Here is a 459,911-nt window from a genome sequence, read left to right on the forward strand (position 1 = left end):
TGGCGCGCCGGATCACCCGCATCGCCCGCTGGGTGAACTCGGCCAGCTCGACCGTCTCGGCCGCGTCCAGCTCGGTGTAGTCGGCGACGTGCCGGTACGGGCACACCATGAGGTGCCCCGGGTTGTACGGGTACAGGTTGAGCACCGCGTACACCCGCTCGCCCCGCGCCACCACCAGGCTGTCCGGCTCGGGGCGGCCGGGGGCGATGCAGAACGGGCAGCCCGACGGCTGCTCGTACCCGCCCTCCGGCCGGTCCTCCCCGGAGATGTACGTCATCCGGTGCGGCGTCCAGAGCCGCTCCAGCCCGTCGGGATCCTGCGCGCGCTGCTCGTCCACCACGCCCCCGATCCTAGGCGTAGTGGACGAGCGGGCGCGGGCCGCCTCAGGCCGCGGACGGCCCGGTGTTGACCCGGGAGCGCACCACCTCGGCGACGTGCGCGACCGCCTCGTCGATCGGCATGCCGTTGCGCTGCGAGCCGTCCCGGTACCGGAACGAGACCGTGCCGCCGCTGACGTCGTCGTCGCCCGCGATCGCCATGAACGGGATCTTCTGCTGCTGGGCGGTGCGGATCTTCTTCTGCATCCGGTCGGTGGAGTGGTCCACCTCGGCCCGGATGCCCTCGGCCCGCAGCCTGGCCACGAACTGCTCCAGGTAGTCCGCGTGGTCGTCGCGGATCGGGATGCCGACCACCTGCACCGGCGCCAGCCACGCCGGGAACGCCCCGGCGTAGTGCTCCACGAGGACGCCGATGAAGCGCTCGATCGACCCGAACTTGGCGCAGTGGATCATGACCGGCTGTTTCCGGGTGCCGTCCCCGGCCTGGTATTCCAGCTCGAAGCCGCGCGGCTGGTTGAAGTCGTACTGGATCGTCGACAGCTGCCAGGTCCGGCCGATCGCGTCCTTGGCCTGCACCGAGATCTTCGGGCCGTAGAACGCGGCGCCGCCCGGGTCGGCCACCAGGTCCAGGCCGGACTCCTTGGCGCACTGCTCCAGCACCGCGGTCGCCGACTCCCAGTCTTCATCCGAGCCGACGAACTTGTCCGGCTTGCTGTCGTCGCGGGTCGACAGCTCCAGGTAGAAGTCGCTGATCCCGAAGTCCTTCAGCAGGCCCAGCACGAAGTCGAGCAGGTGCTTGATCTCCCCGGGCGCCTGCTCCGGCGTGCAGTACGAGTGCGAGTCGTCCTGGGTCAGGCCGCGCACCCGGGTCAGGCCGTGCACCACCCCGGACTTCTCGTACCGGTACACCGACCCGAACTCGAACAGCCGCAGCGGCAGCTCCCGGTACGACCGCCCGCGCGAGCGGAAGATCAGGTTGTGCATGGGGCAGTTCATGGCCTTGAGGTAGTAGTCCGCGCCCTCGAACGGGATCGGCGGGAACATCGTGTCCGCGTAGTACGGCAGGTGCCCGGAGGTGTGGAACAGCCCCTCCTTGGTGATGTGCGGGGTGCCGACGTACTGGAAGCCCTCCTGGATGTGGCGGGCCCGGACGTAGTCCTCCATCTCCCGCTTGATCACCCCGCCCTTGGGGTGGAAGACCGCCAGGCCGGAGCCGATCTCGTCCGGGAACGAGAACAGGTCCAGCTCGGCGCCGAGGCGCCGGTGGTCGCGGCGCTCCGCCTCGGCCAGCCGGTTCAGGTACGCCTTCAGGTCGTCGCGGCTGGGCCACGCGGTGCCGTACACCCGCTGCAGCTGCGGGTTCTTCTCGCTGCCCCGCCAGTACGCGGCGGCCGACCGCATCAGCTTCAGCGCCGGGATCAGCCGGGTCGAGGGCAGGTGCGGGCCGCGGCACAGGTCGCCCCAGACCCGCTCGCCGGACTTCGGGTCGATGTTGTCGTAGACGGTGAGCTCGCCGCCGCCGACCTCCATCACCTCGTCGGAGTCGACGTCGCCTTTGATGTCGACCAGTTCCAGCTTGAAAGGCTCGTTCGCCAGTTCCGCCTTCGCCGCGTCCAGCGATTCGTAGCGGCGGCGCCGGAACAGCTGCCCGGCCTTGACGATCTCCAGCATCCGCTTCTCGAGCTTCGCCAGGTCGTCCGGATGGAACGGCTTGGCCACGTCGAAGTCGTAGTAGAAGCCGTCGTGGATGGGCGGGCCGATGCCGAGCTTGGCCTCCGGGAAGATGTCCTGCACCGCCTGGGCCAGCACGTGCGCGGCCGAGTGGCGCAGCACGTTCAGCCCGTCAGGGGAATCCATCGGGACCGGCTCCACCTGGGCGGGAGCGTCCGGGGCCCAGTCGAGGTCGCGCAGCCGGCCGTCGGCGTCGCGGACCACCACGATCGCCTTGGGCCCGGAGGTGGGCAGGCCCGCGGCCGCGACCGCGTCGCCCGCCGTCGTCCCGGCCGGGACGACGACGGGGTCGGCCACGGCATGGGTACGGGGTGCAGACACGGTCTTTCTCCTTTTCGCCGGTGGTGTACCGGCCCGCCGATTGCGGGCCGTTCCCGATGCTAGTGGTTCCATTTGCGCACCCCGGAACCGACGCGGCCACCGGTTTTCCGGGCCAGCCGGCCAATGCCGGAAAAGCGCGCCCGAGGGCCTCGGCGCCCCGTTCCCACCCCCGGTTTTCGTGACTCTGCGTCATCGTGATATTCCCCTGCATCACCATTTAGGAGTTACGTGCCGGTGGCAGTACGGTGCTCGGCATGGCCACGGTGTTGCTCGTCGAGGACGACCACGTCGTGCGCGGCGCGATGCTGCGGTCGCTGGCCGACCGGGGCCATGCCGTGCACGCCGTGGGCACGGCGCTGGACGCCCTGCGCCGCGTCGCCGCCGAAACACCCGACCTGGTCGTGCTCGACCTGGGATTACCGGACCTCGACGGCTCGGACGCGCTGCGCATGCTGCGCGGCATCACCGACGTACCCATCATCATCGCCACCGCCCGCGACGACGAGCAGACCGTGGTGCGGCTGCTGCGCGCCGGCGCGGACGACTACATGGTCAAGCCGTTCACCGGGGCCCACCTGGACGCGCGCATCACCACGGTGCTGCGCCGGGTGGGCCGCGCCAGCCGCACCGCACAGCCCGCCGTGCACGAGGTCGGCGAGCTGCGGGTCGACGTCGGTGAACGCAGCGCCACGCTCGGTGACACCCCACTGGCGCTGACCCGCAAGGAGTTCGACCTGCTGGCGTACCTCGCCGCCCGCCCGGGCCGGGTGGTCTCGCGTCGTGAGCTGTTGGAGGAGGTATGGCGACAGCCATCCGTGGGCGAGGACCAGACGATCGACGTGCATCTGTACTGGCTGCGCCGGAAGCTGGGCGAGTCCGCGGCGAAACCTCGCTACCTGCGCACCGTGCGGGGGGTCGGATTCCGGTTGGTGGCCCCGGACTGAGGGTCCGGCTGGCGTACGTCACCGCCGCCACCACCGCCGTCGCCGCACTCGCGTTCCTCGTCCCGCTCGGCTGGGAACTGCGCGACGACCACCGCGTCCAGGCCATGTCGGCGGCCGACCAGCGCAGCGCGACCGTGGCGGGTGCGCTGGTGGCCGGGGCCAGCCGCAAGGAGCTGCAGGCCGCGATCGACGCGGCGGGCGGCACCCCGGTCGTGCACGCGCCCGGCAACGTCACCGGCGGCCGTGCGGATTCCGACGACATCCGCACCGCCGCGACCGGTCGCCGCAGCCTGACCATGGACGTCGAGGGTGGCGTCGTCCGCCTCCAGCCGGTCACGGTCGGTGACAAGACTTCCGTGGTCGAGGTGTTCGTGCCGGACGCCGAGCTGGGCCAGAACACCGCGCGCGACTGGTGGATCCTGCTGGGCATCGCGCTGGGCCTGGTGCTCGGCTCGGTGATCGTGGTGGACCGGCTGGCCCGCGGCGCGGTCGCGTCCGTCCGCAACCTCGTCCAGGCCGCGATGGCGGTCGGCGGCGGTGACCTGGGCGTCCGGATCCAGCCCAGCGGGCCGCGCGAGCTGGCCGAGGCCGGGTACGCGTTCAACCGGATGGCGGACCGGTTGGTCACCTCCCGCACCATGGAGCGGGAGCTGGTGGCGGACCTGTCGCACCGGCTGCGCACCCCGCTGACCGTGCTGCGGCTCGACGCCGAGGCGCTCGACCCGGACGACACCCACATCGGCGAGTACTCCGCCGCCGAGCTGGACCGCCGCCGCGGCATCCGGCGCATCCGGCAGGCCATCGCCACCCTCGAGGGCGAGGTTGACCAGCTCATCAACACCACCCGCAAGGCGGTCGCCGCGCAGGTGCAGGCGCCCGAGGACGGCCTCTGCGACGCCAGCGAGGTGGTCCGGGACCGGATGGTGTTCTGGTCCGCGTTGGCCGGCGACCAGGACCGGCAGCACCGGGTGCTGGGCGCCAGCACCCGCATCCCGGTGCCGGTGGACCGCGCCGAGCTGGCCGCCGCGCTCGACGCCGTCCTCGGCAACGTGTTCCGGTACACCCCGCAGGGCACGGACTTCGAGGTCAGCATCTCGCGCCGGGACGGCTGGGTGGCGCTGCGGGTGGACGACGCCGGGCCGGGCATCGCCGACCCGGAGAAGGCGCTGCGCCGCGGGGAGAGCGAGCAGGGTTCCACCGGCCTCGGGCTGGACATCGCCCGGCGCGCGGCGACCGCGACCGGCGGGTCGGTGAGCATCGACCGGGCCGTACTGGGTGGCGCCAGCGTGGTGATGCTGCTGGCCGACGCGGAGGCCGCCCCGAAGCAGGCCAGCCGTTTCGGCCTGGTGGGGCGGCTGGCCAGGGAACGAGATCCGGTGCGGCGCAAATGGCCGCAGCAACGCACCGAGCAGACCTGAGGACCTGCCCCGATCCGCCCGCTCTGGGCGATTCACTCCGGACGGACCAACTCTTGCTTAGATCTCTATTAAGGGCGTTCCCCTGGCGCGGCAGGCCTGGCACGATCCCAACCGATCCCATCCGGCTTGCCGGTTCGAAGGACGCACGTCCGCGCAGCGCGGACCGGTCGAGCCCCCGCGCGGTGGGAGGTGGTCACCCCATAACCCCCTCCCACCGCGCTCCGGCTGCACGAGGAGGGTCTTTGTCCGCGCACCGACGGCCTGCGCTGCGCGAGGCGGCGCGACGCCGCCTGGCTGCGCTGCGCCCTCGCCGCCGCGCGGACTCCCGTTCGCACCGGTTACTGCCGGTCGCACTCTGCCTCGGCCTGCTGGGCATCGGGGCGGTGGCGGGACCCAGCGTGGTCGGCGGCGGCTGGACCGGCGGGGACGAGCAGAACCGGGAGCGGATCACGTTCGCCGCCGTGCCGGACGTGCCGGATCAGGGGCTCATCTACGACGGCCTCAAGCTCGCCTCGGCGGATTCGCTGTGCGCCGGGTCGTACCAGCTGGACGATCTGACCTGCACCCACGGGCCCGATCCGGCCCCGGCCGGGCTGCGGGTGCGCCGCACCGTGGCGCCGGTGACCGAGAAGTCGCCCGACCCGGGCGCCCCGCATCGCGAAGATGCCCAGGTGCCCGCCGACGGCGAGATCGTCCGCGACGAGGGCGGCAGCGCGCTCACCCCCAGCGCCCCCGCGCTGATCCCGGACGCGGCGCCGGGCGACGCCGACTTCGTCATGGGCAGTCACGACGTCGCCTGCGAGGGTGACGGCCGGACCGGCAAGCGGGTGCAGGTGCTCTACCTGCACGAGTTCGGCACGCCGAGCCGGTACACCGACTTCCTCGGCTCGATGCGGGTCTGGTCGGCCGGGGTGGACGCCATCTTCGACGCCAGCGCGGCGGAGACCGGCGGCTCGCGGCACGTGCGCTTCGTGACCACCCCGCAGTGCCGGGTGGACGTGACCGAGCTGCAGGTGCCCGAGGGCGCGCTCGCCTCGTTCACCGCGAACATCGACGCGCTGCAGACACTGGGCTACAACCGCACCGACCGCAAGTACCTGATCTTCGCGGACGCGAACGTGTACTGCGGTATCGGCACGTACATCGCGGACCGGCGCCCGGGCGTGGGCAACCGCAACAACGGCGGCCCCTCGTACGGCCGGGTGGACTCCGGCTGCTGGAGTTCCGCGATGGCGGCGCGGGAACTGACGTCCACGCTCGGCGCGGTGTTGCAGGACTCCCCCAACGCCAGCGGCGCGGGCGGCTGCACGGACGACTACGACCTGCTGTGCGGGCGGGACCGCTCGGACAAGCCGGTCCGTACGGTCTGCCCGAAGAAGCACGAGAACCGTCTCGACTGCGGCCACGACGACTACTTCAGCACCGACCCGAAGCCGGACAGCTACCTGGCCCGCAACTGGAACGTCGCGCAGAGCGAGTTCCTGCTGCGCACCGACGGCGGCGACGACCTGCCCGAAGGGGCGATCCCGGCGCAGCCCGCCGCGCCCGCCACCCCGGCGACCACCTCGCCGTCGGGTACGCCCACCCCCGCCGCGCCCACGACCGCGCCGCCCGCCGACCCGGAGTCCGGCGGTGCCGTGCCCACGCCGGGCTCCGCGGCGCCGAGCGCCCCCGCGACCACGCAGCCGGGCGCGGAGCCGACCGCCGAGGTCCCCGCGGAGGCGCCCACGACCGGGGCGTCCGGTAGCGCGCCGCCCGCCGACCCGGTGGCGCAACAGGTGCAGGCCGTGCTGGAGATCCGCGACCCGACCAGCACCGCGCTCCGGCTGACCTGGAGCGCCGCCGCCCCCGACGCCCGCTACGAGGTGGCCGTCGACGGGGTGCCGGTGGCCGCCACGGTGGCGACCCGGGCGCAGCTCATCGGGCTCAAGCCCGACACGTCGTACCAGGTGAGCGTGCGCAGCGCGCAGCACGGGTATCTGGCCCGGAGCACCGCGCGGACCGTCCCCGCGGCCCGGCCCGCGCAGAACACGTGGTTCGTGCTGACGAACTCGCTGACCGGCGGTGCCGCCGACCTGTACGGGGCCCGGACGGCCAGCAACACGCCGATCACGCTGGGCGGCACCGACGGCGACGCCCAGCAGCAGTGGAAGTTCGTCCCGGCTTCGGGTGGGACGTTCGCGTTGCAGTCGCGGGCCACGGGCAAGTGTGTGGTGCCGCTCGAGGACAACCCGGCGGCCGGTATGCCGCTGGTGCAGGGTGACTGCACCGCGGGCGCGGGGCGCTGGTCGCTGCAGGCGTCCGACTTCGGCTTCACGCTGCGCACGACCGTCGGAGACCTGGCGGTGGGTGTGGGATACCAGCATTTCGGGGCGCACCGGCTGCTGGTACTGCAGGAGGGCAACGGGTCCCGGCACCAGAGTTGGACGGCCGTGCCGGGCTGAGCAGGCGGACACAGAACCGACAGCGGGAGGGTGGTGCCGGACCCTCCGCCGAGGGAAGGGGAACGACCATGCTGGACACGGACGTGACCGTGGAGCCGGGGCTGGAGCCGGACGAGGGCCCGGCCCGCTTCAATCGCCGCCGCCTGGTGCGCTGGGTGGCGATTCTGACCATCGGCATCGTGGTGGTGCTGGCGATCTGGCAGGACCCGCTGTACGCGGGTCACTCCTGACAGGTCACCGGCTTGCGGCCAGGTACGCGTCGATCTCGGCGCGCAGCGCCGCCTTGCCCGCGGCGGGCAGGAACGACGCGTCGACCGCGGCGCGGGCCAGGTCAGCGACCCCGGCCTCGTCGAGGCCCAGCAGGCGGGCGGCGACCGCGTACTCCTGCTCCAGGGTGGTGCCGAACATCGGCGGGTCGTCGGAGTTGATCGTGACCGGCACCCCGGCCGCGACGAGGATCGGCAGCGGGTGGTCGTCGAGGTCGGCGACGGCCCGGGTGCGCACGTTCGAGGTGGGGCACACCTCCAGCGTGATCCCGTGCTCCGCGAGGTGGGCCATCAGCGCGGGGTCCTGGGCGCTGGCGATGCCGTGGCCGATGCGCTCGGCGCCGAGGTCGTGCAGCGCGTCCCAGACGGTCTGCGGGCCGGTGGTCTCGCCCGCGTGCGGGACGCTGTGCAGCCCGGCCGCCCGCGCCTTGTCGAAGTACGGCTTGAACTGCGGCCGGGGCACGCCGACCTCGGGTCCGCCGAGCCCGAAGCTGACCAGCCCGTCCGGGCGCTCCTCCAGCGCGATGCGCAGCGTCTCCTCCGCGGCGGCCAGCCCGGCCTCGCCCGGGATGTCGAAGCACCATTGCAGCTGCACCCCGAAGTCGGTGGCCGCGCTGCGGCGCGCGTCCTCGATGGCGCCGCAGAACTCGGCGGCGGGGATGCCGCGACTGGTGGACGAGTACGGCGTGACCGTCAGCTCGGCGTACCGGACCTGCTGGCGGCCCAGCTCGCGGGCCACCTCGTAGGTGAGGGTGCGGACGTCCTCGGCGTCGCGGATCAGGTCGACGACGCTGAGGTACACCTCGATGAAGTGGGCGAAGTCGCGGAACGCGAAGTAGTCCGCGAGCGCGGCGGGGTCGGCGGGCACGGGGGTGGCCCCCTCGTGCCGGGCGGCCAGCTCGGCCACGGCGCGCGGGGAGGCCGAGCCCACGTGGTGCACGTGCAGCTCGGCCTTGGGCAGGCCGGCGATGAATGAGGCCAGCTCGGTCACTGTGGACTCTCCTTGGGTGTGGTCGCCACGACGAAGATCCGGCGGAACGGGAAGGCCACGAGGCCGTTGCGGGCGGGGTACGCGGCGGCCAGCCGTTCACCGAGGGCCGCACCGAACTGCTGCCACGCCCCGTCGTCGAGGGCCGCCCGGACCGGCCGCAGGGCGGTGCCCTCCATCCAGCGCAGCACGGGGTGCGCCGTGGCGGGATCGGCGGGCAGCAGATGCACGTACGTAGTCTCCCAGGCGTCGACCGTGGCACCGGAGTCGGTCAGCACCTGCGCGTACCCGGGTGCGTCGTCGACGGGGGTCTCCCGGAGCAGGTCGCCGAGCTGGTCGGCCCACGGCGCGGCCCGGGCCACCTCGCGCAGCGCCCGGTGGGACGGGGCATCGAAGTTGCCGGGGACCTGCACCGCCAGCCAGGCCCCCGGGGGCAGCTGGCGGATCCACCGGCGCAGCAGGTCGTGGTGGCCGGGCACCCACTGCAGGACCGCGTTGCTGATCACGACGTCGTCGTCCGGGCCGGGCTGCCAGTCCCGGACGTCCACGACCCCGAAGTCGGCCCGGGCACCCAGCGCCACGGCCTTGGAGATCATCTCGGGTGAGGAGTCGAGTCCGGTGACCCGTGCGGTGGGCCAGCGCTGCGCCAGGGTGGCGGTCAGCTCCCCCGGGCCACAGCCGAGGTCGACGACCGCGCGCGGTTTCTCGGCGCCCACCCGGGCCAGCAGGTCGGCGAAGGGCCGGGAGCGTTCGGCGCCGAACCGGCGGTAGACGGTGGGATCCCACATGACGCGCCTCCAAACCAAACCGTACGTACGTTTTGTAAAAGGCTAGCACCCCGGGGGTTAGGCTCACCACGTGGAAACCCGGACCTTTGCCCGGATAGGGCGAGAAGTCGGCGTGGTCGGGCTGGGGGCATGGCAGCTCGGCGCCGACTGGGGCAGCGTGACCGAGCAGGACGCCCACGCCACCCTCCAGGCGGCCGCGGACGCGGGCGTGACCTTCTTCGACACCGCCGACGTGTACGGCGACGGCCGCAGCGAACAGATCATCGGCAGCTTCCTGGCGAGCCACCCCGGCATCACGGTCGCCACCAAGATGGGCCGCCGGGTGCCCCAGGAGCCCGCGGCGTACACCCTGGACAACTTCCGGGCGTGGACGGACCGCTCCCGCGCCAACCTCGGCGTGGACACGCTGGACCTCGTCCAGCTGCACTGCCCGCCCACCCCGGTCTTCGCCACGGACGCGGTCTTCGACGCGCTCGACACCCTGGTGCAGGAGAAGCGCATCGCGGCGTACGGGGTCAGCGTCGAGCGGGTCGACGAGGCCCTCACCGCGATCGCGCGGCCCGGCGTCGCCAGCGTCCAGATCATCCTCAACGCGCTCCGGCTCAAGCCGCTGGAACGGGTGCTGCCCGCCGCCGCGGCGGCCGGGATCGGCATCATCGCCCGGGTGCCGCTGGCCAGCGGGCTGCTCTCCGGCCGATACGACGAGCACACCACGTTCGCGCCGGACGATCACCGCAATTTCAACCGGCACGGCGAGGCGTTCGACGTCGGCGAGACATTCTCCGGAGTGGACTTCGCGACCGGACTCGAGGCCGTACGCCGGCTGCGCCCGCTGGTGCCGGCGGGGGCGACCATGGCGCAGTTCGCGCTGCGCTGGATCATCGACCAGCCCGCGGTGACGGTGGTCATCCCGGGGGCCCGCGATCCCGGGCAGGCGCGCGCCAACGCGGCCGCCGCCGGTCTGGCCCCGCTGCCCGCCCGGACCCACGACGCCGTACGGGCCGTCTACGACGAGCTGGTCCGCCCGCAGGTCCACGACAGGTGGTGAGTGACGTCATGCGCGGATGGCTGGCGATGAGCCTGGGACTGCTGGCGGTGGTGCTCGGTGCAGTGTGGACACTCCAGGGGCTGAACGTGCTCACCGACAGCGCGATGAGCGGGGTGACCGTGTGGGCGGTCATCGGCCCCGTCGTCGCGGCCGGCGGCCTGGCCCTCATCGTGATCGGACTCCGGCAACGCAGCAGCGGTCGGACCTGAGACCCACCGCGGACCGGACGGCCGAGTTCGCCGGATGCGACGCCGCCACGACCGGGCCCTGATACGGCTCAGCGAACGGGAAAGCCCCGCATCCCGGTGAGGATGCGGGGCCAACTCGGGCCGACCTCCGCCAGGTGGTCGGCAGCCGGTCACCACCGGCGGACTGGTCTCAGAGCGGGCGGACCTGCTCCGCCTGCGGGCCCTTCTGGCCCTGGGCGATCTCGAACTCCACTCGCTGGTTCTCTTCCAGAGTGCGGTAGCCGCTCATCTCGATGGCCGAGAAGTGGACGAACACGTCAGCGCCCCCGCCGTCGACGGTGATGAAGCCGAAGCCCTTGTCTGCGTTGAACCACTTCACGGTTCCCTGCGCCATGCTGAACTCTCCTTCTGACAATGCCGGCCCCCGTGATGCGGGGCCGATGGCCGTTTTCGAGCAGCGGCGCCTCAGGCGGCCCTGTGAAGGACAGTCCCACCCGCTCGCCACGCGACGCCCGGCGGCGAAGCGCGGCGCGCGGAAGCAGCAAACCACGTACACAAAAACTGGCCACACTGTACCGAAGAACCGACGCCAAAGCTGCCCCTCGTGAGGATCGAAAACCCTTGACTGGACACGGAAATGGGCCTTCACAACGCGTTTACGTGTGAAGGCCCTCGATCAGGGTCGATCAATGTCCGTACGGTCAGGCGGGCCAGTCTCCCGTGAGTTTGCGTACCCCGGTCGCGCCGCCGCGATCCACCAACGCCTTCACGATGGCGAAGACCGCACCCTGCAACGCGGCGGCGGCGATGATCTCGCCCCAGCCCCTGTCCTCATCGGTCGCGTCCGGAGTGTCGTCGTCGCCGGAGGCGAGCTGCCAGATCTTCTTGGTCACCACCCCCGCGACGGCACCCGCCACCACGCCGAGTAGCAGCCCGACCGGCTTGTACGCAATTTTCTGAACCCGGCCGCTCACCGGCGCCTCCGACGCATGACCAAAATGATCCCGGCCAGTACCGCCGCGCCGGCCAGCAGCGCGACGACCGGGACCGGATTGCGGCGCATCTGCTCGCCCGCGTCGGCGGCCCGGTCCAGCGCGCCGGACTCGCGGACCCGGTCCGTGGCCGACTGCGCCGCGTCCCGGACCGTGTCGGTGGCCGACTGCGCCGAGCCCAGCACCGCGTTCGTGGCGGACTGCGCCGTGTCGCGGACCTTGCCCGTGGCCTCGGCGGCCTGCGTCTTGACCCGCTGCTTGGTCTGCTCGACCTGATCCTTGGCGCGCGCCTTGACGTCCGTCTTGGCGGCCAGCGCCTGCACGGTCTCGCCAAGGTCGGCCCGCGTCTCCGCGATCTCCTCCCGCAGCGCGGTGACATCCGGCTTCGCCTGCGGGGTACCGTTTCTCTCACTCATGCCCGGCTGTGCTCCTTGATCGCGTGTTTGACCTCGTCGACGTCCGCCTTGGCGCTCTGGATGGCGGTCTCCGGTTCGAGTGGGGTGGCCCGGCGCAGTTGGTCCCTGCCGAGCAGCGCCATCACCCCGGCCGCGGCGAACAACACCACGGTCATGATCAACGCGGCCAGCCAGAGCGGGAGGAACAGGTCCAGCACCACGATGCAGGTGGTGATCAGTACGCCGAGGCCGTACATCGCCACCACACCTGCGCCGCCGAACAGGCCCGCACCGACACCGGCGCGCTTGCCCTTCTCTATCAGCTCCGCTTTCGCCAGCGCGATCTCGCTGCGCACCAGGGTGCTGAGCTGATCACTCGCACGCTGGATCAGCGCCGCGGTCGTCTGGTCGGTGGCCGGGGCGGCCGGCCCACCGCTCAGGACGTCAGCCATTGCGTCCTCCCTTCCTCTGTCAAGGCTTTATGCCCTGCCCGGTAGGGCGTCAATCCTGACCTGAGGGAAATCCCCCGCCTGGGGAACCGGCCGTACCCGCTCAGGTCACTGCTGCGCGTCCGGCCCCGGTGGCCCCACGAACGTCGCGCCGCGGCTCTCGCCGTCCGATCCCCCGCTGAAGACCCGCGCGTCGTCGCCGCGCTCACCCGCGAGCGCGGCACCGGGCGCCAGCGCGTCCGGGACCCTCGCGCGGTCGGGGGAAGGGGCCCTCGTCCCGGAGACGGGCGGAACCTTCACACCCGCGGCGGCGGGCGGGCCGGCGTCCGCGGCCGGCGGGGCGGTGTCGGCGGCGGGCGGGGCGGTGTCGGCGGCGGGCGGGGCGGTGTCGGCGGCGGGCGGGGACACCGGCCGTACCGGATCGGGGGTCGGGGTCAGGGTCTCGGCGCGGTACCGGGGCAGTGACTCGCGCTGGTGCTCCCAGACCCAGGCGACCAGCCGTTCCCGGACCAGGCAGCGCAGGTCCCACAGTGACGGCGCATCGTGGGCGCTCACCAGCGCCCGCAGGCGCACCATGCCGCGCACCGCGTCGGTCACCTGCAGCACGCACACCCGGCCGTCCCAGAGCTCGGTGCTCTCACACACCGCACGCAGCTCCGCGCGCAGCGGCTCGACCGCGGTGGCGAAGTCCACGTCGATCTCGGCGGTGCCCAGCACCGCGGACCCGGTGCGGGTCCAGTTCTGAAACGGCTTGGTGGTGAAGTACGACGTGGGCAGGATCAGCCGCCGGTCGTCCCAGACCTGCAGGGCCACGTACGTGAGGGTGATCTCCTCGATCCGGCCCCACTCCTGCTCGACCACCACCACGTCGTCGATGCGGATGGCGTCACTGAAGGCCAGCTGGATCCCGGCGAACACGTTGCCGAGGGTGCTCTGCGCGGCCACCGCCGCGACCACGCTGAAGATGCCCGCGGAGGCCAGCAGGCTGGCCCCCAGCGCCCGCACCGCGGGGAAGGTCATCAGCGCCACCCCGAACGCCACCACGACGATCCCGGCCACCGTGACCCGGCGCAGCATCACCACCTGGGTGCGGACCTTGCGGGCCTTCCGGTTGTCGGGCACGTCGGTGCGCCACCTCGACAGCGCCGCGTCCTCGAGCACCAGCAGCAGGGCGCCCACCAGCCAGGCCCCGGACATGATCACCAGGATGACCAGGATGTGCAGCACCTCGCGGCCTGCGGTGGGGCGCAGTGCCTGCTGCACCGCGAACAGGGTGACGGTGGTCAGGAACGGCTTGTGCGCGGTGCGCTCGAGCCTGCTCAGCAGCGCGGAGCGGCGCGCGTACCGGGTCAGCACCCAGTGCACGGCCTCGACGAACACGATGGCGGCGCCCGCCGCGAGCACCACGGCCAGCAAGGCGTTCAGGAAGTCGGACACGGTCTCTCCTCCGCGAGATCGCGGACGCCCGAAAATTCCGTTTTACACCGTACACGACCAGGCCCGGGGCGGGACCCACGACGACGGCGCCGAACGACCGGGCGCCTGGGCTCAGCGCGAGATCTGCACCCGTACGGCGTCCTGGGTGACGCCGTCCAGGCTCACCTGCAGGCCCGCCACGGAGACGGCGGGCTGGCCCGTGGTGAGCTGGATCTGCTCACCGGCCACCTCCAGCGTCACCGTCCCCCCATCGGCCCGGACGAAGCGCGCGTCCACCCCGAGGACGCTGGCGCTGGCCTCCGTGCTGCGCTCCAGGGTCACCGTGCAGGAGTTGACACCGCAGTCCACATTGTCGCCGCCGCACCCGGCCAGCAGGGCGACGGCGAGGGCGGCGCAGGTCAGCAGGGCGGCACCACGGCGCGCAGGACGATTCCACATCCCGACCAGGGTACGCGGGCCCCGCCAGCGCGCCACCGCCTCGCGGTCCCGGACCGGGCCGCCACCCCGTGCGGGGGGCGGATCAGGCTGCGACCGGCTCCGGCGCGGGCACGGTGGAACCGGCGATGACCTCGGCGGCGGCCAGCCCGCAGGCGCGGGTGGCGCCGTGCGTCGCGACATGTACCCCGCCGCTGACCGCGACCGGGACACCCATCTCCACGACGATTGCGTCCGGCCGGACGGCGAGCGTGTGCGCGAGCGCCTCGGCGACCCATGGGTGCCGGTGCGCGTCGCGGACCACGAGCACCAGCGGGCGTCCGGCCGCACCCGCCAGCACCGCGGCGGCGGGATCGGGCACCCCGGCGAGGTCCTCGACGTCGAGCCGGACCGCGGTCGTACCGGGCATCCGCTCGGCCAGCGGCCCGCCCACGCCCCACGGGGTCTCGGACCCGACCGCGATGTTGCGGGGCGGGGCGAACTCGACGACATGCGGCGCCACGGTCAGCGGCAGCGCGGGGGCCGCCGCCCCAACGGTGATCTTGACCGCGCGCCGGGCGGCAGCGATACCCACCGCAGATCCGGCCTGCGCGGCACCATTCGCGCCGATGACCGCCGCAGCGTCGGCGATCGCACGGGCGCCTGTGGCGATCTGGCTCACCTCGGTCCAGGCCGCGAGCCGGTGGACCCGCTCGGCGGCGTCCCGCAGTCGTTCCTCGCCGAGTTCGCCGGAGCGCACCGCCGCGACGATGGCGTCGCGCAGCAGCACCGCGGTCTGCTCGTCGGCGTGGTCGCCGCCCACACAGATGGCGTCGGCGCCCGCGGCCAGCGCCCGCACGGCGGCGCCCGCCAGCCCGTACCGGCGGCGGACGCCCTCCATCTCGATGCCGTCGGTGACGATCAGCCCGGTGAAGCCGAGTTCCTCGCGCAGCAGGCCGGTGAGGATGCGCCGGCTCAGTGTCGCGGGCAGCTCCGCGTCCCACGCGGGCACCAGCAGGTGCCCGGTCATCACGGCCTGCACCCCGGCGTGGATCGCGGCACGGAACGGCCGCAACTCACACACGTCCAGATCGGCCCGGCTGCGGTCGATCACGGGTACGGCGTGGTGGGAGTCCACACTGGTGTCACCGTGGCCGGGGAAGTGCTTGGCGCAGGCGGCCACTCCGGCGCGCTGCAGGCCCGTGATGAACGCGGCGCCGTGCCGGGCGACGAGCGGTGCGTCGGCACCGAAGGCGCGTACGCCGATGACCGGGTTGTCCGGGTTGGAGTTGACGTCGGTGTCCGGGGCGTAGTTCAGGGTGATGCCCGCGTGGGCCAGGTCGACACCCAGGTCGTGGGCGACCGCCTCGGTGACGGTGCCGTCGTCGATGGCACCGAGGCCGAGGTTGCCCGGGCGCGAGCTGCCATGGCGGGATTCGAACCGGGTGACGTCACCGGCCTCCTCGTCGATCGCCACGATGACGTCCGGCCGTTCCGCGCGCAGTTGCGCCGTGAGCGCGGCCACCTGGGCGGGGGACTCGACGTTGCGGGCGAACAGCGCGACCCCGCCGAGACCCTCGGCCAGGCGGCGGCGGACCCAGTCCGGCGCGGTGGTGCCCACGAAGCCCGGCTGCAGCACGGTGGCGGCGAGTTCCGGCAAGTCCCCTTGTCGCGGCATGAGCCCCGATCCTCCGGTGACGATCGACACGCGCCGGTCAGCGCGTCCCCCAACTGACAACCGACAACCGTCATGGGCGCGGCGGACGGACCAATGGTCACACCCGGCCCGCGTTCAGTCAACAAACCTTTCTATTAAGGGGGCCCGGGCACCCATTAGAGTTCTCGGCGTGCAGACCCCCCTTGCGGCGACGTCCGGCGTGGACTGGTCCGAGGTGCATGCCGTGCGGCTGCTCGGCGTCGCCCTCGCCGCGCTCATCCTCATCTGGGCGATCCGCCGCATGTTCGGCGGCAAACGCTGAGCCCGCGTCCGGGCGGCGCACACACGCCCCGGGCCAGCGCCCGCGCGGGCCGGGCAGGACATCGCTTCGGGCGAACGCTCCACCCCGCAACCCTGAGAACGCCTGAGGCCGCCCCGTACCCGGGGCGGCCTCACCGCGTCCGCCGCCGAGACGGCCGACATCCACTCAGCCGCTGGGCGGCCCTAACCTGGGTCAGGTGCCGAGACGGCCGTACTTGACCTGCCCGGCCGCGAAGATCGCCGCCAGCTTGACCCGGCTGCCGGGCTTCGGGGCGTGCCACACCTTGCCGTGACCGGCGTACACGGCCACGTGGTACGCGTGCCCGCCGCGGACCCAGAACACCAGGTCACCGGGGCGCCGCTGCGTCTTGGCGAGGCGGCGCACCTGATGGAACTGGGCGTTCGCGGTGCGGCCCAGCTTCAGTTTCGCCTTGCGGTAGGCGTAACCGGCCAGTCCGGAGCAGTCGAAGGCCTTCGGCCCGTGTGCGCCGTACCGGTAGGGCTTGCCCTTCTGTGCCCGGGCGAAGGCGACGATCCGCAGACCCCGGGTCTTGGCCGCCGCGACGGCGCGGGCCTTGGCCGCGCGGGCCTTCGCGCCGCGCTGCGCCGCGGTCATGCGCGCGCCGGACCCGGCGGCGGTCGCCGCGGAGTCCGCCGACGCCGGTGGCGGCGCCACGGCGCCCAGGTTGACGGTGGTTACCAGCACTGCGGCCATCCCGAACAGGGCGAGGCGGCGCAGAACCGGCTGGTGACGGTGAGACATTCAGGCATCCTGACCTTCAACCCGCGTGCGAGGTTAGCTGTCGGGTTAGGCCTTGAAGTGGCCCGCCACGCGCTGCGTGGCCGCACCCCCAGCCGGTGTCCGGCACCGGCACACTGGGTCCCCCGCTCCTGCCCATCGAAGTCACTGATAGGAGTCAGTCTTCGTTCGCACTCCCGGCGGGCAGGACTCCGCGGCCGGAAGCGGCGACCCCGGTCGGGGTGCGCCCTTACCGTCGGCACGGCGCCCGGCCCGCCCACCGCCACTGCGGTTTCATGCACCTCGCGAACCCCGAACCCGACGCGCGGTCCGGTACCCGGCGGGACATGGCCCGCCCAACGCCCCCGGAAGTGGACGACCCGGGCAGCGCTCTGTGGCTCAGGTCACAGTTCACCCCGCGGCCTCGCAGCGCCCGGAATCCGGACCCGAACGGCAGACGGTACGGGCGCGGCCGGTCGGCGACACCAGCCGCGGTACCGGATGAGGGTTCGGATCGGCACACCCCGGGTACGGATCCCGTCCGTTCCGGCAGGCGAGGAGAATGCACTCTCGGCCGCCGACAACCGTGGAAAGGACCCTCCGAGTGACGGACCAACCGACCTACGCCATCCTGGGCTACACCGACGCCGAATGGGGTCTGCTGACCGGCCTGCCACAGTCGGTGCTGACCGCCGCCAGCGCCGCCACCCCGGACGGGGCCCGCAAGACCCGGGCCGAGAACGCCGCCGGGCTCGACGAGATCGCGGAAGCCCGCACCAGCACCAGCCCGCTCGTCGCGGCGGTCGCCGCCGCCGTGGTGGACCGGGTCGGCGACCCGGAACTCGGAGAGGAGCTGCCGGTCCTCGCCCCGGCGGACCCCGCCGGATACGCCGGGGACGTGCTGGACCGGGTCGGGCAGGCGGTCACCCTGCTGGCCGCGAAGGCCTCCGCGGAGGACGCCCGGACGTACCGGCACTGGCTCGTGGAGATCGCGGACTCGGTGGTCGGCGCCGCCTCCACCGGCGGTGTGCTCGGCATCGGCGCCGAGACCGTGACCGAGAGCGAGCGCAGGTTCCGCGACGGGCTGTCCGCCGCATTGGCCGACTGACCGGCGTACGGGTCGCCTGGCCGCCGTGCCGGGCGCTAGGCGACCGCCTCGTCGTCGACGGGGACGCCCTCGGCCGTCGCCGCGTACACCGCCTCGACCTGGGCCGCCGCCCGCTGCCAGGAGTACGCCTGGCGGGCGCGGTCCACCGCGGCCGTCGAGTACGCGAACCGGCGCACCCGGTCGGAGATCAGCCGGCGCAGCGCACTCCCCAGCGCCCCCGGGTCGGCCGGTGGCACGAGGTCACCGGTGAGGCCGTCCACCACCGTCTCGGTGAGCGCGCCGGACGCCACCCCCACCACCGGCACGCCACACGCCATCGCCTCGAGCGGGGCCGTCTCGAACCGGTCCTGCCCGGGCGCGGCCACGAACACGTCCGCCGAGCGGTACCAGCCCGGCAGGTCCGCCGGGGTGACGGCACCGACCAGGCGGAGCCGGTCGGCCACCCGGCAGCTCAGCGCGAGCTGACGAAGCCGTCCGGCATACGGGTCGTCGGGCAGCCCGGCTGCGGGCGGGCCGCCGATCAGCAGGAACTCCGCCCCCGGCACGCTCCGCATGGCCCGGACGACGTCGCCGAGGCCGGTACCCCCGGCCAGCCGGCCGACGGCGAGGACGCGGGGGCGGTGCGGGTCCCGGTGCGCCACGGTGCCCTCCGGGGTGAACCGCCGGCTGTCCACACCGGCCGGGACGAAGGTCACCCGCGGGCGGGGCACGCCGCGGTCCACCAGCTCGCGTACCTCGTACTGGCTCCGGGCGACCACCCGGTCGACCGCCCGGCCCAGTGCCCGCTCGTAGCCGGCCCGCGACGGGCCGGCACCGCCCGGATCGGCGGCGTCCGGCCCGCGACCCGCGCCCAGTTCGTAGAACGACTGCACCACGGGTACGCCGATCCGGCGGGCCGCGGTCACCGCGGCGAGCCCGCTCGTCCAGAAGTGCGCGTGCACCACGGCCGGTGCCCAGTCCCCGTCCCGCCAGGACCCGCCGAGCCGCCGCGCGAACTCCCCCAGGTACGGCAGCCGCGCCTGCACGGGAACCGCCCGGGCCGGACCGGCCGGAACGCGCAGCACCGCGACGCCGCCGGGGGCGCGGCCCACGTCGGGCGGAGTGGGGTCGTCCCGTCGGGTGTAGACCCGCACGTCGTGCCCCAGTTCCGCGAGCGCCGCGGCCAGCTCGATGACATGCCGGCCGCCGGCGTCCAGGGATGCGGCCTGCTCCGAGATCATCGCGATGCGCATGGGTCCTCCTGCAGCAGAGCAGCCTCCGGGAGGACGGCCGAAGGGAGGGCGTGACACTCGGTGCGATGTGCCCCGGCCCGTACGGGACGAAACCCGGCCCGGCCGATCAGGACGTGACGAGCCTCAGGCTGGTCGTGGGTGCACGCAGCTCCAGGGCGTAGCGGTCGGGCACCGTCGACCAGACGGCCGGGGCCAGCACCGACCCGGCGGGCACGGCGCCCCGCGCGGCCCACGGTGCCGTGACCGACCCTGCGCCGCCGCGCAGCCGTACCCGGACCGGGCTGGGTGCCCGTACGGTGATCGTCGCGACGGGGCCGGTGACCGTGACCGGCACGACGCCGCGCGGCCGGGGCAGCCGCAGCTCGAGCAGACCCGAGGCGCCGACGTCCAGCCGCCGGATCCGCCCCCGGGACAGGTCGAGGTACTGCTCACCCGCTCCAGCGGGCAGCCGGAGGTCCCAGCTGACCGTACGGTTCAGCACGATCCGGACCGTGTCCGGGCCGTCGCCGCCGGTGGGCCGCAGGGCCAGGCGGACCCGGCCGTCCACGCCCGTGACCTGCGGGGCGAGGCCCGATCCGGCCGGGGTGCTGATCCGGTAGAGCAGCCCCGGCAGGTCCGCCACGCGCAGGTCGACCTGCGAGGCCGCGTCCCCGACGACGAGGGACGCCCCGGTCCGAGCGCCCAGCGGGGCGTCGAGGATGTGGGGGCCGGCGGGTGCGGAGACTTCCACGGGTGCGGCGGGGCCGGTGCACGCGGCCGCCGGCAGCACGGCCAGCAGGGCAGACAGCAGCGCGATCCGGCCTGCCGCGGGTGAGAGACGGCGGCGGCGGCGGCTCAGCACGCGGAACACGATCGGACAACGCGGAATCGGCCGAACGGGTGACGGCGATTCACCCGGTTCACGCCAGACTTGCCGGATGCAGTCCGCAGGGTTCCTGTCCGACCGTCAACGCCGGTTCGCGTGGCTCGGCTTTCTGGTGGCCGCGGTCCAGGCACCGCTGGCCGCGCGACTCACCGACGACGCGTCCTGGCTCTTCGCCCTGGTCGTCGCGCTCGTGGTGGCGACCGTGATCATCGCGGACGACGTGGAGCGGCGCCGACCGGAACCAGCCGAATAGCCATTGCGGTTCAACCGACCTGCACCAGTCGGGAGAACCATTGGCTACCCGTGCCTTCCTACCGTCTTTTCTCATGACTGGCCTGTTCGGCGGCGCTGCCGCCCGCGCTGCAATGCGCTCCGCCCATGCCTGCCTCGACGCCCTGGCCTCCACGGTCGGCGTCTCCGGTTTCGCCGCGGCCGCGGAATCCCCCGGCCTGCTGGCTGCCGTCGACCAGCACTCCGCCGGGATCCGGGAGAGCCTGTCCGCGGACACCCGCCCGTTGACGGCGGTGGTCCTCGCCGCGTATGCCGAGGGGGTCCGCGAGGCGGCGTACAAGCACGGCTGGGCTCCGCCGGCCGACGAGATCGACTGGGACGTCCAGGACTGGGTGCTGGTGCGCCTGCTGGCCGTGTGCACGCTCGCTCGAAGCCTGCCCGCCCGCCGCTGACCCGCGGGGCGGGAACACGGCTCAGACCGTACCGATCATGGGCCGGTGCCGGAGGTTGCGGCACCGGTCCTCGTCTGTCCGCCCCGCTCAGGTGTGCTTGCGGGGACGGTTGTGGCGGGTGGCGGCGGGCGGGCGCTCCGCCGCTGCCTTGGTCGCCTCGGCCTCTGGTCCGGCGGGCCGGATGATCTGGGTATCGGCCGCCGCACCGGAGTCGCCGAGCGGCATCGGCTGCGTCACGTCGGACGCCGACGGGGACTCGGGCGTGACGGGAATCGGCTGGGTGTCATCGGACACCGGGATCGGCTCGGTGTCACGCGACGATGGGCCGGCCCCGCCCGGCGGCGCGAGCCCACCCTGCCCGGCGGCGCGAACCGCGCTGATGTCGGTGGTCGGCTCGTCGTCGTCGCGGCCGAATCCGGGTACGAAGTCCGGCTGGTCGTCCTCGGCACCGGACCGGCGGCCCGCCCCGGTCCGGGTCTGCTCGGCCGCCGTCCGGAGTTCGCGCTGGCGCGCCGCCTCGGCCTCCGCCTGGACCGCAGCGGCCGCCGCCAGCCGTGCCTGCTCCGCCCGCCTGGCCTCGTCGGATGCGCGCTGCTGCGTCTCGCGGGCCTGCTCCGCTTTCCGGGCCTGCTCCGCTTTCCGGGCCTGCTCCGCCTTGCGGGCCTGCTCCGCCTTCCGGGCCTGCTCCGCCATGCGGGCCTCTTCGGCCTTCCGGGCCTCCTCTGCCTGGCGAGCCTCCTCCGCCTGACGGGCCTCTTCGGCCTTCCGGGCCCCCTCCGCGAGGCGCGCCTCCTCGGCTCGGCGGGCCTCCTCGGCCTTCCGGGCCTCCTCCGCGAGGCGCGCCTCCTCGGCAAGGCGGGCCTCCTGCGCAAGGCGGGCTTCCTCGGCCTGGCGGGCCTCCTCGGCGAGGCGGGCCTGCTCGGCAGCCTCGCGGGCACGTTCGTCGGCGTACGAGCGGGCGTGCTCCCGGATCGCGGCGGACTCCGCGCCTGCCAGTTCGAGCCACTCCTCCCAGCGCTTCTGCATCGGCCGTACCAGGCCACCGCCGACCCCGACGACGAGGATTCCCGCGACGGTGGCGAGAACCGCGATGAGCAGCGGCTGGGTCACCGACGTGGCGATATGGACCTGATCCAGGGCCGCGATGACGCCCAGCGTGATGATCAGGACGGAGGCGATCCGGGCCAGCAGCCGTCCGTAACTCAGTCCGCCGAGCGCGCTCACGATCAGGTCGTGCGCGGCCCCCGCGATCGCGGAGGCCACCACCACGATCACGATGGCCACGAACGCCCGGGGCAGCCAAGCGATCACTACATTGAGCAGCTCGCTGACCGGGTTCTGACCCCACAGCCCGAACGCGAGCTGCAGGGCGAACAGCAACACCGCATAGAAGGCGATCTTGGCGCAGAGGTCGCTCGCGTCGATGTTGCGCAGTGCCCTGCGCACCGCGCCGCGCTCCACGGCCCGGTCGAAGCCCATCCGATGCAGCGCCTTCGCCACGAGCGTGCGGGCCAGCCTGGCGACGACGTACCCGATGGCCAGGATCGCGATGAACGCCAGCGCCGTCGGCACGAACAACAGCACCGAGCGCCACATGTCGCTCAATCCCTGGCTCAGGTCGTCGCCATTCATCCGCGCCCCCTAGCTGCCGCAACCGGCCGGCGACCTGCCGGCCCACTGACGACATTAGGTCGGGCGCGCGGAGCCCGCCGAGCAGTGCGCAGTTTGTTCGCCCGTCCGGTCAGGCGCAGCCATCACCGTTGATTGCGCAGTTCAGGGGTTCGGCGGTGAGCACACCCCGCACCGTGAAGGTGAAGGTGACCGATCCACCCGCGGGGATGGTCGCCTCACCCGCGGGCGTGAAGGTGACTTTCTCACCGTCCTGGGTGACCGTGACGGCCGAATCGGCGTCGACCGCGTTGCCGCCGGGAACCTTCAGGGTGACCCGCCACCCACCGGCAGCGCGGTCGCGCGGGTTGGCGACCCGCACCGTGCCCACGTAGTCGGTGAGGCCGTCCGGGCCGGTGTCCGCGGTGTGGGAGAACGTCGCGGTCAGCGGTGCCAGCGAGGTCGGCGTGGGGCTGGCGGTGGCCGAGGACGAGGCGCTGGCGGTCGGCTTCGGGGTGGGGGTGCCGCTGCCCGGCGTGGCGGCGCCGGGCAGGGCCGTACCCGGTCCGACCGTGGTGGTGCCGGTGGGCGAACTGCCCCCGGCAGGCCCGGTGCGGCGGGACGCGGTCGGTGTGGCCCCGGTGGGGCTCGCGGTGGTGGGCTTCGGGGATGCGGTGGGCTGGGCCGGGACGGCGTCCAGGCCGGAGTCCGCCGGGTTCAGCAACGCGTCGTCCGAGGGCAGCGCGGAGGCGGTCGCGGCGGGGGCGGCCGCGCGCGGGCTGGCGGCGGGGCCACGCAGTGCCGCGTAACACATACCGGTGCCGAGCAGGACCGCGGTGGCGGCGGCACCGAGTACGAGGCGGCTTCGCCGATCGCGGTGTGGACCCTCCGCCTCGGACCGGCGGTGCCCGGCCGTTGCGCCCTGGCGATCGCGCGGCGGGCCGTCGAGTCGGCGGTCGGCGGTGACCGTGAGATCCCGGTCGTCAGCGTCCGGGGTTCCAGCTGGCGCGTCCCAGCCGTCCCCGGTGCCCGCGCCCCAGGCGGGAGCCGGCACCGCCGCGGCCGCCTGCCAGCGTTCCGCGGGGGCCCAGCCGGTCGCCTGGTCGTCCGCGTGCCAGCCGGCCTGGTCCTCCGCGTGCCAGCCGGGCTGGTCCTCCGCGTGCCAGCCGGCCTGGTCCTCCGCGTGCCAGCCGGGCTGGTCCTCCGCGTGCCAGCCGGGCTGGTCCTCCGCGTGCCAGCCGGCCGGTTGTTCCTGGCGCCAGTCACGCGACGGTTCCGGCTGGCGCCATTCCGTCGCCTGGTGCTCCGGGAACCAGTCGGGCGCGTCGTTCGCCGGCGCCCAACCGGTCTCGTACGTTCCCTCCGGGGCCGCGGCATGCGCTGCGGCCGCCGACGGCTGGCCGGGCCGCCAGGCGAACCCACCGGTGCCGCCGTTGAGCAGTGACCCCCCGGCCCGCCGGGTGCCGGCCGCATGCTGGGGCGGGGGCTCGGGGACCGCGAAGCGGCCGCGCGGGTGTTCCGGCTCCGCGCCCGGCTCGGGCAGTGCCCAGGCGTCCCGGAAGCGGGCCGCCTGGCCGGAAACCGGCCGCGCCGCCGCGTCCGGCGCGAAGTCCCCGCAGCGCTGGGCGGGCACATGCCCGGCCGACGACGCGCCGGCAGACCGGCCCGGCGGCTGCTCCTCGCGCGGGGCGAGGTCGGCGAGGGCCGCGTACGGGTCGGTCGGCTCGGGGTCGGGCTCGGCCGCGGGCTGAGTGTCGAACTGCTGCAGCTCGGCGACGTACCCCATCACACCGCGGCTCGGCCGGGGCTGCCTGGGAAAAGTCACGCCGGGACTATAGGACCTGTGAATTGGGGAACACCAAGGTCAATTGGGATACGAGGAGACTACCCAGCGTCAGGTCGCGGGCGATACCGTCACATGTGACGCAGGACACTTCAGGTGGCGCACGGAAGTTTCGGACGGTCGGATGGTGCCCACATCGTCCAAAAGGTTGAGTGGGGATAGGCTTTCTACATGACTGGCTCGGGAGGCGGGGACCCTTCCACGATCACCACGCTGCCGACCCAGGCAGGCGTGGCGGCGCAGGACGACCCGGACTGTGCCCGGCTGGTTCACGAGTTCCCGTGGGAGACGACCCCGCTGGGCCCGATGGCGCAGTGGGACCCCCAGGTCCGGGCGGCCGTCGAGGTGGTGCTCACCGCCACGGTGCCGATGGCGCTGACGCTCGGCGACGACTTCCGGCTGATCTACAACGACGCTCACGCGGGCGCGCTCGGCGACCGGCATCCCGGCGCGATCGGCCGTCCGGCCGCCGAGGTCTCCGCGGAGCCGTGGCAGGTGACCGCGGCCGAGACCACCCGGGTGACCCGCCGCCTGGAGAGCCTGAGCGAGCTGACGGCTCAGCTGGCCGGGGCCCTGACCCTCGACGAGGTGGCCCGGGTCGTGCTCGCGTTCGCGATGGCCTCGTTCGACGTGGATCACTGCGTGTTCGCGGTCGACGACGGTCTGGCCTGGCGGTCCGTGCGCCGCATCCGCGGGGAGATGGTCGACGAGGCCGACGAACGGCTGCCCCCGCTGTGGAAGCGGGTCTCCCCCGATTCCGGCTCCCCGCTGGTGGCGGCCGCGCAGAGCGGCCGGAGCGCATTCACCGCCGACGGCGCGCCGCTGCGGGAGGTCGCGGCGGACCGGCACGAGCAGCGCATCCGGTCGCTGGCCGTGCTGCCCTTGCGGACCCAGTTGGTACGCGGGGCCCTCTCGCTGGGCTATCGCAACGCGCACGCCTGGCCGCCCCAGGATCGGGCACTGCTCACGGCGGCGGCGGAGCTGGTCGCACAGGCCGCCGAGCGGGCCCGCCGGTTCGAGGCACAGCACGGCACGGCCCAGTTGCTGCAGCGCAGCATGCTCCCGGAGCACCTGCCCGAGCTCGACCGCTTCCGTATCGCCGCCCGCTACGACGTGGGGGTGGACGGCAACGCCGCGGGCGGCGACTTCTACGACGCGTTCGAGCTGGGCGGCGGGCGCCTGGCCATGGTGCTCGGTGACGTGGCCGGCCACGATGTGCGGGCGGCAGCGGTGATGGGCCAGGTCCGGGCCGCGCTGCGGGCGCTGGCGCTGACGGATCCGGCGCCGCAGACCGTGCTGGCGGGGCTGGACCGGCTGATCGGTTCGCTGGGCGCGGAGTCGCGCAACGAGGAGATCTTCGTGACCGTGGTCTACGGCGTCCTGGACCCGGTCGACGGCACGATCACGCTGGCCAGCGCGGGGCACCCGCCCCCGGTGCTGCGCCGGGCGGGCGCCGACGGCGGCCCGGCCACAGCCGAGCTGGTCGCGCTCCCGCCGGGTGCGCCCCTCGGTCTGGGCGGCCGGTGGAATGTCGGAAAAGTACGCCTGGAGCCCGGCGATACGATCCTGATGTTCAGCGACGGCGTGGTGGAGCGTCGCCATCAGTCCCTGGGCGTGGGCTTGGACGCCCTGGTCGACGTGGTGGCCACGGCACCCAGCGGCGATCCACGCAACCTGTGCGCGCTGGCCAACGCCGCGGTGCCCGGGATCACCGACGACGACGTGGCGGTGCTGGCGGTCGAGCACGCGGTCGCGTTGAGCCGCGCCGCCACCATGCAGGTGCCGGCGGAGCCGACCGGTCCGAGCCGGGTGCGGCACTGGATGACCAGCCGGCTACGCGAGTGGTCCGTGCCCGAACAGGTGATCGGCGCGGCGATCCTGTGCACCAGCGAGCTGACCACCAACGCCCTGCTGCATGCCGGGACCCCGGCCCAGGTGCACATCGACCTCAGCGCCGAACGGCTGCTCGTCTCGGTCGCGGACACGGGCACCCGTGGCAGCGTGGCCCGCGCGCAGACCGACACGATGAGCAGCCGCGGCCGCGGCCTGGGGCTCATCGAGGAGCTGAGCGACGCCTGGGGTACGGACCCGAGCGTGCGCGGCGCCACGGTCTGGTTCGAGATCCTCATCCCGCCCCGCTGAGTCCCCGGGCATGGTCCGAGGTGGACCGGCACCCCTGAGTGATCATCCCAGCGCAACGCGTCAACCATTCACGTTCCGTACTTGCAAGATGCGCAACGCTGAGTGATGAACGCACCGTGAAACGTAGTTCTTTCGGACATTGAACCTCCGTGTGATGGCAGAGCGTATTCATTGTCGTAAGGTGTTCGGCACCCCTCCCCCGTCAGTCGGGCATCCACGATGGAGCTATCCGGAGAGAAATGAGGTGCGGCCGATGCGCATTCGAGGCTTCGCGCCGGCGACCCCCTGCTGGGTCGAGCTGGCCAGTGCAGACCCGGCCCGGGCGGCGGATTTCTATGCGGCCCTGTTCGGCTGGGAGCCGGCCGGGCACCGCTTCCGGCTCGACGGGCGCGTCGTGGCCGGGCTGACGCAGGCCGGCGCGGACCGGCCGGCGGGCTGGCTGACCTACCTGCAGGAACCCGACCTGGATGCCGCGCTCGATCGGGTGCTGCGGGCGGGTGGCCATTGCGTGAGCGCACCCGCCGCCGCCCACGGGGGCTGGTCCACGATCGTCGCCGACGCGGAGGGGGCGACGCTGGGGCTCTGGCAGGCCGGTGACTTCGCGGGCATCGAGGTGGGTGGCGAGCCCGGCGCGATGACGTGGCCGGAGCTGCTGACGCACGACGCGCAGACCGCATTGGACTTCTACGGCCGGGCGTTCGGCTGGCTGTTGCGTGACGAACCGGGCAGTGCCCGGACCCGGGGCGAGTGGCTGACCCAGGGCCACGACGCGATCGCCGGGCTGGCCCCCGGCGACGGCTGGACCCGCTGGCGGACGGCCTTCCAGGTGGCCGACTGCGCGCGGGCCGTGGAGCGGTGCACGGCCCTGGGCGGGCAGCTGGTCGCCGGACCGGTGCAGATGGGCGTGGGCCGGTACGCCGAGCTGGTCGACCCGTGGGGCACCCGGTTCGCGGTCGCCGCCCCGGTGGGGCTGCCGGTGGAGCTGGGCGCTTCGTCCGGGACGCCGACCTGGGCAGAGTTGATCTTCCCGGCATAGGGGGCAAACGCCAGGCGGCGATGAACGCCGGACTGCGAAACAAACAGGGGGCCGGTTCCTGCGGGACCGGCCCCCGCCGTATGTCAACATTGGTTGACAGGACGGCCGTGTCAACGTACGTTGACAGCATGACCGAAGCAACCGACCTGGCCGCCGCCGCCGGCAGCGCCGACCCCCGGGTGGGTCTGCGGGCGGTCGTGGCACTGCGCCGCCTGCTCGAAGGGCTCGAGCACCTCCAGGTGGCCAACGCCCGCCACCAGGGCTGGTCCTGGCAGGAGATCGCCGATGCCCTCGAGGTGACCCGCCAAGGCGTACACAAGAAGCACGCGGCCCGCATGCCGATGCGCGACCCACGGGAGGACTGACCGATGTTCGAACGCTTCACGCGCTCCGCCCGGGAGGCGGTCGTCCGCGCCACCACCGAGGCGAAGGAGCTGCACCAGTCCCCCGTCGGCACGGAGCATCTCCTGCTCGCACTGCTGGCCGACCCCGACTGGGCACCGGCCGCGATGCTCACGGCGGACGGCGTCGACGCCGCGTACCTGCGGGCCGAGATCCTGCGCCGCGCCGGAGGCCGCACCGGGCCGGGCGCCGACCCGGCGACCGACTCCGAGGCCGAGGACGCCGCCGCGCTCAAGGCCATCGGCATCGACCTGGACGCCGTGCGCCGGACGATCGAGGAGACGTTCGGGCCGGGGGCCCTGCGCCTGCCGCGCGAGACCGAACCCAAGCGGCGCGGCTTCATGAGCCGCTTCTACAGCAGTGGGCACACCCCGTTCTCCGGCAGCGCCAAGAAGGTGCTGGAGCTGTCCCTGCGGGAGGCCCTGCGGCTCAAGCACAACTTCATCGCGCGCGAGCACATCATGCTCGGCCTGCTGCGCGAAAACCACGGACTGGCCGCGCGGATCCTCACCGACGCGCACGTCGACCTGGCCAGACTGCGTACGGGGCTGACCGAGTCGCTCAACCACCGGGCCGCGTGACACCTGTTGTTCAAAATTTGAGGAGTAGCGTGGTGCCGTGGCCGAACCGCTCTCCGACACCCAGCAGGCGTGCTGGCGCGCGTTCATCGAGAGCAGCTGGGCGCTGCACACCCGGCTCGAGGACGAGCTGCGTGCGGCCACCGGGCTGAGCATGGCCGACTACCACGTCATGGTCGCGCTGTCGGAGGCGCCGCAGCACCGGCTGCGCATGGGACAGCTGGCCGAGCGCCTGGTGTTCTCGCCGAGCCGGCTCACGTACCAGATCGCCTCGATGGCCCGGCGCGGGCTGGTCCGCAAGCAGAGCTGCCCGCAGGACGGCCGGGGCCAGGAGGCCGTGCTCACCGACGCGGGGCACGCGGCGCTGGTCGCCGCCGCGCCGCTGCACCTGGCCACGGTGCGCGAGACCTTCATCGACGACCTCGACGACGCCGAGATCGCCGTCCTCACCCGCGTCTTCGAACGCCTGGGACCGCGCCTGCGGGCCACCTCACCGCGTTCGTAGCGATCACCCGCGTCCGGTGTGGACGGTGGCCGCAAGGCCCCGCTCGGCATGACGCCGCGTGGGGCCTTGTTGCATCCCGCATCGAAGCCCGGGAACGCGGTCTCAGGGTCGCCGGCGCGGGAACAGAATCCTGGTACTTCAAGTTTGAAAGAAGTAGAATCAACCAACACGTCAGGAGGGTTTGAGATGCCTGCCATCACCGTCGACGACGTCCTGGTCCTGCCGCGCCTGCCTCACCTGGACACCGCCACCACGAGCTACCGGCCGGTCCACCGGCTCACCACGGCGCCCAGCGGCTTCGAGGGTGAGGGCTTCCCGGTGCGCCGCGCCTTCGCCGGGGTGCCACTGACAGACCTGGACCCGTTTGTGCACCTCGACCAGATGGGCGAGGTCGACTATGCCCCTGGCGAGCCCAAGGGCACCCCGTGGCACCCGCACCGGGGCTTCGAGACCGTCACGTACATGATCGACGGCACCATGGACCACCAGGACTCCAACGGCGGCGGCGGCACGATCACCAACGGCGACACCCAGTGGATGACCGCCGGCCAGGGGATCCTGCACATCGAGGCGCCACCGGAGCGGCTGGTCGCCAGCGGCGGCCTCTTCCACGGCCTGCAGCTGTGGGTCAACCTGCCCCGATCGGCCAAGATGATCCCGCCGCGGTACCAGGACATCCGAGGCCAGGCGACCGCTCTGCTCACCACGCCGGATGGCGGGGCCCTCATCCGGGTCATCGCGGGCGAGATCGCCGGGCACGCCGGTCCCGGCTCCACCCACACGCCGATCAACCTCGCGCACATCACCCTGCAGCCCGGCGCCCAGCTCGATCTGCCCTGGCAGCGGGAGTACAACGCACTCGTCTACGCCCTCGCCGGGCGCGGCACGATCGGCACCGACCGGCGGCCGCTCCAGCTCGGCCAGCTCGCGGTGCACGGGCCGGGCGACGCGATCCGGGTCACCGCCGACCCCGCGCCGGACGCCGGGGCCCTGGAACTGTTCGTCCTGGGCGGCCGTCCGATCCGCGAGCCGGTGGCGCACTACGGGCCGTTCGTCATGAACACCCGCGCCGAACTGATCCAGGCCTTTGAGGACTACCAGCAGGGCCGCCTCGGCGTCGTCCCGGCGGAACGGCTACCCCACACCGGTTGATTGTGGCCCCACCGCCCTGTCCCGCGCGGTCGGCTTCATCGACGCCCATGCCGACCTCGACATCAGCCTCATCGACATCGCCCGCGCCGCCCGCGTCACCGTCCGCGCCGTCCAGCGCGCGTTCCGCCGTCACCTGGACACAACCCCCACGGCCTACCTCCGCCGCGTCCGCCTCGACCGGGCCCACCAGCAGCTACGCGACGCCAGTCCCGGCGGCCCCCACACCGTCGGCGACGTCGCCCGCTGGGGCTACCTCGACCCCACCCGGTTCATGGCCGACTACCGCCGCACCTACCGGCAGCCACCACGCCGCACGATGGGTCGCTAGCGCCCCGAACACGTAGGAATGTCATTGACGGCCGCTGGGTGGGCGGGATATCGAGGACCATGGCACCCACAGCGGCGTACGACGAGATCGCGGACTGGTACGAGACCGAGTTCCTCCCCCGGCAGGCCGACACCGACCCGCTGGGCATCGGGCACGCGCTCACCACCCTGCTCGGCCCCGGCACCGGCGGCACCTGCCTGGAGGTCGGCTGCGGCACCGGCGTCCACGCCGCACAGGTACGCGCGCTCGGCTGGCGCCCCGTGGGCGTGGACCTCTCGGCGGGGATGCTGGGCCACGCCCGGGCCCGGCTGCCGGTGGCGCGCGCCGACGCGGCCCGGCTGCCCGTACGGGACGGATGCCTCGACGCCGTCATCGCGGTCATGGTGCACACGGACATGCCCGACTACCCCGCCGTGCTGCGCGAGGCGGTCCGGGTGCTGCGGCCGGGCGGCTCGTTCGTGCACGTCGGGGTGCACCCGGCGTTCTGCGGCGGCTTCGCCGATCGCACCGACCCGGCCGCGGTCGTGATCCGCCCCGGCTACCTCGACGGGCACTGGACCAAGCAGTCGTGGACCACCGACGGTGTACGGGACAAGGTGGGCGCCACCCACCTGTCGATCCCCGCCCTGCTGCACGCGTTCCTGGATGCGGGGCTGGAATTCACGCGGTTCGCGGAGGGCGGCGCACCGGTACCCATCGTGCTGGCCGCCCGCGCCGTCAAGCGGTCGAGCCCGTCCCACACGACCGCCTGAGCCCGGTGACCGCTCAACCCAGAGCCTGCGAATTCAAGGTCAGATCCACGTCCTGCGCCGGGCCCGAAGTCTTCTTCACGCACGCCTCGAACAGCAGGTTGCCGGACGGCGGAACGACGTGGCTGACCGAGCGTGCGGTGGTCTGGAACACGACCGTCGGTGCGCTCTGCGACGAGACCGTGAGCACCTGCCAGGTCAGGTTCGCTGAGGCGTTGGTGAACCCGAAGATCTGCACGCCGTTCGCGTCGGACGGCGAGAGCGGACCGACGCACACCGTGCTGCCGTTGGTGACCGTGCCGAAAGCGCGCTTCTGGTCGATCGTGGCGGCCTGAGTCGATGCGCCGGCCGTGCTCCCCGGAAGGACGAGGACACCGAGCGCGGAGACGGCGATCAGGGAAACTGCGACCAGTCGATTCATGATGGCCTCCTGCGACGTCGGGCGTTGCCGACGGCCGGGAGGTGACCGGGCTGGAACTCCGCCGACACCTCTCGCGCCGGCATCCGGAAAGCCTATCAGTCCACTGTGCTTGATCGGCAGGTGCTCAGCCCGCCGCCGCGGCCGCCGCGCTGAGCCGTTCGGGTACGTCCGCGGCATGGTACGGCCGTTCCGCGGGCTCGATGGCGGCGAGGAAATCCGCGTACACCTGGGCCGCGCGCAGCGCTGCGACCGGCCGCATCAGCTCGACCGCCCGCATCGGGTCGCTGCCGGGAGCGTCCCGCCGCCAGCGCAGCGCCCACGCCGCCACGAGCGCGTCGGCGTCACCCGCGGGCAGGCCGCCGGTGAGCCGCAGGATGTCGTACGCCGGGTGGCCGACGGTCGCGTCGCCCCAGTCCATGAGGACCGGCCGCCCGGCACCCACGCGGGCGTTGCCCGGGTGCAGGTCGCCGTGCACCAGCGTCGGCGGCAGCCCGCAGGCGGCCACCTCGTTCAGCCGCCGGGGCAGGCCGTCGATCAGCTCCCCCAGCCCCGCGATCTGATCCAGGTACGGCGCGGCGACGCGGGTGAACGGCTCGGCCGCCGGGCGCCGGTCGGGCAGCCCCGCGGCCAGCAGGTCGTCGACCCGTCCCGCGAAGTGCGCCTGCACCGGGTGGAACGCCCGCGCGATTTCGGCGCACACGTCGGCGCCCGCGCCGTACCCGTCCGTCCCGGGGACGTGTGCCAGCAGCATCCGGCCGTGCGCGCCGGTCGCCAGTAGCGGCGGCACCAGGCCCGGGGCGACGCTCCCGACCAGCCGCAGCGCGGCGGGCTCGTGCGCGAAGAACCCGGGCACCTGCTTGAGCCACGCCACCGGGACGCCACCGGCGTCCAGCCGCCAGATCGCGGACAGGTTCCAGGTGCGCTGCTGGTGGGCCACGGCTTCCCCGGTGCCGAGGGCGGCGAGGGCGGCCACCGCCCAGCGCACCGAGTCGGCGGGCCCGCCCGGCTGCGCGAACGGGGCGCGGTGCGGCTGGGGGGACAGATCCACCTCGGCGGGTTCCAGCGCGATCGGCGGGTTGCCGGTCAGCTGCGCCAGGTACCGCACCTCGCCGCCGACCGGGCCGTCGCCCGAGCCGTGCAACAGCCGCAGCACCTGCACCTCGACACCGTCGCGGGCCTGCACGGCCGCCACCACGTCCGAGACCTCCTGCCACCAGGGCAGCGGCACGGTGACGGGCGGCAGCGCCCCGAGGGGCTGCCCGGCGCGGTCGATCAGCACGAGGGTGACGCTGCGCCCCACGATCACATCCACGCCGAGACCGTAGCTCCCGCCCGCCATACCGGCGTACCGGTATCGGGCCCGACGACCGTTACTCGCGCGGTGGCAGGCGGGTCTCGTCGAAGCGGGCCTGCAGGGCGTCGGCACCGGCCGGGTCCGGGCGGCCGTACAGGCGCAGCCGGGCCATCCCGCCGTCGGGGTAGATGTCCAGGCGTACGTGGGTGGCCGCGGGCACCACCGTCACAGGGAACCGGTGCGGGGTGTCCGGCATCAGCCGGACGGCGGGTAGCAGCTCGAACCAGTCCGCCGCGTCATCGAGCGCACCGGTGCGGACGTCCACCGCGTGCAGGGCGGCCCGGCCGGGCGCGTTGCCCTTGAACCAGGTCGTGTCCAGCTCGGCCAGCTCGATCACGGCGGGCACGGCCAGCTCGACGAGCACCCAGTCGTTGCCGTCGTCGCGGCGGCGCGCGGTCTCCCAGCCGTCGCCCATGCTGGCGGCCAGCCCGGGCGCCAGCATGCTCTCCGGGTGGCCGAAGAACCGGTCGCTGCACCCGGCGATCCGCCCGCCGTGCAGGGCGGCGGCGACGTCGAACACACCCGGCAGCAGCCGCGGGTCCGGCACGACCTCGCCGTGCACCCGCAGCCGGGCCACCCCGCCGTCGGGGTGGATGGTCAGCCGCACATGGGTGAACCGGTACGGCGCGTCCACCGCGAACAGGTTGTGCCCGTCGCCCTTGACCGGCGACATCGGCACCAGCACCACCCAGTCGGCCGCCGCCAGTTCGTCGGCGTCCGGGTAGCCGTCCAGCGCGCACGCCTCGACGGAAGCGTGCGGCGGGTAGTTGCCGACGAAGAACGTGGTGTCGACGTCCACGCCGTACACCACGCCGGGGGCGCCCAGCCGGACGATGACGTGGTCGGTGCCGTCGACCCGGCGGCGGCGGGTCTCCCAGCCGTCGTACACCTGACCGCGCAGGTCGAAGGTGCGCGGTTCGAACACCGGCGGAGCGGGATCCAGCAGGTGGTCCGCGGCGGCGAAGAACTCGTCGTTCGCGTACACGATGCTCCCGCCCAGGGTGCGCGATGCGAGGTCGGGCAGCGCGGTGAAATCGTCGGTCACGGATCCTCCCTTTCCAGCAGGCGACCGTGGGGTTGGTCGCCGGTCACGCTGCGGCCGCGCAACCAGGTTGTGTGCACCACACCCGACAGGGTCCGGCCCGCGTACGGGGTAACCGGGTTGCGGTGGTGCAGCCGCGACGGGTCCACGGTGAACGTGGCGTCGGGGTCGAAGGCCACCAGGTCGGCGTCCGCGCCGACCGCGAGGCGCCCCTTGCGGGTGAGCCCGACCAGGTCGGCAGGGCGCCGCGCCATCCAGTCGACGACCTCGGCGAGACTGTGCCCCCGCGCGCGGGCGGCGGTCCACACCACCGGCAGACCCAGCTGGACGGAGGCGATGCCGCCCCACGCCGCGGCGAAGTCGCCCGAGTCGGCGTGCTTCAGCTCCGGGGTGCACGGCGAGTGGTCGCTGACCACGCAGGAGATGAGACCGTTCGCGAGCGCCGCCCACAGGCGGTCGGCGTTGGCCGCGTCCCGGATCGGCGGGCAGCACTTGAACTCGGTGGCACCGGCGGGAATCTCCGCCGCGTCCAGGGTCAGGTAGTGCGGGCAGGTCTCGGCGGTGACCCGGACCCCGTCGGCGCGGGCGGCCGCGATCAGCGGCAGCGCGTCCGCGGCCGACAGATGCAGGATGTGTACGCGGGCGCGGGCCGCGCGGGCGGCGGCGATCGCGGTGGCGACCGCGGCGTGCTCGGCGTCGGGCGGCCGGGAGGCGAGAAAGTCGGCGTACGCCGGGGAGGACGCGGCCGCATGCAGGTGGTGCGGGTCCTCGGCATGCAGCACGAACCGGGCGTCGACCCCGGCCAGCGCACCGGCCAGCCCGTCGGGGTCCAGCGGCGGGAACTCGGGCACCCCGGAGTCGGCGAGGAAGGCCTTGAAGCCGAACACCCCGGCGTCGTGCAGGGCGGGCAGGTCGTCGGTGTTGCCGGGCACGGCGCCGCCCCAGAAGCCGACGTCGACGTGGCACTGGCCGGCGGCGGCCGCGCGCTTGACCTCCAACGCGGCCACGGTCACCGTGGGCGGAATGCTGTTGAGGGGCATGTCGATGATGGCGGTGACCCCACCGGCCGCCGCGGCCCGGGTGGCGGTGGCGAAGCCCTCCCATTCGGTACGGCCGGGCTCGTTGACGTGCACGTGGGTGTCGACGAGGCCGGGCAGCAGGGCCAGCTCACCGAGGTCGATGTCGTGGTCGGCGTCGATGCGGGCGCCGTACTCGTGCACGGCCACGATGCGCCCGTCGGCGATCTCGACCGCGGCCGGTCGTTGCCCGGCGGGCGTCACCGCGCGCCGGGACCGGACGACGAGATCGGCCATGGGCTGAGCGTAGCGGCCCGGACGCGGCCCGTGGGTGGCGTTGCCCCGGCGAGCCCGGGTCGGCAGGCCAACCGCCGGGATCCCGGCGGCGCGGCCGCCGGCCATGGATCAGCCCGAGACGAGGGCGGTCAACTCGGTGCGGGGGAAACCGGTGTCGGCCAGAGCGCCGCAGTCGAGGCCGCGCAGCAGGTAGCCGGCCAGGGCCCGGGCGGTGGCGGGTTCGTCGAGGACACCGCTGTCCTGGCGGTCCAGATAGCGGCGCAGGCGCGTCACCGCGGCGTCGCGGCCGTCGGCGAAGAACGCGTACGTGGCCGCGAACCGGGTGGGCAGTTGGGCGGGGTGCAGGTCCCAGCCCTGGTAGAAGCCGCGCTCCAGGGAGCGGCGGACGAGCCGGTGGTGCAGTTCCCACGCGGCGTGCACCTGCGCCGGGGTGCCCACGGGCAGCACGTTGGTGGAGCCGTCGGACAGCCGTACCCCGGTCTGGGCGGCGGCGGCCTGCATCACCGCCTTGGCGTGGTCGGCGGCCGGGTGCTCCATCGACTGGTACGCCGCCGCCACTCCGGCCGCCGCGCTGTAGTCGTACGTGCCGTAGTGCAGGCCGGGGCAGCGCCCGGCCGCGGCCGTGATGAGCCGGGCGACCGTGGCCGTGCCGTCCGCGCCCAGCACGGCCGCGGGGAGCTCGATCTGGATCTCGAACCGCAGCGTCTGCGCGGCCAGCCCGTATGCCGCCTCCAGCCGCTCGCACAGCCAGACCATCGCGGTGACCTGGTCGGCGCCGCTGACCTTGGGCAGGGTGATGACGAACGGGTCCGGATAGGACTCCAGGAACAGTTCGAGGGTGCGCAGGGCCCGGTGCCGGGTGGCGGCCTCCAGCGACTTGATCCGGATGCCGACGAACGGCGGCACCGGGCCCGCGCGCAGCACGGACACGGCGGCGCGGACCGCCGCGTCCTCCTGCGCGTCGTCGCGGACGCCGTAGCCGTCCTCGAAGTCGACGCGCAGGTCCTCGATCGGTTCGGTGGCGAGCTTCGACCGCACCGCGTCGGCGCCCGGAAACGGGAACCCGTACCGGTCCATCGCCGCGACCGCCTGGGCGCCCCACTCGCGGAAGTCCGCGAGCCGGTCGGCGGGCACGTAGACGGTGTGCACCGGCTGGCGCCCGGCCCGCTCGCCCGGGTAGCGCTCCGTGAGGAACGCGTCGTGGGCGGCGAGCCGGGCATCCAGCGCGGCCCGGTCGGAGTCGTGCAGACGCATCAGTCGGTGGGCCGCATCAGTCGATGGCGTCGTACGCCACGGTCGTGAGGAAGTCCGCGAAGTCGTCCGCGAGCGCCACCCGCTCGAACAGCTTGCGGGCGTCGTCGAAGCGGCCGGCGGTCCACGCCTCGTCGCCGATGGCCTGACGGATCTTGACCAGTTCCTCGTCTTCGATGCGGCCCACGAGGTCGGCGGTGATCGGGGTGCCGTCCTCGAGGCGGACCCCGTTGTGGATCCACTGCCAGATCTGGGACCGGGAGATCTCGGCGGTGGCCGCGTCCTCCATCAGGTTGTGGATGGCGACCGCGCCGTTGCCGCGCAGCCACGCCTCCAGGTACTGCAGTGCCACGTCGACGTTGTTGCGCAGCCCGGCCTCGGTGACCGCGCCCGGGGTGGCGGAGACGTCGAGCAGCTGCTCGGCGGTGACCAGCACGTCGTCGCGACGCCGGTCGAGCTGGTTGGGCTTGTCGCCCAGCACCCGGTCGAACACCTCCTGGCAGACCGGCACCAGGTCGGGGTGCGCCACCCAGGAGCCGTCGAAGCCGTCCCCGGCCTCGCGCTCCTTGTCCTCGCGGACCTTGGCGAGGGCCACCTCGTTGACCGCGGGGTCGCGGCGGCTGGGGATGAACGCGGCCATGCCGCCCATCGCGAACGCGCCGCGCTTGTGGCACGTCGACACCAGCAGTTCCGTGTACGCCCGCATGAACGGCGCGGTCATCGTCACGGCGGCCCGGTCCGGCAGCACCATGTCCGGGTTGTCGCGGAAGTACTTGATGATGCTGAACAGGTAGTCCCACCGGCCCGCGTTGAGCCCGGCCAGGTGCGGGCGCAGCGCGTGGATGATCTCGTCCATCTCGAACGCGGCCGGGATCGTCTCGATGAGCACGGTGGCCCGGATCGTGCCGCGCGGGATGCCGAGCGTGTCCTGGGCGTGGTCGAAGACGTCGTTCCAGAGGGCCGCCTCGAGGTGCGACTCCATCTTCGGCAGGTAGAAGTACGGGCCGCTGCCCCGCTCCAGCAGCTCCTTGGCGTTGTGGAAGAAGTACAGGCCGAAGTCGACCAGCGCGCCGACCGCGGGCTCGCCGTCGACCAGCAGGTGCCGCTCGTCGAGGTGCCAGCCGCGCGGGCGCATGACGATCGTCGGGTACGGCCCGGCGCCCAGCTCGTACGTCTTGGCGGGGGTTTCCAGGCGGATGGTGCGCCGGATCGCGTCGTACAGGTTCTGCTGGCCGTCGACGACGTTGGCCCAGTGCGGGGTGTTGGCGTCCTCCAGGTCGGCCAGCCACACCTTGGCGCCCGAATTGAGCGCGTTGATGGTCATCTTCCGCTCGGTCGGGCCGGTGATCTCGACGCGGCGGTCGGTGAGGTCGGCCGGGGCGGGCGGCACGGTCCAGTCCCCGGCGCGGATGTCGGCGGTCTCGGGCAGGAAGCCCAGCGTGCCGCCCGCGGCGATCTCGGCACGGCGCTGCGCGCGCCGGGCCAGCAGTTCGTTGCGGCGCGGCCGGAACCGGCGGTTCAGGTCTTCGACGAACGCCACGGCCTCGGCGGAGAGGATCTCGGTCACGTGCGGGGCTCCCTTCGCAGCACTGCGGATGCCCGTAGGTTACTGGCCGGTAGGGTGAGCGGCACAGCGGGCGTCCCACTGGATGAAGATCACAGATACCAGCCGGTGGTGGCCGGGGGCGCGTCGTCGCGGGTCACCGTGCCCTCGATCAGCCCGTACGGGCGGTCGCCGGCCTGGAACACCTCCCCCGGGTTGTCCAGCCCGAACGGCGCCAGGTCGACCAGGTAGTGGTGCTTGTTCGGCAGCGCCAGCCGCACCTCGGCCACCTCCGGGCGCCGGCTCAGGACCACGGTGCCCATGGACAGCAGCGTCTGCTGCAGCGAGTGGCTGTACGTGTTGACGAATGCCGACACCAGCGCGTCACGCACGCCGTCGAACGAGCCCGCCCAGTCGGTGTCGTCGCCGAGGTGGCGCCAGCGCGCGTTCACGGCGGTGGCGAGGATCCGGTCCGAGGTCTCCGGCAGGGTGGTGTACCGGTCCTTGATGAAGCCGTGGAACTCCGAGGCGGTCGTGTTCAGCAGCACCAGGTCGGATATCCCGGACACCACCTGCACGCCCGCCGGGTGCACCGTCACCGTCGCCGTCCGGGTCAGGTCGCCGGTGCGCTGGAACGAGTGCGGGCCCAGCCGCCGCCACCCGTACGACTCGATCGTCACGGTCGCGGTGTCCACGTGCCCGAGCGTCTGCACGAAGTGCCGGGCCAGCCGCAGCCCGAACGCCTCCGGCTCGCCGAGCCCCTCGCGGGCGAACGCGTACACGGTGTTCTTCATCGTGTCGGTCGGCAGCACCGCGCTGTTGTCGCCGGTCAGGTGCGTGGCAGCCAGGTCACCGGCGAGGGAGACGCTGACGTTGAGGTCGGTCAGCGCGTGGGTGTCGCCGTCGCGGACCACGCGCACCAGGCGGGTCTCCGCCTTGCCGTACCGGTTGGGCCCGAGCACGATCGCCACGCGTCAGCTCCCTCGATAGGTGGTGTAGCCGTACCGGCTCAGCAGCAGCGGCACATGGTAGTGCCGGTCCGGGTCGTGCACGTGGAAGGCCACCGTGATCTCCGGGAAGAACGCCTTGCCACCCAGGTACGGCTCCACATAGAACAGCAGGCGGTACCCGCCCGCCTGCCACTCGTGCAGCCCCACCTGGTAGCGCAGGCGGCCGTCGTCGTCGGTGCGGCCCTCGGCGACCGTACGCCAGCCGTCGGTGTCGTGGCGTTCCAGCCGCACGTACACGTCGCGGGCGGGCTCACCCGCGACGGTGTCCAGGATGTGCGTGGAGATCCGGGCGTGCGACTCCGGTTCGGTGCCGTCAGCCGAGCTCATCGAGGAGCCTCCACAGCCGCGACTGGGCGATCTTGCGAAGCTCGTCCGCCACGATCGCGCGCTCGGTGGTCGGATCGTTGGCCAGCCGTTGCCGCGCGGCCGCGAGGATCTCCTCCGGCGATTTCCCGCTCGCGGAGATGAGGAACACGTGGCCGAACCGCTCCTCGTAGGCCCGGTTCGCCTCGACCAGCGCCGCACGGGTCGCCTCGTCCTCGGTCGCCGCCGCGGACTGCTCGCGCCGCGACCACTGGGCTTCGCGGGAGTCACCCACGGCACGCTCGCCGATCCGTGGATGCGCGGACAGGCCCTTGAGGACGTCATCCCAGGTCAGAGCGGCGGAGGCGGCGTCGGCTGCGGCCAACAACCGGATCCGGTCCGGGTACGGGCGGCCCGCCGCGAGCGCGACACCCCAGTCGGGAGCCGCGCAGCAGGCGGCCAACCGGGCCTCCAGATCCTGCGCGGGCAGGGAGTTGAACACCTCGATGCCGGCCACGCTCACCCCTTCGTGCGCTGACGGACAGTCAAGCAGGCCGCCACGCGTCGCGCACCGGTTTGCGGAGGAAATTACACCGGTCGATCACTACGGTCACACTCCCCGGGGACGCGGGCCGTCGAGATCCGGCCGACGGCGGCGGCGACGACGGGCCTGCGAGGATGGGCCGGTGCTGATCGCCGCCGAGGCCCTGCCGGACCTGCCCGTGCGGGCGGTCCTGCCGGAGCTGACCGGCGCGCTGCGGCAGGCCGGGGCGGCCGTGCTGGTGGCGCCGCCGGGCACCGGCAAAACCACCGTGGTCCCGCTCGCCCTGGCCGGTGCCGCCGGGGGCCGGGTGGTGGTGGCCGAACCGCGGCGGGTCGCGGCCCGCGCCGCCGCCCGGCGCATGGCCGCACTGCTCGGCGAGCAGGTCGGCGGCCGGGTCGGATACACCGTGCGCGGCGACCGGCGCGCCGGCCGGGACACGGTGGTCGAGGTGGTGACGACCGGCGTGCTGGTGCGCCGCCTGCAGCGCGACCCCGAGCTGCCCGGTACCGCGCTGGTCGTGCTCGACGAGTGCCACGAGCGGCAGCTGGACGCCGACCTCGCGCTGGCGTTCCTGGTGGAGGTGCGCGCCGCGCTGCGGCCCGACCTCGGGCTGCTGGCCACCTCGGCGACCGCCGAGTCGCACCGGCTGGCGCAGGTGCTCGGAGGCGCACCGGTGGTCACTGCGGCGGCCCGCCTGTTCCCGGTGGAGGTGCACTGGTGCCCGCCGCGGCAGCCGGTCGACGCCCCGCACGGGCTGCGCGTCGACCCGCGCCTGCTGGACCATGTCGCCGCGACCGTCCGGCGCGCGCTGGGCGACGGGCCCGGCGACGTGCTGGTGTTCCTGCCGGGCGCCCGCGAGATCGAGGCGGTGGCCGACCGGCTGCGCGGGGTGGACGCGCGGGTCCTGGCCCTGCACGGCCGCCTGCCCGCCGCCGCCCAGGACACTGTGCTGAGCCCGCCCACCGGCGACACCGCGAGCGCGGCAGGCCACGGACGGCGGGTGGTGCTGGCCACCGCGGTCGCGGAGAGCAGCCTGACCGTGCCCGGGGTCCGCGCGGTGGTCGACGCCGGGCTGAGCCGGGTGCCGCGGATGGATCACGCGCGCGGCCTCGGGGCGCTGGTGACGGTGCCGGTCTCCCGGGCGGCCGCCCAGCAGCGCGCGGGCCGCGCGGGCCGCGAGGCGCCCGGACGGGTCTACCGCTGCTGGTCCCCGGCGCAGCACGACCGGCTGCCCGCCCAGCCGGAGCCGGAGATCGCGGCCGCCGACCTGACCGGCTTCGCCCTGGACCTGGCGCTGTGGGGGCACCCGGACGGCACCGGCCTGAGCCTGCCCGACCCGCCTCCCCCGGGGGCGCTGCGGACCGCCGTGGGCACCTTGCGCGACCTCGGCGCGCTGGACGAGCAGGACCGGGTGACCCCGCGCGGCCGGGCCCTGGCCGGAGCGGGCCTGCATCCGCGCCTGGCCCGGGCGCTGCTGGACGGCGCGTCCGCGATCGGTGCCCGGCGGGCCGCCGAGGTGGTGGCGCTGCTCGACGAGGACCGCACGGACGGCGACGATCTCGCGGCCACGTGGCGCCGCGCCCGCCGCGACGGCGGCGCGACGTGGCGCGCGGAGGTCCGGCGGCTCACCGCGGTGCTGTCCCGGCACGGCACCGAACGCGCGGGCGACGGTGGACTGCCGGACGATCTGGCGGCCGGGCTGGTGGTCGCGCTGGCGTACCCGGAGCGGGTGGCGCAGGCGCGGGAGCCGGGCGGGCGCGCGTACCTGATGGCGGGCGGGACCGCCGCGGAGCTGGCGGCCGGCAGCGGCCTGACCGGGACGCCGTGGCTGGCCGTCGCGGACGCGGACCGGGCACCCGGCGCACGGACCGCGCGGATCCGCGCCGCCGCCCCGCTGGACGAGACCACCGCGCGGGAGGCCGCGGCGGCCCTGTGCAGCGAGGCGACCGAGATCGGCTGGGTGGACGGCGACGTGGTGGCCCGCGCCGTGCGCCGTCTCGGCGCGATCACCCTGGCCGAGCGGCGGCTGGATGCGCCCGACCCGCAACGGCTGCGCGCGGCGGTGCTGGACGGGCTGCGCCGCGAGGGGCTCGGACTGCTGGCGTGGACGGATGCGGCGACCCGGCTGCGGCAGCGGATGGCGTTCGCGCACGCCGCGCTCGGCGAGCAGTGGCCGCCGGTGGACGACGCGGCGCTGCTGGCCGCCGCCGACGACTGGCTGGACCTCGCCGGGGTGCGCCGCCGCGCGGACCTGGCCCGGATCGACGTGGCGAGCGCGCTGCGGCGGCTGCTGCCGTGGCCGGTCGCGGGCCGCCTGGACGACGTGGCGCCGGAGCGGCTGCCGGTGCCCAGCGGGTCACTGATCCGGGTCGACTACGCGGACCCGGCGGCGCCGGTGCTGGCGGTGAAGGTGCAGGAGACGTTCGGCTGGCGGGCGGCGCCGCGGCTGGCCGAGGGCCGGGTGGCGGTGCTGCTGCACCTGCTGTCGCCCGCGGGCCGCCCGGTCGCGGTGACCCGGGACCTGGCGTCGTTCTGGGTCACCGGGTACCCGCAGGTGCGCGCCGAGCTGCGCGGCCGCTACCCGCGGCACCCGTGGCCCGAGGACCCGACGAGCGCGGCACCGACCCGCCGCACCAACCGGCGCGGCTGAGGAGTCAGGGGGCGACGGTCAGGTCGGCGAGGATGACGGTGACGTTGTCGGGGCCGCCGCCGTCGAGGGCCAGCTGCACGAGGCGCTCGGCGCACTGCTGCGGGTCGGCGACCTGGAGCATCTCGGCCTCGATCTGCTCCGGCGCGACCACGCCGGTGAGCCCGTCGCTGCACAGCAGCCAGCGGTCACCGGAGACCGGCTCCACGATGACGTACGCGGGGCTGACCGGCTCACCCTGCAACGCCTGGGTGACCACCGCCCGGCGCGGGTGGCTGCCGGCCTCCTCGGGACGGATCAGCCCCTGGTCGACCAGCATCTGCACGTACGTGTCGTCCTTGGTGAGCTGGTTGAGCCGTCCGTCGCGCAGCAGGTAGGCACGGGAGTCGCCCACGTGGGCGAGCGCCGCCCGGTCGGCGGAGAAGATGACCGCCGTCAGCGTGGTGCCCATGCCGACCAGCGCGGCGTCGGCGGCGACCGTCTCCGCGATCTTCCCGTTGGCCACCTCCAGCGCCTTGTGCAGGGCGTCCATCTGCTGCTCGTTGTCGATCGGGACGTCGAGCGAGGTCATCGCATCGATGGCGATGCGGCTCGCCACGTCGCCCGCGGCCATGCCACCCATCCCGTCGGCGACGACCAGCAAACGGTCACCGGCGTAGAAACAGTCCTGGTTCGTGTTCCGAACTCGTCCTTGGTCGGTGACGGCGGCCCACCGAAGGTGCAAGGTCATGGCGTGCAGCCTGCCAGGTCGGGTCGAGCCTGTCTGCACGCGGTCACCGCTTTGGCCCACGAGGGTGGGTGGGCGGGCGGGTCGCCGCGCGCCCGCCCGCCCGGCAGTGCCGCTCACGCAGGGTCGAGAGGCCTGCCCAGGCACCTCGGGTCGAGGGAGGCGAGGCGCCGGGCGGGGGCCACCCATTCGAGTGCGGAGGCTTCGACGGGCCACCCCCGCACCTCCACGGCACTTGCGGGTACCTCCGCCGTTTCGGGGCAGATCGTCCGAGTACGCAGGTCCTCGTTGCGCACGAAGTGGACCAGTCCGTCCCGGTCCAGGATCGTGGTGGCCACGTCGTCGACCGTGATCACCTGCCCGCGCAGCACCTCGACGCCGTCGCCCGTCGCGACCTCGACCGCCGAGGTCGGCAGGATCGGCGCCCGCAGGAACACCACACCGACGACGAACGGGGCGATCAGCGCCGCCAGCACCGCCGGCCAGTGCGTGGCCAGCCGGGCGAACCGGACCGGCACCGGACCGGCCAGCATCGTGCCCAGCAGCGGCGGCGCCAGCAGCAGCACGGCCGTGGCCACCTCCCCGCGCCGGACCGCGTCCACGATGCCGGGCAGCACCCACACCAGCACCACCGCGGCCGCGGCGACCGGCACTCCGATCGAGACCACGCGCAGCACGAGCCGGTCGTCCGGGTGCCGCTGCCACGCGGTCAGGCCCATGATGACCACCAGCAGCATGACCAGGGCGGGCAGGAACCTCAGCTGCCAGGTGAACGCGGCCAGCAGGCCGGCGATGACCACCACCCAGTCGGGCATCCGCTGCGCGGTCACCGCCAGCAGCGACCGGGTGGCCCCGGTCTGGTCGCGCGCGCTGACCAGCAGCAGGCCGCCGAGCGCCCGCAACACGAGCACGACCGCGGGTACGGCCCACAGCAGCGTGATGAACAGGGCGCTGATCATGCCGAGCGGGTTGACGTACTGGACGAGCAGCAGCATGGTCGGCAGGTCCTGGCGGCTCAGGTACCACAACCGCAGGACGAGCAGCAGCAGGGGGAACGCGGGCAGGGCGGCCAGCAGCCAGTTCTGCTGCGAGCGCCGCGGCGGGGTCGGTACCGGCTCGGTCACCCGCTCAGACCCGTTCCCACGGCCACTGCCGGACGTTGGGCTCGTCGACGGCGGGCTGGGAATCCACCGCGATCGGGGCGGGCTCGTTGACCCCCTCCTCGACCCGGAAGTCGCGGTCGAAGGCCTCCTCCCACCGGTTGTCCTTGGGGTCGTTGCGGGACCGGTACAGCGCGAGGTTCACCAGATCGCGCAGGGCCGGGTTCTCGCCGACGTTCACGCCCCACGCCTCGGTGACATCGAGGCCGATATCCCAGTGGTCGTACTTCGCCGGGAATCTCCACCGGTACCCGGCCAGGATCGCCGCGTCCGTGGTGATCGCGTCGAAGTCGCCCCGGTCCAGGGCCTGGAAGCATTCGCTGATCTTCTTGCGGCTGCCCAGCAGCACGTCGGCCCGCGTCGCCGGGGATTCGCTCGTGGAGGCCGCCAGGCTGCACACCCGGCGGCCCTTCAGGTCCTCCAGCGAGGACACCGGCGCGTGGCCGTGCCGGGTCATCACGGCCTGCTCGGTGTAGAGGTACGGCGCGGAGAACGTCACCCCGGCCATCTGTTCGCGTGCCGGGGTGATGCTGTAGCTGGCGATGACCATGTCGACCCCGACCCGTTCGCCGTTGCGGTCCGTGGCCTGCATGCGGGCCCGGTCCTCGCTCTCGATCGACAGGAAACGGATCTCGCTGCGCCGAAAACCCAGATCCTCGGCGATCAGGTACGCGATGTCGATGTCGAAGCCGGTCCACCGCCCGTCCGCGAACTGGGCCACGCCGGGCTGGTCGTCCTTCACGCCGATGAGCAGTTCCCGCTTGCCGTCGAGCCCGGCCTGCACCCGCAGCTCGGCGACGGACGGCGGCCCGGTGAACACCACCACCACGAACGCCAGCACGATCGCCAGGACCAGCGCCACCGCCAGGGCGACCAGCCGCAGGGCCATGGCGTTGCGCCGGGGCAGGATCCGGTCGGCGGCGGGCTCCTCCGCGGCCGGATCACCCTGCGGCGGCAGCTCGCCGTGCGGGGGCGCGGGCTGCGCGCTGCGTGCATCCGCCATCGTCAAACACTCCACTCTCGAACCGGGCCGGACCCATGGTGTCGCCGCAAGGTCACGGAACGGGGTCGGGCGTCCCGTACCGCACACCGGGGCGGCAGCGGCGCACCCGGGCGGCGGCCAGCGCGGACCCGCGGCGCAGACCGTACCGGCTGATCGCCTCGTGGCCGTACGCGCTGCACGTCGGGGTGAACCGGCACCGGGTGGGCAGCCGTGGCGACACCTTCCGGTACGCCCGGATGGCGCTCAGCGCCGCCCGGTCCCGCAGTGGCGCACCGGCCCGGCCCGGCCGCCCGCCCAGCTTCCCCGCCGCCAGCAGCCCGAACGACACCAGGCTCAGGTCACAGAACGGCAGGTCGCAGAGGTCGCAGGCGCAGTCGCAGTTCTCCCACCACCGGTCCTTCTTCCTGTTCGCCCGGCTCCGGCTGTACCACTTGCTCCGATGTTTCACGGCGACCATGGTGACGTAGCGATGCGAGCACCCTGAGGCAGGGTGGGCGGCGGATCAGCGGTACTCGACCACCGCCGCCGACTCCGGTGGCAGCTCGACCGCGCTGTCGCGCGACACCACGCCCGGCTCGGTGGCCAGCAGCACCGCACCCGCGGGTCCCCGCAGGTCCACCGTCCGCGGCTGGGCGGACAGGTTGGCGGCGATCGCGCACCGTCCCCGCCGGAGCACCAGGACGTCCTCGCCGTGCCACAGCCGCACCCTGCTCAGGTCGGGGTCGGTCAACTCGGCGCGCTCGCGGCGCAGGGCGATCAGCCGCCGGTGCAGGTCCAGCAGCTCGGCATGGCCGGACTTGCCGGGCTCCGACCAGTCCAGGGTGGAACGGGCGAACGTGGCCGGGTCCTGCGGGTCCGGCACGTCGGCCTCGGCCCAGCCGTGCGCGGCGAACTCCCGGCGCCGCCCCCGCCGCACCGCCTCCGCCAGGTCGGGCTCCGGGTGGCCGGTGAAGAACTGCCACGGGGAACCGGCCCCCCACTCCTCGCCCATGAACAGCATCGGGGTGAACGGCCCGGTCAGCAGCAGCGTCGCGCCCACCTTGAGCAGCCCCGGCGACAGGATGGCGGACAGCCGGTCGCCGGTGGCCCGGTTGCCGATCTGGTCGTGGTTCTGCAGGTACGCGACGAACCGGTGCCCCGGCAACGTGCGCACCTCGACCGGGCGGCCGTGCCGGCGCCCCCGGAAGCTCGACCAGGTCCCGGCGTGGAAGAACGCCTGCTCGAACACGGTACGCAGGCACTCCAGCGACCCGAAATCGCCGTAGTAGCCCTGCCGCTCGCCGGTGAGCAGGGCGTGCAGCGCGTGGTGCACGTCGTCGTCCCACTGTGCCTGCAGGCCGTACCCGCCCGCCTCCCGGGCGGTGATCAGCCGTGGGTCGTTGAGATCCGACTCGGCGATCAGGGTCAGCGGGCGGCGCAGGTGCGCCGACAGCGCCGCCACCTCGACCGCCAGTTCCTCCAGCAGGTGGGTCGCGGTGTGGTCGACCAGGGCGTGCACCGCGTCGAGCCGCAGCCCGTCGACGTGGTAGTCGCGCAGCCACGCCAGGGCGCTGTCGATGACGTACCGGCGCACGCCGTCCGAGCGCGGCCCGTCCAGGTTCACCGCGGCACCCCACGGATTGCTGCCGGAAGCCGCGAGGTACGGCGCGAACGTCGGCGCGTACGCCCCGCTGGGACCGAAGTGGTTGTACACCACGTCCAGCACCACCCCGAGCCCGCGGGCGTGGCAGGCGTCGACGAAGCGTTTCAGCCCGTCGGGGCCGCCGTACCCCTCGTGGGGGGCGTACCAGCAGGCGCCGTCGTATCCCCAGTTGCGGTCGCCGTTGAACGCGTTGACCGGCAGCAGTTGCACCAGGTCGACGCCGAGGTCGACGAGGTGGTCCAGGCGTTCGACCGCGGCGTCGAACGTGCCCTGCGCGGTGAACGTGCCGACGTGCAGCTCGTACAGGACGCTGCCGGGCAACTGACGGCCGGTCCACCCGGCGTCCGTCCAGGCGAACGCGGCGTGGTCGTAGACCCGGCTGGGGCCGTGCACCCCGGCGGGCTGCCACCGCGACCGCGGGTCCGGCAGCGCGGCGTCGTGCCCGGCCAGCAGGTACGCGTAGTCCGTGCCCGGCCCGGCGTCGGCCACCTCCAGGCGCCACCAGCCGTCGTCGCCGCGGGCCATGTCCCGGTCCGTGCCGCCGACCCGCAGCCGCACGGTCTGCTCCGGCGCCCACACCTCGAACCGGGTCACTGCTTCACCAGCAGCGCGACGGGGTACGTGGCCAGCAGGTCGGTCAACGGGATGTGGCGGCCCGAGACGTCGGTGCCCGTGAGGAGGTCGGTGAAGCGGTTGCCGTCCAGGCTCAACGCGGTGTCGTGCCAGCCGCCGTGGCGGGCCAGCCCGACCGGCAGCCGGGTGGCGACCACGACGACCCCGCCGCGGTCGTACGCGAGCGCGTGCTCGCCGACCCGCCCCTGCGCGAAGACCGGCAGGTAGGTGCCGAACAGCTCGGGATGCCGGCGGCGCAGCCGCAACGCCCGGCTGGTGACCAGCAGCTTCGCGGCGCCGGTCGCGTCGACCGGCGGCTGCCAGCCCCCGTCGAGGCGGGCCAGCAGCGCGCGCCGGTCGCCGAAGTCGACCGGCCGCCGGTTGTCCGGGTCCACCAGGGAGTGGTCCCACAGCTCCGTGCCCTGGTAGGTGTCCGGCACCCCGGGCATGGTGAGCTGGACCAGCTTCTGGCCGAGCGAGTTGGACCAGCCGGGCGGGGTGATCGCGGCCGCGAAGTCCGACACCTCGCGGTGCAGCGCCGGGTCGTCGTAGACGGTGTCGACCATCGCGCGCAGGGCGGCCTCGAACCGCTCGTCGGGCCGCCGCCAGGAGGTCACGGTCCCGGCCTCCCGGGCGGCCTTGAGAGCGTACGCATGCAGGCGCTCCCGCCCGATCGGCCACGCACCGACCGCGGCCTGCCAGATCAGGTGGGCCAGCGACGGGTCGGGCAGCGGGGCGATCCGCACCCAGCGGCGGATCACCTCGGTCCAGTCGCCGGGCAGCTCGGCCAGCACGGCCAGCCGCGCCCGGACGTCCTCGCCGCGCTTGGTGTCGTGGGTGGACAGGGTCGTCATCCCGGTCGGCCAGGTCTGCTGGCGTTCCTGCGCGGCGTCGTGGAACTCGTCGACCGTGAGCCCGAACTTCGTCGGGTCGGTGCCGACCTCGTTGCGGGCGGTGAACCGGGTCCACCGGTAGAACGCGGTGTCCTCCACCCCCTTGGCGGTCACCGCGCCGGTGAACTGCTGGAACCGTTGCGCCAGCTCGTCGGTGGGGTTGCGCAGCCGGGTGGTGAGCTGGTCAAGGGTCGCGATGAGCTGGGGGCGGCGCCGCCCCGCCTCGGCGCGGGCGCGAGCCAGGTGCCGCGCACCGAACGGCAGATACGTCCGGTAGACCGGGAAGCACGCGGCCAGCTCGGCCAGGCCCGGCGCCGCGTCCAGCTCGGGAGCCAACCGGCTGAGCCGGGCCAGCTCGGCGGCCAGCAGCGTGGTGGCGACGTGGTACTTGGTGTCGTGCACCAGGTTGGGCCAGGAGGTCTCGCCGCCGGTGAGATAGTGGTCGAGGGTGTCGAAGAACGCCTCCGTGGTGGTGTCCACGAAGACGCCGCCGACCTCTGCGAGGGCGTCGTAGCCGGTGGTGCCCGCGATCGGCCACGGCGGCAGCTGCTCGCCCGGCGCGAGGATCTTCTCCACCACGAGCCACGCGTCCGGGGCGGCGTCGTGCAGCCGTTGCAGATATTCCCCCGGGTCGCGCAGGCCGTCCGGGTGGTCCACCCGGATGCCCTGCACCCCGCCCTCGGCGTACCAGCGCAGCAGCTCGGCGTGGGTGGCGGCGAAGACGTCCGGGTCCTCGACGCGCAGCCCGGCCAGCCCGGCGATCGCGAAGAACCGCCGGTAGTTCAGCTCCGCGTCGCCGCGCGTCCACGCCACCAGCTCGTAGTGCTGCCGGTCGTGGATCTCACGGGCGGAGCCGTCGCCGGTGCCGTCGGCGATCGGGAACCGGTGGTCGTAGTAGTGCAGTTCGTCGCCGGAGACGGTGAGCCGGTCCAGGGCGTCCGGCTCGTCGGCCAGCACGGGCAGCAGCAGCCGCCCCCGGGACCAGTCGATGTCGTACCAGTCGGCGTACCGCGAGCCCTGGCCGTGTTTCAGCACGTCCCACCAGGTCGGGTTGGCCGCGGCGACGGCGACCCCGGCGTGGTTGGGGACGATGTCGACGACCAGGCCCAGCCCGGCGGCGCGCAGCGCGGCGACCAGCCCGAGCCGGCCGTCCTCGCCACCGACCTGCGGGTTGACCCGGCCGTGGTCGACCGCGTCGTAGCCGTGCTCGGAGCCGGGGGCGGCGGTGAGCAGCGGCGCGGTGTAGAGGTGGCTGACGCCCAGCTCGGCGAGATAGTCGGCCAGTTCGGCGGTGGCCTTCAGGTCGAAGTCGGGCCGGACCTGGACCCGGTAGGTGCCGGTCGGCGGCATCTCAGACCGTCCGGTCCAGCACCATCAGGGACCGGTCCGGGACGAGGATCTTGGAGCCGGCCTCCACGATCGGGTGCCGGTGCGGGGACGGTGCGGCGGTGTCGATGACGACCTCCCACTTCTCGCCGTAGTCGATGGGCGGGGTGGAGAACTCGATCGGCGCGTCGTGGGCGTTGAAGAACAGCAGGAACGACGAGTCGACGTGGCGCTGGCCGTACTGGCCGCGTTCGCGGATGCCTTCGCCGTTGACGAACAGCGCCACGGCCCGGCCGAAGTCGTTGCCCCAGTCGTCGCCGGTCATCTCCCGGCCGTCCGGGGTGAACCAGGCGAGGTCCTGCAACGGGTCGCCCCCGCCGCGGGCGGTGACCGGCAGGCCGGTGAAGAACCGGCGGCGGCGGAACACCTGGTGCCGGTGGCGGAACGCGGTCAGCTTGCGGGTGAAGTCCAGCAGCTGCTCGTCGGCGTTGTCCCAGTCGACCCAGGCCAGCTCGTTGTCCTGGCAGTACGCGTTGTTGTTGCCCTGCTGGGTGCGGCCCATCTCGTCGCCGTGCGAGATCATCGGAACGCCCTGGCTGAGCATCAGGGTGGCCAGGAAGTTGCGTCGCTGCCGGGCCCGCAGCTCCAGCACGGCCCGGTCGTCGGTGGGGCCCTCCACCCCGCAGTTCCAGGACCGGTTGTGGCTCTCCCCGTCCCGGTTCTCCTCACCGTTGGCCTCGTTGTGCTTGTCGTTGTACGACACCAGGTCGGCGAGGGTGAAGCCGTCGTGCGCGGTGACGAAGTTGATCGAGTGGAAGGGTTTGCGCCCGTCGTCCTGGTACAGGTCGGCCGAGCCGGTGATCCGGCTGGCGAACTCCGCCAGGGTGGCCGGTTCGCCGCGCCAGAAGTCGCGCACGGTGTCGCGGTACTTGCCGTTCCACTCCGTCCAGTTCGGCGGGAAGTTGCCCACCTGGTAGCCGCCGGGGCCGACGTCCCACGGCTCGGCGATGAGCTTCACCTGCCCGACCACCGGGTCCTGCTGCACCACCTCGAAGAACGTGGACAGCCGGTCCACGTCGTAGAACTCGCGGGCCAGGGTGGAGGCGAGGTCGAAGCGGAAGCCGTCGACGTGCATCTCGGTCACCCAGTAGCGCAGCGAATCCATGATCAGCTGGAGGCTCTGCGGGCTGCGCACGTTAAGGCTGTTACCCGTACCGGTGTAGTCCATGTAAAAAACCGGCTGGTCGTCGACCAGCCGGTAGTAGGTGCGGTTGTCGATGCCCTTGAGGCTCATCGTCGGGCCCAGGTGATTGCCCTCGGCGGTGTGGTTGTACACGACGTCGAGGATCACCTCCATCCCCGCGGCGTGCAGGGCCTTCACCATGCCCCGGAACTCCTGGGTCTGCTGGCCCAGCGCCCCCATCGCCGAATACCCGTGATACGGCGCGAAGAACCCCAGGGTGTTGTACCCCCAGTAGTTGCGCAGTCCCAGGTCCACCAGCCGGTTGTCGTGCACGAACTGGTGCACCGGCATCAACTCCACCGCGGTGACCCCGAGGCCCTTGAGATGCTCGATGATCGCCGGGTGGCCCAGTGCGGCGTACGTGCCGCGCAGCTCCCGCGGCACCTCCGGATGCCGCTGGGTCAGCCCCTTCACATGCGTCTCGTAGATCACCGAGTGGTGGTACGGGATGCCCGGGCGCCGGTCGTTGCCCCAGTCGAAGTACGGGTTGACCACCACGCCCTTGGCCATGTGCGGGGCCGAGTCCAGATCCGACATCTGGTCCGGGCTGTCGAAGTCGTACGCGTACAGCGACGGATGCCAGTCGATGTCCGAGTCGATCGCCCGCGCGTACGGGTCCAGCAGCAGCTTGTGCGGATTGCATCGCAGCCCCCGCGCCGGGTCGTACGGGCCGTACACCCGGTAGCCGTAGCGCTGGCCCGGCTCGATGCCGGGCAGGTAGGCGTGCCAGACGAACGCGTCCTGCTCGTGCAACTGGACCTTGCGCTCGTTGCCGGACGGGTCGAACAGGCACAACTCGACGGCCTCGGCGACCTCGGAGAAGATCGCGAAATTCGTACCCGTCCCGTCGTACGTCGCGCCCAGCGGATACCGGTGACCCGGCCACACCTGCATGTCGTCTCCCACCCTCGACCGTCAGGCCCGCGGCCGCGTCTGCGGCCATTCTCACCGATTGGGCTGATAACGTCTGCGCGACTGCCCGGTTACCCGCAGATACCTCCTGCGGGATCCACATTCGAGCATAAGGGTGACCGTGCCGCTGACCGAGCCACCACCACCGCGTCCGCGCGGCGCCGGGCCCGCCCGGCGATGACCCGGCCCGTCCGCTTCGGACCCCAGGTGTGCGGCTCGCTGGCCGACACCGCGGGTGCGGGACGCGAATGGCTGGTGGCCGACGGGCTGGGCGGCTTCGCCGCGGGCACGGTCGCGGGGCTGCGGACCCGCCGGGAGCACGCCCTGCTGGTGGTCGCGGACCCGGCGACCGGGACGCGGCGGGCGGGGCTCGCGGCGCTGGATCTCACCGTCACCCTTCCCTCGGGTACGCCGGTGCCGCTGTTCACCCACGAGTGGGCCTCCGGCGCCGTCTCCCCCGCGGGGCACCGCCACCTGGAGACGTTCACGCTGGCCGACGGCCTGCCGCGGTGGCGGTGGCGGATCGGCGAGGTGGTCGTCGAACGCGAACTCGCGATGGCACACGGGCAGCCGGGCCTGGCGGTCGTGCACCGGGTGGTGGCCGCGCCGGAGCCGGTCAGCCTGGCGGTCGCCGTGATGTGCGCCACCCCCGGCACCCCCGGCATCGCGCAGGTGGCCGACGGGGTCGTGGTGGCGGACGCCTACCGGCTCGCCGGGCCCGGCTGGCAACCCGGCGGCACGTGGCATGTGGGGGCGCGCACCCGCGCCGACGACGCGGTCGAGGACCTGTGGTTCGCGGGGACCTTCCTCGAACGGGTGACCCCCGGCGGTGTCATGGAGATCTCCGCATGGGCGGGCGAGCTGACCCGGCCGCCGCCACCCGCCGCCACGGTCGTCGCCGCCGCCCACCGGCGGGCGCGGCGGCTGATCGCCGCAGCCGCCGACGGGTACGCGGGCGCACTGGCGCTGGCCGCCGACGCGTTCGTGATCCACCGGCCGGACGGCCCCGACGTGATCGCCGGATACCCGTGGGCCAGCAGCCACCTGGACGACACGATGACCGCGTACGAGGGCCTGTTCCTCGGCGGCGGCCGCGCCGACGAGGGCCGCGACCTGCTCACGGTACGCACCCGCGCCGCGGTACGGGCGGCCCGCAGCGCCCCGACGGCCGAGCTCCGGTCCTGCGGCGCCCCACGGTCCTCGCCACCGCCTGCGGGCGCTGACGCGCCACTGTGGCTGGTACACGCGGTCGACCGGCACGTCAGCCGGACCGGGGACACCGACCTCGCCGCGGAGCTGGCCACCGGGCTGGGCAGGTTGCTGCGCGCCCATCTCGACGGCCGCGGCCAGCTGCACGTCGACCCCGACGACCAGTTGGTGCGCGTCGGGGTCACCGCCGGGACCGCCGCCGACGGCCGCACCCCGGCGGCTGCGGCCAGCGTGGACTCCGCCGTACCGCGAACCGGCAAGACGGTCGAGGTCAACGCGCTGTGGGTCAACGCACTGGCCGCCCTCGCCGGCCTGTACGACCTGGCCGGGCGCGACACCACCGGGCTGCGCGCCCGGCACGCCCGCGCCCACGCGTCCTTCGCCGCCCGCTTCCCGGCCCCCGAAGGCTGGCTGTACGACGTGGTCGACGGCCCCGCCACCGCGTACCCGCTCGGTGGCGGGGCGCACCACGACGACCCGACGCTGCGCCCGCACCAGTTGCTGGCCTGGTCCCTGCCGTACGCCCCGCTGGCCCGGGCGGACGGCGCGGGCGCGGTGGCCGTCCGGGCGATCGGCGGCGCCCTGCTGACCCCGCTGGGTCTGCGCACCCTGGCCCCCACCGAGTACGGCTACCAGGGCACGGATCAGCACCACACCGCCGTCCACCAGGGCACCGTCCGGCCCTGGCTGATCGGCCCGTACGCGGACGCCTGCGCCGCGACCGGCCGCCCGACCGAGGGTCTGCTGAGTGGACTGGAGGCGCACATGCACGAGCACGGCATCGGTTCGGTGAGCGAGAGCGCCCACGGCGACGCGCCACACCGGGCCACCGGACGCCCGTTCTCCGCCCGCGCGGTGGCCGAGGCGCTGCGGGTGCGGGAGCACTGCCGGTGACCCGCGTCCTGATGCTCAGCTGGGAATACCCGCCGCTGCTCGTGGGCGGCCTCGGGCGGCACGTGCACGCCCTGGCCACCACACTGGCCGCCACCGGACACGAGGTCACGGTCGTCACCCGCCACACCCCGGGCGCGCTGCGCGAGGAGTACACCGAGGGGGTACGCGTCGTGCGGGCCCCCGAGGACGCGCCGCCGGTCGTGGCGGACTCCGGCGACCCGCTGGCCTGGGCGCTGGGGTTCGGTCACGCCCTGACCCGGGCCGCCCTGCGGGCCACCCGTACCGGCGGCTACGACGTGGTGCACGCCCACGACTGGCTGGCCGCGCACCCGGGGGTCACCCTGCGCGAGCACCTGGACGTGCCGCTGGTCGCCACGATCCACGCCACCGAATCGGGGCGGCACCAGGGGTGGCTGCCCGCCGCACACAACCGCACCATCGACGACCTCGAACGCTGGCTGGCCCACGAGGCGGTCCGGGTCGTCGTCTGCTCGGAGTACATGCGCCGGGAGGTGGGGCGGCTGTTCGCCATGCCGCCGGAACGCATCGAGGTGGTGCCCAACGGCGTCGACGCGCTGCGCTGGCATGCTCGGCCCCGGGCGGTGGCGGCGGCCCGGCGCCGGTACGCGGACGGCGACGCCGCCCTGGTCAGCTACGCGGGCCGGTTGGTCTACGAGAAGGGGGTGCAGTTCCTCCTGGCCGCGGTACCGCAGTTGCGGGAACGCCACCCCGGGCTGCGGGTGGTGGTCGCGGGCGAGGGTCCGTACTCCGACGAGCTGCGGGCGCAGGCGGCCGGGCAGCCGGGGGTGACCTTCACCGGGTTCCTCGGCGGGCACGAGCTGGCGGCGCTGATGGGCGCGTCCGACTGCTACGTGGTGCCCAGCCTGTACGAGCCGTTCGGGATGGTGGCGTTGGAGGCCGCCGCGGCGGGGACCCCGGTCGCGGTGGCCGACACGGGCGGTCTCGCCGAGATCGTCGAGCCGGGCGCCAGCGGGGTGGCGTTCCCGCCGGGCGACCCCGGGGCGCTGGCCGCGGCGGTCGGTGCGGTCCTGGCCGACCGCGAGTACGCGCGCTCGCTGGCCCGGCGGGCCCGGCGCCGGGCCCGCGAGGACTTCGCCTGGCCGCGGATCGCCGCCCGCACCGCCGAGGTGTACGAGGCGGCCCAGGATCACGACGCGCGGCGGGTCGCCCGGGAGGCCGAGAGCGTGCTGGCCGCGGGCGTCACCATCCCGCCCGCCCGGGAGGCCCGGTCTCCGCGGCCGACCGCGTAGCTCAGCCGAGCAGTTCGTCCTCGAAGCACCACCGCCACGTCTCCCCCGGCTCGTACGAGCGCATCACCGGGTGACCGGTCTCGTCGTGGTGCGCGGACATGTGCCGCCGCGGCGACGAATCGCAGCAGGCCACCGCACCGCAGCTCAGGCACTCCCGCAGGTGCACCCAGTCGGTGAAGCCGCCCGCGACGCACGCCGGGCAGCCGTCCTCGTACGCCGTCCGGGGGGCGGGCTCCCCGGCCTCCTTCAGATGCTGGCAGGTCACTCGTCGTCACTCCGGGTCAAGTAGGACTCCTCCAGGTCGAGCTCGCGTTGGGCGCGGGTCAGCACCTCCTCGGGGATGCGGCCCTCGTTGCGGGCCACCTTGAAGACGTGCCGCTCCGCCGCGATCATCTTGCGCCGCAACCGACCGTACGCTGCCGAGGGTGTCTCCTGTGCCTGGTTGCCGAGCCGCTCCCAGGCCACGTTGGCCCGGCTGTCGGTGAGCGCCCGCAACCGTTCCACCACCGCGGGCGGGGCACCGTCCGCGTTCTGCTCCAGCGCGGCCAGCGCCGCCCGGCTGGCCGCGTGCTGCACCCCGGCCTCGGCCAGGGCGTCCTGCACGCTGGTGTCCTCCACCACCCCGAGGCGCCGCGACAGCCACGGCAGGGTGGTCCCGTGCACCAGCAGGGTCAACACGATGACCGCGAACGCCACGAACACGAACAGCTCGCCCGGCAGGCTCGGATATCCGGTCAGCGTCAGCGCCGCGGCCAGCGTGACCACGCCGCGCATCCCGGCCCACGCCACCACCGCGGGCACCGCGGGGGCGGGCCGCTGTTCCCGGGCGCGTACCCGCGGCACCAGCCGCGCCAGATACGTCGCCGGGTACATCCAGGCGAAGCGGACCACCACGACCGTGGCGAACACGGCGCCGGTGACCGCGGCCGTGGTGGCGGGGGAGGTCTCCAGTCCCGCGACCAGCTCCCGCAGCTGCAGACCCACCAGCAGGAACACGACCCCTTCGAGCAGGAACGTCAGCAGCCGCCACACCGCCTCCATCTGCAGCCGGGACGTGGCCGACAGCAGGTACGGGATCCGGTGGCCCAGGTACAGCCCCGCCACCACGACCGCGACCACGCTGGAGGTGTGCAGCCACTCGGCCACGATCACCACCACGAACGGGGTCAGCACCGACAGCGCGTCGTCGAGCAGCGGGTCCTCGATGCGGCGGTGCAGCCACGCCGCCCAGATCGCCGCCAGCAGGCCGATCAGCAGCCCGCCGCCGCCCTTCAGCACGACCTGCCCGGCGATCTCCCAGAAGCCGGCCGCCGTACCGAGCAGCGCGCCCACCGAGATCCGCAGCAGCACCAGGGCGCTGGCGTCGTTGAGCAGGCTCTCGCCGTCCAGGATGGTGACCACCCGCCGGGGCAACCCGACCCGGCGGGCGACCGCGGTCGCCGACACCGCGTCCGGCGGGGCGACCACCGCGCCCAGCGCCAGGCACGCCGCGAACGGCACCTCGGGCAGCAGCAGGTGCACCACGGCGCCGACCGCGAACGCGCTCACCACCACGAGACCCACGGCCAGCAGCAGGATCGGGCGCAGCGCGTCGGTGAACGCGGGAACCGAGGTGCGCAGCGCCGCCACGTACAGCAGCGGCGGGAGGATGCCGAGCAGCACCAGCTCCGGCTCCAGGTGCACCGTCGGAACACCGGGCACGAACGACAGGGCCAGCCCCGCCACCAGCAGCACCAGCGGCGCGATCAGCCCGAACCGCCGGGCCAGCGCCGCGCCGAGCACGCTGATCGTCACGAGCACGACCGTGTCGACGATGGCCTCCATGCCGGGAAGCTTAGAGACGCGCGCCGCCGGTGCGACCGCGGCCCGCGCCCACCTGCCGGGCTGGCGCAGCCTGATGCTGCGACGCGCCCGGGGAGGTCGTGCCCTACTTGGTCCGGATGACGTGTGAGCGGTAGACGGTGGCCTCGTGGTTGCCGTCGCCGCTGCGCCGCTGGACGACGGCGTCGACGGAGAACACGTACCCGGTCTTGGGTTTGAGGCCGGTGATGCGTCCGCTCATCCGGCCGCACGGCGCGGCGGGCTGGACCCAGACGATGCCGTAGTCGTGCTGATGGCCGACCACGAGGTCATGACTGATCGCGGTGAGCCGGAACCCGACCAGGTTGTATCCGCCGATGTTGTACCAGGTGGCCACGGCGTCGGTGGTCCCGGTCGTGACCTCGAGGGCGTCGATGCGGGAGAAGTTGTAGGTCTTCGCCTCGCAGCTCGGGCCGTTGGTGGGCACCGGGGTCGTCGCGGACGGCAACGGGAGGAAGCCGGTCGGTGCGGGGCTGGGCGTCGGGGCGGTGTAGCTCGGTCCCGGCGCCGGCGTGGGACGGCCCTGGGCCACCCTGATCCAGGGCGGACCGCCGGACGGCGGGGTCGTGGAGGGCACGCCCGCGGTCGGCGTCAGCAGGCTTGACGCACTGCCGCAGCCGGCCAGCAGGGCGAGCGCCAAGGGCAGCACCGCCCAGTTCCTGGGTCGCACGGCGCCTCCCGCCGATCGGAGTGTTACCCGGTTCAGATCGGACGCCGCACCGGCCCACTTTAGTGACCTTGGGAATAATGCTCGCGGGCCCGCCGCGCGAGCCGGGTGGTGGCCGTCGAGTTCGCCCAGGTACCCAGGATCACGCCGGCCCCGGGGATGATCTTCACGAACATCCGCTTGGTCGCCTTGACGCCCGCCATCTGGGCCAGTTTCGCCCCCAGCCGCAGGATGGCGCCGGTCAGCGGCCGGTCGGTCACGCCCTCGAAGATCCGGCTGGCCCGTTCCCGCCCGGCGGCCACCCCGAGGGCCAGCCGGGCCGACTCGGCGATCCGGTGCACCCGCTGCAGCAGCAACAGGTCGGTGGCCCGGGCCGGATGGGTCGGATCGAGGCCGTGGGCCGCGGCGACATGCAGCACCATGCGGGCCTGCGTCCAGGCGAGCAGGCCCACGTCGACGACCGCGCCGGGCAGCCCGACGGCGCCGGAGATCGCGCCGGAGAGCCGGGCCTGGTGCGTGAAGCGGCGGATGGCGAGCTGGGCCATGGCGTCCGGGCCGAGATCCGGCCGTTCGGACCGGAGACGCGCGGCCCAGGAGCGGGCCTGCGGCCCCAGGCGGCGCACCGCCTCCAGCGCGAGGTGCTCCGGGGCGTACTCGGGGTCGGCCTTCATCCGCGCCCACAGCGTGCCGGGTGGCCCGGCGGTCTCGGGCTGCCGGCCAGGCGGGTCGTCGGCGGGCGGGGCGGTCGTCTCGGGCGGGGACTGCGTGCGGTCACTCACCAGATCGCTCCGGAGGGAAGGAGGAAGGGATCTGCGCTTCATTGTGCCGTGCAGATGCACGTGCACGAACACCGGATCCGATCATTGCGCTGACCAGCACCGACGGCGCTACCCCGGGTTCTGCTCAGACCATTGGACCGGCGACCGATAAGCCAGGCCGACGGGCACGACGGTGCCGTGGCGTACACCCGGAGGGCGACAGGGCATGACGGTCGAAGGACGGCAGGTGGAGCGGCTGCGGCCGACTCCCGCGCTGGTCATGGCCGGCGCCGTGGTCCTCGCCGCGATCGCGCTGTTCCTGGTCAACCTCGCCGAGCCGTGGACGCCCCTGTTCTGGAACTGGGTACCGTCCGTGGCCGCCGCGGCGGCCGCCGCCGTGGTCTGCTGGCGTACCGCCACCGGTCCCGAGCTGGGCGCCGTCGCCCGCCGCTTCTGGCGCCTGCAGATTCTGGCGGCCGTGCTGATCGGCCTCGGCGCCGCGGGCGACGTGCGGCATGCCGCGGTGCACCCGGCCGGCTCCGGCGCGCAGCACGACCTGCCCACCGCGATCCTGTACTGCCTGTCGATGGCCGTTCTGCTGTGGGCGATGCTGCAGTTGCCGGTGATCCGGCACGAGCGCAAAGAGCGGCTGCTGCGGTACTCGCTCGACGCCCTGACGGTCACGGTCACGGTCGGCCTGTTCACCTGGTACCTCACCCGCCACGCGGTCAGCGCCTCGCTGGCCGGAAGCGACGCCCTGCCGGTCGTCGTGCTGGCCACGCTCGGCCTCGTCGGCGTGGCCGCGGTCGGCAAGCTGGCCATGAGCGACCTGGGCGGCCTGGACCGGGTCACGGTCCGCCTGCTGGCCACCGCGACCGCGGTGGGTGCGTTCGGTGCGGGACTGTTCCCCCTCTTCGTCGACCTGCCGCCGGGCCTGCGCGGCTCGCAGATGTTCACGCCCGCCACGCTGCTGTTCATGGCGTTCGCCGCCGACCGGCAGCGGCGTGCCGCGGGGATGCCGCCGGTCGCGCGGCCCCGGCGCCGGTTCGGCGTGCTGCCGTACCTGGCGGTCGCGGCGACCGACGGCCTGCTGCTGGTGATCAGCAACGCGGCCGGGGACGGTGCGCTGATGGTCGCGCTGGCCGCGGTCTGTCTCACCGCCCTGGTCGTGTTCCGCCAGGTCAATGCGCTGCGGGAGAACGGCCGCCTGCTGCGCCGGCTCGACACCAACCTGGAACAGCTCAACCAGTACCAGCAGCAGCTGACCCACCGGGCCACCCACGACGGCCTCACCGACCTGGCCAACCGGGCGCTGTTCGAGCAGCACACCCGGGACGCGCTGGCCACGGTGGCCACCACGGGCGGCGAGGACTCCACGCTCAGCCTGGCGCTCATCGACCTGGACGACTTCAAGGCGATCAACGACCGGCTCGGCCATGCGGTCGGCGACGCCATGCTCGTCGTGGTGGCCCAGCGGCTGCGCGAATGCGTACGGGTGGACGACGTGGTCGCCCGCCTCGGCGGCGACGAATTCGGCCTGCTCCTGCACGGGCTGCGCGGCGACGAGGCGACCGAGGTGCTGGCCCGCATCACCGAGGCGCTGAACCGTCCCGTGCACGCGCTCGGCTACGACCTGCTGGTACGCGCCAGCGTCGGCCTGGCCGAGGCGTGGCCCGACGCCAGCCCGCAGGAACTGCTGCGCCGCGCCGACCTCGCCATGTACGCGGCCAAGGAACGCGGCAAGGGCCGCCACGCCGTGTACGACGCCGAGCTGGAGCAGCACCAGGCCGCCGACGCGCAGCTGGGTGCCGAGCTGCGCCAGGCCCTGGACCGTGGCGAGTTCTCCCTGGTCTACCAGCCCATCGTGCGGCTGCCCGACGGCAAGTGGACCGGGGTGGAGACCCTGGTGCGCTGGACCAGCCCGGTGCGCGGTTTCGTCGGGCCGGACAAGTTCATCCCGATCGCCGAACGCACCGGACTGATCGTGCCGCTGGGCGACTGGATTCTGCGTACCGCGCTGCGCCAGGCGATGGCCTGGATCGAGCAGTTCGGCGACGACGCGCCGCACGAGATCGGCGTGAACGTCTCCGCGCGTCAGCTGCGCGAGCCGGGCTACGCCGAGACGGTGCGCGACGCGCTGGCCGAGACCGGCTTCGATCCGGAGCGGCTGGTCGTCGAGGTCACCGAGACCGCGGTCTTCGACGGCGGCGTGGCGCTCGACGCCCTGCAGATGCTGGTGACGCTCGGCGTGAAGGTGGCGCTCGACGACTTCGGCACGGGCCACTCCTCGCTCGGTCTGCTGCGTACCTGCCCAGCGGACACCCTCAAGGTGGACAAGTCGTTCGTGGACGGCATCGGCGGGCGTTCGGAGGAGGCGGTCATCGCCACCGCGATGATCCAGATCACCAACGGCCTGCACCTGCAGGCGATCGCCGAGGGTGTGGAGACCGCCGAGCAGGCGGACACGCTGCACCGGCTGGGGTACCGCTTCGCCCAGGGCTACCACTTCTCCCGGCCGCTGTCGGCCGAGCAGCTCGGCGAGCGGCTGACGGAGAGCCGGTTGGCACAGGCGACGCTGACCACTCGCTGACGCCGCATGACGCAGGCCACGCTCGGGTGCGCCTCAGTCTGACGTTTCCGCCGCCGATGGTGACTCGACAACCATTCGCAGCCGATCGCGAGGTCACCACTTGATTCCCCCACGCTTGAAGGCCGTCGACGTGCACGGCGGGGCGGCCCGGTGGATCCGCAACCTGCCCATGTACACCAAGATCCTGTTGATCGTCACGGTGCTGTCGCTCGTCGGGGCAGGCGTCGGCACCTTCGCCATCCTGCAGATGGCGGGCCTGAGCCGGACCGCCGACGGGCTCTACACCGGCAGCGTCGTGCCCACCCAGCAGCTCGAGCAGATCGCGGTGGACATCAGCGCCACCCGTACCGCGGTGTTCAACCACGGACTCACCTCCTCGCCCTCGGCCAAGACCCGGTACGAGCAGGAGACCAAGAAGCTCGACGCGTCGTTCGACCGGGACGTGGCCGCGTACCGCAAGGTCACGGTGAATCCCCGTCATCTGGACCGGCTGGTGACCGCCTGGCAGGAGTACCGCACCGTACGGGACAAGCAGTTCGTCCCCGCCAGTCGGCGCCTCGCCGCCCCCGACGTGGAGCAGATCGGCGACAACATCCTCGCCCCGGCCGCGGCCACGGCGAGCGCCTACCTGACCGACCTCATCGCCGGGGAGAGCGAGCAGGCCAGCGCGGACGCCGCGGCCGCGCGCTCGCGGTACGCCACCGCACGCACGGTGACGATCTCGGTGCTGGTGGTCGGGCTGACCATGGCGGCGATCTTCGGCGTGCTCGTGGCGCGTGGCCTCGCCGCCCGGGTCCGCCGGCTGTCGCAGGTGATCCGGGCCGTCGCGGACGGCGACCTGACCAGGACCGCCGATGTGGACAGCCGCGACGAGGTGGGCCTCATGGGCGCCGAGCTGGACCGTGCCACCCAGACGCTGCGCGCGACGATCGCCCAGATCGGCGGCAGCAGTCAGAGCCTGGCCGGTACGGCCCAGCAGATGGCCACGGTCAGCGCGCAGATGGCGGCCAACGCGGGGCAGACCAGTTCCCGTGCCGAGCAGGTGTCGGCCGCGGCCGTCGAGGTGTCGACCAACGTGGACACGGTCGCCGTGGCCGCGGAGGAGATGACCGCGTCGATCCGCGAGATCGCGGGCAGCGCCACCGATGCGGCCGGGATCGCCCGGGACGCGGTGCAGGTGGCGAAGGCCGCGAACACCACGATGGCCAAGCTGGGCGTGTCCTCCGCCGAGGTGGGCGACATCGTCAAGGTGATCACCTCGATCGCGGAACAGACGAACCTGCTGGCGCTGAACGCGACGATCGAGGCGGCCCGGGCCGGTGAGATGGGCAAGGGCTTCGCCGTGGTGGCCTCCGAGGTCAAGGACCTGGCGCAGGAGACCGCGAAGGCCACGGAGGAGATCTCCAGCCGGATCCAGGCAATCCAGACCGACACCGGTGCCGCGGTCAGCGCGATCGGGGAGATCGCGGACGTGATCGAGCGGATCAACATGTACTCGGACACGATCGCGTCCGCGGTGGAGGAGCAGACCGCCACCACGAGCGAGATCGGGCGCAACGTGGCGGGTGCGGCGGCCGGGGCCGCGGCCATCACCGAGACGATGACCGGGGTGGCCGGCGACGCCCAGAGCACCACGGACGGGGCGGGCGAGGCCAACCGTACGGCCGAGGAGCTGTCCCGCCTCGCCGGTGACCTGCACCGCCTGGTGGAACAGTTCCGGGTGTGACCGACGCCGCGGGCGCCCGCCCACCCGGGGCGGGCGCCCGTGCGGCAGGATCGGCACGCGAGCTGCCGCGACCGGCGGCAGGAATGAACGCGCGGGCGACGGTGTTGCTGCCCAATATCCGTCACGGCGCGTCATGAGGAGGTCAGCAGCGTGCTCGACCCACAGGGTCTCTACGAGTTGGCAGACGACCTGCCCGGCCTGGACGGTCCGGTGCTGGTCCAGGCGCTCACCGGGTTCGTCGATGCCGGCAGCGCGATCCAGCTGACCCGCGAACACCTGCTGGAGCACCTCGACGGCCAGGTGGTCGCCACCTTCGACCTGGATCAGCTGCTCGACTACCGTTCGCGACGCCCCACGATGGTCTTCGTCGAGGACCACTGGGAGAGCTACGAGCAGCCCAGCCTGGCCCTGCACCTGCTCCACGACCGGCTCGGCACCCCGTTCCTGCTGCTGGCCGGCCCGGAGCCGGACCTGCAATGGGAACGTTTCATCACCGCCGTGACCGAGCTCGTGGAACGCCTCGGGGTCCGGGTCACGGTCGGTCTCAACGCGATCCCGATGGCCGTGCCGCACACCCGGCCGGTCGGGGTGACCGCGCATGCCACGGATCAGCGCCTGATCGGCGACCACGAGTCGTGGCTGCAACGGGTGCAGGTGCCGGCCAGCGTCGGCAACCTGCTGGAGTTCCGCCTCGGCGAATCCGGGCACGATGCCATGGGCTACGCCGCGCACGTCCCGCACTACCTCGCGCAGACCAGCTATCCCGCGGCGGCGGAGCTGCTGCTGGACTCGGTGTCGGCCAGCACGGGGCTGGCGCTGCCGACCGGGCAGCTGCGCGAGGCGGCCGCGCTGGTCCGCGAGGAGATCGACAAGCAGGTCGGCGAGGACGAGCAGGCCAGCCGCCTGGTCGCCGCGTTGGAACAGCAGTACGACGCGTTCGTGCGGGGCCGCTCCGGCAACCTGCTGGCCGGCTCGGGCGAGCCGCTGCCGACCGCGGAGGAGCTGGGCGCGGAACTGGAACGGTTCCTCGCCGAACAGTCCCGCGACGGCGAATAGCATCGAACTGGACCAAAGCCGCACCAACGGGGCGGGTGCTGCCGGATGATGGGGATCATCGCCGGACACCCACCCACAGGAGCGGCCGTGAGCGTCTTTCGGTCCGCAATGGCCGCGCCGGGCCAGCCCATGCGCATCCCCCGCGACGTCGAAAACCTCGAAAAGCTCATCCTCGATCTCGACCAGGCGACCGACGAGGCGTCGACCTGGCGGATCACGGTCGACAGCACGGTCGAGGCCCAGGACTTCGGGTACGGCGCCGTCTGGCTCTCCGACGGCCGCGGCACGGTCACCCTGGAGTACGAGCAGGGCGCCATCGCGGCCGACCTGCAGGCCGCGGTCGCCGCCCACGCCATGCCGGCGGATGCCGGACTGGTCGGGCGGGCGTACCGGACGCGGCAGCCGCACTACGTCGACAACCTCGAGGGGTACGTCGACTGCCTGCGCTGCCAGGCCGCCGCCCGGGTCGGCATGCGGTCCGCGGTGGTCACCCCGGTGCTGCGCAACAACGAGGTCGTCGCGGTGTTCGAGTACTACTCCCCCGAACTGCTCAACGTCGACGCCGCCCGCACGGACAAGTGGTCCGCCATCGCCCGCATCGCCGAGCAGGCCCGCCAGTCCGCGCTGGCCAACGCCGAGCTGCGTCAGGCCGCCAGCGACCGGTACGCGGTGACCAACGTGGTCAGCGCGCTCGGCGACGTCCACGACTCGGCCACGGCGCTGCGCACCGCGCTCGACAGCGTGCGTTCCGCCTTCGGCTGGGCGTACGGCTCGTACTGGGAGATCGACGACGACGACGCGGTGCTGCGGTTCCGGTTCGAGTCCGGCTCGGCCGGGGAGGAGTTCCGCAAGGTCACCCTCGCCGCCACGTTCGCCGAGGGGGTCGGCCTGTCCGGGCGGGCCTGGCGTACCGATGACCTGGTGTTCGTCCGCGACCTGGCCGACCTGACGGACTGTGTGCGGGCGCCCGCGGCGCAGCGCGCCGGGGTCCGTTCCGGGGTCTGCCTGCCGATCCACCGGCACGGCCGGATCATCGGCACGATGGACTTCTTCACCACCGAGCTGATCGACCTCACGGAGTCCCGGGCGTCCGCCCTGCGCAACGTGGAACAGCTGGTCTCCCAGCGGCTGGACATCGTCCGCGGCACCGAGCAGGCCACCGACAACGCCGGCGCGCTGCTCGACACGGTGTCCCGGCTGCGCGCCGCCAGCGACGACGCCACCCGGGTGGCGGAGGAGGCCGTGGGCCGCGCGTCCGCGATGACCCAGGAGGTCGAGGCGCTGGGCCGGGCGTCCGCGGCGATCGGCGACGTCATCAAGATCATTTCATCGATCGCGGACCAGACGAACCTGCTGGCCCTCAACGCCACCATCGAGGCGGCCCGGGCCGGCGAGGTGGGTCGTGGCTTCGCGGTGGTCGCGGGCGAGGTCAAGGACCTCGCCCGGGAGACCGCGGAGGCCACCCAGCGGGTCGCCGAACAGGTCACCGGCATCCAGCAGAGCGCCAAGACCGTCTCCGCGGGCATCCTGACCACGAGCGAGACGATCGGTCAGATGGACGCCGTCCAGGCCCGGATCAACGAGGTGCTGGAAGAACAGGCCCTGATGGCGAGCCGGTTGCAGTAGCGGGGCTCAGACCCCGACCGGCAGCCAGTCCAGCACGGCCTGAATCTGCGCATCCCAGTACGACCACTCGTGCGCGCCCGGCCCGAACTCCACCTCCAGCGGCACGCCGCGCTCACCGCAGGCGGCCACGAACCGGTGGTTCTGCTCCACCAGGTGGTCCTCGGTGCCGCAGCGCACCATCAACCGGGGCACGCGGGCCGGGTCCACAGTGGTGAGCACGTGCAGGAGGTCGTCGTCCGTGCCGGCGACCGGGCGGTCACCGAAGACCCGGGCCGCCACCTCGTTCGTGTACGGCTGCCGGTAGATGGACGCGACGTCGAGCGCGCCGGAGAGACTGGCCGCCGCGGCGAACCGGTCCGGCTGGCGCAACGCCCACTTGAACGCCCCGTACCCGCCCATCGACAGACCGGCGACGAACGTGTCCGCACGCTGGGTGGAGACCCGGAAGAACCCCGACACCACGGCGGGCAGTTCCTGCGACAGGAACGTCCAGAACCGGCCGCCGTGCGCCTCGTCGGTGTAGAAGCTGCGGTGCACCTGCGGCATGACGACCGCGAGACCGCGGGCCGCCGCGTACCGCTCGATCGAGGTGTACCGGGTCCAGGCGGTGTCGTCGTCGCTGAGACCGTGCAGCAGATACAGCACGGGCGGCGGCGCGTCGCCGCCGTGGCCCGCGAGGCCGATCTGCGCGCTCGGGGACTGCGGCAACAGGACGGTCATCGAGGTGCCGAGCTCCAGCACGTCGGAGAAGAAGTCACAACGGATCACGGCCATCGTGCCAGTCTGTGCCATGTCCGGGTGCCCGCGCGGGCGGGGGTCGGTTCTTCGTCACGCCGGCCGGTCGGGGTACGCGGCGGGCAGGCGCAGCGCCGTCCAGGCCGGGTCCGGGCGGAAACCGGTGTGGGTGCCGTCGAACGGGAAGTCGCCCGCCTCGATCAGCTTGACGACCCGCTCACCCTCGGCACGGATGGCCTCGGCCTGGTCGGCGTCGAAGTACAGCGGGTTCCCGGTCCGCTGGCCGAACTCCTCGACGTCCTTCCATTCCCACCGTCGCTGCGGGTCCACGACGATGTCGAGGACGAGGTCGGTGGTGTCCACCCCGTCGGGCAGCCGGACGTACGGGTCCTCCAGGTTGACGTACCAGGAGTCGAACTCGCCGTCGGAGAAGAACCACCAGACCGAGTGGGACGCCCCCGGCGGCATCAGCACCAGGATGTCGTAGTCCTGCCACGTGCCGAGGACGAGCTTCGGATTGCGCATCCGGTCGACCGGAAGCTCGTGCTGGGTGTTGCCGTCCGCGTCCTTCAGCCGGGCGAAGTCACTGCCGGCGGGGTGCCAGAGCAGCAGGCCGGCCTCGTCGTCGCTGATCACCCGCATCGGCTGGGCCCACGTGTACCGCCCGGCGCGCCGGTATCGGCGAACGATGACGTCTCCGGGCTCGAAAGGCATCGGCGCAGCGTAGCCGATCTTGACAAGCACCGTCAGTTGCCGATCGGTTGCTTCAGCGCCCCGGATCCGGTGCTGGCGCCACCGCGCCGCGCCAGGCGTCGGCCACGGCGCGGCGCAGCTGTTCCTCCGCGCCTTCCTGCACCCGGGCCATCGACCACCGCAGCAGGGGCCCGGCCATCACGGAGGTGACGAGCGCGACCAGGATCACGACGGTGTAGCCGGCGGTGTCGAGCACGCCGAGTCGCAGGCCGGTCATGGCCACGACCACCTCGACCGCCCCACGGGAGTTCATCGCCGCCCCGAGCGCGATCCCCTCCCAGTGCGCCAGCCGGCTCAGCCGCGCACCCAGGTAGGCGCCGACGAACTTGCCGACGATCGCCACCGCGATGACCGCGACGGCCAGCACCGTCACCTCGGGCCGGGCCAACGCGGTCAGGTCCATCCGAAATCCGGCCATGACCAGGAACAACGGTGCCAGGACCGCGTGCACGACCACCCGCAGCGGGGCCAGGCGTTGCGGATCCGCGGTGCCGGAGCGCATCACGAGCAGCCCGGCCACGAAGGCACCCAGGACCGGCTCCAGGCCCAGCACGTGCGATGCGGCCCCGGCCAGCAACACGATCACCACGGCGGTCGCCACGGACGGACCCGGCCCCGGCGACCGGGCCGCCAACCCCATGAGGAACCGTACGGTCGGCGTGCCCGCCACCGCCGCGACGGCGACGAATCCTGCGACGTACAACAGGGACAGGCCGACCAGGCCAGGGCTGACGCCGATGGTGGCCATGGCCGCGACCACCGAGAGCAGGAACCAGCCGACGGTGTCGTCCACCGCCGCGGCGATCAGCGCGAGCTGCCCGACGTCGCGGTGCTGCAGGTCCAGGTCGGTCAGTGTCTTGGCGATGACGGGGATCGCGCTGACGCACATGGCCACGCCGAGGAACAGCGCGAACACGGTCCGGTCCGTGCCACCGAGGTACGCGGCCGGCAGCAGATAGCCGGTGCCCACACCCAACGCGAGCGGGATCAGCAGCCCGGCCGCGCTCACCCGCGCGGCGGTGGCGCCGCGCCGCCGGATCAGCTGCCGGTCCAGTTCCATACCGGTCAGCCCGACGAGCAGCAACACGCCCAGCTGCGCCACGGCGTCGAGCAGGTGCACCTGCTCCGGCTGTCGCGGCAGCAGCCAGCCGGAGACCGCGGGAGCCAGGTGACCGAGCACCGACGGTCCGATGAGGACGCCGGCCAGCAGTTCGCCGACCACCCGGGGCAGGCGGAGCCGGACCGCGGTCGCGCCGAGCAGCAGCGCCAGCGCCAGCATCAGCGAGACCTGCAACAGGAACAGCAGCAGCTCGCCGGAGGGCATCGGCGGCACCGGGCCGGTCTGCGAAATCACCACGGCGGCACCCCGCTCCGGCGGTTGGGAATGTCGTACCCGTCGATTAGAATGTATGTACTAAAACAGCTCCTGACCTGCGGGGAGATCACGTGACAACGCCCGTTGTGCCGCCATCCGCGGCGTCCCGTCCGCACCCGTCCGCCCTCACCCTTCCGCCCTACACGACCATGCTCGGCTTCACCCGCTACGTGGCGCGGATCGGCCCCGCCAAGGCCCAGTTCGTCGGCGGTCTGCGCCGCCAGCGCGAACGCCGGTCGGGATTCAACCCCCACGGCCAGCTGGTCAAGGCACTCAAGGCCGATGTCGCGTTCCGCACCGGAGGCAGCCACCTGGCCGGGGTGACCGACCTGGTCAAACCGCGCTGGCGCCCGCTCTACGAGGCGGTCAGCGCGGGTGCCGCGACGTACCTGCAGTCGCTCGGCGACCCCGACGACGTCAGCCTGGCTCAGACCCGCGACGCCCTCGCCTCGGTCGGCCCGCTCGCCGTCAAGATCAATCCACATTTCGGTCTGCGGTTCGCCGACGGCCGCCGCGAGGCGGTGCGCCTGCACTTCGACGAGGACCCACCCTCCGCCGAGGCGGTCACGGCGACGCTGCACCTGATGGCGCGGCACATGGACCAGATCCTGCCGGAGGCCGAACCGGTGCTGGTGGACCTGCGTCGCGGCGCCGTCCACCGCATCGATGCGGCGGCCCGCACCGCCGACGTCGAGCGCTGGCTCGCCGGGGAGGCCGCCGCGTTCTCCGCCATGTGGACGGCCGTCGCGGCCTGACCCCCGCCGGGACACCGGATTCCGCGGCGCCTGCCCGTTGCCCGGCGAGGGGCAACGGGCAGGCAGCCCGCAGGCGTGGCTCGGCACCGGCCGGGGCACGACCGGTCAGGCCAGCACGGGGTAGTCCGTGTAGCCCTTCGCGCCGCCGACGTAGAAGGTGGTCGCGTCCAGCTCGTTGAGATCGGCGCCGCGCGTCCACCGCTGCACCAGATCGGGGTTGGCGATGAACGGACGGCCCACGGTCACGGCATCGGCGACACCATCGGCGACGATGCGCTCGACCGCGTCCCGGTCCGAATCCGCACCGAAGCCGGTGTTGAGGACGAACGTCGCGGGCCACGCCGCGCGCAGCTTGCCGACGATCGGGTCGCCGGGCGCGGCGAGCACATGCAGGTAGGCCAGCTTGAGCCGCGCGAGCTCGGCGACGAGCACCTCGTACACCGACAGGTCGTCCTCGGTGATGTCGTTGAACCCGTGCTGCGGCGAGATGCGGATCCCGACCCGGTCGGCGCCGATCGCGGCGCTGACCGCGGCCGCCACCTCGACGACGAAGCGCGCCCGGTTCTGCGGCGAGCCGCCGTACTCGTCCGTGCGCTGGTTGACGCCGTCGGCCAGGAACTGGTGCAGCAGATAGCCGTTCGCGGCGTGCAGTTCCACGCCGTCGAGACCGGCGGCCACCGCCCGGCGGGCCGCGTCGGCGAACTCGGCGGCGATCCCCGGCAATTCGTCGGCCTCCAGCGCCCGCGGCTCGGAGTACGGCTGCAGGCCGGTGGGCGTGAACACCTCGCCCGCGGCCCGCACGGCCGAGGGCGCCACCGGGGTCTGCCCGCCGATCGTGCTGGTGTGCGAGATGCGACCGGCGTGCATCAGCTGCACGACGATGCGGCCACCGCCCGCGTGTACGGCGTCGGCGATGCGCTGCCAGCCCTGCTGGTGCGCGTCGGTGTGCAGACCCGGCGTGTTCGGGTAGCCCTGGCCGACGGCGGACGGCTGGCTGCCCTCGGCGATGATCACGCCGGCGCCGGCACGCTGGCCGTAGTACTCGGCCTGCAGCGCGCTGGGCGTGCCGTCCACCTCGGCCCGGTTACGGGTCAGTGGTGCCATCCAGATGCGGTTGGGCACCTGCAGCGCGCCGACCGTCACCGGCTGCAGCAGGGGGCTGTCGGATCTGAGTGGAGTATTCGTCATGCCGGTACGAGCATCTTGACCGCTGCGAAACTTCCGCACCGTGCTCGGGATCACGCCGTCGGCAGACATCAGGCGGCCTCCACCACGACGGTACGCACCAGCTTGTCGCTGAACGTCTGCCGCTTGCCGTCCCACAACGGGGCCAGCCAGCCCAGCCCGAGCGCCAGCGTGTCGGCGACGTGGCCGAGGTCGCGCAGCAACGCCCGAGCGCCACCCACCGGCCCGCCGTTCTGTTCGCCGATCAGGCTGATCCGCATCAACTGCCGCCCCCAGCTGCGCCCGGTACGCCCGGCCCGGATCCACCGGTTGTAGGCGAACACCACCACGGCCAGCGCGATGCCGATCAGGTCGGCGGCGCGCCCGAACGCACTCGGCTCACCGTCCGGGCCGACCGTCGACTCGTAGACCAGGCCGCCGGCGAACGACGGCAGGAACGCGAGGACGGCGTCCACAAGATAGCCGCCGGCTCGGCGGAACCAACTGGCGTAGGTCATGACCACTCCCTGTTCGTGAGGTCCCGCCCGGGAGGACAGACGGCGGCCGGACCGGCCGCGGGGCCGATAAGCCGCGTCAGCCGACACAGCCGGTCATCCCGCCGGGACCTGGCGTGAGTGGACAGCGTACGAACGCGCGGCGGTGCGCGCGGCCCGCGCGACGTACCTCGTCAGGTCCACGGGTGCACTGTCGCGGATCGACCCCGGCGATACCCCGGGCCGCCGAACGGGAGCGCGGATGGGGCGCTGCGCGGGTACCGGGGCACCTCGTGCACCGACCCACCGTGATGTCCGCCTGAACCTGACGAGGTGGGCGCCGCTTCGGTCGTGGAGAGCCCCGGGCCACGCTCGGCGCCCTACGGTGGGGGACCACTCGGGCCGCCGGTCGGCCCGACCAATGGCCGCCCGTTCGGCGGGTGAGGCCGCGGCCTGGATGAAGACTTGGAGAGCCAGCCATGGGCGACGGCAACGTTGGTCAGGAATTTCTTGCGACGCAGGTGCAGCTGCTGGAGGCGGGCGACACCGCCGGCCTGGCGCAGCGCTACGCCGAGGACGCGGAGTTCGTCCGCCTCGACAAGGTGGTCCGCGGGCGTACGGAGATCAAGGAGCTGTTCGACGCGTACCTGGAGCAGCAGCCGAACATCGAGCAGGTCGAGGCGGCGCAGATCACCGACGACACGGTGCTCTACCAGGCCCGTGAGCGGCTCGGCGGGCGCGAGGTGTGGGCCGTCGGCACGCTGATCTTCGTCGACGGTCAGGTGTGGCGCCAGAGCGTGGCGTTCATCGACCGCGACCAGACGGTCTGACCGGCTCGCGCACAGCCGGACGCCGTCGGGCCGGTGGTCCCCGGCGGCTCCGGGACCTGGCCCGGTCGTCCACTCGCGGGTGGCGACAGGGCCGGGTCGGTGTGATTTTCTCGGTTTCGGATCGGGAATCGCTCAGGTGCAGCTCGGTTGCGACGATGCTCTCGGTGGCAGGGGAAAGTGCCAGGGGGAAACGAGACGTCGGGGGGCGTTACGTCATGGGAGCAGTGGGACGTACGGGCGGCATGGTGCTGGCGGTGCTGGGCGCCGCGGCGGGGGCGGTGTGCCAGGCGGCACCTGCCGCCGCGGCGGCGGCGGCACCGACGATGCCCAGCCTGGTGGCCTACGTGCGCAGCGGCAACGTGTACGTGAGCAAGGGCGCCACCGAGAAGCGCCTGACCACCGGTGGCGGCTATGCCAGGCCACGCTGGTCACGGGACGGCCGGCAGCTCGCCGTACTCAAGGGTGGCCAGCTGTGGGTCATGAAGGCCGACGGCAGCGCCAAGCGCCGGTTGAGCACCCGCCCCGCCGCGGGGGCGTCCTGGTCGGCGGACGGCCGGTGGATCGCGTTCGCGTCGCCGTCGTGCACGGGCGGGCCCGGGGTGTACCAGATCTCGGCGACCGCGCCGGGTGCCGCCCCGCAGGTGCTGTTCCCGGCCGAGTGCCGCGGCGAGGCACTGCCCGCCGCGACGGCGCCCGCCGGGCCCGCGACCGGCACCCTGACCGAGCGGCTGCGCTACGACGACGCGGTGGCCTGGTCGCCGGACGGCGCCCGGATCGCGTTCCGCGGCGGCCTCTGCGAGTCGATCTACGACGACTGCCTCACGATCGGCACGGTGTCCACCGGCGCCGAGCGGACCGTGGCGGCGTACGGCGGCGGCAGCCTGGAGACCTCCGGTTTCGCAGTCCTGCCGAGCTGGCGCCCGGACGGCGCGCGGCTGGCCTGGACCGCCTACCAGCAGGGTGAGACCACGGCCGACGATCAGCCCGTGCACGTCGTCGAGTACGACCCGGCGACCGGTGTGAAGCGCACCGTGGGCGCGGCGGACGATCGCGAGCCGGCGTACGTGGACGCGAACCAGGCCGTCGTGACCGGCCAGTACCGGGGCGGCTCGTGGGTCCTGAAGGTGGACCTGGGCACGGGCACGCGCACCCCCTTCCACGCCGGGTCGCAGCCCAGCGTGCAGCCGACCGCCCGGTGAGCGGTGCCGGGCCGGCCACCCGGCTCCGGCGGCTATCGTGGTCGCCTGATGTCTGACACCGTGACCGCCCGCCCCATCCGCACCTTCCACCCACGCCGGGGGCGGGTGAGTACCCGGCATGCCGACGCCCTGGCCGAGCTGTGGCCCACCCACGGGCTCACGGTCGCCGACGGCGACCGCACCCCGCTGGACCTGAGCGAGCTGTTCGGCCGGGTCGCCCCCCGGGTACTGGAGATCGGGTTCGGGATGGGCGAGTCCACCGCGGCGATGGCGGCCGCCGACCCGGGCCGCGACTATCTCGCGGTCGAGGTGCACACCCCGGGCATCGGCAATCTGCTCGCCCTGGTCGGCGAGCAGGACCTGCGCAACGTACGGGTGGCCTGCGGCGACGCGATGGAGCTGGTGCACCGGCTGGCGCCCGGGAGCCTCGACGCGGTGCACGCCTTCTTCCCGGACCCGTGGCCCAAGGCACGCCACCACAAGCGCCGGCTGATCCGGCCGGACAACGTGGCACTGCTGCGCGAGCGGCTGCGCCCGGGCGGGATCCTGCACTGCGCCACGGACTGGCCGGAGTACGCCGAGGCGATGGCCGCCACCCTGGCCGCGGATCCCGGCCTGCGCAACACGTACGACGGGGTGGCGCCGCGACCGCGGCACCGCCCGGTGACGAAGTTCGAGCGTCGTGGGGAGCTGGCCGGACGGCCGATCGCCGACCTGGTCTTCCGGGCGGCCACCCGCACCTGAATAGCCGGTTCTGCCGTTTTGGTCTTGTTAGGCTTCAACGGGAGGTCGGGCCATGGGTCGGACGGACGCCGGCGACGGCGCCGGGCGGGCGCGCGATGCGCCACCGCCCCGCGCGTCCGGCCTGGCAGACCTGCCCCGCGAGCTGTTCGCGGGTGGCTCCGCGGACCAGCTCGCCGCCCTGCTGGCACAGGCGACCCAAGCCCCCACGGCCGCGATCGGGCTGGCCATCGACGGTGCTCTGCAGGTCTGCGGAAGCCACGGCCCGGACGCCGGACGCGTGCCGGACGAGCTCGCCACCCGCGTGCTCACCACCGGCCAGGCCGTGGTCGTCCCGGACGGCCCCCCGGCGCCCGGGGCCTACCTCGGCCAGCCCGTGCACGACCAGCAGGGCGCCGTCGTCGGGGTGTGCGGCGCCTACGACCCGGGCCCGCGAGCCTGGACCGCCGAACAGATCGCGGGCTGCGCCGCGGCCGCCCGGGTCGCCACCCAGCTGGTCACCGAGCAGGTCGCCCGGCACCTCATCGACCGGCAACGGCGCTTCCTCGACGCGGTGCTGGACAGCCTGCACGACGGCGTCGTCGCCTGCGACGCGGACGGCCGGTTCGTACTGATCAACCAGCAGATGTTCCGGCTGTGGGGCGGCGCGCCCGTACCCAGCGACCTGGACGACCCGGCCGCGTTCGTGGGGCTGCTCGACGAACTCGGCCAGCCGGTGACCCACGACGACGTCGTCCTGCTACGGGCACTGCGCGGCGAAACCCTGCGCAACGAGCGGATGGTCGTGCAGGGCCGCAGCCGGCGGATGCGGCACTATCTCGTCGACGCCCAGCCCATCATCGGTCCCGACGGCGAGACCCAGGGCGCGGTCGCGGCCCTGCAGGACGTCACCCGGCAACGGCGCGCCGAACGGTTCCGCTCCTGCGAACTGGCCGTGGCGAACGCGCTGGCCGAGGAGAACACCGTCGAGGCGGCGGGGCGGCGGGTCCTCGAAGCGGTCGTCTCCACCCTGGGCTGGGTGCACGCCGAGCTGTGGCTGGTCGACGTGCCCGCCGGCATGGCCCGCACGGTCGCGCACTGGACCGCCCCGTACTGGCAGGGCGGGGACATCGAGGTGCCCCCCGAGCTGGCCTTCGGCGAGGGCCTGTCCGGGCGCGCCTGGCAGGTCGCGAAGCCGCTGTGGTTGCGCGACATCGGCCAGCCGCAGAGCCTGATCCCGCTGCGCACCGGGGGCTGGTCCCAGCTGCACGCGGCGCTGGCGGTGCCGGTGCAGGACGGCCGCGACACCCTCGGAGTGCTGACCGTCTTCGCCGACACCGTGGAGGACCCCGAGGACGAACTGGTCGCGCTGCTGGCGGGGATCGCCGCGCACATCGGCCAGTTCCTCGCCCGGCGCCTCGTCGAGGACCTGCAGCGGCAGCTCAACCGCAGCAAGGACGAATACCTGGCGCTGATCAGCCACGAGCTGCGCACCCCGCTGACGTCGATCAGCACGTACACCGAACTGCTGCGCGGGGCCGACGCGCAAGCACTGGCCGCGGACGCCCCGGCGATGCTGGAAGTGATCGAACGCAACACCGCCCAGCTCCGGCGCATCATCGACGAACTGCTCGAACTGTCCGCGTTGGACACCGGGCACATCGCGATGAGCACCGGCCCGGTCGACATGGCGGCGGTCGTGGCCGCGGCGGTGCTGGCGGCCGGAGAACAGACCGAGGGCACCGCCGTCACGGTCACCTCCGACCTGCCCGAGGCGCTGGTACTGCCCGGCGACCAGGCGCGGCTCCGCCAGGTCGTGGACAACCTGCTCGGCAACGCGGTGAAATACAGCCCGGACGGCGGGCAGGTGTCGGTGCGGCTGCGCATCAACGGCGGGGTCGCGGAGCTGACCGTGTCGGACACCGGGATCGGGGTGACCGAGGACGAACGCGAGCGCCTGTTCGACCGGATGTACCGCAGCAACCGGGCCCGAAACCGCGCCATCCCCGGCACCGGGCTCGGGCTGTCGGTCACCCGGGCGATCGTGCAACGCCACCACGGCACCATCGAACTCACCGACCACGAAGGCCCCGGCACGACCGTGATGGTCCGGCTGCCCATGGAAGCCCGCTGACGCCGGTGTCCCTCTTCCGGGTCAAGGCTGGCCCTGCCGCCCGCGCCCCGCGAGACTGGCGGTCATGACCCGCTGGACCCCGGATCCGACGTTCTATCCCTCGCCCCGCGACGCGGTCGGCGCCCCGGCCGAGAAACTCGCGTACGTGGCCGCGTTCGACCGCGCGGCGCGCCGGCCCGACGCCATCGCGGTGCTCGACACCGACCCCGGCTCCCCCACCTACGGCCGCGTGGTCGGCTGGACCGACCTGCCGCACGTCGGCGACGAACTGCACCACTTCGGCTGGAACGCCTGCTCCAGCGCGCTGTGCCCGACCGCGCCGCACCCGCACGTGGAACGCCGCTACCTGATCGTGCCCGGCCTGCGTTCGTCGCGCATCTACGTGCTGGACACCAAGGACGACCCCCGCAACCCGCGGGTTGTCAAGGAGATCAGCGCGGACGAGCTGGCGGCGAAGGCGGACTATTCGCGCCCGCACACCGTCCACTGCGGACCGGACGGCATCTACGTCTCCGCGCTGGGCGCGGGCACCGGCGGTGACGGGCCCGGCGGCATCGCGGTGCTCGACCACACCACCTTCGACGTGCGCGGGCGGTGGGAGCACGACCGCGGGGACCAGTACCTCGCGTACGACTTCTGGTGGCATCTCACCCGCGACGTACTGGTCAGCTCCGAGTGGGGCACCCCGTCCATGATCGAGGACGGGGTGAACCCGGAACTGCTCCTCGGCCGCAAGTACGGCCACCGCATCCACTTCTGGGACCTGGCCAAACGCACCCTGGTGCAGAGCGTCGACCTCGGCGACGAATACCAGATGACGCTGGAACTGCGCCCGGCCCACGACCCGACCAAGGAGTACGGCTTCGTCGGCGTCGTCACGAGCGTCACCGACCTGTCCGCCTCCATCTGGGTGTGGCACCGCGACGGCGGCGAGTTCGCCGTCACCAAGGTCATCGACATCCCGGCCGAACCGGCCGACCCCGCGGACCTGCCGCCCGCACTGCAACCCTTCGGCGCGGTCCCCCCGCTGGTCACCGACATCGACCTGTCGGTGGACGACCGCTTTCTGTACGTGTCGTGCTGGGGCACGGGCGAGCTGAAACAGTTCGACGTCCGCGACCCGTTCCACCCGGTCGAGACCGGCTCGCTGCGGCTCGGCGGGGTCGTGGGCCGGGTGGCCCACCCGTCCTTCCCGGACGAGCCGCTGGCGGGCGGCCCGCAGATGGTCGAGGTGTCCCGCGACGGGCGCCGGGTCTACGTCACCAACTCGCTGTACGGTTCCTGGGACGACCAGTTCTACCCGGACGGCGTGGGTGCCTGGCTGGCGAAGGTGGACGTGGACCCGGAGGCGGGCGGAATGGCCCTGGATCCGCGCTTCTTCCCGCACGGCGACGAGTTCCGGGGGCTGCGGGTGCACCAGACCCGCCTGCAGGGCGGCGACGCGTCCTCGGACTCGTACTGCTTCCCGTGAGCGGCGCCCAATGGGCGGCGCTGGCCGCGCTGGGCGCGTTCCACGGCCTGAATCCGGCGATGGGCTGGCTGTTCGCGGTGGCCCGGGGCATGCAGGAGCGCAGCCGCCGGGTGCTGTTCGGGTCGCTGCCACCGATCGCGGCCGGGCATCTCGCCTCGGTGGCGATCGTCGCGGCGCTCGTCTCGGCCACCGCGTCGCTGGGCGCGGCGCAGGCGGTCGGCGTCGGGGGCGGGGCGCTGCTGGTGGGCTTCGGGCTCTGGCGGCTGCTGTCCCAGCGGCACTTCCGGTGGGCGGGGATGCGGCTGTCGGCGTACCAGCTCGCCGGCTGGTCGTTTCTGATGTCGTCCGCGCACGGGGCCGGGCTGATGCTGCTGCCGGTGCTCCTGCGCGCACCGCTGCCCGCCGGGCCGGCCGGTCACGGCGGGCACCCGCTCGCGGCGGCATTGGCCGGGCCGGAAGGCACCCCCGGGGCGGCATTGCAGGGGCTGGCCGCCGCGGGGGTGCACACCGGGGCGATGTTCGCGGTGATGGCGGTGTGCGCGTCGCTGGTCTACGAGTACGTGGGGCTGGCGGTGCTGCGCCGGGCGTGGTTCAACGTGGACCGGTTGTGGGCCGCGGTGCTGGTGGCCGCCGGAGCGGTGACCATCGTGCTCAGCACGTGACCGACGACCTTCCACACGCCGCGGCCCGGGGTGGTCGGCACACCACACCACCCCGGGGGCTGTCATGCCTCTGCGGCCGGTCGATCCGGCCGGGACTCAGCGGGCGGGCACCACGACCGCGGCCGCGCCGCCGCCGCGGCGTGCCGGCTCGGCGGCCGCGGTCAGCTTGCCGTGCGGCCCCAACTCGACGGCGGTCAGCGCCCCCAGCTCCGGGGTGTCCGGCCCGAACGCATGCCCCAGCGCGGTCAGCTGCGGCCCGAACTGAGTGTGGTACGCGGCCTCGGCCTGGATCCCGGGGCTGTTGCGCTGCGACGCGCGCGGCGCCGCGACCGCCTCGGGCAGGGACATGCCCAGTTCCAGGCGGTTCACCAGCACCTGCAGCACGGTCGTGATGATCGACGCGCCGCCGGGCGAGCCGAGCGCCAGCCACGGCCTGCCGTAATCGAACACGATCGTCGGCGACATCGAGCTGCGCGGCCGCTTGCCCGGGCCGGGCAGGTTCGGGTCCGGCGCGTCGCCCTGGGTGGGCGTGAAGTTGAAGTCCGTCAGCTCGTTGTTGAGCAGGAATCCCCGCCCGGGCACCACCATCGCGTTGCCGCCGGTCTGCTCGATCGTCAGGGTGTACTCCACGACGTTGCCCCACCGGTCGGCGACGGTCAGGTTGGTGGTGCTCTGGCCGTCCTCGACCGGGGCGCCGGGCGTCCCGGCCGGGCAGCCGGAGGCGGTCAGCGGAGCCGGGGCGACCGGCTTGGCCAGCGCGTGCGCCGGGTCGATCAGGCACGCGCGGGCCTTCGCGAAGCCGTCGCTGAGCAGGGTGTGCAGCGTGGCGCGGGGGGTGCCGTCGCCGACGTAGCGGTTGCGGTCGGCGAAGGCCAGGGCGCTGGCCTCCAGGTACCGGTGCTGCGCCTGGATCAGCGGCAGATGCCGCAGGTCGGCGGTCTCCAGGATGTTCAGGGCCTCACCCACGGCCGTGCCGCCACTGGACGGGGTGGCCATGCCGTACACCGTGAGGCCGCGATAGTCCGATCGGGTGGGGGCGGGATAGCGCACCCGGTAGCCGGCCAGGTCGGACTCCTGCAGGTCGCCGGGGCGGATCGGCGACGCCCACGTGCCGGTGGGATGGTCCGAGACCGGCGGGTGCTGCACCGTACGGACGATGTCGGCGCCGACCGGGCCGCGGTAGAAGACGCCGGTCCCCTGCCGGGCGATGAGCCGGTAGGTGGCCGCGAGATCCGGGTTGCGTTGCACCGTGCCGACCGCGGGCGGGACGCCACCGGGCAGGTACAGCTCGCGGGTCGCGTCGAACTGCCCGAACGCGGCGGCGTTGTCCGCGATCTGCTGCTGGAACGTGGCGTCCACCGCGAAGCCCTGCTCGGCGACCCGGGCGGCCGGGCGCAGCAGACTGCTCAGCGGCCGGGTGCCCCACCGCCGCGCCGCCGCGTCCCAGGTCGCCAGCGTGCCGGGCACCCCGACGGACAGGCCGCTGACGCGGGCCTCCTGGAAGGCGTACGGCAGCCCGGTGGCCGGATCGACGAACGTGGTCTCGGTCATCGTGGCCGGGCCCGCCTCGCGCCCGTCGATCGTGTGCACCGTGCGGTGCAGGGCGTCGTAGTACACGAGGAAGCCGCCCCCGCCGATTCCGGCGGAGAACGGCTCCGTCACGCCGAGGGTGGCCGCGGCCGCCACGGCGGCGTCGACCGCGTTGCCGCCACGACGCAGCACGTCGATGCCGACGGCGGTGGCCGTGGGGTCCACCGTGGCCACGGCGCCGCCGTAGCCGTACGCGGTGGGTTGCTTCGGCGGCGCGGCGTGTGCCGGGCCCGGCTGGCCGGTGAGGACCAGGGTGGCCGCAGCGGTCAGCGCGGCGAATGCTCGGAACCGCATTGTTCCTCCGGGAAGACAAAGTGGCCGGTCCATCTCTGCCTACCGGGGATCGGGCACCCGCACAACCGGGATGCACCGTTGTCATCCCGGGCCCGGGCGGAGTGCCCTGGCGGCGGGATGGCACCGTGGAGGGGAACATCATCGGCGAAGGGAACGGATGTGACCCCGACTCGGGTTCGACCGCGCTGGGCACTGGCGGTCGTCACCGCAGGCGTGGCGTTCGTGGCAGCCTGCTCCGACGGCGGCTCACCCACTCCCCCGCCGCCGCCGGTTTCCGGGACACCGGCCCCGGGAACGCCGTCCTCCGGTCCGGCGCGGCCACCCGCAACCTCCACCACGAAGGGCACCCCCGACCTGTCGGCACCGGAAACCGTGGCCACCGGCCTGGAGGTGCCGTGGGGGCTGGCGTTGCGCTCCGACGGCAGCGCCCTGGTCGCCGAGCGCAAGTCCGGCCGGATCCTGCAGGTGCGCCCCGGCGGCGGCGCACCGCTCGAGGTCTACCGGGTGCCCGGCGTGGCGCCCGCGGGCGAGGGTGGGCTGCTCGGGCTCGCGATCGCGCCGGACCACGACCGCACCGGCTGGGTGTACGCGTACTTCACGGCCGCGCACGACAACCGGATCGTCCGATTCCGGCTGGGCAGCACCGCCGCCCCCGAGGTCATCTTCAAGGGCATCGACAAGGCCGGCATCCATGACGGCGGCCGGATCGCGTTCGGCCCCGACGGCATGCTGTACGCGGGGACCGGCGACGCCACGGACCGCCCGTCCGCGCAGGACCCCGACGACTCGAACGGGAAGATCCTGCGGCTGACCCCGGACGGCGCCCCCGCACCGGGCAACCCGGGCGGGAAACCGGTGTGGAGCCTGGGCCACCGCAACGTGCAGGGCCTGGCCTGGTCGGCGGACGGGACGATGTACGCGACCGAGTTCGGCCAGAACCGCGTCGACGAGGTCAACATCATCCGGCCGGGCGCCAACTACGGCTGGCCCGAGGTGGAGGGGACCTCGGGCGACAGCCGCTACGTCAACCCGCTGGTGACGTGGACGACGGTCGAGGCGTCCCCGTCCGGTGCCGCGATCGCGGGCGACACCCTGTACGTGGCGGCGCTGCGCGGCGAGCGCCTGTGGACCGTACCGTTGCGCGGCGGCCCGCCCCGGGCCGAGCTGGCCGGCCGGTACGGACGGCTGCGCACCGTGGCCGTTGCACCGGACGGCGCACTGTGGCTCACGACCTCGAACCGGGACGGGCGCGGTGACCCCCGCCCCGGCGACGACCGGATACTGCGCTTCCCGGCCCGCTGAGGCGGACCGGGAAGCAGTCGCCCGCCGCGCGGGCCAGCGCAGATCAGGCGGTCGCGTTCGCCGGGGGCAGCAGGGGCAGTTGCGAGATCACGGTCGCGTACTGCGCGACCTGACGGCCGTTGGGCACCACTCCGAAGTAGCGGAGCTGGTCCTGGATTGCCTGCGCGACGATATCCTCGGACTGGCCGCGGTGCGTCTGCATGACCTTGTTGACGACATAGTCGACACGAAGCTGTACCTGCCAGCCTGCGGGACGGCTACCACCCGTGCTGGCAAGGTTTACGGGGGCGACGGGTTCCATGTGATCGAGTATCGGGAGCGCGCCCACCACACCGGAAGGCCGCCGGGGCGCGTGCAACCGGACTGCACCCGGGCCACACCCCGAACTCCCTCAAACGTCCACCCCGGCGCGGCGCTTCAGCGACCGGAGCCATCCGGCGGTACGCACGGTTACCCACTAGTAGGGTGGTGGGCCGCGTCCACGCCGACCGCCCTGCGGTCCCGGCGTACTCCGGCACTCACCGCAGCTTAGCGATCGCCTCCGCGGTCAGGTCGTCCAGGTCGTCGACGACGAGGCTGGCCAGGGCGAGGGCGTCCGGCGCGGGCGGGTAGCCGCCGTGCGGCACCGCCACCACGGCCAGCCCGGCGGCCGCGGCCGCGCGGAGCCCGTTGCTGGAGTCCTCGACCGCGGCGCAGTCACCGGGCGCCAGCCCCAGCCGCCGCGCGGCGGCCAGGTACACATCGGGGGCGGGTTTGCCCCGGTCCACCTCCTCGGTGGACAAGGTGACCCGGAACGCGTCGGTCAGCCCCGCGGTGGCCAGCACCTGGTCGATGAGAATCCGGGCGGACGAGCTGGCCAGGGCCAGCGGGAACCGCTCGCCCAGGCGGCGGACCGCGGCCACGGCGCCGGGGATCAGCGGCAGGGCGCCGGCGTAGCGCTGCGCCATGCGACCGAGCACGTCATCGGCCACCTCCTGCGGGGTACGCCCCACCCCCACCTCCTGGCTGAGGTGACGCGACCACTCACCCGTACTCATGCCCATCATCCGCTGCTGGGAGTCCGGCAGGAACGCGCGCCCGTGCTCGGCGACGTAGCCCCGGCGGACCTCCTCCCACACCCCTTCGGTGTCGATGATGACGCCGTCGAGGTCGAACACCACCGCCGCGATGCCGCTCACAGGGCCTCGGCCGCGGGGATCAGCTCGTTCTTGAAGATCTCGTACTGGTCGACGTCCCAGGCGTTGCGCAGGCTGCCGTGGGCCACGGTGAAGCCGAGCCCGGCCAGCCGGCGCAGGTCGTCGATGATCTCGCCGACCCGTTCGCCCTTCTCGCCGAGGTCGAAGTTGTACAGCACGGTCTTCTCGATCTCGGCGTAGTCGCGGCCCACGGCCGCGCAGTGCCGCTGCAGCACGTCGAGCTTGTGCTGCACGTCCGGGCCGCCGAACAGGTTGCAGGCGTCGGCGTACTTCGCGACGAACAGCAGGGTCTTCTTCTCGCCGCCACCGCCGATCAGGATCGGCACGCGCCGGCTCACCGGCGGCGGCGAGTTGAGCAGCCGGCCCAGGCGGTAGTGCCGGCCCTCGTGCGCGGTCTCGTCGCCGTCGAACATCCGGCGGCAGATCTGCAGCGCCTCCTCGAGCCGCTCAAACCGCTCGGCGGTCGGCGGGAAGGGCAGGCCGAGCCCGAGGGCCTCCTCCTCGTTCCAGGCGGCGCCGATGCCGAGCATCGCCCGGCCGCCGGAGAGCACGTCGAGGGTGGTGACCGCCTTGGCCAGCAGGCCCGGCTCGCGATACACCACGCCGGTCACCAGCGTCAGCAGCTTGGCCCGGCGGGTGTGCGCGGCCAGGAAACCCAGCGCCGTGTACGCCTCGAGCATCTCCTGTTCGGGCGGGCCGATCACCCCGATCTGCCACAGGTGGTCCATCACGCTGATCCGCTCGAACCCGGCCTCATCGGCCGCCGCGGCCACCTCACCGAGGACCGCGCCGAGCCGGGGCGCGCCCTCGGGCCAGGTGAAGCTGGAGATGTGCAGGCCAAGTTTCACGGGAGCGTCCTTTCGGCGGGGCAAACGGATCGCCGGGGTTGTCCCCGGACGATCCTCTTGCACCCTAGCTCCCCCTGCCGCCCCCCATGGGCCCGATACCCACGCCGGTTCCCGGTTACCGGCAACATGCACGGTTGACGTGCACGGCCAGCTTGCTAGGTTGAAGCGCGACGGCGCCCTCCCCAGCGCCGCACTGTCCGAGGAGTCACCGCCATGCCTTCCTCGCGGCCCCCGTACCCCCTGCCGCGCGACCCCGTGTCGTCACCCACCGTGAGCGTCGTGATTCCCGTCCTGAACGAGGAGGAGAATCTGCCCCTCGTCCTGGAGGGACTGCCCCCGGTCGACGAGGTGGTGGTGGTCGACGGCGGCTCGATCGACGACACGGTCGCCGTGGCCCGAGAGGTCCGCCCCGACGCCGTGCTCGTCCGGCAGACCCGCACCGGCAAGGGCAACGCGCTCGCCTGCGGGCTCGCCGCCGCCAGCGGCGACATCGTGGTCACCCTCAACGGTGACGGCTCCGCCGACCCGGGCGAGCTGCCCCGGTTCGTGGACGCGGTGCTGTCCGGGGCACAGGTGGCGCACGGCTCCCGGTACCGCCACGGCGGCGCGCAGCTGAGCGGGCCACGCCTCGAACGACTCGCCGACCGGCTGCTGTGCGCACTGGTCAACGCGGTCTTCGGCACCCGGTTCACCGACCTCGGGTACGGCTACAACGCGTACCGGCGCGACGTGCTGCCGATGCTCGATCTGCCCGCGACCGTCCGGCCCGGGTCACGCCGGGGCGGCCGGCCGTGGGGTGACGGGCCGGAGATCGGTCCGCTGCTCACCCTGCGTACAGGGACGGCGCGGCTGCGGATCGTGGAGGTGGCCAGCATCGGCTACCCGCGCATTCACGGGCCGTCGCAGCGGCGCGCGCTGCGCGGGCTGGGCTGGGGCCTGCGGGCGGCGTGGACCGAGTACCAGCGGCGGCACTCCACCAGCCCGCCGGACACCACCGCGCTGCGGGCGGCACCGCAGCACGGGACGCCCGGCGCGGGCGCGCAGTCGCCGCGCCCGGCCGGGGCCCGGCACTCCGCCGCCCGGGTGGCGGTCAGCCGCCGGCCCGCTCGCGCAGCCGGGGCAGGATCTGCTGGCCGTACAACTGCAGGAAGCGTTCCTGGTCGGGGCCGGGGGCGTGGAAGACCAGATGCTTGAAGCCCATGTCGAGGTACTCGGCGACCTTCGCCGTGTGCTCCTCGGGGTCGGCCGAGACGATCCACCGGGTCGCGGTGCGCTCCACCGGCAGCGCGTCGGCGCGGCGCTGCATCTCGATCGGGTCCTCCACCCCGACCTTCTCCTCGGGTGACAGCGCCAGCGCACCCCAGAAATGGGTGTCGTTGCGGGCGCGCTCCAGATCCGGGTCGAACGACACCTTCACCTCGATCATGAGGTCGAGGTCGTCCACCGACCGGCCCGCCTTCTCCGCACCCTCCCGTACGGCCGGGAGCAGGGTGTCGGTGTAGAGGCCATGGCCCTTGCCGCTGGTCGTGATGAACCCGTCCGCGACCCGCCCGGCCAGCCGGGTCGCCGCCGGACCGGACGCGCCGATGTAGATCGGCACCGGCTGCTCGGGCTTGTCGTAGATCGTCGCCAGCTCCGTCCGGTAGTACGTGCCCTCGAACGTCACCCGGTCCTCGGTCCACAACTGCCGGATCAGCGCCACCGCCTCCTTGAGGCGGGCGAAGCGCTCCTTGCCGTCCGGCCATTGTGTGCCGAGGGCCACCTCGTTGAGCGACTCCCCCGAACCCAGGCCGAGAATGACCCGGCCCGGGGCGAGGCAGCCCAGGGTGGCGAACGCGTGCGCGACGACCGCCGGGTGGTAGCGGAACGTGGGCGTCAGCACGCTGGTGCCGATCAGCACCCGTTCGGTGCGCGCGGCCAGCGCACCCAGCCACGGCAGCGCCGCCGGGGCGTGCCCGCCGTCGTGGCGCCACGGCTGGAGGTGGTCACTGACGAACACCGAGTCGAAGCCCAGCCGCTCCGCCTCGACCCCGTACCTGAGCAGCTCGGCCGGCGGGAACTGTTCCGCCGACGCCTTGTAGCCGAAGCGAATCATGGCCCGACCCTATCCCGCGGCCCGGTACGCCCTCCCGGCCTCCGTCGGGGTCGAGCCGTTCCGGTAGAGCCCGAAGGCGGCGCTGTCCCCCACCGCGGGCAACGCGAACCAGGCGTACCGCTCGACGTACCGGCGCGACTGCAGTCCGGCCGTACTGCCCCGGATGAACGCGGCCTGCTGGGCCCCGGTCGGATACTTCGGTGTGCCGCCGAAGTTCGCCAGCCCGAACTCGGTGACCCAGACCGGCAGCCCGTACCGGCGGTGTACCGCGTCGACGTAGCTCAGGAACTGCCCGACCGCGGCGGGGCGGAAGTCGGAGCCGTACCAGTGCAGGGTGATGAAGTCGACGCGGCGGCCTTGGGCCTTGGCGCCGGACATGAACCGGTCGAGCCAGCCGCCCGGAGTGTCCCCGCCGTGCGCCACCGCCGGGCTGCCCAGGCGCAGGCCGGTCCGTTCCAGCCGGGGCCACAGCTCGAGCGCCTGCCCGACCGTCAGATCGGCCTGCCCGGGCAGGTCCGGCTCGTTGAAGCCGAGCAGCACCCGCCCGGTGCGCCGGGCCCGGTCGAGGGTGGCGTCGGTGACCGCGTCCCGGCCCCAGATCATCGGTACGTACTCGACCCCGTCCGGCGCGGGCACGTCGGCGTTGTCGGCGGCCCAGTTGTAGTACCACCCGGCGCCGACGTCGCCGAGCGCCGCGGACAGCCCGCGGAACTTCCAGACGCTGACGCCCTTCTTGGCCGGGGCCTGCTTCTTCGCCGGCCGCGCGGTGGCACTGGTGGCGGCCGGGGCCGGGGCTGAGGTGACCGCCGGGGCGGCCGGCGACAGCCGGGGCTGCGGCGCCCGGGTCGCAAGCGCAGCGGCGGCGGGCGGGGGGCCGGGAGGATCGGCGGACTGCTGCAACGCCATCGCGCCGCCGCCCACCACGACCCCGGAGGCGAGCACCGCGGTGAGCACGCGCCGGGCGACACCACCGGCGACCGCCTTGCCCAGCGCCGCCGCATGCCCACCGCCCTTGGCCGCCGCGCCCTTGCCCAGCGCCGTGCTGTGCCCGTGCCCCACCGCACCGTTGCCCGGCCCCGCCGGATGGCCGCCGCTGCCTGGCCCCGCCGGATGGCCGCCGCCATGTGCGGCCGCGCTGTCGCCGGGTGCCGGCGGATGGCCGCCACCGGATGTCGCGCCGATCGGCGGGCCGAGGGCGGATGGCGGCGGGAGCGGGACGAGCGGCATCCCGGCCAGCAGCCGCTCGGCCGCGACGAGTCCGGACCAGGCGGGTGCGCAGTGCGGGCAGTCCCGGGTGTGCCGCGCGATCCGCTTGCGCCACAACGCGGTCGGGCGGCCGTCCCAGTCAGCGACGACCAGTCGCAGGTCCGGGCAGGACGGCTGGGCGGCCAACGCCCGCACGACCACCCGGGCCGTCTCCAGTTGGCCCTTCATGCGCTGGACCCGGACCGCGGCGTGCTGGCGGGTGACCTTGAGGGCCGCGACGATCTCGTCGCGGGTCAGTTCCCCGGACGCTTCCAGCCACCACAGGGAGAGCAGTTCGCGGTTGTCCTCGTCGAGCCATCGGGTCGCCTCGGCGGTCTCCCGGCGTTGCCCGGACAGTTCCAGCCGGGTGATGGCCAGGTCGGTGAAGTCGGCGCCCGGGTCGCGGATGTCCGCGTCGACCAGGACGTCCGGGGCCCCGCGCCGCAGCCGTACCCGCTCGCGGACCTGCCGGACCGTGATCGCCACCAGCCAGGACCGGAACGCCTCCGGTTCGCGCAGGCCACCGAGATTGCGCAGCACCCGAAGCATGGTGTCCTGGACGACGTCGTCGACGTCGGCGTGGCCTTCGAGGGCGCGGCCGACGATCGTGTAGACCAGCTGCAGGTAGCCCGCGATGAGCCGGTCCGTGGCGGCCTGGTCACCGGCGCGGGCCGCCACGACGGTCGCGGTGTCGGGTTGATCCGGCATGTCACCTGCCTCTCGTGCGGCAATGATCATCGCTCGTGGCGGCGACGCGCACCACGCCCACGAGCCGGGCCGACCGCCGGTTTCGGCCGGCCCCCTACGGAGACCAGCGGCCCCCACCCCCCGATAACGGTTTTCGGCCGGGAACCGCCGGGCGTCGCGGGCGCGAACCACGCCACATCCGCCGGCGCCGGTCCGTTACGCCGCGTCGCTCGACGATCACCGCGCGGTCCATCACCGGAATCCCATTCCCCGGCGGCGGACCATTTTCCCCGGCACCGGGCCCGGCCGTACGAAGTCGCTTTCCGGGATGCCCCGGCAGCGCACGCCGGTCCGCACGCGGCACGACGCCGTGATGGCGGAAATGCGCCAACGGTTTCGTACGTGTTTCCTGACTCTTTCGGTCAGCCGGTGTGCGCCTGCCGGTACGCCGCGGTGACGCTTGACGGAATGCGGCCGCGTTCGGAGATCTGATGTCCGTGGCGCGAAGCCCACTCACGAATCAATCGGTTCTCGTCGCGGCTGCTGGCCGTACGGGCGGCGGGCGCGCCGCGCCCCACACGACCCGGAGCGCGCCCAGCAGCACCACGGGCAACCCGCGTGCCTGCGGCGATGAACGGATCCAGCGCCTTTCGCAGCTTTCCCGCATTGGCCTCGGAAAGGTCGATCGTGTAGTGCGTGCCGTCGAGACTGAACTCGACAGTGCGATCCGCCTTCTTGCCGTCCAGATCGTCGATCAAACTGGTGATGACGCGCCGTGCCATGACGACTCCCGTTTGTTCTCCCTAAGAACCGCGATCAGTGTCACCCGCGCCAACGTTCCGGCGCAACGGTTCCGTGAAAATTCGACACATAACGATTCCTCCGGCCCATTTTCGGGGCTGACTTTGTGAAATGGCGCACGGCCATTCACGCGATTCGCCGGGCCGGGCCGATCGACCGGCTTCGCAAACCCGGGTGGCTGCGGGCGGCGGACGGACGTTAGGGTCGTCGCCATGACCGACGAGCACGCCGTCTGGCAGGAGCAGCGCGGGCGGGCAGTCGCCGGGCGCGCCGCCGCGCTGGAGGCGGACCGGGCTGCCGAGGCGGCCCAGGCGTCGGCTCTGCTGACCGACTTCGTCCAGCGGGCCGCCGAGCGCGGCCTGACCCCGTCGCCGCTGGCCGCGCACGCGTTCGACGGCCGCGCCACGTACCGGACCCGGCTGCGCGGCTGGTATCTCAAGGCGAACCGGTCGGTCGCGGTCGGCGAGGACGGCCGGTACTACGTGCTCAGCGTGCCCGCATCCGTGCGGGCCCGGTTCCGCGGCGCGCAGCTCGCGCCCAGCCGGCCGCGGCTGGTGGTCGGCGCGGGCGGCGGTGACGGCGAGACGATGCCGCTGGCGCAGCTGCTGGAGCGCCGCCTCGACGCGGAGGTCACATGGCCGTGACACGCGACCTCCGGCCGCGCTGGCGCGGCGTGGTGGCGGTCGTGGCGGCTGCCCTTGTCGCGCCGGCCGGCGCCGCCGCCCCCGCCACGGCCGCGCCGTCCCGCGAGGCGCAGACCGCCGCCGGTGCGGCACACCGGGCCGCCGCCGCGGCGAATCCGCTCCGGGCCGCCGAGGGCACGGCACCCGTGCCGTGTCCCCGGCCCCCGGTCAAGCCGCCGCCCGGGCGCCCCCCTCGCCCCGTGCCGCCCAAGGACGATCCGGAACAACGGGCGGTGGGCGGGCCCGCCCTGGACACCAACGGGCTGGTCGTCCCGTCCGGGACGTCCCGGCCACCGGCGCTGACCGCCACCAGCTGGCTGGTCGCCGACCTGGACACGGGCGAGGTGCTGGGCGGCTGCGGCCCCCATGTGTACGGCACCCCGGCCAGCGTGCAGAAGCTGCTGCTGGCGGCGACCGTCCTGCCGAAGCTCGACCCGAAGCGCACCGTGACGGTCACCGACGAGGACGTGGCGATCGAGCCGGGCAGCTCCGCCGTGGGTCTCGTCCGCGGCGGGCGGTACCAGGTGTCCACGTTGTGGCTGGGCCTGCTGCTGAACTCCGGCAACGATGCCGCGAACACGCTGGCCCGGCTCGGCGGCGGGGACGGCGGCGTCGCCGCGACCGTGGCCGCGATGAACGCGGAGGCCAAGCGGCTGGGCGCCAACCAGACACACGCGGTCACCCCGTCCGGCCTTGACGGTCCCGGCCAGTTCACCAGCGCGTACGACCTGGCGCTGATCGCCCGTGTCTGTTTCGAGCAGCCCGACTTCCGTAGGTACGCACTCACCCGCAGCGCGAAGATGCCCGCCCAGAAGGCCCTGAAGAAGGGCGGGTTCCAGTTCCAGAACGAGAACCGGCTCATCTACAACTACCCGGGCGCGCTCGGCGGGAAGACCGGCTTCACCCAGCTCGCCCGGCACAGCTACGTCGGCGCGGCCGAGCGGGGAGGTCGCCGGCTGGTCGCCACGCTGCTGGGCGCCGAGGCGTCCCCGCTGCGCGGCTGGCAGCAGGGCGCCGCGCTGCTCGACTGGGGCTTCAAGGTGCCGCGGGGGGCGTCCGTCGGCAAGCTGGTCGGCCCGCAGGACGCCACGGACACCGCCAAGGACGCGCCCGCTCCGCGGGCGGGCGCGCCGCGCCGGCCAACCGTCACGCGGGCCGCGATGCCGGAAGGCGTTTCGCTGGGCGCCGCCGCCGCGGTCGCGGTGGTGCTGGCCGCCACGCCACTGCTGCTCCTGCTGACGCAGCGCCGCCGCCGCGTGCGCCGCCGCCGGACGCGGCGCAGTCCCGCGTTCCCGATCAACTGACCGGCCGCGGCGGCCGCTGAGCGAGCCCCGCCACAGCTGCCGCCAACCCTCAACCGGGTCATCGCAGCGCCGATTCAATCCATGGCGCCGCCGAACCCCCCACGGCGGCGCCCCCTCAAAGAGCCGCAGCGCCCGACCCCCCGCCCACCGCAGCGCTCGGCCGTATTCCCGCTGCCCGGAACCACCTTCAAGATCCCTTCGGATACAACCCTGCGGCAACTCTCCGCAACCGGAAGCCGTACCCGAGGTCACAGACAGTTTCCCTGTCAGCCGGCACGCCCACCGCCCGGGCCGCCGACCAAGACCGGGGGAAACGTATGACCAGCACCGATACGACCGCTGCCGAGCTCGACGCCGACACCGCCGGTGTAACCGTGCTGTCCGTCCGGGAACAGGAAGAGCTCGTCCGCCAGCACATGCCGCTCGTCGGCCACCTGGTCCGGGACATGCTCAGCCGGATCCCGAACCACGTGCACCGCGACGACCTCACGAGCGCGGGCCTGCACGCCCTGGTGAAGGCCACCCGCAACTGGGACCCGGACCGCGGCATCCCGTTCCACAGGTTCGCAACCACCCGCATCCGGGGCGCGATCCTCGACGAGCTGCGCTCGCTCGACTGGGCCACCCGGTCCGTACGGACCAAGGCGCGCGCGACGGACACCACCCGCCAGCGCCTGACCACCGCGCTGGGCCGTACGCCCACCAACGAGGAACTGGCGCAGGCGCTCGGTACGACCACGGGTGAGCTGCACCAGACCGACTCCGACGTGCAGCGCGCGACCGTGCTGTCGTTGCAGAACTTCACCAGCTCCAGCGCCGACGACCTGGTCACCGAGCCGACGCCGGGCCCGGAGGACATGCTGATCCGCCGGGAGCAGATCGGCTATCTGCACCACGCGATCGCCGCGCTGCCCGACCGGCTGCAGACCGTGATCACGGAGTACTTCCTGAACGAGCGGCCGATGGCTGACATCGCCGCCGACCTGGGCGTCACCGAGAGCCGGATCAGCCAGCTGCGGGCGGAGGCGTTGTCGCTGCTCAAGGACGGCCTCAACACACACCTCGACCCGCACCTGGCGCCCGTGCCGGAGAACCCGGCCAGCATCACGGCCCGGCGGCGGGCCGGCTACTACGCGGCGATCGCGGGCAACACGTCCATGCACAGCCGGCTGGCGGTGACCAACGCCAACGGGCACACGCCCTACGGTCTCGGCGTCCCGGCGGCCTGATCCGCCACACCCGCGAATGAGGGGTCAGCGCGATTCTCGTGCTGACCCCTTCCTCGTCAGGGTTCCAGCGAGGCCAGCACCTTCGGCAGATCCCGGGTGTGCAGCACGGCGAGGCGCCGGGTCGCGCGGGTCACCGCCACGTAGAGGTCGCTGAGGCCGCGCGGGGACTCCGCCACGATGTCGTCCGGCTCCACCACGAGGACGCTGTCGAATTCCAGGCCCTTGGCCTCCCGTACGGTCATCAGCACGATGTGGTTGCGCAGGTCCGGCTGCTCACCGACCGCGGCGCCGGGCACCGCCGCCAGCAACGCGGGGCCCAGCTCCGCCTCCAGTGCCGCGGGCACCAGGACGCCCAGCCGGCCCTCGCCGGCCTCCGCCGCCTCCCGGCGCACCGCGGCGACGAGCTCGTCGGCCAGCGTGCCCGACACCCGCGACGCCCACGGCACCACCCCGCCCTCGCGCACCGAGCGCGGCGGCTGCAGCGACGGATCGATCGCGGACAGTACGTCGGCGGCCACCGCCATCACCTCGGCCGGGGTCCGGTAGTTGACCGTCAGCTCGGTGAGCCGCCAGCGCTGCGCCACGTACGGTTCGAAGACCTGGTCCCACGTCGTTGTGCCGGCCAGGTCGCCGGTCTGCGCGACGTCGCCCACCACGGTCATCGACCGGCTGGGGCAGCGGCGCATGAGCAACCGCCACGCCATCGGCGACAGCTCCTGGGCCTCGTCGACGATCACATGCCCGAACACCCAGCTCCGGTCGGCGGCGGCCCGCTCCGCCGCGGTGCGGGTGTCCACGTCGGCGTAGCGCTCCGCGAAGGCACTCGCGTCGACCACGTCGACCGCGGACAGGATCTCGCCCTCCCCCTCGTCCTCGAAGTCCAGCGAGCGGGACCCCTCGACGATCTCCAGCACGCCCTCGGCGTACTCGATCGCTTCGCGCCGCTGCCGGGCCGCGGCCCGGACCTTCGCGCTGTCGTCCTCGCCGAGCAGCTCGGCCAGTTCGTCGAGCAGCGGCACGTCGGCCGGGGTCCAGTCGGCCCCGCGCTCGCGGCACAGCAACGCCCGCTCCTCGTCGGTGAGCTGCGGCGCGGCGCTGGCCAGCCGGTCCGCCGAGCCGAGCAGGTCGCGCAGCACCCGCCGCGGGGTCAGCACGGGCCAGAACTCGGCCAGTGTGGCCAGCAACTCCGGGTCCTCGCGCAGCTCCCGGCGGGTCTCGGCGAGATCTGCCTCCTCCAGCAGGTTCTCCCCGCCCAGCGGGTCCGCGCCGATGCGCTCCGCGACCTGCAACGACAGCGCGTGGATCACCTCGGTCACGAAGATCGACCGGGCCAGGTTGTGCGGGCGTTCCGACGCGCGGGCGACGGCGCGGGCGTCCTCACACACCGCCCGGTCGATCCGCAACGGGAAGCCCTCGTGGTCGACCTCGGCATAGTCGTGCGGGACGGTCTGGCGATCCGCCACGGCCGCGGCCAGCACGTCGAGCATCCCGAGCCGGCCCTTGAGCGCCGCGGCGGCCGGGGCCTCGACGGCGCGCGCCCGCACCCCGGGATACATGTCCCCCAGCGTGGCCAGTAGCACCCCGGTCTCGGCCAGCGACGGCAGCACCTGGGAGATGTAGCGCAGGAACGTGGCGTTGGGCCCGAGGATCAGCACGGCCGACCGGGTCAGCTGCGCCCGGTACGTGTACAGCAGGTACGCGGCGCGGTGCAGCGCGACCGCGGTCTTGCCCGTACCCGGGCCACCCTGCACCACCAGCACACCCGGCAGCGGGGAGCGGATCACCTCGTCCTGCTCAGCCTGGATCGTCTCGACGATGTCGCGCATCCGGCCGGTCCGGTTCGCGGTGAGCGCGGACAGCAGCGCCGCCTCCCCGGTCACGTCCTCGCGTCCCCCGACCCCGCCCAGCGCCGGGTCCAGCACCTCGTCGTCGATCCCGACCAGCTCCCGGCCCCGGGTACGCAGGTGGCGACGCCGGGTCACCCCGTCCGGAGACACCGCGGTGGCGAGATAGAACGGGCGGGCGGCCGGTGCGCGCCAGTCCACGAGCAGCGGGTCCCGCTCGCGGTCCTCGTCGAACAATCCGATCCGGCCGACGTAGCGGGGATTGTCGGCGGCGAAGTCGAGGCGGCCGAAGCACAGCCCGTTCTCCACCGAATTCATCTGCGCGAGCTGTTCGGTGTAATGGGTGCGGGTGGCGTCGCGCTGGGAACGGCCCTGCGGGGTGCCACCACTCTCCAGCAGGATGGTCCGCAACCGGCGATCGGCCTGCTCACGCAGCTGATCCAGGCGATCGTAGAGCCCATCGAGGTACGCCTGTTCCCGCGCGATGTCGTCGTTCCGCGCACTGTGGAGACTGTCGGCGGAGCTTGACAAATCCACTCCTCGTCGTGGTAACATTCCGAAGCCAGCGACCATTCTTTCCGATCTTCCGGAAAAGAGCGGTCGCTTTTTCTGTGGCATGGAAATGTTCAGACTAGCGGATCCGGCAAGGCCCGGCACCACCCGTGGGCGGGTAACGGACGTCTCATTCGCGCACAGTGATCACATCAGCACCAGCGCCACCGGGCGTCGCCCTGCGGGGCGTCGGCACGCCGGCCCCGCAGGGGATGAACCACGAAGGACGAACGGCGCTCAGGCCGCGCTCGGCAGGCCGTCCACTCCCGTGACCGCCAGCCGGCTGTGCAACGTGCCGAGCGTCGCGATCTGGTCGTAATACGCCGCCCGGCGGCGCGCGACACAACCGTCCTTCTTGGACGCCTGCGCGGCCAGGGCCGGGTCCAGGTGGGTGTTCAGGCCGTCACGCAGCAGCACCAGCGCCTCCGCGCGCAGCTGCGACACCCGGGACTCGGTGACGCCCAGTTCCGCGGCGATGTGCGCCATCGGGCGCTCGTCGAAGAAGTACCCGCTGATGACCGCGCGCAGCCGGTCCGGCAGGGCGTCGATCGCATGCTTCAGGTAGCCCAGGCGCTCGCGGCGCAGCAGCATCTCCTCCGGCCCGGCACTGGGCTCGGTGACCATGTCCTCGGCGCCCGCGGTCGCGAAGCCCTGCAGGCTGAACACGACCGCGCGCTGCACGTCGTCGTCCGCGGCCTCGATGTCCTCGACGGAACAGCCCAGGCGCTCGGCGACCTCGGCCGCGGACGGGGTGCGGCCCAGCTCGGCGGTCAGCTCCTGTCGCGCGGCGTCCGTACGGCGGGCCCGCTGCCGCACCGAACGGCTGGCCCAGTCGAGTCCGCGCAGCTCGTCCAGCAGGGCGCCCCGGACACGGGCGGCGGCGAAGCGGGCGAACGGCACGCCGCGCTCCTCGTCGAAGCCGCGGGCTGCAGCGACCAGGGCCGCATACCCGGCGGACAACAGGTCGTCGCGGTTGACGTGGGCCGGAACCCGGGCCAGCATCTCGCGGACGAGGTGGCCGACAAGCGGCATGTGCGCGCGGACGACGTCCTCGCGGCGGCGGTCGACGACGGGTGCACCGCTCATGGGGGATCTCCTCATGTAACGGCCGGGTGCGGGGGAATGTCCCGGCATTGAGGAGAACGGTGCTTGGCGAGGGGTGCAGGACAGTTCGCAGTCGGGTGCGGCGAGGTTGCAGCGAGTCAGAGTTCAGCCGCAGATCCGCAGACGTGCCAGCGATGCCATCGGCAGGCGCGGCCGGATGCGAGGACCTTTACCCAAAATTGATGATCTGTTGAGTCCGCAGACGCGGCTTCAGGGCCGCCGCGTCAGGTTCCGGGGATCTCCACCGCGATCTCCTCGCCCAGCCGGTATCCGGCGCACAGCTCCAGATCGTCGCCGCTCCAGAACCGGCCGGGGTCGTACCAGTTCGGCTGGCGGCCACGCGGCAACAGCCCCATCTGCTCATAGGTCACCGCGACCACCTCGGCACAGTACGCGGTCTCCAGCGCCGAATCGTCCTCCGCCGGGCGGCGCCACGGCCGGCGCACCTTCGGCACCCGGCCGCGGGCCCAGCGCCAGGCCAGCTGCGCGGTGGAGGGGAACGGTGTGCCGTCGAGCCGGGCGACAGCCTGCAACGCCCGGTCCTCCATCGCCGTGGTGACCGGCTGCTCCAGCTGGCGCAGCCAGGCACGCTGGCCGTACCGGTTGGCCCAGACGACCACCGCGTCGCGCAGGTCGTGCAGCTGCACCCCGCGCTGGAACGTGCCCGACCACAGGTCCGGCAGGGACTTGCCCAGTTCGGCATGCCACATGAGCGCCGGCATGTCCTCGATGACCAGCGACATGCCGACATGGTTGACCGGGCTGTTGGTCAATGCCTGGATGGCCCGGTCGGGCGCGCTGCTGCCCCGGAAGATCCAGACGTCACCCGTACGCGTCAGGTCAATGGCCTCGTCGAGGCTGATGGTGGCAACCACGTGTCTATCCTCAGCAGATGCGTTGGTGGAAGGTAGCGGGTTTGGCCGGGCTGGCAGGCGTGGCGGCCACCGGGATCGTGCTGACCCGGGCGGAACGACGGCGGCGGGCGTACACCCCGGACGAGATCCGGGAGCGGCTGCACGCCCGGCTCGCGGAGGCGGACGAGCCCGGCGCCGACCTGGCGGACGACGTCGAGCCTACGGCCGGGGACACCTGAGCGTCAGACAACGTCGGTGTCCCGCAGCAACGACCACAGGCCCGCGCCGTCCGGCGCGGTGAACCAGGACTTGCCACCGGACCCGACCACCTCGGGATCACCGGCGGGACCCGGGATCGCACCGGCCAGCACGGCCTGGGTCGGCGAGAGCTGCCGGATGGCCACCGCGACGACGTTGTCCGGGAAGGTGTGCGCGAACTCGGAGTACACCTCCTGGTCGTGCTGGCCGTCGTCGCCGATGAGCAGCCACTTGATGTGCGGGAACTCCGTGGCGAGCCGGCGCAGCGTGTTGCGCTTGTGCTCCTGGCCGCTGCGGAACCAGCGGTCCGGGGTGGGGCCCCAGTCGGTGAGCAGCAGCGGGCCCGCCGGGTACAGGTGGCGCGACAGGAAGCGGGTCAGCGCGGGAGCGACGTTCCACGCGCCGGTGGACAGGTAGACGAACGGGGCACCCGGGTGAGCCTGCGAGAGGCGTTCGTACAGCACCGCCATGCCGGGCACGGCCATCCGGGCGTGTTCGTCGAGTACGAACGTGTTCCAGGCCGCCAGCAGCGGCCGGGGCAGCGCGGTGACCATGACGGTGTCGTCGATGTCGGAGACGACCCCGAAGCGGACCTGCGGATCGACCACCCGGACGGGGGCCTCCACCGTGGCGGCACCCTCGGTGCTGATCCGCACCGAGGCCCAGCCGGGCTCCAGGTCGCCGGTCAGGCGGCAGTCGACGTAGCCGCTGCGGTCCGTCCGGGTCTCGTGCACCTGGTCGCCGACCCGGATCAGTACGGGCGCGTCGTGCACCGGCGACGTGGTGAAGCTGCGCCAGCCGCGCACCTTGTCGCGCCGCTTGCGGGCCTCGGCATCGCGGGTCAGCACGATCCGCGCCATGACCCGGGCCCAGCCCGGTGCGCCGTAGCCGGTGTACGCCGTGATGACCGGCTGCCAGCCGCGCTGCCGCAGCCGGCGCTCGACCATCTTGTTCAGCGCGTCCTCGATGCGCGCGGCCCGGTGCAGCCGCTGCGCGGGTGCACCGCCCGCCGGCGTCACCGCCACCCCCGCCCCCCTTCGCCCGCGCGGGTCGCGGCCCCGCTGCTGTTGATGTCTGCGGCTGACGGTACCCGGCCGGGTCGATGGCCGGGCGGGAACGGTCGGGGGACGACGCGATCGGGCGATGCCCACTCCACTATGGATGCTGCCTGCGGTTTTGCCCGGCGCGGTGCCGTCGGTGACCGTCAGGCGGCCACCATCGGGATGGGTTCGGTGGTGGCCCACTGCTCGGCCCACCACGCGGCTCCGGCAGTCTGGCCTTCCCCCGCCCGTACGCTCGCCGCGCATGCCTCGGCCCGCAGACTGGACAGCGCGGCCGCCGCCCGCTCCGCCTCCAGCCAGGTGCGCCGCTCCCGTTCCGCCGCATCCTGGTATTCGGCCAGCCGGTGCTCGCGTACCGCCTGGCGCAGCACCACCTCCTGGTGCACGGGGTGCAGGCGGGGGTTCCAGCCGCGATGCGCGAGGACGTCGTTGAGCTGGGCGATGGAGAGTTCGCGGTTGCGGCAGGCGGCCGTGGCGGTGTGGTGCAGCCACCGCTCCCGGTCGACCCGGTCGGCGGGCTTGCGGCGGCGCACCAGCAGGGGGTACGCCGCGGCGGCCGCCATCCGGCGGGCGGCGGCGTCCGCGTCGTCGTACGCCGTCCACGCGGCGTCCAGCTCGCGGCAGGCGTGCTCCCATTCGGCGCGGCAGCGGCGTGCGGTGGAGGCGGCCCGCTCGGCCGCCACGACGATCTCATCGGCGTAGCGCTGACCGGCGCCGGCGTCCTCGCCGGGCTCGTCGGGCTCGACCGGCGGGTGACCGGCCAGGGCCAGCCGCACCGACAGGCGGCCGGGCAGCGCGAAGGCCACCACGGCGGCGGTGGCGGCGAGCAGCATGGTCAGCCAGATGACGGCGGCCTCCGGGACGGAGTTCAGGATGCTGTGCAGGGCAGTTTCCATGATGAACACCTCGGGGGGATTTGCGAAGCATCGAGCGATCTCTGGGCGCGCCGCGCGCGACGCGCCGGGGTGGAGAGCAGGCTCGGGTACGGCCACCAGCGCCGCGCCAGCCGCCACGGGGTGACACCGGAGGGGCGGTCCGCACGCACGCATGCGGGGACGCCCGGACGGTCACCGGCGCGGGGTCGGGCTCAGGCGATGGGCGGGGCGCGCGGGCCGGACGCGCGCGGGGTCGCCCCGCCGGGGTGAGCGGCGCCACCGGCTACGAGGATCGCGAAGGCAACCAGGTTGGGGCGGCCCGCGCGGGTCTCCCCCACGTCGCCTGCCGCCGGATGCACCTGGGCCGCTTCATGCACCGGGGCCGATTCGCGCTCTCCGGCGCGGCGGGCCCCCTCCCGCACGCCCTTGCTCGCATCGCCCGGCTCCGTCACGGCTGGGGCGGCCACGGCTGGGGCGCGGGCGACGTCGGACGGCGCCGGGGCGGCATGGGTGTCGATGCGCACGGCGAAGGCGAGCGCCAGCAGCGCGAGGCCGGTCAGGAACCGCAGCAGCCGGCACCCGTCCCAGTGACGGGGCAGCAGGCGCGCGACGACGGCCATGGGATCAAGGTACCGGTACCGCACCGTTCATGCACCCCTCGTATCGACTGGGACCTTCGTCCGGTCCCCGGGCCGGGCGACACCCGCGCGGCGCGAGGGAGCATGGACGGGTGACGGATGCGGGTGTGGCGCGGCTGGCCGGGTGGGTCGGCGACGGCGGTGTGGTGGTGCTGAGCGGGGCCGGGATCTCCACCGAGTCGGGGATCCCGGACTACCGCGGGCCTTCGGGGGTGGCGCGGCGGGCCACCCCGATGACGTACCAGGAGTTCACCCGCGATCCGGTGGCGCGCCGCCGGTACTGGGCACGCAGCCATCTGGGCTGGCGCACGGTGGGTGACGCCGCGCCGAACGCGGGCCACCGGGCGGTCGCCCGGCTGCAGGAGCTGGCCGCGGTGGGCGGGATCGTCACCCAGAACGTGGACGGGTTGCACCAGGCCGGCGGCGCGCGCGACGTGGTGGAGTTGCACGGCAACCTGGCGCGGGTGACCTGCCTGGGGTGCGGGGCGGGCAGCTCACGCAGCGAGCTGGAGCACCGGCTCACCGAGGCGAATCCCGGCTTCGCCCCCGCGGTGTCCGCGGTCAATCCGGATGGCGACGTGACGCTCGACGACGACGCGCTGGACGGGTTCGTGGTGGTCGACTGCACCGCGTGCGGCGGCCTGCTCAAGCCGGACGTCGTGTACTTCGGCGAGACCGTGCCGCCGGACCGGGTCTCCCGGGCGTTCGGGCTGGTCATGGCGGCCCGCACGCTGCTCGTGCTGGGCTCCTCGCTGACCGTGATGTCGGGACGGCGGTTCGTGCTGCGGGCGGCGAAGGAGGGCATCCGGGTGGCGATCGTCAACCAGGGAGTCACCCGCGGGACGCCGTACGCGGGCCTGGTCGTGGACGGCCCGCTGGGCGCGGTGCTGCCGGAGATCGTGCGCCGGGTCGAGGGCCCCGTCGCGGCCTGATCCGCAGGGGCGAGCGCACCGAGCGGGCCGCCGGCCGCGGGCGCCTGCGACGGGGCACACGGCCGCCCTTTTAGTCCCTTTTCGCAGCGAAACTTTAATCCCCTGCGAGAGCGCTCTCACCTGGGTTTACCTGCGCAGTTACCGTCTCGAAATCTGAAGAAAGTCATCCATGCGTTGACGTGACCCGGCTCACTGCTGTTAACTGCCCGGAACCGCTCCCGAAACCGGTTCCGAATTCACCGGCAACCGGCGGGACACACCGACCCTCGGAGGAGACCAGTGCCGATCACCATCGCCGACGTGGCGGCCCGGGCCAAGGTCAGCAAGACCACGGTGTCCCGGGTGCTCAACGGCAAGGGTGAGCTGGACGAGTCGACCGCCGCCCGGGTCCGCAAGGTGATCGAGGAGCTGGGGTACGTGCCCAGCTCGCGCGCCGTCGGCCTGGCCCGCGGCCGGACCCGCGTCGTCGGCATGCTGGTCCCGTCGCTGACCTGGCCGTGGATCGGCGAGGTGCTCCAGGGCGCGGTCGACGTGCTGGAGACCGAGCGCTACGGCCTGCTGCTGTTCACCTGCAACCGCGGCGAGGAGTCGATGCGCCAGTTCGGCGCGCAGGTCTCGGCCAAGAGCTTCGACGGCCTGCTGGTGATCGAGCCCGAAGGCACCCTCGACTACATCGCCACCCTGCACGCCCGCGGCCTGCCCGTTGTGCTCATCGACGACCGGGACCACCAGCCCGGGCAGATCCCCAGCGTGGGGACCACCCACCACACCGGCGCCGGGGCGGCCGCCCGGCACCTGCTGGAGATCGGCCGGCACCGGCCCCTCATCGTCGCCGGCCCGGAACGCTTCGGCTGCACCCAGCAACGCCTGGAAGGCTTCACCGCGGTGTACGCCGAGGCCGGACACCCGATCCCGACCGAACGCATCCTGCCGGGCGATTTCACCATCGCCTGTGGGCTGGACGGCGTCCGGCAGGCGATCGAAGCCGGCATCGAGTTCGACGCGATCTTCGCCCACAACGACCTCACCGCGACCGGCGCGATGCAGGCGGTCCTGGATTCAGGCCGGCGCATCCCGCAGGACGTCGCGGTGGTCGGCTTCGACGACATTCCCATGGCGGCGCACACCCAGCCGCCACTCACCACCGTGCACCAACCGTTGCGCGAGATGGGCGAAGCCGCGGCGCGTACGTTGCTCGCCCACTTCGAGGGCTCACCCCTGCCCAACCGCCCCACCGTCATTCCGGCCACGTTCAAGGTCCGTGCCTCCACTGTGGTCGCACAGACCGTCGCTCCATAACCGGTACCACCGGCCGGACGCTGCTGTCCGGCCCCCCACCACCACCCACCACCCGGCGTCATCGCGCATTCCGACCCCGGTCGTACCCGCGTCGGCGCAGCCCTTCCTCGGGCGACCCTCCAACCGCATTTTCCTAACCCCTCGAGGAGAATTTGATGCAGCGCAGGAAACTGTTCGCGGTCGCCCTGGCGGGTGTGCTCGCCAGTGGCGGATTGTCCGCCTGCAGCAGCGATTCGCCGAACGCCAACAAGGGCAACGGCCAGGCCGCCACGTTCCTCAGCGTCGGCATGCCCAACGGTCCACAGACCGAGAACTTCAACCCGTTCCTGTCCACATCGGCCGCCGCCTCGCTCGGTTTCAAGTGGATGATCTACGAGCCGCTGATGATGTGGAACCCGGTGAAGCCGGCCGACCCGTCCAAGCCGTGGCTGGCCACGGACGCGAAGTGGGATCCCGCGTTCAAGAAGGTCGACATCACCGTCCGGGACAACGCGACCTGGTCGGACGGGCGGAAGCTCACCGGGGACGACGTCGCGTTCACGTTCAACCTCATCAAGGGCAACAAGGGGCTGAACAGCACCAACACGCCGTACGACACCATCACGGCCAACGGCAACGTGGTGACCGTGACGTTCACCAGCTCGATGTTCGTCTACAAGGACAAGTGGCTGGGGCAGACCCCGATCGTGCCCAAGCACATCTGGTCGAGCGTCGCCAAGCCGGACACCGACGTGAACAAGAACCCGGTCGGCACCGGCCCGTACACGGTGAAGTCGTTCACGCCGCAGACCACGACGCTGACGGTTCGAGAGAGCGGTTACTGGCAGGACCTGCCGAAGGTCAAGGAGCTGCGGTACACCTCGTACACGGACAACAACGCACAGACCACCGCGCTCAGCTCGGCCGCCTGCGAGTGGAGCTTCGTCTTCATCCCGAACTACAAGACGGTGTTCATCGACAAGGACCCGGCGCACTACAAGGTGTGGGCCCCGGCCGTCCTGGGCATCCACGGCCTGTACATCAACACCGCGAAGAAGCCGTTCGACAACCCGGCGCTGCGCAAGGCGATGAACATGGTCGTCAACCGCGAGGACATCTTCAACCAGGCCTCGGCGGGCTACTTCCACCCCGTGGTGAGCAGCGTGACCGGTCTGCCGTCGCCGGCCGGTGACTCGTTCGTCTCGCCGGACTACAAGGGCAAGAACCAGACCGTCGACGTCGAGGGTGCCAAGAAGGTCCTCAACGAGGCGGGCTTCAAGCTCAACGGCAGCACGCTGACCGACCCGAGCGGCAAGCCCGTGAAGATCACGCTGACCGACCCCGCGGGCTGGTCCGACTACCAGACCTCGCTGGAGATCGTGAAGTCCAACCTGGAGCAGATCGGCATCGCGGCCACGGTCGAGAAGGCCAACCAGGACGCCTGGTTCAAGAACGTGGAAGAGGGCAACTTCGACGCCACGTTCCGCTGGACCAACGGTGGGTCCACGCCGTACGACCTGTACCAGACCGTGATGGACGGCTCGCTGCTCAAGCCGGTCGGCACGGCCTCGCCCGCGGGCAACTTCGGCCGCTTCGACAGCCCGGAGGCGACCACCGCGCTCAAGGCGTACGCCACCGCGGCCGACGACGCGAGCCGCACCACCGCGCTCAACACGCTGCAGAAGGTGTTCGTGGAGCAGACGCCGATGATCCCGGTCGGTGCGGACAACGTGGGTGCCGCGTACAGCACGAAGAACTGGATCGGCTGGCCCGACGACAGCAACGCGTACGGCGCCGGGCAGCCCACCCAGGCCAACGCGCTGGACGTCGTCCTGCACCTCAAGCCCGCCAACTCCTGATCCGCACAACCGCTTCCCCGGACGGCTGCGCGCCGTCCGGGGAGGCGGGACCCGCGCCAGCGATAGACAGGAACTCCCGGTATGACATCGAGCCACGACGCGCAGGCCCCGGCCGGTGAGGTGGTGCTGGAGGCCGTCGGCCTGACCAAGCACTTCCCGGTACGAGCGCCGCTGCGCACTCTCTTCAGCAGAAAGCGCGACGCGGTGCATGCCGTCGATGACGTGCACCTGACGTTGCGCCGCGGTCGGGTCACCGCGCTGGTCGGCGAGTCCGGCTCCGGCAAGTCCACCGTGGCCCGCCTGCTGGCCCAGCTCTACCCGCGCACCGGCGGCGACATCAAGCTGCACGGCGTGACCACCACGGTCAAGGGCGGCCGGCGCTTCCGCGAGTACGCCCGCCGCGTCCAGATGATCTTCCAGGACCCGTTCGCGTCGCTGAACCCGGTGCACACGATCCGGTACCACCTGACCCGGTCGCTGCGCATCCACGGCAACGCGGGCAGCACCCCGCAGGAGCTGGAGGACGCGCTGGTCTCGCTGCTCAACCGGGTGTCGCTGACCCCGCCGGAGCGGTACCTGGACAAGTTCCCGCACGAGCTGTCCGGTGGGCAGCGCCAGCGGGTCGCGATCGCCCGGGCGCTGGGCGCGAACCCGGAGGCCCTGCTGGCCGACGAACCGGTGTCCATGCTGGACGTGTCGATCCGCCTCGGGGTGCTGAACCTGCTGCGCGACCTCAAGGAACGGCTCAACCTGGCGATCCTGTACATCACCCATGACATCGCCTCGGCCCGCTACTTCGCCGACGAGACGATGGTCATGTACGCGGGCCGGATGGTGGAGGGCGGCGACAGCGAGACCGTCACCCAGTCGCCGGCGCACCCGTACACGCGGCTCCTGATCGATTCGGCACCCGACCCGGACCGGCTGACCGGCCTGGTCGACACGGACGCCGAGGACCGGGGCAACGGTGAGCCGCCGAGCCTGATCCGGCCGCCGTCCGGCTGCCGCTTCCACCCCCGCTGCCCGCACGCCATGCCGCGCTGCTCGACCGAGATGCCGGTGCCGCTGCCGATCGGCGACCGCCCCGGCCACTGGGCCGCCTGCTGGCTTTACGACGAGGCGAGCCTCGCCACCACAGCGCCGGCCACCACAGCGCCGGCCACCAGGGCGCCGGGCACCACGGCGCGGGAGGAGCTGTCGTGAAGTATTTCCTGCAACGCCTCGCGTTCTACGCGTTCACCGCGTGGGCCGCCATCACGATCAACTTCTTCATCCCCCGGATGATCCCGGGCGACCCGGTCAAGTCGCTGCTGGCCCGCTTCCAGGGCGACATGAACTCCGACGCGATCGCCTCGCTGTACGTGCTGTTCGGTCTCGACAAGGATGCCAGCCTGTGGAGCCAGTACGTCGACTACTGGCGGCAGCTGTTCCACGGCGACCTGGGACTGTCGTTCAGCGCCTTCCCCTCGCCGGTCTCCGAGGTCATCGCGCAGGCGCTGCCGTGGACGGTGGCCCTGGTCGGCATCACCACGATCGTCAGCTTCCTCCTCGGCACGGGGCTCGGCGTGTTCGCGGGATGGCGGCGCGGCTCCTGGGTCGACGGGCTGTTGCCGGCGACGACGTTCCTCTCCTCCATCCCGTACTTCTGGCTGGGCCTGCTGGCGATCTACCTGCTGGCCGGGCCGGACAGCTTCTTCCCGGCCTCCGGCGGCTACGAGCCCGGCCTGGTGCCGGCCTGGGACCAGTACTTCATCCCGAGCGCGATCCGGCACAGCCTGCTGCCCGCACTGACCATCCTGATCTCCTCGGTCAGCGGCTGGATCCTGAGCATGCGCAACATGATGGTGACCGTCTCCGCCGAGGACTACATCACGGTCTCGCACGCCAAGGGGCTCACGGAGCGGCGGGTCGCGCTGAGCTACGCGGCACGCAACGCGCTGCTGCCCAACGTCTCCGGCTTCGCGCTGGCGCTCGGCTTCATCGTCGGCGGCACCCTGCTGGTGGAGATCGTCTTCTCCTACCCCGGACTGGGCTTCCTGCTGTTCCGGGCGGTGGGCGCCAAGGACTATCCGCTCATGCAGGGCATCTTCCTGGTCATCACGATCTCGGTGCTGCTGGCGAACCTGCTGGCCGACATCGCCTACCTGATGCTCGACCCGCGTACCCGTAAGGAGGGCTGACCATGACGCTCCCCGCCTCCAGCATCGAGCAGGAGATCCCCGGCCAGGGCGTGGTGGCCCAGCCCGCGGAGCCCAAGCCGACCAAGGCCAAGCGACAGCGGTTCCGCTTCGTGGCCAACGCCAAGGCCATGACCGGGCTGATCGTGCTCGGGATCTACGTGCTGTTCGCGATCATCGGGTCGTGGGTCGCGCCGTACGATCCCGACGCGCGCAGCAACGCAATCGTGCAGCCGCCGTCCGCGGAACACTGGTTCGGCACCACCCACCTGGGCCAGGACGTACTCAGCCAGGTCCTGGTCGGCACCCGCGGCGTCATGATCGTCGGCCTCACGGCCGGGGTCGTGGCGACGATCCTGTCCGTCGTGGTCGGGGTCACCGCCGGATATCTCGGCGGCGCCTGGGACGAGGCACTGTCCGCGCTGTCCAACGTGTTCCTGGTGATCCCGGCGCTGCCGCTGATCATCATCGTGGCCTCGACGCTGAACAACGCCGGTTCGACGATCGTCGCGCTGGTCATCGGCTTCACGTCGTGGGCGTGGGGGGCACGGGTGCTGCGCGCCCAGACCCTGTCGTTGCGCCGCCGCGACTACGTCGAGGCGGCCCGCGCCACCGGCGAGAAGACCTGGCGGATCATCCTGTTCGAGATCCTGCCGAACCTCACGGCCATCATCGCGTCCAGCTTCGTCGGGACGGTCATCTTCGCGGTCACCTCCGAGATCACCCTGGCGTTCATCGGCGTCGGCAGCATCTCCAACTGGAACTGGGGCGAGATCCTGTTCTGGGCGCAGAGCCAGCAGGCCCTCGCGCAGGGCGCCTGGTGGTGGTTCGTGCCCGCCGGGCTGGCCATCGCGTTCCTCGGCACCGCGCTGTCGCTGATCAACTTCGGGATCGACGAGTTCGTCAGTCCCCGGCTGCGCAGCGCGGGCAAGACCAAGGTCAAGACCGCCTCCGGGCACACCGTACGGATGCGGGTCGGCTTCACCCCGGTGCTGGGATCCACGCACATTCCCGCCCACCGGGTTCCCGAGCAGCGAAAGGAGGCGGCGCGATGAGCGAGCCCGTCCTCGAGATCCGCAACCTCAACGTGGACTACGGCCTCGGCGACGCCGCGGTGCAGGCCGTCCGCGACGTCAACCTCACCCTGAACCGGGGCGAAGTGCTCGGCCTGGCCGGGGAGAGCGGCAGCGGCAAGTCCACCCTGGCGTACGGCGTCACCCGGCTGCTGCCGCCCCCGGGCGTGATCAGCGGCGGCCAGGTGGTCTACCACCCCGAGAAGGGTGACCCGTACGACGTGCTGGCGCTGTCGGACCGCGAGCTGCGGGCGTTCCGGTGGGCCGAGACCGCGATCGTGTTCCAGGGGGCGATGAACTCGCTGAACCCCGTACACAAGATCTCCACCCAGATGGACGACGTGCTGCGCGCGCACGAGCCGACGATGAACGCGCACAGCCGGGCGGCCCGCTCCCGCGAGATGCTCAAGCTGGTCGGCATCGCCGCGGACCGGATGGACGCATACCCGCACCAGCTCTCCGGCGGCATGCGGCAGCGGGTCATGATCGGCATGGCGCTGATCCTCCAGCCGCAGGTCGTCATCATGGACGAACCCACTACCGCGCTGGACGTGGTGATGCAGCGGCAGATCCTCGGCCAGCTCATCGAGCTGCGCGAACGGCTCGGCTTCTCGGTCATCTTCATCACCCACGACCTGTCGCTGCTGGTGGAGTTCTCCAACCGGATCGCCATCATGTACGGCGGCCGGATCGTGGAGGAGGCCCCGGCGTCCACCTTGTACCGTGACTCGCTGCACCCCTACAGCGCCGGGCTGCTCGGCTCGTTCCCGGCGCTGCGCGGTCCCCGCCGGGAACTGTCCGGCATCCCCGGCTCGCCACCGGATCTCAAGGGCATGCCGAGCGGCTGCTCGTTCCACCCGCGCTGCCCGAAGGCGTTCGACCCCTGCGCCGCGCGGATCCCGGTGCTGGGCCGCCCGGACACTCCGGACGGCGCGTCCCGCTCGGTGGCGTGCTGGCTGCACCCCGTCGGCTGAGGACGAACCGGAGGACCGCACCGCCGTACCGGTGCGGTCCCCGGGATCCCGGCTGTCCACCGCCGCCGTCGAACCGGCCAGCACCGCCCCGCACCGACGAGATGCTCCGGTCTCGCTGCCCGCACCGCCGGCCACCCACACGCTCAGGAGAAGCATGAACCCCACCGCCACCACCCCCGCCCCCGGCCTGCTGCTGCCCACCGACGCGACGTTTCCCCCGTCGTTCAAGTGGGGCGTGGCCACCTCGTCGTACCAGATCGAGGGCGCCGTCGACGAGGACGGCCGCCTGCCGTCCATCTGGGACACCTTCTGCCGCGTTCCCGGCGCGGTGACCGGCGGCGACCACGGCGACGTCGCCTGCGACCACTACCACCGGATGCCCGAGGACGTGGCGCTGATCAAGAGCCTCGGCGTGGACACGTACCGGTTCTCGGTGGCGTGGCCGCGGGTTCAGCCGCACGGCCGGGGGCCGGTCAACCCGGCCGGGCTCGCGTTCTACGACCGGCTCGTCGACGAACTGCTGGCCGCGGGCATCGACCCGTGGGTCACGCTGTACCACTGGGATCTGCCGCAGGAGTTGGAGGACGCGGGCGGCTGGCCGGTCCGGGACACCGCGTACCGGTTCGCGGACTACGCGATGCTGGTGTTCGACCGGCTCAGCGACCGGGTCGACACGTTCACCACGCTCAACGAGCCGTGGTGTTCGGCGTGGCTCGGCTACCACACCGGGGAGCACGCGCCCGGGCGGCGCGAGCCCGCCGCCGCCATGGCCGCGACCCACCACCTGCTGCTCGGCCACGGCCTGGCCACCCAGCGGATGCGCGCGGCCGCGACCCGCCCGCTGACGCTGGGCATCACGCTCAACATGGGTACGGCCGACCCGGCCACGGACAGCGCCGCCGACCGGGACGCGGCCCGCCGCGCCGACGGGATGGGCACCCGGATCTACCTGGACCCGCTGCGCAAGGGCGAGTACCCCGCCGACATCGTGGCGGACCTGGCGGAGAACGGCATCACGCTGCCCGTGCGGGACGGCGACCTGGAGATCATCTCGGCGCCGTTCGACGTGCTCGGGGTCAACTTCTACTTCGGGCAGGACTTCAGCGGCACGGACGAGCACGGCAACACCCGCGACGCCGACGGGGCACCGATCGTGCGGCCCGTGCTGCCGGGCGGGTCGCGCACCGGCATGGACTGGCCGATCACCCCGGAGCGTTTCACGCAGCTGCTGGTCCGGTTGCACCAGGACTACCCCGGCCTGGCGATGGTCGTCACCGAGAACGGGGCCGCGTTCCGTGACGAGGCGGATGCCGACGGGTTCGTGCGCGACGACGGGCGGACCGCGTACCTGGCCGAGCACATCGCGGCGGTGGCGCAGGCCCGGGCGCAGGGTGCGGACGTGCGCGGCTACTTCGCGTGGTCGCTGATGGACAACTTCGAGTGGGCGTACGGGTACGCGCAGCGCTTCGGCATCGTCCACGTCGACTACGCCACCCAGAAGCGCACCCCCAAGCAGAGCGCTCTGTGGTACCGGGACGCCATCACGCGCCTGCGCCCGGTCTGATCGAGCTCGTGGTGTTCCACCGGGGCACTCCGGTGGAACACCACGGTCGACTGTGTATGCAGCGTATTTACCTATGTAGTTCGTCGTCATGCAGTGACGACCATGACGACGCGCATGCGCGAGCCGAGCTACGTCATCCTCGCCTCACTGCAGGACGAGGAGCTGGGCAGCCTGATCAGGGACGGGTGCGGCCGATCGGGCGACGAGGGGCCGGGCGCGGCGACGATGCCCCGGCCCCGACCGCGGCGGGCAGCCCGCCGTCGGCCAGCAGGCGGGCGATCGGCAGGGTCGCCGCACCCATCGCGACCGCGTCCGGGCCGAGCTGACAGACCTCGATCCGGGTCTTCGAGTACGGCTGCCGCAGGGCGTTTCGCGCCGCCGCGGCCCGGATGTCCGATAGGAAACGCTCTCCCAATGCCAAGCCGGTCCGCCCGCCCAGCACGATGCGCTCCGGGCTGAACAGATTGACCAGGCCCGCGATCCCCGCGCCCAGATAGCCGACCGTCTCCGCGACGACCTGCGCCACCGGCGGCGCCAACGCGTGGTCCCCGGCCAGCAGCCGGGTCAGCAGCATCGGGTCGGCGGGCTCGCCGCTGGCCTCCGCGAGGCGGCGGATCACCCGGTCCGCCCCGATGTACGCCTCCAGGCAGCCGCGCGCCCCGCACCGGCAGCGCTCGCCGTCGTACACCAGGGTGGTGTGGCCCCACTCCCCCGCGCTGCTGTGCGCGCCGCGGTAATTGCGCCCGTCCATGACGACCGCCGCCCCCACCCCGGTGCCCACCAGGACGATGACGGCGTGCCGGGCACCTCGCCCGGCACCGAACCACATCTCGGCCTGGCCGACGGTCTTGGCGCCGTTCTCCACGAACACCGGGACGTCCGTGGCGGCCCGCAGCATCGCGCCCAGCGGCACCCCGTCCCAGCCGGTGGTCTGGGCATACACCACGGCCTCGCCGCTGGAGTCGACCACCCCGGCGACCCCGACGCCGTACCCGAGCACCTCGTCGGGGGTGATCCCGGTTTGCTTGACCACCTCGTGCAGGCCCTCGACCAGCCGGGCCACCGCCGGCTTGGGGTCGCGGTGGCCCAACTCGTACGACGCCACGCCGAGGCGGGACATCGCCAGGTCGTACAGCTCCACCAGCACATGGGTCTCGCCGACGTCCGCGCCCACCACGTATCCGAAGCCCGGGGCCACCCGCAGCAGGGCGCGCGGGCGACCGCCGTCCGAGCCGACCAGCCCCGCCTCCTCGACCAGGCCCTCCTCGATCATCTCGCCGATCAGGTTGCTGATGCTGGCCTGGCTCAGCGCGGTGGTGTCACCGAGCTGCTGGCGGCTCTGCCGGCCACCGTGGAACAGGTCGGTGAGCAGACTGGCCCGGTTGGCCCGGCGGACATCCCGCACCGTCGTACGCCTGGTCTCCACCTGCGCACCACCCCCGCATTCACGTTCCGCGAACCGACGTCCCACGGTATCGCCCGCCAGAATGTCGGTGCCCGGCCGGGAAAACCATCGTCCGAGCACGCCTGACCTGCAGTACGGTCAGGCCCCATGACCGACTACCGCGAGGTGAACCGGGCCAACTGGGACGAGCGGGCCGACGCGCACGCCGCCTCGGCGGACTACGGTCTGGCCGCGTTCGAGGCGGATCCCGCGCATCTGAGCAAGGTCGTCCGCTTCGACCTGCCGCTGCTCGGGGACATCAGCGGGCTGCGCGGGGTGCACCTGCAGTGCCACATCGGCACCGACACGCTGTCGCTGGCCCGCCTCGGCGCGACCATGACCGGGGTGGACTTCTCCTCCCGCTCGCTGGCCCAGGCGCGCCGCCTGGCCGAACGCGCCGGACCGCCGGTGGACTTCGTGGAGTCGGACGTGTACGCCGCCCCGGACGTGCTCGGCCAGGGCGGCTTCGACCTCGTGTACACCGGCATCGGCGCGCTGTGCTGGCTACCGGACGTGCGCCGCTGGGCGCGGACCGTGGCGGCGCTGCTGCGTCCGGGCGGGCGGCTCTTCCTGCGCGAGGGCCATCCGGTGCTGTGGGCGCTGGACTACGAGCGCGACGACGATCTGCTCGTGCTCGCCGAGCCCTACTTCGAGACCGAGCGGCCGCAGGTCTACGACGAACCGGGCACGTACGTCGACACCGACGCCGAGTTCACCCACACCGTGACCCACGAGTGGAATCACGGTCTCGGGGAGATCGTGACCGCGGTGCTGGCGGCGGGGCTGACCGTGACCGGGCTGGTCGAGCACCGCAGCGTGCCGTGGGAGGCGCTGCCGGGACGGATGCGCCGCGACGAGGCGGGCGAGTGGCAGCTCACCGACCGGCCGGATCGCCTGCCGCACACGTACACGCTGCAGGCGGTCCGGGCCGGCGGGTAGCCCCGCCGCTGGTCAGTACCGGAATCGGGTGACCAGGCCGCGCAGCTCGTCGGCCATCTCGGCGAGTTCCTGGGCGGTCTGCTGGGATTCGGCGGCGTCCCGGCTGGTGGTCGTGGTGACATCGGCGACCCCGGCGATGTTCCCGGCGATCTCACCGCTGGCGCCGGCCGCCTGGGCCACGCTGCGGCTGATCTCGGCGGACGTGGCGCGTTGCTGCTCCACCGCCGCCGCGATCATCGACTGGAACTCGTTGACCCGGCCGATCACCTCGGTGATCGAGTCGATGGCCTCGACCGCGGACGCCGCGTCGGCCTGGATCGCCTCGACCCGCTGCACGATGTCCTCGGTGGCCCGGGCCGTGTCCTGGGCCAGGTCCTTGACCTCCCCGGCCACCACGGCGAAGCCCTTGCCGGCTGCCCCGGCCCGGGCCGCCTCGATGGTGGCGTTCAGCGCCAGCAGGTTGGTCTGCTCGGCGATCTCGGTGATCACCATGACCACGTTGCCGATCTCCGCGGAGGATTCACCGAGCCGCGACATGATCTGCCCGGTGGACTGGGCGCTGGTCACGGCGTCGGCGGCGACCCGCGCGGCCTCGCTGGTGTTCTGTGCGATTTCGCCGATGGAGGCGCCCATCTCGTCCGTACCGGTGGCGACCTGGCTGACGCTATCGGAGACCTGGGCGGCCGAGCCGGAGACCACGGTCGCCTGACCGTGTGCCTCGTCGACCGAGGTGGCGATCCGTGCGGCGACCGTGGACATCGTCGCCGCGGAGGAGGCGACCGTGTCTGCCGAGCCGGCCAGCGCGCGGACGGTCTCCCGTACGCTGCGGATCGCGGTGTTCAGCAGGCCCGCCATGCGGCCCAGCTCGTCGCGCGCGGTCACCTCGGCCTCCCGCGACAGGTCACCCTCGGCCATCGCGCCCAGCACCCCGCTGACCGCACGCAGTGGACGCAGGATGCTCTGGGCCACCAGCACGCCGATCAGTCCCAGCAGGGCCACCCCGACGACGGCGACGGTGCCCAGCGCCCAGACCGCGCTGTGCCGCTGCCGGCCGACCGCCTCGGAGGCCGCGGACGAGCGGGCCTCCAGCGCGTTGGCCACGGCGGGCAGGTCCCGCTCGATCGCCGAGAACGCCTCCTGGAACGCGGCCAGCGTCGCCGGCGTACGGTTGCCTGCCAGCGCGGCGTCCACGGTCTTGCGGCCGAGGTCGACGTAGGTGTCGATCTCGGGGACGACCTTGGTGGCGGCGGTGCGGACCTCGGGGAACATCGCCGGTGCGGTGAAGCCCCGCACGCCATCGCGCAGGATGCCCGAGTGCTCCGTCAGGTCACTGCGGATCTCGTCGGCCTCCGCACCCCCGGCGCCGAGCAGTGCCCGCTGGACGTCGCCGCGGACCGCGTCGTGGGCCATGTCGGATTCCAGCGACACCCGGGACAGGCGGGCCACCCGGTTGAGCTCACGGGCCTTGTCGCCCGCCTTCTCGAGGGCGGCCAGGCCCGTGACAGCGACACCGGCGAGCGCGATGAGACCGACCGCGACCAGTGCGGCGAGTTTGGTCCGCACCGACCGGTCCGCAAACCATCTGACAAATACGCTCATCGTCGACCCCCGTGGATAGGAGAACAGCTCCCCGTTAGGGGAGCTATCGCCCGTCACCCGCCACCGCTGAGGCGTGTATTCCGCTTTCCCACCTATGGAGACGGACTGCGCCCCGCGACGGAGGCCACAAGGCGTGAGAGCTTGCTCACCAGCCGCCTAGGCACCGGTCGAGACAGCAACACTGGGTCACATTCGAATATGGCTATATGTCGTTGCGAATGCCGCCGCGACCGGCGCACCCACCTCGGGACCGAGCGATGCGTGACTCGGCAGGCAACCTGCCGCACACGCCGGTCCGCCGTACCGGCGGCGGGCCGGGTTGCTGACCCAAGATCGCGTTGCTAGCTTCCAAGCCGCTCGCTCTGCCGAAGATTCAACGGAAGATCGTCGAATCAGCCGATGATTCGATGCTCGTCTTGCTGCTGCTCCGAAGATCTTCGGCCCTCGTCCTTTCTTTGGGGGAAGACACGTGACCACGATCAACCGTCGTGAGCTGCTCAAGCTCGCGACCGCCGGCACGGTGGCGGTCGGCACCGGCGCCCTGGCCGTCCAGGTCCTCACCGCAGGCGGCTCCCAGGCCGCGCCCGCGCGGGACCCGGAGGCCAACGCCCCGGCCGGCGAACGCTTCGCCGAGGTCTACAAGGGCCGCCGCATCGAGGGCACGGCCGCGGTCGCCGCGGCCCCGCGGGCCGCCCGCAGCCTGGCCGCCGCCGCCGCACCCGCCGCCCCGGCCACGCCGGACCTGCTCATCGACGGCGTACCGCTGCACGTCATGGTCAACGCGGACGGCACGTACACCAGCGTCGTGAACCACTACGAGACCTTCCGCTCGCTGCGCGAGGTCGCCCGGGCCGCAGTCGACCAGCTCGACGGCGCCGCGCTCGAGCACGTCCACCACCGCTGATCGCTCCGACCACCCCACACCACCGAAAGGCCGACCCACCACCATGGGCGTACGCAAGAACCAGCGCGACCTCACCACCACCGAGAAGCGCGCCTTCGTCAACGCCGTGCTCGAGCTCAAGAAGCGCGGCCGCTACGACGAGTTCGTTCGCACCCACAACACGTTCATCCTCAACGACACCGACAACGGCAAGCGGACCGGGCACCGCTCCCCGTCGTTCCTGCCGTGGCACCGGCAGTTCCTGCTCGAGTTCGAGCGGGCCCTGCAGGCCATCGACGCATCCGTGAACCTGCCCTACTGGGACTGGACCGTCGACCGCGACACCACCTCGTCGCTGTGGTCCGCCGACTTCCTGGGCGGCAACGGGCGCGACTCCGACGGCCAGGTCACCACCGGGCCGTTCGCGTTCAGCGGCGGCAACTGGGTCATCAACGTCCGCACGGACAGCCGCACCTACCTGCGCCGCGCGCTCGGCACCGGCCAGCGGCCCCTGCCCACCGCCGACGACGTGCGCTCCGTGCTGGCCCAGACCACGTACGACGTCTCGCCGTGGAACAGCACCTCCACCTCCGGGTTCCGCAACCTCATCGAGGGCTGGCGCGGCCCGAACCTGCACAACCGCGTGCACGTCTGGGTCGGCGGCGACATGACCTCCGGCACCTCGCCCAACGACCCGGTCTTCTGGCTGCACCACTGCCACATCGACAAGCTGTGGTCCGACTGGCAGAAGGCCCACCCGTCGTCCGGCTACCTGCCCACCCGGGCCACCACCAACGTGGTCGCCCTCAGCGGCACGATGGAGCCGTGGAACAACGTCCGCCCGTCGGACATGCTCGACCACTCCGGCTGGTACACGTACGCCTGAGACGGGGGCGCGCCGTGGCGGCTTCGGCCGCCACGGCGCGCGGTGTCCATCGGCTCGGTGTTCCCCGGAGCCCTCACGGACTGACATCCCGCCAGCCGGTTGAGGACGCCCCCCGGGCGTTCCGCCGCGATCAGTCCCGTTCGATCAGGTGCCCGACGATCTGCGGGCCCATCATGACCGCCTCGCCGGAGCCGTCCCGGCGGTTGTCCGGATCCGGCAGCTCCACCGGGTCGCCCGTGGCGCTGGAACCGACCGGCCGCGGCCCCACCCAGGCCACCGCCAGCCGCGACTCCCCCTTCAGGAACCGCTGCACCCGCACCCCGCCGGTCGCCCGGCCCTTCGCGGGGTACTGCGCGAACGGCGTCACCTTGACCTGATGGCCCGTGGAGGTCACCACCATCGGCTCGCCGTGCTCCGGGTCGTCCGTCGGCACCGCGTGGAACGCGATCACCTCCGCGCCGGCGGTCAGGTTGACCCCCGCCATGCCACCGCCCTTGAGACCCTGCGGGCGCACGAGATTCGCCCCGAACCGCAGGAGCGCCGCGTCCGAGGTGACGAACACCAGCGACTCGCCGCCGTCGGTGAGCCACGTGGCGCTGAGCACCTCGTCGCCCTCCTTCAGCGTGATGACCTCGAACTCGTCCGAGCGCACCGGCCACTCCGGCGCGCACACCTTGACCACCCCGTGGCGGGTGCCCAGGGCGATGCCCGGCGAGCCCTCCACGCCCAGCGGCGCCAGCCCGACCACTTTCTCCCCCGGCTCCAGCGGCACCAGCTCCGACGCGGACATGCCGCCGCGCACCGACACCGTGCCGGACTGCTCCGGCAGCACCGGCAGCGGCAGCACATCGGTCTTGAACGCCCGGCCCCGGCTCGTCACCAGCAGCACCCGGCCGCGGGCCGTCGAGTGCACCACGGAACGCACCGCGTCGTGCTTGACCCGGCCGCTGCGGCGGCGCGCCTCCACGGACTCCTCGCTCTCCGCCGCGGTGCGCGCGATGAGCCCGGTGGCGGACAGGATCACCTGGCACGGATCGTCGGCGACCTCCAGCGGGCCGGCCGGCACGGACGCCGCCAGCACCTCCTTGAGATCCCCGCCGATCAGCGTCGTACGGCGCGCACCCGCGTACTCGCTCGCCACCGCTGCCAGCTCGTCCGAGACCACCTGCCGCAGGACGGCGTCGTCGTCCAGGATGCGCGACAGCTCCGCGATCTCACCGCGCAGCCGCTCCTGCTCAGTCTCCAGCTCGATCCGGTCGAAGCGGGTGAGCCGCCGCAGCGGAGTGTCCAGGATGTACGTGGCCTGGATGTCGCTGAGCCCGAACTCGCTGATCAGCCCCGCCTTCGCCGCCGCCGCGTCGTCGCTGCCCCGGATCAGGGCGACCACCCGGTCGATGTCGATCAGCGCGATCAGCAGGCCGTCCACCAGATGCAGGCGGTCCTGCCGCTTGGTACGGCGGTGCGTCGTGCGCCGCGTCACCACCTCGTAGCGGTGCGCCAGGAACACCTCGAGCAGTTCCTTGAGGCCCAGCGTCCGCGGCTGCCCGTCGACCAGCACCAGGTTGTTGATGCCGAACGAGGACTCCAGCGGGGTCAGCCGGTACAGGTCCGCCAGCAGCGCCTGCGGGTTGACCCCGACCTTGCACTCGATGACCAGCCGGGTGCCGTGCTCGCGGTCGGTGAGGTCCTTGACGTCCGCGATGCCCTGCAAGCGCGGCGCCTGCCGCTGGCCCTTGCGCGGGCCCGAGACGATCAGCTTGCCCTTCACCTCGTCCGTGATCGCCTCGATGATCTTCTCGCCGCCGATGCCGTACGGCAGCTCGGTGACCGTGATGGCCTGACGCCCCCGGCCGCCCTCCAGCGGCCCGGTCTGCGCCCGCGCCCGCATCCGCACCACCCCGCGGCCCGTCTCGTACGCGCGGCGCACCTCGTCCAGCCCCAGCAACTGCCCGCCCGTGGGCAGGTCCGGGCCGGGCACGAAGCCCATCAGCGTGTCCAGGTCGGCGTCCGGGTCGGTGATCAGATGCCGGGCGGCGGCCACCACCTCGCCGAGGTTGTGCGGGATCATGTTGGTCGCCATCCCGACCGCGATCCCCGAGGTGCCGTTGACCAGCAGGTTCGGGAAGGCGGCGGGCAACACCTTGGGCTCCTGCTCAGAGCCGTCGTAGTTCGGCTTGAAGTCGACCGTGCCCTCGCCCAGCTCACCGACCAGCAGCATCGCCTCGGGCGACAGCCGGGACTCGGTGTAGCGTTCCGCGGCCGGCCCGTCGTCCGGGCTGCCGAAATTGCCGTGCCCGTCGATCAGCGGATTGTTCAGCGAGAAGTCCTGGGCCAGCCGGACCAGCGCGTCGTAGATCGCCAGGTTGCCGTGCGGGTGGAATCGACCCATCACGTCACCGGTGATCCGGGCCGACTTCACGTACGGCCGATCGGAGCGGTGGCCCTGGTCGTACATCGAGTACAGGATGCGGCGGTGCACCGGCTTGAGGCCGTCGCGCGCGTCGGGCAGCGCCCGCGAGTGGATCACCGAGTACGCGTACTCCAGATAGGAGTCCTCGACCTCAGTGCTCAGCGGATTGTCGATGACCCGGGCGCCCGCCTGATCGAACGCGGACGGGTCCACGCGAGTCTGCTCGGCCTTGCGGCGTGCCATGTACTGCCGTCTCCTTCCGGTACGCCGCTCAGGCGTCGATGGTCTCCTCGTCGATCCGGCCGGACGACTCGATCAGCCAGTTCCGGCGCGGCTCGACGCGCTCACCCATGAGCAGTTCCAGGGTCTGTTCGGCCCGCTCCGCGTCATCCAGGGTGATCCGCCGCACGGCCCGCGTCGCGGGGTTCATCGTGGTGTCCCACAGCTCGTCGGCGTTCATCTCGCCGAGGCCCTTGAACCGGGGCACCGGCTTCTGCACCTGCCGTCCGCGCTTCTCCAGCCCGGCGACGGTCGATTCCATCTCCTGCTGGGTGTAGGTGTAGAGCGTCTCGGAGTTTCGCCCCTTCGTGACGACCTTGTGCAGCGGCGGCATGGCGGCGAACAGCCGGCCCGCCTCGATCACCGGGCGCATGTACCGGGCGAACAGAGTGATGAGCAGTGTCCGGATGTGCGAGCCGTCCACATCGGCGTCCGCCATGATCATGACGCGGCCGTAGCGCATCGCCGAGAGGTCGAACGTGCGCCCGGACCCGGCGCCGAGCACCTGCACGATCGCGGAGCACTCCGCGTTGTCGAGCACCTGCTGCAGGCTGGCCTTCTGGACGTTGAGGATCTTGCCGCGGATGGGCAGCAATGCCTGATATTCGCTGGAACGCGCCATTCTTGCGGTTCCTAATGCGGAGTCCCCTTCGACGATATATACCTCACTTCGGGCAATTCCCGTAGATCGGCAGTCGACCAGTTTGGGAGGCATCGAGGCGCCCTCGAGCGCGGTCTTGCGCCGGGCCGCGTCCTTCTGCTGCTTCTGCGTCAGCCGCACCCGGGCCGCGTCGACGATCTTCTGCAGCACCGTGCGGGCCTCGGCCTTGGTACGCCGCCCCTCCAGCCACTCCTTGATGTGTGCCTCGACCAGACCCTGGAGCACCCGGGTGATGCCCGCGGTGGAGAGCTCGTCCTTGGTCTGCGAGGTGAACTGCGGCTCCGGGAGGCGCACGTGGATGACCGCGGTCATGCCCTCCAGCAGGTCGTCCAGGACGGGCGGGTCCTCCTTGGGCTTGAGCAGCCCGCGGGCGTTGCGGATCGCGTCGGTCAGCGCCCGGACCAGGGCCCGGTCGAAACCTTTGCGGTGGGTGCCGCCGTGCATGTTGCGGATCGTGTTGGTGAAGCACTCGACCGTACGGTCGTAGCCCGTGCCCCAGCGGAACGCGATCTCCACCTCGGCCCGGCGCTCCACGTTGGACTGCATCACGCCGTTGGCGTCGGCGGCGTTCTCCTTGTACGTCCCCTCGCCGGTGACGAGCAGGATGCCGGAGACCGGCTTGTCGCCGGGCGGGGCCAGGAACTCCACCATGTCGGTGAGGCCGCTCGGATAGTGGAACGTCTCCGTGGTGGGTTCGGGGCGGGTCTCGTCGCGCAGCGAGTAGGTGACGCCGGGGACGAGGAACGCGGTGTTGCGCAGCTTGGCGCGCACGGACTCCACGTCGAGGCGGGCGGCGCCCTCGAAGTAGCGGGGGTCGTACCAGTAGCGCACGGACGTGCCGGTGGCCTCGCCGCGCTTCATCTTGCGCACCATGCGCAGGCCGGACTCGCGGTGGAACTTCGCTTTCGGGCCAGGTCCGTCGAAGACGCCGGGCACGCCGCGGTGGAACGACATCTCGTGGACCTTGCCGTCCCGCTTGACCGTGACGTCCAGGCGCAGGGAGAGCGCGTTGACCGCGGAGGCGCCGACGCCGTGCAGGCCGCCCGAGGTCTTGTAGCCCGAGCCGCCGAACTTGCCACCGGCGTGCAGGCGGGTGAGCACCAGCTCGACTCCGGTGAGGCCGGACTTGGCGTTGACGTCCGTGGGGATGCCGCGGCCGTCGTCGTCGACCTGGACGGAGCCGTCGGGGTGCAGGGTGACCGCCACCGTGGTGGCGTGGCCCGCCACGCCCTCGTCGGTCGAGTTGTCGATGATCTCGTTGGCGAGGTGGTTGATGCCCCGGCTGTCGGTCGAGCCGATGTACATACCCGGGCGCTTGCGGACCGCGTCGAGGCCCTCAAGGTGCGTGAGGTCGTCGGCCCCGTACAAGGTCTCCGGTTGCGCAGTCACGAGGTGGTACTCCCGAGCGTGGTGGCGATCGACCCGGCGAGCCTACCGGTCACCTCCGACGAGATTGCGGAGATGGGCGGAGCCCGCCGGGTCGCGCCCGCGCATAAGACGGACAAACGCCGTCAGGCCGTGAGCGACGACACGCTCGTGGCGCTACCTAGGCGGCGGCCAGGGCGCAGTCCGCGGGCCGGGCCGCAGGGCTCAGCGCCCGCCACAGCTCGACCGGGTACGGCCGGCCGGCCATCGCGACGGGAGGCAGCTCCTGGTAGGCGACCAGGGTGTCGGTGACCTCGCGGGTCTGTGCGCACACCACGACGGTGTCGTGCGGGGCGTAGGTCTGCAGCCGCGACGCGGTGATGACCACCCGGCCGCTGACCATGCCCTGCCCGCCGTCGCGCGCCGCGTCGAGATCGACGATCACTTCGCCGGTGGCGATGCCGACGCGGGTGCGTACGGTGAACAGCCCGGCCAGGAGACGCCCCCGCAGCGCCTGCTGGACGGCCAGTCCGGCCCGGACCGCGTCGTGCGCGGCGGCCGTGGGGTCGCCGCCGACGCCGAAGACCACCAGCACCGCGTCGCCCACGAACTTCTCCACCACGCCGCCGAACTGGCGCACCACTGCCGAAACCCGGTCGAAGTACGCCATCTGCAACGCCCGCACCTCGGCGCAGTCGAGCTCCTCCACCAGGGTGGTGTATCCGACGATGTCGATGAACATGACCGTGACGTGCTGCCGACGGCACCGCGCTGGGATCGTCACGACGCTCATGGCCACCTCGTTTCCCCCTCGGTCGTGCTGGTGTCCTCACGCTGCCAGCCGGCCCTTTCGGGGGGATCCGCAGAACGACGTATCTCTGACACACGCATCGACGGTCGGTTTTGTGACGCAGAACAGTCCGAACCGGGGAGAACGTGCTACCCGCTTTCGGTTTAGGCTGCCGGGCATGGCCAGCGAGGGGGACGAGGCGCCACTTGTCGGGCGCGCGGCCACGCTGGCTGAGCTACGTTCCGACCTTTCGGACGTCGGCCCGGCCGGCACGGCCGCGGTCTTCGTGACCGGTGAGAGCGGCGTGGGCAAGAGCCGGCTGCTGCAGGAGACCGCCGACGCGATGCGTGCGGCGGGTGCCGCCGTACTCTCCGGCGCCTGCCTCGACATCGGCGACGCCTCGCCGTTGCACCCGGTGCTGCAGGCCCTGCGCCGCAGCGGGTCGGCGCCGGACGCGGCGCCGACGGGCGGCCCGCCGGACGACGCGGGGGCCCTGCTGGAGTGGGTGTCGCAGCGGTTGCGCGCGGTCGCGGGCGACCGTCCCCTGCTGCTCGTCCTCGACGACCTGCAATGGGCCGACCGCAGCACGCGCCAACTGCTGCTCTACCTGCTGGCCGGGCTGGGCGAGGTGCGCCTGTCCGTGCTGGCCGCGGTGCGGGCCGAGTCGCTGCAGGGGGCGCACCCGCTGCGCCGGGTGCTCGCGGAGCTGCGGCGGCTGCGATCGGTACGGGTGCTCGACCTGGCCCCGCTGGATCACGACGGCACCCGGGAGCTGGTCCGCGCGATCGCCGGTGAGCAGGTGGCCGCCGAGGACGCCGAGCAGGTCTACAAGCGCAGTGGCGGCAACCCGTTCGTGGCGGAGGAGCTGGCGCGGGACCTGCGCGACGGCCGGGCCGAGCTGTCCGACACGCTGCGGGAGATCTTCCTGGCCCGGGTGGACGAGCTGCCCAAACACGCACACTCCGTGGTGCACGCGATCGCCGCCGGGGTGGAGCCGGTGGACCACCAGGTGCTGGCCCGGGTGGTGCAGCTGGGCGACGACGAGCTGCTCGAGGCGGTCCGGGCGGCGGTCGCGCACCGGTTCGTGCTCGGCGAGGCCGACGGGTACCGGCTGCGGCACCGGCTGGTCGCCGAGGTGCTGGCGCAGGAGGTGCTGCCCGCCGAGCGGGCCGCCCTGCACCGCCGGTACGCCGAGGCCCTCGAAGCCGATCCCGGCACGGCCGACCACGCCGCGCTGGCACATCACTGGCAGCAGGCGGGCGAACCGCTGCGGGCACTGCCCGCCGTGGTGGCTGCCGCCCGCGACGCGGAGCGGCTGTACGGCTTCTCCGAGGCGCACCGGTACTGGTCCGTGGCGCTGGAGCTGGCGGGCGAAGGCACGCCCGAGATCGGCCGCACGGAGCTGCTGTCGCACGCGGCCGAGTCGGCGTACCAGTGCGGGGAGCACGCGCTCGCCCTGACCCGCCTGGAAGAGCTGGCCGGGCGCGCGGACGCCCCCGGCGCCTGCACGCTGCACCTGCGCCGGGCCCGGTACCTGGCGGCGGCGGGCCGCACCGCCACCGCCGAGACGGAGTACGAGCAGGCCCTGGCGCTGGCCGACTGCACGCCTCGGGAGAAGGCCAGCGCGGCGGCCCACCTGGCCGAACTCCTGCTGCACCTGGGCCGGTACGCGGACGCGAACGCCCGCGCCCGGGAGGCGCTGGAGCTGGCGGAGCTGGACGGCGCCACGGCCGACCTGGTCCGGGCCAGTGCGGCGCTCGGCTTCAGCTCGGCGTTCCGGGAGGACCCGGACGCGGGGCTGGCCGTGATCCGGCACGCGGTCGAGATCGCCGAACGTTCCGGGCACCCCGACGACATCGGCTGCGCCTACCTGCACCTGGCCGAGCTGCTCACCGGGCCGCTGAACAACCTGGAGGAGGGCGTGCTGGTGGCCCGCCGTGGTGCGGAGAAGCTGGCCGCGCTGGGGGTGGGGCGCACGTACCAGACGCGGCTGCTGGCGATCGCCGCGAACGGGCTGTTCCGGGTCGGCCAGTGGGGCGAGGCGGACCGGGTGTTGCAGGACGCGATGCGGCACCGCCCGTCCGGCGCGGACGCGGTGGAGCTGCTGCTGGCCCGGTGCCGGCTGTGGGTGGGCTTCGGCGACGAGGAGGCCGCCGACCGGGACCTGGACGCCATCGCCACGATGCTGGCCGGCGGCGGAGCGCGGCACGTGCTGCCGATGCTGACTCTGCGGGCCGGGCTGGCGATGTGGCGGGGCCGGCACGCGGAGGCGCGCGCCGCGGTGCAGCGCGGGCTCACCGAGACCCGCTCCGACGACCTGGTGCTGCTCGGCGTGCTGGCGTGGCACGGGCTGCGCGCCGAGGCGGAGGCGCACGCGGCCGGCGACGTACCCGTGGACCAGGGCGTGGTGCGCCGGCTGAAGGTCGTCGTGGACCGGATGGGCCAGGGCGCGGGTGGCGCCGCGGCCCCGGTACGGGCGGTCATCGACGGGTACGTGGAGCTGTGCGCGGCCGAGCTGAGCCGCCTGGAGGACCGGCCCGACCCGGAGCCGTGGGCCCGCGCCGCGGCCACCTGGGACCGGCGCAAGCAGCCCTACCCGGCGGCGTACGCGCGGCTGCGCCAGGCCGAGGCGGCGCTGGCCCGCAAGTCCCGCCGGGCCGTCGCGGTGACCGCGTTGCGGCAGGCCTGGGAAACCGCGCAGGCGATGGGCGCCCGGCCGTTCGCGGCCGAGATCAGCGCACTCGCAGCCCGCGCCCGGGTGCCGCTGACCAGCGACGCGGCGGTCGAGGTGGGCCCGGCGGCGCCCGCGGACGAGCTGTTCGTGCTGACCGAGCGCGAACGTGAGGTGCTGGCCGCGGTGGCCGAGGGCCTGACCAACAAGGAGATCGGCCACCGGCTGTTCATCAGCGAGCGGACGGTCGGCGTCCACGTGGGGCACATCTTCGACAAGCTCCAGGTACGCACCCGGGTGCAGGCCAGCCGGGTCTACCTGCGGGCGGCGTGACCTTACCGTGACCTACGTACGCCAAATACGTCGTTCTACGGATCCCCCTACGTATCCCGGCTGCAAGGCTGTGTGCACGGGGGAGCACCGCCCGGTGACGAGGTCGCCGGGCGGTGCTAGGGGGCCCCGACGACCTGACTCACGCGCGTGGAGGAACCGATGACGGAGTCGGTCTGGGGACCCGTGCACGCCGACATGGCCGCGCTGCTGAGCAGCCATCCGGACGACGTGCCCGCCGTCGTGGATCACCTCACCAAGTTGCAGGACATCCTGGAACGCGTGCCGCCGCTGATGGACAGCAACCCCCTGGCGGACTTCAACCGGCTGTACCTGAAGATCACCACGTCCGTGCTCGAACGGCTCTACGCGGGACGGTTCGCCGACCCGGCGTTCCTGGCCCGGCTGGACGTGGAGTTCGCGGCCCGCTACTTCGACGCGCTGCGCCAGTTCGGCGACGGCAGCACCTGCTGCCCACGGGCCTGGGGCGTGCTGTTGCACCGCGTCGCCGGGCCGGACTGCCGCCCCCTGCCGTCGGCCGCCGCCGGAGTCAACGCCCACATCAACTTCGACCTGCCGTTCGCGCTGGTCACCACGTTCGACCACCTGGGCAGCGACCCGATCGACGACAGCGACCAGCACCGCGACTACCTGCAGATCAACGAGATCTTCGCGGAGAACATCCCGAGTCTGCGGCGGGGCTACCTCGAGCGGTGGCAGTTGCTCATCGACACCATGAACGGCGATCTCGACGACTGGTGGCAGGGCGAGCTGATCGACTACACCCGCGACGTGGCCTGGCGAAACGCGCAGAAGCTGTGGGCCGTACGCCACGATCTGGCCGGTCTGGCGCAGGAGCGGGGCCGGCTCGACCAGAACGCGGCCAGCCTGGGCCGCCTGCTGCTCTCCCCGCTGGGAGCCTTCCTGCAGTGACCCCCGGCCTGCTGTAACCCGGCCCCGCGCCGGGGAGGACACGGGGCCGGGGCACGGTCTACTTGATGACGATGAGCCGGGCCGTGGCGGTGTCGCCGTCCTTGAGGCCCGCGACGCCGACCTGGGCGCCGGTCTTGATCGCGGAGGTCTCGGCGGGCTTGCGGTTCTGCACCACCTTCACCTTGTCGCCGAAGCTCCAGGTCTGCGCGAAGCCGTCCGTGGACTTCACGGTCACGCCGTCCGCGCTGGCGGCGGTGACCGTGCCGCGCTGCACGACGACCGTCTTCACGCCGTTCTGCTTGGTCTGCACGGTCACCTCGCCGTGCAGGGTGTTCTTCTTCAGGAAGCGGCGGCCGGTGCCCTGGCCCGGCCCGCGCTTCTTCGGGCCGGTGGAGGCGGTCGTCGACGGCGCGGAGTCGTCCTCGAGCCCGGTCTCGAACCCGACCTGGGCCAGCGCTGTCGCCTCGTCGGAGACGTCCGCGGCCGCCGTGGCCGGGGTGCTCGGGCCGGCTCCGCAGGCGGTCAGGCCGAGCAGGGCCGCCAGCGACACTGTGGTGACGGTCAGGGCGATTCGGGTACGTGTCATGGTGATGATCTTGCCCGCGCCGTGCTCGGGGCAGGTCAGCCTTATGTTCGGGCCGGGTAAGGAAGCTCGACCGTGAACCGGGCCCCGCCCTCGGCGGCATGCCCGGCCTCGATCGTGCCGCCCAGCCGCGCCACCAGCCGCGCGGCCAGGGCCAGGCCCAGCCCGCTGCCGACCTTGCGGATGCCCCGGTAGCGCTGGTGCAGCGCCCCGCGCTGGAACGCCACGGCGAGGTCGTCGTCGGTGAAGCCGGGGCCGCCGTCGCGGACCTCGACCACCCCACCCGCGGGCGCGGGCCGGGCGGCCAGCACCAGCGGCGCGCCCGGCGGGACGATGCGCAGCGCGTTCTCGCAGAGCCCGTCCAGGACCTGGCGGATCCGGCCCGGATCCGTGTGCACGACGATCGGCACGTCCGGCACCTCGACGAGCAACCGTGGCCCGTCCGGGACGCAGCGTGGCGCCCACGCGTCGGCGGCCGCGCGCACGAGCTCCACGAGGTCCACCTCGACCACGTCGATCGGCAGGTCGGCCGCCTCCAGCCGGGACAGCACGAGCAGGTCGGCGATGAGCCGGTCCAGCCGTTCCGCCTCGGCCAGCATGGTGGCCCCGGCCTTCGGGGCACCGTCGGCGCCCACCACCCCGTCCGCGAGGGCCTCGGCGTACCCGCGGATCGTGGCCAGCGGCGTACGCAGCTCGTGCGACACCGACAGCAGGAAGTCGCGTTCCCGGCCCTCACTGGTCTCCAGCGCCGCGGCGAGCTGGTTGAACGCTCCGGCCAGCTCGGTGGCCTCGGCGGGCGGGCGTACCGACAGCCGGACCGTACGCTCCCCCGCCGCCAGCCGGGCCGCGGCGGCCGCGGCCTGGCGGATCGGGCGGGCGATGAACCGGGCCAGCAGCGCCCCGCCCAGCACCCCGCAGGCCAGCCCGGCCAGCAGGGCCAGCCACACCCCGCGCAGCACCCGGGCGGCGGTGCCGGTCACCGGGCGGGTGAGCACCACGCCCGCGTTGTTGCCCTTCAGCGGGCGGCCCGCGATCAGCATGGCCTTGCCCCCGACGACGCCCGTCTTGTCCACCTCTGAGCCGTTCGCCACCTGCTGGACCACCCCCGGGGGCAGCCCGGGCGTGTCGGCGACGCCGCGGCGGATCAGGTACACCCGGACGCCGTCCTCGCGCAGCTGGCTCACGATCTTCTCGCGGGCCGCGGGGCGCTCGGTGCGCAGCAGCTCGACCGCGACGGCGCTCTTCTCCTGCAGGTCCACCCGCGCCGCGTTGTTGGCGGTGCGCACCGCGATCGGCAGCGCCACCAGCGCCGTGACGATCACCGCGATGACCGCCGTGGCCGCGGTGACCAGGACGACCCGCCCGGCCAGGGTGCGGAAGAAGTCACGCATCGGCGGTGTAGCCGACGCCGCGGACCGTCCTGATCAGGTGCGCGGCGTCGCCGAGCTTCGCGCGGACCTGCGCGACGTGCACATCGACCGTACGGGTGCCCGCGTGCGAGGCGTACCCCCACACGCTGGCCAGCAGTTCCTCGCGGGTGAACACCCGCCCGGGGCGGCCCAGCAGGTGGCCGAGCAGGTCGAACTCGGTGGGGGTGAGCGCCAGCCGGCTGCCGTCGACCGTGACCTGGCGGCGGGCCGGGTCCAGCGTCACCGGCCCCAGCGTGCGCACCGGGGTGTCCGGCGGGCCCGCCGCGCGGCGCAGCAGCGACCTGACCCGGGCGACCAGCTCGCGGGGACTGAACGGCTTCGTGACGTAGTCGTCGCCGCCCAGCTCCAGGCCGAGGATGCGGTCCACCTCGTCGTCGCGGGCGGTGAGGAAGATGACCGGGGTCCAGTCGCCGTCGGCGCGCAACCGGCGGCAGATCTCGGTGCCCTCCATGCCCGGCAGCGCGATGTCCAGCACGCACACGACCGGGCGCAGCCGCCGCGCCGCGGCCAGCCCGGCGGCGCCGTCGTGCTCCACGTGCACGCCGAAGCCGTCGCGGGAGAGGTACAGCCGGACGAGGTCGGCGATCGGGCGCTCGTCCTCGACGACGAGCACCAACCCCTTGCCGGCCTGCGATTCAGTCACGGACCCATCATGCCGGGCGGGTCAACGCGCGGGTGTTCGGGCAACGTAAGGGCGGGTCTGCCGGCCGGTCCCGGGCATACGCTGACGGGGTTCACAAGGAGGCAGCTCATGGACACAGTCGTCCATTTCGAGATCCCGTTCGACGACGCCGAGCGGGCGACCACCTTCTATCACGAGGCGTTCGGCTGGAAGCTCGACTCGATGCCGGACTTCGCCTACACGATGGCGACCACCACCGCGACCGACGAGCGGGGGCGGCCCAGCGAGCCCGGCGGGATCAACGGCGGCATGCTCAAGCGGGGCCAGATCACCTCACCGGTGATCACGATCAACGTCGAGGACATCGACGACGCCCTGGCCCGCATCGAGAAGCTGGGCGGCCAGGTGGCCATCGGCCGCCAGCCGGTCGGCGAGATGGGCTTCAGCGCGTACGTGCGCGACAGCGAGGGCAACCTCATCGGCCTCTGGCAGAACGGCTGATCCACTCCCCGCCGCCTTGGCGGCTCTCCTGACGCGGGCTCCACCGGATTCCTCACCCGCGCCGCGCGCTCGCCGATCGGTGTGAAGTCCAGTGCACCGTGACGCGCCGCCCCTCGCGGCCAGGGAGAGCCGATGCGCACCGCTGCAGCATGCCGAGCCGCGTGCTCGCTGCCGCGTGCCCGGCGCCGGATCGTTGCCCGTCCGGCCTGGTCTCGCCGCGGCGCCCGGCCCGCCCGGGTCCACCGCCGCGCCGACGACGGTTTCACGCTGGTCGAGGTGATGGTCTCGCTCGCGGTGATCGGCACGGTGATGACCGCGCTGGCGCCGTTCCTGATCCGCTCTCTGGCGGTGGTCGCGGAGCAGCGCAGCCGGGAAGTGGCCGTGCAGCTGGCCAGCGACGCGATCGAACGGGCCCGCGCGCTGACCGGCACCACGGCGCTGGCCGGGCGCAGCGCGACGGCCACGAACGTGCAGTGGACCAGCGCCCCGACCGCGGTACGGCCGTACCTGCTGACCATGTCTCCGGCCTGGGACAAGCTGCTGCAGGCCGGCTCCACCGCGGGCGCCGATGCCGGCCTGCCCACCAGCGCCGTGGTGGTGCCGGTCAACGGCATCACGTACAGCCAGAACTGGTATCTGGGTACCTGCCGCCAGCAGTTCGGCGGCGGCGGCTCGTGTGACGACCCCGCGGCCGCGGACCCGGATCCGGCGCGGGCCGACGTGCCGTTCCTGCGGGTGGTCGCGGCCGTGACCTGGCCCGACGGCTCGTGCCCGAACCGCTCCTGCACGTACGTGACCACCACGCTGATCAGCTCCGCGCAGGACCCGGTCTTCAACCTCGAACGGCCCGCGCCGATCGTCGACGATCCCGGCCCGCAGACCGGCTACGCCCAGATCGCGACACCGGGGCTGCAGCTCACCTCCACCGGCGGAACGCTGCCCCTGACCTGGACCGTGGCCGGCCTGCCACCGGGCCTGACCGTCTCGGACAGCGGCATGATCAGCGGCACTCCGGACAACACCGGCGCGGACATGGTCTACACCGTCACGGCCACGGTCAAGGACCGGCGGGGCCGCACGGACAGCGCCAGCTTCCCCTGGACCATCTGGGCCGCCCCGGTGCTCATGAGCCCCGGCGACCAGAGCACCCACACCGGCTCACCCACGTGGCTGGCCATGGGCCTGACCCACGGGGTCGACCCGATCACCTGGACCGCTACGGGGCTGCCCGCGGGCCTGGCCATCGACCGGGCCACCGGCGTCATCTCCGGCACCCCGACCGCGTCCAGCCGGACGGTCTCGCGGGTCACGGTCACCGCCACGGACAAGCCGGGCCGCAGCAGCCAGGTGAGCTTCGACTGGACCGTGGTGACCATCGCCATGCCCGCGCTGGCCACGCGCACCGACAAGATCCGCGACGACGTGAACTTCACCGTGCCCGCCCCGACGGGCGGCGTGGGGCCGTACACGTACCGGATCGTGGGGGTTCCGGGTGACGACAAGGACATCTCGATCGACCCGGCGACGGGGGTGGTCTCGGGCAAGATCGCGTACGCGAACCGCTTCTTCACCACGGTCACCGTGACGGACGCGAACGGCGACGAGGTCACCACGACATTCCTGTGGAACGTGCAGGCCAGCCAGCCCAACGACCTCGTGATCACCGCACCCGACCCGGCGGCACCGGACCAGACCGGCAAGGTCGGCCGCGCCGTGGCGCTGAACACCGACCTGGCCGGAGGCAGCAGCAGCGCTGTCGTCTGGTCGGCCACGGGCCTGCCCCCGGGCCTGTCGATCAACCCGCGCGGAACCCAGGGCGGCGTGATCACCGGCACCCCGACCACCGCCGGGACGTTCCGGGTGGCGCTCAAGGTCGTGGACTCCACCAACAAGTACGCGCTCGTGGTGTTCGACTGGACGGTGCTGCCGTGAGGGGCGCCGTACGCGCGTGGCGGCGCCGGACCCGGCGCGGCGACGAGGGCGTGTCCCTGCTCGAAGTGATGATCGCGATGACCATCCTGGGCGTCCTCACCTCGATCTTCACCAACGCGGTGCTGGACGTCTACCACTCGGTCGACCGCGCGGAGACCGGCTCGGTGGTGCAGAGCCAGCTGCACCTCAGCGTCCAGCGGCTCGACCAGGACGTCCGTTACGCCTCGGGGATCACCGCGCCGAACACCACACCGGTCGGCGGCGCCTGGTACGTCGAGTACCTCACCGTGAACTCCTCCACCTCGCAGCCGGAGTGCCACCAGCTGCGCCTGGCCCCGGCGCCCGGCGCCGGGTCGTCCGGCGCGGTCGGCGTGCTCCAGCTGCTGCGCTGGACGCCGGGACACCCGCCGACGGCGGGCACCGCCGGGCAGACGATCGCCTCCCAGATCGTGATGCCGGGCGGCACCGTCGCGGCGCCGTTCGAGCGGACCATGGCCGGCACGAAGCCGCAGCCCGCCGCGCCGGTCGGTGGCGCCTTCACCCCGGACTTCATGCGCCTGCGGGTGCAGCTGACCGCGAGCGCGAGCCGGGTCACGAGTACGGCGCAGATGACGTTCACCGCGCTCAACACGTCCCGCGACACACCCACCGACAACGTCTGCCGCGAGGGGAGGCCGTAATGAGGTTCCCTGGCCGCACATCCCGCCGTCCCGATGCCGATCGGGGCTCGCTGCCGATCGCCATGCTGCTCGTGCTGGTCGGTCTGTCGATGAGCGCGCTGCTGGTCCCCGCGGTGCTGGACCGGTTGCACAGCACCCGGGCCACCTCCGACCGGACCCGGGCACTGCACGCCGCGGAGGCGGGCCTCGACACCGCGATGGGCCAGATCCGCGCGGCCGTCGACGGCACCGGCGCGGGCGATGCGGCGCGCCTGCCGACCGTCCCGCTGGGCGGCAACGCCGCACCGGACGGTGGCGAGCGCTACCGCGTCACGATCGAGTACCGCGACCTGGACGGCACCGCACTCAGCCTGCCCCTCGCGGAACAGCCGGGAACCGCGGTGCTGACCTCGACCGGTGTCGCCGGCGCGACCGGCACGTTCGACTCGCACACCGCGGGCTCCCGCACGCTGCAGGCCACCTACTCGTTCCGGACCTCGAACGAGAACATCCTGGGCGGCCAGATCCACGTCCGCAGCTCCCGGGCGGACCTGTGCCTGGACGCCGGTTCGAGCGTGCCGACCGCGGGCACCGCGGTGACGATGCGGCTGTGCGGGAACTCGCCGCAGCCGCTGTCGCAGCTGTTCGCGTACAACCGTGATCTGACCATCATGCTGGTGTCGTCGCGGACCTCGGCGAACTCCGGCGGCATGTGCCTGGACGCCGGCACCCCGCACACGGCGGGCGCTGCGGTGCGGCTGCAGCCGTGCGCCGGGACCAGCCCGGCCGCGCCGCGCCAGCAGTGGAGCGCCAACGACGTGGCGAACTTCATGGGCACCAGCAACGGCACCACTCTGGACGGCTACTGCTTCAACGTCATGCAGCCGGACACCGCGGGCAGCCCGGTCGTGCTCGGCACGGGCGGCAACTGCAACGCCGGCTACGACAACAAGCAGACCTTCCAGCCGGACCCGGGCGTGGGCGCCGGGGCCGCCGGTCCCGCCACCGGCCAGCTGGTGAACTATGAGCAGTTCGGGCGCTGCCTGGACATCACCGAGGCGAACAAGAGCGCGTCGTACCTCATCGCGTGGCCGTGCAAGCAGGCGCCCAACCCCAGCAACGTGCTGTGGAACCAGCGGTGGAAGCTGCCCGCGGTGGGCGGGTCGGCCAGCACCGGCACCGGGCGGATCTACGTCACGGACGGCGGCAGGGACTACTGCCTGAAGAGCCCCGGCACGACCAGCGGCGCGTACCCGACCGTGGTGGCCTGTCCGAGCGGCACCCTGCCGCCCGAGCTGACCTGGACCGTGTACGGCTACACCGGCAGCTACGCCACCAGCTACCAGATCGTCGACGGCGCCCACCCGACGACCGCCGGGCTGTGCCTGGCCACGGCCGACCTGTCGGCCACCCCGCCGGAGGTGTACACCTCCGGCAGTTACACCGGCCCGCCGATCAGCCGCATCGTGCTGCGCAACTGTGACGGGGGCACGGCGCAGAAGTGGAACGCCCCGGCGGACCTGTCGCGCCCCACCCCGCTGAAGGACGTCCAGGAACGCACGAGCTGAGCCTTCTCACCCGGCGGGCGGGGCACCGCCGGGGATGGCCGCCGGGTCGTCGTCGCGGATCGCCCGTTCGAGGGCGCGCAGTCCCGGACCGTCCTCGAGGCCGAGTTCCTCGAACAGCAGATCGCGGACCCGTGCGATCGCGGCCAGCGCGTCGTCGCGGCGCCCCGCCCGGTACAGGGCGGCGGCGTACAACTCCCACAGCCGTTCCCGGTACGGGGTCTCGCGCACGAGCGTGTCCAGCTCGGTGACGCACCATCCGGCGTCGCCCAGCAGCAGGCGGGCCTCCGCACGGTCCTGCACCGCCTGGGCGCGCAGGTTCTCCAGGTGGGCGACCGTGGGCCCGGCGAACGGTTCCCCTGAGAAGTCGGCCAGCGGTACGCCCTGCCACTCGGCCAGCGCCGCGTCGACGGCCCGGGCCGCCTCCGCCGGTCGCTCTCCGGTCAGCGCCGCGCGCCCCGCCGCCGCCCCGGCGGCGAACCGGCAGACGTCGACGCGCTCGGGTGCCACCTCCATGAGGTAGCCGGACTCGCGGGCGACCAGCAGCGGCCCGGCCGCCTCCAGCGCGTCGCGCAGGGCGGTCACGTGCGCGTGGACGTCCGCGGCGGCGCCGGGCGGCGGCGCGCCCGGCCAGAGCTGGCCGATGATCCGCTCCACCGGCACGCACTGGCCGGGGCGCAGCAGGAGCACGGCCAGGACGGCCTGCTGGGTGCGGGAGCCGAGCACGGCGCAGCGCCCGTCCGCGCCGCAGACTTGCAGCGGCCCGAACAGGCGGAACGTCAACTCCTCGGCCACGGGCACCCGCCCATCTTCCGCGTGCGCTCGGTGCACTCGCGCATGCTCTGCTGACCGGACGCTACCCGCCGCCGGGCCCGCCACCGCCGATCCCGGCCCGAATGAGCGCGGGCGCGGCGGAACGGGCACGGATGGCCTGGCAGGATGAAGCCATGGCGTACGTGAATCCATCCGGTGAGTTCACCCGCGATCAGCGTTACATCAGTACGCGCATCACGGCCGACGGCCGGGACGGCTACCCGGTCGAGCCGGGCCGCTACCGGCTCGTGGTGAGCCGGGCCTGCCCGTGGGCGAACCGCGCGATCATCGTGCGCCGCCTGCTCGGCCTGGAGGACGCGCTGTCCATGGGCGTCGCCGGTCCCACGCACGACCCCCGCAGCTGGACCTTCGACCTCGACCCCGGCGGCCGCGACCCGGTGCTCGGCATCGAACGGCTACAGGAGGCGTTCTTCGCCCGCTTCCCCGACTACGACAAGGGCATCACGGTGCCCGCGATCGTCGACGTGCCGACGGGGCAGGTGGTCACGAACGACTTCGCGCAGATCACCCTCGATTTGAGTCTGGAGTGGAGCCGGTACCACCGCGACGGGGCGCCGCAGCTCTACCCCGAGGCGTTGCGCGACGAGATCGACGAGGTGAACCAGCGCGTGTTCGCCGACGTCAACAACGGCGTCTACCGGGCCGGCTTCGCGGGCAGCCAGGAGGCGTACGAGAAGGCGTACCACCGGCTGTTCGACCGGCTCGACTGGCTGTCGCAGCGGCTGGCGACCCGGCGCTACCTCGTCGGCGACACCATCACCGAGGCGGACGTGCGGCTGTTCACCACCCTGGTCCGGTTCGACCCGGTCTACCACGGCCACTTCAAGTGCAACCGGCAGAAGCTGAGCGAGATGCCGGTGCTGTGGGCGTACGCGCGGGACCTGTTCCAGACGCCCGGCTTCGGCGACACGATCGACTTCGTGCACATCAAGCGGCACTACTACGTCGTGCACACCGACATCAATCCGACGCAGGTGGTGCCGGCCGGTCCGGATCTGTCGGGCTGGCTGACCGAGCACGGGCGGGCGGCGCTGGGCGGGCGGCCGTTCGGCGAGGGCACCCCGCCGCCACCTCCGCGGCCGGAGGAGGTCGTGCCCGCGGGCCACGGCGCCGCCTGAGGCCCTTCAGGTTTCGTACGGTTCGAGGGCCGCGCGCAGCAGCGCTTCCAGGTCGCGCTGCTGGGCGGCGGTGAGGTGGGCCAGCAGCCGCCGCTGCTCGGTGAGTCCCGCGCCGACCGCCCGGTCCGTGACCTCCCGCCCTTCGGCGGTGAGGCTGACCAGGACCCCGCGTCGGTCGTGGGGATCCGGGGCGCGGCGCACGAGGCCGGCCTTTTCGAGGCGGTCCAGCCGGGCGGTGGTGCCGCCGCTGCTGAGCATCATGGAGGCGGCCAGTGCCCCGGGTGACAGCTGGAACGGCTCCCCGGCGCGGCGCAGCGTGGCCAGCACGTCGAACTCGGGTCGGCCGATGCCGTGCCGCCCGTACGCCCGGGCCACCTCGTCGCCTCCCACCTGGGCGAGCCGGAAGACGCGGCCGAAGATCGACATGGCCGTGGTGTCCAGGTCGGGCCGCTCGCGGGCCCACTGCTCGATGATGCGGTCCACGCCGCGGGGATGACCCATGTCTCCATTCTCTCGACGTCGAGCTTCTTGACAAGAAGAAAAACGCGAGAGATTCTCTTTATGTCGAGATACTTCATGTCGAGGGAGTTTGCGCATGCGGAGGATTCTGCTGGTCACCGCGTTGACCCCGATCGTCTGGGGCACCACGTACGCGGTCACCACCGAATTCCTCCCCGCGCACCGGCCACTGCTGGCCGCCACGCTGCGCGCCCTGCCCGCCGGGCTGCTCCTGCTCGCCATGACCCGCCGGCTCCCCCGCGGCGACTGGTGGTGGCGCTCCGCGGTGCTCGGCGCGCTGAACATCGGGGTCTTCTTCGCGCTGCTGTTCGCCAGCGCGTACCGGCTGCCCGGCGGCATGGCCGCGGTCCTCGGAGCCGCCCAGCCGCTGGTGGTGGCGGGCCTGTCCGCGCTGCTGCTCAGCGAGCGCGTCGCGCTGCGTACCGTGCTCGCCGGGTTCGCGGGTGTGGTGGGGGTGGCCATGGCCGTGCTCACGGCGTCGGCCCGGCTCGACCCGGTCGGGATCCTCGCCGGGCTGGGTGGCGCGGCGTCGATGGGTCTGGGCCTGGTGCTGACGAAGCGCTGGGGCCGCCCGAACGCCTCCCTGCTGACCGTCACCGGCTGGCAGCTCGCCGCCGGTGGGCTGATGCTCGTGCCGGTTACCCTGGCCGTCGAAGGCCTCCCGGGGTCGCTCACCGGCGGCAACATCGCCGGGTACGCCTACCTGTCACTGGTCGGCACGGCCCTGGCGTACACGATGTGGTTCCGGGGTCTGGAGCGCCTGCCCGCCGCACAGGTCTCCCTGCTCGCGCTGCTCTCGCCGGTCGTCGCGACCGCGGTGGGCTGGGCGGTGCTCGGCCAAGGACTCACCACCGCGCAGCTGGTGGGCATGGTGGTGGCGTTCGCGGCCGTACTGGCCGGGTCCCGGTCGCCACGCCGGCCGCGCAGCGAACCGGTGGCGGAAACCCCCGCGACGGTCGAAAGCGTCGTACCTCGCGCCTACAGTGCGGCGTGTGCCCGTTGAACGATGGACGACCGCCGAGGCGGACGGTGCTCGCGAGCTAGGCAGCGCAACCGGGTCGGGCGCCGCGGCGGCGGTCCCGGCCGATCCGGGCGCCGCGGCCGATCAGGCCGATGCCGAGCAGTCGACCGTGGTGCGCCGCTGGAGCGCGCAGCGGGTGGCCGCACTCGCCCCCGACTCCGGTTCGATGCGGGCGGCCCGTTCGGTGAGCGGTGCCGGGCACTGGGCAGCCGCCGGACTGCTCGACGAGGTCCTCTGGGGACTGTGCCGGGGCAGCGGCAGCAACCCGTATCAGGTCTGCGTGGACCTGTCCGGCCCGGCGTACCGGTGCTCCTGTCCGAGCCGCAAGATCCCCTGCAAGCACGCGCTCGGTCTGTTGCTGCGCTGGGTGGACGGCCCCGATCTGCCCACGGATCCGGCACCGGCGTTCGCGGCCGAGTGGCAGGCGGCGCGGGCCGCGCGAACCGCTCGGGCCGCCGCACCACGCGGTGGTGCCCCGGCCGATCCCGCCGCGGCACAGCAGCGGGCCCGGCAGCGCGCGGACCGGGTGGCGGCCGGGATGGCGGAACTGCACCGCTGGCTCGACGACCAGATGCAGCAGGGACTGGCGACGGCCGAGCAGGCGGGTCACCGGCCGTACGAGGTGATGGCCGCCCGGCTGGTCGACGCGCAGGCGCCCGCGGCCGCCGCAGCCGTGCGGCGCCTCGGCAGCCTGATCGGCATCGGTCCACTGTGGGCGGACCGGGTCCTCGGCGAGCTCGCCCTGCTCCGCCTGCTGGTGGCCGGGCACGCGCGGCTGGACGAGCTGACGCCCGGGCTGGCCGCCACGGTCCGGTCCCGCATCGGCTTCCCGGTGGCCACCGATGACGTCCTCGCGGGCCCCCGGGTCACCGACCGGTGGCAGGTGCTCGGCCAGGTCGAGTCCGACGACGGCGCGCTGACCACCCGGCGGACGTGGCTGCGCGGCGTCGACAGTGGACGGTATGCCCTCGTGCTGGCGTTCGCGGCGGCCGGCCAGTCCCTCCCCCAGGACCTCGTGCCCGGCACCGAGCTGCGCGCCGGCCTCTGCTTCTACCCCGGCACGACACCGCTGCGCGCCCTGGTCGCCGAGCGGCACAGCGCCGCGGTCGCCTGCACCGCGCCGGACGGGGCCCTGCCCGCCCGGGACGCGCTGGCCGGATGGGCCGCCGCGCTGGCCGCCGACCCGTGGCGCCACGACGCGCCCGTGCTGCTGGCGGGCGTGACCCCGGCCCGGACCGGCTGGGTCGTCGACCGCACCGGCGATGCCCTGCCCCTGGCGCCCGGCCACCACGAGCCGTGGTGGCTGCTGGCGGCGGCGGGCGGCACACCGGCCACCCTGGCCGCCGAGTGGGGCCCGTCCGGGCTGCGGCCGCTGGCCGCCTGGGTCGGCGGCCGATACGTCCCGGCCGCGCCGCCCAGCTTCGAGACCCGCGGCCCCGACCGACCAGCCGAGCTGCCGGCGGACCTGCTGGCGGCGGCGCTGCTGGGCACGGCCCGCCGCCCGTGGGCACAGCCTGGGTCAGCGCCGTCGTTGTTGGAGGCGGCCGCCGCAGCCCTGGTCTACCGCCGGGCGGGCACCACCCCGGCGACCGGCCATCAGCCCGTGGCGCCCGCTCCCCCGGAACAGGACCGGCCGCTGCCCGCCGCCGCTGCAGACCGGTTGCTGCGGCTCCTCGACGGCGACGCTCCCGGCGGCGCCCAGGCGGTGCAGGAGCTGCTGGCCCAGTGGCTGGTGGCGGCGGCCCGGCGCGGCGGGCACGTGCCACCCCAGGCGCTGCCCGCGCTGCTGGACGCCGGGCGGCGCAACGCCACGCTGCGGCCCGCTCTGGGGATCGTCGCGGGGCGGCGCGGCGGCTGGCTGGCCGCGCAGCGGGCCGACTGGCGGTGGCTGCTCGACGAGGCGCCCGGCGCCGGAGCGGTCGACGACGCCGAGGCGTGGCGGACCGGATCGCCCGGCGAACGACTCGCGCACCTGTCCCGGATGCGGGCCGACGACCCGGCAACGGCGCGGGAGCTGCTGGTGGCCGGCTGGGACACGGAGCCGCCCGAGGACCGCGCCCGGTTCGTGACCGCGCTCGCCGCGGGCCTGTCGGCGGCCGACGAGCCCTTTCTCGAGCGGGTGCTCGACGATCCCCGGCGGGAGGTCCGCGACGCCGCGCTGGAGGTGCTGCGCCGGCTGCCCGGCTCGGCGCTGAGCGGGCGCATGGCGCGGCGGGCCCACGCCGCGGTCCGGCTGGAGCGCGCCCACGGCGGCGAGCGGCTCGCGGTCGACCCGCCACAGACGTTGGACCCGGGGCTGCGCCGCGACGGCGTGGGCGCCACTCCGGCCCGGGGCATGGGCATCGGCGCGTGGCTGCTCGAGGAGGTCGTGGCCGGGACCCCGCTCGACACCTGGACCACCGCTTTCGACCGCGACCCGGCGGCCGTCGTGGAACTCGGCCGCGGCCACGACTGGGCGACCCCGCTGCTGCACGGCTGGGCCAAGGCGGCCATCGCCCAGCGGGAGCCCGCGTGGGCGGCCGCGCTGCTGGCGGCCGACTCCCGTCGTGGCGGCGCGGGACTACGCGAGGCGGTGCGCTGGGATCTGCACCTCATCCTCCCGCCCGCCGAACTGGGCCGCCTCGCGGCCGACGCGCTGCGCCGGGAGGACCACGTCGCGCACCGGCTGCTGGCCGTCCACCCGGGACGATGGCCCGACGACCTGGCCGTGGCGGTGATCGAGACGATCGCGCACCGCGCCCGTACCGACCGGCATAGCTGGCAGCTCGGGGAGCTGTGCCGGGCCGCCGCCATGGCCATGCCGACCGGGTACGCCGCGGCGATCGCCCGGCTGGCGGCCGAGCTGGACGCCGAACCCGCCGACCCGTCCCGGGTACGCCCGGTCGCCGAGCTGGCCCGGACCCTCACCTTCCGCCACGAGATGCTTCAGGAGTTGCAGTGACCGTTCTGCGCCCGCACGCCGAGGACCAGTACGCCGAGGAGCTGGCCCTGCTGGCCGCCACCGACGACCGGCCCCGCCCACCCGGCTGGCGCCTGTCCCCCCAGGCCGTGGTCACCTACCTGCTCGGCGACGGGGCGAAGGTGTCCCCCAAGTACGTGGGCCCGCGGCGACTCGTCGAGGTGGCCGTGTCCACTCTGGCCACCGACCGGGCGCTGCTGCTGCTCGGCGTCCCCGGCACGGCCAAGACGTGGGTGTCGGAACACCTTGCCGCCGCGGTCTCCGGCGACTCCACACTGCTCGTACAGGGCACCGCGGGCACCCCCGAGGAGGCCATCCGGTACGGCTGGAACTACGCCCGCCTGCTGGCCGACGGCCCCACGGAGGCCGCGCTGGTGCCGAGCCCGGTGATGCGGGCGATGCAACGCGGCACGATCGCCCGGGTGGAGGAGCTGACCCGGGTCCCCTCCGACGTCCAGGACGCGCTGATCACCGTCCTGTCGGAGAAGTCCCTGCCCGTGCCCGAGCTGAACACGGAGGTCCAGGCTCAGCGCGGGTTCAACCTCATCGCCACCGCCAACGACCGGGACCGGGGCGTCAACGAGCTGTCCAGCGCGCTGCGCCGCCGGTTCAACACCGTGGTCCTGCCCGTCCCGGCGTCCGCGGACGACGAGGTGGAGATCGTGGCCCGCCGGGTGGCACAGCTGGGCCGGGCACTGGAGCTGCCCGAGGTGCCGGCCGCGCTCGAGGAGATCCGGCGGGTGGTCACGGTGTTCCGGGAGCTGCGCGGCGGCCTCACCGAGGACGGCCGGACGAAGCTCAAGTCCCCCACGGGCACGCTGTCGCCCGCCGAGGCGATCTCGGTCGTGACGAACGGCATGGCGCTGGCGGCCCACTTCGGCGACGGGCGGCTGCGCGCCGCGGACGTCGCCGCGGGCATCGTCGGCGCGGTCGTGAAGGACCCGGTCTCCGACCGCGTGGTGTGGCGGGAGTATCTGGAGACCGTCGTGCGGGAACGCCCCGACTGGAGCGACTTCTACCGCGCCGCCCGCGATGCCTGAGCAGCTGTACGGCATCCGCCATCACGGGCCGGGCTCGGCCCGCGCGCTGCTGCACGAGCTGGACCGGCAGCGCCCGGACGTCGTGCTGATCGAGGGCCCCCCCGAGGCGGACGAGCTGGTGCGCTGGGTCGCCGACGCGCAGCTGGAGCCGCCCGTGGCGCTGCTCGGATACGCGGTCGACGACCCGCGCCGGGCCGCGTTCTGGCCGTTCGCGGTCTTCTCTCCCGAGTGGCAGGCGATGCGCTGGGCGGTGACGCACGGCGTGCCGGTGCGCTTCTTCGACCTCCCGTACGCGCACCACACGGCCGGCGTCCCCGCCGCCGGCGAACCTGCCGTGCCGGGTGCTGGTGGCGCAGGCCCGCCTGAGGGACCCGGTGTGCGGGGCCGGTCGCGTCCGGCCGACCCCATCGGGGAGCTGGCCGCCGCGGCCGGGTACGACGACCCGGAACGCTGGTGGGAGGACGTGGTCGAACACCGGGGCATGCCCGCGTTCCCGGCGATCGCCGAGGCGATGACCGCGCTGCGCGAGTCCACCGTGGACGACCCCGAGGACCTGGTCCGCGAGGCGTACATGCGTACCGTCCTACGGGAGGTGCGCCGTACCCGGGAGAACGTGGCCGTGGTGTGCGGCGCCTGGCACGTACCCGCGCTGGCCCGCCGCGTCCCGGTCAAGGACGACGCGGCACTGCTCAAGGGCCGCCGCAAGACGAAGGTCGCGTTCACCTGGGTGCCCTGGACGTACGGACGGCTGGCGGCGGCGTCGGGCTACGGCGCCGGAGTGCGCTCCCCCGGCTGGTACCACCACCTGTTCGCCACGGTCGCGGAAGTGGTGCCCCGATGGCTGGTGGAGGCCGCCGGGGTCCTGCGGGCCGAAGGGGTACCCACCTCGTCGGCGCACGTCATCGAGGCGACCCGGCTGGCCGAAGCGCTGGCCACCCTGCGCGGACGGCCACTGGCCGGGCTGGCCGAGGTGACCGAGGCCGCGGAGGCGGTGATGTGCGACGGTGAGCCGCTGCGGACCGAGCTGATCGGCCGCCGGCTCATCGTCGGTGAACGGCTGGGCGGGGTCCCGGAGGCGATGCCGGCCGTGCCGTTGGCCCGCGACCTGGCGGCGCAGCAACGGGCCGTACGCATGAAGCCGGAGGCCCTGGAGCGGGTGCTGGAGCTGGACCTGCGCCGCGATATCGACCTGCGCCGCAGCCGCCTGCTGCACCGGCTGCGGCGGATCGGGGTGCCCTGGGGCGAACCAGAGCAGGGCAGGCGCGGCACGGGCACGTTCCGGGAGGCGTGGCGGCTGTGCTGGCAGCCGGAGTTCGCGGTGCGGCTCGTGGAGTTCAGCATGTACGGCACGACCGTGAGCGCCGCGGCCACCGCGCGGGTCACCGAGGCCGCGGGTACGGCCGCCTCGCTGGCGGAGGTCACCGCGCTGGTGGAGGCGTGCCTGCTGGCCGACCTGACCGACGCGTACCCGCCGGTGCTGGTCGCGCTGGACGCCCACGCGGCCGCGGACGCCGACGTCGGGCACCTGATGGCCGCCCTCCCGGCGCTCGCCCGAACCCTGCGGTACGGCGACGTGCGCCGCACCGACGTGGCCGGGCTCGCCGCGGTGACCACGAGCCTGTTCGACCGGGTCTGCGCGGGCCTGCCGGCCGCCGCCGGGGCGGTCGCCGACTCGGCGGCCAGGGAGCTACGCGCGCACCTCGACGGCGTGCACGCCGCGGTGGCACTGCTCGACGACGCGGCGCTGCGGCAACGGTGGTTCGCCACCCTGGCCACCGTGGCCGCCCGCGCCGATCTGCACGGGTTGCTGGCGGGCCGGGTAACCCGGCTGCTGCACGACGCCGGGCACCTCGGCGAGGCCGAGGTGCGCCGACGCTTGCGGCTGCCGTTGACGGTCGGGGCCCCACCCGCGCACGGAGCCGCCTGGGTGGAGGGTTTCCTGTCCGGCGGCGGGCTGCTGCTGGTGCACGACGAGGCGCTGCTGCGGCTGTTGGACGCGTGGCTGGCCGACATCGCGGACGACGCGTTCGACGAGGTGCTGCCGCTGTTGCGCCGCACGTTCGGCGGGTTCGCGGCGGGCGAGCGGCGGGCCATCGGTGAACGGGTGGCCGGCGTCGCGGCGCCCGGCGCGGGCACCGGCACCGTGACCGGACCCCTGGACCACGACCGGGCAGCGAGCGTGCTGCCGACCCTGACCGCCCTGCTGGGATACGAGATCCAGGCGCGGGAGGTAACGGATGACCGATCGTGAGCGCCTCGCTCGGCCACGACATCTACGGGCGGGAGATCCCAGATGACCGACCCTGACGACGCCGCCCACCGAGAGCGCCTGCGCCGGTGGCGGCTCGTGCTCGGCGGCCCGGCCGAGGCCCCCCTCGGTGCCGCCACCGGCCGTGACGGGGCCATGGATGCCGCGCTGGCCGCGCTGTACGACGCCGCCGAGGACGACGGCGGCGGCGAACGGCGGGCGGGCCGCTCCGGCGGGCTCGGTGGCTCCGCGCCCCGGGTCGCGCGCTGGCTCGGCGACATCCGGGAGTACTTCCCCAGCACGGTCGTCCAGGTCATGCAGGCGGACGCGATCGAGCGGCTGGAGCTGACCCGGCTCCTGCTGGAGCCGGAGATGCTGGCGGCGGTGGAGCCGGACGTCCACCTCGTCGGCACCCTGCTGTCGCTCAACCGGGTCATGCCCGGCGAGGCCAAGCAGGCGGCCCGGCGGGTGGTCCGCACGGTCGTCGACGACCTGGAGCGGCGGCTCACCCAGCGCACCCGCGCGGCGGTCGCGGGCGCGTTGAACCGGGCGGCCCGGATCCGCCGTCCCCGGCACGCCGACATCGACTGGGACCGCACGATCCGCGCGAATCTGCGCCATTACCAGCCGACACATCGGACGGTGATCCCGCAGCGGCTGGTCGGCTACGGCCGGCGCGCCTCGGCGGTGCACCGCGACGTCGTGCTCTGCGTCGACCAGTCCGGCTCGATGGCGGCCTCGGTGGTCTTCGCGGGGGTGTTCGCCGCCGTGCTGGCGTCGGTGCGGTCGCTGCGGACCTCACTGGTGGTCTTCGACACCGCCGTGGTCGACCTGACGGAGCAGCTCAGCGACCCGGTCGAGGTGCTGTTCGGCACCCAGCTCGGCGGCGGCACGGACATCAACCGGGCGCTGGCGTACACCCGGCAGCTCATCACGCGTCCCCGCGACACCATCGTCGTGCTGGTCAGCGACCTGTACGAGGGCGGCGCCCGGGAGCAGATGCTGCGCCGGGTGGCGGAGCTGACCGCCGCCGGGGTGCAGGTGGTGGCGCTGCTGGCGCTCTCGGACGAGGGGGCTCCGGCGTACGACCACGAGAACGCGGCCGCGCTCGCGGCGCTCGGGGTCCCCGCCTTCGCCTGCACGCCGGACGCGTTCCCGGAGCTGATGGCGGCGGCGATCGAGCGGCGTGACCTGATGGCGTTCGCCCAGCGTCAGACCGCCGGATGAGCGGAGGGGCAGAGCGGATCGGGCCGGCGGCCAGCTGCCGAGCGGCAGGCCACGGCGCGTGATACGGAAAGATGCGCCGGATGGGGCAGACTATGCCAATCCGACCACGAGCACGTCTACTGTGGATGCGGTGTCGACCGCCCGACGGAGGAGATCCGAATGCCACTGACCGGAGAGTACGAGCCGAGCCCTCTCGACTGGTCCCGCCAACAGGCCGAATCGTACGAGGCGACCGGCGGCGCCGAGGCGGGCACCATCGCCGGCCTGCCCATCGTGCTGCTGACCTCGGTGGGGGCGAAGACCGGCAAGCTGCGCAAGACCCCGCTCATGCGGGTGGAGCACGACGGCCGATACGCGGCGGTCGGCTCGCTGGGCGGCGCCCCGAAGCACCCGGTGTGGGTGTACAACGTGCGCACCCACCCGCAGGTGGAGTTGCAGGACGGCGCGGAACGGCACGACTATCTCGCGCACGAGACCGAGGGAACGGAGCGGGACGAGTGGTGGAAACGTGCCGTCGCCGCCTTCCCCCAGTACGCGGAATACCAGCGCAACACCGACCGCGTCATCCCGGTCTTCGTGCTCACGCCGGTCGCGGACTGACCACCTCACCCCCGTCGCGGGCCGACCGGCTCAGGCGCGTCGCAGACCCGGCGGGCAACCGGCGTTCGCGCTGGTCGGCGCGGAAAACGGGATGCCGCATCGGCCGCCCTGGTCGATCATGGAAGCCATGCGTGCCCCCCACCAGAGCGTCGACCGGCTCGGCAGCCGCGCCGTGGAACAGGCGGTCAACCCGACCGCCTCCACCGGCGCCGCGGCCTGGTCGCGCGCGTCCGCGGTGCCGGTGTCCGGCACCGTCGACGACGCCGACCGGCTGGTGGACGTGGTCGACCTGCTGGCCCTCGACGCGTTCACGTCGGGCCGGGAGCCGTTCGGCCGCACCAGCTCCCTGGAGAACGTCCGGGCGGATGCGCGGCTCAGCACGGACGACGCCCGCACCGTGCGGGACGCGGTCGACGAGGACGTGCACGGCCGCCTCGCCGTGGGTGACGGCTGGACCCTGCACGTGATCCGGTGGCCGCATAGCCGGCGCGCCCGGGTGACCGTCACCGCGACCACCGCGGAACTGGCCGAGCGCGTGCTGGCACGCGTGAGCGAGGGTGCGGTCGAGCCCCCCGCGCCCACGGCCGACACCGTACCGATCGGATTCTGGCATTTCGGCCAGCACGGACCGCGCCGGGTGCCGCGCGAGATCGACGCGGCCGGGTGGCAGCAGATCCGCCGCAACTACGCGAGCCCGGTGGCCCGGACGCTCGAACAGCTCATGGCCCTGGACGGCACGGCGATCAACGGCCGCCTGCTGCTCCTGCACGGGGAACCGGGCACGGGCAAGACCACCGCCCTGCGGGCACTCGCCCAGCAGTGGCGCTCGTGGTGCCAGGTGGACTGTGTGCTGGATCCGGAGCGGCTGTTCAGTGATCCCGCGTATCTGATGAGTGTCGCGCTGGGCGGCGGGGACGACGACGAGCCGCGCTGGCGGCTGCTGATGCTGGAGGACTGCGACGAGCTGATCAGCGGCCAGGCCAAGGCGAACGCCGGGCAGTCGTTGTCCCGGCTGCTCAACCTGACCGACGGCCTGCTCGGCCAGGGCCGCCACGCGCTCATCGCGATCACCACGAACGAGGACCTGGCGTCGCTGCATCCGGCCGTCGTGCGGCCGGGCCGCTGCCTGGCCAGCATCGAGGTCGGGCGGCTGCCGTACGCCGAGGCGGTCGCCTGGCTTGGCCGTCCGGCGGGCATCTCCGCGGACGGCGCCACCCTGGCCGAACTGTACGCGCTGCGCGCCGACGCCCGGCCGTTCACGGTGGCCACCGCACCACCCGCCACGGGCCTCTACCTCTGAGCCTTACTCGGGCTGGTTACCAGCCGCGCCACCGACCCGGTACGGCGTGCTCACCCCCTGGTACGCGACGTGGGCCAGCAACCCCTCCGTCGCGTGCTGGAGGTTGTGGCAGTGGTCCACCCAGATGCCCGGGTTGTCCGCGATGAACGCGATCTCGTACGTGTCGCCGTCGCCCACGTCCAGGGAGTCCACCCACCACGGGCTGCCGGTGGCGGCGACCCCGTTGCGGCTGAGCACCACGGCGTGATGGCCGTGCAGGTGCATGGGGTGCACCTCGCCGCTGGTGTTCGCGATCGTCATCCGCACGACGTCGCCGGTGGCGACCATGAACATCGGCAGGTCGGGGAACAGGTGCCCGTTGACCGTCCACCACAGACCGGGACGGCCGTCGAGGAAGCCGGGGCGGCGGTCGACCCGGTACTCGAAGTTCCGGGTGGCCTTGGCGGGGTCGAGGCCGAGCGGGGCGGGCGTGCCGTACCCGAGCAGGTCGAGGGTGGCCCGGGGCTGCGCCGTGGCGGGCGTGCCGGGGCCGGGGCCGACGGCCAGCGCCGCACCCGCGCCGGCCTCGACCCGGGCGCCGCCGGGCGGCACGGTGAACTCGGCGTCGATGCGCCCGCCCGCGGTGACGAGCACGGCGGTGTCGGTGACCGGGGTGGGCCCGTGCACGTCCCGGCCGTCCACCGCCACCACCCGGTACGCGGCGCCGCCCACCCAGGCCCGGATCGGCCCGGCGTCGGTGTTGATGATCCGGGCGCGCACGGTCGCCCCGGCCGGGGCCGTGAGGCTGCTGACCTGCGGCCGGCCGTTGACGGTACGCCGCCCGTCGTACGTGTGCACCGCGACGACCGGGTCCGCGTCGACCGCGAGCGGCGACCCGGCGGTGGGCGATGCCGCGGTCGCCGGCGTGGAAGCCGCGCGCGGGGGCGGCGCGGGCGTAACGACCAGCGCGCCGAACAACCCGAGCCGGACCTGCTCGTGGCCGACCTGATGGGAGTGGTACCAGTAGGTGCCCGCGTCGCGGACGACGAACCGGTACACGTGCGACCCACCCCGCCCGACCGCGTCCTGGGTGACTCCCGCGACCCCGTCCTCGGCGTTCGGCACGTCCACCCCGTGCCAGTGCAGGGTGACCCCGTCCGCCACGGACTCGTTGACCAGCCGCACCTCGACCAGCTGGCCCTGCCGCGCGCGGATCTCCGGTCCCGGCGAGACGTGGTTGAGGGTGTATCCGTGCCCCTCGCGGCGGGCGGTGAGGGTGACCGACACGTCGGCCGGGCCGGAGGGGCCGGTCAGGTCGGCGACGCTCAGGCCGCCGCCGTGCCCGTGACCAGACGGGCCGCCACCATTGTCGGGATACCCCATGGCGGCCATGTCGTAGCTGTCCGACACCAGGCTGCGCTGCCAGAACCAGCCGAGCGGCCCGAGCACGGCCAGGGCCGCCACCGCGGCGACGATCAGGCGCAGGCGGGCGGACACGACCCGGTCAGGCCGGGGTGGCCGCGGCGGCCTCGCCCGCGCGCCGCGCCTTGGCCGCGGCGACCGAGGCGACACCCGCCACCGCGAACGCGTTGACCCCGTGCAGCAGGCCGACGAACGGGGCCCCCGCGCCGGCCGTGCCCAGCACCACCTGGAGCAGGACCACGCCGAGGGTGATCGCGGCCCACAGCACCCCGCCGGGCACCTTGGCGAAGAACGCGACCAGGAGCAGCAGCACCGCGACCGTGGGCAGCACCATCATGCCGATGACCTCGTGCGCCTCGTGGCCACCGTTCATCGTGTTCTTGTCGAACACGCCGCCGGAGTCGGTGTCGTGCAGCACCACGAACCAGGCGTACGCGACGGTGGCGGCCTGCACCACGACGCCGACGGCGATCAGCAGGGCGAGGACCCGGTAGGCGGTACGCATCTGCGGCTCCTGTGCAGCGGCGGGACGAGACCGGCACAGGCTAGTGGATGCCGCCGCGCAGCCGGGGCAGGGTCCGGCGTGGCGTGGTCAGCGTCGCGGTTCCCAGCGGAAGACGCGGGTCGCGAGACCGACGGCCAGCACCGCCGTGGCGCCGACGCGAGCAGGGCCGGATCTGAGCCGGCCCTGCTCCCGGTGCGACGCTCAGTCGAGCGGGTCGAGCGTGATGGCCGCGCGCTGGGGGTTGCCGTCGTGCACGAGCGACTCGTGGGCACCGACGTCGTCGAAGGCGAATGCGTACGCCCGGCCGTCCGCCATGTGCGCGTGGACCAGGCGGGCGTACTCGTTGGTGACGTCGTCGGCGTAGAACTCGCCCGCCTCGTTGTACGGCTGGTCCGCACTGGACAGCAGCGTGCCCCGGTTGAACCCGGCGCACAGGGTCCGCGAGATCGGGCCCCGGACCAGGTCGTTGGGGGCGTCGAGCAGCTTGTAGCAGCCCAGGATGCTGTCCGAGTCCGGCTTGCCGAATGTGGTGACGACCTGCCCGGCCGTGTTCGTGAAGTTCAGGACGTCGCCGGTCACCTTGCCGTGGTACTCGATGCCGGGCTGGTCGGCGAACGGGGCGACGGTGAGGGTCTCGGTGCGGTACCGGTCCCAGACCCGGTTGACGTAGTCGTCCAGCAGGTTCCCCGGCAGAGCACCGGCCTCGATGCCGTGGCCGGGGGCCAGCGCCCGCAGCACGGTGCCGTCGGCGCGGGTACGGACCAGGCCCGCCCAGCCGCCGGGCTGGGCCCGCAACGCGGAGAAGAACGCCCGGTAGCCGCCGGGCTTGAGCTTTCCGGTGGTGACGGTGGCGCCATCGGGCCTGGTCAGCCCGACCTGGTACGGGGCGGAGAACATGTCGACCTGGGTGCTGTTGATCCACAACCCGTCGTCGTTGAGCGTGTATTCGGTCCAGTTGAACAGCGTGTCCGCGTTGGGATCGGTGGGGCTCTGCACCGCGGGCTGGACGAGGCCGCCGGTGGCGAGTTTGAAGACGAGCTTGCGGCCGTACGAGAAGTAGACGCGCCCGGAGAATTTCGGCATCCGGATCGTGAGGCTGGCACCGGCGGCGGGCCCGGTGATCGAGGCGTCCGGTGCGTCCACCGGTGGTGAGCCGCCGCCGGGCCAGGGGTGGAAGGTGCCGCTCGCATCGGCCCAGCCCTGCTGGCCGGTGCTGAGCAGGGTGCCGATGTTGTAGACGTACACCTGCTCGCCGCGACCGGACTGGTTGGCGATGGTCAGCGGGAGGGTGTCGGCCGCGACCGCGGCCTCGGCGCCGGTCGTCGTGACCGCGGTGACGGCGGCGCTGGCCGCGACCGCGAGGGCGGCGGCGGCTGCCGCTAGGCGGCGTCGGCGGGGCTGGCGAGGTTGCTCGAACACGGTGGACTCCCTGGCAACGTCGGGTCCGCCGGCGCGGGGACGGAGCGCCGGCGGTGGCGGGACGATGCTTCACGGCCGTGAGAGCGCTCTCAGCATCCGGGGCGTGAGTCACGATTGTCAATGCCACGTTAACGCCAGATTTCTGAATCCCGTGGTTCCGGAACCGCGCGTCCGGGTTCACCGTGGCGCGCGACACGCCACCGGCGCAGGTGGAGGGGCAGAGGGGCAAGCCCGCGGCGGCTACCCTCGGTGGCAACGGCGCCCGGACCAGCGGGCCCCGCACCGGGTCGCCGGCCCCGCCCACGGGGACGGCGTCCGGCAGCCAGCAGCCCGCACGTCCACCCGGAGGTCTCTTCCGCATGGCCAGCCAGCCCGCGTCCCGTCGGCGCTCCCTCTGGATCGCGACGGGCACGGTGCTCATCGCCCTGCTCGGGCTGGGCGCGGCGACCGCCGTGCAGACGAAGGCCGAGACCAGCAACACCGGCGCTGTTCCCCCACCGCCCACCCGCACCGCCTCGCAGCCGCCCGCGTCCGCGCCGACCGGCGTACCCGCCACCACACCGCCGCAGCGCTCGGCGCACAACCTGCTGGCTCTCCCCCGGGCCGCCGGCGCCTGGCCCGGACCGAACGGCCTGTCCGGCGTCAACGGCGACCCCGTGCTGGACGCCACGAGCGTGGCGCAGTTCTGCGCCGCGCGCGGCCGGCCCTGCCGGGTCGCACAGACCTACACCGACCGCACCTCCTACGAGTCCATGACCAGCGGCACGGGATGGACCTTCGAGTACTTCGCGGACTTCGACGGGGTGCTGGTCATCTCCCAGGGCCTGGTGCCGATCGGCGGCGAGGCCGCGCTGCCGGCCTGCGCACGCGGCGAGTTCGACCAGTCGTGGCGCAACTTCGGCAACCTCATGGTCCAGCACGGCCGGGGCGACTCGATCGTGCGGCTGGGCTGGGAATTCAACGAGCGCACGAGCCCGTGGGGCGGGCGCGACCCGCAGACCTGGATCGCCTGTTACCGCCACGCCGCCGACGCCCTCCGCGCCACCAACCCCGCCGTGGTGTTCGACTGGACCATCAACGCGCACAACACCCCGCCTCACCTCTGCGGCGGGCTGAGCACCAACTGCTACCCCGGCGACAAGTACGTCGACATCGTCGGCATCGACAACTACGACCACTATCCGTGGTCGCCCACGAAGGCCGACTTCGACCGCGTCGCGGCCCGCCCCGAGGGCCTCACCTGGCTGTACGAATTCGCCCTCCGGCACGGCAAGCCGTTCGCCGTGGGCGAGTGGGGCGTGGTGCCGACCGGCGACGCGGGGCGGGACAATCCGGAGTTCGTCCGCTGGATGCACGACTGGTTCGCCGCGCGGGCGCCGCATCTGGCGTACGAGGCGTACTTCTCCAACTGTGACCGCGGGGGCGTCCAGTCCAGCCTGTTCCGGGTCGACGCCGCCTGCACCCGCAACACGGGCTCGGCCGACGTCTACCGCGGACTGTTCGGTCCCGATGTCCACCCGGTCGGCTCCTGACGCGCACCCAGGGTGACCACGCCCTGCCCGGTGGTGGATCGTCGATCGTCGTGCTTGGATGGCGCCATGACGGGTGACCGCAGGGCACTGGTGCTGGGTGGAGGCGGCGTCACCGGCGTCGCCTGGGAGATCGGCCTGTTGTACGGCCTCGCCGAGCACGGCCTCGACCTGACCGGCGCCGACCTGTTCGTGGGCACCTCGGCGGGCTCGGTGGTGGCCGCCCAGGTGACCACGGGCGCCGGCCTGGCAGACATGTACGCCGCCCAGCGCGCCGCCGTCACCCGGGAGCTCGCGGCGAAGGTCGGCGCAAAGGTGATCCTGCACTTCGCGGTCGCCGGGCTCTGGCCCGGCGACGGCCGCCAGGGCCGTGCCCGGATCGGCCGGGCCGCGTTGCGCGCGCGCACCGTGCCGGAGGCCGAACGGCGCGCGGTGATCGCGCAGCGGATCAGCACGGACGAGTGGCCCGCCACCCCGCTGCTCATCCCCGCGGTCGCCGCCGAGACCGGCGAGGTCGTGGTCTTCGACCGTGACAGCGGCGTCTCCCTGATCGACGCGGTCGCGGCGAGCTGCTCGGTGCCGCTGGTCTGGCCCCCGACGACCGTGAACGGGACCCGCTACGTCGACGGCGGGGTGCGGTCGGTGGCCAACGTCGACCTCGCCAAGGGACATGAGCGGGTCGTGGTGATCGCGCCGATGACCCGGTCCGCCCGCCGCGCGGGCCGCCCGGACGCCCAGGCCGCCGCGCTGGGCCCGGCAGTGCGCTCCGTCGTCGTCAGCCCGAACGCCGCCGCGGTGCGGGCGATCGGGCGCAACGCGCTCGACCCCGCCCGCCGTGCGCCCGCCGCCGAGGCGGGGCGGGCGCAGGCGGCCGAGGCTGTGGCGCGGATCCGCGAGGTCTGGACCTAGCCGACCCCGACCCCGGCGTTGCCCGTGGGCAGCGTGCGGCCACCGGAGCCGTACGCGGCCAGCCGGCTGATCCCCGGCGTGGCCGGGTCGAACCAGAACACGACCACGGAGCGGTCCTCGCTCCACCGCGCCTGATGCGCGGTGACCGTACGCCCGCCCGCGCGGGCGGTGATCCGGGCCGCGGGGCCGACGTAGTACCCGAAAGCGGGCGACTGGCCCGCCTCGATGCCCATCCCGGCCTGCACGGCGTGGAAGCCGGGCGCCCGGTCGGAGCCGGTGACCTCGTTGGTCATGACGTCCGCGGTGAGCGCGCCGCCGGGCAGGCGGCGACCGGCCATCACCCCGAAATGCACCTTGGGCAGGGCCTTCTCCGTGACGGGCACGCCGTAGAACACCCAGGTGCCCTCGCGGGCGGCGATGCCACCGTCGATGACCTCACCGAGGGGCTTGGGCTTCAGCGGGTTGGGGTCGGGCCGCCCCGGTGCTGCGCTCGTCGACGGCACCGGCACGGCCGACACGGACGGGGCCGGGCCGGCTCCGGCAGCCCCGGCACCCGTCCGGCCGGTCATCCCGGCGTGGGCGGCCACCGTGCCGACGGCGATCACGGCGGCGCAGGCCACGGCCGAGCCGCCCGCGTACAGCCAGCGGGTCCTCGTGCTTTTCATGGGGTGGATCCCCTCCTCGATGATCGGGTGGTGTGGTGCGCAGATCGAGACGGGTGGTCGCGGCGAAAAGTTGCCGCCGCGAACGGCAACCTTTCGGGGTGCTCGCTCGTAGTTGCGGCCGTGGCAGAGACGGCAGCGCATGGCGCGCGGTGACGAGGAGTTCGTCGAGTTCGCGACCGCGAGCTCGGCGCGGCTGCAGCACGTGGCGTTCCTGCTGACCGGCGACCGGCACGAGGCGGAGGAAGCGGCGCAGGCCGCGCTGGTGCGCACGTACGCGGCGTGGGCGCGGGTCCGCCGCCGCGACGCGTACGCGTATGCCCGCACGGTGCTGGCCAACCTGGTCACCGACAAGTGGCGCCGCCCCCTGCGCGAGTACGCCACCGAGCAGTTGCCCGAGGGGCCGGTCCCGCGTGACCTCGCCGACGAGGTGACCCGGCGGCGCTGGCTGATCAGCGCGCTTGACGTGCTCTCACCACGGGAACGGGCAGTGATCGTGTTGCGACACTACGTCGATCTGCCGGAAGCCGAGGTGGCACGGGAACTGAACCTGTCCCTCGGCACCGTCAAGAGCCTCAACTCGCGGGGCCTGGCCAAGCTGCGGGTCGCGGTGGACTCGCCCGTGCCGGGCCAACGACGGAATCAGGAGAGCGGAGTACGCCGATGACCGACCTCGACGACCTGCGCGACGCGTTGCAGTCGCCGCCGGGCTTCGCGCCCCGGGTCATCGACCTGGATCAGGTCATGGCGACCGGGGGGCGGCTGCGCCGCCGGCGCCGCCTCACCGTGGGTGCCGCCTCCGCGTTCGCGGTCGGCGTTTTGTTGATCGGCGGCAGCCAGGTGGCCCGCCTGGCAGGCGGCCCCCCGTCCCGGGCACCGGACAATCCCGCCCAGGTCGTGAACGCACCGGACGGCCACGTGCTGGGTACGGTCATGCCCACCGGGGTGAAGGCCGGCGCCGCCGAATGGGTGATCTACGCACAACCCGTGGAAGTTCCGGGCCAATCCGGCATCCATTTCGGGTTTCAGCTGGGGCGCCGCTCCACCGACGGGTCCCTGAGGGCCGGGGTCATGGCCAACGACGTGGAGGGTTCCGACCGGACTCCGGGCTTCCACTCCGTGACCAGCGCGATGACCATCGACGCCGGGACGACGCTGGCCTTCGGCTACTACGTCGGATCACCGGCGACCATCACCGCCCGCGCGGGCGGGCGCATGGTGACCGCGGGGATGGCGGCGTGGAGCGAGGACCCGTCGGTCACGGTCTTCTGGTTCCGGCCGCGCGACGTCACGCCGGACACGAAGCTGACCAGGCTGACCGCCAAGGACGCCCAGGGCCGGGTGCTGCCCGCCGGCGACACGCGGGCCGGGGTCGGCTGACCCCGGCCCGCGTGACCTCGCCCCCCCGGGGAGTCAGTCGCGGAAGGTCCGTCGCAGGCGTGCGGCGAGGCTGAGCGGGCTCGGCGCGGCCGGAGCCGGGGCGGGACGCTGCGCCGCTGCGACCCGGTCTGGCGGCGTCGCCGGGCGGCTGCCCGCACCTGCCCGGTCGTAGTCCGCCGTGGCGATGGCCTCGACGATCTGAGCGTCGCCGAAGTTCTCCGATCCCGGGATGGAGGGCACGAAGCCGACCAGCATGCCGTCGCGCATGACCTGGGCTTCGAGTCCGGCCGTACCGTCGGTGTCCCAGATCGCCTCGCGGCCGCCGGGCAGGACGATGCGGATGCCGTGCCGGGTGAGGCCGGCATGCGGCAATTTCACATGGGCGAAAACGTTGCGGGCCTGCAGCGTCTCGACGATCCGGGTGGCTCGTTCTGCATCCATGTTCTGAAAGTTAACGGCCGAAGTTGTGCGCACGCTGAAGACCGGCTGCAAGGCCGGTGAGAGTACGCCGCTATTCGCACACATAACAGGACTGCATGACATAGATGCAGCTGACATCGACGGATGTTACTACGAGGTAACACGAATGTCACCGTGTTTCTTTCCTCCACGGCCTTGACTTACCCTGCGGTAACCGGAGCGCTTCGGCCCCCATCCCATCGCGGATCCGGAGGCCCACCGATGAGCAGACGCCTATCCGTCCTGGCCTGCCTCGTCACGACGACCCTGATGACCGCCTTGACCGCAGCCCCCGCCCAGGCAGCGGCCACCTACGAGAACACCGACTACGTCGCCCTCGGCGACTCCTACACGTCCGGCGCCGGCGCGCCTGACCAGAACGGGCTGTGCCTGCGCGGCTCCTGGGCCTACCCGGCGCAGTGGGCCGCGAAGAACAATCCCAAGTCCTTCACGAATGTCTCGTGCTATGGCGCCACCATCGACATCCTGCGGCTCACCCAGTTGGGTGCCTTGAACGACAAGACCGATCTGGCCACCGTCACGATCGGCGGCAACGACGCGGGCTTCGGACCGGTCGTCCTCTCCTGCACCGTGCTGTCCGACAGCGGCTGCAAGTCGATCGTGGACGTCGCGCACGACTACGTCCGCGACGTCCTTCCCGGCAAACTCGACACCGCCTACCGGGACATCCGCGCGCACGCACCGAACGCCGAGATCGTCGTGCTGGGTTACCCGGTGCTGTTCGACACCACGTCCGAGGACTGCGGCTTCGCGGGCATGAGCATCGCCAAGCGCAAAATGATCAACGCCGGGGACAACGACCTCAACGACATCATCCGTGACCGCGCCCGTGCGGCCGGCTTCAGGTACGCCGAGGTCCGCGGGGACTTCGAGGGTCACGGCATCTGCGCGAGCGACGCGTGGATCAACGGCCTCACGGTGATCCCGCCGACCAACTCGTTCCACCCCAACCAGCAGGGCTACACGTACGGTTATCTGCCCGCGCTGGTCGACGCGCTCGGCTGATCCCCAACGCGGTCCGGCGGCGGCCACCACGCCGCCGGGCCGTCTCCCCACCGAGCGCGGGGCCCTGGAGCGACACCAGGGCCCCGCGCCCGGCGCGACTCTGCCATCATCGTCGCCATGATCCGGCTCTACTCGCTGTTCGCGTTGCTCGACCTGGCCCTGCTGGTCGTGGCGCTGATCGACTGCCTGTCCGCCGAGGAGTACGCGATCAGGGCACTGCCCCGCGGAGTGTGGGTACTGCTGATCCTGGTCTTCTCACCGATCGGCGCGATCGCGTGGTTCGTCGCCGGCCGGCCCCCACGGCCCGTACGCCTCAGCAACGGCCAGGTGTGGCGGCCCGGCAGCGGCTTTCCCGAGAACGAGCGGCCCCGGCCCCGGTCGCGGCCGGTCGCGCCGGACGACGACCCGGAGTTCCTCGGCGGCCTCGCCCGCTCCCGCCAGCAGGACGAGGAACTGCTCCGGCGCTGGGAAGCCGACCTGCGGCAGCGCGAGGAGGAACTGCGCCGCAGGTCCGAGGAACCGTAGGCGCGGCGCCACCACTCACCCGGGGCACCGGGTCGCGGGGCCGCGCCCCGTTTCTGCCGGTCGGGGCGGAATCAGACACCCCGCCCCTTACCAGGCGAAGACATCGCTGACGCTGCGGCCGCTCTCCCCGCCGCCACGGCGGCGGTACTGCCACCACACCACGACCTGATACCGGTGCCCACGCGGCGGGTTCAGCCCGGTGGGCCCGCAGGTCCGCAGGGTCCCGGGGTCGCCGTCGCGCGCCCGCTTGCAGTCCTTCACACCGCCGGCCGGGCGGCCCGTGTCGGCGTCCACGAGGAACGCCACCATGCCCGCCCGCCCACCCGCGGGCGCGCTCAGCTCGCCCCGCACCTGCACGTCGGCGCCGAGGGCGAAACAGGCCCGCACGACGATCGGGACCGGTACGGCGGACCGGACGTCCTGCCGGCACCGCTGCGGCCCGTACGATCCGCCCTCGGGCAGCCGGTGGGGTGGACGGGACGACGCTGCGGAACTCGGTCCCGCAGTGCTGGCGGTGCGCGCCGGGACGGGCACGGAACGGGTGACCGCGGCTTCGATCTCGCGGCGGGCCGCGCGGCCGCGCACCGACTTGGGCGGCGGCGCGGCACCGGCAGGGCGGTCGACGGTCGAACGACCCTTCGACGGCGCGGCGGCCCGCGACCGCGCCGGTTCCACGGTGTCCGGCCCGGCCAGCACGGCGTCCCCGATCCCGCCGTCGGCACGGCCCAGCCGCGACGCGGTCGTGGTGACGCCGGCAGCGACCATGACACCGCCCACCACCAGCATGACCGCCACCAGCGGGCGGGCCCAGCGCCGGTCCGCGGCCGGCTCTGAGCGACGCGGCACGGGCAGCAGCACCGACGGCAGCGCCGACGCGACCAGGGTGGGCGCCGCCGGATCCACCAGAGCACTCGAACCAGCCTTCGGGCCAGCCGAAGCAGCCGGGTGTCCCGTTGTGGCCCAGGCTTCGAGCGTCGCGACGAGGTCGGTGGCGGCGGGCCGCGAGCGGGGTTCCAGCTGCAGGCAGCGCCGGATGACCTCCCACAGTGGATCCGGGATGCCGGGATGGCGCACCGGCAGCCCCGCCTGATGCTGCCGCATAAGCTCCGGTACCGAATCACCCTCGTACGGCGGATGGCCGGTGAGCAGTTCGTAGAGCAGCACGCCGAGCGCGTACACGTCCGCGGCGGGGCTGGCGGGCACCGCGTGGAACGACTCCGGCGCCATGTAGTGCGGGGTGCCGACGACCGCGTGCGGCATGGTGAGGCTGGGAGTGGTGAGCATCCGGGCGATGCCGAAGTCGGTGAGCCGCGTACGCAGCCGCCCGTCCTCGGTCTCCAGCAGGATGTTGTCCGGCTTGAGGTCGCGGTGCACCACCCCGAGTCCGTGCGCCTCGGCGAGGGCTCCGGCGATCTGGGCCGTCAGCCGCGCCGCCTCGCCCGGTGCCACCGTACGGTGCTCGCGGAGGTGGTCGCGCAGGCTGCCGCCCGGCACCAGGTCCATGACCAGCGCCAGGGTCTCCCCCAGGCTGATCAGGTCGCGCACCCGGACGACGTTGGGGTGGCGCAGCATCAGCAGGATGGTGCGTTCCTGCACGAAGCGGGAGACCCGTTTCGGCTGGTGGTGTAGCCCTTCGTAGAGGACCTTGACGGCGACCGGTGCGCCGGTGGCGCGGTCGACGCCGCGCCACACCCGCCCGGTGCCGCCGTGCCCGATGGGTTCGACGAGGAGGTACGAGCCACCGACGCACCGGCCGCTCAGATCCAGGGTCGACGGACCGCCGGTGTCCGCTGGCGCGGCACCGCTTGCAGGATCCTGGGTCACCTGAGGTCGTGTCCTTCCGGCCGGCTGCCTTATCTAACCGACCGGAATATTGCTTTTGTCCTCATTGGGGCGCAAGCGTCGCGGCCCTAGTTCGCACGATGGGTAGGAGTCCCGACAAAGCCGTCACCACGTGCCAGCCCCCTCGTTCGTGGGGGTGGACGCGCACCCGCCGGTCACCCGAACAGCGCACTCACCGACTCGCCGTTGTGGATCCGGCGCATCGCCTCGGCCAGCGCCGGAGCCACCGACAGCACCGTCAGCTTGTCCGTGGCCTTACCCGGCGCGATCGGCACCGTGTTGGTGCAGACGATCTCCTTGATCTCCTTCTCGGCCGACAGCCGGGCGATCGCGTCACCGGTGAACAGCCCGTGCGTGCAGGCCACCCGGACGCTGCGGACATTACGCTCCCGCAGCCGGTTCAGCAGCTCGAACACCGTGCTGCCCTTGGCGATCTCGTCGTCGAGGACGATGACGTCACGGTCCGCGACCTCACCGATCACGGAGCTGATCACGACCCGGTCGTCCGCGTACCGCTGCTTGGCGCCCGCGGCGACCTCGATGCCGAGCATGCGCGCGAACGCCGCCGCCTCCTTGGCGTTACCCAGATCCGGGGAGACCACCACGGTGTCGCTCAGGTCGTACCCGCGGAAGTGGTGGGCCAGCTCGCGCAGCGCGTGCAGGTGGTCGACCGGGACGCTGAAGAAGCCGTGCACCTGCGGCGAGTGCAGGGTCATCGCGAGGATCCGGTGCGCCCCCGCGGTCTGCAACAGGTCGGCGACCAGCCGCCCGCCGATCGAGATGCGCGAGGCGTCCTTCTTGTCACTGCGGGCGTACGCATAGTGCGGCAGCACCACGGTGATCCGCCCGGCCGAGGCGCCCCGGGCCGCGTCCAGCATGAACAGCAGCTCGACGAGGTTCTCCTGCACCGGCGGCACCAACGGCTGGATGAGGAAGACGTCCCGCTCCCGGCAGTTGCCCTGCAACTGCACCTCGATGCAGTCGTTGGCGAACCGGGAGATCTTCGCTGGTAACAGCGGCACCCCCAACTGCTCGCAGATCTGAGCGGCCAGCTCGGGATGGGCACTACCGGAGAACACCGCGATGTCACGCACGCGCCCACCCTAGATCACCATTAGGCTGGCCCGGTGTCCGACGTGACGCGGGAGCGCCCGCGCATCCCCGGCTCCCGCTCGGCGACCGCGCCGGAGCGCCGGCTGCCGCGCGGACGCCACGACCTGACCCGCGAATACGTCGCCCGCACCCAGCGTGACCGGCTGATCGACGCGATGGCCCGTACGGTGGCCGAACGCGGCTACTCCGCCGCGCCGCTGAGCGACGTGTGCGCCGCCGCCGGGGTGTCGACCCGCGCGTTCTACGAGCACTTCGCGGACAAGGAGGCGTGTTTCCTGGCCGCCCTCGAGCTGGGCGTCGAGCTGCTGCAGAAGACCGTGGCCACGGCGTACGCGCGGCCCGCACCGTGGCCCCGGCGCATCCACCGGGGACTGGACACGCTGCTGCGGACGCTGGCGGCTGAACCGGCCTTCGCCGCGCTGGCGGTGGTCGAGGTGCTCGCCGCGGGCACCCGGGCCCGCTCCCGCCGCCGGGCGATGCTGAATCCGTACCTGGCCTATTTCGCCGACGCGCCGCGCCGGGCGCGACGCCCGCCGGTGTCGCGTGGCGTGATCGAGGCGACGATCGCAGGCGTGTACGGCGTCGTCTACGACCACGTCTGCACCGGCCGGGTCGGCGAGCTGCCGGATCGGCTGCCCGACCTGACATACCTGGTGCTCGTGCCGTTCGTGGGCCCGGCGGCCGCCACGCGGGTGGCCGCCGAGCCGGTCGGATAGGGGTACCCCCGGGTCAGCGCGCGGCCGGGGGCGGTTCAGCCGGTCCGGCCGAGACGGTGATCTGCTGGGCCGGGTCGGTGGTGTCGGTGACCGCGTAGCGGGCCTTCAGCGTCGCGCTGGTCGCGCCGGTCGGGCAGGCCAGGCCACCGGTCACCCGCACCGGCAGCGCGACCCCGGCCGAGAGGTCCAGCACCGGCGGGCTGGTGTCGGAACCCGGGACCCAGGCACCACTGATCGAGACCGGTCCGTCCGGCGCGACCGTGGCGGTGCACGAGGCGAGCCCGGAGATCTGCGTGATGGAGCCGGCCCGGGGGATCGTCATGGTCCCCACCGAGCCAGCCGGGTCGTACTGCAACGAGATCGTCCAGTCGCCGTTGGTCGAGTTGGACGTCGTCCGGGCGGTGGTGAACGCGACGTTCGTGGGGCATGCGCCACCGTTGTTCGAGAACGACGCCGGGGCCAGCGTGTTCACGACCGGCCCGGCCGGGTTGCTGTTGGCCGGTTCGGCCGGCACGGTCCCGGAGCTGCCGGACTGGTTGCAGGTGGAGGTCGTCGTGCCGACCGTGAACGTGACCGTGGTGCCGGTCACGAGCGCGGCCGTGAAGGCGTGGCCGGCCGGACTGACCGTGGTCCCGGCGGCGGCGAGGGCTGGTCCGGCGGATACCGCCGTCAGGCCCGCGCTGGCCACGATCGTCGCGGCGGCGAGCACCACGCCGCCGCGCAAGGTGGACGTGGGGGAACGGCGCATCGCGAACTCCTTCGTTCGGGGAATGCAGGCATCGGGGATCAGAAGCACTCGTCGGTGCCCCAGTGCAGCCGCAGCGAAAGGTGACGCAGGTTGAACTGCCCGGCGGAGGTCGCCCAGGCGACCTGCTTGAGGTGGGTGATGGTGACCGTGTCGGCCTGCTGGCTGAACATGCCCTGACGCCGCTGGGCCTGTTCGGCCGGGTCGTTGGTCGGCCCCTTGTCCAGAGTGGACGCGTCCCGGCCGATCTGGATGTTGCTGAAGTTCGCGTCGCCGTCCAGCTGGCTCATGTCCACGACCATGTCCCGGGCGGTGGCCGGGTCGCCGCCGGTGCCGGCGCGGATCTTCAGCGAGACGGAGCCGAAGTCACCGAGGTCGGTGACCACGGACTGGCAGAGGTTCTTCAGGGTGGCGGTGCGCATGGCGGACACCGCCACCGGCTCCGGGACCTGGTTGTCGCCGCCCGGCTCGACGCGCGCGTCGACCGTGCCGTACTGGATGAAGCCGGTGGCCACGAGCTCGTCGGCGCTCACCTTGAACTGTTGACCGGAGACCGTGAAGCCCGCCGCGACCGCTCCATTGGCGACCATGGCCAGCGAGACTCCCGTGACCGCGGCACTGAGGCCGAGGATCGCCGCGAAGCGGCGCCAGCGGGTGTGTCCCTCACCCGGCACCGGATCCATTGGTGTCATACGGAACCCACCTCCGTCACTCGTGAATGGAACGGGAAAATGATTTACGTCTCATAGCGCGGCACGCTAGACCGCCCCGCGAGGCATCGTCAAGCATCTATTTACTGGCGAGTACGGTCCGGCCTTCGTGACACGCCCGACCGCCGGGCATGCCCTCGCGGCGCTCGGTGGACTCGGTCATGCCAACCACGTCCGCAGCGCCCACCACAGGCGGGTGGTCTCCAGCACGCCCGCCCGCTCCCCCGGCTCCCCGCCCAGCGCCGGGATACCGGTGATCTCGTGTAGCCGGCGCAGCCGGTAGCGCACCGTGTTCGGGTGCACGTGCAGCGCCGTCGCGGTCTGATCCAGTCGCAGCCCGTGGTCCAGGTAGCCGAGCGCGGTCACGACCAGCTCGCGGTGGAAATCGTCGCCGGGCCGCAGCGCGCCCAGCAGCGCGTCGCGCAGCAGTTCGGCCAGCAGCGGCTGCGCCGTCAGGGCGGTCTGCGCGGCCAGGTCGAGGACGTCGTTCAGCCCGGCCAGGCCGTACCGGACGGCCGTGCGCAGGGCGGTCAGGCACAGGCCGTACACCGCGCGGATCTCCGCGAGGGGGCGGGCGGGCGCGGCAACCGCCGGCACCGTACGGCCCAGCGCTACCGCCGGGGGCAGGCGCGGGGCCAGCGCGGCGAGCCGGCCGTCCACCGTGCCGACCACCGCGCCGAGCGCGGACAGCGACTGCTCCACCGGGCTGATCCGGGTCACATCGCCGAGTTCGGCGAGGACACAGTGGTACCGGCCGTTCGGGCGCAACCCGAAGCGGGCCAGCTCGTGTGGTGGCACCCCGCCGTGTTCGCCGAGCAACAGCCGGCGCAGCATCCGCGAACGCGCCTCCCGGTGTCCCCGGCCCAGTCGCCGCTCCGCTGCCCGGTACCCCTCGATGACGTGCCGTTCCAGGGTGGCCGCGTAGCGGTCCACGTCGAGCACGGCCTCCAGCAGCGCCTCGTCGGGGATGCCGGCCGCCCGCCCGTGGCTCACCACGATCTCCAGGGCCCGGGACCGGCAGGCCTGCACGCCGTACAGCAGGGCGCCGATCGGCACGCCCTGCGCCGCGCGTTCGGCGCCGAGCCGGGCGGCCTGGGTGAAGTCCCGGTCACCCAGCTCCCCCAGGCGATCCAGCGCGGCGACCGCGGTGGAGAGCAGGGTCTGGATGTGCCGGCGGCTCTCCAGGTGCGGCAGCCGGGCCACCTCCGGCGAGCGCGCCCGGGCCACCTCGACCATCTCGTCCAGGATCCGGCCGTCTGACACGAGGTCGTCCAGCAGCGTACGGATCGACGCGTCCCGTTCTCTCGTCGCCATCGCGATCCCGCTTTCCGCAGGGGTGCCGTTGTGGCCCTCGCACAACGGCAGGTCCGGGCATTGGCACCCGGAGCCTATGGACGGGCACCGATCCGTTGTTTCCTTCTCGTTACCGGAAGGTAACACCGTGTGCCGCCCAGCGGAATGTCGAAACCGTGTCCATTCAGGAGCCGCCATGAATGTTCACCGCAGACGTCGGCGACTCACCGCCGCCCTGGTGGCCGTGGCCCTGACCGTGCTGACGCCGGGGGCGGTCCCCGCCTCCGCCGCGGCCCCGCTGCAGGAGGTGATGTTCGTCGGCAACAACTGGGACGGGACCGTCGACGTGATCGCCTCCCACGGCGCGTACGCCAGGCTCGGCCGGGTCAACGTGGTCCCCGACCGCGACCAGCGGCTCTGGGAGATCTACCTCAACCCCGTCAAGCTCGCCTTCTATCTGGGCATCCAGCAGGGACCCGGGGAGGGTCATGACCAGCTCGTCGATGACATGTACACCACCGGAGACGGCAGCGCGCTGGTGGTGTCGCGGCCCAGCTTCGCCGACGTCGCCTCGATCGACCTGGCCACCGGCGCCCTGCGTTGGCGGTTCCCGGTGTCGGGCTACCGCTCCGACCACATGGCCGTGTCCCCGGACGGCACTCAGGTCGCGGTGTCGGCGTCGCTGACCAACACCGTGCACGTCCTGGACATCACCACCGGGCGGCAGGCCGGTTCGTTCACCACGGGCGACAAGCCGCACGAGAACATCTACACCGGCGGCGGGGCGTACCTGTGGAACATGTCCATCGGCAACGTCGACACCGCGCTGGACGACCCGGCATGGGACTGGACGAAGGGCGACCGGCACCTCACCGTCGTGGACGGCCGGACGTTCCGGCGGGTCAGGACGATCGACATGCGGCCACGCCTGGACGCCTTCGGCCGCGGGGACCTGTCCGACGCCGTGCGCCCCGCGGTCTTCACCCCGGACGAGTCCACCCTGTACTTCCAGGTGTCGTTCTTCAACGGGCTGGTCGAGTACGACGTGGCCACCGACCGGATCACCCGGGTCGTGGAACTGCCCAAGAACCCCGGCACCAGCGAGGACCGCACCACCTGGGTCAACGACTCACGGCACCACGGGCTGTCGATGAGCCCGGACGGGACCAGGCTGTGCGTGGCCGGGACGATGGATCAGTACGCCACGATCGTCGACCGGGCCACCCTGGCGCCGGGGCCGCTGGTCGGTGCGGACAAGCCGTACTGGGCCACGGTCAGCGGGGACGGCCGGGACTGCGTGATCTCCGAATCCGGCGCCGACCGGGTCAGCGCGATCAGCTTCGCGACCGGCCAGCGGGTGGCCAGCGTAGCGGTGGGCGATCACCCGCAACGGGTACGGATCGGCCACGTGGCCCCGGGCTGGACCCCGCCCGCCGCGCCGTGACCGCCTGAATCTGCCCGCCCCGGTCCACTCGGGACCGGCCGGGGCGGGCACCCGGCACCGGTGGCCGCGAGGCCGCCGACCGGATGACATGGACCCGGCGCCGCGCCGCCGACGCGAGCGCCAGCGATGGGAAAGCCTCGGCGGGCGGGCGGGCGATCCCGCCCGCCGAGGCGGGGCCTGCTCTGCCGCATCCCAAACGATCTTGGGCACTGCGACCCGGACCAATGCCTCGGCGGACAAGAAAAGTACGCGACGCCGCGCAGACGCAGACGCGGCACGCACGGTCAGGCCGACTAGCAGCGGCAGCAAACTAGGCCCAGGCCAGAAAGCGTGCGTAGAAGACGGCTGGCGAGGCGCTTGCATCGGACACCAGATCTTCCAGCGCGACGCAGTAGTTCGTCGCCAGGTAGATCCGGAGCAAAGTTGGGGACCTGCGGAATTCCTCCGACAGGTCATTCCGAGCGTCGGCACATGGCCACGCGAGGCCACAAGCGCGGCACGCCCACCGGGGCCGAGAGGGAAGGTGCTGCGCCCGATCGGTCACCCGTTCGTCTGACACAGCGGGATGCCCGCGCCGTGTGTCGGACACTCCAGCGTCGCGCCGCACATCGGACACCATCGCCGCTTGATCTTGAAGATGAAGAGGCCGGCCATGAACCCGGCCACGAGCGCGGCCACTACGGCGATCACGAGACTCATCCCGTTCCTCCGGACGTAGGCGGAATCGTTCAGACCGAGGCTATGGATCGGATCTAGGTAACCCAAGAGATTTGCTCGATTTTGCTCAAGGCCGCATCCTTGACACACCACCAGGAGCGGCAAATCCTTAGGAGACGGTGAGCAAATCGAAGCAACTTCTGACCGAAGGAGACACGGATGCACCTGATGTTCCTCGGCAAGGAGACGCAGGGTGGCGGCTCCCCCACGCTGTACGCCACCGATCGGGACACCTATCTGGTACAGGGCTGGAGGGTTCCAGACGAACCACTGAGCGTCGTGGAGATCCCAGAGTCTCTACTCAGGCACCTCCTGGCCGACACCGAACTGGGGACACCGCTGCATGCGACGGGTCGGCGGTGGCACGGTGACCATGGCGAATGCGCCACCTACACCTTGGCTGGGGCTGAGGTGACGGACCCTGCGATCACGGCACGGTTGAATCTTCCCGGCCACGAAACATGCGTCGAGGTCGCGTTGCGACGAAAGGACGGCTAGTGCGCCTGCTGCAAGGCCCATTGTTCGAAGACCTCTTCCGGACGTTCGAGCACAGCGCGTTCCACCTGGAGGTCGAGGATACGTACGACACTCCGGAGGAATCCGAGCCGTTCCGGAAGTTCATGGCTGGCGAGCCGGACGACTTCGCCTGGCATGAGGAATGGTTGGACCTGATGCGGGTGACAACGAGGTCCGGCAAGTCTGTGGAGCGGGTCCGCGTCGTCTCCGTCCCACACGTGGACTACACGCGGTGGGGTTTGACCGTCGCACCACTCAACATCGCAGCGGGGGAAGACATCCGCTGGCTGCCGCGCAACCGAATAAACGGGTCGGACATCACCGCGGACGACTTCTGGCTGTTCGACCGCAGTCGTGTCGTCTTTACGGCGTTCACGTCTGACGGCGCCTTCGCGGGGGGAGTGGAAACCCGCGACCCCGTGATTGTGAAGCGATGTATCCATGTGCGGGATGATCTTTGGTCTCGCGCGATTCCGCACGCGGACTACGCAGCCGGATAACCAGCACATTGGCTACCGGTACTGTTCACCAGGCACGCGAGACGCTGGGCAGGCGCCTTCGCGAACTACGCCGAGACGCTGGGCTGACCGGTCGAGGACTCGCCGACCTGGCCGGTTGGCACAGCTCCAAAGTGTCGAAGATCGAGTACGGAAAACAATCGCCAACCGAGAACGACGTCAGGACCTGGTGCCAGCTGTGCCGCGCCGAGGATCAGGCCGACGACCTCACCGTGGCTGCCCGCGACATCGAGACAATGTACGTGGAATGGCGGCGTCGGCTGCGCACGGGCACAAAGGCACGCCAGGAGAAGTCGCTGTCTCTGGAAGCGGAGACAGAGATCATGCGGTGGTACGAACCCGTATTGATTCCCGGACTCCTGCAGACAGCGGAGTACGCCGCCGCCGTCCTGCGTCGCGTGACTTCGTTCTACGGGACACCAGACGACGTGGAGGCGGGCGTTGCCGCACGCATGGAGCGTCAACAGGTCCTGTACCAGGCAGGCCACCGCTTTCATTTCGTGCTGGCCCAACAAGCGCTGCAGACCGGAGTCGGGGACCAGGACGTCATGGCTGGGCAACTGGATCGCCTGCTCTCGGTGATGTCGATGAGCCGCATCAGACTGGGAATCGTGCCGGCCGCTGCGCCATACCTGGTGCCTTCGAATCAGTTCATCATGTTCGATGAACGCCTTGTCCACGTCGAGGCGGTGTCCGCAGAGATCTCGGTGACCCAACCGAGGGAGATTTCGCTATATCTGCGCGCATTCGCCGCACTCGCCGGATCCGCCGTCTACGGCGCGGCGGCTCGGGACCTCATCCTGGCAGAACTCGGCAGCACCGGGTCAGCTCGACAGGGGCCTGTGGATCACCCGGGAACGCGGTATCTTCCCCCATGATCGATTCGCGTACATCTCGAGCAGGACCGACGTTGCGGCGCCGGTCGGGAAGGCAGCCTGAGTTGTCCGTCGTCGCCTGGGAGCGTCAGCGACGCGACGGCGCCGTGGCATGACCACACGCCCCGCGACCTCACCCGGCCCCGCCATCCGACCCGCTGAACCGGGCAAGCTGGTGACCCTGACAGGAGGTGCCGGAGCCGGAAAGACCACCATCGCCGCCGCCCTGGGGGCCGATCGGGCGGTGACCGTCCTGCATCTGGACGACTACTACTTCCCCGATCCCGCCCGGGGCGTGTGGATCCCGGACGACACCGGCACACCCCGTCTGGACGTCGGTGATCCCCGCTCGATCGACTTCATCAGGGTCAACGCCGACGTCGACGCCGCGCTGGCCGCCTCCGCCCTCGTGATCGCCGAAGGGCTGTTCGCCATCCGCACCACCCCGTCCGTGCCACACACCCGGTTCGACGTGTTCGTCGACCTCCCCGCCGACCTGCGCCTCGCCCGAAAAATCCACCGCAAGTGCGTCCGCGACGACTTTCCACTCCACGTCCTGCTCGCCAACTACCTCTGCCACCGGCGCGAGGCCCACGGTCGTCACGTCGAGCCAGCACGACACCAGTGCGATCTCATCGTCGACGCCCAACTACCGGCCGACCAACTCGCCACGACGATCTGGCGGGCCATCAGCCCTCAGGGCATCCACGGCGCTTGAGGATTGCGGGCAAAGAGCGAGCCACCCAGGCCCGCCGCCACGTCCTGTCAGAAGTGGATGCGGAGACGGATCTCGTGCGCCAGCGCGGCCTGGCGGTCGTCGTCGACCGTGACGATGCCGTTCGTCCGCATGACGGCGTGGAACTGCTGCTCGTCGTAGGGCACTCCCGGCGGTAGCGGCGCGAGATGCCAGTGCAGGTGAGCGTTGCCCTGCTGGCTTCCCAGGCTCATGGAGTACATCCGGCCTGGCTGCTCATGGGCAGGAGGATAGATCGACTCGACAAGCCCGCCCGGTGGGACGTTGCCCCCGCCGGCAGAGGACGCCGGCGGGGGCAACCATCGGTCAGGACTGGTTGACCGCGACCGTGTTGGGCAGTGCGACGTACGGGAACGCCGTACGGAACGGGTGGTCGTTCGCGTTCACCGCGTCGCCCAGGGTGTCCACCGCGGCCGGGTGACCCGGCAGCAGCACACCCTCGGCCGCCCGTACGGTGACGTCCACGACGTCGTCCGCGAGGCGCCGGCCGTTCGGGAAGCCGGCGAGGTCGCCGCCGATCACACCGAGGCGGTTCGGGCTGGCCGACGGTGCGACACCCAGGTTGAGGCGCAGCTGCTCACTCGGGGTGAACTTCTTGACGTCCTTGTTGAGCAGTTGCGAGTTGAGGTCCGCGGCGACCGGGCCACAGGTCTTGCACACGCCGGTCAGGAAGACCTCGACGAGGTCCTTGCGCGGCTCGGCCGGGGCCGGGATGCCGTAGATCGCCTTGATCAGCTTGGGCACCTCGGGGCTGGTGACGTACTTGAGGAACTTGGCGTCCTTGTCCGGGGTCGTGGCGTTGAATTCGTTCTTGCGCCCGACCGGGATGACGACCTCGTTGACCAGCGGCATGCCCAGGCGCGACACCTGCTGGTACTTGCCGTGCGTCGTGCCGGTCTTCATGTCGTAGCTGGCCCGTGATGTCGTCGTCCAGATGCCGACGACGGGGTTGCGGGTCGGGTTGCCCTTGAGCGCCAGGTCGGTCTTGGGCACCTGCAGGGCGATCGTGTTGACGTTGTAGCCCTTGAGCGTGTCCTGGCCCACCTCGGACAGGTTGCCACCGTAGAGCAGATCGAAGACCCGCAGGTCGAGGAAGAACGGGTCGTCGGCCTGGCCGGCGAACGACTTCCCGGCGCCACCGCCGTATGTGTACGAGGTGATGGCCGCGTTGGACAGTCCCGCGTAGTTCGGCATGGACGCGGGCCCGACGAACGACGGCGCGACCGGGGCCTTGGACAGCAGCGTCTGCTTGCCCGACTTGGTGATGCGTTCCAGCTTGTAGTACTGCCGGACGTTCAGGTCCGGGTCGGTCAGGGAGGTGACCGGGCCGGTGTTGTAGAGGAACGTGTTGGTGTTCTGGTACGTGGTGGTGAACGTCCAGCGGTAGACGATGTCCGGCTTGGCGTCGCCGTTGTTGTCGATGTTGATGTCATGCGCGGTGTACTCCGCGAACGGGTAGAAGTTCGGACCGCCGTTCGGTTCCTCGAACGGTTGCCAGTTCGCCACCATCGTGACGGTGCTGGGGGCGTCCGGGCTGACGAACGCGTACAGGTCGGTGTTGTCGAGGGCGGGCAGCCCCGCGATCAACGGTGCCTCGCGGTGCGACGAGGCGATGCTCTGGACCGGAGCGAGCGCTGCCACGCACACCACAGACACGCCGACGGCGGTCGCGGCTATGAGGCCGCGACGGCCCTTGGGCACGAGTTTCATCGTTCTCCTGGTTTTTGTGGATAAGACGGACGGCGCGTACGGCACCGCCCGGATGAGGTGATAGTTACTCTATAGGCGCTTTGGGCGGTTTAATGGTGATTTAGCCCGGAATGTGCATGAACGTCGCGTGTGTTCGGGTAGTGGCCCGGGCGGAAAGGACCCTGCGCCATGCGCGGACGATGGACGGTGCGCTGGGTGCTGGTCGGCCTCCTGGCCGTGGCCACCCTGCTCACCGCGGGCGTCGTACTCGGACCCACGCGCCCCAGCGCACCGGGCCGGCCCGCCGGTGCGGCCGCACCGGTGCCCGCCACCCGCGACCTCGACGCTTACGTCGCGCGCACCACCACCCACCTCGACCAGGTGCCCGGTGACTGGCACAGCTGGGCGCAGCTGGGCATGGCCCACGTGCAGCTCGCCCGGCTGACCTACGACCCCGCGCATTACCCGGCCGCCGCCGCCGCGCTGCGTCGTTCGCTGCGCGTACGGCCCACGGGCAACGCCGCGGCGCTGACCGGACTCGGCGCGCTCGCCGCCGCCCAGCACGACTTCCGCGGCGCGCTGCGCTACGCCCGGGGCGCTGTGGCCGCCGACAATTACTCCGCCGACGCGTACGGCGTGCTCACCGACGCATACGTCGAACTCGGCCGCTATCCCGAGGCGAGCGCCGCGGTGCAGCGGATGCTCGACCTACGCCCGGACACCGGCTCGTTCGCCCGGGCGTCGTACCTGTTCGAACTGCACGGCGACACCCGGCGGGCGACCCAGCTCATGCGGCAGGCCCTGGACGTCGCGACCGGTCCCGGCGACACCACCTTCGCGCTGCAGCACCTCGGGGAACTCGCGTTCAACGCCGGTGACCTGAACACCGCCGCGGCCCGCTTCACCGAAGGGCTCGCCCGGACCCCCGGCCAAGCGGCGCTGCTGGCCGACCGGGCCAAGGTCACCGCCGCCCGCGGGGAGCCCGCGAGCGCCGTCACCGACCTGCGGGCGGCGACCGCCGTGCTGCCCACCGTGGACCACCTCGTCACGCTGTCGGACGTGCTGACCGCTGCGGGGGATCCGGCGGCGGCCGCCCGTACGGACGACCTCGTGCGCGCCGGCGCCCGGCTGCCCGGGGTGACCCCGGCCAGCACCGACATCGACCTGGTGCTCTTCTACGCCGACCACGGCCCGGCGGCCGAGGCGGTGGCCAAGGGGCGGGCGCTGCTGGCGGCCCGGCCCAGTGTCAGCGTGGAGATCGCGTACGCGTGGGCGCTGCACGCCGCGGGGCGCGACCGCGAGGCGCTCACCCATGCCAACCGGGGGCTGCGGCTGGGCACCCGCGACGCGCGGGCCCACTACTACCGGGGCATGATCCGCCTCGCTCTGCACGACCGGGACGGTGCCCGCGCCGACCTCCGGCAGGCGCTGGCGATCAACCCGTACTTCTCGCTGCGCTACGGTCCGGCGGCGCGGCACGCCCTGGGAGGCCGCGCATGATCCGCCGACTGTTCTGCCTGGTCGTGCTCGGCCTCGCCGGCGCGCTGCTGCTCCCCGCGCCCGCCCAGGCCCACCCGCTCGGCAACTTCACCACCAATCAGTACGCCGGGCTGCGGGTGAACGCGGCCGGGGTCGATGTGGACTATGTGCTGGACCTCGCCGAGCTGCCCGCATACCAGGCGCAGCACGAGGACGTCGACACCGATCGGGACGGCACCGTCTCCCCCGGCGAACGCGACGGGTACGCCGAGCGCACCTGCGCCGCGGCGGCCGGGGCCGCGACCCTCACCGTCGACGGTCAGCCCCGGCCGCTGCGCGCCCGCCCCACCGGGCTGAGCTTCCCGCCCGGCGCCGGTGGCCTGACCACCCTGCGCTTGCAGTGCGTGCTGCATGCCGACGTACGGATCACCGGACCGGCCACGATCGGCTACCGGGCGACGCTGTTCGCGGACCGGGTCGGGTGGCGCGAGATCACCGCCGTCGGGGACCGGTACACGCTGGCCGCATCCGACGTGCCCACGGACAGCCGCAGCGCCCGGCTCACGGCGTACCCGGCCGGTGCGCCCACCTCGGACGTGCGGACCGCGACGCTGACGGTGCGGCCCGGGGGTGCGGCCGCGCCACCCGCCCCGTTCACCGCCGTGGGCGATCACGGCGCGCAGGCTCGCGGCGTCGACCGGTTGACCTCCTGGTTCACCGACCTGATCGGACGGCCGCAGCTGACCGTCGGGGTCGGCGTCCTCGGTTTCCTCATCGCGGTCGTCCTCGGCGGTGCCCACGCGGTCGCCCCGGGACACGGCAAGACGATCATGGCGGCCTACCTGGTCGGCGCCCGGGGGCGCCTGGTGCACGCGCTGACGGTCGCGGTGTCCGTGGCGGCCACCCACACCGTCGGGGTGCTCACGCTCGGCATCGTGCTGGCGACTTCCCTGCAACTCGCCCCCGACGCCATGTACGAATGGCTGCGCCTGGTCAGCGGGATCGTGGTCGCCCTGGTCGGCGCGCAGATGCTGGCCCGCGCCCGCCGCCGCTGGGCCGCCGTCCGCATCCCCGACCACCGCCACCACGACCACGGGCACGGGCACGGGCACACCCACGCCCACGACCACCAGGGCCACCACGATCACGGCCACGGCGGCAGCGGCGACCATGCGCCCGGCCACGACCACAACGGCGGTGACCGCGACCACCATCACGACGGTGAGCTCGTGGCGGTGGGGCACCCGCACGCGCACCACCACCACGACGGTGCGGCGGAGGGCATTGCCGCTGAGCATCCTCACCCGCCGGTGACCGGCACGGTCCGGACGCTGGCGCACTCCCACGGCGGACGGACCCACATTCACTACGTGCCCGCGCCCGACGAGCCGCTGCGCGTACGCACGCTGTTGGTCATGGGGTTCGCCGGTGGCCTGTCCCCCAGCCCGTCGGCGGTGGTCGTGCTGCTCGGCGCCGCGGCTCTGGGCCGCGCCTGGTACGGGGTCCTGGTCGTGCTGGCCTACGGCATCGGGCTGGCCGCCACGCTCACCGGAATCGGTTTCGCGCTGGCCCGATGGGGTGAGCGGCTGCACCGGGCGCGATCGCACCGGTGGAACCGGCTGCTGCTGCACCGGATGCCCGCCACCACCGCCACGATCATTCTGGTCGTCGGCGTCGGGATGGCGGCTGCCGCGGCGATCGGCCTGATCAGGAGCTGATCCACAGGCAGAGGCGCCAGCCACCGCCCGATCCGGATATGAACAACGCCACTACGTTGCCCAGCCGGAAAACTTGCCACCCCGGCAAGATTCACCGATGGTGGAGGCATGACCTCACCGGCCGGGCTGCGCGAACGCAAGAAGGCGGCCACCCGCGCGGCGCTCAGCCACGCGGCCTGGTCGCTGATGCTCACGCACGGACTCGGCGCGGTCACCCCGGAGGCGATCGCCGCGGCCGCCGACGTCTCCCCGCGTACCTTCCGCAACTACTTCGCCAGCCGGGAGGAGGCGATCCTCGGCGAGCTGGTGCTGCGGCACCTCGCTCTGCTCGAGAAGCTGCGCGGGCGCCCCGCGGGCGAATCGGTGTGGGACGGCCTGGGGCGGGTGCTGCCGCAGGGGGTCACCGAGATCGTCGGTGACCGGGACAGCTTCGCCGTCCTGGCCGAGGAGATCCGGCGCAACCCCGCCATGCTGGCGCAGAACCTCGTCGTGTTCCAGGACGCCGCCATCCGGATGGCCGCGATCTTCGCCGAACGCACCGGCACCGACCTCGACTCCGACCCCGGGCCACGCCTGCTGGCGGCCGCTGTCTGCGCCGCCATCAGCACCTCCATCGATCTGTGGATCAGCGGTGCCACCGACCGGCCACTGCCCGAACTGATCCGTGACTGCCTGGCGCAACTGCGCGCCGGGCTGCCCGTGGGCGCCGTCACGCCGGACGCCTGACCCGACCCCTTCCCCGCCGTGCGCCCGCCGGGCGGACGGACGGTTCCCCATGCTCGCGAACAGGAGATCGTTGTGGCTTCCCTGCTGTACCGGCTGGGCCGGTTCTCGTTCCGGCAGCGCTGGCTGATCACGCTGGCGTGGCTGGCCGTGCTGGTCGCGACCCTCGTCGGCGCGGCCACGCTGGCGAAGCCGACGTCGGACGCGTTCAGCATCCCCGGCACCCCGGCGCAGAAGGCCATCGACGTGCTCCACGACCGGTTCCCCCAGGCCGGTGCCGGAGGCGCGACCGCACGGATCGTCTTCGCCGCCCCCGCCGGGCACACCCTGGCCGAGCCGGGCAACAAGGCCGCCATCGAACGCGCGGTCGCGGCCCTGCAGAAGGCCCCGCAGGTGGGTTCTGTGACCGATCCCTTCCAGACCCGGGCGGTCAACCAGGCCGGCACGGTCGGGTACGCCCAGGCCACCTACTCCGTGCAGGCCCCGGAGCTGACCAGCGCGGCCCGCGACGCCCTGACCACCGCGGTCGACGGCGCCCGGTCCGCCGGGCTGACCGTCGAGACCGGCGGCGACGCGGTGCAGCACCAGCCGGGCGGCAGCGCCACCGAGGTCATCGGCCTGGTGGTGGCCGCGGTCGTGCTCGTGATCACCTTCGGCTCGCTGGTGGCGGCCGGGCTGCCGCTGCTCACCGGCATCATCGGCATCGGCATCGGGGTCGGCGCCATCTCGGTGGCCACCCACTTCGCCGACCTGTCCGGCAACACCTCGACCCTGGCGATGATGCTCGGTCTGGCCGTCGCGATCGACTACGCGCTGTTCATCGTCTCCCGCTACCGGCACGAACTCGCGATCGGGCGGGACCCGCAGGAGGCCGTCGGCCGGGCGGTCGGCACGGCCGGCTCCGCGGTGGTCTTCGCCGGGCTCACGGTCGTGATCGCCCTCGCCGGGCTCGCCGTGGTCGGCATCCCGTTCCTCACCCAGATGGGGCTCGCCGCCGCGGGTACGGTCGCCATCTCCGTCCTCATCGCGCTGACGCTGCTGCCCGCGCTGCTGGGCTTCGCCGGGCGGCGGATCACCGCCGGGCACATCCCCGGCCTGAAGGAGCACGACCCCGAGGGCGACGCCGACAACGCCAAGCCGACCCTGGGCGTGCGGTGGGTGCGGGCGATCGTCCGGCGGCCGGTCGTCGCGCTGTTGGCCGCCGTGATCGGCCTCGGTGTCGTCGCCATCCCGGCCCTGGACCTGCGGCTGGGCATGCCCAGTGACGGCACGGCCGCGCCGGAGAGCACCCAGCGCAAGGCGTACGACCTGCTGGCGGGCGGTTTCGGCGCGGGCTTCAACGCCCCCCTGATGGTCGTGGTGGACACCCCGTCCGGGTCCGTCAAGACCGCCGCGGATCAGGTCGCCGGACGGATCCGTGGCATGGAGAACGTCGCCGTGGTCACGCCCGCGGTGCCCAACCCGGCGGGGAACACCGCCATCCTCACCGTGATCCCCACCGCCGGACCGGACGCCGCCTCCACCGAGAACCTGGTCCACGCCATCCGGCGCCTCGACGGCACGGTCACCAGCGCGTACCTCGGCGTCACCGGCACCACCGCGATCAACCTGGACATCTCCACCAAGCTCGCGGACGCTCTGCCGCCGTACCTCGCACTCGTGATCGGTTTGGCGTTCGTCCTGCTCACGCTGGTGTTCCGGTCGGTGCTGGTGCCGTTGAAGGCCACGCTCGGCTTCCTGCTCAGCGTCACGGCCACCTTCGGCGCGGTCGTCGCGGTGTTCCAGTGGGGCTGGCTCTCCGACCTGCTGGGCGTCGACCACACCGGGCCGATCATCAGCTTCCTGCCGATCTTCCTGATCGGGATCGTGTTCGGCCTCGCCATGGACTACCAGGTCTTCCTGGTCACCAGAATGCGCGAGGAGCACGTCCACGGGAGTGCGCCGGAGCAGGCCGTGGTCAGCGGGTTCAGCCACGGCGCCCGGGTCGTCACCGCCGCCGCGCTGATCATGATGAGCGTCTTCTTCGGCTTCATGCTCGGCCCCGAGGCCATCATCAAGTCGATCGGCTTCGGCCTGGGCATCGCCGTACTCTTCGACGCCATCGTGGTCCGGATGATCATCGTCCCGGCCGTCATGGCGCTGCTCGGGCGTGCCGCCTGGTGGTTGCCCCGCTGGCTGGACCGGGCCCTGCCCGATGTGGACGTGGAGGGCGAGAAGCTGCTGCAGCAGCTCGACCACGGCGACGACGCGGACCGTGCCGCGGTCGCCGAACCGGCACTGCGCTGAACGCCTGACGCCTGACGCCTGCGGGGGTCGCCACCACGGTGGCGACCCCCGCATTCGTATGCACGTTTCGTCGCTCGGCATCTTGATCATAGTTGAGCCGGGCGGCGACCGCGAAACCGTCGCGTCCGATTTGGGCACTGCAGTCAATCTTGAACCCGCGCGCTGGTGTCCCCCGCCTCGCTGGCGCACATTGGTCGTCGCCCTGGCCGCGTGTGCCGTCGCGCGGCCGTTGCCGACCGCAGAGGAGGGTCCAGCATCGCCGACGCGGGATGCACCATCGCCGCATCCATCAGCCAACTCGAACACTCGACGGGGGGAGAGTTCAGTTTGCCCATCTCCGGTGTGACCGGCTTGTCCGACGCCGCCGCCATCCTGCGCACAGCCCGTACCTGGCTCAGGCCGGGGCGGAATCCGGAGTCCAGCACGCACGATGCGTCGGCCGTGACCGCGCCGAAGGGAGCGCGGCAGATCAGCATGCACGCCCGGCGGGAGGAGGAGCGACGCCTGCTCCATCGCGCGGGCATCCGCCACTGAGATGACGGGTCGCCGTGCGGACAGCGGTGGGCGTCCGCACGGCGCCCGGCGGCCTTACGGGTCGACGCCGGGCTCGGCCGGGCAGCCGTGCTTCGCCTTCCATGCCTTGATCTCGGCTACCGGCGACTTGTTGCCGCCCTTGCGCCACGAGTCGAGGTAGGGCCAAGGCCAGATCGTCCCGCGCCGGGTCCACCAGTCGCTGCCGTCGGCACACGGCGGGGAGATGCCGAAGTGCAGGTGGCAGGCGCTCGCGTCGCCGGTGTCGCCGGTCCGTCCGAGCGTCTGCCCGGTCGTGACCCGGACCCCGACCTTGATCGCCGGGTCGATCGCGGACAGGTGCGAGCCGTAGTACCGCACCCCGTCGTCACCGTTGACCGCCACGGACAGGCCGCCGCGAGTGGCTCCCGCGTTGACCTTCGGGCTCCAGGTGTCCTTGCGGACGACGGAACTGACGGTGCCGCCGGTGACCGCGACGACCTTGTTCCCGCACGCGGTGATCACGTCGGTCGCCGGATAGTCGTGGTGGACGTGCGCGTACGAGTTCTTGCCGACCACCGGGAAGACATGCGTCACCACCGCGGGCTTGGCCGGGGCGCTCGGCGTGGCAGGGGTCGTGGCCGCCGCCGAGGCCGACGGGGCGGCCTGCGTGGGCGCTGAGGCCGGCGCGCCCGGCGTGGCGAACGTCGGCGTCGCGCTGGGCGTGACGAACGTGGGGCCTTCCGCGCTGCTCTCCGGCGAGCCACCGCAGCCGCCGAGCGCGGCGGCGATCACCCCGATGAGTACGAGACTTCCGATCCTCGACCGCAACACGAACCCCTCCCCGCTGGTGGCGACGCCCAAGATAGCGCGCACCGGCACGGGTGGTGTCGGCGCGCGTCCCCGGCCCCTGCCCGGGCCGGGGACGCGCGGGGTCAGGCGGTCGGCGCGACCTTGCCGTGCAGCGGGGTGACCTCGGCCCCGGCCGCCGGTGCCGTGCGCAGGCCCGTACGGATCGTCTCCAGCATCGTCACGCCCTGTGCCGCCAGCGAGGCCACCACCGAGTTGAGGCCCTCGGCGCCGTCCAGCACGGTGACGTTCGCGCCCTGCAGGCCCTGCGCCGCGGCCCGCAGCATCTCCGGCAACTGCTGGATGATCGCCTGATCCAGGGCGATCCGGTCCTGGGCGGCCGCCGCCTCGGCGGAGAGTTTCGTGGCGTCCGCCTCGGCCCGGGCCAGCGCGCGGATCCGCTCGGCCTCCGCCTCGGCCGGGCGCACCACCTCGGCGATCAGCTCGGCCTGGCGCAGTTCCGCGGCCTTCTGCGCCACCATCGCCCGCTCGGCGATGACGTCCTGCTGCGCGCGGGCCGCGGCCAGCGGGCCCGCCTGAGCGGCGGTCTGCTGGGCCTGGTCGATCTGGGCCTGGTACTCCGCCTGGGCGATCGCGGTCTGCCGGGCGTACTCGGCCTGGTGGCGCACGCTCTCCTGCTGGGCCATCGCGCTCTGGCGGTCGGCCGCGGCCTGAGCGACCTTGGCCTCCTGGTCGACCCGGGCCTGGTGCGGCGCCGCAAGGGCCCGGATGTAGCCGACCCCCTTGTCGTCGATGCTGCTGATCTGCAGCGAGTCGACGGCCAGGCCGATCCGGGCCATCTCCGTCTTGCTGGCGTCGACGATCGCGTCGGACAGCGTCTGCTGCTCGCGGATGATGGCCTCGACCGTCATGCTGCCGATGATGCTGCGCAGGTGACCGCTGAAGATCCGGCCCACCAGGGTCGGCATCTGTGTCTGGTCGCCCTGGAACCGGCGGGCTGCCGCAGCGATCGACTCGTGGTCGTCGCCGACCTTGAACGCGATCACCGCATGCACCGCGAGTGTGATCCCCTGCTGCGTGTAACAGTCCTCCATCACCTCCGCCTCCTGCATGGCGAGGGTGAGGCGGCTGGCCCGGGAGAAGACCGGCACGACGAAGACGCCGTGCCCTGTGACGATCTTGAACGGCAACGCGTCCGCACCCCGCTGCTTCCGACCGCTGATCAGAAGCGCCTCGTTGGGGGCGGGCACCCGATAACCGAACACTCTTACAGCCCTTCTTCGACACCGCCCGGGCCCTCGCCCAGCGGCACAGTGGGCCATGGCTCGACGTCGACCTGGCGCGCGCCACGGTTGTTGATGACGAGTACGTCGGTGCCGGCGGGCAGGGCCGTCGCGGCGTACGCGAGGTAATAGTGAGCGATGCCCGCCACCAGGATCCGCACCTCTCCGGGGCGGCCACCGTCGCGGATCCCGGTGACCACCGTGCCGACCCGGCCCACCAACGACTCATTCGCCACGCCTGGATTGTGCACCCCGGCGGCGAGCCGGGGCAGCCCCGCGTCGCCCGCCAATCAGGACCTTTCCGTGCCGGAAGGGGTAGTCTCCGGGCGTGACAGACTACGTCGGTACCGCGCCCGGGGTGCGCGAACTGGCCGCGCTGACCATCACCAAAGCGTCGGTCGGTCCCATGGACAACAACAGCTACCTGCTGCGCTGCCGGGCGACCGGCGCCCAGTTGATGGTGGACGCGGCGAACGAACCCGAGACCCTGCTCAAGCTGTGCGGCGGGCGGCTCGACGCCGTGGTGACCACCCACCAGCACCACGACCATTGGCAGGAGGGGCTCGCCGACGTGGTGGCCGCGACCGGGGCCCGCACGTACGCGGGAGCACCCGATGTGGCGGGCATCGCCGTGCCCACGGACGTGCCGTTGCAGGACGGCGATGTCGTCCGGTGCGGTGACGTCGCCCTCGAGGTGATCCGGCTGACCGGTCACACCCCGGGCTCGGTCGCCCTGCTGTACGACGACCCGGCGGGTGACCCGCACCTGTTCACGGGCGATTCGCTGTTCCCCGGGGGTCCTGGCCGGACAACAAACCCGACGGAATTCGACTCACTCATGACGGACCTGGAGACCAAGGTCTTCGGCCGGCTCCCCGACGAGACCTGGTTCTACCCGGGTCACGGGCGGGACGGCACGCTCGGCAAGGAGCGGCCGGCGATCCAGGAGTGGCGAGCCCGCGGCTGGTGAACCGGTAGGGACTCCTCGGGGTCGGCCCGAGGAGTCCAACTATGAACAACCCCAGACTGGCACACGATTCCTCATCGCACCTCCGAGGCCCGGCGAACCGGACCAGCAGATTGCTGCTTGTCCTGACCGCGCTGTCCGTCGGTGGCCTCGCGATCGTCGCGGGTGCCATCAGCTTCGCGCACATGCGTGAGTTGGCTGCCCATCATGGCCAGGTCGGATGGAAGGCGTACGCGTCCCTATCAGCGTCGACGGCCTGGAGATCGTCGCCAGCCTCTACCTCGTGGCGCAGCGACGTGCCGGGCGGCCCACCGGCTGGATTCCGTGGTTCGCGCTGATCGTCGGTACCGCCGCGAGCCTGACGGCGAACATCGCGGTCGGCGGCGCAGACCCGATCGGGAAGGCGCTCGCCGGGTGGCCGGCATGCGGGACGACGGGCACGGCGTGTCCAATGAGCGCGTCTCGTACCTCCTCAAGATTCTGAAGGCGAGTGACTAACTGCTTCCAGGCGTCGTAGGGGTGAACCACCTCGCGCCGATGCGGCGCACTCCGACGAGGTCGGGGCGGGTGGCGCCGGGCTGCCGTTGGGGCAGTAGGCCCAAGTCGTGGAGGTGGCGTTCGGCTTCGAGCCACCGGTCGCATGGCCCTTCCGTCTGGCAAGTGCGACAGAGACCGGTACTGCTGAGGGTCGCGTGGGTGTTGATGGTGTCGAATGCCGCAGAGATGGCGTCGCGTGCGGAGCTTGCCAGGTAGGTCGTCACCGATCACAACTCCCTCGGCTGTGTTGGAGGGGCGGTCTCGCGAGATTCCGAGCTGGGGCCGGGTCCGGCGAGCCCGCCGGTCGCTCGCCGCCGCAGCGTGGGGGCAAGTACAGCGGCGAGGTGATGGGTTCCATTCATCCGGTGGGTTGGGGTTGCCGCTAGCGGTTGGGCGCGGACACTGGCGGTGTCCGCATCCGAAACTAGTGCGACCCGAAGTGGGGTGGGGTGTTGGTGATCGACGACGGGCCGGGATCAGGGCCGACGGCTCTCGAGGTGGTCCAAGCCGGTGTCTCGTATGACTGGCTGACCAGCGTCGACGGCCGGTTGTCCTGGGTGGAGTCGTCCCCGGAGACCGGCCGGGCGGCGCTGGTCACCTGGTCGAAGGGGTCGATCTCCGTTCTGCCTGGCCGTGGGGTGGGAAGCAGCCTGCACGCCTACGGGGGCATGCCCTACGCGGTCCTGCCCTCTGGCGAAGCGGTAGTCGTTGACGACTCATCCGGGCAACTCACCGGAGCTGCCCTTATCGCTGCCACCGAACACGTCTATGGGGATCTGACCTGGTCGGGCGAAGAACTCCTCGGCGTGCGAGAAAGTGCCGGGGGCGATGAGCTGATCGCGGTCGCCTCTGGGCACTTGCGAGTCCTGCAGAAGACCGACGGGTTCTTGGCATCGCCTCGCGTTTCCGTGGGCCGGCTGGCCTGGGTCCGCTGGGCGGCGGACGTGATGCCCTGGGATTCCAGCGAGGTCTGGGTCGCCCGCTACTCCGCCGGTAGGCGGCTGGCGGACCCGGTGCGGGTCGCCGGTGGCGCCGACGAGTCGGCGTTCCAGCCGCAGTGGGGTCCGGACGGCTGGCTGTTTTACCTGTCGGATCGCACCGGGTGGTGGAATCTCTACCGATGGCGGGACGGCCGGACCGAGGCGGTCGCGCCGATGGACGCCGAGTGTGCCACCGCACCGTGGGAGTCCGGGTACGCCAACTACACGTTCCTGCCGGACGGGCGGATCGCCATGACCGTCCAACGGGGTCCGGCGCAAGAACTGGTTCTGGTGTCCGCCGATGGCGTCGTGAGTCTGCCGGTGGCGTACACGTCGATCAAGCCCTTCCTCGCGGTAGTGGGCGACCGGATCGCGGTAATCGGCGCTTCACCGGCCCGAGCCCAGGAGATCGTGCTGGTCAGCACGGATGGCGCTGGAGGAGTCGAGGTCATCCGGCAAGGACCCGACCAGCAGTCCGGCGACGTATCGGTGCCCGAACTGATGACGGTGGGCCAGGTGACAGCGTTGGTCTATCCGCCATCCGGAGACGCCCGGCCGGCACCGGTCATCGTTCGGCCGCACGCCGGGCCGACCTATCACAGCGATCTGCGGCTGGACGGGGAGGTTCAGTTCTTCACCAGCCGAGGGTTCGCAGTGGCCGACGTCGACTATCGGGGCAGCACCGGATACGGGCGGCCCTTCCGCAAGGCCCTCGACGGGCAGTGGGGCTTGGTAGATGTCGCGGACTGCCAGGCCGTCGCCCAGTACCTGATCGACACCGGCCTCGCGCTACCCGGGGCGGTGCTCATCTCCGGGGCCAGCGCGGGCGGCTACACGGCGTTGCGCGCAGCCTGCGAGGACGGGCCGTTCGCGCTGGCGGTGGCCCGGTCGGCGATCGTGGACCCGCGTCAATGGACGACGACCGCCCCACGTTTTCAGCGCCCGCACGCCGAGATCCTGGCCGCACCCGACGCCGCAGTCCGAGCGGACCAAGTGCGTCGGCCGGTGCTGCTGATCCACGGCGTACGGGACGAAGTTGCCCCTATCGATGATGTTACGGCGCTGGCGGACGGCCTGCGCGAGCGCGGCCTGCTGGTGGGGATGCTGGCGCTGGACGGCGTCGGGCACTACGTGTCGGGCTCCGCGCTCGCGACGGCGCTGGACGCGGAACTCGACGCCTACCGCGGCGTACTCAAGGACGCGGAACTGCCGCCGAGCTGAACAGGACGGGCAGCCGGGTACGGGCGTACTCAGTGACCGCCAGGACGTCGGGTTCACCGAGGTAGGGCTGGAGTTCCGCCAGCATGAGGACGACGCGGTGTGCGGTTCGGAAGGATGCGACCGAGGCAGCGTGGTCGATCGCCTCGCGAGCCAGCACGCAGGCGTGCTCGATCTGCCGGCTGCGCGCCAGCGAGGTGGCGTGCAGGGCGGTGTCGATGGCCAGCCGTCGGACTCGGTGTGGTTCGAGGAGGTCGACGGCTCGGGCGGCTTCGCGTTGGGCGAGTTCGTGCAGGCCGAGGTCGAAGAAGCAGTGGGCCTTCTCGTCGGCCAGGTCAGCTTCCCCGAAGTAGCCGATCCAAGCCGGTTCCTCGCCCGGCCGGCTCCGGGCGAGATCCGTTTCGACTTGCAGCAGCGCGGCGGCGCAGGCGGGTTCGTCGCCGCGGCGGGCGTGGGCGCGGGCCAGGACGGCTCGGCAGGCCGCTCGAACCGCGGGGGTGGTGGCGTGCTCGGTGCCGCGCAGTGCGGCGGCGGCGAGTCGTGCTGCCTGATCGGGATCGCCGCAGTGCAGGGCGAGATGCGCCAGGCTGACCGCGATGAGGTAGCCACCGTAGAGGCGATCCCCCGAACGGGTGGCAATCTCCAAGGCCCGGAGGTAATGCTGTTGCGCGAGCCCGTCGTCGCCTAGGTCGACCGCTTCGTAGCCGGCCAGTTCGAGGCATTCCGTCGCGAGCTGCGGTGCTCGGTCGGTCAGGTCGTCGAGTTGGGCGAGAACGTCGGCGAGGTCCGGATATGTGGATCCGGCCCCGAGTAGGTGGTCAGCGCCGCGAAGCTGAAGGAGCCGATCCGCCGTATCGTCCACCCCGCCAGCCCGTACGCGCCGGGCATCACGGGTGGACGACAGCAGCCAGTCCAGCACCGGCCGGTCAATCGCTTCTGACTGAAAGCCGGCCGCTGTCCCGCTCGCACGTAATGCTCGCTCCCGACGCAAGATCGGTAGCAGCCGGACCAGGCAGCCTTCGGCACCGAGGACTCGGTCGCATTCGTTGACCAGCTCATCGGTGGGCATCCGCTCCGCGGATTCGATCTTGCGGATCAGGTCCTTGTGTACGTAGAGCGCGTTGCCGAGGTCGGCCTGCGACATGCCCGCGGCGACGCGCAGCCGCCGGACTTCGGCCCCGAAGAAGTGCAGCACGGACTGCGCCGGCTGCAATTGCTTGGGGGTCTGGCTCATCGCCACCGCCATCGGGACCGAACGAAACGTCTATTGTCGATGAAACCGCGGACGCACAACAACACCGTCGCCCACGATGGGGACAGCCGTGTTGTCCGCATCAGCCCCCTACCTGCGGCCGGGGCATGTCCGTTCTGCTCGACGTATGCGTATCGGCTACAGCATGTGGGGCTTCCTCGGCCCGGGATCGTGGACACTCCGGACGGTTCCCGCGCCTACCGGCGACCGTTCATCGACGGGCTTATTGCGGCCGGTCACGCGGTGGTGTTCCTCCAACCGGACCGGGACCTGCTCGAGGCCGGGCAGACACCGCGGGGGCGCTACCGATGGGATGCCGGGTGCCCCGACCTCGACGCGATCATCTTCGAGTGGCGGTGGCCGCTGCCTGGCCGCAACACCACCGACTGCGACGCCTCGGGGCATACCTGTGACCTGCATCGGCAGACGGACCTGTTCGACCGCTACACCCGCGCGGGCACTCCGACCCTGATCTGGGACGTTGACCGGCAACTTCCCGGCGACGATCCGCGCCGGCTGTTCCCGAACGTTGCGGTGGGCGAGTTCGCTCTGATGCCCACTCCCGGCGCGTTGTCGCTGCCGTGCCCAGTGCCCGATGCGCTGCTGGACGCGGCCGATCCGAAGCTGCTCGCGAGCCGGTCTCGGCCGGTCTCGCTGGTGTATGTCGGCAACCAGTACGACCGTGACGACGCGTTCGATCGCTACTTCGCCCCCGCCGCCGCGAGCGTGACCCATCAGGTCGCCGGGAAATGGACCCGCATTCAGCGGTGGCCGCAGGTGCGGTTCACCGGCCGGTGCGGCTTCGCCGAGGTCGAGACTTTGCACCGCTGCGCGCTCGCGACCGTGCTCCTTCTTCCCAACCGGTACGCGTACGTCGGCCACATGACCTCGCGCTGGTTCGAGACACTGCTCGCGGGTTGCCTGCCCCTGCTCCCGGCCGAAATCCGCTTCGCCGACGCCTACGCACCCGGCGAGCTTCAGGTCGCCACCGGCCAGGACGTAATCGACAAGCTCGCCTGGATCCAGTCGATCGCCGGCAGCACCGAGCATGCCGACCTCATCGCGGCCTGCCTGCCACTGCTGGAGCCCTTCCGCTGCTCAACCCAAGTCGCCACGGCGCTCACTGTCCTGGAGAGGCTGTCATGATCACCGGACCCGTCTTCGGCACCTTCACCGACGCCTATCTGGCCGTCCTGCGCGAGATCTACGACCAACCCAGCTACTCCACCGTCACCCGGGCCAAGACCGCGATCGAGATCCCGAACGCCAGCTTCACCATCCAGGACCCGATCGCTCGCACCCCGTACGTGGCGGCCCGCCGGGCGAACATCGTCTTCAACCATGCCGAGGCGCTGTGGTACCTCTCCGGCCGCGACGACCTCGACATGATCGCCCACTACGCCCCGCGGCTGCGCGGCCTGTCCGAGAACGGCACGACGCTGACCGGCACCGCGTACGGCCCCCGCCTGTTCGGTGCCAGCCCACCGGACGACCGCTCGCAGTTCGACCGGATCCTGGCCCTGCTCCACGACGACCCGGACACCAAGCGCGCCACCTTGCTGATCATGCGGCCAGACGAGCTCACCGACCAAGCCAACCCGGACGTCGCCTGCACCCTCGGCCTGCAGTTCATGCTCCGCGCCGGCCGCCTACAGGCAAGCGCCTATATGCGTGGCAACGACGCAATGATCGGCCTGTACGGCGACACGTTCGCCTTCACCTTCATCCAGGAGTTCGCGGCTCGCCTGCTCGGCGTCGAGGTTGGCACCTACGCCCACCACGTCGGCTCCATGCACATCAACACGCTCGACCTCGCGAAGGTCGAACGCATCCTCGCCGAACCGCCCCACCCCGACTTCGGGCCTGCCGCCATGCCTTCCGCGACCTGTTGGGCTGACCTGCGAGTCGTCCTGTCATGGGAGGAGCGGCTGCGGCGGGACCAAGTCGCGTTCGGCCCCAACTCGGTCGACCTCGACCGCTACTGGGTGCAGGTAATCGCTCTGTTCGAGGTCCATCGGCAGCTCACCCATCGCCCCGACCAGCCCATCACCCCGGAAGCGCTCGCCCTTCTCCGACCAGGCCATCGCTGGCTGGTCGAGCAGCGCTGGCCCGACCGGATGCCAGCCGGAGTCACGCCGTGACCACCGCCATCGACGTCGACTGGACCTGCTGGACCGTCGTGCTCCTCAAACCCGACTGCGTCGACCGCGGCATCGTCGATCCCGTCCTGACCTGGGTCGGCACCGAAGTCACGCTCGTCGACCACCGGGTGGTCAGCCCCACCGAGCAGCAGATCTTCGCCCACTACGACGACCTACTCACCACCCGCCGCGCCCACTTCACCTGGGTCGACATCCCGGCCGACCTACGGCGCACCTACGTCGGCCGCCGCGTCGGTATCGCGCTCGGCTACGCCCCCAACGCCGCACCCCGACTACGCGACCTGCTCGGCCACTACGACCCCACCCACGCCGGCCTATTCACCATCCGCGGCCGATTCGGTCAGGACTCCCTGCTCCAAGCCCAGTCCGAGTACCGGCTCATCGCCAACGTCATCCACTCCTCCGACGACCCCGCCGGCGCCGAACGCGAATTCGCCATCTGGTACGGCCCCGCTCACCGGCAGCTGCTCCACCCGCCCACCCAAGGAGGCCAACCATGACCATCGCCGCCGGCCCGCGCCTGCTGCCCGTGCTCTCCGACCAGGCCAAAGCCAACCTCGACCCGTACATGGCGCTCATTGTCGGCTACCGCAAATCCGGCCTTTCGCTCAACCACATCATCGGCTGCCCCCTCGACTGCGGCTACTGCGTACGCCACTTCTGGGGCAACTACGACGTCAAGATCCCGCACCTGCTCTGCCCCACCGACCAGGCCATCGAGCAGCTTGTCAACCACCACGCCTTCCAACCCCACGTGACCCCGATCCAGCTGTTCAACAAGGCCACCGACCCGTTCCTCCCCGGCGTCAAACCCCACCTGTTCCAGGTCCTGCAAACCCTCGACCAGCGCGGCTTCATCAACCAGGTCCTGGTCATCACCCGGTTCAAGGTCACCGCCGCCGACATGGCCACCCTCGAACAGCTCCGCCACCTGCGGGTCACGCTGCTGTTCACCTACTCGGGCATCACCGATCACCGCGTCGAGCCGATCGCCAAGAGCAACACCACCCTCACCTCGATCCGCACCGCCGTCAGCCGCAAGCAGCGAACCGGCGTCGTGCTCTACTGGCGGCCCATCGTTCCCGGCTGGAACGACGCCCCGGACACGATGGCCCACGTCCTCGACGCCGGCCGAGACGTCGACGCCATCGTGTTCACCGGCTACTACCACAAGCGCGAAAACGCCGACCACCTGCGCAACCTCGGCGTCAACGTGCCCTACGCCGACGACTACGCCCGCCGGAAAGTCATGCCCGCCGACCTCGACGCCCGCGTGATCAGCGCCTGGCGCGCCTCCGGCATCGACACCCCGCTGTTCCGCAAGACCTCCTGCGGCGTCGCCTACGCCCACGCCGCCCCCGACTACAACGGCCACTGGGGCGTCCGCGAACTCTGCGACATCTGCCCCGCCGCCCAGCAGCAGCGCTGCGCCGACGACTACCGGGAGCCCTCCCCTGGGGACATGGACGCCGCCCTCGCCCACCTCGGCTACCGCACCGACTACCTCATCGAGGACGGTCACGTCTGGACCCATGGCCTCGGCGAACAACGCCGCTACGCCATCCAGCACACCCTGCGCCACCAGATCTGGGAACTCGACCAACCTCACTACCTGCACGCCCACGGCCGCTCCCTCAACGGCCACGCCGCCGACCCCGACCAGGTCGCCGCCCTCGCCGACATCCGCGAGCACTTCGAGAACGCTGCCCGCTACGAGGAAGACTGACCCGGCGACACACTCTCCACTCACATTGCGGCCAGCAGTTGCCGTGGAACACTCGGCACGGAGGTGTAGTCAGGTGGAACTCGTAGCGATCGACCTTGAGGGCAGCGGCGCCCAAGACCGTGACCACGAAGCCATCCTCGAGATTGCCCTCGTCCCCATCATCGACTGGCAGCCCGACGTGGCTGGCGCTTACTGCACTCTGGTCGACCCCCAACGCTCGATCCCCCGCAGGCCCTGGATCTCGCCTGGACTCATCGACGAGCCTCTCCGCACAGCCCCCACGATCGCGACCGTCGAACCCGAGCTGGCTCACCGGATCAACGGGAAGTACCTCGTCGGTCACAACGTCAGCGTCGATTGGCGCCTCCTGCATCGGCGCTGCCCAACCATCACCCCTGTCGGCCTCATCGACACCCTTCGCCTGGCCCGCAAGATTGACCCGAAGGCCCGGCAAGGCCTCGCCACCCTGCTAGACAGGCACGGGCTCACCAGTCAGGCAAACCGCCTCGCGCCAGGCAGCAACACACACCGGGCACTCTGGGATACGGTTGGGGCCGCCCTGCTCCTCACGGCCCTCGCCAGACACCTATTCGGTGACGAGCCAAATGCTGAGGCCCTCCTCGGAGCCGCCGGCATCCCGACCGACAAACCGGCAGCTTCCGGGACCGCCCAATCCAGCCTCTTCGACTCGACGGCCTGAGCTGTACAGCCAGGACTGTCTCGCTAACGAGACAGTCCCCCGTGTCGCCCAGCAAATGATCCGGAAGTTGCTGGCCCGCTTGCACGAGACCATCACCGCCGCCGGCAGCCGCGCTCGGCGCCGAACGCCCGTCGCTGGGCGGGTGGCAGGCCCGCGGCTGGTAGCCGCGGGCCCGGTCGTCAGTCGGTGCCGGACTCGATCGCCGCACGGTCGAGCGCGTCGGGCTCGACGGGTTCGGGTTCCTCACTGCGGGCGATGACCGCCGCGCCGCCGACGGACAGGTCACCGATGATGTCGCTACCCTGCGGGAGCTGGCCGTGCGCGACGTACAGCTCCAGCTTGCTGCGCGAGTCGGCGATGTCGAGGTTGCGCATGGTCAGCTGGCCGATCCGGTCGTCCGGGCTGAACGCCGGGTAGTGGCTGCGCTCCATCGAGAGCTTCTCCGGGTGGTAGCTGAACTGCGGGCCGGCGGTGTCGACGATGGTGTAGTCGGCGCCCCGGCGCAGCCGGATGGTCACGCTGCCCGTGACGGGGAAGCCGATCCAGCGGTCCAGGCTCTCCCGGATCATCAGCGCCTGCGGGTCGAACCACCGGCCTTCGTAGAGCAGCCGGCCGAGGCGGCGCCCCTCGGTGTGGTACATCGCGACGCTGTCCTCGTTGTGGATCGCGTTCAGCAGCCGCTCGTACGCGATGTGCAGCAATGCCATGCCGGGCGCCTCGTACACGCCCCGGCTCTTGGCCTCGATGACGCGGTTCTCGATCTGATCCGACATGCCCAGCCCGTGCCGGCCGCCGATGCTGTTGGCCTCGCGCACCAGCTCGACCGCGGCGGCGAACTCCCGGCCGTTGATCCTCACGGGACGGCCGTGTGTGAACTCCACGGTCACGTCCTCGGCCGGGATGTCCACCGTGGGATCCCAGAACGCCACTCCCATGATCGGGGACACGATCTCCATGGAGGTGTCGAGGTGTTCGAGCCGTTTGGCCTCGTGGGTGGCGCCCCAGATGTTCGCGTCCGTCGAGTACGCCTTCTCGGCCGAGTCGCGGTAGGGCAGGTTGTGCCGGGTCAGCCAGGTCGACATCTCGTGGCGGCCGCCGAGCTCGGCGACGAATTCGCCGTCCAACCAGGGCTTGTAGATCCGCAGGCCGGGGTTGGCCAGCAGGCCGTACCGGTAGAAGCGCTCGATGTCGTTGCCCTTGAAGGTGGATCCGTCGCCCCAAATCGAGATGCCGTCGTCCTGCATCGCCCGGACCAGCAGCGTGCCGACCACGGCCCGGCCCAGCGGCGTGGTGTTGAAGTAGGTCTGCGGACCCGAGCGGATGTGGAAGGCACCGCACGCCAGCGCCGCCAGGCCCTCCTCGACCAGGGCCGCCCGGCAGTCGATCAGGCGGGCCTGCTCGGCGCCGTAGACGAGGGCCCGGTCGGGCACGTCGGCCAGATCCGGTTCGTCGTATTGGCCGACATCGGCGGTGTAGGCGAAAGGAATGGCACCCCGGTCCCGCATCCAGGCGACCGCGACGGAGGTGTCGAGCCCGCCGGAGAACGCGATTCCGATCCGTTCGCCGACCGGCAGTTTTCTGAGGACCTTCGACATGCGGGCAGTGTAAGTGACGCCGATTCCAGGCAGCACCGAAGTCGGCTGGGAATGCCCACGTCCCGCATCAGGGGCTGCGCGGTGACCGCCTGGCTGGTGCGGCGCACCCCGGCCGACTGGCCAGGCCACAGCACAGTCGCGGCGCCGCCGGCGAGTCGGGTGCCCGGCCCGGCAGGGCCTACGACCCGGTCCCCACATTGGAGTACGAGAATGCCGCCGGAGGGGTGCTCGCAGCGACGTCGGCGCGCCGCAGAACATTTTGTTCACCCGGTATCAGGGCAGGAAGAAGCCCGCTCGGAGGCGAAGATGGCCGCGCGATTCCCGACGCGTTTCGTGCGCGAGAACAGTTGAGTGCGAATTGCCGGTACGTCGGCCGTGCAAGAACTGGGCCGCACCGTGCGAGAGGTGTCCACGGGGCCCGACTTGAGGGCCGCGTGCTGCCGTCGCTCCACTGTGCCGCGCAGCCCCCGGCGGTGCCCGGCGCGGTGCCGGTGGTTCCCGCGCAGCCCCACGGGCACCAGGCCAGCGCCGGTCATCGCCGCAGGTGAGATCCGAATGCAGTTCGGGAAGGGCGGACGCCGAGCCGAAAAAGACCTCCGAGATCACTCGGAGGTCTTGTCGTGCCGGGTCGCTACCCGGGCTGATTGCCCGGTCAGGCTGTGCGTGGGCGATACTGGGATCGAACCAGTGACCTCTCCGGTGTGAACGGAGCGCTCTCCCGCTGAGCTAATCGCCCGCAACGCGATCAGACTGTACCGGACGGCCACCCCCGTGCGCGAACCAGGGGTCGGCGCGTCACGCGCCGCCCAGCCAGCCCCACGCGAGCGCGGCCAGGTCGACCCCGAAGCTCAGCTTGACGGACAGCCACACGATCGCGGCGACGAACAGCATGCCCAGGACGCCGATGAGCAGCCGGACCGGCAGCGACTGCCGTTTGGCCCAGTGGGTCCAGTTCTGCACGTGCCGCTTGGTGAACTCGAGCGTGTGCTTCGCCCAGGCGAATTCCAGCGCCAGGATCGCCAGGCCGAGGATCACGATCGCCCAGCCGGGTCCGGGGAACGGGATGAGCACGATCCCCAGCGCGACCACGAGGCCACCCACGACCCCGATGCCGACCTTGAGGGCGAGCCGGCCGCTCGGGTTGGCGCGGATGCGGTGCAGCAGACCGACGGGACCGTGACTCTCGTCCGTACGCGGCGCTTCACTCACGCGGTCGGTTCGGGGCATCTGATCACTTTCGAGGCGCGGACTCGTCGGCGGTACCCGTCGGCGGCGAAGCGCCGGGTTTCCTGGTCATTTCATCCCCCAGTGTTCCGGCGCCCCGTCACTACCCGGGAGGAATGGACGTTACCGGAGTAAGTCAACTGCTGGACCCACCCGACGCCGGGCGGAGCCGGGTACTTGGGCAGAACAGGACAAGATATCGCTTTAGGTCCTGCTCGAACGGGTTTTCGGAACCGTCTTCCCACTACTGGGTGAGATCAGCGTATGGCGGAGCGTAACGACAGGGATCACCTGAGTATGGGAAAGCGGGGTTCACCGACCCCGCAGCGGTGCCGGGGGGAGTTCGTCCATGAGTACCATTCGTCCAACGACCGTCGAGGTCGAAACATCGCTACGGCTCGTAGCGCCAGATGCCACGGCACTGCCCGTGCGCGCCAGTCTGCGGTACGACCCAGCCGACCCGTACGCCGTGCACGTGTTGTTCCACGCAGAATCAGCCGGTGGGGAAGCCGTGAGCTGGTCCTTTGCGCGCGAACTGCTCGTCACCGGGCTCGACGAGCCCGCTGGGATCGGCGACGTCCGGGTGTGGCCCTGGGCCACGCCGCGTGGCGACTTCGTCGCCCTCGCGCTGTCGTCACCTGACGGCAACGCACTGTTCGAGGTACCCCGCAGTGTCCTCGTCCGCTTCCTCAGGCGCACCTACGTGGTGGTGCCGCGGGGTCGCGAGTCCGAACACCTGGACGTCGACACGGCGGTGAACCGGCTGCTGGCCGGTCGATAGCGACGCGCATTTCCGGGGCGACCCGTGCGGACTCTGCCGGTCCGCGCGGGTCGCTTCTTTGTGTCCCCCGACAGCTCTGCTCGCGTCATTTGGAGTAACTCCGGATAAAACAGACAGACAATGCGCGGCATCGCACCGAATCCACATTCTGCCCATACTTCTTACTTATGCCTCAATGTCGCTTTTGACCCAATTGCCGTGCTGCTGTCTCCGGCATTTCCGAACCCCGCCGGTAGGGCCGGTAGGGCGAGGGGATCCCGGTCCGCCACCATCCGCCGACTGACCGTAATTCCCACAGATTCATGGGGTATGTGCGAGCCGCCCGAACCGACCCGGCATGATAGTGGTGTGCAGATCTCCGCTCGTGGCGATTACGCGGTCCGGGCCGCGCTCAGCCTGGCGCAGTCCTACCCCCAGCTCATGTCCGCGCAGTCCATCGCGCAGGACCAGGACATGCCGCGCAAGTTCCTCGAGGCTGTGCTGGCCGACCTGCGCCGTGCCGGCGTGGTCCGTGCCCAGCGCGGCGCCGAGGGCGGGTACACCCTGTCCCAGGCTCCGCGTGACGTGACCATCGGACAGATCCTGCGCGCGGTCGACGGACCGCTCGCCGGTGTCCGCGGGCTGCGTCCGGAGGAGACCACCTACTCCGGTGCCGCGGAGAACCTGCCCAATCTCTGGGTCGCGGTCCGCTCGGCGGTCCGTGAGGTGGTCGACGAGGTCAGCCTCGCCGAGCTGATCAGCGGACGGATGCCCGCCCACGTACGCAAGCTGACCACCCGCCCGGACGCCTGGCAGCCCCGCTGAGCGACCGTCGCGTGTGTCCGTTCGGCCAGTCGGGCCGTCCTAGCCGCCCGCGACCGCGATCACCACGTCGCCGCCGAGGCGGCCATGCTCCGGGCTCCGGGTCACCGCCCCGGCCGCCAGCAGCGCCTGCAGCACCCGCGTCGCGTCCGCCGCCCGGTAGACCGTCTCCGTCAGCGCGAACGTCCGCAGCTCCGTCACGGTCGCCGGGCCCGCCCCGGCCAGGTGGCTCAGCAGCTCACGCCGCAACGGCCCGGGGTGCGGGGTGAGCGAGATGTCAAGGAGATGCCCCTCCGGGTCGCCCGGGTCGCGGTAGCGCACCCCGGCGTACTCGTCGACCGCCCACAGGGTGTCCTTGAAACCCTCCAGGCTCTTCCCCGCCGCCGTGGCGAAGACCAGCAGCTGGCCCGGGCCGCCGTTCGCGACCAGCTCCACGGCCGCGACCAGCGGGAAGCCCGCACCGCGCAGCGCCGCCCGGTACGCCTCCACCCGTGATCCGCCTTCGGGCGGGGCGCCGAACACGCGAACCGCCTCGTCCGCGTCCAGCCTCTCCAGGGCGCCGGGCGCGAGCACCAGCAACACCTCGGCCGGCTTGCCCGCGGCCAGGGCCGCCACGGTGGCCAGCGCCGGTGGGCCGGGCGCGGCGGTCGCATCGAGATAACCCAGCAGGGGTACGCGGGCGGCCCCGCCCGCCGCGAGCGCCACCGCCAGCCGCGCGTCGGTGCCACCGTCCACGGTGTGCACGCTCAACCCGGCCGTGACACCGGCCGTCCGCTGTGCCGCGGCGAGTCGCCTGGCCGGGACGGCGGTGTCGTCGCCGACCGCCAGCACGGTGAGCTCCCGGCCGCGCACCAGGTCGGACAGTTCGGCGAAGACCCGCAACGCCGCCTCGGCCGCAAGTCCCCCGTCCGCGTCGGCGTACCCGTGCACATAGCTGGCGCGCCGGGCCCGGTGCAGCGCGGCCGGGGCCCACGCCTCCAGGTGACGTACCAGCACCTCACGCCTGACCTCAGCCAGATGGTCGTCGGTGGTCATACCCGCTTTCTACCGCCCCCGGGTTGCGCATGTCGGCTCGGGTCGGCGCGGCGCGGGTCTTGTACCGTGGGTCGCCGAGCAGACACTATGAGGCACGTGCCCCCACCGCTGGCCGAACTCACCGCGCATGCGCAGTCGCTGACGTCCGCCGGGGACCTCGCCGGGGCGCGGGCCGTACTCGCGGACGTCCTCGATCCGACCGACGCGGACCCTCAGCGCGCCACCGCCGACCTCGCGGTCGCCGCTGCCCTGCACGCCCGCATCCTCATCGCCCTCGGCGACCCGCACAGCGCCCGCATCTGGGCCGGATTCGCCCACGCCGCCGAGGAACGGCTGCACGGCCCGCACCACGAACGCACGATCGCCGCCGCGGCCACTCACGCCGCGGTGTTGCAGCGCACCGGCAACCACGGCAGGGCGGTCCAGCTGTACCACGACCTGGTCGCGGAACTGATCACACTGGACGGGCCCGACTCGCCGCGGGTCCTGGCCGCCCAGGCCGACCTCGCGACGGCCGAGCACTCCGCCGGGCAGTGCACCGCGGCCCGGTCGCGGCTCGCCCAGGTCTGGGAGCGACACCGGGCGATGTACGGCGACGCCGCCCCGGCGGGCATCAAGATGCTGGCCCGCCTCGGCGCCATGCAACGCGAATGTGGCCATGAGGCGGCGGGACAGGAGCACGTCACCCTGGCCCAGGAGCTGTGTGCCCGCTACCTGCCCGCCGACCACCCGCTGGCGGTCCAGGTCGACGCGCTGGCCCGCCGGACCGGGCCGGACCAGCACCGGTGCGGCCGGGTCACGCCCTCCGTCGGCCCCGGCGGCCCCCTGCCGGACGGGCCCGAGATCCCGGGCGTGCGGCACGTGCCCGGTGCCGCCCCGGGGGTGACACCGGTGCCCCTGGCGGGTGGACCCGGCGGGCGGCACGCCCGCGCCCACCGTGCCCTGGTCACCCCGCCACCACCCGACCCACCGCGCTTCGTGCCGCCTCCGGCCGACCGGCCACCCACGGTCACCCCGCCACCCGCCGACCCACCGCGCTTCGTGCCGCCGTCACCCGGCCGACCGCTGGTCGCCCCACCACCCGCCGACCCGCCCCGCTTCGTGCCACCCCCGCCCGACCGGCCACCCACGGTCACCCCGCCACCGGCCGACCCGCCATCGTCCGGCCCTGCGCCGTCCGGCCCTGCACCGTCCGACCCTGCACCGTCCGGCCCTGCACCGTCCGACCCTGCACCGTCCGACCCTGCACCGTCCGGCCCTCCACCGTCCGGCCCTCCACCGTCCGGCCCGCTCCGTCTCGCGCCGCCCCCGCCCGAGTGGCCCGCCAGGGTCACCCAGCCCGCGCCCGATGAGTCACCGGGCGGGGCCGGGCAGCGACCCGCGCACGTGGATCAAGGGCAGGCGTACACCGGGCTCGGCGCCGTTCCGGCCGGGCGGCCCGCGCCGATGGGCTGGCAACCATCCCTGGTGTTCCCGCCGCCGCATCCCGAGCCGGTCCGTACCCTGCCGCCGCCGCACGCCGTGGTGGGCGGGGCAGCGGCCACCCCGCCGGGCAGCAGCCTGGTCGCCGACCGGCGGTTGCCGGTACCGGTCGCGCTGCCGGAACCGGCCCGCTCCCGGCGCTCCGCCGCGCTGGTCACCGTACTTCTGGCCGGGATCGCGGTCGCGGCCGTCGTGGTGGCCGCGACGCTGCCGCGCGGCGGTCCCGGCGAGCCGCCGGCGACCGCCGACGCACCGACGACGGCCGCCGCGGCACCGGCCCCCACGGTGTCCGCCTCCCCCGGCACCCCGGCCTCCGCGCCCGGCGGGGCTCCGCAGGACGTCCAATTGCGGGACAACCGGGACAGCGTGTCGCTGCGGTGGGGCTACCCACCGGGCTCCGAGGGCCCGGTGCTGATCTCCGGAGGCCGCACCGGCCAGCAGCAGCGCGCCTTCCAGCAGTTGCCCGCCGGCACCACCGACTACGTCGTCTACGGCCTGAACGAACAGGCGAACTACTGTTTCACCGTCGCGGTGATCTACGCCGTCGACAACGTCGCCGCCGCACCGCAGACGTGCACGGACCGCCGCTGACCGCTGCCCGTGCAACCGAACTGCACCCGGGCAGGACCTCAACAACCACCGCCTCGCACCGATCGTGAACCTGACCAACCCACGACGGAGGCGCTCGCGGTGACATTGGAAGCGGCGGTGACGGCCAGTCCAGTACTGGCCGAGGACGAGCGTGCTGCGCTCGCCGCCCTGGTCGCTGAGCTGGAGCGCCTACCGGGTTCCCAATTCCGGTCGCTGCCCGGCCCCGCCGCCGAGGCCGAACGCCGCGCCGAGGAACTCGGCGCGCAGGAACTCGTCCAGCGGGCCCGGCTGCTGCGCATCTCGGTGATGTTGCGGGAGGGCCGTTCCGCCGAGGGCGGCCGCGCGGTGCACCAGATCCTCGCCTGGGCGCGGGAGAACCGCTGCGAGTACCTGCTGGCCCGGGCACACCGCGAGCTGGCCATCTTCTACCGGCAGGTCGGCGACGTGTCGGGGGCGCTGACCCACGCCGTACAGTGTGTCGCGCATCTGCCCGAGGACGTGCCGCCCGCGGTACGCGCACGGCACCTGCAGTCGCTGGCGGTGGCGCTCGACGAGAGCGGGTCCGGTGCCGAGGCGGACCGTCGTTTCCGCGAGGCGCTGGACATCTCCACGGAGATCCGTGACGACGAGCTGACCCTGTTCATCCTCAACAACATGGCCTACACGGCGTACGAGAACGAGGACGAACCAGCCGCCCGGGACCTGATCGAGCACATGCGCGCGGTGCAGGCCGGGGGCAGTCGCCCGTTCAGCGCGAACGAGCTGGACACCATCGCCCGCGTGGAGATCATGGGCGGCCGGTACGCGGCGGTCGAGGAGACCCTGCACGCCGTCCTGGACGCGGAGCAGTCGACCGTGCTGGGCAACGAGGGCGACGCGATCGCCATGTGCCGGCTCACGCTCGCCGAGGCCCGCCGCCGCGCCGGGCGCTACGAGGCGGCGCAGGAGGCCCTCGACGCGGCGCTGGGGATGAGCGACGAGCGGGAGCTGGCCGCCGTACGGGCCCAGATCCGCGAGGAGCAGGCCGCGCTGTACGCGGCGACCGGGCGGCACCTGGAGGCGTACGAGGAGCACCGGGCGTTCCACGCCGAGGCGACCGCCCTGCACTCGGCGCAGCGCGAGGCCCGGGCCCGCGCCCTGCAGGCGGTGTTCGAAGCCGCCGAGGCCCGCCGGGCCACCGAGCACTTCCGGGAGATGGCCCACCGCGACCCGCTCACCGGGCTGCACAACCGCCGCTACGTCAACGAGCGCCTGCCGGAGGTGCTGCGCGACGCGGCCGCGCGGCGCACCCCGGTCTCGCTGGCCCTGGTCGACCTGGACCACTTCAAACGCATCAACGACACGCTGTCGCACGACACGGGCGACAGTGTCCTGCAGCACGTGGCGAAGCTGCTCCAGGAGGCGGCCGGCGGCCCGGCGGTGGCCGCCCGGATGGGTGGCGAGGAGTTCCTGCTGATCTTCCCCGGTGTGGGTGAGGCCGAGGCGACCGAGCGGTGCGAGCGGCTGCGGCTGCGCATCCGCGCCCACGCCTGGGAGCCGATCACCGGCACGGTCCCGGTGACCACGAGCATCGGGGTGATCACCACCCCGGAGGGTACGGGCACCCCGTCCGGCCTGCTCTCCCAGGCGGACCGCCGGCTGTACGCGGCCAAGCGCGGCGGCCGCGACCGCGTGGTGGCCGTCGCCGACTAGCCGCCGGCGGTCCGGCGCTCCGCGTCCCGGGCGGCCTGGGCGGCGGTGCGCAGTTCGGCGTGGGGCCGGACGACCCACATCAGGACGCCGAGCCACGCCGCCGTGAGCAGCAGGGCGCCGAGCGCGTCGGTGGGGTGGTGCTCGCCGCGGTACATCCGGGACACCGCCACGCCCGCGGGCATGACCACGGCGAGGACCACGAAGACCCAGCGCCACCACTGCCGGACCCGCGGGACGACGAGCAGCGCGATCGCGACCCACAGGCACATCGTCGCGGCGATGTGCCCGGACGGGAACGACGTGGTCGGCATGACGCCGTCGAGCTGGGCGACCGGCGGCCGGGGACGGCCCACAGACCGCGCGGCGCACAGGAACAGGGTCAGCTCGCCGAGCATCGTGAGCACGAGGAACAGCACCGGCCGCCACTGGCGCCACAGCGCCAGCGCGAGCGGGCAGAACACCAGGCAGACGGCGAGGATGGCGTGCGTGTCGCCGGCCTTGCTCCACAGGTAGCTGAGGTGGTCGAGGTCCGGCGTACGGAAGGTCTGCAGCCAGCCGGGCACCCCGTCGTCGAACCGCCCCAGCCAGGTGCCGCCGGTCAGATGGGTCAGGGCGTACCCGACGGCGTACAACACTCCGAAGATCAGCACCCAGCCGGTGACGATCTCTGCGGCGCCGGTCCACGGGTGGGGCATCAGCTCGGACTCGGCGGGCGTGGGGCGCAACTGTGGTGCGGCCTCCGGTTCGAGCCCCTCCGCGAGCGGGGGAACCGCCGCGCCCGCCGACCGCCGCCACACCCGGAACGCGTACGCGGTGACCCCGAGCCACGCCGCGCCGAGCAGCCAGCCCGCCAGCACATCGGACAGATAGTGCACGCCCAGAGCGGCCCGGCTGAACCCGATCGCCGACACGGTCAACGCGATGGCGCCCGCGAAGTACGGCCGCCCACGGCGGGGCACCGCGGGCAGGAAGACCAGCAGCAGGGCGCCGTACACCACCATGGAGCCGAGCGCGTGGCCGCTCGGGAAGCTGTTGCCGGGCGCCACCGCGACGGGCACGTCCACGATCGGGCGTACCCGGCCGACGAGCGTCTTGAGTGACGGGTCGAGCAGCAGCGCCCCGGTGCCGGCCACCACCAGGTAGATCGCGAGCCGGATCCGACGGCGGATGAGCAGCACGAGTACGGCCAGCACGACCAGCGGCAGCATGAACGGGCGGCCACCGAAACTGGAGACCTCGGTCAGCCCGGACACGACCGCCGGGTGGGGCGCGACGAGATGGTTGAGCGCTTCGGCGACCCCGTGGTCGAGGCGTTGCAGCGGCGCCCAGTGGAAGCGGACGAGCAGCAGCAGTGTGCCAAAGCCGAGTCCGATCGCCACGAGGGCCAGCAGGCCGAGGACGCTGCGCTCGACGAACTGCCGCAGCCGCGCCCCCCGGGCCTGATCGGGGGCCTGTGCAAGGGTCCGTTCGGGGGCCCGCTCATCGGCCTGCTCACGGATCCGCGCGTCGTCGTCGGCGCGCGGCGGCTGGCGGGTGTCGTGCTGGCTCACTGTCGGGGCTCACTTCCGGGTCGGAGGTGAGCGGGTTCCTACCCAGTCGCGTCGCTGCGTACACCGCCGTCGCGTGGGCCCGGCACCTGCGGCTGCGCCTCGGCCGGCGCCCACTGGTCCTCCTGCGCCGGGCGGCGCACCCCGACGCGACGCGCCTCCAGCTGTGCCGCGAACGCCAGGCCCAGGAAGAACGTCACCCCGGTGAGGTTGGCCCACAGCAGCAGACCCATGACCGCGGTGAGCGGACCGTACGTGGCGCCGAAGCCGTCGCTGACCCGGACGTAACCCGCCAGCAGCAGGCTGGCCAGCCACCACAGGATCGTGGTGACGGTCGCACCGAACAGCAGCCAGGACAGCGCGGGCTGGCGGCGGCGCGGCGTGTGGCGGAACAGCAGACCGACGGCGAGCACGATGAGCCCGAGACTGACCGGCCAGCGCACGATGTCCCAGGCCAGCCGCATGCCGCCGGACCAGCCGAGGTGTTCGGCCAGCGAGTCGCCCGCCGCGCGCCCGGCCACCAGCAGCAGGAAACCGCCGAGCGCGGGCAGTCCGGCCACCAGGGCCAGGACGGCCGCGCGGACGTACTTGGCGAGCGCCGGCCGGTCGCGTTCCACTCCGTAGATGCGGTTGGCGCCGCGTTCCACCTGGGCCATCGCCGTGGTGAGCGCGACCAGGCCGGTGAGCAGGCCGAGCGCGAGGGCGAGTTCGCCCGCGTCCGAGTCGCGGTCGTCGCCGAGCAGGTCACGCACGAGCGGCTCGCTGGCGCCCGGGGTGAGCGCCAGCACGGTGTCGGCGACGATCTGGCCGCCCTCCTCGGCGCCCAGGTCGCTGGCCAGCCCGGAGAGTGCGATGAGAAACGGGACGATGGCCAGGCACAGCTGTAGCGCGAACGCGCGGGCGTGGCTGAACCCGTCGCCGTACCGGAACCGGATGAACGCGTCGCGCACGAGCGGCCACCGGCCGTAGCGGCGCAGGGCCAGGAAGGCGTCGTCGGCCGACAGCTCGTCGCCCGGCATCGTCCTGGTCTCGGGTACCGGCTCCGCGGAACTCACCGGGCGTCCTCGCCGGCCCCGTGCGCCGCGCGGCGCACGGCGTCGACGTCGTACGCGAGGTCCGGGTCGCTGTCGGGCTGCGGCACGCACAGCACCAGCGCCCGGTGCCGGACCGTGATCGACATGCCGGTGCCGGGAGCGATGAGGTCGCCGTCGAGCTGGCGCGGCTGCCGGCGCCCACTGCGGATCTCGACCCGCCGGGCGGTGTAGGTCTCCATCAACGGCTTCCGCGGCCGTCCGCGCACCACTCCCCAGGCGAGGGCGGCCCAGTGCAGCAGCGAGTCCGGGCTCAGGATCGCCACGTCCAGCCGCCCGTCTGCCGGGTCCGCGTCGGTGAGCAGCTTGACGCCACCCTGCAGGCGCCCCACGTTACCCACGATGACGGCACGGGAACGCCGCCGCATCGGCCGGCCGCCGTCCAGCGACACGACGATCGGCATCGGCCGGTCCCGCAGGTGCTTGACCGCCCCGGCCACGTACGCGAGCCAGCCGAGGTGTTTCTTGGCCGTCTCGGACGTGCCCTCCAGCATCTGGGCGTCGAAGCCCATCCCGGCCATCACGACGAAGCACCGGTCCCCCACGACGCCGACGTCGATGCGGCGGCGGCCGCCCTGCACCGCGACCTCCACGGCGGTGGCCACGTCGGAGTTCAGCCCGAGGTTGGCGGCCAGCAGGTTGCCCGTGCCCGCGGGCAGCACGGCCAGCGCCACGTCGGTGCCCGCGAGCGCGGTGACACACGCCGTGACGGTGCCGTCCCCGCCGCACACGAAGACCACCTCGGCGCCGTTCGCGACCGCCTTGGTGGCCTGGCCGAAACCCGCGTCGTCGGGGGTGGTCTCGAACCACTCCGGCTCCGGCCAGCCGGCGCGGTCCAGCACGGCACACACGGTACGGCGCAGCGACTCCAGGTCCGGAACCTTGACGGGATTGACGACGACAGCGGATCGGGGGGCCTCCATGCCAGTCAGTGTGCAGCAGCGTGATCACGACGGCGAGTTGAACGCACCCGGACGAGTGTCGGCCCTGTCACGTACGGTGTCCTCGTGGGTGCTACGAGCGTCACCTGGTGGGGGCACAGCACGATGTGGCTGATCGACTCCGGCGTCGCCCTGCTCACGGATCCCGTTCTCACCGACCGGCTGGCGCACCTGCGCCGGATGACCGGGCCGACACCGCGGCTGGCCCATCCCCCCGACGCGGTGCTGCTGTCACACCTGCACGCGGATCATTTCCACCTGCCGTCGCTGCGCTCGGTGCCGGGCGAACCGCTGCTGATCCTGCCGCGCGGCGCCACCGAGCTGGTGGCCCGGGGCCTGGGCGCCCGGTACGCGGACCGCTGCGTCGAGCTGCTGCCCGGCGAGCAGATCGTGGTGCGGGACGTGACGGTCCGGGCCGTACGGGCCGCGCACGACGGCGGACGGGCGCCGTGGTCGCGGCACCGCGCGATCGCGCTCGGGTTCGTCATCGAGGGCGCCGCCCGCACCTGGTACGCGGGGGACACGACGCTGTTCGAGGGGATGACCGCGTTCGGGCCGCTGGACCTGGCGCTGGTCCCGGTCGGCGGCTGGGGCCCCACCCTCGACCCGCACAAGCACCTGAACGCGGCCACGGGCGCGCAGGCGCTGCGACTGGTCCGGGCGTCCTGGGCGGTGCCGGTGCATTACGGGACGTTCTGGCCGGTGGGCCTGAGCCGGATCCGGCGGCACATGTTCCACGAGCCCGGCGACGCGTTCGCCCGGCATGCGGCGACCAGCTGCCCGGACACCAAGGTCCGGGTGCTGGCCCACGGCGAGACGCTGACGATCGGCCCGGACGCGTGATCGGCACCCTGCAGACCCTCAGCTGGCTGTTCGTCGTGGTGTCGTTCGGGGCGATCGTGCCCGTGGTGCCCACCGGGGCGGCGGTCAGCAGCGCCGCGGTGCTGGCGATGCACACCCACCCGCTGACCATCGTGCTGGTGATCGTGGTCGGCGCCGCCGGGGCGTACACGGGTGATCTGGTCATGTACGCGATGTGCCGGGCCGGCGGCGAGCAGTTGGCCCGGCGCCTGCGCTGGCTGCGCGACGGGGACCGTCTCGCCGCGATGAAGGTGCGGCTGCACCGCAACCAGGTCCCGGTCCTGCTGGTGTCCCGGCTGCTGCCCGGCGGCCGGGTGCCGGTGCTGCTGGCGGCCGCCGTGCTGGGGCTGAGCTGGCGCACGTTCGTGGTGGCCAACGCACCCGCCTGCCTGCTGTGGTCCGTGCTGTACGCCGGGATCGGCGTGGCCGGCGGCTCGATCTTCCCGGAGCCGTGGCAGGGGGTGCTGGCCGCGATCGGTCTAGTCGTGCTGATCACCCAGGCGGTGGGGGTGGTCAACCGGCGCCGGGCCGCCCGGGACCCGGCCGCTGCCGACGAGGACCCGAGCCCGTCGGACACCTGCGCCGGGCGCTGAGGCCCCTCAGGAGCGGCTCAGCCTGTTCATCCCCGGCAACCGGACACCGGTTCACGGCCGCTGCCGCGAACCGGAGGGCCTAGTACTTGAGGTGCTGCCGGGTCAGCTTGGCGACCTTCTCCACGACCGTGATGCCACCGGGCATGCTGCCGTGCCCGTGGGACAGCACCGCGATGGAGACGTCCGTGTCGGCGTCGGTGACCCGGCCGACCGTGTTGATGATCCAGCGGTTGCCCTCGGTCGAGCGGGGCAGCCAGCCGTTCTTCACCGTCGGGGTCTCACCGGCACGGGCCACCACAGGCACGCCCCAGTCCTGGTCGGCCTGGACCGTGCTCATCAGGTCGAAGGCGAGCTTGCGGGAGGCCGCGTTGAGCGGTCCATTCTTGTCGACCAGCCTGCCCAGCAGCTTGACCTGGTCGTCGACCGTCGTGCGGGTCAGGCCCCACGAGCCGCTCACCTTGGTCGAGGTGAGCCCGAGGCGCTTGTTGCACGCCCCGATCGCACTCGCCCGGCCCAGGCGGGAGAACAGGGCGGTGGTGGCGTCGTTGTCGCTGGCCCGGATCATCCGCTTGGCGAGGGCCAGCTCGCTGGCGGTGAGCTTGCGGCCGCCGTCCTGCGCGGTGAGCAGCAGGCAGGCCAGGACCTGCACCTTGACCACGCTGGCGGTCTCGTACCGCTCGTCGCCGCGGAACGAGTACCGCTGGCCCGTCCTGCGGTCGAGCACCGCGACGGAGAACTCGGGCACGCTCGCGGCGTACTTCTTCAGCGCCGTGTCCAGGGCCTTGACCCGACGGGTGTGTTCCTGGCGGGCCAGCTCCTGGGCGGTCGGGCCGGCCTGCCCGGGCTCCGCGTTCGCATTCGCGCTCGCCCCCGTGCCGGCGCTCGGGCTCACGGTACGGTCGCCGAACGTGCCGGCGACGGGCAGCACGCCGCCGCCTCCGCCCTCCCGCATGCCGAGGCCGATCAAGCTGGCACCTCCGAGAATGACCACCGCCGCCACAGCGGAAATCCAGAATCCGGTACGTCGCACCCATGCATAGTGCCGTGTCGGAGGCCCTTCTGGCCTGCCCGAAGGCCCGCGCCGGGAAAATCGGCCCGAACTTTCGACCCTCGGCACGGGTTACGTCACGCTGGGTACGCGCACAATGAGCGGATGGCCTTCCCCCTCCCGACGCCCGGCTCCCTCGCCGACCTCGCCCGCGCCGTGGCCGGTCAGGTGCTCGAGTCAGCCGCGTCGATCGCGACCGTGCCCGTGCGCGTCCTTGGTCTGCTCGGGCAGGGTGAGCTGCTGCTGAGCCGGGTCACCCTGCTGGCCGAGCGGTCAGAGGCGGTGATCGAACGGTTCGAGGCGGTGGTCACCGAGGCGGAGAAGGCGGTCGGGGCGCTCCAGGCCATGATCACGACCGCCAACGACGGCCGCCCGGGCGGTGCCGCCGCCCGGCCCCGCAAGCAAGGCCCGGCGCGAGCCCGCTCAGCCGACCCGCAGACGTAGGCCGACCAGCTCGTACGAGGCGATCTCGGGCCGGATGCGCACCTGCGGCGGGTTGACCATCCGCAACCCCGGCAGCGCCAGCAGCCGGGTCAGGAACGTCTCCGTCTCCTGGATCGCGATGTACGCGCCGGGGCAGCGGTGCGGGCCGTCGCCGAAGGCCAGCCCCGCGCCCCCCACCCCGTCGGGCAGCGCACGGCCGGGGCACACCGCGCCGGGATCCGCACCGACCACGGCGTCGTCGAGGTTCGCGGCGGCGACCCCCACGTCCACCCGGACCCCGGCGGGGATGGTCACCGGGCCCTGGGCGCTGGGCAGGTCCAGGTCGGCCGTGGTGGTCCGGTACAGATCGCTGACCACCGGCTCCAGGCGCAGGATCTCGTGCAGGATCGCCACCCGCCGGGGCTCGTCACCCTCGGTGTACGCGTGACGCAGCTCGTCGTCCGTGAGCAGGTGCCAGGCGGCCAGCGTGATGAACTCGCGGGTCGTCACCATCCCGGCGGCCGCGAAGGTGACGCATTCGCCCAGGATCTCGGGTGCCGAGCAGCCCTCGTCGATCAGGTGGGAGATGAGGTCGTCGCGGCGCGCGGCGCGGCGGGCCGCGATCGAGGGCCGTACGTCGCGCCAGTAGAACAGGCCCAGGTTGACGTTGCCGCGCAGCGCGCGCACCGCCGCGCCGGGGTTGCGCCAGCCGGGGGTGCCGCCCTGCTCGGCGAAGAAGCGTTCCAGCCGCCGCGCCATCCCCGCGCCGCCCTCGGTCAGGCCGATGACCTCGGCCGCGACGGCGACGGCCAGCGCGAAGGACAGGTGCGACAGGTCCGCCTCGCCGCGGCGGGTCAGCTCGTCGCACTGCTGCTGGGCCAGCCGTTCCATGAACCCGCGGTACGCCGTGTCCACCTTCTTCGGGGTGAAGTACTTCGCGGTCTGGCGGCGATGTTCCCGGTGCTCGGCGCCGTCGCGGTACAGCACCGGCAGGCGCATCTTGCTTTCCATCCGGCGCGCGTTCTCGATGTTGAAGCCCGCCTGCCGGGTCTCGGTGCTGCGCAGCAGCGCGCGGGCGGTGGTGAAGTCCTGGATCCGCCAGACTCCGTCGGGACCGGCGTGTACCGGGCAGCCCGGCGTCAGCTCGCCGCGGGCGACCTTGCGGGTCGACTCGACCGGGGTCTCGGCGGTCATGCGGGGCTCCTTGTCGGGCTCGGGCCAGTCCGTCGATTGTGCTGGTTTCGGCGGCGGCTGTCATCGGTACGCGCAGAAAGGGTCCCGCGGGGCGGCGGGACCCTTTCTACCGTGGGAACACGATCAGTAGACGCTCACCCCGTACACCGACAGGGGCTCGACGACCGGCTGGAAGAACGTGGTGCCGCCGGAGGAGCAGTTGCCGCTGCCGCCCGAGGTGAGGCCGAGCGCGGTGCTGCCGGAGTACAGCGAGCCACCACTGTCGCCCGGCTCCGCGCACACCGTCGTACGGATGAGACCGGTGACGGTGCCCTGCGAGTAGTTGACCGTGGCGTTGAGCGCGGTGACCACACCCGAGTGGGTGCCGGTGGTGCTGCCCCGGCGGTACACGGTCGAGTTCACCGCGGGCGTGCCGGCCGACGTGATGTCCTGCCCGCCGACCGCGCCCGGGTGCGCCACGTTCGCGTTGGTGTACGCGACGATCCCGTAGTCGTTGCCGGGGAAGCTGGTGCCCGTCCGCGAGCCCAGCGTCGTCGAGCCGTCGGTCCAGGTGGCGCCGATGTTGGTGCAGTGCCCGGCGGTGAGGAAGTAGTAGCTGTTGCCGCTACGGACGTTGAAGCCCAGCGAGCAGCGGGCCCCGCCGGTGTAGATGGCGTCGCCACCGGCGATCGTGGGGCTCAGCGTGCCGGGCAGCCGCTCCAGGCGGGCCCGGTCGCCCAGCCCGGCGACGATCGCCCGGACCGTGGCCAGCCGGGCGCCGGTGACGGTCCCGTCGGCGCTGACGACGACCTGATTGCCGATCGGGTCGACCGCGAACGCGGTGCCGGGGATCGTCAGCCTCGACCGGAGGGTGGCGTCGGCAGCCGCCAGGGCGGCGCCGCTGCGGGTCACGTACCGGGGGGTGGCGCCGGATGCGCGGACCTCGGCGGCGGTGGCCGCGTCGGTGACGTTGACGATCACGGCGCCGCGTTCGTCCACGTAGGATCCCGCGGCACGGGTGCCGAGCCGGGCGTCGAGCGTGCCGGCCAGCACGGAGGTGGCGAAGGCCGGGTCGGCGGCGACCCGGTCCGGGGATGGGGCGGCGGAGGCGGGCGACGCGACGAGCGCGCCGCCCACGAGCATCGCGACGGCCAGGCCGACGATCGGCCGTCCTCGCTTGGCGGGGATTCGCATGGGTTCCTCCCAGGGGGGTGAGAGAGGCACGCCGGTTCGGGGGTACCGACGCTTGTTCCGCAGTATCGAGATATTTCGATGTCAATATCAAGACTGACTGCGAGTGGAGCGCACCTGTCTCGACATCCGCCAAACCGGCCGTGACCTGCGAAGATGGGAGTGCCATAACGCCGGGCTATCACCAGTTCGGGATGCACGCACGCCCCGGAGGAGCTGGCACTCCGCCGGGCCGGTCCGCGCTCCCCGCCGACAACCCGGCGGGTCCAGCCGTTTCAGGCGGCCGCCGGCAGGGCCGCGGCGGACGCCAGGTCGACAGCGATCCCCCGGGCCTGGGTACGGATCTCGGGCACCGCGGTCGTCTCCCACAGCGCGCCGCGGCGCAGTGGGCCGACCAGCCACAGCCGTGGCTGCACCGAGCCGTCGCCCGCCACGACCCGACCCGCCGTGTCGATGTCGAGGCCCAGCCCGTGCGGCCCGACCCGGGCGAAGCCCGCCCGCAGCAGGGCACCGGTCAGCGGGGCCGCCGCGGCGGGCAGCCGGCCCGGCCCGGTGCAGTTGACGATCGCCGCGAACCGGCGTGGCTGCCCCTCCAGGTCGGCCATCAGCCCGCCGCCGGGTGCCGGGGCCAGCCCGGCGAGGCCACCGGCCTGGACGGCCAGGGCGCCGGTGGCGCGCAGCGCGGCGATGCGGTCGGCCACCTGAGGCGCCATCCGGTGCCGGTGACACTCCCAGGGGCGGGCCAGGTGGCGCAGGAACGCGTCCTGCTCGCCCGGGGTCAGCGCACACCACAGCCGGTCCAGATGGGGGCGCAGGCCGTCCACCACGGCCCGCCAGTCTCCGGCCTGACCGGCGCAGGCGCGCACGGCCCGGACCACGTCGCGCAGGGTGCGGCAGTCGGCCAGGGCGGGGACGGTCGCCGGGGCGGCGGTCACGGTGTGGCTCAGCGGAAGCCGGCCGCGACGACTCACCGCGACGATCGTGCGGTCGCCGCCCTCGGCGGTGAGGGTCAGGGCGAGGTCGACCGCGGTCAGGCCGGTGCCGACCAGCAGGACGGGCGCCGCCTCCGGGACGTTCGCCAGCGCGCCGGGGCGCCACGGATCGGCCACGTACGCCGGGTGGGTGGCGAGGCGGGCGGGGATGCCGGGCGGCCGGGCCCCGGTGGGACCGCCGACCGCGAGTACGACGTGGTCGGCGAAGACGATGGTGCCGTCCGCGAGGGACACCGCCACGCCGGTGCGGCCGGGATACAGCGACCGTACGGGGGCGCGGCGGATGGTGCACCGGCCGGGGTGGGCGGCAACGGCCTCGTCCAGGACGTCGCGCAGGTACCGGCCGTAGTCGCGGCGACCCAGGAACGCGTCGGGGTCGGCGCCGAGACCACGCGCGCGGGCCCAGCGGACGAAGTGGCCCGCGTCGTCGGGGTCGGCGCTCATCGCCCCGGCCCGCGAGTTGAGCAGATGCCACGGCTGCGCGGCGCCGTACGCGACCCCGCCGCCCAGCTCCCCCGGTTCGATCAGCACCACGTCGTCGTCGCTGCCGCGCAGCACCTCGCGTGCGGCCAGCACGCCGGCACATCCGCCTCCGACCACGACCACGGTTCGCCGCCCCATTGCGCCTCCCATGTCAGCCAAGCCACGCATTCCCTAGTAGTACGATAGGGAATGCGGGTTGGTGACGCCAGGGGCGCGCGGGTCACTCGGCCGCGATCACCTGCACCCGGGCCTCGTCGGCCAGCCGGTATCCGACGCCGTAGACCGTGGTGATCAGATCGGCGTCGCCCAGCTTGGTGCGCAGGCGGCTGACGTGCACGTCCACCGTGCGGGCCGTGGTGTGGGTGTGCCCCCACACCTGGGCCAGCAGCTGACTGCGGCTGAACACCTGCTGCGGGTTACGGGCGAAGAAGAGCAGCAGGTCGTACTCGAGCCGGCTCAGCTCCAGTGCCGCGCCGTCGCGGCTCACCGCGCGCGGACGCGGATCCAGCCGGAGGACGCCGGGCCGCGTACGGGCCGCCAGGCCGACCGGTGCCACCGCGGACGACTCCACGACCACCGGCTCGACACCGTCCACGACGACGTCCGCGCGTGGTCCGGCCGCCGCGACCAGATCGTGCAGGGCGGCCAGCACCCGCTCCCCCTCCGGCGAGCCGCCCACGCCGATGGTGACCGTGACGGTGACCGAGCGCGCGTCGTCCGGCAACGGCCGCAGCCGCGCTGTTCGCCGCCGCCCCAACCGCCCGCGCGTGGGAGTGGGACGGGCGGAGCCATGAAGATCGGCGACTGCAAGAACGGACATGGTTTCCTCCGGGTGCTCTGGCCGCCGGCCGGATCTCGAACGACGGCAACAATTCTTATCCCATGTGCGGGATAGGTTTACGGATGCATTCTGCGGTGGAGAGGATGGCTCGACCGGGCGAGGTCACCGGGAGATCAGCGACCGGAGCAACACCGCGCGCTCGCGCATCGCAGCAGGTCAATGGCGAGGCGGGCCGTGAGTTGGGGCTCGTGCAGCCGCATACCGTTCATCGTTGTCAGGCCGGCTTTGGAGGTCAAAGATAATCCACCATGCGGGAATGCGTCACCAGGAAACACTTGCACTGTCACCGGAATGGGTGACGAGGCACACGCCAAATGCATTTTCTCAAGCATCACAGTGGATCGCGACCACCGGTGCGCGGACGCGGCAGCCCGGGGTGGGACCGGAGCCGGGCCAACGAACGACATGGCCCCACTCTGTCCGACCCCACCGGGCCGTGTCAACCATACCCCATAGGTTTACTAGGATATGAGAACGCGGCGGCGCGAATGCGCACCTCGGCAGCGCCGGAGCCGGTCGTCGACACCGCACCGTCTCATGTGGTGGAAGAAACGGGCGGCCCGCCGCAGGTTCGCCCAGAGCCACCGGGCCCGCATTGGCTCTCCCCCGCGCCCGCCTACTGGAGCACGCTGGTTGACATGATCACTTCGTTGCTCGGGGTCGCGGCCGTCGCGCTCGGTATGGTGCTCACGCCAGGACCCAACATGATGTACCTGGTGTCGCGGAGCATCACCCAGGGCCGCCGGGCCGGGATGATCTCGCTGGGCGGCGTGGCGATCGGCTTTCTGGTCTACCTGACCGCGGCGAACCTCGGCCTCTCAGTGATCTTCGTGCACGTCCCGGAGCTGTACGCCGCGGTCAAGCTGGCCGGCGCCGGCTACCTCGGCTGGCTGGCCGTGCAGAGCCTGCGCGGCGCTTCGGTGTTCGAGACCCGCGAGCTGCCGGTCGACTCGCCGCGCCGGCTGTTCACCATGGGGCTGCTGACCAACCTGCTCAATCCCAAGGCGGCGATCCTCTACCTGTCGCTGATCCCGCAGTTCGTGCGGCCGGGCAACGGGCCCGTCCTCATGCAGGGCTTCCTGCTGGGCGGCGTACAGATCGTGGTGAGCCTGACGGTGAACCTGCTCATCGTCGCGGCGGCCGGCACGATCGCGGTCTTCCTCGCCCGCCGGCCCGGCTGGCTGCGGGCGCAGCGGTGGTTCATGAGCACCGTACTGGGCGGGCTCGCGGTCCGCCTCGCCACCGACCGCGCCCCGGCCCACCCGTAGCAGGGGCGCCCCGCGGTCGGCGCCACCGTCCGGGCCCCGCGATCCGCAGCCTCGCCGCCGGCATCGCGAACCCGCTCGATCGGATCCGCCGGAAACCGCCCGCACGCACGCCCGGCGCACGATAGCTTGTACGCAGCAGGGCCGGGAATCCGCCGCCACGGGTTCCCGGCCTTCCTCTGCCGGGTGCTCGACGGGCCGAATCCGGATGCCCCCGGGTCAGGTGACGCCGCGCGCGTACAGGGCCAGGCGGACCCGGTTGGGGCTGTCCGTCTTGGTCATCAGGCTGGTGACGTGGGTCTTCACGGTCGTCACCCCGATGTGCAACCGCTCTGCGATCTCGATGTTGGACAGTCCCTCGGCCACCAGGCCCAGCACCTCGCGCTCGCGGGTGGTCAGCCCGGCGGCCGGACGTGGCTCCTCGACGCGGGCGTCGACGGCCCGTCGCACCAGGCGCCGCAGCACCTGCTGGCTGAACGGGCTGTCCCCGGCCGCGGCCCGCCGGATGCCGTCGAGCAGTTCGGTCGGCGGGGCGTCCTTCAGCAGGAACCCGCACGCTCCGGCGGTCAGCGCCGGGTAGAGATGGTCGTCGTCACCGAACGTGGTGAGCACGAGAATGCGCGCACCCGGCCGTTCGGCGAGGATCCGCCCGGTTGCCGTGATGCCGTCCACGCCGGGCATGCGCAGGTCCATGACGATCACGTCCGGCGCCAGACGGCCCGCCAGCACCACCGCGTCACGGCCGTTGTCCGCCTCACCCACCACGCTGAGGTCGTCCTCGGCGTCGCACAGCATCCGCAGGCCGGCGCGGATCAACGGCTGGTCGTCGACCAGCAGGACACGGATCATCCGGGCCCCGCCGCGGCCGGCAGGGTGGTGTGCACGCGCCAGCCGCCCTCGGCCGGCCCGGCCGTGAGGTGCCCGCCCAGCACCTCCACCCGCTCCCGCATCCCGGTCAGGCCGTGCCCGCCGGAGGGCACCGCGGGCGGTGGGGTGCCCCCACCGTCGTCGCGAACCTCCCACTCCAGGTCTCCGTCGCGCATCCCGACCCGCAGCCGGGCGTGTGCCGACGTACCGGCGTGCTTGGCCACGTTCGTCAGCGCCTCCTGGGTGAGCCGCAGTACCGCCAGCCCGCGTACCGCATCCAGTGCGCCCACGGCCGGGTCGATCTCGGCGTGCACCGTGAGGCCGGCGCGGGCCGCCGTGTCCACCGCGGCCCGCAGGGCGGCCGGCAGCGCCGCCGGTTCGATCGCGGTCAGCGCCGCGTCGGTGCTGTCGGCGCCCGGGTCGCGCAGGACCGCGACCAGGCGGCGCAGGTCGGCCAGCGCGGCGGTGCCGGTGCGGTGCACGTCGTCGAAGACCTCGGCCACCCGGGGGTCGGGGTCGGGCAGCACGTGCTGGGCCACCCCGACCCGCAGCACCATCGACGCGACGTGGTGCGCCACCACGTCGTGCAGCTCGCGGGCGATCGCGCCCCGCTCGGCGGCGCGGGCCTCGCGCTCCTCCGACTCGTGGCGGCGCTGCTGCTCGGCAGCGCGTTCCTCGGCCTGCCGGGCCAGCTCCCGGCTGGTCCGGATCACCAGGCCGAACAGCACCGGCATGCCCACGACGACGACCAGCCGGAGCACCCATTGCGGGAACGCCGACAGCGGCATCCCGACGAAGTCCACCAGGTTCGCGGCGGCCACCACGGCCGCCGCCGCCCAGACCACCCACACCCGGGCCGCGGCCATCGTGACCTCGAGCAACGCCCAGCTCGTGCCGACCTCGTTGATCGTGGCGTCGTCGAGCACCGCCGACGCGACCACCAGCAGCGCGGCCTGCACCAGCAGGTTCACCACCGGACGGCGGTGCAGGACCAGGGCCGCGGCGAACGCGATCACCGCCAGCAGCCACTGCACGGGCGTGGGTTGGCGCCCGGTGTGCGGACCGAAGACCAGGTAGGCGACGCCGCTGAGATCGAGCAGCAGCATCCGTACGCGCGTGTCCCGCGCGTCGAACAGCCGACTGACCCACCCCACGGCGATCAGCCTAGGCGCTGCGCGGCGGCCACCGGCACCGTCACGGGCCGCGGCCACCGGGACCGCAGCACCAGGTACGTCCCCAGCCCGATCGGCCCCAGCAGGATCGTCAACACGAGCACCGGTGAGGTCACCAGCGCGGGGATGCCCCGCTCGCGGGAGTCCAGCCAGGCCCACCGGCCGGCGAACAGATCGAAGCCGATCATGTGGGCCCACGCCGCCGCCGCGCCCCGGTCCGTGCCGAGCAGGTCGCGCACGCTGTCCAGGGTGGGCGAGACGACAGCCGGCAGCACGGTGCCGAGGGCGGGCAACACCAGCACCGCATAGATCACCACGACGGGCAGCACGATCAGCGGCGAGCCGACCACCCGTGCGGTCCACGACCACCGCGGCAGCAGGATCATCAGCGCCCAGAACGGCGCCGCGACCGCGAACGTCAAGGTGAACAACGAACCCGTCATCGCCGTGCCTCCTGTGCCGTGTCCTCGGTGCGGTCGCTCATGACGGTGCCTCGTGTGCCACGCCCTCGAGGCGGGCGGCGCCGACCGTGTCACCGAAGGAGGGTGCCGCCGGGGCGGTGCGGTGGAGCACGGCCACGGTGGCGGCCACGGTCACCGCGGCCAGAGCGCCGAACGCGGCCAGCGTCAGGCCGTCCGGGTGCACGAGCGACTGCCCCCGCAGAGCCTGCCAGGTCAGCAGCACGGTCAGCCCGCCGTACGCGGCACCGGCGGTCAGCATCAGCCGGGCCTGGACGGCGCCGTCCAGGCGGCCCGCGAACCGGCCCAGCAGCAGCGCCAGCAGCGGCATCACCTGCAACGCGTGCAGTCCGACGAAGTGGCCGATGCGCAGGTCCCCGCCGACCGTGCTCCAGCCCACCAGCGGCAGGCCGGGACCGCCGTCGGGCACCCCGACACTGTGCGCGCCGGAGATGCCCGGCGTGCCCGGCGCCGCGGTCGGCAGCACCATCGGGATGGCGGCCGCCATGCCCAGCAGCGACAGCCCGAGCCCGAGGCGGATGCCGTATCCGGCGGCCCGGTCGGCCTGCCGCTGGCGGACCAGGATGACGGTGATCACGAGCTGGGCGGCGAACAGCACCATGATCGCCGTACCCATGGCCTGCCACAACGCCGCGTCGAACGGCGTCGTCTGGTTGTAGTGACTGCTCTGGCCGCGGACCACCTGGCCGATGATGACGGCCATCTCGATGACGGCTGTCGCGACGATCGTGGTGGCCGCCCACTCAGCGACGCGGCTGCGGCGCGGCAGCAGGGACAGCATCCACGCGAGGGTGCCGGCGTATACCCCGAACGACACCGCGAACTTGAACGGCTTGAGCCAGATCGGCACGCCCGTGAGCACCCGCGGGTCCGTGACGATCCCGATCAGGGCGACCACCGCGGCCACCCCCATCAGTGCGGTGAAGACCACCAGGGGCCGGTGCCAGCCGGCCATCCGGCGCGCTGCGAGAGATGTCATGCCATCGATGCTCGCGGCTGCGCCGGGCCGTTTCGTCCGTCCCGGGGCCGCAACCCGCGGCCGCCGGTCGGAGCCGCCCCTCCTACCGCGGTAGGAGGGCCCGGGGCGGCGCGGCCGCCAGCGGGGCGATCAGCTCGACCAGGTCGTCGCGGGTCGGGCCGTCCGGGATGGGCGGACGCCAGCCGCCGGCGTAGATCTCGCGGGCCCGCGGCTCCGCCTCGGCCAGCGAGGACGGCAACGCCCGCATGCTCAGGTACGGCCCGACGACCCGCATGAGCCGCGGGTCGGCCTGGGCGGCCGCGACGATGTGCCCCGAACCCAGGGGTCGGCTCAGGTCGACGTCCTCGCCCGCCCACCGGCGCATCTCGTCCGCGTCCACCGCGAGGTGGTCGAGGAACCAGGGCCGGATCTCCGCGGCGCACCACGCGTCGAAGTCGCGCGTCGCGGCCTCGGCATCGCCGCGGTGCTCGGCCAGCGACCGGACGATCCGGTGCGCCTGCATCAGGCTGGTCGCCATGCCGCGCCCGGCGGTCGGGTTCGTCGTGCACACCGCGTCGCCGAGATGCACCAGGCCCGGCAGCGCCACCCGGCCCGCCTCGTCGAGCTGGCCGCGGTAGGTGTTGTGCAGATGACCACCCGGCAGCACCGGCGTGATCGGCCTGGTCCGCTCCGGCGACGTCCACGCGTCCAGGCCCGGGATCGCCTGGACCGCCGCGTCGAACGCGGCCGTGGTGCGCAGCAGCGCCAGCGCCCGGTCCGTGCTGGGCCGGGCGATCAGCACGGAGACGGTCCGGTTGTCGTGCAGGAACACCCCGGCCAGGTAGCCGCGGAAGCGGACCATCAGCCCCACCGGTGCGTTGACCGGCCCGCGTTCGGCGCCGGGCAGCAGCTCGTACTGGCGCGACACGTACGCCAGGCCGCAGTCGGCGGCCGCGCCGGGCGCCCGCAGGTCGTCCGCGAACCGCCCGCTGCGCCCGGTGGCGTTGAGGACCAGGTCGGCGTCGAGGTCCCGGCCGTCCACCCGCACCCCGCGCGCCCGGCCGCCGCCGCGCAGAACGTCGTCGGCGTGCCCACGGACCAGTGTGACGCCGGGTTCGGCGACCGCCGCGGCGCGCAGCACCCGCTCGAACGTCAACCGGCGGCACTGCATGCCGGCCACCAGCGGGGGGTGGCCCTGGCCGGCCTCCACGATGGTCAGTTCGGCACCCGCCGCCAGCAGCGCGTCGCGCACCTCGGGCAGTTCCGCCTCCAACGCCTCCACGATCTGCTGTCGCAGGCCGTGCGGGTGGTGGAACTGCATGACGCCGCGGCGGTCCCACGACCCGTCCGGCGCTGGGCCGCCGTCGCGGTCCACCACCGTCGCCTGATGCCCCCGGCGAGCGAGAGCGATCGCGGTGAACAGTCCGGTCGGCCCCGCCCCGACGATGGCTGCGTGCATGTCGCCCCCTGATGTTGCGCGCAGCCTATGATCAGGACACCGAACGCGTCAGTCGGAATTCCGTCAGAGCGTGCCGGTCCCGACACGCTCAGTGGGCGCGGCCGCTACGGGACCACGACCGGCCTAGCGCAACCGCCCAACCAGGTCACGTAGGGGATGGGCGCACACCGAGGGTCGGCAGCCAGGCGTGCAAGGCTTCGTCCACCGCGCCCTCGTGATCGAGCAGGGTGCCGTCGAGGTCGAGCAGGACGCCGCGCAGCAGGACGCTCACAGGGTGCGCCCGCGCAGGCGGCGCAGCATCCGGGCGTCGGAGAAGCCGACCGCGCGGGCCGCGGCCTCCACCGTGGCGCCCTGCGAAATCAGGTGTTCGGCGCGTTCCACCCGGAGCAGCTGCTGGTAGCGCAGCGGGGTCTGCCCGATGGCCGCGGTGAACAGCCGGGTCACGGTGCGCTCGCTGACCCCCGCCGTGGCGGCCAGATCGGCCAGCGTCAGGGTCTCGGCGAACCGGGCGTCGATCCGGTCCTGCACCCGGTGCACGGCGTCGCTGAGGTGGCCCCGGTGCCGCAGCATCGCGCTGGCCTGCTGCGCGTCGCCGTTGCGGCGGGCGTACACCACCATCTGCCGGGCCACCCGTGCGGCCGTGGCCGGGCCGTGCCGGACCGCGACGAGGTGCAGCGCGAGATCGATGCCGCTGGCGATGCCCGCGGAGGTCACCACCCGCCCGTCCTCGACGTACAGCACGTCGCGGACCACGGTCGCCCGCGGGTAGCGCCGGGCCAGTTCGTCCTGCACGTCGTGGTGGGTGGTGCAGCGGCGCCCGTCGAGCAGCCCGGCCCGCCCGAGCGCGTCGGCGCCCGCGCAGACGCTGGCCACCACCCCACCGGCCGCGTGGTGCGCGGCGATACGGGCCAGGGTCGGGCGGCCGAACCGCCCCGAACGGGCCAGGGTGGGCGCCCGCCAGCCCGGGACCACGACCAGGTCGTCGCGGGTGAGCGGGGGCCAGTCCAGGTCCGCCTGCACGGTCAGCCCCTGCGCGCTGCTGACCTGCGGGGTGTCGGCGACGTACGCGAGGTCGTACCGGTGGCCGTGGTCCGTGGCGGAGCCGAACACCTGGGCGGGCCCGGCCAGGTCGAGCAGGTGCACCCGCGGCGCCAGCACGAACACCACCCTGCTCACGATCTGGTCACCCGCCCACGGCCGCGCTGGTCAGCTCGTCGACCGTGGCGGACGGCCGACCAGCGCGTATTCGGTGCGGGCCACCACGTCCGTGCTCGGCGGCGTACGAGGGTCGGCCAGCAGGTCCGCCACGCTCTGTCCGGCCGGCGAATGACCGGATCACGTCCGGGACCGGAACGATCCGGTCACCTTCCGCTCACTCGGCAGCTCGACCGGCACCGGCGCGTCGCCCGCCTCGGGGGGCGGGCCCGGTTCGATGCCGAGCTCCTCCCGGGCGGCCACCTCGAACTCGTGCATCAGCAGCGGTACGTGCGCCAGCAGCTCCAGAAACGGCCGGTCGGTCGCGGTGCCGGGGGTCGGGCACCGGCTGTGCAACTGCTCCAGCACCAGGTGTACGGCGAGGGCGGCGCTGCGGGTGGGCGCCGAGGCGATCAGCCGGACCTGCATCAGCGCCGGGCCGATCTCGTCGAAGTAGCGGGCGGGATCAGGCTCGGTGACCCCGGCGGTGTACCCGGCCCGCAGCCGGTGCACCACCCTCTCGTATGCCGCCATCAGCGCGACGTACGCGTCCTTGCGCTCCGTGTACCAGCGGCGCGATGTGCGCCAACGCGTGCGCACACGGCGGCGGTCACGGGCCGTCACGAGCAGCGTCACACCGGCCCCGGCCAGGGCGAATACGGCGGCGACGAGGGGTAGCCCCCACCACGGGATCTCAGCCACCCGACAACGGTAGCGGTGGCGGGGGTCAGACCGTCGCGGGCGGGCGGATCCAGTCGTCCAGGTCGGTGGCCACCTTCGCGGCGCCGTAGTACCAGCCCTGCGCCAGGTCGCAGCCCTGCGACCGGAGCCAGTCGCGCTGCACCTCGGTCTCGACGCCCTCGGCGACGACCCGCAGGTTCATCGCCCCCGTCATGGCGAGCACGGCCCGCACGATGGGTTCGTTGGCACCGCTCTCGCCGACCTCGGAGACGAACGAGCGGTCCAGCTTGACGATGCCGACGGGCAGCCGGTTGAGGTAGCTCAGCGACGAGTAGCCGGTGCCGAAGTCGTCGATGCAGAGTACGACGCCGAGCGCGCGCAGCGAGTGCAGCGTGGCCAGCGCGGTGTCCAGGTCCTCCATGACGCCGGACTCGGTGATCTCCAGCCAGAGCGCCTGCGGCGGCAGGCCGGTCTCGGCCAGGACGTCGCGCACCACGTCGACGAGCGCGCCGTCGCGCAGCTGGCGTACGGAGACGTTGACCGAGACGTGCAGTTCCCGGGCGTCAGCGGGCCGCTCGGCGATCCACCGGGACAGCTGGGTGGCCGATTCGCGCAGCAGCCAGGCGCCCGCCTCGACGATGAGGCCGGTCTCCTCCGCGATCGGGATGAAGTGCATCGGGGAGACCGCACCCAGCTCCGGGTGCCGCCAGCGCATCAGCGCCTCGAATCCCTCCAGCTCCCCGGCGTCGAGGTCCACGATGGGCTGGAAGTGCACGGACAGTTCGCCGCGACCCAGCGCGCCGCGCAGGGCCTGCTCCAGGTTCATCCGGTCGCGCACCTCGTCGCGCAGCGAGGTGTCGAACAGGGCGACGGCGTTGCGGCCGGAGCCCTTGGCCTTGTACATGGCGGTGTCGGCGTCGCGGATCAATTCCAGGGCGTGCGCCCCGCCGAGCGACTTGGCCACGCCGATGGAGGCGGAGATGACCACGTCGCCGACGCTGAGCCGGAACGGACGCACGAACTCGCCGAGCACCCGCTCGGCCAGCGACTCCGCGTACCGGGAGTGTGAGGGGGTGGCGAGGGCGATGACGAACTCGTCCCCGCCGATCCGGCACACCAGGTCGTGCTCGCGTACCTGGGTGCCGAGCCGACCGGCGACCGCGCAGAGCAACTCGTCGCCGATCTGGTGTCCCCAGTGGTCGTTGACCATCTTGAAGCGGTCCAGGTCGATGAAGAGCAGGCTGATCTCCAGCTGCTCGGCGACCGCCCGGTCACCCCAGGTGGCGATGGTCTCGGCCAGCAGTTCGCGGTTGGGCAGGTCGGTGAGCGCGTCGTGGGTGGCGCGGCGGCGGATGGACCGCTCGGCGCGGGCCTGGGAGTTGTTGGCCCGCACGACCCGGGCGAGCACGCCGACGATGAGCAGGGCGCAGAGCACGGACCGGACGGCGGCGTCGACCATGCCGTGCGCCGGCTCCAGCGTGGTGACCACGGTGGGCACGACGACCACGAGCGCGATCAGGAACGTACGGATCTTGCCCAGGTTCTGGGCGATGATCTGCTGCGGCTGGGTCAGCGTCCGCATCGACGGGTGCAGTGCCGACGCCCCGACCAGCAGGAACACGGCAACGAAGACCACATCCACGCTGTGCTGGGAGAGGCCCACCAGCTGGCCGTCGCGCAGGGTGAACAGGAAGTCCCCGGCGAACATTGCGCTGGAGCCGCCGATGAGCAGCCACAGCGCGGGCTGGCGGGCACCCCCGGCCAGGGTGAGCTGGGCGACGAGCACGAGCAGGACCACGTCGATGACGGGGAAGAAGGAGTTCGCCAGCCGCAGGACGTTGACGTCGTCGTGGCCGAGCTGCGGGACGATGACGTACGTCCAGGTCATGAACGCGGTCGCGAGCCCGACGAGCACGGCGTCCACCCGGGCCGGGTCGTCCTCGGCGGCGCGGCGGCGGTGCAGCATGCCCGCGAAGCCGTACCCCATGATCAGGTAGGCGGGGAGCACGAACGCGTCCGGCACCAGGACCATCGGGCCGGGCGGGGTGGCGGCGGCCCCGGGCACGACGGCGCGCAGCACCATGGCCATCACGGTCAGCGACGCCGAGACCAGCAGGCAGCGCCACGGGCCGCGCTGGTCGGGGGCGGCGTTGACGCGCATCCCGTACGTCAGCGCCCAGAGGCCACCCGCCAGCGCGAGCAGCGTGACCGGGCTGCGCAGGACGGCCGGGCCCCAGGCGAGCAGCGCTAGGACGCCGACGCTGGCGCACACGAATACCCAGGCCAGCGTGGTGACGCGGCGCTGGGGCGCCGGCCGGAACTCGCCGGAGGGGGTACGGCTACCGGCCCGCTCGGAGCGCACAGACAGAGAAGGCACGCCTGTCCATCGGCGCGTCGGCGGCCTTTATTACAAATTGTGCGCTCGTGCAGCCAGATTCGGAAAGCGCTCCCCGGCCGGGGGGTGATCACGGCCACCTGATCGACAATGTCTGACATGACCGCGTTGCTCGCTTCATCCTGTATCGGAACCTGCCGACAGGAGATCCGTGGATGTGACTCGGACGAACAATCGGATCGTCGCCGCCGTGACCGGCGCGGCGGCGGCCATCACCGGCGCCGCCGTGGCAGTGACCGCGGCACCCGCGTACGCGGGACCCGCCGCGACACCGGCGCTGCAGACCCTGGCGCTTACGCCCTCCCCCGGCGCCGTGGCGGCCGGGACGACGTTCGCCGCGCCGGGCGCCGCCCGCGCCGAGGCCACCGCGATCACGTCGCGGGTCACGCAGCCGTTCAGCCTGCTCGGGGCGACCTGGACCGATCCGCGCACCCGGCTCGACGGCACCGTGCAGGTCCGTACCCGGGCGACGGCCGACGGGCGGTGGAGCACCTGGCGCACCCTCGAATCGGACGGGACCAGCCCGGCCGCGCCCGGCAGCGTGGATGCGGGCGGGCGCGGCAGCACCGACCCCGTCTGGGTGGGCGACTCCGACGCGGTCGAGGCCCGGGTCACGAACAGTGACGGGGCCCACGCCCTGCCCATGGGCCTTCGCCTGGATCTGATCAACCCGGACGCCGACCTGCCCGCCGCGGCCGTGTCCGCCACGGGCGCCCCGGCGTCCGCCGCGCAGGTGGGCGGCACCGCGTTCACCGGGGCCGGACTCGGCCGCGCGGCTGCGGACACCACCGTCACCGTGCCGCCGCGGCCCGCACCCACCATGGTCGGCCGCGCCGGCTGGGGCGCGAACGAGGCCATGGTCACCGACCCGCCGGAGTACACGACCGACGTGCAGGTGCTGTTCGTGCACCACACCGCGACCAGCAACGACTACTCGTGCGCCGACTCGGCGCGGATCGTGCGCGGCATCCAGGCGTACCACGTCCGCAGCAACGGCTGGAACGACATCGGATACAACTTCCTGGTCGACAAGTGCGGCACCCTGTTCGAGGGCCGCGCCGGCGGCACGAACCGGCCCGTGCTCGGCGCGCACACGCTCGGCTTCAACGCGCACAGCGCCGCCATCGCGGTCATCGGCGACTTCACCAACGTCGCGGCGTCGCTCACGGTGCAGCGGGTGATCGCCCAGGTCGCGGCGTACAAGATCGGAATGTACGGCCATCTGGCCACCGAGCGGACCCCGCTCGTGTCGTCCGGCAGCGACCGCTTCCCCGCCGGCACCCGGGTCTTCCTCAACCGCGTCTCCGGGCACCGCGACACCGGCAGGACGGCCTGCCCCGGCAACACCCTGTACGGGCAACTCCCCACGATCCGCAACCTCGCGGGCGCGGCACCGGGCGCGTTCACCATCGCCCAGATGACCGGCGCGGCGAAGGTCGGCACGGCGTTCTACGCCCGCGGCCCGATCCGCCCCCTGTGGACGACCACCACCCCGACCGCGCTGCTCAACCGCTTCGACGTCATCGTCGACGGCACCGTGGTCGCCTCCGCGCCCCGGGCGTACCGCACCACGCCGCTCATCCTGAACCCGGGCCGGCACCTCGTCACCGTCCGCGCCTACCACCTCTCCGGGCGCGCGGTGAGCCAGACCCGCATCGTGGTCGTCGACCGCACCGCACCCAGGTACGCCGCCGGCCCGGTCGTGGGGCTGCGCGGCGGCCCGCTGGACGGCTCGGTGCCGGTGTGGCTGCGGTGGACCGCCACCGACCCGGGTGGTCTGCGCGCCGTGACCCTGACCCGGCCCAGCGTCGTCGCCCTGGGCACCACCGCGCACGCCTGGGCGAGCACCGCCGCCCCGGCGCGGCCGACGACCTGGTCGCTGCGCGCGTCCGACCGGGCCGGCAACGCCCGCACGGCGTCGGTGACCCGTACGCCGCTGCTGCTCACCGAGCGCGTCACCACCCGCACCGGCCGCTGGGGCACCGTCACCGGCCCGGGATATCTCGGTGGGTCAACCCTGCGCAGCATCACTGCCGGGTCGACCATGACCTGGACCTTCACCGGCCTGTCCGCGTCGCTGGCGGCCACCCGGAGCCCGAGCTCCGGCCGGGTGCGGGTCTACGTGGACGGCCGCAACGCCGGGCTCGTCGACCTGCGCTCGGCCACGACGCGCACCCGGATGGCGGTCTGGGCCCGTTCCTGGTCGGCGAGCGCGACCCACACGGTACGGGTCGTGGTCGAGGGCACGGCCCGGCGCCCGGGCGTCGCCCTGGACGGACTGGTGCTCCTGCGCTGACACACGCCGCGACGCCCGCTCGCGACCCGCACACCGGGCCGCTGGGTCAGTCCGCAGCCAGCCGGCGGTCGAGGACGGCGCGCAACGCCCGCATGGCGAAGTACAGCCGGGACTTGACCGTCTCCACCGGCACGCCGCGGGCGGCCGCCGCCGCCTCCAGGGAGTCACCGCGGTAGAACAGCTCCACCAGCACATCCCGGTGCGTGGCGGACAGTTCGTCCAGCGCCCGGAGCACGGTGGTGCCGGGCGGCGCCCCGGCCGCGCCCGGCCGCGCCCGCCCGGCTCGCGACTGCCCGGCTCGCGACTGCCGGGGGGCACGGGTGGGCGCCCTGCCCGGAGTCGCGGCGATCAGGTCGTCGCGCCGGAGCGCCCGGGCTCCCGGGCTGCCCGCCGGGTCGGACGCCGGCCGGTCGGCGGCGTGGCGGCCCATGCACGCACCTCGCTTCCATGAACCTCGCCTGCCTCGGCCTGCGCCCGGGCCGACCTTCCGCACGTGCTCGCGCTCGCGCGGTTACTCACCGCTGGGGGACGGCGGGGTCCATAGTGCGGATCAGACCCGGCGGCGGCCACCGGGACAACTACCCGGATCACTACCCGTATTCGCACTGTCAGAACTTAACGTCACCGGAATTCGGGTACCGGGTAGGTAGTTCACCCGTGTCCGTTCCCCGGCCGAGAGCGCATGGTTGCAGGCAGGAGGGACTGACATGTGTGAGCACGCGCCGCCCTGCCCCCACGCGGCCGACCCCGACCACCACGCCGCGAAAGTGGTGTCCACTCACCCTGAGCAGGGATGGAGTCTGCTCTGTAACGGAGTGGTGACGTTCGATGACACGGGCGAGATCCTGCCGGACGGCACGGTCGTCGCCCCGCACCGTCCGGCCGTACGCCCGCTGGTCGCGGCGCTGCGCTGACCCGTTCCCGCAGGCAGCGCCGAAACCGGTCGCGGCGCGGCGATCCGCTCGCCGCGACCGGCCGGTGCGGCACTACGGTGCTCCTTATGAGCACCGCCACGACCCCGCGCGGTTTCCTGGGCAACCTGCCCGCCGAGGTGACCAGCTTCGTGGGCCGCCGGGCGGAGGTCACGCTGGTCCGCCGCATGCTCTCGAGCAGCCGGCTGGTCACCCTGACCGGCGCGGGCGGGGTCGGCAAGACCCGGTTGGCGCTGCGGGTCGGCGCGGAGATGCGCCGCGCCTTCCCGGACGGCGTGTGGCTCGTGGAGCTGGCCGAGCTGCGCGATCCCGACCTGCTGGCGGTCGCCGTGGCGGAGGCGCTCGGCATCCGCGAGCAGGCGGTCGGCCCGGGCGCGCCCGGGCTCGCGGAGTTCCTGACCGACCAGCGGATACTGCTCATCCTGGACAACTGCGAACAGCTCGTGGCGGCCTGCGCCGAGCTGACCGAGACGCTGCTGCGGACCTGCCCGGAGCTGCGGGTACTGGCGACGAGCCGGCACGCGCTGCGCCTGGCCGGCGAGGCGACCCTGAGCGTGCAACCACTGTCCGTGCCCGACCCCGAGGCCACCTGCACGGTCGCGGAGCTGGACCGGTACGAGTCGGCCAGCCTGCTGGTGGAACGCGCCACCGCGGCGGACCCCGGCTTCGCGGTCACGGACGACAACTGCGCCACCATCGCGCGGCTGTGCCAGGCGCTGGAGGGCGTACCGCTGGCCATCGAACTGGCCGCGGCCCGGCTGCGGGTGCTCTCCCTCGAGCAGCTCCTCGACCGGCTCACCGACCGGTTCCGGCTGCTCACCTCGGGGACCCGCGACGCGCCCGCGCGCCAGCAGACCCTGCGGGCGCTCATCGACTGGAGCTGGGACCTGTGCGCTCCCGCCGAGCGGGCGCTGTGGTCGCGGCTCTCGGTCTTCTCCGGCGGGCTGGAGCTGGACTCCGCCGAGGAGGTCTGCGCGGATGACGAGCTGCCCGCCGAGTCGATCCTCGACCTGATCGCGTCGCTGGTGGACAAGTCCGTACTCACCCGCGCCGGGGACGGCCATCGGGCCCGCTACCGGATGCTCGAGGTGGTCCGCGAGTATGGCGCACTGCGCCTCGCCGAGGCGGGCGAGCAGCGGGCCGTGACGGAGCGGCACTGCCGGTGGTTCGCCGAGCTGGCCGCGTACAGTGACCGGCACTGGGTGAGCCCCGACCAGGCGGCCCTCATGCTGCGGCTGCGCCAGGAGAAGGCGAACCTGCGGGTGGCATTGGAGTACGCGGTGACCACCGGTCCCGCTGAGCGGGCGCTGCGGTTCGCCGCCGACCTGGAGAACCACTGGTTCGTCCGCGGTTTCCTGTCCGAGGGTCGGCACTGGCTCGACCGGGCACTGGCCATGCCCGCGCCACGGCACTGGACCCGGGTCAAAGCACTACGGGTGGCCGCCTGGATCGCCACGGTGCAGGACGACCGGGACCGGGCACAGGCGTTGCTGGCCGACGCCCGCGAGCTGGCCGGACAACTGCCGCGCTCGGTGGAACTGGCGTACATCCCGTTGGTGGAGGGCAACATCGCCCTGTTCTCCGGCGACCACGCGACCGCGCTGCCGCTGTTCGAGCGGGCGCTGGGGTTGTTCCGCGAGGTTCGCGGCCGCAGCGGGCAGATGTGGACACTGGCCGTGCTGGGATTGACCCGCGGCCTCGCCGGATCCCCGGCGGACGGCTACGCCGACCTGATCGCCTGCCGGGACATGGGCGCCGCCAGTGGTGAGGTGTGGTGGCGCTCGTTCGCGTTGTGGGCGCTGAGCGTGCTGCGCTGGCGTGCCGGGGACGATCCGGGCGCCAGTACGGCGGCCAAGGAGAGCCTGGAGGTGCAGCGCTTCGTCGCGGGCGAACAGTTCACGGTCGGCCTGGCACTGGAGTCGCTGGCCTGGATCGCCGGCAGTGAGGGCCGCGACCAGCGGGCGGCGCAGTTGCTCGGCGCGTCCGACCGGATGTGGCGGGCGATGCACACCTCACTGTCGTCGTTCCGCAGCCTGAAGGAGTTCCACGAGGAGTGCGCCACCGCGGTGCGCGGCCGCCTGGGCCGGCGCGCGTTCGAAGCCGCGGTACGCCGGGGCGCCGAGTGGACCGCGGCCGAGGCGGTCACGGCCGCCCTGGAACAGCCGGGCCGGGTGCCCGTACCCCGGTCCGACCCGCCGGCCGGTGCGGACTTCGGGCTGACCCGCCGGGAGCGGGAGGTCGCGGCGCTGATCGCCGAGGGCCTGACGAACCGGGAGATCGCGGCGCGGCTCGTGGTGGCCCAGCGCACCGCCGAGGGACATGTCGAGAACATCCTCAGCAAGCTCGGCTTCACGTCCCGCGCCCAGGTCGCCGGGTGGCTGGCCGCGCAGCAGCCCGGCCCGGGTTCCTGACGACCGCGGTGTCGTAACCGGCCGCAAGTTGTCGGACCCCTGGGGCAGGATCGGCGCGGTCGGCGACGATCCGCGTCGCCCGTTGCAGGAAGGGGCCGCCGGCATGCCCGGAATCGCCACCCTGGCCATGATCAACCTCGACGCCGCAGATCCGGCGGCGCTCGCCTCCTTCTACTCCCAACTCCTCGGCTGGGACGTCGTGCACAGCGCGGACGACTACGCGATGGTCAGCGACGGCGCGATGAGCATCGGCTTCGGGCGGCTGCCCGGCTACGCAGGGCCGGGCTGGCCGGGCGAGGCCGCTCCGAAGCGCTACCACCTCGACCTCTACGTCGACGACCTGGACAACGCGGAGGAGCAGGCGCTCGCGCTCGGCGCCACCAAGCCGGCCACGCAGCCGGAGCCGCAGCGGTGGCGGGTCCTGCTCGACCCGGGCGGACACCCGTTCGACCTGTGCGCGCGTCCGCAGGGCTGAGCCGGCACTCGACGGGCGCCTTGTCCGGGTGCTGCGCCGCAGGCCAGGGCCCGGCCAGCACCACTGGGAGCGAGCCGCGTCCCGGGTCCGGCAGCAGCGGCGGCACCGTCGGCGGGGCGGGCCGTGACCCGACGGCTGCTGCTGCGGTCCGGGGCCGGACAGTCCGGTTTCCGCGAACGAGCCGGAAGCCGCGTCCGTCTTGTTACCGTCGCCGTGGGGCCGAGGAACCCGTCGCGCTTCGGCACATCCTCGTGGCCCTCGCTTCGCTCGGCGTGCGCGGTCATGCCAGAGCCTGCTGAGTCGTTGTCGCGCGGCGGACCGCGCGCCGCATCCGTGCTGCGGGGAGGCAGCCGCAAGCAGAAAGGCCGGTCATGCCTGCGCAGACCCTGCGGCTGGTACCACCACCGGTCCGGCTCACCGACGCGCCCGCCCCCACCTGGACGCACGTCGCCCGGCTCACCGACGACACCGGCCTGCTGGCGCATGCCCACAGTGCCATTGCCCGTCGCGACCACGGCTATCGTGTGTCCGATGCGGCGCGTGGCCTGCTGGTGGCGAGCCGCGAATTCCGCCCGGCTGCGCAGGTCGTCGGGCTCGCCGAACGCTACCTGGCCCTCCTCCTGCACGCGCAGGCCCCGGACGGCACGTTCCACGACCATCTCGGTTTCGACCGGCGCTGGCTCGACGAGCCGTCGACCGGCGAAGCGTGGGGTCACGCCATGTGGGGCCTGGGCACCGCCGCAGCCCGCAGCACCGTGCCATGGATCCGCCGGGGAGCCGATGACGCGTTCCGGCTCGGGATGCGCCTGCGCTCACCCCGGCCACGGGCCATGGCACTGGCCGGACTGGGTGCCGCCGAGGTGCTGCGCGCCGACCCGCGCGCCGCCGCGGCGGCGGACCTGCTGGCCGACGCCGCGACCGTGGTGGGCGTGCCCGGCTGCGACCCGTCGTGGGCGTGGCCGGAACCCGAGCTGACGTACGCGAATCCGGCCCTGGCCGAAGTCGTCGTCGCGGCGGGTGACCTGCTCGGCGACGAGGTCCTGCTGGCCGACGGCCTGCGCATGCTCGCCTGGCTGTGCGACGTCCAGGACCACGCGGGCCACCTGTCCCCCGTCCCGGTCGGCGGCCTGCGCCCCTCGAACGCCGGTGCCGCCTCCGCCGCCGCCAAGTCCACAGACGCCTTCGCCGCCTCGCTGTCCACAGACGCCTTCGCCGCCTCGCGGCCCACGGACGCCTTCGCCGCCCCGCAGTCCGGAGCGGCCACGGACCGTGACGGATTCCGCGCCCAGCGCCCGGCCGAGGCCGCCGCCACCGCCGATGCCTGCGCCACCGCCGCGGCCGTGACCGGCGACGACCGCTGGGATGGGCTGCTGTTCCAGGCGCTGGCCTGGTTCCTCGGCGACAACGACGCCGGCAGAGTCATGTACGACCCGCTGACCGGTGGCGGATACGACGCGCTGACCCCGGACGGCCCGGATCACGACCAGGGCGCCGAAGCCACCCTCGCCCTGCTCTCCGCCCTGCAGCACGCCCGGGCCCTGACAGCCCGACGACCCACGGTGACCAGACGCCCGGCAGGGCCGAGCCGACCCGGACGAGGTCCGGCGGCGTGGCAGCCCTGAGCTTGCCGGTTCGGTCGTTGTCGTACCCGGATCCCGCCCTGAGCGACGGGCGCATCGGCTTGCGCAGGTGGCGCGAAACCGATGTCGAATGCATCCGGCTCGCCGGTATGGACCCCCGAATCCCCAGGGGAACGACCGTCCCCGCCGTCTACACGCCGGATGAAGGGCTTGCCTTCATCCATCGGCAATGGCGACGCGTGGAGAGCGGCGAGGGCGTGTCGCAGGCCATCGTCGAGGCTGCCAGCGACCGTGCCGTGGGGCTGATGTGGGTGGCGGTACGGCCGCAGCCGCACGTCGGTGGACTGGGCTACTGGATTGTCCCGCCGGCGCGCGGCCAGGGTGTGGCGACGGCCGCGGTCCGCCTCGCCGTTCCCTGGGTGATGGACGCATGGGACCTGCGGCGACTGGAGGCGTGGGTGGAGCCGGAAAACCTGGCCTCCCAGCGTGTCCTCTCCCGCGCCGGGTTCCAGCAGGAGGGACGCCTGCGCAACTTCCTGACGCACGACCACCAGTCCTCGGACGCGCTCGTCTTCTCGATCATTCCGCCGCGGGACTGACCGATCGAACAGCGCTTGGACCCGAAACGGTACGTCCCGCGCGGCGGCGCGACCGTCCGCAACGCGCCCGCGGCGGCTCGGATTGTCACGGGCAGGACGCGATCGGCACCGTCATTTCCCGGCGGCGAAATGGGCGGTGGCCAGCAGCAGGCCCAGCGTGCCGGCGAAGGCGCCGCCGCCGGTGAGGATTGATCCAGGCACCGACGCACCGCCGGAGTGGGCGAGCAGCCCCGCGGTCCCACCGACGATGATCGCGCTGAGGGCGAAGATGAGGATCCATACCCAGCGCGGGGTGCCGGCCGGCGGGGTCGAGGTGGACGGGGCGGGGGCGTCGGTGGCCGACATGGGCGTCTCCTGAGTGGTAGTTGAAGCATTGCGCTCAACTCCTGTTAGGTCATGTCAGCGCCGTCATCCCGCGCGTATGCCGCCCGGCGAGAGTGTGAGAAAAAGCTGCCCGGCTCCGCGCGGGGTAGCGCCGTCGCGACGACATATCACTCCGGTGGCAGCGGCACACGGAGCCTATCGGTCTACAACTGGGGAAGGGGGGTCGATGGACGACGGCGCAGATCCCGTATGGTCTGCCTGCGATGCCGTCTCCAGCGCGTCGACGCCCCGGCAGCGAGCAGCCGTTCCGGCCGAGCAGTACCTTCGCGGCACGATGCCCGACCTGTACGACGAGAACGTCCGCCTCCAGGAGTACATCGAGCGGCGCGACGCCGACTGGAAACTCCGGGAGCTTCTCGCAGCGGCGGACTTCGCCGGCCCCCGATACCGGAGATTCGAGGAGGAGATCTCTGCGTACGGCCTTGCGGTCCTACGTGCGTGGATGCGAACTGGCTACATCTTCACGCTGACGGCGCAACTCGGCTACTACCTTGACCCGACCCCCGCGGAGATCGAGGAGCTCGCCCGTGACCCCGAGGCGAGGCACGAGCTGGCCGACATGACCATCGCGTTGACGCTGCCGGCCTTCCGTCAACGCGCCCTCGTCGAGGGCGGCTGGCGGGTGGACGGCGGCGCTGCCATCGCCACCTACTTTACCGGTGCCGCCTTGCGGGTCTTCGTCAACGAATTCCGCAAGCGCCGCCGTTATCAGCAGAAGTGGCAGACGAACGTGTGCCAGGACATCGAGGTCTGGCCGATGCCAAGCAGCGCCGGAGATCCAGAGATCATCGCCATCAACGGCATCCTGATCAGAGATCATCTGAGTTCGCTGGATTCGCGAACTCGCGCCGTGTTGAAGCTGGTGTTGGACGGCTACTCGCAGCAAGAGATCACAGAGATGTTAGGCCTCGTGTCAATCAAGGCTGTCGAAGGTCTGCTGCGCCGTTGGCGCGCTGCCGCGAAGCGAGCACTTGCCGGTGGAGGTTCTTCATGAGACATTCCGACGCTGAGTTCGAAGAGGCGCTGGAGCGCTCGTCACTGGGCACCGCCGGGGCACAGACGCTGCGGCGGCAGACACCGCCAGCCGAGGTTGACCGGGTGCGTCGGCTGGCTCGCCTGCGCCACACCGTTGTTTCCGGTGACGGTGACGGCTCAACTTGCACCGAGCTGATCAGACTTTATTCGGAACTCGGCTACGAGGCCGACCTCATTCCGGTGTGGCAGTTCCTGAACGCCAACATCGAGCGCTTTCCATACCTCCAGGACGTCGCCGACAATCTGCCGGAGGACCTCGTCGTACGGCTCCTCGGCGTAACGGAAGTCGCCGCGTGCGAGAGACTGCTCGGGGGCATGGATGACGCACGACTCGCGGCGATGCTGCTGGGCGTTCAGCGCAAGCACGCTCTAGAAATCGTGCGGAACGCGTCAAAGGAGAATGCTGCTCGCATCCTGAAGGCGGCCGTCGTCCTTCCGGACGGTCCGCAGAACCGCGCAGCCTGGCTTGCCGCCGCCGAACCTACCCTTGCCGCCCGCGTCCTGCTCAACGTGTACGGAACGCACGAGGAGGTCGTCGGCGATCTGATGAGATACCTGAACCTCGCGCACGTCTGCGCCATCCTCGAGGCGACCGGTGATCCAAAACGCTCTCTCGAGTATCTAAAGTGCATGGATCGGCTAAGAACGGTAGCCCAAATGCCGTACTCACTCTGCCTCGATCTGTTGTTCGTCAGCTACCCCCGAGAGGTAAGCCCCCGCGAATACTGGTCCATCCGCCCGACCTGGGACATCATGGTCACGGAAGCGCTCGCCCGAGTGGTAGCTAAGGGGATCAACAAGATGTCCGTCACGGAGGCGTCTGCTGAGCTGCGCCGCATTTCCGGCACCAGCGCGAACATTGCCGGCTACGTGCAGGACATTATGACTGTCGTACTCAGAGAAGGTCGGCGATAAGCTTGGTCAGATTCTGACCCCCGTCCACGTCGAAGCCACGGATCCTCAGGAAATAGGGTGATCCGCGTGTCGCCGACGCGGTCGGTGGCGCCGGTGATGACAAGGCTCACGGCTGGTTGTCCACCTTCATCCGCGGGGCCGAACCTCGGGGCCGACCACGCGCGCGGTTGCCAGCGCGTCGGCGAACCCGTCGGGCTCGAGGGTCAGTCCACCCGGGATCCAGCACGGCTCGCCCGCCATCACGTCCGAATCCACCGGTCCGGGCGAAACCGCCGGGCCCGTCGGCGACGCGGACCCGTCGGCACAGGGACGGCCGGGCCCCGTCATCGCGGTCAGGATGTCGTCCGGGCTCAGTCCGGCCTGCCGCAGGGCCCGGATCTCGCGCGGGTTGATCCCGGGCGGCAGGGGGCCGTTGCCCAGATCGGTGCCGTACCGGACCGCGCCGCCCTGACCCAGGAAGGCGCGCAGGTTGCCGATCGCGGTGTCCCGGGCCGGGTCGGGCCCGCCCCACCCGTGGATGTCGAGGGTGCTGAGCCAGGTCATCCGCGCCGCGCAGTCGCGGACGAGTCCCGCGTCGAGCGTCTCCGTCCACGGTGTGTGGGCCAGCAGCCCGGCCCCCGCCTCGTACGCGGCGGCGACCGTGCCCGCTCCTTCGGCGTGCGCGACCACGGGCAGGCCCAGCCCACCGGCCGCGTCGACCAGGGCCCTCAGCGTCGCGGGGGACGGCATCGGCCCACCGGCGTGCAGGGTGACCTTGATGATCGTGGCACCGGCCGCGTGTGCCTCCCCCACCGCCTCGGCCGCGTCGGCGGGCGAGTGGATCTCGCGCCAGCTCCCCGGCGGCGCCCAGGACCGGTCGCTGGGATATCCGCCCGGGGCGGTCAGGAAGGGCCCGGCGTGGCGGATCCGCGGCAGGCCGGAGCCGCGCCGTGCGGCCCGCTCCGCGAGCGCGGCCACCGCCGCCGGTACGCCGCCCAGGTCCCAGACCGCGGCGATCCCGCCCGCCCGCACAGTGCCGAGGTCGACCAGCGCCGAGTGCACGTGCGCGTCGCAGAGCCCGGGCAGCAGGGTCCCGGGCAGCCGCCGGGACGCCGCGTCCGGTGGCACCTGCGCGGCGGGCACCGCGGCGACGGCCACGCCGTCGCGCAGCCGCACCGCCTCCCCGTGCCGCAGCCGCCCGTCCCACCACACCGAGTCGGCGAACAGCCATTCGGAAGGGCCGGGCAGGCCGTTACCGGCGGTCACCGCTGCTTTTCGAGCAGGGCGCGCAGCACGGACATGCCGCGGTACACCTCCGCGAAGCTCGTGCTCAGCGGCGCGGGCCCGATCCGGATGCCGTCGGGGCGACGGTAGTCCGGGATGACCCCCTGCCCCCACAGCGCGTCCAGCAGCTCCTCGAATCCGGGTCGGCGCAGCGTGACGTGGCCGCCGCGCCGGTGTGCCTCGCGGGGGCTGACCACCTCGACGCCCAGCGGCGTGAGCCAGCGGTCGGCCAGTTCCAGCACGAACCCGGTGAGCTGCACGGACTTGGCCCGGACCGCGGCGATGCCGGCCTCGGCCAGCAGGTCGAGGTTGGCGTGCAGCGGCACCATGGCCAGGATCGGCGGGGTGCCGCTGAGCAGGGCCCGGGCGCCGGGCGCGGGTTCGAAGCCGGGTCCCATGTGGAAGGAGGCGCGGTGTCCCATCCAGCCCCAGATGGGCTGGTGCAGCCGGTCCTGCAGGTCGCGGCGCAGGTAGGCGAAGGCGGGCGCACCGGGCCCACCGTTGAGATATTTGTACGTGCACCCCACCGCGAGATCGGCGTGCCACGAGTCCAGCTCGACCCCGACGCTGCCGACGGAGTGGCTGAGGTCCCACAGCGTCAGCGCTCCGGCGGCGTGGGCGACCCGGTTGATCTCGGCCGCGTCCGCCAGCCACCCCGACCGGTACGCGACGTGGCTGAACAACACGAGGGCCGTGTCGCCGTCGACCGCGGCGGCGACCTGCTCGGGCCGGATGCCCTCGGCCGGGTCGGTGTCGATCCAGACCAGTTCCAGCCCGCGTTCGGCGGCGATGCCTTCCAGCACGTACCGGTCGGTGGGGAAGTTGTCCGTGTCCAGCACGATCCGGCGGCGCCCGCGCTGGGCGTCGACGGCGGCACGGGCCAGCTTGTACAGCAGCACCGTGGTGGAGTCGGCGATCACCACCTGGCCGGGCCCGGCGCCGAGGGCGACCGCGCCGAGCCGGTCGCCGAGCACCTGGGGCCATTCCAGCCAGCCGTCGGTCCAGCCACGGATGAGCCGCCCGGCCCACTGTTCGCGGACGAACGACTCCATCAGCCGTGCGGTGGCTTCCAGGGGACGGCCCAGCGAGTTGCCGTCGAGGTACGAGATGACGTCGTGGCCGTCGGGGGTGACGAATCGGGCGCGCAGGGGTGCCAGGGGGTCCGCCGCGTCGAGGGCTTCGGCGCGGGCGAGCAGGTCCTCGGTCATGGGGTGTCGTTTCCTCCGGGTACGCCGATCTCCGTGCGCACCGCGTACAGCTCCGGGAAGAAGGTCAGGTCGAGGGCCCTGCGCAGGAAGGCGACCCCGCTGGAGCCGCCGGTGCCGCGCTTGTAGCCGATGGTGCGTTCGACCGTCTTGAGGTGCCGGAACCGCCAGTACTGGAAGTTCTCCTCCAGGTCGACGAGGTCCTCGCACGCCTCGTACGCCTCCCAGTGCTCTCCGGCGTGTTCGTAGATGTTCACGAACACGGGCACCAGCTCGGGATGCAGCCGGTATCCCTCGGTGACGTCGCGTTCCAGAATCGACGCGGGCACCTCGTGGCCGCGCCGGGCCAGCAGGCGCAGGAACTCGTCGTACACGGAGGGCCGTTCCAGCGCCTCGGTGAGCATCGCCTGGGCGGCCGGGTCGTGGTCGAAGACCGCCAGCATCGCCCGGTCCTTGTTGCCGAGGGTGAACTCGATCGCCCGGTACTGGTACGACTGGAAGCCCGACGACGTGCCCAGGAAGCTGCGGAACTCGGCGTACTCGGTCGGGGTCAGGGTGGCCAGCACGGACCACTGCTCGGTGAGGCAGTGCTGGATGTGTTTGACCCGGGCCAGGCCCTTCAGGGCGGGGCGCAGGTCGTCGGCGGCCAGCCGGCGCTGCACCTCCCGCAGCTCGTGCAGGATCAGCTTGAGCCACAGCTCGGACGTCTGGTGCTGCAGGATGAACAGCAGCTCGTCGTGGTGCACGGGTGTGCTGACGGGATGCTGCGCGGACAGGATCTGGTCCAGGTGCAGATATTTACCGTACGAGAGGTTGACCTTGAAGTCGCGGACGATCCCGTCCTCGAGTGGTCGCTCGTGGCTGCGCGTCGACATTGACGGCTCCTCGTTGTGCTGATCCCGGTCGTGCTGACGATCTTCGCTCCACGCTCAGCACATCACATGGTTCAGGAGTGCGCGAGGCCGCCGTCGGTACGGACGGGCCCCCAGTACACCCAATGCCCGTCGTGGCGCACGAAGCGGCTGCGCTCGTACAGTTCGCCGGGGCGGCCGTGGTCGCGGTAGTGGGCGCGGAACTCGACCGTCCCTTCGGCGTCGAACATCCCGCCGCCGGTCGTGTCCAGCACCTCCAGGCGCACCCAGCTCGGGCCGCGGTCGGCGGTGATCTGGGCGGGCCGGGTCTCGGGGTGCCAGGAGGCGAGCACGTACGCGTCGTCGTCGCGGGCGTAGGCGCTGTACCGGGCGCGCATCAGCGCTTCGGCGCTGGCCGGGGCATGTCCGTGGTGGGCCGGGCCGCAGCACTGCGAGTACGGCAGGCCGAGCCCGCACGGGCACGGCGCGGCGCCGTCGGTGGGACGGGGCGCGGGGCGGCGCGCGGTACGTCGAGCCATCCCCCCATCCTCGCGCATCGGCCCGGCCCGGCGACTGGTACCGGGCGATCCCGGTCGCCGGCGGCGTCTCCCCGGCCCTGACCGCGTCGCCGTCGCGAACCAGCAAAGACGCAGGCTGACCCGGCAGCTCGGGGCTCGGCCCGGCTGTGCGGGTCAGCCTGCCTGTTGCTCGGCGACGATGCCGCTGATGATCTGCTGGCAGCGGTCCAGTTCGGCGATGAGGTGCTGCATCTCCTCGATGGCGGAGACGGCGTTTTGGGTGTCCGCGCGGATGCCGCCGACCTGCCCGCCGATCTCGTTGGTGGCCGTGGCGGTCTCGTTGGCCAGGTCCTTGACCTCGCTGGCGACGACCGCGAATCCCCGGCCCGCCTCCCCGGCGCGGGCCGCCTCGATGGTCGCATTGAGGGCGAGCAGGTTGGTCTGCTTGGCGATCGTGGCGATCAGCTGTACGACCTTGCCGATCTCGGTGCTGCTCGCGTCGAGCCGCTGGATCACGGCGACGGCCATCTCGGCCGCCTTGACCGCCTGCCTCGTGGCGGTCGCCATGGTGTTGCTGACGTCGGCGAGCCGCTGCACCGAGTCGCCGCGGCCTGCGCCGTACTCGTACGCGCCCTCGTCCTGCTGTTCGTCAGTGGCGGTGATGTCCCAGTCGGTCATGCTTCGCGCCCATCCCTTCCCCCTGGTCCCAACATCGCACCCTGAGCCGGGGAACCGCACCGTTTTGGCCCGATTCGTGGCACTCGTCGAGTCCGGGGCGCCCAGCTGGGCGCCCGCCGGATCGACTCGTTGCGCGCTGCTGCAAGACCCGACTGGGCTTGCTGCAAGACTTTCAAGAATCCGACGTACGATGGCGCGCGTGACGAAGCGTCTCGCCGAGGTGGCGAAGAAGGCGGGCGTCAGCGAGGCGACCGTCAGCCGGGTGCTCAACGGGCGCAGCGGGGTCTCCGCGGCGACCCGGACCTCCGTGCTGACCGCGCTCGACGTCCTGGGCTACGAGCGGCCGACGAAGCTGCGCGGCGAACGCGGCCGCCTCGTCGGTCTGGTCCTGCCGGAGCTGCAGAACCCGATCTTCCCGGCGCTGGCCGAGGTGGTGACCGCGTCGCTGGCGCAGCGTGGCTTCACCCCGGCCCTGTGCGCGCGCACGATCGGCGGCGTCCCGGAGCGCGACTACGTCGAGATGCTGCTCGACCACCAGGTCTCCGGGGTGGTGTTCGCCGGCGGGGCGTACGCGCTGGCCACCGCCGAGCACGGGCACTACCGGCAGCTGCGGGAGCGGCGCATGCCGGTGGTGATGGTCAACGCGGGCGTGCCGGGGCTGGGCTTCCCGCACGTCTCCACCGACGACGCGGTCGCGGTCGAGCAGGCGTACGGTCACCTGCGCTCGCTCGGCCACGAGCGGATCGGCCTGGTCACCGGGCCGGAGGATCACGTGCCGTCGCGCCGCAAGCTGGCCGCGGTGGCGGCCGTGGCGGGCTGGTCCGACGCCGACCGCGACGCGCTCGTGGAGCGCACGACGTTCTCCATGGAGAGCGCCCGGCTGGCCGCGACCCGGCTGATGCAGCGCGGGGTGACCGGCATGATCTGCGCCAGTGACGTGCTGGCCCTGGGGTCCATCCGGGCCGCGCGGCGGCTGGGGCTGGCCGTGCCGGACGACGTGTCGGTCGTGGGTTTCGACGACAGCGCGCTGATGACCTGCACCGATCCGCCGTTGACCACGGTGCGCCAGCCGATCGAGCTGATGGGTCAGGCGGCGGTGGACATCCTGGTGCACCAGATCGAGGGCGCCGCGGCCGGCACGGACGAGCTGCTGTTCGAGCCGGAGCTGGTGGTGCGCGGCTCCACCGGCCGGGCCCCCGCGCGCGGCGCCGGTGGGGCGACCGGACCCGGTCCGCACCGGACCGGCGCCGCCTCACACTGAGCGGGGACTGACACCGCCCCGCGCCGCGCGGGAAACCGTCACCGCCCGGCGCCGCGTGGGCAAACCGACACCGCGCTCATTGGAGCGGGACATTCATCGACGCCGAAGGGCGGGCCGATCCGGCCCGCCCTTCGGCGTGTGCACGCCTTCCGGGTAGTCGTGTTTTTTCGTCTTCTGATTCAGTTCTTGCGGGCCCCAGTTCGGCTTTGTATCGTCATCGCCACGAAACATGCGCGGCATCGAGCCCCTGTCCCCTCCGCATCCCCAGCACGCCCACACCCACCCCTGCGAAAGGGCGATGTCATATGTCCACGTTCACGCTGCGCGCCGCGCTCGGGCTTCTGCTCGCCGCCGGTGTCTGCCTGTCGGCCGCCGGGTGCGGCGACGACGCCCCGGCCGCGAAGGACGGCAAGGTCACCCTCGTGGTCAACGGCCTGCCCCCGGCCACCGAGAAGGCCGGCCACGACCGGTTCCTGGCCAACGTCGCCGAGTTCGAGAAGGCGAACCCCGACATCACGATCGACGCCCGCGAGGGCAAGATGGACCCGCAGACCTTTCCCGCCAAGCTCGCCGGCGGCCAGCTCGAGGACGTCTTCTACGTCTACTTCACCGACCCGGCCGGGCTGATCGCCAAGCATCAGGTCTCCGACGTCAGCAAGTACCTCAAGGACTTCCCGGCCACCAGCCAGATCAAGCCCGAGGTGCTGCGGGTGTTCCAGGACGGCAAGGGTGGCACGTACGGCCTGCCGTACAAGAACTACTCGATGGGTCTGCTCTACAACCGCGACCTGTTCGCCAAGGCCGGGCTGGACCCGAACGCGCCGCCCGCGACCTGGGCCGACGTGCGCACGGCGGCCAGGAAGATCGCCGGGCTGGGCGCCGGACACGTCGGGTACGGCGACTACAGCAAGAGCAACACCGGCGGCTGGCACTTCACCACGGAGCTGTACTCGCTCGGCGGCGATGTCGCGGTCGACGACGGCGGCACCTGGAAGGCCGCCTTCAACACCCCGGCGGGCCACCAGGTCCTGCAGCAGCTCAAGGACATGCGCTGGGCGGACAACTCGATGGGCAGCCGGCAACTGCTCGAGTGGGCCGACCTGCTGCAGATGATGGGCGGGGGCAGGCTCGGCATGTACCTCGCCACCGCGGACAACATCCCCACGATCGTCAACCAGTACTCCGGCGACTACCAGACGTACGGCCTGGGGCCGATCCCGGACGGCCGGGGCACCCTGGGCGGCGGGGAAGGCTACATGTTCAAGGCGGGGCTGAGCCCCGAGAAGATCCGGGCCGGGCTGAGGTGGCTGACGTTCTGGTTCGCCTCCCCCGACCGCATCGCCGCCGAGAACAAGTGGGCCGGCGAGACCAAGCAGCCCGTCGGCCTGCCCGAACCCGCGATCTACACCGGCGCGGCCGCGGCCACCCAGGCCGCCGCCGACAAGCAGTACGCCAACGTCCCGCAGCAGAACTACGCGCCGTTCGTCGCCTCGATGGGCCGCATCCCGGTCAAGCTGGAACCGCCGAACGCCCAGCAGATCTACGCGGTGCTCGACGTCGCCATGCAGAAGGTGCTCACCGACCGCGACGCGAACGTCGACCAACTCCTGACCGACGCCGAGAAGCAGGTCAACTCCATCCTGGCCGGGGTCCGGTAGCCGTGAGGCAGTCGATGGCCCGCCTGCGCCGCGAGGCCGCGGACAACCTGCTGGCGTACGCCTTCCTCGCGGCGGGCCTCGTCTGCTTCGCCCTGTTCTCCTGGTACCCGCTGGTGCGCGGCATCGTGCTGAGCTTCCAGCAGGTCAACTTCGTCTCCGATCCGTGGTGGGTGGGCCTGGACAACTACCGGGCACTCTTCGCCGACCCGCTGTTCTGGACCGCCTGGCGCAACACACTGGTGTTCACCGCCATGGCGCTCGTGCTCGGCTACGCGCTGCCGTTCGCGGTGGCCGTACTGATCAACGAATTCCGCCACCTGCGTGGGCTGTTCCGGGTGCTGGTCTACCTGCCCGTCATGCTGCCGCCGATCGTCGGCGTCCTGCTGTGGCGCTACTTCTACGACCCCGGCGACGGGCTGTTCAACACCGTGCTGCGCGGGGTGGGGCTACCCGAGTCCCAGTGGACCCAGTCCCCGCGGACCGCGATCATCTCGCTGGTCCTGGTCTCCACCTGGGCGAACATGGGCGGCGCCACCTTGATGTATCTGGCCGCCCTGCAGGGCGTCCCGGGCGAACTGTACGAGGCGGCCGAGCTGGACGGCGCGAGCGTGTGGCAGCGCCTGCGCCACGTGACGATCCCGCAGTTGCGGTTCGTCCTGCTGGTTCTGCTGCTGCTGCAGATCATCGCCACCATGCAGGTCTTCATCGAGCCGTTCCAGCTCACCGGCACGTCCAGCCCGGACACCATCACCGTGATGGTGCTGATCTACCGGTACGCGTTCACGGTCAACAACGACTTCGGCCTGGCCGCCGCGATGAGCGTGCTGCTGTTTCTGGTGCTGGGCGCGTTCTCCGCGCTGTACCTGCGACTGACCCGCACCGCGGACTGAGCGACCGGCCATGACCCCCGCGACGCGGGATGAGGAGCCACCCATGACCCTGACCGCCCCACCGCCCACGCCGGTCACCCGGCCCGCGGACCGACCGGCCCGCAAGCGCCGCCGACCGGCCTCGGGAAGCCCGGCCACCCGCACGCTGGTCTCCGCGGTCGACCTGGACCGGCACCGCGTCGCCTACCTCGTGGTGCTCGGCCTGACCCTGGTCGCCTTCTGCCTGGTCTTCCTGTTCCCGCTGTACTGGATGGCGACCGGTGCGCTGAAGTCGCCGCAGGAGTTCGCGCAGAACCCGCCCACCCTGGTCCCGCACACCGTGCACCCCGGGACGTACGCGACCGCGTGGGACTCCATGCGGATCGGCCGGTACTTCCTCAACACGGTCGGGTACGCGCTCGGCGGCTGGCTCGTCCAGCTCACCGTCGACGTGGCCGCGGCGTACGCGCTGTCGAAGCTGCGCCCGGCGTTCGGCCGGGTGGTGCTGGCGGCGATGCTGGCCAGCCTCATGCTGCCCGCTGCCGCACTGCTGGTCCCGGCGTACCTGACCGTCACGGACGTGCCGCTGCTGCACGTCAACCTGCTGAACACGCCGTGGGCGCTGTGGCTGCCCGCCGCCGCGAACGCCTTCAACATCTACGTCCTCAAGCGGTTCTTCGACCAGATCCCGGACGACCTGCTGGACGCGGCCGAGATCGACGGCGCGGGGCGGCTGCGGGTGCTGTGGGCGGTCGTGCTGCCGCTGTCGCGGCCGGTCCTCGGCGTGGTCTCGATCTTCGCGATCATCGGGATCTGGAAGGACTTCCTGTGGCCGCTGCTGGTGTTGCAGGACCCGGACTCGCAGACCCTGAGCGTCGCGTTGAGCCGGCTGGCCAATACCAGCCAGGTGCCGCCGACGCAGTTCCTGGCCGGGCTCGTGATCGCCAGCGCACCGATGATCGCGATCTTCCTGATCTTCCAACGCAGCATCATCGGCGGGCTCTCCGCGGGCTCGCTCAAGGGCTGACCCGTCCGCACGGCAAGGGCCGGACGCCAGGGCTCACCCTCCCACCCAACCGGAAAGCAGGTGACCGTGGCTACCCACTGGTGGCGCGATGCGGTGATCTACCAGATCTATCCGCGCAGCTTCGCGGACGGCGACGGCGACGGCATCGGCGACCTCGCCGGCCTGCGCCGCCGCCTGGGGCACCTCGCGGACCTGGGCGTCGACGCGATCTGGATGAGTCCCTGGTATCCGTCCCCGATGGCGGACGCGGGCTACGACGTCGCGGACTTCCGGGACATCGACCCCGTGTTCGGCACCATGGCCGAGGCGCGGGCGCTGATCCGCGAGGCGCACGCGGCCGGGATCCGGCTGATCGTCGACATCGTCCCGAACCACGTCTCGGCCGACCACCCCTGGTTCGCGGCCGCCCTCGCCGCGCCGGACGCCCCCGAACGCGACTACTTCTGGTTCCGTCCCGGCGACCAGGCGCCGAACGGATGGCGCAGCGAGTTCGGCGGGCCCGCCTGGACCCGCACCCCGAACGGCGACTGGTATCTGCACCTGTTCACGCCCGAGCAGCCCGACCTCAACTGGGACCACCCGGACGTGCGCGCCGAATTCGAGAGCATCCTGCGGTTCTGGTTCGACGCGGGCGCCGACGGCATCCGGATCGACTCGGCGGCGCTGCTTTTCAAGGACCCGGCACTGCCCGAGGTGCCCGAGAACGGCCCGCACCCGTACCACGACCTGGCCGGGGTGCACGAGATCTACCGGTCCTGGCGGCGCCTGGCCGACGGCTACCCCGACCGGGCGTTGATCGGCGAGGTGTGGCTGCCGGACGCCGAGCGGTTCGCCCGTTACCTGCGCCCGGACGAGCTGCATGCCGCATTCAACTTCGACTTCCTCGGCTGTGCGTGGGACCCCGCCCTGCTGCGCGCGTGCATCGACCGGACCCTGCAGGTCCACGCCGCGGTGGGTGCCCCCGCCACCTGGGTGCTGTCCAATCACGACGTCACCCGCCAGGTCACCCGGTACGGCCGCAGCGACACCACGTTCAGCTTCGCCACCAAACGCGAGGGCACCCCGGTCGACCTGGAGCTGGGCACCCGCCGCGCCCGGGCCGCCGCCCTGCTGTCGCTGTCGCTACCCGGTGCCGCGTACGTGTACCAGGGCGAGGAACTGGGCCTGTGGGAACACGAGAGCATCCCGCCCGCGCTGCGCCAGGACCCGATGTGGGCGCGTTCCGGCCACGGCCGCGACGGCTGCCGGGTGCCGCTGCCGTGGAGCGGCGACGAGCCGCCGTTCGGCTTCTCCCCCACCGGCGCGGCCGGGTCGCCGTGGCTGCCCCAGCCGCCGGAGTGGAAGGACCTGACCGTGGCGGCCCAGAGCGGTGATCCCAGCTCGATGCTGGAGCTGTACCGCACCGCGATCCGGCTGCGCCGGGCCGAGCCGGGCCTGCACACCCCGGAGCTGACGTGGCTGCCCACCGCGCCGGGCGCGCTCGCGTACACCCGCGGCCCCGGGTTCGCCTGCGTCGTCAACCTGTCCGCGGCCCCGATCGCACTGCCGGACCACGAGACCCGCCTGCTGGCCAGCAGCCCTCTCGACGGTGAACTGCTCCCGCCGGACACCGCGGTGTGGCTGCGCCTTCGGAACTGACCCACCACGTGGCCACCTGACGAAAGGGATCCCATGGCCAACCGCCCCGCTCCATCCCGTCCCCGGCTCCGGCGCCTGCTGGCCGTCCTCGCCGGCGTCGTCGCCGCCGCCTCCCTCACCGCCACCGCTCCCGCACACGCCGCCGAGACCAACCGGGCGGCCGGAACGGCGTTCACCGCCAGCAGCAGCACCGACGTCTATCAGCCCGGCAGGGCCGGGGACGGCAACCCGGACACGTACTGGGAGAGCGCCAACAACGCGTTCCCGCAGTGGTTGCAGGTCGACCTCGGCGCGGCGGTCGGCGTCGACAAGGCCGTCCTGCGGCTGCCACCCGCCACGGCCTGGGCGACCCGCACCCAGACCCTGGCCATCGCGGGCAGCACTGACGGCTCGTCCTTCGCGGACCTGAAGCCCAGCGCCGGATACACGTTCAACCCGGTGAGCGGCAACACCGTCACCGTCGACCTGCCCGCGACCACCACCCGCTACCTGCGGCTGAGCTTCACGGCCAACACCGGCTGGCCCGCGGGCCAGCTGGCCGAGCTCGAGGTGTACGGGCCCACCACCCCACCGCCCACCACCCCACCGCCCACCGATCCCCCGCCCAGCGGCACCAACCTCGCGACCGGCAAGCCGATCGAGGCGTCGTCCGCGGTGTATTCGTTCGTGGCCACCAACGCGAACGACGGCACCGTGGCGACCTACTGGGAGGGCAGCGCGTATCCGGCGAACCTCACCGTGAAGCTGGGCGCCGACGCGGTCACGAAGGCCGTCGTGGTCAAGCTGAACCCCGATCCCCTCTGGGCGGCGCGCACGCAGACGTTCTCCATCCTGGGGCGGGCAAGCGACGCCACCGCGTTCACCACGCTGGTGAACTCCGCGACGTACCGGTTCGACCCGGCCTCGGGCAGCACGGTCACCGTCGCGGTCAGCGCGACCGTCGCGGACGTACGACTCAGCTTCACCGCCAACACCGGGGCGCCGAGCGGCCAGGTGGCGGAGTTCCAGGTCATCGGCACCCCGGTGCCGGAACCGGAGACCGCCGACCTGGTCGGTGCCGCCACCTGGTCACCGGGCAACCCGGCCGCGGGCGACCCGGTCACCTTCTCGGTGCCCCTGCGCAACGCGGGGAACATCGCCACCGCGTCCGGCGCCCACGACGTCACGGTCACGATCCTCAACGGATCGACCACGGTACGCACCCTGACCGGGACGTACACCGGCAGGCTGGCGCCCGGCGCCTCGGCACCGCCGATCTCCGTGGGCACGTGGACGGCCGCCACCGGCCGGTACTCCGTGCGTACCGTGATCGCGGACGACCCCGGCGAGCTGCCGGACCGGAAAGCCAACAACACCACCGAGACTCCGCTGCTGGTGGGTCGCGGGGCGAACATGCCCTACGACGTCTACGAGGCCGAGGACGGGCAGCTCGGCGGCGGTGCCCAGGTCGTCGGCCCGAACCGCACCATCGGCGACCTCGCCGGGGAAGCCTCCGGGCGGCGGGCCGTCACGCTGAACCAGACCGGCGCGTCCGTCCAGTGGACCACCAAGGCGAAGACGAACACGCTGGTCGCCCGGTTCTCCATCCCGGACGGCACGACCAGCTCGATCAACGTGTACGTCGACGGCACCCTGAACCGCACCCTGCCGCTCACCGCGAAGTACGCGTGGCTGTACGGCGAGGAGGCCAACCCGCAGAACTCGGGCACCGGCGCCCGGCACATCTACGACGAGGCGAACATCATGCTGACCGGCACGGTGGCCGCGGGCAGCACGATCCGCCTGCAGAAGGACGGCGGGAACCCGGGCCCGATCGCGATCGACTTCATCAACACCGAACAGGCCGCCCCGATCGCGAACCCCGACCCCGCGAAGTACGTGGTCCCGTCCGGGCTTGACCAGCAGGCCGTGCAGGCGGCGCTGGACACGGCCCGGATGGACACCACCAAGGCCGGGGTCTACCTGCCCGCGGGCGACTACCGCACCACCGGCAAGTTCCAGGTGTTCGGCCGGGCGATCCAGGTCGTCGGCGCGGGCCCGTGGTACACCCGCTTGTTCACCCCTGCCGACCAGACCGAGACCGATGCCGGGTTCTCGGCGCAGAGCGGCGCGGGCGGCTCGGCGTTCCGGAACTTCGCGTTCTTCGGCAACTACACGATCCGCCGGGACGGTCCCGGCAAGGTGTTCGACTTCAGCAACATCGCAGACATCACGATCGACAACATCTGGGCCGAGCACGTGGTGTGCCTGTACTGGGGCGCGAACACCGACCGGATGACCATCAGCAACTCGCGGATCCGGGACACGTTCGCCGACGGCGTCAACATGACCAACGGCAGCACGGACAACCATGTGGTCAACAACGAGGCGCGGGCGACCGGCGACGACAGCTTCGCGCTGTTCTCGGCGATCGACGCGGGCGGATCCGACGAGACCGGCAACGTGTACGAGAACCTCACCGCGATCCTCACCTGGCGCGCTGCCGGGGTCGCCGTGTACGGCGGGTACAACAACAGGTTCCGCAACATCTACATCGCGGACACGCTGGTGTACTCCGGCATCACCATCAGCTCGCTGGACTTCGGCATCCCGATGAACGGCTTCGGCGCCGACCCGCCGACCTCCTTCGACAACATCACCAGCGTCCGGGCCGGTGGGCACTTCTGGGGCGCGCAGACGTTCCCCGCGATCTGGGTGTTCTCCGCGTCGAAGGTGTTCCAGGGCATCCGGGTGAGCAATGTGGACATCATCGACCCCACGTACTCGGGCATCATGTTCCAGACCAACTACGTGGGCGGCCAGCCGCAGTTCCCGATCAAGGACACGACGTTCACGAACGTCACCATCACGGGCGCGCAGCGCAGCGGTGACGCGTTCGACGCCAAGTCCGGCTTCGGGATCTGGGCCAACCCGATGCCCGAGGCGGGCCAGGGCCCGGCCGTGGGCGAGGTGAGCTTCACCAACCTGAAGCTGGCGAACAACCACCGCGACATCGAGAACCCGACCACCACGTTCACGATCCACCGCAATTGAGTACGGCGGGCCCGCAGCTTTCGTTTCCTATCCGGCGAAACGGGAGCTGCGGGCCAGCGCCTTGTACGCGGCGAGGCTGGAGCCGCTGGTGTCGATCCGGAAGTTGTGCGGCGCGTCGTGGGTGTCGGTGTCGAACCACACGAGCCCGCCGATCTGCGGCGTCGACTTCACGTACGCGGACAGATCCGCGATCCAGTCGGCCTTGCTGTTCCCGCCGTGGTCGATCGCCGCGGTCTCCGTGACGATGATCGGCTTCTTCCCGCCGTACGCGCTGACGACCGGCTTGAACAGAGTCCGGGGCGACTCCTGGTAGAAGTTGTAGCCCGAGACACCCACCCAGTCGACGTACGCGTCGCCCGGGTAGTAGCGCTGCATCTTGTTCCACGACGTGTTCGGCCCGGAGTTCCAGTTCGGGCTCCACACCCATGCGACGTTGTCGGCCCCTTCGCGGCGGAAGATGTCGTGCATCCGCCGCCACGCCCGGATGTAGCCCGCGGTGTCCTGGCCGTTGTTCGCGCCGCCCCACTCGAACCAGTCGCCGTTCATCTCCCAGCCCCAGCGCAGCAGCACCGGCCGCTTGTGCCCGCGCAGGTCCCGGGCCGCCGACGCGATCAGCTTGTCGGAGCCGCCCCCGTTGATCCGCGAGTACGGCACGCCGTGCCAGGACGCCAGCAGCGTGCTGTCGCCGATCGACGGCCGTTGCAGCCGCTCGCCGAAGCCGTAGAAGGCGTGCACGATGCGCTGGTCGCGGCCGAGCTGGCCGCGGCGCAGCGAGATGCTCGACGACAACGACCGCCCGCTGAGGCTCAGGTACGCGCCGAGCTTCACCTTGCCCTGCTCGAACGGCACCGGGCCGCCGAATCCGGAGTGGCCCGTGCTGCCCCGGCCACCGGGCGACGCGGACCCGGTCGGGGTGGCGGACGCCGACGGGGCGGGCCGCGTGGTCGCCGTGGCGGTACCGACGCTCGCGGCGGGGCTGGCGCTCGCGGCGGGGCTGGCGCTCGTGACCGCACCGGCGGGCGTGGCACTCGGCGTGCTCGGCGTCGGCGCGGGGTCGGCGACCGCGGAGGCCCGGGAGCACGCGGCCGGGAGGGTCGCCAACGCGGCCAGCGTGAGCAATCCACGGCGGGGTAGCCGGGGGCTGCCGGACGGTGCGGCGGTCATGATTCTCCTCGCGTACGGGTCGTCTCCGCGGCGAAGGCTACCGGGCCGAAACGCATAAATATGTCGTGGGCAACCATTCCCCACGACGCATATTGCCTCTTGATTCGCATCCCTCAGAGATCCGACAAACCGGGTTTGCGGGGTTATTTGCGCTAGCTCAGAATTGCCGTACTTCGTCTTTGATGTCCGATCGACGCACCTGCCGGGAGCTTATGCACCTGCCCGGCCGCCCACCTGGGTCGTCGACATGGCGGGGTCGGCACATCCGATCGACCCACCCGGGCGCATGTTCTCGGCCGACCACCCGTGGCCCGGATGTCCGCACCTGTTGCCGGACACGGCAAACCGTGGGAAGCGCGCCCGACTGCACGTGGTTTGACCGGTATTCGCCGGTCAGGGCTACGCCGAGTTCGTGGTCACGCCGAGTTCGTGGTCACGCCCAGCGCCTGGCGCACGGCGTCCAGCAACTCGTCCGCGGTGAACGGCTTGTGGATCAACGGGATTCCGTCCAGCACCAGATGCTGCACCTTGGCGGTCTCCTCGCTGTATCCGGAGATCAGCAGGATGCGGACGCCCGGGTACTGGATGCGTACCGTCTCGGCCAGGCGGGACCCGGACATCTCCGGCATGATGACGTCGGTGAGCAGCAGGTCGAACGGGCGGCGCTGGATCCGCTCGAGCGCCGCCCGGCCGTGCTCGGCCTGGCTGACCTGATAGCCCTCGCCCTCCAGGATCCGTACGGTGATCCGCCGGACCTCCGCGTCGTCCTCCACGACGAGGATGCGCCGCCCCACGTTGCCTCCCACCGCCGTGGCGGCATCTCCCTGCGCTGCCGTGTCGGCGGTGACGGCGGGCAACAGGATCCGGAACGTGGTGCCGATCCCCGGTTCCGACGACACGGAGATGTCTCCGCCCGCCTCCGTCACGATGGCGTACACCGTTGCCAGCCCGAGTCCCGTGCCGTGCTGCTTGGCCTTGGTGGTGAAGAACGGCTCGAAGATGCGGGCGGCGACCTCCGGGGTCATCCCGATGCCCGTATCGCTGACCTGGAGCTGTGCGTACGGACCTGCGGGCAGCGGCGGCAGCCGGTCGGGGTCGTCGTCGAGCTGGACGGCGGAGGCCTCGATGCTGACCGTGCCGCCGTCGGGCATCGCGTCGCGGGCGTTGATCACCAGGTTGAGCAGGATCTGCTCCATCCGCCCCCAGTCGGCGCGGATGGACAGGGGCTGCGGGGACGGGCGGGCGATCAGCTCGATGTGACCGCCGATCGTGCGCCCGAGCAGGGCGCGGGCATCCTCGATCACCGCATCGAGGTCGATGATCTCGCTGTCGCCCGGCTCCTGCCGGGCGAACAGCAGCAGCTGCCGGGTGAGTTCGCGGGCCCGTTCGGCGCTGGCGCGGGCACGGGTGAGGTCCTGGTGGGCGTCGGCGTCGGTGGTCTGCTCCAGAACGAAGTCGAGGTAGTTGAGATTGATCGCCAGCAGGTTGTTGAAGTCGTGTGCGATGCCGCCGGCGAGTTGCCCGAGGGACTCCAGCCGTTCGGCGAGCGCCGAGCGTTCCATGATCTGGCGGCGTTGCTCCTCGGCGCGCTTCAGGACGGTGACGTCGCGTTCGATGCACGCGATGGCGACCACCTGACCACGGCGGTCGCGGATCGGGGACATGCTGACCGACACGTCGACGGTCGTGCCGTCCCGGCAGACCCGGCGCGCCTCGAGCACGCCGATGCTCCCGCCCTCGCGCAGCGTCGCCATGGTCTCGGGCAGCCCGGCAAGCTGGTCCGGCGGGTACACGAGGGCGATTTCGCGCCCGATCGCCTCCTCGGCGCTCCAGCCGTACTGGCGCGTCGCGCCCTCGTTCCAGGTGACGATGGTGCCGTCGAGGTCGGTGGTGATGACCGCGTCCTGAGTCGAGTGCACGATCGCGGCGAGCGTCGACTCATGCTGGGCTCCGCGGTGCGCCCGCTTCTCCAGGATCCCGAGCCGGTAGGAGAACGCGGCGCTGAGCACGGTCATCGCGAGGATCACCCCGAGGCGCAGCGTCTGTGCCGTGGTCCCCGCCAGCCCGTGCCGCGCCGTCATGATCAAGACCATCGCGAACGCGACGAGTCCGACCAGGGTCACCGCCCACGGGCGCAGCAACGTCGCCGCCAGCACCGGCGCGATCAGGACCAGCCAGAAGAACACCACGTCCGGTGGGGTCAGCAGATCCGCGATCGCCGCCACGATGGCCAGCAGGACCGTCAACACGAGCAGCCCGGACCGCCATCCGTTGTGCAACGCCCCCGCGCGTTCGCGCCGCAGAATCCCGAACTCCATGCGAGCCCCCCGCGACTCAGAATGACATGCGGGGGGCCGTCGACCAGGGACTTCGCCCACGGCGGCCGCCCGCCTTGCCGAGTTCCTGCGAGTCACTCGGCAAGGCGGGGCCACCCGGCCGGTCAGGCCGCGTGCTGATACGCGGGGTAGGTGATGTACCCCTGGTCACCGCCCGCGTACCAGGTCCTCTGGTCGTCCTCGGCGATCGGCAGGCCCTGCCGGAGCCGCTCGACCAGGTCCGGGTTGGCGATGAAGGCGCGCCCGAAGCTGATCAGGTCGGCGCCGAGCGCCAGCCAGCGGTCGGCGTCCGCCCGGTCCGCCTTCTTCGGCCCCATCGGGAACGCCGGGTTGACGATGAGCGTGCCGGGCCAGGCCCTGCGCAGCCCGACCAGCACCTCCTCGGCCGTGGTCAGCTCCAGGTGCACGTACGCCAGTCCGAGCGGCGCCAGCTGGGCCAGCAGCGCGGCGTACAGCTCGGGGACGTCGGTCTCCGTCGCGCCCCAGATCCCGGCGCCGGGCGAGAGCCGGATCCCGGTACGGTGCGCGCCCACCGCCTCGGCGGTCGCGACGACGGCCTCCACGGCGAACCGGATCCGGTTCGTGATCGAACCGCCGTAGCTGTCGGTACGCAGGTTGGCCGAGCTGGACAGGAACTGCGAGATCAGGTAGCCGTTCGCGCCGTGCAGTTCCACCCCGTCGAAACCCGCGTCGATCGCGCGCCGGGCGGCCTCGGCGTAGGAGTGCGCCTGCTCCGGCACCTCCGCGGTCTCCAGGGCGCGCGGCACCGGCGCGGGCCGGCGCCCGGCCGGGGTGAAGATCTCCCCCTCGAACGCGACCGCCGACGGGCCGACGGGCTGGATCCCGGTCGTCTCCTCGTGCGATACCCGGCCGCCGTGCATGATCTGGGCGAAGACGCGCCCGCCGTTGGTGTGCACCGCGTCGGTGACCTGCAGCCAGGACTTGACCTGCTCGTCGGTGTGCAGGCCCGGGGTGCCGGGGTTGGACTGGCCGACGACGCTGGGCTGCACCCCTTCGGTCACGATCAGCCCCGCGGTGGCGCGCTGGGCGTAGTAGGTCGCCATCGACGGCGTCGCCAGACCGCCCGCCGCGGCACGGACCCGGGTGAGCGGGGCCATGACCACGCGGTTGGGCAGGACCAACTCACCGAGCGGGAAGCGGTCGAACAGGGTCGTCATGGATAGATGCCTTCCAGGAGCCGCACCGGGGGGGGGCCACCGGCCCCGGGTGAGCGGCCAGCGGTCACGCCCGCCGAATCGGGCGTGCCGCTACGCTAGGACCTGACACTGACGTCAGATGCAAGCATTGCGTGGCGGATCACATCGAGGGAGGCACCATGCGGATCGGTGAGCTCGCGGAGCATGCCGGGGTCAGTGTGCGTTCGCTGCGCTACTACGAGGAGCAGGGGCTGCTCACCAGCACCCGCAGCCCCGGCGGCCAGCGCCACTACACCGACAAGGAGATCGCCCGGGTGCGCTTCATCCAGCGCCTGTACACGGCCGGGCTCTCCAGCCGTACGATCGCCGAGCTGCTCCCCTGCGTCGACGCGCCCAGCGCGGACAACGCCGACACCGCATGGCAGCGGCTGACCGAGGAGCGGGACCGGATCACGGCCAACATCCAGGAGCTCACCCGGGCCAGGGACGCCCTGGACCTGCTCATGGAGATCAACCGCCAGCACCGGGAACGCCTCGCCGCCAGCTGACCGGTCACGGGCTGGTCGTGTAGCCCTCGATCTCCTCCAGGAACTTCCAGTCACCGGACTTCGTGCCGATCTGCACCCGGTGATCCGACTGGGTGCGGATGCCGGTCGCCAGCTCCGCGTGATTGTCCCCTTTGGCTATCAGCCGTACCTTGCCGGGGAACGAGGACAGCGCGAACAGAATGTCCGTCTGGTGCACCTGATTCACCATCGGGGTGGTCGCCGTCGCCCGCAGAAATGCCGATGCGACCTCGGCACGGCCCGCATGACGGGCGGCGGTCGCCTCACCACGCGCCCTCAGGTCGCCGCTGATAAGCAGGGCGCACGCGATCGCCACGCCACTGCCCAGCAGCGCCGCGCTGCCGATCAGGGCGACCACGACCGCCTGACCGAGATGATTCACCTGCGCGACGATCGCGGCTCCCGCGGACACGGCCGCGGTGACACCGCCCGCGCCGCCGACCCACTTGGTCATCGCCCGGGTGATGGCGGTCGCGCCTGACTTGATGGCCTGCACCGACGGCGGGGTGTCCGCGTTCCAGGACGCGCTGACCGCGCCTTCCCGGTCCTTGTCGTCCGCCAGCAGTTGGAGCGCCATCAGCAGGGAAGCGAGTCCGACCTCGTCGGCCTCCTGAGGCGAGCGCCCCCACTTGAGTTCGTCCAGCCGCGCGGAAGGTTCCGGACCCGCCCCCGCGTGATCAGCACCAGTCATGTTCTCGCCCCCGGTCATCCTGAGATTCACGTCCAGTGGATCGCAGCGTCCCACGCCGGATGCCGGAAATTCGCGTTTGCGAACGTCGCGGGCTCCGCCCATGGCGCTCACACCGCGTACACAGACGGGAAGCCGACTCTTCTGACATGCGGGCCGGTGCACGGCCGGCCCACCCGGCAGCGGAGTTCCTCGTGTCCGGGCCCTACCGGCATCTCCCGGTCGGGACGCGCGGCCGATCGGTGAACCTTCCCGGCACCCTCTGCGTCAGTGAGCCGTCCATCGATGCCTTCTCCGTCCCAGAGGTGGCCGGCATGAGCAGCACCATGTCGCAGGACGACATCGGCGTCGACACGACCGGCGACGCCCACCGGGTCGGACCCGCGGAGGTTACGACGTTCGCGCCGCTCGGATCCATCGCGGTGGGTGGCGGCTCGACGATGGACGCCGCGAAACTGATGTGGCTGTGGTACGAGAACCCCACGGCGTCGTTCGACGACATGAAGGAGAAGGTCCTCGACCGCCCGCGAACCCGCGCATGCTCGTCATGGCCGACATGCAGCGCGCCTGATGCGGGACGCCTACCACCCCTCCCACGGCTCCGCGCCGGGCCCTTGCGCCCACACCTTGTCCTGAACATTCGGTGTCGTCCTCGGTCAGGGTGACCAGCTTGCTTACTGCCTAGAGAGCTGTCAACCTAGAGCGGTGTCTAGGAAAAATCTGCCGGTGATCGACACCGCCGCCTGCTGCACGCCGATGGTCGCCGAAGCGCTCAGCCCTGGCGGGGCCGCCGAGCTGGCCCGCGCGTTCAAAGTGCTCGGCGACCCGGTGCGACTGCGTGTCCTGTCGCTGATCGCGGCCCGCAGAGGCGGCGAGGTCTGCGTGTGCGAGATCACCGACGCGTTCGACCTCACCGGCCCCACCATCTCGTACCACCTGCGGCAGCTCCGCGAGTCCGGGCTGGTCGACTGCGAACGCCGGGGCACGTGGGTCTACTACTGGGTCGTCCCGGGCAAGCTGGCTGGGCTGTCGCAATTTCTCGACCCCTCCGACACCACCGCCGGGGCGCCCGCGTGAGCCTCGCCCGCCGCGCATCGGCGGAATTCGCCGGCACCGCCCTGCTCACCGCAGCCGTGGTCGGCTCCGGCATCGCCGCCACCCAGCTCTCTCCCCACGATGTCGGCCTGCAACTACTGGAGAACGCGGTCGCGACCGCCCTCGCGCTGGCCGCGCTGATCCTGACCTTCGGTCCGGTCTCCGGAGCGCACTTCAACCCGGTCGTCTCCGCCGTCGACTGGTGGTGCGGCCGATCGGCGCATTCCGGCCTGACGCCCCGGGAGCTGGCCGCCTACGTGCCCGCCCAGACCGCGGGTGCGATCACCGGTGCGGTCCTCGCGGACGTGATGTTCGGCCGCCCGGCGGTCGCCTGGTCGCACCACCCGCGCACCGGCGGCACCCTGTGGCTGGCCGAAGTCGTCGCCACCACGGGGCTCGTCCTTCTCGTCTTCGCGCTCGCGCGTTCCGGGCGCACCAATGCTGCCCCGGCCGCGGTGGGCGCGTACATCGGCGCGGCGTACTGGTTCACGTCGTCGACGTCGTTCGCGAATCCGGCGGTCACGATCGGGCGGGCGTTCACCGACACCTTCGCCGGAATCGCCCCCAGCTCCGTGCCCGGGTTCGTCGCCGCACAGGTGATGGGCGCCGTTGTCGCGGTGGCCGGGATCGGCTGGTGGTACCCGGACGCCGCCCGAGCCGCCGACCAGGTCACCGTTCCCCGCCTCGCCGCCGAGGAGGTGTCGTGAACGACGACACCCCACCATCACCCGAGCTCAGGAGCAGCCGGATCATGTCCGACAAGCCCATGTCCGACAAGCCCATGTCCGACAAGCCCAGCGTGCTGTTCGTCTGCGTGCACAACGCCGGTCGCTCCCAGATGGCCGCCGGATGGCTGCGCCACCTCGCCGGGAACACCGTCGAGGTCCGCTCCGCGGGCTCGGCGCCCGCCGACGCCATCAATCCGGTCGCTGTGGAGGCCATGCGGGAGGTCGGCGTGGACATCACCGGCGAGCAGCCCAAGCTGCTGGATGCCGGCACGGTCGAGGCGTCAGACGTGGTCGTCACCATGGGATGCGGCGACGCCTGTCCCTACCACCCCGGCACACGCTACGAAGACTGGCAGCTCACCGACCCCGCCGGACAACCCATCGACGTCGTCCGTGCCGTCCGTGACGACATCCGCAACCGCGTCGAGAGGCTCCTCACCGAACTCGCCGGCCAGCCTGAGTAGCGGAGACGACCACCCCATCGGGACGGCGCGGCCGGATCAGCCCACCGGCGGCGAGCCGGGCCGGCTTCTTGCCCGCGTCCAGCCGTTCGAGGTGTAGATGAGTTCCGGGCCGTCGTACCCCACAGTGTCCAACTGCCGGGCGCGCCGCAGCCCGATGCGCGTGACGACCTTGAGCGACGCGGCGTTGGCGGGCCGGATCCGGGCGACGACGGTACGGCTGGGCGGGTGGGTGGTCGCCCATCGGACCACCGCGCCAGCAGCCTCGGTGGCCACGCCGTTGCCCCAGATCAGCGGATCGAGGCGATAGAAGAGGTTGTGCACGATGCGGCCGTGCAGGCGCATCAGTTTGATCCCGCAGAAGCCGAGTGGATGATCGGTGGGGAGCTCGGCGCGTCCGTGGACGGTCCAGTAGCCGAAACCGTGCTGGTCCCAGTGCCCGGTCCAGCGTCCGAAACGCTGTTCGGCCTCGGCGCGGTCGGCCAACATGTCCCCGGGATTGTGGGCACACGCCCGAGGGTCGGTGTGAATCCGGTAGATGGCGTCGATGTCGGCGAAGGTGGGACGGCGCAGCGACAGCCGCGCGGTCCGCAACTCCTGATGCGCGGCGCGGTCGAATTCGCCCATCTGCCAGACCCTCCGTTCGACCGAAATCGCCTGGTGCTGCGCTTCGACGATATCGGTCGGGGCCGCCGGGCGCAGGTAACGGGACGTTCTGGCTCGCGCTGGACAAGATCATGCGGTGGACGCATCACGGGCCGTGGCGGTCTGCCCGCCGTAATGATCGACACGCTTGGTTTCCGTCGGAAATGGGCACGTCACATGTTCGGCACACGGGGTGGCCAGGCTCCCGAATCAGGGCTGCTTCTCCGGACGGAATGACAGAGGCGGGTTATCGCATGACGGAGACACTGAGCGCCACCGAGGACGGCGCCACGGCGCCGGGCCGCGCGGATCTCACCCTCGGCGTCGAGGAAGAGCTGCACGTCGTGGACCTGCGCACCCGGGAGCTCGTGCCGCGCGCGCCCGAGGTGCTCGCCCATCTCGACCCGAACCACTACTCGGCCGAGCTGCACCGCTCCGTGGTGGAGACCAACACCCCGGTCGCGGCCAACCTGGACGAGCTGCGTGACGGCATCGTCGCGTTGCGTCGCCGGGCCATCGGCGTGGCCGAGGCGCAGGGGCTGGGACTGGTGGCCGCGGGCACCGTACCCCTGGTGAACCTGGACAGCCCGCCGGTGACGCCGACGTCGCGGTTTCGCCGCATGCTGGACGACTACCAGCTGCTCGTCCGCGAGCAGCTGATCTGCGGGGCGCAGGTGCACGTCGGGGTGCCGGACCGCGACGAGGCGGTCGCGGTGGCGCAGCGGGTGACCCCATACCTGCCGGTGCTGCTGGCGTTGTCGGCCAGCTCGCCGTACTGGATGTTGGAGGATTCCGGCTACGCCAGCACCCGGTCGCTGATCTGGATGCGCTGGCCGACCGCCGGTGACAGCGGCACCGTGACCTCGGCGGCGGACCACGACGCGCTGGTCGCGGACCTGATCGCGTCCGGCACGATCACCGACCCCAAGATGATCTACTTCGATGTACGGCCGTCCGCACACGTCCCGACGGTCGAGCTGCGGGTCACCGACGCCTGCCCGGACGTCGACACCGTGGTGCTGTTGGCCGGGCTGTTCCGGGCCCTGGTGCTGCGGGCCCGCCAGGAGCACCGGGCCGGGCAGCCGCCCGCGCAGGTCCGGGCGCCGCTGCACCGGGCGGCGATGTGGCGGGCCGCCCGCTCCGGCCTGGAGGGCGCCCTGCTCGACCTGCCCCGCTCCCCCGCCCCGGTGTTCGCGGCGGTCGCCGTGGAACGGCTCGTCGCCGACCTGCGCCCCTGGCTGGAGGAGCTGGGCGACTGGGAGCAGGTCTTCGACCTGTCCGTGTCGGCCCTGAGCCGGGGCAGCTCGGCGGCCCGGCAGCGGCGGGCCATGGCTCGCCGGGGACGGCTGTCCGACGTGGTCGATCTGCTGCTCGCGGACACCCGGGGCGGCGCGACCGGGATCGGCCCGCAGGGGCAGAGTGTGCCCGCGGGGCTCACCCCGTACGCGGCGATCGGTGATGAGGCGTTCCCGGGCGGCGACGTGGCCCCCGGCTATCACGGCATCCTGAACGTACTGAGCAGCCTCGGCCCGGCCGGGCTGCGGCGCCGCGAGGACGCCAAGGACGACGAGCAGCGCGCTCGCGGGGTCACGTTCAGCGTGGCCGGGGACGCCGCCACCCGGCTGTTCCCGTTCGACCTGGTTCCGCGCATCGTCGCGGCGGACGACTGGGCGCGCCTGCGGGCCGGGCTGGTGCAGCGGGTCCGTGCCCTGGACGCGTTCGTCAACGATGTGTACGGCGAGCGCGCCGCGATCGCCGACGGGGTGATCCCCGGCTGGGTGGTCACGGGCTCACCGGAGCTGCGGCCCAGCGGCGCCCTGCTGCACCGGCCCGCGGTACGCGCCCAGGTGGCGGGCGTCGACCTGGTCCGCGACATCGATGGCACGTGGTGCGTGCTGGAGGACAACCTGCGCGTGCCGTCGGGGATCGCGTACGCGATGCAGAACCGGCGGCTCACCGATGCGGTCCTGCCGGAGCTGCCCCGCCCGGCCGGCCTGGCCTCACCGGACGGCGTACCGGAGATGCTGCTGCGGGCCCTGCGCGACGCGGCCGGACCCGCCGCGGGCGACGACCCGGCCGTCGTGCTGCTCAGCCAGGGGCCGGACGATTCGGCATGGTTCGAGCACCGGATGCTGGCCGAGGAGATGGGTGTGCCGGTGGTGCGCAGCACGGACCTGCTCGTCGACGACGGGATCGTGTACCGGCTGGCGGACGGCCACCGGCACCGCGTCGACGTGATCTACCTGCGGATGGGCGAGGACAGCCTGGTGCACTCCCCCAAGGCGGACGGCATGCCGCTGGGCCCCAGCCTGGTGGCCGCGCTGCACGCCGACACGGTGGTGCTGGCCAACGCGCTGGGCAACGGCATCGGCGACGACAAGGCCGTGTACGCGTACGTGCCGCAGCTGATCACCTACTATCTCGGCGAACGGCCCCTGCTGTCGGACGTGCCGACCTACCTGTGCGGCATCGAGGAACAGCGGGCCGAGGTGCTGGGACGCCTGCCGGAGCTGGTCTGCAAGCCGGTCGACGGGTACGGCGGCGACCGCGTCGTCATCGGCCCGCACGCTTCGCCGGAGGACCTGGCCGCGGTGCGCCGCCAGATCCTCGCCGCCCCGCACCGCTGGGTGGCGCAGGAGGTCGTGCAGCTCTCCACCCACCCGGTGTTCGACGGACACGAACTGGCCCCACGCCACGTCGACCTGCGGGCGTTCGTCTTCACCGGCACCGAGTCGGTGGTGGCGCCCGCCGCGCTGACCCGGGTCGCCCCCGCCGACAGCATGATCGTCAACTCGTCGCGCGGCGGCGGCGCCAAGGACACCTGGCTCCTGGACAGCGCGTAACCCAGGCGCTGCGGACACCGGTCGCGAACAGTCCGCGCGGACCCGGGACGGGACGCGTGGGCCACTGCTCGAGGAGGAACGGATGTGTGGAATCGCCGGCGAACTGCGCTTCGACGGCCACGCGGCGGACGGTGCCGCGGTCGGGCGGATGCTGCCGCACCTGGCGTCGCGCGGCCCGGACGGCGAAGGGGTGTGGCGGCGCGGACCGGTCGTGTTCGGGCACCGCCGTTTGAAGATCATCGACCTGTCGGAGACCGGCGCGCAGCCGATGACCGACGAGGAGCTCGGGCTCACCCTGGTCTTCAACGGCTGCGTCTACAACTACCGGGAACTGCGGGAACGGCTGCGCGGCGAGGGCTACCGGTTCTGCTCCACCTCGGACACCGAGGTGATCCTCAAGGCGTACCACCGGTGGGGCGCGGACTGCGTGCGGCACCTGCTCGGCATGTTCGCGTTCGCGATCGTCGAGCACGGCACCGGCACGGTGACACTGGCCCGCGACCGGCTCGGCATCAAACCGATGTACCTCGCCGAAACCGCCGGGCGGCTGCGCTTCGCCTCCACCCTGCCCGCCCTGCTGGCCGCCGGTGACGTCGACACGTCCCTGGACAAGGTGGCCCTGCACCACTACATGACGTTCCACTCCGTCGTCCCGGCGCCGCGCACGATCCTCACCGGGGTCCGCAAACTGCCGCCGGCCACCGTACGGACCATCCAGGCCGACGGCACCAGCGTCGAGCGGGTGTACTGGCAGCCGTCCTTCGAGCGGACCCGGCCGTTGAGCCCGGGTGAATGGGCCGAGCAGGTGCACGACGCACTGCGCACCGCGGTGCAGCGGCGGATGGTCGCCGACGTGCCGGTCGGGGTGCTGCTCTCCGGCGGACTCGACTCCAGCTACATCGTGGCGTTGCTGGCCGAGCAGGGGCAGCGCGGACTGACCACGTTCAGCATCGGCTTCGAGGCGGCGGCCGGGGAGAGCGGCGACGAGTTCGCGTACTCCGATCTGGTGGCCCGCAAGTTCAGCACGGACCACCACCAGATCCGGATCGGACGGCAGCGCTTCCTGCCCGCGGTGCAGCGGACGGTCGCGGCGATGAGCGAGCCGATGGTCAGTCACGACTGCGTCGCGTTCAACCTGCTCAGCGAGGACGTGTCGCAGCAGGTCACGGTGGTGCAGTCAGGCCAGGGCGCGGACGAGATCTTCGCCGGGTACAGCTGGTATCCGCCGCTGTCGGGGGTGGCCCGCTCGGCCGCGGTGGACGCGTACGCGCGGGAGTTCTTCGACCGCCCGCACGCGGCGCTGGCCCGGCAGCTGTCCCCGGACTGGCTGGCCGGCAGCGACGTGAGCCGCGAGTTCGTCGCGGGCCATTTCGGCCGCCCGGGCGCGGCCACCGCGGTCGATGCGGCGTTGCGTCTGGACTCGCAGGTGATGCTGACGGAAGACCCCGTCAAGCGGGTGGACAACATGACGATGGCGTGGGGGCTTGAGGCGCGCGTACCGTTCCTGGACCACGAACTGGTGGAGCTGGCGGCGACCTGCCCGCCGGAACTCAAGCTCGCCCAGGACGGCAAGGGCGTACTCAAGGACGCGGCCCGCGGCCTCGTGCCCGCCGAGGTGATCGACCGGCCGAAGGGCTACTTCCCGGTCCCGGCCATCCGGCATCTGGCCGGGCCCATCCTGGAACGGGTACGCGACGCGCTGCACGCACCCGAGGCCCGGTCCCGGGGACTGTTCCGCGCGGAGTACGTCGACGCCCTGCTGGCCGACCCGAACACGCCCCGCACCACACTCGGCGCGAACCAGCTGTGGCAGCTGGCCGTCCTGGAGATGTGGTTGCAGGACAAGAGGATCTGACGAATGGGGAGTCCCGGGTGAACGGTCAGCACAACAGCGCGGTCCTGCCCACCGGACGGACGGCGTTGGACACTGCCGGTTGCTCGTCACCGGCCCTGTCCCCGGACGGCCGGCACTCGGCGTACGTCTCCGACCGCGGCGGCACCCCACAGATCTGGGTGCAGCCGGTCGGCAGTGATCTGGCGGTCAGCGTCGACACCGGCGGGGAGCCGGTCGCCGCGGTGCACTGGTCCACCGGCGGCGACTGGCTGGCCTGCCAGGTCAGTCCCGGCGGGGCGCCCCGGCACGAGGCGTGGCTGGTGCGCCCCGACGGCTCCGCGCTGCATCAGGTGGCGGGCTTCGGCGCGGACACCGCGGACACCCTGCGCTGGCTGCCCGGCCGTGCGGTGCTGGCGGTCACCGAGAACCTGAGCCGCGCGTTGCTCGTCGACGCCGAGACCGGGCAGCGGCACGTCGTCGCGGAGGGCGAGCTGATCGCGCTGCTCGACGTCAGCCCGGACCACGGCCGGGCGCTGCTGCGCCGCGGCCCGCGCGGGGCCCGCCGGCTGGTCGTGCGCGACCTGCGCAGCGGCCTGGAACGGTACGTGACCGACGGCCAGCAGGGCTGTTTCGGCCCGGACGGGCACACCGTGTACGCGGTCAGCGACGCCGGCGAGTTCCCCGTGGTGATCCGGGTGGACGAAGCCGTGACCGTGCTCGCCGACGCCGGGCGCGGGGAGGTGGAATCGTTCGCGCTGACCGTGGACGGCCGTACCCTCGCGGTGTTGTGGAACGTCCGTGGCGGGGAGTCGGAACTCGCGCTGCTCGACCTCGCCCACGGTGGGCGCCGCGTCGTGCATCCGCTGCCCGGCACCGTGATCGGCGGACTGGTGTGGAGCACCGACGGCCACACGCTGGCGTTCACGGCCGAAGGGCCGGGGCAGCCGCACGGCGTCTGGGCCTACCACGACCATCCCCGGCCTGCCTCGGCCGATCCGGCCACCGCAGACGCTGCGGTGCGACCGATCTCGGTGGAACCGGCTGTCGTGGGCGCGGTGCGGCCGGTGCTGCACGCGTTCCGGTCCCACGACGGCCTGGAGATCACCGGATGGCTGCTGCGGCCCGCAGACGGCGGCCCGCACCCTGCCGTGCTGTGGCTGCACGGCGGCCCCGAGGCGCAGGAGCGGCCCGGGCACAGCCCGCTGTTCGAGTCGCTGGTGGCGCACGGCATCGCGGTCTTCGCGCCGAACGTCCGCGGCTCGTCAGGCTTCGGGCGCGGCTTCGTCGCCGCCGACAACGGCCCGCTGCGGTACGCCGCGATCGCCGACGTGGCCGCCTGCGTCGACTACCTGACCGCGGCGGGAATCGCCGATCCGGCCCGGGTCGGCTGTGCGGGCCGCTCGTACGGGGGTTACCTGACGCTGGCCGCGCTGACCACATACCCGGAGTTGTTCGCGGTCGGCGTCGACGTCTGCGGCATGTCGAACTTCGCCACGTTCTACGCGCACACCGAGCCGTGGATCGCCGCCGCCGCGGTCACCAAGTACGGCGACCCGGTCGCCGACGCCGCACTGCTGCACGACCTGTCGCCGATCACCCGGATCGACCGGCTGCGGGCTCCGCTGCTGGTGGTGCACGGCGCGAACGACAGCAACGTACCCGTGATCGAGTCGGAGCAGGTCGTCGCGGCGCTGGCCGAGCGCGGGGTGCCGCATCACTACCTGCTGTTCCCCGGGGAGGGGCACGAACTGCTGCACCGCGACGCCCGCGCCGAATACCTGCGGGTGACCGTCGACTGGCTGGCGAGACACCTGCGGGCATCCGCCCCGATCCCGTGATCGCAACGACGGCCGCCGGAGCATCGGCGGCCGTCGCCGGAAAGGGTCCGACGGTTCGTGGCGACCGTCACGGTGACCGATGCTGGCGGTGTTCCGGCCCCGAACCGATGTAACGTACGTGACCCTTCGGCTTCTGCGCTGGGCCCGCCCCGTGGGGGCGGGCCTTCTCGTGTTGACCGCTGTCTTCCTCGCCTTGCGCGCGGTCGCGACCGGCCCGTTCGAGGAGCTGGAGGCCAACCAGCTGGCCCGCGACGCCCAGCGGTTGCGGATCGCCCTGGACAGCCAGGTGGCCCTGCTGAGCACGTTCGGCGCCACGAACTCGGTGTGGGACGATTCCGCCGACCAGGTCGCCGCCGGCGACCGCCCGGGTTTCCTGGACAGCTTCGAACCGGACTACCTGCGTGGCACCGGCGTCGTCGACGGCGTGCTCGGCGTGGGACTCGACGGCGCGCCCCGCGTCGGCGGGCTGGTGGAGGGCGACAACAGCGACGAGTTCGCCGCGGCCCCCGCCGAGCTGCGCGACCCGGCCATGCTGCGCCGCCTGTTCAACCCCCAGGCCAAGGCGGGCGACGGGGTGTGCGGCATCGTCGGCGCGGCCGAGGGCGCCTACCTGTTCTGCGGCTTCGCCGCCTACCCGAGCAGCGGGGACCCGCCGGCCAAGGGTGGACTGATCTATCTGAAGTCGCTGGATCCGGCGGCCCTGACCAAGCTGGGCGCCGAGGTGGACCTGCCGTTGGCGCGGGTGGCCCAGAAGCAGGACGGGGCGGCCGAGCGGTCCGTGCTGGCCAGCAAGCTCGGAAAGATCGCGGTCAGCACCGCCACCCTGAACGGCACCCAGGTCGCCGTCGACGCGGTCGTGCCGACCATCAACGGTGGCCAGGTGGTGCTGCGATCGGTGCGGGACCGGCCGATCCACCAGGTGGCCGGGCAGATGGCGAACCAGATCTTCCTGGTGACCGCGGTGGGCACCCTGCTGCTGATCGGCGCGGTCCAGATCCTGTCCCGCCGGGCCGTCCGTCAGCGGGTGCGACCGCTGCGGCGGACGACCGAAGCCGTCATCGCCTCCGGCGACCGCTCCCTGCGCATCGGGCACTCCGGGGACGGGGAGATCGGGGCCCTGGCCGCGACGATCGACACGATGTTGGAGACGTTGGCCGCACAGGACTCCGCGCTGCGAGCCGAACAGGCTCAGCGGGAGGAGCAGCTGCGCGAGACGTACGCCGAGCAGGAGCGCATCCAGCAGGAGTCGCGCCGGCAGGCACGGGAAACGGTCGAGCAGACCTCCAGCGCGGTCGTGGACCGGCTCGGCGGTGTGGTCGAACACGTCGCCGAGGTGCGCACCGCCACCCGGGACATCGACGACCGGATCGACGACGCGCACCTCGCCAGCCGGGACCTGGTCGAGCACGCCGGGCAGGCCGAACAGGCGGTCGAGGCGCTGGGCCGGAGCCTGCGCCGGGTCGCCGGCATCGCCGAGATGATCACCGGTGTCGCGGCGCAGACGAACCTGCTCGCGCTCAACGCCACGATCGAGGCGGCCCGGGCCGGGGAGGCCGGGCGCGGTTTCGCCGTCGTCGCCGGTGAGGTGAAGAACCTCGCCACGTCGACCGCCGAATCCACCGACGAGATCACCACGATCGTGGGTGAGCTGGAGCGCGAGATGCTGGCGATGTCCGCAACGGTCCGCACGATGGCCGGCTCCGTGACCGGCATCACCGGGACGACAAGCCAGGTGCACGACCTCGCCGAGCGCCAGCGTGCCCAGGTGGAGCAGCTCAGTCGCGACGTCGACGACGCCATCCGGCAGATCGAGAGCCTCTCCACCGAAGGCCACGACACCGCGCGAGAGTGACGCGCCACACGGGGGGATTGTGAGGCACCTCGTTGTTCTCGGAAGGGATCGCCAGCAGGGTTGACGGCGGATTCTGCCCGCACGACGGGAAGGCGTGAGATGGCCCTGCGACCCGAGGTCCGGGCCTGGGCGGTGTGGGGTATCGGCCTGTCCGCGTACGTCGTGGCGGTGCTGCACCGGACCTCACTGGGCGTCGCCGGGCTCGACGCGCAGGCCCGGTTCCAGGTCGGAGCCGGTGCCCTCGCCTCGTTCGCGGTCCTCCAGTTGCTCGTGTACGCCGCGCTACAGGTGCCCGTCGGGGTCCTGCTGGACCGGTTCGGGTCGCTGCGGCTCGTGGTGAGCGGCGCGCTGCTCATGGCCGCGGGTCAGGCGCTGATGGCGGGCACCCACGACATGGGCGGTGCGGTCGTCGCCCGGGTGCTGGTCGGCGCGGGCGACGCGATGACGTTCATCAGCGTGCTGCGCCTGGTGCCGCAGTGGTTTCCGGCCCGCCGGGTGCCGGTACTGACCCAGCTGACCGGGCTGATGGGGCAGGCCGGGCAGGTGCTCAGCGCCGTACCGCTGGCGGCGCTGCTGGCCGGGCAGGGCTGGTCCACGGCGTTCGGGGCGGCGGCGGGCACAGGGGTGTTCGTGGGGCTGCTGGCGCTCGTGGCGTTACACGACACCCCGCAGCGTCGGATCAGCTCCGGCGCGGCGATGACGCCACGCCAGCTGGGCGCCGACCTGGCGACCGCGTGGCGCCACCCGGGCACCCGGCTCGGGCTGTGGACCCATTTCAGCACCCAGTTCACCGGTACGGTGTTCGCCCTCATGTGGGGCTACCCGTTCCTGGTGGCCGGCGAGGGGCTGTCCCGGGGGCAGGCCAGCCTGCTGTTGACCGTGTTCGTGCTGACCGGCATGGCGGCCGGGCCGGTGATCGGGGTGCTGGTGCAGCGGCATCCGATGCGCCGCTCCTGGCTGGTGCTCGGGGTCATCGGCGCGAACGCGCTCGCCTGGGCGCTCGTGCTGGCCTGGCCGGGCCGGGCGCCGCTGCCGCTGCTCGTCCTGCTGGTGCTGGCCCTGGGGCTGGGCGGTCCCGGCTCGATGATCGGCTTCGAGTTCGCCCGTACGTTCAACCCGCCGAACCGGCTGGGCACCGCGACCGGCATCGTCAACGCGGGCGGGTTCGTGGCGTCCCTGGTCACGATCCTGCTGGTCGGCCTGATCCTGGACGCCCGCACGGGTGGCCGCGCGGGGTACGGCATCACCGATTTCAAGCTCGCCATGTCGGTGCAGTACCTGGTCGGCGGGCTGGGGGTGCTCGGGATCCTGCGGACCCGGCGGCTGGCCCGCCAGCGGCTGGCCGACGAGCAGGGGCTCACCGTGCGGCCGATGCGCGAGGTCCTGGCCGACCGCGGATGGTTCGGCCGCGCGCGCGTCGGGAAACGCTGACGCCGGGGGACAATCCGGAGGTCACTCAGCCCGAAGGAGCGTGCACGGTGAACGTGAGCGACACACTGAACGAGGCGTTGGGCCGGTTGCCCGACCTGGTCCGGGGCGCCGTCGAGGGCCTGACCCCGGAGCAGTTGCACTGGGCCCCGGCCCCTGGCGCCAACTCGATCGGCTGGCTGGTGTGGCACCTGACCCGGGTGCAGGACTCCCACGTGGCCGAGCTGCTCGACGCGGAACAGGTCTACCTGACCGGCGACTGGGCGGCCCGCTTCGGGCGCAAGCCGGACCCCGACGACTCCGGGTACGGGCACACGGCGGCCGAGGTCGCCGCGGTGCGGCCGGACAGCTGGCAGGCGCTGGTGGACTACTACACCGCGGTGCACGCGCGGACCCGCGACTACATCGCCGGGCTGAGCCCGGATGACCTGGACCGCGTGGTCGACGACCGCTGGGACCCACCGGTCACCCTCGGCGTCCGCCTGGTCAGCGTGATCGACGACGACGCCCAGCACGTGGGCCAGGCCGCCTACGTGCGCGGCCTGCTCTGACGGTCATGCTGAGGGCGGCTCGGCCACCGGCAGTCGCACCAGGAAGCGGGTGTCGCCCGGCTGTGACTCCAGCCGGATGTCGCCGCCGTGGCCGTTCACCACGATCCGGTACGAGATGTCGAGGCCGAGCCCGGTGCCCTGTCCCACGGGTTTGGTGGTGAAGAACGGCTCGAACACCCGCTTGCGCAGGTTTTCCGGGACGCCGGGCCCGGTGTCGCCCACGGAGACCACGACGTGGTCGTCGTCGGCGTACGTCGAGATGGTGAGCGTCCCGGCGCCGTCCATCGCCTGGATGGCGTTGTCGATGAGGTTCGTCCACACCTGGTTCAGCTCGGCGGGGTGCGCCGGGACCTGCGGCAGGGTGCGGTCGTAGTGCTTGACGACCGTGATCCCGTCGCCGATCTTGTGGTTGAGCATGACCAGGGTGCTGTCGATCCCCGCGTGCACGTCGATCCACTGGTGTGCCGCCCGGTCCATCTGGGAGTACTGCTTGGCGGCGGAGACCAGTGAGGACACCCGGCCGGTGGCGTCCTCGATGTCGCTCATCAGCTGCTCGGTCTCCATCGCGTACCCAATCCAGTGCACCGCCTGGTCCAGCAGGCCCGCGTCGATCTTGCGCTCGATCTCGGTGAGGCAGTCGGTGTCGATGCCCCCCTGGGCGAAGACCGGTGCGAGATCCCAGGCGCCGGTGATCTGGTGTTCCTCCATCCAGTCGCCCAGCTCGTCCTCGCGGTCGGCGGCCTGCATCGCGGTCAGGACGGGTGCCTTGGCGGCCCGCTCGATGACCTCCTCCTGGAGCTCCACCAGCGCGTCGAGCTGGGCGGGGGCGACCTTGCCGGCGGCCAGCATGCCCAGCTTGTGGCGCATCCCGGCGACCCGCTGGCGCAGTGCGCTGGTGGCCCGCGACGCCGCGGCGGCCGGGTTGTTCAGCTCGTGCATGAGCCCCGCCGACAGGGCACCGAGGGCGGCCAGCCGCTGCCGCTCGCTGACCACGGCCTGGCGTTCCCGCATGCCGATGGCCAGGCCCTCCAGCAGGTGGATCGCCATGGGGAACCAGTCGCGCATCATGTGGCCGAAGTCGGCCGCGGGCATGACGAAGAACTCGGCGTCGTCGAGCGCGCGCATCGACGCCTGGTAGGTGCGGGGAACCCCGTCGTCGCGCAGGTACGCCTGGGTGGCGCCCATGTAGACCCCGCGCTGCTCGGTCCGGACGGTCTGCACGTCGTCGTCGCCGACCCGGCGGGTCAGCGAGATCGTGCCGCTGAGCAGCATGAAGAACTGGTCGGCCGGGTCGCCTTCGCGCAGCACGAGCCCGCCCGCCGGGACCCGCATGGTGCAGCCGTGCTCCGCGATCCACCTCAGCTGATCGTCCGACAGCTTCTCGAACAGGAACAGGCTCCGCAGCTCATCCGTGGTGAGCTGACCGGGTTCGCAGGGTACGAGCCGCACCGCCTCGACGTCGGTCATGGTTATCGCGCCTCCAGATACCGGTGGACCAGCGTGACGGCCATCGCGCCCTCGCCGACCGCGGAGGCCACCCGCTTGACCGAGTTGGCTCGCACGTCGCCCGCGGCGAAGATGCCCGGCACGCTGCACTCCAGGTAGAACGGGTCGCGGTCGCGATCCCATCCCGGCGGGCGCTGCCCGTTGGTCAAGAGGTCCGGGCCGGTGTAGACGAAGCCGCGCTCGTCGCGGGCCACGATGTCGCCGAGCCAGTCGGTGCGCGGCTCCGCGCCGATGAAGATGAACAGCGAGCCGCACTCGACCGTGGTCCGCAGGCTGGTCTTGCCGTCGCAGATGGTGATCGCCTGCAGGTGACCCTCGCCCTCGGCGGCGACCACCTCGGAGCGGGTCCGCACCGTGATGTTGTCGATCCGGTCGAGCTGCTGGATCAGGTAGTACGACATCGAGGACTCCAGCGAGTCGCCGCGCACCAGCAGGGTGACCGTGCGGGCGTACCGGGCGAAGAACAGGGCGGCCTGCCCGGCCGAGTTGGCCCCGCCGACGATGTAGACGTCGGAGCCGGAGCACGACGGGCCCTCGGTGGCCGCCGAGCCGTAATACACCCCGGCCCCGGTGAGCTCGGCGACGCCGTCGGCCACCAGCGGGCGGTACGCGACCCCGGTGGCCAGCACGATCGCGTGCGCGGAGACCTCACCGCCGTCGGCGAACGTGAGGGTGCGCGCCGAGCCGTCCGTGCGCAGCCCCACCACCTCGCGGGTGTTGAGCACCTCGGCCGCGAACTTGCCCGCCTGCCGCCGGGCCCGGTCGGTGAGCTGGGCGCCCGAGATGCCGTCGGGGAATCCGAGGTAGTTCTCGATCCGAGAACTCTGCCCGGCCTGGCCACCGACCGCCCGCCGCTCCACCAGCAGGGTCTTGAGGCCCTCGGACGCGCCGTACACCGCGGCGCCGAGCCCGGCCGGGCCGCCGCCCACGATGATCAGGTCGTAGAAGTCGCGGTTCGGTGCGGTGGACAACCCGGCGACCTCGGCGACCTCGGCGGTGCCGGGCCGGGCCAGGGCCCGCCCGTCGGCCGTGACGACCAGCGGGATGGACTCGGGGCCGACCCCGGCCGCCTCCAGCAGGCGGCGGCCCTCCGGCTCGTCCGCCCCGAGCCACCGGTACGGCACGAGGTTGCGGGCGAGGAAGTCCCGGATCTGGTACGACGGCTCACTCCACCGGTGCCCGACCACCCGGATGTCGGCGACCTCCCGGTCCCCCGTGGCCAGCCACGCCTCCAGCAGCGAGTCGATCACCGGATACAGCTTCTCCTCCGGCGGGTCCCACGGCTTGAGCAGGTAGTGGTCGACGTCCACCACGTTGATCGCCTGGATCGCCGCGTCCGTGTCGGCATACGCGGTGAGCAGCGCCCGGCGCGCGTTCGGGAACAGGTCCATGGCGTGTTCGAGGAACTCGATGCCGTTGGTCTGCGGCATCCGGTAGTCGGCCAGGATCACCGCCACCCGGCCGCCGCGCAGCTTGAGATCCTTGAGGGCGTCGAGGGCGTCGGCCGCGGAGGAGGCGCGCAGGATGCGGTACTGCTCGCCGTAGCGGCGGCGCAGGTCGCGGGCGATGGCACGGGAGACGGACGGGTCGTCGTCGACCGTGAGGATGACGGGCTGGCCCATGCTCGGTCCGTCCTATCGGGGTGGGAAGCGGGCGATGGTCATCGGGAAGCCTCCCCTGGATCGGGCTCCACGGCCAGCACGTCGCGGAACTCGGGGTGCCGTTGCACGTACCCGGCGACGAACGGGCAGGTGGGGATGACGGCGGTGGCGCGGGCCCGGGCGTCGGTGAGCGCGGCCGCGGCCAGCCGCCCGGCCAGCCCCCGCCCCTCGTACGCCTGGTCGACCTCGGTGTGCCGCAACTCGACCCGGCCGTCGGTGCGCCGGTAGGTCAGCACCCCGGCGACCTCGCCGCCGAGGAGGATCTCGTACCGCGAGTGCTCGAAGCTGTCCACGACCGTGGCGTCCGCGGCGCTGCCCGCCGCGACCTGGGCGCTGCCCTCGACGCGCAGTTTGCGGCGGGCCCGCTCGTAGAAGGAGGTGCGGCCGAACCGGATGACCTGCGCGGCGCCCGGCGCCTGGTCGATGGTCAGCCGGTCGCCGCCGGTGGCGTGCCCGGCGACGATCCCGTCCACCTCGATCGCCACCCGGCCGCTGGTGGGCAGCACGTCGAGCGCCAGGTGCTCGCCCGCGGCCAGCATGAGCGAACGGTTGAACGACGAATGCGCGGCGGCGGCGCTGACCAGCAGTCCCTCCACATTGGGCGAGACGATCGGGCCGCCGGCCGAGAAGCTGTACGCGGTGGAGCCGGTGGGGGTGGCCACGATGACCGCGTCGGCCGCGTAGTTGACGAAGGTACTGCCCTCGACCGTGATACCGATCCCGGCGAGGCCGCTGCCGGGCACCCGGACCAGGGCGATGTCGTTGAACGCGGACACCTCGGTGCCGTCCGGCAGGACCGTGCGCACCGCGGCGCGGGGCTCGACCGTGTACCGGTGTTCGTCGATGGCGGACAGCGCCGACGGCAGGTCGGGCAGATCGACCTCGGCGAGGAAGCCGAGCCGGCCCACGTTGACCCCGAGCACCGGCGTCTTGCGCCCCTCGACCAGCCGCATCGTGCGCAGCATCGTGCCGTCGCCGCCGAGGCTGACCAGCAGGCCGGCCCGTGCGACGAGCTCCTCGGCGGAGACCGGCACGGCCCGGCAGTCGATCCGGCCGACCTCGTCGGGCAGCCCCAGCACGGTGACGTCGCGGGTGGCGGCCCAGTCCACGATCGCGTCGATCGCGGCACCGCAGTCCCGCCGCGGATGCAACACCAGCCCGACGACCTCGACCATCCCCATCGCCGCCCCCTCTGCGTGCCCCGGCCTTCAGCCTTGCACGCCGGTACGACAACGGCGAGCATCCGGTGGCGGCGCGGTGACCCGATTCGGCGGTCATTCATCACTACATCGGCCGTACCGAATTCGATGACCGGGGAAAAATGACTTTCGAAAAGTGTTATCGCCCACCGATGACGCATACCGCCATCGGCGGGCGACCGTACGTGACCGGCCGTGCTTAAAAGAACTTTATTGATCGAAAGAAAGAACCGCATGGCGCTCCCGAGTCCTGATAATCGTCGGGAACTGTTTCCCACATCTTCGGAGGCTCTTCCGCGATGCGCCGCAAGCGAACACTGATTCTGTCCGTCGCCGCCGCCGTTGCCGCGGCCGGCACCGCCTGGATCGCGCTGCCGGCCTCCGCCGCCGCCCCGACCGCCACGCTGCGCACGGTCGCCGACTGGGGCACCGGATGGCAGGCCGAGGTCACCGTCTCGAACACCGGGGCATCCCGGATGACATCGTGGACGGTCGAGTTCGACCTGCCGGAGGGCAGCAAGGTCGGCAGCTTCTGGGAGGCCGACATGAAGGCCTCCGGCAGCCATCGCACGTTCACCAGCCGCCCGTGGAACGGCGACGTCAAGGTCGACGGGCGGACCTCGTTCGGCTTCGTCGGCTCCGGCGCCCTGCCCACGAACTGCCGCCTCAACGGCCTGCCCTGCGGGGGCAGCGGCGGCGCGCCCGCCACGACGGCCGCCACCACGGCGCCCGCCACCCCGGTGGTGACGACCAAGGCGACCGTGCAGCCCACCGCCACGACCGAGGCGCCCCGCACGGACCCGCCGGCGACCCCGACCACCAAGGCCGGCAGCGACGACACCGCCCCGCCGCCCCCGGCTGCGGACCGGCTGCCGCTGAAGGTCAGCAACAAGACCGGGCGCGGCGAGGACACCTTCCTGTACGTCCTCGGCACCGACCTGAAGAGCGGCAAGCTCGGCTACGTCGACGCCGGTGGCACGTTCACGGCGTGGCCCGGGGCGGGTTCGCAGCCCGTACCCGCGCCGGACGTGTCGATTCCCGGGCCGAAGGACGGCGCCAGCACCACGATCAAGGTGCCGAAGGGCCTGTCCGGCCGGGTGTACTTCTCGTTCGGCAAGAAGCTGGACTTCCGGCTCACCGCGGGTGGCCTGGTGCAGCCCGCGCCGTGGGCCGGTGGCGACCCCAACCGCAACATCCTGTTCGACTGGAGCGAGTTCACTCTGGACAATGGCGGGCTGTTCCTCAACAGCTCGCAGGTCGACATGTTCGCGGTGCCGCACATCGTCAGCGTCCAGGGCGGTAACGGCACGGTGACCAAGACCGGTGAGCTGAAGAACGACGGCCGCGACAAGGTCATCGACGCGGTCAAGACCGACCCGGACTTCGCCAAGAGCGTCGTCAAGGCCGCCGACGGCACGGTGCTGCGGGTGCTGGCGCCGGGCAAGGCCGCCGACGCGGGCCTGATGGACCCGACGTACCTGGACACGGCCATCGACAAGGCGTGGGACGCGTACGCGAGCCGGACCCTGACCGTGGCGCCGTTCAGCGACCGGCCGGACACGAAGTTCTCCGGCCGCACCTCGGGCGACGTGCTGAACTTCACCGACGGCACCGGCAAGGTGGTGGCGTCGTTCCCGAAGCCCAGCACCGCGAACGTGTGGGGCTGTGACGGCGCACTGGGGGCGCCCAACGACCAGGTCGTCGGCCCGATCGCCCGGACCCTGTGCGCCGCGCTGACGCGCGGCACGCTGGGCACGCTCGACAACCAGCCCAGCGGCGGGGCGAAGGACTTCTACCGCGGCGAGGACCCCAACACGTACGCCAAGGTGATCCACCAGAACATGATCGACGGCAAGGCGTACGCGTTCGCCTTCGACGACGTGCAGAACCAGGAGTCTCTGGTGCACGACGGCGACCCGCGTACCGCCACGATCACGATGACCCCGTTCTGATCCGGAACCGACTGTCGAGCCGCCGCGGCGATTGCGCCGCGGCGGCTCGTACCGTTCAGATGGGCCGCCGATATCTGCGCAATGCCCTATTCTTCCCGGTAGGTGCGTCTGTTGCTGCGGCCAACCGGGCAGCCCCGAATGGCGTCCCCCGATGACCTCCGGGCCGATCCCGGCCTCGAGGTGGGTTCGACCGTAGTCCCGGTGGCCAGACCGACCACCGGGAAGATGCGGCGGAAGGACTGGGGTGAGGCGGCGACGCCGATCACGAGCACGCCGTCGCGGCACCGGGTCCGGAGCACCGGGCCGACGCGGGCCGCGACCACGGCTGCGGCTGACCGCGGCGGTGGTGGCCACGCTGCTGGCCTTCGCCCTGTCGGGGTCCTCGGCGGGGTGTGAGCGCGGCCGCAGGCCGACCACGACGATCGGGGACGCGCTGGCGGGCTCGGTGACCGTGCTGGCGGCCGCGTCGCTGAAGGGGGCCTTCGATCAGATCGGGGCCGCGTTCGAGGCGGCACATCCGGGCACGAAGACGACGTTCTCGTACGGCGGCAGCGACGACCTCGCCCGGCAGGTCGTCTCCGGCATGCGCGCGGACGTCTTCGCCGCCGCCAGCGCCGCCACGATGCGCACGGTCACGGACGCGGAATACGCCGTGGGCACCCCGGACACGTTCGCGCGCAACCAGCTCGTCATCGCCGTACCCGAGGGAAATCCGATGCGGGTGCGTTCGCTGGCCGACCTGGCACGGCCCGGGGTGCGGGTCGCGTTGTGCGCGGCACAGGTGCCGTGCGGCGCGGCAACGGACCGGGTGCTCGGCGCGGCCGGTGCGGCGCTCACCCCGGTCGCCCGGGAGCCGGACGTGCGGGCGACGCTCGCGACCCTCCGGCGTGGGGCGGCGGACGCCGCGCTCGTCTACCGGACGGACGTCCGGGCCGCCGGACCGGGTGTCGACGCTGTGGAGTTCCCCGAATCGGCCCAGGCGATCAACGCGTACCCGATCGCGGTGCTCAAGAACGCGCCCAACCCGGCCGGCGCCGCGGCCTTCGTGGCGTACGTGCTGGGCCCCCAGGCCCAGCAGATGCTGGCCGACGCCGGGTTCCAGCGGCCCTGAGCCGCCCGCGCGGAAGCGGGACGGCGGACCCGGCCGGTCCGGGTACGCCGACGTCCACCGGGGAGGCGAGGACGTAGGCGCACCCGGACTGCGCCGGCGCCCGAGCGGGGAAGCGGGGCGCGCGGCGCGGCCGGCCCGTCCGTGGACGGGCGGGTCCCCGCGGTCAGGCCACGGACCACCACACCGTGGTGTCCGCGGGGATGAGCACCTGCGCCGCCGCGTCGTCGACCGGGCCGCTGGCCAGCAGCGCCTGCCCCGGCTTGGCGACGGCGATCGGCGCGTCGGTCAGGTTGACCGTGCACCGGAACGCGGAACCGTCCGCCGCGGCCCGCTCGAAGACGAGCAGGCCCTCCGGCGCCTCCAACCAGGTGAGATTGTCCGGCGCGCCGAGGGCAGGCAGCGCGCGGCGCATGAGCAGGGCCGACCGGTACATCTCCAGCGTGGACTCGGGCACCCCGTCCTGCGCGGCGACGCTGAGCTGTGCCCAGCTGTCCGGCTGCGGCAGCCAGCTCGGGCCGCCCTCGGGGCCGAAGCCGTACGGGGCCGCGTCGCCGGACCACGGCAGCGGCACCCGGCAGCCGTCGCGGTAGCCGTCCTGCCCGGTGGCGCGGTGGAACGCCGGGTCCTGTCGCACCTCCGGCGGCAGGTCGATGACCTCGGGCAGACCCAGCTCCTCACCCTGGTACAGGTACGCGGAGCCGGGCAGGGCGAGCATCAGCAGGGTGGCCGCCCGGGCCCGGCGCAGCCCGGCGACCGGGTCGGCAGCGGTGGGGCGGCGCCCCGCCGCGTCACCGGAGACCGAGCCCATGAGCCGGGTGGTGTGCCGCACGACGTCGTGGTTGGACAGCGTCCAGGTCGGCGGGGCGCCGACCGAACGCATGGCGACCAGCGACTCGTCGATGATCCTCCGCTGCGCCTCGACGGTCCAGGCCGCACCGAGGTAGCTGAAGTTGAACGACTGGTGCAGCTCGTCGGGGCGCACGTACTTGGAGAGCCGCTCCAGGGTGGGCGCCCACGCCTCGGCGACCGCGATGCGTTCGCCGGGGTACTCGTCGAGGATCTGCCGCCAGCTGCGGTAGATCTCGTGCACGCCGTCCTGGTCGAAGCAGGGGCTGACGGCGACGTCGAGCAGGTGCAGCTCGCTGGCGTCGCCCGCGTCCGGCAGACCCTCGGCCTTGCACAGGCCGTGTGCCACGTCGATGCGGAAGCCGTCGGCGCCCAGGTCGAGCCAGAACCGCAGGATGGTGCGGAACTCGTCGGCGACCGCGGGGTGCTCCCAGTTGAAGTCGGGCTGCTCGGGGGCGAACAGGTGCAGGTACCAGTCGCCGGGCGTGCCGTCCGGGTCGGTGGTGCGGGTCCAGGCCGGGCCGCCGAACAGCGACTGCCAGTCGTTGGGCGGCTCGGCGCCGTCCGCGCCCTTGCCGGGGCGGAAGTGGTAGCGGTCGCGGGCGGGCGAGCCGGGGCCCTCGGCGATGGCGCGGCGGAACCACTCGTGCTGGTCGGAGGAGTGGTTCGGCACCAGGTCGACGATGACCCGCAGGCCGAGGGCGTGCGCGTCCGTGATCAGCTCCCGGGCGTCGTCGAGGGTGCCGAACATCGGGTCGACCGTCCGGTAGTCGGACACGTCGTAGCCCGCGTCCGCCTGCGGCGATGCGTAGAACGGCGAGAGCCACACCGCGTCGATGCCCAGCTCCTGCAGGTACGGCAGGCGGCTGCGGATGCCCGGCAGGTCGCCGATGCCGTCGCCGTCGGAGTCGGCGAAGCTGCGCGGGTAGATCTGGTAGATGACGGCGTCGCGCCACCAGGGCGTGGGGCCGGCTGCACCGGCGGCGTTGTCGTCCGCGGTGGCGACGGTCAGTTGATCGGTCATGGGTCCTCACTGCGAGGTCAGGCACCCCGAAGGGACGGTTTTCGGGTACGTGAGAGGGGCCACGGTAGCACGTGACTAACACGTTTTACTTCACGAGTTAGCCACGATGGAAGGCCCCAGCGCGGGATTTACGCCCGAACGGTCGGCGGGGAGGTCGAATCGCGTACCACCAGTGACGTGCCGAGCACCTGGTGTGGATGCTGGTCCTCACCGCGGATCGCGGAGATCAGGAAGTCGGCGGCCGTCCGGCCCTTGGTCACGATCGGCTGGCGCACCGTGGTCAGTCGGGGACGGAACCAGGCAGACTCCGCGAGATCGTCGAAACCGGTCACGGACACCTCGCCCGGCACGTCGACGCCCAGCTCGTGCAGCGCGTCCACGGCGCCGTACGCCAGCACGTCCGACAGCGCCAGGATGGCGGTCGGCCGGTGCTCGGCCATCAGCGACCGGGTCACCTGATACCCGTCCGTACGGGTCACCGGCACCTCGGCCAGCGGCACGTCCGCCCACGTCATGCCGACCTCGGCCAGCGCCTCGGCGATGCCGTCCAGGCGGCGGGCCAGCGGCCCCCAGTGCTCGCCCGGCTCCGGGCCACCGGCGCCGATCGACACCACCGCGATCCGGCGGTGGCCCAGCTCCAGCAGGTGCCGGGTGACGTCCCGGGCGCCGCCCTGGTCGTCCACGTCCACGCTGGGCGCCCCGGACTGCCCGTCGCTGTCGATCAGCACGAACGGGATGTTGCGCCGCTGCAACTCGGCGACCTCGCCCCGGTCGGTCTCCAGCCCGCAGACGATGAAGCCGTCCACCGCCGCGTACGGGATGGCCTTGAGCACCGAATCCTGCAGCGGCGGGGTCAGCAGCAGCGTGTACCCCTCCTGGTCGCACACCTGCCCGGCGCCCATGAGGAAGCGGGCGTAGTACGGGTTCTCCAGGATGCGGGCCAGCCGCTGCGGCAGCAGCACGCCCAGTGACTGGGTGGCCCCGGACTGCAGCATCCGGGCCAGCGTGTTCGGCGTGTACCCGATCTCCTGGGCGACCGCCATGATCCGGTCCCGCGTCGCGGCCGAGATGCGCTGCGGGTTGTTGAACGCGAACGACACCGCCGAGCGGGAGACCCCGGCCGCCGCGGCCACGTCACCCGACGTCGGCTTGCGGCCTCTGCCCGGCTCGGCACCGGCCCTCTTCGATGCCATGCGCCCCGATTCCGCTGATGTTGATGGGGCGATCACGATATCGCGGACGGCACCCGGTGCGCCGCCCAGGACGGGCACGGCGCGCCGCGCGGGACAATCCGGTCGCGGCGGGTGTGGTCAGCGGAGTTCGGTGGGCGCGGTCAGCGGACCGCGGCCGCGGCGCTCAGCAGGCCGCCGGTCAATGCGGGTCGCCCTGCGGGCCGAAGGTGGTCAGGAAGCGGTCCCGGAACGCGTCCATCGGCCACACGGGCGCCTGCGGTCCGGGCTTCAGCCCGTCCTGCCAGCCCCAGGAGGTGATCCGGTCCAGCACCCGGGCGTCCTTGGCCACGATCGTCACCGGCACGTCGTGGCTGGCGTGCTCACCGGCCACGATCGGGGCGGGCTGGTGGTCACCGAGGAAGACCAGCACCAGGTTGTCGCCGCCGTACTTCTGCGCCCAGGAGGTCAGCGCCGAGACGGAGTACGCCACGGACTTCGCGTACTCGGCACGCACCCGCTTCGGGTCCTTCCACACCTCGTCCGGGGACTGCCCGGCCGCGGCCTGCGCGGCGAAGACCGAGCCGTCGCCGACCGCGTCCCAGTCCACCATCTGCGGCAGCGGCGCCCACGGGGTGTGGCTGGAGGTCAGGGTCACCTCCGCGAACATCGGCGCGCGGCCCTTCCTGCCGTACTCGTTGCGCTGGAAGGCGGCGAGCGTGTACTGGTCCGGCATCCGCGACCAGCTGAAGTGCGGGCCCTGGTACCCCAGGTTCCGCGCGTCCCAGACCCGCCGGTAGCCGTAGAAGTCGCCCTCCGGCCACGCGTAGGTGTTGTCCGGCTCGACGCCGACCGTGTCCCAGCCCGCCCGCTTGAACGCCCCGGTCAGGGTGAGCCGGTCGGTGGAGACGAGGCTGCGGTAGCGCTGCTGGTTGCCGATGGACAGCCCGGACTGGAACGTCGAGTGGGCCAGCCAGCTGTAGCCGCCGAACGTGGGCGAGGTCAGCCACGCGCTGCGGGTGGCGAACCCGGCCGCGGTGAGCTGCCTGGTGCCGTCGGCCAGCACCGGATCGACGTACTGGGCCAGCGCCGGGTCGTCGATCGCGGACCGGCCGTAGCTCTCGATGAACGACACCACGACGTCCTTGCCCGCCAGATCGGTGAGCAACTGGTTGCCCGGGGTGTCGCGGAAGCCGTCCACATCGACGGCGCGCTCGAACGCCCGCTGATCGTGGACGCCCTGGCGGACCAGCAGGGCCCGCTCGCGGACGAAGTCGGTCTCGCTGCGCGACGCGACCGGCAGCCCGGGCACCACCTGGGCGCCGAGGGTCGCGCAGACCACCCACGCCGCGGTGAGCCCGATCCCGGTGCGGGTGGCGGCGGTGCGGTGCCGGGCGACGACCCCCGACAGCCGCAGCGCGGCCAGCGCCGTCAGCACGACCACGGCCACCGCGAGCACGACCACGCCGGCCGCCGCGGCGCGGGCCCCGGCGTGGCCGATCGAGTCCTCCAGGACCCCGAGGCCGTCGTCGAGCAGGCCCCAGTCGGCCACCAGGTCGAACTGCCGGTTCAGGAACGACCAGAAGCCCAGGTCGAGCGCCTTGACGAGGGTCAGCAGGCCGAGCGCGGCACCGCCGGCCAGGGCCACCACGCTGCGTGCCCGGCCCGGCAGCACCACCAGGACCGCGATCCCGAGCAGCGCCTCGACCGGCAGCCGCAGGAAGGCGCCCGGCGTGAGCTGGCCGAGCTGGTTCGGCACCAGCAGGGCCGCCAGGATCAGGACCGCGGAGAGGACCGTCAGCGTATGGCGCAGCACGATCCGCCAGGTGCGCCGCGGGGCGGCCTCGGCGCCGGGGGCGTCCGTGGGGGCGGACGGCGGCGGACGCAAGCGGGTGAGAAGCGACACCGGGGTTCCTTCGATACTTGGCGGAGCAGCGACAACACCTAGTGACACGTCCGTGCCGCCGGGTCGGTTCACCGGCACGGGTCGGCGGACCCTACACCGATGAACTCGATCATTCACGGCCCATCCCTGGTCACCTGAAGAAGCAGGTCACCCGGTCCGATCGGGTGACCTGCGGCGACACGCATGACAAAAGTCAGTGGCTGAGTGAGTGCTCGCTCATTAGCATCGTCCGGGTGACATCCCAGGAACGCCGCCGCCGGGTCCCCGCCCTGGCGCCCGCGGAACGCCGCGCCGCGCTGGTGGCCGCGACCGTGCCGCTGTTGCACCGGTGCGGGCTGGAGGTGAGCACCCGGCAGATCGCCCAGGCCGCGGGCGTCGCCGAGGGCACCATCTTCGGCGTCTTCCCCGACAAGCAGTCGCTGGTCGTGGCCGCGCTGATGCAGGCCCTCGACCCGCAGCCGACCCTGGACGCGCTGGCCGCCATCGACCCGCGCGCCGGGCTGCGGGCACGCATGACCGAGGCCGCCGACCTGATCCACCGGCGCTTCGCGGGCAACGCCCACCTGATGGCCGGGGCCCGCCGCCTCGCCGGGCCCACCGAAGCCGATCCGCAGGCCCGGCACGCCATGGCCACCTCCCGGGAACGGCTGCTCACCGCGCTCACCGCGGTCATCGAACCCGATGCCGCCCGGCTGCGCCGCCCACCGGCCGCGGTGGCCCGGCTGCTGCTGCTGTTCTGCGGCGCCAACACGTACGGGCCGTTCGGCGATCCGGAACTGCTCGACGGCGCCGAGACGGTGTCACTGCTGCTCGACGGATTGCTGGCCCATCCGGACCCCGACCACCGACCTACCCAGACCGAGACCCCGAAGGTGCCGTGAGGTGCTGATCAAACTCATGCGGGCATATCTGCGCCCGTACCGGAAAGACATCGCCCTTGTCGTCGTGTTCCAGTTCCTGCAGACACTGGCGACGCTCTATCTGCCCACACTCAACGCCGACATCATCGACCACGGCGTGGTCACCGGCGACACCGGCCACGTGATCCGGGTCGGCGCGACCATGCTCGGCATCACCGTGATCCAGATCGCCGCGCAGATCGTCGCGGTCTACTACGGCGCGCGCACCGCCATGGCGGTGGGCCGCGACGTCCGGGGCGCGATCTTCGGCCGGGTGCAGGACTTCTCGGCCCGCGAGGTCGGCCAGTTCGGCGCGCCGTCGCTGATCACCCGGACCACCAACGACGTCCAGCAGGTACAGATGCTGGTGCTGATGACGTTCACGCTGCTGGTCTCGGCGCCGATCATGTGCGTCGGCGGCATCGCGCTGGCGCTGCACCAGGACGTACCGTTGTCCGCGCTGATCCTGGTCATCGTGCCGGTCCTGATCATCCTGATCGGGTTGATCGTCTCCCGGATGCGGCCGCTGTTCCGGTCCATGCAGGTACGCATCGACCGGGTCAACCGGGTCATGCGCGAGCAGATCACGGGCATCCGGGTCATCCGGGCCTTCGTCCGCGACGAGCACGAGCAGGATCGGTACGGCGCGGCCAGCCAGGACCTGATGGACGTCTCGCTGCGCGCCGGGCAGCTGATGGCCCTGATGTTCCCGACCGTCATGCTCGTGGTGAACGTGTCCAGCGTGGCCGTGCTGTGGTTCGGCGGGCACCGCATCGACACCGGCGAGATGCAGGTCGGCGCGCTCACCGCGTTCCTCAGCTACCTGATGCAGATCCTGATGTCGATCATGATGGCCACGTTCATGTTCATCATGATCCCGCGGGCCGAGGTGTGCGCCGACCGCATCATGGAGGTCCTGGGCACCGAGTCCAGCGTCCGCCCGCCCGCCGACCCGGTCCGCGCGCTGCGCGGCCACGGCCACCTGGAGTTGCGCGACGTCGACTTCCGGTACCCGGGGGCCGAGGCATCCGTGCTCTGCGGGATCGACCTGGTGGCCCGCCCCGGCGAGGTCACCGCGATCATCGGCAGTACGGGCAGCGGCAAGACCACGCTGCTCGGCCTCGTGCCCCGGCTGTTCGACGTCACCGGCGGCCAGGTGCTGGTCGGCGGCGTCGACGTCCGGGACCTGGACGGCGAGCTGCTGTCGCGCACGGTCGGCGTGGTGCCGCAGAAGCCGTACCTGTTCACCGGGACGGTCGCGTCGAACCTGCGCTACGGCAACCCCGACGCCACCGACGAACAGTTGTGGCAGGCGCTGGAGGTGGCGCAGGCCCGGGAGTTCGTGGAACGGATGGACGGCGGGCTTTCCGCGCGCATCGCCCAGGGCGGCACGAACGTCTCCGGCGGCCAGCGCCAGCGCCTCGCCATCGCCCGGGTGCTCGTGCACCGGCCCGAGATCTACCTCTTCGACGACTCGTTCTCGGCACTCGACTACGCCACGGACGCGGCGCTGCGGGCCGCCCTCGCGGAACGCACCGCCGACGCCACCGTGGTCATCGTGGCGCAGCGGGTCAGCACGATCCGCGACGCGGACCGCATCGTCGTGCTCGACGACGGTTCCGTGGTGGGCACCGGAACGCACGCCGAGCTGATGGACACCAACCCGACGTACCGGGAGATCGTTCTCTCCCAGCTCACCGAGCAGGAGGCAGCGGCATGACCGAGCGCAGCGACAGCATGTCCGGGGGTGCGGCATGACGGCGCCGGTTCGGCGGCCACCGCCGCCCATGGGTGGGCCCGCCGCGCGGATGATGGCCGGGGGCATGCCGCCGGAGAAGCTGGAGGACTTCCGGGGTTCTACGAAACGGTTGCTCGGGCTGATGCGGCCGCACCGGTGGCTGGTCGCGATGGTGTTGCTGCTCGGCGGCGGCAGCGTGTTCCTGTCCGTGCTCGGGCCGCGGCTGCTCGGGCACGGCACGGACCTGATCTTCTCCGGCGTGGTCGGCAAGAGGCTGGGCGAGACGATGCCCGGGCTGACCAAGGACCAGGCCGTGGCCGTGCTGCGGGCCAATGGCGAGACCAACCAGGCCGACATGCTGGCGTCCATGGACGTCGTGCCCGGGCAGGGCATCGACTTCGACCGGCTCGCCCACCTGCTGGCCTGGGTGTTCGTCGTGTACGTGTGCGCCTGGGTCTTCGGGGTGCTCCAGGGGCGGCTGACCGCCCGGGTGGTGCAGGCCACCGTGTTCCAGCTGCGGGCCGAGGTCGAGGCCAAGCTGTCCCGGCTGCCGCTGTCCTACTTCGACAAGCAGCCGCGCGGCGAGGTGCTCAGCCGGGCCACCAACGACACCGACAACATCGCCCAGACGTTGCAGCAGACGTTCGCCCAGCTCGTCACCGCCCTGCTGATGATCATCGGGGTGCTGGGCATGATGTTCTGGATCTCGCCGCTGCTGGCGCTGATCGCGGTGCTGACCGTGCCGGTGTCCGTACTGATCACGACCGTGATCGGCAAGCGCGCGCAGCCGCAGTTCGTGGCGCAGTGGGGCACCACCGGGCGGCTCAACGGCCACATCGAGGAGATGTTCACCGGGCACTCGCTGGTGCGGGTCTTCGGCCGCCAGGCCGAGGCCGCCGACACGTTCCGGCAGCACAACGACAAACTGTACGCATCCAGCTTCCGCGCCCAGTTCATCTCCGGGCTGATCCAGCCCGCGATGATGTTCATCGGCAACCTCAACTACGTGCTGGTCGCCGTGGTGGGCGGCCTCCGGGTCGCCTCGGGCAGCCTGTCGCTGGGCGACGTGCAGGCGTTCATCCAGTACTCGCGGCAGTTCAGTCAGCCGCTGACCCAGGTGGCCAGCATGGCCAACCTGGTGCAGTCCGGGGTGGCCTCCGCGGAACGGGTGTTCCAACTGCTCGACGCGGACGAGCAGAGCCCCGACCCGGCCGGCCCGGTGCTGGCCGGGCCGGTGCGCGGCCGGATCGCGTTCGAGGACGTGTCGTTCCGCTACCTGCCGGACTCCCCGCTCATCGACCACCTGTCGCTGGCCGTCGAACCCGGACAGACCGTGGCGATCGTCGGCCCCACCGGCGCGGGCAAGACCACCCTGGTCAACCTGCTCATGCGCTTCTACGAGGTGACCGGCGGCCGGATCACCCTGGACGGGGTGGACATCGCCACCGTGCCCCGGCCGGAGCTGCGCGAACACATGGGCATGGTGCTACAGGACACCTGGCTGTTCGGCGGCACGATCGCGGAGAACATCGCGTACGCCGCCGACGACCCGACCCCGGAGAAGATCGCCGCGGCGGCCGAGGCGGCGCACGTGGACGGGTTCGTGCGCATGCTGCCGGACGGCTACGACACCGTCATCGACGAGGAGGGCTCGAACGTCAGCGCGGGCCAGAAACAGCTCATCACGATCGCCCGGGCGTTCCTGGCGGAGCCGAGCATCCTGATCCTGGACGAGGCGACCAGTTCCGTCGACACCCGGACCGAGGTGCTGATCCAGCGGGCGATGACCTCGTTGCGGGCGGGGCGGACCAGCTTCGTCATCGCGCACCGGCTGTCCACGATCCGCGACGCGGACGTCATCCTGGTCATGGAATCCGGCGCGATCGTGGAACACGGCACCCACGACGAGCTGATCACCGCGGGCGGCGCGTACGCCCGGCTGTACTCGGCCCAGTTCGCCGAGGCGGCGGTCGAGGTGGACTGAGCGACCCACCGTCCCGACCGCGCCCGAGGCTCGCTATCGTCGCCCGCAACCGGCGACGCCGGATGAACCGGAGGTCGACCCACTCCCCATGCTGCGCACGGCCCGCCCACCAGGCCTCATGGCCCGTCCCCCGTTCCGGGTCCGGTCCGTCCGGGTGCTCGCGGCGCTCGTGCTCGGCGCCGCCGCGCTGGCGATCCGGGGTGACGCGGCGCCGTCACCCGGTCAGCCCACCGGATCGGGGCCCTGGCGGCTCGTCTGGTCCGACGAGTTCGACGGCACCGGCATCGACCGGAGCCGGTGGCACCTGCGCCGGCGTGAGGGCCGCGACGTCGACGCGGGATGCAATGTGGACAGTCCGCGGAACGCGTTCGTCGCCGGCGGCACCCTCACGCTGCGGGCGCTGCGCGAGGACGTGCCGTGCGGCCGGGCGACCCGCCGGTACACCCAGGCGTATCTGGACACCGTCGGCAAGGCGTCCTGGACGTACGGCCGGTTCGAGATCCGCGCCCGGTCGCCCGGCCGCCCGCACACCTCCACCGGAGTGTGGCCCGCGTTCTGGCTGCGGCCCGACGACGGTGGCCATGGCGAGATCGACGTGACCGAGCTGCCCGGCGGCGCCGCCTGGTACGACCGGTCCACCGCGGCGATCTTCCACGACTACTCGCCGGTGAAGCAGGACACCAGAATCGCGCTGCCCGGCGGCGGCCACCCCGGCGACGGATTCCACACGTACGCGACGGAGTGGGACGCCACGTCGCTGCGCTGGTACCTGGACGGGGCCCTGGTGTGGACCCGGGATCGCGGCACGACCACGTGGTTCGACGAGGTGTTCCACAAGCCGTACAACATCCGGCTCAACCTGCAGGTCGGTGGCTGGCTCGGCGAGCCGGACGCGCGGACCGCCTTCCCCGCCGACTTCGTCGTCGACTACGTCCGGGTCCACCAGCGCTGAGCCCGGTGCCCCGATGCGGGGGGACCGCTATTGTGTCCGCGTGCGGCAGCATTCCATCCGCGTCGATGTCCCCGGCCAGCGCCCGCCGCCGGATTCACTCGTCAGCCCGGCACCGGACCCGGGCGACGGCCCGGACGATCCGCGCGGGCGCGGCGACGGGATCGGCTGGGTCACCCGGGCGGTGTTCGGCGACCCCCGGCTGCGGCTGAGCATCGGGGCCGACCCGGGCGCCGCGGTCGCGTACGCGGTGGTCCCGTCGCTGGACCGGGCCCGGTTCCTGCTGCCGCTGGCCGGGCGCCGGGTGACCGCTGCGTCGGTGCTGGCGTACAACGCGCTGCGGCCGCCCCGGGTGCGTGCGGGCCGGACCGCGGTGGGGTTGCTGGCCCGGGCCGGAGCGCTGCGGCTGACCCGCGCGCCCGTACTGTCGGTCCATGTGCCTGCCGGGGTGGACCCGGCCGAGGTGCTGCTCTGCGCCCACCTGGCCGATCTGCTGGGGGTGCCCGGACTGCACGCCGCCATCGGCATCCGCCCGCCGGACCCGCACCACAAGCCGACGCTGCAACTGTTCGACGACGCGGGACGCCCGCGCGGGTACGCGAAGATCGGCTGGAACGACGGCACCCGCGCGATGGTCCGCGCCGAGGCGGCCACCCTGGCCGCCCTGCCCGCGCCCGGCGGTGAGCTGCCCGTGGTGCCGGGGCTGGTCCTGCACACCCGGTGGCGTGACCGGGAGGTCGCGGTCGTGGCGCCGATGCCGCGCCGGGTCCGCCGCCTGCGCAGCCCCGGCGAACCCCGGCTGACCGCGATGCTCGCGGTCGCCCGCCGGGGTGGCCCGGCCGCGGCGCCGCGTGCGCTGCGCGACTCACCGCTGCTCAGCGACTGGCGCCGCCGGGCAGCGGGCGCCGCCGCGGCCACCGCGGAGTGGGGGGCGCACCCGGCCGCGATGTCCATCGGCGCGGCCATCGATGCGATCGAGGCCCGCGACGGCGCGCTGGCGGGGGAATTCGGGGACTGGCACGGCGACTGGGTGCCGTGGAACATGGCCCGGCACCGCGGCCGCCTGTACCTGTGGGACTGGGAGAACCGCGGGACCGGCGTTCCGGTCGGATTCGACCTTGCGCATCAGGCGTTCCAGACGGCGCTGTCGTTGCGGGGGCGGCCCGCACCGGACTGCGCGGACGCGGCCGATGCGGCACTGCACCGGTACGGCCCGGCCCTGGGACTCGACGTGGCCCGCCAGCGGATGGTCGTGGACGCCTACCTGGTGGAGCTGTGGCTGCGGACGTTTGAGCTGTCGGGTGGCGCGGCCGGGTGGAATCCGCGGTTGCATCCCGCCCTGCTGCAGGTGTTGGCGGCGCGGCTCGGCACCGCCCCGCCGCGGTGACGACCCGTCAGGCCAGGGACGGGCGTTTCGCCCCCGCCCGGCGCAGCACCGCCGCACACCGGGCGATGAACAGCCGCTGCGCCACCGGGACCGCCGGCCCGGCGAGCCGGGCGGCCAGCACGACGGGCCGGGAACGGACCGCCACGTCGAACCGCACCACCCCGTCCGCTCCGATCAGCACGGTGAACCGCTCGTCACCCTCGAAGGTGTGGCCGGGTAGCGCACGGTAGTGCATGACGGTGCGGTCCGGTTCCCGTACCACCTCGATCACCTCGCACGGCTCGGGCAGCCGCAGCCGTCCGACCCCGACCTGGGACAGCATGTGCTGGCCGGTGTTGGCGGGCGGGGTGTCCGGCGAGATCCAGGCGCCCGCGCGGCGGTGCATCTGCCACCCCAGCAGCGCGGCGGACGCGGCCTCGAACCGCTCCCGCCCGGTGCCGATCCGGTGCGACCAGCGGTGGGCGGACCAGGGCTGCCGGCGGCCCGCCCACGCCACCACGAGGGCGGTCAGGACCGCGGCGGCGTTCAGCACCCCGTGCGTCAGCACCATCCAGGTCAGGCTCAGGTGCGGGACGGCGACCAGTTGGCCGGCCGCGTAGAGCACGGCCAGGGTCATGGTCACCAGGCTCAGCGCCAGCAGCGCCCGGGCGGCCCGGCCGGTACGGGCGGCGATCGCCAGCCACAGTGCCGCGCTGAGCAGGCCCGCGCCGAGCAGCTCGACCACGTCTCCGGCATCCTCCCCGAGCGGTGTCCGGCCGATCAGGAAGCCGAGGCCGACCACCGCCACGGCGGCCGGTGCCAGCCGGCCGGGCCCCCGGTGACGAACGTCCACCAGCGAGAGCAGCAGGAGCGCGCCGAAGCCCGCGACGTGGAAGTGCGCCGCGGTCAGGCCCAGGACGTCCACCGGGAAGCCCAGCAGGGTACGTCCGGCCCGCTCGGCCACCAGCCCGACCGCGGCCACCGGCAGGCAGGCCGCCGCGAAGGCGACGAGACGGTCCCGCCGCAGCACGACCGGCACCGCCAGGCAGGCCACCAGGTAGGGCACGCAGAGCAGCGCGGCGAACACTCCGCGCGGCAGGAACAGCGCGGTCACCGCGGGCAGCGCCACGGCCGGCCACCAGCGCGCCAGGCCGCGACCCTGGCCGAGCACCCCCAGCCCGAGCGGCACGAACAGCGCCACGCACACGGCCACCACCACGTGCAGCCCCACCCAGCCGGGTCCGGTCAGCCGGTCCATGCCATCACCCACTCTTGAACGCGTTCAACTTGAACGCGTTCAAGCTAGCATGCGGGTTCTCCACGGCCCAACCGGCCGGGGCGGGGCTCAGGACCAGTCGAAGGACATGCCCAACCGCGCGGACAGTGCCGCGTTGTACGGCCGGTAGTACGCGCTCAGCTCCGCCCGTACCCCCTCGTCCATGCCCTGGCCGGGCCGGTCGTTGAAGACGTCGTACGAGGACAGCTCGTGGCGTGGCAGCTGGAGGAAGTCGAGCACCCCCGCGTAGGTGGCAGCGGGTTCCGAATACAGCGTCTCGCTCGGCACGAACAGCAACCGGCGGCGGTCGACACGGCGCAGCCACGGCTCCAGGTGCTCCAGATACCGCCCCCGCGCCCGGTACGAATACCAGTCGTACGCCGTACTGTGATAGCCCGGCTCCGCGATCAGCCGGTCCCGCTCCCCCGCCGTCCGTTCCGGCTCGGCCGCCAGCGCCGCCGCGAAGTCCAGCGGCTCCACACCTTCCGTGCGCCGCTCCTTCCAGTGCGAGTACGCCCGCTGCACCGGGTCGCGCAGCAGCACGATGATCCGGGCCCCGGGCATCAGCGTGGCGACCCGGTCCGCCGCCAGCGGATGGAACATGTACAGCGGCGCCGCCTCCCCGACCCGGGACGGCGCGCCGTGCCGGCGCTCCAGGGCAGCCCGCTGCCGCAGCGTCGGGAAGTGCGAGCGGTACCACGCCTCCCCCCGCGACCAGTTCTCCTCGAAGAAGTGCGACGTCTTCGTGTTCCACGCGGGGAACAGCCGCGGCACGAGCGGATGGCGCAAAAGGTAGCGCCACAGCGACGTGGTGCCGCCACGCTTGGTGCCGATGATCAGGAAGTCCGGCAGCGGGCGACGGTCGCTGGTCCGCTCACCGTAGCGGGCCAGCAGGCCGCGCACCCCCTCCCTGGCCTGCCGCGGTGCGACCTGCTTGATGCGGTCCTTGACGGTCACGGAACAACCTCCGGTGTGGGCGGACGATCCGGGGGGTGGAACGCCGGGGCAGCGGACTGTTGCGGCCCGGCCCGGCCTGGGCGCACCAGGGCCCGGGCGGCACGCAGGCCCGCGCGGACACGGGCGTTACCGAGCGGAACGAGGGCGCCGACGGCGAGCAGGCCGAGGGCGAGTGCGAGCCCGGCCGGGCCGCGGCCCGCGACCGCGACGCCGACGGCCGCGGCGGCGCCGGTCCCGGCGAGGGCCGCCAGGGCGGTACCGGCCAGCGCCCGTCCGGCCAGCGGCTCCCCGAGGGTGCGCCGGACCAGGACCGCCGCGATGACGTTCTCCGCGACGATGCCGACCGACCAGGCCACGGCCGCGCCCAGGGCGCCGTGCCGAGGGACGAGCACCAGGCAGCCGAGCAGGTAGAGGGCCAGCCCGGACGCGGCGGCGGCCAGGTGACCACGGCTGTTGCCGCTCATCAGCAGCACGGTCTGCACGGTGCCGACCCCGACGTTGACCAGCATCGCCACGGCCAGCACCGCCATCGGCGCGGCTCCGGCGGCGAACGGCGCGCCGAACAGCGCCAGGAACGCGGGCGCGAACACCGCCAGCAGCAGGTACGCGGGCCACGACAGCAGCACCACGACCGCGGTGATACGCCGGTGGACCGCGGCCGCCTCCGCCCGGCGTCCCGCACCGAGCAGCCGGGACAGCTGCGGAGCGATCGCCACCCGCAGGCCCTGCATGACCAGCAGCCCGGCCAACGCGTAGCGGCACACGGCGCCGAACACCCCGGCCTCGGCGGGACCGGCCAGCGCGGCGGTGAGCAGCACCCCGAACCACATGCCGCCCGCGTCGATCACCGTGGACACCGCGCGGGGCAGCGCGAACCCCCAGAACCAGCGCCGGTCCGCTGCCGTGGGCCGCAGGCGGGCCCGGGTCACCCCGAGCGGTCCCGCCACCAGCAGACCTGCCGCCACCGCGGCGGCGGCCAGCGGCAGCAGCCACCCGGCGAACGCGGCCGTGACCGAGCCACCGGCCGCGACCGCCACGCCGATCAGCAACGGACGCGCCAACGGCACCGCGACCAGCTGCACCCCGACGTACGTCGTGACCGGACGGGTGGCCCGGACCGCGGCCAGCAGCACGGTCGCCACCGTGAACACCGGCAGCCCGACGAACGCGAGCCGCACCAGTGTGGCGTCGCCGGAGCCGAGCAGCGCGGCGTCGACCGCGGGCGCGACCACCCACCCGGCCGCCGCGACGAGCACGGCCAGGCCGAGCGTGGGCACCACGGCCAGCGGCAGCAGCCGGGCGGCGTCCCCGCTCGGACCCGCGGCCCGTCGCGGCAGCGCCCACATCAGGGCGGTGTCCGCGCCGAGACAGCACAACGGCCCGAGGATGCTGACCAGCCCGATCACACTGAACATCGCACCCGCGCCGGGCGCGCCCAGCACCCGCACGACCACCGCGGTCAGCACGAAACCGCACGCGCCGTTCACGGCCGCGCCGAGCAGACCGACCACCCCGCTGCGGGCGCTGCGCCGCACCTCGGCACCGGGGGTGGCGCCTCCGGACGCCGACGGCTGCGGGCCGGCTCCCCCGCCGGTCGGCGGGGTCGGCGGCCGAGCGACGCCGCGCCCCACTCCGACCGCGGTCATCGGGGTGCCCCCGGATCCCGGTTGACCGCGCCGTCCACCGCGGCCAGACCCAGCCCGATCCCCGCGAACAGGACCGACAGGTTCGGGTCGAGGTACGAGTAGAACGGCGTGACCACCGCCGCGATCACGGGCAGCGAACTGAGCCACAGCCCGGTCGCGGTCACGGCCGCGGCCAGCCGCCGCGCCACCACGAACAGCAGCAGGTAGAAGCAGGCCGTCGCCGGGATGCCGTGGCTGTACAGCAGCTGCCAGATCATGCCCTGGGTGCCGAGCGGCTCCGCAGCGTGCGTGGTGTCGACCGAGGCGGGCTGGCCGTACCCGAGCAGCGGGGACTGGGTGACCGCGGCCCAGGTCTGCGCGTACAGGTCGAAACGGTCCAGGTTGGTGTCCGTGGTGGAGGTCCGGTTCCGGATCAGGTCCACCACCGGGATGATCAGGGTGACCAGCCAGCCGATCGCCACGATCACCGCGACCGGCAGCAGCAGCCGCACCCGGCCCCGCGCGATCTCGCGCCCGAGCAGGTACAACACCCCCGCGCCGAGGCCGATGAACATGCCCCGGTTCAGCGTCAGGAACGCCGGCACCAGCGACAGCGGCAGCGACACCAGCAGGAACACCCGCAGCGGCCCGCGCCGCACCGCCGTCAGGTACGCCAGCACGAACGGCACCAGGAACGCCAGCCCGGTCCCCCAGTTGTTCGTGTACGGGTACGGCGCCGCGGGCCGGTAGATCGGGTTGGCGCTGTACCGGTTGAACTCGGTCGCGTCCAGGTGCGTCAGGTCCTGCGGGAACCGTTGCGCGGCCAACCCGTTCGGCAGGGCCAGCTCCACCGGGCTGGCCATGCTGAACCGCGGCGCGAGCACCCCGAGCCAGCCCAGTGCCACCATCGCCACCCAGTACGCGCACACCGGGGCGGCGATCCGCGCCCACGGCACCCGGTCCCGGGCGAGGTTGTACACGTACAGCCCGACCAGGAACGCGGTGGCCAGCAGTCCCAGCCGCAGCCCGAAGGTGGCCAGCGCGGTGGCCCGGTTCAGGCGTACCGCGCTGACCGCCACCATGCCGAGAAACACCAGCGCGGGGGCCGTACCGGCCGGGAGCCGGACCCGCCCGCGCGTGGTGAGCAGCACGAACAGCAGCACACCGAAACACGGCCAGGCGAGCTGGAACGCGCCGAGCGCCCACCACAGCGGCATGAAACCGAACATCGCGGTCAGCGGCCACACCGGCAGCCGCGCGGTACGCACCACCCACGCCCCGCGGTCGCGGACGCCCGGCTCGACCGGCGCGACCGCGCGGGCCCGGACGGCGGCGACCGCCCGTACGGGCCACCGCAGCCGCCGGCCGCGCACGGCGGTGTCAGACACCGCGGCCCCGCCTCTGCGCCATCCGCAGCACCCGCTCGCCGGTGACCAGGCCGAGGATCACCGGCACGGTGACCAGCACCCGCTTCTCGCGCCAGTTGAGCCGCAGCACCGCGCACAGCTCCCGGATGGCCTCGAGCCGCCGGTTGCCGGAGGCCAGCGCGAACGCGATCTGCCCGCGGATGCGGGCCGTGCCGGTGCGGCTGCGCGCCAGCTCGGGGTGTTTGCGCAGCAGGTAACGCTGCGCCTCGACGATGGTGGCCCACCGGCCGAAGTAGAACGAGCCGCCGTGCCAGTCGACCACGACCAGCGGCTGGCGGCAGACCGCGATCGGGGTGTGCGCGGCCAGCCGCAGCAGCCACTCGTAGTCCTCGCTGTACCCGCCGGGGATGTCCTCGTCCACCTCCCCGGCCGCCTGCCACGCCGAGCGGCGCACGAGCATCGTGCTCGAGTGCACCTCCATCACCCGGTCGGTCAGCAGCTCGTCGAGGGTGACCCGGTCGCGGGTGAGCACCCGCTCGGAGTCGATGCCGGGGCCGCGCAGCCGCAGCCCGCAGCTGACCGCGCCGACGGCCGGGTCGGCCAGCAGCGCCACCTGGCGGCTCAACTTGGCGGGCAGCCAGATGTCGTCGTCGTCGCAGAACGCCAGCAGCTCGCCGGTCGCCGCGTCGACCCCACTGTTGCGCCCGCCGGGCAGGCCCGCCCGGCGCCCGTTGGAGATGACCTTCAGCGTCCGGTAGGGACCCATCGGCACGTCCAGCTCGCGCACGGGCACGTGGTCGTAGACGACGATGCACTCGACCGGACCCGGGTAGACCTGGCCGAGGATCGCGGCGACCGCGCGCTCCAGCAGGCCGGGTCGGTCCCGGGTGGCGACCACGACGCTGACCGACGGGTACGGGACCGCGGCGTCACCCACGCCGGCCTCCGGTGAGGACGAACCCGACCGCCTGGGCACCGGCCGAGCGCAGCCGGTCCACGAGCCGGGTCAGTTCGGCGTTGCGGGTGCGGTCACGGGCGACCACGAACAGGGCCACCCCGGACTGCGCGGCCCGTACGCCGCGTTCGTCGGTGTCGGAGGGTGGCGCGTCCACCACGACCACCCCGTGGTCGGGCAGCTCCCCGAGCGGGTGCAGGCGTACCGCGCCGCCGCCGATCAGCACGGCCAGCGGCCCCCGCTCGTCGGCCTCCTCGCCGGGGCGCGGTGCGAGCATCGGCGCCGCGCTGGGACGCGACACCGCGGCTTCCATGACCATGGTGGCGTCGGGGTCCTTACCGGACGGGAGGCCGGCACCGGCGGGCCGGGCGAAGCCGGGCCGCATCGGCAGCGCACCGCCCTGGCCCAGCAGCCCGGGCCGGGATGCCCCGTTGAGCCGCGGCGCTCCCGGACCGCCGCCGTCGGCGGGCAGCAGGCGCGGCCGGGGCGGGGTGCGCCGCTGGGCGGCGTACAGGATCTGCTTGAGTTCGGCCGCGCTCTCGGCCGGGGCCGCCAGGTGCACGTCCTGGCCCGCCTCGGCCAGCGCCACCGCGAGGTTGCCGGTGACCGCGGTGCGGCCCTCGTCGTCGCGGCCGGAGAGCACGACCAGCGGCAGGTCCGGGTGCCGGCCGAGCCATTTGAGTACGGCCAATGACACGTACCGGGCGTCGGCGGCCGCGGCCGCGTCGCTGCCACCGTGCCCGCCCGCGCGCACCACCCCGAGGGCGGGCACCCCGACCAGGTCGGCGGCCTGCTCGACGGAGCGGACCCGGCGGTCCAGCGCCTCCCGGGCGTGCGCGGCCACCATGCCGAGCAGCACCCCGCCGAGCAGCGCGCCGAGCAGGTAGAGGGCCGCACTGTCGTGACTGGACGGCACGGGGGCCCGGGCCGCGGCGGTGATGGCGCCCGGGCTCAGGTCCGCCGAGGAGACCTTGGCCCGGGCGTTGGCCAGCTGGGCGAGCTGGTCGTTGAGTTTGCTGACCTGGTCCAGCATCGCCTGCACGCGCGGGGAGGCCGGGCCGGTGCTGGTGATCTCATCCGGCAGTTCCTTCTGCGCGGCCTTGCGCTGGCTGGTGACCTGCTTGATCGTGCTGTCGTAGGAGAGCACCAGGGCGGCGCGCTGCTGCTGGTAGATGGCCTCGCGCACCTTCAGGTACGTCTGGGCGGCGGCGTTCGCCCCGGTGATCGCCTGTGGCTCGGTGTCACCGGCGTACTCGAAGCGCAGCACCTGGCCGCCGGTGGGCACCTCGACGGACAGCGCGTCGCGGACGTCGTCGGCGTCGCGGCCCAGCGTCTGCGCGGTGGCGTCGACGACCTCGTTGCCGAGCGCGATGCCGTTCTCGGCGGTCATGTTGATGGCCCGGTCCGCGCCGCCCGCGGGCAGCGTGAACGGGTCGGTCACCACGGGACGCAGGACGACCACCGTGGTCGCGCGGTAGGTGGCGGGGAAGAAGAGCAGGTAGCCGACGGCGGTCAGGACGACGGCCGCCACGGTCGCCGCCACGGTCCGCCACCGGCGCACCGGGATCCGGACGACGTCGGCGAACCCGACGACGCGCTGCCGGCCTCCGGCGACGGCATCAGTCACATCCATGGGTCTCTCCCCGCAGGTTGTGCCAGCCCCCCGGGCGGGCGCCGGGCCGCGGCGGTGCGGCACCGGCGTCCGGCCGGGGGCGATGTGGTGCGGTCCTTCGCTACGAGGTGGCGAAGAACAGGGTGGGGCTGGACCAGGTCGCGCCGGCCGACTTGCGCGCCACCACGGTCGCCGCGCCGACGTTGACCGCGGTGGCCGCGGCCGGATCGAACGCGACCGTTCGCAGCGAGCCGTCCGTCGAGCCGTAGACGATCTTGCCCGCGACCCAGGTCAGGCCGCGCACGGTACGCCAGTCGCCGCCCGAGGTGGGCACGGTGTATTCGGTGCACCCGACGATCGAGCCGTCCGGCTCCAGGTAGCGGTAGTACAGCGCGTTGCCCGTGGCGGTCGTGTAGTACATGCGGCCCCGCAGGTAGAACGCGCCGGTCATGGAACCGGCCTTGTACCAGGAGTTGAAGCCGCTGCTGACCCACGGTGCGCCGGCCGTACCGCCGGTGAAGGTGGACAGCTCCAGCACGTCGCCCTTGGCCCACCACAGCTTGTTCGACACCGCGAACGCGGCCTTGGCGGAGGTGAGGTTCGGCTGGTTGGTCACCGTGGCCGCGCCGACCCCGGAGGGACCGTACGGCACCTTGGTCAGCTTGCCGTTGCCCGCGCCGAGGTACAGGTAGCCGGAGGCCGCCTGCGGCGCGTCGACCGGCGCGACCGTACGCCCGCCCGCGGTCGGGAAGTACGCCTGCCGGCCGTGGTACTCGTTGCCCACGCCGTCGGAGTCCTGCCCGATGAGCAGGCCGGACGGTCCCTTCCAGATCTCCCACACGATCGGGCCCCAGGCGGTGCCGCCCGAGGGCAGGTGGCTGCCCGGGGAGCGGCCCGGGTTCCAGGCCATCGGCAGGCCGTTGCCCGGGTCGAGGGCGCCGAAGCCGTACCGGTCGATGGCGCCGGGACCGGCCTTGTCGTTGCCGTTGGCGTTGTTCAGCCAGCGGAAGTGCCCGCCCAGGTAGACCACGTTGTCGGCGGCCTCCACCGAGGTGATCGAGTCGTGACCGGTCCGGTCGACCCAGGTGGCGTCCAGGTTGCTGCCGCGCGCCGAGGTCTCCCAGCGGCTGATCGTGTCGCAGAACGCGTCCCCGCCGATGCCGCCGTCCGCCCCGATGACGAAGTAGCTGCCGTCGTCGGAGAAGTCGACGTCGCGGGCGTAGAACGGGAACGTGTCGATCTGGCAGTCCGGGGCGAACCGCTGGGTGCTCCAGTCGGCCACCTTCGGGGCGCCGGACACGTCGATCATGACGACCTGCTCGCGGACCAGGTTGTTGACCTTCTTGAAGTTGCCGGACGCGACGACGGTCCTACCGTCCGGCGAGACCGTCAGCGCCCACACCAGTTCGGTGCTGGCCCGGGCGACGCTCGCGTCGATCTGGAACGTGGAGTCGATCGCCCCCGTGGTGGCGTTGAGCCGGGCCAGCAGCGAGTGCTTGGCGCCGTTGACGTAGTGGAACGCGCCCGCGAGGTACAGGTGGTTGCCGGACACGACGGCGCGGCGCACCACCCCGCCGTCGGCGCGCCCGGCCCAGCTGGTGATGGTGGCGCCGGTGGTGGGGTTGAGCTCGACGAGGTTCTTGCGGGCCGCGCCGTTGACCGTGCCGAAGTTGCCACCGACGATGAGCTTGCCGTCGGGGCTGACCGCGAGCGTCTGCACGGCGTTGTCGAACGTGGGCCTGAACCCGGTCTTGAGCGCGCCGCTCGTCGCGTCGTACGCGATGAGGTAGCTGACCGTGGTCCAGCCGCCGGCCCCGGCGTTCTTGGCGCCGGTGAACGAGCCGCCCGCGTACACGGTGTTGCCGATCTGGGCGAACGCCCGCACGCTGCCGTTCTGCACGTGCGGGGTGGTGTCCGCCGGGTTGGCGGTGACGAGGGTGGAGGTGACGTTCGGCGGGACGAACACGGCCTGGGCGGGGATGGCGGTCAGCGCGACCGTACTCAACGCCGCGACGCCCGCCAGGAACCTGGCGGCCGCGCGGGGACGGAGTGGACGGGGCAGAAACACGTGCCCTCCTATTCGGAGTATGCGGGGGACGGGGTGTGCGGGGAGAACCGGAACGGCACCGGTGCCGGTCCGGCCCGGACGGACCAGGCGGCGGCGCACCGCAGGTCGTCGAGGTCGATCTGGTCGGCGTCGCGGGCGACGACGAGATTGCGGGCGGCCAGTTCGGCGGCCATGTCGGCCTGATGGTCGTCGACGTGTTCGCCGTGGGCGCGGCGCCGCGGCACGTACACGGGACGGCGGCCCGCCTGCATCGCGGCCAGCGCGGAGCCGACCCCGGCGTGCGTGATGACCACGTCGGCCTCGCGCATGGCCTGTTGCAGCTCGGCGACCGGCACCTGGGCCCGCGCCCCGGCGGGCATCTGTTCGACCACGGTCGCGCCGACCTGCCAGAGCACCTCCAACTCCGGCGGCAGGACGCGGACCAGCCGGGTCAGCAGCCGCGGGAAGGTGAAGCGGGGGTGGGTGCCGAGGCTCACCACCACCGTGCGTACGGGCGGCGACGCCGACAGCGGCTCGGCGACGAACGCGTCGAAGACGGATCCGCCGTAGCGCCAGGCGCCCCCGGCCCAGACCGGGTACTGGGTGTACAGCCCGACGCCGGGCAGCCGGGCGGCCAACCGCCCGGTCAGCGACGGGCCCCGGGTACGCGTGGCGCTCTCGATGTAGGTGCAGGCGATCCCGGCCGCCCGGGCGGGCACGAAGAACGACACCGCGACACTGGCCCCGGTGCTGATCACCCTTTCGTAGCGCCCGGTACGCAGCATCCGCCGCGCCACCGCGAGGTTGCGGGCGGCGCCCGCCAGGTCCCGGCTGGTGGCCGGGGGCACGAGCACGACGTCCTCACCGGCCAGCAGCGACCGGCTCTGCGGGCTGTCGAAGGTGACCCACCGGTGTGCGCCGACGCCGAGCCGCGGCCGCAGGTCGTGCAGTTCGGCGAGGTGGCCGCCCGTGGACGCGACCAGCAGCGTGGTCACGGCGCGAGCTCCGGCCCGGTACCGGGCCGGCCCGCGCTGACCAGCGTCGATACGGCGCCTGCTGGACGTACGCCGGGGTGCGGCCGCACGGATCCGGCGCCGTCGGACCGCGCCTCGCCGGGCGCGGGGCGGGCGTCGCCGGGCCGCGGGCGGCGCACGGGTCCCGCGAGGATCAGCACCGCCACCGCCCAGCCGACGAACAGCGCCGGTCCGAACAGGACACCCGTGATCACGTCGGTGAGCCAGTGTTTCTGCACGTACATGCGGGTGTATCCCTCGGCCACCGCCAGCACCAGCACGGCCGTGCCCAGCCCGACGCGGGCCCGGCGGCCGAACCGGAACGTCAGCGCCGCGAACAGGGCCAGCGCCCCGAAGGTCATCACGATCCGGGCCACCCCGCCCGACGGGTACGTGCCGAGCCCGGTCGGCGGGTGCCCCCGGTCCACCATGGTGGCCAGGATCGCCTGCACGTACTGTTCCAGCGGGAACGACGCGAGGATCGCGAGCAGCGGGATCCAGAACCGGCGCCGCCACAACACCGCGAAGACCAGGGCGCCGACGACGGTCACCACCTTCAGCGGGGCCCGGTCACCCAGCGCGGTGTAGACCCAGTTCAGCCGCGCGAAGGACGGGTCGAGCCGGGTGCTCAGCCAGGCGTGCACGGGCACGTCGACCGTGGACTCCAGCCGGTGCGCCAGCTCCCCGAGCGGCCAGAACACCGCCACCACGGCGGCCACCCAGGCCAGCAGGAACGCCACCGCGGTGGCCGGGCGCCCGATCGTGGCCACCAGCGCGGACAGCGCGGCGCGGGCCCGGCCCGCGAGCCTGCTGCGCGGCCAGCGCCGTCCCGGCCCGTACGCCAGCAACGGCCCCGCGACCGCGGGGAGCAGCACCGCCAGCGCGGCCGCGAAGTACATCGTGCCCAACGAACCGTCCCCATCCTGCGGCGTACCGACCGCACCTGCCTGCCTTGCCCCAGCGGCGCCCGGTCGCCGTTCCCCCGCACCGGGAGTGCGCGCTGTTCAGTACGCCCCCGCGCCGCGCCGGACCGCGATCGCGGTGCGCAGCAGGATCACCAGGTCGACCGTGAGCGACCAGTTCTCCACGTACCTCAGGTCGAGCCGGATCGAGTCCTCCCAGGAGAGGTCCGAACGGCCGCTCACCTGCCACAGCCCGGTCATCCCGGGCTTGACCATCAGCCGCCGGCGCATGTCCTGCGGGTACTGCTCGACCTCCGCGGGCAGCGGCGGGCGCGGCCCGACCAGCGACATGTCCCCGAGCAGGACGTTGATCAGCTGGGGCAGCTCGTCGAGGGACCAGCGGCGCAGCACCCGGCCGGAGCGGGTCACCCGCGGATCCCGGCGCATCTTGAACAGCACGCCGCAGAACTCGTTCTGCTGCCGTACGGTGTCGAGCCGCTGCTCGGCGTCGACGTGCATGGTCCGGAACTTGTACATCCGGAACGGCTCGCCGCCGCGGCCCACCCGGGTCTGCCGGAAGAACACCGGGCCGCCGGTGTCCAGCCGCACCACCAGCGCCACCGCCAGGAACACCGGCGCGGACACCAGCAGCAGCACCGCCGCCAGCGACAGATCGAACACCGACTTGATCAGGCGGCGGCCGCCGCTGAGGCGGGGGTGTTCGATGTGCATCATGGGCAGCCCGTCCACCGGGCGCACGGTGACCCGGTCTCCCGAGGTGTCTGCCAGCGACGAGGAGACGATCAGATCGATGTCGTCACGTTCCAGTTCCCAGGCGAGCCGGCGCAGCATGGCGCCGTCCAGCTCCGGGCAGGACAGCACCATCACGGTGTCCGCCCCGGCAGCCGCGGCGCAGTTCGCGGCGGCGGACAGCGCACCGTAGACGGGCACCCCCACCGTGCCGGGCGCCGAGGCCAACTGGCCATCGGGGACGCAGGCGCCCACGACCTGAAGGCCGTGGTGGTGCCGCCGGTGCAGCTGGCCGGTCAGCCGGGCCACCGCGTCCGCGTGCCCGAGCGCGAGGACCCGGTGCATGCACGTGCCGCGTCGGCGCGCCCGGTGCAGCGCCCGGCGCAGCGCGAACCGGCCCAGCAGGGTGCCGCCCGTGGTCAGTACGAGCACGATGAGCAGGTAGCCGCGGGCGACCCCGGCGTGCGCCACGTACGCGGCGAGCGCGGACCCGGCGGTGAGCCGGCCCGCGGACCGCAGCACCCGCTGGTACTCCTCGGTGCCGACGAACAGCAGTCGCCGCTCGTACCCGCGGGTCAGCGCGAGGATCGCGACCCACACCAGCGGGATGAGTACGGACAGTGCGAGGTACCAGTTCGCGTACCGGGCGCCCTGGAAGCGCAGCACGAAGGCGGCCAGCGTGGCGATCAGGGCGGCACCGACGTCGATGATCAGCAAATACCTGACGTAGCGTGCTTCCCACACCCAGCGGTCGGCGTGCCCGCGTCCCGCAACACCACCGAGATCCCTATCGGTGGCGCCGAAATACGCCGCCGTCGCCGGTGGCGGTGATGTCTGCGCGAAAGACGATGTTGCTGCAAATGACGCTGACGCGGCGCTGTCCGCCGCGGTTTCCGTCGTGGTCACGACGCCTTGCCTCCAGTGAGACCCCACGCCCACTCGGCATTTTCATGCACGGCACCAAGACGTCCCCAACCGCTGCCTACCCGCGGATACGCGGTTGGTCAGAGGCGGCGACGCCGGACTGTTTCCAGGTGGGAACCCGACCCCTCGATCGCGATTTCGACAAACGACAGGAGCAATGCGCGGACGCCGATCCCGGGTGACATCCGTGGCATTGCAGATGGACTCACGTCCACGCCGGACAAAATAGCAGGGCCATCGACTTCCACGGAAGGTGGAAGCGCGCCCTTACCATCCGACCCGGATTATGCATTGGCGGTTACGATTTGCCCGGCAGTGTGAATCAGGCCACCGCACCGTAGCACAAAAGGCACCCCACACAAGCCCTCGGGTACTGCCGATCATCAATGACCTGCATAGACAACCACGAAACTATCGGACGCCTACGGAGAGTCACCCGATCGGGTCCACATCAGGCCCCGGACGGTGCGATCCGGCCGCTCATTCCCAGCGGAACCGGCGGGCGGCGCCGACGAGGGCGAGGACCGCCCACAGCGCGAGGCTGGCCCAGATCCAGCCGTCCACGGGAGCACCACCGGTGAGGGTGGCACGCAGCGCGGCGGCGTGCGCGGCCAGCGGCAGCAGGAAGTACCCGGCCGGGCCGAGATCCGGGGCGGCGAACATGACCCCGCCCGCGGCCAGCATCAGCACATAGATCAGCGTCGCCGCGGCGGTCACCGTCTCCGGCCGCAGCAGGCTCGCCAGCAGCAACGCCAGCCCGCAGTACGCCGCCGTGGCCAGCGCCGTGACACCCACCGCGGGCAGCAGCTGACCCAGCTGCGGACGCCAGCCCACCGCGACACCCACCACCGCCAGCACCAGCAGCTGCACCGCGACCAGGCACCACACCGCCACCGTCTTGGCGGCCAGCAGGCCGGGCCGGGTCAGCGGCGAGGCGCCGAGCCGTTTCAGGACGCCGTAGCTGCGCTCGTATCCGGTGGTGATGGCCTGGCCGGTGAACGCGGTCGACAACACCGTCAGGGCCAGCACCCCGGGCACGACGTAACCCGGGCGGTCGGCACCGGGCACATTGGTCGCCCGGGTCAGGGTCGCGCCGAGCAGGACCAGCAGGGGTACGCCCATGGCCAGCACGACGGCCTCGCCCCGGCGGGCGGTCAGCAGCAGTTCCGTGCGGACCTGGCGGGACAGGACGGCGCGCATCGGCGCGCGGCCCGGTGCCGGTGTGAAGGTACCCGTCATCGCTGGCCTCCCGGGCCGTTCACCGACTGGCCCCGGCTGTGAGGGCCAGGTAGACGTCTTCGAGGGTGCGCCGCCGGGTGTCGACCCCGGTCACCTGGGCGTCGCGCGCCGCGAACCAGCCCAGCACCTGCGCGAGGGCCTCGGTGCGCAGCGGGCCGGCCAGCGCGTACTCGCCGGGCGACGCTTCGGTGACCAGGACGCCGTCCAGGCGGGCGGCCAGGTCGCCGACCGGCAGCCCGGGGTCGGCCCGGACCTGGAGCAGGTCGATGCCGGCGGCGGCGGTCAGCTCGGCCGGGGTGCCCGTGGCGGCGACCACCCCGGACCGCATGATCACGACATGGTCGGCCAGCCGTTCGGCCTCGTCGAGCAGGTGCGTGGTCAGCAGGATGGTGACCCCGTCGGCGCGCAACTCCTCGACCAGGCCCCAGGTGGTGTGCCGGGCCTCGGTGTCCATGCCCGCGGTCGGCTCGTCCAGGAAGACCATCTCGGGGCGCCCCACCAGGGCGACCGCGAGCGCCAGGCGCTGCTGCTCGCCGCCGGACAGGCGGCGGAACGTCGTACGCGCCGCCCGGCGCAGTCCCAGCCGGTCCAGCAGCATGCCGGTGTCCAGCGGCCGGGCCGCGAAGGAGGCGAACAGCTGGAGGATCTCGCCCGCGGTGGCCCACGGATACATGCCGCCCGCCTGCAGCATGATCCCCAGCCGGGGCATGAGCGCGTCGTGGTCGGCGACCGGGTCCAGCCCGAGCACCCGTACGGTGCCCGCGTCCGGGCTGCGGAAGCCCTCGCACACCTGGAGCAGGCTGGTCTTGCCCGCGCCGTTGTTGCCGAGCAGCGCCAGCACCGCGCCGCGCGGAACGGCCAGCGACACCCCGTCGACCGCGGTGCGGGTGCCGTAGCGGATCACCAGATCCCGCACCACCACGGCGTCTTCGTCGCCCATCTCAACCCTCCGTCGGATTCGCCGCGGCAAACGATACCGAGGGGCCCGGTGTGCTCCCGGTCACCGTCGGTGCCGGTGCGCCTTTCCGGACACCCGGGCACGCGAGGCGTCCCCGACCCCTCGGTATCGTGCGCGCGTGACCGACAACAGCGCCGTGGTGGAGATCTACACCGATGGGGCCTGCGTCCCGAATCCGGGCCCGGGCGGCTGGGGCGCCGTGCTGCGCTACGGCACCGCCGAGAAGGACCTGTGCGGCGGCGAGGCCACCCCCACCACGAACAACCGGATGGAGCTGATGGCCCCGATCCGGGCGCTGGAGAGCCTGACCCGGGCGCCGCTGACCGTCCTGCTGTACACCGACAGCATCTACGTCCGCGACGGCATCACGAAGTGGTTGCCGCGGTGGCGGGCCAACGGCTGGCTGACCTCCGCCCGCCAGCCGGTCAAGAACGTCGACCTGTGGCAGCGCCTGGAGGCGGCCGTCCAGCATCACGACGTGCGGTGGCACTGGGTCAAGGGCCACAACGGCCACCCGGAGAACGAGCGCGCCGACCGTCTCGCCGCCCGCGGCCTCCAGGAGGCCCTGGCCGCTGCCGGATCCGACGCCCGGACGCCGAGCAGTCGGGGAGCCCGGGCCGGTGCGGCGGCCCCACGCCGGTAGCGCCGTCAGCGCAGGACGCGGAAGCGCAGGCTGACCCGCTGGCCGACCTCGGTCAGCCCGATGCGTTCCAGTGCGACGCCCGCCAGTCTCGGGTCGTCGAAGAGCCGGACACCGGCGCCGAGGAAGACCGGCATCACGTCGACCCGTACCTCATCGACCAGGCCCGCCACCAGCAGTTCGGTGCCGAGCCGGGCCCCGCCCACGATCTGCACCGCCCGCTCCCCCGCCGCCGCCTTGGCCTGCCGCACCGCGGACTCGGGGCCGTCGGTGACGAACGTGAACGTCAGGCGGTCGTTCTCGCGCGGGTGCCGGGCCGGTGGGTGGCTGGTCACCACGAACAGCGGGACCTGGAATTCGTAGGTGTCCGCGATCGTGTCCGGATCCTCCGGCATCTCGAACGAACGCCGCCCCATGACGACCGCACCCGCCTCGGCGATCATCTCGTCCATGTAGTCCGTGCCGTGCAACGCCGCCAGATCCTGGTACAGCGCGCCGGAGTCGCCGTGCTCGTCGGCAACGAAGCCGTCGAGCGAGATCGTCATGCCACCGATCACCTTCGCCACGCGGCACCCCCTCTCACCGCCACCCGGTGTACCAGGCGGCACCGACAAGGCGGCGTGCCGACACGCGACGACGAGGCGCGGCCACGGATCGGCCGGGAGATCAGGACGAGCGGGGTTTCGGCACGGTGATCCGGGTGGTGGGCCGCGCCGCGATCTCCGCGTCGATGCCGCCCGCAGCGCCGTGCACCTTGGCACGGGCCACCCGGTCGGGCGGCAGCCGGTACGTCGGGGCCTGGACCAACTCGTCCGGGACCTGGTGGCGGCCGGAGGGCCCGGCAGCCGGCAGGGGTTCTGCCGAGCCCTCCACCACCGCGGTCGACGGCACGATCACCGCGGCCGAGGCGCTGATCGCGGCCCGATCGCCGCGGCGCGGCGCGATGATGCGTGCCGCCAGGCCGAACACGCTGCGAGTGGCGGTGTCGTACCCGTCGCGGAACGCCTCGTCGCGGTCCAGCCCCGTCCGGTACCACTGGTGCAGGCGGCCGGCCGCGTACCCGGTGCACGCGATGAAGGCGGCCAGCAGCGTCACGAGCAGAGCGGAGTTTCCCGGGGCGGTCATGCGTCAGATTCTGGCCAATGGGATAGACCGCAAGCTATGGCCCGTTTGACGTACCCCGATCGACGTACCGCACTACGCCTCCACGACGTCCGCCACCACGCAGGCGATGTTGTCCGGCGCGCCACCCGCGTACGCCAGGTCCACGAGGCGGTCCACCACGTCACCCGGCTCACCACCCGCGGCCAGCGCGTCACGCAGAGCGGCGTCACCGGTGACCGCCCACAGTCCGTCGGAGCAGAGCAGATACCGGTCGCCGAGCAGCGCCGTACGCACCGCGATGTCGGCCTCGCTGCGGCCGGGACCGGCGCCGAGCGCGCGCACGAGCAGGGCCCGCTGCGGGTGCCCGGCGGCCTCGCCGGGCGGCAGTTCGCCCTGGTCGACGAGGGTCTGCACGTACGAATGGTCCTGGGTGAGCCGGGCCAGCTCGCCGTGCCGCAGCAGGTAGGCGCGGGTGTCCCCGATGTGGATCAGGCCGAGCCGGGTGCCGGACCAGCACAGGGCGGTGAGCGTGGTGACCGGCCCGGCCAGCCCCGTCACGGCACGGTCCGCCGCCTCCACCGTGGCCAGCAGCGCGGCCGGGTCGACCTTCGCGGCACCGGCGAGCGCGGCGATCGCGGCGGCGGCGGCCTGCGCGCCACCGGGGCCACGGATGCCGTCGGCGACCGCCAGCAGCCCGTCGGTGGCGTGCGCCGCGTCCTCGTTGGTGTCCCGGCGGCCCGCGTCGGTGCGGGCCGGGCGGCCCGGGCGAACGCCCCGATCGTGAGCAGTTGCACGTCTGCCTCCTCGTACCGGCCGGTCGGCCGGCACGTCCGAGGCTGCGGCCTGCCCCAGGGGCAAGGTCAACACCATACGGCGGGCCTCGTCCGGGCGGCGCCCGACGCCCATCAGGCGCCGCCCGGACGAGGGGCTTCAGGCCGCGACCGGCACGGCCACGGGCGGCGCGGGCCGGGTACGCCGTCGCCGCACGAACGGCGAGATGCGCGGGCGGCGACGCGCGGCCAGGTCTTCCACCCAGCCGAGCGAGAGTACACAGACCACGAGCATGGCCATCGCGATCGAGAAGTCGGCGACGTACTGGAGGGTCTCGTTCGGAATCTCCCAGAGCTTGAACGGGACGATCAGCGCGACCGCGACGGTGATGGCGACGTTGTGCCAGAGATAGATGGTGACCGCGCGGTTGTTCACCATGGACACGAAGCTGTCGACCGGCCGGGCCCGGGCCAGCCAGTCCATCCGCGGCGACCAGCGCAGCAGCGCCAGCACGAAGCCGATGGAGTAGACCGCGTACGCCACGGGCAGGTCGGCCAGGTTGACGCCGTCCTCGCCGGGATGGGTGTACGCCCAGGCCAGCCCACCGGACACGCAGATCACCGCGGTGCCGAGGACGAGGGGGGTGCCCAGCCGGGCCAGGTCCCCCTCGCGGTGTGCCATGCCGAGCACCCAGCAGGAGCCGAACCCGAGGACGTTCACCAGGACCCAGAAGGCGGCCGCGCCGACGGTGTCCGGGTACGCCATGAGCAACATGAGCGCGACCAGCGGGAGCAGCACGGTCGGCAGGTTCCACCGGCGGTAGAGCCTGAGCAGCACGGGTGAGAGCAGCACCAGCCACAGGTAGGTGACCAGGTACCAGAGCACCCCCGCAGCGGGGTAGCCGAACTGGCTGGACGGCGGGTCGGCGATGGGAAACGCCCACAACAGCAGGCGGGGCCAGGTCGGGCGGTCCGGCCAGCCATGATGGATCATGACCGGCACCGCGATCAGTCCCATCACCCACAGTGCGGGCAGCAGGCGGCGCAGACGGTTACGTATCGCGCGGGGGGCGTTGCGGTCGAGGGACCTGACCATCAGCGAGCCGCCGAGCGCGAACATCACCCCCATGGACGGGAAGACCAACTCGAACGCGGCGATCGGATAGGCGTGGAACAGAACGACCCGAATGATGGCAACTGCACGGAGAGTGTCGAAGTACCTGTCTCGGCCGGCTCTTTTACCGTCCGCCACAACGCCTCCAGCTGCTCGTACTGTCGGTGACTGAACCGCGCGGCAGCTACAAAACGTAGTGTTCGGCACAACCTTCGCGGAGTCCCCGAACGGGCAGAACCGGGCACTGATCCGGCGGACGGGCAGGTACCTCCGCGGTCCGGGACCGCCGGTCGATCCGGTGCGCCACGACCCACGGCCGGACATCGATGCCATACTTGCGGCCTCAACCGCCGCCCAGTCAGCACAGTACGGAGCGCCATGTCCGCACCCGGGCCCACCGACGGGCAGGCCGTACGGCGGCCGACCCTGACCCAGGTGGCTGCTCTCGCGGGCGTCAGCCTGAAGACCGCGTCCCGGGCGCTCAACGCGGAACCGAACGTCGCCGAGGCCACCGGCCTGCGGGTGCGCGCCGCCGCCGACCAGCTCGGCTACCGGCTCAACGGCATCGCCCGCGAGCTGCGGCGCGGCGCGACGTCGGCGCTGGTGGGACTGATCAGCGGCGACCTCACCAACCCCTTCTATTCCGCGGTGGCCAGCGGCATCGAACGCGAGCTGCGCCAGCACGGCCTGCAACTCGTGACGGCCAACAACGACGAGGACGCCGAGCGGGAGCGCGCACTCGTCGACGCGTTCCTGGAACGCCGGGTGCGGGCGCTGCTCATCGTCCCCAGTGGCACCGACCACGAATACCTCGCGATCGAGGGCCACCGGGGGGTGCCGTTCGTCTTCCTCGACCGGCCCCCGGTCGGCATGGCCGCGGACTCGGTCGTCATCGACAACCACGGCGGCGCCCGGGCCGCCGCGCTGCACCTGCTGGCCGGTGGACACCGGCACGTCGCACTGGTCACCGACCTGGCCCGGATGGCACCGCAGCGGGGACGCATCGACGGTTTCGTGCAGGCGATGGCGGAGGCGGGCAACGAGCAGTGGCGGCCGTACCTGCGGACCGACGTGCACGACGTACGGCAGGCCGAGCGTACGGTCCGCGAGCTGCTGGCCAGCGACCCGGCGCCGACCGCGCTGTTCACCACGAACAACCGACTGACCACGGGTGCCCTGCGGGCGTTGCGGGGACATCCACACCCGCCGGCGCTGATCGGTTTCGACGACTTCGACCTGGCCGATGTGGTCGGCACGACCGTGGTCGCCCACGACGCCATGGAGCTGGGGCGCTCGGCGGCCCGGCTGGCGCAGGAACGCATCAGCGGGCATGAGGGTCCGGCCCGCACGATCGTCATCCCGACGTCGGTGATCGCCCGCGGCTCCGGCGAGCGCTTCCCGCGCTGACCAAACCCAGTCGAACAAGACCGCTCACGTTACAACACGGCTACAAGCTCTGACCTGCGATTGACACCCCTGTAGCGGAGGAGCAGCGTATTCGCCGTTGTCTGTGACAACGATGTCAAGGATTGGGGAGGACCATGGGCTTTACGCGACGGGCCGCAGTGGCCGTGGTGGGCGTCGCCGCCCTGCTCACGGCATCCGCGTGCGGAGGCAGCGACAGCGACGGCGGCACTGGATCCAAGAACGTCGAAGTGTTCACCTGGTGGGCGGACGGCGGCGAGAAGGCGGGGCTGGACGGCCTCGTCGGCGTCTTCGGCACCGCCTGTGCGGGTCAGACCTTCCAGAACGGCGCGGTGGCCGGCGGCGCCGGCGCGAACGCCAAGTCCGTGCTCGCCTCCCGCCTGCAGCAGGGTGACCCGCCGGACACGTTCCAGGCGCACGCGGGCGCCGAACTGCTCGACTACATCAACGCGGGCCAGATCGAGGACATCAGCGCCGACTACGACGCCTGGGGCCTGAAGCAGGCGTTCCCGGCGGGCCTCATCGGCAACCTCACCGTCGACGGCAAGATCTACTCGGTGCCCGCGAACATCCACCGCGCCAACGTGGTGTGGTCCAACAAGAAGGTGCTCGCCGGGGCCGGCATCACCGCCGACCCCAAGGACCTCACCGAGTTCTTCGCCGACCTCGACAAGCTCAAGGCCAAGGGCGTCAAGGCGCCGCTGGCGCTCGGCAAGGACTGGACCCAGCTCATGCTGTTCGAATCCGTGCTGATCTCGGACCTCGGCCCGGAGAAGTTCACCGGCCTGTGGCAGGGCAAGACGGACTGGAACGACGCGGGCGTCACCAAGGCCATCGCCGACTTCCAGCGGTTGCAGACCTACTCCAACACCGACCGGGACGCCCTCGACTGGACCGACGCCGAGAAGCTGGTGATGGACGGCAAGGCCGGCTACCAGCTGATGGGCGACTGGGAGGCCGCCGATCTCGACGCCAAGGGCTTCAAGGACTACGGCTACGCCACCTTCCCCGGCAACGGCACCACCTTCCAGTGGCTGGCCGACTCCTTCGTGCTGCCCAAGGGCGCCAAGAACCCCGACGGCACGAAGTGCTGGCTGAAGACGGTCGGCAGCGCCGACGGGCAGAAGGCGTTCAACACCACGAAGGGCTCCATCCCGGCCCGGACCGACGCCAACCCGGCGGACTACCCGAAGTACCAGCAGTCCGCCATGGCCGACTGGAAGTCCGCCACCCAGGTGCCGTCCTGCGCCCACGGCTCCGCCTGCTCGCAGGGCTGGCAGCAGGCCGCCAACTCGGCGCTCGGCGCCTTCTCCACCAACCACGACGCCGCCGCCCTGCAGAAGGCGCTCGCCGCCGCGGCACAGCAGTTCGCCGGCAAGTGAATGACCGCGACGGCGGGGCGGCTGGCGGCCGCCCCGCCGCCGCACCCTGAACCACCACGAAGGAGCCCGATGCGCCGACTCCGGCACTGGGGACCGGGCCTGCTGCTGCTCTCCCCCTCACTGATCCTGCTGGCCGTCTTCGTGTACGGGCTCATCGCCTGGACCACGAAGGTCTCGGTCTCCGACGAGCACAACGCCCGCGGCTCCAAGGGCTTCGTCGGGCTCGACAACTACGTCAACCTGTTCACCAACGACATCAACGACCGGTTCCTGCACTCGCTGAAGAACCTGCTGATCTTCACGGCCGTGTTCATGGCCGGCACGATGCTGATGGGTCTGCTCTGGGCGTTCCTGCTGGAGCGCGGGGTCCGCGGTGAGGGCTTCTTCCGTACGGTCTACCTGTTCCCGATGGCGGTCTCGTTCGTCGCCTCCGGGGTGGTCTGGCGCTGGCTGATGAACCCGGGCAAGGGTGACGACGCGGGCGGCCTCAACGCCGTGTTCGGCGCCGTGCACCTGGAGTTCCTGCAGAACACGTGGTGGACCAATCCCCATTGGGGCATGGCCGCGATGGCGATGCCCGCCGTCTGGCAGCTGTCCGGCTACGTGATGGCGCTGTTCCTGGCCGGGTTCCGGGGCATCCCGCAGGAGTTGCGGGAGGCCGCCGCGATGGACGGAGCCAGCACGTACCGGCTGTACCGCAACGTCATCTTCCCGCAGCTCACCCCGGTGGCGCTGTCCGCGCTGATCATCGTGGGGCACATGTCGATGAAGATGTTCGACCTGATCATGAGCGTCTCGGGCGCGCAGTGGCTCACCGAGGTGCCCGCGGTCTACGTCTGGCAGGCGCTGCTGACCAGCGACTACGCCAAGGCCGCCGCGATCTCGATCATCCTGCTGCTGCTCGTGGCGGTGGTCATCGTCCCGTACCTGATCTGGACCAACCGCACGGAGAAGCAATCATGACCGCCACCACGGCGACCCGGTCGTCGGCCGGGCCGGTTCCCGCGGCCCCGCCCCCCGCGAGGTCCACCACCACCCGCACGGTCGCGGGTCGCGCCGTGAAGTACGCGCTCGTCGTGTTCTTCCTGCTCGTCGTGCTCATGCCCGCGTACGTGCTGATCGTGACGAGCTTCAAGTCGGGCGCCGAGATCGGGGTGACCGGCCAGTGGAACCTGCCCGAGCACTGGACGTTCGCGTCCTGGGAGAAGGCGTGGACCGCGCTGGGGCCGTCGTTCGTCCGTACCTTTCAACTGGCCGTGCCGGTCGCGGTGATCTCGTCATTCGTCGGCGCGGCCAACGGCTTCGTGCTGTCCCGGTGGCGGTTCCCCGGCGCCGACGTGGTGTTCACGCTGATCCTGTTCGGCATGTTCATCCCCTACCAGGCCGTCATGATCCCGCTCCGGGAGATCGTCACGACGATCGGCATCCCGCCGGGCATCCCCACCCTGGTCTTCGTGCACTGCATCTACGGCATCCCGATCTGCACGCTGATCTTCCGGAACTACTACGCGACGACCGTCCCGGAGGAGCTGATCGAGGCGGGTCGGGTGGACGGGGCGGGACTGCTGCGCACATTCTGGTCGCTCATCCTGCCGATCTCGATCCCCGGCTTCGTGGTGACGGTCATCTGGCAGTTCACCTCGGCGTGGAACGACTACCTCTTCGCGATCTTCCTGTCCAACACCCGCAACGGGCCGATCACGATCGCGCTCAATGCGCTGGCGGGCGCCCAGTCGCCGGACTACGCGGCGTCGATGGCGGGCGCGCTGATCACGTCACTGCCCACCCTCATCGTGTACGTGCTGCTCGGCCGCTGGTTCATCGGGGGCCTCATGGCGGGCTCGGTCAAGAGCTGAACGCACGATGCCACCGGTCCGCACGCACCGGGCGGGAACCGTGCCGCGCCCTTAGAGTGCGGATGTGACCTCCGAGGCCCGGCCGCCCCTGATCCGGCGCACCGATGTCACCGCCAGAACCGCGCGGGAGATCCGGCAGGAGCAGATCGAGGCGGAGCGGCGTACCACGGTCTGGCTGCGGGTGACGGCCGTGACGCTGGCCTGGGCGGTCTCGGTGTCGCTCGCGCTCGGCTGGGGATTCACCGTGGCGCCCGGCAGCCCGCCGGGGCGGGCGTTCACACTGGCGGCCGTACTCGTGGTGCTGCTGCCGTTCGTCGCCGCGGTCATCGCCACCCGACACGGCCGGGTCTGGCTGGGCGGCGCCTACGTCGTGCTCACCCTGGCCATGCTGGTGCCCGCGGTGATCATCGCCCGCGCCGCGAGCTGAGGGCGGGCACCGGCGCGGTCGGGCAGGATGGGCGGCATGAGTAGCGGCGGCGAGGAACGCGACGGCGTACCCCTGACGAACCTGGACCAGGAGCTCTTCCCGGGCGCCGGGGCGACCAAGCGGGACCTGGTCGACTATCTCGACGCCGTCCGGGACGACATCCTGCCGGTCCTGCGGGACCGCCCCCTCTCGGTCATCCGCGTCCTGCGCGGCCAGGACCGTTTCATGCAGAAGAACCTGCCCAAATACACCCCGGACTGGGTGCCCCGGGTGCCGGTGTGGGCGGAGGCGTCCCAGCGCGAGGTCCAGTACGCCCTGTGCAACGACCGCCGCACGCTGCTGTGGTTCGCCAACCAGCGGGCGGTCGAATACCACCCGACGCTCGCGCTCGCGGGCCGCCACCACCCGACCCACCTCATCATGGACCTGGACCCCCCGGATGACGGCGGCTTCGCGCTGGCGGTGGGTGCGGCGCGGCTCGTCCGGCAGGTGCTGACGGACGCCGGGATGGCCAGCGCGGTGAAGACCAGCGGCGCCAAGGGAGTGCACGTGTTCGTCCCGCTGCCACCGGAGGTCGCCGTGGAGGACGTGGCGGCGGCCACCCGGGCCGTGGGTGTCCGCGCGGAACGGCTCGACCCGGCCCTGGCCACCACCGCGTTCATCCGCGAGGACCGGCACGGCAAGGTCTTCCTCGACTCCACCCGGGCCGGCGGCGCGACGGTCGTCGCCGCGTACAGTCCGCGGGCGCGGCCCGGGGTCCCGGTGTCGTTCCCGGTCGGCTGGGACGACCTGGACGACGTACGCCCGGCCGACTTCACCGTGCACACCGTGCCCGCGCTGCTGGCCGGGTCCGACCCGTGGGCGGGAGCGATGCCCCCGCCGCAGTCGCTGGACCCCGGCCTGGTCGAGGAGGGACACACGGTCCCGGTCGCGCGGGTCGCGGCGATGCACGAGGGCAAGCGCCGGGCCCGCGCCCGCCGCGACACCACGCCCTGACGGACCGGCGTACACCGACGGGAGTAGCGGGTAGTCCGCAGGCGTCGGCGCGAATGACGGCGACGGGACGACGCGCCGTAGGCTCGGCCCGCCATAGCTTCGGGTCATCTCGACCGAGGAGGTACCCATGTCCGTCAGCACGCTGGCACCACCGCCGCCCGTCACCGCGACCGTCCCGCCGGTCGCCGCCCGGTCCCCGCACTTCCCGGTGGGGGCCGCCGCCGCGTTGACCCTCGTCGGCGTGCCCGCCGGTCTCGCCCTGACCGGCGGCAACACGCAGGCCGTCATGACGGTGTCGCTGGCCGTCGTCCTGGCCCTGCTGGTCCCGCTGGCCCGCTGGTGGCCCGCGTCCGTGCTCGTCGGCTCCGTGCTCTGCGTCGCCGCGATGCGCGGGGCCCACCTGATCGGGACCGGCTGGGTGTGGCCGGCCACCGCGGCGCTGGTGGCGCTCGCGCTCGCCGGGCGGGTCCGCACAGCCGTCACGGTCGCCGCGCTGACGCTGACCTACGGCACCCTGTGGGAGTACGTCGTCGACCTGGGCGGATTCGAGGCGACCGTGGCCCGCATCGGCGGCGAGGCGCTGTGGCTGGCCGCCGTGCTGGCCGCCGCGCACGCCTACCGCAGCACCCGCCGGTGGCAGGCCGAGGTCGCCGCCCGGCTGGGCCAGGAGTTGCACGAGCGCGAACTCGACGCGCGTCGGCGGCGCGCCGAGGAGCGGGTCCACATCGCCCGCGACATGCACGACGTCGTGTCGCACACCCTCGCCGTGGTGGGTGTCCACCTCAACGTGGCGATGGACGCGTTCGACGCCGAGCCGGACGAGGCCCGCGCCGCGCTGCGGCTGGCCCAGGACGTCCGCGGGCGCGCCATGACCGACCTCAAGTCGCTCGTCGCCGTCCTGCGCGAGGACACGCCCGATGACGTCTCCCCCACCGACGACCTGGACGGCCTGGACCGGCTCGCCGATCAGGTCCGCGCCGCCGGGCTGACCGTGTCGCTGATGGAGTTCGGCGACCGCGGAGACGTGCCCGCCCCGGTCGCCACCGCGGTGTACCGGGTGGTGCAGGAGTCGCTGACCAACACCGTGCGGCACGCCGGCGCCGCCCAGGTGTCGGTGATCCTGCGGTACTCGCCGAGAAAGGTCGTCGTGGACGTACGCGACGACGGAACCGGCAACCCGGTCGGCGACGAGGGCCACGGCATCCTCGGCATGCGGGAGCGGGTCGCGGCGCTCGGCGGGGCGCTCACCGCCGGACCGGCGGCCGACGGCGGGTTCGCCGTCCGCGCGATGATCCCGATCGCGGACTGACCGTGACCATCTCCGTGCTGCTCGCCGACGACCAGCACCTCGTCCGCGCCGGATTCCGCAGCCTGCTGCGGCGCGGCAAGGACATCGCGGTCGTCGGCGAGGCCTCCACCGGCGACGAGGCGGTCCGCACGGCGCGGGTACTGCAGCCGGACGTGGTGCTGATGGACATCCGGATGCCCGGCCTCGACGGCATCGCCGCGACCCGGCAGATCGTCGCCGACCCGGCGCTGCGCGACTGCCGGGTGGTCATCCTGACCACCTTCGAGACCGACGAGTACGTCTTCGCGGCGCTCGCCGCGGGTGCCAGCGGCTTCCTCACCAAGGAGGTCGACCCCGACGGGCTTCGCCAGGCGGTCCGGGTGGTCGCGGCCGGGGAGGCGCTGCTGTCCCCCAGCGTCACGCGGCGGGTGGTGACGCGTTTCGCGCATCGCCCGGCCGCGCCCCCTTCCGGTGGCGGGGACCGGCTCACCGTGCTCACCGCGCGCGAGCGCGAGGTGGTGCGGCTGGTGGCTACCGGACTGTCCAACGAGGACATCGCTCGACAGCTGGTGATCAGCCCGTTGACCGCAAAGACCCACATCACCCGCGCGATCGCGAAGCTGGGCGTCCGGGACCGCGTCCAGCTGGTGATCCTGGCGTACGAGGACGGCCTGGTCGGTCCCCTGTCGTGAGCCCGGCCGCCCATTCTCCGTCACACGGAGTGCCCGCCGTGGAGGTATCTCACCGTGCCGTCCCTGGCAGCGTCGAGAGCTTCCCGGACGCGGCTCTCGACGTACGGGCGGAGCAGACGGCCAACGTCGTGAGGTGCGACGAACCGGTATTCGCTCAGTTCACCGTCGAGCAATCGGATGCCCACCCGGTCGCGTGGGGAGATCACGCCCCCGTCGAAGACGAACGCCAGAACGTCGTCCCACGGCCCGTGTGGGGCCACCCAGTCAACGACCAGGAGCCGCCCGCCGCCGTAGTCGAGACCGAGTTCCTCGGCGACCTCCCGTCGTGCCGCGCTCAACGGCGCCTCATTGGCTTCGGCCATCCCGCCGGGCAGATCCCAGTCCGGCTTGTACCGCGGATCGACAAGCAAGATCCGCCCGGCCTCGTCACGAAACAGGACGTCGGCACTGACCCGCTTGCGCGGCTGGGTGCGGTTGCCTTCCGCCAGGTAGGCCTGCCAGGCGTCCGGATCGCGCTCGTAGAGGGGAAGGTCGGAGTTCACAGCGGTCCAGTTCCGATCGGATCGACGCCACCCGAGAACTGAGTCATCCACCGTCGCGCGGTCAGTTCGTCCCGCAGACGCTGGCGGAATTCATCCACACATCGGACATTACGGTACGCCTGGAGCCCTCCTCCCAAGGCTTCAAGTTGCCTTGACACCTGGACAGATCCGAGCGCCGTCGTCGCATCAAGCACCCGCCGGGCGACCGCGCACGCCTCCTCGGGACGATGCTGAGCGATGAGGATCGACACCAGGATCAGCTGGGCGAGGGCACGGCTGCGTACCCGATCCGGCGGCCGAAGCAGACTTACCTGCTCTACCTGGGTCCACGCGGAGCCGAGGTGTCCAATCTGGTGTAGGCACCGGGCTGTGTCGACAGCCAAGGAGGCGGCGTCGTAGTTGTTCGCCCAGAGTGAGGTCGACTGCGGTAGCGGCCTTTCGAGTGCAGCCTCAGCCCTTCGAAGATCGTCGAGGCAGGCATCGGCATCACCGGTGGCGGCGTGCCCCCGTGCCCGCAATGCGAGCAGACGCGCTTCCAGCCCTGGATGCCGGTCGGCGAGCGCTATCTGTTCCTGGCCTCGAAGCGCGTGGGAGATCGCAGCCCTCGGCTGGCGAAGGTGAATGGCGAGATGACTCAAGCTGCCGAAGATGTGCGCGGCAAGTTGATGATCCCGGCTGGCCACAGCCATGCTCGACGCTCGTGTGAAATGTTGCCAGGCAATCTCGTCGTGCCCACAGTCGTGAGCCATCCACCCGGCCATCTCAGTCAGGTTGGCGGCAGCCGCGAAGACCCGTTCCCCGTCACGATCAGGGGTCTGGCCGAAAACGCGAGGCGCGACCACGCGCTGCAGATAGCTGGTTACCGCCGAATACAGACCGGCGCCACCGACTTGACGGTCAGCGGCACGGAACGATCGCACGACGTCGAGATCGTCACTACCTGCTGCAGGTGTCGCCACGTCCTCGGCCGTCCGGCTCCCAAATGACGCGAGCGATGAAATCGGCCGCGGGGGTGGCGGCGCAAGCAACTCGGCGAGTTCCTCCACCGAGATCCTCAGCGCGGTGGCGAGCTTGGGGCGGTGCCACGGCTGCGGTTCCGTCTCGGCACGCTCCCAGCGCACGACGGTCGAGCGGTCCACGCCCACGGCCTCGGCCAAGCGTTCCTGGCTCAAGCCGATCGTCTTCCGGCGGTGCGCCAGCCCGTGCCGTCTGGCAGGCATGTCTGCCTCCCGTCATCGCTCGGTTGGTGACGGAACCATCATCCAGCTCACGCCGCGTGATGCAACGGTGATGCGCCGAATCTGCGCCGATTCCGCCGTGGAGCGTGAACCGCAGGGTTGGTCGAATTGGCGCGGACCCGGCGACCTTCACCACTCCCTGCACGGAGCACGCGATGAACTACATCGAGGATCGACCCGATGACCCGACGACAAACCTGCCAGCCGAGGAGGTGGCATACCTACGGCTGGTGCTGACCAAGCACGCCAACGACCCGTCGACCGGAACCTGTCCGATCTGCGGCAAACGGTCCTGCCCGGACTGGCGCGACGCGTACGACCACCTCATCGTCGACGGGCAGTCGCTGGCGGACCCTCGGCTCTGGCAGTCACCCGATGGCAGGCGGCGATGACGGCACCCAGGGCGCCGCAGATCTCGGTCGGCGATGTCATCCACGCCGCCGAGCCGGACTACCGGTACGGGCGCGGCACATTACGCCTTCGGGTCACTGCCGTCGGTGCAGTGCGAAGGGAACCGGACGGGTCGTGGCAGGAACTGGAGGGTCACGAGATCTTCTGGAACGGTGACACCGATCAACGAGTGCGACACGCAATGGTGCGGCTGCGGGCCGTACGGATCGTCGCGCCCGAGGACGAACGATGATCAGCGTGCTCGGGGCGAGGTAGACCCTCGGTCAGGCCACATGGCGGTCGAGGTACGTCTCCGAAGGCGCACCGGCGACGACCCGGTTGCGCCCGGAGTGCTTGGCGGCGTAGAGGTTGCGGTCGGCGGCGGACAACGCCGCCGACTGGCTGGGCGGCGAGGTCTCGTTCACCCCGGCCACGCCGATGCTGACGGTGACGGGCAGCTCTCCGGTGAGATCCTGCCAGCCGTGCCCGCCGACGGCGCGGCGAAGCTCGTCGAGGGCCCTGGCCGCGGACCACACAGAGGTGGCGGGCAGGACCAGCAGGAACTCCTCGCCGCCGATGCGGGCCACGAACCCGTCGGGCGCGACGGCGGCCAGTCCGGTCTCCAGCAGCCTCGCGACCTGCACCAGCACCTGATCGCCGGTGTCGTGCGACAGCGTGTCGTTGATCCGCTTGAAGCGGTCGACGTCGGCGATCGCCACGACGAGGGCCGGGTCGCCTGCGATCAGTGCGGGCAGTTCCTCGTCGACGTACCGGCGGTTGCGCAGCCCGGTCAACGGATCGTGGAGGGCCTGCTCCCGGAACCTTTCGGCCTCCTGGCGGGCCTCAGCGGTCTCGAACATGACCTGCCGGGTCTGCGCCTGCGCCTGCCGTTCGGTCCGGCGCAGGCTTTCGTTGGCGGCGAACGACTCCTTGTGCTCGGCGAACGCCGCGGCATGGTCACCCCGCGCGGCGTACACCTCAGCCTGCTCCTGGTGCACCCGGACCATCACCTCGGGCAGCCCCCGCTCGGCGCAGAGCGCCCGGGAGGAATCCAGGGCAGCCTGAGCCCGGTCCAGCTCATCCATCCCGCGCAGGGCCCGGGCCAGAGTCAGCTGATACTCGGCCATGTCGTCGGCGTTCTCGTTCTCCCCGGCCGCCCAGCGCTCGATACACAGCCGGATGGTCTGTTCGGCCTCGGCGTAGAGGCCGTTGGCGATCTGAATCGCCCCGATCGTGTCCAGGACGGCGGGAGACAGTTTCAGCCCGTGTGCTTCCGCGTGTTCCGGGAGCCGGTTGGCTATCTCCTCGGCGCGTTCCAGATCCCCGGTGGTGAACTCGATGTACGCCCAGTTGTTGAGCACAACGGTGACCTGCCGCCACTGCTGCAGTTCCCGGCCCAACTGCTCGGCCTGGCGAAAGCGGGGCCTGGCGGCTTCGATCGCGCCGTTGAGGGCCAGCGCCTCGGCCAGCCCCAGGCGGTGCAACACCTGCATGAACGGGGTGGCGGTGTCGTCCAGCAGCTCCACCGCGCTCAGGGCGTGCTCCAGCCGCTTGGCGGAATCACCGGCCAGGCGGTGGGCGTGCGCACAGGCGTTGTGGGTTCGGGCTTGCAGCCGACGGTCACCGTGCTGAGCGGCCCACTCGTGGATGGCGTAGATCTGCCGGGTGGCCGTGGCGACATCACCGATCCGCAGCCGCATGCCGGCCGCGCAGAGCCGTGCGCGCGCGAGCAGTCCCTCGTCGCCCAGCGGCTCGGCCAGCCGTTCGAGTTCGACCGCGGCGGCATAGCAGTCCCCGATATGGGTCACGACCTGGTCCTCGAGCGCGAGCAGCGCAGCCGACAGCTCGTCCGCGCTCATGCCATCGCCGTCCACCAGTCCACCCCCGGTTGTCGAAGGGAGGATCGGCTCCCCGGAGCACGGAATGAAGCAATTCGCCTGTGCACCGGCACACGTCGTCGCATTTGCCCTGAAATCAGCCGATCTTGTTCGGCGGTGAGCAGCTTCACGCCCGCGCGGGCCGAATTTCATCGTTGTCGTTCGTCTACGGGGAGCCGGGCCCACGCCGTTTCATAAGGCGTGACGTTCGAGGAGTACGTGCTGGCGCGGGGCGTGGCCCTGGTGCGGTTGGCGCGCCTGCTGACCGGTGATGAGCACCGGGCCGAGGACCTGGTGCAGGACGTGCTGGCCAAGGCCTACGTCCAGTGGCCGAGGGTGAGCGGCTTGGACCGGCCCGACCTCTACGTCCGGCGGATGGTGGTCAACGCCCACCATTCCTGGCTGCGCCGCCTGGTCAACCGTGAGATCGCCGTGGCCGCCGTGCAGGACACCGCCACCGGCCGGGACTCCGCCGCGGAGTCGGCCGACCGCGACGCCATGTGGCGGCTGGTGATGCAGCTGTCGCCGCGTCAGCGCACGGTCGTCGTGCTGCGCTACTACGAGGACTACGACGACGCCACCATCGCCGAGTTGCTGCAATGCAGCCAAGGCACCGTTCGCACCCAGGCCAAACGCGCCCTGGACAAGCTGAAGCAGCTGCGCGGCGAGCCGCACGAGCTGACGGGAGACCGCCGATGACCGCCGACCTCGACCGCGCACTGTCCACGAGCCTGCAGGAACGCGCGGACGCCGGCACGCCCATCGACCCGCAACCGCTGCTGCACATCGTTGTGGAACGGGGACAGCGGTTACGGGTCCGGCGCCGCGTCGTCGCCACCGCACTGGCGATCGCCACTGTGGCAGCGGTAGCCACCAACATCCTGCTGCCCCGGCAGCATCTGGCCACACCGGTGAGCCCGCACCCGTCGCCGTCCGCGAGCCCGGAGACCGACCTGAGGCCGCCTCCGGCGGACGGGCAGCCCGGCGCGACGGCGCGGCCCGACCTCGTGGGGACCGATCCGGGGTTGCTGCACTTCTCAGTGGACGTGTTCGCCGCCCGCGCCGGACAGGCATCCTGGACGTCCGAGCCCGGCGTGGAATCGGCAGAGGTTTATACCGACGACTTCTTCGTGCACGTGAGCTCGGCTGAATCGAAGCGGAAGGCGGAGGCGTCGCCGGGATTCGACAGGGAACCGGGCGCCGGCATGTCCGGCCCCGCTGCGACCACCGTCGGAGATCGGCCCGCCACGGTGCGCATTTCCCGGCCCGGCCATGGCGCTGGGGAACAGGGCCGGGTGTATTCGTACGTGTGGCAGCCCGTCGACGGGCTCTGGGCACGGGCCGACGTGCAGCTGAACGGTCAGGACGACCCCGCGCGGGCCGTACGGATCGCGCAGCAGGTCCGGTTCGACCAGGTGCGCCGCTGCGTGCTGCCGATCCGGCTCGGCAGCACGCCGGGATCAGCGACCGCGACGAGGTGCTGGTCCACGGTGACGGCCGGCGCCCCGGCCGTGTTCAGCGCCGGCGCCCTGATGGTCGTCGACGGTGACCGCAAGCTGCACATTCAGGCCGAGTGGACCCCGCCCGGCGGCGGCGAATACCCCCGGCCGCTGAAGGCTGGACCGTACCGGGTGTTCGCGGACCCCGGCGGTCGCTCCTGGACCATGAAGGTCAACGACCTGTTCATCACCGCCACGATCAACATCAACACCACAAAGCACCCGTTCACCCAGGCCGAGGTGCTGCGTACCCTCGGCGATCTCCACATCGCCGACCAGCTCCAGAACCCCGCCGGCTGGTGACACCGGCGCCGCACGAGCGATGCTCGCCGCTCAGGCACCGGCAGTGCCGTGTCGGCGCCCGATGACATCGATGTCAATCGACTGTGGTCAAAGTCTTGCGCATCGATGGACGCGGACGTAAGCATGTGTCGCGGACGTTTCGTAGGTTCGTGATCCGGGCACCGGTGCGCCCACCCCACGCGCCGGTGCCCAGGTCCGGGTCACCCAGCGAAGGAGACGGCATGCACCGGTCACGATGGGCGGCAGCGCTGTTCTCCGTCACGCTCGTCGCCGCGGCCGCCGCCGTGGCGTGGGGCGGGGCGGCGGCCGCGGCGCCGACCGACCCGGACGACAGCGCCTCCGGGGCGTTCGCCTCCTCCTTCGAGCCGGGCGATCCGGCGCCCGCGTGGCGCGACACGGCAGAGACCGGCCCCGACGGCGCACCGCGCAGCAGCGGCGTCGACGGCGCCGTCCAGGTGGGCCTGCCGGGCAGCATCCGCGAGCACGTCACCGGGGTCACGGTCAACGCCGAGCCCAACCCGGACGAGAACGGCGCCAACCTCAACGACGCCGACCCGGGCACCAAATGGCTGGTGGACACCCCGACGAGCTGGGCACGCTACACCCTGGACGCCCCCGCCCGCGTCGTGCGGTACGCGCTCACCTCCGCCAACGACGCCCCCGAGCGCGACCCCCGCGACTGGACCCTGGAGGGCTCCGCGGACGGCACCACCTGGACCACAGTGGACAGCCGCGCCGGGCAGAGCTTCGACCAGCGGTTCCAGACCCACACGTACGAGGTGGCCACCCCCGGCTCCTTCGCGGTGTACCGCCTGAACATCACCGGCCATCCCTCCGGCAACCTCACCCAGCTCGCCGACTGGCAGCTCGCCACCGACGACCCGGGCACCCCGCCAGCGACGAGCATGCAGAGCCGGGCCGGCACCGGCCCCGCCTCCTCCCCCACCGCCAAGGCGAACGTCGGCTACACCGGGCGCAACGCGTTCCAGATCGGCGGCCGCCACCTCACCGGCGGCCGGGCGTACGCGTACAACAAGGTCTTCGACGTCAACGTGAGCGTGACGGCCGACACGGAACTGTCGTATCTCGTGTTTCCCGAGTTCAACCGGGACGACCTGAGCAACCCGGCCACGTACACGGCGGTGGACCTGGCGTTCACCGACGGCACGTACCTGTCTGATCTGAAGGCGACCGACCAACACGGTGTCGTGCTCAGCCCGGCCGCCCAGGGCGCCTCGAAGACGCTGTACACCCAGCAGTGGAACCAGCGCACCGCCCGGATCGGCGCGGTCGCGGCCGGCAAGATCGTCGACCGCGTCCTGGTGGGCTACGACAAGCCCGCCGGGCCGACCAGCTTCCGGGCCTGGTTCGACGACATCGTGCTGCGCGTCGCGCCGCCCGCGGCGCCGCGGGCGCACCTGTCCGAGTACGCGGACACCCGGCGGGGCACCCAGTCGTCCGGCGACTACTCGCGGGGCAACAACTTCCCGGCCACCGCGGTGCCGCACGGCTTCAACTTCTGGACCCCGGTCACCGACGCGGGCACCACCAGCTGGCTGTACGAGTACCACCGCGACAACAATGCCGCGAACCGGCCGACGCTCCAGGCGTTCTCCGCCAGCCACCAACCCAGCCCGTGGATGGGCGACCGGCAGACCTTCCAGGTGATGCCGTCGGGCGCCACCGGCGTGCCGGACGCGGGCCGCGCAAACCGGGCTCTCGCCTTCGGGCACGAGAACGAGGTCGCCCGCCCGTACTACTACGGCGTCACGTTCGACAACGGCATGAAGACCGAGATCGCCCCGACCGACCACGCGGCGCTGATGCGGTTCACGTTCACCGGCGAGCGCGGCAACCTCGTCCTGGACAACGTCAACGCCAACGCGGGCCTGAGCATCGACGCCGCGAACCGGTCCGTCTCCGGCTGGTCCGACGTGAACAGCGGCGGCCTGTCCGCCGGATGGACCCGGATGTTCATGTACGCCGTGGCCGACCGCCCGGTGGCCGCCAGCGGTTCGCTGTCCAGCGGGAACCGCCCGTCGACCGGCTACCTGGCGTTCGACACCTCGGCGGAGAAGACCGTGACGCTGCGGATCGCGACGTCGCTGATCAGCGTCGCGCAGGCCCGGCACAACCTGGAGCTGGAACTCGCCGCTTCCGCGACCGTGGAGTCGGTGCGCGACGCGGCCCAGCGGCAGTGGGACGCCCGGATGCACACCGTCGAGGTCGAGGGCGCCACCTCCGACCAGTTGGTCACGCTCTACTCGAACCTGTACCGCCTGTTCCTCTACCCGAACTCCGGCTACGAGAACACCGGCACCGCCGAAGCGCCCGTGTACCGGCACGCGGTGCAGTCGTCGACCACCACCCCGGCGAGCACGCCCACCGAGACCGGCGCCCCGGTCAAGGACGGCAAGGTGTACGTCAACAACGGCTTCTGGGACACCTACCGCACCACGTGGCCCGCGTACTCGCTGCTCACTCCCGGCGAGGCCGGTGAGATGGTCGACGGGTTCGTGCAGCAGTACCGCGACGGCGGCTGGATCTCCCGGTGGTCCGCGCCCGGCTACGCCAACCTGATGGTCGGCACGAGTTCCGACGTGGCGTTCGCAGACGCGTTCCGCAAGGGCGTGACCGTCGACGCGGAGACGGCGTACAAGGCCGCGCTGAAGAACGCGACCGTCACCCCGCCCAACGCCAACGTGGGCCGCAAGGGCCTGGCCACGTCGATCTTCAAGGGGTACACGCCGAGCGACGCCACCGGCGAGGCCATGTCGTGGGCGATGGACGGCTACATCAACGACTTCGGCATCGCCGGGATGGCCGCCGAACTGGCCAAGCGGGGCGGCCCCAGGGCAGCCGAGTACGCCGAGCAGGCCGAGTACTTCCGCAACCGCGCCCAGAACTACGTGCACATGTTCGACCCGTCGGTGAAGTTCTTCCAGGGCCGCGACTCCAGCGGCACCTGGCGACTGCCCGCCGACCGGTACGACCCGCGGGTGTGGGGCTACGACTACACCGAGACCGACGGCTGGAACATGGCGTTCCATGTGCCGCACGACGGCCAGGGCCTGGCCAACCTGTACGGCGGCCGCGACGCCCTCGCGAAGAAGCTGGACACGTTCTTCGCCACCGGCGAGACCGCCGGTTTCCCCGGCTCGTACGGCGGCACGATCCACGAGATGCTGGAGGCCCGCGACGTCCGCCTCGGCCAGTACGGTCACAGCAACCAGCCCTCGCACCACATCATCTACATGTACGACTACGCCGGTCAGCCCGCGAAGGCCCAGGCGCTGGTCCGCGAGGCACTGTCCCGGCTGTACCTGGGCAGCGAGATCGGCCAGGGGTATCCGGGCGACGAGGACAACGGCGAGATGAGCGCCTGGTACGTCTTCAGCGCGCTCGGCTTCTACCCGTTGCAGATGGGCAGTCCCGCGTACGCGATCGGCTCCCCGCTGTTCACCAAGGCGACGGTGCACCTGGAGAACGGCAAGAAGATCGTCGTGAACGCGCGCAACAACAGCGCCCGCAACGTCTACGTGCAGTCGCTGACGGTCAACGGCCAGCCGTACACCTCGACGTCGCTGCCGCACGCGCTGCTGGCGGGCGGGGCGACGCTGGACTTCACGATGGGCGACCAGCCGTCCGACTGGGGCACCGGGGCCGACGCCGCCCCGCCGTCGCTGACCACCGGCACGGCTGCGCCCGACCCGCTGCGCGACCTGGCCGCCCCGGGCAAGGGCACCGCGACGGAACCGGCCCTGATCGACGACAGCACCGGCACCCGGGTCGTCTTCCCCACGGCCATCCCGACCTGGCAGTACCAGTTCACCGGCTCCGGGGAGCGGGCCGAGTTCTACACACTCACCTCGGGGGCGGTCGCGGGCGACCCGACCGGCTGGCGGCTGCGCGGCTCGTACGACGGGACCCGCTGGACGACGATCGACGAGCGCAGAGGGCAGAGCTTCGACTGGCGGCTACAGACCCGGCCGTTCAAGATCGCAACGCCGGGCACCTACCGCTACTACCGTCTGGAGGTGACCGGGAACACCGGCCAGGCCAGCACCACGCTGGCCGAGGTGGAGCTGCTCGGGCATCCCGCTCCGGTGTGCTCCACCACGATCGCGGACCAGGTGGTCGGGGCCGTATCGGTCCGGTCCGGGGTGACGTGCCTGCGCGGGGCCACGGTCACCGGCCTGGTCAGCGTCGGCAACGGCGCGTCGCTGTACGCCACGGACGCGCACCTGCGCGGCGCCCTGACCGCCACGGGCGCGGGCACGGTGGCGTTGCAGCACACCACCGTGACCGGGCCGGTCACCGCGACCGGAGCGACCGCGGTGTCCATCGAGGACTCCACCGTCTCGGGACCGGTGTCGCTGGTGCGCAACCGCGGCACCGCGCTGGTCTCCGGAAATACCATCGGCGGAGCGCTGACCTGCACGGGCAACCATCCCGCGCCGGTCGACAACGGCCTGGACAACACGGTGTCCGGCCCGCGCCGGGGTCAGTGCGCCACGCTCTGATCCGCCGGGAGGTGCTTCCGCGCCGCGGTCCCACCGGACCGCGGCGCGTTGCATAGGGTGGGTTCCATGTCTGAGCAAGTTCTGTGGGATCTCGTCGTCGCCGCCAACCTGGGCACGCTCGCGACGATCAAACGCGACGGGCGGCCCCAGCTGTCCGATGTCAACTACACCGCCGACGCCGACGCCCGGGTGCTGCGCATCTCCACCCGTACCGAACTGGCCAAGGTCAAGAATCTGCGCCGCGACCCGCGCGCCAGCCTGAAGGTCACCGCGCCCGGCGGCGCCGGGTACGCGGTCGTCGAGGCGACCGCCGAGCTGTCCCCGCCCTCGGCCGACGAGCACGACGCGACCGTCGAGGAGTTGATCGAGGTGTACCGGCAGGCCGCGGGCAAGGAGCACCCCGACTGGGAGGACTACCGGCGGGCGATGGTGGCCGACGGCCGCCTCGTCCTGCGCCTGCACGTGGAGCGGCTGTACGGCTGGGTGCTGGCCTGAGGGGGTCGGCAACCCGATTGCACCCCGCGCCGGGCCGCTCCGCTTCAGGTTTGCCTCAAGGTCGCCCGGCCCGGACCCGATGTCTGCGGCATGGCCACCCGACCCGCAGGGCGTTCCCCTGGAGCCGGAGAGAACTGATGGCAGCCGAGACGCAAGCTCCGGCCCCCATCGCCGCGCTCACGCGCCGCGCACAGCACCGGCGTGCGTGGGTGCGGCTGAGCGTGCTCGTGGCCGTCCTCGTCGCGCTGTTCGGCGGCATCCTCGGCACGGACGCGTTCGGGACTCCCGCCACCCGGGTGATCTCCATGGTCGGGCTCGCGGTCGTGGCGCTCGCCACGGCGCTCGCCATCGTGGTCCGCGCCGCGGGGTGCACGCACCGGGCCCGGCTCGGCTGGCTGCTGGTCGGCCTCGGTGTGCTCTCCTGGGGGCTGGGTCAGGTGTGCTGGCTCTACCTGGTGCTGGTCCGGGGCGACAGTCTGCCGTTCCCGTCCGTGGCCGACGTCGGATATCTCGGCATGGTCCTGCTCACCCCCGCCGGGCTGCTGGTGCTGCCCGCGGACGAGCAGACCCTCGCCAACCGGGCCCGCAGCCTGCTCGACGGACTCATGGTGGCCACCTCGCTGGCGCTGATCGCCTGGCTGCTGGTGGTCGATCCGCTCCTGCACGCAGGCGGCACCGGCGGCACGGCGCTCGCCCTCAGCCTCGCGTACCCGCTGGCCGACGTCGTGATCATCACGATCGTGGTGTACATGCTCGCGCTGCGCCGCCGCACCGGGGCGATGTCCGCTCGGCTGGCCCTGGTCGGCGCCGGCATCTGCGCGTTCGCGATCTCCGACGTCGGATACGCCTATCTCAACCTGGTCGGCACGTACGCGTCCGGCGGGGTCACCGACATCGGGTGGTTCGCCGGCTTCGCGCTGATCCTGCTGGCGGCGTGCGGACCGGCTCGCGCCGAGGACGCACCCGTGGCCGCGCGGGCGAGCACCAGGCGCCCGGTCGGGGTGCTGCCGCCGTACGTGGCCGTGCTGGCAGCGCTGGCCGTCTCCATCTGGTGGTCGTCGAACCACGGCTACAGCAACCCGTTCATGACGTACGGCCGGACCGTGCTGACGGTGCTCATCGTGGGCCGCCAGCTGCTGGCACTGGCCGAGAACCGCAACCTCACCCGGACCCTGGAGTTCCGCGTCGCGGACCAGACCGCCGAACTGGCCGCCAGCGAGCACCGCTACCACGCCCTCGTGCAGTACGGCTCCGACGTGATCACCGTGGTCGACCCGCGGTCGCGGGTGCTGTATCAGAGCGAATCGGCGCAGCGGGTGTTCGGCTTCAGCCCACGGCAGGTGAACGGGCGGATGCTGACCGAGTTGCTGGACTCCGAGTCCGCGGCCCGGCTGACCGAGGCACTGGCCACCGCCCTGGAACGCCCGGACGACTCTGTCGTGATGGAGCTCCGCGTCCCGCATGCCGACGGGCAGCCTCGCGAGTCCGAGGTGACCGTGACCAACCTGCTCGACGATCCCAACGTGGGCGGCCTGGTGCTCAACACGCGGGACGTCAGCGTGCGCCGCCAGTTGCAGGAACAGCTGGTGCATTCGGCGTACCACGACGCGCTGACCCAGCTGGCAAACCGGACGCTGTTCCACGAGCGGGTCGCCACGGCCCTGCGGCAGCGGACGCCCGACACCGACGTGACCGTGCTCTACCTGGACCTGGACGGGTTCAAGGAGGTCAACGACAGCCTCGGACACCTCGCGGGCGACCGTCTGCTCGTCGGTGTCGCGGAGCGGCTGCGGGCCTGCGTCCGCCCGGGCGACCTGATAGCCCGCTTCGGCGGGGACGAGTTCGCGGTGCTGGTGCAGGCGCCGACGGGCGCGCCCGACGCCGAGCAGGTCGCGCGCCGCATCCTCGCGGGTCTGCACGAGCCGTTCACGTTCGACGGCCGCGACCTTCACGTACGCGCCAGCATCGGGCTCGCGGCCGCCGCCACCGCCGGGGAGCCGGCACCCGGCTCAGTGGGGCGGCAGCTGACCGGGGAGGCGGCTGAGGCCGAGCAGCTGATGCGCAACGCCGACCTCGCCATGTACCGGGCGAAGGCGGCGGGCAACGGCCTGGCCAGCTACGACCCGGAGATGCTGGCCGGGCTGATCCAGCGCCTGGAGCTGGAGGCGGACCTGCGGCTGGCCCTCGAACGCGACGAGCTGCTGCTGCATTACCAGCCGTCGATCGGTCTGACGAGCAACCGGGTCGTGGGGTTCGAGGCGCTGGTGCGCTGGCAGCACCCGACCCGCGGCCTCATCGAGCCGATGGACTTCATCCCGATGGCCGAGGCGACCGGGCTGATCGCGCAGGTGGGGCGCTGGGTGCTCCGCGAGGCCTGCCAGCAGGCGGCCGTCTGGAACGCCGAGGGCGCCGACCCGGTGATCATGGCGATCAACGTGTCGGTCCGCCAGTTCGACCGGACCGACCTGGCCGCGGAGATCGCCGAGCAGCTCACGGCGTCCGGCCTGGCCGCGGACCGGCTCTGCCTGGAGATGACGGAGAGCGTGCTGATGACCGATACCGAGGAGAACCTGGCCCAGCTGATCCGGCTCAAGGCGCTCGGGGTACGCCTCGCGATCGACGACTTCGGCACGGGCTACTCCTCGCTGGCCTACCTGCGGCGGTTCCCCGTGGACACGTTGAAGATCGACCGTTCCTTTGTGGAACGCCTGGGCGAGCAGGCCGACGACGCCGCGCTGGCCGAGACGATCGTGCAGCTCGGTGAGAGTCTGGGGATGTCCACGGTCGCTGAGGGCGTCGAGGAGTACGGCCAGCTCGCGGCATTGCGCGAGATGGGCTGCAACGAGGCTCAGGGCTTCTACTTCTCCCACCCCGTGCCCGCCGACGAGGCCGGCCGCCTGCTGCTGGAGGGTTCCGCGGCGCCCCGAGCCTAGGCAGGCCCGCGCCCGCAGAGGCGCTTGCCTCGATAGGCCGGTGCTATAACAATCGCCATGAGTACGCGTCCCTCGCGCGGTGGGCGGAACCCCACAATGGACCAGGTCGCCGAGGCGGCGGGGGTGTCCCGGGCCACGGTGTCACGCGTCATCAACGGCGCACCCACGGTCGACGCGAAGATCCGCGAGATCGTGCAGCGCGCCATCGCCGAGACCGGTTACGTACCCAACGGCGCCGCCCGCACGCTGGTGACCCGCCGGACCAACTCGGTCGCCCTGGTCATCTCCGAGCCGGAACGCCCGAACGGCTCGTCCTTCCTCAACCGGGTCTTCACCGACCCCTACTTCGGCCGGGTCACCGCCGGAGCCACCGGCGCGCTGCGGCCGCACGACATCCACCTGGTGATCGTCCCGGCGGACTCGTCCGGCCACCACCACGTGCTGCGCTACCTGCGCCAGGGCCACGTCGACGGGGTGCTGCTGATCAGCAGCCACGAGCAGGACCCGCTCCCCCGGCTCGTGTTCGAGCTGGGCATTCCGGCCGTGGTGTCGGCCCGCCCCGCGCGGCCGCTGGCGCTCAGTTACGTGGATGTGGATCAGCGCCTCGGCGCCCGGCTGGCCGCCGATCGCCTGCTGGCCCGGGGGTGCCGCCGCCTCGCCACGATCACCGGGCCGCTGGACTCGCCGGCCGGGCACGACCGCTTCGACGGCTTCCGCGCACACCTGGCCGTCCGGGGTCTGTCCGATGTGCCGTACCTGGCGGGCGACTTCACCCGGGCCGGGGCCGAGCAGCTCACCCGCGAGCTGCTGCGCCGCCACCCAGAGGTGGACGGTCTCTTCGTGGCCAGCGACCTGATGAGCGAGGGCGCGCTGCGCGCGGTGCAGGACCTGGGCCGCCGGGTGCCCGAGGATGTCGCCGTGGTCGGCTTCGACGACAGCAGCGCGGCACTGGACTGCCGGCCCCTGCTGACCACGGTCCGCCAGCCCGTCGAGGAGATGGCGGCCGAGATGGCCGGGATCCTGCGCACGCACATCGCCGCCCCCGGGCGGCTGTCCCGATCGGTGACGTTCCAGCCCACTCTCGTCATCCGCGATTCCGCGTGAGCGAGTGCACCGAGCGCACGCCCGGCCAGCAGCGCGTGAGCCCGGGCCACGGGCGGGGGTCCCTCGGACGGGGTGGCCTGTCACCCGCACGGGCGGGGCGCCGATCGCACATCCGACAGGCCGACCGGCCCGGCGCGGCGTGCCGGTACAAACGGCTGCATGTCCGCCGATTTCCTGACCATCGACAGCCCTGCCGACGTCGCCCTCGCGGCCCGGGCGTTGCACGACGGGCGGGTGGTCGCCACCGCGTTCGGCAACATCTACGCCATCGTCGCCGAGCCGTCGGCGACGGCCGTCCGCCGGGTCAATCTCGCCAAGGGACGCCCGGCCGGGCAGATCGGCAGCGTCACGGCTGCCGCGGACGGCATCCCGGCCCTGTTCGACTGGACCGAGGTCGCCCGGCGCCTCGACGTCCCGCGCCTGGCCGCGCTGCTGGTGGCGCTGGCCCGGACGGGGCCGATCGGATTCCGCGGCCCGGCCGCCGCCCACCTGCCCGAACACCTGACCCAGGTCGACGCCGGGGTCCGCACCGCGCAGGTGATCACCCCCGGCACCGCCTGCCCGTCCAACGCGCTGTTCGCGCAGGCCACCGCGGCATTGGGCCGCGACCACCTGTACGTCACCTCCGCGAACCGTTCCCGGCACGCGACCGGGGCCGCGGAGGAGCCCGCGCACTGGCGCGCCGCCGAGCTGGAGGCCGACCTCGGGCACGTACCGGACCTGACCGTCATCGCGCACCGCGACGAGGAGGCGGCCCGCGCCGCGTACCCGCGTCATCAGCCGATGTCCGTGACGCTCGTGTCGTTCCATGACCCTGGCACCGGCGTTTCGCCGGTACTCACGGTCGAGCGGCACGGATCCCTGCACCTCTCGGACGTCAGGCGGATCGCCGCGCCGCTGGGATTCACCGTGACCCCCGGCCGGGCCGCCGCGCGGCGCCTGCCGATGCGCGCGTACGCGCGGGTCCAGGCCCCGGCCTGAAACGGTGGCCCTGCCGGTCAGCGCAGGTGTTCGGCGAAGAACGCCTCGATGCGCTGCCACGCGTCCGCGGCGGACGCGGGCTCCGGGCCGATCTTCAACATCCGCATGAGCGGCCAGAGGACCCTGGGGCCGGTCGGTCCCTCGTTGAGGAACGAGTGTCCGGCCGCGGGGTACTCCTTGACGTCGTGCGCGACTCCGGCACGGGTCAGCGCCGCGGTCAGCTTCGGGGCGGAGCCGGGCAGCCAGTCGCGGCCGGCGTAACTGGCCACCATCGGGCAGGCGCCCGCCATCGTGCCGTCGAGGTCGCGCGGCAACTCACCGTAATTCGCTGCGGCAGCGTCGTAACGGCCCGTGCCGGCCAGCACCAGCGCGAAGCCGCCGCCGAGGCAGAAGCCGATCACCCCGACCCGGCCGGTACAGCCGGGCGAGGCGGTGAGCCAGGCGCGGCCCGTCTCCAGGTCGGTGAACGCCCGGCCCTCGCCGCGGCGGGCGGCACGTACCGTGGAGACCAGGCAGCGCCGCATGCCACCGGAGCTGTACAGGTCGATCGCCAGGGTCAGGTACCCGGCGGCGGCGAGCCGGTCGGCGTGGCGCATCACCACATCGGTGAGGCCGAAGGACTCGTGCACCACCAGCATGCCCGGCCACGGCCCGTCACCGGGCGGGGTGGCGAGGTATGCGCGCAGCGTCGGCGAACCGGCGTTGGCCGCGCTCGCCTCGCTCAGATCGACGAAGCTCATTGTGATCACCCTAGCGATCAGTGTCCCCGGTGGACATCACGTGCGGCAGGGTCTGCCCGTACGGGCACCGGCCGGGACACCGCGACACGGCCCCGGGTTACTGTGACCGCATGTTGATCAGCTGGGGTTGCCCGGTCTCCGGGGTGTGGGCCGACCCGGTGTCGGTGACGAGCTTCGCGATGCGCGCGGAAGAGCTGGGATATCACGGCCTGTGGACGTTCCAGCGGCTGCTCGTCGGCCAGGAGCAGGACCTCGCGCCGGTCTACCGCAGCGTGCTCGACCCCCTGCTGGCGCTGACGTACGCCGCGGCCCGCACGGACCGGATCCGGCTCGGCGTTGCGGTGATCAACCTGCCGTACGTCTCCCCTGCCTACCTGGCCAAGCAGGCCGGCACGCTGGACGTGCTCTCCGGCGGGCGGTTCGATCTGGGGCTGGGCACCGGCTGGTCGGAGCCGGAATTCGTCGCGACCGGCTCGCGTCCGAACCCGCGCGGCAAGCGCACCGAGGAGTACGTCGGGGTTCTGCGCACGCTGTGGAACGACGAGGTCAGCGTGTTCGAGGGCGACTGCTACACCGTGGCGCCGAGCGTCATGGCGCCCCGGCCGGTGCAGCCGGGCGGGCCGCCGATCCTGCTCGGCGGCACCGCCGAGGTGGCGTTGCGCCGGGCGGGCCGGATCGCCGACGGCTGGGTCAGCAGCAGCGGCGCCACGCTGCCGGACATCACCCGGGGTGCCCGGCTCGTGCGGCGGGCGGCCGAGGAGGCGGGCCGCGATCCGGATGCGGTGCGCATCGTGGTGCGCGGCGTGGTGCGGGCCGGCCGCCGCGATGACGCCGCTCCGCTGTCGGGCACGTTCGCGCAGATCCGCGCGGGCGCGGAGCGATACGCGCAGGCGGGTGTCACGGAACTGTTCTACGACCTGAACTGGGACCCGTTGATCGGCTCACCGGACGCGGACCTGCGGGCGGCCGCAGATCGGGCCGAGGAGATCCTCACCGCACTCGCCCCGGCCCACTGAGCCGCAGCGATTACCGGGTCCACAACTGCGGTCCGGAAAATAGCCCGAAGCGCCGTTATACCGAATTGCGCCGCCGGACCGAGGAATAGGCGCGAACCGGACTTTCGGCGACGATTCCGTCCGGCATCATTCCCCAAGCCGGAGCATTCGCCACAAATTGTCGGCCTGACGGATTCATCGAGCCATGCCGACCCAAGGGAGCCGCTGCCCCGGCTCGGCCGGGCCCGGGCAAGCGGCGACGGTCACCGTCACCACCACGGGTGATGTCCCGGTGCCGGAGCGTGACCGCGGTCGAGTTCCGGCACATCCGGGACCCTCGGGTGGTCGCGCGGGCCCGCAGCCCGCCGCGCCGGGCAGCCCCACGCGGCCACCCGGTCCCGCGCCCCGGCCCAGCGAATCCAGGGTGGAATTGACGCGAACGATTGCCCACGGAAACCCGTCCGCAAACCGGGATTCTTTCCGCGGCGCGGCATCCCGGGTCACGGTGTCGGCGCGCGTACTGTCGGCACATTGACGCCAATGCGTCCGGGAGCGCGTTTTTCCGCCGCACCGCATCGGCCAGGCTGTGGCGAACAACACCGCGAGACACGCCGCCGGCGCCCGTCGGGGCCCATCGAAGACACCCGCGAGCCCCTCCCCGAGGCGGCCGCCCGACACCGGCGGATCGCGTGGTTTCGTCGATTTGCCCGGCTCGTCACCGAAAATCTTCCCGTTGATCATGCGTCCGGCCGCGCCCCTTCCCGCATGACCCCCTCCTTCGCGAAACCTGCCCGAAACACTTGACCAAGCGGTTGGCAAATCCGATGAAAGTACTGTGGGCAGTATGGTCGTTACGCCACGTGATGATGAGCGACACCTACCCGACATAACGGGCAGCCGAAAAGTCCGCCTTCTCGCTGCTCCTTGGTGTTTGATCGTTATGTGAGGGGTGCACTTGTGACGGCGATCATGGCCCCTCGCACCTGAGCTGTTATTCATTCGATGCGTCAACTCATTTCCTACGGCCCACTTGCCGACTACGTTCCAAGCGCAGCGTCCGAATACCTCTCACGCACGACGCACGTGGAGGTGTCGTGTCCCATGGAGGTGACTAACGCGTGGAACCGATGATTGAGGAAGCCGATCTCACGAGGACCGGCCTGCCGTCCGGCTCGGGACCCACGTCCGCCGCGAACTCCGCGACGGAGAAGAAGACCGGCAAGACGCGGGGCAAGTCCCCGACCGGCATCGCCCTGGCGCGCCTGCGTAAGGACAAGGTCGCGGTCACCTGCGCGGGCATCTTCGTGTTGTTCATCCTGATCGCGATCTTCGCGCCGCTGCTGGCCCACCTCGAAGGCCAGTCGCCGACCGAGAAGCACTTCGACCTCATCGACCAGTACGGCTTCCCGACCATCGGACCCACCAGCGAGCACTGGTTCGGTGTGGAGCCCCGCCTGGGCCGCGACCTGTTCGCCCGGTTCGCCTACGGGGCCCGGCCGTCCCTGCTGGTCGCGGGCTCGGTCACGATCATCACCACGATCATCGGTGTCGTCGTCGGCCTGATCACCGGCTTCATGGGCGGCTGGATCGACCGGATCCTGTCCTGGGTCATCGACTTCGTACTGAGCTTGCCGTACCTGCTGTTCGCGATCGCCGTCCCGGCGGCGCTGCTGGCGGTGTTCATCGGCGCCGACGCTGAGAACGCCTCCGCGGAGGACGTGGCCACGGTGCGCTTCTACTCACTGATCATCGTCCTGTCGTTCTTCGGCTGGGCCAGCCTGGCACGGCTGATCCGCGGCGAGGTGCTGTCCCTGCGCGAGCGTGAGTTCATCTCCGCCGCGAAGGTGCTCGGCGTGCCCACCCGCAAGGTGCTGTTCAAGGAGTTGCTGCCCAACCTGGTGGCACCCATCGTCATCTCGGTCTCGATGGCCCTGCCCAGCTACATCGTGACCGAGGCGGGTCTGACCTTCCTCGGCGTCGGCCTCTCCGAGCCGACGCCGTCGTGGGGCCTGACCATCTCGGCCGCCCAGAACTTCTACCGGGCCGACCCGCTGTACCTGTGGATCCCGGTCCTGGCCATCACGATCCTGGTCCTGGCACTGAGCCTGCTCGGTGACGCAATCCGTGACGCATTTGATCCCCGCACCCGACGGTGACGTGGTGACGCCCAGTATGAGAAGAGGAGAAATGGCAAGGCGACTTAACGTGGCCGTCGCGGCGGCAGCTGCCGTGGCCCTCGGCCTGACCGGCTGTAGCAGCCCGTCTTCGAACAACGACAACTCCGGCAACAAGGCCGACACCGGCAAGATCACTAAGCAGGAGAACGCGCTCGACCCGAACGCCAAGGGCCCGGCTCCCGAGGTCCCCGGCGCTCGTAAGGGCGGCACCCTGCAGGTCGTCGCGCAGACCACCCCGAACACGTTCGACCCGACGGACATCTACTTCACCGACTCGAACGAGATCGGCAAGCTGCTGTTCCGTACCCCGACGCAGTTCGACATCCGCAACGGCAAGCCGACCCTCGTGCCGGACCTGACGGACCTCGGCACGGTCTCGGCGGACAAGCTGACGTGGACGTTCAAGATGCGGCCCGGCATCAAGTTCGAGGACGGCACGCCGATCAAGGTCGAGGACCTGTCGTACGCGATCAAGCGCTCCTTCGCGCACGACATCTACGCCAACGGCCCGTCGTACCAGCAGACGTACTTCAAGGACGGCGGGAAGTACAAGGGCCCCTACAAGGACGGCGACAACTACTCCGGTGTGGAGACCCAGGGCACCGACACCCTGATCATCCATCTGGAGAAGCCGTTCTCGGACCTGCCGTTCTTCATGTCCTTCCCGATGTTCACGCCGATCCCCAAGGCGAAGGACACCAAGCAGGACTACAAGAACCACCCGCTGGCCACCGGCCCGTACATGTTCAAGGGCTACGTCCCGGGCACCTCGCTGAACCTGGTGAAGAACCCGAATTGGGACGCGAACAGCGACGCGGCGCGGCACCAGTACCCGGATGCCATCGACTTCGCCTGGGGCGGGGACGCGGTCAAGATGCAGCAGGCCGTGTTGAACAGCAAGAACCCCAAGGACTCGAACACGATCAGCTACGACGTTCTCGACGCCACGCTGATCCCGCAGCTCAACGGCGAGAAGAAGGCGCAGCTGGTCCAGGGCGAGAGCCCCTGCACCATCGTCGTGAACCTGGACACCCGCAAGATCCCGCTGGAGGTCCGCAAGGCGATCGCCAAGGCGTACCCGAGCGACCAGATCTGGAAGGTCGCGGGCCTCAACGACTACGTGGCCGAGCCGGCCAGCACGGTCCTGCCGCCGTCCGTCCCGGGCTACGAGAAGTACACGCCCCTGCCGGACCTGACCGGCCGTGGCTCCGGTGACGCGGAGGGCGCCAAGGCGATGCTCCAGGCCGCGGGCAAGCTGGGCTTCGAGGTGAGCTGGTACTTCGACAACACCAAGTCGCAGACCCAGCAGATCAGCCAGACCCGGGCGGACGCGCTGACCAAGGCGGGCTTCAAGGTCAAGCCGATCGGCGTCTCCACCGCCGACCTGCGCTCGAAGCTGTCGAACTACAACGCCCCGGTCAACCTGGGCCAGACCCCGGCCGGCTGGTGCTCCGACTGGCCGTCCGGTGGTTCGTGGTTCCCGGTGCTGTTCCAGTCGCACAGCATCGCCGATGGCCAGACCTGGGGCTTCCTGAGCGACCCGGCGCTGGACAAGGAGATCACCGACATCGCCGACCTGCCGGCCGACCAGTCCACCCCGAAGTGGGCGGCACTGGACCAGAAGATCATGGGGATGTACGTCGCCATCCCGCGCTACTACGACAAGATGGCCGTGCTGCAGGGCACGAACGTCGGAACGACCGTCGGCGACCCGACCATGGGCATGCCGCTGCTTACGTCGATGTACCTGAAGAGCTGACGCTCTTCTAGCAGGACCCGGGGTGGTCCGGCCCGCCGACGCAGGCGTTGCCGGACCACCCCGGACACCAACCACACCCCCGCCGCACGACGGCCGACCGGCCGGCACGCGGTGTTCTCCCCCGGGACACGAAACCCGGCGCCGTGACGAAAGAGGAGCAAGCGGTGCTGCTGTACATCCTTCGGCGCGTCCTGAGCGCGATATCGGTCGTGATCGTGACGCTGGTGGCCAGCTTCGCGCTGTTCTTCTTCGCACCGACAGACCCCGCCGGGGTCATCTGCGGCCCCAAGTGCACCCCCGAGCGTCTGGCGGACATCGAGAAGAGTCTCGACCTGGACAAGCCGGCCGTCGAGCAGATCGCCTCCTACATGAAGGGGCTGGTGGTCGGCCGGGAGTACACGTCCGGCGGCGTCACCCAGCACTGCTCCGCGCCGTGCATGGGCTACTCCTACACCCTGGGCCAGCCCGTCACGAAGCTGCTGGCGCAGGCGCTGCCGGTCACGATCTCCATCGTCATCGGCGGGGCGGTCGTCTATCTCACCGTCGGCATCCTGACCGGCACCATCGCCGCCCAGGTCCGTGGGACGTCGCTCGACAAGATCACGGTCGGCGCCACCCTGGTGATCGCCTCCTTCCCATACTTCGTCTTCGCCCTGCTCGTGGCGCTGTACGCGACATTCCTCCCGCCGTCGGGCTGGACCCCGTTCACCGAGAATCCCTGGGCCTGGGCGTTGGGTCTGGTCGCGGCGTGGCTGTGCGTCGGCGTCACCAACGCCGCCTCGTACACCCGATACTCCCGCGCCTCCATGATCGAGTCGCTGGGCCAGGACTTCGTCCGCACCGCCACGTCCAAGGGCATCAGCCGGCGCCGGGTCGTCTACCGCCACGGTCTGCGCGCGGCTCTCACCCCGGTCGCCACGATCTTCGGCATCGACCTGGCCTTCCAGCTCACCGGCGCGATCTTCACCGAGAGCATCTTCGGCCTGCCCGGCCTCGGCCTGCTCACCCTCCGGGCCTTCGGCCAGTACGACCTGCCGGTACTGATGGGCGGCGTGCTGGTCGGGTCGGTGGTGCTGGTGGTCATGAACCTCGTCGTGGACATCGCCTACACGGTGCTCGACCCGCGGGTACGGCTCGGATGATCCCGATCGTGCCCTCCATCCCCGATTTCCGCAGCACGAAGGCGGCAGCATGAGCGACCAGACCATTCGCGCCCCGCACACGGTGACCCGCGTCCCCCGCACCCGGGCGGAGAACGACGAGGCATACCTCGAGGTCACCGATCTACAGGTGCAGTTCCCCACGGCCGACGGACTGGTCAAGGCCGTGCAGGGACTCAGCTACTCGCTGCCGCTGCGCCGCACGCTCGCCATCGTCGGCGAGTCCGGGTCGGGCAAGAGCGTCTCCAGCATGGCCGTCATGGGCCTGCACGACCGCAAGACCGCACGGATCTCCGGCTCCATCAAGGTGGGCGGCCGGGAGATCGTCGGCATGAGCGACAAGGACCTGGAGGCGTTCCGTGGCGGCGACGCCGCGATGATCTTCCAGGACCCGCAGTCCTCGCTGCACCCGTACTTCACGGTGGGCGACCAGATCACCGAGGCGTACCGGGCGCACCACAGGGTGAGCAAGCGCAAGGCGAAGGAACGCGCGATCGAAATGCTCGACCGCGTCGGCATTCCGAACCCGAAGCGGCGCGTCGACAACTACCCGCACGAGTTCTCCGGCGGCATGCGCCAGCGCGCGATGATCGCGATGTCGCTGGTCAACGACCCGAAGCTGCTGATCGCGGACGAGCCGACCACCGCCCTGGACGTGACCGTGCAGGCACAGATCCTCGACCTGATCGCGGACCTGCAGCGCGACTTCGGCTCGGCGGTCGTCTTCATCACCCACGACCTGGGGGTGGTCGCCGAGATCGCGGACGACATCATGGTCATGTACGCCGGGACGGCCGTCGAGCACGGACCGGTCGACAAGATCCTCGGCAACCCGCTGCACCCGTACACGTGGGGCCTGCTGGAGAGCATCCCCGCGCTGACCGGGGAGCCCACGCCGCTGCACCCGATCCCCGGCTCCCCGCCGAGCCTTCTGGCGGTGCCCAGCGGCTGTGCGTTCCACCCGCGCTGCGAGTACAGCAGCCGGGTGGCCGGCGACCTGTGCTTCACCACCCGGCCCGACCTGGTGGCGCGGACCGCCGACCAGGGCCGCGCGGCGCGCTGCCACCTGAGCGATCCCGACCAGGTGTTCGCCACCGAAGTTCTGCCCCGGCTGCCGTAAGGACCACGACGAATGACTGCTGCGACCGAATCGCGCGTCCCCAAGGTGGACGGCGCCCCCCTGCTCCAGCTCGACAACCTGGCCATGCACTTCAAGGCCAAAGGCGACGGCAAGCTCGTCCGCGGCGCCAAGTGGGTGCAGGCCGTGGACGGCGTGAACCTCACGGTCAGCGCCGGTGAGACCGTCGGGCTCGTCGGCGAGTCGGGCTGTGGCAAGTCCACGACCGCCCGGCTGATCACCCGGCTGCTGGAGCCCACCCACGGCCGGATCCTCTACCAGGGCCACGACATCGCGCACCTGTCGGAGCGCAAGCTGCGGCCGTACCGGCGGGAGATCCAGCTGATCTTCCAGGACCCGTACTCGTCGCTCAACCCGCGGCACACCGTCGGCACCATCGTCGGCACCGCGCTGCGCACCCACGGCATGGTGTCCAAGAAGGGCGAGCTGCCCCGCGTCCAGGAGTTGCTGGAGGTGGTCGGCCTCAACCCCGAGCACTACAACCGGTACCCGCACGAGTTCTCCGGCGGTCAGCGCCAGCGCATCGGCATCGCCCGGGCGCTCGCTGCCCGCCCGAAGATCATCGTGGCGGACGAGCCGGTCAGCGCGCTGGACGTCTCCATCCAGGCGCAGGTCATGAACCTGCTGGAGAACCTGCGCAAGGAGTTCGGCATCGCGTTCGTCTTCATCGCGCACGACCTCGGCGTGGTCCGGCACTTCTGCGACCGGATCGCCGTCATGTATCTGGGCCGTGTGATGGAGGAGGGCACCCGCGACGCGCTGTACGGGGCACCGCAGCACCCGTACACCCAAGCCCTGCTGTCGGCGGTGCCGGACATCGGGGTGGTGCGTGGCGTACCGCCGAAGCACCGCATCCGCCTGGCCGGCGACGTGCCCAGCCCGGTCGACCCGCCGACGGGCTGCCGGTTCCGGACCCGCTGCTGGAAGGCGCAGGAGATCTGCGCCCAGGTGCCGCCACCGTTGGAGGAGAAGGCGCCCGGGCTGCGGTCGGCCTGCCACTTCGCGGAGCCCCCGGCCGCGTCGATCGTCGCCGAGGTGGTCTGATCCCTCGGTGACAGCGCCGCTTGGGTCGCCATAGCGAAACGGGCCGCACACCCACCAGGGTGTGCGGCCCGTGTGCTGTCCCGGATCAGGCGGTGGTCAGCTCCGGCTCCGCGGTGGTGCCGGTGCCGCCCGCGACGATCGCGATGCGGCGGGGCTTGGCCTGCTCCTTGACCGGCACCCGCAGCGTCAGCACGCCGTCGGAGTACCGCGCCTCGAGCTGGTCGGCGTCCAGCGACTCGGCCAGCACCACCTGGCGGCTGATCACACCGGTCGGCCGTTCCCGGACGGCGAACTTGGCGCCCTCGGGGGCGGTGGACTTGCGCTCGGCCCGCACGGTCAGCACCCGGCGGTCCACGGTCGCCTCGATGCCGGCCGGGTCGACGCCGGGCAGGTCGATCGCGATGACGAACGCGTCGCCGTCGCGGTACGCGTCCAGCTGGGCGCCGGTGCCGCGCTGGGCGGTGTCGAAGACCCGGGCGGTGAGCCGGTCGAAGTCACGGAAAGCATCGGTGCGCAGCAACATGGTCGATCCTCCAGCTATGCAATTTCAAGGTTGAGTGTGACGCGCTCAAGTTTTCCAACGGGACCAGCCCCGAACGTCTTCCAACCCGGGGTGTGACCTGGGCCACGACCTCGCCGTTCGAACATGTGTGCGAAGATGTGTCCGTGTCTGACGCGGCGACGATCCTGCACGCCGACCTCGACTCCTTCTACGCATCGGTCGAGCAACGCGACGACCCCGGCCTGCGCGGGCGCCCCGTCCTGGTGGGCGCGGGCGTCGTGCTGGCGGCCAGCTACGAGGCCAAGGCGTACGGGGTGCGCACCCCCATGGGGCTCGGCCAGGCCCGGGCGCTCTGCCCCGGCGCGATCGTCGTACCGCCCCGCATGCGGGCCTACTCCCGGGCCAGCAAGGACGTCTTCGCGGTGTTCCGGGACACCACCCCGATCGTCGAGGGCATCAGCATCGACGAGGCGTTCCTGGAGGTCGCCGGGCTGCTGCGGATCCGGGGGACCCCGGCCGAGATCGCCACCCGGCTGCGCGCCGACGTCCGAGCCCGCGTCGGCCTGCCCATCACCGTCGGAGTGGCCCGCACCAAGTTCCTGGCCAAGGTCGCCAGCGGCGTGGGCAAACCCGACGGCCTGCTCATCGTCCCGCCCCAACGCGAGCTCGCCTTCCTGCACCCGCTGCCGGTCGAGCGGCTCTGGGGCGTCGGCCCGGTCACCGCGGCCAAGCTGCGCGAACGGCACATCCACACCGTCGGCCACGTCGCCCGCATCGGCGAGGCCGCGCTGGTCACCATGCTCGGCGCACACGCGGGGCGGCACCTGCACGCCCTCGCCCACAACCGCGACCCGCGCCGGGTCCGCACCGGTCAGCGCCGCGGCTCGATCGGCGCGCAATGCGCGCTGGGGAGCCGACCCCGCCCGTTCGCCGAGGTGGAAGCCACCCTTGCGGCCCTGGTCGACCGCGTGACCCGGCGGATGCGGGCGGCGCAACGCGCCGGGCGTACGGTCACCCTGCGGCTGCGCTTCGCCGACTTCACCCGCGCCACCCGCTCGCGCAGCCTGCTCACCGCGACCCTGCACACCCGGGTCGTGCTGCAGACCGCGCGGGCACTGCTGGCGCAGGCCCGGCCACTCATCGACGAGCGCGGCCTCACCCTGGTCGGCGTGGCGGTGGGCAACCTGGACACCGACGGCGCGGTGCAGCTGGAGCTGCCGTTCGAGCAGCAGGACGACCACGGCCTGGACACCGCCCTCGACGCGGTGCGGGACCGCTTCGGCAGCACCGCGGTCACCCGGGCCACGAACCTCGGCCGCGACCTCGGCCCCGCGGTCCCGATCCTGCCGGACTGACCGTGCTGGCCCCCTCCTGCCGCGGACTGACCGTGCTGGTCCCCCCTCCTGCCGGACCAGCACGGCTTCAGTAGGGCAGGCCCAGGAATGACACGAGCGGACCAGCCGTCAGCCCGAGCAGGCAGGCGCCGCCGACATAGAGAAACCCACGCCAGTGTTCGGAGGACTCGCCCGGCTCGCCGCGGCGCATCTGCAACGCCATGTTGATGCCGGTGACGATCAGCCCGGCGACCGCGGCGGCGCTCACACACCAGGCCAGCAGACTGAGCAGGGCGATGCCTGGATCGTTCGGATCGCTGTTGTTGAGCGCGAACGGCGCGACCGCCGGCGGGGAGACGACGACCGGTTTCGCCGATGGCGTGTCGCACTCCACCTTGTAGCTGGCGGTCACGTTGTAGATGGTGCAAGTAGTGGCACCCGTGATCAGCTTGTCGTCACTGGTGCTCGTGCCCCCGGTCCCACCCGACGTGTCGACCTCGGAGTCCAGGAAGACCTCGTCGTTCTGGTCGGTGATATCGGCAGTCAACTGGGCGTTCGTGGCGGTCATCATCCAGCCGGTGCAACTCCGGTCGCTGCCCCGCGGCCGCTTCATCGTGGTCGTGGTCTTCAGACAGAACTTCGCGTTGGCGCCCATCCGGTTGTTGACCCAGACGGAGACCGTCTTCGGATCTGCCTTCCTCGTCACGCCGGAGCCCGCCCACGCTGGCACCGACAACGCCAGAAAAGACAGGGTCAGCAGGACAGCCCCGGCGAGGACGGCACCGATCCATCCGGTCGCGGCGATCGTCCACCCGCGTCGCTGACCCTGCCGCACAGCACGTCCACGAGCAGTGGCGGATTCGGCCTCACGTCCTGCGCGGAACGCCGGCAATGAGATGACTCGCATCCGTTCGCCCTTCACCATGGTCGGTTGAATTCTGGGACGGAGCCCGGCCACCGGCGTCCCACGACCCCCAGGACGGACACCGACTCTGCTCGGTTCACGGAACGGCACACCGGATCACCTCCCGTCAGACCAGCAACCGAGGCCCGTGGCAGGTGGCGGGCCGGGCGTGCGGCAGACTGGCCGGGTGCGGAAGATCTACGTCATCGGGATCGGCGCGGGCCACCCGGACCATCTGACCCTGCAGGCGGCCAAGGCGATCGGCCGGACCGACGTGTTCTTCCTGCTCGACAAGGGCGAAACCAAGGACAGCATGATCGAGCTGCGCCGGCAGCTGATGCGGGCGTACGGGCGGCCCGGCAAGCGGGTCGCCGAGGGGCGCGACCCCGACCGCGACCGCACCCCCGCCGACTACCCCGGCACGATCGCGGACTGGCGGCACCGCCGCGCCGAGGTCACCGAGGCACTGATCGCCGAACACCTGCGCGACGGCGAGACCGGCGCGTTCCTGGTGTGGGGTGACCCGTCCCTGTACGACTCCACGATCGCGATCCTTCAGGAGATCCTCGCCCGGGGTGAGACCACCTTCGAGTACGAGGTGGTGCCGGGCATCAGCAGCGTCTCCGCACTGGCCGCCCGGCACCGGGTCGGGCTGAACCGGGTCGGGCGGCCGTTCCAGGTCACCACCGGGCGGCGCCTCGGCGAGGGCTGGCCACCCGAGGTGGACGACCTGATCGTGATGCTCGACGCCCAGCACGCCTTCGACGCGTACCGGGACGCCGATGTGGACATCTACTGGGGCGCGTACGTGGGCACCCCCGATGAGCTGCTCGTGTCCGGGCCGCTGGCCGAGGTCGCCGACGAGATCATCCGGGTACGCACCGAGGCCCGCGCGAAGCACGGCTGGATCATGGACACGTACCTGCTGCGCCGCCGCGGCTAGTCGTCGCCCTCCAGGTCGCCCTCGGCCTCCAGGTAGACCTGCCGCAGGGCGGCCAGCGTGGCGGGATCCGGCTCCGCCCACATCTGACGTTCGGCCGCCTCCAGCAGGCGCTCGGTGATGCCGTGCAACGCCCACGGGTTGGACTCGGTCATGAACTTCTGGTTCTCCGGGTCCAGCACGTACGTGGCGGCCAGCTGCTCGTACATCCAGTCGGCCACCACCCCGGCGGTGGCGTCGTAGCCGAACAGGTAGTCCACGGTCGCGGCCAGCTCGAACGCGCCCTTGTAGCCGTGCCGGCGCATCGCGGCGATCCACCGTGGGTTCACCACCCGGGCGCGGAACACCCGGGCGGTCTCCTCGGTGAGGCTGCGCGTGCGAGCCGCGTCCGGATTGGTCGAGTCGCCGATGTACGCGGCGGGCGCCTTGCCGGTCAGCGCCCGCACCGTCGCGATCATGCCGCCGTGGTACTGGAAGTAGTCGTCCGAGTCGGCGATGTCGTGCTCGCGGGTGTCCACGTTCTTCGCGGCCACCTCGATGCGCCGGTACGCGTTCTCCATGTCCGGGCGGGCGGGCACCCCGTCCAGGTCCCGGCCGTACGCGAAGCCACCCCAGACCGCGTACACCTCGGCCAGGTCGGCATCCCCGCGCCAGTTGCGGCTGTCGATCAACGGCAGGATGCCCGCACCGTACGCGCCGGGACGCGAGCCGAAGATGCGGGTGGTGGCGCGCCGCCAGTCGCCGTGCGTGGACTCGTCGGCGAGCGCGTGGGCCCGTACGTAGTTGTCCTCGGCGGGCTCGTCCAGTGCCGCGACCAGCCGGACCGCGTCGTCCAGCATCGCCACCACGTGCGGGAACGCGTCACGGAAGAACCCGGAGATGCGCACGGTCACGTCGATGCGGGGGCGGCCCAGCTCGGCGAGGTCGATCGGCTCGATGCCGGTGACCCGGCGTGACGCCTGATCCCAGACCGGCCGGATCCCCATCAGCGCGAGGACCTCGGCGATGTCGTCCCCGGCCGTACGCATGGCGCTGGTGCCCCAGACCGACAGCCCGACGGACCGCGGCCAGTCGCCGGTGTCGGCGCGGTAGCGCGCCAGCAGCGAATCGGCCATGCCCTGACCGGTCTCCCAGGCCAGGGCGCTCGGGATCGCCTTGGGGTCGACGGAGTAGAAGTTGCGGCCGGTCGGCAACACGTTGACCAGGCCACGGAGCGGGGAGCCACTCGGCCCGGCCGGGACATAACCACCGTCCAGGGCGTGCAGCACGTGATCCAGCTCGTCGGTGGTGCGGGCCAGCCGGGGCACGACCTCGGTGGCGGCGAACGTGAGGACCGCGGCCACCGCGTCGTCCACCCGGCCGAGCACCCCGGGCACGACCTGCGCCACGGCGTCGGCCGCCCAGTCGCGTTCCTCCATGGCGGTCACCAGTTCGCGGGCGGTCGCCTCGATCGCGTCGACGTCGTTGCGACCCGCCCCGGCCGCCGCCGTGCCGGGTTCGGTGAGGCCGAGCGCTTCCCGCAGGCCGGGCAGCGCGGCGACCTGGCCCGCCCACATCTGCCGGGCGCGCAGGATCGACAGCACCAGGTTGATCCGTGCCTCGCCGGTCGGGGCGGCGCCCAGCACGTGCAGGCCGTCGCGGATCTGGGCGTCCTTGACCTCGCACAGCCAGCCGTCGACGTGCAGCAGGAAGTCGTCGAACTCCTCGTCGCCGGGGCGGTGCGCCAGCCCCAGATCGTGATCCATCCGGGCGGCCTGGATCAGGGTCCAGATCTGGGCGCGGATGGCGGGCAGCTTCGCCGGGTCCAGGGTGGCGATCGTGGCGTGTTCGTCCAGCAGCTGTTCGAGGCGGGCGATGTCGCCGTACGACTCGGCGCGGGCCATCGGCGGGATCAGGTGGTCGATCAGGGTGGCGTGGGCGCGCCGCTTCGCCTGGGTGCCCTCCCCCGGATCGTTCACCAGGAACGGGTAGATCAGCGGCAGGTCGCCCAGGGCCGCGTCGGTGCCGTCCGAGGCGGACATGCCGACGTTCTTGCCGGGCAGCCACTCCAGGTTGCCGTGCTTGCCGACGTGCACCACCGCGTGCGCGCCGAAGTCGTCGGCCAGCCACCGGTACGCGGCCAGGTAATGGTGGCTCGGCGGCAGGTCGGGATCGTGGTAGATGGCGACCGGGTTGGCGCCGAAGCCGCGCGGCGGCTGCACCATGACCACCACGTTGGAGTCGCGCAGGGCGGCCAGCACGATGTCGCCGCCGTCGACGTACAGCTCGCCGGGGGGCGGGCCCCAGTGCCGGGTCACCGACTCGCGCAGGTCCTCGGGCAGGGTGGCGAACCACGCGGCGTAGCGTGCGCCGCTGATGCGTACCGGGTTGCCCTGCAGCTGCTCCTCGGTGAGCCAGTCCGGGTCCTGTCCGCCCGCGGCGATCAGCGCGTGGATCAGCCCGTCGCCGTCGTAGCCGGTGAACGCCCCGACTTGGTAGCCGCGGTCCCGCATGGCCGCCAGCAGCCGGACCGTGGAGGCGGGCGTGTCCAGGCCCACCGCGTTGCCGATCCGGGAGTGCTTCGTCGGGTAGGCCGACAGCATCACGGCGATCCGGCGCTGGGCGGGCGGGATGTGGCGCAGCCGGGCGTGCGCCACCGCGATCCCGGCGACCCGGGCGGCACGTTCCGGATCGGCCACGTACACCGACAGGCCGTCAGGGTCGATCTCCTTGAACGAGAACGGCACCGTGATGATCCGCCCGTCGAACTCCGGGATCGCCACCTGCGTCGCCGCATCCAGCGGGGACAGCCCGTCGTCGCTGTCCTCCCACGCGGCGCGGCCGCTGGTCAGGCACAACCCCTGCAGGATCGGTACGTCCAACTCGGCCAGCACGCCGACGTCCCACGCCTCGTCGTCACCGCCCGCCGAGGCCGTCGCCGGCCGGGTGCCGCCCGCGGCCAGCACCGTCACGACCAGCGCGTCCGCCCGGCGCAGCTCGGCCAGCAGCTCGGGCGGGGCGGTCCGCAGCGATGCTGTGAAGATCGGCAGCGGGCGCCCACCCCGGTCCTCGACGGCCTGGCACAGGGCCTCGACGAATGCGGTGTTCCCGGCCATGTGGTGAGCGCGGTAGTACAGCACCGCAATCGTCGGCCGGTCACCGGGTGCCGCTGTGGCGCCGGTCGGCCCCGTCGCCGCAGTACCGGACGCCGGGCGCGGGTGCTCGGTGCCGGGGGCGCGGTCCAGCACTCCCCAGTCCGGGGCGGGCTCGGCGGGGGTGAAGCCGTGGCCGGTGAGCAGGATCGTGTCGGACAGGAAATCGTGCAGGGCGGCCAGATTCGCCGGGCCCCCGTGCGCGAGGTAGGCGTGTGCCTCGGCGGCCACGCCCGCGGGCACTGTGGAGAGCTGCATCAGCTCCGCGTCCGGGGCCTGCTCCCCGCCGAGCACCACCACCGGAACCGTACCGGCCAGCAGCGCGTCCAGGCCCTGTTCCCAGGCCCGGCGGCCGCCGAGAATGCGGACGATCACCAGCTCGACGCCGTCCAGCAGGCCGGGCAGGTCGGACACCTGGGTCCGGGCCGGGTTGGCCAGGCGGTACGCGGCGCCGCTGGCGCGGGCGCTGAGCAGGTCGGTGTCGGACGTCGACAGCAGCAGAAACACGGCTCTCCCCTCGGGGTCCGCGCCCCGGGTCGAAGGGTCACGGCGACCGGAGTTCCTGGCTCCCGGGTGTCTCAACCCGGTGACAGTGGCGGGACCGCGCCGGACTCACACCGGCTTCCTCCGCGGCGTCGCCGCACGTGGACTCCCACTGTGCGCACGGGGTGCCGACCGCGTCAAGGCGGCGTGCCGCGTCCGACAACAACGACGGGTGCGGCGGAAAGGTCGCCGCCCGCCCGTAGTATCCGGGCCGTGCCCTCCCCACGTCGCGTCAGCGTCGACGCCTGCCCCGGAGCGCTGCGGCTGCACGCCGCGGCCGACGGGCCGCTGGCGCGGGTCCGGCTGCCCGGCGGGCGGCTCACCGGCACCCAGGTGCGGGTGCTGCGCGAGCTGGCGGACGAGTGGGGCGACGGGCACGTCGAGCTGACCTCCCGGGGCAACGTGCAGCTGCGTGCCCTCACCGGCGTTTCCGTCGACCGGCTGGCCGGGCGCCTCGCGGATGCGGGCCTGCTGCCCTCGCCCACCCACGAGCTGGTACGCAACATCGCCGCCTCCCCGCTTCCCGGCGGCGCCCTCGACGTGGCGCCGCTGGTCGGGGCGCTGGACCGGGCGCTGTGCGCGGACCCACTGCTGGCCGGGCTGCCCGGCCGGTTCCTGTTCGCCCTGGACAGTGGGCGTGGCGACGTGGCGTTCCCGGCCGACGTGGCGGCGTACCCGCTGAGTGGTGCCGTCGCGATCCTCTTCGCGGGAGTCGACGCCGGGCTACGGGTGCCCGCGGGCCGGGTGGTTCCCGCACTACTGGCCGCCGCACACGCCTTCCTGTCCGAACGCGAGACGCAACGCATCCAGGACCCCTCTCGGAGCCACCGGGCACCAGGATCCGGCGACGCGACGGTTGCCGCGGGGATCGGTGGGGCGTGGCGGGTGCGGGAGTTGGTCGACGGGCCCGGACGGCTGGCGGCGCGTACCGCGGCCGCGCTGGGGGTGCCGCTGGCCGAGCCGGTCGCCCTGGACCAACCCGGGATCGTGGCGCCGGTCGGGCTGGTCACCCAGCCCGACGGGCTCGTGAGTGTCGGGGCGGTGGTGCCGCTCGGGCGGTGGAGCGCCGTACAGATGAAGGTATTGGAACGGGCCGCAGTGCTGGTCGTGACGCCGTGGCGCGGGGTGGTCGTGCCCGGGCTGGCGCCGGAGGCGGCGCCCGGCTGGCAGCACGCGCTGGCCGGGGTCGGACTGGAGGCCGAGCAGGGTTCCCGGTGGGCCGGGGTGACCACCTGTGCCGGGCTTCCCGGGTGCGCGAAGTCGCTGGCCGACGTGCGCGCCGACGCGACCCGGGCGGTGCGTGCGGCCGCGCCGGGCGGCACGGGCCCGGCAGCCGGCCGTGCCTGCCTGCCGGTCCACTGGGTGGGCTGTGCGCGCGGCTGCGGCAGCCCGGCCGGACCACATGTACGGGTCGAGGCGACCGGCCGGGACTACGAGGTGCGCTCCCCCGCCGGGTCGGGCCGGGCGTGCGGGGACGGGGTGGCCGATCTGGTCGCCACCGCGAGGAGGAGCTGATGGAGTACATACGCGACGGGGCGGAGATCTACCGCCGGTCGTTCGCCACGATCCGGGCCGAGGCCGACCTGTCCCGGCTGCCCGATGACGTGGCCCGGGTCGCGGTGCGCATGATCCACGCCTGCGGCATGGTCGACCTGGTGGACGACATCGCCCACAGCCCCGGAGTGGTCACCGCGGCCCGCAAGGCACTGCGCGACGGCGCGCCGATCCTGTGCGACGCCGAGATGGTGGCGTCCGGGGTGACCCGGCGGCGCCTGCCCGCGGACAACGAGGTGATCTGCACGCTGCGCGACCCGGCGGTGCCCGAGCTGGCCGCCGCGCTCGGCAACACGCGCAGCGCGGCGGCACTGGACCTGTGGGGCGACCGGCTGGACGGGGCCGTGGTGGCGATCGGCAACGCGCCGACCGCCCTGTTCCGGCTGCTGGAACTGATCGCGGCGGGGGCACCACGCCCGGCCGCGGTGCTGGGCATCCCGGTCGGCTTCATCGGCGCGGCCGAGTCGAAGGAGGCGCTGGCCGCCTCCGAACTGGAACACCTGATCGTACGCGGGCGGCGCGGCGGCAGCGCGATCACGGCGGCGGCCGTCAACGCCCTGGCATCGGAGGAAGAGTGAGCGGGCGGCTGTACGGCGTGGGTCTCGGTCCGGGCGACCCGGAACTGGTCACGGTCAAGGCGGCGCGGCTGATCGGGGCGGCCGACGTGGTGGCATACCACGCGGCCCGGCACGGCCGCAGCAACGCCCGCGCGATCGCGGCCCCGTACCTGCGGCCCGAGCAGGTCGAGGAGCCGCTGATCTACCCGGTCACCACGGAGACCACGGATCATCCTGGCGGCTACCAGGGGGCCATCGACGAGTTCTACGCGGACGCCGCCCGGCGGCTGGCCGCCCATTTGGACGCGGGCCGGGACGTGGTGGTGCTGGCCGAGGGGGATCCGTTCTTCTACGGCTCGTACATGCACATGCACAAGCGACTCGCGCACCGGTATCCCACCGAGGTGGTGCCCGGCGTGACGTCGGTGAGCGCGGCCTCGGCCACCCTCGGACGCCCCCTCGTGGAACGCGACGAGGTGCTCACCGTCCTGCCCGGCACGCTGCCACCCGACGAGCTGGCCACCCGCCTGGCGGGCGCCGGTCCCGCCGCGGTCATGAAGCTCGGCCGGACGTTCACGGGGGTACGGGAGGCGCTGGAGAAGGCGGGCCGCCTCGACGACGCGTGGTACGTGGAGCGGGCCACCACGGACCGGGAGCGGACCGAGCCGCTGGCCGGGGTCGATCCGGCGAGCGTGCCGTACTTCTCGCTGGCCCTGCTGCCGAGCCCGGCCACCGCCCCCGCCGGACCGTCCGCGCCGGACAGGCAGGTGGCGCTGGACAGGCAGGTGGCGCTGGACGGGCAGGTGGCGCTGGACGGGGCCGGATCGGTGACCGTGGTCGGGCTGGGGCCCGGCGGGCGGGACTGGCTCACGCCGCAGGCCCAGGCGGCACTCGCGGCGGCCGACGACCTGATCGGCTACGGCCCGTACCTGGACCGGGTCGCGCCGAATCCGCGGCAGCGCCGGCACCCCTCCGACAACCGGGTCGAGGCGGAACGGGCGGCGTTCGCGCTGGACCTGGCCAAGCGGGGGCGCCGGGTCGCGGTGGTGTCCTCGGGCGATCCGGGGGTGTTCGCGATGGCGGCCGCCGTCCTCGAGGTCAGCGAGGATCCGCAGTGGAAGGACGTACCCGTGCGGGTGGTGCCCGGGCTGACCGCGGCGCAGGCGGTGGCGAGCCGGGTGGGTGCGCCGCTGGGTCACGACTTCTGCATCGTGTCGCTGTCCGACCGGCTCAAGCCGTGGCGGGTCATCGCCGACCGGCTCACCGCCGCGGCCGGCGCCGACCTGGTGATCGCCCTGTACAACCCAGCCTCGAACAGCCGCCGGGAGCAACTGGTCCGGGCCCGGGAGTTGCTGCTCGCGCACCGCGCCCCGCAGACGCCCGTGGTGGTGGGGCGCGATGTGGGCGGGCCGTCCGAGACGGTGCGGGTGACCACGCTGGCCGAGCTGGATCCGGTCACGATCGACATGCGCTGCCTGCTCATCGTCGGCTCGTCACAGACCCGCGTGTCGACCCGCCCCGACGGCACGGCCCTGGTTTTCACTCCCCGCAGCTACCCGGCCTGATCTCAGCCGCCGCCCGGATCCGGTCAGGTCCGCACCAGAAATCTTCACGATCGGTCAAGGGGAGATGCGGGCGGCCAGCCAGGCGAGCGCCGCGGGGATCGTCGCGGCGACCTCCACCGGCTGGGCAACGCCGGAGGCGCCACCCCGGCCCCAGCCGGATGGTTCCGCCGGACTGGCAGCGGCACCCAGCAACGCGCCGGATCCCGCCGGGCTGGCAGCGGCGTCCAGCAACGCGCTGGGCGCCGCCGGAACTGGCGGGCGGTCGATCATCACGACCGGGATGCCACGCTCCCGGGCGGCGTCCAGTTTGGGTGCCGTTCCACCGCTGTCCTTGGTGACCAGCACGTCGATCCGGTGCCTGTCGAGCAGAGCCCGCTCGCCCTCCACGGTGAACGGCCCCCGATCCAGCACGACGTCCAGCCGGGGCGGGACCGGCGGCTGGGGCGGCTCCACGGACCGGGACAGGAACCAGCACCCGCCGACCCCGGCGAACGCCGCGATGCTCTGCCGCCCGGTGGTGAGGAACACCCGCTGTCCCAGCGCAGGCACCAGCCCGGCGGCGGCGGACGTCGACGGCACCCGGTGCCAGTCGTCGCCGGGACGGGCCACGAAACCCGGACGGCGCAGCACGAGCAGCGGCACCCCGGCCCGGGCGGCCGCGGCCACGGCATGCGCGGACATGGTGGCCGCGAACGGGTGCGTGGCGTCGACCACCGCACCGATCCGCTCGGACCGCAGATAGGAGATCAGTCCATCGACGCCGCCGAACCCGCCCACCCGCAACTCCCCGGCCGGCCGCAGCGGCGCGCTGGTGCGCCCGGCCAGCGAGCTGGTGACGTGCAGTCCGGACAGGTCCGCACAGGCGGCGGCCAGCGCGCGACCCTCCGAGGTCCCACCGAGAATCAACACCCGCAGCCCCGCACCGGACGGCCCACCTTCAGCGCCGGAATGGGCCCCGTCAGGCCGGACCACGCCCCCGCCAGGCCCGGTCAGGTCTGCATCGGGCCGGGTCAGGTCCGGCATCGGTCCGCGGAGTACAGGTGGCTGTCCGGGAACTGCGACGCGGTCAGCGCCGCACCCACCACGATCACCGCGGTACGCCGGATGCCCGCCTCGGCCACCCGCCCGGCGATGTCCGCGAGAGTCCCCCGGACGATCAGCTCGTCCGGGCGGCTGGCCCGGGCCACGACCGCGACCGGGCAGTCCGCGCCGTAGCTGCCGGTCAGCTCCGCGGCCACCGCGTCGATGCGCTGCACGGCCAGGTGCAGCACCATCGTGGCCCGGCTGGCGCCCAGCGTGCTGAGGTCCTCGCCGGCCGGCATCGCCGTGGCCCGTTCGGCGGTACGGGTCAGGATGACCGTCTGCGCCACGCCGGGGACGGTGAACTCCCGCCCGAGCGACGCGGCCGCCGCCGCGAACGCAGGCACCCCGGGCGTCACGTCGTACGGCACCCCGGCCGCGTCCAGGCGGCGCATCTGCTCGGCCACCGCGCTGAAGACGGACGGGTCGCCGGAGTGCAGCCGCGCCACGTCGTGCCCGTCGGCGTGCGCGGTGACCATCAGCGCCACGATCTCGTCGAGGGTCAACTGCGCGGTGTCGACCAGTGTGGCGTCCGGCGGGCACATCGCCAGCAGTTCGGCGGGGACGAGGCTGCCCGCGTACAGGCAGACGGGTGCGGCGGCGATGAGGCGCTGGCCGCGTACCGTGATGAGGTCCGCGGCGCCGGGACCGGCGCCGATGAAGTGCACCGTCACGGCTTGGTCACCGACCAGATCGTCACCGGCATCATCGCTCTCCATCCCGTGAAGCCACCGACCGGCGCGCCCCGGCTGACCGCAATCCTGCTCAGCTCGCCGCCGAACCGGGCGTACCAGGCGGCCAGCACGGCCTCGGACTCCACGGTGACCGCGTTCGCGACCAGGCGGCCGCCGCCGCGCAGCGCGGCCAGGCAGGTGTCGAGCACGCCGTCGCGGGTCAGGCCACCGCCGATGAACACGGCGTCGGGGGCGTCCAGCCCGGCCAGGGCGTCCGGGGCGCGGCCGTGCACGACCCGCAGCCCGGGTACGCCGAGCGTCTCGGCGTTCGCGCGGATGCGGGCGGCGCGCTCGGCGGACGACTCGACCGCGACGGCCTGGCAGCGGCGATGCGTACGCATCCATTCGATGCCGATGCTGCCGGAGCCCGCGCCGACGTCCCAGAGCAGCTCGCCGGGTTGCGGGCCGAGCACGGCGAGGGTGACCGCGCGGACCTCGCGCTTGGTGAGCTGCCCGTCGGTGTCGTACAGCTCGTCGGGCAGGCCGGGCACGCACGGGACAGGGCGCCCGGTCCCCCGGCAGTCGACCGCGATCACGTTCAGCGGGTCGGTGTCCGGGTACGCCCAGCTCGCGGCGGTGCCGGTGAGGGCGTGTTCGGTGGGGCCGCCGAGCTGGGACAGCACCGTGAGCGGGCTGTCGCCGTAGCCGCGGGCGGTGAGTAGCGCGGCCACCCGGGCCGGGGTGGCGCCGTCGCGGCCGAGCACGAGGACGCGGCGGCCCGGGTGCACGAGCGGGTGGAGCTCCTCGACGGGCGCGCTCACCAGGCTGAGCACGTCGGTGTCGGCCAGCGGCCAGCCGAGGCGGGCCGCGGCCAGCGAGATCGACGACGGGTGCGGCAGGACCCGCACGGCGTCCGGGCCGGCGAGCCGGACCAGGGTGGCGCCGATGCCGTGCCACATCGGGTCGCCGCTGGCCAGCACGCACACCGTCTGTCCTCGGTGGTCGTCGAGCAGGCCGGGCAGCGCGGGCAGCAGGGGCGACGGCCACGGCACCCGTTGCGCGGCGATGGCCGGGGGCAGCAACGCGAGCTGCCGGTCGCCGCCGAAGACCACCTCCGCGGCACCCAACGCGGCGCGGGCCGGGTCGGCGAGGCCGTCCCACCCGTCCGCGCCGATGCCAACGACGGTCAGCGGGTGCGGGTCGGTGGTCACGGCCTGACGCTATCGCCCGGCGACCGTGGACCGGCCTGCAGGGCGCACAGTGCGCCCACCCGGGTTCGCCTGGGTGCCGCATGCGGAAGGCAGGCCGGGCGCGGACGGGAGCGCCGGGTGGTCGGGGACATCGTCCGTGGCTGATCGGAGTTCGCGTCTTCCCGCCGTACCCTCAGATCGATATCTTTCCATGCATGAAGCGTGCCCTCGCGATCCTCACGCTGATCACGACGCTGGTCGCGGCGCCCCGCCCCGCCTCGGCCGCCACCCGCGCCGCCGACCCGTCCTACCGGACGTTGAGCGCGGCCCACCACCCGGACTGGATGCGCACCGTGCCGGACGCGACCAGCCTGGCCACCCTGTCGCTGCCCGGCACCCACGACACGATGGCCATCCACGGCGGCGGCCCGACCCAGACCCAGGAGGACTTCGGCGACAGCGGCGGCACCCTCACCGCCCAGCTCGCCGCCGGCCTCCGCATGATCGACATCCGGGCGCGGGTGAACGGCGGAAACACGTTCACGATCCACCACGGCGCGGTGTACCAGAACGCGAACTTCGACGACGTGCTCGACAGACTCGCCGCTTTCCTCAGCGCGCACCCGACCGAAACCGTGGTGATGCGGCTGAAGCAGGAATGCACCGGCGAACTCGGCTCGTGCACCGACGTGCCCGGCCAGCTGAGCTTCCCGGACATCTTCGACCTGTACGCGGCGAAACGTCCCGATCTGTTCTGGCAGCCCGCGGTCCAGCGTGGCAGCGCCGCGGCAACCCCTGCCCTTGGGGCGATCCGCGGCAAACTCGTCCTCGCGGTGCTGCACGGCGCGTTCGGTGGACCAATCGAGCATTACGGACTGACCCAGTTCGCGGACTGGAACGGCACCTCGACCTACGTGCAGGACAACTACAACGTCCCCAACATCGGCGCCATCGCCACGAAGCGTGATCAAGTCCGCCGGTTCCTGGACGCCACGGACACCGGCGACCCCACCAAGATGTACGTGAACTTCGCCAGCGGCGCGAGCGCGTTCGTGCAGCCCCAGTGGTGTGCGGGCGGGGCGCTGTGGGTGCAGGGGGTCAACCCGTTCCTGCTGGACTACCTCAATCAGGGCCACATCACGCACCGCACCGGAATGGTCCTGATGGACTTCCCCGGCGGCGGCCTCATCGACAGGCTGATCAGCTTCAACCCGGGTTTTTCCGCTTCCGCTTGAGCCTTCCCGGCGCCCGCTGCGTACCAAACCCCGACGGCCGCCGGTCGTCACGTCGCCGCCGGGGGGTGGCAGACGCGAGACGACGACTGCTGAGCGGGTGAGAGGCGATGGCGCGGGCGCAGGGTGACGTCGCCGGCCGACAAGGGCCGGGGGCGTTCCAGACCTTCGAAGACCAGCGCAGCCGTCGCCCCGAGCCGGTGGCGACCGCCCGCTTCCTGGCTCGGACCCAGAGCCAGCAGCGACCGGAATACGCCCGCGGCGACATCATCGTCGAGGCGCCCACCGACCCCAGCGGCTGGCGCGGCACCGAGGCGGGCCCGGCCGTACCGTTTGACGACCGGCCCCCGGCCGAGAGCGTCTCCGGCAACCGGCTGCTCACGGTCATCCTGTTCTTCGCCGGGCTCGGCACCAGCGTCGCGCTGTGGGTGTTCGACACCCAGGCCGGCGCGGTCAACGACACCGCCACCCTGATGATGGCGGTCGGCCGGGTCACCGGCCTGATCGGCGGCTACCTGCTCTTCGTCCAGCTGCTGATGATGAGCCGGGTGTCCTGGCTGGAGGAGTGGGTCGGCGCCCGGGACCTGCTGCGCTGGCACCGCTGGCTGGGCACCTCACTGGTGGTCGCGGTGCTGGCACACATCGTGTTCATCGTCTTCGGGTACGCCAAGACCGCGCAGGCCGGCGTCGTGCAGCAGGGCATCGACATCATCACCACGCTGCCCGACATGATCAGCGCCACGGTCGCCACCGTCCTGCTCGTGGTGATCAGCCTGCTGTCGATCCGCGCCGCCCGCACCAAACTGCCGTACGAGCTGTGGCACCTCACCCACCTCGCCGCGTACCTCGTGCTGCTGCTCGGCTACGGCCACCAGGTCGCCACCGGCGCCGACCTCAGCGGCCGGTACGCGAAAATCTTCTGGCCCGGCCTCGGCGCGCTGGTCATCGCCGCACTGATCTGGGGCCGCCTGGTCGAGCCGGTGTGGCTCAACGTGCGGCACCGCTTCGCGGTCGCCGAAGTGGTACGCGAGGGCGCCAACACGTTCTCGATCTACATCGACGGCAAGAACCTGGACCGGCTGCCCGCCCAGGCCGGGCAGTTCATGCGCTGGCGCTTCCTGACCCGCAACGGCTGGTGGCAGTCCCACCCGTTCTCGCTGTCGGCCGCGCCCAACTCCGAATGGCTGCGGCTCACGGTCACCGTGGCGGGCGGGCACACCGCGCGGCTCGCCGAGCTGGAGCCCGGCACCCCGGTGTGGGCCGAAGGCCCGTTCGGCACGTTCACCGCCCAGCACCGCACCCGGCGGCGGGCCCTGCTCATCGCGGGCGGCAGCGGCATCGCCCCGATCCGGGCGCTGCTGGAGGACATGCCGCCGGACACGATCGTCATCTACCGGGCCAGCCGCCCCGACGAGCTGGTGTTCCGCGAGGAGCTGGAGGACCTGGCCGAGCGGCGCGACGCCTGGGTCCGCTACATCGTCGGCTCCCGCTCCGACGCCGGCCCGCGGCGGCTGTTCACCCCGGAAGGGATGCTCGGCCTCGTGCCCGACGTCAACCGCCGGGACGTGTACCTGTGCGGCCCGCCCGGACTCGTGGGTGCGGCCGTGAACACCCTGCGCCAGCTCGACGTACCCGACAGCCAGATGCACCTCGACCCCTTCGAGTTCTGACGGAGACACCGATGCGACGTAGTACCGCAGCAGCCGTGGGCACCCTGACCGGCGCCGCCCTCATCATCGGCGTACGGCTCAGCGTGTCCGCGCCCGTAGTGACCGCCGCACCCCCCGCCGTCGACGTGGCCAACAACGACCTGGGCCCCGACCCCGAGCCGTCGAAGTCGTCCGGCAAGAAGAAGGAGAAGGAGGAGAACGGCGACGACAACTCGGGCACCGCGGGCGGGGGCAGCGGCCTCACCGACGGCACCTACAAGGGCAAGCCCGTCCGCAACCCGTATGGGACCGTGCAGGTCAGCATCAGGGTCACCGACGGCAAGATCGCCAAGGTCGCCGCCACGTTCCCGACCACGGGCGAGAGCGCCACCATCAACCCGGCCGCCGTGCCCCAGCTCAAGGAGCAGACCCTCAAGGCGCAGAGCGCCGACATCGACGCCGTCTCCGGCGCCACCGTCACCAGCAAGTCGTACGTGGAGTCGCTGCAGGCCGCCCTGGACGAGGCGAACGCGTAGGGTCGGACGGGTGCGGCACGTCGAACACGTCATGGGCACCGTGGTCAGCATCGAGCTGGCCGACCGGCTGCCCGCCGACCGGCTCACCGCGCTGATCGGCGAGATGTGCGCCTGGCTGCACGAGGTCGACCGCCGGTTCACCACGTACTCGGACGACAGCGAGGTCATGCGGCTGCGCCGCGGCGAGATCACCGCGGACGACGCCTCCCCCGACCTGCGGCACGTGCTGGGCGCCTGCGCCGACCTGTGGCGCGAGACCGACGGCTGGTTCGACGCGTACGCCGCCGGGCCGCTCGACCCGTCCGGCTACGTCAAAGGCTGGTCGATCGAGGTGGCCTCGGCGCGCCTGGCCGAGGCGGGCAGCGTCAACCACTGCCTCAACGCGGGCGGCGACATCCGGATGCGCGGCCACAAGGCCGACGGCCGGCCCTGGCGGGTCGGCGTCCGCCACCCCTGGGAGGCGGACAAGCTGAGCTGGGTGCTGGAACTCACGGACGGGGCGGTGGCCACCTCCGGCACGTACGAGCGGGGCGCGCACGTGTTCAATCCGCGTACCCGGCAGGCCGCGCAGGGCCTGCGCGCGGTGACCGTGACCGGTCCCGACCTGGCCCTGGCCGACGCGTACGCCACCGCGGCCCTCGCCATGGGTGAGCCCGGCATCGGCTGGCTCGGCAAACTCGCCGCCGACGGGTACGAGTCCGCCGCGGTGACCGACGACGGCCGCGCGTTCCGGACCGCGGGCCTGCCCGCCGTGGACAGCGCGTAGGCGCCCCATCGCCTGCCTCGTCAGCAACCCGCGCGCCATCGCCCGCGGTCGTCAGAGATCCGCCCGCGGGAACAGCGCCCGCAGCGGGTGCCAGTGCCCCGGATCCACCTGCCCGAGGCCGCGGACGACGACGGGATCCAGCGAGACCAGACCGGCCCGCACAGCTCAGCGTGGCCTGAGCGGCGCTACCGGGTCTCGTTCCGTTCGTGGTCGGACTCGCCATCTGTCCCTCGGGTAGACACGGCCAGGTCGGTGGCCCACAGCTCGGGCACCTCGTCGGTGTCCACGTGCACGACGACGCGGGCGACCTGCTCCATGCGCCGGGCGAAGAACTGCACCGGCAGGGCCCGGCTCAGGGGGCCGGTGGGCTGCAGGGTGATCCGCGACGAGGCCCCCGCCCTACCGATCCACCCGGTACGTCACCGCGCCCACCCGGCCCAGCATGTGGACTTTCCCGGAACTCCGCCGTACGGATCTCGTCGAACACGCTGAAGCCGTGCCGCTCCCCCCAGCAGGCGCAGCGTGCCTGATAGTCGTCGAAGCCGACGCGGAGCCAGGCGCCACTCGACGGTGGCAGCGCCAGTCCCTCGGGGGCGAACGTCGCCGTGCGCCACCGCGACAGCCCCACGAAGCCGAAGTGCTGGCAGAAGGAAGGGCGAAACGGGTACAAAACGCTCACCGGGCATCCTTGGTCGCGCAGCTGGCGCAGGAGCCGCTCCAGTGCACGCAGCAGGCCACGACGCCGCGCGGAGGACGGCCCCCGCCATGTCGTGCACCAAGCCACGTACGTTCTGCCGCATCGGGAAGGCGGCCGCCCCGGCGAGCGTCTCCCCGCCCTCCTCCGCGACCAGGCTGACCGCGGAGCGGTAGAACCGCGTACGTTTCAGATCGTCGTCCGATCCCGGCGGCGACTGGAAGGCGTACGCCCGCAGCGGCCACATCGTGTGCGTCCGCCCCCTCCGCGCTGATCTGTCGGATCTCCATGCCGCCATCCCACGCCATTTCCGAGGCTGCCCAGGTCAGAGCGCCGCGGACGCAAGCCGCGACGCGCCGGGGGACCCCGGTTTGGCAACCCACGGGGCAACCGGCTAAAGTTCCTATCCGTCACCGGGGAACACCACCGGAGCGACAAGCGGACGTAGCGCAGCTGGTAGCGCATCACCTTGCCAAGGTGAGGGTCGCGGGTTCGAATCCCGTCGTCCGCTCGGAGAGGCTTCCACAGGTAACGTGCGGGGCCCACTCGGTGGAGTGGCCGAGAGGCGAGGCAACGGCCTGCAAAGCCGTGTACACGGGTTCAAATCCCGTCTCCACCTCGGCAAGTTGTGACCGGGGCGATTGGCGCAGCGGGAGCGCGCTTCCTTGACACGGAAGAGGTCACTGGTTCGATCCCAGTATCGCCCACCACGCACTTTTGCAGGTCAGAACGGGTTTCGCTCCTTCGGGACGAGGCCCGTTTCTCGTTCTCCGGGGCCCTTGGGAGAAACCTGGGAGAAGATCTTGCCGGGGTCATGTCGGCTCCTCCCCCAACAGCCGGTCCAGCACCGGCACCGGTGATCGCGGGCTCAGCTCCCGCCGGGCCGCCAAAGCCTCGGCCCACGCCCCGGTCAGCCCGTCGAGCAGCCGAGCCGTCATGCCCGAGGTGACGTGCGCGTAGCGGGCCTGCACCGAGCCGTCCTCGTGACCCATCTGGGCATCCATCAGCGTGGCCGGCGTGCCCAGCTCCACCATGAGCGTCTTGTACGAATGCCGCAGCCCATGCGGGGTCAGCCCGTCGGCGATCGGCAACCAGCACGCGTCCGCCTGCGCCAGCGCGCCGCGGCCCCGGATCGGCACGCCCGGCCACGGCTCCCCCACGATCGGCACCGGACGGACCGGGTTTGGCGCCTTGCGCGGATAGCGGCCGGTGACCGCCGGCTGGAACAGCCAGGTGGCGAAGCCGTTGCGCCGCCAGTGCGGGGCGAGCGTCCCGGCCGGGGCGCCCTTGACGTAGCCCAGCTCGGCGATCGCCGCCAGGACCCGCGCCCGGGTCGCGTCGGTGACCACCGCCCGGTCGTTGAGCACCGCCGACACCGTGCCCACGCCGACCCCGGCCCGTTGGGCGACATCGGCCAGCCGGGGACCGGTCTGCCCGGCCGAGCCGTTGACCGAGCGGTGCCCGCGGAACACGTACCGCAGGTCGTGGCAGGAGCACGGGCCTGGCCGGGTCCGGGCGAGGTGGTCGCGCAGCAGCTCGACCAGCCACGGCGGGGCGATAATGTCGCGCCGCGACTCGTCCTTCGGCGGGCAGCGGTGCAGCTGGCCGTTGTCCAGCTCGTACAGTTGCCACTCCACCCGGATCCCGCCCTCGCGCACGTACTTGGTCTCCAGGCCTACCAGCTCGCCCCAGCGCAGCCCGGTGAAGCCCATCGTCACGACGGCCATGAACTCGTCGTCGCGGCCGGACAGCAGGGCGGCCCGCTCGGCGATCAGCAGGATCCCCAGCGCTGTCGTGATCGCCTTCTCGGCGCCCCGGTGCGCGGAGCGGCCGGTGCGTTTGCCCCGGCCGCGCCGCTTGGCCGCCGGGTTCGCGACCACCCGCCCCTCCTCCATCGCATCGGCCAGGATGAGGTGCAGCAGGGCGCGCCACGACCGCAGGCTGGCGTCCGCGTAGCCCCGCTTGCGTTCCGCGCGTTGCCACGCAGCGACCGCGTCCCGGGTGATCTCGGTCAGGAACTGACCTTCGAACGTGGGCAGCAGGTGTTCCTCCAGCCTGCGCCGGTAGTTCTGCATCGTGGACGCGGCCAGGTCCTGGCGCTCGTACCAGAGGTTGGCGTACTCGCCGAACGTGACCCGGCCCGTCGGCAACCGCACCGCCGCTCCGGCGCGCACCTTCGCCTCCGCATCGTCGGCGGCCTGCTCGGCCTCCCGCCTGGTGCGGAACCGGACCGGCCGGCCGTCAGCGTCGCAGACGGTCGGGTACTTGCCTGGGCCGGCCTTGTAGCGGCCCCTCCAGTAGTCGCCGCGCTTCTCGGCGAACCCCACGGCGTTCCTCCCTTCCTCTATGCAGCGGTGTTGCGGGATGTGGTGTCGCGGACGCGACGTGGTGGGCGTGCCCGCAGGCGAGCGACCGGCGCGTCGTCGCTGCCCGGCGTCCGCCGGGACTCGGGAACAGCAACGATCGTCGGCTCCTGCTCGGCGGTCGGGCGCACCTCGAACAGGCGCACGATCGCGGCGATGTGCTCCTCGGTGAACAGGTAGCTGCCGCCGATCCAGCAGAACGGGATCCGGCGACGGCGGGCCTGCTCTTTGATCCACCATTCCGAGCAGCGCAGCAGCCGCGCGACCTCGGCGGGCCGGTAGTACGGACCGTGCGCTGCACTCGCCTCCCCCATGGATGCGGCGCTCCTTCCTCTTGCTGTGCGCCAAGGTCGGCTTGACGTCTTACGGCCGTTCAGACGGCCACAGTGGTCAGGTACTCGCGGGCAGTCGCCTGGTGGTCGCGGGCCAGTGCGGCGGACGTGTTTGCGAGCATCGCGTCAGCAGGGGTCTTCCAACCGGCGCCGACGAAGGCCAGGAAGTTCACGACCAACGTGGTCGGCTCAGTGGAGTTCGCCGGGTCCTGTTCAGGACCGCTGCTCTGAGCCCGGCGGAACACGATCCGCTGCTCACGGAGCAGCGCGAAGGTGATGGAGTAGCGGCGGCTTTTGGTGAGGAAGTGGCCGCCGAAGCCGAGCATGTGCGCCCAGCGGCGCAGCCGGAAGTAGGGGATCAGCCGCAGCAGATCATCCGGGTCACGACGCTCGGCGTCGGCCTCGGCCACTTCTGCCGCCGCGCAGGTCGGGCAGCCCTCGTAGCGGGTGGTGTTGCCGCAGGCGCGGCAGGTCCACGGTCCGTAGAACGGCCTGGTCGGTGGGGTGACTGGAAGGCGGCCGCCCAGCGGGCCAGGGTGCCAGCGGGCGACGCGGAAGTGCCCCAGCCGCCAGCATGCGTCGACGAGGCGTTCGACGTGGGTGCCGTCTGGGTCGGCGTACACGGCGATGGTGTCTTCGGTGAGCCGGTTGGAGGCGTGGCCGGTGATCTCGGTGGACTTGGTGGCGTACTTCGCCAGGTACGCGGCGACCTGGGCGTCGGTGACCTCACCCTCGGCCGCAACCGTGATGACCTTCGTGAGGACCTGCTCGCCCCAGGCGATGCGCCAGCCGTGCAGGTTGGCGGGGTGCGGGTCGGTGGTGAACCGGACCGTGCGGGCAGCATTGTCGACGGCGTCGACCAAGTCCTGCGCGTCCAGCCCGGGTGGGGGCGGCAGGATCTCGTCGGGCTTGGCGGGGTGGTAGCCGTCGAGGCGGATGATGACGTGGAAATGCACGCTACCGCGGCGTTGCATCTCGGCGGCCTTACCGAACGACAGCCGCACCGGCGCCACCCAGCGCACCTTCTTCCCGCAGGCCACCGGGTAGAACGGAAGGCCGCGCGCGCGGCAGACGCGGCGGATGTACCGGTTGATCGCGATGGTGGTGCGCCGCCACAGTTCCCCCGCCATCAGGTTCCACACGGCCTGGGCGTCGTGGTCGTAGCAGTCCAGGCACAACGGCGTGCCCAGCCGGTGATCGTCGCTGTCGTGGCGAGCGAAACACGCCAGCCGGACCCCGTGCGGGCAGGTGGTGGCGTCGCGGCGGGCGTGGCACGGCTCCGGGCGGCAGTCGCAATCCTTCCGCTTCGTGCAGGTGTGCCGGCGCACCACCCGGGTGTGCACCTCCCCGAACGAGGGGGCGGTGAACGTGGGAAACACAGCCGGATGCATGGCGACCTGGTCGGAGACGCCCTTGCCGCCGACGAGCCCGGCGCGGACAACGTGATACGCGTCGTGGTGGTACACCTTCGAGCACGACGGGCACACGTTCTCGCGACGGTTGCCGCACGGCTTGTAGATCACGCCGTCGGGCATGTCCGCCGTGGACCGTTCGGCCAGGATCCGGCCGGTTGCCGCCTCGACCGTGGCCATGGTTCCGGCCAGCCGGACCGGGCGGGTGCAGGCCGCCGCGGTCTTCACGTGAGCGAGCCAGGCCGGGTAGTCGGGGCGGGCCGCACGGGCGATGGCCTGCTGCCGCACATCGGCGGACCGGGCCATCCAGTGCAGCCGCATCCCCAGCGCGCCGCCGAGGATCGTGGGGGTGGCCTCGGCGCAGGGGGCCGCCCCCGAAGCGGATGCTTCGGGGACGACGTTCAACGACGAGACAGTCACCGGCTGGCCTTCGCAGGCGTGCCGTTGACGGACGGGATCGGGTTGGTCGGGTTGTCCGGGCCGAGGCCGAGCACGGCCAGGGCCTGTGCTGCCTGTTCGGAGGTCACCTTGAGGCGGACTGCCAGCTGCCCGGGCGTGATCGGTGTGCCGTGCTCGGTGCGGTACTGCCGTGCGGTTTCGCGGGCCCGGTTCAGCAGCTCCGGCGCCACGATCGGCGGGGTGGGCAGGGCGGGCTCCAGCGCGGCGACGTTGTCGGTGGCGGGAGCGGCCAGCCTCGGTGCCGAGGGTGTGCCGGTGGTGCTGGGTCGGGGACGCGGGGTGCGGGCAGTGTCGCGCAGCGCGGTCGCTGATCCGGTCGGGCCGGTGGCGTCGGCCCCGGCGATCCGGGTGGCGACGACAGCCGGGGACGGCACCGAGATCGGTGCCGGCACCGGTTCGGGTTCCCGGGTCGGGTCCGCCGCGGACGGAGCGAAGCTGTCTGCGGTGGACGTGGGGGTGATGGGGGTCGGGGCCGGCCCGACGGCGATGTCGGGACCGGCCGGAACGGACGGGGACTCGGGTATGGCGTGTTGGTGTTGGCGGGTGGCGAGGATCGCGCCGGTGGCCATCACCATGAGCCCGTCGACAGCGAGCGGGCCGAGCACACACACCAGGGGTTCTTCGCCGTAGTAGGCGAGGAGTCCGGACAGGTGCCGGTAGGAGACCAGCGCGGCGACCGCACCGACGGGGAGCATGCCCGCCCAGCGCAGGAGCCACCACACCCGACCGGTGGGCCAGGCGACCCGGGTCAGGATCTCGGTAGCGACGAACACCGCGACCGGCCAGAACACGGCGCCGAGCACGGCACCCGGTTTCGGGGACCAGCCGCTGTCTACGCCCATCGGTGGGACGTAGGAGTGGGCGATGTTCGCCGCCATCGACACGAGTCCACCGAGGGCGGCACCGAGGTACGCCCACCGCCGACCCGACACGCCCGCTGTCATCGCGTGACCTGGGTGGATGCCAGGTACAGGTCGATGACCGTGGCGATCGCGAACGGTTCGTCGGCGTAGACCACGACCTCACCGTCACCGGTGTACCGGTCCGGGAGAGCGATCTCCACGGCCCCAGGAAGGTAGCGAACCCTCAACGCCCCGACCGTGACCACGCAGTCACCGTCGTAGCTGACGTCCATGTCGGGCACGGTGGTGGTCAGCCAGTTCGCCAGGACGCTCGCGCCGAACCGGCGCCGGTCGATCGGTCGGGTCGGGAACGGGGCGGGGTCGTGAGCAACCTTCGCCAACGGGTTGGGGTTCATCGGGTGGTGTCCTTTCCGGCGTGGTCGAACAGGGTCGGTACGCGGTCGGGACACGGCGAGGGCAGAGCCGCCTGCCTGACCGCTGCCCGCAAGCGGGTAGTGATTGGCTTGTGCAGGTCGGCGAACTGGTCAGGAGTGAGGAGGGCGACAGCTTCCCGGTCCTCGCCACGCCGCCGCAGGAGCAGCGGACGCACGGTGGCGTTCGTGGGACAGTCGAGGACCCCGTCGGGGTAGCGGAAGCCGCAGCCCGGACACCGCGACGCGGCCGGGCTACCAGGGTGATGATCGGCGAAGACCCGCACGAGCGTGGCCACCGAGACGTGCAGCCCCGCCTCCAGCAGACGGCGGTCGATGGCGCCGCGGCCGGTGGTGTCGCCGTAGCGCATCTGCGCGGCCTGCCGGGAGGTACCCAGCCGGTCAGCGATCTCGGACCACGAGTACCCGTACGGTGCCTGTCGCAGCCCCGCCACCGCGAGCCGGCACATAGCGTCGACTTCCGCCGTGAGCGCGGCCAGCGCACCGAGGGCTTCGACGTCGCCGTTGGCGACCCGTCGCGCGTAGGCGCGCAGGATCCGGCGGGCGAACGCGTCGAACTGGGTGTTCTCCACCCGACGCCTCGGCCGTTTCCGCGGTTTCGGTGTCAAGGCGGGCTTGACGGTGTTCTTGCTCATCGGCCGTCACCGCCCAGCAGGACAGGATCACCGCTGACGCAGCTGTCGGCCGGCGTGCCGGGGTGCGGCACGTGGGTAGCCAACCGGCCGTCGATGACCGGGACGTGCCGCCCACAGTCCGGGCATTCCGTGATGCCGTCCTCGCCCCAGATCCTGCGGGGGATCAGCAGCTTCGCCGTCTCCGCCGTCTCGGTGTTCTTCGCATTGATGGCCCGGATGGCGTCGATGAGTTCCTCGGCCGGGGTGTCCGCCGCCTCCCGCAGCGCATGGGTGACCTGCTGCAGGGTGCGGCCCTTGGTGTCGTTGAACTCGTACGACTCCGAGCCGTCCTCGATCAGCAGGTACCGGTCCAGGTGCAGGACCGCTTCCTCGAAGTCGAGGAAGCCGGGGTTGTCGAAGTGTTGCGCCGGGGCGTCGACGGGTCCGCCGTAGCAGACCATGCCGATCGCCCCGACCAGACACGCCGGCGGCAGGAAGCTTCCGGTCGTGGCGTCGTAGTAGGCGCCCTGGATCCAGCCGTGCCGTTCCAGGTACAGCGCCGCCGACTGCAGCACCCGCCGCGCCGTGACCGGCTCCTCGCCTGTCTCGGCGTCGGTCAGTGCGTGCAGCCCGGACTCGGTGACGACGTAGCCCTCCACCGCGGTGGCCTGCCTGGCGCACCAGGCGATGAAGCCGTCGGTGGTGGGTAGCCGGTCGTGGTCGAGTTCGGTCTGCCCGTAGACCTCGGCGGCGTCGTCGGACTGACACAGATCGAAGTACCTGCGGTCAGTGCCGGTCTCGGGCCCGCCGTCGAAGCGGCGGGTGGGTTCAGGGCAGGCTCCGCCCTGCGGTTGGGTAGCGTGCATGACGCTGGCTCCTCTCCTCACGGGGTTGGGTCAGTGGTTGGGGCTGGCGGCACCGGTCTGCTTTCCAGGGCTGGTTCCGGTGTCGTCGGCTTGCCGTAGTTGGGACAGGGATGCTGGCGTGATGGCGGTGGCCATCAGTGCCAGTGCTGCACGACGGTGATGCAGCGGTGCCCGCCGACCGCGAGCGCCGTAACGGCTGCCGCGAGCAGGGGAATGGCGAGGACGCCGAGGCCCACGGCGGTCCACAGCAGCCAGCCCGCCGTCACGAGCGCGGCGAGGGCGGCGAGGCCGATGACCGCGCCGAAGCCGAGCCAGAACCGGCGGACCTTGCGGTCGCGGGCGGCGATGGCCTGCTGCCGGGTCTTCCAACGCCGGTAGGAGGCTTGCTGCTGGCGCTGCCGGGCGGCGAGCTGCGCCGGGTTCATCGGGTACGCCAGCTCGGCCGCAGTGGCCTGGTCGACGTAGTGGATGACCCGCGGCGCGGGTGGCCGGGTGGCCGGAAGTCGTCGACTCATAGCGTTGGTCTCCTTCGATAGGTGGGGGGTTCCAGCCCGGAGGGGTTCCGGGGTGGTCGGGGTGCGCCGAGGTCAGGCCGCGTCCGGGACCGACCGCAGGGCCGGGCGGTCGCCGGCGGCGACGGCGGCGCGTAGTTCGGCGGCGTAGGCGGCGCGTAGTTCGGCGGCGTAGGCGGCGATGGCGGCGCAGGTGTGGTCGTCGAGGTAGGCGACCTTGACCAGTTCGGGGGCGCCGTTCTCGGCGATCAACAGGCCGGCGCCGGGGTTGTTCGGGCTGACGATGTTCGCTGACCAGCCCTTGTTCGCCCAGCCGTGTCCGAGCACGATGTCCGACGAGCTGTCGTTGGTGCAGCGGCCGGCGAATCGCCACGCGAACAGATCCCGCAGACTGGTCGGGATGATGTCCGAGGACGGGCGTTGGGTGGCGGCGACGACGATGAGGCCGACCGCTCGGCCGCGGGCGACCAGGTCGCGCAGCAGCACGGAGAACTCTTCGCGCTGCTGCTTGGAGCCGACCGTGGCGGAGAAGTAGGCGATCTCATCGATCGCGACCAGATACGCCGTGAACACATCCTGGGGTGTGATCTTCCGGCGGTCGCAGTCCTCCAGGTAGTCGTACCGCTTGTCCATCATCTGCTGCAGCCGCTTCAACAACGCCAAAGCGGCGGCGATGTCCGGGCCGACGAACGCGTCCGCACACTTGCGCCACTGCCCCAACTCGACGCGTTTGCCGTCGAGCAGGCACAACCGGCAGTCCAACGACAGCGCCGCGTGCGCAACCACCGCGTTGAGCAGGCCGGACTTGCCGGAGCCGGGTTCGCCGCCGATCAGCATGTTGCGGTAGATCAGCGGCACCCGCTTCGGCTGCCCGAACTCGTCGATCCCGATATGCACCGGGTCGAAGATCGACAAGGTCGGGCCGACCGGCACCGTGCCGGAGGCGGTGTGCGCGACCAGGACAGGAGCCACTTCATGCCTCCCGGTCCGGGTCGCCCGCCACCCCGCCTGCCGTACCTGCCTCGTCGGAGGCGAGCGCGTCGCGCAGGGTCAACAGGTTGAGCAGCCCCGTCTTGCCGGCACCCGGCATGCCGCCGATCAGCACGTTGCGGTGGACCAGCCGGACGGTGGCGTCGTCCAGGTGCGGAGCCTGCACGAGCGCGGTGTCGTCGGGTGTGGCCAGCAGGCCCTTGCCTGGCTTCCAGGTGTTCGGGTCGTCCATGCCGGTCACCCCACCGACGTCGTGGTCGGGGCGGGGCTGGCGGCGTTCCAGGCGTCGTCGGGCACGTCGGCCGGGGTGAACCCGTCACCGCCGTTCTTGGTGCGGGTCATCCGGTTGACCTTGACCTGCGCCCAGCGCAGGCTGGGGCCGACCTCGTCGACGTCCAGGCCGTACGCGGAACGCTTCTCGCCCAGCTCGGTCTCCCACCGCGACAACTTCAGCCGGCCGGTGACGATCACCCGGGTGCCCTTGGTCAACGACTCCGCGATGTGCTCGGCCATGTCCCGCCAGGCGGTGCAGGTCAGGAACAGCGGGTCGCCGTCCTTCCACTGCCCCGTCTGCCGATCCAATGTGCGCGGGGTGGAGGCGACGGTGAACTTCACCATCCCGGTGCCGTTCTCCAGGAACCGCAGTTCCGGGTCGGCGACCATGTTCCCGACCACCGTGACCTGAGTTTCGTTCGCCATCTCGATTCACTCCTCTACTGGTGATGGCGCATGCTGGGACAGGACATCCGGCACCACGTGCTCGGCGGTCATCGGCGACCACCACGCGGTTCGGGAGCCGGAGGTTCAGGAATGTCGGCCAGTTCCAGACCGACCGGCGGCATGCCCGGCGACACCGGCACCTCCGCCAGGTACTTCTCCCGCAAACCGGGGATCAGGAGGACCAGCGGCGATTCGACGCGGCCCGCGAGCGGGTCACGGCGAGCGACATCGACACGGAGCAGGGCCGCGTACCGGTCCGAGGCGGGCAGGATCCGGACCTGTTTGGCCCAGCACGCCACCGCGATCCGGCCCGCCTTGCCGTCCAGGTCCGCCAGTTCCAGACCCGGCCGCAGCCACAGCCACACCCGCTCACCGGCCGGCGTCGGCCGCGACCACAACACCAGCGGCAACGAGCCCGGCCGGACACCACCTGCGCCCCGCACGATCCCGGCGAAACACAGCCGCAGCCGATGCCGCACTACCGGCACCCAGGACCACATGGCCAGCAACCGGCGCACCGGCCCGACGACCACGGCCAGCGCAGGAACCAACACCACGACCGCCAGGGCCACCCAGCGGCCTGCCAGGTGAGCGACGGTCACCGGGCCGCCGACCACGAGGGCAGCAGACGCGATCTCGAACGACCACCACCACAGCACCCGCAGCACCGGCCACACCCGAACCAGCACGCCAGCAAGCACGCCGCAGGCCAGCCCTGCCAACGCACCCAACGCCACCGCCAGCAGCAGCGGGCAGAACACCGACAACACCGCAGTCACCACGGCATCGACTGCGACTCCGACCACCGCCACCGTGACTCGCGCCTTGCGCGCGTACCACTGCGATACCGGCGTCTCCACGATCGTGATCGCGCCTACTGGGCGGTCGCGGAACAGGCTTGCCATTCTTTCCTCCCTCCTGTTGCGCAACTTAGTTGCGCAACACTGTATCGATACCTCTCCGGGTTGCGCAAGCGGGTTGCGATACCCTTCGTTTGTGGTTGATCCCCGAGACGGCCTAGCCGCTGCGACTAGGCGCTACGGACGGACAGAGGCTGCCCACGAGGAAGCCCGCCAAGCGGTGATCGACGCTGTGATCGCCGCACTGCGCGCCGGCCTCGGCCCATCGGAGGTGGAACGCCTCTCGCCGTTCACTGGTGCGTACATTCGGAAGATTGCACGTGAGCACGGCATCCCGCCGGCCGCTCCCGGGCCGAAGCGCGACGGCGCACGATCCGCTCGACGCACCGCCAGCGACTAGATTCCGGCGAGAGAGTGCCACCGGCGAGCCTCCGCCTGTCCGCATCAGTGCCATCCCTCCCCGCAAAGAGTTTCGAACCGTCGTTGATCGATGCACACTCCTAGTTGACGCCGCACAGCCATCGATTGCCATAGAGTCATGTGGACAACACCGCAGGCCACGAGATGTCCGCATCGCAGTGGGGGTGACGCGATTGGGCCAGGAACCGCGAGACTTGTCGCCGCATCTGTCGCCGCGCCACTTCTTCGGCGCGGAGCTGCGGCATTGGCGAAGGCTGCATGGCCTTTCGCAGGATGACCTTGGTCTTATGGTTCATGCCAGCGGTGACATGATCGGCAAGATCGAGAAAGCCGAGCGCTGGCCGACAAGCGAGCTGGCCCAGACATGCGACGTCGCGCTTGCGACCAGTGGGGCCCTGGCGCGCCTGTGGCCTCTGGTCGAAGCACAGCGCCACGGCGCCCGTGGCCGTGCCGGGACTTCGGATGCGGACAACTTCGGCGGCCATGCGGACAACGCGTCAGACGACCGCCTGGAGCCCTTCCCGGCCGGGAAGATGACTCTTCGGGTCGATGAGGAGGGCAACGTGTGGGCGCAGGTGAACCGAAGGACCCTCCTTCTTGGCAGCATGGCGGGCGTCCTCGGGCAGGTCGTCAGCGCACCACGCGACGGCGCGGCGGCCGCTCAGCAAGCCCCGGTGCCAGCGGGCGAGGATCAGTTCAACTTCGCGGACTACGTGGCCCGCAACTTCTCGGGCGTGCGGCTATCCCGCCCGGTCCCGGACTACGGCGTCGATTGGACGGTGCTCCTGCCCGGTGGCCGGGCCTTGCCGGGCTGCGGGGTCTCTGTACAGGTGCACCCGGCCCGCGTCCTCGACAAGAAGGTGCGGGCCACAATCGACGATGTTGCCCGCACGAACGGCTTTGCGCGCCGAGCCGAGAGGAAGATGATGGTCGGCGCAGACACCGACGGGGACTCACCTCGGTACTTTCTTCTCGACGCGCGTGATCTACGTGATCACCGGCCGAACGCCAAAGAGGTTTCCATTCCGTCGGCCTACGAGCTGGACGACCTGACGTATGGACTGCTGTGGGCCGCATCGAACCTCGATGACGCGTTGCAGGCCGACGATCAGGCCCTCGAAGAGACGCGCGCTGATCTCGCCGCCTACGAACGTCTGTCAACGTCAGCGGTCAGCCGGGAGGCGGCGCCGGGTCTCACCGAAGTAGGTCACATGTGGCTCGGATCAGACTTCTGCGCCCGCCACATCCTGCGTGCACTTCCCACCCTTCCCCAGGTGCCTACCTTCTGGACCCGCGAACAACGCGGCGAGGAAGCCAGCGCATGGCTGCTGTTCGACCACAAGTATCGGTACCTACAGCAGACGACTCAGCTGCTGGGCGCATCTGCTGTTCGCGCCTTCTGCATTCCTGAGCATGCAGTTCGCGAGTCCCCACGGTACGAGCGAATCCTTCTCTTTCTCGCTATCGCGCTGATGGAATCGTTCGGCATCGAAGTCCGCGTCACTACTGACGAGGAGTACGACAGCATCGAGGGTTTCGTCGTCGCCCCCAACGAGCAAGCGATCATCGCGAACTGGGTACGTGGCGACGGCATGTGGCACGTCGACGTCACCGGACGCACGACCGTCGTTCGCCGATTTACCGAGGTCGCGGGAGACGTCTCCGCCCACTCGGTCATTGACGGTGCGAGCCCGGTAATGCGGCTCCAGGCCCTGGCGCACTACCTTGAGCTGGACTGGGCATGGCTCACTCGCCGATGTGGGCAGCTCGGCCAGCACGGATCCACACGACTGGTACGAACACGAAGCCACCTGGTGTCACCCGCCGGGCTGGACACCGCCTGCAGCTACGTTGGCTCCTTGTCGACGAGTCGTTGAACCAGCCCGAAGGGAACACGTAGTGACGTCACGGCAGCATGCCCGGATAGCCCTGTACTCGCTGGGCGGGACCATCGCCATGACCCCGCAGGCCAGCGGGGGAGTGGCCCCGGCTCTGTCTGCCAGGGAGCTGCTGTCCGCCGTACCCGGCCTCGCTGAGACCGGCATCGAGGTCGACGTTCACGACTTCCGCCGCCTGCCGGGCGCGTCGCTGAGCTTCGGCGATCTTCGGGCACTCGCCACCGATATCAAAGCGCGAGTGGCCGACGGAGTGGACGGCATCGTCGTGACCCAAGGCACGGACACGATCGAGGAAACCGCGTTCCTGCTCGACCTGCTACACACCGGTGACGCCCCGCTCGTCATCACCGGCGCCATGCGCAGCGCGACCGCCGCCGGCGCGGACGGCCCGGCGAACCTGCTCGCCTCACTGCGCACCGCGGCCAATCGGAAGGCCCGCGGCCTGGGCTGCCTGGTTGTGTTCGCCGACGAGATCCATGCCGCCAGGTACGTGCGCAAGACCCACGCCAGCAGCATCACCGCGTTCACTTCGCAGCCCGGACCGATCGGCTATCTCGTTGAGGGCCAGGTCCACGTCCCGCTGCGCCCCGCCCGCGGCCCCCAGCTCGCCGACGCCCAACTGGATTCGCCGCCCGGAGTAGCTGTCGTGCCCGCCGTGCTGGGCGACGACGGCAGGGTGCTGGCCGCCGTCGCCGGACAGGTCGACGGACTAGTCGTGGGGGGATTCGGGGTCGGGCACGTTCCCGCCGCCTGGGTGCCCATCCTGGCGGATGCCGCCGCCCGGGTGCCGGTCGTGCTGACGTCCCGCGCTGGCACCGGATCCGTACACGCCAGCACCTACGGGTTCGCCGGGTCCGAGCGTGACCTGCTGGACCGTGGTCTCATCTCGGCCGGCTCATTGGACACCTACAAGGCCCGCATCTTGCTGACCCTGCTGCTGGCCGGCAAGGCCGAACGCGCCGAGATCGTCGCCGCATTTGGCCTCTACTAGGCCGCGCCGCCGTGACGCCATCCGATCCAACCCAGGAGACCTCTTGCGCAGCTCCGAGCTGACCATCGGCCGTACCTTCGGCGTGACCTTCGACCACGGCGAAGACTTCTTTCCCACTCTTGCAGCGTTCTGCAAGGCCGAGGGGATCCGGCACGGCTACATACCGATGTTCCTCGCCGCGTTCGCCGAAGCCGCCATCGTCGGCACGTGCGACAAGCTAGAAGACCCCAACGCTCCGGTATGGAGTCGTGTCCATCTGACAAACGTCGAGGCATTCGGATGCGGAACCCTCGCTTACGATCCCGAACAAGACACGATCACCCCGCATGTCCACACGACGCTGGGAGAGAAGGCGCGATCCGCAACCGGGCATACCAGCCACCTGCTTGAAGCGCGGGTCCAGTTTCTCGTCGAGATGCTGGTCGTCGAGGTTCTGAGTCCGACCATGACTCGGCCAACCCATCCCGAGCTTTACAACGTTCCGCTGCTCACTTTTGGGACCGAGGTGCGGGCAGAATAGCCTCGCCTCCTGGTCGTCTGGTGTTCCGCTTCTCGTTAGTCCCCGAGCTAGGCACCCGCCGGCCGAGTCAACGGGGCCGGCTCAGGCTCGAACAGGCCACCAACTGTCGTGATGTCGCCGTTGGACGCTGTGAACAGTCGTGCGTAGCTCATGGCTAGGTGTGCCAGCGCGCACAACAGGGAGCAATCGGGCATTACTGACTGTCTGCTGACGCTCTGTCCTGTCACGGGACATCACGAACAACATCATGATGTTGATCGATGATGTTGACCGATCAAGTACCTGACATGGGTCCATCACCGTCAGGGGAGCCGTCAGTGAAACTCGCACGGGTTGCCCTCGCTGTTGTGGTCGCAACTTCGGGACCTGTCGCATCATCCCCGGCATCAGCAGCTCCGAAGGGCCAGCTACCGGCCAACTCGTTCTGCGTGGTTCGCAAGGGCTGCGTCGATCGAGACAACTTCGGCCGCCGACGCGGGTCAGTGGTCCGTGGAGCAACCTACCGCGCCACACGGACGTCGTCCGGATACGTGCATCTCTACGACGACGGCCCGTCCACGACCATCTGGGCCTCGCGCGAGCGCACGAAGAAGGTGCCACGCGGAGGCGCTGCGCGCTCGTGCTCGGTGAAGATCCCGCGATGGGTCGATCACGTCGAGGTCTACGGCGCAAAGTGGGTTCGCATAGCCTGAGCAGGCGAGGCATTAGCCGACGACCCGTGCGCTTCCGCGGTCATTCCTAGACCCAGTCCGCGATATTCGTCCGAGCAAGCCGACTACCGTTGGCGTTGCTGGCCTCCATGGCGATGCCTTCAGTGACGACAGGCCGTGTGGCCACGGACGTAGGTACCGTCGCGGCGGGTGTAACCATTGACCCACCAACAATTCCCACCGCCGTTGTTGTTATCGACACCGTCACGGCGACAGGCCGTGTGGCCACGGACGTAGGTACCATCGCGGCGGGTGTAACCGTTGACCCACCAACAATTCCCACCGCCGTTGTTGTTATCGATACCGTCACCCGGAAGGTTGGGGACCGGAGGAGTGGTAACAGGAGGAGTGGTTACCGGAGGGCTGGCAGCCGTGGCATTGGCACGTTCTGTCCCCTTTGCCGCGGGAATGGCGGTGGACGGCGATGGCTCAGCCGGCGTGGTGACATCGACGTCGGGCTTGTTGTCGCTGAGAATGACGGCGAGTGCGACGCCGCCGCAGCAGAAGCAGGCGTAGCAGAAAACGAGAACGCTAAACACGGCCAGCACGACGGTGTTCATACGTGACCGACTGCTACGGCCGTCGTCGGGCGGTTGCTGCCATGCCGCGGGAAGCGTGGTCATCGCCATACGGTGGCCCTTGAGGGCAGGGTTGTCGATGGGGTGTTAGTGCCGTGTCCGGAGCGATCGGATGATCAGCTATCAGCGCGTGGCGTCTGCGCAACCCGTCAGTCAGCCTGTGAACAAGACGAGCCCCGACCGTCCCCTCAGTGCTGCGCACTCTCCCGAACCCGCTGACTCCCGCCCAGGTCGCCCGGATCCCCAACGCCCGACCTGCTGGCCCCGCCCCGGCACCCGCTGCCGGGCCGCTGCGCGTGGATCGTCGGGTCAGCTGCCGCGGCAGCGTCAGCATCGCCCGGCAGAAGATCCAGGTCGGGATCGGCCACGCCGGCCAGACCGTCACCATCGAGGAAGCCGACACCACGTTCCGCGTCTACCTCGGCGAACAACTGCTCACCGAGGTCGTCCGCACCACCACCCACACCATCGCCCGGTTCAAAGCCCGCAAGCCGGAACCGCCGCGTCGACGGCATGGGGAATAACACGGGAGCCTGGCCCGACTCGAACGGTGCAGCCATCCTTGGGTTCAGTGACGCGCGGTTACCCGGAATCCCGCGCGTTGGGCAGGCCTGACGATCAACTGTAGGGCAACCAGACGGAGCCGACGCATGAGTTAGCCTCCGACTCAGTGGCAACAACTTTCTAGTCGGGCGTGTCGCCCAGGTCCTGATACCAATCTGTCGCCCAGGTCATGAGACCGGACATCGGGCATTACTGACGATGGCTCCACTTGCCTAAGCGCGAGGGCGTGCAGAACGAGCAGTGATCGAATGAACGGACCCCCGCTCCGGCCGAATCATCGACATTATTCGAATGCTCGATGGAGTGTAACCCAGTTGCCAACTCATGGACGAGGCGTTTGTACCGGTAGAGCCCGGGGCTGAACCGTGACGTGGAAGCTGGTGCGCGGCCATCCGCCCCCGACTGATGCAGCCTAGTCGAGAAGGATGTACGTGACTCAGCAGACAGTTGACACGGAAGGCCACGCTCAGCGCCTTGAACTCGGGTGGCCGAACAAGGAGAAGTTCCTCCTTGTTCCCAAAGACGACACCGGCAAGCCTGTCTGGGTTGACCGGAACCACCCCGCTTCTTCCGAGGTTCGGCTTACGGACTTCATTGACTCGTACGGCGAAACCAACGAGCAGAATCCGTACGCCGACAACCTGCTTTTCGTCGGTGACAGCCTTGATGCGCTACGCGTCCTTGCCGAAGTACCCGAGTACCGCCGTGAATACCGGGGCAAGGTGAAGCTCATATACATCGACCCGCCGTTCAATACTGGGCAAGCATTCGACCACTACGATGACTGGATGGAGCATTCCACGTGGTTATCTTTCATGCGTGATCGACTCCTGCTGATGAAGGAATTGCTTGCATCCGACGGGTCCATATGGGTTCACCTAGATGATGCTGAGCAACACAGGATGAGATGCCTGATGGACGAGATATTCGGGGCTGACAAATTTGTCGGAACCGTCGTTTGGCAAAAAAAGTACTCCAGGGACAACCGACCTGCAGTCGGCACCGTTCACGACTACATCACCGTCTATTCGATGAATGGGCCGACAGGATGGAAAGCCGTTCGCAATCGCGTTCCGCGCACCGCAGCCAAGGAGTACCGCAACCCGAACGATGATCCAAATGGGCCTTGGCGGCCAATCCCATTGGATGTGCAGGGAGGCCATGCCACCGCAAGCCAGTTCTACGACGTGGTTACCCCGTCAGGGAAGACTGTGCGCCCTAAGAACGGTCGGGCATGGTCCGTTACGGAACCAGTCATGAACGCCATGCGCTCACGCGGCGAGCTGTATTTTGGCCTCAAGGGTGACGGAATGCCCAACACTATCAAATATCTCAAAGATGACGAAGGACTCGTTCCGTGGACTTGGTGGCCTCACGAAGAAGTCGGAAACAACGATGACGCGAAGAAGGAGATCATAAGCCTTTTCGGGGAGGGGAACGTTTTTGATACCCCAAAGCCGGAGCGACTCATACAGCGAATCATCCATATCGGATCCAATGCAGGCGAGATTGTTCTTGATGTCTTCGGCGGGTCCGGAACGACGGCTGCTGTCGCCCACAAAATGGGGCGTCGCTGGGTAACAAGTGAGATTAGCGAGCAAAACGCAGCTTCGTTCATCAAGCCACGGCTAATGAAGGTAATTGACGGTGTCGACGGTACCGGCATCAGTCTTCAGGAGTCGACCCAGCTGGTCGATGAAGCACTTACCGGGCACATCAAGACGGACGACGCCAAGGCTCTGGTTCGGAATCTTGCCACGGTATTTAACAACACGACGCTCGATACGTTGAGCGCAGCATCGGCAAGCGCATTGTTGAAAGAATTACGGCGGCGACTGAAGGTTGTCGCAACCGATGCGAGCGTGCGGTCAGGGGGCGGATTCCGGACAATATCCATTGCTCCGTCAATGTACGAGCCAACCCAACTCGGGGTGATGCTCTCCGAATGGGCGACGAATGGGAGGTTCTCGCGAGCCGTAGCGGGCCAGTTGGGCTTCGACTGGAAGCCCGATAACCCATTTTGTGGCGTTCGCGGGCGGATGCGTCTGGCGGTAATTGATGGCACGGTGGGCGCGGAGGAGGTCCGCCAAATCGTCGGAGCGTTCGGCGAGAGGGAGCGCGTCATGATCATTGCCAAGGTTGTTCTGCCGGGAGCTGAGGAAGCACTGGCAGAGTTGTCCAAGGGGTCTCGCATCAAGAAGGCGCCCCGCGACTTGCTGTCGGATGCAATGAAGCGTCGTAAGCGTTTGCTCAGAGTTGGAGTGCCCCAGTGATTATCGAATACGACGAAACGCTCGTTGAGCAGGTTGCACATATGCTAGACATGCGGCTGCCAAATCAGCAGGCGTTGGACGCGCTAGCCAGGGCACTCGACACCTCTGTCCCAGGATCAGAATTCATCGCGGACCTTGCCACCGGGGTTGGAAAGACATACATCGCCGGGGGTTTGCTCGACTACCTCTACCTGTCAGGCGTGCGGAACGTCGTCATCGTCACCCCTGGATCTACGATCCTACGGAAGACCATCGACAACCTCACTCCTGGACACCGCAAGTATCTTCGCGGTCTGCAGTCTAACCCGTTGGTCATCACGCTCGACTCACTTGAGCGAGGCGAGGTCGGCGCCGCGTTGGAGGACGAGAACAGGTTCAAGGTGTTCGTCTTTACGGTCCAGTCGCTGCTGCGCCCAGACTCTGCTGAGGCCCGTCGGGCGCACCGGCCGCACGAGACACTTGGGCAGGCGCTTTATACCTATCTCACAGCATGTGAAGACCTTGTAGTGGTTGCGGATGAGCATCACATTTACTATTCGGGAAACGCCAAGAAGTTCCAGGCCGCTATCGACGACATGCGCCCAATGGCACTCGTGGGTCTGACCGCTACCCCGCACCCGTCTACCTTGGACAAGCGCGTGTACCACTACCCCCTTTCGGGCGCCATTGCTGACGGCTACGTGAAGATCCCAGTCCTAGTGTCGCGCTCGGACGGTATCAAGGATAAGCGCACTCAACTTGCAGACGGGCTGACGCTGCTTGACGCAAAGCGGGAGGCAATGCGGGCGTACTGTCGCCAAACCCACAAGTCTTATAGCGAGCCCATATTCTTTCTGGTCACCTCGGACATCGACGAGGCCAACGAGTACGTCGATATGCTCGCGGGGCAAGACATGCTCGGAGAGCGATCGCAGATCCTTTTGGTCACGTGTGAGGAACCGGACAAAGCACTAAGTAAGCTTGACACTCTTGAAAACCCAGATTCGAATATTCGCGCCGTCGTCTCAGTGTCAATGCTCAAGGAAGGTTGGGATGTCAAGAATATCTACGTAATCTCATCGGTACGCTCGATGGAGTCCCAGTTGTTGACCGAACAAATCCTGGGCCGCGGCCTGCGGCTCCCATTCGGCTCCCGTACTGGAAATCCGATGCTTGACGCGGTCGAGGTCCTGTCGCATAACTCATTCTCCGCACTTTTACGGCAAGCAAGGGTTCTTTTGGAGGAGACTCTCGGCGATCGTGTTGATGAGGCAGAGGTAGTGGTGAACCAACCCCGTGGTCGCCATGTCAGCGGCGTTCCTATCCAGCAGGGTGGCGAACTCCCCCAAGGGGACTACTCGCAGGCAGAGTCAGTGGATATCCGGCTTCCGCGGCCGGCTGCAATTGACCACGATCAAGTGGCGTTGTTCGAGTTAGGAGAGCCAACCGACGCTCCGGCTGCAACGCATACGAGCTTGTCGCTCGCAACACTTGGTTCGAGAGTCGCCACCGCTAGGGAGACGTCCGCGATCCTGAGCCGCACCCTTACTGCGCGCGAACCCGGAGGTGTTCGGGTGCCGTTGTTCCTGCCGACCGTGGTGTTGTCGTGGCATCGAGACCCCTTTTCGCTTGGCCAGGTGAACCTGGATTCCGTGGAATCCCTCGGTCGCATGTTCGCGGACGATAACGCGCCTACCTTGACAAGGAAAGCTCTCGACGCTGAACGGGACGAAATGGGCCAAACCCGGGTCGTTATCCACGACGCTGCGGGCACGGTTATCGCAACCCAGTTGAGGATTGCATTTGACAGCATCGAGACGGACCTTGTATCCCGGCTCATGGCGACAAACGCGGTTGAAGCTACCGTCGCAGAGATGAATGCCGCCATCGCTGTCGCGCGAGCGTTTCTACACGGCGCCGGAATCACCGAGGAAACCCCGTGGCGTGCCGAACACGGGCGGCTCGCAACCACCAGACTTGTCGAATGGATCAACACGCAGCGGACTTCGAGCCCTGCGCGTGAAGTCAGGAGCGTCGAACTCGTACGCTGGCCCGAACCGCCGACCCGTGTAGAAGCCCGGCCTCCAGCGGACCGGCACATCGTAACCAAACGAGCAGACTTCGAACGCTGGTATCCGTATGCAGGCTGGGAAAAGGCCGTCTACGAGATTAACGACTTCGACGCATACTCCACCGAGTTCCTTCTTGCGACACTCTTCGAACGGGACGGTGCGGTAAAAGCTTGGGTGCGTATCGAGGAAACCGTCCCAATCCGCATTACCTACCTTATGGGAGCGGTACAGAAGATCTACGAGCCGGACTTCATAGTCATCGACAGCGAAGGTATCCACTGGATCGTCGAAGGTAAGGCAGACTCTGAGATGACGTCCCAGACTGTCCTTGCAAAACGGGACGCTGCCAGGGCCTGGGTTAGCACCGTAAACGCTGAGGAAATCGTCCACCAGAGGTGGGGATATCTTCTCGCCTCCGAATCAGTTATCGCCTCGGCGTCGACGTGGGGCGGTCTCAAGGCTGGAGGACAGGTCTTCCAGTAGCAAACTGTTTGGTTCCAGCGCTGACTGTCGGGGGCTTGGCTTTGACGAAGTCCAGTAGGGAAGCCTCGAACTCGTACAGAAATTTCGAACAGGGAAACTGTGCGTGAGAAGTTTCTATACGTCTTCAAGGGCGGCCCTGCGGGCCGCCGCGCGGGCCACTTCGGCCGGCCGTCCGCGCCTTGCCGCTTCGCTCCCGGCGCGGACCGGCGGTGGCCACCGCGACACCGGCGGACACGCCGAAGCCCCGGCCATTCTCATACCGAGTTGGCCGGGGCGATACTGCCGTTGGGCTCAATTCACGACGATGTTGTCGTGCAAGTTGTCGGTTGCGTCGGCGCCGGCGTTGTCGATGAGAATCGGCTCCCTAATGGCGCTCGGGTCCACCGTCGGTGCGCACAGCGGCGCTAGCTGACCGTATTGCCGCATCTGCGGCAAGCCGACCCAGTTGCATGGCACGGCCCCCACGCCGCCGCCGGACCACGACACAAGCGCTCCTCGAACCGGCTCGCCGTGACACGTGACTGTGAAGTCGGCGGTTACCCGCGACACCGTGGTGAAGCCGATCTGACGACTCCGGTCATGATCCGTTGTGAACGCTTCGTGGACCTGGTCGAGGCCGGGCTTGGTCGCCGTGGGTCCGAGGACCTGGTCAGTCCGACTTCCGAGGGACGACTGCAGCACGGTGAGCCACCGGGACGGGGCAACGCCGTCGACGATGTGAGGCTTCAGCGGCCGATCCAAGACATCCCGCAGCTTGCCGTTGTCGAAGACGGCCGCGCTGGTCACTTGGTCCTGGGTCCGGATGTTCGACCAGACCACCGTGCCTGCCGAGGGCATGCAATCGGACACCGCAGCCGAGGGCCGCGCCACTGGTGAGGCAGTAGCGAGGGCCGTGCCCGCGTCGGGGCGCGAGCGGCTGGTGTCTGCTGGGGCGCCTGGGGAAGGAGCACATCCCGTGCTGGTTGCCACAGCAGCCAGCACGGCAGTTGCTAAAGCGGTCCGAGCGACCAGGCGTCGCTCCGCAGTTCCTTGTCCGGCTACCTTCACCTGTGCCATGTCGGCCGTCGCGGTGCTGACGTGAGCGCAACGATCGAATACCTCGTGCCTCCATTGCCGCTGCCAGCCGGCAGGCGTAGATGTGCCTCCGGCGGGTAGGGCCTCCGGCCCTACGACCCGGGACAAGCCTCCGGCGGCCGGGGCTCCGCCCCGAGACCCGGGCGACTCCGGGATGCCCAGCGGAGACCAGCTCCCCGTCGCCCACCGGAGGCAACCAGACCGCGCCTGCCTGGGCCAGGTCGTACGTCCGGTAGGGCGCTCCACCTGGCCCAGGCAGGCGCGGCCCGGCCGAGCGAAGCTTGCGCGACGGGATGCCGGCATCGGCCTCTTGCCCACCAGGTGGATGATCAGGGCATGGACGGGGACGGGTTCAGTACACGAGGTGGCATATGGATCTTTGACCGCCAGCTCAAGATGCCTTGGTCCGGCTCTCCCTCCTATGGTTCTCTGTACGCAGACCGCGGCTATTTGTACGCAAGCTGGCCGTTCGCCAAGTTGCACGCAACCGGGGAACAGCTGTCGATCTCTTCTGTAGTTGGGGGGTTCGTGGTCACGCGTGCGAACGTCCTGTCCATCACGCCGTTCGACTGGATCCCGGCCCTCGGCCGTGGCCTCAGGTTCGAGGCAGACGGGCATGTTGACGCCATGGTGTTCTGGACCTACCGCCGCTCGAAGATCATGAGGGATCTGGCTTTCCTCGGGTGGGCTCCCAACCTCGGTGACGCAGGCCGAGCAGCAGACGCAGCGGTTAAGGGAGTAGTTGGCGGCGTCGTCGTACCTGGTGGGTCGTCTGCTGGCCGCGAAGGCTGCAGCTCCGCGACCAAGGGGATCCGTGCGGATCCGCCGGCCAGAGCGGCGCACAACACGGTGCTGCCGGACTGGGCCAAGCGCGTAGACGAATAAAAGCAGCGATCGTCGATCACCCGCTGGGAGAAATCTGGGAGACGATCTTGCGAAATTGCGTTTCTGACACTCCCCCAGACCAACGAGCACCAACACCCTGACCAGCACGTATAGCCAGACGAGCAGGTCACAGATTGACCTTGACCAATTTGACACGGAAGAGGTCACTGGTTCGATCCCAGTATCGCCCACCAGCTATACAGGCAGTTCAGCGGCCCGTTACCGATCACCCGGTAACGGGTTTTCTGCTTCTCCGGTCGTTACGGTGGGAGCATTTTGGGAGCATGGACCGCTCCCCAGGTGTGACAACTTCCGTTCCCCGATTGTCCCGCTCCCCGGGTGAACACTTCCTAGTTTCCAAGGTTGTCACGGCGGAACGCGGGGCGGTTCTGCTCCCAGCGGGTCTGTAATCCGGCGACGAGTCGTTGTTCGACGATGGCGCTGACGTGGCTGTAGATACCGCGAACTCCGGGCAGCCGGTGACCGAGCCGTTTGGCTTGGGCAACCTCAGGGACGCCATCCTCGATGAGCCAGGTCTTGTGGCTGTGCCTGAGCGCGATGCGACCAGCCGGGAGCTGATGCGCCCCTCCCGCTCCAGCCGCGACAGCGCCGGATAGACCGTGCCCTCGGAGATGCCCGACAGTCCTGCCGCGCGCAGCCGCTGCACCAGCTCGTAGCCGTAGGACTCGCGCTCGGCGAGCAGCCACAGCAGCAGCGGCGACAGCACCCCCTTGAGCAGTTGGGGATCGTGTGTCGCACCCATACCGCTAGGCTATGGCAGCTACCTTGTTTAATCAGGTAGTAGGTCAGGTCAACCATAGCGCGCGGTGCCTAACGGCCATGGTGTGGAAGGTCCCGGCCTGAGAACCGGGCGAGTGGGGCGTGTGGCCGCCGAGAGCGCTCTGCAGGAGCGGGGGGTCAGGCGGCGAGGATCGTGGGTAGCGCGGCGTTCTGTTTCTCGGCGCGGGTGAGCCGGCGGGTCATGAGCGTGATGGCGGACCAGAGGAGGTGGGCTTCGGCGTGTTCGGGTAGCCGTTCGTGGTCGCGGGCATTACGCCGGGCGCCACGCGTGGCCTTGCCGACGGTTTCGGAGGCCTTCACGCTTTCACCGATGTGCTCGAGTAGCCCACCTTGGCCCACCGGGCGAAGAACCCATAAACGGTCTTAAACGGAGGGAAGTCGCTGGGCAGGGCCCGCCACTTGCAGCCGTTGTCGACGAGATAGCGAATCGCGTCCCGAGCGTTCAGGCGCTTTTCCGGTACTAACTAAGGCTCATCAGCTGTTCTCCGCCGCTGACCTGGAAGCGTGGACCGACGCCATCACCCGGACGTGAGGGCGTGCAGGCATCGCGGGGTGGTGCCCGCACTGCGTGGATCCTCGATCATGGTCCCGAAATTCAACGGATCGTGACACGCCGCAGTCCCTGGAGGAGAAGGACGGCCCTGGATCCGCCAAGGTCACCGCACGGTTCTGCCGAGGTGCCGATCGGCAAGACGCCGTAGCGGCCGCAGGCGAGCAGCGTCCGATCGTGAGAATGGTCGGGCATGCGGTCGCGGGCGTCAGCCCGGTGTACGCCTCACCCGCGACGCTCGGCCGCGGGTGAGGCGGCCGTGTCACCCCGGCCCCGGCCGGGCACGACGAGCCCACTCTCGTACGCGAGCACGACGGCTTGCGCCCGGCTGCACAGGCCGAGCTTCGCCATGAGCCGGTTGAGGTGGGTCTTGACCGTGGCCTCGCTGACGAACAGGCGGCCGGCGATGTCGATGTTCGACAGCCCGCCGCCGACCTCGCGCAGCACGTCGATCTCCCGGGCGGTCAGGCTGTCGAGCTGGGCGGGCGGGGCGGGATCGACCTGGGTGGTGTAGCACTCGATCAGTCGGCGGGTGACGGCCGGGGCGAACAGCATGTCACCGGCGGCGACGGTGTGGATCGCGGCCAACAGCCGCTCGGGGGAGGTGTCCTTGAGCAGGAATCCCGACGCGCCGGCGCGCAGTGCGCGGTAGACGTACTCGTCCAGGTCGAACGTGGTCAGGATCAGCACGCGGGGGCGGAGGTCGCCGGTGGCCGCGAGGATGCGCTCGGTGGCGCCGATGCCGTCGAGGCCGGGCATCCTGATGTCCATCAGCACCACGTCGGGGGCGAGCTGGCGGGTGAGGGTGGCGGCCTGCTGGCCGTCCTCGGCCTGGCCGACCACGCTCATTCCCGGAGCGGCGTCGATGAGGGCCGCGAGCCCGGCTCGGATCAGCACCTGATCGTCCACGACAAGTACCGTCGTCATGGCCCCCCACCATTTCGTCAGACGTCACGTCCCCGGTGCCGGGCCGTCCCCGGGCCCGGCCATCATGACCGGTGCGGTCAGCACGACCTCGAACCCGCCGGCCGGTCGTGGCCCGGCTCGCAGGGTGCCGCCGTAGATCCGGGCGCGTTCCCGCATGCCGAGCAGCCCGTGACCGGTGGTCGAGCTACCGGGCACCGGGTACACCGTAGGGCCTTCGTCGACGATGCGGACCGTGATTTCGCCCACCGTGTAGTGAATGGTAACTATGGTACGCACCGGCCCCGCATGTTTGAGCACATTGGTCAGTGCCTCCTGGATCACCCGGTATGCGCAGGTCTCCAGGCCCTGGCTCAGCGGCGGCCGGTCGCCCGTGACGACCAGCTCGACCGGCGCCCCGGCGCCGCGTACCCGGGCCACCAGGGCGTCCACCCGGTCCAGGTCCGGCGCGGCGTCGTACGGTTCGGCGTCGGCCCCGTCCGCCTCATCCGGGGCGATCCGCAGCACCACTAGCAACCGCCGCATTTCGGCCAATGCCTCCCGGGTGGTGTCGGCGATGGTGTCCAGCGCGCCGCTGGCGGTGGGCCGGTCGGAGTCGAACACGTACCGGGCCAGACCGGCCTGGACCGCGATCACTGACATGTGGTGCGCCACCACGTCGTGCAGCTCCCGGGCGATGTGCAGCCGTTCCTCCACCACCGCCTGCCGCTCCCGTTGCTGCTGCTCGCGCCGCAGCTGAGCGGTCAGCTCCGCCAGGCGTACGTTGCTTTCGGTCAGCTTGCGGGTGTTGTTGCCGAACACCCACGCGACGCCCACCGCGAGAGCGACCTGTCCGAGGTTGACCTCGACTGACAGGACATGCGAGGCATACCCGGCATAGAACCAGCCCGGGGCGACGACGGCCGCGGCCACGGCGCTGACCCGGACCGGTCGCAGAGCGGCGACGGTGTAGAGCGCCAGCAATGGGGCGTAGACGTTCGCGGACGGTTGGTAACCGGCGGCGGTGTAACCGACGAGCCCGAGCCAGGTCACCGCCAGCACCGGGATGGGAGCCCGCCGGCGCAGCGCGAGCGGCAAGTTGGCCAGCAGACTCCAGCCGATCGCCTGGGCGTCGAACCGCGGCCATCCGGGCGGACTGTACTGCAGGGCGAAGCCCACCGTCACCGCGGCCATCGCCACGGCCAGCAGGGCGTCCACGAGCCGCGGATCCAGCCGACGCCACCACGTGATCAGTACCGCCGCTGCGCCCATCGCGGCAGGGTAACCGCACCCGCCGAGCTCGTCGTCCACCTTGGGGTTCGGGCCATGTATCGCCCCGGGTTTACCGCCACCGTCGCGTACCGGACGGCATCCTTCGCATGGCAGCCAATCGGCTACGGACGGCAACCGCAGGCAGCGCGGTAGGTGCTGGACGCGATCGGCCACCCGAACGACGTCAAGGCCTGGCAGATCGGCTCGACGCCGAACAGATGCATGTGCTCGTCGATGTAGCTCACGAGAGTTGCTGTGGCCGGTCGAGCTCGGCCGCGAAGAAAGCCGACGCGGACTTCAGGATCTCGTTGGCCCGTGGCAGCTCGGCGTTCTCGCGGCGCAGCCGCTTCAACTCCGCCGGCTCCTCGGTGCTGACGCCGGAGCGCTGACCGGTGTCGACCTGGGCCTGGCGGACCCATTTCCGCAGCGTCTCAGTGGTTCCGATACCAAGTTTCTGGGCGACCGCGGTGATCGCGGCCAATTCGGACTCGTAGTTCGGCCGCACCTCGGCGACCATCCGCACCGCCCGCCGACGCAGTTCGACGGGGTACGGAGAAGGGCGTGACATGACTCGATCCTCCACAAGAGGTCGGGCCGATATCAAACCCGGGGCGGTTCACGCCGCCCCTTGCGCATATCCTGGCCGTCCACCCAGGACGGGTTCCGGGCCTAATGCGCTGGTTGCAGGCAATGCATCGACGTCTACGGCGCTGGTTGTAGACAGCGCTCAAGACTCCAAACAAATTGCTGAAATTCCGCTCTCGTCTTGACGGTCGCCCGCTCGGCTGGATAGTGTCCGAATTCGTAACGAACCATTTGGCGGCCGAATTCGCCGCGGCCGCCAACTTGGTATCTCATTGGCAACGGTGGGTTAAATCCGTGCACCTCGGAAAAGGGGAATACCCATGCGCGTGTCCAGGACCAAGTCGATTGCAGCATTGGCGTTCGCGGTTGTGGCCGTATTGACGTCACTCACCACGCCCTCGTCGGCCTTCGCCGGGGATGACACAGAAGGTGGCTCAGTGTCGGCGGAGCTCCCGCGTCATTGATCACTGGAAGGAGGTCAAAGGCGTTGCCCGCGTCGAATGGAGGGACTACGGCAACGGATACGTCCGGGTGAAAGAGATGATTTGCTACGGCTGGGGTCAAAGGCCCGCCCCGGGAAGTTTATTCTCCGAGCTGACGGCGGCAAGACCACGTTCGCGACCTGGGGAGCCAACGGCGGCAAGTTCAACGAATGCAAGACTTACAAGAACGGCAAATACACAGTCGCCAAGTCGAGGAAACCCTACATTTGACGACTTCCACTCCGGCAGCAAGGGCGGCGGTTACCGACCGTCCTGCGCACCCGCCGCTGCTCGCCAATCCGCAGTCTGGGGCGTTCCAGCCCCGAGAGGAGTGCCTGAAATGTCAATTACACACCGCCTGGTCGGGCCGGCGGCGCGCCGGATGAGGAACGGGGTGCTGCTCGCTACGGCGTTGACGGCGGCCCTCACCGGTGTCTCCGCCCCGCCGGCCGCCGCAGTCGGCCTCCCGGTCACCGCATTGGCGGGCGCTACAGCGCCAGTCCAGGTTGCCCCGGCGCGCGCCGCTGTTCAGCGGGTTTCCGCGGCCATGGCCCCGCCGATCGTGGAGCCCGGCCGGACGTACTACATCCGTTCCCGGCTGAACTGGCACAAGTGCATCGAGATGCCTGGCTGGTCGAAGAAGAACTACACTCAGGCCGACATTTGGACTTGTGTCAATCAGAATAACGTTAAGTGGAAGGTCGTTTTTGCGGGAACGTATGGCGGCCTGGAAACGTACTTCATCAAAAACGTTCACAGTGGCAAGTGCTTGAACCTCGCCGGGGATTCCCCTAAGGACGGCGCCAAGATCATCCAGTACAAGTGCAACACCGGGCTGAACAACATGTGGCGCTTCCTGCCCCATCAGGACTACCTGGAAGTCAAGAGCATGAGCACGAACGGATTGCTCAACATTTCCGGCGGACGCGCGGTAAACAAGGCCAAGATCATCCAATGGAACCGGTTCGGTTACAAAAACCAGGACTTCTTCTTCGACCTCGCGTAAGGACCGTCGCCATGATTAGAATTATTCACCGCGGCATGGCCGCCTTGGCTCTACTGTTCGGACTTCTTGCCATTCCGGCGACGTCGGCACACGCGGCGAGTAGCACAGCCGCAGCCGCCTCCGATGTCATATCCAATTCGTTCTACATGGTAAATCAACAGTCGAACCGGTGCGCCGAGATTCCCGGGTACTCCAAAAAGAACGGTGCCCATGTCGACCAGTTCACCTGCGCGTACGACGTTCACACAAACGAAATGTGGGAATTCCGTTACGTCAAGCGCTCACATGGAGTGGCCCTGCACCAGATCATCAACGCTGCGAGCCGAAAATGCATGAATGTCGCGGGCGCCTCGACCGCGAACGGCGCCGCCGTCGTGCAATGGCCCTGCTCCAGGTCAGCAACCAACGGACTGTGGTACCGCGACGAGGTAGCCGGGTATCACGTCTGGCGCAACGGGCACAGCGGTAAGTGTCTGAACGTGGCGGGCGCCTCCAAGAAGAACGGCGCCTGGCTCGTCCAATACACCTGCGGTAACTATCGGAATGAGCACTGGAAGTACGTGTCGATGTGCGAATGGGGTCGCGACCCCTTGTGTGTGCAACCTCCCTGGTGGGGATGGTGACCTGACCGGAGTCTGGACAATTACGTCCCCACGGCGGCATCACGACATGGCCGGACCCGCCCGATGGGCAGGTCCGGCCCTATTACCGCGAGGCCAGCCACGCGAATGGGCCACCGCGACAGCGGGTCCGTCCGGTCGATCCTGGGCGGACCCGCTGTGCCGTAGCCCGCCTACGGCGTGACAGCGGTGATGGCTACCGAGCCGCGGCCGACGACCGCGCCCTCGTCGGTCACCACGGCGACCTCGCCGAACAGGGCGCGGCCGGAGGGTGGCACCGAGGCCGCAGTGACCGTGCCGGTGACGGTCGTGCTCGCCGCGTTGGGAAGCGAGAGGACCGCGTCGGAGGTGGCGACCCCGCCCAGGGCCTGGCTGTAGTACACGTCGAGCATTACCCTTTTGCACTCAGTGGAAACATTTGTTCAATGACGCTAGCGAGCCTATCCGACACCTCGATAAGAGCAACATAGGTACGCTGCGCCTCATTCCGAAAATCCTCAAGCTGCGAATCCGAATTGGTATTCAGCTGCTCAGGCCTCATGGTGTATCGTCGAGCAAATTCGGCGCGATCTTCGGTGGCATCGATAAAGTCCGTCAAGAGCTCGGGGAAGTAGATAGCCATCAGTGAGCGCAGGCCACGGCGTCCGGCCGCTCGACGCTTGGACCCATTCAAGCGTTCGACCAGCCTGGGTTTGGATCGCATCAGGTCCGCGATATCGCTCTTGACATCGCCGACGAATCTATTCGCAGGTTGACCAAACCCGAAGGTGAAGGAACCACCGCTGCTGAAAACATTCGAGACCGACCCGAAAGGTGACGCGCCGACGTTCGGGGCCGCCAGCCGAGAAGAATTCGCCACCTGTGCGCGTCGTGCAATCTCGTGGTCGATTACCTCCGAGGTGCCCGCCGCTGCAGCACACCATTCATCTAGAATGGCGCTTAGCGCAACTAGCGAATCATAAATATTCGGCCACTGAGGCGGCTGCGGTGTAGCTTGAATCGCTTTCACGATCGCGCTTCCAGCCTTGATTCCTGCACCGGCCTCGGCCATCCCGGGAATCATCATCGCCTCCCACGTCCATGGCCTGCCGGACTGACACAGGACCAATCTATTATCAGAGTAGTTGCGCCGATCCCCAAAGAAGTTCGAAATGGCACCTTCGTTGAGTCAATTTGCCGACACTCCCGCTTGCGACTGTTTCCGGCGTACAGGCCGACTCGTCCGCCGCCCCCAAAGTCAAGTCCACTGCGGGCGCGGCGACCTGGGCATATAAGCGGTGATCGATGGTCAACGTTGGTCGTCATTGGCCGCCGTCGGACGCCCCGGGGACGCCCCGACGCCCCCAGGACGCCCCGAAATCGGCCGCAGCGGCCGGTTGATTTGTGCGCCCTCTGCCTTCTGATCCGTAGCTCCAGGCGGAGCGGCTCGGTCGGGTGTCATGCGAGGTCACAGCGCCCCTTGAAGTCTCGTTACGGTGATTTCAGTTGCCAGCGTTGCTGTACTCGGATGCTGTATCGATCCCGGACGCCAACGGCCCCGCAGGCCAGCAGGCGTGCGGGGCCGTGAACACCCTGGTCAGAGACCGAACACTCCCAGCCCGGCAGCACTTTCACCCAGTAGCCGGCCACCGCCAATCGCCGCAACGCTGGAGACCCTCAACAACACCTTGCTCGCGGTCACCTTGGCACCCGTGGAGGCATTTCGCACCGCCACCGGCTTGCCGGCAACCGGCGCGTACACCAGGCCGCCCGCGCGCACCGGCTGACCGACCCGGGCACCCAGGTTCTAGCCTGCCGGTGTGGCTGATCGGGTGGAGCACTGGTTCAACCGCCATTACGGCATGGCTCGGCGTGACGTCTTCCTGATCCGCACCGCTACCGGATGGCAGGTTCTCGGCCGCGTCGGCGGCACGCAGGGCCAGGAGGTGCTCCACTACTTCGACCGGGAGGTCGACGCGCGAGCGATGTTGCAGCGGATGCTGGCCGCCGTGCCACCGGAGCTCTCGAACTGGGCGCAGATGACGGCGCACAAGACTCGCCCGTCATTCGGGCGCCTCGGCCAAGTCAGCCAGGTCCTAGCCCGATTCGCCTAGCAACCGTTCGACGGTCGCGGTGGTCAATCCACGCGTGGGCGTTGTTGGTGCGGTGGGTGATGACGGGTCGAGGAGGGGCGGCGCTGACCGGCCATCGATATGCGTCGCTAGCTGGGGAAACCGCACCTCAGTGTGCCCGTGCTACCGTCACGGCCTTCGGTTCGCGGGGGGGAATATGGCGACAGAGGTGCGGGTTGAACCGGCCCTGCTGGAGCGTGGGCATGCCGTCTGCGTGGAGCTGGGCACTGAGGTGACACGCGACGAGTTCGACACCGAGGGTGCGATGCAATCCGCCGCCCGAGGCTTGGCGGGATGGCAGACCCAGCGCTCCGTGGAGGATCTGTCGTGGTGGTGGCATGACTACCGCGCCAAGCTCGGGGGCTACCTGAACACCTTCGGTAATGCTTTGGATCGAACGGCGGTGGCATACCGGCAAGCCGATTCTGCTAGCAGGGACCTGTTCGACATCCGGAGTCGTTGACCGTGGTGACCTTCGCCGATCTGCAAGACGCCGACCTGAAACCGTTGATCGCTGCTGCGGGTACTTGGGAGCAATTCGCCGGTAAACAGCGCAAGTTGGAAGATCGAGTAAAGAATGATCTCGCTGGGCCGCTGCGCAAGGCAGGCTGGCAAGGCGACGCCGCTGATGCTGCCATCGGCAGGATGACCTCGTTGCACGACGAGTTCGAGGTCTACGCCATGAAGACCCGTCAGCTTGCCATGGTGCTGCGGGAGGCGGCTGACGAGTTCCAGCGCTGCCAGTTGAACTTGCGTGCGGCCGTGGATGCGGCAGTCGGCCTCGGCCTGCATGTGAGCGCCGACGGGCAGGTCGCTGCGTCTTACGTGCCGCTGTCGGCGCTGTCAGACCAGGGCGCGCTCGACGCCCAGCGCCTCGCCGTGCAGAACGCCGAGATCTACAGCGACCTGATCAAGTCGATCCTTCGCGAGGCGGAACACACTGACCTGACCTTCCGTGACCTTCTGCGCAAGCTGGCACCCGATGCGCAGGGAATCGGCGAGTTCGGGTGGCAGCACAACACAGATGCTGCCCGCGAGGTCGCCGCCCAACTCGGACTGTCAGCCGCCTCCATCCCACCCGACGGCAAAGACCCGGGTCAGGCTGCCGCATGGTGGAAGGGGCTCACCGCAGACCAGCGTGAGCTCATGCTGGCCGCGTACCCGGCGGAGCTGGGCAAGCTCGACGGACTGCCCACTGTCGACCGGGACCACGCCAACCGGATGGCCCTGAACGAACTGATCAGCGACGACATCAATAACTACCGCGACCTGAATGATTCGAGGCACCAGCGACTCGTCAACCTTCTCGACCGGCTCGACGACGCTCAGTACCAGACAGGTAAGCCGCCGCTGTATCTGCTTGGCATCGACAACCAAGGCATCGGGCACGCCGTCGTTGCGGTGGGCAACCCGGACACGGCTCGCAACACGGCGGTTCTCGTGCCAGGCGTCAGCACTAACCTCGACGGCTTTGGCGAGCAGATCAACCGTGCCAGCGCCATCCAGGACGCCGCGCAGACCATCGATAATGGTGACGTGGCAGTCGTGGCCTGGCTCGACTACAAACCGCCCCAGCTGGACGACACGGTGGTGACAGCGGCCGCCTCGTCGCGCGCGGAGGACGGTGCCGCAACTCTCAACCAATTCACTGCCGGTCTACGCACCAGCCACGACGCAGGACCCAGTCACATGACCGCGATCGGGCACAGCTACGGCTCGGTCGTCGTGGGTAACGCGGCGAGCGGCGGTCACCATCTCGGCGTCGATGACATCGTCACTGCCGGCAGCCCGGGCATGGACGTCGCAAGTGCTGGCCAGCTTGAAGTCGGTGCACGTCACGTCTGGGCCGGGGCTGCCACTGACGACCCGGTCGCCAGCCCCGGCACCGCGGTCCCCTATGTCGGGCGCGACCTACAACTAGGAATGGCCATCGCACACGACATGGAACCGCATCAGCCCGGCTTTGGCGGCAACGTCTACCACATCGACACCCAGGGTCACAGCGGATACTGGACTCCGGGTTCACAAAGCCTCCAGAATCAGGCCAGAGTCGTGGCAGGCATGTATGGCGATACAACGCTCGACTATGGAAAAGCGCCATGATTAGTTCGCGCTGGCGGTCTGCCTTGTTGGCGATGATGGCGGCATTGCTGCTGACAGGTTGTGATGGTGGTTCCACGCCGAAGCAGGATAACGGGGGGGAAACGTTGGAGGTCAAGACTCAAGCGGACGTCGAGAAAGTGGTCACCGCGCTCGCCGAATCGGTCGCCGCTGAGGTTGGCAGTCCGCTGCAGAAGATGAACTTCCATCCGGTGCTGTGCGATAACGCGATCGGCGCGCCCAACACTGATGGAGTATGGAGCCTCTCCGGTATCGCGTCCGTCGCTGTCAAACCGACCGACCAGGTTCCGATGATCACCCGGCTCCGTGACAAATGGACCGAACTTGGCTATGAGATTACCGAGTTTCGGATGTTCCCGCCTGACAATCAGCGTGGCACGGTATCGGCTCGGATCCCGAGCAACGACTTGAGCATCTCTTTGCAGAGCACCGCTCCAGGTACGGGATTCGCAATCACCATCGGAACCCCCTGCTACAAACCGGCCCCGGGCGAGAACCCAGGGAACTGAGGAACCGTCACGCTCGCGGATCGCTTGAGGCGATCTGGCGTCTGCACGTGTTGCGGCCGTCGGTAACGAGGATTGGCATTGCTTCGACTTGCCTGGTGGCGTTCGTCATGGCGGTCGGCGCGGCCGTCCTGCTGATCGTCACCTGGTTCGAGGGTTCGTGCAGGCCGTGCTGAATCCTTCGACGCTCAGCAGGGCAACCAAGTTCTCCGCAGAGACCGAGAAGATCGACCCGACTGCGGCCCCGGATATTCGGACCCGCCACTGATTCCGGCGTACAGGCCGACTCGTCCGCCGCCCTCAAGGTCATGGCCCTCCTGGGGGCCATGACCAGGGCGTATGAGCGGTGGTCGATGGTCATCGTTAGTCGTCTCTGGTTCACGTCAGACGCCCTAGCGATGCCCTGACGCCCTGGAGACGCCCTGGGATGGGGACTTGAACCCGCGACCGAGGGAGTACCGGCAGTGAGGGTGGATGCGGCACCAACCGCAGCTCAGGAGCCATCCGCGGCCCGGTTCGCCTTCGTTCGGCGTGGTCGGTTGCTGTACTTCGTTGCTGTACACCTGCACCGATACCCTGGCGGCGTGGACCCTGACGAAGTTGAGGACCAGTTCGCCCTCGACTTCTTTGACGAAGTGCGGATCTTGAATGCGCCCGATGAGCGGCTCGTCGACGCACATGGAGCGGTGTTGGGCCGCTGCCGAGCCGAGATCGACGACACGGAGTGGTACGCAGTCGCCATCGACGGTGAGCTGCACACCATGATGTTGCCGCGAGATTGGCTCGCCGCGACCGGCGTCCGCCGAGCCCGGGAGATGTACTACCCCACCTGACAGTCGCAGGGGATTTGAACCCCATAGATCATCCGTGGTCGGGATTCCGTCGATGTCGGGCAGATCGGCAGCCTGAGCTGCGTTCGGGCTTTCACTGCCTGACATCGACTGACATGCCTTTAGGTGCTCTGTTGTGCCGAATCTGTGCCAAATGATCTTGCCGGGTCAGATGGAGCGGCCGATTGATCTTCTCGTACACTTGTTCTAGTCTGCCAGGGTGGCTGATCGGGTGGAGCACTGGTTCAACCGCCACTACGGCATGGCCCGGCGCGATGTCTTCTTGATCCGCACCGCTACCGGATGGCAGGTCCTCGGCCGCGCCGGCGGTACGCAGGGTCGCGAGGTGCTCCACTACTTCGACCACGAGGTCGACGCGCGTGCGATGTTGCAGCGAATGCTGGCCACCGTGCCACCGGAGCTCTCGGACTGGGCGGAGATGACGGCACACAAGAGGCGCCCATCGTGAAGGCCAGCCGGGTAGGGACTTGAAGCCCGAACGAGATCAACAAATCGGAGATGACCACGAAACGGGCGCTGATCTGGCACGGAGTTGACGGGACATAGGAGACATGCCCTATTGGCACCTCGTTGCCAAGTTCGTTGTAGACGATCTTGGTACGAGCCGGAGCCGAGGTACCAACTCGGTGCCATGGGTAGTGGTCGTTGGCCTCAGGAGTCGAGGTCGAGGGGTTTCGACTGCACTCTTAGAGGCATCTCATCTTTGGGCCGGACCAGCAGCCGTCTCCAAGCTCTTGCGGGCCAACCTGCATGCCGCCATCCGCATCTGCGGACGAGGCACGAGCGAGGGGCGAGAATCCCTTGGCGCTGGTAGGCTGCCGTCCAACCCGGCTCCTAGCCGGAGTAGACGACCTCTACCGGTGTCGGACGTCTACGCGAAGGGGTTGTTAGATGTCTGGTGACGAGACCTGGGAAAGCGCGACGCCGTACCGCCAACTGACATGGTGGCTGTGCGAACCATGCGACGGCGAACTCACCGAGCACCGCATCATTGTGGACCGGCATAGCCAAGAGCCAAAGCAATGGTGCTGCACCCGGTGCCATACTTACACAAAACTCAATCCCCAATTCTCACCGATTGAGTCACCAGACGGCAAGGCGCAGATTGAGGCAGCACTCAAGACTCTCGCAATCTATGCACCGATGTCAGCACCTCGGTCGCACTGACCATCACCGCGACCGTCGCTGCTGTTTCCGGATCGACCTCACGTCGGATACCGACGAGTCGTACCGTGTCACCCTCCACAAGCGCCGGGGCGCTCGGCGACGTGCGCAGCAGCAACTGCTTGGCCCCGGTCGGGCCGAGCAGCCACCTGCTGCGCACTCCGTTGGCCGGACCCACGACGCCTTCGAAGTCGAACCATGTCCCATCCGCGAGGCCGGCGGGATCTGGCAATGCAGTGGCCCAATAGGTTGCGCACAGTCCTTTGACCGGGCAGTAGGCGCAGACCTCGGGTGCTGGGCGCGCAACCGGCGGTACTCCCCGGGCGAGTTTGTCAGCAGCGTCGATGCGAACACGCACCGACATCTCAAGACCGGCGAGATCGTCGATGTCATCCGCAGCCAGACGGACGTCGTGGTTCGGGTAGGCCACAGTCAGTTCCGCGATCGGGACGTGATCCGGGTTAACGACGCGGTCCAAACTCCAGAGCAGAGCGTACAGGTTCACTTGTTCAAGGTGGCCCGGGTCCGGAACGCCGGTCTTGTAATCGACGATGCTGGCCCCACTCTCGGCAACGGTGAGCAGATCGATCCGACCCATAAGTCTGAGATCCTCAGCCGCCAGCGTGATCTCGGGGTGGGTGCCCTCGCACGCCGCCTTGCGATGGAAGGCCGGACCGCCGTCAGAGTTCGGCGAGGTCTCGGCTGTGGACGGCGGCGTGGTGGCATTGGCGGGAAACGACATCCTGCACAGGAACTCCTGGACCTGCGCGCGGGCGTCCTCGGCTCGATCCTCCATTCGCTGGGTCAGACGCTGCATGCTGTCGACGCTGAGTCGTGGGTTGTCGTCGAGGCGACGCAACCGGCGCTCGGTCACTGATCGGACGACTCCAGAGATCCCCCCGAGGCCGATGAGCACGTTGACAGCGCCGTCCGCACTGAGCGACCCACAACCAGCCTTCGCGAGCGCCTTCACGAGGACCTCCAGCGAGTCATGGACGATATCGCCGAAAAGTGAAGCCGGCGAGGGTAGCGACGGGTAGCCTTCCCCCTCCCAGATCTCCGGGTACCGCGCTCGTGAGAGCACGTAGCGGTGCGGACAGGCTTCAAGCTCTTTCAGCCCGGAGTAACTCCAAAATGGCGGAGGGCCGCCAAGGATTGCCGACGCTCCACGGACACCCGTGTCGAACGGTGTCCCGGGATCGCTTAGCTCAGCCATCTCTGCACCAGTTGGCTCACGAACGGCAGGTTTCGTGCGATGACGATGTCGTCAACGAGCCGGACCGCGATGCTGCCGAGGTCCTTCGCCTGCGCCAACTTCGCCGTCGGGGCGAGTGAGGGAGTAAGCGGTCCATGCACCGCAAAGATGCGCTGCTGGCCGTTCCTGGTCGCCAAGATCGGCGCAACTACCTTGCCAATACCCGGAACGTCCACTTCGACGTTCCGTTCGAGGATGACGCCATCGAGACCGCGACTCTGGAGATCCAGGCAGAGCTTATCGGCTGCCAGGTCCAGACGTTGCTGGCTGAGCACCGGCGCCTCGCCGCGGATGATGTACCGAAGCAAGCTCGCGCCAAGGTGACGGTCAAGCAAAGTGTGCTCGAAGCGGTTGCCGAAGCTGCGGAGGCACTGATAGCACGACTCATCGCAGTTGGCAGGGCAGCTTTCCAACCGTGCCAACGTTCCCTCGAAGATCGCGATGCCGAGGTCGGCAACGCGTCTGGTGAACCCAGCCCCGCCGGGGAGCGTGTCGTACAGGTAGATCTCGGCATCGAGCCCGAGGTTGCCGCGAGGCGTCAAAGCGGGTCGAAACTCGGCCTGCAACTCAGAGGCCTCGATCTCCAGCTGCGAGGTCGCCTCGATCGTCAGCGCCTCGGCGAGCGTGCGCAGTGCTACTTGGGTCCCCAGCAGCCCAGGGCGAAGCGTCACAGGGTTGTCAACCTTGAGGCGCACGAGCAGGACGTCGGAGATGAAGGCGGTTCCGAGCACCAGGCCACGCGTCGATGCGGATCCGGTGCAGTCCGGCTCCTTCTCGTCGGGGTACGGCTTCTTGTGGGTCCCTGCCGTCTTCCCCGAAGCCGTTGCAGTCGGCTCGATCAGGCCGCACTTCGTGCAGTAGCTGTACCCCTCACGCTTGGGGCCGGTGTTGGTTACCAACAACTCGTCGCGGCGGTAGGTTTCCTCCAGCCGAGGTGTGAGATCGCGCCATTCGCTCTTGTCGTCCTGCCCCGTTGCACTCAGCTTGGCGCGCGTGGCGTAGCTGCGAGCCGGGGCATCATCCGGGCTCGTTCCGGGGTCGTCGTAGGCAGGGTGCGCAAAGCCGGGCGGGCGCATCCAGTTCATCGCCTTGCCAAACTTCGCCTCTGCGCCGCACGCAGGGCAGTCGCGCTCTTCGCCGCGGTCGGCTTCGTCGTAGTCGACGGACAGCGCATAGTGGCAGATCTGGCACTCGAAGTAGAGCTTCCTGTCTCGCCAGGCCTGGAATAGATCGTCGAGCATCGGGGAGTAGATCGCCCCGGAGGTCCACTCCTTGTTGTCGATCCACACGACCTTGCCGGGCGCGTACTGGGACAGCGCGACGTCGAGACCCTGGCTCGGCGCGTAGAGGTACTCGCGCCGGAACCGCTCCGACTGGTTGACATCGAACACGTGGAACGCGACGACGTCGGTCGGGAAGGCATAGCGCGGCAAGACACCCTTGAACAGCAGGCGATCGAGCAGGTTCTTCCTTGTCCTGGCCGCAGGAGGCGCTGCTTCCCCGCCGTCTTCGGCAGGCAGCTCTTCGTCAACCACTTCGGGCTCGTCGGTCACTGTGCCCCTCCCTCGGGCATTTCGAAATCAAGCGCCTTATCGATTTCGTGCAACGTTCCGTCGACGATCCCGGCGAGGAGTGCCTCTCGATTTGCCGGCGGCAACTCAGTCGGCAGCCAGTCGGCGATGTCGACACGCAGCGCTGCCTCGTTCTCGCGCAACCACTGCCCGAAGTCAGTTCGGTTGAGCGGTGCGGAGTCGTCGAGGAAGTCATCTACTTTGCCGAGCACCTCGAACAGCTGTGGCTGTAACTCGGGATCGATGTCGGGAAGGCGCTCCTGGTGGTACCGCTGCAACAGGTACGCCGTGATGTGACGACGCGCAATCTGGTCGTTGTTCATCGTGAGCACCGGATCTGCCACGTCGCCTCGGATCATGAGGTGGGGATGGCGGAAATAGTTCGCGTCGTGCGTGTCGGAGCTGCCGAACGCCAGCACCGTGGCGATCGCGTTTCCACGGCGACCGGCTCGACCAGCTCGTTGCTGGTAGTTAGCCCGGGACGGCGGCATGTTGCGGAGCGCCACTCCAGACAGGCTGCCTATGTCGATGCCGACCTCCATCGTGGTCGTGCAGGACAGCACGTCGATCGCCGCTCGTTGCTGCTCGCCGGGGCGCGGCAACGTGATATCGACGTCCTGGAAGAGCAACTCGTATTCCTCCGCCTTGGAGAAGACAGCGTCAGACTGCGCGGCATTCAGCTGAGCCGTGTGCTCGGCAGCGATGATGCTCATTGGTGACTCGGGAGGGTTCGCAAGCGCGCGCACCGCGCTCGCTCGGTAGTACCCCTTGCGCGCAACGAACACCGGATCGGTCATCGGGTCCAGGACGCGTACCCGGTCCGCTCGACACTTGATGCACTTCGACGACCCCGGGAACGGCCGCTGGGTCGATCGGCACCGCTCGCAGTAACCCCACATGCCTCCGAGTTCCAGCGCCACATTGCTCGCCAGCAGACGCCATTTGCCGTCGATGGATTCACAGAAGATCGGCAGGATCGCCGGCAGCCATTCCTTCTCGAACGTTTTGGCTGCCGTACTGCCCATCCATCGGGTCAGGGGCTGGAACTTGCCGCCGTGAGGCTTCACACCGCCAGGCTGCTTCCACCAGTCGCCGTCCGTCATCGACGAGAACCAGATACCGACCCTGGGCGTCGCCCACTGCGCCAGCCAGAACCGCACCAACGCGAGCTTGGTGTCATCATCCTCTGCCAGTCCCGCGATGTTTGACAGCTTGCTCAGCAGGTCAGTGCGCTTGCTCTCGCGCTCGCGGAGCGATGCAAGACCCAGAGATGACAGCCCAAGGTAGCGATCGGTTAGGGTGCCGTATATCGCCTTCAACAGCGCGTACGGAGGCGGAGCGTTGAGTTCCTGTAGCTCGGCGCGCGCATCTTCGTTTCCGGTGAGCGCGCCACTGTCGATCGCCCGGCCAACCTCGCCGAGCACATGATCGATTCGTTCAGCTGTACGTAGTTCAGGACGCAACCGGACCCTGAGGTCCTTGGCGCCTACCATCGAGGCCAGATACAGCCGCTCCAAGTTGAGCTGGCGGCCAAGCCCGGGCTGGGGCTGGAGTAGCGACCAGCCGCGGAGGATCAGCGGACGAATCACGTCGCGCATCGCGTAGTTCTGGAGATTCGGGGCGAGGCGGGCGGCGACCTGGCGCGAGTCGGAGAACGCCAGCACCTTCCGACCGCGGAGCGGCGCGAAATCTGAATATGGTTGCGCACCGGGCGGTTGGACTTCAACCTGGCGCTGCACGAGCGCCTGGAACGGCTGATCGCCCTTGGTTTGGTGGTCCTGGACTGAGGACCGGCCATAGCCAGCCGTCTGGCCACATACACCGCACGGCTTGAACTCGCCACTGGCTTTGCCGACATCACCTTCGGCGTCGTCGTCATCGCTGCCGAGGTTCTCACCGTTGCGCAGGTGTGGAATGAAGACGTTCCGCATGCGCGGGCCTTCGACATTCGGGTTCAGTCGACCCGTGATCAGCTCTAGCTCCGCTGGCTCGGCGGGGTTACCGCCTTGCGGTGCTTCGAGCAGGAGGTCAAGCGGAAACAGCTCCGGGATCGCGCCAGTGACTGACTGGAACGCGCCACCGGGCTCGTGCCAGAGGTACTCCGGATTCGCGACGTTGTCCGTGTAGGCGCGCGCATAGGAGGACCCGCAGTGGCGGCACGTGTAGAACTCGAAGACGCGGGCGCCGCAGCTGCACGTGGCCTGTGGCTGGGCGTACAACTTGCCGATCGGTCCCGCCCCGCCGAACTGACCTGGATCCGCCTCTGGGCACGAAGGATCAAGACAGGCCCAGAGCCCCGGCAAACCGCGGAAGAAGCTATGAACCCGGCACGGCAGGAGCCCCGCGTCCTCTGGCAAACGGCGTGCGGCGCTGCCTAGCGTGACCAGTACCGATGCGGCTCGATCGGCAGTTTCCTGAGCAACGCCTGGAAACAGCGTCTGTCCCAGTTCGCTGACCGGCTGCGCCTTCAACATCGTCTCGTTGATCAGCAGTCCCATCGGTCCGTAGCCAGCGAGGGCTTCGTAGAGCAACTCGCCAACGGTCCTAGTCGGATCGGGCTCGACGCCCAGGTTGGTCACGAGGTCCGCCACCGCAGCGACGCGGCCGGGCTCGTCCGACGCCTCGTAGTAGGCACTCAACGGCACGGCGGCAAGCGCCTCGGCGTCAGCCTCAGTCCCTGCGCTCACCTGACTGCGAAGATCATGTCGACCGCGCACCGTGACGAAGTCGGCCTCGTCCTTGCCAGTGAGCTGGGCCGCGAACTTGCGCGCGTAGTCGGGGCTGTGGAAGCTCGCGCTGGTGCAGATGACTTGCACACGATCAGGCGTGATGCCGAGGCGGGCGCGCAATCGACGCAGCAATAGCGCGACCTCAGCCCCTGAGGCGCCGCGGTAGAGGTGTGCCTCGTCGACGATGAGGAGGAGCTTCTCTGTGGGGTTGTCAGCGAGCCAGGAGCGCGTGGCGTCGAAGATCGGACGCTCCAGTGGCCGCATGAGCATGTACTCGAGCATCGAGTAGTTCGTGATCAGGACGTCCGGAGGCGACCCCAACACCTCGTGGCGGGTCAGCAGTTCCGGGTCCTCCGGCTGCAGGACGGCGCGAATGAACTCGCCGGCCTTGTTCTGCCACCGGCTGCCTTTCGGCCCGAACCACTTCTTGAGGTCATGCTTTGCCGGCCACTTGCCTTTGGCTTGGAGGGTCTCAACGAGATCCCTCGCGTCCTTGTGGAATGGCGACGTAGGGTCGTTCGCTCGATCGATCAGCAGGATGTGGAAGTCCTCGATCGACTCAAGCCGCTTCTGGTCCTTCTTCTTGGTGCGCACCCCTGGGTAAAGGGTGCGGCTGGTGTACCGGGTGAATCGCGCCGGACGGTGCGCCCAAGCCTGGAATTGAGTCGTGACGCGGGGATCGCCAAGCAGCCGTCGTAGACGCCCGAGTTGGTCGTTGACCAGGGCGTTCATCGGATAGAGGATCAGCGCCCGTACGGCAGGAGTCGCGAACGACGCCGGACGCCCAGATGCCTCTTCCGCGAGCTTGGCAAGCATCGGTAGGAGGAAGGACTCAGTCTTTCCCGAACCGGTACCGGTTGTCACGACGAGGCTCTTGCCGTCCCGTCGTGTGAGTTCCAGGGCCTCGGCCTGGTGGGTGTACGGAGGGTCGTACAGAACTTGCGCCAGTTTGCCCTCCCGACGCGTCAGACGCCCGAACAGGGTGTGGACAGCCGGGTCGAGTTCGAGTTGTCCAAAGCCCCGGTCGGTCTGGTAACGCGGCGTGCTCTCGACGTACGGATCCTTGTGGAGCACGCCTTCTTCTTCGAGCAGCGCACGCCGCTGAGCGATCACCGTGGGATGCCCGATGTGGTACGTCGCCTCGATGTAGTCGCGCAGAGCGGCTTGGACCTTGGTGATCGTCTCGCCGATCGTCGGGATCTGATTCGTCACTTCGTTCCTCCCGTACGCGCCGCGCGCATCCAGAGCATTTCTTTTAGGAACTGGCTTACATCACTCGTCGCGCTATCCGGCACTAGGTACGAGAACAGGCTGTTCCTCGGCGCTGAGACCGCCCTTCCGACCAGCTCCAGGTACCGCTCAACCCAGGTCGGAACCGGCGTCAGAAAGTCGACGTAGGTGTTCCCTGGCTGCTGCCGGCTAGGGACGAGCGCGAAGAGATGCGGGCACCCGCGGTCCGCATCGATGGCAGCCTGGAGTCGCCACGCGTCATCTCGCCCGGGTACTGACGAGTCTTCGAGCGGGAAGTCGATGAGGCGTGTGGGTGTGCCGTTCGCGATTCGCACGTAGCTCCACAGGTCGGCTCCGTGCTCCTGTGAACGGCGAGCGACGAAGTCGCCTGTGTCCTCCGGTCGAACTGGGCGCCACCGCTTTCGGTAGAAGCGGAGCGACGTCGTCGGGTCGAGAATCGTCAGACTCGCAACCGAACCTGCCGCATGGCCAGCGTCGAGGCGAGCCTTCATCATCATCAGGAAATCGACCGCAACCGCCGGCGAGGGCCGTCCCACCCACCGGGCTCGGGCGATGGGATGAACGCCGAGCGACCGCAGGTCCGCCGCGGCGCTCGCAGGGTCGAGATCCACACTCCGTGTCTGCCGCTCGTACCGGATTGCGGGCGCCAACTCACTCCCGAGCAGAGGTACGCCAAACGGCCGTATGCCAAGGAGGAGGTAGTGGCCCCGGCTCTTCTCGACATACGACGGTGGGCCGAGGTACAGCATCCGCCCACGCCGATCGGGATCCGGCGGCAACTCGATGAGGTCGCCTGCGGAAACAATCGCCTCAATCATGTCGTTGAGATCTTCTCGGTCCAGTGGCGACTCCAGCCGTAGCGGCTGGAGGACCTCCATGACTGCATCTACTATTCGTCGGGGTGTAGTCGGACAGAGGAACGAGGCAGCGCGGCGAAGCGAGGCCGCGAGCGCCTCGGGAGTCCACAGATCGAACCCAGTCTGGTCGAGATCGAGGCCAGCGAGAGCGACATCCGCGCAGTCCGCGGCGGTAGCAACAGAGACGGTCATGACGTCAGAACCCCTTCACAGCTTCTTCAGCGTCCTTGAACGCCCGCGCCCCGAGCACGGCGAAGCGAGCGGCCCGCACCAAGACCGGGGAGGTCGTGACTCCTCGAAGCAACGCCGCACGCTCTCCCGCGTCCCACGTGGAGAGATGCCACGGCATGCCAGCGAGCAGCAGCAAGAAGCGAGCGGCTCCCGGATGGCCCGACAGGCGGGCATGCACCAGCGCGGGCTCGATGAGCGTGCCGAATCCATCCAGCATCCGTCCTGGTTCTGCCCACTCGAAGAGGTGGCCTGCGATCTTCGTCGCGAGGGCCTTGTGCCTCTCGTCAACACCCACGGCTGCCCGCATGTCATCGACGTGGTCGATGAGGTGGTCGGCCCGTGCGAGGCGGAATTCCAGATTGGTCCAGTGAGTGCTGTACGCGATGACCATGACCAGTTTGCGAGTGAGTGACTCCAGAACGTGTTCTTGCTGCCTGGCCGCAAATGGATCACCTGGCAAGTCCGCGTCCGCCCAGGCCGCAGCCGCATCGATGACGGGCACGAGTTCATCCGGCTGGCGACCGATCCAGCCGAACTCGGGTTCGTTTCGCCGGGCCTGCAGCACCTGCATCGGCTGGGTCGGCAGCAGCATGGTGGCCTGGGCATCGCCAGCCGTCGCCCGCAGGAGACCGCCGAGCGCAGGCACCGCGATGGCCTCGTCCGGTTCGCAACGGACGGCTACGAGTGGCTGCTCGACGGTAAAGAGTTCGACCTTGGTGGAGGCATGGTCCGTGCGGTCGATAAGTCGGGCGACGTGACCGCTGTTGTGGCCCCGCGCGACCTTCCACCGCAGTGGCTGGAAGCCGCGGTCGCACTTGATCGATGCGAACCCGATCCCGGCGCGCGATACGACAACTCTCGCGGACTCCGCCGCGTCGTAGTTGTCCCGCATTCGGGAGTCGTCGCGGATTCCCTTCCCTACCTTGCTCCACTCCTCCGACGACATGGGCAAGGGGATCTTGCGTAGTACGTCCGTGAGTACTTCGCCTAGTTCAGAGCGAAGCGAGACATGAAGGTCAGCGTCCGTCCCCGATGGACCATCGATAGACAGCGTTGCTCGTCCATCGAACAGTTCGCTCATCGACGGACGCGCGGGAGACACGAGGAGGCGAATGCCCTCTCCCGGAGTCGCCGCATCTGGCCGGCGCTGCGGGTCTCTGATCGTGACGATCAGGGACTCCTGCACCAGCGGGTGTGCCTGCTCGTCAAGCAGCGTGATGCCGAGTTCGTACGTCCCGACGGCAAGGTCGTCGATGACAAGGAAGCATTCGCGCTGGCCCGGTTGCCAGTCGATGCGATGCTGTCGGCCGTCGATCGAAAAAAGGCATGCGGCTGGAGCCAGCTGAGTGCCGACGGCGAGCAGGCCGCGCTCGCCGGCCAGCCACTCCACGCCACCTTCGCCGTCCCAGGCGCTGGCCACGACTCCGACTGGCCGGATCGTCACGTCAGACACGACCGTTAGGCCGAGTCCGCGCAGGGTCTGAACGTCCGTGTCCGTGACTTGCGCGGGCAGCGCCAACTCGAGGACATGAACTCCGCCGATCAGTGCAGTGCCATCGGATATCCACGACGGGCGCGCGCTGGGCGCCTCTCCCCGGACAACCAGCGTGTAGCGCACGCCAGGCCGGACGACCTTTCCCTTGATCTCGACGGCCACCCCAGACTCGCGGCGTCGGAACAGCCACGTCGGACCAGGCGTCAGGGCGCACCGCACAGCAAGAAGGTCATTGACGTCGCCGGGAGCACTTTCCAACTGCAGGAACGCCGAACCCTGCCTGGGCCAACTTGCGAGCCGCAGATCCAGCCCGGGGGTCAGGAGCCAACCACGCGGCAGGAACGATCGCTCCGCGCCGTCGACTCGCGCACGTCGGTCACGTAGTTCGTCGTACAAGGCGGCGTTGTCGACGCCAAGCACACTGAGGTCAGGCAGCGCAGCGTGGGCATGCCATCTGCCATCAACCCGCTTCAGGGTGATGCGCGGATCGGTCGCGGCAGGGAGTCGTCTCGCCTGGCCTGGGCGGACTTGTAGTGGATCCGGCCGAACGAACCCGCGGGCGCGGACCCGGCTCGCAGTCCGCCTGGCCGAGTCCAACCATTGCCGAGACTTCTGCTCAACCCGGAGCGACTCGACCAACCGGGCCAAGGTTGACGGAATCAGATAGGGCGACTCGTCCTCCTCGCCCGACAGGAGGGCCGCGGCCAGGCCGCCCAGCAGCATTTCGCTCCGGCAGAAGATGCGGAACTGCTCGGTGTACTCACCAGAGCGAGCACGCAGCCGTCGGCCGAGTTCCTGGGGGTCAGCCAGCAACTCGGGCGTCAGCCCAAATTGAAACTCGAAGAGGAGCTTTGCCAGATCACGCTGCAACGAGGTCGGAAGCACGGCGTTGGCAATCGGCCACGCGATGATCGTGAAGTTTCCGGCGAAACCGCCCTGCGGCACAACGCCGCCGTATGCCTCGGCGAACTTCATGAAGAACGCTCGGATCTTGTCTCTGTCCCCGAAGTGCGCCCACATCGGGGTCTCATCCTCGAAGGTCTGCCAGTACTCCTTGCCGTCGTACCGGTATCCGGACTCTGCTGCGTACACGGCGAACGGAAGCCACCACTTCCGATGCTTGACCTGGAACCCCTGGGCGATTGCAGCGCGGACTGTCGTCTTCAGCAGGCCCAAATCCTCGTCGGGTAGCGCGTGCTCCAGGGCGAACACCGGCGCACCGCCGGTCAAGGCACTGCGTGCCGCATAGAGGTCGGTGAAGTGGGCGTGCAGGCGTGCGTGGAACTGTTCGAGGAGGTCGACGGTGCCACTAGGCGCAACTGGTTGCATCCGACGCCCTCCCTCTCGGTGATCGACTCGCTACTTCCTAACAGGTCGCAGTCTGAATGATGGGACCGACAATTTTCGCGTCCCTCGTCCGCGATGTCGGCGCGTCTCGAACGGTTGTGCCAATTTGTGTGTGGTTGCTGTGGGTAGGGGTGTGGCTACGGGTCGGCGGATGGCGCACATGGAGGCGGCGCGCACCTGGGTTTTGGGTCGTTGGGACGGTTGCTGAGACCGGTCCGAACAAGGGATCCACGTGCGCGCCGCTACTGTATTCAACCGTCTGTTGGGCTTGCGGGAACGGTCGTCGATGAGGTGTCTTTCACCGAGACCGCGATCGTGATCGGGGTACGGTTGCGGTCGAAGCTGCTGGTGTGTCCGTGCGGGCGAACCGGCCGGGCCCGGTACGACAACTCGCGGCGGCGGTGGCGGCACGTCGACTTCGGCCGTCACCGGATGGCGATCGAAGCCGAGATCCGGCGGGTCGACTGCCGCGCCTGTGATCGGGTTCGCACGGAGTGGATGCCGTGGGCGCGGCCGGGCGCCCGGCATACCCGCGACTTCGAGGACATGGCCGGTTGGCTGGTCAAACGACTGTCGAAAGCGGGTGTCGCGGCGCTGCTGCGCACCACCTGGCACACCATCGACGCGCTGGTGCGGCGGCTGGTCGGCGAGCATCTCGACGAGGACGGGCTGGACGGGTTGTACCGCATCGGGGTGGACGAGATCGCCTACAAGGGCCGCAAGTTCCTCACCGTGGTCACCGACCACGACACCGGCCGGGTGGTGCACCTCGCGGAAGAGCGCACCAGCGATACCCCAGCCCGCTCGATCGGGTCTGGGGTATCGGCCTTGCCGCCACTGACCCCGCCGCGCACAACCCCGGCCCGATGGCGGGGCCAGAACCTACTCGGGTTCGCGCTGATGCACACCCGCACCCAGTTGGACACGGCAGGAACCTTGAGATTCTCGTCCACGAGGGGCGGGTCGGTGCCGACCAATACCGCGTCATACGGCCCGCCGGCCGCATCACCGGCGCCGTGCGGGTCGACAACAACCCGTGGTACGTGCTGGAACTGGGCGCCGACGCCGCGTTCACCATCATCGGCCTGTGGATGCTCGCCGCCCGATCTCGCCACACCCTCATCCACCTACCCCTGCGAGGCGCCACGACGCCCGAATCAGGCAATGCCACCACACGACGGCCGGTGCGACCCGCGCCGATGGCTGCGTTCGCAGGGACACCGATCCGGCTCACGTAAGTGACCCACACCATAAGGACAATTATGGTGCTCGATGAGTCGGGCGCCGTAGTCGGTCTACCTTTTGTCCGGCTCCGGATGTTGTTGGCTGTCCTGTCTCATTCAATCTGAGGCACTGCGAGGCTCTGACCTGGCGTGCCTCAGATTGAGTGAGACGCTCCAGGGGCTGAGTGGCTCCAGTCGTAGCTGGGGTGCGGGTAGAGACGTGTCACCAGATCCAAACGGGTCCGATCATGAATGGCTGGGGCAAGATGCTTTTGTGATCATTCGTGTCTCGTTGACCGACGTGGAAATCTTCAAGGAGGCGGTGCGGCGATTTGGCGGCCAATCCGGCGGTGCTGCTGGGTTCGTCCGGGCACCTGGGGCGGTCGCGTTCGTCGCCACCGCGGATCACGAGGTTCAGGGCTGGTGCTGGGGCTATCGTTTCGTGCCGACCCGGGCTACAGCAGCCCGGCCAGCCGATACGGCACCGTTAGTCCCGAAGACCGACAGTGAGGCTCAGCCTGGTGCTCGCCGGCTGATAGTGGCGCAAGCCAGGTGACGGACGGTCCCTACAATTATCCGGGTGCATGCCGAACCCGCCACCCAAGCCTGGGCGGTGGACCCGCTGCCCGCGCTCACTGCCACCACCAGCCTGAGGGCCGACTGGCCCCGCGCTGGCCTGGACCCGTTCGACGTCACGGACCGGCGTACCCAGCGGATGATGTTCGCCACCGGCTACACCCTCGCGTGGCCCGCGTCGGACGGCGCCGAACCTTCGTCCGACGAGCGGGGAGCGCACGCTGCGGTCCCCATGGGGTACACCACCCTCTCGCTACTGGAAAAGCTGGCCGTCGTGTACCAGGGCCGACTGATCGCCGAGTGGCCGCGCTGCCCCGCCCCGCCCTCCGCACCGGATAGACCACTAGAACCGGCCGTGCGAGTCCGAGGCCTGAAGGATGCACGGCACGCCGACGACTACCAGAGCGCGCTGGACGTGGCACTCGGGCTGTCCCGCAGCGGCGCCTGGCACGACGAACCGATCATGATCGTCGACGTACTCACCACCCACCCCTGGCACTGACCAACGGGACCCTCCCGATGCGCTGCTAAGCCCGCGCGGCGACCGCCGACGCCCGCTATGCCGCTGCGCTGGCCACCGACAAGGAACTGCTCCCGGTCAGCGTGCCAACCGTCCGCAGACCCCAAGCGGCCGGTGGAGTCTCGGCCTGACTCCTTTGCCCGTCACCGGTGCTGGCGCGCACGCACCGGGGGTGAGCACCTTCACGACAGGCAGACCACGTTGAACAAGCAGGATGGTTCATCGTGGTCGGGGCGCTGCACCACGGCAGGGCCCCGGATCGGCTGGTCAGGCGGTGAACCGTATGCGGCGCCGCCGCATCAGCAGCAGGCCGGCCGCGCCCGCGAGTAGCAGTACACCGCCGGCCGCGCCGAGCAGGCTGACGTTCGCGCCGGTCACCGGGAGGCCGCCGCCCTGGCCGCCGTCGTCACCGGACAGTCGTACCGTGATCTTTGCGGTATCGTTGTGGTGGTCGCGGTCGAGGGCGCCGCTGTCGGTGAACAGCTTCTCGTTGATGCGGACCTGGCCGGGCGCCGCGGTGGCGTCGTCGCGCACCTCGAACGTGAAGTCGAATAGGGCCGAGGCCTTCGCCTTGGTCCGGCCGTCCTCCAGCGCACACACGTACTCGGCAGCGCCGGTGAGGTCGATGTCCTCGACGTCGGTCACGGCGATGGCGTCGTCCTGCCCGGCGCCGTCCTGCTCGTCGTCCAAGCCCGTGACGAGATCGAGCGGGATGCACCGCGGGTCGACCTGCACGGCCGTCAGGCCGGCGGGGACGGTGAGATGCGTGGCCGGGTCGGTGTTCTGGAAGCTCCAGTGGTAGAGCGTGCCGGGTCCGTTGTTGGTGAAGCCGACGCGGGCGTGCACCCGGTCCCCTGCGGCTGCGGTGATGGTGCCGCCGACGGCGGCCAGGTCGGTCCGGCGGCTGCCGCCCACGACCACCTCGCTGATCAGGATGTTGTTCTCGGGCTTGGTGTCGACCTGGCTGACCACCACCGGCGTCGGCGCGTCGGCGGTGGGCTCGGAGGTGGTGTCTGCGCGTCGCGCCGCGGCCGAGGAGCTCTTCGTCGCCGGGACCGCCTGTAGCGTCACGGCACCTCCGCCGCCCTTCGGGCCGAGAGCCTCGGCCCCGGAGCCGGGCGCGAGATCCATCAGTTCGGTGAAGTCGGAGGGCGTGTACCAGCTACCGAAGGCGCTTGCGCGGCTGCCCGCGGCGGCGTCGGCCGGGATCCGCAGGCGCATCGGCATCGACAGTTCGTAGGTTCGGCCGCTGGCCAACTCGTCGTCGAAGGTGCAGACGGTGAGGATGCCGTACCGGCAGTTGCTGAAGCCCTTGCCGTCGACCAGGCTCGGGTCCCAGCCCACCAGTACCAGCACCGCACCGCGCACGGGGACGGCACCGGCGTTGGACACCCGCACCTCGGTCGCGACGACCGCGCCGGGCGCCACGGTGACCGGCTCGCCGATGACCCCGGCGAGGTCGACACCCTCGCCGATGGTGACCGTCGACTGCGCGGTGACCTCGGGGCGGTCGTCGAGCTGAGCCGTGTAGGCGAGCTTGCCGTGGGCGCCCTTGCCCGCGCCTTGCTTGGCGGTGACGGTCAGCGCGGCCACGGGCAGCAGGTTTGTTCCCGGCTCGAGGTCGAACGGGCCCGGCAGCGCACACCTGATCACCACGCCGGTACGGGCGCAGGTCTGCTCACCCACCGCGAAATCGTCGAACGCCTCCACCGTGGCGATCCGGTCGACGTCCGTGATGTCCACGCTGACGGTGATCGTGCCGACCTGCGCCGGGGCGTCACCCGGCACGTCGACCCAGGCGAACAGCGGGTTCACCTTAGGCTCCGTCCCGGCGACCGAAATGTCCGGGAAGTGCAGCCGAACCGTGGGTGGGGCGCCCGACGCAGGCGAGCTGGGAGAGGCCAGTGCGAGGTTCCCGGGCACAACCATCGCCGCAGCCGCGGCGATGGCAGCCGCCGATCCTGACAGCAGGCGGCGCAGGGTTCGGTGCATGGCGGTGGATCCTCCCCGTGAACGACAAGCCGCGCGAGCCTACGGGGCGAAGATCAACCAGCGGCCCCGCCGTTCGGACACAACCGGATCCACCATTGACCGGCCTCACCCATCGCGTGGCGGCGCGCGGCACGACGGCTTCCGCCCGGCGCCAACGCGCAACCCGCCCACCGTGGACATACATCGCTAGGGCGGCAATTCGACGATATGGGGCGAGTGTCGGCGTGCTGAACCCGGATCACGAGACCCCGCGGCCGCGGTGCCGCAGGTCAGGCGCGTCGTCCAGCGGAAACGAGAGTGGATCCGGTGGACAACGCGCGTAACGGCCCAGCGTCACGCCGGCACGAGAGACGCGAGCATGTCCCGCACTATGGCCGGCGCCACGGCCTCCACCTTCATCACCGCATCCTTGCTCTCCAGGTCCTTGGGCATGAGCCAGACCGACAAGATGGCATTGCCCGAGCGCGCCAGCAGCCAGCTCCCCGGGTCCGGGAAGTAGCCCCCGGGCAAGCTCGTCTGGATGAACGTCTGCTCACCGACACCCTTCACAGGGGTGGTCATGTACTCGGCCTTGGCCTGCCAAATTTCGTCGGCCACGGACTGCTCGGCCGGAACGATGAGTTCCAGGGTGACCTTGCCCACCAGGTCCTTGCCGGGCTCCCGGAATCGCCGAGAGGCGGGCCACGAACAGATGATGGTGAAGTGCACGCGGTCGCTTTCCACCGACTTGCGGACATCGGCGTCGCCGTAGGCCCCCGCCGCGCGGGCTTCCTTGCTCTTCAGGACGGGACAGGTGAGACCGTCGCTTCTCCAATGGTGGGTCACCGGCGGCACCGAACGTGATGGCCGCGGCAGAACCCTACGGATGGCGCTCAACGACGGCTGAGCGCGCTCATCAGAGCTGAGCGACACGAAAACGGCCCAGCCAGCCACCGCGAGCACGATGCCGACGACGACCAGCCGCAAGATCCTCATGAGCTGAGTGTTGCCGATCATTGCCACTCGCTGCGGAGCAACCCGCTCGTTGCACCATGCGGCCGCACAAGGCCACCACGGGGCGGCACGACTCCCTCGAGGAACGGGTTGCGGCCCGTGCTGCCCCCGGATTCGCAGTAGTGGGATCCTGCCTGGCCCCAGCATCGGTCGAGGCCACCGCACTCAGGGGGTCTGGCTGTACACGTCGTTGATGATCTTCTGGATCAGCTCCTTGCCCGCCGGCGGCGAGCCGCCCCACACGCCGACCTGCCAGCGCAGCTTCGCGCCCGCGCTGTCACCGAAGAAGTGGCTGACGTCCAGGGTGTAGCGGCCCTTGGCGTCGCGGGCGGTCTCCACGTACCAGGTCCGGCCGTCCTTGCCGGCGCGGGCGTTGCGGGGTGCGTCGAACCAGTCGGTATTCATCTTGGTGCGCTCGGCCGGGGTGCAGGTGGTCGGGCACGGCCGCAGCATGATGTTCATCCGCTGCCCGCTGCCCGGGTTGCCCTCGTCGATGCACACCCACGCCTTGGCCTGGGGAATGTCCACCTTGCCGCCGAGGCAACCCCAGCTCGCGCCGGTGCGGAACACGAACGGCATATCGTTCAGGTCCATCGTGTACGTCTTGTCGGCCGGCCCGAACGTCGGCCCGACCAGGCTGCGGGCCGGTACCGGCTTGAGTGTCGGCTTGCCCGGCTCGGGCGATCTGGGTGTCGTCGGGTCGGAGCCGAACGGTCCGGAGCCGAACGGTCCGGCCGACGGTGGCGCCGTCACGGACGGTTGCGGGGGCAGCCACGGGGCGAAGGACGGCGTCGGGGGCCGCGACGCGGCGCGGCGGTGCGGGGCGGAATCGGCGAGCCGCAGCGCCACGACGACCCCGCTGCCGGCGACGACGACCACCCCGGCCAGGACACAGAGCAGGATCATGACCCCGGGCAACCATCGGGCGGTGGTCGCCGCGGAAACCGGCGCCGGCGGCTGCCATCCCGCCGCGGCCCACGGCGCCGGGGCCGGGGCCGACCACGGCTGCGCCGGCCAGGGCTGACCCGCGCCGGGCTGGGGCGGGGGCGGGGGCGGGGGCGGCGGGATGGTCGGGGTGGGCAGCTCGACCAGCAGAGCGTCGAGCCAGGGACCGGACGCCTCGTGGCGTACCGCGGCCCAGGGTCGCCCGGCGGCTAGGTCGGCGGCCAGGATCTCGACGCTGCCCGACGGGGCCGCGTACGCGTTGTCCCGGTTGACGGCCGCTGTGAATGCGGCCGCTACGGCCGGGTCGGCCGCACCGGCGGGCGAGAGCATCGCGACGCACACCGCGGCGCCGGCCGCGTTCACGCCCGTGAACACCTCCAACGCCGCGTCCTGTCGCACCGAGTGCAGGCCGGCGTAAGGCATCTGTGGTTGATCATGGCGGCTGCTCACGCCGCGGGAGGCTACCCGAGGGCAGCCGACAGGCGCAGCCCCGTGTTCCGGCAAATGGGTTGAGTCGCCACAACTACCCCCCGTCTGATGGTCAGAGGCTCAGTGGACGGTGCCTTGCGGGAGTGTGGATAGCCGCTGGTGGAGACGGTTGATCAGTTCCGTGGCGCCGGTGTGGTCTCCGGTCGCTCGCAGGAGGTCGGCGGCTTGGTGGTGGAGGGGTTCGTTGTAGGGGTCGACGGCGATGGCGTGGTGCAGCCAGGTGAGTGCGTCCGCGGGTTCGGCGTGGTGGGCGAGGGTGCTGTAGGCGTCGATGAGGCTGCGGCGGATTTGCTCGCGGATTGGGGTGAGCCAGGGCCAGGTTCGTCCGGCGGCGAGTTCGCCGGGGTACATGTCGATGAGGTTCCGGCAGGCGCGCTGTTGGGCGGTGGTGCCGACGGCGTGGGTCATCGCCTGGATGGTGGTGTGCCAGTGCTGGAGGTCGGTGGTGATCGCGTGGGTGTTGAGCTGGTAGCGGTCGTCGTGCCGGGTGATGGGGTCTTCTCCGAGGAGTGGGCGGAGATGTTGACGTAGGTCGGTGAGGGTGGTGTGGAGTCGTTGGGTGATCGTGGCGGCGGGTAGGTCGGGCCATACGGCGTGGATCAGGTCGCCGCGGGTGGCGCCGTCGTGGTGGACGGCGAGGTAGGCGAGGGCCTGCAGGCCGGCGGTGCGGCGCAGTGGGACCGGGTCGCCGTGGACGGTGAGCTGGCAGTCGCCGAGCACGGTGAGGTGTCCTGCGGTAATTCCCTGTCCTGGCTGGGGACCGGTCGTCGGGCCGGGGCAGGGTGACGGCTGCGGCTCTGCAGCGGCAGCGGCAGCGGTTTCCGGTCGGGCGGAGACGAGGGTAAGTAGGTCGGCTGCCGCGTGCGGGTCGAGACTGCAGAGTCGTCGCGGCTCGCTGAGGTCGGTCCCGGTGGCGGTGCCGTCGGCGGTGACGTGCCATCGGTGGCTGGTGGCAGGGTCGTAGCCGAGCACAATCACCGTGGCAGGGCCGTTGCGGAGACCGATTCGTTCCTGTACGCCGGCCGGGTCTTGGACAACGTCGGCGGCATCGGCGGAGCGTGGCACCGCCGGGTTTCCTGTCGGGCTGTCGGGGCCGGGGCTGAAACCTGCGGCGATGAGCTGTTTGGGGTCGTAGTCGTGGAGCAGGGTGCGCAGGTCACCGGGTCGTATGGAGACCGTGGGTACCGAGGTATGGCGGGTGGCATCGGTGAGGACGGCGGTGACCAGAAGCCCGCGGGCGGCTGCGGCGGCGCCGGGTCCGGTGAGTGACAGGATCCCCTCAGGTAGACGCTCTGCGGCCAGGGGCGGCGGTGTGCGGTCGCGGCGGGTGGATTCGGCGCCGACGGCGGTGGTGACGGTGTGGATGGTGCCCGGCAGAGGTTGCAGGTCGGGGTCGGTGTCGTGGCCGCGCGGACGGTGGGGGTCGGGCCGGTAATGGCGCCGGCGCTGCAGCCACGCCTGCGCCGCCAGAGCCCTGATCACCGCGGCGGTGTGGTAGGGAATCCAACCGCCGCCCGGCAGCGTGATGCCGGCAGGGCGGGAGTGCGGCGGGTGGTACGCGCCGTGGTCGGACCCCGCCGGGTCGGCCGGTTGTGGCGTCGCCGGCCCCGACGAGTTGCGCCCAGGGTTGCCCGTCGACATCGCGCAACGTGCTGGCCCGCACGTGCACCCGGTGCAGCAGGAGATCGTCGGGCAGGTCCGGGTGGTCCAGCCATCTCAGCCGGGTCGATACCCGCTCACCCAGCGACCACCGGGTGTCGCGGGGAGCGGTGGGGAGCAAGACCGGCCAGAGCATCACTGCATCGTGTCATTCACCCTGATCACCGCGGCGGCCGGATCACGCCGAGGAAGCCCTGGCGCGCTGCCCGTACCCTTCCTGATGACCGACCCCTCGGGAGTGGACATGGGCTTGTCCGGCGCTCGAACTGAGAACATCCGCCTGCGGCAACGGAACGGACATGGTGTCGCGCTCGGCGATCTACGCTCGGCCCATGTCAACTCACAAGCCTCTGCCGCAGCCCGTGGTTGATCTTCTCCGGCAGCCGAATCCCGCGGTCATGGCCACGGTCGCCGCTGACGGCAGTCCGGTCACCGTGGCCACCTGGTATCTGCTCGAAGACGACGGCCGTGTGCTGCTGGGCCTCGACGCGAAGCGGGCGCGGCTCAAGCACCTGCGCGCGGACCCGCGGGTCTCGCTGACCGTGCTGGCGCAGGACAACTGGGGCACCCACGTCAGCATGCAAGGCCGGGTCGTCTCCATCGCCGATGACGTGGGCTTGCGGGATATCGACCGGCTGTCGCGGCATTACGACGGTGAGCCGTACGCCAATCGTGAACGTCCTCGGGTGAGCGTCCAGGTCGAGATCGAACGCTGGCATGTATGGGGCGAGCGCTTCATGCACTGAGCCTGTTCTCGAAGGGCATTCGGTAGCTGCGGGTGATCCAGTACTGGGTGATGCGGTGTCGTCGACCACCGCGCGGATCCGCTAGCTGAGTACCAGACCGGCCGCCAACGCGTGCGACAGCAGCACGTTCCAGGGCAGCCCGCAGGATGGAGTCGAGGTCGAGGTGGTGGCTGGCCCAGGTGAGGATCTAACCGATGCCGATGCCGATGCCGACGGCGTCGAGGTGCAGGCACGCCGCGCAGGTTTCTCCGCAGGCGGGTGGTCGGCTCGCATGCACCACATCCGCACCGAACGGTTTCCGAACCCTTAACAGCGCCGACTCACATGCCGGATCCAGCATCGACCGTGCCGACCTGTTCGGCCACGAGTGGGAGCAGATTGGGAGCACGCAGCAAGCCCGTCGTTCTGTAAGCGTCCGCTCTCCCGAACGACCTCTGGCACCATGAGCAGCGTGATGAACGACATTGCCCGGCAGGCATTCGCGTGGGTCGAGTCGGTGGCTTCGCCAGTCGAGGGCGGCCTGGGCTGGCAGGAAGACGGCCAGATTGTCGACTTCCTCTACAGCGGCAGCGCCGGGATCCTGCTCGGCTGCGCCGAGGCCACCGCAGCAGGCCTCACCGGTCTCGACACACTTGCACAAGGTGCCCTGGACCGGCTGACCTTTCTCGTACGCTGCGCGCCCAGCTCGCCGACGATGGAGGACGACGGCCTGTTCACCGGCTGGGCCGGCGCCGTGGTGGCGCTGCGGGCCTGGGCCGCGGTCACTGGCGACGTCGACGCCCGGTCGGCCGCCGCCGAGCTATCCGGGCAGGTCGCCGATCGCATTCGACGCCGTACCGCAGACCCCGGCCGCTACACCGACATCGTGGCGGGCGATGCCGGGATGCTGCTCGCGCTTTTGCCCGACGATGCCACCGCGGACGTCTGCAGCACCCTCGCCGACGACCTCGCCGCGCTCGCCGAGGATCGTCCGGACGGGCTGCACTGGCGGATGCAGGCCGAGTGGGAATGGCTCATGCCCGGGTTCTCCCATGGCACCGCTGGAGCAGCCTACGCGCTCGCAGCCGCCGGAAAGACACTGTGCCGGACCGATCTGATCGACATCGCCGTGCGCGCCGGGGAGGGCTTGGTCGCCCTGGGTGACCAGCCGCAGGGCTGGGCCCTGCCGCTATCGATCCCGCCACGCCCCGACCGACCATCGGTCAATTTCGGGTGGTGCCATGGCCCGGCCGGGACGATACGGCTGTTCCTCCTGCTCGACGAGATCGCCCCCCGACCGCGCTGGCGTACGGCCGCCGACGCCTGCCTGCAGGCGCTGCGCGACAGCCGGCTGCCCGAGCGGCTGTACCCCGGCTACTGGGACAACGTCGCCCGCTGCTGCGGCACCGCGGGCGTGGGACAGTTGCTGCTCGATCGGTACCGGGCGACCGGCGATCCATCGATGCTCGCCTGGAGTTCGTCGCTCGCCGAGGATGTGATCGCCCGCCGAATCCCGGTGCCGGCCGGGCTGGCGTGGTCGAACACCGAGCACACCGCCACCCCACCCGAACTGCCGCCGCACCCCGGCTTCATGCAAGGCGCAGCCGGCATAGCCGGCTGGCTCGCCCGGCTCGCCGCGCCGGAGACGACCCCGGTGGTGCCGTGGATCTGAAGCGATCCGCAATGGATCGAAGCTTCTCGGGTGTTCGTTGTACCTACCGGAACGCAGTTCATGACCGCCAGCTGGCTACCCAGCCTGGCCTCGCGAGTCCAACCACATCGGCATGCAGAGCATGGTTCCCGCGCAGAGTCCCGGCGCCTCCAACTCCACCACAGGCGCTACCGGTGTGCCACCGAGGCGAACGAGGATGGCTTGCCAAGACCACTTCCGCGGACCGACTGGCGGGTCTGCTTGCTCGGAGTGCCGATTCCATCGGAGCGCGAGTCTGCAGTGGGAAGCCGTCACAGCACGAAGGCGCGGCCCGGTGGGCCGCGCCTTCGCTGACGGGTCACGAGGCGGTGGGACGGGCCGGGGGAACTACGGCCGCGACTCCGGCGGTGGTGAGGGTGACGATGGCGCCTAGGGCGATCGGGGCCACTTCGGGGTTGATGATGGCCACGACGGCTACGGCGAGGTCGCTTACCGCAGTGCACACGAGCACCGCGACGGCACTGCGGGTCTGGTGGATGAAGGTGCGGCTGGGCATGTCGACTCCTCGGTCTCAGCGTGCTGAGGTTTGGTAGGTGATCACGACCTGGGGCGCATCCTCGAGCAGCCGGGTCGAGTGGCTGACCGGGGCCGGGGGCGGCGGCGCGAACCGGAGCCGTTCGAGTTCGGCCAGGGTCTCCGCGGCTTCGGCGCGAAGGGTCGGGTCGGGGTCATGCTCTGCGAGGTGGCCGACGGTACGCCGGACTCGGTCGGATGTTCCGAGCCGGAGGGAGACTATTTGCAGTATGTTCCGGCGCAACGTTGTATCTGGCTCTCGCTCGAGCCGGTGGAGAATGGCCTTCGTGGCCTCCGACTCCTCGAAATAGCCTTGAAGCAGCCAGCCCAGGCACTGCCAAAGGGTCGAGATGTCGCTTTCGTTCTTGAGTCGGTCGATCAGCAGATTCACCATGGGCTGGGCCTCCATGTGGTAGACGAGCATCTTCAGTGCCCGCAACCGGTTCTCCGGATCTTGGTGTTGCTTCACGACTCGCACCAGGTCGGCGAGAACGATCTTCGAGGCGGTACCAGGCATCTCGGGTGGCGACCTGTCCATCTCCGTACCTCCTCGTCCAGGGGTGATGTCCACAATGGTGGCGAACCTCAGCGGCGTTTTTTGATCAACCCGAGGACTGCATCAAGGTCGAGAGACAGGGCTCAAGGTTCAACGATCTTGAACGATTTTGTGTCAGATTTTGACACCTCCCCGTTCCGGTGGGTCCCTGACAGACTGAGACGCCATTGAACGCCGACCCGGATGGTGCCAGTGCCCCAGTTCAGCCCTGTGCCGCTGCCCCCAGGCCCGGCTGCAGACCTCTTCTCGTACGTGCAGCACCTCTATCTGCAAGCTGGCCAGCCAAGCTTTCGCGAACTCGCCCGCGTTCTGGATTGCAGCTACACGACGGCGAACAGCGCAATTCGTGGCACCCGGCTTCCAACCTGGAAACTGCAGGTGGAGATCGGCAGGCACCTGGGCGCCGACGAGGCCAAGCTCCACAGTCTGTGGATCGCGGCCCGGCAGGCGGCGAATGAGGCAGGGGAATCGGACAGGATCCCGCTGGCGGAGCGCCTAGAGTCCGCGCACCGCAGCGCGCTCGATCTGCTCGGCATGGTCCGGGCGATGCGCGTGGCCCCGAAATTCGACCTGTCCAAACCGATCATGCTGGCCGAGGTGCCGCGGGCACACAAGGGCAAGATCAATGCGATCTTGTTCCGTCCTGGCTCGCAGACCCGGGCGACGGTCGGCGAGGACGGCATGCTGCGCTTGTGGGGCGGGGACGACGTACGTGCGCCGTCCTTGGAAATTGAGGCCCACGACGGAGCTATCTACGGCGCGGCGTTCAACCGGCGCGGCGACCTGATCGCGACGGCCGCATCGGACCGCACGGTCCGGCTGTGGAGCGTCAAGGACGGGACTCCAGCGGCCGCACCGCTGGAGCACGATCGATCCGTGCGCGATGTGGCCTTCGGGCCGAGCGGCGATCTCCTGGTGAGTGTCAGCTCCGACGGCACCACGCGGATGTGGGATTCGCTCGCTGGCACCGTCGTTGACCGGCCTTTCCAGCGCCGCAACCGGCCCTTGCTCTGCGCGGCGGCCTCAATGGACGGCACACTGATCGCGGTCGGTGGCGCGGACGGCGCCATCGATCTGTGGAACAGCAAGACCGCGGAGGCGCCCGTCCGCCTGCAGGCGCACACCGACCAGATCAAGACGCTGGCGTTCCATCCGCAGGAGCCCCGGCTCGCATCCTCGGGCATGGACCGCACCGTCATGCTGTGGGACACGGACGACGGACAGAAAGTCGACAGCTACGGTGCTCAGCACGACGGCAGCATCTACTCACTCGGATTCAGTCCCGATGGTGTGCTGCTCGTCAGCGCCGGCTACGACGGACACATCCGGGGGCTGCCCACAGGGACAATGACACCAGCGACCGAGATCGCCAGAGTCCGCGCCTCGGTGCGAAGCATCGCGTTCAGCCCCGACGGCACGACCCTAGCCGCCGCCACGGCGGACGGGTCGATCCTGAGCTGCGCTAGCGCGCGGCCCACAGTGTCCGGTGCGGAGTTGGAAGACGTACAGGCAGCGCTGGAGGAACTTACCTCCCTAACCCGGTGCTAACCCGGACCTGATGAGACGTCCGATGCTAGGTAACGGAAGCTCATGGTCCAGGGCGCGGCACCTCTCTGACACCACCGCCTTGACAAATTGGTGCCGTTGGCGAGACAGTCCCGACCCTGAATCCTGAACGCCATTGAAAGGGCGTTGTCACGGCCGGTGCGTGCAAGCCTCTTCTGACGTGTCGCGCTTCTCGGCGGCGGTTACCGCCCCGACCGTGAAGCAGTAGTTTTCGGTCTTGCTAAGACCGTAGACTTCGTACCTTGCGCTTCCTGCAGGAAGCTGCTGAAAGTCCCGCAGTTCGTGCCCAGTACGGCCGCCGGAGATGATGACAGGGCCTTCGCCGGCTATCGGAGCGTCCCAGGTGAGGAGCAGCGTGTCCCCTTTGTCGGTCACGCGGACGTTCGTGGGTGCCTCGGACGTCGGCGGCTGACTTGGTACAGCCGTACTCGGTGCCGGATGAAGGCTCTCCTGCACCGATGGCTGGCGTGCATCGGGGCCAGCCGCGTTCGGCCGCTGTGTCCCACGTCCGGGCCAGCCGTTGATCGTCCCGACAACGACGGCTGCGGTCAGCGTGAGCGCTCCGGTCGCCGCGGCGGCGGCCCTCCTACCGATGTGGCGAGGACGGATGTGACGCTGGGCGCGTGCGCGGGATGCAGCCCGGCTAACAGGGCTGTCGGCACGGGATTGGCCTACCAGCATGTCGAGTAGCTCTGTGGCGGTAGGCCGGTCGTCGGGATCTTTCGCCAATGCCCGCTCGACGGCTTGGCGCAACGGGCCGGTGAGTTCACCGAGTTCGGGGTGGGCGGTCAGAATCCGCGCGGCCGTCGCCATGGGCGAGTCGGCGGCGAATGGGTTCCGCCCTGTGCCGGCGTACGCCACGACCGCGCCCCAGGCAAACACGTCGACCGCAGGTGTGATCGGGCGGTCCGGCCCGTCGAGTCGTTCGGGCGCCATGTAGGCGACTGTGCCGACCATGTGACCGGTGCGCGTATGTTCGCTGGTGGACTCCAGCGCTCGGGCGATACCGAAGTCGATCACCTTCGGTGAGCCGAGCGCGAACAGCACGTTGGCCGGCTTTAGGTCTCGGTGGATGACACCCGCACCATGAATAGCCGCGAGGGCGGTAGCGACGCCGACCGCGACACTGTGGAGGGCACCGTCTACGAGCGGGCCCTGTTCCTTCACAACTTCAGCCAGGCTGGGTCCGTCGACGTATTCGACAACCAAGTACGGGGTGCGATGGCTTTCATCGGCGTCGAGTACCGCAGCTGTGCAGAACGGTGGCACCTGACGAGCCCTGGTGACCTCGCTGCGGAATCTCGCCCGGAACTCGTCCACTGCCGCGAACTCGGGACGGATAACCTTCACGGCTACGATCCGGCCGTCCGGATCGCGAGCCTGATATACCGCGCCCATGCCGCCCTCACCGAGCAGCCTCAGTAGGCGGTACCGTCCTAAATGGCGTGGATCATCTCGACGTAGCGGCATGACCGGCATTCCGCAGACACCCTCCAGAAGCGACCGTCGAACGGCGGCCTCGCCACCCGACAGGATACCCACGCCAGGCGTTTGGTCCAGGGCGACGTACGCCATAACGCCACGTCCAGCTCGACGGCCGTGCCGTGCACGTCCACCTGCTTGGTTGGGGCCATTGCCATTGCTCCGCGAACGTCCGCGGGTTAGCGCGAAGTACCTGCCGGCGACAAACCGGCAGCCGCCAGCACCGCCATGTTGACCCGTAAGGGGGAAGGTGCCGTATTCAGGCAGCGACGGAACCGTGCCGCGCACCGGGGCACCCACACAGCGCGCGCCGTACTGACGCCAATTTGTCTGAGCTTGATCGGTTTCCATGGATATCGACCAACCTCCGCCAAGCCATCTCACCGACGGGAAGCCCCACAAGTCCTCGCGGTGAGCACAGACGGGCCTTGACCCACAAGCACGAGCTCACTGCCCGAATCATCCCGGCCAGCCAGTATGGGAAAGGTACGTGGAGAACCACACACCCCTGTCGCATGGCGGTTGTTCCACATCCACGGCCCTGGCCTGGATACCCTCATCCAGGTCACCGTCGGCCCGCAGCCTTAACCCTTGGTAGCCGCCGTAGCTCGCCTCTACACGCGGATGTGGACGGCGGGTTTCACCGCGACTTGGGGACCTGCCTACCGGATCCGGCATCGACGATGCCGGATCGTTCGGCTGCGGGCGGGGGCAGATTGGGAGCACCAGCCCGCTCCCAACGGCCCTGAACAGCGCTCAACCACCCTCACCTGCTCAGGACCATGGCAGGGCCATCGCGAAGCGCAACCGCTGCTGCTGCGCAGGAAAGGGCAGGTCGCCGCAGAGTCGCAGGGCAGTGGTGGTCTCGAGCATTGGTTGACACGGAAGAGGTCACTGGTTCGATCCCAGTATCGCCCACCAGAGTTTCACCTGCTCAACGGCTCGTTACCGGATCTTCGGTAACGAGCCGTTCTCGTTGTGTCACTCACAGTGGGAGCAGATTGGGAGAACAAGAGCGCTGCTGAATGGCAACCGACTTAACCCACCGAGAGCTCCCATGAAAGGCCGACCACCTACGGACTCGGCAGCGTGCAGCCGGCGTGCTTCTCCGGATGGCGGAGCAGGGGGTCGGTGCCATCTGCCAGCCCGACCTCGGCGCTCGACCCCCGTCGCCCTCCGGTTCGTCCCATCGGGACATCAGCGCTAGCCGGGCCTGCTCGTGCTGCGTGCGTGCGGAGGCGGTTGACATCACGGCTGCTCATCGCGAATTCGGCGTTGGGACCGCGGGTCGTGACGCATCGGGTATCCGGCGAGCGTTGCCCAGTCAGTGCGTCGAAGGTCGCTCCGGTCAGTGCCAGGGCTCGGTGGTGAGTACGTCAAGGATCATGATCGGTACGTCGCGCCGAGCGCCACTGTCGGATAAAGCAAGTGCTTTGCACCTTTCAGCGTCCGCGACATGCGCCGTCGGCTCAACCTGTTCAATCGTGCCGACGTCTGCGATATGTCGTCTGTTCGGAAGCCGCTCATGTTTGCCCGGCCTGGGATCATGGTTCGGCCGAGCGGCAAGCTGTCGCTTCAGATCAACTCGATGTCGTCTGAAGTCAATTTTGATGGGGTCGCCCTGCTGCAGAATTGCAGCGGAGTGGCGACTCCACTGACCTACTTGTTTGAGGCGCGCCGCCCGAACGAGGCCGTGTACGCGCCAGCGACTCAGGCCGCCTTGGCCAGTGAAGGGAGACCTCGCCATGACAAGAACCGCCTCGAGACGGCGATGACACCGCCATGCTCCGCGAGCATCGAGGCGGTGACCAGGTTCGAGGACGACGACGCGCCACAACGCTCCGTCGGAGGCCATCGCTGATCTGATGCCACGCCTGCTGCACCTGTCGACGACCTTCACCGGATGCTAGAAGCACCTCCACACATCCCGCCGCACCGTCCCACGAAGGATCAGCCATGACCACGACCACACACACGGGCGGGAACCACACGTCAGCACGGGAGTTCATGTCGCGGCGCGACATCGACTTCCTCCTCCACGAGTGGCTCGACACCGATGCGCTTCTCGCCCGGCCGCGCTTCGCCGCCCACGACCGTGACACCGTCGATGCCGTGCTCGGCCTCGCCGAGCAGGTGGCGGTGCGCGAGTTCGCCCCCCACAACCGCGCAGCCGATCTCGCCGAGCCGCGATGGGACGGCCAGCAGGTCGAGGTGATCCCCGAGGTCGGGGCAGCGCTGAAGGTCTTCGCCGAGGCGGGCTTCTTCGGGGCTCCGCTTCCCGGGGAGGTCGGCGGCATGGACCTGCCGCTGTCGGTCTACGGCGCCTGCATGTCCTGGTTCCACGCCGCCAACGCCGGCACTACCGGATACGCGCTGCTCACCGTCGGTGCGGCCAACCTGCTGCGCGCCTACGGCACCGCGGATCAGGTGCGCCGCTACGTCAGGCCTCTGGCCGAGGGACGCTTCTTCGGCACCATGGCGCTCTCCGAGCCCCATGCCGGGTCGAACCTCGCCGACCTCACCACGAGGGCGGAGGCGCAGGAGGACGGCACGTATCGCCTCTTCGGCCGCAAGATGTGGATCTCTGGCGGCGACCACGAGCTGGCCGAGAACATCGTCCATCTCGTGCTCGCGCGCACCGCCGACGCGCCCGCTGGCACACGGGGCGTCTCACTGTTCCTGGTCCCGAAGCACCTCCTCGACGACGACGGCAACCCCGGGGAGCGCAACGACGTCACGCTGGCCGGCATCAACCACAAGATGGGCTTCCGTGGCACCGTCAACACCGCACCCGTCTTCGGAGACGGCGCGTACACGCCGGGCGGGCGGCCGGGCGCAGTCGGCTACCTGATCGGCGAGGAGCACCGCGGCCTCGCGGCGATGTTCGGCATGATGAACGAAGCCCGGATCGGGGTTGGCCTGTGCGCGACCGCCTTGGGCTACGCCGGCTACCTGGAGTCGCTGACCTACGCGCGCGAGCGTCTGCAGGGCCGCCCCGTCGGCGCTCCCCAGACCGGCAGGCAGGTCGCACTGGTCGAGCATCCCGACGTACGCCGCATGCTGCTGGCCCAGAAGGCTTATGCAGAAGGGGCTCTCGCGCTCAACCTGTTCGCCTCCCGACTCGTCGACGACGCCGCCTCGCTCGATGGGGAGGAGGCAGCGGAGGCCGCACGCCTCCTCGGCGTCCTCACTCCGGTGGTGAAGAGCTGGCCCGCGCAGTGGTGCCTGGCCGCCAACGACCTCGCGATCCAGGTGCTCGGTGGCGCGGGCTACACCCGCGACTTCAACGTCGAGCAGCGCTACCGTGACAACCGGCTCAACCCCATCCACGAGGGCACCCATGGTATCCAGGCCATGGACCTCCTCGGCCGCAAGGTGCTGCTCGACGGAGGCCTTGGTCTCGGCATCCTACTGGCGCGCATCACCAGGACCGCTGACCGCGCTCGCCTCGTGGACGCCACCGGCGTTGCCTACGCCGAGCAGCTGGTGACTGTCGCCGAACGGCTCGCCACCGTCACCGCGTCCCTCGGCGGGCTCGGCGATCCGGCGGCGATCCTCGCCGACGCCACCGCCTACCTCGAGGCGACCGGGCACCTCGTTGTTGCCTGGCTCTGGCTGGAGCAATGGCTTGCCGCCAACGGCCAGCCGGGAGCCTTCTACGACGGAAAGCGCGCGGCGACGCACTACTTCTTCACCCGCGAGCTCCCCAAGGTCGCCCCCATGCTCGACCTACTCGCTGCGGCCGACCGGTTCACCCTCGACCTCGACCCCCGCTGCCTCTGAGGCCATCCGCCATGACCCGACCGGTGGGGATCGTGCTGCTGCCCGGCCTACTCAGGCCGATGCCTACGCGATCGCGAGGTCACCTGACGCACCGAGGCTCGCCGGAACGGCGCGGCACCACGAGTAGGGAGCCGGTTCGGGTATGGGCAGTACCTCGATGTGGGAACAGGGGAAATCACGTGGAGCCCTCACGTGCGTCCGCGGCTGCGGGCAGGGTGAATGCGAGCACGCCGAGCCGTTCGGTGCCGTTGAGCAGCGGCAGCCACAGCCGCCCTCCGGCTCGCCGTAGGCGGTGGGCCTTCTGATCGGACGGCTGCGGGATCGTGGCCCCTCCCACGCCTGCGCAGCCACTCGCGGATCGCCCGAGACGAGTACGCCTTGTCCGCGAGCACCCGCTCCTGGCGCCGCCGAGACCGTCCAGGTCCGCGGCGAGGCACCGAGATGGCGTCCATGACCCCGGCGAACTGGGGTGCGTCACCGGCCTGCCCGGCGGTGACGAGCAGGCTCGTCGGCCGGCACCGCGACTCTGTAGCGAGGTCGACCTTGGTGCTCAGGCCGCCGCGGGACCGGCCGAGGCAGTGGTCGGCCGGCTCGTACCGTCGTGGTCTTGTCCCGGCCGCAGCCCGGCAGCGTGCTGATAGGCCCGCACCACGGTCGAGTCCACCGCCACCGCCAGCCAGTCCAGCTCACCGGCCGCGTCGCTGTCGGCCTGCACCGCGGTCAGCACCTTCTGCCAGGTGTCATCGGGCGACCGTCGCTTGGCACAGCCAAGAAGGGCGCAGCTGTACTCGCCAGCCTGACGACATCATTCGAACCGTTGCTCGAAGCACTCGGGACCGCCTGATGAGACTCAGTCAAAGCTGGCGATCGCCTCCACGAACCCGGGGGCGGCAGCGGTACCCGCGAAGCTCTTGACGTCTGGACTACGACCGGGCCCGCTCGTTGCCGCGCTCGAGGTCCTTGGCCTTGGACCACTCCTTCGTGGTTTTCTTCCGGAAGGGGTGGTTCTGCGTCGTGCGGATGACCGTGGCGCGGCGGTTGCGGTCCTTGACCGTGACGTCCGAGAACTCGTGGTCGGTGCTGCGGTGTTGCAGTTCGACACGCTCTGGCTTCGCCAGACCAGTCTTCAGGTCCAGCGCCAGAACCTCGTCGCCGGCGTTGACGTCTTTGATCGAGCGCTGCGTGCGGTCTGCCATCAACAACCTTGGTGTCCGGCTGGGCGCCAGCGATCTTCGGTCGCTGGACCGGTTACCGTGGCCGGTCGCGGCGTTCGGCTCCGCGCCGTGCTAATCGGGTCCGGGCATGGCAGGCAGGGCACCTCGTCGGTGTCCTAGATGGCCTTTTCGGCCTGCGACGGCGCGGCGGGCAGCAGCCTGACTCTGGTGGCGCCGCCCGTGGGTCTCCTCGGGATGGAACTATGGACTCTCGTCGATCCGGTGTCCGTCCATCCAGCCTCGAACCCAGCCAATTGATTGTGGGCGGTCGCCGGTTCCGGTGCGGCAGAACTCCTCAAGAGCGGCGCGCACCTGAGGCACTGGAAGAGCACTCCTAGGATCATGGAATGTCGGATTCCAGGGATCCGACACAACGCGAGGGTCGAGGTTGGGCGGCTTCGGATTGTTAGACACCCAGATGTGATCATAGATCCCACCTTTTCTGGCAAATTTCTTAGAAACGTGCCAGATTAGGGCACCATAGCCGGTAGACGGGTTTACGGCCACGGCAAGTTCGTTGTAAGGATATTCATCGCCACTTGTGTGGCGCCGATCAGAGATCATAAATCGCGCGTCCTCGCCTGCCGTTGGAAACTGCATCGAGTCGACGGTAACGATGCCTTCCGGCTCAGAATTCTCGATCACTTCAGTAATCAATTCACATATCTCTGATTCGTTTTCTGCATAGTGCCACTTATTGTGAATCAAAGCGTTAACAATCATCCTATTTCTCCCGGGGGTTAGGGCGCCGCAACACCAGCCAGTGTCACGGGCTCGAGTGATCCTGGATACCAGATGCGGACTTGGTAGCCGCGGGGGAGGATCGCCCTGATGGCCCTTTCGCCACCACCTCGGGGATCACCGATCCACGGACGTCTCCAAGAGTCCGGGGTGATTCGCCGGGGCTGATGCGTGACTTGTCAACTGGCGCGTCGTCGCATTGATCGGTACAACAGCCACAGCGCCAGCGCAACCGGTGTCAGTAACGCCGCGAGCAGGATCCCGAACAACATTCCGTAGCCGTGCGGATCGAAGGACAATCCGATGATGCTGCGCACCGCCACACCGACGAGCAGCACGATCACCATGGCGGTGCTGGCGAACGCGCCGAGCACGAGTCGCCGCAGCACTGTCCGCAGGGTGGTTGTGCGGCCGCTGCTTTCGGGCGAGTTCATCATCAGTCTGGGTCGGGAGTGCAGACGGTCAGGAAGGACTTCTGGTTCTCGCGTTGGACCTCCGCCGCGTCCATCCAGCCGCGCTGGCCGAACAGATAGCTCCCGGACGGGTGCTGGGCCGACTCGCGCAGCACCTGGGCGACATCGACTCTGGCACCCCACGCCTTCGGGCCGTCAACCGAGAAGTTGAGCCAGCCTGCCTTGGTCCAGTCGTAGTCCGTCGGCAGCCGTTGCTGGATCTGGAGAGGACCACCGGTGTCCGGGGGAGATCCCCCGGCGGTTTTCAGCAGGTCCATGCGCTCCACCGGCACCCCTGGCAGTGGGGCGGTCCACGCCTGCTCCGCGCTCTCCTTGGTGCCGGCGTCGAAGATCAACCTCATGCCGGTAACGCCCTCGCACGGGGTGCCCGTCCACAGTTTCAGGACGCCGTTGTCGACACGGAACCCGGCCGCCGGTGGCAGCGACGGCGCGAACTGCGCCTTGGTGTCGCACGCCGCGGTCACCGCCGCCACGAGTAGGGCAGCGCACGCAACGCGCAACCATCTAGCGATATCCGCCATCGGAAAGTCCCGCGCCTTCCTCGGTTTCGTTGCCGCCGGTGGCCTGCTCCCACAGATAGGAGGCGAGGAAGCCCGTATAGCCTTCGCGCGCCCATTGCTGGGAGTGGCGCTCCTCGTGGTGCAGTAGTCGGTCCGTGTCGAGTGCACCTGGTACGGGCCGTCATCGCCCTCGTACCACGCGTGGCCCGACTTCGCCGCCTGTCGAAGCTGTTCCGCCGGGTCCTCCGGGTCGTCGATGTTCATCATGAACGTGTCGCCATAGGTCGTTCCGCCGTTCTGGCTGAATACGTCCGGGATGAGGTTCCCGCCCAAGCCCACATCATGCCGTTCGGGGTGGTCACCAACCGCCCCCCGTTGCGGTGCACGAATCCCACATCCTCGCTGTAGCTCCACGAGTTCTCCCGTTGCCGGTCGGTGATTCGGCGCAATTCCTCGGATCCGTACGGGGTCGGTGGGAAGTCGGTCGTTGGCGATCCGGGGCTTCAGGGCGGCCACGTCGTCCGACGCGCTGTGCAGGGCGCGTTCGACGGCCGACAGCTCCGCGATCAGGATCTCGGCCTTGTTCCGCGTGTCTCCCAGCGAACTGCGTGCGCCCTCGCCTGCGGGGCCGCGCCAATCGGGCAGTCTCCCGGCCACGTCGAGCTCGTCCTGCAGCCCCATGAGCTTCTCCTGTCGGCCGCGCAGGTTGGTGGCCGACGTCTCGATCGCCTCAGCGTCCCATTTGCGGACGTCGTCGTAGCTGACAGTCATCCCCCGAGAGCTCCCGGGCCGCCGCGCGGCCGCTCTGTCGGCCGGTCGCGCCTTTGGCCTGGCGGCCACGGCGCGAGCCGGCAGCCGCCCACCGCGACACCGGCGGACACGCCGAAGCCCCGGCGTCCTCAACAACGAGGCGACCGAGGCTTCGGGTGGACCGGACGACTATTGGCCGGCGCCCCGCAACCGTTCAGGTGCCGTTTCGTGATGCCGGCCTCGCCGATCATGAAACACGGATGCGGTGGCATTGACGCCTCCCTAACAATGTCGGCGTGACCGTCTTCCTCTGCGCGAAGTGCAGCACCGAGCTGACTCCGAATCTCATCCGACTTCACTACGTTCCTGAGGTCGCGGACGACTTCGGTCGCACGAGGAGGGGCCAGCACCTGGCAGCCTCGACCATCCCTCAGGGGAACTACGCCATCGAGCCCGAGCCGTGGGGAGCACCCTTCGTCCATTCGCCAGACGGGAACCCCGTGCCGTGCCAGCCGCGCGGGCTGCCCTGCGGAAGCCGCGACGGATACCTCATCTCCGCCGGGCCGCGGAACACGGTGGTCATCCATCCTGACGACGCGCCGTTGCTCCAGCCTCTGCCGGGCTTCAAGAACAGCAATGGATGCTGCGGGCCGGACGGAATGCAGGGACCCAACCGGGCCTGTCCCTGCGGGACGGCGCTGGCGACCCTTGCCGCCGATTGCGAGGGGCCGTATGAACTGCACCTCGACCCCGTACGAGTGTTTCCGCTGGACTGATCCATCTCGGCCGCCACCCGCTCCAGGCGCCTGCAGCCTGATCTGGGACCGGCCTCCGGCGGCCAGAGCTTCCAGCCCTGGACCCGGGCGACTCCGGGTTGGCAAGGCCGGTCGGCGCCCCGGCGCACACCAGAGGCAACCAGACCGCGCCCGGCCGAGCGACGCTTGCGCGACGGGATGCCGACTCGAACGATCGAATGGCAGCAGTACAGTTCCCGCCGTGACTCTCGTGATCGATGAGGGCAGCCGCCAGGTACGGCAATTTGTCTGCCCGTGTTGCAACACCCAGGCCGACCGAACCTGGGCCAACATCTACGACGGCACCACGGCACTGGCCGTCTACTACGCCAGTTGCTACCACCACAACGGCGTGCACGAGGCATGGATCGACGCCATCCTCGGCACCTGGGGCGGCAACCAGTTCGACGATCACATCACCTTCGGATGCCGCGTCGGACCCGTCATCGGTTCGCCGGCACCCGCCGCGACACTGGTCAACGGCGGCGCTGCCGCGCCCGACGGTCCGATCTTCGGCCAGAAGCTCAGCCGCGAGGAGGGGCTGACCCACCCCCGACTCGCCGAGTTCTGGAAGGTCGTCGACACGATCCTCGAACACGACGAGCTCGTGCGCCGCCACGTCTACGAGACCGGCATCCGCAACGGCGAGTAGCGCGCTGATCGTGTGCCCGCTCAGATCCGGCGTTGGGAGAAATCTGGGAGAAGTCTTGCGAAACGGCGTTTCAGGGACTCCCCCAGACCAACGAGCACCGACGCCCTGACCAGCGCATATAGCAAGACCTGCAGGTGGCGGATTGACCTTGACCAATTTTGACACGGAAGCGGTCACTGGTTCGGTTCCGGTATCGCGGACCAGCTCGGAGGCCATGTTCAATTGACGAACATGGTCTTTTTGCTGCCCGTTCAGCAGCGGTCACCGATCGAGGCTCTCCCCCAACTTCTTGAGCGCTTCCCGCGTCGACTTCGATGACACCTGCGTAAATCTCATCGTGATCGAGAACCGGGCGTGCCGCAGGATCGTCATCGCCACCCGGGGATGCACGTCGAGATCCGCCAGCAGTGATCCACAGGTGCGCCGGGCGTCGTGCACGGTGATCTTCCGAATGCCCGCCTTGGCGCACCGGGCGTCCCAGGAGCGGTTGAAGTGCGCGGGTCGATCGGCGTGCCGAACGCCGACCTCGGCCGGGTCGAACCCGAGCCGCGCGTCCGGGTGCTCGCCGGGGTTGGTGGTGGGTGTTGCCCACGGCCAGAAGGCTGGTGTCGCGGAGACGGTCACGGGATCACCGCCGTCGCTGTGATGATGCCTGGGTGTGGCAGGCTGGCCGGGTGTGGATCTACTCGCGGGCGCTGACCCGGTTCGACGCCGTGGCCTGGGATGTCATCGCCGGGCGCTTCGAGGAGTACACGACCGGCAGTCCGAAGTACCGGTTCATGTGCGAGGTGGTGGACAGCATCCGGTCGTGCGCCGCGGACCGGCTGGCGGGTTTCACCTCGATGCATGATCTGGCCGTCACCACGACTCCGGTGCCGGTGCGGGGGCCGGTCGACGTGATCTGGGTCCGGCCGCAGCCAGCCGCTACCGCCGTCACCGCCGGCAGTCCTGAGGTGCTGATCGAGCACTGTGCGGCCTCGGGCCTCGACGAGCGGATCGTGCGGCCCGGCAATGACGCGGTACGCCTGTTCTGGCGCTTCGCCATCGAGAAGTACGGAGTACACCCCAACCACGAGGGCTGACCCGAAACGGCCACGCCGCGGGTGGGCGGGTGTCTCGGCGTTCTCCCCCACACCCACCGTGGTGGTGGGTGTGAGGGGCAGCGTCGAGCTACTCATCAGGCGTTGACTCCCACAGCGTTGCCGTTGTGCGGCTTTGTGGTGGCCGCGGGCGGATTGGTAGCGAGTTGGGTGAGGATGTCGGCGGCGTCGGTGGTGGGGACGCGCAGCCGGACGGCGAGTTGGTGGGAGCTGATCGGTTCGCCGTGGGTGTCGTGGTGTGAGGCGGCGAGGGTGCGGGCGTTGGCCAGCAGCGGCGCCGGGAACGTCCTCACAACCGGGGCGGCCGGGGCCGTCGCCGTGTCCGTGCCGGAGTCGGCCGTGATGGTCGGTGCGAGTGCCGGGTTGGTCTTGTCGGCGGGTGTCCGGGCGGTTGTCTTCGTCGCCGGGGTGCTCGTGGCGATTGGGGCGGTGGCCCGGGTCTGAGGTGTTGCGGCGGCCGACTGATCCTCGGGGCGCGTGGTGTCGGGTGACGGGGCGCGGGAGGTGGCCGGCGTTTCAGCCGTGACCGGGTCGGTGGTGGGCCGGGTGGTGGTGGCGGTGAAGACGAGCTTGGACAGGCCGAGGAAGGCCAGCGCGGGCAGCGCGGAGACCACCCAGCCGGACGGGCCGGGTTTGGCGACGGCAAGCTGCGCGGTCAGAGAGCTCGACCGCATCGCCAAAGACATTGTGTTGCGCAACCTCCGCGCTGCACTGCGAATGCGACGCGCCGACCTCGCCGCCGAACTACGCCGCCTCGGCGACGTCTGGCAGGAGGTCCACTCGCTGACCCTCTACCAGCGGCCTGAGCTTGCCGCCACCAAGAAGGACGTGGCCAACTTCGGCGCCAAGGGCTTTGCCAGCGTCACCTACGAGAACATCGGCTTCGCCAAGTCCTGACCGGCTGCACCACTGCTCGCGCCGCGCGGAGGTCCTTCTCCGCGCGGCGCGAGCCGTTCCACGGCAACCTCGGCGAACCTCTCCGGAACCGAGGGCAGAGGTCCATCAGTCAGCCTGATGGAGGTCGTTGACTTCGTCACGAGCGAAAACAGATTGGGCTGCTGCACCGGTGTCGCGGCGTGGCGCGGTCCATTCCGGACCCGGAGGATGGGCGTCAGCGTGTGAACGCAGTTGCTCGGCCCCACCGGCCCCAACACCAGCATCCGCGTACCCGACGCCGGATCAGCCCCGATCACGCGCGTCAGCGGCAGAAGCCGAAGGCCGGGTCGCCGTTCGCCTGTCCTGCTCGCCCACGCACGAGCCGCGCATCACCCGCGGTCCGAAACGTGAACGGTGTTCTGCGTCTTCGGTCAATAGCTCTCGGCGGCCGGCCAGCGGTCACCAGTAGTGGGTGTCTAAAGGAGAGTGCGTGTTTGAAAGAGGCGTCATTCGGGCGTGCTGTACATGCCTCGGGTCTGCTGACTGGGTCCCCGTGGAGTGGTCCACCGGTTGTGAGAGTCCGATGCCCCATGATGGGGCGGGAGGACGGATCACGAAATGGGTACGCGTCGACGGCACACGCCGGAGCAGGTCATTCGGAAGCTGCGCGAGGGCGAGAAGTTGATCGGGCAGGGCAGTGGCCTGGCCGAGGTGTGTAAGCAGCTGGAGATTTCCGAGCCGACCTGGCATCGGTGGGTGGCGCAGTACGGCGGGATGAAGGCCGATGATGCCAAACGGCTCAAGGAGTTAGAGCGGGAGAACACCCGACTGAAGAAGATCGTCGCGGATCAGCTGCTGGACAGAGACATGCTCAAGGAGCTGAACAAGGGAAACTGGTGAGCCCGGACCGTCGCCGCCGCGCCGTGACGGTGCTGCGGGATCGGTTCCGGGTGTCTGAACGCCGCGCCTGTCGGTTGGTCGGTCAGCACCGCTCGGCACAGCGCCGGGCACCGGCACCGGCCCGCGACGGCGAGATGCCGCTGCGGGCCAGGCTACGGCAGACATCCGCGCAGTATCCGCGGTGGGGGTGGCGTAAGACGCATGCGATCGCCGCCCGGGAAGGGCTGGTCCTCAACCGGAAGCGCACCCGCCTGTTGTGGATCGAGCTGGGGCTCAAGCGTCCGGCCCGGGTCCGTAGGAAACGGCGGTGTGGCCCGGCGCGGCATCAGCGGATGCGGGCCCAGGTCCCGGACCAGATGTGGGCCCTCGACTTCCAGGTCGATGTCACTGCCGACGGCCGGCAGGTCCGCTTCCTGAACGTCATTGACGAGTACACCCGCGAAGCCCCTCGCCACTCGGGCGGCCCGCTCGTTCACCGCGGACGCTACGGTGGCCGTGCTCGACCGGCTCGTCGGGCATCTGGGCCGCCGGCCGCAGCATGTGCGGATGGACAACGGTCCCGAAATGACTGCGCACGCGCTGGTCGACTGGTGCCGGTTCACCGGCGTCGACCCGGCTTACATCGATCCCGGCTCGCCCTGGCAGAACGGCGTCTGCGAATCATTCAACTGCCGGTTCCGCGACGAGTTCCTGGCCTGCGAGCAGTTCGACACCCTGCTCGAGATCCAGGTCCTGGCCGAGGACTGGCACATCGAGTACAACAGCTACAGACCACACGGCTCCCTGAACGGGCTCACCCCCGAAGCGTTCCGGGCCGCGTGGATCACCAACCAGAACCGACTCTCATAGCCGGTGGACCACCAACCGGGGCCCAGTCACTGGGCATCGCCGCGATCTACGTCTGGGCGGCGCAAGTAGCCCAAGGCTTCCGGCCCCCACGCGTCCGCGAGAGCCCGGACCCGTGGGGCTGGACTCGGGGCGCCTACGGGGCGCCGGGGCGTCCACGGGGCGCCGGACGACGACCAAAGTCCACGAACGACGGCCATCAACGATGGTCCATCGCACCAGGCTACGGCCTTGGTCGTGGCGGCGACCTGGTGGGCGGCGGACGAGTCGGCCTGTACGCCGGATTCAGATCTCGATCACGACATCATCGCGCGTTGCATCCTTCGGTTCAGACGTCGGTGGTGAGGCGTTGGCGTGAAGGGGCGCCTCGATACCATTTCGTGACCCTCACTACTGAATATGCATTGATCTGCAGCAACTGGCAAACACGACACGTGGTGACCCAGCTGTATTCGCAGGTACCCGAGGCAAGTGGCGGAGTTGTGATCAGATAGTGCGAGTCCCGAATCTTCCATAATCGAATTGGCCCTGCGCGTAGGCTCGCGGCCATGCGAACCAGCTCCCTGGCCCCGATCTTCCGGAACCGATGGCGCCAGAGGTCGTGTCGCCAAGTGGCGCTCGTGCCTGCTCAGCCACCTATCCCGACGGACTTGCATTCGGTAGCCGCACTTTCGCAAACACCATGGCGGACGAGCGGTACTGACAAGTGAAGGCCACGAACGACGGCGTTTAGCAGTCCGCTCGCGCGGCGCGGTTGTCCCTGCTCGAAACCTGATCCCCATCAATCGAGGCGCCAAGGTGCATTGCCTCCGAAGGGCTGTAACCACCCGGAGGTATTTGGTTCAGCAGACCCGTAAGTCCTCCTTACACCACATGAAGAGAACGAGAGGCGCGCCCAACCATGCCCAAACCAGGTGGTCTCAGGCTCCCGGAGCAGCCGGAACCAGACCCGAGTCCGTCACTCGGAAGTGCAGGCCCAGGCCCGACTGCGGAACCCGATCACAGCGGAGCCACCATGCCTGCAGCAGTCGAACGCGACGAAATCCCAGGCCCTCCTAGGTGTGATCACATTGACGATCCACAGGTCAGACGGCTCACAGCGTCCCAGCTGAGGCCGCCGTCCGTCCTGGGTGGCGGTGGGCGCGATTGGCACGCTATCGCCATCAACTATCTCATCGCGATAGCCGGTCTGATCAGTGCCGTAGCCGCGCTCCTCGCTCTCTTCGGCCGATAGGTTCCGCCGCGCCAGCACGCCTCGTCCAGGCTTGTAGCCCATGTGTGGCATACCGCGGGGGCAACGGGCAGGGGCTGTCAACGCCTGTTGCACGACGACAGTCCTTTGCTCTGCCCAAGCCGGTCGTATGGCCGTTACCGCTACGCGGGGCGGGGGCCGTACTTGCGTTCGAGTTCGGCCTTCTCACCGGCTTCGGCGAAGGTGAGTAGTTTGTCGATGCTGCGGCTGGAGTCCTGCGGGTCCGTGACGTCGACGCGGATCGAGGTGAGCGGATTGAGTTTGCTGGTCCAGACCAGCTTGATCGATTCGTCGACGAGGGGTTGCAGGTCGGTGCCGTGCTTGGCGGTGATGGACACCACCGAGGCGGCTGGTGCGTCGAAGGTGTCCTGGTAGTCGACCTCGACCTTGGTGACTCCAGGGCGGGTGGCGAGTTCGGCCTGGATGCCGGCGGCGATCTCCTGCATCTTGGAGTCGGTTTCCGCGCTCTTCTTGTTGTTGCATCCGGTGGTGGCCGCGACCGTGAGGACGGCCGCCAATGCCAGGCTGAGAACCCGGCGAAGGTGACTCCGCTGTCTGGCAGCACCCATGTCGATGGCCTTCCTAACCCTGGCGGTGCAGATGGTAGACGTCGGCTTGGACGGTGGTGCCTGACGCGGGGGTGGACAGAAACGAGCCCGCGCTGTTGCGGAACGCGACCACGGAGGGGTCGGTGCTCTGGTCCAACTGTCGCGCGGCCGGTAGGTAGGACGTTGTGGTGGAGTGGTTCTCGCCGGCGGTGCCAAGTTGGTGGTCGAACCTGACGGTGGTCCAGTTCGGCCGGTCGGGGTTGTCGCGGGCGTCGAGGTGCGGCACGAGGTCGTGGCTGTTCTCGAGGGACAGGACCTGGACGTGGCCGGGGACGTCGGCGCGGGCGATCGGCGAGCCCGCGGTGACGACGTGGGTGACGTTGTAGTTGAAGGCGCCGTTGCCGGTGTCGGCGGCGGCCTGCGCGGCCACCATGCCGCCCTGACTGTGTCCGATCAGCATGACCGGGTCGGTGGAGCTGGCACCGGAACGGCGCAGGGCGTCCGCGATCGCCTTCTCGCGGCTGGTGGTGTCACCGCCGAGGACGTGGACGTTGGTGCCCAGGTCGTTGCTGTCCGGGTTGAACTGCCCGGGGTTGTTCCAGTCCTTGGTCCCGGGGATGTCGACGATATAGGACTTGGTGCCGTCCGGCTTGGTGACGACCCGGACGTCGATCTCGTCGTCATTGTCGCCGTGGGCTTTGTTGTTGCGATAGTCGAGGCTGTTCATGAGATCACCGAATCCCGCCGGCGCGTTCGTCGCGGCCGCGGTGTTGTCCCTGCCGTCCTCGGTGACCTGCGGAGTCCCGTCCGGATACAACGCGCCGAGCAGGTGTGCGCCGGTGCCGACATCACCGACGGGGAGCCCGGTCAGGCCGGAGATCAGGCCGGGGGACGCGCCGACGACATTGTCGAGGATTCCAGGGTGGTCGGTGAGGAACCGTTGCGGATCCGACAAGGCCGACGCGGTCCCCACGGGATCGAGGACGAACGCGCCACCGAGTGTCACGCTTCCGGCCAGGAGGAGCCCCCCGGCGGCCAGCACCGGGTGTTCGCCGGCGAAGTAACCGGCGGCCCACCGGACCCGGTCGACGAGGGCGCCGCTGGCGGCGTCGGTGGCCTGGTACGCGGCCGCGGCCGCGCGTAGTGAGACCGCTCGGGCACCGTATCGGCCGGCCAGGGCGGTCACGCCGTGCCGGCCGTCCAACGCCGCCAGCAGTGTCTTCTCGAACGCGGCGACCCCGCCCGGATCGAGGACTGCGGAGGCGAGCACGTCCGGGGCGGCCAGGATGCCGTGACACTTCACCGTGACGGCGGCGAGCGCGCCGGCCAGGTCGTCGCTGTTGCGGGCCAGCGACGCCAGATCCTCGTAGTGCGCTTCGGTGCCCCCGGCGCCGCCGGAGATCTGCATCGATGGTTGGGTCACGGTGTCGCCGCCTCCACGATTTCCGCCACGTACTCGGCGACCCAGGCACCGATGTCAGCCCGGTCGACGGGCGTGATCACGACCATCCGGGTGCCGTCGGGGTCCGGGTCGGGCCGCAGACCGAGCCAGCCCGAGTCCGTGGCCAGCCACACCACCTGACCGACGGCCAAATCACCTCGGATCCGGCCGGTGACCAGGCACGACATCAGCCCGGTCGTGCGCCGGTTGACCTGTGCGGCCAGCGCCTGCTGCGCGTCGGTCAGCGGGACCGGGGTGCTGGCAGGGGCGACGTACTCGGTGACGGACTCGAGCGCGGCCAACGGCAACCGCCCCGTCACCCGGACGTCGGTGCCGTCGCCACCGAGCGCGGCCGCGATGCGCGACTCGACGGCCTCGGACCGTTCGGCGGCCGGTACCGCCCGGATCAGCTCGGCGCCCAACCCGAGGGCGGGGAAGAGCGACAGCTCGACCGCGCCGTCGGCGAGGGTGAACAGGCTCGCCCCGAGCGACCCGGCAACGGCGACCACGGCGCGTAGCCCCCGCTCGCGGACCGAGACCTCGACCTGGATCGTCACGGTCGCGGCGGCCAGCACCGCCACGTTGGCGGCCACGGCCTCCACCAGCTGGATCGTGGCGCCGTCGCCGGGCACGCACACGCCCCGCGTGCGCAGCGTCGCGACCCCGGCCGCCGTCTCTTCGGCGGTGAGGGTGCGTACGTCGAAGCCGGGCGGCGCGACCAGATGGCCTGCGCCGACCAGCACTGAGAACTCGACCGGCGACAACGCCAACCGGCGCGCCATCACGTCTGGGGTCCTGACCATCACCTACAGCACCCCTTGCCCGCGCATGAATCCGCCGACCTCGAGCCACCGCATGTCACCCGAGGGCGGCAGATTCGTGGGCCCGATCGGCCACCCGCTCCACGGCGGCTCGGTCACGGCCCGCTTCAGCAGCCTGCCCGCGGCATCCACGACCTGCTCCGCCTCGTCACGCAGGGACCGCACCTGGTGGTGGAACCACGCGCTCACCTCGTGCTCGAACTTGGCGATCAACGCCAGCTTCTCCCGGACCTCCTGCGCATGCTGCTGCAACAGATCGGCCGCCCGCTCCAGATCGGCGGCCGTCCGATCGGCTTCGCGCTGATCCTCGACGATCCGATCACGGAACGACTGCGCCGCGCTGGACACCCACCGCGCCACCTGACCCTGCCGAACATGGTCGGCCGCGTGCTCCCGTACTTCGGCCGCATGCGCCCGCAACTGGCCAGCGAGGCGGTCCAACTCCTCGGGATCCCCGTACATGCTCAAACCCGACCGCCGAGCGGAACCCCTGCGAGCCGGCCCCATCCGGCCAGGACACGCTCATCGTGCACCGCCAAGACCGGCCCACGACCAGCACCTACCGCTGCCACCGCCCACGCGTCTGCCACTGAGCCCACCACATCACCCTCCCGCCGCGATGCCCCCCGAACGAGCCACCGCGAGGATAGCCGGTCACGCACCGTAAAGAAAGCGGCTGCGATACGCCCCTGCGATAACTCTCAGTAGCGACCGGCTGGCGGTGTCCACGACGGCCATGTGCGGCATCTCTACTGGCGCTCGAAAGACCGTTCTGCGTCATCAGCCAGGTGTTGGCGCACGCCGAATGCCTTCGGCATCTCACACTCCGCTGTACACCGGGTCATCGATCCCGTCGGACCACTGCTGGCCCTGGCGCCGGTACAGCGCCGCGACCCCGGTCATGCGCCTGCTCGAGCACGCGCACGAGCGGACCGGAACCCCCCGAGGAGACCACGCGGGACGTCGTGGTGGTCGCCGCTGGCCGCGTCAGTCCCCGTTCGCCCGCGGCAGGACGGCCCGCACCTCGTACCCGCCCTCGGCCGTCGGCCCGGCGCTGAGCCGGCCGCCCAGGGTCTCCGCCCGCTCCCGCATGCCGACCACCCCATGGCCGGCGCCCGGCACGGGGTCGACCGGTGCGCCCTCCGACCGGTCGTTGACGACGCGGAGTTCGAGGTCGTCGTGTCCGCCGCGCACCGCGATCCGTACCCGGGCGGCCGGCGCATGCCGCCGGGCGTTGGACAGGCATTCCTGCACGATGCGGTACACCGACAGCCCCACGGTCGCCGCGACCGGAGCCGGGCCCGGATCCAGAAGGAGTTCGACGTCCATGCCCGAGCGGACCGCCTCCGCGACGAGGTCGTCGAGATCGGCCATGCTGGGCTGCGGCGAACGGTCCGGCTCCGGCGTGTCGCTGCGCAGCACGCCCAGCAGGCGCCGCATCTCGGTCAGCCCCTCCCGCGCCGCGGTCGCGATCTGGGCGAACTCGTCGTGCACCTCCGGGCTCGACCCCCTCCGGCGGTATGGCGCGGTCTCCGCCCGTACGGCGATGAGCGACATGTGGTGCGCCACGAGGTCGTGCATCTCGCGCGCGATACGGGCCCGCTCCTCCAACACGGCCCTGCGGGCCTTCTCCTGCTCGCTGCGCTGTTCCTCGCGGGCAAGCGCACCCTGCACCTCACGACGGGCCCGGATCTGGTCGCCCGCCACAGCGAACACGGTCAACAACAGCACCGTTCCGGGTACCGCGGATCGGCCGACGAGCAGCGTGACGGGCACGACCGCGGAGACCCACAGCCCGATCAGGACACTGCGCTGCACCCGCGTACCGGAGAGCAGGAAGACTCCGGCGAGCACGAGTGGCTGCACCGGATGCCAGGGCCACGGCGAACCGGGGTCGCCCAACGGCAACATCGCGGTGCCGAACGCGGTCACCCACGCGATCCGCCAGGCCATCAGCGGCCGGGTCAGGACGATCGCGCAGGGCAGCGCGATGAGTACGCTCAACCCGAGCACCAGCACCAGCGGCACTTCGAGATCCGAGCCGAGGTTGCCGAGCAGGATGAGGGCGAGCACGAAGGCCACCGCCCAGGACAGGTTCTGCCACCGCCGCCGCGGCGTCGGCCCGGTGGGCTCCGGACCGATCGCCAGGATCCGCAGCGAGCGACCCGCCCGCCGTGCCGCGGCGCGAGCACTGGCGGTCCCCGCCGGGGACACCACCGTCGGCGTCCGGTCGTGCTCGCCGCCCCCGCCACTCATCCGCAGCAGCATAGCCATGCGCGCCCAGCGATCCGCGCGGCGTTGGCGCCGCCACCGGCGAGCGAAGCCGCGGTCACTGCGCCCTGAAGAAGATCATCGGATTGCGCCCGCCCGCGTGCACGGGCTCCGCGAGACCCAGCGAGCGCTTGACATCGACGATCGTTTCGTACGCCTCGCGGGCGGCCCGGGGCGCGGCGGTGAAGGGGGCGATCCCGCGGCTGCCGAGCCACCCGAGCACGACCCGGCCTTCGCTGAACGGCCCGACCTGCAGACGCTGGTGGACGTCGTGCACGCTGACCGGCACACCGGTCCTGACGCGGGGCAACACCTGCCGGGTGTACCAGCGGGCGAAACTCGCGGTGTGCGCGGCGTCGATGAAGAGGAAGTCGACCGTGTCGGGTCGCAGCTGCCCGCTCGCTCGCACGTCACCCTGGTGGAAGGTCCAGCGCCCGGCCGAAAGCTCAGCGGGAACGGTCCGGCGTACGTGGTCGACGATGTCGTAGGAGTGCAGCCGGCCCGTCCCGTTGTCGCGCAGGGCCCGCAGCAGCCAGGTGGTCGACCAGCCGTAGAAGGTACCGATCTCGGCGACGAGCGCCGGACGTACGTCACGGACCAGCAGGTAGGTGATCTCCGCTTCGATGTCGTCGAGGCGGGCCCGCATCCGCGGCTCGTCGACGGTGAGCAGCCGCCGTTGTTCCTCGCGTACCCGGGCGAGGTCGTCCGCGTACGTCGCGTACAGCTTCACCACGTGGGCCAGGTCGATGGGCCTGTCGAGTCGGTTCTCCCCCGGCTTGCCGAGCGGGCGAGTGTGAGCTTCGGTCATGCGCTTCTCCTCAACGTGGTGTCCTGTGCGCGTCGCCGGGCAATCCGGCGTAGATCGTGGCGCCCTTTGGCGCCAGGGCGTCCGTCGAATCGGGCCCGGTGACGGTCAGCTCGCTGCTCGTCGCCGCCCGCCGCTGCCGCGTCGGCCGCTCCACGCCCCGGAACAGCCCGCAGAGCAGAAGCAGGACCAGCAGGAAAGCGGGGAACCAGCCGAACCGGTGCGCGATCCAGGCCGCGTCGCGGGGCACGTCCAGCAGGCCCGGCGGCGCACCGGCCAGCACCCGGCCCGCCGCGGCCACGACCATCAGCGCGGTCTGGTGCCAGACGAAGACGGTCATCGCCGACAGGTTCAGCACCACGACCGCGGCCCAGCAGGCCGGTCGCCGCAACAGCCGTTCCGCCAGTGGCCGCAACAGCATCGCCAGGCCGATCTGCGTGAGCGTGTGCCCGACGGTGAGCAACGACGGCGGGTCAAGGTTGGACCGACCGGATCCGGGAACGCCGACCATGCTGGCGGGGTATCCGGCACCGAGAATGAGCACTCCGCAGACCGCCAGCCCCGCGCAGAGCATGCCGGCCGCGACGCGGCGGCCGGGTGACCCCGACAGGGCGACCAGAACCCCGATCAGGTACGGGACCAGCCAGCCGGCCAGCACATTGACCATGGCGATGGACCCGGGAAGGCCGGGCCAGACGCCGAACCGCAGTCCGTCGACACCGGCGACCACCGCGACCGGTACGGCAACGGTCCACGCTCCGGCGCGTCGGCACGCCGATCGCAGCAGCGGCGTGAGGGCCAGCAGCACCACCAGCACCAGCAGGAACCACAGCGGGCTGAACGCCAGCTTTCCGACGGTGTGCCGGGTCCACTGCGGCACGCCTGACAGCGCCAGCACGACCAGCGCGAGTCCCCAGGCCACGACGAACACCGCCACTGGGCGGGCCAACCTGGCCAGACGTCCGGCAAACCAGCGGCCCCTACCCTGCCCGCGCCGGGTAGCAGCCATCAGGCCACGCGTCGCGGCGAACCCGGAGACGAAGAAGAAGAGGCCGAGCGTCTGCAGCAGCCAGCTCGCCGGCGCCAGCCCCGGCATCTCCTGCAAGGGACTGAGCTGATAGAACGCACCCTGGTCGGTCACGGCGAGGCCGGTCACCAGCCAGTGCCCCGCGACCACACCGAGCATGGCGACGGCGCGCAGACCGTCGATGAACCGGTCCCGGCCGGCGGGGGTCGCCTCGGACAGCCGCACGGTCCAGCCGCGATTCCGGGCGCTCACCGCGGGTCCCCGGCGCCGCCGACCACGATGGCCGCCATCGCCCGCAGCGCCGAGCTGCCGTCGAGGAAGTAGCCGTCGTGCCCGTCGACGTCCTCACTGGGCAGCGCGAGCGCCCCGAACGCCCGGTCACAGGGCAGCCGGCCGTGACCCACCCCGAAGACCTGCACCCCGGGAATCCGCCGAGTCCAGTCGTTGGGCGCACTGCCCGCCCAGACGCGGGCCTGCGAATGAAGGTCGGAAACGGTACGGGCGCCGCCCATCCCGGGGCTGCCGATGGCCACCAGGTCATGGACCTGGGCATTCAGCCCGGCCGCGGCGAGGCCCGCCACGGTCGACCCGTAACTGTGCCCGATCACCGTGATCGTTGCCTCGGGACGGGCCGTGGAGAGACCGTCGACGAACCGGTCGAGCGCGGCCGCCCCGGCGACGGCCCGGTCCTCCCGCAGCGCATCACGGCGTACGCCCTCGGGTGGGTCGTATCCCAGCCAGGGGATCACCGCGGCGCGGGCCGACGGATCCTGAGCGTGGATCTGGTCGTACAGCTGATGCGCCTGCCACGACGGCGCCCGCCGCAACCGTCCGCCGTGGCCCGTGTCGAAGTTGGCCAGCACGCTGTCGACCCCCGGCACCAGCACGACGATCCGGTCGGCGGTACTCAGGTTGCCGATGACCTCGGCGATGCGGCCGTCGCCGGCCCGGTCGTACAGCAGGATCTGCCGCCCGGCGTGCGCGGGCGAAACGATGCGGTTGGCGCGGTAGCGGAGCCGGACCGGCGCCCCGTCGAGACGTCCGACGATGTCCGGAAACCGGTCGGCGAGGTCCTCGGCCGACGCGGCGGGAACGCGGGCGAAGAACCCGGCGACGGTGGACGGCGCGGCGCTGGTGGGGTCGGGCGGCGACAGCGGCTCGGCGAGCCACTGCGCACGGTGGGGCACCGCGGTTGCCGCGGGCGTCTCGGCGGGGCCGAACAGCCAGGCGGCGGGAAGCCCGAGCAGGGTCGAGACGACGGCGGACGTGAGGACACCGACAACCCGCCGAGGACGCGTGATCCCGATGCTGAACATGAATGCCTCCGATCGCCAACCGACGATCAGGAAGCTAGGTGTGTGAACGAGGCCCGGGCGTCACGCTGTGGCGCGACGTTTCCCGTAGCTCCGCGGGGCTACGTCTGGGGCGCGATCAGACCGCTCTCGTACGCCAGGACGACGGCCTGGGCCCGGTCACGCAGATTCAGCTTCGTGAAGATGCGACCGACATGGGTCTTCACGGTCTGCTCCGCCACCGTCAGGACAGCCGCGATCTCGGCGTTGGACTGACCCCGCGCGATGAGCGTGAGCACCTCGGTTTCGCGCGGCGTGAGCGCGTTGAGCGACAGCACCTTGGGGCGCGGCTCCTGGCGGGCGGCGAACTCCTCGATCAGCCTGCGGGTGATCGACGGCGCCAGCAGGCTCTCCCCCGCCGCCACCACCCGGACCGCCTGGACGAGCTCACTGCCCGGCGCGTCCTTGAGCAGAAACCCGCTCGCGCCCGCCCGCAACGCATCGAAGACGTAGTCGTCGAGGTCGAAAGTGGTGAGCATGATGACCCGGGGACGGTGCATGCCGGGGCCGACATCGAGGATCCGGCGCAGGGCCTCCACGCCGTCCATCACCGGCATGCGGATGTCCATGAGGATCACGTCCGGCGCCTGCTCGCGGGCGCGGGCCACGGCCTGCGCTCCGTCCGAAGCGTCCGCAACGACGGCGATGTCCGGCTGGGCGTTGAGCAGGGCAGCGAAGCCTTCACGCACCATGGCCTGGTCGTCGACGATCAGCAACCTGATGGTCATACACTGCCCCGCACGACCACGACTATAGATGCCGGCTGTCGCGGGGGTCCGCCACCCACCAGAGCCTCCCGCACGACCCGACACCGCCCGTCAGCCAGTGACGGTGTCGACGAGGTCGTACAGGCGTCGCCGTTGCTGATGGTCCGGCTTCCGGCCTAGTACTGCAACGGCAGCCGGGTGAGCCGCGCGGACCCTCGATACCCCTGGCGCGGAATTGTTCCAGTCATCCACCACGATTACGGGTTTCCAATTCATCGACACCGATGATTCATGTCGAACGGTTGATCCCGCCGGGCATGGGTGAGTATCGCCACTCGCAGGTTCAGGCGTCGTCCGCCACTGGTACAACCGACTGTCATGTCCGACCCGAGCTACCACTCGCCCGCCGATTTGCCGTCGCCGGTCGGCACGCCGCCCGGCGAGCATGGCGTCCCTTCTCCCCGCCGACGCCGGCTGGTCCTGGCCTCCGTTGCCATGGCCGGGATACTCGTGGGGGCTTCAGCGACCATCGCGATCCTGTTCGCTACTGACCGGACTGGGCGGGCCGGGAATCAATACACGGTCCGCGTGTTCCTGAAGAAGGGCATCACTTCGGAGCAGCAAACGGCCGTCGAATCCGCGCTGTCGGCCCTGCCCTCGGCGAAACGGATCGAGTTCCGCACCCGCGAACAAGCGCTCCGAGAGCTTCAGGAGATGTACGAGAGCCAGCCTCAGGACAAGCCGATAACGGTCGACGACATGTCCGAGTCCTTCACATTGACCACCAGTGCAGGACCCTTCGACTGTGATGCCTTCATCCCGGTTGGCCAGCTTCCCGGAGTGAGCGAAGTCAACATTGCTCAGCTTGGCGGCAACGGGAAGCCTCAAGCACTCGTAAAATGCGTCCCATCGCGCCGATGATGGTCCTAACCGGGCACGACGTGGGGTGGCGTAAGACCAGCCCCTGACGCACCGATCTCTGTGGTGACTCGGCCCCGAGCTCGGCACAATCAGGACGTGGCTAGGTTGTTCCTGATGGTCGGGCTTCCCGCCGCTGGCAGGACCACGCGGGCGAAGGAGCTGGCCGAACAGCATCGGCGCTGCGCCTGACCCCAGACGCGTGGATGATCCCGCTGTTCGGCGAGTCGGAGGCCGACGGCCGACGCGACGTGCTGGAGGGACGGCTCATCTGGGTTGCCTTGGAGGCGCTGCGTGTGGGCACCAGTGTGGTGCTGGACTTTGGGCAGCCCAGGGCTCACATGTTGGCCGGGTCAGTCGGGCGCGGCATCCTCGGGTCGAACTCGCCGCGACGTCAGTTCTGCGAACGCCACCTTCTCCAACCGTCGCTCGATGGCGCTCGGCTGCCGGGGGCCGGCGTGCTCGTGCCGCTCGAGCTCATCCATGTATTGCAATGCATCTGACACTCTGCAGTCGGCCGCAAACATCGCGTAGCGGGTCGCCTGCTGGCGCAATAGAGTGAGTTCCGTGGATGGAGATTCGGGCGGCGACATACAAGCGCTGCGAGAGCAGGCGCACCAGGTGGCCCGTGTGCCCGCCCGAACCCGATCCTCATTTGCCCGTACTGAAGAATCGGCTGGGTCGACAAGCCGTACACGGTCGAGGAGTACCGACGGCAAGGTCTCGCCGCGGCCGGGTTGAGGGCATTGCGGCATGAGCACCCCGCCGCGGCGTGGCACACCGGAAGCGGACACATGACCGACTCCCGAGCGTTCTGGGCGACGGTCGGCCAGGGCGTGCCGGGTGCATACAAACAACGCGAACTGTGCGAGCACGCCGAAAGGCAGGGAGGCGTGATGCCGCCCTGGCGGCTGAAACAGCAGGCGTAGGCGCGAGCCGCACCCCGCATAATCTCGACATGGCTGACAACACGATCTCCGTTCCGCCCTACGACGCCCGCATCGGCGTCGTGGCACACACCGAGGGCGGCACCATCACCGTCGCCGTGCATGACGGGACCGTAGAGCTCTCCGGCGATTCCGCTGGCCTTCGCGACCTCGCACGATGGTGCCTCGCGCTCTCGGGCGTCGCCGCTCACTCTGGCGCGCACGTCTACCTCAACCCCGGCATCACTCCGCTCGGGCCGGAGTCGACTCCGCTCCTGCTGGCACGCGATCCCGGAATCGCCACACCGAACAGGGCCGACGCCTCCGGCGGGTAGGGCATCCGGCCCTACGACCCGGAACGGGCCTCCGGCGGCCAGGGCTTCCGGCCCTGCACCCGGACGACTCCGGGATGCTCAGCCCAGTCGGCAGCCCGATCTTGGTGGTGAAGGCCAGGCCGGTCTCGATCCAGCGGTTGCCGGCCGACTCCCGTCGCGTTCCTGCTGACGCGGGTGGGCGATCAACGCGTCGACGCAGCGGGCCGGCAGGGCGAGGTGCCGGCCGGGGCGCCACGACCTGAGTGAGATCGCGGGGGTTGAGGCCGTCGAGGCGGATCAAGGCGTGGAAGTGGACGGCGCCGCGGACCTTGATCTGGCCGAGGCACGGGGTGAGTGACTAGCTGGGTGACAATCGGTTGTGTCTGCGGCGGACTTCAGTGGACGACGCTGGAACGTGTCCCCCAGGCTGGCGCGCAGAACGCCGCACGTCGCCGACCCTCATCTTTCCTTGGGGTCAAGGACAACGGGCGTCGGTCTGTCCTCTTAATCCACTGTTGCCAGGGCCGATGGCGGTGGATTGGTCGTGTGGCGGCCCCGGTGCCAGGCGAAGAACGGTTCTTGCGTTGACGAATAGCCATGAACCGTACCGCCGGCGAGGCTGGCGATGACGGTGGTAAGAGAGGGGGTTGTCGGCTTTCCCTCGTTCGCGGCGAGGACGCCGTCAGTGGTGACGATGAGAAAGCCGCGCTCGAACAACTCGTCGCAGCCAAGGGTGCAGGCGGGCATTGTGTTCTCAAGCAGGAGGCGCTCGGTGTTGTCCGCGTCGGCGCGTCGCTTGATGTGGGCAAGCCGTACGAAGCCTACCGGCAGTTCGCGGCCGCAGAGGGCGCACGTGATGAACGCGCGGGAGCCGAAGTGCCACGCGCGCAGGAACCGCTGCTCCAGGTGACCGTGTAAACGCTCCGCTCCTACAAGGAGGGCTGCCCTCAACGCGCGGTGAGCAGCGCGATGGCGCGGTCGATGTAGCTGCGGCGGGCGGTCGCGCTGCCGGGCACGAGATGCGGCACGGCGTGCGCGAGCTGCACATGGCCGAGGTACGCGCTGAATGCGAGCAGTCCTCGCGCACCGGCCTCGGCGGCGCCGAATCCGAGGCCGGCGAAGAGGTCCACGGTGTACTCCATGCGCCGCTGTGTGACCCGCCTCAGCACGGGCGCCACGAGCGGGTGGTCGGCCGTGGAGAGCATGGCGACCTCGACGGTGTCGTGCTCGGTCGCCTCCATGATGGTGAGGAACAGCAGCCGCAGCCGCTGAAGGGGGTCCGGCTCGGCGTCGACGAGCCGGATCACGGCCTCGGTGTGCTCGGACTCCCAGCGCTGGAGCGCGGCGGTGATCAGCGCGTCCCGGTTGGCGAAGTGCCAGTAGAAGCTGCCCTTGGTGGCGCCCAGCCGGGCCGCGATCGGCTCCACGGCGACCGCGGCGAGCCCGCCGCGCGCCATCGCCTCGAGCGCGGCGGCGGCCCAGTCGTCGGCGGTGAGGCGGCTCATCTGTCGGCGCGGCACCCCCATACGCTACCGTACGGAGAGCACCATACGGCACCGTACGGAGGCGGTCATGGTTTTGATCAACAATGTCCACCAGCGGGAGTTCCCCGTCGCGGCCGACAAGGTCGGGCGCCTGCTCGACCTCCTCGGCTCCACGGCCGATCCACTGTGGCCGGCGCCCACCTGGCAGCCCATGCGGTTCGACCGCCCGCTGGGCATCGGCGCAAGCGGAGGTCACGGTGCGATCCGGTACCGCGTCACCGACTACCGGCCCGGCCGCCTCGTCGAGTTCACCTTTGCCCCGTCGACCGGCATCGACGGCACCCACGTGTTCGAGGTGGAGCCGACCGGGCCGGACACCACCGTCCTGCGGCACCGGCTGACGGGCCGGCTCACCGGGCCGATGCGGCTGTTGTGGCCGCTGCTGGTCCGCACGCTGCACGACACCGTGCTGGAGCACCTGCTCGACAACGCCGAACACGCGCTCACCGGGACGGTGCGCACCCCGTTCCGGTACTCGCTGCGCGCCCGCGTCGCCGCGGCCGCCGAGACGTGCCGGGTGCGTGCTGTGCCCATCCCGGACGGGGCGGAGCTGCTGCGCGGGTGGTCCGCCCGGCCTGACCTCGCCGACGCGTACGCGGTGCGTCTCCCGCCCGGCACCTCGCTGACACCCCGGGACTGGGCCGACGCCGTGTTCCACGACCCGCCCGCGCCGGTGCTGGCCCTCCTGCGCCTGCGCAACCTGCTGGTTCCGCTCCTCGGCATTCAGCGGGCCGACCGCGGCGCGTTCGCGCCCCTGCGGCAGGCGCCCCACGAGGTGCTGGTCGGAACGGACGCGTCGCACCTGGACTTCCGGGCCAGCGTGCTCGTCGAGCCGGACGACGGCGGCACCACCGTCACGGTCGCCACCACCGCGGCCACCCGGTCTCGTGCCGGGCGGATCTACCTCGCCGTTGTCCGCGTGGTCCACCCGGTCGTCGTGCGCGCGATGCTGCGCCGGGCGGCGCGCCGCGCCACCGCGCCCGGCATGCTCCGCCATCCCGCGATGCCCCGGTGAGGCCGCCGCGCTACTCGGTGACGCCCGGGCGGACGAGGCCGCTCTCATAGGCGAACGCGGCCGCCTGCACCCGGTCGCGCAGGTCCAGCTTCGTCAGCATGCGGGAGACGTACGTCTTGACCGTGGCCTCGCCCAGGTACAGCCGTGCGGCGATCTCCGCGTTGGACAGCCCGCGGGCGACCAGGCGCAGCACGTCGACCTCCCGCTCGGTGAGCGTGGCCAACTGCTCGGCGGCCTTCGGGTCGGCGCCGGGCGCCCGGGCGAACGATGCGATGACCCGCAGCGTGACGGCCGGGTCGAGCAGTGCCTGGCCGGCGGCCACCGTGCGCACCGCCTGCACCAGTTGCTCGGGCGGCGCCACCTTGAGCAGGAACCCGCTGACCCCCGAACGCAGCGCCTGCGCCACGGCGGCGTCCTCGTCGAACGTCGTCAGGATGATGACCTTCGCGGCGCTCTCCGCGAGAATGTGCCCCGCCGCTTCGAGCCCGTCGCAGCGCGGCATCCGCACATCCATGAGAACGACGTCCGGCGCGGTGCGCCGCACCACCTCCCGGGCGTCGAGTCCGTCGACGGCCTCCCCGACCACGCAGATGTCGGGCTGGTGATCGAGCAGCATCCGCAGCCCCGCGCGAACCATCGCCTCGTCGTCGGCGACCACGACCCGGATGCCGCTCACGGCTGCGCCCCGATCGGGAACACCGCGTCCACCCCGTACCCGCCGTCGGGCCTCGGACCGGCGGTGAGGCTCCCGCCGTACACGGAGACCCTCTCCCGCATGCCGACCAGGCCGTGACCGCCCGGGCCGGCCGCCCGCTCCCGGGTCCGATTCTCACCACGCGGCGGGTCGTTGTCGACGGTGAGACCGAGGCGGTCCCCGGTACGTTGCACGACAACCCGGGTCGGCACCGGACCGGCGTGGCGCAGGACGTTGGCGAGCGCTTCCTGAAGGATTCGGTACGCCGAGACATCCAGCGCCGTCGGCAGCTCCTCGATGTCACCGTCGACGGTCAGGTCGACCGGCAGGCCGGCGGCACGTACCTCGGCGACGAGTTCGTCCGCGCGGACCAGCGACGGGTTGCGCACCGGCTCGCTCGACGCGGCGTCGCGCAGCATGCCGACCAGGGCGCGCAGCTCCTGCACCGACTCGCGGCCGAGCCGTTCCACGTTGTGCATCATCTCCGCCTGCGGCGTGTCCGGGGGCAAGGTGCTGCGGATGGCGCCGAGCTGAAGCACCATGACGCTGATCGAGTGCGCGACCGCGTCGTGCATGTCGCGGGCGATGCGCTGGCGCTCCTCGACCAGGATCGCGTGCTCCCGCGCATCGCGTTCGGCCTCCAGCGCGACGGCGAGGCGGGCCAGCAGTGTCGCGCGGTGCCGCAGGCGGCGGGCGAGCAGGCCCACGCCCCACGCGCCCCAGCACAGTAGCCCGAAGAACAGGTTCTCCCACGCCATCGCGCCCAGGCCGCCCACGGTCGAGCCCGCTGCGCGGCCGGCGACCCAGGTACCGAGACTCGCCATGCACTGGGCCGACAGCGGCGCCAGCCACGACCGCCGGGGCTCGGCGCGGTATCCGGCCCAGCCCGGCGCCAGGAAGAAGCTGAGTACGCCCACCCCGGTCGGTCCGTTGAGCCCACCCGCCACGACGATCGGGAAGGCCGTTGCCACCACGGCGGTGCCGATCACCGGCAGCCATGCGGCCAGCGCCGTGCCGGCCACCACGACGGCCAGCGCCGCGGCCGGGGTGCCCGGATTTGCGGAGAACGCGTCGTCGAGGGCGATTTCCACGGCGCCGATCACGGCGAGGATCGCTGCCGCGCTCAATGGCACCAGTCTCCGGCGCACCCCGTCACCTCCATCTGTCCCCAACGGCACCGGCCGCAATGATCAGCTCGTGCCGGTCCAGGGTAGGTGGGTGGATGATGGCCCGGGTCCGCCGTGCGGCGGACAACGACGGCCGCGGTGTCCGTCCCCCGGATGATCAGGATCGAGCCGCTGCACAGCAGACCGGCCGGGGGCGGCGAACCTAGCCTTCCCGGCATGACTTCAACGATGACTCTCCAGTCCCCGCCCGCCACACACGTCCCAGCCGGAACGGACACCGCCCGCCGCGTGCTGCCGGTGATCGCGGGCGGGGCACTCATCGCCGGCGCGGCGATGTTCTTCGCCGGGCTCGCCACGTCGCCGCCAGCGGCCGGCGACGAGAAGGTGCAGTACCTGGCATCGCTGGCCCGTGATCCGTTCCTCACCCAGCTCTCCGCGCTGCTGCTGCACTACGGCAACCTGTGCATGGGGGCGGGCCTGCTCGCCGTGCCGCTGCTCGTACGGGGCCGCAAGGGCAGTGTCCTGTCGCTCGTGGGCGCGCTGCTCGGTGCGCTCGGGTTGCTCCAGATCTCCGGTTCGCTGTTGTCCGACTGGTTCCACATGGAGCTGGGCCGCAACCTGCCGCTGGAGCAGGCCGCGGCGATCTCCGACAAGGTGCTGGCCCACCCGGCCGAGCAGTTGGCGTTCAACCCGGGCCCGCTGGTGTCGCTGGCACTGCTGCTGACATTCATCGGGCTGGCCAGGGCCGGGGTGGTCGGCTGGTGGACCCTGCCCGCCATCGTGGTCGGCTACGCCGGAATGTTGTTCCTGCCCTACAGCACGCCGATCCTGCCCGCAGTCGGTGCGGTCCCCATGCTCGCCGTGCTGGCCCTCGCCGGCTGGCGGACGATCGTTCGGGCCCGGGTGCGGACGTCCTGACCCCTCCCGCCCGAGGCTGGAGCCGTTGCCCCCGCAACGGCTTCAGCCTCGAAGCGTGGGGCGCCTCGGCGGGTGTGTTGGCACACACACCCGCACCTTCGCGTCCCGAAGGACATCACCCCGGACGCGGATTGTTTCTCAGGCGGGCGGTCGGTCAGACCGATGGACTCCTGGGATCGCAGGTCTATCGGGGGAGCATCGTCATGGTCAGGTTGGTGAGCCGTCTGCGGGTCGGCACTCGCCTCGTCGTATGTCTCGGCGCGGTACTGGTGCTGTTCAGCATCGCGGCGCTCATCGGTGTCGCCGCGCTGCGGTCCCAGGACCGGGCGGTCCGGCACATGCAGCAGATGCTCGTGCTGACCCGCGACGTGCAGGAGATCAAGTACTTCAACTCGGACGTGAGCGGCTGGCAGGTCGCGTACGCCTGGGAGGCCGCGCTGGGTGATCCGGCCGCCGCGGTCAAACCCGACGCGGTCAGCCGCGCCGGCTACCTGGAGGTCGTCGGACGCCTGCGCGCCCATCTGGCGAGCGTCAACACGACGGCCATGACGGCCGAGGAGAAGAGGACCTTCCAGGCGTTGCGGGCCGACTGGGACGCCTTCCTGGCAATGGACGACAAGATCGCCAAGATGTTCGCCGAGGGCACCCCCGCCTCCGTCAAGCGAGCCAACGACACGATCGGCGGCCCCTCGTGGGACATCTACTACCGGATCCTCGGGCACACCAAGAAGCTGGTCGACAGCGCCAAGGTCCGCAGCGCCGCGGCCGCGGCCGCCGCGGAGTCGGCCTCCCGTTCCGCGCAGATCCAGCTCGGCCTTGCCTCCCTGGCCGCCCTGCTGCTGGCGATCCCGTTCATCCGGGCGGTCCGGCTGAGCATCGTGCGCCCGCTCGCGGTGTCGGTCACGACGCTGCGGGCGCTCGCCAGCCGCGACCTCACCCGTCGCGTGGACACCTCCCGCTGGGGCGGCGAACTGCGGGAGATGGGCATCGCGGTCAATGAGGCCGTGGAGGTGCTGCGCGACGCGGTGGCCCAGATTCGCTCGGACGCGAACCAGCTGTCCGGAGCGGCCGGTCTGATGGGCTCGTCGATGACTCAGATCGCGGTCAACTCCGACGACGCGACCACCCGTGTCGAGGGTGCGGCTGCGGCGGCTGCGGAGGTCGGTGACAACGCCCAGAAGCGTCGCGGCGGCGGCCGAGGAGATGACCGCGTCGATCCATGAGATCAGCAAGAGCGCGTCGGAGGTGGCAGCAGTCGCGGCCGACGCGGTCGCGGCCGCCGACTCCGCCGGCGCGCGGATCCAGCGGTTGAGTACGTCGTCGTCCGAGATCGGTGCCGTCGTGCAGGCCATCAATGCGATCGCCGAGCAGACCAACCTGCTGGCGCTGAACGCGACGATCGAGGCGGCGCGCGCCGGGGAGGCGGGCAAGGGCTTCGCCGTGGTGGCCGGTGAGGTCAAGGACCTGGCACAGGAGACAGCCCGGGCCACGGAGGACATCGCTGCCCGGGTCCGCGCGATCCAGGAGGACAGCGACGGTACGGTGCACACCATCGGCGAGTTCCAGGGCGTGCTCGGGCGGATCAACGACTACGTCACCATGATCGCGGCGGCGGTGGAGGAGCAGAACGCCACGACCGCGAGCATGAGCCGCAATGTGACCCAGGCCGCCGTCGGCTCCACCGGCATCGCGGTGCACATCACGGGGGTCGCCGAGACCGTACGGGTAACCAACGGCGCGGTGACCTCCAGCTCGGCGACGATCGCGGAACTCACGGCGATGGCCGAGGAGATGAACAAGCTGGCAAAGACGTTCACGGTGTGATCAGAGGCGGGAAACGCCGTGGTCATCGTGGACTGCGACGAAGCCAGGTCGTAGGTGAGCGGGCGAGCTACCTGGGACCGGGTGGCATGCGGAGCGCCAAGCCTGGGCGTGGTCCGGTCAACGGCCTGCGCGTCTTCCGGCTCGGCGACGACGGCACACCGTGGCGGCTCATCTGCGGACAGTTGCACTTGCGCCGCCGGGGAGTGTCGTCGGACTCATCGCGCACAAAAAGATCGTGCACAATTTAATTTCGCACTACCTTTCTGGTCAGCGGATGATCCGCTTCGTCCGAGGGTCGGTGGCTCGCGCATCCGCACGGCTCCGGCCGCGGACGGGACTTCGGGCGTCAGGACAGGAGAGGCAGCATGAGGTTCGTCAGATACGACGAGTACCCCCAGCACGTTCCGGCCGACTTCGCCGAAGAGCTGGCCGAGCTGGTCGGCATGGTCGCGCAACGCACCCGGGACTCGGTCCAGCGGCAGCAGGCCGGGCGGGCGGTGCGCACCGCCCACGGCAAGACGTACGGCCTGGCCCGAGCGGTCGTCACGATTCCCGAGGTGGCGCCCGAGTACGCCCAGGGCATCTACGCCACGCCGGGCACCTTTGCGGCCGTCGTGCGCTACTCCAACGGTCTGGGCCACCTGCGCGCGGACCCGTTGCTCGGCCCCGCCTGCGGCATGGGAATCAAGATGTTCGGCGTGCCTGGCCGGTCGCTGCTGGCCGACGAGGCCGACGCCACCACATTCGACTACAACCTGATCAACAACACCACGTTCTTCTGCAACACGGCGAAGGACTACCTGGTCATCGAACCACTGTTCGCGCAGCTCCCCGACGCGCTGGTGTCCCCGCAGACCCGTCGGCAATGGCTGCACGACTTCGTGACCCGTGCCGGGGCCCTGGCGCCGGACGCCTGGCTCTGGGACGAGTTGCTGTCGATGCTGTCGTTCACCTCGATCCCCCGCAAGAACCTCCTGCTGTACACGTACTGGAGCATGGGTGCGTTCCGGCACGGCGACTACATCGCCAAGGTCCGGGCGATCCCCACCCCGACCTCCGCGGCCAGCGTGACCCGGCCGACCGTGGACGTGGCCGCCGACCCTGAGGCATACCGCAACACGCTCGTCGCGGAGCTGGGCGAGCGCGACCACAGCTTCGAGCTGCAGGCACAGCTCTGCGCCGATCTCGACCTGATGCCGGTGGACAACACCTCGCGCGAGTGGCCCGAACGGCTCTCGCCATTCGTGACCGTGGCCCGCATCGACATACCCCGCCAGGACCTCTCCTCGGACGACAACCTCGCCATCGCGGACACCACCTCCATCACCCCGTGGCGGGTGCGCGAGGAGCACCGTCCCCTCGGCGAGATCAACCGGGTGCGCGAGGAGATCTACCGGAAGTCGTCCATCATCCGGCACGAGCTCAACAACCAGCGCCGCCGCGAGCCGACCAGCGGCCATCAGCTGCTGGGCTGAGCGCCCGGCCGCGGCGGAGCGCCTCGGACGGTCCCATTGCCGGCCCCACCTGCATGCTGGGCCACCAGAGCCTGTGGACTCCCGGAGGGTCTCGGTGTGCCAGCCGGCAACTTCGGCTGGCACACCCGGTGGTTAGGCGAATCCGATGGGCAACAGCTACCTGCGCTACGCCGTAACGGTGCTGGACCGTACCGCGAATTGACGGGGTGGTTCCCGGAAGGGCCCGTCCGGGTGGTGAGCCCACCAGCCGGGACCTGCTGATCGGAGCTGGATCGCCTGCGGTGCGGCGGTTCGGTCAAAAATCGCTTGATGGGCGTGATGGGCTAGCGCAGTGGTCACACTCTCCGCCGGGCTGACCCCGGCCGCCCTGGAAGCCATCGCAGACCTGGAGCGCCGCGTGGTCGCGGCCGATGGGGGCCGGCTGAAGCTGGAATGGGGCGCGCTGCGCCACCGCTCCGGGCAGGACGTCGAGGACATCCTGTGGTGGGACGGCGAGCGCCTGCTCGGCTTCCTGGGCATCTACACCCACAGCGCGCCCACCATCGAACTGGCCGGCATGGTCGATCCTGCCGCGCGGCGGCGCGGGATCGGTACCGCGTTGCTGGATGCCGGGCTGCGCGTGTGCCAGGAACGCGAGCACTCCTCCATACTGCTGGTCGTACCCCGGACCTCGGTCGGGGGACGGGCTCTCGCACAGGGCCGCGGCGCCACCCTCGGCCACTCCGAGCACGCCCTCCAGTTGCCCGGCGAACCCGCCGAGGTGCCCGCCGACCCCCGGGTCACGATCCGCGCCGCCACCGGGCCGGATCAGTCGGCAGTGCGGGAACTCCTGCGCCTGGGATTCGGCTGGGAACCGCCCCCGACCGCCGACAACGACCCCAACACCCTCGTCGTCGAACGGGACGGCCAGCCGGTCGGGACCGTCCGGTTGATCCGCGAAGAGGATCGGGCCGGTGTCTACGGCTTCGTCATCCACCCCGACCATCAGGGGCACGGTATCGGGCGGGACGTGCTGCACCGCGTGTGCCGCAAGGCCATGGCGGAGGGAGCCACCGCCGTCCACCTGGAGGTGGCCACGGACAACGACCGGGCACTGAACCTCTACACGTCGCTCGGCTTCCGGCCGGTGATGACCGAGGACTACTACGAGCTGTCCGGCCGCTGAGGGCGTTACCTGCTGATCGCGTCGATGAGGTCGCCGACCGGGCGGTCAGGCAACGCCCTGGCAACATCGGCGACGGCGACGATGCCCACCAGCTGATGACCGTCGATCACGGGCAGTCGGCGCACCTTGTGACTCGCCATCGTGCGGAGCACCTCGTCCACATCGTCGTCGGCTCCGATGGTGACCGGCTTGCCCTGGGCCAGCTCGCTGGCGCTGACGTCAGCCGGGTCACGGCGTTCCGCGACGACCTTGATGACGATGTCGCGGTCGGTGATCATGCCCTTGAGCCGGTTGTCGTCGCCGCAGATCGGCAGCGATCCGACATCGAGGTCGGCCATCATCCGCCCGGCCTCCGCCAACGACTCCGTCTCGGCTATGCAGCTGACGTCAGGTGTCATGATTTCGCGTGCGGTCGTCATGCCACGCTCCCCTTTCCTGATCTGAACCACCGGGGCATACCCCGCACGGCCGGCCTGAATCACGGGCCGTCGTGGTGAGCCGTCGTGCGTTTCGGGGTGGCGCCTACGGGCACTGCACAGGTATGGACGAGGCTGCCTCCGTCACCGCCTGCGAGGATGGACCGCTGCTGCTGCGTGGCTCGTTCACGCTGCTCACGCAGGACGGCGAAACCATCGATCCGGGGCGCCGTACGGTCGCGTTGTGCCGGTGTGGGCGCTCGGCGATCAAGCCATTCTGCGACGGTACGCACAAGGCCGTCGGGTTTCAGGCCCCCAGCGCCCCGACCAGCAGCCGCTGATCCCGCAGTGAGCTTGCACCGTCGGCCCACCGCTGCAGCAGGTGCCCGGCGAAACGTCCGTCGAGGGCCAGGGCGCAGGCGGCGCCGAACAGTACGAGCGAGGTCTGCTCCGCGCGGCGCCGCGGCGGCTGATCGGCGCAGAACGCACCACACAGGTCGTGGGCGGCGATCTGTTCGTGGACCGCGTCGGCTTCGACGTGCTCGTCGTAGAACCGGGTCGCGTCCGGGTTGCCGCCGAGGCGGCGCAGGCCGTTGCCGTAGCGGCGGTTCGGCAGCGACGAGGTCATCTCGAAGACGGCGAGGTGACCCAGGATCGCCCCGAGCAGGCGGCGGTGCAGGCCGAACAGCGACATGACGTTGTTGGTGGCCAGCGTGACCGCGGGGACCGCGTCGAGGTGGGCGCCGTACGCGGTGTCCAGGCCGAGTTCCCGCATCGTGGTGCGGAACAGTTCGGCGTGCATCCGTTCGGCGCGGCCGCCGCCGTACTCATCGGCCTGGATCTCCACCAGGGCGGCCTTGGGCCGCCCGGCCAGCCGCGGAATGGCCCACGTGTGCGGATCGGCCTCGCGCAGGTGGTAGATAGAACGGTGCGTGACGAACTCCCGGAACTGCTCGATCGTGGCGCGACCCGCAACGTATCTCGACAGTTCAGGCCCGTCGTCGGCATCGATCAGGGCGGTGAGCGCCCGCGGCACCTGCGCCGGCGGCACCGCCGCAGGCAGCGGCACCAGGCGGCGCAGTGCGGCTTCGAAGCGGCTCTCCGCCGCCTGGCGCAGCGCCAGCACCGACGGGTGCCACTCCCAGCCCGCGTCGACATCCTCGAAACCGCGGTAGTGCAGCTCGTAGCACAGGTGCAGAGTCAGCTGGAGGTCCTCGTCGACCAGCGGGTCGCCGGTGGCGCAGACCATCGCGACAAGCTGCTCCGGCAGCTTGTGCGGGGCGTCGGCCAGGGCTTGCCGGAGGGCGGCCGTGACCGGTCCCCGGGGCTGGGGAAGCTGCATGGTCAGGACGTTCCCGCACCGGCCCCGGTTAATCGAGAAATTACCGGGCAAATCCGGACCATGACGTCGACCACCCATGCTCCGCCGATACGGGACGCCGCGCTGCGCCGGCTCGGCTCAGCGCTCAAGGCGACCGGGTACGAGTTCACCACCGTCACCCCGGACACCCACGAACGCGTCAACCGCCGGCCCGGCAACGAACTGGGCCGCACCCTGCCGGACGTGCTGGGCTGGAGCCGCCCGTTCCGGGCGGGAGTCCTTCCCCCTGACTTCGTGCGGCTGCTCGAGGACGCCCGCGCGCTGCGCCGCGACGGCGATCTCTGGTACAGCCTGATCCGCGTCTCCAGCTGCGACGGCGAGCTGTTCGTGCACTCGGCCTTCCCCCCGGAGACACCCGACGCGGTGTTCTTCGGTCCGGACACCTACCGCACCGTCGACGCCGCGCTGACCCATCTGGCCGCCCGCGCGACGGCGCCGTCGCGGGTCGCCGACATCGGCACCGGCAGCGGCGCGGTCGCCGTCGCCCTGGCGAAGCGCGTGCCCGCGTCGGAGGTCCTCGCGCTCGACATCAACCCCACGGCGCTGCGCTACGCCCGTATCAACGCCGCGCTGGCGGGGACCACGAATGTCGACGTCCGCCACAGCGACCTGCTGGCCGACGTGCCGGGCGACTTCGACCTCATCGTCGCCAACCCGCCGTTCATGATCGACCCGGAGCGCCGGGCCTACCGCGACGGCGGCGGGCCGCACGGGCACGACCTGCCCATGGCCGTCCTCGACTCGGCCGTGCACCGGCTCGCGCCCGCCGGGTCCCTGGTGCTGTTCAGCGGCACCGGCATCACCGAGGGCCGGGACCCGCTACTCGCGGCCGCCGGCAAACGGCTGGACGGCACCGGCCTGCGGTGGACCTACCGCGAGGTCGACCCCGACGTCTACAGCGAGAACCTCGAACAGCCCGCCTACACCCATGCCGACCGGATCGCGCTCGCCGTGCTGACCGCCACCCGGTCCCGGGACGACCGCTGATGTCGCTGACCGAGCTGAGCCCGGCCGAGGCCGCCGAGACCTTCTCCCGCAGCACGCCGACCGTGGGGGTCGAGGAGGAGTTCCTGCTGCTCGACCCGGTCTCCTGGCTGAACGTGCCGCGCAGCGATGCGGCCCGGACGGCGCTGCCACCGGCCCTGCGGGAACGCAGCCGGGCCGAGTTCCGCCGCAGCATGGTGGAAATGGTCAGCCCGGTCTGCACCGACCTGCCGCAGCTGCGGCGACATCTGCTGGAGAACCGGTACGCCGCCGCGGACGCCGCCGCCACGGTCGGCGCCCGGCTGGTCGCGGTGGCCGCCACGCCCGTGGGTGAACCGGACCTGCGCGTCGTCGACACCCCGAGATACCAGGCGATCGCCCGCCACTACGGCCCGATCGCCCACGACCCGGCCCTGTGCGGCTGCCACGTCCACGTCGGCGTGCCGGATCGGGAACTGGCCATCCAGGTGTGCAACGGGCTGCGGCCGTGGTTGCCCGTGGTGCAGGCGCTCACCGCCAACTCGCCGTTCCACGGCGGCGTGGACACCGGACACGCCAGTTGGCGCAGCATCGCGTTGGAACGCTGGCCGAGTCTCGGTCCGTCGCCGTACCTGGAATCCGCCCAGGACTACGAGCGCACGGTCGACGAACTCATCGCCACCGGCGTGATGCTCGACGCCTCCCTCGTGCTGTGGTGGGCGCGGCCGTCGTCGCGGTACCCGACCGTGGAGGTACGAGTCAGCGACGTGTGCCCGACCGCCGACGACACCGTCGTGGTCGCCGGCCTGGTGCGGGCGCTGGTGGCGACCGTCGCCGCCGACGTCGCCGCCGGACGCCCGGCCCCGCGGATTCCCGGGCACCTGCTGCGCGCGGCCCACTGGAACGCCGCCCACACGGGACTCGACAGCACCTTGACCGACCTCCACCGCCGCACCGCACGCCCCGCGTGGGAGCTCGTGGACGAGTTGACGGCCACCGTCGGCGACGCCCTCGACCGCCACGGCGACCGCGCCATCGTCACCACCGGCCTGACACGCCTGCGCGCCCACGGCACCGGCGCGACCCGGCAACGGGATACACACGCCCAGGGGGCCGGGGTGTCCGGGGTGCTCACGGATCTCGCCGCGGCAACCACCAGCGGATGATCTGGTGCGAGGAGCCCCGATCACAGGGGTCGCTCCAGCCCGGGTTTTCGTGGCCCCCGGGTGGGTACACCGACAGGCGAGACGTTCACGTCGGCGGCTGCCACACGCCACCACCGCCGCAGCCCCGCACCCCCGGAAGGAGAAGATCATGCCTGCAGGATCGAGCCCCAAGAGGGAACGCCAGTACGAGCACATCAAGGCCAGTGCGAAGAAGCGCGGCGAGTCCACCGACCGCGCCGAGGAGATCGCCGCGCGTACGGTGAACAAGGAACGCGCCCGCTCCGGCGAGGCGAAGACCGCCAGCCGCTCCTCGCTCAAGGACGTGTCCTCCGGGCACCGCGGCGGCAAACGCTCACACACCGGCGCGCAAGGCCCCACCAAGGAGCAGCTGTACAACGAGGCCAAGAAGCGCAACATCACCGGCCGTTCCACCATGAGCAAGGCCGAACTCGCCAAGGCCCTGAACCACTGACATGTCGTCAGCCATGCCCAGTCCGGGACGACGACCCGCTCGGCCGTCGAACGACCTGGTGACCCGCCGGCGCGTTTACCCGGCGCCTGAACCGCAGACCTGCTGACGTCAGCCCGGCGTGTCCATCGCCGGACCGCGGCCCGCAAGGTTCAGGTGGTGTCGGGCGGTGGCAGGTTGATGGTGGCGGTGATGGCCACGCCGCGCTCGCCGGTGTGCTCGACGGTGATCGCGTCGCTGAAGCACAGAACCAGCCACAGGCCGCGGCCGCCGGCCGTCGCCAGGTCGGGCGACTGCTCGGGAAACTCATAGGTGGGCGGCAGGCCGGGTCCGTCGTCGGCGACCTCGCAGCAGGCGGCGGTGTCGGTGGTCCACAGGCGCAGCCGTCCGTGGCCGCCGCCGTGGCGCACGGAGTTGCTGGCCAGCTCGGAGGCGATGAGCACCAGGTCGGCGACCCGCTCCGGGGGCAGGCGGGTGCGGCCGGCGTGGGCGGCGACCGCCTGGCGCAACGCGGTCAGGTCCTTGAGCTCGAACGGCTCGTCGAGCAGCACCAGGCGGTTCGCCGCCTGCTCGGGTGGCTTGCCGTGCACGGGAACGCCGGGACTACTGGTCATCGACGACCACCAGCTGCACGGCTGGCGCGTCCGCGATCCCCACGGCCCGCAGCACCTTGCTGGTCTGCGTGCGGCACCGCACGCTCATCCGCGACCCGTTCGGCACGGCGGCGGCGGCCTGCGCCAGCGCACCGGCCGCGCTGCCGTCGATGAAGCTCAACCCGAGCAGGTTCACGTCGATGTGCTCATCCAGGGCCAGCGCCTCGGTCAGGGCCCGGGTCAGCGGCTCGACGCCCCGGTAGTCGATCTCCCCGGCGACTCGGATGCCCGGTGGCAGGTACTGCCGGCAGATGCGCAGTAGCGGATCGTCGTGGTAGGTCACCGCCGCGAGCGCCAGCCCGTGGTTGGCCGCGGCACCGGCCAGGGTCACCGTGTCGAAGCATTGCCGGTCGTACTGGCAGACCGCCGTCGCGCGGCCATCCGACAGCAGCTGGCTGACGTTCGACTCGTACGTCATCAACTCATCGATGCCCGACAGCGGGCGCAGGGCCCAGCACATGTCGGAGGTAACCCACAGGCCGGCGAAACCGGCGTCGCGGGCCTGCGCGATACGTCCGCTCAGCCGCGCCGCCACCTCCGCGGCGGCGAACGAACCGCCCGTGAGGAACATCTCGGCAGCGCCGGCCACGTGGAGCTGTCCACTGTCCAGGGCGTCGTGCACCGCCAGCCCGCGCGCGGCCAACTGCGCGCGAAGTTCGACCGGCGTGATCGCGTCGGTAAGGCACAGCACCTGCTGGCCCTGCCGTAGCCCGTCCCGGGCGAACGCCGCCACGAGATCGAGGCGCTCCTCGCCGTCGGAGAACATCAGGCACGCGTGATCACCGGGCTGCAGGTCCTCCACCCTCGAAGCGTCCGCCACCCGGCCCTCCTCGTTCCCGCTGCGGTATGCCGCCCAGCACCATAACCTCGCCGGCACCGCTCGCGTCGTGGTTCGCGACCGGCTGGGCGCCGATTCGGGCTCCCGGGTGGAGAGTCCGCGGGTCGGCACCAGCACTGATTGCCCGCTACAGCGCGCAGGAAACCCGTCGCCGACAGTCTGACCTGGGAAGGTTTAAACCATTTGCTGGGGGTATTGGGGGAAGCTGATCGGAAACGCAGATCCACAAGGAGTCGTCTCATGGATTCCCGTAAGCCCGGCGACAAAGACGGCCCGACCCCTGGGGTGCCCGGCGCGCCCGGCAGCGGCACCCCGCCGGTGGCCGAGCCGACCGAGCCGCGGGAGCCGCTGCCGCCCAAGGCGGAGCAGGGCAACCCGGAGCCCCGCACCCCCACCGGCGCGGCCGTCGGCTGCCCGGCGGCCGCGTACGCCCAGCAGGGCGCGTTCCTGACCACCGCCCAGGGGGCCCGGCTGCGCGACACCGACCACTCGCTCAAGGCCGGACCGCGCGGGCCGACGCTCCTGCAGGACCACCACTTCCGCGAGAAGATCACCCACTTCGACCACGAGCGGATCCCCGAACGGGTGGTGCACGCCCGGGGCACCGGAGCCCACGGCACGTTCACCAGCTATGGCACCGCCGAGGCGATCACCCGGGCCGGGTTCCTCAAGAAGGGCCGCGAGACGCCGGTCTTCGTCCGCTTCTCCACCGTGCTGGGTTCACGCGGCTCCGCCGACACCGTGCGCGACACCCGAGGCTTCGCGACCAAGTTCTACACCGACGAGGGCACCTTCGACCTGGTCGGCAACAACATGCCGGTCTTCTTCATCCAGGACGCCATCAAGTTCCCGGACGTCATCCACGCCGCCAAGCCGCACCCGGACCGGGAGATCCCCCAGGCGCAGAGCGCCCACGACACCTTCTGGGACTTCGTCTCCCTGCACACCGAGGCGCAGCACCACACCATGTGGAACATGTCCGACCGGGGCATCCCCCGCTCCTTCCGGACCATGGAAGGCTTCGGGGTACACACGTTCCGGCTGATCAACGATGCCGGCGACACCGTGCTGGTGAAGTTCCACTGGAAACCCAAGCTCGGCGTGCACTCCCTGACCTGGGAGGAAGCGCAGCTGATCGGCGGGATCGACCCCGACTTCCACCGCCGCGATCTGTACGACGCCATCGAGGCCGGCGCCTACCCGGAATGGGAACTCGGCCTGCAGGTCTTTCCCGACACTCCCGAGGAGACGTTCGCGGGCATCGACCTGCTCGACCCCACCAAGATCGTGCCGGAGGAGCTGGCTGAGGTGCAGCGCGTCGGCAAGCTGGTGCTCAACCGCACCCCCACCAACTTCTTCGCCGAGACCGAGCAGGTCGCGTTCCACCTGGGCAACCTGCCGCCCGGCATCGACATCACCAACGACCCACTGCTGCAGGGCCGCCTCTTCTCGTACGTCGACACCCAGCTGACCCGCCTCGGCGGGCCGAACTTCGCGCAGATCCCGATCAACCGGCCGCACGCCCCGGTCAACGACATGCTGCGCGACGGCTTCCACCAGCACGCCGTGCACGCCGGGGTGGCGCCCTACCGGCCCAACTCGCTCGACGGTGGAAACCCGTTCCGCGCGGGCGACGACGACCACGCGTTCGTCGACGTGCCGGTCCGCGTCGCCGAGGCGCCGAAGATCCGGGCCAACCCGGTCTCCTTCGACGACCACTTCAGCCAGGCCCGGCTGTTCTGGCAGAGCATGGCCCCGGTCGAGAAGGAGCACATCGTCGCGGCGTACACCTTCGAGCTCGGCAAGTGCTACGAACAGGCCATCAAGGAACGGCAGCTGCAGTGCCTGGCCGACATCGACACCGTGCTGTGCGAGCAGGTCGCGACCGGCCTCGGCCTCCCCGCGCCGACGCCGAGGACGCCGCCGGCCGACGTGCGCCCCAGCCCGGCCCTGTCGCAGCTGGGCGAGGAATGGCCGGCCGACGCAAGGACCGTCGGCATCGTCGTCGGCCCGGACGCCGACGTCGCCGGTGTCGCGGCGGTGCGCGAGGCGATCCTCGCCGCGGGCGCCGTACCGCTGGTGATCGCACCGCACGGTGGGCAGTGGGGCGACGTGACCGTGCAGCGCACGTTCGACACGACCCGGTCGGTCGAGTTCGACGCTGTCCTGCTGGCCGCCGCGCCTGCCCCCGCGCCCGGCGCGGAGCCGGCCCGCGATGCCAAGGCCGGCACCACGGACCCGGCCCCGATCGACCCGCGGGTGCTGCGCATGGCCGACGAGGCGTGGCGGCACGCCAAGCCGATCGGGGCCTGGGACGGCGGCACCGCGGTCCTGGACACCGCCGGGATCGCCGGCACCCCCGGGGTCGTCGCGGCCGGCACCGGCGCAGACACCTTCGCCGCCGTCCGGGAACTCATGGCCCGCCACCGGGTGTGGGACCGCTTTGCCACCACGTCCGTCGCCTGACCCGCGAAGCGGTCGGCCCCTGCCGGGGGCCGACCGCGGCACCTCGTCCAGGCGGAATAGGCCGAGGCGGTCAGGAGCCACGCAGAGCCGGCAACAACTCACGTTCGGCGAAGTCGAGGAACGCCTCCTGGCCCTGCGCCCCCACCTGGACCAGGGCGACGTGACTGCAACCCGCATCCAGGTACTTCCGTACGGCCTGCACGTGCCGCTCCAGGTCCGGGCCGCACGTGATCGCCTGCGCCACCTCGTCCTCGGTCACCGACGCACTGGCCGCGGCGAACGACGTGTGGTCGGGTAGTTCCGCGTTGACCGGCCAGCCGAGCCCGCTCCAGCGGAACTGATCGTGAGCGATCTTGCGGCACTGCGCCTCATCCGGGCCGTAGCAGACCGGCACCTGGCCGTACCGGGGCTTGCCGCGCCCACCGGCGTTGTCGTACAGGTCGAACAGCTGCGGTTTGGGTTCGGTGACGACGACGGCGTCCGCGTACCGGCCGGCAAGCTCGCACGAGGAGGGCCCGGAGACCGCGAGCGCGACGGGTACGCCGTCCGCGGGCCGGTCCCACAGCCGGGCCTCCGGCACCTGGAAGTGGGCGCCGTCATGGTGCACGGTGTCGCCGCGCAGAAGTGGCGCGATGATGGCCAGTGCCTCCTCGAGCATGCTGTGGCGCTGGTTCACGTGCGGCCAGGCGCCGACCACATGCTCGTTGAGATTCTCACCGGCGCCCAGGCCCAGCGTGAACCGGCCGCCCGACAGCAGTGCGACGGTGGCTGCCTTCTGCGCCACGACTGCCGGATGGTAGCGGCGGATCGGGCAGGTCACGAACGACATCAGACCGATCCGGGAGGTGGCGTACGCCGCCGCGCCGAGCACCGCCCAGGCGTACGGGGCGTGACCCTGCTCGGCGAGCCACGGGTAGTAGTGGTCGGAGCAGACCGCGAAGTCGAACCCCGCCGACTCCGCGCGTACCGCGTCGTCGACCAGCGCGGTCGGAGCGCTCTGCTCGCCCATCAACGTATATCCGAATTCGGCCACGGCCAGTCCCCTCCTCGCTCGTCGCGCACACCTGTCGGGTACCCGCCGACCGGTCCCGGCAAGCCTCTGCCCGCCCGGCCCAATTCGATCCGGCGGCCATTCGATCAAACACGGAACAGGCCCCTCAGGTGACTGAGTCGCTGCCCAGCGGGTATTCAGCAGCCATGGCTGACCACGCACGAGCCGGGGTGCTGTTCGACGTCGACGGAACCCTCGTCGACACCACGTACCTGCACACCGTCGCCTGGTGGGAGGCGTTGCGGCTCGAGGACCGTGACGTGCCCATGGCGGAGATCCACCGGGCGATCGGCATGGGCTCCGACAAGATCCTCGACCATCTCCTGGGCGAGGACCACGACACGACCCACGACGACCGGATGACCGCCGCCCATGACACGCTGTACGCCACGTGGTGGGAACGCCTGCGCCCGCTGCCCGGCGCCGCGGATCTGCTGCGGGCCGTGGCGGGGCGCGGACTGAAGGTGGTGCTCGCCTCATCGGCCAAGGACCGTGAGCTGGCGGTGTTGCGCCGGGTCCTGGGCGCCGACGACGTACTGGCGGCCGCGACCAGTTCCGCGGACGCGGACGAGAGCAAGCCCGCCCCGGACATCCTGCAGGCGGCGCTGGAACAGTCCGGCGTGGACCCGGACCGTTGCGTGTTCGTCGGCGACTCGGTGTGGGACGTGCGGGCAGCCGCGAAGCTGGACATCGCCTGCATCGGGCTGGCGTGTGGGGGCACCAGCGCCGCTGAGCTGATCGACGCCGGGGCGGTCGCCACCTACCGGGATCCGGCCGACCTGCATGTGGCGCTGGACGGCAGCGCCATCGCGCGGCTCGACCGCCGTTGAGGCAGCACCCTTGCGCGGCCGCCGCCGGGTCGGCCCTCGGCCCGGATGACGGCCGCCCCAGGCTGACCCGTGACCCGCATCAACCCGGCACAGGGGTGCCCGCCGAACCGGCGGGCACCCCTGTGCCGATGTGAAGAGATGGGCCACGGAAGGGGATCAGTACCAATGTTTGCGGCCAGCGATCGGGCGGCCGACCGAGCCGAGGATCCAGAAGACCGCGCCGACGATCAACAGGATGATGCCGATCGTGTACAGGATCGACACATGCAGGAATATGCCGAGCAAAAGGAGAATAAGACCCAGGATCAGCATGGCTAGCTCCGTTCTCGCCGCGGTGTCTCCGAGCGCGGACGCCAGATACCCCATGTGGCCCAACGTCAATCACGGACGTCCCGCCGGGCGTAGGGTGCTACGTCACCAGGCCGCGCCGGTAGGCGTACACGACGGCTTGGACGCGGTCGCGCAGGTCGAGCTTGGTGAGGATGCGCGCGATACGTACGTCTGTCCCGCACCTACCGGAACTCGGCATCAGGTTCCGTAGCCAACTCGCCGCGCGAATCCGCCCATCGACCTGATCGGTGCTGCGGGTCTCCGAATGGACGAGGAGCTCCCGACAGGACTCTCCGGCGCAGGGTCACCCCGGGGGGTGAGGTGACGGTGGTCCCGCCGCGACCCCTCACACGAGGCGCGGCGGGACCCGCGTGACTACTTCTTGACCACCCAACGCACCCGGCGGGCGCGCCACCGGGCCGCCACGCCGATCAGGATCAGCATGATGCCGGCTGCCGCGACGGTGATGATGGGCGCGCCGGTGATCGGCAGGCCGTCACCCTGGCCGCCACCCCGGCCGCCGCCCGCAGTGCTGCTCGGCGCAGGGGTCGCCTGCTGCACGCCGACGAAATCGGGGATCTCGTCGGAGCCGCCCAGGTATGCCTGCTTCTCGTCCGAGGTCTTGGTGACCTCGGTCAGCGACTTGTCGACCGTGGTCGGCAGGGTCGCGTGCTGCGCTTTGAACGCGTTGTCAGTCAGCTTGGTCGTCTTCACCGGCTTGGTGAAGTCGACGCCGCCCGTGGTCACCTTCACGCCGTTCGGCAGCTCGTACGTGGTGCCGTTGATCTCCTTCAGGTACTGCTTGAAGACGTCGGTCGGGCTCCAGTCGTCCTCCCGTTCCAGTACGCTGACGTCGTTGCTGTCGATGCCGGCCCCGGCCGCCCGGCCATCCGCCGTCATCCGGCCGCGATACCACTCGGCAGCCACCCGGCTGAGGTAGACCCGGCGCAGGTCCTTGAATTCGGGCGCGTCGTTCACGGCCTTGTTCAACTCGGGCAGGAGCAGGTCCCGGTAGACGGCCATGGACGGCTCGGGATTGGCGGGACACTTGAAGCTCGGGTCGCCGGGGATCGTGAAATCGAACGCCTCGGCCTTCACCTCGAGCGGCGCGTCGAGGATGTAGAGGCGGTTCCCCTCTTCGCGGATCGTCGCCGTCTTCGGCACGATCCACTGCCGGATGCAGGCCCCGTCCAAGCCGGTCATCCGGTTCCAGTACTCCCGGCCGACCGCGGTCTTCGGGTCCTGGAATCGGGTCCAGGCCCGCTTCAACTCCAGGTCGGCCTCGAGCAGGGTGCGACCGACCTCGGTCTTGCCGAGGTACTGGTCGATCACCTTGTCCGGCTGACTCGGGTTGAGGTTCACCCAGAACCGCGACGGCTCCACGGCCATCCAGGTGTTCAGCGCCTCGTCGGCGTTGTAGATCTGGTCGGTGCCGTCCTTCGACTCCTGCCCCGGAGTGGTCGCCGTCTCGAACGAGTACGTGTCACCGCGCGATCCGCCGCCGTCCGTGACGTACCGCAGTTGGACCGACGAGAAGTCGATGCCGCCCGGCCGGACCGGCCCCATCTGCTTGCCGGCCGCCCGGCTGACCGCGCTGCCCTTGGCCAGCTCCTCCGGCGTCTTGGGGAGGATGGGACCGGACGTCTTCGTCTCGTTCAGCAGGGTCTGGACCGCGACCTGCTTCGCACCGGTGTTGCGGTTGTTGGTCTGGTCGCGGAGGACTTTCGGGTCCTCGCCCGGACCCGCGTTCCAGCGGTAACTGTATGTGAACTTGTCCCGGACCTTGGCGGACTCCAGGGCGGGGTTGCAGGTCTTCTTGCAGGGCTCGATCTCGGAGTAGCCCTCCTTGATCGCAGAGGCCTTGGCCGGCTGGTACGACACCTTGCCGGTCTGCGGGTCGAACTCGATGCGCGGAGCCTTGCCCTGCATCTGTTCGATCAGCCGGATCTCGGCGTGCTTCGCACCGTCGCTGTAGCCGATGATGTACTTGCCATCCTGCAGCTGGGCGATCGCGTAGTTGCCCCGGACGTTCGTGTACAGCTTGTCCGTGGTCTTCGGCGGCCGGTTGTACCGGAGATCCAGGCGAGCCTGCTGCAGGTACGTGCTGAGTTGGGTGCACCCGTAACCGACCAGGCCTTCCGGCGTGATCGGAGGACATCGGGAATCGATGATCGGCCAGTCCGCGACGACCCGCGACCCGGCGTGGGCGGCGGCCGGCACACCGCCGATCACCGACCAGATCAGAACCAGGACCGCCGCGAGTCGCGTCAGAACCGCGATCCGCGAACGTTCCTTGATGACGTTGCCCATCAGATCCGCTACCCCCTAGGCACCCGCGCAGAAGTGCCCCCGGCGCGCATTGAAGATCGCGCGGAGGCGCCCGGTACGTCGATGTCACCCGGACCCGAGGGATGCTAGATGGTCAATGTCCGGTGGGTAGCCCCGACGGACATGTCGGGAATGGACTAAAGATCCGACTGGTCGGCATAGTTGCCGGTGGCGATGTCCCACGAGAGGCCGTCCCAGTAGTTGTCCGTAATCATCGCTGGCGGATCCCAGTCAGCGATGACCCGTTGCATCTCGTTCTTGGCGTCTTCCCAGCTGTCCGGGTCGCCGCCGACGATCGCGGGGGCAAGACCGGCGACCAGGCGAAGCGAGCGGGCGTACAGTTCGATCGACGAGTTCACGAACGTCCGCGACTGATTGTCATCGATGACCTGTACGGCGCCGGTGCCCGGATCAAGGCAGAATTCGCCGCCCCAGGCGTCAGTTCCGTAGCCGAATCGCAACATGCCATCCCGAAAGATCAAATCCGGGCCGAGCCGAAAAAGGTCGTACTCGTCGAGTCGCAGCGCGTCCGGGAGGTTGGCCGCGGCCAGTCGATCCCGCAACTCCGGCGACAGCGACTCCCACCCATCGAGCTTCTCCAGTGAGGACATGGCGGCCAATCTATCGAGCTCCGGCCCGAAGTGCGGATGAACTCGCCAGGTCAGCCCCCGTGCGGCAATCACCATCTGCGCCGAAGTCACCACCGACCGCCCGGGATCGGCCCGCCTGGCGCGGGGTTCGGGCACTGCCGTCACGTCGGCACAGCAGTCGCCTGTGGAACGGGCGTTCCACCCCGACGTGGAGCAGCCATGCCGCACCCAAGGAGAGGAGGAACGCCAGCATGGCCAGTCCCGCCGCCCGTGCGTCGACGAGGTGCGGGTGGTATCCGATGACCACCTCCAGGAC

The 459,911-nt window shown here is 71.2% G+C and carries 407 protein-coding genes, 4 tRNA genes, 8 pseudogenes, 2 riboswitches and 1 other annotated feature (2 of these 422 running past the window's edge); of the genes and pseudogenes, 207 read left to right on the plus strand and 212 right to left on the minus strand.

The window, feature by feature from the left end:
- Both ACMCNO_RS24365 and thrS read right to left on the minus strand, forming a co-directional pair.
- A protein-coding gene (locus ACMCNO_RS24365; protein ID WP_412753801.1) for an HIT family protein crosses the window boundary here: on the minus strand, positions 1–277 show its 5' portion. Its footprint begins 203 nt before the window's first position; 277 of the gene's 480 nt are visible here — the first part of the coding sequence; its start codon is at positions 275–277; its stop codon lies off the left edge, out of view.
- 106 nt (positions 278–383) lie between these two features.
- Positions 384–2,390: a threonine--tRNA ligase gene (gene thrS, locus ACMCNO_RS24370; RefSeq protein WP_412751762.1), complete on the minus strand. Its 2,007-nt coding sequence runs from the start codon at positions 2,388–2,390 to the stop codon at positions 384–386.
- 254 nt (positions 2,391–2,644) lie between these two features.
- Between thrS and ACMCNO_RS24375 the strand changes: the two genes are divergently transcribed.
- From ACMCNO_RS24375 to ACMCNO_RS24390, 4 genes are all read left to right on the plus strand, one after another.
- The gene (locus tag ACMCNO_RS24375) at positions 2,645–3,334 is read left to right on the plus strand and encodes a response regulator transcription factor (protein ID WP_130508168.1); all 690 of its coding nucleotides are present in this window, start codon (positions 2,645–2,647) and stop codon (positions 3,332–3,334) included.
- 104 nt (positions 3,335–3,438) lie between these two features.
- Positions 3,439–4,752, plus strand: a complete 1,314-nt coding sequence (locus ACMCNO_RS24380; RefSeq protein WP_412751763.1) for an ATP-binding protein — start codon at positions 3,439–3,441, stop codon at positions 4,750–4,752.
- A gap of 242 nt (positions 4,753–4,994) precedes the next feature.
- Positions 4,995–7,196 carry an RICIN domain-containing protein gene (locus ACMCNO_RS24385; protein ID WP_412751764.1) on the plus strand — a complete coding sequence of 734 codons (2,202 nt, stop codon included), beginning with the start codon at positions 4,995–4,997 and terminating at the stop codon, positions 7,194–7,196.
- Positions 7,197–7,264: 68 nt separating this feature from the next.
- Positions 7,265–7,426 (plus strand): hypothetical protein, encoded by a 162-nt coding sequence (locus tag ACMCNO_RS24390; RefSeq protein ID WP_412751765.1) that lies wholly within the window; start codon positions 7,265–7,267, stop codon positions 7,424–7,426.
- Positions 7,427–7,430: 4 nt separating this feature from the next.
- Here ACMCNO_RS24390 and ACMCNO_RS24395 read toward each other — a convergent pair whose 3' ends face one another.
- Positions 7,431–8,453 (minus strand): adenosine deaminase, encoded by a 1,023-nt coding sequence (locus tag ACMCNO_RS24395; protein ID WP_412751766.1) that lies wholly within the window; start codon positions 8,451–8,453, stop codon positions 7,431–7,433.
- The gene (locus ACMCNO_RS24400) at positions 8,450–9,238 is read right to left on the minus strand and encodes a trans-aconitate 2-methyltransferase (RefSeq protein WP_412751767.1); all 789 of its coding nucleotides are present in this window, start codon (positions 9,236–9,238) and stop codon (positions 8,450–8,452) included. Before ACMCNO_RS24400 ends, ACMCNO_RS24395 begins: the two co-directional genes overlap by 4 nt.
- Positions 9,239–9,308: 70 nt before the next feature.
- On the opposite strand from ACMCNO_RS24400, the gene ACMCNO_RS24405 reads away from it, so the two are divergent.
- Complete coding sequence (locus ACMCNO_RS24405) at positions 9,309–10,286, plus strand: aldo/keto reductase (RefSeq protein WP_412751768.1); 978 nt, start codon at positions 9,309–9,311, stop codon at positions 10,284–10,286.
- A gap of 8 nt (positions 10,287–10,294) precedes the next feature.
- Positions 10,295–10,495 carry a hypothetical protein gene (locus ACMCNO_RS24410; RefSeq protein WP_412753802.1) on the plus strand — a complete coding sequence of 67 codons (201 nt, stop codon included), beginning with the start codon at positions 10,295–10,297 and terminating at the stop codon, positions 10,493–10,495.
- A 169-nt stretch (positions 10,496–10,664) separates the two neighbouring features.
- On the opposite strand, the gene ACMCNO_RS24415 is transcribed toward ACMCNO_RS24410, so the two are convergent.
- The 7 genes from ACMCNO_RS24415 to ACMCNO_RS24445 all read right to left on the minus strand — a co-directional run bounded on the left by ACMCNO_RS24415 (position 10,665) and on the right by ACMCNO_RS24445 (position 15,839).
- On the minus strand, positions 10,665–10,868 hold the full coding sequence (locus ACMCNO_RS24415; RefSeq protein ID WP_130508173.1) for a cold-shock protein: 204 nt from the start codon (positions 10,866–10,868) through the stop codon (positions 10,665–10,667).
- Positions 10,869–11,175: 307 nt separating this feature from the next.
- Positions 11,176–11,448 carry a DUF4235 domain-containing protein gene (locus ACMCNO_RS24420; RefSeq protein WP_412751769.1) on the minus strand — a complete coding sequence of 91 codons (273 nt, stop codon included), beginning with the start codon at positions 11,446–11,448 and terminating at the stop codon, positions 11,176–11,178.
- Positions 11,445–11,882, minus strand: a complete 438-nt coding sequence (locus ACMCNO_RS24425) for a DUF3618 domain-containing protein (RefSeq protein ID WP_412751770.1) — start codon at positions 11,880–11,882, stop codon at positions 11,445–11,447. Before ACMCNO_RS24425 ends, ACMCNO_RS24420 begins: the two co-directional genes overlap by 4 nt.
- Positions 11,879–12,313, minus strand: a complete 435-nt coding sequence (locus ACMCNO_RS24430) for a phage holin family protein (RefSeq protein WP_412751771.1) — start codon at positions 12,311–12,313, stop codon at positions 11,879–11,881. The genes ACMCNO_RS24425 and ACMCNO_RS24430 overlap by 4 nt, the downstream gene beginning before the upstream one ends.
- Before the next feature lie 105 nt (positions 12,314–12,418).
- Positions 12,419–13,747: a mechanosensitive ion channel family protein gene (locus ACMCNO_RS24435; protein WP_412751772.1), complete on the minus strand. Its 1,329-nt coding sequence runs from the start codon at positions 13,745–13,747 to the stop codon at positions 12,419–12,421.
- Between the two features lie 111 nt (positions 13,748–13,858).
- Complete coding sequence (locus ACMCNO_RS24440; RefSeq protein WP_412751773.1) at positions 13,859–14,185, minus strand: hypothetical protein; 327 nt, start codon at positions 14,183–14,185, stop codon at positions 13,859–13,861.
- An 82-nt stretch (positions 14,186–14,267) separates the two neighbouring features.
- Positions 14,268–15,839: a glycoside hydrolase family 3 protein gene (locus tag ACMCNO_RS24445; protein WP_412751774.1), complete on the minus strand. Its 1,572-nt coding sequence runs from the start codon at positions 15,837–15,839 to the stop codon at positions 14,268–14,270.
- A 169-nt stretch (positions 15,840–16,008) separates the two neighbouring features.
- On the opposite strand from ACMCNO_RS24445, the gene ACMCNO_RS24450 reads away from it, so the two are divergent.
- Positions 16,009–16,140: a hypothetical protein gene (locus ACMCNO_RS24450; RefSeq protein WP_278044965.1), complete on the plus strand. Its 132-nt coding sequence runs from the start codon at positions 16,009–16,011 to the stop codon at positions 16,138–16,140.
- Positions 16,141–16,332: 192 nt separating this feature from the next.
- Here the strand turns inward: ACMCNO_RS24450 and ACMCNO_RS24455 are convergent, their stop codons facing one another.
- The gene (locus ACMCNO_RS24455; RefSeq protein WP_412751775.1) at positions 16,333–16,902 is read right to left on the minus strand and encodes a C40 family peptidase; all 570 of its coding nucleotides are present in this window, start codon (positions 16,900–16,902) and stop codon (positions 16,333–16,335) included.
- Positions 16,903–16,910: 8 nt separating this feature from the next.
- Positions 16,911–17,072, minus strand: a riboswitch (cyclic di-AMP (ydaO/yuaA leader).
- 410 nt (positions 17,073–17,482) lie between these two features.
- Here ACMCNO_RS24455 and ACMCNO_RS24460 point away from each other — a divergent pair.
- Positions 17,483–17,986, plus strand: coding sequence for a hypothetical protein (locus ACMCNO_RS24460; protein ID WP_412751776.1), 504 nt, complete (start codon positions 17,483–17,485; stop codon positions 17,984–17,986).
- 35 nt (positions 17,987–18,021) lie between these two features.
- Here the strand turns inward: ACMCNO_RS24460 and ACMCNO_RS24465 are convergent, their stop codons facing one another.
- Entirely contained in the window at positions 18,022–19,218 is a 1,197-nt protein-coding gene (locus ACMCNO_RS24465) for a glycosyltransferase (protein ID WP_412751777.1), read from the minus strand.
- Positions 19,219–19,324: 106 nt separating this feature from the next.
- On the minus strand, positions 19,325–20,059 hold the full coding sequence (locus ACMCNO_RS24470) for a hypothetical protein (protein ID WP_412751778.1): 735 nt from the start codon (positions 20,057–20,059) through the stop codon (positions 19,325–19,327).
- 76 nt (positions 20,060–20,135) lie between these two features.
- On the opposite strand from ACMCNO_RS24470, the gene ACMCNO_RS24475 reads away from it, so the two are divergent.
- Together ACMCNO_RS24475 and ACMCNO_RS24480 are read left to right on the plus strand one after the other, a co-directional pair.
- On the plus strand, positions 20,136–20,336 hold the full coding sequence (locus ACMCNO_RS24475) for a hypothetical protein (RefSeq protein ID WP_412751779.1): 201 nt from the start codon (positions 20,136–20,138) through the stop codon (positions 20,334–20,336).
- 73 nt (positions 20,337–20,409) lie between these two features.
- On the plus strand, positions 20,410–20,766 hold the full coding sequence (locus tag ACMCNO_RS24480) for a DUF6401 family natural product biosynthesis protein (RefSeq protein WP_412751780.1): 357 nt from the start codon (positions 20,410–20,412) through the stop codon (positions 20,764–20,766).
- Positions 20,767–20,853: 87 nt separating this feature from the next.
- Here ACMCNO_RS24480 and ACMCNO_RS24485 read toward each other — a convergent pair whose 3' ends face one another.
- Together ACMCNO_RS24485 and ACMCNO_RS24490 are read right to left on the minus strand one after the other, a co-directional pair.
- Positions 20,854–22,398 carry a mechanosensitive ion channel family protein gene (locus tag ACMCNO_RS24485; protein WP_412751781.1) on the minus strand — a complete coding sequence of 515 codons (1,545 nt, stop codon included), beginning with the start codon at positions 22,396–22,398 and terminating at the stop codon, positions 20,854–20,856.
- A gap of 109 nt (positions 22,399–22,507) precedes the next feature.
- On the minus strand, positions 22,508–24,199 hold the full coding sequence (locus ACMCNO_RS24490) for a cellulose binding domain-containing protein (protein WP_412751782.1): 1,692 nt from the start codon (positions 24,197–24,199) through the stop codon (positions 22,508–22,510).
- Between the two features lie 189 nt (positions 24,200–24,388).
- Between ACMCNO_RS24490 and ACMCNO_RS24495 the strand changes: the two genes are divergently transcribed.
- The 8 genes from ACMCNO_RS24495 (at position 24,389) to ACMCNO_RS24530 (ending at position 31,112) form a co-directional block, all read left to right on the plus strand.
- The gene (locus tag ACMCNO_RS24495) at positions 24,389–26,359 is read left to right on the plus strand and encodes a SpoIIE family protein phosphatase (protein WP_412751783.1); all 1,971 of its coding nucleotides are present in this window, start codon (positions 24,389–24,391) and stop codon (positions 26,357–26,359) included.
- Positions 26,360–26,612: 253 nt separating this feature from the next.
- Complete coding sequence (locus ACMCNO_RS24500) at positions 26,613–27,395, plus strand: VOC family protein (protein ID WP_412751784.1); 783 nt, start codon at positions 26,613–26,615, stop codon at positions 27,393–27,395.
- Positions 27,396–27,523: 128 nt separating this feature from the next.
- Positions 27,524–27,760, plus strand: coding sequence for a helix-turn-helix domain-containing protein (locus tag ACMCNO_RS24505; RefSeq protein ID WP_130508188.1), 237 nt, complete (start codon positions 27,524–27,526; stop codon positions 27,758–27,760).
- A 3-nt stretch (positions 27,761–27,763) separates the two neighbouring features.
- Positions 27,764–28,378: a Clp protease N-terminal domain-containing protein gene (locus ACMCNO_RS24510; RefSeq protein ID WP_412751785.1), complete on the plus strand. Its 615-nt coding sequence runs from the start codon at positions 27,764–27,766 to the stop codon at positions 28,376–28,378.
- Positions 28,379–28,415: 37 nt separating this feature from the next.
- A complete protein-coding gene (locus ACMCNO_RS24515) occupies positions 28,416–28,880 on the plus strand; it encodes a MarR family winged helix-turn-helix transcriptional regulator (RefSeq protein WP_412751786.1) in 465 nt (154 codons plus the stop codon).
- A gap of 186 nt (positions 28,881–29,066) precedes the next feature.
- Entirely contained in the window at positions 29,067–30,032 is a 966-nt protein-coding gene (locus ACMCNO_RS24520) for a pirin family protein (protein WP_412751787.1), read from the plus strand.
- Positions 29,968–30,360, plus strand: coding sequence for a helix-turn-helix transcriptional regulator (locus ACMCNO_RS24525; protein ID WP_412751788.1), 393 nt, complete (start codon positions 29,968–29,970; stop codon positions 30,358–30,360). Before ACMCNO_RS24520 ends, ACMCNO_RS24525 begins: the two co-directional genes overlap by 65 nt.
- Before the next feature lie 59 nt (positions 30,361–30,419).
- Positions 30,420–31,112 (plus strand): class I SAM-dependent methyltransferase, encoded by a 693-nt coding sequence (locus ACMCNO_RS24530; protein WP_412751789.1) that lies wholly within the window; start codon positions 30,420–30,422, stop codon positions 31,110–31,112.
- A gap of 13 nt (positions 31,113–31,125) precedes the next feature.
- Here ACMCNO_RS24530 and ACMCNO_RS24535 read toward each other — a convergent pair whose 3' ends face one another.
- The 9 genes from ACMCNO_RS24535 to uraD all read right to left on the minus strand — a co-directional run bounded on the left by ACMCNO_RS24535 (position 31,126) and on the right by uraD (position 39,863).
- Positions 31,126–31,530, minus strand: a complete 405-nt coding sequence (locus ACMCNO_RS24535; protein ID WP_412751790.1) for a hypothetical protein — start codon at positions 31,528–31,530, stop codon at positions 31,126–31,128.
- A 124-nt stretch (positions 31,531–31,654) separates the two neighbouring features.
- Complete coding sequence (locus tag ACMCNO_RS24540) at positions 31,655–32,842, minus strand: phosphotransferase (RefSeq protein WP_412751791.1); 1,188 nt, start codon at positions 32,840–32,842, stop codon at positions 31,655–31,657.
- A 58-nt stretch (positions 32,843–32,900) separates the two neighbouring features.
- Entirely contained in the window at positions 32,901–33,929 is a 1,029-nt protein-coding gene (gene alc / locus ACMCNO_RS24545) for an allantoicase (protein WP_412751792.1), read from the minus strand.
- Positions 33,926–35,239 carry an allantoinase AllB gene (allB, locus tag ACMCNO_RS24550; RefSeq protein ID WP_412751793.1) on the minus strand — a complete coding sequence of 438 codons (1,314 nt, stop codon included), beginning with the start codon at positions 35,237–35,239 and terminating at the stop codon, positions 33,926–33,928. The genes alc and allB overlap by 4 nt, the downstream gene beginning before the upstream one ends.
- 108 nt (positions 35,240–35,347) lie before the next feature.
- A complete protein-coding gene (locus ACMCNO_RS24555) occupies positions 35,348–36,493 on the minus strand; it encodes a DUF6986 family protein (protein WP_412751794.1) in 1,146 nt (381 codons plus the stop codon).
- A 16-nt stretch (positions 36,494–36,509) separates the two neighbouring features.
- On the minus strand, positions 36,510–38,057 hold the full coding sequence (gene aceB / locus ACMCNO_RS24560; RefSeq protein ID WP_412751795.1) for a malate synthase A: 1,548 nt from the start codon (positions 38,055–38,057) through the stop codon (positions 36,510–36,512).
- Between the two features lie 89 nt (positions 38,058–38,146).
- Complete coding sequence (pucL, locus tag ACMCNO_RS24565; RefSeq protein WP_412751796.1) at positions 38,147–39,004, minus strand: factor-independent urate hydroxylase; 858 nt, start codon at positions 39,002–39,004, stop codon at positions 38,147–38,149.
- A gap of 3 nt (positions 39,005–39,007) precedes the next feature.
- Positions 39,008–39,370: a hydroxyisourate hydrolase gene (uraH, locus tag ACMCNO_RS24570; protein WP_412751797.1), complete on the minus strand. Its 363-nt coding sequence runs from the start codon at positions 39,368–39,370 to the stop codon at positions 39,008–39,010.
- A complete protein-coding gene (gene uraD / locus ACMCNO_RS24575) occupies positions 39,357–39,863 on the minus strand; it encodes a 2-oxo-4-hydroxy-4-carboxy-5-ureidoimidazoline decarboxylase (protein ID WP_412751798.1) in 507 nt (168 codons plus the stop codon). Before uraD ends, uraH begins: the two co-directional genes overlap by 14 nt.
- A 175-nt stretch (positions 39,864–40,038) precedes the next feature.
- Here uraD and hrpB point away from each other — a divergent pair, with 175 nt between their 5' ends.
- Positions 40,039–42,540 (plus strand): ATP-dependent helicase HrpB, encoded by a 2,502-nt coding sequence (gene hrpB / locus ACMCNO_RS24580; RefSeq protein ID WP_412753803.1) that lies wholly within the window; start codon positions 40,039–40,041, stop codon positions 42,538–42,540.
- Between the two features lie 4 nt (positions 42,541–42,544).
- On the opposite strand, the gene ACMCNO_RS24585 is transcribed toward hrpB, so the two are convergent.
- The 7 genes from ACMCNO_RS24585 to glgX all read right to left on the minus strand — a co-directional run bounded on the left by ACMCNO_RS24585 (position 42,545) and on the right by glgX (position 52,037).
- Positions 42,545–43,267 carry a PP2C family protein-serine/threonine phosphatase gene (locus ACMCNO_RS24585; protein WP_412751799.1) on the minus strand — a complete coding sequence of 241 codons (723 nt, stop codon included), beginning with the start codon at positions 43,265–43,267 and terminating at the stop codon, positions 42,545–42,547.
- 113 nt (positions 43,268–43,380) lie between these two features.
- Positions 43,381–44,388, minus strand: a complete 1,008-nt coding sequence (locus tag ACMCNO_RS24590) for a hypothetical protein (RefSeq protein WP_412751800.1) — start codon at positions 44,386–44,388, stop codon at positions 43,381–43,383.
- Between the two features lie 4 nt (positions 44,389–44,392).
- Positions 44,393–45,427: a transporter substrate-binding domain-containing protein gene (locus ACMCNO_RS24595; RefSeq protein WP_412751801.1), complete on the minus strand. Its 1,035-nt coding sequence runs from the start codon at positions 45,425–45,427 to the stop codon at positions 44,393–44,395.
- 52 nt (positions 45,428–45,479) lie between these two features.
- Entirely contained in the window at positions 45,480–45,875 is a 396-nt protein-coding gene (gene yidD / locus ACMCNO_RS24600; protein WP_412751802.1) for a membrane protein insertion efficiency factor YidD, read from the minus strand.
- Between the two features lie 54 nt (positions 45,876–45,929).
- Complete coding sequence (treZ, locus tag ACMCNO_RS24605; protein ID WP_412751803.1) at positions 45,930–47,663, minus strand: malto-oligosyltrehalose trehalohydrolase; 1,734 nt, start codon at positions 47,661–47,663, stop codon at positions 45,930–45,932.
- Complete coding sequence (gene treY, locus ACMCNO_RS24610) at positions 47,660–49,924, minus strand: malto-oligosyltrehalose synthase (RefSeq protein WP_412751804.1); 2,265 nt, start codon at positions 49,922–49,924, stop codon at positions 47,660–47,662. The genes treZ and treY overlap by 4 nt, the downstream gene beginning before the upstream one ends.
- Position 49,925: 1 nt before the next feature.
- Positions 49,926–52,037 (minus strand): glycogen debranching protein GlgX, encoded by a 2,112-nt coding sequence (glgX, locus tag ACMCNO_RS24615; protein WP_412751805.1) that lies wholly within the window; start codon positions 52,035–52,037, stop codon positions 49,926–49,928.
- Between the two features lie 195 nt (positions 52,038–52,232).
- On the opposite strand from glgX, the gene ACMCNO_RS24620 reads away from it, so the two are divergent.
- A complete protein-coding gene (locus tag ACMCNO_RS24620; RefSeq protein ID WP_412751806.1) occupies positions 52,233–54,158 on the plus strand; it encodes an amylo-alpha-1,6-glucosidase in 1,926 nt (641 codons plus the stop codon).
- Positions 54,155–55,429, plus strand: coding sequence for a glycosyltransferase family 4 protein (locus ACMCNO_RS24625; RefSeq protein ID WP_412751807.1), 1,275 nt, complete (start codon positions 54,155–54,157; stop codon positions 55,427–55,429). The genes ACMCNO_RS24620 and ACMCNO_RS24625 overlap by 4 nt, the downstream gene beginning before the upstream one ends.
- A 1-nt stretch (position 55,430) precedes the next feature.
- Here the strand turns inward: ACMCNO_RS24625 and ACMCNO_RS24630 are convergent, their stop codons facing one another.
- The 4 genes from ACMCNO_RS24630 to ACMCNO_RS24645 all read right to left on the minus strand — a co-directional run bounded on the left by ACMCNO_RS24630 (position 55,431) and on the right by ACMCNO_RS24645 (position 58,735).
- Positions 55,431–55,694, minus strand: a complete 264-nt coding sequence (locus ACMCNO_RS24630; RefSeq protein ID WP_412751808.1) for a UBP-type zinc finger domain-containing protein — start codon at positions 55,692–55,694, stop codon at positions 55,431–55,433.
- Positions 55,691–57,253: a Na+/H+ antiporter gene (locus ACMCNO_RS24635; RefSeq protein WP_412751809.1), complete on the minus strand. Its 1,563-nt coding sequence runs from the start codon at positions 57,251–57,253 to the stop codon at positions 55,691–55,693. The genes ACMCNO_RS24630 and ACMCNO_RS24635 overlap by 4 nt, the downstream gene beginning before the upstream one ends.
- A 103-nt stretch (positions 57,254–57,356) precedes the next feature.
- Positions 57,357–57,959, minus strand: coding sequence for a hypothetical protein (locus ACMCNO_RS24640; RefSeq protein ID WP_412751810.1), 603 nt, complete (start codon positions 57,957–57,959; stop codon positions 57,357–57,359).
- Between the two features lie 59 nt (positions 57,960–58,018).
- Positions 58,019–58,735, minus strand: coding sequence for an EcsC family protein (locus ACMCNO_RS24645; RefSeq protein WP_412751811.1), 717 nt, complete (start codon positions 58,733–58,735; stop codon positions 58,019–58,021).
- A 205-nt stretch (positions 58,736–58,940) separates the two neighbouring features.
- Between ACMCNO_RS24645 and ACMCNO_RS24650 the strand changes: the two genes are divergently transcribed.
- The 4 genes from ACMCNO_RS24650 (at position 58,941) to ACMCNO_RS24665 (ending at position 65,712) form a co-directional block, all read left to right on the plus strand.
- The gene (locus tag ACMCNO_RS24650) at positions 58,941–61,304 is read left to right on the plus strand and encodes a putative bifunctional diguanylate cyclase/phosphodiesterase (protein ID WP_412751812.1); all 2,364 of its coding nucleotides are present in this window, start codon (positions 58,941–58,943) and stop codon (positions 61,302–61,304) included.
- Between the two features lie 100 nt (positions 61,305–61,404).
- Positions 61,405–63,030: a methyl-accepting chemotaxis protein gene (locus ACMCNO_RS24655; protein WP_412751813.1), complete on the plus strand. Its 1,626-nt coding sequence runs from the start codon at positions 61,405–61,407 to the stop codon at positions 63,028–63,030.
- A 150-nt stretch (positions 63,031–63,180) separates the two neighbouring features.
- Positions 63,181–64,086, plus strand: coding sequence for a proteasome assembly chaperone family protein (locus tag ACMCNO_RS24660; RefSeq protein WP_412751814.1), 906 nt, complete (start codon positions 63,181–63,183; stop codon positions 64,084–64,086).
- An 87-nt stretch (positions 64,087–64,173) separates the two neighbouring features.
- Positions 64,174–65,712 carry a GAF domain-containing protein gene (locus tag ACMCNO_RS24665; protein WP_412751815.1) on the plus strand — a complete coding sequence of 513 codons (1,539 nt, stop codon included), beginning with the start codon at positions 64,174–64,176 and terminating at the stop codon, positions 65,710–65,712.
- Between the two features lie 6 nt (positions 65,713–65,718).
- Here the strand turns inward: ACMCNO_RS24665 and ACMCNO_RS24670 are convergent, their stop codons facing one another.
- The 3 genes from ACMCNO_RS24670 to ACMCNO_RS24680 are packed head-to-tail and all read right to left on the minus strand — an operon-like array spanning position 65,719 to position 68,557.
- Positions 65,719–66,486 (minus strand): alpha/beta hydrolase, encoded by a 768-nt coding sequence (locus ACMCNO_RS24670; RefSeq protein ID WP_412751816.1) that lies wholly within the window; start codon positions 66,484–66,486, stop codon positions 65,719–65,721.
- A gap of 54 nt (positions 66,487–66,540) precedes the next feature.
- Positions 66,541–67,161, minus strand: coding sequence for a DUF402 domain-containing protein (locus tag ACMCNO_RS24675; protein WP_412751817.1), 621 nt, complete (start codon positions 67,159–67,161; stop codon positions 66,541–66,543).
- Between the two features lie 52 nt (positions 67,162–67,213).
- Positions 67,214–68,557: a cation:proton antiporter gene (locus ACMCNO_RS24680; RefSeq protein WP_412751818.1), complete on the minus strand. Its 1,344-nt coding sequence runs from the start codon at positions 68,555–68,557 to the stop codon at positions 67,214–67,216.
- A 167-nt stretch (positions 68,558–68,724) separates the two neighbouring features.
- Between ACMCNO_RS24680 and ACMCNO_RS24685 the strand changes: the two genes are divergently transcribed.
- Positions 68,725–69,330 carry a hypothetical protein gene (locus ACMCNO_RS24685; RefSeq protein ID WP_412753804.1) on the plus strand — a complete coding sequence of 202 codons (606 nt, stop codon included), beginning with the start codon at positions 68,725–68,727 and terminating at the stop codon, positions 69,328–69,330.
- A 105-nt stretch (positions 69,331–69,435) separates the two neighbouring features.
- Here ACMCNO_RS24685 and ACMCNO_RS24690 read toward each other — a convergent pair whose 3' ends face one another.
- Complete coding sequence (locus tag ACMCNO_RS24690; RefSeq protein ID WP_412751819.1) at positions 69,436–70,518, minus strand: alkene reductase; 1,083 nt, start codon at positions 70,516–70,518, stop codon at positions 69,436–69,438.
- A 68-nt stretch (positions 70,519–70,586) separates the two neighbouring features.
- Complete coding sequence (locus tag ACMCNO_RS24695) at positions 70,587–71,012, minus strand: RDD family protein (protein WP_412751820.1); 426 nt, start codon at positions 71,010–71,012, stop codon at positions 70,587–70,589.
- A 455-nt stretch (positions 71,013–71,467) separates the two neighbouring features.
- On the opposite strand from ACMCNO_RS24695, the gene ACMCNO_RS24700 reads away from it, so the two are divergent.
- From ACMCNO_RS24700 to ACMCNO_RS24725, 6 genes are all read left to right on the plus strand, one after another.
- Entirely contained in the window at positions 71,468–71,818 is a 351-nt protein-coding gene (locus ACMCNO_RS24700; protein WP_412751821.1) for a nuclear transport factor 2 family protein, read from the plus strand.
- A gap of 215 nt (positions 71,819–72,033) precedes the next feature.
- Positions 72,034–73,017: a hypothetical protein gene (locus ACMCNO_RS24705; protein WP_412751822.1), complete on the plus strand. Its 984-nt coding sequence runs from the start codon at positions 72,034–72,036 to the stop codon at positions 73,015–73,017.
- Positions 73,018–73,065: 48 nt separating this feature from the next.
- Positions 73,066–73,761, plus strand: a complete 696-nt coding sequence (gene trmB / locus ACMCNO_RS24710; RefSeq protein WP_412751823.1) for a tRNA (guanosine(46)-N7)-methyltransferase TrmB — start codon at positions 73,066–73,068, stop codon at positions 73,759–73,761.
- 52 nt (positions 73,762–73,813) lie between these two features.
- Complete coding sequence (locus ACMCNO_RS24715) at positions 73,814–75,871, plus strand: ATP-binding protein (protein WP_412751824.1); 2,058 nt, start codon at positions 73,814–73,816, stop codon at positions 75,869–75,871.
- 64 nt (positions 75,872–75,935) lie between these two features.
- A complete protein-coding gene (locus ACMCNO_RS24720) occupies positions 75,936–77,342 on the plus strand; it encodes a selenium-binding protein SBP56-related protein (RefSeq protein ID WP_412751825.1) in 1,407 nt (468 codons plus the stop codon).
- Positions 77,339–78,004: a hypothetical protein gene (locus tag ACMCNO_RS24725; protein WP_412751826.1), complete on the plus strand. Its 666-nt coding sequence runs from the start codon at positions 77,339–77,341 to the stop codon at positions 78,002–78,004. Before ACMCNO_RS24720 ends, ACMCNO_RS24725 begins: the two co-directional genes overlap by 4 nt.
- Before the next feature lie 96 nt (positions 78,005–78,100).
- On the opposite strand, the gene ggt is transcribed toward ACMCNO_RS24725, so the two are convergent.
- Entirely contained in the window at positions 78,101–79,888 is a 1,788-nt protein-coding gene (gene ggt / locus ACMCNO_RS24730) for a gamma-glutamyltransferase (RefSeq protein ID WP_412751827.1), read from the minus strand.
- 159 nt (positions 79,889–80,047) lie between these two features.
- Here ggt and ACMCNO_RS24735 point away from each other — a divergent pair, with 159 nt between their 5' ends.
- Complete coding sequence (locus ACMCNO_RS24735; protein WP_412751828.1) at positions 80,048–81,190, plus strand: PQQ-dependent sugar dehydrogenase; 1,143 nt, start codon at positions 80,048–80,050, stop codon at positions 81,188–81,190.
- Positions 81,191–81,233: 43 nt separating this feature from the next.
- Here ACMCNO_RS24735 and ACMCNO_RS24740 read toward each other — a convergent pair whose 3' ends face one another.
- From ACMCNO_RS24740 to ACMCNO_RS24750, 3 genes are all read right to left on the minus strand, one after another.
- Positions 81,234–81,491 carry a hypothetical protein gene (locus ACMCNO_RS24740; RefSeq protein ID WP_412751829.1) on the minus strand — a complete coding sequence of 86 codons (258 nt, stop codon included), beginning with the start codon at positions 81,489–81,491 and terminating at the stop codon, positions 81,234–81,236.
- Between the two features lie 217 nt (positions 81,492–81,708).
- On the minus strand, positions 81,709–82,368 hold the full coding sequence (locus ACMCNO_RS24745; RefSeq protein WP_412751830.1) for an HAD family hydrolase: 660 nt from the start codon (positions 82,366–82,368) through the stop codon (positions 81,709–81,711).
- Entirely contained in the window at positions 82,365–83,234 is an 870-nt protein-coding gene (locus ACMCNO_RS24750) for an LLM class F420-dependent oxidoreductase (RefSeq protein ID WP_412751831.1), read from the minus strand. The genes ACMCNO_RS24745 and ACMCNO_RS24750 overlap by 4 nt, the downstream gene beginning before the upstream one ends.
- 279 nt (positions 83,235–83,513) lie before the next feature.
- Here ACMCNO_RS24750 and ACMCNO_RS24755 point away from each other — a divergent pair, with 279 nt between their 5' ends.
- Complete coding sequence (locus tag ACMCNO_RS24755) at positions 83,514–84,428, plus strand: glycosyltransferase family 2 protein (RefSeq protein ID WP_412751832.1); 915 nt, start codon at positions 83,514–83,516, stop codon at positions 84,426–84,428.
- Here the strand turns inward: ACMCNO_RS24755 and fgd are convergent.
- The 3 genes from fgd to ACMCNO_RS24770 all read right to left on the minus strand — a co-directional run bounded on the left by fgd (position 84,325) and on the right by ACMCNO_RS24770 (position 88,043).
- Complete coding sequence (fgd, locus tag ACMCNO_RS24760) at positions 84,325–85,329, minus strand: glucose-6-phosphate dehydrogenase (coenzyme-F420) (protein WP_412751833.1); 1,005 nt, start codon at positions 85,327–85,329, stop codon at positions 84,325–84,327. The genes ACMCNO_RS24755 and fgd overlap by 104 nt on opposite strands.
- Before the next feature lie 9 nt (positions 85,330–85,338).
- A complete protein-coding gene (locus ACMCNO_RS24765) occupies positions 85,339–87,282 on the minus strand; it encodes a sigma-70 family RNA polymerase sigma factor (RefSeq protein WP_412751834.1) in 1,944 nt (647 codons plus the stop codon).
- Between the two features lie 401 nt (positions 87,283–87,683).
- Positions 87,684–88,043 (minus strand): histone-like nucleoid-structuring protein Lsr2, encoded by a 360-nt coding sequence (locus tag ACMCNO_RS24770; protein ID WP_412751835.1) that lies wholly within the window; start codon positions 88,041–88,043, stop codon positions 87,684–87,686.
- Between the two features lie 231 nt (positions 88,044–88,274).
- Between ACMCNO_RS24770 and ACMCNO_RS24775 the strand changes: the two genes are divergently transcribed.
- From ACMCNO_RS24775 to ACMCNO_RS24785, 3 genes are all read left to right on the plus strand, one after another.
- Positions 88,275–88,706 carry a hypothetical protein gene (locus ACMCNO_RS24775; RefSeq protein WP_412751836.1) on the plus strand — a complete coding sequence of 144 codons (432 nt, stop codon included), beginning with the start codon at positions 88,275–88,277 and terminating at the stop codon, positions 88,704–88,706.
- Positions 88,697–90,049, plus strand: coding sequence for a D-alanyl-D-alanine carboxypeptidase family protein (locus tag ACMCNO_RS24780; RefSeq protein ID WP_412751837.1), 1,353 nt, complete (start codon positions 88,697–88,699; stop codon positions 90,047–90,049). The genes ACMCNO_RS24775 and ACMCNO_RS24780 overlap by 10 nt, the downstream gene beginning before the upstream one ends.
- 317 nt (positions 90,050–90,366) lie before the next feature.
- Complete coding sequence (locus ACMCNO_RS24785) at positions 90,367–91,278, plus strand: sigma-70 family RNA polymerase sigma factor (RefSeq protein WP_412751838.1); 912 nt, start codon at positions 90,367–90,369, stop codon at positions 91,276–91,278.
- A gap of 56 nt (positions 91,279–91,334) precedes the next feature.
- On the opposite strand, the gene ACMCNO_RS24790 is transcribed toward ACMCNO_RS24785, so the two are convergent.
- From ACMCNO_RS24790 to ACMCNO_RS24800, 3 genes are all read right to left on the minus strand, one after another.
- Positions 91,335–93,695 (minus strand): HelD family protein, encoded by a 2,361-nt coding sequence (locus tag ACMCNO_RS24790; protein WP_412751839.1) that lies wholly within the window; start codon positions 93,693–93,695, stop codon positions 91,335–91,337.
- A 216-nt stretch (positions 93,696–93,911) separates the two neighbouring features.
- Positions 93,912–94,760 carry a sigma-70 family RNA polymerase sigma factor gene (locus ACMCNO_RS24795; protein ID WP_412751840.1) on the minus strand — a complete coding sequence of 283 codons (849 nt, stop codon included), beginning with the start codon at positions 94,758–94,760 and terminating at the stop codon, positions 93,912–93,914.
- A gap of 242 nt (positions 94,761–95,002) precedes the next feature.
- Positions 95,003–95,653: a hypothetical protein gene (locus tag ACMCNO_RS24800; RefSeq protein ID WP_412751841.1), complete on the minus strand. Its 651-nt coding sequence runs from the start codon at positions 95,651–95,653 to the stop codon at positions 95,003–95,005.
- A gap of 17 nt (positions 95,654–95,670) precedes the next feature.
- Here ACMCNO_RS24800 and ACMCNO_RS24805 point away from each other — a divergent pair, with 17 nt between their 5' ends.
- Entirely contained in the window at positions 95,671–95,871 is a 201-nt protein-coding gene (locus tag ACMCNO_RS24805) for a hypothetical protein (protein ID WP_412751842.1), read from the plus strand.
- Positions 95,872–95,874: 3 nt separating this feature from the next.
- Here ACMCNO_RS24805 and ACMCNO_RS24810 read toward each other — a convergent pair whose 3' ends face one another.
- From ACMCNO_RS24810 to ACMCNO_RS24820, 3 genes are all read right to left on the minus strand, one after another.
- Positions 95,875–96,915, minus strand: a complete 1,041-nt coding sequence (locus ACMCNO_RS24810; RefSeq protein WP_412751843.1) for an App1 family protein — start codon at positions 96,913–96,915, stop codon at positions 95,875–95,877.
- A gap of 179 nt (positions 96,916–97,094) precedes the next feature.
- On the minus strand, positions 97,095–97,847 hold the full coding sequence (locus ACMCNO_RS24815) for a hypothetical protein (RefSeq protein ID WP_412751844.1): 753 nt from the start codon (positions 97,845–97,847) through the stop codon (positions 97,095–97,097).
- Between the two features lie 191 nt (positions 97,848–98,038).
- On the minus strand, positions 98,039–98,446 hold the full coding sequence (locus tag ACMCNO_RS24820) for a hypothetical protein (RefSeq protein ID WP_412751845.1): 408 nt from the start codon (positions 98,444–98,446) through the stop codon (positions 98,039–98,041).
- Between the two features lie 110 nt (positions 98,447–98,556).
- Between ACMCNO_RS24820 and ACMCNO_RS24825 the strand changes: the two genes are divergently transcribed.
- The 8 genes from ACMCNO_RS24825 to ACMCNO_RS24860 all read left to right on the plus strand — a co-directional run bounded on the left by ACMCNO_RS24825 (position 98,557) and on the right by ACMCNO_RS24860 (position 108,321).
- A complete protein-coding gene (locus ACMCNO_RS24825) occupies positions 98,557–99,396 on the plus strand; it encodes an NAD-dependent protein deacetylase (RefSeq protein ID WP_412751846.1) in 840 nt (279 codons plus the stop codon).
- Between the two features lie 279 nt (positions 99,397–99,675).
- The gene (locus ACMCNO_RS24830) at positions 99,676–100,695 is read left to right on the plus strand and encodes a LacI family DNA-binding transcriptional regulator (protein ID WP_412751847.1); all 1,020 of its coding nucleotides are present in this window, start codon (positions 99,676–99,678) and stop codon (positions 100,693–100,695) included.
- Positions 100,696–100,850: 155 nt separating this feature from the next.
- Positions 100,851–102,533 carry an ABC transporter substrate-binding protein gene (locus ACMCNO_RS24835; protein WP_412751848.1) on the plus strand — a complete coding sequence of 561 codons (1,683 nt, stop codon included), beginning with the start codon at positions 100,851–100,853 and terminating at the stop codon, positions 102,531–102,533.
- Positions 102,534–102,614: 81 nt separating this feature from the next.
- Positions 102,615–103,736, plus strand: coding sequence for an ABC transporter ATP-binding protein (locus tag ACMCNO_RS24840; RefSeq protein ID WP_412751849.1), 1,122 nt, complete (start codon positions 102,615–102,617; stop codon positions 103,734–103,736).
- Entirely contained in the window at positions 103,733–104,713 is a 981-nt protein-coding gene (locus tag ACMCNO_RS24845; protein WP_412751850.1) for an ABC transporter permease, read from the plus strand. The genes ACMCNO_RS24840 and ACMCNO_RS24845 overlap by 4 nt, the downstream gene beginning before the upstream one ends.
- A 2-nt stretch (positions 104,714–104,715) precedes the next feature.
- Positions 104,716–105,765 (plus strand): ABC transporter permease, encoded by a 1,050-nt coding sequence (locus ACMCNO_RS24850; protein WP_412751851.1) that lies wholly within the window; start codon positions 104,716–104,718, stop codon positions 105,763–105,765.
- The gene (locus tag ACMCNO_RS24855) at positions 105,762–106,757 is read left to right on the plus strand and encodes an ABC transporter ATP-binding protein (RefSeq protein WP_412751852.1); all 996 of its coding nucleotides are present in this window, start codon (positions 105,762–105,764) and stop codon (positions 106,755–106,757) included. Before ACMCNO_RS24850 ends, ACMCNO_RS24855 begins: the two co-directional genes overlap by 4 nt.
- Positions 106,758–106,911: 154 nt before the next feature.
- Positions 106,912–108,321: a GH1 family beta-glucosidase gene (locus tag ACMCNO_RS24860; protein ID WP_412751853.1), complete on the plus strand. Its 1,410-nt coding sequence runs from the start codon at positions 106,912–106,914 to the stop codon at positions 108,319–108,321.
- Positions 108,322–108,496: 175 nt separating this feature from the next.
- Here ACMCNO_RS24860 and ACMCNO_RS24865 read toward each other — a convergent pair whose 3' ends face one another.
- Entirely contained in the window at positions 108,497–109,747 is a 1,251-nt protein-coding gene (locus tag ACMCNO_RS24865) for an ROK family protein (RefSeq protein ID WP_412751854.1), read from the minus strand.
- A gap of 126 nt (positions 109,748–109,873) precedes the next feature.
- Here ACMCNO_RS24865 and ACMCNO_RS24870 point away from each other — a divergent pair, with 126 nt between their 5' ends.
- Positions 109,874–110,704 carry a class I SAM-dependent methyltransferase gene (locus ACMCNO_RS24870; protein ID WP_412751855.1) on the plus strand — a complete coding sequence of 277 codons (831 nt, stop codon included), beginning with the start codon at positions 109,874–109,876 and terminating at the stop codon, positions 110,702–110,704.
- 12 nt (positions 110,705–110,716) lie between these two features.
- On the opposite strand, the gene ACMCNO_RS24875 is transcribed toward ACMCNO_RS24870, so the two are convergent.
- The gene (locus tag ACMCNO_RS24875) at positions 110,717–112,267 is read right to left on the minus strand and encodes a methyl-accepting chemotaxis protein (RefSeq protein ID WP_412751856.1); all 1,551 of its coding nucleotides are present in this window, start codon (positions 112,265–112,267) and stop codon (positions 110,717–110,719) included.
- A gap of 505 nt (positions 112,268–112,772) precedes the next feature.
- Here ACMCNO_RS24875 and ACMCNO_RS24880 point away from each other — a divergent pair.
- Positions 112,773–113,207 carry a tyrosinase family oxidase copper chaperone gene (locus tag ACMCNO_RS24880; protein ID WP_412751857.1) on the plus strand — a complete coding sequence of 145 codons (435 nt, stop codon included), beginning with the start codon at positions 112,773–112,775 and terminating at the stop codon, positions 113,205–113,207.
- A 43-nt stretch (positions 113,208–113,250) separates the two neighbouring features.
- Positions 113,251–114,072: a tyrosinase MelC2 gene (melC2, locus tag ACMCNO_RS24885; protein WP_412751858.1), complete on the plus strand. Its 822-nt coding sequence runs from the start codon at positions 113,251–113,253 to the stop codon at positions 114,070–114,072.
- Positions 114,073–114,202: 130 nt separating this feature from the next.
- Here melC2 and ACMCNO_RS24890 read toward each other — a convergent pair whose 3' ends face one another.
- From ACMCNO_RS24890 to ACMCNO_RS24900, 3 genes are all read right to left on the minus strand, one after another.
- Positions 114,203–116,725: a DNA topoisomerase (ATP-hydrolyzing) subunit A gene (locus tag ACMCNO_RS24890; protein WP_412751859.1), complete on the minus strand. Its 2,523-nt coding sequence runs from the start codon at positions 116,723–116,725 to the stop codon at positions 114,203–114,205.
- A gap of 28 nt (positions 116,726–116,753) precedes the next feature.
- Complete coding sequence (locus tag ACMCNO_RS24895) at positions 116,754–118,811, minus strand: DNA gyrase/topoisomerase IV subunit B (protein ID WP_412751860.1); 2,058 nt, start codon at positions 118,809–118,811, stop codon at positions 116,754–116,756.
- Between the two features lie 157 nt (positions 118,812–118,968).
- The gene (locus ACMCNO_RS24900) at positions 118,969–119,580 is read right to left on the minus strand and encodes an adenylate/guanylate cyclase domain-containing protein (RefSeq protein WP_412751861.1); all 612 of its coding nucleotides are present in this window, start codon (positions 119,578–119,580) and stop codon (positions 118,969–118,971) included.
- 175 nt (positions 119,581–119,755) lie between these two features.
- On the opposite strand from ACMCNO_RS24900, the gene ACMCNO_RS24905 reads away from it, so the two are divergent.
- Positions 119,756–122,581: a helix-turn-helix transcriptional regulator gene (locus ACMCNO_RS24905; protein ID WP_412751862.1), complete on the plus strand. Its 2,826-nt coding sequence runs from the start codon at positions 119,756–119,758 to the stop codon at positions 122,579–122,581.
- Positions 122,582–122,740: 159 nt separating this feature from the next.
- On the plus strand, positions 122,741–123,511 hold the full coding sequence (locus ACMCNO_RS24910; protein ID WP_412751863.1) for a DUF5995 family protein: 771 nt from the start codon (positions 122,741–122,743) through the stop codon (positions 123,509–123,511).
- Positions 123,512–123,569: 58 nt separating this feature from the next.
- Here ACMCNO_RS24910 and ACMCNO_RS24915 read toward each other — a convergent pair whose 3' ends face one another.
- From ACMCNO_RS24915 to ACMCNO_RS24925, 3 genes are read right to left on the minus strand one after another with little or no spacing between them, the layout of a single operon-like run.
- The gene (locus tag ACMCNO_RS24915) at positions 123,570–124,097 is read right to left on the minus strand and encodes a hypothetical protein (protein ID WP_412751864.1); all 528 of its coding nucleotides are present in this window, start codon (positions 124,095–124,097) and stop codon (positions 123,570–123,572) included.
- A 41-nt stretch (positions 124,098–124,138) separates the two neighbouring features.
- A complete protein-coding gene (locus ACMCNO_RS24920) occupies positions 124,139–125,485 on the minus strand; it encodes a sensor histidine kinase (RefSeq protein WP_412751865.1) in 1,347 nt (448 codons plus the stop codon).
- Positions 125,478–126,167 (minus strand): response regulator transcription factor, encoded by a 690-nt coding sequence (locus ACMCNO_RS24925; RefSeq protein WP_412751866.1) that lies wholly within the window; start codon positions 126,165–126,167, stop codon positions 125,478–125,480. The genes ACMCNO_RS24920 and ACMCNO_RS24925 overlap by 8 nt, the downstream gene beginning before the upstream one ends.
- Positions 126,168–126,275: 108 nt before the next feature.
- Between ACMCNO_RS24925 and ACMCNO_RS24930 the strand changes: the two genes are divergently transcribed.
- From ACMCNO_RS24930 to ACMCNO_RS24945, 4 genes are all read left to right on the plus strand, one after another.
- Positions 126,276–126,647, plus strand: coding sequence for a VOC family protein (locus ACMCNO_RS24930; RefSeq protein ID WP_412751867.1), 372 nt, complete (start codon positions 126,276–126,278; stop codon positions 126,645–126,647).
- Positions 126,648–126,779: 132 nt separating this feature from the next.
- Positions 126,780–128,579: a putative Ig domain-containing protein gene (locus tag ACMCNO_RS24935; protein ID WP_412751868.1), complete on the plus strand. Its 1,800-nt coding sequence runs from the start codon at positions 126,780–126,782 to the stop codon at positions 128,577–128,579.
- On the plus strand, positions 128,576–129,259 hold the full coding sequence (locus ACMCNO_RS24940) for a PilW family protein (protein ID WP_412751869.1): 684 nt from the start codon (positions 128,576–128,578) through the stop codon (positions 129,257–129,259). Before ACMCNO_RS24935 ends, ACMCNO_RS24940 begins: the two co-directional genes overlap by 4 nt.
- Positions 129,259–130,806 (plus strand): ricin-type beta-trefoil lectin domain protein, encoded by a 1,548-nt coding sequence (locus ACMCNO_RS24945; protein WP_412751870.1) that lies wholly within the window; start codon positions 129,259–129,261, stop codon positions 130,804–130,806. Before ACMCNO_RS24940 ends, ACMCNO_RS24945 begins: the two co-directional genes overlap by 1 nt.
- A 6-nt stretch (positions 130,807–130,812) precedes the next feature.
- On the opposite strand, the gene ACMCNO_RS24950 is transcribed toward ACMCNO_RS24945, so the two are convergent.
- Positions 130,813–131,604 carry an AfsR/SARP family transcriptional regulator gene (locus tag ACMCNO_RS24950; protein WP_412751871.1) on the minus strand — a complete coding sequence of 264 codons (792 nt, stop codon included), beginning with the start codon at positions 131,602–131,604 and terminating at the stop codon, positions 130,813–130,815.
- A 146-nt stretch (positions 131,605–131,750) separates the two neighbouring features.
- Here ACMCNO_RS24950 and ACMCNO_RS24955 point away from each other — a divergent pair, with 146 nt between their 5' ends.
- Entirely contained in the window at positions 131,751–132,755 is a 1,005-nt protein-coding gene (locus ACMCNO_RS24955) for a glutathione S-transferase family protein (RefSeq protein ID WP_412751872.1), read from the plus strand.
- A gap of 6 nt (positions 132,756–132,761) precedes the next feature.
- Here the strand turns inward: ACMCNO_RS24955 and ACMCNO_RS24960 are convergent, their stop codons facing one another.
- Entirely contained in the window at positions 132,762–133,256 is a 495-nt protein-coding gene (locus ACMCNO_RS24960) for a MarR family winged helix-turn-helix transcriptional regulator (protein ID WP_412751873.1), read from the minus strand.
- Between the two features lie 94 nt (positions 133,257–133,350).
- Here ACMCNO_RS24960 and ACMCNO_RS24965 point away from each other — a divergent pair, with 94 nt between their 5' ends.
- The 7 genes from ACMCNO_RS24965 to ACMCNO_RS24995 all read left to right on the plus strand — a co-directional run bounded on the left by ACMCNO_RS24965 (position 133,351) and on the right by ACMCNO_RS24995 (position 143,669).
- The gene (locus ACMCNO_RS24965) at positions 133,351–134,277 is read left to right on the plus strand and encodes an EamA family transporter (protein ID WP_412751874.1); all 927 of its coding nucleotides are present in this window, start codon (positions 133,351–133,353) and stop codon (positions 134,275–134,277) included.
- Positions 134,267–137,236, plus strand: a complete 2,970-nt coding sequence (locus tag ACMCNO_RS24970) for an SWIM zinc finger family protein (RefSeq protein WP_412751875.1) — start codon at positions 134,267–134,269, stop codon at positions 137,234–137,236. Before ACMCNO_RS24965 ends, ACMCNO_RS24970 begins: the two co-directional genes overlap by 11 nt.
- Entirely contained in the window at positions 137,233–138,294 is a 1,062-nt protein-coding gene (locus ACMCNO_RS24975; RefSeq protein WP_412751876.1) for an ATP-binding protein, read from the plus strand. Before ACMCNO_RS24970 ends, ACMCNO_RS24975 begins: the two co-directional genes overlap by 4 nt.
- A complete protein-coding gene (locus ACMCNO_RS24980) occupies positions 138,287–140,545 on the plus strand; it encodes a DUF5682 family protein (protein ID WP_412751877.1) in 2,259 nt (752 codons plus the stop codon). The genes ACMCNO_RS24975 and ACMCNO_RS24980 overlap by 8 nt, the downstream gene beginning before the upstream one ends.
- A 42-nt stretch (positions 140,546–140,587) precedes the next feature.
- On the plus strand, positions 140,588–141,769 hold the full coding sequence (locus ACMCNO_RS24985; RefSeq protein ID WP_412751878.1) for a VWA domain-containing protein: 1,182 nt from the start codon (positions 140,588–140,590) through the stop codon (positions 141,767–141,769).
- 159 nt (positions 141,770–141,928) lie between these two features.
- The gene (locus tag ACMCNO_RS24990; protein WP_412751879.1) at positions 141,929–142,369 is read left to right on the plus strand and encodes a nitroreductase family deazaflavin-dependent oxidoreductase; all 441 of its coding nucleotides are present in this window, start codon (positions 141,929–141,931) and stop codon (positions 142,367–142,369) included.
- A 127-nt stretch (positions 142,370–142,496) separates the two neighbouring features.
- Positions 142,497–143,669, plus strand: a complete 1,173-nt coding sequence (locus ACMCNO_RS24995) for a DUF5925 domain-containing protein (protein WP_412751880.1) — start codon at positions 142,497–142,499, stop codon at positions 143,667–143,669.
- Positions 143,670–143,672: 3 nt separating this feature from the next.
- Here the strand turns inward: ACMCNO_RS24995 and ACMCNO_RS25000 are convergent, their stop codons facing one another.
- The 3 genes from ACMCNO_RS25000 to ACMCNO_RS25010 form a co-directional block, all read right to left on the minus strand.
- Entirely contained in the window at positions 143,673–145,145 is a 1,473-nt protein-coding gene (locus tag ACMCNO_RS25000; RefSeq protein ID WP_412751881.1) for a multicopper oxidase family protein, read from the minus strand.
- A 7-nt stretch (positions 145,146–145,152) separates the two neighbouring features.
- Positions 145,153–145,575 carry a hypothetical protein gene (locus ACMCNO_RS25005; protein WP_412751882.1) on the minus strand — a complete coding sequence of 141 codons (423 nt, stop codon included), beginning with the start codon at positions 145,573–145,575 and terminating at the stop codon, positions 145,153–145,155.
- A 201-nt stretch (positions 145,576–145,776) separates the two neighbouring features.
- Positions 145,777–146,994, minus strand: coding sequence for a glycoside hydrolase family 64 protein (locus tag ACMCNO_RS25010; protein ID WP_412751883.1), 1,218 nt, complete (start codon positions 146,992–146,994; stop codon positions 145,777–145,779).
- A 359-nt stretch (positions 146,995–147,353) separates the two neighbouring features.
- Here ACMCNO_RS25010 and ACMCNO_RS25015 point away from each other — a divergent pair, with 359 nt between their 5' ends.
- Together ACMCNO_RS25015 and ACMCNO_RS25020 are read left to right on the plus strand one after the other, a co-directional pair.
- Complete coding sequence (locus tag ACMCNO_RS25015) at positions 147,354–148,526, plus strand: glycoside hydrolase family 26 protein (RefSeq protein WP_412751884.1); 1,173 nt, start codon at positions 147,354–147,356, stop codon at positions 148,524–148,526.
- A 66-nt stretch (positions 148,527–148,592) separates the two neighbouring features.
- Entirely contained in the window at positions 148,593–149,432 is an 840-nt protein-coding gene (locus ACMCNO_RS25020; protein ID WP_412751885.1) for a patatin-like phospholipase family protein, read from the plus strand.
- Here ACMCNO_RS25020 and ACMCNO_RS25025 read toward each other — a convergent pair.
- Complete coding sequence (locus tag ACMCNO_RS25025; protein WP_412751886.1) at positions 149,429–150,097, minus strand: hypothetical protein; 669 nt, start codon at positions 150,095–150,097, stop codon at positions 149,429–149,431. The two genes, ACMCNO_RS25020 and ACMCNO_RS25025, sit on opposite strands and share 4 nt — an antisense overlap.
- A 139-nt stretch (positions 150,098–150,236) precedes the next feature.
- On the opposite strand from ACMCNO_RS25025, the gene ACMCNO_RS25030 reads away from it, so the two are divergent.
- Positions 150,237–150,761, plus strand: coding sequence for a SigE family RNA polymerase sigma factor (locus tag ACMCNO_RS25030; RefSeq protein ID WP_412751887.1), 525 nt, complete (start codon positions 150,237–150,239; stop codon positions 150,759–150,761).
- Positions 150,758–151,474: a hypothetical protein gene (locus tag ACMCNO_RS25035; protein WP_412751888.1), complete on the plus strand. Its 717-nt coding sequence runs from the start codon at positions 150,758–150,760 to the stop codon at positions 151,472–151,474. Before ACMCNO_RS25030 ends, ACMCNO_RS25035 begins: the two co-directional genes overlap by 4 nt.
- A 33-nt stretch (positions 151,475–151,507) precedes the next feature.
- Here the strand turns inward: ACMCNO_RS25035 and ACMCNO_RS25040 are convergent, their stop codons facing one another.
- The gene (locus tag ACMCNO_RS25040) at positions 151,508–151,915 is read right to left on the minus strand and encodes a hypothetical protein (protein ID WP_412751889.1); all 408 of its coding nucleotides are present in this window, start codon (positions 151,913–151,915) and stop codon (positions 151,508–151,510) included.
- Between the two features lie 240 nt (positions 151,916–152,155).
- Between ACMCNO_RS25040 and ACMCNO_RS25045 the strand changes: the two genes are divergently transcribed.
- Together ACMCNO_RS25045 and ACMCNO_RS25050 are read left to right on the plus strand one after the other, a co-directional pair.
- On the plus strand, positions 152,156–152,959 hold the full coding sequence (locus ACMCNO_RS25045; RefSeq protein WP_412751890.1) for an SGNH/GDSL hydrolase family protein: 804 nt from the start codon (positions 152,156–152,158) through the stop codon (positions 152,957–152,959).
- A gap of 117 nt (positions 152,960–153,076) precedes the next feature.
- Positions 153,077–153,484: a PLD nuclease N-terminal domain-containing protein gene (locus tag ACMCNO_RS25050; protein ID WP_412751891.1), complete on the plus strand. Its 408-nt coding sequence runs from the start codon at positions 153,077–153,079 to the stop codon at positions 153,482–153,484.
- 87 nt (positions 153,485–153,571) lie between these two features.
- Here ACMCNO_RS25050 and ACMCNO_RS25055 read toward each other — a convergent pair whose 3' ends face one another.
- Positions 153,572–155,308 carry a protein kinase domain-containing protein gene (locus ACMCNO_RS25055; protein ID WP_412751892.1) on the minus strand — a complete coding sequence of 579 codons (1,737 nt, stop codon included), beginning with the start codon at positions 155,306–155,308 and terminating at the stop codon, positions 153,572–153,574.
- A gap of 173 nt (positions 155,309–155,481) precedes the next feature.
- On the minus strand, positions 155,482–156,420 hold the full coding sequence (locus ACMCNO_RS25060) for a ribose-phosphate diphosphokinase (protein ID WP_412751893.1): 939 nt from the start codon (positions 156,418–156,420) through the stop codon (positions 155,482–155,484).
- A gap of 33 nt (positions 156,421–156,453) precedes the next feature.
- Between ACMCNO_RS25060 and ACMCNO_RS25065 the strand changes: the two genes are divergently transcribed.
- On the plus strand, positions 156,454–157,155 hold the full coding sequence (locus ACMCNO_RS25065) for a TetR/AcrR family transcriptional regulator (protein ID WP_412751894.1): 702 nt from the start codon (positions 156,454–156,456) through the stop codon (positions 157,153–157,155).
- A 13-nt stretch (positions 157,156–157,168) separates the two neighbouring features.
- On the opposite strand, the gene ACMCNO_RS25070 is transcribed toward ACMCNO_RS25065, so the two are convergent.
- From ACMCNO_RS25070 to ACMCNO_RS25080, 3 genes are all read right to left on the minus strand, one after another.
- Positions 157,169–157,903, minus strand: a complete 735-nt coding sequence (locus tag ACMCNO_RS25070) for a hypothetical protein (RefSeq protein WP_412751895.1) — start codon at positions 157,901–157,903, stop codon at positions 157,169–157,171.
- A gap of 38 nt (positions 157,904–157,941) precedes the next feature.
- Complete coding sequence (locus ACMCNO_RS25075; RefSeq protein WP_412751896.1) at positions 157,942–158,592, minus strand: DUF6230 family protein; 651 nt, start codon at positions 158,590–158,592, stop codon at positions 157,942–157,944.
- 177 nt (positions 158,593–158,769) lie between these two features.
- The gene (locus ACMCNO_RS25080; protein WP_412751897.1) at positions 158,770–159,924 is read right to left on the minus strand and encodes a PucR family transcriptional regulator; all 1,155 of its coding nucleotides are present in this window, start codon (positions 159,922–159,924) and stop codon (positions 158,770–158,772) included.
- 175 nt (positions 159,925–160,099) lie between these two features.
- On the opposite strand from ACMCNO_RS25080, the gene ACMCNO_RS25085 reads away from it, so the two are divergent.
- Positions 160,100–161,347, plus strand: coding sequence for a YncE family protein (locus ACMCNO_RS25085; protein WP_412751898.1), 1,248 nt, complete (start codon positions 160,100–160,102; stop codon positions 161,345–161,347).
- Positions 161,348–161,887: 540 nt separating this feature from the next.
- On the opposite strand, the gene ACMCNO_RS25090 is transcribed toward ACMCNO_RS25085, so the two are convergent.
- A complete protein-coding gene (locus ACMCNO_RS25090; RefSeq protein ID WP_412751899.1) occupies positions 161,888–162,046 on the minus strand; it encodes a hypothetical protein in 159 nt (52 codons plus the stop codon).
- 177 nt (positions 162,047–162,223) lie between these two features.
- Here ACMCNO_RS25090 and ACMCNO_RS25095 point away from each other — a divergent pair, with 177 nt between their 5' ends.
- The 4 genes from ACMCNO_RS25095 (at position 162,224) to ACMCNO_RS25110 (ending at position 164,691) form a co-directional block, all read left to right on the plus strand.
- On the plus strand, positions 162,224–162,562 hold the full coding sequence (locus ACMCNO_RS25095) for a hypothetical protein (protein WP_412751900.1): 339 nt from the start codon (positions 162,224–162,226) through the stop codon (positions 162,560–162,562).
- Positions 162,562–163,080 carry a DUF6879 family protein gene (locus tag ACMCNO_RS25100; protein WP_412751901.1) on the plus strand — a complete coding sequence of 173 codons (519 nt, stop codon included), beginning with the start codon at positions 162,562–162,564 and terminating at the stop codon, positions 163,078–163,080. Before ACMCNO_RS25095 ends, ACMCNO_RS25100 begins: the two co-directional genes overlap by 1 nt.
- Positions 163,081–163,088: 8 nt before the next feature.
- A complete protein-coding gene (locus ACMCNO_RS25105; protein ID WP_412751902.1) occupies positions 163,089–163,976 on the plus strand; it encodes a helix-turn-helix domain-containing protein in 888 nt (295 codons plus the stop codon).
- 109 nt (positions 163,977–164,085) lie between these two features.
- Entirely contained in the window at positions 164,086–164,691 is a 606-nt protein-coding gene (locus ACMCNO_RS25110; RefSeq protein WP_412751903.1) for a uridine kinase, read from the plus strand.
- 47 nt (positions 164,692–164,738) lie between these two features.
- Here the strand turns inward: ACMCNO_RS25110 and ACMCNO_RS25115 are convergent, their stop codons facing one another.
- Together ACMCNO_RS25115 and ACMCNO_RS25120 are read right to left on the minus strand one after the other, a co-directional pair.
- Positions 164,739–164,921 (minus strand): hypothetical protein, encoded by a 183-nt coding sequence (locus tag ACMCNO_RS25115; RefSeq protein WP_412751904.1) that lies wholly within the window; start codon positions 164,919–164,921, stop codon positions 164,739–164,741.
- A 112-nt stretch (positions 164,922–165,033) separates the two neighbouring features.
- A complete protein-coding gene (locus ACMCNO_RS25120; protein ID WP_412751905.1) occupies positions 165,034–166,437 on the minus strand; it encodes a DUF4331 domain-containing protein in 1,404 nt (467 codons plus the stop codon).
- Between the two features lie 168 nt (positions 166,438–166,605).
- On the opposite strand from ACMCNO_RS25120, the gene ACMCNO_RS25125 reads away from it, so the two are divergent.
- The 4 genes from ACMCNO_RS25125 to ACMCNO_RS25140 all read left to right on the plus strand — a co-directional run bounded on the left by ACMCNO_RS25125 (position 166,606) and on the right by ACMCNO_RS25140 (position 172,622).
- Positions 166,606–167,916, plus strand: a complete 1,311-nt coding sequence (locus tag ACMCNO_RS25125) for a tetratricopeptide repeat protein (protein ID WP_412751906.1) — start codon at positions 166,606–166,608, stop codon at positions 167,914–167,916.
- Entirely contained in the window at positions 167,913–169,613 is a 1,701-nt protein-coding gene (locus ACMCNO_RS25130; RefSeq protein ID WP_412751907.1) for a nickel/cobalt transporter, read from the plus strand. The genes ACMCNO_RS25125 and ACMCNO_RS25130 overlap by 4 nt, the downstream gene beginning before the upstream one ends.
- Positions 169,614–169,721: 108 nt before the next feature.
- Positions 169,722–170,339, plus strand: a complete 618-nt coding sequence (locus ACMCNO_RS25135) for a TetR/AcrR family transcriptional regulator (protein WP_412751908.1) — start codon at positions 169,722–169,724, stop codon at positions 170,337–170,339.
- A gap of 72 nt (positions 170,340–170,411) precedes the next feature.
- Complete coding sequence (locus tag ACMCNO_RS25140; RefSeq protein WP_412751909.1) at positions 170,412–172,622, plus strand: MMPL family transporter; 2,211 nt, start codon at positions 170,412–170,414, stop codon at positions 172,620–172,622.
- A gap of 588 nt (positions 172,623–173,210) precedes the next feature.
- Here the strand turns inward: ACMCNO_RS25140 and ACMCNO_RS25145 are convergent.
- The 3 genes from ACMCNO_RS25145 to ACMCNO_RS25155 form a co-directional block, all read right to left on the minus strand.
- On the minus strand, positions 173,211–173,966 hold the full coding sequence (locus tag ACMCNO_RS25145; protein ID WP_412751910.1) for a M23 family metallopeptidase: 756 nt from the start codon (positions 173,964–173,966) through the stop codon (positions 173,211–173,213).
- Between the two features lie 101 nt (positions 173,967–174,067).
- Positions 174,068–175,192, minus strand: a complete 1,125-nt coding sequence (locus ACMCNO_RS25150; RefSeq protein WP_412751911.1) for an SPFH domain-containing protein — start codon at positions 175,190–175,192, stop codon at positions 174,068–174,070.
- Positions 175,193–175,209: 17 nt separating this feature from the next.
- A complete protein-coding gene (locus ACMCNO_RS25155) occupies positions 175,210–175,461 on the minus strand; it encodes a hypothetical protein (RefSeq protein ID WP_412751912.1) in 252 nt (83 codons plus the stop codon).
- Between the two features lie 92 nt (positions 175,462–175,553).
- Here ACMCNO_RS25155 and ACMCNO_RS25160 point away from each other — a divergent pair, with 92 nt between their 5' ends.
- The 4 genes from ACMCNO_RS25160 to ACMCNO_RS25175 all read left to right on the plus strand — a co-directional run bounded on the left by ACMCNO_RS25160 (position 175,554) and on the right by ACMCNO_RS25175 (position 178,930).
- The gene (locus ACMCNO_RS25160; RefSeq protein WP_412751913.1) at positions 175,554–176,195 is read left to right on the plus strand and encodes an MBL fold metallo-hydrolase; all 642 of its coding nucleotides are present in this window, start codon (positions 175,554–175,556) and stop codon (positions 176,193–176,195) included.
- Positions 176,196–176,236: 41 nt separating this feature from the next.
- Positions 176,237–176,530, plus strand: a complete 294-nt coding sequence (locus ACMCNO_RS25165; protein ID WP_412751914.1) for a DUF2637 domain-containing protein — start codon at positions 176,237–176,239, stop codon at positions 176,528–176,530.
- Entirely contained in the window at positions 176,413–176,676 is a 264-nt protein-coding gene (locus ACMCNO_RS25170) for a hypothetical protein (RefSeq protein ID WP_412753930.1), read from the plus strand. Before ACMCNO_RS25165 ends, ACMCNO_RS25170 begins: the two co-directional genes overlap by 118 nt.
- A 940-nt stretch (positions 176,677–177,616) precedes the next feature.
- Complete coding sequence (locus tag ACMCNO_RS25175; RefSeq protein WP_412751915.1) at positions 177,617–178,930, plus strand: S9 family peptidase; 1,314 nt, start codon at positions 177,617–177,619, stop codon at positions 178,928–178,930.
- Here ACMCNO_RS25175 and ACMCNO_RS25180 read toward each other — a convergent pair.
- Positions 178,902–180,161, minus strand: a complete 1,260-nt coding sequence (locus ACMCNO_RS25180; protein ID WP_412751916.1) for a helix-turn-helix domain-containing protein — start codon at positions 180,159–180,161, stop codon at positions 178,902–178,904. The genes ACMCNO_RS25175 and ACMCNO_RS25180 overlap by 29 nt on opposite strands.
- Between ACMCNO_RS25180 and ACMCNO_RS25185 the strand changes: the two genes are divergently transcribed.
- From ACMCNO_RS25185 to ACMCNO_RS25205, 5 genes are all read left to right on the plus strand, one after another.
- The gene (locus tag ACMCNO_RS25185) at positions 180,114–181,325 is read left to right on the plus strand and encodes a hypothetical protein (RefSeq protein WP_412751917.1); all 1,212 of its coding nucleotides are present in this window, start codon (positions 180,114–180,116) and stop codon (positions 181,323–181,325) included. The two genes, ACMCNO_RS25180 and ACMCNO_RS25185, sit on opposite strands and share 48 nt — an antisense overlap.
- Positions 181,322–182,320, plus strand: coding sequence for a thymidylate synthase (locus tag ACMCNO_RS25190; protein WP_412751918.1), 999 nt, complete (start codon positions 181,322–181,324; stop codon positions 182,318–182,320). Before ACMCNO_RS25185 ends, ACMCNO_RS25190 begins: the two co-directional genes overlap by 4 nt.
- Positions 182,317–182,841, plus strand: coding sequence for a nucleoside-diphosphate kinase (locus ACMCNO_RS25195; RefSeq protein WP_412751919.1), 525 nt, complete (start codon positions 182,317–182,319; stop codon positions 182,839–182,841). The genes ACMCNO_RS25190 and ACMCNO_RS25195 overlap by 4 nt, the downstream gene beginning before the upstream one ends.
- The gene (locus ACMCNO_RS25200) at positions 182,838–184,067 is read left to right on the plus strand and encodes a hypothetical protein (protein WP_412751920.1); all 1,230 of its coding nucleotides are present in this window, start codon (positions 182,838–182,840) and stop codon (positions 184,065–184,067) included. Before ACMCNO_RS25195 ends, ACMCNO_RS25200 begins: the two co-directional genes overlap by 4 nt.
- A gap of 73 nt (positions 184,068–184,140) precedes the next feature.
- Positions 184,141–184,767 carry a 3'-5' exonuclease gene (locus ACMCNO_RS25205; protein ID WP_412751921.1) on the plus strand — a complete coding sequence of 209 codons (627 nt, stop codon included), beginning with the start codon at positions 184,141–184,143 and terminating at the stop codon, positions 184,765–184,767.
- 179 nt (positions 184,768–184,946) lie between these two features.
- Here the strand turns inward: ACMCNO_RS25205 and argG are convergent, their stop codons facing one another.
- The 3 genes from argG to ACMCNO_RS25220 all read right to left on the minus strand — a co-directional run bounded on the left by argG (position 184,947) and on the right by ACMCNO_RS25220 (position 187,589).
- Complete coding sequence (gene argG, locus ACMCNO_RS25210; protein WP_412751922.1) at positions 184,947–186,362, minus strand: argininosuccinate synthase; 1,416 nt, start codon at positions 186,360–186,362, stop codon at positions 184,947–184,949.
- 664 nt (positions 186,363–187,026) lie between these two features.
- Positions 187,027–187,098: transfer RNA gene (locus tag ACMCNO_RS25215), tRNA-Val, on the minus strand.
- Positions 187,099–187,157: 59 nt separating this feature from the next.
- The gene (locus ACMCNO_RS25220) at positions 187,158–187,589 is read right to left on the minus strand and encodes a TIGR02611 family protein (protein ID WP_412751923.1); all 432 of its coding nucleotides are present in this window, start codon (positions 187,587–187,589) and stop codon (positions 187,158–187,160) included.
- Between the two features lie 346 nt (positions 187,590–187,935).
- Here ACMCNO_RS25220 and ACMCNO_RS25225 point away from each other — a divergent pair, with 346 nt between their 5' ends.
- Positions 187,936–188,367 carry an SsgA family sporulation/cell division regulator gene (locus ACMCNO_RS25225; protein WP_130508327.1) on the plus strand — a complete coding sequence of 144 codons (432 nt, stop codon included), beginning with the start codon at positions 187,936–187,938 and terminating at the stop codon, positions 188,365–188,367.
- Between the two features lie 348 nt (positions 188,368–188,715).
- Complete coding sequence (locus ACMCNO_RS25230; RefSeq protein ID WP_412751924.1) at positions 188,716–189,171, plus strand: RrF2 family transcriptional regulator; 456 nt, start codon at positions 188,716–188,718, stop codon at positions 189,169–189,171.
- 39 nt (positions 189,172–189,210) lie between these two features.
- Here ACMCNO_RS25230 and ACMCNO_RS25235 read toward each other — a convergent pair whose 3' ends face one another.
- Positions 189,211–190,203 carry a hypothetical protein gene (locus ACMCNO_RS25235; RefSeq protein ID WP_412751925.1) on the minus strand — a complete coding sequence of 331 codons (993 nt, stop codon included), beginning with the start codon at positions 190,201–190,203 and terminating at the stop codon, positions 189,211–189,213.
- Between the two features lie 87 nt (positions 190,204–190,290).
- Between ACMCNO_RS25235 and ACMCNO_RS25240 the strand changes: the two genes are divergently transcribed.
- On the plus strand, positions 190,291–192,276 hold the full coding sequence (locus ACMCNO_RS25240) for a tetratricopeptide repeat protein (RefSeq protein WP_412751926.1): 1,986 nt from the start codon (positions 190,291–190,293) through the stop codon (positions 192,274–192,276).
- A gap of 117 nt (positions 192,277–192,393) precedes the next feature.
- On the plus strand, positions 192,394–193,968 hold the full coding sequence (locus tag ACMCNO_RS25245; RefSeq protein ID WP_412751927.1) for a diguanylate cyclase: 1,575 nt from the start codon (positions 192,394–192,396) through the stop codon (positions 193,966–193,968).
- Here the strand turns inward: ACMCNO_RS25245 and ACMCNO_RS25250 are convergent.
- Genes ACMCNO_RS25250 through ACMCNO_RS25260 form a run of 3 tightly spaced genes read right to left on the minus strand, consistent with a single transcriptional unit; the run spans position 193,965 to position 197,529 of the window.
- Positions 193,965–195,518, minus strand: coding sequence for a phosphatase PAP2 family protein (locus tag ACMCNO_RS25250; RefSeq protein ID WP_412751928.1), 1,554 nt, complete (start codon positions 195,516–195,518; stop codon positions 193,965–193,967). The two genes, ACMCNO_RS25245 and ACMCNO_RS25250, sit on opposite strands and share 4 nt — an antisense overlap.
- Positions 195,519–195,556: 38 nt before the next feature.
- Entirely contained in the window at positions 195,557–196,570 is a 1,014-nt protein-coding gene (locus ACMCNO_RS25255) for a YihY/virulence factor BrkB family protein (RefSeq protein WP_412751929.1), read from the minus strand.
- Complete coding sequence (locus tag ACMCNO_RS25260) at positions 196,567–197,529, minus strand: diacylglycerol/lipid kinase family protein (protein ID WP_412751930.1); 963 nt, start codon at positions 197,527–197,529, stop codon at positions 196,567–196,569. Before ACMCNO_RS25260 ends, ACMCNO_RS25255 begins: the two co-directional genes overlap by 4 nt.
- A gap of 84 nt (positions 197,530–197,613) precedes the next feature.
- Between ACMCNO_RS25260 and ACMCNO_RS25265 the strand changes: the two genes are divergently transcribed.
- Together ACMCNO_RS25265 and ACMCNO_RS25270 are read left to right on the plus strand one after the other, a co-directional pair.
- Complete coding sequence (locus ACMCNO_RS25265) at positions 197,614–198,390, plus strand: MBL fold metallo-hydrolase (protein ID WP_412751931.1); 777 nt, start codon at positions 197,614–197,616, stop codon at positions 198,388–198,390.
- A complete protein-coding gene (locus ACMCNO_RS25270) occupies positions 198,387–199,001 on the plus strand; it encodes a DedA family protein (RefSeq protein ID WP_412751932.1) in 615 nt (204 codons plus the stop codon). The genes ACMCNO_RS25265 and ACMCNO_RS25270 overlap by 4 nt, the downstream gene beginning before the upstream one ends.
- Positions 199,002–199,080: 79 nt before the next feature.
- On the opposite strand, the gene ACMCNO_RS25275 is transcribed toward ACMCNO_RS25270, so the two are convergent.
- Positions 199,081–199,968 carry a serine hydrolase gene (locus ACMCNO_RS25275; protein ID WP_412751933.1) on the minus strand — a complete coding sequence of 296 codons (888 nt, stop codon included), beginning with the start codon at positions 199,966–199,968 and terminating at the stop codon, positions 199,081–199,083.
- A gap of 186 nt (positions 199,969–200,154) precedes the next feature.
- Between ACMCNO_RS25275 and ACMCNO_RS25280 the strand changes: the two genes are divergently transcribed.
- Complete coding sequence (locus ACMCNO_RS25280; protein WP_412751934.1) at positions 200,155–200,493, plus strand: hypothetical protein; 339 nt, start codon at positions 200,155–200,157, stop codon at positions 200,491–200,493.
- Here ACMCNO_RS25280 and ACMCNO_RS25285 read toward each other — a convergent pair.
- The 4 genes from ACMCNO_RS25285 to ACMCNO_RS25300 all read right to left on the minus strand — a co-directional run bounded on the left by ACMCNO_RS25285 (position 200,473) and on the right by ACMCNO_RS25300 (position 205,035).
- A complete protein-coding gene (locus tag ACMCNO_RS25285) occupies positions 200,473–201,666 on the minus strand; it encodes a cytochrome P450 (RefSeq protein WP_412751935.1) in 1,194 nt (397 codons plus the stop codon). The genes ACMCNO_RS25280 and ACMCNO_RS25285 overlap by 21 nt on opposite strands.
- Positions 201,667–201,789: 123 nt before the next feature.
- Positions 201,790–202,839 (minus strand): S1 family peptidase, encoded by a 1,050-nt coding sequence (locus tag ACMCNO_RS25290; RefSeq protein WP_412751936.1) that lies wholly within the window; start codon positions 202,837–202,839, stop codon positions 201,790–201,792.
- 272 nt (positions 202,840–203,111) lie between these two features.
- Positions 203,112–204,449, minus strand: coding sequence for an FAD/NAD(P)-binding protein (locus tag ACMCNO_RS25295; protein WP_412751937.1), 1,338 nt, complete (start codon positions 204,447–204,449; stop codon positions 203,112–203,114).
- An 82-nt stretch (positions 204,450–204,531) separates the two neighbouring features.
- Complete coding sequence (locus ACMCNO_RS25300) at positions 204,532–205,035, minus strand: winged helix-turn-helix domain-containing protein (protein ID WP_412751938.1); 504 nt, start codon at positions 205,033–205,035, stop codon at positions 204,532–204,534.
- Positions 205,036–205,790: 755 nt separating this feature from the next.
- On the opposite strand from ACMCNO_RS25300, the gene ACMCNO_RS25305 reads away from it, so the two are divergent.
- Entirely contained in the window at positions 205,791–206,420 is a 630-nt protein-coding gene (locus tag ACMCNO_RS25305; RefSeq protein WP_412751939.1) for a LysE family translocator, read from the plus strand.
- Between the two features lie 216 nt (positions 206,421–206,636).
- Here the strand turns inward: ACMCNO_RS25305 and ACMCNO_RS25310 are convergent, their stop codons facing one another.
- The 9 genes from ACMCNO_RS25310 to ACMCNO_RS25350 all read right to left on the minus strand — a co-directional run bounded on the left by ACMCNO_RS25310 (position 206,637) and on the right by ACMCNO_RS25350 (position 215,604).
- Complete coding sequence (locus ACMCNO_RS25310; protein WP_412751940.1) at positions 206,637–207,266, minus strand: response regulator; 630 nt, start codon at positions 207,264–207,266, stop codon at positions 206,637–206,639.
- A complete protein-coding gene (locus tag ACMCNO_RS25315; protein WP_412751941.1) occupies positions 207,263–208,438 on the minus strand; it encodes a sensor histidine kinase in 1,176 nt (391 codons plus the stop codon). Before ACMCNO_RS25315 ends, ACMCNO_RS25310 begins: the two co-directional genes overlap by 4 nt.
- 5 nt (positions 208,439–208,443) lie before the next feature.
- A complete protein-coding gene (locus tag ACMCNO_RS25320; protein WP_412751942.1) occupies positions 208,444–208,899 on the minus strand; it encodes an ABA4-like family protein in 456 nt (151 codons plus the stop codon).
- 37 nt (positions 208,900–208,936) lie between these two features.
- Complete coding sequence (locus ACMCNO_RS25325) at positions 208,937–209,914, minus strand: hypothetical protein (RefSeq protein WP_412751943.1); 978 nt, start codon at positions 209,912–209,914, stop codon at positions 208,937–208,939.
- A gap of 82 nt (positions 209,915–209,996) precedes the next feature.
- On the minus strand, positions 209,997–211,352 hold the full coding sequence (locus ACMCNO_RS25330; RefSeq protein ID WP_412751944.1) for an FAD-dependent oxidoreductase: 1,356 nt from the start codon (positions 211,350–211,352) through the stop codon (positions 209,997–209,999).
- Between the two features lie 145 nt (positions 211,353–211,497).
- A complete protein-coding gene (locus tag ACMCNO_RS25335; RefSeq protein ID WP_412751945.1) occupies positions 211,498–211,623 on the minus strand; it encodes a hypothetical protein in 126 nt (41 codons plus the stop codon).
- Positions 211,620–212,528, minus strand: a complete 909-nt coding sequence (locus tag ACMCNO_RS25340) for a GlxA family transcriptional regulator (RefSeq protein ID WP_412751946.1) — start codon at positions 212,526–212,528, stop codon at positions 211,620–211,622. The genes ACMCNO_RS25335 and ACMCNO_RS25340 overlap by 4 nt, the downstream gene beginning before the upstream one ends.
- Positions 212,529–212,687: 159 nt before the next feature.
- The gene (locus ACMCNO_RS25345; RefSeq protein WP_412751947.1) at positions 212,688–213,248 is read right to left on the minus strand and encodes a hypothetical protein; all 561 of its coding nucleotides are present in this window, start codon (positions 213,246–213,248) and stop codon (positions 212,688–212,690) included.
- Positions 213,249–213,273: 25 nt separating this feature from the next.
- Entirely contained in the window at positions 213,274–215,604 is a 2,331-nt protein-coding gene (locus tag ACMCNO_RS25350; RefSeq protein ID WP_412751948.1) for a putative bifunctional diguanylate cyclase/phosphodiesterase, read from the minus strand.
- Between the two features lie 169 nt (positions 215,605–215,773).
- On the opposite strand from ACMCNO_RS25350, the gene ACMCNO_RS25355 reads away from it, so the two are divergent.
- Entirely contained in the window at positions 215,774–217,918 is a 2,145-nt protein-coding gene (locus tag ACMCNO_RS25355) for a peptidoglycan recognition protein (RefSeq protein WP_412751949.1), read from the plus strand.
- A 46-nt stretch (positions 217,919–217,964) separates the two neighbouring features.
- Here the strand turns inward: ACMCNO_RS25355 and ACMCNO_RS25360 are convergent, their stop codons facing one another.
- On the minus strand, positions 217,965–218,348 hold the full coding sequence (locus ACMCNO_RS25360) for a sigma factor-like helix-turn-helix DNA-binding protein (RefSeq protein WP_412751950.1): 384 nt from the start codon (positions 218,346–218,348) through the stop codon (positions 217,965–217,967).
- Between the two features lie 277 nt (positions 218,349–218,625).
- Between ACMCNO_RS25360 and ACMCNO_RS25365 the strand changes: the two genes are divergently transcribed.
- The 5 genes from ACMCNO_RS25365 to ACMCNO_RS25385 all read left to right on the plus strand — a co-directional run bounded on the left by ACMCNO_RS25365 (position 218,626) and on the right by ACMCNO_RS25385 (position 223,915).
- Positions 218,626–218,832, plus strand: a complete 207-nt coding sequence (locus tag ACMCNO_RS25365; protein WP_412751951.1) for a DUF5999 family protein — start codon at positions 218,626–218,628, stop codon at positions 218,830–218,832.
- Between the two features lie 86 nt (positions 218,833–218,918).
- Positions 218,919–221,261 carry an ATP-binding protein gene (locus tag ACMCNO_RS25370; protein ID WP_412751952.1) on the plus strand — a complete coding sequence of 781 codons (2,343 nt, stop codon included), beginning with the start codon at positions 218,919–218,921 and terminating at the stop codon, positions 221,259–221,261.
- 103 nt (positions 221,262–221,364) lie between these two features.
- A complete protein-coding gene (locus ACMCNO_RS25375; RefSeq protein WP_412751953.1) occupies positions 221,365–221,736 on the plus strand; it encodes a VOC family protein in 372 nt (123 codons plus the stop codon).
- Positions 221,737–222,107: 371 nt separating this feature from the next.
- The gene (locus ACMCNO_RS25380) at positions 222,108–223,358 is read left to right on the plus strand and encodes a glycosyltransferase (protein WP_412751954.1); all 1,251 of its coding nucleotides are present in this window, start codon (positions 222,108–222,110) and stop codon (positions 223,356–223,358) included.
- Positions 223,346–223,915, plus strand: a complete 570-nt coding sequence (locus ACMCNO_RS25385) for a GNAT family N-acetyltransferase (protein ID WP_412751955.1) — start codon at positions 223,346–223,348, stop codon at positions 223,913–223,915. The genes ACMCNO_RS25380 and ACMCNO_RS25385 overlap by 13 nt, the downstream gene beginning before the upstream one ends.
- Before the next feature lie 111 nt (positions 223,916–224,026).
- On the opposite strand, the gene ACMCNO_RS25390 is transcribed toward ACMCNO_RS25385, so the two are convergent.
- On the minus strand, positions 224,027–224,260 hold the full coding sequence (locus ACMCNO_RS25390) for a hypothetical protein (RefSeq protein WP_412751956.1): 234 nt from the start codon (positions 224,258–224,260) through the stop codon (positions 224,027–224,029).
- A 205-nt stretch (positions 224,261–224,465) separates the two neighbouring features.
- Here ACMCNO_RS25390 and ACMCNO_RS25395 point away from each other — a divergent pair, with 205 nt between their 5' ends.
- On the plus strand, positions 224,466–225,293 hold the full coding sequence (locus ACMCNO_RS25395; protein WP_412751957.1) for an RNA polymerase sigma factor: 828 nt from the start codon (positions 224,466–224,468) through the stop codon (positions 225,291–225,293).
- A complete protein-coding gene (locus ACMCNO_RS25400) occupies positions 225,290–226,249 on the plus strand; it encodes a hypothetical protein (RefSeq protein WP_412751958.1) in 960 nt (319 codons plus the stop codon). The genes ACMCNO_RS25395 and ACMCNO_RS25400 overlap by 4 nt, the downstream gene beginning before the upstream one ends.
- A 126-nt stretch (positions 226,250–226,375) precedes the next feature.
- Here the strand turns inward: ACMCNO_RS25400 and ACMCNO_RS25405 are convergent, their stop codons facing one another.
- The 5 genes from ACMCNO_RS25405 to ACMCNO_RS25425 all read right to left on the minus strand — a co-directional run bounded on the left by ACMCNO_RS25405 (position 226,376) and on the right by ACMCNO_RS25425 (position 230,764).
- Positions 226,376–227,494, minus strand: coding sequence for an amidohydrolase family protein (locus ACMCNO_RS25405; protein WP_412751959.1), 1,119 nt, complete (start codon positions 227,492–227,494; stop codon positions 226,376–226,378).
- Entirely contained in the window at positions 227,491–228,720 is a 1,230-nt protein-coding gene (kynU, locus tag ACMCNO_RS25410; RefSeq protein WP_412751960.1) for a kynureninase, read from the minus strand. Before kynU ends, ACMCNO_RS25405 begins: the two co-directional genes overlap by 4 nt.
- A complete protein-coding gene (locus ACMCNO_RS25415; protein ID WP_412751961.1) occupies positions 228,717–229,592 on the minus strand; it encodes a tryptophan 2,3-dioxygenase in 876 nt (291 codons plus the stop codon). Before ACMCNO_RS25415 ends, kynU begins: the two co-directional genes overlap by 4 nt.
- 71 nt (positions 229,593–229,663) lie before the next feature.
- Positions 229,664–230,107 (minus strand): YchJ family protein, encoded by a 444-nt coding sequence (locus tag ACMCNO_RS25420; RefSeq protein ID WP_412751962.1) that lies wholly within the window; start codon positions 230,105–230,107, stop codon positions 229,664–229,666.
- A gap of 153 nt (positions 230,108–230,260) precedes the next feature.
- The gene (locus ACMCNO_RS25425; RefSeq protein ID WP_412751963.1) at positions 230,261–230,764 is read right to left on the minus strand and encodes a methyl-accepting chemotaxis protein; all 504 of its coding nucleotides are present in this window, start codon (positions 230,762–230,764) and stop codon (positions 230,261–230,263) included.
- A gap of 199 nt (positions 230,765–230,963) precedes the next feature.
- Between ACMCNO_RS25425 and ACMCNO_RS25430 the strand changes: the two genes are divergently transcribed.
- From ACMCNO_RS25430 to ACMCNO_RS25455, 6 genes are all read left to right on the plus strand, one after another.
- Positions 230,964–232,025, plus strand: a complete 1,062-nt coding sequence (locus ACMCNO_RS25430; RefSeq protein ID WP_412751964.1) for a LacI family DNA-binding transcriptional regulator — start codon at positions 230,964–230,966, stop codon at positions 232,023–232,025.
- Between the two features lie 305 nt (positions 232,026–232,330).
- Entirely contained in the window at positions 232,331–233,683 is a 1,353-nt protein-coding gene (locus ACMCNO_RS25435) for an ABC transporter substrate-binding protein (protein WP_412751965.1), read from the plus strand.
- 2 nt (positions 233,684–233,685) lie between these two features.
- The gene (locus tag ACMCNO_RS25440) at positions 233,686–234,573 is read left to right on the plus strand and encodes a carbohydrate ABC transporter permease (protein WP_412751966.1); all 888 of its coding nucleotides are present in this window, start codon (positions 233,686–233,688) and stop codon (positions 234,571–234,573) included.
- Between the two features lie 43 nt (positions 234,574–234,616).
- Positions 234,617–235,579, plus strand: a complete 963-nt coding sequence (locus ACMCNO_RS25445; protein ID WP_412751967.1) for a carbohydrate ABC transporter permease — start codon at positions 234,617–234,619, stop codon at positions 235,577–235,579.
- A 66-nt stretch (positions 235,580–235,645) separates the two neighbouring features.
- Positions 235,646–237,217: a glycoside hydrolase family 13 protein gene (locus ACMCNO_RS25450; RefSeq protein WP_412751968.1), complete on the plus strand. Its 1,572-nt coding sequence runs from the start codon at positions 235,646–235,648 to the stop codon at positions 237,215–237,217.
- Positions 237,218–237,250: 33 nt separating this feature from the next.
- Positions 237,251–240,250, plus strand: coding sequence for a discoidin domain-containing protein (locus ACMCNO_RS25455; RefSeq protein WP_412751969.1), 3,000 nt, complete (start codon positions 237,251–237,253; stop codon positions 240,248–240,250).
- 27 nt (positions 240,251–240,277) lie between these two features.
- Here the strand turns inward: ACMCNO_RS25455 and ACMCNO_RS25460 are convergent, their stop codons facing one another.
- The 3 genes from ACMCNO_RS25460 to ACMCNO_RS25470 all read right to left on the minus strand — a co-directional run bounded on the left by ACMCNO_RS25460 (position 240,278) and on the right by ACMCNO_RS25470 (position 244,928).
- Positions 240,278–241,414, minus strand: a complete 1,137-nt coding sequence (locus ACMCNO_RS25460; protein WP_412751970.1) for a glycoside hydrolase family 26 protein — start codon at positions 241,412–241,414, stop codon at positions 240,278–240,280.
- 416 nt (positions 241,415–241,830) lie between these two features.
- On the minus strand, positions 241,831–243,732 hold the full coding sequence (locus tag ACMCNO_RS25465; RefSeq protein ID WP_412751971.1) for a PAS domain S-box protein: 1,902 nt from the start codon (positions 243,730–243,732) through the stop codon (positions 241,831–241,833).
- Between the two features lie 122 nt (positions 243,733–243,854).
- Positions 243,855–244,928: an alkene reductase gene (locus ACMCNO_RS25470; RefSeq protein ID WP_412751972.1), complete on the minus strand. Its 1,074-nt coding sequence runs from the start codon at positions 244,926–244,928 to the stop codon at positions 243,855–243,857.
- A gap of 158 nt (positions 244,929–245,086) precedes the next feature.
- On the opposite strand from ACMCNO_RS25470, the gene ACMCNO_RS25475 reads away from it, so the two are divergent.
- On the plus strand, positions 245,087–245,455 hold the full coding sequence (locus ACMCNO_RS25475) for a MerR family transcriptional regulator (RefSeq protein ID WP_412751973.1): 369 nt from the start codon (positions 245,087–245,089) through the stop codon (positions 245,453–245,455).
- A gap of 4 nt (positions 245,456–245,459) precedes the next feature.
- On the opposite strand, the gene ACMCNO_RS25480 is transcribed toward ACMCNO_RS25475, so the two are convergent.
- The gene (locus ACMCNO_RS25480) at positions 245,460–246,164 is read right to left on the minus strand and encodes a hypothetical protein (RefSeq protein ID WP_412751974.1); all 705 of its coding nucleotides are present in this window, start codon (positions 246,162–246,164) and stop codon (positions 245,460–245,462) included.
- Between the two features lie 311 nt (positions 246,165–246,475).
- Here ACMCNO_RS25480 and ACMCNO_RS25485 point away from each other — a divergent pair, with 311 nt between their 5' ends.
- The 4 genes from ACMCNO_RS25485 (at position 246,476) to ACMCNO_RS25500 (ending at position 248,448) form a co-directional block, all read left to right on the plus strand.
- Positions 246,476–246,826, plus strand: coding sequence for a hypothetical protein (locus ACMCNO_RS25485; protein ID WP_412751975.1), 351 nt, complete (start codon positions 246,476–246,478; stop codon positions 246,824–246,826).
- 91 nt (positions 246,827–246,917) lie between these two features.
- Positions 246,918–247,238 carry an ArsR/SmtB family transcription factor gene (locus ACMCNO_RS25490; protein ID WP_412753805.1) on the plus strand — a complete coding sequence of 107 codons (321 nt, stop codon included), beginning with the start codon at positions 246,918–246,920 and terminating at the stop codon, positions 247,236–247,238.
- Positions 247,235–247,963 carry an aquaporin gene (locus ACMCNO_RS25495; RefSeq protein ID WP_412751976.1) on the plus strand — a complete coding sequence of 243 codons (729 nt, stop codon included), beginning with the start codon at positions 247,235–247,237 and terminating at the stop codon, positions 247,961–247,963. The genes ACMCNO_RS25490 and ACMCNO_RS25495 overlap by 4 nt, the downstream gene beginning before the upstream one ends.
- 74 nt (positions 247,964–248,037) lie before the next feature.
- Complete coding sequence (locus tag ACMCNO_RS25500; RefSeq protein WP_412753806.1) at positions 248,038–248,448, plus strand: arsenate reductase ArsC; 411 nt, start codon at positions 248,038–248,040, stop codon at positions 248,446–248,448.
- A 36-nt stretch (positions 248,449–248,484) separates the two neighbouring features.
- Here ACMCNO_RS25500 and ACMCNO_RS25505 read toward each other — a convergent pair whose 3' ends face one another.
- Positions 248,485–249,072, minus strand: a complete 588-nt coding sequence (locus tag ACMCNO_RS25505) for a GNAT family N-acetyltransferase (protein WP_412751977.1) — start codon at positions 249,070–249,072, stop codon at positions 248,485–248,487.
- Between the two features lie 272 nt (positions 249,073–249,344).
- On the opposite strand from ACMCNO_RS25505, the gene ACMCNO_RS25510 reads away from it, so the two are divergent.
- The 6 genes from ACMCNO_RS25510 to ACMCNO_RS25535 all read left to right on the plus strand — a co-directional run bounded on the left by ACMCNO_RS25510 (position 249,345) and on the right by ACMCNO_RS25535 (position 259,436).
- Positions 249,345–251,933 (plus strand): glutamate--cysteine ligase, encoded by a 2,589-nt coding sequence (locus ACMCNO_RS25510; protein ID WP_412751978.1) that lies wholly within the window; start codon positions 249,345–249,347, stop codon positions 251,931–251,933.
- Between the two features lie 82 nt (positions 251,934–252,015).
- Positions 252,016–253,788 (plus strand): N-acetylglutaminylglutamine amidotransferase, encoded by a 1,773-nt coding sequence (locus tag ACMCNO_RS25515; protein ID WP_412751979.1) that lies wholly within the window; start codon positions 252,016–252,018, stop codon positions 253,786–253,788.
- A 17-nt stretch (positions 253,789–253,805) separates the two neighbouring features.
- Positions 253,806–255,605 (plus strand): S9 family peptidase, encoded by a 1,800-nt coding sequence (locus ACMCNO_RS25520; protein ID WP_412751980.1) that lies wholly within the window; start codon positions 253,806–253,808, stop codon positions 255,603–255,605.
- A 118-nt stretch (positions 255,606–255,723) separates the two neighbouring features.
- Positions 255,724–257,457: a methyl-accepting chemotaxis protein gene (locus ACMCNO_RS25525; protein WP_412751981.1), complete on the plus strand. Its 1,734-nt coding sequence runs from the start codon at positions 255,724–255,726 to the stop codon at positions 257,455–257,457.
- Positions 257,458–257,556: 99 nt separating this feature from the next.
- Complete coding sequence (locus tag ACMCNO_RS25530) at positions 257,557–258,888, plus strand: MFS transporter (protein WP_412751982.1); 1,332 nt, start codon at positions 257,557–257,559, stop codon at positions 258,886–258,888.
- Positions 258,889–258,935: 47 nt separating this feature from the next.
- Positions 258,936–259,436, plus strand: coding sequence for a mycothiol transferase (locus tag ACMCNO_RS25535; RefSeq protein WP_412751983.1), 501 nt, complete (start codon positions 258,936–258,938; stop codon positions 259,434–259,436).
- Between the two features lie 3 nt (positions 259,437–259,439).
- On the opposite strand, the gene ACMCNO_RS25540 is transcribed toward ACMCNO_RS25535, so the two are convergent.
- The 3 genes from ACMCNO_RS25540 to ACMCNO_RS25550 are packed head-to-tail and all read right to left on the minus strand — an operon-like array spanning position 259,440 to position 263,784.
- Entirely contained in the window at positions 259,440–260,903 is a 1,464-nt protein-coding gene (locus ACMCNO_RS25540; RefSeq protein WP_412751984.1) for an ATP-binding protein, read from the minus strand.
- Between the two features lie 2 nt (positions 260,904–260,905).
- Positions 260,906–262,564 (minus strand): FAD-dependent oxidoreductase, encoded by a 1,659-nt coding sequence (locus tag ACMCNO_RS25545; RefSeq protein ID WP_412751985.1) that lies wholly within the window; start codon positions 262,562–262,564, stop codon positions 260,906–260,908.
- A 38-nt stretch (positions 262,565–262,602) separates the two neighbouring features.
- Entirely contained in the window at positions 262,603–263,784 is a 1,182-nt protein-coding gene (locus ACMCNO_RS25550) for an NAD(+)/NADH kinase (RefSeq protein WP_412751986.1), read from the minus strand.
- Positions 263,785–264,101: 317 nt separating this feature from the next.
- Between ACMCNO_RS25550 and ACMCNO_RS25555 the strand changes: the two genes are divergently transcribed.
- Together ACMCNO_RS25555 and modA are read left to right on the plus strand one after the other, a co-directional pair.
- The gene (locus ACMCNO_RS25555; RefSeq protein ID WP_412751987.1) at positions 264,102–265,754 is read left to right on the plus strand and encodes a beta-1,3-glucanase family protein; all 1,653 of its coding nucleotides are present in this window, start codon (positions 264,102–264,104) and stop codon (positions 265,752–265,754) included.
- A gap of 325 nt (positions 265,755–266,079) precedes the next feature.
- Positions 266,080–266,865, plus strand: coding sequence for a molybdate ABC transporter substrate-binding protein (gene modA / locus ACMCNO_RS25560; RefSeq protein ID WP_412753807.1), 786 nt, complete (start codon positions 266,080–266,082; stop codon positions 266,863–266,865).
- A gap of 163 nt (positions 266,866–267,028) precedes the next feature.
- Here modA and ACMCNO_RS25565 read toward each other — a convergent pair whose 3' ends face one another.
- From ACMCNO_RS25565 to ACMCNO_RS25575, 3 genes are all read right to left on the minus strand, one after another.
- Positions 267,029–268,735, minus strand: coding sequence for a glycoside hydrolase family 13 protein (locus ACMCNO_RS25565; RefSeq protein WP_412751988.1), 1,707 nt, complete (start codon positions 268,733–268,735; stop codon positions 267,029–267,031).
- 128 nt (positions 268,736–268,863) lie between these two features.
- Positions 268,864–269,928, minus strand: coding sequence for a LacI family DNA-binding transcriptional regulator (locus tag ACMCNO_RS25570; RefSeq protein WP_412751989.1), 1,065 nt, complete (start codon positions 269,926–269,928; stop codon positions 268,864–268,866).
- 178 nt (positions 269,929–270,106) lie between these two features.
- Positions 270,107–271,810 carry a sulfatase gene (locus ACMCNO_RS25575; RefSeq protein ID WP_412751990.1) on the minus strand — a complete coding sequence of 568 codons (1,704 nt, stop codon included), beginning with the start codon at positions 271,808–271,810 and terminating at the stop codon, positions 270,107–270,109.
- A gap of 233 nt (positions 271,811–272,043) precedes the next feature.
- Between ACMCNO_RS25575 and ACMCNO_RS25580 the strand changes: the two genes are divergently transcribed.
- The 5 genes from ACMCNO_RS25580 to ACMCNO_RS25600 all read left to right on the plus strand — a co-directional run bounded on the left by ACMCNO_RS25580 (position 272,044) and on the right by ACMCNO_RS25600 (position 278,767).
- Positions 272,044–272,691: a TetR/AcrR family transcriptional regulator gene (locus ACMCNO_RS25580; RefSeq protein ID WP_412751991.1), complete on the plus strand. Its 648-nt coding sequence runs from the start codon at positions 272,044–272,046 to the stop codon at positions 272,689–272,691.
- 1 nt (position 272,692) lies between these two features.
- Positions 272,693–274,429 (plus strand): ABC transporter ATP-binding protein, encoded by a 1,737-nt coding sequence (locus ACMCNO_RS25585; protein WP_412751992.1) that lies wholly within the window; start codon positions 272,693–272,695, stop codon positions 274,427–274,429.
- A 34-nt stretch (positions 274,430–274,463) separates the two neighbouring features.
- A complete protein-coding gene (locus tag ACMCNO_RS25590) occupies positions 274,464–276,431 on the plus strand; it encodes an ABC transporter ATP-binding protein (protein ID WP_412751993.1) in 1,968 nt (655 codons plus the stop codon).
- 88 nt (positions 276,432–276,519) lie between these two features.
- Positions 276,520–277,383 (plus strand): family 16 glycosylhydrolase, encoded by an 864-nt coding sequence (locus ACMCNO_RS25595; RefSeq protein ID WP_412751994.1) that lies wholly within the window; start codon positions 276,520–276,522, stop codon positions 277,381–277,383.
- A gap of 160 nt (positions 277,384–277,543) precedes the next feature.
- A complete protein-coding gene (locus tag ACMCNO_RS25600; protein ID WP_412753808.1) occupies positions 277,544–278,767 on the plus strand; it encodes a hypothetical protein in 1,224 nt (407 codons plus the stop codon).
- A 7-nt stretch (positions 278,768–278,774) separates the two neighbouring features.
- Here the strand turns inward: ACMCNO_RS25600 and ACMCNO_RS25605 are convergent, their stop codons facing one another.
- The 12 genes from ACMCNO_RS25605 to ACMCNO_RS25660 all read right to left on the minus strand — a co-directional run bounded on the left by ACMCNO_RS25605 (position 278,775) and on the right by ACMCNO_RS25660 (position 294,353).
- On the minus strand, positions 278,775–280,004 hold the full coding sequence (locus ACMCNO_RS25605) for a YndJ family transporter (protein WP_412751995.1): 1,230 nt from the start codon (positions 280,002–280,004) through the stop codon (positions 278,775–278,777).
- 87 nt (positions 280,005–280,091) lie between these two features.
- Positions 280,092–280,979 (minus strand): sulfotransferase, encoded by an 888-nt coding sequence (locus tag ACMCNO_RS25610; RefSeq protein WP_412751996.1) that lies wholly within the window; start codon positions 280,977–280,979, stop codon positions 280,092–280,094.
- On the minus strand, positions 280,976–282,625 hold the full coding sequence (locus ACMCNO_RS25615; protein ID WP_412751997.1) for a lipopolysaccharide biosynthesis protein: 1,650 nt from the start codon (positions 282,623–282,625) through the stop codon (positions 280,976–280,978). Before ACMCNO_RS25615 ends, ACMCNO_RS25610 begins: the two co-directional genes overlap by 4 nt.
- Positions 282,622–283,992, minus strand: coding sequence for an O-antigen ligase family protein (locus ACMCNO_RS25620; RefSeq protein WP_412751998.1), 1,371 nt, complete (start codon positions 283,990–283,992; stop codon positions 282,622–282,624). Before ACMCNO_RS25620 ends, ACMCNO_RS25615 begins: the two co-directional genes overlap by 4 nt.
- Positions 283,985–284,908 (minus strand): glycosyltransferase family 2 protein, encoded by a 924-nt coding sequence (locus ACMCNO_RS25625; protein ID WP_412751999.1) that lies wholly within the window; start codon positions 284,906–284,908, stop codon positions 283,985–283,987. The genes ACMCNO_RS25620 and ACMCNO_RS25625 overlap by 8 nt, the downstream gene beginning before the upstream one ends.
- Positions 284,901–286,559: a hypothetical protein gene (locus ACMCNO_RS25630; RefSeq protein WP_412752000.1), complete on the minus strand. Its 1,659-nt coding sequence runs from the start codon at positions 286,557–286,559 to the stop codon at positions 284,901–284,903. The genes ACMCNO_RS25625 and ACMCNO_RS25630 overlap by 8 nt, the downstream gene beginning before the upstream one ends.
- A gap of 100 nt (positions 286,560–286,659) precedes the next feature.
- Positions 286,660–288,606, minus strand: coding sequence for a delta-60 repeat domain-containing protein (locus tag ACMCNO_RS25635; protein ID WP_412752001.1), 1,947 nt, complete (start codon positions 288,604–288,606; stop codon positions 286,660–286,662).
- A gap of 8 nt (positions 288,607–288,614) precedes the next feature.
- Positions 288,615–289,580 (minus strand): glycosyltransferase, encoded by a 966-nt coding sequence (locus tag ACMCNO_RS25640; protein ID WP_412752002.1) that lies wholly within the window; start codon positions 289,578–289,580, stop codon positions 288,615–288,617.
- The gene (locus tag ACMCNO_RS25645) at positions 289,577–290,497 is read right to left on the minus strand and encodes a phosphatase PAP2 family protein (RefSeq protein ID WP_412753809.1); all 921 of its coding nucleotides are present in this window, start codon (positions 290,495–290,497) and stop codon (positions 289,577–289,579) included. The genes ACMCNO_RS25640 and ACMCNO_RS25645 overlap by 4 nt, the downstream gene beginning before the upstream one ends.
- Before the next feature lie 105 nt (positions 290,498–290,602).
- The gene (locus ACMCNO_RS25650; protein WP_412752003.1) at positions 290,603–291,967 is read right to left on the minus strand and encodes a sugar transferase; all 1,365 of its coding nucleotides are present in this window, start codon (positions 291,965–291,967) and stop codon (positions 290,603–290,605) included.
- A 687-nt stretch (positions 291,968–292,654) separates the two neighbouring features.
- Positions 292,655–293,413 carry an ABC transporter permease gene (locus ACMCNO_RS25655; RefSeq protein WP_412752004.1) on the minus strand — a complete coding sequence of 253 codons (759 nt, stop codon included), beginning with the start codon at positions 293,411–293,413 and terminating at the stop codon, positions 292,655–292,657.
- A gap of 19 nt (positions 293,414–293,432) precedes the next feature.
- Positions 293,433–294,353, minus strand: a complete 921-nt coding sequence (locus ACMCNO_RS25660) for an ABC transporter ATP-binding protein (RefSeq protein ID WP_412752005.1) — start codon at positions 294,351–294,353, stop codon at positions 293,433–293,435.
- Between the two features lie 136 nt (positions 294,354–294,489).
- Here ACMCNO_RS25660 and rnhA point away from each other — a divergent pair, with 136 nt between their 5' ends.
- Entirely contained in the window at positions 294,490–295,014 is a 525-nt protein-coding gene (rnhA, locus tag ACMCNO_RS25665; protein WP_412752006.1) for a ribonuclease HI, read from the plus strand.
- 5 nt (positions 295,015–295,019) lie between these two features.
- Here rnhA and ACMCNO_RS25670 read toward each other — a convergent pair whose 3' ends face one another.
- The 4 genes and pseudogenes from ACMCNO_RS25670 to ACMCNO_RS25685 form a co-directional block, all read right to left on the minus strand.
- Positions 295,020–295,772: a dihydrofolate reductase family protein gene (locus ACMCNO_RS25670; RefSeq protein WP_412752007.1), complete on the minus strand. Its 753-nt coding sequence runs from the start codon at positions 295,770–295,772 to the stop codon at positions 295,020–295,022.
- Positions 295,678–296,136, minus strand: a complete 459-nt coding sequence (locus tag ACMCNO_RS25675) for a hypothetical protein (RefSeq protein ID WP_412752008.1) — start codon at positions 296,134–296,136, stop codon at positions 295,678–295,680. Before ACMCNO_RS25675 ends, ACMCNO_RS25670 begins: the two co-directional genes overlap by 95 nt.
- Before the next feature lie 72 nt (positions 296,137–296,208).
- Positions 296,209–296,847, minus strand: a pseudogene (locus ACMCNO_RS25680) (PP2C family protein-serine/threonine phosphatase); the annotation flags it as partial.
- A gap of 198 nt (positions 296,848–297,045) precedes the next feature.
- The gene (locus ACMCNO_RS25685) at positions 297,046–298,332 is read right to left on the minus strand and encodes an acyltransferase family protein (protein WP_412752009.1); all 1,287 of its coding nucleotides are present in this window, start codon (positions 298,330–298,332) and stop codon (positions 297,046–297,048) included.
- Positions 298,333–298,377: 45 nt separating this feature from the next.
- Between ACMCNO_RS25685 and ACMCNO_RS25690 the strand changes: the two genes are divergently transcribed.
- From ACMCNO_RS25690 to ACMCNO_RS25725, 8 genes are all read left to right on the plus strand, one after another.
- Positions 298,378–299,406, plus strand: coding sequence for a LacI family DNA-binding transcriptional regulator (locus ACMCNO_RS25690; RefSeq protein ID WP_412752010.1), 1,029 nt, complete (start codon positions 298,378–298,380; stop codon positions 299,404–299,406).
- Between the two features lie 134 nt (positions 299,407–299,540).
- On the plus strand, positions 299,541–300,806 hold the full coding sequence (locus tag ACMCNO_RS25695) for an ABC transporter substrate-binding protein (protein ID WP_412752011.1): 1,266 nt from the start codon (positions 299,541–299,543) through the stop codon (positions 300,804–300,806).
- A 69-nt stretch (positions 300,807–300,875) separates the two neighbouring features.
- Positions 300,876–301,769: a carbohydrate ABC transporter permease gene (locus tag ACMCNO_RS25700; RefSeq protein ID WP_412752012.1), complete on the plus strand. Its 894-nt coding sequence runs from the start codon at positions 300,876–300,878 to the stop codon at positions 301,767–301,769.
- Positions 301,766–302,662: a carbohydrate ABC transporter permease gene (locus tag ACMCNO_RS25705; protein WP_412752013.1), complete on the plus strand. Its 897-nt coding sequence runs from the start codon at positions 301,766–301,768 to the stop codon at positions 302,660–302,662. The genes ACMCNO_RS25700 and ACMCNO_RS25705 overlap by 4 nt, the downstream gene beginning before the upstream one ends.
- Positions 302,663–302,726: 64 nt before the next feature.
- Positions 302,727–303,089 (plus strand): hypothetical protein, encoded by a 363-nt coding sequence (locus ACMCNO_RS25710; protein WP_412752014.1) that lies wholly within the window; start codon positions 302,727–302,729, stop codon positions 303,087–303,089.
- Between the two features lie 36 nt (positions 303,090–303,125).
- A complete protein-coding gene (gene ligD, locus ACMCNO_RS25715) occupies positions 303,126–304,085 on the plus strand; it encodes a non-homologous end-joining DNA ligase (protein WP_412752015.1) in 960 nt (319 codons plus the stop codon).
- Between the two features lie 127 nt (positions 304,086–304,212).
- Positions 304,213–305,394: a sensor histidine kinase gene (locus ACMCNO_RS25720; protein WP_412752016.1), complete on the plus strand. Its 1,182-nt coding sequence runs from the start codon at positions 304,213–304,215 to the stop codon at positions 305,392–305,394.
- Positions 305,395–305,396: 2 nt separating this feature from the next.
- Positions 305,397–306,065 (plus strand): response regulator, encoded by a 669-nt coding sequence (locus ACMCNO_RS25725; RefSeq protein WP_412752017.1) that lies wholly within the window; start codon positions 305,397–305,399, stop codon positions 306,063–306,065.
- Between the two features lie 20 nt (positions 306,066–306,085).
- Here the strand turns inward: ACMCNO_RS25725 and ACMCNO_RS25730 are convergent, their stop codons facing one another.
- Positions 306,086–306,607 (minus strand): NUDIX domain-containing protein, encoded by a 522-nt coding sequence (locus ACMCNO_RS25730; RefSeq protein ID WP_412752018.1) that lies wholly within the window; start codon positions 306,605–306,607, stop codon positions 306,086–306,088.
- A complete protein-coding gene (locus ACMCNO_RS25735; protein WP_412752019.1) occupies positions 306,604–307,827 on the minus strand; it encodes a helix-turn-helix domain-containing protein in 1,224 nt (407 codons plus the stop codon). The genes ACMCNO_RS25730 and ACMCNO_RS25735 overlap by 4 nt, the downstream gene beginning before the upstream one ends.
- Before the next feature lie 173 nt (positions 307,828–308,000).
- On the opposite strand from ACMCNO_RS25735, the gene ACMCNO_RS25740 reads away from it, so the two are divergent.
- A complete protein-coding gene (locus ACMCNO_RS25740) occupies positions 308,001–308,237 on the plus strand; it encodes a hypothetical protein (RefSeq protein ID WP_412752020.1) in 237 nt (78 codons plus the stop codon).
- Positions 308,234–308,488, plus strand: coding sequence for a hypothetical protein (locus ACMCNO_RS25745; protein ID WP_412752021.1), 255 nt, complete (start codon positions 308,234–308,236; stop codon positions 308,486–308,488). Before ACMCNO_RS25740 ends, ACMCNO_RS25745 begins: the two co-directional genes overlap by 4 nt.
- Before the next feature lie 31 nt (positions 308,489–308,519).
- Here the strand turns inward: ACMCNO_RS25745 and ACMCNO_RS25750 are convergent, their stop codons facing one another.
- Entirely contained in the window at positions 308,520–310,109 is a 1,590-nt protein-coding gene (locus tag ACMCNO_RS25750) for a diguanylate cyclase (protein WP_412752022.1), read from the minus strand.
- Positions 310,110–310,313: 204 nt separating this feature from the next.
- On the opposite strand from ACMCNO_RS25750, the gene ACMCNO_RS25755 reads away from it, so the two are divergent.
- The 7 genes from ACMCNO_RS25755 to ACMCNO_RS25785 all read left to right on the plus strand — a co-directional run bounded on the left by ACMCNO_RS25755 (position 310,314) and on the right by ACMCNO_RS25785 (position 321,950).
- Positions 310,314–310,811 carry a SigE family RNA polymerase sigma factor gene (locus ACMCNO_RS25755; RefSeq protein WP_412752023.1) on the plus strand — a complete coding sequence of 166 codons (498 nt, stop codon included), beginning with the start codon at positions 310,314–310,316 and terminating at the stop codon, positions 310,809–310,811.
- Positions 310,808–311,914, plus strand: a complete 1,107-nt coding sequence (locus ACMCNO_RS25760) for a hypothetical protein (protein ID WP_412752024.1) — start codon at positions 310,808–310,810, stop codon at positions 311,912–311,914. The genes ACMCNO_RS25755 and ACMCNO_RS25760 overlap by 4 nt, the downstream gene beginning before the upstream one ends.
- Positions 311,915–312,135: 221 nt before the next feature.
- The gene (locus ACMCNO_RS25765; protein WP_412752025.1) at positions 312,136–316,437 is read left to right on the plus strand and encodes a GH92 family glycosyl hydrolase; all 4,302 of its coding nucleotides are present in this window, start codon (positions 312,136–312,138) and stop codon (positions 316,435–316,437) included.
- A 66-nt stretch (positions 316,438–316,503) separates the two neighbouring features.
- A complete protein-coding gene (locus ACMCNO_RS25770) occupies positions 316,504–316,932 on the plus strand; it encodes a PPOX class F420-dependent oxidoreductase (protein WP_412752026.1) in 429 nt (142 codons plus the stop codon).
- Positions 316,933–317,069: 137 nt separating this feature from the next.
- Entirely contained in the window at positions 317,070–319,865 is a 2,796-nt protein-coding gene (locus ACMCNO_RS25775; RefSeq protein ID WP_412752027.1) for a putative bifunctional diguanylate cyclase/phosphodiesterase, read from the plus strand.
- Positions 319,866–319,922: 57 nt separating this feature from the next.
- Positions 319,923–320,969 carry a LacI family DNA-binding transcriptional regulator gene (locus ACMCNO_RS25780; RefSeq protein WP_412752028.1) on the plus strand — a complete coding sequence of 349 codons (1,047 nt, stop codon included), beginning with the start codon at positions 319,923–319,925 and terminating at the stop codon, positions 320,967–320,969.
- Between the two features lie 159 nt (positions 320,970–321,128).
- Positions 321,129–321,950: a hypothetical protein gene (locus tag ACMCNO_RS25785; protein ID WP_412752029.1), complete on the plus strand. Its 822-nt coding sequence runs from the start codon at positions 321,129–321,131 to the stop codon at positions 321,948–321,950.
- A 17-nt stretch (positions 321,951–321,967) separates the two neighbouring features.
- On the opposite strand, the gene ACMCNO_RS25790 is transcribed toward ACMCNO_RS25785, so the two are convergent.
- A complete protein-coding gene (locus ACMCNO_RS25790; RefSeq protein ID WP_412752030.1) occupies positions 321,968–322,690 on the minus strand; it encodes a dienelactone hydrolase family protein in 723 nt (240 codons plus the stop codon).
- A 110-nt stretch (positions 322,691–322,800) separates the two neighbouring features.
- Here ACMCNO_RS25790 and ACMCNO_RS25795 point away from each other — a divergent pair, with 110 nt between their 5' ends.
- From ACMCNO_RS25795 to ACMCNO_RS25820, 6 genes are all read left to right on the plus strand, one after another.
- On the plus strand, positions 322,801–323,706 hold the full coding sequence (locus tag ACMCNO_RS25795; protein ID WP_412752031.1) for a TIGR03619 family F420-dependent LLM class oxidoreductase: 906 nt from the start codon (positions 322,801–322,803) through the stop codon (positions 323,704–323,706).
- A 1,106-nt stretch (positions 323,707–324,812) separates the two neighbouring features.
- Positions 324,813–325,841 (plus strand): ABC transporter permease, encoded by a 1,029-nt coding sequence (locus ACMCNO_RS25800; RefSeq protein WP_412753810.1) that lies wholly within the window; start codon positions 324,813–324,815, stop codon positions 325,839–325,841.
- 31 nt (positions 325,842–325,872) lie between these two features.
- Positions 325,873–327,621, plus strand: coding sequence for an ABC transporter substrate-binding protein (locus ACMCNO_RS25805; protein WP_412752032.1), 1,749 nt, complete (start codon positions 325,873–325,875; stop codon positions 327,619–327,621).
- 164 nt (positions 327,622–327,785) lie between these two features.
- Complete coding sequence (locus tag ACMCNO_RS25810; protein ID WP_412752033.1) at positions 327,786–328,763, plus strand: ABC transporter permease; 978 nt, start codon at positions 327,786–327,788, stop codon at positions 328,761–328,763.
- A 49-nt stretch (positions 328,764–328,812) separates the two neighbouring features.
- Positions 328,813–329,901 (plus strand): ABC transporter ATP-binding protein, encoded by a 1,089-nt coding sequence (locus tag ACMCNO_RS25815; protein WP_412752034.1) that lies wholly within the window; start codon positions 328,813–328,815, stop codon positions 329,899–329,901.
- A 12-nt stretch (positions 329,902–329,913) separates the two neighbouring features.
- Entirely contained in the window at positions 329,914–330,963 is a 1,050-nt protein-coding gene (locus ACMCNO_RS25820; RefSeq protein ID WP_412752035.1) for an ABC transporter ATP-binding protein, read from the plus strand.
- A gap of 85 nt (positions 330,964–331,048) precedes the next feature.
- Here ACMCNO_RS25820 and ACMCNO_RS25825 read toward each other — a convergent pair whose 3' ends face one another.
- Positions 331,049–331,486 (minus strand): Hsp20/alpha crystallin family protein, encoded by a 438-nt coding sequence (locus ACMCNO_RS25825; protein ID WP_412752036.1) that lies wholly within the window; start codon positions 331,484–331,486, stop codon positions 331,049–331,051.
- Positions 331,487–331,629: 143 nt separating this feature from the next.
- Between ACMCNO_RS25825 and dinB the strand changes: the two genes are divergently transcribed.
- On the plus strand, positions 331,630–332,820 hold the full coding sequence (dinB, locus tag ACMCNO_RS25830) for a DNA polymerase IV (protein ID WP_412752037.1): 1,191 nt from the start codon (positions 331,630–331,632) through the stop codon (positions 332,818–332,820).
- 67 nt (positions 332,821–332,887) lie between these two features.
- On the opposite strand, the gene ACMCNO_RS25835 is transcribed toward dinB, so the two are convergent.
- Positions 332,888–333,724, minus strand: coding sequence for a hypothetical protein (locus ACMCNO_RS25835; protein WP_412752038.1), 837 nt, complete (start codon positions 333,722–333,724; stop codon positions 332,888–332,890).
- A 166-nt stretch (positions 333,725–333,890) separates the two neighbouring features.
- On the opposite strand from ACMCNO_RS25835, the gene cobF reads away from it, so the two are divergent.
- Positions 333,891–334,646, plus strand: a complete 756-nt coding sequence (gene cobF / locus ACMCNO_RS25840) for a precorrin-6A synthase (deacetylating) (protein WP_412752039.1) — start codon at positions 333,891–333,893, stop codon at positions 334,644–334,646.
- Here the strand turns inward: cobF and cobN are convergent.
- Positions 334,643–338,281, minus strand: coding sequence for a cobaltochelatase subunit CobN (gene cobN, locus ACMCNO_RS25845; RefSeq protein ID WP_412752040.1), 3,639 nt, complete (start codon positions 338,279–338,281; stop codon positions 334,643–334,645). The two genes, cobF and cobN, sit on opposite strands and share 4 nt — an antisense overlap.
- Positions 338,282–338,330: 49 nt before the next feature.
- Positions 338,331–338,402: riboswitch (cobalamin riboswitch) on the minus strand.
- A gap of 128 nt (positions 338,403–338,530) precedes the next feature.
- Between cobN and ACMCNO_RS25850 the strand changes: the two genes are divergently transcribed.
- The 3 genes from ACMCNO_RS25850 to ACMCNO_RS25860 are packed head-to-tail and all read left to right on the plus strand — an operon-like array spanning position 338,531 to position 341,993.
- Complete coding sequence (locus ACMCNO_RS25850; protein ID WP_412752041.1) at positions 338,531–339,832, plus strand: precorrin-3B synthase; 1,302 nt, start codon at positions 338,531–338,533, stop codon at positions 339,830–339,832.
- Entirely contained in the window at positions 339,829–340,449 is a 621-nt protein-coding gene (locus ACMCNO_RS25855; RefSeq protein ID WP_412753811.1) for a precorrin-8X methylmutase, read from the plus strand. The genes ACMCNO_RS25850 and ACMCNO_RS25855 overlap by 4 nt, the downstream gene beginning before the upstream one ends.
- Entirely contained in the window at positions 340,446–341,993 is a 1,548-nt protein-coding gene (locus tag ACMCNO_RS25860; protein ID WP_412752042.1) for a precorrin-2 C(20)-methyltransferase, read from the plus strand. Before ACMCNO_RS25855 ends, ACMCNO_RS25860 begins: the two co-directional genes overlap by 4 nt.
- Before the next feature lie 54 nt (positions 341,994–342,047).
- On the opposite strand, the gene ACMCNO_RS25865 is transcribed toward ACMCNO_RS25860, so the two are convergent.
- The 3 genes from ACMCNO_RS25865 to cbiE form a co-directional block, all read right to left on the minus strand.
- A complete protein-coding gene (locus ACMCNO_RS25865; RefSeq protein WP_412752043.1) occupies positions 342,048–342,902 on the minus strand; it encodes a cobalt-precorrin-6A reductase in 855 nt (284 codons plus the stop codon).
- A gap of 101 nt (positions 342,903–343,003) precedes the next feature.
- On the minus strand, positions 343,004–343,747 hold the full coding sequence (cobM, locus tag ACMCNO_RS25870) for a precorrin-4 C(11)-methyltransferase (protein WP_412753812.1): 744 nt from the start codon (positions 343,745–343,747) through the stop codon (positions 343,004–343,006).
- The gene (cbiE, locus tag ACMCNO_RS25875; RefSeq protein WP_412752044.1) at positions 343,744–344,958 is read right to left on the minus strand and encodes a precorrin-6y C5,15-methyltransferase (decarboxylating) subunit CbiE; all 1,215 of its coding nucleotides are present in this window, start codon (positions 344,956–344,958) and stop codon (positions 343,744–343,746) included. The genes cobM and cbiE overlap by 4 nt, the downstream gene beginning before the upstream one ends.
- A 194-nt stretch (positions 344,959–345,152) precedes the next feature.
- Between cbiE and ACMCNO_RS25880 the strand changes: the two genes are divergently transcribed.
- The 4 genes from ACMCNO_RS25880 (at position 345,153) to ACMCNO_RS25895 (ending at position 349,120) form a co-directional block, all read left to right on the plus strand.
- Positions 345,153–346,172 (plus strand): phosphatidylinositol-specific phospholipase C, encoded by a 1,020-nt coding sequence (locus ACMCNO_RS25880; protein WP_412752045.1) that lies wholly within the window; start codon positions 345,153–345,155, stop codon positions 346,170–346,172.
- 107 nt (positions 346,173–346,279) lie between these two features.
- Positions 346,280–347,839 carry a ferric reductase-like transmembrane domain-containing protein gene (locus tag ACMCNO_RS25885; protein ID WP_412752046.1) on the plus strand — a complete coding sequence of 520 codons (1,560 nt, stop codon included), beginning with the start codon at positions 346,280–346,282 and terminating at the stop codon, positions 347,837–347,839.
- Positions 347,840–347,850: 11 nt separating this feature from the next.
- Complete coding sequence (locus ACMCNO_RS25890; RefSeq protein WP_412752047.1) at positions 347,851–348,354, plus strand: FMN-binding protein; 504 nt, start codon at positions 347,851–347,853, stop codon at positions 348,352–348,354.
- A 31-nt stretch (positions 348,355–348,385) separates the two neighbouring features.
- Complete coding sequence (locus tag ACMCNO_RS25895; RefSeq protein ID WP_412753813.1) at positions 348,386–349,120, plus strand: FAD:protein FMN transferase; 735 nt, start codon at positions 348,386–348,388, stop codon at positions 349,118–349,120.
- A 185-nt stretch (positions 349,121–349,305) separates the two neighbouring features.
- On the opposite strand, the gene ACMCNO_RS25900 is transcribed toward ACMCNO_RS25895, so the two are convergent.
- Positions 349,306–349,458 carry a hypothetical protein gene (locus ACMCNO_RS25900; RefSeq protein ID WP_412752048.1) on the minus strand — a complete coding sequence of 51 codons (153 nt, stop codon included), beginning with the start codon at positions 349,456–349,458 and terminating at the stop codon, positions 349,306–349,308.
- Positions 349,459–349,472: 14 nt separating this feature from the next.
- On the minus strand, positions 349,473–349,799 hold the full coding sequence (locus ACMCNO_RS25905; protein WP_412752049.1) for a hypothetical protein: 327 nt from the start codon (positions 349,797–349,799) through the stop codon (positions 349,473–349,475).
- Positions 349,800–350,252: 453 nt separating this feature from the next.
- Here ACMCNO_RS25905 and ACMCNO_RS25910 point away from each other — a divergent pair.
- The 3 genes from ACMCNO_RS25910 (at position 350,253) to ACMCNO_RS25920 (ending at position 350,524) form a co-directional block, all read left to right on the plus strand.
- Positions 350,253–350,325: transfer RNA gene (locus tag ACMCNO_RS25910), tRNA-Gly, on the plus strand.
- Positions 350,326–350,362: 37 nt separating this feature from the next.
- Positions 350,363–350,433, plus strand: a tRNA-Cys gene (locus ACMCNO_RS25915).
- 16 nt (positions 350,434–350,449) lie between these two features.
- Positions 350,450–350,524: transfer RNA gene (locus ACMCNO_RS25920), tRNA-Val, on the plus strand.
- A gap of 102 nt (positions 350,525–350,626) precedes the next feature.
- Here ACMCNO_RS25920 and ACMCNO_RS25925 read toward each other — a convergent pair.
- From ACMCNO_RS25925 to ACMCNO_RS25980, 12 genes and pseudogenes are all read right to left on the minus strand, one after another.
- Positions 350,627–352,141: a LacI family DNA-binding transcriptional regulator gene (locus ACMCNO_RS25925; protein ID WP_412752050.1), complete on the minus strand. Its 1,515-nt coding sequence runs from the start codon at positions 352,139–352,141 to the stop codon at positions 350,627–350,629.
- Between the two features lie 17 nt (positions 352,142–352,158).
- Positions 352,159–352,491: a helix-turn-helix domain-containing protein gene (locus ACMCNO_RS25930; RefSeq protein WP_412752051.1), complete on the minus strand. Its 333-nt coding sequence runs from the start codon at positions 352,489–352,491 to the stop codon at positions 352,159–352,161.
- 59 nt (positions 352,492–352,550) lie between these two features.
- Positions 352,551–354,341, minus strand: coding sequence for a replication initiator (locus ACMCNO_RS25935; protein WP_412752052.1), 1,791 nt, complete (start codon positions 354,339–354,341; stop codon positions 352,551–352,553).
- Positions 354,338–355,324, minus strand: coding sequence for a hypothetical protein (locus ACMCNO_RS25940; RefSeq protein WP_412752053.1), 987 nt, complete (start codon positions 355,322–355,324; stop codon positions 354,338–354,340). Before ACMCNO_RS25940 ends, ACMCNO_RS25935 begins: the two co-directional genes overlap by 4 nt.
- Positions 355,321–355,638 (minus strand): hypothetical protein, encoded by a 318-nt coding sequence (locus ACMCNO_RS25945; protein ID WP_412752054.1) that lies wholly within the window; start codon positions 355,636–355,638, stop codon positions 355,321–355,323. The genes ACMCNO_RS25940 and ACMCNO_RS25945 overlap by 4 nt, the downstream gene beginning before the upstream one ends.
- A 374-nt stretch (positions 355,639–356,012) precedes the next feature.
- A pseudogene (locus tag ACMCNO_RS25950) lies at positions 356,013–356,309 on the minus strand (hypothetical protein); the annotation flags it as partial.
- A complete protein-coding gene (locus ACMCNO_RS25955) occupies positions 356,306–357,154 on the minus strand; it encodes a hypothetical protein (protein ID WP_412752055.1) in 849 nt (282 codons plus the stop codon). The pseudogene ACMCNO_RS25950 and the gene ACMCNO_RS25955, both read right to left, overlap by 4 nt.
- 134 nt (positions 357,155–357,288) lie before the next feature.
- The gene (locus tag ACMCNO_RS25960) at positions 357,289–357,669 is read right to left on the minus strand and encodes a hypothetical protein (RefSeq protein ID WP_412752056.1); all 381 of its coding nucleotides are present in this window, start codon (positions 357,667–357,669) and stop codon (positions 357,289–357,291) included.
- 72 nt (positions 357,670–357,741) lie between these two features.
- Entirely contained in the window at positions 357,742–358,638 is an 897-nt protein-coding gene (locus ACMCNO_RS25965) for an FtsK/SpoIIIE domain-containing protein (RefSeq protein ID WP_412752057.1), read from the minus strand.
- Between the two features lies 1 nt (position 358,639).
- On the minus strand, positions 358,640–358,888 hold the full coding sequence (locus ACMCNO_RS25970) for a hypothetical protein (protein WP_412752058.1): 249 nt from the start codon (positions 358,886–358,888) through the stop codon (positions 358,640–358,642).
- A 5-nt stretch (positions 358,889–358,893) separates the two neighbouring features.
- Complete coding sequence (locus ACMCNO_RS25975; RefSeq protein ID WP_412752059.1) at positions 358,894–359,355, minus strand: single-stranded DNA-binding protein; 462 nt, start codon at positions 359,353–359,355, stop codon at positions 358,894–358,896.
- Between the two features lie 68 nt (positions 359,356–359,423).
- Entirely contained in the window at positions 359,424–360,281 is an 858-nt protein-coding gene (locus ACMCNO_RS25980; RefSeq protein WP_412752060.1) for a hypothetical protein, read from the minus strand.
- A 569-nt stretch (positions 360,282–360,850) separates the two neighbouring features.
- Between ACMCNO_RS25980 and ACMCNO_RS25985 the strand changes: the two genes are divergently transcribed.
- From ACMCNO_RS25985 to ACMCNO_RS25995, 3 genes are read left to right on the plus strand one after another with little or no spacing between them, the layout of a single operon-like run.
- Entirely contained in the window at positions 360,851–362,533 is a 1,683-nt protein-coding gene (locus tag ACMCNO_RS25985) for a helix-turn-helix transcriptional regulator (RefSeq protein WP_412752061.1), read from the plus strand.
- 22 nt (positions 362,534–362,555) lie between these two features.
- Complete coding sequence (locus tag ACMCNO_RS25990) at positions 362,556–363,545, plus strand: asparaginase (protein WP_412752062.1); 990 nt, start codon at positions 362,556–362,558, stop codon at positions 363,543–363,545.
- Between the two features lie 43 nt (positions 363,546–363,588).
- A complete protein-coding gene (locus ACMCNO_RS25995; protein WP_412752063.1) occupies positions 363,589–364,065 on the plus strand; it encodes a PPC domain-containing DNA-binding protein in 477 nt (158 codons plus the stop codon).
- A gap of 811 nt (positions 364,066–364,876) precedes the next feature.
- On the opposite strand, the gene ACMCNO_RS26000 is transcribed toward ACMCNO_RS25995, so the two are convergent.
- The gene (locus ACMCNO_RS26000) at positions 364,877–365,398 is read right to left on the minus strand and encodes a hypothetical protein (protein ID WP_412752064.1); all 522 of its coding nucleotides are present in this window, start codon (positions 365,396–365,398) and stop codon (positions 364,877–364,879) included.
- Positions 365,399–365,544: 146 nt separating this feature from the next.
- On the opposite strand from ACMCNO_RS26000, the gene ACMCNO_RS26005 reads away from it, so the two are divergent.
- The 3 genes from ACMCNO_RS26005 to ACMCNO_RS26015 all read left to right on the plus strand — a co-directional run bounded on the left by ACMCNO_RS26005 (position 365,545) and on the right by ACMCNO_RS26015 (position 370,724).
- Positions 365,545–365,877, plus strand: coding sequence for a hypothetical protein (locus ACMCNO_RS26005; RefSeq protein WP_412752065.1), 333 nt, complete (start codon positions 365,545–365,547; stop codon positions 365,875–365,877).
- Positions 365,878–366,348: 471 nt separating this feature from the next.
- Positions 366,349–368,190, plus strand: coding sequence for a site-specific DNA-methyltransferase (locus tag ACMCNO_RS26010; protein WP_412752066.1), 1,842 nt, complete (start codon positions 366,349–366,351; stop codon positions 368,188–368,190).
- On the plus strand, positions 368,187–370,724 hold the full coding sequence (locus ACMCNO_RS26015) for a DEAD/DEAH box helicase (protein WP_412752067.1): 2,538 nt from the start codon (positions 368,187–368,189) through the stop codon (positions 370,722–370,724). Before ACMCNO_RS26010 ends, ACMCNO_RS26015 begins: the two co-directional genes overlap by 4 nt.
- Positions 370,725–371,015: 291 nt before the next feature.
- Here ACMCNO_RS26015 and ACMCNO_RS26020 read toward each other — a convergent pair whose 3' ends face one another.
- From ACMCNO_RS26020 to ACMCNO_RS26050, 7 genes and pseudogenes are all read right to left on the minus strand, one after another.
- Positions 371,016–371,510, minus strand: coding sequence for a hypothetical protein (locus ACMCNO_RS26020; RefSeq protein WP_412752068.1), 495 nt, complete (start codon positions 371,508–371,510; stop codon positions 371,016–371,018).
- A 1,399-nt stretch (positions 371,511–372,909) separates the two neighbouring features.
- Complete coding sequence (locus ACMCNO_RS26025) at positions 372,910–373,446, minus strand: PadR family transcriptional regulator (RefSeq protein ID WP_412752069.1); 537 nt, start codon at positions 373,444–373,446, stop codon at positions 372,910–372,912.
- A gap of 155 nt (positions 373,447–373,601) precedes the next feature.
- A complete protein-coding gene (locus tag ACMCNO_RS26030) occupies positions 373,602–373,784 on the minus strand; it encodes a hypothetical protein (RefSeq protein ID WP_412752070.1) in 183 nt (60 codons plus the stop codon).
- A 23-nt stretch (positions 373,785–373,807) separates the two neighbouring features.
- Positions 373,808–373,918 (minus strand): annotated as a pseudogene (locus ACMCNO_RS26035) (transposase); the annotation flags it as partial.
- 341 nt (positions 373,919–374,259) lie between these two features.
- The gene (locus ACMCNO_RS26040) at positions 374,260–374,961 is read right to left on the minus strand and encodes a response regulator (protein ID WP_412752071.1); all 702 of its coding nucleotides are present in this window, start codon (positions 374,959–374,961) and stop codon (positions 374,260–374,262) included.
- 24 nt (positions 374,962–374,985) lie between these two features.
- Positions 374,986–376,209, minus strand: coding sequence for a sensor histidine kinase (locus tag ACMCNO_RS26045; protein WP_412752072.1), 1,224 nt, complete (start codon positions 376,207–376,209; stop codon positions 374,986–374,988).
- A gap of 149 nt (positions 376,210–376,358) precedes the next feature.
- A pseudogene (locus tag ACMCNO_RS26050) lies at positions 376,359–376,777 on the minus strand (transposase); the annotation flags it as partial.
- Positions 376,368–376,496: a sequence feature (AL1L pseudoknot), on the minus strand. (Overlaps the previous pseudogene by 129 nt.)
- Positions 376,778–377,616: 839 nt before the next feature.
- On the opposite strand from ACMCNO_RS26050, the gene ACMCNO_RS26055 reads away from it, so the two are divergent.
- Both ACMCNO_RS26055 and ACMCNO_RS26060 read left to right on the plus strand, forming a co-directional pair.
- Complete coding sequence (locus ACMCNO_RS26055) at positions 377,617–378,282, plus strand: RICIN domain-containing protein (RefSeq protein ID WP_412752073.1); 666 nt, start codon at positions 377,617–377,619, stop codon at positions 378,280–378,282.
- 35 nt (positions 378,283–378,317) lie between these two features.
- The gene (locus ACMCNO_RS26060; RefSeq protein WP_412752074.1) at positions 378,318–378,905 is read left to right on the plus strand and encodes an RICIN domain-containing protein; all 588 of its coding nucleotides are present in this window, start codon (positions 378,318–378,320) and stop codon (positions 378,903–378,905) included.
- 170 nt (positions 378,906–379,075) lie between these two features.
- Here ACMCNO_RS26060 and ACMCNO_RS26065 read toward each other — a convergent pair whose 3' ends face one another.
- Both ACMCNO_RS26065 and ACMCNO_RS26070 read right to left on the minus strand, forming a co-directional pair.
- Complete coding sequence (locus ACMCNO_RS26065; protein WP_412752075.1) at positions 379,076–379,294, minus strand: hypothetical protein; 219 nt, start codon at positions 379,292–379,294, stop codon at positions 379,076–379,078.
- On the minus strand, positions 379,294–379,953 hold the full coding sequence (locus ACMCNO_RS26070) for a hypothetical protein (protein ID WP_412752076.1): 660 nt from the start codon (positions 379,951–379,953) through the stop codon (positions 379,294–379,296). The genes ACMCNO_RS26065 and ACMCNO_RS26070 overlap by 1 nt, the downstream gene beginning before the upstream one ends.
- Positions 379,954–380,701: 748 nt before the next feature.
- Between ACMCNO_RS26070 and ACMCNO_RS26075 the strand changes: the two genes are divergently transcribed.
- From ACMCNO_RS26075 to ACMCNO_RS26100, 6 genes are all read left to right on the plus strand, one after another.
- Positions 380,702–380,995, plus strand: a complete 294-nt coding sequence (locus tag ACMCNO_RS26075; protein ID WP_412752077.1) for a hypothetical protein — start codon at positions 380,702–380,704, stop codon at positions 380,993–380,995.
- A 175-nt stretch (positions 380,996–381,170) separates the two neighbouring features.
- A complete protein-coding gene (locus ACMCNO_RS26080) occupies positions 381,171–381,476 on the plus strand; it encodes a hypothetical protein (protein WP_412752078.1) in 306 nt (101 codons plus the stop codon).
- A gap of 2 nt (positions 381,477–381,478) precedes the next feature.
- The gene (locus ACMCNO_RS26085) at positions 381,479–383,116 is read left to right on the plus strand and encodes an alpha/beta hydrolase (protein WP_412752079.1); all 1,638 of its coding nucleotides are present in this window, start codon (positions 381,479–381,481) and stop codon (positions 383,114–383,116) included.
- The gene (locus ACMCNO_RS26090) at positions 383,113–383,643 is read left to right on the plus strand and encodes a hypothetical protein (protein WP_412752080.1); all 531 of its coding nucleotides are present in this window, start codon (positions 383,113–383,115) and stop codon (positions 383,641–383,643) included. The genes ACMCNO_RS26085 and ACMCNO_RS26090 overlap by 4 nt, the downstream gene beginning before the upstream one ends.
- Positions 383,644–384,224: 581 nt before the next feature.
- A complete protein-coding gene (locus tag ACMCNO_RS26095) occupies positions 384,225–384,473 on the plus strand; it encodes a hypothetical protein (protein WP_412752081.1) in 249 nt (82 codons plus the stop codon).
- A gap of 217 nt (positions 384,474–384,690) precedes the next feature.
- Positions 384,691–384,939 (plus strand): hypothetical protein, encoded by a 249-nt coding sequence (locus tag ACMCNO_RS26100; RefSeq protein ID WP_412752082.1) that lies wholly within the window; start codon positions 384,691–384,693, stop codon positions 384,937–384,939.
- Between the two features lie 669 nt (positions 384,940–385,608).
- On the opposite strand, the gene ACMCNO_RS26105 is transcribed toward ACMCNO_RS26100, so the two are convergent.
- Genes ACMCNO_RS26105 through ACMCNO_RS26125 form a run of 5 tightly spaced genes read right to left on the minus strand, consistent with a single transcriptional unit; the run spans position 385,609 to position 396,373 of the window.
- Entirely contained in the window at positions 385,609–386,871 is a 1,263-nt protein-coding gene (locus ACMCNO_RS26105) for a PD-(D/E)XK nuclease family protein (protein ID WP_412752083.1), read from the minus strand.
- The gene (locus tag ACMCNO_RS26110; RefSeq protein ID WP_412752084.1) at positions 386,859–388,463 is read right to left on the minus strand and encodes a DUF1998 domain-containing protein; all 1,605 of its coding nucleotides are present in this window, start codon (positions 388,461–388,463) and stop codon (positions 386,859–386,861) included. The genes ACMCNO_RS26105 and ACMCNO_RS26110 overlap by 13 nt, the downstream gene beginning before the upstream one ends.
- Positions 388,460–392,422 (minus strand): DEAD/DEAH box helicase, encoded by a 3,963-nt coding sequence (locus ACMCNO_RS26115; RefSeq protein ID WP_412752085.1) that lies wholly within the window; start codon positions 392,420–392,422, stop codon positions 388,460–388,462. Before ACMCNO_RS26115 ends, ACMCNO_RS26110 begins: the two co-directional genes overlap by 4 nt.
- A complete protein-coding gene (locus tag ACMCNO_RS26120; protein WP_412752086.1) occupies positions 392,419–393,510 on the minus strand; it encodes a hypothetical protein in 1,092 nt (363 codons plus the stop codon). The genes ACMCNO_RS26115 and ACMCNO_RS26120 overlap by 4 nt, the downstream gene beginning before the upstream one ends.
- A gap of 4 nt (positions 393,511–393,514) precedes the next feature.
- Positions 393,515–396,373 carry a hypothetical protein gene (locus ACMCNO_RS26125; protein ID WP_412752087.1) on the minus strand — a complete coding sequence of 953 codons (2,859 nt, stop codon included), beginning with the start codon at positions 396,371–396,373 and terminating at the stop codon, positions 393,515–393,517.
- A 309-nt stretch (positions 396,374–396,682) separates the two neighbouring features.
- On the opposite strand from ACMCNO_RS26125, the gene ACMCNO_RS26130 reads away from it, so the two are divergent.
- Complete coding sequence (locus tag ACMCNO_RS26130) at positions 396,683–397,633, plus strand: helix-turn-helix domain-containing protein (RefSeq protein ID WP_412752088.1); 951 nt, start codon at positions 396,683–396,685, stop codon at positions 397,631–397,633.
- Between the two features lie 561 nt (positions 397,634–398,194).
- Positions 398,195–398,692, plus strand: coding sequence for a hypothetical protein (locus ACMCNO_RS26135; RefSeq protein WP_412752089.1), 498 nt, complete (start codon positions 398,195–398,197; stop codon positions 398,690–398,692).
- Between the two features lie 285 nt (positions 398,693–398,977).
- Here ACMCNO_RS26135 and ACMCNO_RS26140 read toward each other — a convergent pair whose 3' ends face one another.
- From ACMCNO_RS26140 to ACMCNO_RS26155, 4 genes are all read right to left on the minus strand, one after another.
- Positions 398,978–400,525 carry an LPXTG cell wall anchor domain-containing protein gene (locus ACMCNO_RS26140; RefSeq protein ID WP_412752090.1) on the minus strand — a complete coding sequence of 516 codons (1,548 nt, stop codon included), beginning with the start codon at positions 400,523–400,525 and terminating at the stop codon, positions 398,978–398,980.
- Positions 400,526–401,035: 510 nt separating this feature from the next.
- Positions 401,036–401,698, minus strand: coding sequence for a hypothetical protein (locus ACMCNO_RS26145; RefSeq protein WP_412752091.1), 663 nt, complete (start codon positions 401,696–401,698; stop codon positions 401,036–401,038).
- A gap of 162 nt (positions 401,699–401,860) precedes the next feature.
- Complete coding sequence (locus ACMCNO_RS26150) at positions 401,861–403,063, minus strand: hypothetical protein (RefSeq protein WP_412752092.1); 1,203 nt, start codon at positions 403,061–403,063, stop codon at positions 401,861–401,863.
- A gap of 126 nt (positions 403,064–403,189) precedes the next feature.
- Positions 403,190–404,770 (minus strand): AfsR/SARP family transcriptional regulator, encoded by a 1,581-nt coding sequence (locus tag ACMCNO_RS26155; RefSeq protein WP_412752093.1) that lies wholly within the window; start codon positions 404,768–404,770, stop codon positions 403,190–403,192.
- A 350-nt stretch (positions 404,771–405,120) separates the two neighbouring features.
- Between ACMCNO_RS26155 and ACMCNO_RS26160 the strand changes: the two genes are divergently transcribed.
- Positions 405,121–405,534, plus strand: coding sequence for a PPOX class F420-dependent oxidoreductase (locus ACMCNO_RS26160; RefSeq protein ID WP_412753814.1), 414 nt, complete (start codon positions 405,121–405,123; stop codon positions 405,532–405,534).
- 442 nt (positions 405,535–405,976) lie between these two features.
- Positions 405,977–407,185 carry a lanthionine synthetase LanC family protein gene (locus ACMCNO_RS26165; RefSeq protein WP_412752094.1) on the plus strand — a complete coding sequence of 403 codons (1,209 nt, stop codon included), beginning with the start codon at positions 405,977–405,979 and terminating at the stop codon, positions 407,183–407,185.
- 337 nt (positions 407,186–407,522) lie between these two features.
- Here the strand turns inward: ACMCNO_RS26165 and ACMCNO_RS26170 are convergent, their stop codons facing one another.
- Both ACMCNO_RS26170 and ACMCNO_RS26175 read right to left on the minus strand, forming a co-directional pair.
- Positions 407,523–407,720 carry a hypothetical protein gene (locus ACMCNO_RS26170; protein ID WP_412752095.1) on the minus strand — a complete coding sequence of 66 codons (198 nt, stop codon included), beginning with the start codon at positions 407,718–407,720 and terminating at the stop codon, positions 407,523–407,525.
- A gap of 15 nt (positions 407,721–407,735) precedes the next feature.
- On the minus strand, positions 407,736–408,275 hold the full coding sequence (locus tag ACMCNO_RS26175) for a hypothetical protein (RefSeq protein WP_412752096.1): 540 nt from the start codon (positions 408,273–408,275) through the stop codon (positions 407,736–407,738).
- A 270-nt stretch (positions 408,276–408,545) separates the two neighbouring features.
- Between ACMCNO_RS26175 and ACMCNO_RS26180 the strand changes: the two genes are divergently transcribed.
- Positions 408,546–409,841, plus strand: a complete 1,296-nt coding sequence (locus tag ACMCNO_RS26180; protein WP_412752097.1) for a WD40 repeat domain-containing protein — start codon at positions 408,546–408,548, stop codon at positions 409,839–409,841.
- Between the two features lie 147 nt (positions 409,842–409,988).
- Here the strand turns inward: ACMCNO_RS26180 and ACMCNO_RS26185 are convergent, their stop codons facing one another.
- A complete protein-coding gene (locus ACMCNO_RS26185; RefSeq protein WP_412752098.1) occupies positions 409,989–411,434 on the minus strand; it encodes a protein kinase domain-containing protein in 1,446 nt (481 codons plus the stop codon).
- Between the two features lie 1,363 nt (positions 411,435–412,797).
- Here ACMCNO_RS26185 and ACMCNO_RS26190 point away from each other — a divergent pair.
- On the plus strand, positions 412,798–413,202 hold the full coding sequence (locus tag ACMCNO_RS26190) for a hypothetical protein (RefSeq protein ID WP_412752099.1): 405 nt from the start codon (positions 412,798–412,800) through the stop codon (positions 413,200–413,202).
- A gap of 95 nt (positions 413,203–413,297) precedes the next feature.
- On the plus strand, positions 413,298–415,124 hold the full coding sequence (locus ACMCNO_RS26195; RefSeq protein ID WP_412752100.1) for an acyl-CoA dehydrogenase: 1,827 nt from the start codon (positions 413,298–413,300) through the stop codon (positions 415,122–415,124).
- A 188-nt stretch (positions 415,125–415,312) separates the two neighbouring features.
- On the opposite strand, the gene ACMCNO_RS26200 is transcribed toward ACMCNO_RS26195, so the two are convergent.
- The 6 genes from ACMCNO_RS26200 to ACMCNO_RS26225 all read right to left on the minus strand — a co-directional run bounded on the left by ACMCNO_RS26200 (position 415,313) and on the right by ACMCNO_RS26225 (position 418,823).
- On the minus strand, positions 415,313–415,678 hold the full coding sequence (locus ACMCNO_RS26200; protein ID WP_412753815.1) for a transposase: 366 nt from the start codon (positions 415,676–415,678) through the stop codon (positions 415,313–415,315).
- The gene (locus ACMCNO_RS26205; protein ID WP_412752101.1) at positions 415,675–415,839 is read right to left on the minus strand and encodes a hypothetical protein; all 165 of its coding nucleotides are present in this window, start codon (positions 415,837–415,839) and stop codon (positions 415,675–415,677) included. The genes ACMCNO_RS26200 and ACMCNO_RS26205 overlap by 4 nt, the downstream gene beginning before the upstream one ends.
- Before the next feature lie 208 nt (positions 415,840–416,047).
- Positions 416,048–416,320 (minus strand): Hint domain-containing protein, encoded by a 273-nt coding sequence (locus tag ACMCNO_RS26210; RefSeq protein ID WP_412752102.1) that lies wholly within the window; start codon positions 416,318–416,320, stop codon positions 416,048–416,050.
- 219 nt (positions 416,321–416,539) lie between these two features.
- A complete protein-coding gene (locus tag ACMCNO_RS26215; RefSeq protein WP_412752103.1) occupies positions 416,540–417,061 on the minus strand; it encodes an Imm1 family immunity protein in 522 nt (173 codons plus the stop codon).
- A gap of 197 nt (positions 417,062–417,258) precedes the next feature.
- Entirely contained in the window at positions 417,259–417,468 is a 210-nt protein-coding gene (locus tag ACMCNO_RS26220) for a hypothetical protein (protein WP_412752104.1), read from the minus strand.
- 47 nt (positions 417,469–417,515) lie between these two features.
- The gene (locus tag ACMCNO_RS26225) at positions 417,516–418,823 is read right to left on the minus strand and encodes a WXG100 family type VII secretion target (protein ID WP_412752105.1); all 1,308 of its coding nucleotides are present in this window, start codon (positions 418,821–418,823) and stop codon (positions 417,516–417,518) included.
- A gap of 275 nt (positions 418,824–419,098) precedes the next feature.
- Here ACMCNO_RS26225 and ACMCNO_RS26230 point away from each other — a divergent pair, with 275 nt between their 5' ends.
- Together ACMCNO_RS26230 and ACMCNO_RS26235 are read left to right on the plus strand one after the other, a co-directional pair.
- Complete coding sequence (locus ACMCNO_RS26230; protein ID WP_412752106.1) at positions 419,099–419,578, plus strand: hypothetical protein; 480 nt, start codon at positions 419,099–419,101, stop codon at positions 419,576–419,578.
- Between the two features lie 220 nt (positions 419,579–419,798).
- Entirely contained in the window at positions 419,799–420,248 is a 450-nt protein-coding gene (locus ACMCNO_RS26235) for a hypothetical protein (protein ID WP_412752107.1), read from the plus strand.
- A gap of 261 nt (positions 420,249–420,509) precedes the next feature.
- Here ACMCNO_RS26235 and ACMCNO_RS26240 read toward each other — a convergent pair.
- Positions 420,510–420,763, minus strand: a pseudogene (locus ACMCNO_RS26240) (tyrosine-type recombinase/integrase); the annotation flags it as partial.
- A 141-nt stretch (positions 420,764–420,904) separates the two neighbouring features.
- Between ACMCNO_RS26240 and ACMCNO_RS26245 the strand changes: the two are divergent.
- Positions 420,905–421,330 carry a hypothetical protein gene (locus ACMCNO_RS26245; RefSeq protein ID WP_412752108.1) on the plus strand — a complete coding sequence of 142 codons (426 nt, stop codon included), beginning with the start codon at positions 420,905–420,907 and terminating at the stop codon, positions 421,328–421,330.
- A gap of 95 nt (positions 421,331–421,425) precedes the next feature.
- On the opposite strand, the gene ACMCNO_RS26250 is transcribed toward ACMCNO_RS26245, so the two are convergent.
- A complete protein-coding gene (locus ACMCNO_RS26250) occupies positions 421,426–422,022 on the minus strand; it encodes a hypothetical protein (protein WP_412752109.1) in 597 nt (198 codons plus the stop codon).
- 43 nt (positions 422,023–422,065) lie between these two features.
- On the opposite strand from ACMCNO_RS26250, the gene ACMCNO_RS26255 reads away from it, so the two are divergent.
- Both ACMCNO_RS26255 and ACMCNO_RS26260 read left to right on the plus strand, forming a co-directional pair.
- Positions 422,066–422,245, plus strand: coding sequence for a hypothetical protein (locus tag ACMCNO_RS26255; protein ID WP_412752110.1), 180 nt, complete (start codon positions 422,066–422,068; stop codon positions 422,243–422,245).
- Positions 422,246–422,842: 597 nt separating this feature from the next.
- A pseudogene (locus ACMCNO_RS26260) lies at positions 422,843–423,973 on the plus strand (IS3 family transposase).
- Between the two features lie 1,371 nt (positions 423,974–425,344).
- On the opposite strand, the gene ACMCNO_RS26265 reads toward ACMCNO_RS26260, so the two are convergent.
- From ACMCNO_RS26265 to ACMCNO_RS26280, 4 genes are read right to left on the minus strand one after another with little or no spacing between them, the layout of a single operon-like run.
- Positions 425,345–425,791 carry a hypothetical protein gene (locus ACMCNO_RS26265; protein WP_412752111.1) on the minus strand — a complete coding sequence of 149 codons (447 nt, stop codon included), beginning with the start codon at positions 425,789–425,791 and terminating at the stop codon, positions 425,345–425,347.
- A gap of 13 nt (positions 425,792–425,804) precedes the next feature.
- Positions 425,805–427,193, minus strand: coding sequence for an alpha/beta hydrolase (locus ACMCNO_RS26270; protein WP_412752112.1), 1,389 nt, complete (start codon positions 427,191–427,193; stop codon positions 425,805–425,807).
- Positions 427,190–428,014 carry an ESX secretion-associated protein EspG gene (locus ACMCNO_RS26275; protein WP_412752113.1) on the minus strand — a complete coding sequence of 275 codons (825 nt, stop codon included), beginning with the start codon at positions 428,012–428,014 and terminating at the stop codon, positions 427,190–427,192. Before ACMCNO_RS26275 ends, ACMCNO_RS26270 begins: the two co-directional genes overlap by 4 nt.
- A gap of 3 nt (positions 428,015–428,017) precedes the next feature.
- Positions 428,018–428,494, minus strand: a complete 477-nt coding sequence (locus tag ACMCNO_RS26280; RefSeq protein ID WP_412752114.1) for a WXG100 family type VII secretion target — start codon at positions 428,492–428,494, stop codon at positions 428,018–428,020.
- Positions 428,495–428,797: 303 nt separating this feature from the next.
- Between ACMCNO_RS26280 and ACMCNO_RS26285 the strand changes: the two are divergent.
- A pseudogene (locus tag ACMCNO_RS26285) lies at positions 428,798–428,923 on the plus strand (IS5/IS1182 family transposase); the annotation flags it as partial.
- Positions 428,924–429,019: 96 nt separating this feature from the next.
- Here ACMCNO_RS26285 and ACMCNO_RS26290 read toward each other — a convergent pair.
- From ACMCNO_RS26290 to ACMCNO_RS26310, 5 genes are all read right to left on the minus strand, one after another.
- Positions 429,020–430,288 (minus strand): sensor histidine kinase, encoded by a 1,269-nt coding sequence (locus ACMCNO_RS26290; protein WP_412752115.1) that lies wholly within the window; start codon positions 430,286–430,288, stop codon positions 429,020–429,022.
- Between the two features lie 73 nt (positions 430,289–430,361).
- Entirely contained in the window at positions 430,362–431,111 is a 750-nt protein-coding gene (locus tag ACMCNO_RS26295; RefSeq protein ID WP_412752116.1) for a class I SAM-dependent methyltransferase, read from the minus strand.
- 10 nt (positions 431,112–431,121) lie between these two features.
- Complete coding sequence (locus ACMCNO_RS26300; RefSeq protein WP_412752117.1) at positions 431,122–432,387, minus strand: acyltransferase family protein; 1,266 nt, start codon at positions 432,385–432,387, stop codon at positions 431,122–431,124.
- Positions 432,384–433,451: an alpha/beta hydrolase gene (locus ACMCNO_RS26305; RefSeq protein ID WP_412752118.1), complete on the minus strand. Its 1,068-nt coding sequence runs from the start codon at positions 433,449–433,451 to the stop codon at positions 432,384–432,386. The genes ACMCNO_RS26300 and ACMCNO_RS26305 overlap by 4 nt, the downstream gene beginning before the upstream one ends.
- Positions 433,452–433,549: 98 nt before the next feature.
- The gene (locus tag ACMCNO_RS26310; RefSeq protein WP_412752119.1) at positions 433,550–434,215 is read right to left on the minus strand and encodes a response regulator; all 666 of its coding nucleotides are present in this window, start codon (positions 434,213–434,215) and stop codon (positions 433,550–433,552) included.
- A 357-nt stretch (positions 434,216–434,572) separates the two neighbouring features.
- On the opposite strand from ACMCNO_RS26310, the gene ACMCNO_RS26315 reads away from it, so the two are divergent.
- The 4 genes from ACMCNO_RS26315 to ACMCNO_RS26330 all read left to right on the plus strand — a co-directional run bounded on the left by ACMCNO_RS26315 (position 434,573) and on the right by ACMCNO_RS26330 (position 437,270).
- The gene (locus ACMCNO_RS26315; RefSeq protein ID WP_412752120.1) at positions 434,573–435,115 is read left to right on the plus strand and encodes a cell division protein FtsX; all 543 of its coding nucleotides are present in this window, start codon (positions 434,573–434,575) and stop codon (positions 435,113–435,115) included.
- Between the two features lie 203 nt (positions 435,116–435,318).
- Positions 435,319–435,615: a hypothetical protein gene (locus ACMCNO_RS26320; protein WP_412752121.1), complete on the plus strand. Its 297-nt coding sequence runs from the start codon at positions 435,319–435,321 to the stop codon at positions 435,613–435,615.
- A gap of 455 nt (positions 435,616–436,070) precedes the next feature.
- On the plus strand, positions 436,071–436,373 hold the full coding sequence (locus ACMCNO_RS26325) for a hypothetical protein (protein ID WP_412752122.1): 303 nt from the start codon (positions 436,071–436,073) through the stop codon (positions 436,371–436,373).
- A gap of 576 nt (positions 436,374–436,949) precedes the next feature.
- Entirely contained in the window at positions 436,950–437,270 is a 321-nt protein-coding gene (locus ACMCNO_RS26330) for a hypothetical protein (protein ID WP_412752123.1), read from the plus strand.
- Between the two features lie 29 nt (positions 437,271–437,299).
- On the opposite strand, the gene ACMCNO_RS26335 is transcribed toward ACMCNO_RS26330, so the two are convergent.
- Positions 437,300–437,878, minus strand: a complete 579-nt coding sequence (locus ACMCNO_RS26335; RefSeq protein WP_412752124.1) for a TetR/AcrR family transcriptional regulator — start codon at positions 437,876–437,878, stop codon at positions 437,300–437,302.
- Between the two features lie 46 nt (positions 437,879–437,924).
- Here ACMCNO_RS26335 and ACMCNO_RS26340 point away from each other — a divergent pair, with 46 nt between their 5' ends.
- A complete protein-coding gene (locus ACMCNO_RS26340) occupies positions 437,925–438,911 on the plus strand; it encodes a DUF2867 domain-containing protein (protein WP_412752125.1) in 987 nt (328 codons plus the stop codon).
- 10 nt (positions 438,912–438,921) lie between these two features.
- On the opposite strand, the gene ACMCNO_RS26345 is transcribed toward ACMCNO_RS26340, so the two are convergent.
- The gene (locus tag ACMCNO_RS26345; RefSeq protein WP_412752126.1) at positions 438,922–439,587 is read right to left on the minus strand and encodes a response regulator; all 666 of its coding nucleotides are present in this window, start codon (positions 439,585–439,587) and stop codon (positions 438,922–438,924) included.
- The gene (locus ACMCNO_RS26350; protein WP_412752127.1) at positions 439,584–440,753 is read right to left on the minus strand and encodes a sensor histidine kinase; all 1,170 of its coding nucleotides are present in this window, start codon (positions 440,751–440,753) and stop codon (positions 439,584–439,586) included. The genes ACMCNO_RS26345 and ACMCNO_RS26350 overlap by 4 nt, the downstream gene beginning before the upstream one ends.
- Positions 440,754–440,948: 195 nt before the next feature.
- On the opposite strand from ACMCNO_RS26350, the gene ACMCNO_RS26355 reads away from it, so the two are divergent.
- From ACMCNO_RS26355 to ACMCNO_RS26375, 5 genes are all read left to right on the plus strand, one after another.
- The gene (locus tag ACMCNO_RS26355) at positions 440,949–441,650 is read left to right on the plus strand and encodes a hypothetical protein (RefSeq protein WP_412752128.1); all 702 of its coding nucleotides are present in this window, start codon (positions 440,949–440,951) and stop codon (positions 441,648–441,650) included.
- A 215-nt stretch (positions 441,651–441,865) separates the two neighbouring features.
- Entirely contained in the window at positions 441,866–442,873 is a 1,008-nt protein-coding gene (locus ACMCNO_RS26360; protein WP_412752129.1) for a hypothetical protein, read from the plus strand.
- Positions 442,815–443,474: a methyl-accepting chemotaxis protein gene (locus tag ACMCNO_RS26365; protein WP_412752130.1), complete on the plus strand. Its 660-nt coding sequence runs from the start codon at positions 442,815–442,817 to the stop codon at positions 443,472–443,474. Before ACMCNO_RS26360 ends, ACMCNO_RS26365 begins: the two co-directional genes overlap by 59 nt.
- Positions 443,475–443,839: 365 nt before the next feature.
- Positions 443,840–444,949, plus strand: a complete 1,110-nt coding sequence (locus ACMCNO_RS26370) for a catalase family protein (protein WP_412752131.1) — start codon at positions 443,840–443,842, stop codon at positions 444,947–444,949.
- 331 nt (positions 444,950–445,280) lie between these two features.
- Positions 445,281–446,114, plus strand: a complete 834-nt coding sequence (locus tag ACMCNO_RS26375; RefSeq protein WP_412752132.1) for a GNAT family N-acetyltransferase — start codon at positions 445,281–445,283, stop codon at positions 446,112–446,114.
- A 5-nt stretch (positions 446,115–446,119) separates the two neighbouring features.
- Here ACMCNO_RS26375 and ACMCNO_RS26380 read toward each other — a convergent pair whose 3' ends face one another.
- Entirely contained in the window at positions 446,120–446,533 is a 414-nt protein-coding gene (locus tag ACMCNO_RS26380; RefSeq protein ID WP_412752133.1) for a CBS domain-containing protein, read from the minus strand.
- A gap of 122 nt (positions 446,534–446,655) precedes the next feature.
- Between ACMCNO_RS26380 and ACMCNO_RS26385 the strand changes: the two genes are divergently transcribed.
- Positions 446,656–446,871 (plus strand): CDGSH iron-sulfur domain-containing protein, encoded by a 216-nt coding sequence (locus ACMCNO_RS26385; RefSeq protein ID WP_412752134.1) that lies wholly within the window; start codon positions 446,656–446,658, stop codon positions 446,869–446,871.
- Here the strand turns inward: ACMCNO_RS26385 and ACMCNO_RS26390 are convergent.
- Entirely contained in the window at positions 446,838–447,872 is a 1,035-nt protein-coding gene (locus ACMCNO_RS26390; RefSeq protein ID WP_412752135.1) for an iron-containing redox enzyme family protein, read from the minus strand. The two genes, ACMCNO_RS26385 and ACMCNO_RS26390, sit on opposite strands and share 34 nt — an antisense overlap.
- 60 nt (positions 447,873–447,932) lie before the next feature.
- Between ACMCNO_RS26390 and ACMCNO_RS26395 the strand changes: the two genes are divergently transcribed.
- From ACMCNO_RS26395 to ACMCNO_RS26405, 3 genes are all read left to right on the plus strand, one after another.
- Positions 447,933–448,898 carry a methyltransferase gene (locus ACMCNO_RS26395; RefSeq protein WP_412752136.1) on the plus strand — a complete coding sequence of 322 codons (966 nt, stop codon included), beginning with the start codon at positions 447,933–447,935 and terminating at the stop codon, positions 448,896–448,898.
- Positions 448,898–450,040, plus strand: a complete 1,143-nt coding sequence (locus tag ACMCNO_RS26400) for a glutamate--cysteine ligase (protein ID WP_412752137.1) — start codon at positions 448,898–448,900, stop codon at positions 450,038–450,040. The genes ACMCNO_RS26395 and ACMCNO_RS26400 overlap by 1 nt, the downstream gene beginning before the upstream one ends.
- Before the next feature lie 148 nt (positions 450,041–450,188).
- Positions 450,189–450,512 carry a plasmid stabilization protein gene (locus tag ACMCNO_RS26405; RefSeq protein WP_412752138.1) on the plus strand — a complete coding sequence of 108 codons (324 nt, stop codon included), beginning with the start codon at positions 450,189–450,191 and terminating at the stop codon, positions 450,510–450,512.
- A 149-nt stretch (positions 450,513–450,661) separates the two neighbouring features.
- Here ACMCNO_RS26405 and ACMCNO_RS26410 read toward each other — a convergent pair whose 3' ends face one another.
- Both ACMCNO_RS26410 and ACMCNO_RS26415 read right to left on the minus strand, forming a co-directional pair.
- Entirely contained in the window at positions 450,662–451,123 is a 462-nt protein-coding gene (locus ACMCNO_RS26410; RefSeq protein ID WP_412752139.1) for an ATP-binding protein, read from the minus strand.
- The gene (locus ACMCNO_RS26415) at positions 451,113–451,982 is read right to left on the minus strand and encodes an MEDS domain-containing protein (RefSeq protein WP_412752140.1); all 870 of its coding nucleotides are present in this window, start codon (positions 451,980–451,982) and stop codon (positions 451,113–451,115) included. The genes ACMCNO_RS26410 and ACMCNO_RS26415 overlap by 11 nt, the downstream gene beginning before the upstream one ends.
- Positions 451,983–452,240: 258 nt before the next feature.
- Here ACMCNO_RS26415 and ACMCNO_RS26420 point away from each other — a divergent pair, with 258 nt between their 5' ends.
- Positions 452,241–454,466 carry a catalase gene (locus tag ACMCNO_RS26420; RefSeq protein WP_412752141.1) on the plus strand — a complete coding sequence of 742 codons (2,226 nt, stop codon included), beginning with the start codon at positions 452,241–452,243 and terminating at the stop codon, positions 454,464–454,466.
- 70 nt (positions 454,467–454,536) lie between these two features.
- Here the strand turns inward: ACMCNO_RS26420 and ACMCNO_RS26425 are convergent, their stop codons facing one another.
- On the minus strand, positions 454,537–455,499 hold the full coding sequence (locus ACMCNO_RS26425; protein WP_412752142.1) for a TIGR03557 family F420-dependent LLM class oxidoreductase: 963 nt from the start codon (positions 455,497–455,499) through the stop codon (positions 454,537–454,539).
- A 164-nt stretch (positions 455,500–455,663) separates the two neighbouring features.
- Here ACMCNO_RS26425 and ACMCNO_RS26430 point away from each other — a divergent pair, with 164 nt between their 5' ends.
- On the plus strand, positions 455,664–456,347 hold the full coding sequence (locus ACMCNO_RS26430; RefSeq protein ID WP_412752143.1) for an HAD family hydrolase: 684 nt from the start codon (positions 455,664–455,666) through the stop codon (positions 456,345–456,347).
- Between the two features lie 156 nt (positions 456,348–456,503).
- Here ACMCNO_RS26430 and ACMCNO_RS26435 read toward each other — a convergent pair whose 3' ends face one another.
- The 5 genes and pseudogenes from ACMCNO_RS26435 to ACMCNO_RS26455 all read right to left on the minus strand — a co-directional run.
- Positions 456,504–456,713, minus strand: coding sequence for a hypothetical protein (locus tag ACMCNO_RS26435; RefSeq protein ID WP_412752144.1), 210 nt, complete (start codon positions 456,711–456,713; stop codon positions 456,504–456,506).
- Between the two features lie 43 nt (positions 456,714–456,756).
- A pseudogene (locus tag ACMCNO_RS26440) lies at positions 456,757–456,840 on the minus strand (DNA-binding response regulator); the annotation flags it as partial.
- 212 nt (positions 456,841–457,052) lie between these two features.
- Complete coding sequence (locus ACMCNO_RS26445) at positions 457,053–458,987, minus strand: hypothetical protein (protein WP_412752145.1); 1,935 nt, start codon at positions 458,985–458,987, stop codon at positions 457,053–457,055.
- 155 nt (positions 458,988–459,142) lie between these two features.
- A complete protein-coding gene (locus tag ACMCNO_RS26450) occupies positions 459,143–459,616 on the minus strand; it encodes an SUKH-4 family immunity protein (RefSeq protein ID WP_412752146.1) in 474 nt (157 codons plus the stop codon).
- Positions 459,617–459,626: 10 nt separating this feature from the next.
- Positions 459,627–459,911 carry the 3' portion of an acyltransferase family protein gene (locus ACMCNO_RS26455; RefSeq protein WP_412752147.1) on the minus strand. Its footprint extends 921 nt past the window's final position, so 285 of the gene's 1,206 nt are visible here — the last part of the coding sequence; its start codon lies off the right edge, out of view; its stop codon occupies positions 459,627–459,629.

The sequence above is a fragment of the Krasilnikovia sp. M28-CT-15 genome (assembly GCF_047159595.1).
Lineage (GTDB): Bacteria > Actinomycetota > Actinomycetes > Mycobacteriales > Micromonosporaceae > Actinoplanes.

What these genes read in the sequence shown, in the direction of transcription:
- ACMCNO_RS24375 (WP_130508168.1), top strand. Translation starts at nt 2,645, where the DNA reads ATGGCCACGGTGTTGCTCGTCGAGGACGACCACGTCGTGCGCGGCGCG.
- ACMCNO_RS24380 (WP_412751763.1), top strand. Translation starts at nt 3,439, where the DNA reads ATGTCGGCGGCCGACCAGCGCAGCGCGACCGTGGCGGGTGCGCTGGTG.
- ACMCNO_RS24390 (WP_412751765.1), top strand. Translation starts at nt 7,265, where the DNA reads ATGCTGGACACGGACGTGACCGTGGAGCCGGGGCTGGAGCCGGACGAG.
- ACMCNO_RS24400 (WP_412751767.1), bottom strand. Translation starts at nt 9,238, where the DNA reads ATGTGGGATCCCACCGTCTACCGCCGGTTCGGCGCCGAACGCTCCCGG.
- ACMCNO_RS24410 (WP_412753802.1), top strand. Translation starts at nt 10,295, where the DNA reads ATGCGCGGATGGCTGGCGATGAGCCTGGGACTGCTGGCGGTGGTGCTC.
- ACMCNO_RS24415 (WP_130508173.1), bottom strand. Translation starts at nt 10,868, where the DNA reads ATGGCGCAGGGAACCGTGAAGTGGTTCAACGCAGACAAGGGCTTCGGC.
- ACMCNO_RS24425 (WP_412751770.1), bottom strand. Translation starts at nt 11,882, where the DNA reads ATGAGTGAGAGAAACGGTACCCCGCAGGCGAAGCCGGATGTCACCGCG.
- ACMCNO_RS24430 (WP_412751771.1), bottom strand. Translation starts at nt 12,313, where the DNA reads ATGGCTGACGTCCTGAGCGGTGGGCCGGCCGCCCCGGCCACCGACCAG.
- ACMCNO_RS24440 (WP_412751773.1), bottom strand. Translation starts at nt 14,185, where the DNA reads ATGTGGAATCGTCCTGCGCGCCGTGGTGCCGCCCTGCTGACCTGCGCC.
- ACMCNO_RS24445 (WP_412751774.1), bottom strand. Translation starts at nt 15,839, where the DNA reads ATGCCGCGACAAGGGGACTTGCCGGAACTCGCCGCCACCGTGCTGCAG.
- ACMCNO_RS24455 (WP_412751775.1), bottom strand. Translation starts at nt 16,902, where the DNA reads ATGTCTCACCGTCACCAGCCGGTTCTGCGCCGCCTCGCCCTGTTCGGG.
- ACMCNO_RS24465 (WP_412751777.1), bottom strand. Translation starts at nt 19,218, where the DNA reads ATGCGCATCGCGATGATCTCGGAGCAGGCCGCATCCCTGGACGCCGGC.
- ACMCNO_RS24475 (WP_412751779.1), top strand. Translation starts at nt 20,136, where the DNA reads ATGCAGTCCGCAGGGTTCCTGTCCGACCGTCAACGCCGGTTCGCGTGG.
- ACMCNO_RS24480 (WP_412751780.1), top strand. Translation starts at nt 20,410, where the DNA reads ATGACTGGCCTGTTCGGCGGCGCTGCCGCCCGCGCTGCAATGCGCTCC.
- ACMCNO_RS24485 (WP_412751781.1), bottom strand. Translation starts at nt 22,398, where the DNA reads ATGAATGGCGACGACCTGAGCCAGGGATTGAGCGACATGTGGCGCTCG.
- ACMCNO_RS24495 (WP_412751783.1), top strand. Translation starts at nt 24,389, where the DNA reads ATGACTGGCTCGGGAGGCGGGGACCCTTCCACGATCACCACGCTGCCG.
- ACMCNO_RS24500 (WP_412751784.1), top strand. Translation starts at nt 26,613, where the DNA reads ATGCGCATTCGAGGCTTCGCGCCGGCGACCCCCTGCTGGGTCGAGCTG.
- ACMCNO_RS24505 (WP_130508188.1), top strand. Translation starts at nt 27,524, where the DNA reads ATGACCGAAGCAACCGACCTGGCCGCCGCCGCCGGCAGCGCCGACCCC.
- ACMCNO_RS24510 (WP_412751785.1), top strand. Translation starts at nt 27,764, where the DNA reads ATGTTCGAACGCTTCACGCGCTCCGCCCGGGAGGCGGTCGTCCGCGCC.
- ACMCNO_RS24520 (WP_412751787.1), top strand. Translation starts at nt 29,067, where the DNA reads ATGCCTGCCATCACCGTCGACGACGTCCTGGTCCTGCCGCGCCTGCCT.
- ACMCNO_RS24530 (WP_412751789.1), top strand. Translation starts at nt 30,420, where the DNA reads ATGGCACCCACAGCGGCGTACGACGAGATCGCGGACTGGTACGAGACC.
- ACMCNO_RS24535 (WP_412751790.1), bottom strand. Translation starts at nt 31,530, where the DNA reads ATGAATCGACTGGTCGCAGTTTCCCTGATCGCCGTCTCCGCGCTCGGT.
- allB (WP_412751793.1), bottom strand. Translation starts at nt 35,239, where the DNA reads ATGGCCGATCTCGTCGTCCGGTCCCGGCGCGCGGTGACGCCCGCCGGG.
- ACMCNO_RS24555 (WP_412751794.1), bottom strand. Translation starts at nt 36,493, where the DNA reads ATGCGTCTGCACGACTCCGACCGGGCCGCGCTGGATGCCCGGCTCGCC.
- uraH (WP_412751797.1), bottom strand. Translation starts at nt 39,370, where the DNA reads ATGAGCTCGGCTGACGGCACCGAACCGGAGTCGCACGCCCGGATCTCC.
- ACMCNO_RS24585 (WP_412751799.1), bottom strand. Translation starts at nt 43,267, where the DNA reads ATGACCTTGCACCTTCGGTGGGCCGCCGTCACCGACCAAGGACGAGTT.
- ACMCNO_RS24595 (WP_412751801.1), bottom strand. Translation starts at nt 45,427, where the DNA reads ATGGCGGATGCACGCAGCGCGCAGCCCGCGCCCCCGCACGGCGAGCTG.
- treY (WP_412751804.1), bottom strand. Translation starts at nt 49,924, where the DNA reads ATGCCGCCGACCGGCACCTACCGGGTCCAGGTCCGGCCCGACTTCGAC.
- glgX (WP_412751805.1), bottom strand. Translation starts at nt 52,037, where the DNA reads ATGCAGGTGTGGCCGGGTCACCGGTATCCGCTGGGCGCGACGTACGAC.
- ACMCNO_RS24620 (WP_412751806.1), top strand. Translation starts at nt 52,233, where the DNA reads ATGACCCGGCCCGTCCGCTTCGGACCCCAGGTGTGCGGCTCGCTGGCC.
- ACMCNO_RS24635 (WP_412751809.1), bottom strand. Translation starts at nt 57,253, where the DNA reads ATGGAGGCCATCGTCGACACGGTCGTGCTCGTGACGATCAGCGTGCTC.
- ACMCNO_RS24650 (WP_412751812.1), top strand. Translation starts at nt 58,941, where the DNA reads ATGACGGTCGAAGGACGGCAGGTGGAGCGGCTGCGGCCGACTCCCGCG.
- ACMCNO_RS24670 (WP_412751816.1), bottom strand. Translation starts at nt 66,486, where the DNA reads ATGGCCGTGATCCGTTGTGACTTCTTCTCCGACGTGCTGGAGCTCGGC.
- ACMCNO_RS24675 (WP_412751817.1), bottom strand. Translation starts at nt 67,161, where the DNA reads ATGCCTTTCGAGCCCGGAGACGTCATCGTTCGCCGATACCGGCGCGCC.
- ACMCNO_RS24685 (WP_412753804.1), top strand. Translation starts at nt 68,725, where the DNA reads ATGCTCGGCTTCACCCGCTACGTGGCGCGGATCGGCCCCGCCAAGGCC.
- ACMCNO_RS24690 (WP_412751819.1), bottom strand. Translation starts at nt 70,518, where the DNA reads ATGACGAATACTCCACTCAGATCCGACAGCCCCCTGCTGCAGCCGGTG.
- ACMCNO_RS24695 (WP_412751820.1), bottom strand. Translation starts at nt 71,012, where the DNA reads ATGACCTACGCCAGTTGGTTCCGCCGAGCCGGCGGCTATCTTGTGGAC.
- ACMCNO_RS24700 (WP_412751821.1), top strand. Translation starts at nt 71,468, where the DNA reads ATGGGCGACGGCAACGTTGGTCAGGAATTTCTTGCGACGCAGGTGCAG.
- ACMCNO_RS24705 (WP_412751822.1), top strand. Translation starts at nt 72,034, where the DNA reads ATGGGAGCAGTGGGACGTACGGGCGGCATGGTGCTGGCGGTGCTGGGC.
- trmB (WP_412751823.1), top strand. Translation starts at nt 73,066, where the DNA reads ATGTCTGACACCGTGACCGCCCGCCCCATCCGCACCTTCCACCCACGC.
- ACMCNO_RS24715 (WP_412751824.1), top strand. Translation starts at nt 73,814, where the DNA reads ATGGGTCGGACGGACGCCGGCGACGGCGCCGGGCGGGCGCGCGATGCG.
- ACMCNO_RS24720 (WP_412751825.1), top strand. Translation starts at nt 75,936, where the DNA reads ATGACCCGCTGGACCCCGGATCCGACGTTCTATCCCTCGCCCCGCGAC.
- ggt (WP_412751827.1), bottom strand. Translation starts at nt 79,888, where the DNA reads ATGCGGTTCCGAGCATTCGCCGCGCTGACCGCTGCGGCCACCCTGGTC.
- ACMCNO_RS24740 (WP_412751829.1), bottom strand. Translation starts at nt 81,491, where the DNA reads ATGGAACCCGTCGCCCCCGTAAACCTTGCCAGCACGGGTGGTAGCCGT.
- fgd (WP_412751833.1), bottom strand. Translation starts at nt 85,329, where the DNA reads ATGATTCGCTTCGGCTACAAGGCGTCGGCGGAACAGTTCCCGCCGGCC.
- ACMCNO_RS24765 (WP_412751834.1), bottom strand. Translation starts at nt 87,282, where the DNA reads ATGCCGGATCAACCCGACACCGCGACCGTCGTGGCGGCCCGCGCCGGT.
- ACMCNO_RS24770 (WP_412751835.1), bottom strand. Translation starts at nt 88,043, where the DNA reads ATGGCACGGCGCGTCATCACCAGTTTGATCGACGATCTGGACGGCAAG.
- ACMCNO_RS24775 (WP_412751836.1), top strand. Translation starts at nt 88,275, where the DNA reads ATGACCGACGAGCACGCCGTCTGGCAGGAGCAGCGCGGGCGGGCAGTC.
- ACMCNO_RS24780 (WP_412751837.1), top strand. Translation starts at nt 88,697, where the DNA reads ATGGCCGTGACACGCGACCTCCGGCCGCGCTGGCGCGGCGTGGTGGCG.
- ACMCNO_RS24785 (WP_412751838.1), top strand. Translation starts at nt 90,367, where the DNA reads ATGACCAGCACCGATACGACCGCTGCCGAGCTCGACGCCGACACCGCC.
- ACMCNO_RS24790 (WP_412751839.1), bottom strand. Translation starts at nt 93,695, where the DNA reads ATGGTCGCTGGCTTCGGAATGTTACCACGACGAGGAGTGGATTTGTCA.
- ACMCNO_RS24795 (WP_412751840.1), bottom strand. Translation starts at nt 94,760, where the DNA reads ATGAGCGGTGCACCCGTCGTCGACCGCCGCCGCGAGGACGTCGTCCGC.
- ACMCNO_RS24805 (WP_412751842.1), top strand. Translation starts at nt 95,671, where the DNA reads ATGCGTTGGTGGAAGGTAGCGGGTTTGGCCGGGCTGGCAGGCGTGGCG.
- ACMCNO_RS24815 (WP_412751844.1), bottom strand. Translation starts at nt 97,847, where the DNA reads ATGGAAACTGCCCTGCACAGCATCCTGAACTCCGTCCCGGAGGCCGCC.
- ACMCNO_RS24820 (WP_412751845.1), bottom strand. Translation starts at nt 98,446, where the DNA reads ATGGCCGTCGTCGCGCGCCTGCTGCCCCGTCACTGGGACGGGTGCCGG.
- ACMCNO_RS24835 (WP_412751848.1), top strand. Translation starts at nt 100,851, where the DNA reads ATGCAGCGCAGGAAACTGTTCGCGGTCGCCCTGGCGGGTGTGCTCGCC.
- ACMCNO_RS24840 (WP_412751849.1), top strand. Translation starts at nt 102,615, where the DNA reads ATGACATCGAGCCACGACGCGCAGGCCCCGGCCGGTGAGGTGGTGCTG.
- ACMCNO_RS24850 (WP_412751851.1), top strand. Translation starts at nt 104,716, where the DNA reads ATGACGCTCCCCGCCTCCAGCATCGAGCAGGAGATCCCCGGCCAGGGC.
- ACMCNO_RS24855 (WP_412751852.1), top strand. Translation starts at nt 105,762, where the DNA reads ATGAGCGAGCCCGTCCTCGAGATCCGCAACCTCAACGTGGACTACGGC.
- ACMCNO_RS24860 (WP_412751853.1), top strand. Translation starts at nt 106,912, where the DNA reads ATGAACCCCACCGCCACCACCCCCGCCCCCGGCCTGCTGCTGCCCACC.
- ACMCNO_RS24870 (WP_412751855.1), top strand. Translation starts at nt 109,874, where the DNA reads ATGACCGACTACCGCGAGGTGAACCGGGCCAACTGGGACGAGCGGGCC.
- melC2 (WP_412751858.1), top strand. Translation starts at nt 113,251, where the DNA reads ATGGGCGTACGCAAGAACCAGCGCGACCTCACCACCACCGAGAAGCGC.
- ACMCNO_RS24890 (WP_412751859.1), bottom strand. Translation starts at nt 116,725, where the DNA reads ATGGCACGCCGCAAGGCCGAGCAGACTCGCGTGGACCCGTCCGCGTTC.
- ACMCNO_RS24900 (WP_412751861.1), bottom strand. Translation starts at nt 119,580, where the DNA reads ATGAGCGTCGTGACGATCCCAGCGCGGTGCCGTCGGCAGCACGTCACG.
- ACMCNO_RS24905 (WP_412751862.1), top strand. Translation starts at nt 119,756, where the DNA reads ATGGCCAGCGAGGGGGACGAGGCGCCACTTGTCGGGCGCGCGGCCACG.
- ACMCNO_RS24910 (WP_412751863.1), top strand. Translation starts at nt 122,741, where the DNA reads ATGACGGAGTCGGTCTGGGGACCCGTGCACGCCGACATGGCCGCGCTG.
- ACMCNO_RS24915 (WP_412751864.1), bottom strand. Translation starts at nt 124,097, where the DNA reads ATGACACGTACCCGAATCGCCCTGACCGTCACCACAGTGTCGCTGGCG.
- ACMCNO_RS24920 (WP_412751865.1), bottom strand. Translation starts at nt 125,485, where the DNA reads ATGCGTGACTTCTTCCGCACCCTGGCCGGGCGGGTCGTCCTGGTCACC.
- ACMCNO_RS24930 (WP_412751867.1), top strand. Translation starts at nt 126,276, where the DNA reads ATGGACACAGTCGTCCATTTCGAGATCCCGTTCGACGACGCCGAGCGG.
- ACMCNO_RS24935 (WP_412751868.1), top strand. Translation starts at nt 126,780, where the DNA reads ATGCGCACCGCTGCAGCATGCCGAGCCGCGTGCTCGCTGCCGCGTGCC.
- ACMCNO_RS24945 (WP_412751870.1), top strand. Translation starts at nt 129,259, where the DNA reads ATGAGGTTCCCTGGCCGCACATCCCGCCGTCCCGATGCCGATCGGGGC.
- ACMCNO_RS24955 (WP_412751872.1), top strand. Translation starts at nt 131,751, where the DNA reads ATGGCGTACGTGAATCCATCCGGTGAGTTCACCCGCGATCAGCGTTAC.
- ACMCNO_RS24960 (WP_412751873.1), bottom strand. Translation starts at nt 133,256, where the DNA reads ATGGGTCATCCCCGCGGCGTGGACCGCATCATCGAGCAGTGGGCCCGC.
- ACMCNO_RS24965 (WP_412751874.1), top strand. Translation starts at nt 133,351, where the DNA reads ATGCGGAGGATTCTGCTGGTCACCGCGTTGACCCCGATCGTCTGGGGC.
- ACMCNO_RS24980 (WP_412751877.1), top strand. Translation starts at nt 138,287, where the DNA reads ATGCCTGAGCAGCTGTACGGCATCCGCCATCACGGGCCGGGCTCGGCC.
- ACMCNO_RS24985 (WP_412751878.1), top strand. Translation starts at nt 140,588, where the DNA reads ATGACCGACCCTGACGACGCCGCCCACCGAGAGCGCCTGCGCCGGTGG.
- ACMCNO_RS24990 (WP_412751879.1), top strand. Translation starts at nt 141,929, where the DNA reads ATGCCACTGACCGGAGAGTACGAGCCGAGCCCTCTCGACTGGTCCCGC.
- ACMCNO_RS24995 (WP_412751880.1), top strand. Translation starts at nt 142,497, where the DNA reads ATGCGTGCCCCCCACCAGAGCGTCGACCGGCTCGGCAGCCGCGCCGTG.
- ACMCNO_RS25005 (WP_412751882.1), bottom strand. Translation starts at nt 145,575, where the DNA reads ATGCGTACCGCCTACCGGGTCCTCGCCCTGCTGATCGCCGTCGGCGTC.
- ACMCNO_RS25015 (WP_412751884.1), top strand. Translation starts at nt 147,354, where the DNA reads ATGGCCAGCCAGCCCGCGTCCCGTCGGCGCTCCCTCTGGATCGCGACG.
- ACMCNO_RS25020 (WP_412751885.1), top strand. Translation starts at nt 148,593, where the DNA reads ATGACGGGTGACCGCAGGGCACTGGTGCTGGGTGGAGGCGGCGTCACC.
- ACMCNO_RS25025 (WP_412751886.1), bottom strand. Translation starts at nt 150,097, where the DNA reads ATGAAAAGCACGAGGACCCGCTGGCTGTACGCGGGCGGCTCGGCCGTG.
- ACMCNO_RS25030 (WP_412751887.1), top strand. Translation starts at nt 150,237, where the DNA reads ATGGCGCGCGGTGACGAGGAGTTCGTCGAGTTCGCGACCGCGAGCTCG.
- ACMCNO_RS25035 (WP_412751888.1), top strand. Translation starts at nt 150,758, where the DNA reads ATGACCGACCTCGACGACCTGCGCGACGCGTTGCAGTCGCCGCCGGGC.
- ACMCNO_RS25040 (WP_412751889.1), bottom strand. Translation starts at nt 151,915, where the DNA reads ATGGATGCAGAACGAGCCACCCGGATCGTCGAGACGCTGCAGGCCCGC.
- ACMCNO_RS25045 (WP_412751890.1), top strand. Translation starts at nt 152,156, where the DNA reads ATGAGCAGACGCCTATCCGTCCTGGCCTGCCTCGTCACGACGACCCTG.
- ACMCNO_RS25050 (WP_412751891.1), top strand. Translation starts at nt 153,077, where the DNA reads ATGATCCGGCTCTACTCGCTGTTCGCGTTGCTCGACCTGGCCCTGCTG.
- ACMCNO_RS25070 (WP_412751895.1), bottom strand. Translation starts at nt 157,903, where the DNA reads ATGCGCCGTTCCCCCACGTCCACCTTGCGCGGCGGCGTGGTGCTCGCC.
- ACMCNO_RS25075 (WP_412751896.1), bottom strand. Translation starts at nt 158,592, where the DNA reads ATGACACCAATGGATCCGGTGCCGGGTGAGGGACACACCCGCTGGCGC.
- ACMCNO_RS25080 (WP_412751897.1), bottom strand. Translation starts at nt 159,924, where the DNA reads ATGGCGACGAGAGAACGGGACGCGTCGATCCGTACGCTGCTGGACGAC.
- ACMCNO_RS25085 (WP_412751898.1), top strand. Translation starts at nt 160,100, where the DNA reads ATGAATGTTCACCGCAGACGTCGGCGACTCACCGCCGCCCTGGTGGCC.
- ACMCNO_RS25090 (WP_412751899.1), bottom strand. Translation starts at nt 162,046, where the DNA reads ATGAGTCTCGTGATCGCCGTAGTGGCCGCGCTCGTGGCCGGGTTCATG.
- ACMCNO_RS25095 (WP_412751900.1), top strand. Translation starts at nt 162,224, where the DNA reads ATGCACCTGATGTTCCTCGGCAAGGAGACGCAGGGTGGCGGCTCCCCC.
- ACMCNO_RS25110 (WP_412751903.1), top strand. Translation starts at nt 164,086, where the DNA reads ATGACCACACGCCCCGCGACCTCACCCGGCCCCGCCATCCGACCCGCT.
- ACMCNO_RS25115 (WP_412751904.1), bottom strand. Translation starts at nt 164,921, where the DNA reads ATGAGCCTGGGAAGCCAGCAGGGCAACGCTCACCTGCACTGGCATCTC.
- ACMCNO_RS25120 (WP_412751905.1), bottom strand. Translation starts at nt 166,437, where the DNA reads ATGAAACTCGTGCCCAAGGGCCGTCGCGGCCTCATAGCCGCGACCGCC.
- ACMCNO_RS25125 (WP_412751906.1), top strand. Translation starts at nt 166,606, where the DNA reads ATGCGCGGACGATGGACGGTGCGCTGGGTGCTGGTCGGCCTCCTGGCC.
- ACMCNO_RS25130 (WP_412751907.1), top strand. Translation starts at nt 167,913, where the DNA reads ATGATCCGCCGACTGTTCTGCCTGGTCGTGCTCGGCCTCGCCGGCGCG.
- ACMCNO_RS25135 (WP_412751908.1), top strand. Translation starts at nt 169,722, where the DNA reads ATGACCTCACCGGCCGGGCTGCGCGAACGCAAGAAGGCGGCCACCCGC.
- ACMCNO_RS25165 (WP_412751914.1), top strand. Translation starts at nt 176,237, where the DNA reads ATGAACAACCCCAGACTGGCACACGATTCCTCATCGCACCTCCGAGGC.
- ACMCNO_RS25170 (WP_412753930.1), top strand. Translation starts at nt 176,413, where the DNA reads ATGGAAGGCGTACGCGTCCCTATCAGCGTCGACGGCCTGGAGATCGTC.
- ACMCNO_RS25180 (WP_412751916.1), bottom strand. Translation starts at nt 180,161, where the DNA reads ATGAGCCAGACCCCCAAGCAATTGCAGCCGGCGCAGTCCGTGCTGCAC.
- ACMCNO_RS25190 (WP_412751918.1), top strand. Translation starts at nt 181,322, where the DNA reads ATGATCACCGGACCCGTCTTCGGCACCTTCACCGACGCCTATCTGGCC.
- ACMCNO_RS25200 (WP_412751920.1), top strand. Translation starts at nt 182,838, where the DNA reads ATGACCATCGCCGCCGGCCCGCGCCTGCTGCCCGTGCTCTCCGACCAG.
- argG (WP_412751922.1), bottom strand. Translation starts at nt 186,362, where the DNA reads ATGTCGAAGGTCCTCAGAAAACTGCCGGTCGGCGAACGGATCGGAATC.
- ACMCNO_RS25220 (WP_412751923.1), bottom strand. Translation starts at nt 187,589, where the DNA reads ATGCCCCGAACCGACCGCGTGAGTGAAGCGCCGCGTACGGACGAGAGT.
- ACMCNO_RS25225 (WP_130508327.1), top strand. Translation starts at nt 187,936, where the DNA reads ATGAGTACCATTCGTCCAACGACCGTCGAGGTCGAAACATCGCTACGG.
- ACMCNO_RS25235 (WP_412751925.1), bottom strand. Translation starts at nt 190,203, where the DNA reads ATGACCACCGACGACCATCTGGCTGAGGTCAGGCGTGAGGTGCTGGTA.
- ACMCNO_RS25240 (WP_412751926.1), top strand. Translation starts at nt 190,291, where the DNA reads ATGAGGCACGTGCCCCCACCGCTGGCCGAACTCACCGCGCATGCGCAG.
- ACMCNO_RS25260 (WP_412751930.1), bottom strand. Translation starts at nt 197,529, where the DNA reads ATGGAGGCCCCCCGATCCGCTGTCGTCGTCAATCCCGTCAAGGTTCCG.
- ACMCNO_RS25280 (WP_412751934.1), top strand. Translation starts at nt 200,155, where the DNA reads ATGGCCTTCCCCCTCCCGACGCCCGGCTCCCTCGCCGACCTCGCCCGC.
- ACMCNO_RS25285 (WP_412751935.1), bottom strand. Translation starts at nt 201,666, where the DNA reads ATGACCGCCGAGACCCCGGTCGAGTCGACCCGCAAGGTCGCCCGCGGC.
- ACMCNO_RS25290 (WP_412751936.1), bottom strand. Translation starts at nt 202,839, where the DNA reads ATGCGAATCCCCGCCAAGCGAGGACGGCCGATCGTCGGCCTGGCCGTC.
- ACMCNO_RS25295 (WP_412751937.1), bottom strand. Translation starts at nt 204,449, where the DNA reads ATGGGGCGGCGAACCGTGGTCGTGGTCGGAGGCGGATGTGCCGGCGTG.
- ACMCNO_RS25305 (WP_412751939.1), top strand. Translation starts at nt 205,791, where the DNA reads ATGATCACTTCGTTGCTCGGGGTCGCGGCCGTCGCGCTCGGTATGGTG.
- ACMCNO_RS25310 (WP_412751940.1), bottom strand. Translation starts at nt 207,266, where the DNA reads ATGATCCGTGTCCTGCTGGTCGACGACCAGCCGTTGATCCGCGCCGGC.
- ACMCNO_RS25320 (WP_412751942.1), bottom strand. Translation starts at nt 208,899, where the DNA reads ATGACGGGTTCGTTGTTCACCTTGACGTTCGCGGTCGCGGCGCCGTTC.
- ACMCNO_RS25325 (WP_412751943.1), bottom strand. Translation starts at nt 209,914, where the DNA reads ATGACATCTCTCGCAGCGCGCCGGATGGCCGGCTGGCACCGGCCCCTG.
- ACMCNO_RS25330 (WP_412751944.1), bottom strand. Translation starts at nt 211,352, where the DNA reads ATGCACGCAGCCATCGTCGGGGCGGGGCCGACCGGACTGTTCACCGCG.
- ACMCNO_RS25360 (WP_412751950.1), bottom strand. Translation starts at nt 218,348, where the DNA reads ATGGGCCGCCACGCCGCCGACCGGCCGGCGTCCGACCCGGCGGGCAGC.
- ACMCNO_RS25365 (WP_412751951.1), top strand. Translation starts at nt 218,626, where the DNA reads ATGTGTGAGCACGCGCCGCCCTGCCCCCACGCGGCCGACCCCGACCAC.
- ACMCNO_RS25370 (WP_412751952.1), top strand. Translation starts at nt 218,919, where the DNA reads ATGAGCACCGCCACGACCCCGCGCGGTTTCCTGGGCAACCTGCCCGCC.
- ACMCNO_RS25375 (WP_412751953.1), top strand. Translation starts at nt 221,365, where the DNA reads ATGCCCGGAATCGCCACCCTGGCCATGATCAACCTCGACGCCGCAGAT.
- ACMCNO_RS25380 (WP_412751954.1), top strand. Translation starts at nt 222,108, where the DNA reads ATGCCTGCGCAGACCCTGCGGCTGGTACCACCACCGGTCCGGCTCACC.
- ACMCNO_RS25390 (WP_412751956.1), bottom strand. Translation starts at nt 224,260, where the DNA reads ATGTCGGCCACCGACGCCCCCGCCCCGTCCACCTCGACCCCGCCGGCC.
- ACMCNO_RS25395 (WP_412751957.1), top strand. Translation starts at nt 224,466, where the DNA reads ATGGACGACGGCGCAGATCCCGTATGGTCTGCCTGCGATGCCGTCTCC.
- ACMCNO_RS25400 (WP_412751958.1), top strand. Translation starts at nt 225,290, where the DNA reads ATGAGACATTCCGACGCTGAGTTCGAAGAGGCGCTGGAGCGCTCGTCA.
- kynU (WP_412751960.1), bottom strand. Translation starts at nt 228,720, where the DNA reads ATGACCGAGGACCTGCTCGCCCGCGCCGAAGCCCTCGACGCGGCGGAC.
- ACMCNO_RS25415 (WP_412751961.1), bottom strand. Translation starts at nt 229,592, where the DNA reads ATGTCGACGCGCAGCCACGAGCGACCACTCGAGGACGGGATCGTCCGC.
- ACMCNO_RS25420 (WP_412751962.1), bottom strand. Translation starts at nt 230,107, where the DNA reads ATGGCTCGACGTACCGCGCGCCGCCCCGCGCCCCGTCCCACCGACGGC.
- ACMCNO_RS25425 (WP_412751963.1), bottom strand. Translation starts at nt 230,764, where the DNA reads ATGACCGACTGGGACATCACCGCCACTGACGAACAGCAGGACGAGGGC.
- ACMCNO_RS25435 (WP_412751965.1), top strand. Translation starts at nt 232,331, where the DNA reads ATGTCCACGTTCACGCTGCGCGCCGCGCTCGGGCTTCTGCTCGCCGCC.
- ACMCNO_RS25445 (WP_412751967.1), top strand. Translation starts at nt 234,617, where the DNA reads ATGACCCTGACCGCCCCACCGCCCACGCCGGTCACCCGGCCCGCGGAC.
- ACMCNO_RS25455 (WP_412751969.1), top strand. Translation starts at nt 237,251, where the DNA reads ATGGCCAACCGCCCCGCTCCATCCCGTCCCCGGCTCCGGCGCCTGCTG.
- ACMCNO_RS25460 (WP_412751970.1), bottom strand. Translation starts at nt 241,414, where the DNA reads ATGACCGCCGCACCGTCCGGCAGCCCCCGGCTACCCCGCCGTGGATTG.
- ACMCNO_RS25465 (WP_412751971.1), bottom strand. Translation starts at nt 243,732, where the DNA reads ATGGAGTTCGGGATTCTGCGGCGCGAACGCGCGGGGGCGTTGCACAAC.
- ACMCNO_RS25470 (WP_412751972.1), bottom strand. Translation starts at nt 244,928, where the DNA reads ATGACGACCCTGTTCGACCGCTTCCCGCTCGGTGAGTTGGTCCTGCCC.
- ACMCNO_RS25475 (WP_412751973.1), top strand. Translation starts at nt 245,087, where the DNA reads ATGCGGATCGGTGAGCTCGCGGAGCATGCCGGGGTCAGTGTGCGTTCG.
- ACMCNO_RS25480 (WP_412751974.1), bottom strand. Translation starts at nt 246,164, where the DNA reads ATGACTGGTGCTGATCACGCGGGGGCGGGTCCGGAACCTTCCGCGCGG.
- ACMCNO_RS25485 (WP_412751975.1), top strand. Translation starts at nt 246,476, where the DNA reads ATGAGCAGCACCATGTCGCAGGACGACATCGGCGTCGACACGACCGGC.
- ACMCNO_RS25490 (WP_412753805.1), top strand. Translation starts at nt 246,918, where the DNA reads ATGGTCGCCGAAGCGCTCAGCCCTGGCGGGGCCGCCGAGCTGGCCCGC.
- ACMCNO_RS25500 (WP_412753806.1), top strand. Translation starts at nt 248,038, where the DNA reads ATGTCCGACAAGCCCAGCGTGCTGTTCGTCTGCGTGCACAACGCCGGT.
- ACMCNO_RS25505 (WP_412751977.1), bottom strand. Translation starts at nt 249,072, where the DNA reads ATGGGCGAATTCGACCGCGCCGCGCATCAGGAGTTGCGGACCGCGCGG.
- ACMCNO_RS25510 (WP_412751978.1), top strand. Translation starts at nt 249,345, where the DNA reads ATGACGGAGACACTGAGCGCCACCGAGGACGGCGCCACGGCGCCGGGC.
- ACMCNO_RS25515 (WP_412751979.1), top strand. Translation starts at nt 252,016, where the DNA reads ATGTGTGGAATCGCCGGCGAACTGCGCTTCGACGGCCACGCGGCGGAC.
- ACMCNO_RS25530 (WP_412751982.1), top strand. Translation starts at nt 257,557, where the DNA reads ATGGCCCTGCGACCCGAGGTCCGGGCCTGGGCGGTGTGGGGTATCGGC.
- ACMCNO_RS25540 (WP_412751984.1), bottom strand. Translation starts at nt 260,903, where the DNA reads ATGACCGACGTCGAGGCGGTGCGGCTCGTACCCTGCGAACCCGGTCAG.
- ACMCNO_RS25545 (WP_412751985.1), bottom strand. Translation starts at nt 262,564, where the DNA reads ATGGGCCAGCCCGTCATCCTCACGGTCGACGACGACCCGTCCGTCTCC.
- ACMCNO_RS25550 (WP_412751986.1), bottom strand. Translation starts at nt 263,784, where the DNA reads ATGGGGATGGTCGAGGTCGTCGGGCTGGTGTTGCATCCGCGGCGGGAC.
- ACMCNO_RS25555 (WP_412751987.1), top strand. Translation starts at nt 264,102, where the DNA reads ATGCGCCGCAAGCGAACACTGATTCTGTCCGTCGCCGCCGCCGTTGCC.
- ACMCNO_RS25565 (WP_412751988.1), bottom strand. Translation starts at nt 268,735, where the DNA reads ATGACCGATCAACTGACCGTCGCCACCGCGGACGACAACGCCGCCGGT.
- ACMCNO_RS25570 (WP_412751989.1), bottom strand. Translation starts at nt 269,928, where the DNA reads ATGGCATCGAAGAGGGCCGGTGCCGAGCCGGGCAGAGGCCGCAAGCCG.
- ACMCNO_RS25590 (WP_412751993.1), top strand. Translation starts at nt 274,464, where the DNA reads ATGACGGCGCCGGTTCGGCGGCCACCGCCGCCCATGGGTGGGCCCGCC.
- ACMCNO_RS25595 (WP_412751994.1), top strand. Translation starts at nt 276,520, where the DNA reads ATGCTGCGCACGGCCCGCCCACCAGGCCTCATGGCCCGTCCCCCGTTC.
- ACMCNO_RS25605 (WP_412751995.1), bottom strand. Translation starts at nt 280,004, where the DNA reads ATGGACCGGCTGACCGGACCCGGCTGGGTGGGGCTGCACGTGGTGGTG.
- ACMCNO_RS25615 (WP_412751997.1), bottom strand. Translation starts at nt 282,625, where the DNA reads ATGACCGCGGTCGGAGTGGGGCGCGGCGTCGCTCGGCCGCCGACCCCG.
- ACMCNO_RS25630 (WP_412752000.1), bottom strand. Translation starts at nt 286,559, where the DNA reads ATGGATGTGACTGATGCCGTCGCCGGAGGCCGGCAGCGCGTCGTCGGG.
- ACMCNO_RS25645 (WP_412753809.1), bottom strand. Translation starts at nt 290,497, where the DNA reads ATGTACTTCGCGGCCGCGCTGGCGGTGCTGCTCCCCGCGGTCGCGGGG.
- ACMCNO_RS25655 (WP_412752004.1), bottom strand. Translation starts at nt 293,413, where the DNA reads ATGACGGGTACCTTCACACCGGCACCGGGCCGCGCGCCGATGCGCGCC.
- ACMCNO_RS25660 (WP_412752005.1), bottom strand. Translation starts at nt 294,353, where the DNA reads ATGGGCGACGAAGACGCCGTGGTGGTGCGGGATCTGGTGATCCGCTAC.
- ACMCNO_RS25675 (WP_412752008.1), bottom strand. Translation starts at nt 296,136, where the DNA reads ATGACCGCCCCGGGAAACTCCGCTCTGCTCGTGACGCTGCTGGCCGCC.
- ACMCNO_RS25685 (WP_412752009.1), bottom strand. Translation starts at nt 298,332, where the DNA reads ATGGCATCGATGTCCGGCCGTGGGTCGTGGCGCACCGGATCGACCGGC.
- ACMCNO_RS25690 (WP_412752010.1), top strand. Translation starts at nt 298,378, where the DNA reads ATGTCCGCACCCGGGCCCACCGACGGGCAGGCCGTACGGCGGCCGACC.
- ACMCNO_RS25695 (WP_412752011.1), top strand. Translation starts at nt 299,541, where the DNA reads ATGGGCTTTACGCGACGGGCCGCAGTGGCCGTGGTGGGCGTCGCCGCC.
- ACMCNO_RS25700 (WP_412752012.1), top strand. Translation starts at nt 300,876, where the DNA reads ATGCGCCGACTCCGGCACTGGGGACCGGGCCTGCTGCTGCTCTCCCCC.
- ACMCNO_RS25705 (WP_412752013.1), top strand. Translation starts at nt 301,766, where the DNA reads ATGACCGCCACCACGGCGACCCGGTCGTCGGCCGGGCCGGTTCCCGCG.
- ligD (WP_412752015.1), top strand. Translation starts at nt 303,126, where the DNA reads ATGAGTAGCGGCGGCGAGGAACGCGACGGCGTACCCCTGACGAACCTG.
- ACMCNO_RS25720 (WP_412752016.1), top strand. Translation starts at nt 304,213, where the DNA reads ATGTCCGTCAGCACGCTGGCACCACCGCCGCCCGTCACCGCGACCGTC.
- ACMCNO_RS25735 (WP_412752019.1), bottom strand. Translation starts at nt 307,827, where the DNA reads ATGCCTGCCAGACGGCACGGGCTGGCGCACCGCCGGAAGACGATCGGC.
- ACMCNO_RS25740 (WP_412752020.1), top strand. Translation starts at nt 308,001, where the DNA reads ATGAACTACATCGAGGATCGACCCGATGACCCGACGACAAACCTGCCA.
- ACMCNO_RS25745 (WP_412752021.1), top strand. Translation starts at nt 308,234, where the DNA reads ATGACGGCACCCAGGGCGCCGCAGATCTCGGTCGGCGATGTCATCCAC.
- ACMCNO_RS25760 (WP_412752024.1), top strand. Translation starts at nt 310,808, where the DNA reads ATGACCGCCGACCTCGACCGCGCACTGTCCACGAGCCTGCAGGAACGC.
- ACMCNO_RS25765 (WP_412752025.1), top strand. Translation starts at nt 312,136, where the DNA reads ATGCACCGGTCACGATGGGCGGCAGCGCTGTTCTCCGTCACGCTCGTC.
- ACMCNO_RS25770 (WP_412752026.1), top strand. Translation starts at nt 316,504, where the DNA reads ATGTCTGAGCAAGTTCTGTGGGATCTCGTCGTCGCCGCCAACCTGGGC.
- ACMCNO_RS25775 (WP_412752027.1), top strand. Translation starts at nt 317,070, where the DNA reads ATGGCAGCCGAGACGCAAGCTCCGGCCCCCATCGCCGCGCTCACGCGC.
- ACMCNO_RS25780 (WP_412752028.1), top strand. Translation starts at nt 319,923, where the DNA reads ATGAGTACGCGTCCCTCGCGCGGTGGGCGGAACCCCACAATGGACCAG.
- ACMCNO_RS25785 (WP_412752029.1), top strand. Translation starts at nt 321,129, where the DNA reads ATGTCCGCCGATTTCCTGACCATCGACAGCCCTGCCGACGTCGCCCTC.
- ACMCNO_RS25790 (WP_412752030.1), bottom strand. Translation starts at nt 322,690, where the DNA reads ATGAGCTTCGTCGATCTGAGCGAGGCGAGCGCGGCCAACGCCGGTTCG.
- ACMCNO_RS25795 (WP_412752031.1), top strand. Translation starts at nt 322,801, where the DNA reads ATGTTGATCAGCTGGGGTTGCCCGGTCTCCGGGGTGTGGGCCGACCCG.
- ACMCNO_RS25800 (WP_412753810.1), top strand. Translation starts at nt 324,813, where the DNA reads ATGATTGAGGAAGCCGATCTCACGAGGACCGGCCTGCCGTCCGGCTCG.
- ACMCNO_RS25805 (WP_412752032.1), top strand. Translation starts at nt 325,873, where the DNA reads ATGGCAAGGCGACTTAACGTGGCCGTCGCGGCGGCAGCTGCCGTGGCC.
- ACMCNO_RS25815 (WP_412752034.1), top strand. Translation starts at nt 328,813, where the DNA reads ATGAGCGACCAGACCATTCGCGCCCCGCACACGGTGACCCGCGTCCCC.
- ACMCNO_RS25820 (WP_412752035.1), top strand. Translation starts at nt 329,914, where the DNA reads ATGACTGCTGCGACCGAATCGCGCGTCCCCAAGGTGGACGGCGCCCCC.
- ACMCNO_RS25825 (WP_412752036.1), bottom strand. Translation starts at nt 331,486, where the DNA reads ATGTTGCTGCGCACCGATGCTTTCCGTGACTTCGACCGGCTCACCGCC.
- ACMCNO_RS25835 (WP_412752038.1), bottom strand. Translation starts at nt 333,724, where the DNA reads ATGGTGAAGGGCGAACGGATGCGAGTCATCTCATTGCCGGCGTTCCGC.
- ACMCNO_RS25880 (WP_412752045.1), top strand. Translation starts at nt 345,153, where the DNA reads ATGAAGCGTGCCCTCGCGATCCTCACGCTGATCACGACGCTGGTCGCG.
- ACMCNO_RS25885 (WP_412752046.1), top strand. Translation starts at nt 346,280, where the DNA reads ATGGCGCGGGCGCAGGGTGACGTCGCCGGCCGACAAGGGCCGGGGGCG.
- ACMCNO_RS25890 (WP_412752047.1), top strand. Translation starts at nt 347,851, where the DNA reads ATGCGACGTAGTACCGCAGCAGCCGTGGGCACCCTGACCGGCGCCGCC.
- ACMCNO_RS25895 (WP_412753813.1), top strand. Translation starts at nt 348,386, where the DNA reads ATGGGCACCGTGGTCAGCATCGAGCTGGCCGACCGGCTGCCCGCCGAC.
- ACMCNO_RS25930 (WP_412752051.1), bottom strand. Translation starts at nt 352,491, where the DNA reads ATGGGGGAGGCGAGTGCAGCGCACGGTCCGTACTACCGGCCCGCCGAG.
- ACMCNO_RS25940 (WP_412752053.1), bottom strand. Translation starts at nt 355,324, where the DNA reads ATGACAGCGGGCGTGTCGGGTCGGCGGTGGGCGTACCTCGGTGCCGCC.
- ACMCNO_RS25945 (WP_412752054.1), bottom strand. Translation starts at nt 355,638, where the DNA reads ATGAACCCCAACCCGTTGGCGAAGGTTGCTCACGACCCCGCCCCGTTC.
- ACMCNO_RS25955 (WP_412752055.1), bottom strand. Translation starts at nt 357,154, where the DNA reads ATGCACGCTACCCAACCGCAGGGCGGAGCCTGCCCTGAACCCACCCGC.
- ACMCNO_RS25960 (WP_412752056.1), bottom strand. Translation starts at nt 357,669, where the DNA reads ATGAGTCGACGACTTCCGGCCACCCGGCCACCCGCGCCGCGGGTCATC.
- ACMCNO_RS25970 (WP_412752058.1), bottom strand. Translation starts at nt 358,888, where the DNA reads ATGGACGACCCGAACACCTGGAAGCCAGGCAAGGGCCTGCTGGCCACA.
- ACMCNO_RS25975 (WP_412752059.1), bottom strand. Translation starts at nt 359,355, where the DNA reads ATGGCGAACGAAACTCAGGTCACGGTGGTCGGGAACATGGTCGCCGAC.
- ACMCNO_RS25980 (WP_412752060.1), bottom strand. Translation starts at nt 360,281, where the DNA reads ATGGCAAGCCTGTTCCGCGACCGCCCAGTAGGCGCGATCACGATCGTG.
- ACMCNO_RS26000 (WP_412752064.1), bottom strand. Translation starts at nt 365,398, where the DNA reads ATGACCACGCTTCCCGCGGCATGGCAGCAACCGCCCGACGACGGCCGT.
- ACMCNO_RS26025 (WP_412752069.1), bottom strand. Translation starts at nt 373,446, where the DNA reads ATGGGTGCGACACACGATCCCCAACTGCTCAAGGGGGTGCTGTCGCCG.
- ACMCNO_RS26040 (WP_412752071.1), bottom strand. Translation starts at nt 374,961, where the DNA reads ATGACGACGGTACTTGTCGTGGACGATCAGGTGCTGATCCGAGCCGGG.
- ACMCNO_RS26045 (WP_412752072.1), bottom strand. Translation starts at nt 376,209, where the DNA reads ATGGGCGCAGCGGCGGTACTGATCACGTGGTGGCGTCGGCTGGATCCG.
- ACMCNO_RS26055 (WP_412752073.1), top strand. Translation starts at nt 377,617, where the DNA reads ATGTCAATTACACACCGCCTGGTCGGGCCGGCGGCGCGCCGGATGAGG.
- ACMCNO_RS26060 (WP_412752074.1), top strand. Translation starts at nt 378,318, where the DNA reads ATGGCCGCCTTGGCTCTACTGTTCGGACTTCTTGCCATTCCGGCGACG.
- ACMCNO_RS26065 (WP_412752075.1), bottom strand. Translation starts at nt 379,294, where the DNA reads ATGCTCGACGTGTACTACAGCCAGGCCCTGGGCGGGGTCGCCACCTCC.
- ACMCNO_RS26070 (WP_412752076.1), bottom strand. Translation starts at nt 379,953, where the DNA reads ATGGCCGAGGCCGGTGCAGGAATCAAGGCTGGAAGCGCGATCGTGAAA.
- ACMCNO_RS26080 (WP_412752078.1), top strand. Translation starts at nt 381,171, where the DNA reads ATGGCGACAGAGGTGCGGGTTGAACCGGCCCTGCTGGAGCGTGGGCAT.
- ACMCNO_RS26090 (WP_412752080.1), top strand. Translation starts at nt 383,113, where the DNA reads ATGATTAGTTCGCGCTGGCGGTCTGCCTTGTTGGCGATGATGGCGGCA.
- ACMCNO_RS26105 (WP_412752083.1), bottom strand. Translation starts at nt 386,871, where the DNA reads ATGGCTGAGCTAAGCGATCCCGGGACACCGTTCGACACGGGTGTCCGT.
- ACMCNO_RS26120 (WP_412752086.1), bottom strand. Translation starts at nt 393,510, where the DNA reads ATGACCGTCTCTGTTGCTACCGCCGCGGACTGCGCGGATGTCGCTCTC.
- ACMCNO_RS26125 (WP_412752087.1), bottom strand. Translation starts at nt 396,373, where the DNA reads ATGCAACCAGTTGCGCCTAGTGGCACCGTCGACCTCCTCGAACAGTTC.
- ACMCNO_RS26145 (WP_412752091.1), bottom strand. Translation starts at nt 401,698, where the DNA reads ATGATCGGCAACACTCAGCTCATGAGGATCTTGCGGCTGGTCGTCGTC.
- ACMCNO_RS26150 (WP_412752092.1), bottom strand. Translation starts at nt 403,063, where the DNA reads ATGCCTTACGCCGGCCTGCACTCGGTGCGACAGGACGCGGCGTTGGAG.
- ACMCNO_RS26155 (WP_412752093.1), bottom strand. Translation starts at nt 404,770, where the DNA reads ATGTCGACGGGCAACCCTGGGCGCAACTCGTCGGGGCCGGCGACGCCA.
- ACMCNO_RS26160 (WP_412753814.1), top strand. Translation starts at nt 405,121, where the DNA reads ATGTCAACTCACAAGCCTCTGCCGCAGCCCGTGGTTGATCTTCTCCGG.
- ACMCNO_RS26165 (WP_412752094.1), top strand. Translation starts at nt 405,977, where the DNA reads ATGAGCAGCGTGATGAACGACATTGCCCGGCAGGCATTCGCGTGGGTC.
- ACMCNO_RS26170 (WP_412752095.1), bottom strand. Translation starts at nt 407,720, where the DNA reads ATGCCCAGCCGCACCTTCATCCACCAGACCCGCAGTGCCGTCGCGGTG.
- ACMCNO_RS26175 (WP_412752096.1), bottom strand. Translation starts at nt 408,275, where the DNA reads ATGGACAGGTCGCCACCCGAGATGCCTGGTACCGCCTCGAAGATCGTT.
- ACMCNO_RS26185 (WP_412752098.1), bottom strand. Translation starts at nt 411,434, where the DNA reads ATGGCGTACGTCGCCCTGGACCAAACGCCTGGCGTGGGTATCCTGTCG.
- ACMCNO_RS26190 (WP_412752099.1), top strand. Translation starts at nt 412,798, where the DNA reads ATGCGCCGTCGGCTCAACCTGTTCAATCGTGCCGACGTCTGCGATATG.
- ACMCNO_RS26195 (WP_412752100.1), top strand. Translation starts at nt 413,298, where the DNA reads ATGACCACGACCACACACACGGGCGGGAACCACACGTCAGCACGGGAG.
- ACMCNO_RS26210 (WP_412752102.1), bottom strand. Translation starts at nt 416,320, where the DNA reads ATGGCAGACCGCACGCAGCGCTCGATCAAAGACGTCAACGCCGGCGAC.
- ACMCNO_RS26215 (WP_412752103.1), bottom strand. Translation starts at nt 417,061, where the DNA reads ATGATTGTTAACGCTTTGATTCACAATAAGTGGCACTATGCAGAAAAC.
- ACMCNO_RS26225 (WP_412752105.1), bottom strand. Translation starts at nt 418,823, where the DNA reads ATGACTGTCAGCTACGACGACGTCCGCAAATGGGACGCTGAGGCGATC.
- ACMCNO_RS26250 (WP_412752109.1), bottom strand. Translation starts at nt 422,022, where the DNA reads ATGCGGTCGAGCTCTCTGACCGCGCAGCTTGCCGTCGCCAAACCCGGC.
- ACMCNO_RS26255 (WP_412752110.1), top strand. Translation starts at nt 422,066, where the DNA reads ATGCGACGCGCCGACCTCGCCGCCGAACTACGCCGCCTCGGCGACGTC.
- ACMCNO_RS26265 (WP_412752111.1), bottom strand. Translation starts at nt 425,791, where the DNA reads ATGGGTGCTGCCAGACAGCGGAGTCACCTTCGCCGGGTTCTCAGCCTG.
- ACMCNO_RS26275 (WP_412752113.1), bottom strand. Translation starts at nt 428,014, where the DNA reads ATGGTCAGGACCCCAGACGTGATGGCGCGCCGGTTGGCGTTGTCGCCG.
- ACMCNO_RS26280 (WP_412752114.1), bottom strand. Translation starts at nt 428,494, where the DNA reads ATGTACGGGGATCCCGAGGAGTTGGACCGCCTCGCTGGCCAGTTGCGG.
- ACMCNO_RS26290 (WP_412752115.1), bottom strand. Translation starts at nt 430,288, where the DNA reads ATGAGTGGCGGGGGCGGCGAGCACGACCGGACGCCGACGGTGGTGTCC.
- ACMCNO_RS26295 (WP_412752116.1), bottom strand. Translation starts at nt 431,111, where the DNA reads ATGACCGAAGCTCACACTCGCCCGCTCGGCAAGCCGGGGGAGAACCGA.
- ACMCNO_RS26305 (WP_412752118.1), bottom strand. Translation starts at nt 433,451, where the DNA reads ATGTTCAGCATCGGGATCACGCGTCCTCGGCGGGTTGTCGGTGTCCTC.
- ACMCNO_RS26310 (WP_412752119.1), bottom strand. Translation starts at nt 434,215, where the DNA reads ATGACCATCAGGTTGCTGATCGTCGACGACCAGGCCATGGTGCGTGAA.
- ACMCNO_RS26315 (WP_412752120.1), top strand. Translation starts at nt 434,573, where the DNA reads ATGTCCGACCCGAGCTACCACTCGCCCGCCGATTTGCCGTCGCCGGTC.
- ACMCNO_RS26320 (WP_412752121.1), top strand. Translation starts at nt 435,319, where the DNA reads ATGATCCCGCTGTTCGGCGAGTCGGAGGCCGACGGCCGACGCGACGTG.
- ACMCNO_RS26325 (WP_412752122.1), top strand. Translation starts at nt 436,071, where the DNA reads ATGGCTGACAACACGATCTCCGTTCCGCCCTACGACGCCCGCATCGGC.
- ACMCNO_RS26330 (WP_412752123.1), top strand. Translation starts at nt 436,950, where the DNA reads ATGAACCGTACCGCCGGCGAGGCTGGCGATGACGGTGGTAAGAGAGGG.
- ACMCNO_RS26335 (WP_412752124.1), bottom strand. Translation starts at nt 437,878, where the DNA reads ATGGGGGTGCCGCGCCGACAGATGAGCCGCCTCACCGCCGACGACTGG.
- ACMCNO_RS26340 (WP_412752125.1), top strand. Translation starts at nt 437,925, where the DNA reads ATGGTTTTGATCAACAATGTCCACCAGCGGGAGTTCCCCGTCGCGGCC.
- ACMCNO_RS26355 (WP_412752128.1), top strand. Translation starts at nt 440,949, where the DNA reads ATGACTTCAACGATGACTCTCCAGTCCCCGCCCGCCACACACGTCCCA.
- ACMCNO_RS26370 (WP_412752131.1), top strand. Translation starts at nt 443,840, where the DNA reads ATGAGGTTCGTCAGATACGACGAGTACCCCCAGCACGTTCCGGCCGAC.
- ACMCNO_RS26380 (WP_412752133.1), bottom strand. Translation starts at nt 446,533, where the DNA reads ATGACGACCGCACGCGAAATCATGACACCTGACGTCAGCTGCATAGCC.
- ACMCNO_RS26385 (WP_412752134.1), top strand. Translation starts at nt 446,656, where the DNA reads ATGGACGAGGCTGCCTCCGTCACCGCCTGCGAGGATGGACCGCTGCTG.
- ACMCNO_RS26390 (WP_412752135.1), bottom strand. Translation starts at nt 447,872, where the DNA reads ATGCAGCTTCCCCAGCCCCGGGGACCGGTCACGGCCGCCCTCCGGCAA.
- ACMCNO_RS26395 (WP_412752136.1), top strand. Translation starts at nt 447,933, where the DNA reads ATGACGTCGACCACCCATGCTCCGCCGATACGGGACGCCGCGCTGCGC.
- ACMCNO_RS26400 (WP_412752137.1), top strand. Translation starts at nt 448,898, where the DNA reads ATGTCGCTGACCGAGCTGAGCCCGGCCGAGGCCGCCGAGACCTTCTCC.
- ACMCNO_RS26405 (WP_412752138.1), top strand. Translation starts at nt 450,189, where the DNA reads ATGCCTGCAGGATCGAGCCCCAAGAGGGAACGCCAGTACGAGCACATC.
- ACMCNO_RS26410 (WP_412752139.1), bottom strand. Translation starts at nt 451,123, where the DNA reads ATGACCAGTAGTCCCGGCGTTCCCGTGCACGGCAAGCCACCCGAGCAG.
- ACMCNO_RS26420 (WP_412752141.1), top strand. Translation starts at nt 452,241, where the DNA reads ATGGATTCCCGTAAGCCCGGCGACAAAGACGGCCCGACCCCTGGGGTG.
- ACMCNO_RS26430 (WP_412752143.1), top strand. Translation starts at nt 455,664, where the DNA reads ATGGCTGACCACGCACGAGCCGGGGTGCTGTTCGACGTCGACGGAACC.
- ACMCNO_RS26435 (WP_412752144.1), bottom strand. Translation starts at nt 456,713, where the DNA reads ATGGGGTATCTGGCGTCCGCGCTCGGAGACACCGCGGCGAGAACGGAG.
- ACMCNO_RS26445 (WP_412752145.1), bottom strand. Translation starts at nt 458,987, where the DNA reads ATGGGCAACGTCATCAAGGAACGTTCGCGGATCGCGGTTCTGACGCGA.
- ACMCNO_RS26450 (WP_412752146.1), bottom strand. Translation starts at nt 459,616, where the DNA reads ATGTCCTCACTGGAGAAGCTCGATGGGTGGGAGTCGCTGTCGCCGGAG.